The sequence below is a fragment of the Citrobacter sp. Cpo015 genome (genome assembly GCF_030333035.1).
In the GTDB taxonomy this organism is placed as follows: Bacteria; Pseudomonadota; Gammaproteobacteria; order Enterobacterales; family Enterobacteriaceae; genus Citrobacter; species Citrobacter portucalensis.
This window is the reverse complement of sequence record NZ_JAOWGS010000037.1, coordinates 266,011-727,383: the sequence shown is the minus strand read 5'-3', so window position 1 is coordinate 727,383 and position 461,373 is coordinate 266,011. Positions and strand designations below refer to the sequence as shown.

The following is a 461,373-nucleotide window of genomic DNA, read 5'->3' as shown; positions in this document are numbered from 1 at the left end:
ATCTTCAGCATGCGGGGACGCTTTCACCCACTCAGCAAATGCCGCGACCTGGTTGTCGCAGTCCGGCGCGCCGAACAGTTGTGGATTCATAATGATGGTGGTCATACAGTTAATGATGGCGTCCGCGCTGGTCTGCAGGCTCTCTTCATGTGTGGTTTTACCGCCAGAAAGCGCACCGCCCATAATTTCGCACATCGCCGCCAGCGCATACCCCTTGTGCTCGGCAAAGGTCAGCAACGACCCCAGCGGAGAAACCTGCATTACCGCAGGATCGGTAGTGGGAACACCCGCCACATCAATCAGGCATCCTGGAGCCACCGGCTCGCCCTTATGCCATGCCACACGGGTTTTGCCAAACGCGATGGCGCTGGTTGCATAGTCCAGCAACAGTGGGAAGGTATTTTTACGTGGAAACACGACGCAGAAAGGATTGGTGCCAAAACGGCTATCGCGCCCATGAAACGGTGCGACCATCGGGATCCCCACCACATTCACAAAATGCACCGAGACAAAACCTGCTGCCGCACATTGCTCCGCCCAGTAGCCAATACGGCCGATATGGTGCGAATTATGTAATGCCACGGCAGCGATTCCGTACTGACGCGCTTTTTCGATTCCAAGCGTGATTGCCTCGTGCGCTGCCACCTGACCAAACGCAAAGTCGCCGTCAAGCGTAATCACCGCCCCCGCATCTTTTACCACTTTGGCATGACGGTTGATCTGCAGATGTCCCTGCGAGAATGAACGAATATAGCTTGGGATCATACCGATGCCATGGGAGTCGTGACCGGCGAGGTTAGAGGCTATCAGATGGTCGGCCACCAGCCGCGCCTCCTGATCATTGCTTCCCATCTGATGAAAAACGGCCTGGATAAAGGCGTGCAGCGTTGGCACATGGAAGCGATGTCCACTGTTCATTGTTATCTCCTGTTGTGTCGCGGGTTTGTTGTGTTTCTTATTTTTCAACAAACTATGCTGCGCCACGGTGCGCTGGAGGTCAATAAACGTGCAGAAATTTCACATTGCCGAACAGAGAGAACCGACAGGCCAGGCAACAGGCCCGTCGGGATAACAAATGGTTTAGAAACTTTGCTCGACGCGGGCAAGTCCTTCAGCCAGTGAGGCGGACTCACCGGTTGCCACCAGGCAGCAGGCCATCTGGATTTTCAACGATGCCGGAACAGGCTCACTGCCAGCCAGACAACGCTCAATCCAGCGCGCGGTGGTTTCCGGGTCTTTTGCTACCGGTAGGGGTACCGGCTCGTCAGGCATCTCGCTCTGTCGGTCTTGTAGCACTCGCACACCGGATGAATCTATCAGGCTTATCTGCGGGCAGCGCTGCGGGTTGGCATACACTTCGCCCTCGGTACCATGCATCAACAGGCCGCGCCCACCGATATCGCCGAAGAACTTCGCCACGCGCGAAACATATTCCGGGTGGGACACGCTGGAAAGACGCAACGCGGCATCTTCAGCAAACGGCGTGGCTAATTTAGCCAGCGTATGTGCACTGTTACGCACACCCATGCGCCAGCGCATCGCCAGCTGTTTCTCCAGCGGAGGGCACAGCGCGCTCACCGGAATAAACACCGGCTCATGACCATCCAGCTTTGCCTGCGCCTGCCCGGCATGCAGCGTTGGCGTAATCCCCATCAGTTCAAAAATGGTTTCAGTCAGTACGCGGGTTGGATCCTCGCTGACGCCGTGCACCACCACCGGAAAACCGAGTTTATGCAGTAAAATCGCCAGCAGCGGAGTCAAATTCGCCTGCTTGCGCGCGCCATTGTAGCTGGGAATGACAATCGGCATGGGTTTGGTTACCGGCGGAGTCAGTCGAATGGTGTGGTTTTGCATCGCTTCGTAAAAGCCCAGCATCTCCGCTTCACCTTCGCCCTTGATACGTAGCGCAATCAGTACCCCGCCCATCTCAAGGTCAGGTACGTCGCCGTTCATCATATGGGTATACAGTCCGCGAGCAGTATCCTTATCCAGGTCACGCGCGTGATTTTTTCCTCGCCCAATCTCTTTAATGATTTTGCGGTAATCCATCGATAACTCCTTGCCTGTTGCTCGCATCGTTAACGCCGACGGCGGCGCGTGGGTTTCGCTTTTTCTTTTGGTTTTACTATAACGTCTGGCACAGCAGGTTGCTCTATCGGAAATATGGGTAACGCGTTCAGTAAACGCTTGCCATAGCTTTTGGTCAATAAACGCTTGTCATAAATAACCACTTCTCCCCAGCAGCCATGGCTACGGATGAGTCGCCCAACCTGCTGGATCAAATTGAATGACGCCGCAGGCAGGCTCTGCACCTCGAAGGGGTAGCGGTTCAGACTTTTCAACCACTCGCCCTCGGTGATCACCACCGGGCTGTCGATAGGCGGAAAAGCAATTTTGTGAATATGCACCTGAGTCAGCAGGTCGCCTTTCAAGTCCAGACCTTCAGCAAAAGATTGCAGCCCAACCAGCACACTGCGCTCGCCGTTGGTCACCCGTTTGCGGTGCAACTCCACCAGACGGTAGCGCGGCTGATCGCCCTGCACCAACAACAGCAGGCGCAGATCGGTAACGTGCTCAAGAAAACGCTGCATCGCCCGACCGCTGGCAAAAAGTACCAGCATGCCCTGATGCTTTTTACTCTCCAGCTGTTCGCGAAAATAGGCGGCCATTTCCGCGATATGCTGCTCTTCGTTATCAATTAACGGTTCGTAGCGCATCTGCGGAATGACTATTTTGCCCTGTTCAACGTGATTAAACGGTGAATCCAGCGCGACAAACCGGTCCCCTGCTTTTTCTTTCAGACCGCTCATCTCCTGCAAACGCGAGAAGCTGTTGAGAGAGCGCAGCGTTGCGGAAGTGACAATAATATGCGGGACGCTACGCCACAGCAGTCGTTCGAGCTGATCGCTCACACGGATCCCCACGCAGTGGAACCAGACGTGGATCTGCCCGTCACGCACCTCGCGCGTCGCCCATTTACTCACCGGCGCGCCTGACGATTGCGCGAGCGATGCCAGCCGCCACAGTTTGCTTTGCGCCTCAAACATGCCCAGCGCCCGGTTCATCTGCAAAATAACCCGATGCAGACGCACGATATCGTGAGTGCCGGTTTTTTCGCTGAGATCGTTGAGGAACAGTTCCGCCAGACCGCGCAGCATTTCCGTTAGCTTTGCCAGACGCTGACAAATCTCCATCACTTCCGCAGGCAATTCACCCATCGCAAAGCGGTGCTCCGCCTCCTGGGTAGCGGGCATATACAGATTAAGAATGTTATTGAGCGATGAAATCAGCTCATACAATTCCTCACAGTGACCGTTCAGACGCTCGGCATTCGCCAGCGGCGGCGTGGTCTTCGGGCGGAACTGCTCCAGGCAGGTAGCCACTAATTTGCAAAACAGATCCAACTGCAGTCGATACCAGGGGGCGCTGATTTCTGCGCTCATCTCCAGCGCATCGCGCGCGACATCCGGCAAATGGTGGCCTTCATCAAGTACCAGCAGTAGGTTTTTCGGCTCCGGCAAAACGGCTTCGCTTTCCATGGCCGCCATTACCAGCGCATGATTAGCCACGACCACTTCAGCTTCCTGAATCTCCCGGCGGGCGACAAAAAAAGGGCATTCACGATAGTAGTGACAGTTGCGATTCAGACAGCTGGCTTTATCGGTGCTCAGACGCTGCCAGAGTCCGTCGTCGATAGCGATATCGGTGTGGTCGCGCAGCCCGTCCCACTTGTAGCTGTCGAGATCGCCTTTTAGCCTGGCACAGCGCTTTTGTTCTTCCTGGTTGTTGGGCGTCAGGTCATCGTCGAGAAAAGCCAGCAGATCCTGCTGATTGGGTTCAGTGCTGGCCAGCGCCGCTAAGTTACGCGGGCAGACATAGCGTCCGCGACCAAACGCAGCCGTAAAACGCAGGTCGGGGATAATTTTGCGCAGCAGCGGTAAATCTTTGCTGTAGATCTGGTCCTGCAAAGCGACGTTGGCGGTACTGACCACCAGCGTTTTTTGTTCTTCACGCGCGATGGCAATACCGGGAATCAGATACGACAGGGTTTTCCCCACTCCGGTCGGTGCTTCAATCGCCAGATGCCGCCCTTCTTCCCCGGAGAGCGTTTTCGCGACGTCAGCAATCATCTGCCGCTGCGGCGCACGGGGGATAAAGTCGGGGATCTGTTCCTGAAGCGCCTTGTACCAGGCGGCGATTTGCGCTTTTAGCGCAGCCGTAAGTGCCATGAGAAAACCTGAAATACTGTATAAACAGCCACTATTGTGGCACTTTCTATCCCGTGTCGCAAAAAGAAAAGCCCGACCTTTCGGCCGGGCTCGCAATTACTGCGCTGCAGACGGTTTGCGCGGACGGCGCGGTGGACGAGGTTTATCACCTGCCGGTTTGCCTTCGCCGCTACGCGGTTTCGCTTTTGGCGCTCCGCCATCCTGACGACGCGGCTGCTGTCCGCGCCCTGCTCCGCCCTGCCCACGACCACCGCCGCCGCCACGCTGCTGACGACCGTTCTGGATCGGCTCAGCTTTAATGGACGGGTCTGGCTCATAGCCTGGCGTTGCAATACGCGGGATCTCTTTTTTCAGCAATTTCTCGATGTCACGCAACAGCTTGTGTTCATCGACGCACACCAGAGACAACGCTTCGCCGGTAGCGGCCGCACGACCGGTACGACCAATGCGGTGCACGTAGTCTTCCGGGACGTTTGGCAGCTCGTAGTTCACCACGTGCGGTAACTCTTCAATGTCCAGACCTCGCGCGGCAATGTCGGTCGCTACCAGCACGCGAATATCACCGGATTTAAAATCAGCCAGCGCACGCGTACGCGCACCCTGAGATTTATTACCGTGGATAGCCGCACTGCGGATGCCGTCTTTATTCAGTTGCTCTGCCAGATGGTTCGCGCCATGTTTGGTACGGGTAAACACCAGCACCTGCTGCCAGTTGCCCTGACCAATCATCTGAGATAGCAGTTCGCGTTTACGTTTTTTATCAACGAAATGAACGTGCTGAGTAACCTGCTCTGACGCGGTATTACGACGCGCCACTTCGATTTCCAGCGGGTTGTGCAACAGTTTTTCGGCCAGCGATTTAATGTCATCAGAGAACGTTGCCGAGAACAACAGGTTCTGACGTTTTGCCGGCAGTTTTGCCAGAACGCGACGAATATCGTGAATAAAGCCCATATCCAGCATGCGGTCAGCTTCATCCAGTACCAGGATCTCAACCTGATCCAGTTTCACCGCATTCTGGTGTTCCAGATCGAGCAAACGACCCGGAGTGGCGATCAGCACATCTACGCCGCCACGCAGCTTCATCATCTGCGGGTTAATGCTGACGCCGCCGAAGACCACCAGCGAGCGAATATTCAGATACTTACTGTAATCACGGACGTTTTCGCCAATCTGGGCCGCCAGTTCGCGGGTTGGCGTGAGGATCAGTGCACGAACCGGACGACGGCTTTTACCATGCGGCTGATTGGTGATCAGGTGCTGCAACAGCGGCAGGGTAAAACCTGCCGTTTTCCCCGTACCGGTCTGGGCACTAGCCATCAGATCGCGGCCTTCCAGCACGGCAGGAATAGCCTGCTGCTGAATAGGGGTAGGTTCACGGTAACCCTGCTCGGCAACGGCACGTAAAATTTCAGGGTTTAAACCAAGGGAATCAAAAGACATAACAACTCCGAACCGCCCTGACCGTTACCGGTGTCGTTTTCAGGGAGATACATACAATAGAGATGACAAAAACCACAATGTCATGAAGGGGCGGAGTGTAGCAGTTTTTGTGATGTGCCGCATAAATTATCCCTTCACTGGAAAATAACGCTCCGGACTGGACAAGGCTGCACATCAGTCATAATATTAATCAATCGATTGATTAAGATTAGAGTCGTGCCATGAATACACCCACCATGACAACCAAAGGTGAACAGGCGAAGAACCAGCTCATTGCCGCCGCATTGGCGCAATTCGGTGAGTATGGTCTGCACGCCACGACGCGCGATATCGCTGCACAGGCCGGGCAAAACATTGCGGCTATCACCTACTATTTTGGCTCAAAAGAGGATTTATATCTCGCCTGCGCCCAGTGGATTGCGGATTTTATCGGTGCACAGTTTCGCCCGCACGCTGAAGAGGCCGAGCGTTTATTCGCCCAGCCTGAGCCGGACCGTGGCGCGATGCGCGAACTGATCCTGCGCGCCTGCAAAAATATGATCATGCTGTTAACTCAGGACGACACCGTTAACCTGAGCAAATTTATCTCGCGCGAACAGCTTTCCCCCACCGCGGCTTATCAACTGGTGCACGACCAGGTTATCAATCCGTTGCATACACACCTGACGCGCCTGATTGCCGCCTATACGGGCGGCGATGCCAATGATACCCAAATGATTCTGCACACCCACGCCATACTCGGCGAGGTGCTGGCTTTTCGTCTGGGGAAAGAAACCATTCTGTTGCGTACAGGCTGGTCACAATTTGATGAGGATAAAACCGCGCTGATTGACCAAACGATCACCTGTCACATCGATCTTATTCTGCAAGGTTTAACGCAAAGGAGTCTGGAGTCATGAAAAAACCTGTCGTTCTCGGGCTGGTTATCGCGGCCCTCGTTGCCGTGATTGCCGGTGGAACGTGGTGGTATCAGAGTCGGCAAGATAACGGCCTGACGCTATACGGCAATGTCGATATCCGTAGCGTCAACCTGAGTTTTCGTGTCGGCGGCAGGCTGGCCTCGCTGGCGGTTGACGAAGGCGATGCGATTACCGCCGGTCAGGTGCTGGGTGAACTGGACCGCGCACCGTATGAAAACGCATTGATGCAGGCAAAAGCCAACGTTGCCGCCGCACAGGCACAATACGATCTGATGCTGGCAGGGTATCGCGAAGAAGAGATCGCGCAAACCGCGGCGGCAGTCAAACAGGCGCAGGCCGCCTATGATTACGCGCAGAACTTTTACAATCGGCAGGTCGGATTGTGGAAAAGCCGCACCATTTCAGCCAACGATCTGGAAAACGCCCGTTCATCTCGCGATCAGGCGTTAGCTTCGCTGAAATCCGCACAGGATAAACTCACGCAGTATCGCAGCGGTAATCGTGTGCAGGACATCGAGCAGGCAAAAGCCACGCTCGAACAAGCTCAGGCCGAGCTGGCACAGGCAGAGCTTAATTTGCATGACACCACGCTGACCTCGCCGTCTGACGGCACGCTTCTCACCCGTGCAGTTGAACCCGGCAGCATGCTGAACGAAGGGGGCACGGTACTGACGCTGTCGCTCACGCGTCCGGTATGGGTTCGTGCTTACGTTGACGAACGAAATCTGAGCCAGGCGCAGCCAGGACGTGAGATCCTGCTCTATACCGATGGCCGCCCGGACAAACCGTATCACGGCAAAATCGGCTTCGTTTCTCCTACCGCCGAATTTACCCCGAAAACGGTCGAGACTCCTGACCTGCGTACCGACCTGGTTTATCGCCTGCGAATTGTGGTGACCGACGCGGACGATGCGCTGCGTCAGGGAATGCCGGTAACGATAAAGTTTGGCGATGAGGCACGGCATGAATGACGCCGTCATTACGCTTAAAGGGCTGACGAAAAACTTTGCCGGAATGGAAAAACCGGCCGTCGCCCCGCTCGACTGTACCGTTCATGCAGGCTACGTGACCGGGCTTGTCGGGCCGGACGGCGCGGGCAAAACTACGTTGATGCGAATGCTGGCGGGATTATTAAAACCTGATGCCGGAAGTGCTGAAGTGATTGGTTTTGACCCCATCAAAGACGACAGCGCACTACATGCGGTGCTGGGCTATATGCCGCAGAAATTTGGTCTGTACGAAGATTTAACCGTCATGGAGAACCTCAATCTCTATGCCGACTTACGCAGCGTCACCGGTGAAGCGCGAGAAAAAACCTTTGCCCGACTCCTGGAATTCACCTCGCTGGGACCATTTACCGGACGACTGGCTGGCAAGCTTTCTGGCGGCATGAAGCAGAAGCTCGGGCTTGCCTGTACGCTGGTTGGCGAACCTAAAGTGTTGCTGCTGGATGAGCCAGGCGTAGGTGTCGACCCCATTTCCCGTCGCGAACTGTGGCAAATGGTCCACGAGCTGGCCGGGGACGGCATGCTGATCCTCTGGAGTACGTCGTATCTGGATGAAGCAGAGCAATGCCGTGATGTGCTGCTGATGAACGAAGGTGAACTGTTATACCAGGGCGATCCCACCCAGCTTACGCAAACCATGGCAGGTCGCAGCTTCCTGATGAGCAGTCCACAGGAAAACAACCGCCGACTGCTGCAACGCGCGTTAAAACTGCCGCTGGTCAGCGACGGAATGATTCAGGGCAAATCCGTCCGTTTAATCCTGAAAAAAGAGGCTACTGCTCAGCAGATCCAAAACGCTGACGGCATGCCGGAGATAACCATCAACGAAACCGCACCCCGCTTCGAAGATGCCTTTATCGATTTACTCGGCGGAGCCGGAACATCGGAATCCCCGCTGGGCGCTATCCTGCATACCGTGGAAGGCACGCCTGGCGAAACGGTGATCGAAGCCAAAGCGCTGACCAAGAAATTTGGCGATTTTGCCGCTACCGACCACGTAGACTTTGCCGTGCAGCGCGGCGAGATATTTGGTCTGTTAGGACCCAACGGCGCTGGCAAATCCACCACCTTTAAAATGATGTGCGGCCTGCTGGTCCCCACTTCCGGCAAAGCGCTGGTGCTGGATATGGACCTGAAAGTTAGCTCCGGTAAAGCGCGTCAGCATCTGGGCTATATGGCGCAGAAATTCTCCCTGTACGGTAACCTGACGGTTGAACAGAATCTGCGCTTTTTCTCCGGCGTCTACGGCCTGCGCGGTCGGGCGCAGAAAGAGAAAATCGATCGTATGAGCGAAGCATTTGGCCTGAAGAGTATCGCTTCCCATGCCACCGATGAACTGCCGCTGGGATTTAAGCAGCGTCTGGCGCTGGCCTGCTCGCTGATGCATGAACCCGACATTCTGTTCCTTGATGAACCCACTTCCGGGGTCGATCCCCTCACCCGTCGTGAGTTCTGGTTGCATATCAACAGTATGGTGGAAAAAGGCGTCACGGTGATGGTGACCACCCACTTTATGGATGAGGCAGAATACTGCGATCGCATCGGGCTGGTGTATCGCGGCAAACTGATAGCCAGCGGTACGCCAGACGACCTGAAGGCTCAGGCTGCCGACAGCGACACGCCGGACCCAACCATGGAACAGGCGTTCATCACGCTAATCAATGACTGGGATAAGGAGCATACGCATGAGTAACTCCGCTCTCTCCTGGCGTCGCGTCCGCGCGCTGTGCGTGAAAGAGACGCGCCAGATCGTCCGCGATCCCAGCAGCTGGCTGATTGCTGTGGTGATCCCGCTGCTGCTGCTGTTTATCTTCGGCTACGGGATCAACCTCGACTCCAGCAAGCTGCGGGTAGGGATTTTGCTCGAACAGCAGAGTGAAGAGGCGCTGGATTTTACCCATACCATGACCGGTTCGCCGTATATTGACGCCACCATCAGCGATAATCGTCAGGAACTGATTGAGAAAATGCAGGCCGGGCGCATTCGCGGTCTGGTGGTGATCCCAGTGGATTTTGCCCAGCAGATGGCGCGACCTAACGATGTCGCCCCGATCCAGGTGATCACCGACGGCAGCGAACCGAATACCGCCAACTTTGTGCAGGGTTATGTCGAAGGCATCTGGCAAATCTGGCAGCAACAGCGGGCAGAAGATCGCGGGGAATCGTTCAAACCTTTGATCGACGTGCAAACCCGCTACTGGTTTAACCCGGCGGCCATCAGCCAGCACTTTATTATTCCCGGAGCGGTAACCATCATCATGACGGTGATTGGCGCCATCCTCACCTCATTAGTGGTGGCGCGCGAATGGGAGCGCGGCACCATGGAAGCGCTGCTGTCGACAGAAGTCACCCGCGTCGAACTCCTACTGTGCAAACTGATCCCGTATTACTTTCTGGGCATGCTGGCGATGCTGCTGTGTATGCTGGTGTCGGTGTTTATTCTTGGCGTGCCCTACCGCGGCTCGTTGCTGATCCTGTTTTTCATTACCAGCCTGTTTCTGCTCAGTACGCTCGGCATGGGGTTGCTTATTTCCACCATCACTCGCAACCAGTTTAACGCCGCACAGGTTGCGCTGAATGCCGCCTTCCTGCCCTCGATTATGCTGTCGGGTTTTATCTTCCAGATAGACAGCATGCCCGCGATCATCCGGGCGGTAACCTACATTATTCCGGCACGTTATTTCGTCAGTACCCTGCAAAGCCTGTTTCTGGCGGGAAATATCCCGGTGGTGCTGATTATCAACGTGCTGTTTTTAATCGCTTCGGCGGTGATGTTTATCGGCCTGACGTGGCTTAAAACCAAACGTCGGCTGGATTAAATTCGTGTATGGATAATTGTAGCCGTAGGCCGGATAAGGCGTTCACGTCGCCATCCGGCATCATGCCTGATGCGCTTAGCTCATCAGGCCTACAAACTGGACTGAGAGGACAGGCATGTTTCATCGCTTATGGACATTAATTCGCAAAGAGCTGCAATCGCTATTACGCGAACCGCAGACGCGAGCCATTCTGATTTTACCGGTGCTGATTCAGGTTATCCTGTTCCCGTTCGCGGCAACGCTGGAAGTGACCAACGCCACTATCGCTATCTATAACGAAGACAACGGTAAACATTCGGTTGAGCTTACCCAGCGCTTCGCCCGCGCCAGCGCCTTTACGCATGTTCTTCTGTTGAAAAGTCCGCAGGAGATCCAGCCCACCATCGACACGCAAAAAGCCCTGCTGTTGGTGCGTTTCCCGGCCAATTTTTCGCGTAATCTGGATACCTTCCAGCAGGCTCCCATGCAGATTATCCTCGACGGACGTAACTCCAACAGCGCGCAAATTGCCGCGAATTACCTGCAACAAATCGTTAAGGAGTATCAGCAGGAGCTGATGGACGGCAAGCCGAAACCGAACAACAGCGAGCTGGTGGTGCGTAACTGGTATAACCCGAATCTGGATTACAAATGGTTTGTGGTTCCGTCGCTGATCGCCATGATCACCACCATCGGCGTAATGATCGTCACCTCGCTCTCGGTTGCCCGCGAGCGCGAGCAAGGCACACTGGATCAACTGCTGGTTTCCCCGCTTACCACCTGGCAGATTTTCATCGGCAAAGCGGTGCCTGCGTTAATTGTGGCAACTTTTCAGGCCACCATTGTGCTGGCGATTGGTATCTGGGCTTATCACATTCCGTTTGCCGGTTCATTGGGGCTGTTTTATTTCACGATGGTAATTTACGGGCTGTCGCTGGTCGGCTTTGGTCTGCTGATTTCGTCACTGTGCGCCACCCAGCAGCAGGCGTTTATCGGGGTGTTTGTGTTTATGATGCCGGCGATTTTACTCTCGGGCTATGTCTCACCTGTCGAAAACATGCCGGTCTGGTTGCAGAATCTGACGTGGATAAACCCGATCCGCCATTTTACGGACATCACGAAACAGATTTACCTGAAAGATGCGAGTCTGCAGATTGTCTGGGGAAGCTTGTGGCCGCTATTAGTGATAGCGGCCACGACCGGATCAGCGGCGTATGCGATGTTTAGACGCAAGGTGATGTAGCTTTTTGTCTTTCGCCAGCAGCGAGACCACGGCGGGTCCGGCAAGGATGACCAGCCCCGCCAGTGCCAGCAAGACGTTGTTTTGCAGCACGCGTGACAGCAGCCACAGCACGATCATGGCGGCACCGAAATACCACGTCGTGGTCAACTCTTCCAGCACATCAGCCACGTCGCGCCAGCGCTGTTCGTGGTGACGTTGCAATGCAAGCATCAATAAAACGGTAACGCCGTACACGACGCACAATCCCAGGCCGACATGCACCAGTCTGCCGCTCATCCAGCCCATTACCAGCAACGCCACTACCAGTAAATGCAACACTATCTGCCAGCAACTTAGACCCGTTGCGACACGAACACGTTGTTGCCACCTCATGGCTATTCTCCTGAAGGATTTTCGACTAATTGTTCAGAGTACCGGACTTTACGGAAAATTCCGTAACACCGCATCTTTTTGTGACGACGACTACACTATTTTATTTAGGAAGTGACGCCACCGGGAGGTCCATGAGCGGATCGAGAGTTCAATTTTCATTCAATGTGCTCACCATTAATACTCACAAAGGGTTCACTGCCTTCAACCGGCGTTTTATTTTGCCTGAGCTACGGGAAGCCGTAAGAACCGTCGGCGCAGACATTGTGTGTCTGCAGGAAGTCATGGGAGCGCACGAAGCGCATTCGCTGCACATTGAGAACTGGCCGGATACCAGCCACTACGAATTTCTGGCGGACACGATGTGGAGCGACTTCGCCTACGGGCGTAACGCCGTGTACCCGCAAGGACATCACGGTAATGCGGTGTTGTCGCGGTATCCCATTGAGCATTATGAAAACCGTGATGTGTCAGTCGGCGCGAGTGAAAAGCGCGGAGTCCTTTACTGCCGCATTGTACCGCCAATGCTCTCCCACCCCATTCATGTGATGTGTGTGCATCTCGGCCTACGTGAAGCTCACCGCCAGGCCCAGCTCGCTATGCTGGCAGACTGGGTCAACGCCCTGCCCGACGCGGAACCCGTGGTCATCGCAGGAGATTTTAACGACTGGCGGCAAACGGCCAATCGCCCGTTGAAAGCCAAAGCTGGCCTTGACGAGATTTTTACCCGCGCCCACGGTCGCCCGGCGCGAACGTTTCCGGTGCAGTTTCCCCTGCTGCGCCTGGACAGGATCTATGTGAAAAACGCGAATGCCAGTACCCCAACGACGCTTGCGCTGCGTCACTGGCGACATTTGTCCGATCATGCCCCTCTGAGTGCGGAGATTCATTTATGAAATATGGCTGGCGTGAAGGCAATCAAATTCAACTGCTGGAAAACGGCGATCAATTCTACCCCGCCGTATTTGACGCCATTGAGCAGGCACAGCAAAAAATTATCCTTGAGACTTTTATCTGGTTTGAAGATGCGGTAGGGAAACAGCTGCATGCCGCGTTGCTCGAAGCCGCCCGACGAGGAATCAAAGCAGAGGTGCTGCTGGATGGCTACGGCTCGCCGGATCTGAGCGACAGTTTTGTTGAAGAGCTGACCGTAGCCGGTGTTGTTTTCCGCTACTACGATCCGCGTCCGCGTCTTTTTGGAATGCGCACCAATCTCTTTCGCCGTATGCATCGAAAAATAGTGGTCATTGATGACCGTGTTGCCTTTGTCGGCGGCATCAATTACTCCGCTGAACATATGTCGGATTACGGCCCGGAGGCCAAGCAGGATTACGCCGTGCGCGTTGAAGGTCCAGTCGTTGCTGACATTCTGAACTTTGTACTGGAAAACCTGCCCGGGCAAAGCGCCGTACGACGCTGGTGGCGACGTCATCACCGGGCAATTGACAATCATCGACCCGGCGAAGCGCAGGCGCTGTTTGTCTGGCGCGATAACGAAGAGCATCGCGATGATATTGAACGCCACTATCTTAAAATGCTGACCCAGGCCCGACGGGAAGTGATCATTGCCAATGCCTATTTCTTTCCCGGTTATCGCCTGCTGCATGCCCTGCGTAAAGCAGCACGACGCGGCGTTCGGGTAAAACTCATTGTGCAGGGTGAACCGGATATGCCGATTGTGAAAGTGGGTGCCCGCCTGCTGTACAACTATCTGGTTAAAGGTGGTGTCCATGTCTACGAATACCGCCGTAAACCTCTGCATGGCAAAGTGGCGCTGATGGACGATCACTGGGCGACGGTGGGCTCCAGCAATCTTGATCCGCTGAGCCTGTCACTGAATCTGGAAGCGAATCTGATTATTCATGACCGCACGTTTAACCAGACCCTGCGCGACAACCTGAACCCTATTATTGCGCAGGACTGCAAACGGGTTGATGAATCCATGCTGCCAAAACGCACCTGGTGGAACCTGACTAAAAGCGTGTTGGCCTTCCACTTTTTACGCCACTTCCCGGCGCTGGTCGGCTGGCTTCCGGCGCATACCCCGCATCTGGCCGAGGTAGAGCCGCCCGCGCAGCCCGCTCTGGAAACTCAGGACCGTATACAAACTGAGGATGCAGGAGGGAAAACCTGATGGCAAAAAATCACCGACGCTGGCGGTTAGCGAAAAAGATCCTCACATGGTTATTTTTTATTGCGGTGATCGTGTTGCTGGTCGTTTATGCCAGCAAAGTCAACTGGCAGGAAGTGTGGACGGTAATTCGCGATTACAACCGGATCGCCCTGCTCAGCGCCGTGGGGTTGGTGATCGTCAGTTATTTACTTTACGGTTGTTATGATCTGCTCGGGCGCTACTACTGCGGTCACAAACTGGCAAAACGCCAGGTCATGCTGGTGTCGTTTATCTGTTACGCGTTTAACCTGACGTTAAGCACCTGGGTGGGCGGTATTGGGATGCGATATCGGCTCTACTCGCGTCTCGGGTTGCCGGGGGGCACAATAACGCGGATTTTTTCGCTGAGCATTACCACTAACTGGCTGGGCTATATTCTGCTGGGCGGTTTTATATTTACCTTCGGCGTCGTCGAACTGCCCGCTCACTGGTATATCGATGAAGGCACATTGCGCATTTTAGGCATAGCGCTGCTGCTGATTATTGTTGTTTATCTGTGGTTTTGCACCTTCGCTAAACATCGTCACATCACCATCAAGGGCCAAAAGCTGGTGCTCCCCTCCTGGAAATTTGCCCTCGCGCAGATGGCGATATCCGGGACTAACTGGATGGTTATGGGGGCGATTATCTGGTTGTTGCTGGGTCAGAATATTAACTATTTCTTCGTGCTTGGCGTGCTGCTGGTAAGCAGTATTGCCGGGGTTATTGTGCATATTCCGGCGGGAATCGGCGTGCTGGAGGCGGTGTTTATGGCGCTGCTGGCGGGAGAGAATACGTCTCAGGGCACGATCATTGCTGCCCTGCTCGCGTATCGCGTGCTGTACTATTTTATTCCGCTATTGCTGGCGCTAATGTGTTATTTGCTGTTGGAGAGTCGGGCGAAAAAGCTACGGGCAAAGAACGAGAAGGCGATGGCGAAATGAGGATGTATAATGAGGATGTATATAGTGCCGGATGCGGCGTAACACCTTATCCGGCCTACTTTTTATACCATCCGGCAACAGACAATTAACGACGATTGCCGAAAATACGCAGCAGCATCAGGAACAGGTTGATGAAGTCCAGATACAGCGTTAAGGCCCCAAGAATCGCGTATTTACGCAGATTGGAGCTGTCTCGCAGGTCGATCTGCTCACCGATATTTTTCAGCTTCTGCGTGTCATAGGCGGTCAGACCGACAAACACTATCACCCCGATATAGGTCACCGCCCACATCAGCGCTTCGCTCTTCAGCCAGAAGTTAACCAGCGAAGCCAGCACAATACCGATCAGCGCCATAAACAGCATATTGCCGAAGCCGCTCAGATCGCGCTTGGTGGTGTAGCCATACAAACTCATGATCCCGAACATCCCACCAGTGACCACGAAGGTGCTGGCGATAGACGAGTAGGTATAGACAATAAAGATGCTTGATAGCGTCAACCCGGTTAATGCCGAATAGAGCATAAACAGCGTGGTCGCCATACCCGCGCTCAGCCTTTGCACCATGCCGGACAGAACAAACACCAGCGCCAGTTGAGCGATGATCAGGCCAAAGAAGGTGATTTTGCTGGAGAAGACAAACATCATCACCGCGGGCGTATTTGCCGCATACCAGGCGATAAACGCCGTCAGCAATAGTCCGCAGGTCATCCAGCCGTACACCTGCGCCATATACGTTTGCAGGCCGGAACGGGCCTGTACAATAGAATCGGATCGTGGGAATCGGTCCATGACAATCTCCTGAATCAGTATGAGCCTACAACAATTGTACTCTACCAGCGTTTTGCTGCTAGCTTATCACTGTCGCGGGCGTCAACCCAGCGCTCACCTTCCGGCGTGGCCTCGCGCTTCCAGAACGGCGCGCGGGTTTTCAGGTAATCCATAATGAACTGCCCGGCATCAAACGCGCTGCTGCGATGCGCGCTGGTCACGCCAACAAAAACGATTTCGTCACCCGGCCACAGTTCGCCAATGCGATGGATCACCGTCACCCGACCCAGCGGCCAGCGCGAACGCGCTTCGTCGACAATCTCCGCCAGCGCTTTTTCGGTCATTCCCGGATAGTGTTCCAGCGTTAACGCCTTAACGCTGTCACCGAGATTGTGATTGCGCACTTTACCGGTGAAAGTGACTACCGCGCCGTCTTCATCGCGCTCTGCCAGCCAGGGATACTCATCCCCGACGCTGAACGGCGCATGGCCAACAACAATTCGCGTTTCAGCCATTTTAGCCTCCGGTTACCGGCGGGAAGAAAGCGACTTCATCACCCGCGTTAAGAGGATGGTCAAAACTGACCAGCGTCTGATTCACCGCCGCCAGCAGCTTGCCGTCTTCCAGCGCCAGCGCCCAGCGATCGCTTTGCGCCGCCAGATGCTTGCGCAGCGCTTCTACCGTTGCAAACTCGGCGGCAACTTCTAACGCATCGGTGTTCACCAGTTCCCGTACCTGAGCAAAGAAAAGAACCTTAATCATGCGCATCCACCTTAAAATCACCCGATTTGCCGCCGCTTTTTGCCAGCAAACGCACCGGACCAATCACCATATCCTTTTGCACCGCTTTGCACATATCGTAGATGGTCAACGCCGCCACGGAGGCTGCCGTTAACGCTTCCATTTCAACGCCGGTTTTACCGGTCAGGCGACACAGCGTTTCAATACGTACGCGATTGTGCTCCGGCTCGGCGTGCAAACTGACTTCGACCTTGCTCAACATCAGTGGGTGACACAGTGGGATAAGATCCCAGGTCCGTTTGGCAGCCTGAATACCGGCAATACGCGCCGTGGCGAAAACATCACCCTTATGGTGACTGCCGTCGATGATCATCGCCAGCGTTTCGCTACGCATGGTTACAAATGCTTCTGCACGCGCCTCGCGTACGGTTTCCGCTTTGGCGGAGACATCCACCATATGCGCTTCGCCAGCGGCGTTAATATGAGTCAGTTGCGACATACTTATTTCTTCAAATGTGGGTGGAAATTACACGGACGCGTACGGGCATCAAGCTGCGGCGCAATGATATTTTCCCAGGCAGTACGACACGCTTTGGTCGAACCCGGCATGGCAAAAATCAGCGTTTTATTGGCCACCCCGGCAATCGCGCGGGATTGCAGCGTCGCGGTGCCAATCTCTTCAAACGACAGCATACGGAATACTTCGCCAAACCCTTCGACTTCTCTGTCGAACAGCGGTTGCAGCGCTTCCGGCGCCTGGTCCCCTTCGGTTAAGCCAGTGCCACCGGTAATGAGCACCACCTGTACATCGTCACTGGCAATCCAGGCAGAAACCTGGGCGCGGATGGCGTAGCGGTTCTCTTTGACAATCGCCTTATCGACAATCTGATGACCCACTTCTTGCGCCGAGTCACGCAGATAATGGCCGGAGGTGTCATCTTCTTCGCCGCGACGGTTGGAAACAGTAAGAATAGCAATGCGTGTCGGGATAAATTCAGCGCTTACCTGACTCATGAAAAACTCCTTTTAGCGATCAGCCGCCAATGTAAGATAAGTTTTGCGTAATACCGGTATTGTTCTGATGCAGGAAATGGGTCTGCTTTTTCTCCAGCAGCGCGGCTGAAATACGTTCTTCCAGCGCCGGTTGCTGAGCATCGTCTTCCAGCAAATCACGCAGGCTTACGCCGCCTTCACCAAATAAACACAGATGAAGCTTGCCGACAGAGGAAACGCGCAGACGATTACAGGTGGCGCAGAAGTCTTTCTCATAAGGCATGATCAGACCAATTTCGCCAACATAATCAGGATGACAGAAAACCTGAGCCGGGCCGTCGCTACGCTGTCGGATCTGGTGGATCCAGCCGCGACGCAGCAGCTCATCGCGCAGTACCTGTCCGGAAATATGGTGTTTACGGAAGAGAGAGCTGCCCTCGCCCGTTTCCATCAGTTCAATAAAACGCAGTTGGATTGGTCGAGGTTGGATCCACGCCAGGAAGGTGTCCAGTTGATGATGGTTTACGTCGCGCATCAGCACGGTGTTGACTTTCACTTTTTCAAAACCGGCATCAAAGGCAGCATCAATGCCTGCCATCACCTGCTGAAACTTGTCCTGTCCGGTAATGGCGTGAAACTGACGGGCGTCGAGGCTGTCGACGCTGACGTTGAGCGCGGTCAGTCCGGCATCGCGCCAGGCGGCGGCATCGCGCGCCAGACGATAACCATTGGTGGTTACCGCAATCTGGCGAATGGCGTCGTTTTCGCGCACGGCGGCGATAATGTCAGTGAAGTCGCGACGCAGTGAAGGTTCGCCCCCCGTCAGACGCACTTTTTCCGTTCCCAGACTGGCGAACGCACGCGTGACACGGCGAATTTCATCAACGGTTAAAAAGCCGTTATTGGTGACCCCGCCGGGCTTATAGCCATCCGGCAGGCAGTAGGTGCAACGAAAGTTACACACATCGGTAATCGACAAACGTAAGTAGTAAAACTTACGTGCGAAAGCATCGGTAAGTTGAGAGCCCATGTACACCTTTCCAAATACGGGAGACGTAGTCATTTCTTCCTGCGCCCTGGTGACAAACTTTTTCAAGTCTTGTCACGGCCAAAGCACCGTATCATTTGACCCAGGTGCAGAGGCTAGAGTGTTTATACTCATCATACTTCGAGTTGCAGATGCGTTGGCTTACGGCAACTCAAATTTTTAAGAGTACTTTGTGGTTATGCCGATACTAGCGTGTAAATGGCGCTTTTGCCATGTACACTTTCGCTGTATAAATATGTATATAGCGACATAATCGTGCAATTTCGCTACAGAATAAGCAAAAATCACAGTTTTGCATTGATATACATCATCTTGCCATCAGGTGAGTGTCGTCAGAAAGGAGTAGATCGCAGAAAAAAATTACGGCAGATGCCGACTGGATAATTGCTGAAAACACGCTATTTACGTTACTGTAGCGCCGATCAATTGATATCAGGAAAATATATGCGCACTCGCACGCTGGCAGATTTGGACCGCGTTGTCGCTCTCGGCGGAGGGCATGGATTAGGACGCGTTCTCTCCTCTCTTTCCCCATTAGGTTCCCGCCTGACGGGTATCGTCACCACCACCGATAACGGCGGGTCGACAGGTCGTATTCGTCGCTCTGAAGGAGGGATTGCCTGGGGAGACATGCGTAACTGTCTGAACCAGTTAATTACCCAACCCAGCGTTGCATCCGCTATGTTTGAGTATCGTTTTGGCGGTAATGGCGAACTTTCCGGGCATAACCTCGGAAATCTGATGTTAAAGGCGCTCGATCACCTCAGCGTGCGGCCTCTGGAAGCTATCAATTTAATTCGTAGCCTGCTGAAAGTTGACGCACATTTAATTCCGATGTCGGAGCTGCCGGTGGATCTGATGGCCATTGATGACCAGGGGCACGAAGTTTATGGCGAAGTGAATATCGATCAGCTCACCGTCCCACCTCAGGAACTGATGCTTTCGCCAAAAGTCCCGACTACACGGGAGGCCGTTGAGGCTATCGCTGAAGCGGATTTAATTTTGATAGGCCCCGGCAGTTTTTACACCAGCCTGATGCCGATTCTGTTACTCGATGAAATGTCACAGGCATTACGTCGCACACCGGCTCCAATGGTCTACATAGGCAATCTTGGACGCGAATTAAGCCTGCCAGCAGCGAGCCTGACGCTTAGCGATAAGCTGGCCATTATTGAACAGTACGTCGGGAAGAAAGTGATTGATGCGGTGGTTGTGGGGCCGAAAGTGGATGCTTCCGCCGTTACCGACCGCGTTGTGATCCAGGAAGTGTTGGAAGCCAGCGATATTCCCTACCGCCATGACCGCCAGCTATTGCATAGTGCGCTGGAGAAAGCGGTGCAGGCGCTGGGCTGAACGGATTTGCCTGATGCGCTTCGCTTATCAGGCCTACAAAACGAATTGCTCCGGCATCAAACAATGCCTGATGCGCTGCGCTTATCAGGCCTACAAAACGATTTGCTCCGGCATCAAACAATGCCTGATGCGCTACGCATATCAGGCCTACAAATCGATTTGCTCCGGCATCAAACAATGCCTGATGCGCTTCGCTTATCAGGCCTACAAAACGATTTGCTCCGGCATCAAACAATGCCTGATGCGCTGCGCTTATCAGGCCTACAAAACGATTTGCTCCGGTATCCGGCCTACGTACGCTATCTACCCAGTAGGTCGGATAAGGGTTTACCCCGCATCCGACACCGCCTTACGATGCCGCAATAAACAACTCGCGCAACTGATGCAACTGGTCACGGATTGTCGCGGCCTCTTCAAATTCGAGATTCTGCGCGTGTTGCATCATCTGCCCTTCCAGCTCGTGAATCTTCTGCTGCAGCGCTTTTGGCGTCATATCCAGTTCGACAACCTCAGACTTCGCGCCTGCGCGTGACTTCCCTTTGCCTTTCGCTTTGGTCTTCGCAATATTCTGCCCCAGCGCCAGAATATCGACCACTTTCTTGTTCAGCCCCTGCGGCGTAATACCGTGTTCTTCGTTATAGAGCTGCTGCTTCTCACGGCGACGTTCGGTTTCACCAATCGCTTTAGCCATAGAGGCGGTAATTTTATCGCCGTAGAGAATCGCCTTACCGTTGATGTTACGCGCCGCACGACCAATGGTCTGAATAAGTGACCGCTCAGAACGCAGGAACCCTTCTTTGTCTGCGTCCAGAATCGCCACCAGGGAGACCTCAGGCATGTCCAGACCTTCACGTAGCAGGTTGATACCCACCAGCACGTCAAACTCGCCCAGACGCAGGTCACGAATGATTTCCATACGTTCCACGGTATCGATGTCAGAGTGCAGATAACGCACCCGTTCACCGTGCTCTTCAAGATACTCGGTGAGATCCTCCGCCATCCGTTTGGTGAGCGTGGTGACCAGCACACGTTCGTTAATCGCCGCACGGGTGCGGATCTCAGATAGCAGATCGTCAACCTGCGTCGCCACCGGGCGCACCTCAATGACCGGATCCAGCAGGCCGGTCGGTCTTACTACCTGATCGACCACATCATCACCGGATTTCTCCAGCTCATAGTTGCCCGGCGTCGCCGAAACGTAGATGGTTTGCGGGGCCAGCGCTTCAAACTCTTCAAATTTAAGCGGACGGTTATCCAGCGCAGACGGCAGACGGAATCCGTATTCGACCAGGGTTTCTTTACGCGCCCGGTCACCGCGATACATGCCGCCAATTTGCGGGATAGTCACGTGAGATTCATCCACCACCAGCAGGCCATCGGCAGGCAGGTAATCAAACAGCGTCGGCGGCGGCTCGCCCGGACCACGCCCGGACAGATAGCGGGAATAGTTTTCAATCCCCGAGCAGTAACCCAGCTCGTTCATCATTTCCAGATCGAACTGGGTACGCTGACTTAAGCGCTGTTCTTCCAGCAGTTTGTTATTTGCCAACAGGACTTTTCGCCGCTCTGCCAGCTCAACTTTAATTTCTTCCATCGCCTGTACAATACGTTCGCGCGGCGTCACGTAGTGCGTTTTAGGGTAGATGGTAAAGCGCGAAATAGTGGATTCGACCTGCCCGGTAAGCGGGTCAAACAGCGACAAACGTTCGACCTCTTCATCAAACAGTTCCACGCGCAACGCGATGTCGTCAGATTCCGCCGGGAATATGTCGATCACTTCACCGCGCACGCGGAAGGTCCCGCGCTGGAATGCCTGATCGTTGCGGGTATACTGCAGCTCCGCCAGACGACGCAGGATCGCGCGCTGGTCGATAATCATCCCCACCGTCAGGTGCAGCATCATTTTCAGGTATAGATCCGGGTCACCCAGACCATAAATCGCGGAAACCGACGCCACGACGACGACATCCCGTCGCTCAAGCAACGCTTTGGTTGCTGACAGACGCATCTGCTCAATGTGTTCGTTAACCGAAGCATCCTTCTCAATGAAGGTGTCAGAACTTGGTACGTAGGCTTCCGGCTGATAATAGTCGTAGTAGGAGACGAAATACTCCACCGCGTTATCCGGGAAGAACTCTTTCATCTCACCGTACAACTGCGCGGCAAGCGTCTTATTGGGGGCCAGCACCATGGTAGGGCGCTGTAGGTCCGCAATCACGTTCGCGATGGTGAATGTTTTCCCCGACCCCGTCACCCCCAGCAGCGTCTGATGCGCCAGACCATCCTCCAGACCTTCTTCCAGGCGACGTATCGCCTCGGGCTGATCGCCAGAGGGTTTAAAAGCGGAATTTAGTTTGAACGGTTTACTCATGAGCAGCTACCTGAAGCAATGGGCGGGCAGGTGTGTAATTTTACTCGCAGCAGTATATTTTGCCAGTAAAATATACTGGATGAAAAAACAGTAACGCGCCAGAATATTTCTGTTACGCCAGCAAAATGGCCGTGACTACAGGCTAAAATTTGTCCGCAGGCAAGATAAAACACCAGCAAAAATGTGTTATCCCCAAACCAATGACTTTTTTAACATTTGTCAAGCTACCCGATGAAAGTTTTGTGGCAACACATGACACTTCTGCGACAGCCATTGCATTTATCTAACACACTGTAATTTAATGACTATTATCTCAAGCCGTCTTTCGCATCAATTTAGTCGCAGGCCGCGTATTCTCTCGCTTACCTTGTGTTTTCTAACTCTAATACACAAGGTTATCCACAGGAATAGTGGATAACTGCCTCCAGCCCGTACGGACTGTAGCCTGGCAAAAACGTCCTGATGATCTTTTCTGGTGGGATAAAAAAAAATTATCGCTATTTTTTGATATTTATCAGCTAACGAAGCGACCTGGGATGGCCGAGATCTTGCTCGCATTTTCATCATTTTCCTGCCTGCACCATCACAACGCCACCAGGCACTGACAATGTGCACACTGCGGCGCTCATCCACAACAAGCCGGATACCGCAACCCGCTCAATACGCTATTCTGCTGTATTTTCCCCTAATTCCGCTTCTGGCAAGAGATTTGCAGTTTTCTCCCGACCATCAGCCCGCGAGGCGGATATCATCATGAGGGAGAAATCTATGTTGAGTCTTCGTGCAGTGAATCACTATTACGGTAATCAACACTCGCTTTGGGATGTCGATCTCGACCTGTTGCCCGGCAAATGTACCGCCGTGCTGGGTCTTCCAGGGATGGGAAAAACCACGCTGGCCAATTGCATCATCGGCAATTTACCGATTGAGAGCGGAACCATGTTCTGGCATCAGGCTGGCGCACCACCTTGCGATCTGCTTCAGATTCCGGCGGCAAAGCGCATTGCGCTGGGTATTAACTGTGTATCACAGGAACGGCGAATTTTTTCGCAGCTGACGGTAGAGGAAAATCTGCACATTGCGCGCCAGGCGGTCGAGGAAAGCGAAGCGATGAACAGCAGCGATATTTACCGCCTGTTTCCGCAGCTGTTTGTACTGCGTCAGGCCAAAGGGGTGGCATTGTCAGAGGAAAATCAGCACCAGCTTGCACTCGCCAGTGCGCTGGTCACTCGCCCGCGCCTGCTGATCCTCGATGAGCCGACGCGAGGAAGTGGCCAGGCGTATATCCACAAACTGGGGAATCTGATTGTGAGGCTAAGCCAGGAGCTTGGCATCGCCATTATGCTCGCGGAGCAGAGCCTGCCGTTCATTCGTCGGGTCGCCGACTGCTATTGCTTGTTACATCGTGGACGCAACGTGGCTCAAGGACAAATAACACAATTCAGCGACCCGCTAATCAACGACTGGTGGATGCCAGAGACAAAACGCTAAGATCGATATAACGACCAGTCGATGCTCGTTCCGGCTCTTCTGCCAGCCAGGGAATTTCCCCCAATAGCGGAGCCGCAAGCGCACGCTTTAGCGTCGCCATATATTCAGCATGACGCTTGCCGGGTGGCAGCACATCATTGGCAACCCATCCGGCGAGCGTCAGCCCCGCCTGTTGCACCGCCTGGGCGGTCAAAATGGCATGATTGATACAACCGAGCTTAACGCCAACCACCAGAATCACCGGCAGTTGTTCCGCTTTTACCCAGTCAGAAAAACTCAGCGTTGGTGAAAGTGGCGTAAACCATCCGCCTGCGCCTTCCACCAATACCCAGTCAGCTTGTTCTTCAAGCAAGCGTAAACCCGCAGACATCACTGAAGCCTGAATGGGGCGTCCTTCGTCAGCACTGATGATATGCGGTGAGGTAGGTTCGGCGAAGGTATACGGATTGATGGCCGCATAATCCACTGCCACAACGCTGTTGCGCTGTAGAGCCAGCGCATCGCTGTTTCGTAGACCTTCAGCCGTCATTTCACTGCCTGACGCCACCGGCTTATAGCCGACCGTTCGCAACCCCAGCTGTCCCGCCGCCTGAAGCAACGCACAGCTGGCGATAGTTTTACCTACTTCGGTGTCCGTCCCGGTGACAAAATACGTGTTAGTCACGTTGAATTACTCCCAAAAAAAGATGATAGGTCAGCGGATATTTACCCTGCTGACAGGGCCAGGCGAGCTGTAACTGGCGCAACTGCGAGCGGGTCAGCACACGCTGCTCACGTCCATCATGCAAATGCGTCGCGCCAATGCCCTTTAGCGAGCGCATGGCACTCAGCGCATCGTCAAACCACAGCGTGACGGCATGAGACTGGTATTCAACGTCCCAGCCGCACAGAGCGTTTTCCAGTTGCTCCACGGGTAAAAAACGGTTGGCGTGCTCCCGATCATCAACCGCTCTCCACGCCTGACGAAGTTCCGGCATCGACCCTTGCGCCAGCGTACTAAACGCCACCGTCCCGCCAGGACGCACCACCCGGTATAGCTCGCGTAACGCGCCGCGCAGGTCGTTGCACCACTGCACGGCCAGATTGCTCCAGGCCAGATCGAAAGTGGCAGCGGCCTGCGGAATGGCTTCGATATCCGCCAGCAGATAGTGATGGGCGACATCGTGACGCTGCGCTTGCGTAAGCATTTGCGCCGACAGATCCAGCGCACAGACCTCGCTCCCCTGCTCCCGCCAGTAGCGACTCATACGCCCAGGCCCACAGCCCGCGTCCAAAACCCGTGAGAACGCCCGGCCATCGAGTTGTGCCAGTAACGCATCGGCGCTCTGACGCTGAAGCTCCGCATGTTGCTCATAGTGTGTGGCCGCGCGACCAAACGCAGCGGCAATCGCCTGCTTATTGACCTGCGCCATGCAGCACCTCCAGTAAGTTGTCGATATCCTGGACTTCATGCGCCTGGGTCAACGTAATCCGCAGCCTGGCCGTCCCAACCGGCACCGTCGGTGGACGAATCGCCGTCACCCAGCACCCCTGTTGCCGTAGAGTCTGTGCCAGTTGCAAGGCTTTATGATTGTCGCCAACGATCAGCGGTTGAATAGCGCTGTCTGAATGTGCCAGCGTCAAATCCGTAGTATTCACCCCTGCGCGAAAACGCTGGATCAGCATCGCCAGCTTTTCTCTGCGCTCATCGCCTTCGCGGCTGCGGATCACCGCCAGCGCGGCGCGCAAGGCCTGAGCCTGGGCTGGCGGCATGCTGGTGCTGTAGATCAGATGACGGGCAAACTGCAGCAGATAATCGGCCACGCTATCAGAACACAGGATCGCCGCACCGCTGACGCCGAACCCTTTGCCAAATGTCACCACCAACAGCTCAGGTTTCACCTGCTGTCGGGAGCACGAACCACGCCCTTCCTCACCGCTTACGCCAATCCCATGCGCATCATCCACCAGCAGCCACGCGCCCTGCCGTTTCGCCACCGCGTGGATTTCTGCCAGCGGCGCGCTGTCGCCATCCATGCTGAACACGCCTTCGGTGACCACCAGCTGCTGCCCCGGACAGGGGGCTGTCAGCAGACGATCCAGATGTTGGGAGTCGTTATGAGTAAAGCGACGTAACACGGCAGGGCTAAGACTGGCAGCCTCCAGCAGCGAGGCATGGCTGAGCCTGTCGGCAACAATCTTGTCATCTTTTCCCATCAGTGCGGCAATGACCGCCTGATTGGCGGCAAAACCAGAGATGAACAACAGCGCCCGGGAATAGCCGAGCCACTGCGCCAGGTCTTCTTCCAGAGCCTGATGAGCAACGGAATAACCGCTGACATGGCCCGAGCCGCCGCTGCCGACGCCAAAACGCTCAGCGCCCTGCTGCCACGCGCAGATAATCTGCGGATGGTGGCTTAAGCCGAGGTAGTCGTTGCTGGAGAAATTCAGATACTGGCGACCGTCGGCCTGCAGCCAGCGCCCGGCTCCCTGCGTCACTGCATAGCGCTGACGCAGGGCATCAGCACGACGACGCGCTGTTAGCGCATCGTCAATTTTTTGCTGCCAGGTCATACGGTTGCCGCGTTGTAGTAATCGTCGGTATCCGGGGTACGCAGCGCCTGTTCCAGACGTTGTTGCTGTTCGTTATCGCCCGCCAGTACCGCCGTTTGCTGCGGGTTAAGACCCAGCTTGCGAAATAACAGCAAATCTTTATCTTCGTTCGGGTTCGGAGTGGTCAGCAGTTTGCAGCCGTAGAAAATCGAGTTGGCCCCGGCCATAAAGCACATCGCCTGGGTTTGTTCGTTCATCTGCTCGCGCCCGGCAGAAAGACGCACGTATGAGGTCGGCATCATGATACGCGCCACGGCGATAGTACGAATAAAATCAAAAGCATCTACGTCGTCGTTATCGGCAAGCGGCGTGCCCTTCACTTTCACCAGCATGTTGATCGGCACACTTTCCGGCGGCGTCGGCAGATTCGCTAATTGCAGCAGCAGACCCGCGCGGTCGGTCACCGTTTCGCCCAGCCCAACAATCCCGCCGGAGCAAACTTTAATGCCCGCCTCGCGCACTTTATCCAGCGTATCCAGGCGCTCCTGGTACGAGCGGGTGGTGATGATATTGCCGTAAAATTCCGGCGAGGTGTCGAGGTTGTGGTTGTAGTAGTCCAGACCCGCATTGGCCAGGCGCTGGGCCTGAGATTCGTCCAGCGTGCCCAGCGTCATACAGGCTTCCAGCCCCAGTTCTTTCACGCCCTGAACCATTTGTTCCAGGTACGGCATATCGCGCTCATGCGGGTTCTTCCACGCCGCGCCCATGCAAAACCGCGTTGAACCGGCCTGCTTCGCCTTACGTGCCGAGTCCAGTACCTGTTCAACCTCCATCAACCGTTCTGTTTCCAGACCGGTTTTATAGCGGGAGCTTTGCGGGCAGTATTTGCAATCTTCCGGGCAAGCACCGGTCTTAATCGACAGCAGCGTACTAACTTGTACCTGCTGCGGATCGAAATGCTGACGATGAACCTGCTGCGCTTCAAACAGCAGATCCAACAGTGGTTTTTCAAATAATTCGGTGACTTGCGACATTGTCCAGCGAGAAGAATGAGCCATATTGGTATACGTTTCGTTGTTAGTTTGGTGTAGACTCGTAAACCTAAATCTTTTTAATTTGGTTTACAAGTCGATTATGACAACGGACGATCTTGCGTTTGACCAACGCCATATCTGGCACCCATACACCTCCATGACCTCCCCGTTGCCGGTTTATCCGGTGGCGCGTGCCGAAGGTTGCGAACTGATCTTAGCCAGCGGTGAGAAGCTGATTGACGGCATGTCATCCTGGTGGGCGGCAATCCACGGTTACAATCACCCGCAGCTGAACGCCGCGATGAAAACGCAGATTGATGCCATGTCGCATGTGATGTTTGGCGGCATTACCCATGCCCCGGCCATTGCGCTGTGCCGCCAGTTGGTGGCGATGACGCCAGAGGCGCTGGAGTGCGTTTTTCTCGCGGATTCAGGGTCGGTCGCAGTAGAAGTTGCAATGAAAATGGCGCTGCAATACTGGCAGTCTAAAGGCGAATCCCGCCAGCGTTTCCTGACATTTCGTAATGGTTATCATGGTGATACCTTCGGCGCGATGTCGGTCTGCGATCCTGACAACTCAATGCACAGTCTGTGGAAGGGATACCTGCCAGAGAACCTGTTTGCCCCAGCCCCACAAAGCCGCATGGGCGGCGAGTGGGACGAACTGGATATGGTGCCTTTTGCCCGTCTGATGGCCGCGCATCGCCACGAAATTGCGGCAGTGATCCTAGAGCCAATCGTACAGGGCGCTGGCGGTATGCGCATGTATCATCCCGAATGGTTAAAACGCATCCGTAAGATGTGCGACCGTGAAGGGATCCTGCTGATTGCCGATGAAATCGCCACCGGATTTGGTCGTACAGGCAAGCTTTTTGCCTGCGAGCATGCCGACATCACTCCGGACATTTTATGCCTGGGCAAAGCGTTAACCGGCGGAACGATGACCCTTTCTGCAACCCTCACCACCCGCCAGGTTGCGGAAACCATCAGCAACGGTGAAGCCGGATGCTTCATGCACGGCCCGACCTTTATGGGCAATCCGTTGGCCTGCGCCGTCGCCTCCGCCAGCCTGTCGTTACTCGAAACCGGCGAGTGGCGCGCGCAGGTAGCGGCCATTGAAGCGCAGTTGCGGGCAGAACTCGCCCCGGCGGCGGACTCCAGTTGGGTCGCGGACGTACGCGTGCTCGGCGCCATCGGCGTCATCGAAACCACGCATCCGGTGAATATGGCAGCGTTACAGAAGTTCTTTGTCGAACAGGGCGTGTGGATAAGACCGTTTGGCAAGCTCATCTACCTGATGCCGCCGTACATCATCCAGCCCGATCAGTTGCGTCGCCTGACGCAGGCCGTGAACGAGGCTGTGCGCAATGCAACATTTTTTAGCGATTAATCAGCGGTAAGCTCTACGGTTTCTGGCTACACTTTTTGGCTAACGAGAGGAGTCAGCATGAAACTAATCAGTAACGATCTGCGCGATGGCGATAAGCTTGGGCATCGCCACGTCTTTAACGGCATGGGGTATGACGGGGATAATATTTCCCCGCACCTGGCGTGGGATGACGTACCCGCAGGAACCAAAAGCTTTGTCGTGACCTGCTTTGATCCTGATGCACCAACCGGCTCCGGCTGGTGGCATTGGGTGGTGGTAAATCTGCCGGCTGATACCCGCGTACTCCCGCAAGGATTCGGCTCCGGGCTGGTTGCACAACCGGATGGGGTGATTCAGACCCGTACAGATTTTGGTAAAGCTGGTTATGGTGGCGCTGCGCCGCCGAAGGGGGAAACCCACCGCTATATCTTTACGGTTCACGCCCTGGATGTGGAGCGTATTGATGTCGATGAAGGTGCCAGCGGCGCGATGGTTGGATTTAACGTCCATTTCCACTCGCTCGCCAGCACCTCGATTACGGCGATGTTTAGCTAAGCTGTGTTGTGCCGGATGTCGGTTTCGCCTCATCCGGCCTACAAAGCAGACCGTAGGCCTGATAAGACGCGTCAGCGTCGACATCAGGCAATTTTCTACAGAAATTCAGGCAGCAATTGCAGCAGCGTTCCTTGCGCTAACAGCTCGGTCGCGCACTCAATATCCGGGGCAAAAAAGCGATCCTGCGTGTAGTGGGCAACCTGCTCGCGCAGCGCCTGTCGCGCCTGCTCCAGCAACGGACTGGAGGTTAACCCTTCACGAAGGTCAATCCCCTGACACGCCGCCAGCCACTCCACGGCAATCACGCCGCGCGTATTTGCTGCCATCTCCCACAGTCTGCGCCCCGCCGCCGGAGCCATAGAAACATGATCTTCCTGGTTGGCGGAGGTCGGCAAGCTGTCCACGCTGTGCGGATGCGCCAGCGCTTTGTTCTCGCTCGCCAGCGCGGCGGCGGTTACCTGAGCAATCATAAAGCCGGAGTTAACCCCGCCATTTTTCACCAGGAACGGCGGCAACTGCGACATATGTTTGTCCATCATCAGCGCAATGCGCCGCTCTGATAACGAACCAATTTCCGCAATCGCCAGCGCCAGATTATCTGCCGCCATCGCCACCGGTTCAGCATGGAAATTCCCACCGGAGATCACATCGCCCTCTTCGGCAAACACCAGCGGGTTGTCGGAAACCGCGTTGGCCTCAACCAGCAGGACATCCATCACCTGGCGCATTTGTGTCAGACACGCCCCCATCACCTGTGGCTGACAGCGCAGAGAATACGGATCCTGCACTTTTTCACAGTTATGATGCGACTGCGAAAGCGCGCTAGAGTCGGTCAACACATGACGGTATAGCGTTGCGGCATCAATCTGCCCACGCTGCCCTCGCGCGGCATGAATACGGGCGTCAAACGGACGACGGGAGCCCAGCACGGCTTCTGTGGTCAGCGCCCCGCACACCGTCGCAGACGCAAACAGTTCCTGAGCTTCAATTAACCCGCGCAGTGCAAAGGCGGTGGAAGCCTGAGTGCCGTTGAGCAGCGCCAGTCCCTCTTTCGCCTCTAGCGTGATCGGCTCCAGTCCGGCCTTTTTCAGCGCGTCGGTAGCCGGGAGCCATTCCCCCTGCCAGCGCGCTTTACCTTCGCCCAGTAGCGTCAACGACATATGTGCCAGCGGCGCCAGGTCGCCCGATGCGCCCACCGACCCTTTCGCCGGGATCAGTGGATATACCTCGGCATTCACCAGCGCAATCAGCGCTTCAATCACGCTCAAACGAATGCCGGAAAAACCGCGCGCCAGGCTGTTGATTTTCAGCACCATAATCAGGCGAACCATTGCGTCATCCAGCGCCTCGCCAACGCCTGCCGCATGGGAAAGCACCAGCGAACGCTGTAAATTCTGCAAATCTTCCGTGGCGATACGGGTCTGAGCCAACAGGCCAAAGCCGGTATTAATGCCATACGCCGTACGGCCTTCAGCGACAATATTATTGACGCAGGCGACGCTGGCGTTGATTGCATCAATCGCCCCGGCATCCAGGCTCAGTTTGACCGGCTGCTGCCAGATTTCACGTAGCTGGGTAAAACTCAGATGGCCCGGCGTGAGTGTCATGGTGTTCATATCAGCGTTTCTCCTGCGTCGCAGCAATCATTGGCAAATTCAGCCCTTCTTCAACGGCGCACTCCACCGCAATGTCATACCCGGCGTCGGCGTGGCGCATCACCCCGGTAGCCGGATCGTTATGTAAGACCCGGGCGATGCGCGCCGCGGCTTCATCGGTACCATCGCAAACAATGACCATCCCGGCATGCTGAGAGAAGCCCATGCCGACCCCGCCGCCGTGATGCAGCGACACCCAGGTCGCACCGCTGGCGGTGTTAAGCAGCGCGTTCAGCAGCGGCCAGTCGGATACGGCGTCTGAACCGTCGCGCATAGCTTCGGTTTCGCGGTTCGGGCTGGCAACAGAACCGGAGTCCAGATGGTCACGGCCAATAACAATCGGCGCGGATACTTCACCGCTGCGCACCATTTCATTAAACGCCAGCCCCAGTTTCTGACGCCACTCCAGGCCGACCCAGCAGATACGCGCTGGTAAACCCTGGAAGTTAATCCGCTCACGCGCCATATCCAGCCAGTGATGAAGGTGCTTATCATCAGCCACGATCTCTTTCACTTTGGCATCTGTCTTATAAATATCCTGCGGATCGCCGGAAAGCGCCACCCAACGGAATGGCCCTATGCCGCGACAGAACAGGGGGCGAATATATGCAGGTACGAAGCCGGGGAAATCAAAGGCGTTTTCCACGCCCATCTCTTTGGCCATCTGGCGAATGTTGTTGCCGTAATCAAACGTCGGCACACCCATTTTGCTAAACGCCAGCATCGCCTCAACGTGCGTTGCCATTGAACGTTTCGCCGCCTGCACCGTGCCCTGGGGATCGGACACCGCTTTTGCCTGATACTCTTCCCAACTCCAGCCGCACGGCAGATAACCATGCAGCGGATCGTGGGCGCTGGTCTGGTCGGTGACCATATCCGGGCGCACACCGCGCTTCACCAGTTCCGGCACAACGTCGGCGGCATTAGCACACAGCGCAATGGAGACGGCTTTACCCTCGCGGGTGTATTTGTCGATACGCGCCAGCGCATCGTCAAGCGATGTCGCCTGCTCGTCGACGTAACGGGTACGCAGACGGAAATCAATTCGGCTTTGCTGGCATTCAATGTTCAGCGAACACGCACCCGCAAGTGTAGCGGCTAGCGGTTGTGCTCCGCCCATGCCGCCCAGCCCGGCGGTCAGCACCCAGCGTCCGCTGAGGTTACCCTGATAATGCTGACGCCCGGCCTCAACGAAGGTTTCATAAGTCCCCTGCACGATGCCCTGGCTGCCGATGTAGATCCAGCTCCCGGCAGTCATCTGGCCGTACATCGCCAGCCCTTTGGCGTCCAGTTCGTTGAAGTGTTCCCAGGTAGCCCAATGCGGCACCAGGTTGGAGTTGGCAATCAGCACGCGCGGTGCGTTGTCGTGAGTTTTGAATACGCCTACCGGTTTACCAGACTGGACCAGCAGAGTTTCATCGGTCTCCAGTTTGGTCAGCGCGTTGACGATGGCGTCATAACATTCCCAGTCCCGCGCGGCGCGGCCAATCCCACCGTATACCACCAGCTCATGCGGATTTTCCGCCACATCGGGATCCAGATTATTCATTAACATGCGCAGCGGCGCTTCGGTCAGCCAGCTTTTGGCCGTTAAGGTGGTGCCGCGTGGGGCACGAATATCCTGCTGACGATATTTGCTATGGGACATGACAGAAAACTCCTCGCGAACGTCGGATAGATAAGTAACATATACTTGTCTATACAAGCTGTCGCAAGGGTCATTTTAACAATTAAGATACATTTTTATTATATTGCGTCAGCAATCACGGTTTTCATGTCCTGTATCAGGACATAAACCGTCCTTGCAGGCGATAGCGAGAACCCGGGAACAGCAAACGGGCATGAGAGACAATGGATGACGCAGACCAGGTTTTACGGCGGATCAGCAGGCAGGGATCGTGTTCTTTGATATTCAGCAGCGCGCACTCTTCAGCGCTGGCACGTACCGCTTCAACAATATGTTCACCTTCCGTCAGCGGGGCGATCAGTGACAGGTATGCGTGTGGCGTGGTCTGGCTGTAATCCTGCGCCAGATACTCCGGCACAATTTCGGCATTCACGCAGCGATCTTCAATCTGTACCGGCAGATCGTTCTCGTAGTGCACCATGACAGAGTGAAAAATGGATGTGCCTTCTTTGACGTTTAACACCAAAGCCTGCTGCGCGTTGGCCTGGGTTTTTTCCAGCGTCAGCACTTCGCACCGGTGCTGATGCTGACGGGCGTTGATTTCATCCGCGATGCTGCGGATTTCAAACAGCGCGGACTGGCCTTTTGGCTCGGCGACAAACGTCCCGACGCCCTGCAAACGCACCAGTAAACCTTCATCCGTTAACTCACGTAGCGCCCGGTTGATAGTCATGCGGCTGAAACCATATTGCGCCACCAGCTCTGCCTCAGAAGGAATGCGATCGTGAGGCTGCCAGATACCGCTGGCAATTTTTTCGCTGATCTCCTGTTTTACCTTTTCGTAAAAAGGAGCCGGAGCAGAACGGGATGGGAGCATGCGTGAGCCTTCCTTAAGCTGAAAATGTGAATGGGTAGAGTTTACAGGCATTACCCGAACCTGATAAGCGCAACGCCATCAGGTATATCAGTGCCACCAGTGGGCGATTTGCCAGCCTAATCGCGCCGCAACCCGCGCCGCCCTGCCATCATCGTCAAAGCGCGGATTAAATTCAACCATATCCACCGCCAGGAGTTTACCGCTACGACACAGAGGCTCAATCAGTCTCAGCAGCGTCGCCAACGTTACGCCAAGCGCGGCGGGGGCCGACACGCCGGGCATTTCCCACACCGGCAGCACGTCGAGGTCGATTGTCAGATAGATGACATCCAGATTGGCAATGAACTGCGCTAACTGCGCCTGCGCCGTATCGCAATGCAGATCCTCCACCACGGTAACACCGAGCCGCTGGGCCTCATCCCAAAGCGCCTGGGTGTTTGCCGCCCGACTGACGCCGATACAGGCATAGTGAAATTCACGCTGCTGTTCATCGCAAAGCTGCGCCAGCTGGCGAAATGGCGTACCGGATGTAGCTTGTTCAGCTTTGCGCAAATCGAGATGCGCATCGAAGTTGACTATCCCCACTTTCGCCTGCGGGAACGCATCCAGTACGCCAGCGCCGTGTGCAAAGGCGGTTTCGTGTCCCCCGCCCAAAACAAAGGTACGCATGTTCTCCTGCTGACAGCGCTGTACCGCATTGCGTAACGCCTGCTGCGCGCCCTCAAGATCGGGAGCCTGCGCCACAATATTTCCCAGATCCACCAGCCGATTGTGCCCATCATGACTGGCTAAATTCGCCAGCGCCTTGCGCAGCACATCGGGTGCTCCGGCGGCCCCCGTGCGCCCTTGATTACGTTTAACGCCTTCGTCGCAGGCAAACCCGAGCAACGCTATCTGCTCGCGGTACATTTCTGGGCTAAACGTCAGACTTTGCGTGATAGTCTGAAACAGGCGCAGCGCATTCGGCGATTCGGCGCGGTCATCACGTCCCTGCCACAGCGCAGGTGAGGCTGGTTGCCAGTTGGTCATGCTATTTGTCCTTTGAATACGCGTTGGTAGAGCGGATTGCGCCCGGGTTCATACAGGATCTCGACCGGGAGGGTTGCATCCCACACCACAAAATCGGCCACAAACCCGGCCTTCAATTGACCGTGGGTGGCATGACGCCCCAGTGCCCGGGCCGCATGACGGGTTACGCCCGCCCATGCTTCTTCCGGCGTTAGGCCAAACTGAACGCAGGCCATATTCATCGCCCAGTGCAGGCTGATAAACGGACTGGTACCGGGGTTAAAATCTGTCGCTACCGCCATCGGTACCTGATATTGACGCAGCAACGCTACCGGTGGGCGCTGCTGCTCTTTGAGGAAATAGAATGCGCCGGGCAGCAGCACGCCGACCGTACCGCTTTGGCTCATCGCCGCCACGCCCGCTTCATCGAGGTATTCAATATGATCGGCGGATAGCCCTTGGTAGCGGCTTACCAACTGTGCGCCGCCAAGCAATGACAGTTGTTCGACATGGCCTTTAATCGGGATGCCCAGCGCCTGTGCAGCCTGAAACACCCGCTCGCTCTGCGCCAACGAAAAACCAACGCTTTCACAGAACAGATCGACGGTCTCAAACAGCCCTTGTTCCCACAATTGCGGCAAAATGGTCTCACACACCAGCGTAATATAGCCGTCAGGATCATCCCGGTATTCCGCTGGGGTTGCATGCGCGGCCAACAGCGTCGGGCTGATTTCAATGATATTCTCTGCCGCCAGCGCTGCCACCACGCGTAATATTTTCTCTTCTGTCGGCAAATCCAGGCCGTAGCCGGATTTTATTTCCAGCAGCGTAACACCTTCTTTGATCAGCTGTTCCATCCGCTGATGAGCTACGTGTAAGAGTTGTTCATCCGTGGCGCTGCGGGTCGCCGATACGGTGGCATTGATCCCCCCACCCTGAGCGCTTATCTGCTGGTAGGAGACACCATTTAGCCGCTGCTCCCACTCACCTGCGCGGTTTCCGCCAAAGACCAGATGCGTATGGCAATCAATCAGGCCTGGCGTAATCAGCCTGCCCTGCATATCAAAAGTATTGTCATGCGTGAGATATAACGATGACTCCGGGACGATATCGCGAATCTTGCCCTGGCGGACGATCAGCGCGTGACCATCCAACAGCCCATATGGGGTGCCACGTTCAGGGTCCATAGTCGCCAGACGAACATTGCGCCAGATAACATCATCAGGGAAGAATTGCTGCATTCGACTCACCACTTGTCATAGGTTGTATAGACATTTATTTTTGATTATAGGGATGTTGTCAACCTGAAGAACCATAATTGTTATCTATTTGTGATATAAAGACTCTCCGCGCCAGACATTGCTGCGATAAAAAACAACTTTTTACCTTTTCGCCTTCCCGTTTCGCTCAACTTAGTATAAAAAAGCAGGCTTTAATGGATAACTTTCAAAGCCCGGAGCAACCTGTGAACATATCATCAGTTTCCCGTCTGGCGCTGGCAATGGCTTTTGGCGTGACGCTGACCGCCTGTAGCTCTACGCCGCCCGATCAAATTCCTTCCGATCAAACCGCGCCAGGAACCTCTTCGCGCCCAATTTTGTCGGCCAATGAAGCGAAAAACTTCGTTACTGCGCACTATTTTTCCGCGCTGACGCCAAACACCGCGCCGTGGAGCCCTTCTTCTATTTCTCTGCCTGCACAGCCTGACTTCGTCGTTGGCCCGGCAGGGACTCAGGGCGTCACCCATACCAGCATTCAGGCCGCTGTTGATGCAGCAATCATCAAACGTACTAACAAACGTCAGTACATCGCGATTATGCCAGGCGAGTACCAGGGCACGGTATATATTCCAGCAGCAACAGGTAGCCTGACGCTGTACGGCATGGGCGAAAAACCGCTTGATGTGAAAATTGGCCAGGCCATTGACGGTGAAATGAGCACCGCTGACTGGCGTCGTACGGTGAACCCAGCCGGTAAATACATGCCGGGTAAACCTGCGTGGTATATGTTTGATAATTGCCAGAACAAACGCGGCACGAATATTGGCGTGATGTGTTCTGCTGTCGTCTGGTCGCAAAACAACGGGTTGCAATTGCAGAACCTGACCATCGAAAACAACCTGGGTGACAGCGTTGATGCGGGTAACCACCCGGCCGTTGCACTGCGTACCGATGGCGATAAAGTGCAGATCAACAAGGTCAATATCCTGGGCCGCCAGAATACCTTCTTCGTGACCAATAGCGGCGTACAAAACCGTCTGGAAAACGATCGTCAGCCGCGTACGCTGGTTACCAACAGCTACATTGAAGGCGATGTGGATATCGTTTCCGGTCGCGGTGCCGTAGTGTTCGATAACACCGATTTCCGCGTAGTGAACTCCCGTACCCAGCAGGAAGCCTATGTGTTCGCACCGGCTACCCTGTCAAACATCTACTACGGTTTCCTGGCGATTAATAGTCGCTTCACGGCAAGTGGCGATGGCGTGGCGCAGTTAGGCCGCTCGCTGGATGTCGATTCCAACACTAACGGTCAGGTCGTGATTCGTGACAGCGTGATTAACGAAGGCTTTAACATGGCAAAACCATGGGCTGACAGCGTTATCGCAAAACGCCCGTTTGCCGGTAATACCGGTGCGGAAGATGACAAAGGTGAAATCCAGCGTAACCTGAACGACACCAACTTCAACCGTATGTGGGAATACAACAACCGCGGTATCGGTAGCAAAGTGGTTGCTGAACCTAAGCAGTAAACGTCATTCTCTGATGTAAACCCGGCAGATTCATGCTCTGCCGGGCAATGTGCCGGATACTCATCCGGCATTAGACGCAATATTAGTACGCGTTAACAACCACCCACATCGGGCCTTGTCCTACCGCGTAACGACCTTTCTCCGTCAACAGTCCTTGTTCACCAGCAATCTCGTATACCGCGATATGGTGCGATTTTTGTCCGGCTGCAATCAGGTATTTACCTCTGTTATCGATATTAAAACCGCGTGGCTGAGTTTCGGTAGGTTGGAAACCTTCTTTGTTCAACACGCTGCCATCTTCAGAGACGCTAAAGACCGTAATCAGGCTGGCGGTGCGATCACAGGCATACAGATGACGACCATCCGGTGTGATGTGAATATCTGCTGCCCAACGGGTATCCGCGAAATCAGCAGGCATCATATCCAGCGTCTGCACACACTCAATCTTGCCGTACGGATCTTTCAGCTCCCAGACATCAACAGAGCTATTCAGCTCGTTCACGCAGTAGGCATATTGCTTATTCGGATGGAACGCCATATGACGCGGGCCCGCGCCTTCAACGGTAGTCACTTCAGCCGGTTCCTGCGCAACCAGATGGCCATCATCGCTAACGTCAAACAGGCAGATACGATCCTGTTTCAACGCCGGAACCCACAGGGTACGGTTATCCGGAGAGATGTTGGCTGAGTGGCAACCATCCAGACCTTCTACCACGTCAACCAGTTCCACCGGCAGGCCATCTTCCAGACGCGTGACACTCACGCTACCCGCGTTATAAGAGCCAACGAACACGAAACGTCCCTGATGATCGGTAGAAATATGCGTCGGGCTACCCGGCAGCGCAGACTCGGCCGCGAAGGTCAGCGCTCCGTCATCAGGCGCAATACGATAAGCCAACACGCGAAACTCCGGGCGCACACCAACATAGAGGTAACGCTTATCCGGGCTGACGACCATCGGCTGTACCTGACCCGGTACATCAACCACCTGCGTCAGCGTCAGAGAACCATCGTGATTCAGGCTCCAGACGTGGATTTGCTGACTTTCAGGGCTGGCGGTATAAACGGTTTGCTTCATGAATACTCCTTTGCTTTTTGGCAGGTGGCTGCAATTGCCTGACACACGCCTAAGGTAGACGCTTTTAACGGTGAATGCTTAATTAAGGCTCAGAATTTTGTCCGGCTCCCGTCTCGGTGTACCATTCCAGCAGACAAAATTCTCAACCTTAATCTGGAAAAAACTATGACCGCACGCGTGATTGCCCTGGATTTAGACGGTACCCTGTTGACCCCGAAAAAAACCTTGCTGCCATCCTCTCTCGAAGCGCTCTCGCGCGCCAGAGAAGCAGGCTACCAACTTATCATTGTCACAGGTCGCCATCACGTTGCTATTCATCCTTTTTATCAGGCACTGGCGCTGGATACACCTGCAATTTGCTGTAACGGTACCTACTTGTATGATTATCAGGCAAAAAAGGTACTGGAATCCGATCCCCTCCCGGTTGACCAGGCATTACAGCTGATCGAAATGCTGGATGAACATCAGATCCACGGGCTGATGTATGTGGATGAGGCCATGCTGTATGAGCGCCCAACCGGGCATGTGGTGCGTACCGCTAACTGGGCACAAACTCTGCCGCCGGAACAGCGTCCGACCTTCACTCAGGTTCCTTCGCTGGCGCAGGCCGCGCATGACGTTAACGCCGTCTGGAAATTTGCCCTGACCGACGAAGATATTCCGAAACTGCAGCAGTTTGGCCAGTACGTTGAGCAACAGCTGGGACTGGAGTGTGAATGGTCCTGGCATGATCAGGTCGACATTGCTCGTAAAGGCAACAGCAAAGGACGACGCCTTACCCAGTGGATTGAAGCACAGGGCGGGTCAATGGAAAACGTGATTGCCTTTGGCGATAACTTTAACGACATCAGCATGCTGGAAGCCGCAGGTACCGGCGTGGCGATGGGCAACGCGGATGACGCGGTCAAAGCCCGCGCCAACATCGTGATTGGTGACAACACCACAGACAGCATCGCGAAATTTATCTACTCCCACCTGCTGTAATCAGGCGGTAATCGATACGCTCTTAATTTGCGCGTACAGCCACAGGCCAGGTTTGATACCCAGTTCATCCCTGGCCCATGGGCTAATCCTCGCCCACAGCGTCTTACCGCCCACCTCAAGCTGAACTTCCACCTGACCGTTATCGTCATAGCATTGCGCGACTTTTGCCCGGAGAACGTTACGAATACTGGTCTGCTGGGGTGGTTGGAGCACCAGTGAAACATCAGATGCCTGAATACGAATACGCAGCGCGGTTTGCAGCGGTTGCTCCAGCTTATTGACCCACAGATGCTGATCGCCGAGCGCCAGCGCGGTCATCGCATAGTGTGGATGATGTTCCAGCACGCTGACTTTCAGAATACTGCTTTGCTGTTCCTTAGGCAGCCAGGGGTGCATCACGCTGCTACCCCAGACATCTTCCAACGAACCGAACGCTTTGACCTGCCCATTCTCCAGCACCATCACTTTATCCGCCAGGTGCAAAATATCATCAAGCGAGTGGCTGACGTACAGCATCGGAATATTAATTTCACGTGCAAGGCGTTGCAGGTAAGGCAGCAGTTCGCGTTTACGCGGTATATCCAGCGAGGCTAACGGCTCATCAAGCAGCAATAACTCAGGCGCGGTCAGCAGCGCCCGACCGATGGCGACACGCTGCTTTTCACCGCCAGAAAGACCGCCGGGCAAACGGTCAAGCAGCGGTTCAATGCCCAACAGCGACACCAGCTTATCAAACTGTCCGGCCATGCTTTTCGCCATTCCGTAACGCAGGTTGCCGCGCACTTTATAGTGCGGGAACAGGCGCGCATCCTGGAAAACATAGCCCACCCGGCGTTTTTCCGGCGTTAAACAGATACCGTTCTCGACGTCGTTTAAGACCCGACCGTTGAGCACGATACGTCCGGACTGCGGCTGCGTCAGGCCGCTGATGGCGTTAATCAGTGAGGTTTTGCCCGCGCCGGAAACGCCAAAAATAGCGGTGATGCCGCTGGCTGGCAGCGTTTCGTTGAGCGTCAGGCAATGCGTCCCCAGCGTCTGGGAGAAATTGAGTTCCAGCATAATTATCGCCCCGTCCGCTCACGGCTAATACGCGCCAGCCATTCAGAAATCAGCAGCGAAATCAGCGCCAACACAATAGAAATGATACACAACCTCGCCGCCGCGCTTTCGCCGCCGGGAGTCTGGATCAGGGTATACATCGCCGAAGGAATGGTGCGGGTTTCGCCAGGAATATTGGAAACAAAAGTAATGGTTGCGCCAAATTCCCCGAGGGAACGCGCGAACGCCAGCACCGTACCGACAATAATGCCGGGCAGCATCAGCGGTAGCGTAATGGTCATGAATACACGCCAGCGTCCGGCTCCCAGCGTGCGGGCCGCCTGCTCCAGCTTGACGTCGACACCTTCCAGCGCCAGACGAATTGCCCGTACCATCAGAGGAAAAGACATCACCGCCGCAGCCAGCACAGCTCCGCGCCAGCTAAAGGCAAAGGTAATGCCAAACCAGTAGTACAACCATTCGCCAATGAATCCGCGCCGCCCCATGGCGACCAACAGCAGATAGCCCACCACGACCGGCGGCAGAACCAGCGGCAAATGCAGAACGCTGTCGAGCAGCGCTTTGCCCGGGAACTTGCATCGCACAAGCAGCCAGGCAAAGAAGATCCCAAACGGCAAACTAAACAACACAGCCAGGGAAGAAACTTTCAGGCTCAGGATGACGGCCTGCCATTCAGGATCGGTCAGTATCATTACTTGGTCGTAAATCCATAACGTTTAAAGATTTCAGCAGCCTGCGGTCCTTTCAGGTAATCATAGAACGCGCTAACCGTTGCGTTTTTGTGCCCATCAACAATCGCGATAGGGTATTCCACTTTTTTGTGCGAATCTTCCGGGAAAGTCGCAACAACTTTTACGCCCTTACTGGCGACAGCATCGGAACCATAGACGATCCCCAGCGGCGCTTCGTTACGCTCTACCAGCGCCAGCGCACCGCGCACGTCTTCAGCAGGAGCCAGTTTCGGGGCCAGGGTATCCCATGCACCCAATTTTTGCAGCGCTTCTTTGGCATAAATGCCCGCCGGAACATGTTCTGGATCGCCAACAGCCAGGCGTCCACCATTCAACAGACTGGTCCAGTTGGTTTTACTGTCAATGGTGAAGTCTTTCTGTGCGCTGGCTTTCGGCGCAACCACCACCAGACTGTTACCCAACAGCGTTTCACGCGATGCGGTATCAATCGACTTCTTGTCTACCGCGTAGTCCATCCATTTCTGATCGGCAGAAATAAACAGATCGGCCGGTGCGCCTGCTTCAATCTGACGCGCCAGTGTGGAAGAAGAAGCAAAAGAGGAGACAACATCAACGTTCTTCTCTTTTTTATATTGCGTTGCAATGTCCTGCATCGCGTTGGTCAGCGAAGCCGCTGCAAAAACGGTAATCTTTCCTTCATCCGCCAGCGCATGCCCGGCAACGGTAAGAGAAAGTGTTGCCCCTGCAAACAAGCGTAACCATGTACGTGCCATCTGTAACTCCTTTGCGTTTCGTTATGTAGGCGCAAATATAACGAGTAAACCAGGATTTTCCCAGTGGTTATTGATACCAATTAGAGGTTACACAAAGAAAATATCGGCAGGGAAAGCAAGATCTTGAGAAAACGAGTTGGCAGGCAAAAAATATAAACGCCCGACTGAGCGGGCGTTTGGGGAATCAATGATTCTGTCTGGACTGGTCTTTCTGACCGATAGAGGAGAAGATGTTGAACACTTCACCCAGTCCGTAAATCAGCCCCAGGATGACAGCCATCACCACAGGAACCATAATTACGGCGAATACCAGACTTTTCAATAACTCTAACATGGTCAACTCCAGATATAGTCCTTAGTTGTATTCTAACCACATAACACAGAAAAGCACTCCCCTTTTGTGCGGTTGGCTTTGCGCGCGCGCGGTTTTCCGTCACAATACCCCTTTTGCCAGGAGCTTGTGATGCAGGCCGAAATCCTTCTTACGCTGAAACTTCAGCAAAAACTGTTTGCCGATCCCCGTCGCATTTCTCTGCTTAAGCACATTGCGCTTTCCGGCTCCATCAGTCAGGGCGCGAAGGATGCAGGTATCAGCTATAAAAGCGCCTGGGATGCGATTAACGAAATGAATCAGCTCAGCGAGCAGACGCTGGTTGAGCGCGCCACTGGCGGCAAAGGCGGCGGCGGCGCGGTATTAACGCGCTACGGCCAACGCTTAATCCAGCTGTATGATTTACTGGCGCAAATCCAACAGAAAGCCTTCGATGTTTTGAGCGATGACGACGCACTGCCGCTCAATAGCCTGCTGGCGGCGATCTCTCGCTTTTCGCTGCAAACCAGCGCCCGTAACCAGTGGTTTGGCACCATTACCGCCCGCGACCACGATCAGGTTCAACAGCATGTCGACGTGCTGCTGGCGGATGGCGAAACGCGCCTGAAAGTGGCAATCACTGCACAAAGCGGCGAGCGTCTCGGGCTTGAGGAAGGCAAAGAAGTACTGATTTTGTTGAAAGCGCCGTGGGTAGGAATCACTCAGGACGACGCCATCGCTCAGGCCGCCGATAACCAGTTGCAGGGCACGATTAGCCATATCGAACGCGGAGCGGAGCAGTGTGAAGTATTGATGACCTTGCCAGACGGCCAGACGCTGTGCGCAACTTTGCCGATAGAGCAGACCCACACATTAACGGAAGGCGCTAACGTCACAGCATATTTTAATGCGGACAGGGTGATTATCGCCACACTGTGCTGAGTTAATTGACATCAGCCTGAAGAACACGTATCCCTGTTATTCATCGCTGCAAATAATGGGATACAAAATGTCATCGTTGCAAATTTCGCAAGGCATGTTTCGTCTTAGCGACACAAAAACGCTCCAGTTAGATGCGTTGACGTTAAACGCGGGTGATAGCTGGGCGTTTGTTGGCTCTAACGGCAGCGGGAAATCTGCGCTGGCCCGCGCGCTGGCGGGCGAGTTACCGCTTCTGAAAGGCGAACGTCACTGTCAGTTTACACGTATTACCCGACTCTCCTTTGAGCAGCTCCAAAAGCTGGTCAGCGACGAGTGGCAGCGAAACAACACCGATCTTCTTAGTCCCGGTGAAGACGACACCGGGCGCACTACCGCAGAAATCATTCAGGACGAAGTTCGCGACCCCGCCCGCTGCGCTGCGCTGGCGCAGCAGTTTGGCATTTCATCCCTACTTAACAGGCGTTTCAAATACCTTTCCACCGGTGAAACGCGCAAAACCCTGCTCTGCCAGGCATTAATGTCCACACCGGATTTGCTGATCCTTGATGAACCCTTTGACGGGCTGGACGTGGCGTCCCGTCGCCAGTTAGCAGAGTTGCTCGCTGAGTTGCACCAGGCCGGTTTAACGCTGGTACTGGTGCTTAATCGCTTTGATGAAATTCCTGAGTTCGTGCAGTTTGCCGGCGTACTTGCCGACTGCACGCTGACGGAAACCGGTGCAAAACCCGACCTTCTGCAACAGGCATTAATCGCTCAGCTTGCCCATAGCGAACGGCTGGAAGGCATCCAGTTACCCGAACCGGATGAGCCTTCGGTGCGCCACACGCTGTCAGATAACGAGCCGCGCATTGTGCTTAACGACGGCACCGTCTCGTATAACGATCGCCCTATCCTGCATCATCTGAGCTGGCGGGTAAATCCGGGGGAACACTGGCAAATCATCGGCCCCAACGGTGCGGGGAAATCAACCCTGCTCAGTTTAATCACCGGCGATCATCCCCAGGGATATAGCAACGACCTGACCCTGTTTGGCCGCCGCCGGGGCAGCGGTGAAACTATCTGGGATATCAAAAGACACATTGGCTATGTCAGCAGCAGCCTGCATCTGGATTACCGGGTAAGTACGACAGTTCGCAACGTTATTCTCTCCGGTTATTTCGATTCAATCGGCATTTATCAGGCCGTCTCCGACAGACAGCACAAGCTGGTACAACAGTGGCTGGATATTCTGGGCATCGATAAACGTACCGCGGATGCGCCATTTCATAGTCTTTCCTGGGGGCAGCAGCGGCTGGCATTGATTGTTCGTGCACTGGTGAAACATCCTACGTTGCTGATCCTCGATGAACCGTTGCAAGGATTAGATCCGCTCAACCGTCAACTGATCCGTCGGTTTGTGGATGTCCTGATCGGTGAAGGTGAAACTCAGCTTTTGTTTGTCTCTCATCACGCCGAAGATGCCCCGGCCTGCATTACCCATCGGCTAGAGTTTGTACCCGAGGGTGATATCTACGCCTATCGACAAACCTCTCTGCGTTAATTTTCATGCCAGGGCGTTTATCACGCCCTTTTTTCTGCTTTTTTTTCAGACAAGTGCTGAAATAACAACCTAACATAATGATTTATAATAAAATAACTGGCAGCATCGAGTGAAAACACCGGAGTGTAAACGATTCCACTAATTTATTCCGTGTCACACTTTTCGCATCTTTGTTATGCTATGGTTATTGCATACCATAGGCTTAACGGAGCGAATTATGAGAGTATTGGTTACAGGTGGTAGCGGTTACATTGGAAGCCACACTTGCGTGCAGTTACTGAAAAATGGTCACGAAGTGGTGATCCTGGACAATCTCTGCAACAGCAAGCGCAGCGTACTGCCCGTCATTGAGCGTTTAGGCGGCAAGCATCCGACCTTCGTGGAAGGAGACATCCGTAACGAAGCGCTGATAACCGAAATTCTGCACGATCATGCCATTGATACGGTCATCCATTTTGCCGGTTTAAAAGCCGTTGGAGAATCCGTTGCCAAGCCGCTGGAGTACTATGACAACAACGTCAACGGCACTCTGCGTCTGGTGAATGCAATGCGCGCTGCCAACGTGAAAAACTTCATTTTCAGCTCCTCCGCGACCGTCTATGGCGATCAGCCGCAAATTCCTTACGTTGAAAGCTTCCCCACCGGCACGCCGCAAAGTCCGTACGGCAAAAGCAAGCTGATGGTGGAACAGATCCTGACCGATCTGCAAAAAGCGCAGCCCGACTGGAGCATTGCCCTGCTGCGCTATTTTAACCCGGTTGGCGCTCATCCATCGGGAGATATGGGGGAAGATCCGCAAGGTATTCCAAACAACCTGATGCCTTACATCGCGCAGGTTGCCGTTGGCCGTCGCGAATCTCTTGCCATATTTGGCAATGACTACCCTACTGAAGATGGCACCGGCGTACGCGACTACATCCACGTGATGGATCTCGCCGACGGCCATGTTGCTGCCATGGAAAAACTGGCGGGCAAACAGGGCGTACATATTTACAACCTCGGTGCAGGCATCGGTAGCAGCGTGCTGGACGTGGTCAACGCCTTCAGCAAAGCTTGCGGTAAACCGGTGAATTACCATTTCGCCCCGCGCCGTGATGGCGATCTTCCGGCCTACTGGGCTGACGCCAGCAAAGCCGATCGCGAGCTCAACTGGCGCGTGACCCGCACACTGGATGAAATGGCACAAGATACCTGGCACTGGCAGTCACGCCACCCGCAGGGATATTCGGATTAAGGACCAATCATGACGCAATTCAATCCTGTCGATCATCCACATCGCCGTTTTAACCCGCTCACCGGGCAGTGGATCCTCGTATCACCACATCGCGCCAAACGCCCGTGGCAAGGGGCGCAGGAAACTCCGTCTAAGCAGGTACTGCCTGCACATGACCCGGACTGCTTCCTGTGCGCTGGCAATACGCGCGTTACCGGCGACAAAAACCCGGATTACACCGGGACCTATGTCTTTACCAATGACTTTGCGGCGCTGATGTCCGATACCCCGGACGCGCCGGACAGTCACGATCCGTTAATGCGATGCCAGAGCGCGCGCGGTACCAGCCGTGTAATTTGCTTCTCGCCCGATCACAGCAAAACGCTGCCGGAACTCAGCGTCCCTGCACTAACAGAAATTGTGAAAACGTGGCAGGAACAGACTGAAGACTTAGGCAAAACCTATCCCTGGGTGCAGGTATTTGAGAATAAAGGCGCAGCGATGGGATGCTCGAACCCGCATCCACACGGACAAATTTGGGCCAACAGCTTTTTGCCTAACGAAGCCGAACGTGAAGATCGCCTGCAGAAAGCGTACTTCGCCGAACAAGGCGCACCGATGCTCGTTGATTACGTCCAGCGTGAGCTGGCGGACGGCAGCCGTACGGTCGTTGAAACCGAGCACTGGCTGGCAGTTGTCCCTTACTGGGCCGCGTGGCCGTTCGAAACGCTGCTGCTGCCGAAAGCGCACGTGTTGCGAATTACCGATTTGACCGACGAACAGCGTGCTGACCTGGCGCTGGCGTTGAAAAAACTGACCAGTCGTTATGACAACCTGTTCCAGTGCTCATTCCCCTATTCTATGGGCTGGCACGGCGCACCGTTTAACGGTGAAGAAAACCAACACTGGCAGTTGCACGCACACTTTTACCCGCCGCTGCTGCGTTCCGCGACTGTGCGTAAATTTATGGTCGGTTATGAAATGCTGGCAGAAACCCAGCGCGACCTGACGGCAGAACAAGCGGCTGAACGACTGCGTGCGGTCAGCGACATCCATTTTCGCGAATCCGGAGTTTAAATAATGAGTCTGAAAGAAAAAACACAATCTCTGTTTGCTGAAACATTTGGCTACCCTGCCACCCATACTATTCAGGCACCGGGTCGTGTGAACCTGATCGGTGAACATACCGATTATAACGACGGCTTCGTTCTGCCCTGCGCTATCGACTATCAAACCGTTATCAGCTGTGCGGCACGCGACGATCGAAAAGTCCGTGTTATCGCCGCTGATTACGACAATCAGGTTGATGAGTTCTCGCTTGATGCGCCAATTATCGCTCATGACAGCCAGCAGTGGTCAAACTACGTGCGTGGCGTAGTGAAACATCTGCAAAAGCGCAATAACGCCTTTGGCGGCGCGGATCTGGTGATCAGCGGTAACGTCCCGCAGGGTGCGGGCTTAAGCTCTTCTGCCTCACTGGAAGTCGCTGTGGGTACGGTATTCCAGCAGCTCTATCATCTGCCGCTCGACGGCGCGCAGATTGCCCTGAATGGCCAGGAAGCTGAAAACCAGTTTGTCGGCTGTAACTGCGGCATTATGGATCAACTGATCTCGGCACTTGGTAAGAAAGATCATGCGCTACTGATCGACTGCCGAACGCTGGGCACCAAAGCCGTTTCCATGCCTGAGGGCGTAGCGGTGGTGATCATCAACAGTAACTTTAAACGCACATTGGTCGGTAGCGAATACAATACCCGTCGCGAACAGTGTGAAACCGGTGCGCGTTTCTTCCAGCAGCCAGCGCTGCGTGATGTCAGCCTTGAAGCCTTCAACGCTGTCGCCCACGAACTGGATCCGATTGTCGCCAAACGCGTTCGCCACGTGATCACGGAAAATGCGCGTACCGTTGAAGCCGCACAGGCGCTGGAAAAAGGCGACCTGCTGCGCATGGGCCAGCTGATGGCGGAATCTCACGCCTCAATGCGCGATGACTTTGAAATTACCGTGCCGCAAATTGATACGTTGGTAGAGATTGTCAAAGCGACCATCGGCGATAAAGGCGGTGTCCGTATGACCGGCGGCGGCTTCGGCGGCTGCATCGTGGCGCTGATCCCACAAGATTTGGTACCTGCCGTTCAGCAGGCTGTCGCCGAGCAGTACGAAGCAAAAACCGGTATCAAAGAAACATTCTACGTCTGCAAACCTTCTCAAGGAGCCGGACAATGTTAAACGAAATCCCTGTGCAGGCTCCGGACGGTCAGCCGTTTCGCCTGCTCACCTTGCGCAATGACGCAGGGATGGTGGTCACGCTCATGGACTGGGGCGCAACCCTGCTCTCTGCACGTATTCCGCTTAGCGATGGTAGCGTGCGCGAAGCATTGCTCGGGTGCGCCAGTCCGGAACAATACCCGGAGCAGGCTGCGTTTCTCGGCGCTTCAATTGGTCGCTACGCTAACCGTATCGCCAACAGCCGCTATACCTTTGCCGGCGAAACCGTTGAGTTGATACCAAGTCAGGGCGACAACCAGCTGCACGGCGGGCCAGACGGTTTCGACAAACGTCGCTGGCAGATAGTCAATCAGAATGACCGTCAGGTGCTGTTCACCTTAACATCTGACGATGGCGACCAGGGTTTCCCTGGCCATCTATGCGCCACCGCGCAGTATCGCCTGACTGACGATAATCGTATTTCGATAACCTACCGCGCCACGGTCGATAAGCCCTGTCCGGTGAATCTGACGAATCACGTTTATTTTAACCTCGACGGTAACAAAACGGATGTGCGCCAGCATAAGCTGCAAATTATGGCGGACGAGTACTTGCCGGTTGATGAAATGGGCATCCCGCATGACGGGCTGAAATCCGTCGCTGGTAGCACTTTCGATTTCCGCTCGGCTAAAATCATTAGCAGTGAATTTCTTGCCGATGACGATCAGCGCAAGGTGAAAGGTTACGATCACGCCTTCCTGCTTCAGGCACAGGGCAATGCGCGTACGCCGGTCGCCCGACTGTGGTCCCAGGATGAAAAACTGCAGATGGTGGTATACACCTCCGCCCCGGCATTGCAGTTTTACTCCGGCAACTTCCTCGGCGGTACGCCATCTCGTGGGCCTGATGCCTACAAAGACTGGCAAGGTCTGGCGCTGGAAAGTGAGTTTCTCCCGGACAGCCCAAACCATCCAGAGTGGCAGCAGCCGGACTGCTTCTTACGCCCGGGTGAAGAGTATGCCAGCGTGACGGAATATCAGTTTCTTCCAGTCTGATCCTTTCCCCTCACAGGCCCGATGACGTAACGTAGCGGGCCTGTTATTTGTTTATCACAGTAGAACCGCTCAAATCCCCACCGCTCAAAGACAAAATCGCAACCTTGAATTCACAAGAACCTTACACTGTGGCGCTATTTTCGCTATGGTTATGCGTAAGCATTGCCGCTGACGCTTTACGGCAATATAATGAGAATTATTATCATTCAATATGATTTATAGGAGTGAGTGTATGGCTGTAACTAAGCTGGTTCTGGTACGTCACGGTGAAAGTCAGTGGAACAACGAAAACCGTTTTACCGGTTGGTATGACGTTGATCTGTCAGAGAAAGGCGTGGGCGAAGCAAAAGCGGCAGGTAAACTGCTGAAAGAAGAAGGCTACAGCTTCGATTTTGCTTATACCTCTGTGCTGAAACGTGCCATCCACACCCTGTGGAACGTACTGGACGAACTGGATCAGGCCTGGCTGCCGGTTGAAAAATCCTGGAAACTGAACGAACGTCATTACGGCGCGCTGCAAGGTCTGAACAAAGCTGAAACCGCTGAAAAATACGGTGACGAGCAGGTTAAACAATGGCGTCGCGGCTTTGCGGTAACTCCACCGGAACTGACCAAAGATGACGAGCGTTATCCGGGTCACGATCCGCGTTATGCGAAGTTGACCGACAAAGAGTTACCGGTTACCGAAAGCCTGGCGCTGACCATCGATCGCGTTATCCCCTACTGGAACGAAACCATTCTGCCGCGCATGAAAAGCGGTGAGCGCGTAATTATCGCCGCTCACGGTAACTCTCTGCGTGCGCTGGTTAAATACCTGGATAACATGGGCGAAGATGAGATCCTTGAACTGAACATCCCGACCGGCGTACCGCTGGTATATGAGTTCGACGAAAACTTCAAACCAATCAAACACTACTATCTGGGTAACGCTGACGAGATCGCAGCAAAAGCGGCAGCCGTTGCGAACCAGGGTAAAGCGAAGTAATTTTCATCCCGGGTCAAACGAAAAAAGCGTGGAATGCTCCACGCTTTTTTATTGCCGGATGACGGCGTTGCCTTATCCGGCCTACCGAGCGTAGCCCGGATGAATTTTTTAACCGCGGCGCGCTTTTACAGCATCCGCCAGCTGGCGCAATACTGCATCGGTATCTTCCCAGCCAATGCAGGCGTCGGTGATGCTCTTACCGTAGGTCAGCGGCTCACCGCTATCCGGGTTCTGATTACCTTCTACCAGATGGCTTTCGATCATCACACCAATAATTCCTTTTTCGCCCCCAGCAACTTGTCCGCAAACATCTTTCGCGACATCCATCTGCTTTTTGAACTGCTTGCTGGAGTTGGCATGGCTAAAGTCGATCATCACCTGCGCTGAAAGCCCTGCTTTGATCAGACCTTCTTTCACATCGGCAACGTGCTGAGCGCTGTAGTTCGGCTCTTTGCCGCCGCGCAAAATAATATGGCAATCGCCATTACCACTGGTATTTACGATCGCCGAATGACCCCATTTGGTCACAGACAGGAAGCAGTGCGGCGCTCCTGCGGCGTTAATCGCATCAATCGCTACTTTTATCGTGCCATCAGTACCGTTTTTAAAGCCAACCGGGCAGGACAGACCAGACGCCAATTCGCGATGCACCTGAGATTCTGTGGTACGTGCCCCAATCGCGCCCCAGCTCATCAGGTCGGCGAGGTATTGCGGCGTAATCATATCGAGGAATTCACCTGCAGCAGGCAATCCGCTGTCATTGATATCCAGCAGCAGTTTACGCGCAATGCGCAGCCCATCGTTGATCTGGAAGCTGTTGTCCATGTGCGGATCGTTGATAAGCCCTTTCCAGCCAACGGTAGTTCGCGGTTTTTCAAAATAGACGCGCATAACGATTTCAAGCTCGTCTTTTAACTCTTCACGCAGCGCCAGCAGGCGAGCGGCATACTCTTTAGCAGCTGCCGGATCATGAATAGAGCAAGGCCCAATCACTACCAGCAGGCGATCGTCACTCCCTTTCAGGATTTTATGAATCGCCTTACGGGCATGAGCCACCGTGTTTGCGGCATTTTCAGTAGCGGGGAATTTTTCCAACAATGCGACTGGCGGTAATAACTCGTTGATCTCTTTAATGCGTAAATCGTCGTTCTGATAATTCATGATTATTCCAGCGTTGCCATACTTATATAAATGAATGCAATCCCTCCAATCTATATCTTCAGTCATAAAGTGTAAACGGGGTTTTACACTTTGGACGGATTAATCCTGGAATTGGCCAAAAAAACGCAATAAAGTAGCGAAAAACGAGATCCAACCTACAATTTATAACTGTAACAGCTTTAATTTTCATAAATTTCAAGATTCTATGCTGGGTTTAATTTCTCTGGCAAAACTATTAACCACATATTGATGATGTAACTGGCACATGCACTGTTGGAAGACGTTATCCGACATATCGACCATAACAGGAGCATATTATGCATATGACAAAGCTGGCTTCACTCTTTCTTACCGCTACACTCAGCCTCGCCAGCGGCGCGGCGCTGGCTGCTGAAACCAATACACAGTCCAATAACGGCCAGGCAAATTCCTCGGCGGATGCCGGTCAGGTCGCCCCAGACGCACGCGAAAACGTGGCACCAAATAATGTCGACAACAGTAACGTGAATTCGGGTGGCACAATGCTGCATCCGAACGGTTCATCAATGAACCATGAAGGGATGACCAAAGATGAGATGCACAAAAACACCATGTGTAAGGACGGTCGCTGCCCTGATGTGAATAAGAAGGTTGAGACCGGAAACGGCATTAACAATGATGCTGAGACAAAAACTGATGGCACTACGCAGTAACGCTGAAAATAAAGCTAATAATGGGAGAGCAATAGCTCTCCTTTTTAATTTTATCATCCCAAAAACGGTATGATGGCATACAGTAAAGATGAGAATAACAAAGGGATGGCATAATGGCGCACTCGCATACTCATACTTCTTCTGAGCAACCCAAGGACAATAATGCCCGCCGCTTGATGATTGCATTCTGCATTACAGCCGGATTTATGTTGGTTGAGGTGGTGGGTGGAATACTTTCAGGTTCACTGGCCTTGTTGGCCGATGCCGGGCATATGCTCACTGATGCCGCAGCGCTCCTTTTTGCGCTACTGGCCGTCCGGTTTTCCCATCGCCCGCCCACAATACGACACACCTTCGGCTGGCTGAGGCTCACGACACTGGCCGCGTTTGTTAATGCCATCGCATTGGTCGTGATCACCATTTTAATCGTCTGGGAAGCCATTGAGCGCTTCCATACGCCCCGCCCCGTGGCTGGCGGCATGATGATGGTTATAGCTGTCGCGGGTTTACTGGCTAACGTGCTGGCTTTTTGGGTTCTACACCGCGGCAGTGAGGAGAAAAACCTGAACGTCCGCGCCGCGGCACTACATGTGATGGGCGATTTACTCGGCTCGGTCGGGGCGATCATCGCTGCGCTGATTATTATCTGGACGGGCTGGACGCCTGCGGACCCGATTCTCTCGATTCTGGTTTCCGTGCTGGTACTGCGTAGCGCCTGGCGACTGTTAAAGGATAGCGTTAATGAATTACTGGAAGGCGCCCCGCTGACGCTGGATATCGCCGCACTGCAGCGCCATCTCAGCCGGGATATCCCCGAAGTCCGCAATGTGCACCATGTCCATGTCTGGATGGTGGGTGAAAAACCGGTAATGACGCTGCATGTGCAGGTGGTCCCGCCGCACGATCACGACGCGCTGCTGGAGCGTATTCAGCATTTCCTTATCCATCACTACCAGATTGAACACGCCACGATCCAGATGGAGTATCAGCCGTGTAATGGGCCGGACTGCCACCTGTATCAGGGGGTATCCGGCCATTCACACCATCACCATTAATGGGACAGCGCGTGGGAACCCCGCTCGCGCGCGCTGTTAATCCACATCCTGCTACCGTTCAGGGCGATAACCGTCAGGATCATATACTCCAGCGACATGGCATATACGCCTTGCAGGGCGAAAATCACTACGCTTATTACGTTAATGATCACCCACAGCAGCCAGTTTTCAACGTACTTACGCGTCATCAGGATCATCGCCGCAATCGACAACACCATCATGCAGGAGTCCCAGAACGGGAATGCATCGGGTTGCAACTCAGGCACAACAACCTGCAATCCTAAAGCCTGCATAATGTTCACCGCAATGCGGGTCAGGAATGCAAAGACCGGATCGATATAGACCGACATCAGGCCGATCGCCACCACGCAAGCCGCCAGCCAGCCGATCGCTTTTGGTAACGGCAACCAGCGAATTTTCAGTTCCGCTTCATGCTGGTTGGTTTGCCTGGACCAGGCATACCAGCCGTAGATGTTGGCGGCAAAGAAGAAAACTTGCAGCAACAGGCTTGCATAGAGCTGGATCTGAAAGAAGATAATCGCAAACAGCGTGACGTTTATCAGGCCGAAGAAGTAATTGCTGATTTTCTCAAGGCTTGCCAGGCCAATACACAGCAACCCAGCGATCGTCCCCACAGCTTCGATCCACGACAGATCGTAACCGCCAGCGCCAATCGGAATATGTACCAGAATGTTCTGCGTGCTAAAAAAGTCCATCTTTTCCCCCAGAGCCAAAAAATTAATTAAGCTCGAAGTGTAGCCGCAAATTCCAACATGCGGTTTAACGGCAACAACGCCCCTTCTCGCAGCGCAGCATCAACATGTATCTCATGAGCCGCTCCGCCTTGTTCCAGGCCCTCAGCAATCGCCTTGAGGCCGTTCATCGCCATCCACGGACAATGCGCACAGCTGCGGCAGGTTGCCCCCTCACCAGCCGTCGGCGCTTCAAGCAATTCTTTATCCGGAACGGCCTGCTGCATTTTGTAAAATATGCCCCGGTCAGTCGCCACAATCAGCTGTTGATGCGGTAACGATTTAGCTGCGTTGATTAACTGGCTGGTTGAGCCAACCGCATCGGCCATATCAACGATAGACTGAGGGGACTCCGGGTGCACCAACACCGCTGCATCAGGGTAAAGCCCCTTCATGCGTGTTAAAGCCTGAGTTTTAAATTCGTCGTGGACGATACAGGCCCCCTGCCAACAAAGAACGTCTGCACCGGTCTGTTTTTGGACGTAGTTGCCCAGATGTCTGTCCGGAGCCCAGATGATTTTTTCACCCAAACTATCAAGATGCTCAATAAGTTCTACCGCGATACTGGATGTGACGACCCAGTCCGCACGTGCTTTAACGGCGGCTGAGGTATTGGCGTAAACCACTACGGTACGATCGGGGTGCGCATCGCAAAACGCGCTGAACGCATCAATCGGACAGCCCAGATCTAATGAGCATTCCGCCTGTAGGGTCGGCATCAGGATGGTCTTTTCCGGGCTGAGGATTTTGGCGGTTTCCCCCATAAACCTCACGCCTGCAACCAACAGCGTAGAGGCAGAATGTTTTGAGCCGAAACGCGCCATCTCCAGAGAATCAGAAATACAACCACCGGTCTCTTCGGCCAACTGCTGAATTTCAGGATCAGTGTAATAGTGCGCGACCATAACGGCATCACGCTCTTTCAGCAGGCGCTTGATTTTTTCACGATAAAATTGCTTTTCATCCACACTCAGCGGGGCTGGCTTCGGCGGAAACGGATAAATTGCTGCTTCTGGATCAAACATCACGCTCATCTTGCTTTCTCGTTTTACTGGCTTAACGAAATAACCGATTAAAAGCGTGACGCACGCCGTATTCGGTTAGTTTTGTTTTATATGCTAAACAAGATAGCGGATTGGCGTAAGAAAGTCACAATAATTGCGTGTGAGGAATGCCGGAAGGCGACTGACGTCTTATCCGGCCTACGTGAATAGTGTCGTCTGTAGGACTGATAAGCGAAGCGCATCAGGCAAGCAGATTCGAATCTTATAAATCGCAGATAGCAAAAAGGCGCCTTTAGGGCGCCTTTTTACACTGGTGGGGCGTGCAGGATTCGAACCTGCGACCAATTGATTAAAAGTCAACTGCTCTACCAACTGAGCTAACGCCCCCTTATGGGGTTTACTTCTTTATACTTTCAGGATGGTGGGTCGTGCAGGATTCGAACCTGCGACCAATTGATTAAAAGTCAACTGCTCTACCAACTGAGCTAACGACCCGCTCGGGTATAACCTGAAAATTTTTACTCGGTGCCACCAATAAGTTGGTGGGGCGTGCAGGATTCGAACCTGCGACCAATTGATTAAAAGTCAACTGCTCTACCAACTGAGCTAACGCCCCGAGTGGTGGGTGATGACGGGATCGAACCGCCGACCCCCTCCTTGTAAGGGAGGTGCTCTCCCAGCTGAGCTAATCACCCGATACTGCGCTGGATACTACTTACTAACTAAGTTAGTGGTGGGTCGTGCAGGATTCGAACCTGCGACCAATTGATTAAAAGTCAACTGCTCTACCAACTGAGCTAACGACCCATTTTTTTTGCCGCTTTTGGGCTGTTTGATATCCCTTGGCAACGGCGGCATATATTACTGATTTCAGATTTTAGCGCAACAAAAATTTCGATGTAAATAACTCAACTGCTTAGGAATCACACGACGCGACCAGAATTAACACGATTTCTGGTCGCATGGTGTTCATTACATCGCGCCAAGGCGTTTTTGCGCTTGTTTCGCGCCATCAGTGCCAGGGTATTTAGTGATAACCTGCTGATAAACGGCTTTCGCTTTCTCTTTATCACCTTTGTCCTGCATGATGACGCCGACTTTATACATCGCGTCTGCAGCCTTTGGTGATTTCGGGAAGTTTTTGACTACTGAAGCAAAATAGAACGCTGCATCATCTTTTTTCCCCTTGTTGTAATTCAACTGACCCAGCCAGTAATTCGCATTTGGCAGGTAAGTTGAGTCTGGGTACTTTTTAATGAAGTTCTGAAATGCTTCAATCGCGTCATCCTGGCGGGATTTATCCTGCACCAGAGCAATGGCCGCATTGTAATCGGTATTCGCATCGCCAGTTTGTACCGGAGCACCTGACGCTGCCGCTGCACCCGCATCAGGTGCAGGGGTTGCTGCTGCCCCACTCTGATCGCCGCCCGCAGATTGCGCCGCAGGTGCACTACCGCTACCAAGATTATTCATCTGCAGCAATATCTGCTTCTGGCGTTCAACAACCTGATTCAGTTGATACTGATTTTCCTGAATTTGACCGCGCAGGGAATCAATATCGGACTGATTATCGGAGAGTTGTTGCTGGAGTTGGGTTAAAAGCTGACTGTGAGCGTTAGAAATACGCTCGAGTTGAGTGACACGGTCTTCGACCGAGCCAGAGCCGACACTACTGATTGGCGCCTGTGCAAAAGCGGCCCAGGGGGCCGCTATGCCAACCAGTAACGACAGACTCAACAGATGATGTCTGAAGTTACTGCTCATGCAATTCTCTTAGTAAACCAGTACGGCGCGACGGTTTTTGGCGTAAGCCGCTTCGTCATGACCCAGTACTGCAGGTTTTTCTTTACCGTAAGAAACGATGGAGATCTGGTCAGCAGAAACGCCTTTACCCTGCAGGTACATCTTAACGGCGTTCGCACGACGCTCACCCAGGGAGATGTTGTACTCAGGAGTACCACGTTCGTCCGCATGACCTTCTACGGTGACTTTGTAAGACGGGTTGCTACGCAGGAAGTTAGCGTGAGCATCCAGCATTGCAGCGAAGTCAGAACGGATATCGTACTTGTCCAGATCGAAGTAAACGATGTTGTTCTGCTGCAGCTGTTGCATCTGAAGACGCGCTTGCTCTTCAGAAGACATGTTGCCGCTGCCGTTTGCATCCATACCAGTGCCGGCACCCAGCATGCCTTCGCTGCCGTCATTGCTGGCGTTCTTGTTAGAAGAACACGCTGCAATAGCCATAACAGGCAGAGCAATCATCAGCCCTTTCAGCACTTTGTTCAGTTGCATTTCAATGATTCCTTTATTAATCAATTATTTATTATCACAGATACGGCGACCAGGCAGGGAATTTAACCTGTCCATCAGTTGCCGGAAGACGCGCTTTGAAACGCCCATCTGTAGAAACCAAATTCAGCACGGATCCCATCCCCTGAGAAGAGCTGTAGATTACCATAGTGCCGTTAGGTGCCAGACTTGGCGTTTCGTCCAGGAACGTTGACGACAGAACTTGTACGCCACCCGCTACCAGATCTTGTTTGGCAATGTGCTGCTGACCGTTGGCCGAGCTTACCATTACCATAAATTTACCGTCGCTGCTCACATCCGCATCCTGGTTTTGCGAACCTTCCCAGGTAATGCGCTGCGGAGCACCGCCGTTGACGTTAACTTTATATACCTGCGGACGACCGGCCTGGTCAGACGTAAAGGCCAGGTTTTGGCTGTCCGGGAACCAGGTAGGTTCCGTGTTGTTGCTACGACCATCCGTCACCTGACGGATCTGACCGGAACCAATGTCCATGACATACAGGTTCAGGCTACCGGTTTTAGACAGGGCAAACGCCAGTTTGCTGCCATCCGGAGAAAACGCAGGCGCACCGTTGTGACGTGGGAACGAGGCTACCTGACGAACCGCGCCGTTAGACAGTGTCTGAATAACCAGTGCAGAACGACCGCTTTCGAAGGTAACGTACGCCAGTTTTGAACCGTCCGGGGACCACGCCGGAGACATCAGCGGCTGCGGAGAACGGTGTACCACGAACTGGTTGTAACCATCGTAGTCGGACACACGTAATTCGTACGGGAACTGACCACCGTTGGTCTGAACAACATAAGCGATACGGGTACGGAATGCACCTTTAATGCCGGTCAGTTTTTCAAACACTTCGTCACTTGCAGTATGGCCCGCGTAACGCAGCCACTGCTTGTTCACTTTATAGGTGTTCTGTGCCAGTACGGTACCCGGTGCGCCACCGGTGTCAACCAGCTGATAGGCAACGCTGTAAGAACCATCCGGGTTCGGCGTAACCTGGCCGACGACTACGGCATCAATGCCCAGCGCAGACCACGCAGCAGGTTGAACTTCCTGCGCGGTACCGGGCTGCTGAGGCAGACGAGAACGGTCTAACGGGTTAAATTTACCGCTGTTACGCAGGTCAGCACCTACGATACCACCGATATCTTCAGGTGCAGCACCCGGTCCTGCCCACTGGAAGGGGACAACACCAATCGGGCGCGCCGAGTCCACCCCCTGGGTGATCTCGATACGTACTTCTGCGTGCAGCACCGCTGCCCACAGCATCAGAAAACCAAATGCTACTCGTAATGCCTGCTTCATCATATCTCCCTTATCTGGACGGAAAGCCCACGATAATTTAGCAGAATGTTAACAAACTCAAATACACAAAACTACCAGAACTCTGTCTCAACCTTAGACCGTTTCCCCTGATTTCTCAGGGGTCGTTATTACAGTTTGAAGTCCAGTTTGGCATCTTTTACTTTTTCATAAACTGCCTGGCTAGGCGGTTTAGGAATTCTGGCGGTTTTCGCAGCCGTCAGCGCAGCCTGACACAATGCCGGATCCCCGCCCTCTTCGGTCACATCCAGTAACAGACCATCGGGTGCTAACTTGATATGTAATACGCAAGATTTACCTGCATACAAATCTGCACCATACAGACGGCTCTGGATCGCATTGCGAATTTGAGATGCGTAAGCACTGATATCAGCGCCAGATGCACCGCCATTGGCACCACTTGTACCACTATCTTTCGCCGGTTGGCCGTTTCCTTTCGCTCCACCGCCCGATTTCGGTGCATTCTTACCGGAGCTCAGGTCACCCAACAAGTCGTCAACGCCAGAGGCTGCAGCGGCTTTTTCGGCCGCAGCCTTTTTAGCAGCAGCTGCTTTATCTGCCGCAGCTTTCTTATCGGCAGCGGCTTTCTCAGCTGCAGCTTTTTTGTCTGCTGCTGCTTTTTCTGCAGCGGCTTTCTTATCAGCCGCCGCTTTTTCAGCAGCGGCAGCTTTCGCGGCAGCGGCTTTTTCTGTTTTCTCAGCAGCAGCTTTCTCGGCTGCTGCTTGCTTAGCGGCCTCAGCCTGTGCTTTCTTCGCAGCGTCCGCAGCTGCCTTAGCAGCTTGTGCTTCTGCAGCTTTCTTCGCATCAGCGGCGGCTTTAGCGGCTTCAGCCTCAGCTTTTTTCTGTGCGTCCGCAGCGGCTTTCTTCGCGGCATCTGCCGCTTGCTTAGCCTGAGCATCAGCTTTAGCCTTCGCGTCTGCAGCAGCCTTCGCCGCAGCCTCTTCAGCCTGTTTCTGTTGCTCTTGCGCTTTCGCTGCGGCGGCTTCAGCTTGCTTCTGCTGTTCCGCCTGTTCGCGCACTTTTTCCTGCGCGGCTAAACGTTCTTTTTCCAGCTGCTTCAGTCGCTCTTGCTCAGCTGCCTGCTTCTCGCGAAGTTCTTCAGCTTGCTGCTGCGCCTGCTTTTCACGCTGCTCTTCAGCACGTTTCGCACTTGCCTGCTGTTGCTGCTGCCTGTCGTACTGTTGCACAACGGCGCCAGGATCGACCATAACGGCGTCGATGGACGAACCGCCACCGCCGCCGGCTGAAGCATCAATGTGCTCATCGAACGAACTCCAGATCAGCGCTGCAAATAAAATGACATGCAGCACCGCTGAAATAATTATCGCCCTTTTGAGCTTGTCGTTTTGTTCGGTTGCCTTTGACACTCTCGGTTCCCAAAAAACTGTTCGCCTGTTACGTGCTCTCTTTCAAGCCAGCAAAACGCAGTCATCAGATTGGCTGCGTCATCAAGCCAACCGATTTTACGCCTGCACTGTGTAACAAGTTCAGCGCTTTAATTATTTCATCATAAGGCACGTCTTTCGCACCACCGATTAAAAAGACCGTTTTCGGATTGGTCTGCAGGCGGCTTTTCGCTTCTGCAATAACCTGCTCCGGTGGTAGTTGATCCATACGATCTTTCTCAACCACCACGCTGTATTGCCCAATACCGGAAACTTCAATAATGACCGGGGGTTCGTCGTTACTGCTGACGGCTTGCGACTCGGTCGCATCCGGCAGGTCGACTTCCACACTCTGCGTAATGATCGGTGCGGTTGCCATAAAGATCAGCAACAGCACCAGCAGTACGTCGAGCAGCGGTACAATATTGATTTCGGACTTGAGTTCGCGACGACCTCGTCCACGCGTTCTGGCCATGGCTTACCCCTTGTTGCTCTCGCTAACGGTAAACGCCTGGCGGTGCAGAATCGCGGTGAACTCTTCCATAAAGTTGTCGTAATTCAGTTCCAGTTTGTTCACGCGCTGGTTCAGACGGTTGTAGGCCATAACCGCCGGGATTGCCGCAAACAGACCGATAGCCGTTGCAATCAACGCTTCTGCGATACCCGGTGCGACCATTTGCAGCGTCGCCTGTTTTACCGCGCCAAGCGCGATAAATGCGTGCATGATCCCCCAAACGGTACCGAACAGACCGATATACGGGCTGATGGAGCCAACGGTGCCGAGGAATGGAATATGCGTTTCCAGCGTTTCCAGTTCACGGTTCATCGAGATACGCATCGCACGGGAAGCCCCCTCTACGACCGCTTCCGGCGCGTGGCTATTTGCCCGATGCAAACGCGCAAATTCTTTGAATCCGCTATAGAAAATTTGTTCCGAGCCCGCCAAATTATCACGACGCCCCTGGCTTTCCTGGTACAGGCGCGACAATTCAATGCCGGACCAGAACTTGTCTTCAAATGCTTCGGCTTCACGTGAAGCAGCATTAAGAATACGGGTCCGTTGGATGATGATGGCCCAGGATGCGATTGAGAAACCAATCAAAATCAACATGATAAGTTTAACCAGAAGGCTTGCCTTCAGGAACAAATCAAGGATATTCATGTCAGTCACTGCTTAAACTCCGCGACAATAGACTTGGGAAGCGCACGAGGCTTCATTTTGAGTGGATCAACGCAAACAATCAGAACTTCGGCTTCATTCAGCACGGTGTTCTCTGCGTTGACAATGCGTTGCGTGAAAACCAATGAGGTGCCACGCATTGACGTAATTTCGGTTTGAACTTCGAGCATATCGTCGAGCCGGGCAGGCGCAAAATACTCGAGGGTCATCTTGCGCACCACAAAGGCGACACGTTCGGCCAACAGGACCTGCTGACTGAAGTGATGATGACGAAGCATTTCTGTGCGTGCTCTTTCATAAAAAGCGACGTAACTGGCGTGGTAAACCACCCCACCGGCATCGGTATCTTCATAATAGACACGAACCGGCCATCGAAACATATACTTATTCATTCCTACTGCCTCTTTGTTGGCTTCGCCCACTCGCACCAGTTACTTACCTTCGTAAGCGTCTGGTGATTCGCGTTCTTGCCGCCGCGATGCTTCAAGAATGTCGTTGTATATCGCGCTGTCTTCACTGTACATCCCGGTAATGCAATTAGGTTGTGTCCTGTGGTTGTTCGCGGATGGCGCTGACGAAAATTTTTGCACAGAACAAGGCGCGAGTGGCGAAGTTTGGTAATTCCAAACAAGACGCAAGTAACGCAGTACTGTGCAAAAAGATTCTCAGCCCTTCGGGACGCGTTCCATCAGGATGTTCTCTGTGTTGTCGCACTTGGACATAGTTCTACTATGTCCAGCGCACTCCGCCTTGATAACGTCCTGATGGTACAGCGTCGCCACCGCACACAACCACAGGGCACAACCTCAGGTTAGTGCTTTCAAACTTCGCTACTATACGCGCGGGAATGGTGCTTTGGAATGGGGGAAAGTAAACGGAGAGTAAAAAATTATGGGCTTATGCAAGCCCATAAATATTTAAGGATGTTTCTTATTCAAAAGAAGAAGAAAATCAGACCAACAACGAGGACAATATCCGCGATCAGCGGGCAGAAGATGCCCTGCCAATGTACGGCGCGAGGACGGAAGCCAACGCCGTGAATAATGCCTGCGCAGACCGCCCACATCAGCAGGAAACCATGCCAGATTTCAAGCTCGCTGGTTTTGGCCGCGAAACGAGACGGATCCCAGAATATGCAGCCAGCCAACACGATTGCCAGCACAAATGAAAGCGCCCGCAAGGGGCGCTTGTCCATCGCGTTGTATACCATCGCGATAATGTTGGTCATTAGCTATCTTCTTGCCCGGCTTTGCCTGATTCAACGTGCTCAAGCGCCAGCGCTGTGATTATCCCAAATGCACAGGCAAGAAGCGTTCCCAAAATCCATGCGAAATACCACATTTTAAGCTCCTTACTTAGTACAGAGAGTGGGTGTTGCTTTCAATATCTTCTTTAGTGATGCGACCGAACATCTTCCAGTAACACCAGCTGGTGTACAGCAGAATGATCGGTACAAACACCGCCGCGACCCAGGTCATCAGATTCAATGTACGCTGGCTGGAGGTGGCATCCCACATGGTCAAACTTGCGTTCATCATGGTGCTGGATGGCATCACAAACGGGAACATTGCGATACCGGCAGTCAGGATGATGCAGGCTAACGTCAGTGAGGAGAAGACGAACGCCCATGCCCCTTTCTCCATACGAGAAGTCAGGATGGTTAACAGCGGCAGAACCACGCCCAGTGCAGGAACCAGCCACAGGATAGGTGCATTGTTAAAGTTCACCATCCATGCGCCAGCCACACGAGCCACTTCTTTGGTCAGCGGGTTAGAGGCAGCATGATGATCCAGTGCTGAGGTCACAACATAACCGTCAATACCGTAAATCACCCACACACCGGCCAGCGCGAAGCAGACCAGAGTCACCAGCGCCGCAACCTGTGAAGTTGCACGAGCACGCAGATGCAGTTCACCTACCGTACGCATCTGCAGATAGGTCGCACCCTGGGTGATGATCATCCCAACGCTCACGACACCTGCCAGCAGACCAAACGGATTCAGCAACTGGAAGAAGTTACCGGTGTAGTACAAACGCATGTAGTCATCTACGTGGAACGGAACCCCTTGCAGCAGGTTACCGAACGCCACGCCAATCACCAGCGGTGGCACGAAGCTACCAATGAAGATGCCCCAGTCCCACATGTTGCGCCAGCGCATATCTTCAATCTTAGAGCGGTAGTCAAAACCGACCGGACGGAAGAACAAGGACGCCAGAACCAGAATCATCGCCACATAGAAACCGGAGAACGCAGCGGCATAGACCATCGGCCAGGCAGCGAACAGTGCGCCACCCGCGGTGATGAGCCAAACCTGGTTACCGTCCCAGTGCGGGGCAATGGAGTTAATCATAATTCGACGCTCGGTATCATTACGACCGAGGAAACGGGTGAGCATGCCCACCCCCATGTCGAAGCCATCAGTGACCGCAAAACCAATCAGCAGAATGCCTACCAGCAGCCACCAGATAAAACGCAATACTTCATAATCGATCATTTGACGACTCCTGTCTTAGCGTGCCGGCTGAGAAGTCACAGTGGACTGCTCGTAGTGATAACGACCGGTTTTCAGGCTACTCGGCCCAAGGCGTGCGAACTTGAACATCAGATACAGTTCAGCCACCAGGAACAGGGTATACAGGCCGCAAATCAACAGCATCGAGAAGATGAGGTCGCCAGCAGTCAGCGAAGAGTTCGCTACGGCTGTTGGTAACACTTCACCAATCGCCCACGGTTGACGACCGTACTCTGCAACAAACCAACCGGATTCAATAGCAATCCACGGCAGAGGAATCGCATACAGCGCGGTGCGCAGCAGCCATTTTTTCTCACCGATACGGTTACGAAGCACAGTCCAGAAGGACACCGCGATAATTGCCAGCATCAGAATGCCGCATGCCACCATGATACGGAAAGCGAAGTACAGCGGCGCAACGCGAGGAATAGAATCTTTCGTTGCCTGCTGAATTTGCGCTTCGGTCGCGTCGGTAACTTTGTCCGTATAGCGTTTCAACAGCAGACCATAACCCAGGTCTTTCTTCATGCTGTTGAACTGGTCGCGAACGGCCTGGTCGGTAGTACCAGCACGCAGTTCTTCCAGCAGCTGATACGCTTTCATCCCGTTACGGATACGCTCTTCGTGTTGCACCATCAGGTCTTTCAGACCAATGACCGGTGTATCAACAGAGCGGGTGGCAATGATGCCCAGCGCATAAGGAATCTGAATCGCAAAATGGTTTTCCTGCGCATCCTGGTCCGGAATACCGAACAGCGTGAAGGAAGCCGGTGCAGGCTGAGTTTCCCATTCTGCTTCAATCGCAGCGAGTTTGGTTTTCTGCACGTCGCCCATTTCGTAACCAGATTCATCACCCAGAACGATAACAGACAGAATAGCAGCCATACCAAAGCTGGCAGCGATAGCAAAAGAACGTTTAGCAAACGCGAAGTCACGACCGCGCAGCATATAGTAGGAGCTGATACCCAGAACGAACATCGCGCCACATACATAACCAGATGCCACAGTGTGAACAAATTTCACCTGTGCTACCGGGTTGAGCACCAGTTCAGAGAAGCTCAGCATCTCCATGCGCATGGTTTCGAAGTTGAAATCCGCTGCGATTGGGTTCTGCATCCAGCCGTTCGCAACCAGAATCCACAACGCGGACAGGTTAGAACCCAGAGCCACCAGCCAGGTGACACACATATGCTGGACTTTACCCAAACGGTCCCAGCCGAAGAAGAACAGACCTACAAAGGTGGATTCGAGGAAGAAGGCCATCAAACCTTCGATCGCCAGCGGCGCACCGAAAATATCCCCTACATAGTGGGAGTAGTAAGACCAGTTAGTCCCGAACTGGAACTCCATGGTCAGACCGGTAGCCACACCCAGAGCGAAGTTGATACCAAACAACTTGCCCCAGAACTTGGTCATATCTTTATAAATCTGTTTGCCGGAAAGGACGTAGACCGTTTCCATGATGGCCAACAAGAACGCCATACCGAGCGTCAGTGGCACAAACAGGAAGTGGTACATCGCGGTCAAGGCAAACTGTAAGCGCGACAGTTCGACTATATCTAACATCATGACTCCTTGCTCATCGCATGAAGACTCCGAGAGTGAACCCCGTTAGAAAGGGTCACACGCATGCCCCAATACAAATTTATCTGCTTCCTTCCGCCGCTACCCTTTCCTCTCATTTGAAGAAAGGACAATGATGAAAGGTTACAAACATGTTAATAAAACACTCAAATTGATCCCGCAATTATATTACGCCGTAAAATCCTTACAATAAACAGGTTTTTATCGAGACAAATTTGCATTTTTCGATAGTGATCAATTTATAGCTAATTTACCACTTTCAGACCAATTTGATCTGAAGCAATTTACCCTCTTTTGATGCTGTTTTCCAAGTTTTAAACATTGATTTAAATCAATTTTCAAATTTAATGTTAATAGTGTTTAGCACTCACGCTACTAGTAAACGCGATGTTAACAACATGTTTTTCAATGAGTAATTGCCGTTACTACAAATGATAGGATATTTATTTAAATGTACACGATCTTTTAACCAGCCCGGATGACTTAATTGATAGAAGATAAAGAATCACTAATGCTGGGTAGCTCACAGTTTTTTGTTTAGCAAGTCATGGATTTGTTATTTCATACAAATTGTTCATTTAAATTTTACTTATAATTAACACCGAGATGTAACTATCTCAACTTGAAGCGAAAACGTTCCACAATGACCGATGCATTGCGTTTGTCGTTCTGCGAGAGAACGCTGACGTTTCGCTTAAATCATCACTGAAAGTTATCATTAACACCCCCTCTTCTCTTATGTGGCAAAGATTAAATATGCCACAAACATTTCATTATCATTTTTATCCTAAATTTAACAAAAATGAATTGTGACATATAAGATTAAAAAATAAAAAACCGTTATGTCGTTCACAAGTTAATTAGTAATTGGGATTTTTGAAATTATTTAAAACACGTCATAAACGGCGCGCATAACAAAATAAGATTTCGATCACAAACATGGCAAGTCATTTATTACCCAATTCTCTAATAAATTAAACCAAGCTAAGAAAAGATAATCTATCACATTGATTATGAAGGGATTTTATAGATGGCAAATATAACAATCATTTTTCTCAGGATATTTTGAAAATAGATCAATTGCTTCCTTTTTCGCTTCCACAGAAACTCCAACCCTATTAAGAGGTTGTCACAATCCATGTTCTAAATATTAGAAAATAATTTCACTTATTGACCATCAGCCCTACAGAGGATTACCCATGAAGAAATCTACACTTGTTATTGGCGTCATCGGTGCTGACTGCCATGCAGTAGGTAATAAAGTTCTGGATCGCGTTTTTACTGCTCATGATTTTCACGTAATCAACCTCGGGGTGATGGTGAGCCAGGATGAATATATTGATGCTGCGATTGAAACAGGCGCCGATGCCATCGTGGTGTCCTCTATCTACGGTCATGGCGACATTGACTGCCTCGGATTACGTGAGCGCTGCATCGAACGCGGCCTTGGCGACATTCTGCTGTACGTCGGCGGCAACCTGGTCGTCGGTAAACATGACTTCGCCGACGTGGAAGTGAAGTTTAAAGAGATGGGCTTTAACCGGGTTTTCGCCCCCAGCCACGATCTGGAAGATGTTTGCGCGCTTATCACTATTGATATTCACCAACACAATGGCCTCGAACAGCGTTGCCTGGAAGAGGCCATCTGATGCAAACAGTTTCTGTCGATATCGGCTCGACATGGACCAAGGCAGCCCTCTTCGCACATGAAGGCGAGGAATTAACCCTGATAAACCATGTCCTGACCCCAACCACCACACATCATCTGGCAGACGGTTTTTTTGCCAGCCTGAATCAGGTGCTGAATGTTGCCGATGCTCGCCCGTTACTGAAAAGTGGTGAAGTGCAGTTGAAATACTCCTCCTCAGCGAAAGGTGGGCTCGCCGTTGCAGCAATGGGGCTGGTGCCTTCCATTACGCTGGAGTCGGCAAAAGTTACCGCCCATTCGGCAGGAGCGAAAATCGCGCAATATTATTCGTACAAGCTGAACCGTCATGACATCCAGGAGCTGGAATCATCACCGCCAGACATTCTGTTGTTTACCGGCGGGACAGACGGTGGCGAAGAAAGTTACGGCCTGGCGAATGCGCACGCGCTGGCAGGCTCAAAGCTTGATTGCGCCATTATCTACGCCGGAAACCGGGACATTCAGGACGAAATACAAACGATTCTGGGACATAAGGATCTGACCACGGTAGACAACATTCTGCCGGACCTCGATCACCCGAATCCGTTTGCCGCGCGCCAGGCGATTTGCGATGTGTTCTTGTCACGCATCGTCAAAGGCAAAGGTCTGGACGTTATCGTCGGCGAAACAGGCGAAGAGCCTATGCCGACGCCATGGACGGTATATGAGTTAGTCAAAGCCATTAGCGATTACGACAGCGCATGGAAGGAATTCATGCTGATTGATATGGGCGGAGCCACCACAGATGTCTATTCGGCCAGCGCGAATACCCTCTCCCCCGATACCGTCCTGCATGGTGTTCCTGAACCGTTCGTCAAACGTACCGTTGAAGGCGACCTTGGAATGCGCGTTTCCGCCGTTGTGGTGGGAGAAAGCACGCAGGATATGGTGAAAGTCATCTTCGCCCAGCAGCCACAGCGCGAGGAAGCGTTTTACCGCTATCTACGCCACCTGGTTGGGCAACCGGATTACCTGCCACTCAGCGAGGAAGAGAAATATTTCGACACCCTGCTGGCAGGTTTATGCGTGGGCTATGCCGCTGAGCGCCACGCGGGCACTAAAAAGCAGGTTTGCACCTGCGTGGGTAATGTGGATTTACAGATGGGTCGCGATCTCACCACCGTACGCAAAGTCGTCGGTTCAGGGGGATGGCTCTCTCGCGCCAGCCAGTTCGATATCCATAACTGGCTCAAATACAGGGAGCTGGACGACCAGGGTAAAAGAATTCTGTTACCGAATCAGTTTGAGTATTACCGCGATTCAAATGGCCTGCTCCCTCTACTGGCAAACGTCGCCAGGCTGTACCCGCAAGCCGCTGCTCGCACCAGCATTCAGTGTTTAACCCTATAAAACTTAAGGCAGCTACGAATGGAACTTCGAAATAAAAAATTGACCCACGACGAATTCATGACCGAAAGGCATCAGGTGTTACAAACCTGGGAAACCGGCAAAGACGTTGAGAACTTCGAAGATGGCGTGAAGTACCAGCAATCAATTCCAGAGAAAAAGCGTTTCTCCCTCGCCCTGCTGAAGGCCGATCAGGAAGGTAAAACTCTGAGCCAGCCGCGCGCAGGTGTGGCATTAATGGATGAGCATATTGCGCTGCTCAAAACATTGCAGGAAGAGTGCGACCTCCTGCCAAGTACTATCGATGCCTATACCCGTCTCAACCGCTATGAAGAAGCCGCTGTCGGGATCCAAAAATCCATCGAAGCAGGTACTTCCAAGCTGAATGGTTTACCGGTCGTCAATCACGGGGTTGCTGCCTGCCGTCGTATGACTGAATCGCTGGATAAACCGATCCAGGTTCGCCACGGTACACCGGATGCGCGTCTGCTGGCAGAAATCGCCATGGCCAGTGGCTTTACCAGCTACGAAGGCGGCGGTATCTCCTACAACATCCCTTACGCCAAACGCGTCACCCTGGAAAAATCTATCCGTGATTGGCAGTACTGCGACCGTCTGATGGGTCTGTACGAAGAGAACGGCATTCGCATCAACCGTGAGCCGTTTGGTCCGCTGACCGGCACGCTGATCCCGCCGTTCATGTCCCACTCAGTCGCGATTATCGAAGGTCTGCTGGCGCTGGAGCAGGGCGTGAAGTCTATTACCGTCGGTTACGGCCAGGTCGGTAGCCTGACACAGGATATCGCTGCTATTCAGGCACTGCGTGAACTGTCCCACGAATACTTCCATAACCATGGCTTCGACGATTACGAGCTGAGCACCGTTTTCCACCAGTGGATGGGCGGATTCCCGGAAGATGAAGCAAAAGCCTTCTCCGTTATCGCCTGGGGCGCAGCGGTTGCCGGTATGTCTGGTGCCACAAAAGTTATTACCAAAAGTCCGCACGAAGCATTCGGTATCCCAACCGCGGCAGCTAACGCCCAGGGTCTGAAAGCGTCACGCCAGATGCTCAACATGGTCAGCGATCAGAAATTCCCGCAGTGCGCTGCCGTGGAGCAGGAAGTTGACCTGATTAAGAGCGAAGTCCGCGCGGTATTGAAGAAAGTCTTCGAACTGGGCAATGGTGACATTGCGCGCGGTACGGTGCTGGCCTTTGAAGCTGGCGTGCTGGATGTGCCTTTCGCTCCTGCCGCCTGTAACGCCGGTAAGATCCTGCCTGTTCGCGATAACACAGGCGCAATCCGTATTCTTGAAGCCGGTGCCGTGCCGCTGCCGAAAGATATTCTCGCCCTGCACCACGACTACGTTGCAGAGCGCGCACATTTCGAAGGTCGCAAGCCTTCTTTCCAGATGGTCATTGATGACATCAACGCCGTATCCCACAGTAAATTAATAGGAAGACCATAATGAAAATTAAACAGGCCCTTTTCACAGCTGGCTACTCCTCATTTTATTTTGACGATCAGCAGGCCATCAAAAACGGCGCCGGTCATGACGGGTTTATCTATACCGGCGATCCGGTAACGCCTGGATTTACGTCTGTTCGTCAGGCGGGTGAATGTGTTTCCGTACAGCTGATTCTGGAAAACGGCGCGGTGGCTGTGGGCGATTGCGCAGCGGTGCAATATTCAGGTGCAGGCGGTCGTGACCCGCTGTTCCTGGCTGAAAACTTCATTCCGTTCCTCAACGACCACATCAAGCCGTTGCTGGAAGGTCGTGACGTTGATTCGTTCCTGACCAACGCCCGTTTCTTTGACGAACTGCGTATTGACGGCCATCTGCTGCATACCGCCGTACGTTATGGTCTGTCTCAGGCGCTGCTCGACGCGGCGGCACTGGCTACCGGTCGTCTGAAAGCCGAAGTGGTTTGTGATGAATGGCAGCTGCCATGCGTCCCGGAAGCCATTCCGTTATTTGGTCAGAGCGGCGACGACCGTTATATCGCCGTCGACAAGATGATCCTCAAAGGTGTGGATGTCCTACCGCATGCGCTGATCAATAACGTAGAAGAGAAGCTGGGCTTTAAAGGTGAAAAACTGCGTGAGTACGTCCGCTGGTTATCTAACCGCATCCTGAGCCTGCGCACCAACGATAGCTATCACCCAACGCTGCACATTGATGTCTACGGCACCATCGGTCTGATCTTCGATATGGATCCAGTGCGTTGCGCCGAATACATCGCCAGCCTGGAAGCCGAAGCGCAAGGCCTGCCGCTGTACATTGAAGGCCCGGTTGATGCCGGTAACAAGCCGGATCAGATCCGCATGTTAACCGAGATCACTCAGGAGCTGACTCGTCTGGGTTCTGGCGTGAAAATCGTTGCGGATGAATGGTGTAACACCTATCAGGACATCGTGGACTTCACCGACGCGGGCAGCTGCCACATGGTGCAGATTAAAACCCCGGACCTGGGCGGTATTCACAACATCGTTGATGCAGTGCTGTATTGCAACAAACACGGAATGGAAGCCTATCAGGGCGGTACCTGTAACGAAACGGAAATCAGTGCTCGTACCTGCGTACACGTCGCGCTGGCCGCGCGTCCAATGCGCATGCTGATCAAACCGGGTATGGGTTTCGATGAAGGTCTCAACATCGTCTTTAACGAAATGAACCGCACCATCGCGCTGTTGCAAACTAAGGATTAAGAGATGGCACGCACATTTAAGATCTTATCGCCTACGGCTATCCTGGGTTATGGCTTCCCGGAAGAAAGTTTTCGTAAAGCCATGGAAGAGTCACCGGATCTTATTGCTGTTGACGCAGGTTCCTCCGATCCTGGCCCCCACTACCTGGGGGCAGGTAAACCCTTTACTGACAGGGCCGGTGTGAAACGCGATCTGCGCTATATGATTGTGGCAGGCGTTAAGAACAACATCCCTGTCGTGATCGGCACAGCCGGTGGTTCTGGTGCAGCTCCGCATCTGGAGTGGTGTCGCCAGATAATCCATGAAATCGCGCAGGAAGAAAAACTGTCTTTCTCAATGGCGCTGATTCCGTCTGATGTCGATAAAGAAATCGTTCATCAGGCGCTGGATAACGGCAAAATCACCGCGCTCGATTTTGTGCCTGAACTGACTCACGAGGCCATTGAAGAGAGCACCTACATTGTCGCGCAGATGGGCGTCGAGCCTTTCCAGCGTGCGCTGAAAGCCGGTGCGCAGGTGGTCCTGGGCGGACGTGCCTACGATCCGGCCTGCTTCGCCGCGCTGCCGATTATGCAGGGCTTTGATGAAGGTCTGGCGCTTCATTGCGGTAAGATCCTTGAGTGTGCAGCCATTGCCGCCACCCCTGGTTCCGGCTCAGATTGTGCGATGGGAATCATTGACGATAACGGCTTTACGCTGAAGGCGTTCAATCCCAAGCGTAAGTTCACCGAGACTTCCGCCGCAGCGCACACCCTGTACGAGAAGTCAGATCCGTACTTCCTGCCAGGGCCAGGCGGTGTGCTGAACCTGAAGGCATGCACTTTCACCCAGGTTAACGAGGGCGAAGTGTATGTCAGCGGTTCACGCCATGAAGAAACACCGTATGCGTTGAAACTGGAAGGTGCGCGTCAGGTTGGCTTCCGCTGCCTGACCATCGCCGGAACACGCGACCCAATCATGATTGCCGGGATTGACACCATTCTTGAAGAGGTACAGGCAAGCGTTGCACGTAACCTCTCACTGAATGACGACAGTATCCGCATGACGTTCCACCTGTACGGTAAGAACGGTGTGATGGGCAACCATGAGCCGATGAAAACTGCGGGCCATGAACTGGGAATTTTACTGGATGTCGTTGCGCCAACGCAGGATATCGCCAACAGCGTTTGCTCGCTGGTGCGCTCTACCCTGCTGCACTACGGCTATGAAAATCGCATTGCGACTGCGGGCAACCTCGCCTTCCCGTTCTCGCCATCTGATATTCAGAGTGGACCGGTGTATGAGTTCTCGATCTATCACCTGATTGAAGCGAGCGATGCACTGCGTTTTGATTTCCACATTGAACAGGTGACGCCAGAAGGAGTTCAGGCATGAAACACTCAATTTGTTCACTGGCGCAAGTAATTCGTTCCAAAAACGCCGGACCGTACGAACTGGTTTTAGATATTTTATTTAAAACAAGGGAAGACTATCAGCGGGTAAAAGCCTGCGAGCAATTAACGCCACAGCTTATTGCCGGTTTATATAATGTTGAGCCTGAATTTATTCACAATATCGTCTGGTTCGATCCAGCGAATGCCGTAAAAATCGTCATGCCACGAGATATTATTTCCGGCAATGTCGGTGACAATGATGTTTATGGTGCGCAGCAACACGCTCCATTATTAAGTATTGAGTTCGACTTGTAACAAAAAAACACAATAACAACCATTGGAGCACAGAATTCAGCTGTATCACAGTGCTTCGAATTATTCATGCGGTTGGTCACAACAGGCGTGCGTCTGAGCTGCTGTCCAGGTTCAGGCGCACGCCACCCTACACAATTCCAATTACCAGCCTTTATCCGATGGAGTACACATGAAGAAAATTAGTTTAACGAAGATGATCATATTAGGCCTGATACTCGGCATGATTGCCGGGGTGGCCATAAATAATATGGCCGCGGCTGAAACAGCAAAATCTTATGCAGCAGATATTTCCATTTTCACCACCATATTCTTACGTATGGTGAAAATGATTATCGCTCCATTGGTTATTTCAACTCTGGTTGTAGGTATTGCCAAAATGGGCGATGCCAAAACGCTGGGACGTATATTTTCGAAAACCTTCTTCCTGTTTATTTGCGCCTCTCTGGTGTCAATTGCACTGGGTCTGGTTATCGTTAATATCTTCCAGCCAGGCGCAGGTATCAACTTTGTGCCACATGACGTCGGAGCCGTTGCCGCCGTTAAGTCAGAGCCATTCACGCTGAAAGTATTCATCTCACACGCGGTACCGACCAGTATTGTCGATGCGATGGCGCGTAACGAAATTCTGCAGATCGTCGTGTTCTCAATCTTCCTCGGTTGCAGCCTCGCTGCGATTGGTGAAAAAGCCGATCCTATCGTGAAAGTGCTGGATTCACTGGTGCACGTCATGCTGAAGCTGACGGGTTACGTCATGCTGTTTGCACCACTGACCGTGTTTGCCGCTATTTCAGGTCTGATTGCCGAACGTGGTCTGGGTGTGATGGTTAGCGCCGGGATCTTCATGGGTGAGTTCTACCTGACGCTGGGTATGCTGTGGGCGATCCTCATTGGCCTGTCTACGATGATCGTCGGGCCTTGCATCGCGCGTTTAACGAAATCAATACTCGAACCCGCTCTGCTGGCCTTTACCACTTCAAGCTCTGAAGCCGCCTTCCCGGGTACGCTGGACAAGCTGGAAAAATTCGGTGTTTCGTCAAAAATCGCCAGCTTCGTTCTGCCTATCGGTTATTCCTTTAACCTGGTCGGTTCCATGGCTTATTGCTCATTTGCCACCGTCTTTATTGCCCAGGCGTGCAACATCGAACTGAGCATGGGCGAGCAAATCACCATGCTGTTGATCCTGATGCTCACCTCAAAAGGAATGGCAGGCGTACCGCGCGCATCAATGGTGGTTATCGCTGCAACCCTGAACCAGTTCAACATTCCAGAAGCAGGACTGATTCTGCTGATGGGTGTCGATCCGTTCCTCGATATGGGTCGTTCCGCCACGAACGTTATGAGTAACGCCATGGGAGCAGCCATTGTCAGCCGTTGGGAAGGTGAACACTTCGGCCAGGGTTGCCGTGGCTCTGCACCAGTGAAGTCCCCGGAGCAGGAACGTCCGGTTACCGAAACGGAAATCGCTTTGTCCTGACAATAGAACAACAACTAATCGTAGGCCGGATGGCGTCGTGAACGCCCTATCCGGCCTACAGGATAGTTTTCCCAACAACACCAACAGGAATGCATAATGAATAAAACAATTCTCGGCGTGAGTCTCTTTTCTTTCAGCGTCTTGTTTAGCGCAACCACATTCGCGCAAACCACGCCCGACTACGCCAAGCTGATAGAACAGGCTCATCAGAAGTACAAAAGTAACAACGATGGAAAAGTCGCCGACTACATCCCTGCTCTGGCGACCTATAGCCCGAAAAATTTTGCCATCACCATTGCGACGGTGGACGGCAAGATCTACCAGGTTGGCGATGTTAACAAACCTTTCCCAATGGAATCCCTGAGTAAAGTGTTCACCATGGCGCTTGCCATGGAGCAGCACGGTCCTCAGGTAGTGCTGGATAAACTTGGCGCCAATGCCACCGGTATGCCATTCAACTCAGGTTTAGCCGTTGAACTGACCAAAGGCGCGCCTGAAAACCCTCTGGTAAACGCCGGGGCCATGAGCACCGTTAGCCTGATCGAAGCCAAAGACAAAACAGATCGTTGGAACAAAATCCTCGACAACCTGAACGTCTGGGCCGATGCCACTCTCACCGTGAACGAACCGGTTTTCAAATCTGAAATGGAAACCAACCAGCACAATCAGGCGCTGGCCAAGCTGATGGAATCCTATAACAGCTTCTATGGCAACACTGACGAAGCCGTTGAAATTTATACCCGCCAGTGCTCGGTGGATATCACCGTTGAGCAACTGGCCAAAATGGGTGCCGTACTCGCGAACAAAGGCAAATCTCCGTTCAACGGTAAACAGTTGCTGAATGAGAAATATGTTCCGCAGGTGCTGGCAGAAATGGCAATTGCCGGGCTTTACGACGGTAGCGGTAAATGGCTGTACACCGTTGGCATCCCGGCGAAAAGCGGCGTCGGCGGCGGCATGGTTGCCGTTGTCCCAGGCGAATATGCGATTGCGGTCTATTCTCCACCGCTTGATGAAGCCGGAAACAGCGTTCGCGCCCAGAAAACTATCGAATATGTCGCCGAAGCGACAAAAGCCAATGTCTTTTTAGCCAAATAACTTTACGCCGAATGGCGCTTCGCTTATCCGGCCTACGATTAACGCATTGATGTAGGTCGGATAAGCGAAGCGCCATCCGGTAAACAACACGAAGAGGTGAGAAGTAAACATGTCTAAACCATTTGTCTGGCAGGAACTCTTTGTTCAGAGTAAGGATAGTACCGAGTATGAATTACTTAGTAACCAGCACGTTACGGTAACGGAGTTAGACGGAGAGGAAGTGATCAAGGTTGCACCGGAAGCGTTAACCTTGTTAGCACAGCAGGCGTTTTATGAGGCTTCATTTTTCCTGCGCGCCGGACATTTAAAACAGATTGCCAGCATTTTGCACGACCCACAGGCCAGCAGTAACGATAAGTACGTCGCATTGCAGCTGCTGCGCAATGCAGAGGTTTCAGCTAAAGGCGTACTGCCCAACTGCCAGGATACCGGGACGGCAACCATTGTGGCCAGCAAAGGACAACATGTCTGGACCGGCGGCGATGACGCAGAAGCATTAAGCAAAGGCGTGTATTCCACCTTTACCGAAAACAACCTGCGTTACTCGCAAAATGCCCCGCTGGATATGTATACCGAGGTCAATACCCAGACCAACCTGCCCGCACAAATCGATATTAGCGCCACCCCAGGTAACGAATACCGTTTCCTGTTCGTCAATAAAGGTGGTGGCTCAGCTAACAAAGCGGCGCTGTACCAGGAAACCAAATCCATTCTGCAGCCGGAAAAACTCACTGCGTTCCTGATCGAAAAAATGAAATCACTGGGTACAGCCGCTTGTCCGCCGTATCACATCGCTTTTGTGGTTGGGGGCTTATCCGCCGACCAGGCGCTGAAAGTCGCCAAACTGGCTTCAACCAAATATTACGATAATCTACCCACCAGCGGGAACGAGCTGGGCCAGGCGTTCCGTGATACGGCGCTGGAAGCCGAGTTGCTCAATGCCAGCCGCGAGTTTGGCATCGGGGCGCAGTTTGGCGGCAAATACTTTGCCCACGATATCCGCGTAATTCGCTTACCGCGCCACGGCGGCTCCTGCCCAATCGCGATGGCCCTCTCCTGCTCTGCCGACCGTAACATTAAGGCCAAAATTAATAAACACGGTATCTGGCTGGAGAAACTCGAGCATAATCCGGGCAAATTCATTCCTGATTCTCACCGGATAGAAAACGGCGCTCAGACCGTACAACTGGATCTGAACCGTCCGCTGCGTGACATCCTGCATGACCTTTCCGCTCTGCCCATTGGTACACGCCTGTCGTTAAGCGGCCCGATTGTTGTCGCTCGCGATATCGCCCACGCGAACATCAAAGCGCGACTGGATAACGGCGAACCGATGCCGGAATACATGAAAAAGCATATCGTTTACTACGCGGGTCCCGCCAAAACCCCGGAAAATCAGGCTTGTGGCTCAATGGGGCCCACCACCGGCGGGCGCATGGATGGGTATGTCGATGCTTTCCAGGCACAAGGTGGCAGCCTCATTATGCTCACCAAGGGTAACCGTAGCCAGCAGGTCACTGATGCCTGTCACAAACACGGTGGATTTAGCCTCGGCAGCATTGGCGGTGCAGCAGCCCTGCTGGCGCAGCAGTACGTGAAAAGCCTGCAGTGCCTTGAATATCCCGAACTGGGAATGGAAGCCGTATGGATGATGGAAGTTAAAAATATGCCGGCCTTCGTATTAGTGGATGACAAAGGCAATAACTTCTTTAGCCAGTTCGAGCAGCAGCATCGCTGCGCAACTTGTCCGGCAGGGCATTAAGGAGTTTCCATGGAAGCGCGCGCCAATAACGACAGACACCGTCAGCGTCAGCAGAAGCTGAAAGAGCAGGTTGATACCCGCGTAGCGGCGGCAACGGAGAAGAAAGGGATCCTGATTGTCTTCACCGGCAACGGAAAAGGAAAATCCACCGCAGCCTTTGGCACAGCAACGCGCGCAGTGGGTCACGGAAAAACCGTTGGCATCGCGCAGTTTATTAAGGGCCAGTGGGATAATGGCGAGTACAACACGCTGCAACCTCTCGGCGTCGAGTTCCATATTATGGGTACCGGATTTACCTGGGAAACCCAAAATCGGCAAGCAGATATCGAGGCGGCAACGGTTGTCTGGCAGGAAAGTAAGCGCATGCTGGCTGATGCGCATTACGATCTAGTGGTGCTGGATGAACTCACCTACATGCTTGCTTACCACTATCTGGATACCCAGGAGGTTATCAGCGCCATCGAAAATCGTCCTGCCGGTCAGAGCGTTATCGTCACAGGACGCGGATGCCATACGCTGTTACTGGAACTGGCCGATACGGTCAGTGAAATTCGCCCGGTCAAACACGCGTTTGACCGCGGTATTCAGGCACAGGTTGGGATCGACTGGTAGCCGTTCTTTTGCCGGATAACGATGCTAACGCGTCTTATCCGGCCTACCCATCGTTGTAGGCCTGATAAGGCGCAAGCCACCTTCAGGCAGCCGATACCACGGACTTACTGAGCAACCAGTTACGGAAAATCTGTAAATGCTCGGATTCCGATTTCTCTTCACGCCACGTCATAATAAATCGATTCCCGGTACGCATTGGAACATCGCAAGGAATGACCATATCACCGCTGTCCAGATCGTGCTGAATGGCAAAACGTGGGAGCAGCGCAACGCCCAGATTAGAACGGACCGCCGCGATCAGCATCGATAACAAATCAAATCTCGGACCTTTATTCACTAGCGGACTGCTGACATCTGACAGCGCAAACCACTCCTGCCACCCTTTGATGCGCGTGCTTTGGTGTAAGAGCGGAAATTCGTTTAGTAATTCGTTCACCGCCAGTTTTCGTTCCGGTTCGGCCAGCAAACAGCGACTGCAAACCGGCAGAATTTCCTCTTCAAACAGGTACTCAACCCCTGACCATGGCGAATAAAAGTCTTCGCGCATGATTGCCGCGTCATACTCTCGATTGAGAAAATCACCAATATTCGCCAGGGAATGAATGTTCACGATAATATCAGGATTAAGTTTGTTAAACTCACGCAGGTTTGGGATCAGCCAGTGCGTGCTGAACGTCGGATTCACCGCCAGCTCAATAACCTGTACCGTCGGCTGCCAGGTCATTATCGTCGTCGTATCTCGTTCAAGTTTATTTAACGTTTCTTTAACGATACTTAAATAGTGTTTGCCGGCCGCATTTAAGAAAATGCGTTTTTTGGCATGATTAAATAGCGCGGTATTGAGAAAATCCTCCAGTGCATTTACCTGGCGGAAAACAGCACTTTGTGTCAAAGCCAGCTCTTCAGCTGCCCGGGTATAACTTTCGTGACGCGCAACAACTTCAAAAGTTACCAGCAACTCCGTCTTGGGTATTTTTCCTCTCATAACCTCTTCCATATGCAGCGTACAAAAATAGTTTAATTTATAAAAAATAATTCAAGCTACCCAGATAAGCACCGAGAGTTATATTTTATTTCATCCATTAATGTCATTGATCCAATCCATGATTTACTCACACTGATGGCGGATAAATATTAACCAATAATACTCAAGAGCAGCAATAAACACAATTTAAATAAGGTTAAACCTAAGCAAATGGTGCCAATAAGTTCTTAATAATTTTTCAAGTTATCTTGTTTATTGCAGAAAAAACTTTGCGAGATTAATCAATATTATCAGTGCGATAATTTTGGATAATTTCACGTTATAACTTACGGGCAAACGACTGCTTTTTATCATTCCTTGATGTGGTTTCTGCCTTTTTTTGATCGATGTGATAAAGGACACAATGTGAAAACTTTCGGAAAGGTCTGGCTCGTTGGGGCAGGTCCCGGTGATATTTCATTACTTACCCTCAAAGCAATGATGTGCATTAAACAGGCTGATGTCATTATTTACGATCGGCTGGTCAATCCTAAAATTTTGGAATGGGCATTACCTGATTGTCTGCTTATCAATGTCGGCAAAAACCCGGGTTTCCATTGTGTACCGCAGGATGAAATCAATGCACTGCTTGTCCAGTATGCCCAAACGCACAATAATATTGTGCGTCTGAAAGGCGGCGATCCGTATGTTTTTGGACGCGGGGCTGAAGAAGTTGAAGATCTCGTCGAGACGGGCATCCCGTTTGAAGTGGTGCCGGGTATCAGCTCAACCATTGGTGGCCTGACCTATGCCGGGATTCCGGTAACACACCGCGATTTCGCCTCGGGATTTCACGTGGTAACCGGTCATTCGCGGGAGGGCAACCAACAGCAGGACTGGCGTCAGTTGGCGAACCTGAATGGTACGCTGGTTATCGTCATGGGTATCGCCAATCTGGCGTTTATCTGTGAGGAATTATTGATGGGTGGAAAATCAGCAGATACGCCTGCAGCGCTAATTATGTCCGCCACCCGGGATAACCAACGCCGACTGACCTGTACGCTCGGTTCACTACTGAGCAAGGCGCAGGAAGCTAACATCCTCCCCCCTGCGCTGATAGTGATTGGTGATGTGGTAACCCTGAGCGATCGGCTCTCTTTTATCCCTGAAGCCATCACGCTGCCAGAAAACCTTTACTGTGACAGTCTGGCATGACGAAAAGACTGGGGCGACGTTTGATGCGCCGCCCGGAAAACACGGCAAAAGTAACTGGTTTGTGCGTATTGGAGTTTCCGGGCAATGCTGTCTATTGAATGAACGGGATCGTGCAATAACTCCCCCGCTTTTTGCATTTTTTTCTGATTCACCCAGGTTTTAAAGTTAACGCCCTGCCGTTTCTTAAAAAAACGGCTGAAATAGTTTGCGCTTAAGCAAACGTGAGCTGCTACGGATTCCAGTGATAATTCACTATATAAATTCTCATCAATATAACGCAACGCTGCCAGAAGCTTTTTCTCGTGTCGGGAAGGCTCTGTAAAATAATGACGCATGTAACTGGTCGGCGGGATAACAAACTCATCAGGTTGATGCTGTTCTGTCTCAAAATTATCAACAATAAAATTTAATAAATTAGCTGATGCCACCAGCGTATTATTATCGACTACCGCCACCTGACTCCATTCAGCTTTTATTTTTGGTTCATCCATCCATGAGCATTCATTATCAATAACGATAGTTTTATATTCCTGATATTTTGCCCGCACCTGCCCACAGAGCATAAAACCGTACAGATGCCCCTCGCGAATTAATGGCATAGAAAACAGACTTAGCCCTGCGTGGCAGCTGAGTATTCTGGGTTTAAGGTGTTTTAAACCTTCAAAAGCACAATATTTGTCACACTTTTGGCAACTCGTACAATAGCGTTCATCCGCCCGCATTAATGTGCAGAACGAATTAAAGTTATGGCAATCCGAGAGAGTTTTTCCGTTTACATCAACCACAACCGTGGCTAATCCAGTCGCACTGGAGAATACTTTTGCTATCGAGAAAAAACGTTGTAGATAATCATCCTGGATTTTCAACGACACGGTATCCTCCGGCATTAATGAAATTAAAGCCGGTAATATGCAGAATTTAATCAAGAGAAAGAATGATGCTCACCGCAAAAAATAATCTCATTTATGCAGATGATTATGATCAATTGGCAAGAGAGTTAAAGCAACCACGATAATACTCCGCTGCATGCTACTGACTTCGCTTTCTCAAAGATTAACGAATCTTCACACTCTCTTGTGAGACTCTTTTCGCAAAACAAAACATCTTTCTCCATTATTTTCAATAGATTACTCATTTTTACTGTGAATCAATGATGTGCTTATTTGTGATAATCATCATGTGAATGTGAAAGGCCCTCCTGAATAATATGTTCAATTAGCAAACAATCTGAATGGAGTTGATCCATGGCCGTCACCACAGGCGTTATCGCCGACGATTTCACCGGCGCAACGGACATTGCAAGCTTTATGGCGCAGCAGGGGTGGCGCGTTGCGCTACTGCCCGGAATGCCTGATACCACTCAATGCTGGAATGAAGAGGTCGAAGCTATCGTCATCTCGCTGAAAAGCCGCTCATTACCCGCAGAACAGGCCATCGCACAATCTCTGTCCTGTGCCCGCTGGCTGAAACAAAAGGCAGGTGTCCGCCAGATCTATTTTAAATATTGTTCGACGTTCGACTCCACGCCAACAGGCAACATTGGACCGGTCAGCGATGCGTTGATGAACGAGCTGCATACACCCGTGATCGTCCACTGCCCCGCCCTGCCGCAAAACGGGCGCACGGTGGTGCATGGCCATCTTTTTGTAAACGGCGTACTACTTAACGAATCCGGGATGGAAAAGCATCCGCTTAATCCTATGACCGATGCCAGCCTGCCGCGCCTGCTGAGCGCGCAAACGCCAGGTAAGGTTGGTTGCATTAACCTCACGATACTGCGTCAAGGTGTGGAAGCGGTCACTAACGCTCTGGCCCAACTTCAGGCTGAAGGTACGCGTCACGTTATCGTCGATACGCTGGATGAAGCAGATCTCAACACGCTGGCGCAGGCACTCCATGCCAGCCCTCTGTTAGCCGGGGGCTCCGGGCTCGGTGGCGCACTGGCCGCCTGCACCGGAACTCAGCAAACCATGCCGCTGGACGCTTTTCCACTACCTGCTAAAACGGTGGTGTTCTCCGGTAGCTGTTCTGCAATGAGTAATCGTCAGGTCAATCGCTATAAGGCCGCAGCAGCCTCTCGTGTACTCGACGTGGCCCGCTGCCTGTCTGATACAGAACGCTACACTGATGAACTGTGTGCCTGGGCGATGACGCATATCAACGACCCATTCGCGCCGATGATATACGCCACCCAGCCGCCAGACATACTCCAACGCATTCAACAAGAGTACGGCGAACAGACTGCCAGCCAGGCGATCGAACACGCTTTTTCCCGACTGAGCACAAAGCTACAAGTTGCAGGTGTAAACACCTTTATCGTCGCAGGCGGAGAAACATCCGGCACCGTGGTAGAGGCACTGCAGGTGAAGCTTCTGTCCGTTGGCAAAGCCATTGCGCCTGGCGTGCCGTGGGTATTTTCCTCCGGTCTGGCGCTGGCGCTGAAGTCAGGCAACTTTGGTAACGAAGATTTCTTTTTTACAGCCCAGGAGTACGCATTATGAATCCGGTGAGTGAACACCAACTACGCGAACTACTCGTCCGCTATGGCCGTTCCTTGTTTATGCGTGGTTACAGCAGCGGCGGCTCCGGCAACCTCAGCGTCAAATTGCCGGATGGCGGCTATCTGGTGACCCCGACCAACTCCTGCCTGGGTGAGCTTGATCCTGCCACGCTAAGTAGGCTGGATGCCAACGGCGTGCATCTTAGCGGCGACAAACCGTCAAAAGAGGTACCCATGCATCTGGCGTGGTATCGTCATCGGCCATCCTGCGGCGCGGTTGTGCACCTGCATTCTCCATGGCTGACCGCGCTCTCCTGTCTGCCTTGCTCTACGCCAGAAAACTGTCTACCGCCACTAACGCCATACTATGTGATGCGCGTCGGACAGCTACCGCTGCTGCCTTATTTCAAGCCCGGCCATGAAGGCATTGCCAGCGCATTGAGTGAAATCGCGGCAGATCATACGGCTGCGTTGCTGGCCAATCACGGGCCGGTAGTAAGCGGTCGCTCGCTGCGTGAGGCGGTGTTTAACGCCGAGGAACTGGAAGACAGCGCCCGCATCTGGCTGACATTAAAACCGCTCGGCTATGTTCCGCTCTCAGAAGAGGCGGTGGCCGAACTTGAACATTCCCGGCAAGCGTGAGGTGACATGATGATCCCCGAGCAACGACGTGATTTTATCTACCGCTATGTGCACGAAAAGAATGCCGCCTCATTTAATGAACTGGCAGATCTGATGAGCGTGTCGCATATGACCGTGCGTCGCGACATTCAGTTGCTGGAAGAAGAAGGCAAAGTTATTGCCATTAACGGCGGCGTAAAGCTCAATAACCTGCTGAAATCCGAACTGCCGTGGCGGGAAAAAGCCGAGTTGAATCATGACGTGAAGCGTAAGATAGGCCAGCTCGCCGCAATGCTCATTGAGCCCGGACAAACGCTGTATCTGGATGCCGGAACGTCGTTGTTTGAAGTGGCGAAAGCGGTGGCCGCCAGCCACTGTTTCAATCTGACGGTCGTCACCAACGATTTTTCCATCAGCCACTATCTGATGGATATGCCACACATTACGCTCTACCACACCGGCGGTCTGGTGGATCAGCGTAACCGCTCATGTCTTGGCAAAAGCGCCGCCAGTTTTCTGCGCACCATTAATATTGATGTGGCGTTTCTCAGCTCATCGTCGTGGGATACCGAGCGCGGCATGTCGACGCCGAGTGAAGGGAAAGCCTCGGTCAAAGAAGCGGTGCTCACCGTCTCCCGGCGTCGGGTGCTGGTCTGCGACAGCAGTAAGTTTGGCAAATACGGCATGTTCCACATCTGTGGGCTGGAGCAGTTAACCGACATTATTTCTGATAACCGGTTACCGGAAAATGCGCAGCAGACTATCGCCAGCCAGGGCGTTAAGCTGCATCTGGTTGATGGCCGGGAGGGTGCACGCCATGCTGAAGTTAGCGGCTAACCTCGACTGGTTATTTACTGATTTACCGATAGAGGGTCGATTTCAGGCGGCAAAAGCAGCCGGTTTTCGCGGCGTAGAAGGGCTGTTTCTCTGGCAGCACCCGCTGGAGCATTTGCGGGCCGCTCAGCGGGAAACATCTCTGCCGGTGGTGCTGATGAACGCCCCGGCTGGCAACTGGGCACAGGGTGAACGGGGACTCGCTGCATTGCCCGGTCGAGACCAGGAATTTCATCACAGCCTGAACGTGGCGCGAGATTACGCCACGGCGCTGGGCTGTCGCCGGGTTCACGTTATGTCCGGCTTGCGCTGCAATGACCTGACGCTGCACGCCCAGCGCGACCTCCTGACGAATCGACTGCGCATCGCCTGCGATGTTATGGCAGACGCGGAAATCGATGTACTGATTGAACCATTAAATTCGCAGGATATGCCCGATTATTTTATCGACAGTTTCCCGCTGGCTGAATCTATCATTCACGAGGTTGGTAAGAAGAATATCGGCTTACAGTTTGATATTTACCACTGTCAGAAAACTCATGGCAACGTGGCGAAAAATATCGAACGCTATTTTACCCTTATTAAACATTTTCAAATCGCTTCTGTTCCTTATCGCCATGAACCGGGAACCGGGGAGTTAAATGAAGCATGGCTATTTAATTTTATAAGAAAAATGAATTACCAGGACTGGATTGGCTGTGAATATCAACCATCAACATCAGGGCCGGAATCATTACGCTGGATAACGCCTTACCTATAATTTTAATATCTCTGTACCGGAGGAAAAAATGTCGGATACTGTTATTATTTCGCTGGCACCCGTTGCCGCGGATTGCCCCAGAGTTATACCCGAAGAACTGGCGCAGGAAATACTCGCCAGCGTAGAACATGGCGCGTCCATCGTCCATTTACACGTTCGCGATAAACAGGGACGCCTGACGCCAGATACTACCGACTTTCAGGCAACAATTGACCGCGTTATGCGCCATTCAAACCTGATTATTCAGGCTTCTACCGGCGGCGTCTCTTCGATGTCCATCGCCGAGCGCTGCGCGCCACTGGTCTGCCCCGGCGTGGAGATGGCCTCGCTGAACGTCGGTTCCGTTAACCTCGGTGATGCGGTGTATTTTAATCCCGGTCCGGACGTGGAATATTGTTCACGGCAAATAACTGAACGCAATATTATTCCAGAGTTTGAAGTTTTTGAAATCGGCATGATTAATAACATCCTGAACCTTGAAGATAAAATAAAATTTCAAAAACCAATGCTCTTTAATATTGTTCTCGGTCACCGCGGCAGCACGCCTGCAACCGTTGATGCATTAATTGCTCTGCGTAGCATGATCCCACGCGACGCCTTATGGGGAATTACTCATTTTGGCAGAAGGAATTTCGATATTATCGCTGCCGCGGTCGCTATGGGTGCCAGTGAAGTGCGAATCGGCTTTGAAGATAGTTATTATTTAAGCACCGAAGAAAAAGCGCAGCATAATTATCTGCAGGTCGCCAAACTCGCTACGCTCATTCAGAGTATGGATAAAAAAGTCGCCACACCGGAAATTGCGCGGCGCATGTTATCTATTCCTCCCCGGCAGCAATAACAACAGCAAGGACATTTCAACATGACTATGACCACTGTTATTCACAAAACCGGACTCGGCGTCAGCGTTGCGGGCGTGGCGCTGGCGATTATCGGCGCGCTCATCCAGTCCACGGCGCTGTGGCAGCCGGGGCTGGTGATGTTCACCGTCGGATTCGCCGCCGGTGCAGGCTACTGGCCTGGTTTACGCAGCTATCAGTTTACGTTGTGGATCATCGCCGGTTTTGTTGCCGCCATGACCTGGTCTACGGATCTGATCGTCTGGGGCGGTTTCAATATCACCCATAAATGGATCGTGTTCCTTGTGATTCAGGCCACCATGTTCAGCATGGGCACCAAGCTAACGATCCAGGATTTTATTGATGTCGCCAAAATGCCGTGGGCAGTTTTTATCGGTACCTTCTGCCATTTCGTGATCATGCCCCTGCTCGGCCTGAGCATTACCCTGATCTTTGATTTTCCGCCTGAAGTGGCGGTGGGCATTTTGTTGATTGGCGCTTGCCCCAGCGGTCTCTCGTCAACGGTGATGGTTTACATCGCCAACGCCAACCTCGCGCTGGCGGTATCAATCGCCGCAGTCTCAACGCTGGCGGCAACGGTAATGACACCGTTGTGGGTTAATCTGCTGGCGGGTTCGATGATTGATATCCAGCTCACCGCGATGGTGATGGACGTGGTGAAAATCGTATTAATTCCCATCGGCGCAGCAATTCTGCATGACTATCTGAAAACCTATGCAGGCGTGCGCGGACGCCGTGTTGTCCAGATGCTGGCCGGGATCGGCGCAATTTGGCTGCTGTATATGATTGCCGGCGGCTGGGACGCGCTGTTTGGTCATGCCAGCGCCGAAGCGCAGATGTACGCGGTGGTCCTCAACTTCGTAGCAGGCGGCCTCGTTTGGGCATTGTTCTACAACTGGCTGTATGGCCGCGTGGCGGGCGTGAAGAAGGTCATGCCAACCATCTCAATGATGGGGATCATTTTCTTTACCACCACCGCCGCCGCAGCCGGGCGCGACAACCTGGTGCAGGTCGGTTTCCTGCTCTGCTTCGCCATGTTGATGCATAACCTCGGCGGCTTCCTGATTGGTTATCTGATGAGCCGCTGGATCTTCCGCATGGACGTGCAGTCTGCCCGTACCGTGGCCTTTGAAGTCGGCCTGCAAAACGGCGGTATGGCGTCAGGGCTTGCCGCCGCGATGGGCAAACTGGCAACGGTAGGACTCGCCTCAGCGGTGATGACACCGCTGGGTAACGTTAGCGGCTCGCTGCTCGCCAACTACTGGCGCAAAAAAGACGCCAGACAGGCGCAGGCAGCAGCAGCCAAAGATCCCGTTCAACCCGCTTGCGAAAATCTGTCGAAAGGATAATCACGATGACAACTCTCACTCTGGGACAGGCCCTGCGCGCCGTAACCTGTGCGCTCGAACTCGCCGAAACACGTTATGCAAATCGCCCGTTAAGTGTGGCCGTATGCGATGCCAATGGAGAACTGCTCAGCTTTGCGCGGATGGATAACGCCAAACTGTTAACCATCGAGTTAACCCAGCGTAAAGCGCGCACCAGCAGCCGCCTGGGCTGCACCACGCAGGCATTTTTACAGCGTCTGCAAAAAGAGCAGCTGGATATTAGCTATTTTGCCGATCCGCGTTTTACGGCGCTGCCGGGCGGGATCCCGATTCTGCACCAGGGGAAATACCTTGGAGCCGTCGCGGTAGGTGGTTTATCCGCGCAGGAAGATCATGATGCGGCGCTGTCCGTCGCAGAAATATTACTTAAGGAGATTGCCCAATGAAAAAGGTCGCCATGCTGCATACCAGTGCAGCCACCCTTGCGATGATGCAACAGCTGATCGCCGACATCATGCCGGAGGTCGAAGTGATGCACCTGGTTGAAGAATCTATGATTAAACAGGTGATGAAAGCCGGAGGCGTATCGCCAAATATTGCCGCCCGCATCGCCGACTATGTGCATATTGCTGAAAAGGCGGACTGCGATATCTTTATTACCGCCTGCTCTTCAATTGGTACTGCGGTGGAGCAATGCCAGTTTATGACTCCACTCCAGCTCGCGCGCATTGACTGCGCGATGGTGGAAGAGGCGATTGAAAAAGGCGAGCGGATCGCCGTGTTGGCAACTGTGGCAACCACGCTGAAGCCAACGCTGGATTACGTCCAGCGTAAAGTTCAGCAAAGCGGTAAATCACGAACCATTACGCCTGTATTAATGGAGGATGCATTCCACGCGCTTCTGGCGGGAGATATGGATACCCATGACCGTATCGTCAGTGAAGGGTTACAGAGCGCCTTTACCCAGGCGGATGTCGTGATGCTGGCGCAGGCTTCGATGGCGCGCGTTTTACAACAGCTCCCTTCCCCGCCGGTGCCGGTAATGACCTCACCGGAAAGCGGAATTCGCTGGTTGAAAACGCTGGCTGAACGCTAAATTCCCGGCAAAAAAAAGGCCATCATCAGATGGCCAACCATGTCGAAACGGGACCAGCCCTTGACTATGCAGAGAGTCAGGGCTGTTTTTTTATTTCTTACTTAATAACGGTTTTCAGCGCTTCGCCGATATCGGCCAGGCTACGAACAGTTTTCACGCCTGCGGCTTCCAGCGCAGCGAATTTCTCATCCGCTGTACCTTTACCACCCGCGATAATCGCACCAGCGTGACCCATACGCTTACCTTTCGGCGCAGTCACGCCCGCGATGTAACCTACAACCGGCTTGGTTACATGATCTTTGATGTAAGCAGCCGCTTCTTCTTCCGCGCTACCGCCGATCTCACCGATCATGACGATTGCTTCAGTCTGCGGATCTTCCTGGAACAGCTTCAGGATGTCGATGAAGTTAGAGCCAGGGATCGGGTCGCCACCGATACCCACACAGGTAGACTGGCCGAAACCATAGTCGGTGGTCTGCTTAACCGCTTCATAGGTCAGGGTACCTGAACGGGAAACGATACCCACTTTACCCGGCTTGTGAATGTGGCCCGGCATGATACCGATTTTACATTCACCCGGAGTGATAACGCCTGGGCAGTTCGGGCCGATCATGCGTACGCCAGCTTCATCCAGCTTCACTTTCACGGTCAGCATATCCAGCGTTGGGATACCTTCGGTGATGGTGATGATAAGCTTGATGCCTGCATCGATTGCTTCCAGAATTGAATCTTTGCAGAACGGTGCCGGAACATAGATAACAGTGGCGGTTGCGCCGGTCGCTTCTACCGCTTCACGTACGGTGTTGAACACTGGCAGACCCAGATGCGTGGTGCCGCCTTTGCCCGGCGTAACGCCACCGACCATTTGCGTACCGTAAGCGATCGCTTGTTCGGAGTGGAATGTCCCCTGGCTACCGGTGAAGCCCTGGCAGATAACCTTGGTATCTTTATTAATTAAAACTGACATTATTTCCCCTCCACTGCGGCAACAACCTGCTGAGCTGCATCCGTCAGACTTTTCGCTGCAATAATATTCAGGCCGCTATCAGCCAGTTTTTTCGCGCCGAGTTCAGCGTTGTTACCTTCCAGACGTACCACAACCGGAACGTTTACACCTACTTCTGCTACCGCGCCGATGATACCGTCAGCGATCAGGTCGCAACGTACGATACCGCCGAAGATGTTAACCAGTACGGCTTTAACATTGTCATCAGAGAGGATAATTTTGAACGCTTCGGTTACACGCTCTTTGGTCGCACCGCCGCCAACGTCGAGGAAGTTAGCCGGTTCGCCGCCGTGCAGCTTAACGATGTCCATGGTGCCCATTGCCAGGCCCGCACCGTTAACCATACAACCGATGTTACCGTCCAGTGCGACGTAGTTCAGTTCCCACTGTGCAGCCTGCGCTTCACGCGGATCTTCCTGAGACTGGTCGCGCATTTCGCGCAGATCAGCCTGGCGGAACAGTGCGTTGCCGTCAGCGCCCAGTTTGCCGTCGAGGCAGATCAGATCACCCTGTTTGGTCACAACCAGCGGGTTGATTTCGATCAGCGCCAGATCGCGCTCCAGGAAGATAGTCGCCAGACCCATGAAGATCTTGGTGAACTGCTGAACCTGTTTACCTTCCAGACCCAGTTTGAACGCCAGCTCACGACCCTGGTAAGGCATCGGGCCTGCCAGCGGATCGAGCGCCACTTTGTGGATCAGGTGCGGGGTTTCTTCCGCTACTTTTTCGATTTCCACGCCGCCTTCGGTAGAGGCCATGAAGACCACGCGACGGGAGCTACGGTCAACAACTGCGCCGAGGTAAAGTTCTTTACCAATGTCGGTCGCGGCTTCAACCAGAATCTGATTTACCGGTTGGCCATGAGCATCTGTCTGGTAAGTGACCAGACGTTTACCCAGCCAGTGTTCAGCAAAAGCGCGAATGTCTTCTTTGCTGTTTACCACCTTCACACCGCCCGCTTTACCACGGCCACCAGCGTGAACCTGACATTTCACTACCCACGGGCCAGCGCCGATTTTAGATGCAGCTTCTTCGGCTTCACGCGGAGTAGTACAGGCATAACCCACCGGTGCCGGTAAGCCATAGCGGGCAAAAAGTTGTTTTGCCTGATATTCATGTAAGTTCATGTGTTCTGTCCATCCTTCAGGTAATCGTTATCTTTTACCCGTAGGTCTGATAAGCGTCCAGACCTACGGGGCAGGTGATACTCTTATTAACTACACGTCCAGCAGCAGACGCGTTGGATCTTCCAGCAACTCTTTAATGGTTACCAGGAAGCCTACTGACTCACGACCATCGATCAGACGGTGGTCATAAGACAGCGCCAGATACATCATCGGCAGGATTTCAACCTTGCCGTCTACCGCCATCGGACGATCTTTGATGGCATGCATACCCAGGATGGCGCTCTGCGGTGGGTTGATGATCGGCGTGGACATCAGGGAACCGAACACACCACCGTTAGTGATGGTGAAGTTACCACCCGTCAGATCTTCGACCGTCAACTTGCCGTCGCGACCTTTAACTGCCAGTTCTTTAATATTCTTCTCAATGTCAGCCATACCCAGCAGATCCACATCACGCAGGACCGGCGTGACCAGGCCACGCGGCGTGGAGACCGCCATGCTGACATCAAAGTAGTTGTGGTAAACCACGTCATCGCCGTCGATGGACGCGTTCACTTCCGGATAGCGTTTCAGCGCTTCAACAACCGCTTTCACGTAGAAAGACATAAAGCCCAGACGGATACCGTGGCGTTTCTCGAACGCATCACCGTATTGCTTACGCAGGTCCATGATTGGCTTCATGTTGACTTCGTTGAACGTGGTCAGCATGGCGGTAGAATTTTTCGCTTCCAGCAGACGCTCGGCTACGCGTTTGCGCAGACGGGTCATCGGAACACGTTTTTCGCCACGCGCGCCCAGTTGAGCCTGCGGTGCAGGTGCTGCAGCCGGCGCTTTTGCTTCGGCTTTCGCAGCCGGAGCTTTCGCCAGATGTTTTTCAACATCTTCACGGGTGATACGACCGCCGACACCGGTGCCGTTGATAGCGCTGGCTTCGAGGTTATGCTCACCCAGCAGGCGACGGATCGCCGGGCTCAGGGCATCGTTGTTCTGCTCAGCAAGAGACGCCTGCTGGCGCTGTGCCGGAGTAGAATCTGTCTCTTCAGACTTAGCACTGGTTTCTTTACCGGTGCTGTTGCCTTCACGCAGGCGACCGAGGATCTGGCGAGAAGTGACGGTTGTCCCTTCATCTTCCAGAACCGCATCAAGAATACCGTCCGCTGATGCCGGTACTTCCAGTACCACTTTGTCAGTTTCGATTTCTACCAGTACTTCATCACGACGTACTGCATCGCCCGGTTTTTTGTGCCAGGTTGCAACCGTTGCATCCGCTACGGATTCAGGCAGGTCGGGAACAAGAATATCTACGCTACTCATTATTTATCCTTTATTTAATCGACGTTCAGCGCGTCATTTACCAGATCTTGTTGCTGCTTCTGGTGAACGGACATATACCCTACTGCCGGAGAGGCAGAGGCCGGGCGACCTGCATAACGCAGAGCTGACCCAAATGGAATTACTTCACGGAAATGATGCTGGCTGCAGTACCATGCGCCCTGGTTGAGCGGCTCTTCCTGGCACCAGACAAAATCATGTACGTGAGCAAATGGTTTCAGCGCTTCCTGCACCGCTTTATGCGGGAACGGATAGAGCTGTTCGATGCGCACAATGGCGACATCTTTTTGGTCGTTCTTGCGGCGTTGCTCCAGCAGGTCGTAATAAACCTTACCAGAACACATCACGACACGCTTCACGCCTTTAGGATCAAGTTCATCTACTTCGCCAATGGCTGGCAGGAAAGTACCATTTGCCAGTTCGTCCAGCGTAGACACCGCCAGCGGATGACGCAGCAGCGACTTCGGTGACATCACCACCAGCGGACGACGCATACCGCGCAGCGCCTGACGACGCAGCATGTGGTAAACCTGCGCCGGGGTAGACGGGACGCAAACCTGCATGTTTTGTTCAGCGCAAAGTTGCAGATAACGTTCCAGACGCGCGGAGGAGTGCTCCGGACCCTGACCTTCATAGCCGTGCGGCAGCAGCATAACCAGACCACACATACGGCCCCATTTCTGCTCGCCGGAAGAGATGAACTGGTCGATAACGACCTGTGCACCGTTAGCGAAGTCACCGAACTGTGCTTCCCAGATGGTTAGCGTGCGCGGTTCTGCTGTGGCATAACCGTACTCGAACGCCAGCACGGCTTCTTCAGACAGCACGGAGTCCCATACGCGGAAGGTGCCTTGTCCGTTATGCACATGCTGCAGCGGCGTGTAGGTTGAACCGTTCGCCTGGTTATGAATCACCGCGTGACGGTGGAAGAAGGTTCCGCGACCGGAGTCTTCACCCGACAGACGGACCGGAATGCCTTCGTCAACCAGCGTGGCGTAAGCCAGATTCTCTGCACCACCCCAGTCAAACAGCTTCTCGCCTGCGGCCATGGCCTGGCGGTCGCCGTAAATCTTGGCAACACGCGACTGCATTTCAACCGCTTCAGGTACCGTGCTGATGCGTTTTGCCAGCTCCTGCAGACGCTTCATCTCAACTTTGTTCGGGTAGTTTTCATCCCATTCGTGGTTGAGGTACGGCGACCAGGTGAAGGAGTGCATGTTCATTGGACGCCACTCTTTCACTACGCATTCGCCAGCATCCAGCGCGTCACGGTACAGATTGACCATCTCGGTCGCATCTTCCAGCGTGGCGACCTTGTCCGCTTCCAGCTTATCAGCGTAGATTTTGCGCGGGGTCGGATGCTTTTTGATTTTCTGATACATCAGCGGCTGGGTTGCGCTCGGCTCGTCGGCTTCGTTGTGGCCGTGACGGCGGTAGCACACCAGATCGATAAAGACATCGCGTTTAAAGGTATTACGGAAATCCAGCGCCAGGCGGGTCACGAAAGCGACCGCTTCCGGGTCATCCGCGTTCACGTGGAAAATCGGCGCCTGAACCATCTTACCGATGTCGGTACAGTACGGTGTAGAACGCGCATCCAGCGGGTTAGACGTAGTGAAGCCCACCTGGTTGTTGATAACGATGCGAACGGTACCGCCCACTTCGTAACCACGCGCTTTCGACATGTTCAGGGTTTCCTGAACCACGCCCTGCCCGGTAACTGCCGCATCACCGTGAATGGTGATTGGCAGGACTTTATTGCTGCTCGGCTCGTCCAGACGATCCAGACGCGCACGTACGGAACCGATAACCACCGGGCTAACGATTTCCAGGTGCGACGGGTTAAACGCCAGCGCCAGGTGCACCAGACCGCCTTCGGTTTCGATATCTGATGAGAAGCCCATGTGGTACTTCACGTCACCGGTGCCGAGGTGTTCTTTATGTTTGCCCGCAAATTCGTCGAACAGTTCCTGCGGGCGTTTGCCCAGTACGTTAACCAGAACGTTCAGACGACCACGGTGCGCCATGCCCAGTACCACTTCACGGGTACCGCTGTTACCGGCGTGGCGGATCATCTCTTTGAGCATTGGGATTAACGCATCGCCGCCTTCCAGCGAGAAGCGTTTCGCGCCCGGGAACTTAGCGCCCAGGTAGCGTTCCAGACCTTCTGCTGCGGTCAGTTCACTGAGGAAACGTTTTTTCTCTTCGCTACTGAATGCGGCACGGCCAGACTCGATACGCTGCTGAAGCCAACGTTTTTCTTCGGTGCTGGTGATGTGCATATACTCGGCGCCAATTGGGCCGCAGTAGGTTTGTTTCAGCGCAACAACCAGGTCGCTCAGCTTCATCGTGTCTTTGCCGCCGGCAAAAGAACCTACGTTAAAGCTTTCCTGGAAATCCGCATCGGTCAGATCGTGGAAAGACGGGTCCAGATCGGCCACATTTTCTTGCTGCCACAGTCCCAGCGGATCAAGATTCGCATGCTGATGACCGCGGAAACGATAGGCGTTAATGAGCTGCAGGACTTTAACCTGCTTCACATTGGCATCAGGGTCGGAAATAGAAGAAGAGTAACGTGGGGTAATCAACGCCTGTCGACGGAAATAATCACGTGTTTTTGAGTGAAGTTGATCCGGTTTGACTCCGGTACCAGGTAACTGCTGGAACGTCGAACGCCAGTTAGCATCTACCGAGTCAGGGTCGGTTAAGAAGTCTTCATAGAGCTGTTCTATCCAGCTCTGGTTAGAACCAGAGAGGTAAGAAGAGTCCAACCAGGCTTTCAAAGCGCTGTTCTGCATCGTGATCCCTTAAGCATTTGTATGCTTACTTCGCCGTGGATACTACCACGCACACCGATGTGCGTGCCGGGGTTCACTTGTTGCGGACTGTCGTGTCATCTGCGTCCGCTAAGGAACCTTTAAAAACTGTCTAATAATGTGGCAGTTTTTAGAGGTTTCCTGCACTTAAATTGCCTGATGGCGCTTCGCTAATCAGGCCTACAAGGTACGTAACCCGTAGGCCGGATAAGACGCTACGTCGCCATCCGACAACCACTACAACTACTTACGCACTACGTTTGAGCAGCATCGACTTAATATGGCCGATGGCGCGCGTCGGGTTCAGTCCTTTCGGACATACGCTGACGCAGTTCATGATGCTATGGCAGCGGAATACGCTGAAAGCGTCACTTAAACCTTCCAGGCGGCTGTCGGTCTCGGTATCGCGGCTATCAATTAAGAAGCGATACGCTGCCAGCAGGCCTGCCGGGCCAATAAATTTGTCCGGGTTCCACCAGAATGATGGGCAGGACGTTGAGCAGCATGCACACAAAATACATTCATACAGCCCATCGAGCTTCTCACGCTGCTCTGGCATTTGTAAATGCTCACGAGCTGGCGGATTTTTCCCATTATTCAACAAGTAAGGCTTAATCTTCTCATACTGTGCGTAGAATTGCCCCATGTCTACCACCAAATCGCGCACAACCGGTAAACCCGGCAGCGGGCGAATGACAATTTTTTTGCCCGGCTGATTCAGCGCAGAAATAGGAGTGATACAGGCCAGTCCATTTTTGCCGTTCATGTTCAGACCGTCGGAGCCACAAACCCCTTCACGGCAGGAGCGACGAAACGACAGCGACGGATCTTTTTCTTTCAGCTGCATCAATGCATCCAGCAGCATCATGTCGCGCCCTTCTTCCGCCTCCAGGGTGTAATCCTGCATGCGCGGAGCGTCGTCAACATCCGGGTTATAGCGATAAACTGAAAACTCGAGTTTCATTGTCCTGTCTCCGCATTAATAAGTACGAATCTTCGGCGGGAATGCCGGGCGCAGCTTCGGTTCCATATTGACTTGACGTCGCGTCATGGATTCCGACTCTGGCAGGTACAGGGAATGGCACAGCCAGTTTTCATCATCACGTTCCGGGAAGTCGAAGCGGCTATGCGCGCCACGGCTTTCGGTACGGAAGTTTGCAGATACTGCAGTGGCGTACGCGGTCTCCATCAGGTTATCCAACTCCAGACACTCAACGCGCTGGGTGTTGAACTCGCTGGAGGTATCGTCCAGACGGGCATTTTTCAGGCGTTCGCGGATCGCTTTCAGCTCTTCCAGACCTTTCGCCATCGCATCGCCTTCGCGGAATACCGAGAAGTTATGCTGCATACATTCTTGCAGCGCTTTGCGAATCGCCACCGGGTCTTCACCGTTACGGTTACCGTTCCAGCGGTTCAGACGCGCCAGAGAAGCGTCGATTTCATCTTCGGTCGCATCCAGCAGGTCACCCTGCTCAGCGATGGATTCCTGCAGATGCAGACCAACCGCACGACCAAATACTACCAGGTCCAGCAGCGAGTTGCCGCCCAGACGGTTGGCGCCGTGAACCGATACGCAGGCGATTTCGCCGACGGCAAACAGCCCAGGGATCACCACATCTTCGCCCTGCTCATTCACGGTCAACGCCTGGCCAGTTACTTTGGTCGGAATACCGCCCATCATATAGTGGCAGGTTGGGATAACCGGAATCGGCTCTTTGACCGGGTCAACGTGAGCAAAGGTACGAGACAGTTCGAGAATGCCCGGCAGACGGGATTCCAGCACTTCTTTACCCAGGTGGTCGAGTTTCAGTTTGGCGTGCGGCCCCCACGGGCCGTCACAGCCGCGACCTTCGCGAATTTCGATCATGATGGAACGCGCCACCACGTCACGACCCGCCAGGTCTTTCGCATTCGGGGCATAACGCTCCATGAAGCGCTCGCCGTGTTTGTTCAGCAGGTAGCCACCTTCACCACGGCAGCCTTCTGTTACCAGAACGCCTGCACCGGCGATACCGGTTGGGTGGAACTGCCACATCTCCATATCCTGCACCGGCACGCCAGCGCGGATAGCCATACCAACACCGTCACCGGTATTGATGTGGGCATTAGTGGTGGACTGATAAATACGGCCAGCACCACCGGTCGCCAGCACGGTCGCGCGGGCTTTGAAGTAAACCACTTCACCGGTTTCGATACACAACGCGGTACAACCGACAACTGCGCCATCGGCGTTTTTCACCAGGTCCAGCGCATACCACTCGGAGAAGATGGTGGTATGGTTTTTCAGGTTCTGCTGATACAGCGTGTGCAACAGTGCATGACCGGTACGGTCGGCCGCTGCCGCAGTACGTGCCGCCTGCTCGCCGCCGAAGTTCTTCGACTGGCCACCAAACGGACGTTGATAAATTGTGCCATTGTCGAGGCGAGAGAACGGCAGTCCCATGTGGTCCAGCTCCAGAATGGCTTCCGGACCGGTTTTACACATATATTCAATAGCGTCCTGGTCACCAATGTAGTCCGACCCTTTAACGGTGTCGTACATGTGCCATTCCCAGTTATCTTCATGGGTATTACCGAGCGCAACGGTGATGCCACCCTGCGCGGATACGGTATGGGAACGGGTTGGGAACACTTTGGAGAGCAGCGCACAGGTCTGACCGCTCTGGGAAATTTGCAGCGCCGCGCGCATACCTGCGCCGCCGGCACCAATCACAACAGCATCAAATTCTCTGACTGGCAGTTTCATTACACACCCCACACCACAACAAATCCATAAATGACGTAAACCACCAGCGCAACGACGATAGCCAGTTGCAGAATCAGGCGCACAGCCAGAGGTTTAACGTAGTCGGTCAACACCTGCCACATGCCAATCCAGGCATGAATCAAGATGGAGAAGAGTGCCAGCAGGGTGAAGACTTTGGTGAATGCCGATGAGAAGAAACCGGTCCAGACTTCATACGTCAGCTCGCCGCTGGTGGCGAAGAAACCGACCATATAGATGATGTATAACGTCAGAACGATAGCGGTAGCACGGACCAGAATGAAGTCATGTACGCCGTTGCGTCCTAATGCGGAGGCGTTGCTTACCATACGAGGACTCCTGCGAGAAGTGAAAGCACGACAATGATAACGAAACAAATTTTGGCGGAGCGTGTCCCTGCTTCGAGGGTTTCTTCGATATAGCCAAAATCCATCAACAGATGGCGAATGCCCATTACGGCGTGATATGCCAGCGCAATCATGATCCCCCACAGAATTAACTCCACAAAGAAGTTATTCATAATGGATGACGCGGTGAGGAAACCTTCAGGGGAGGAAAGGCTGGTACCCAATAACCACAACAGAATCCCGACCGCCACAAAGGTGATCACTCCGGATACGCGATGGAGAATGGACGCTATCGCCGTGATTGGGAACCGGATCGTTTGCAGATCCAGATTGACAGGTCTTTGTTTTTTCACATTTCTTATCATGAATAACGCCCACATGCTGTTCTTATTATTCCCTTTAGACTTCGGGTACAGAAGATGAAGACACCTGTAGCCTGAAAGACGACGGGATTTCCTTCCTCCGGTCTGCGTGCGGGTCAGACAGCGTCCTTACTATAACTACGCGTCATATAAAACACTGCTTCCAGATGCTAAAACGACACGTTACAACGCTGGTTGGCTCGGGATTGCAGGGTATTCCGGAGACCTGGCGGCAGTATAGGACGTTCACAAAATCATTACAATTAACCTACATATAGTTTGTCGGGTTTTATCCCGAACAGTGACATAGGTCACGATAACAACATTATTTTAATTTTTAATCATCTGATTTGACAATCATTAAACAAAGTTGTTACAAACGACACCAGAAAAAGCATATAATGCGTAAAAGTTATGGGGTCACTCTTTCACCGGAGATTTAGTTATGTAACAGTGTGGAAGTATTGACCAATACCTTCAGGACAGTTATTAGTGATAGACAGGTTAAATAATTCGGATTGCTAAGTTCTTGATTTGCAGTTTATTCGCCATGAAAAGACCGTTTTACCTGCAAGCGCCCATAGCTCTGTACCCAGGTCATCCCCTCTTTCGCAGAGCGGCGAGCCAAATAACAAACTGGTAACGGTTTATTGATGCACGAAGGCAAATTTAAGTTCCGGCAGTCTTAAGCAATAAGGCGCTAAGGAGACCGTAAATGGCTGATACTAAAGCAAAACTCACTCTAAATGGTGACGCTGCTATTGAACTGGATGTGCTGAAAGGTACGCTCGGTCAAGATGTTATTGATATTCGTAGCCTTGGCTCAAAAGGGATGTTTACTTTTGACCCAGGTTTCACCTCTACCGCATCCTGCGAATCCAAAATTACTTTCATCGACGGTGACGAAGGTGTTTTGCTGCATCGCGGCTTCCCGATTGACCAACTGGCGACCGAGTCCAACTATCTGGAAGTGTGTTATATCCTGCTGTACGGCGAAAAACCGACGCAGGAAGAGTACGACGAGTTCAAAACCACAGTCACTCGCCATACCATGATCCACGAGCAGATCACCCGTCTGTTCCACGGTTTCCGCCGCGACTCTCACCCGATGGCCGTTATGTGCGGTGTTACCGGAGCGCTGGCAGCGTTCTATCATGACTCGCTGGATGTAAACAACGCACGTCACCGTGAAATCGCCGCCTTCCGCCTGCTGTCCAAAATGCCAACCATGGCAGCGATGTGCTACAAATATTCCATCGGGCAGCCGTTCGTATACCCACGTAACGATCTCTCCTACGCCGGTAACTTCCTGAACATGATGTTCTCTACGCCGTGCGAAAAATACGAAGTGAATCCGATTCTGGAACGCGCAATGGACCGTATCTTAATCCTGCACGCTGACCACGAACAGAACGCCTCAACCTCCACCGTACGTACCGCGGGCTCTTCTGGCGCTAACCCGTTTGCCTGCATCGCGGCCGGTATTGCTTCCCTGTGGGGACCGGCACACGGCGGCGCAAACGAAGCTGCGCTGAAAATGCTGGAAGAAATCAGCTCTGTTAAACACATTCCGGAATTTGTTCGCCGCGCGAAAGACAAGAATGATTCCTTCCGCCTGATGGGCTTTGGTCACCGTGTTTATAAAAACTATGACCCGCGCGCTACTGTCATGCGTGAAACCTGCCATGAAGTACTGAAAGAACTGGGCACCAAAGATGATCTGCTGGAAGTGGCGATGGAACTTGAGCACATTGCGCTCAACGACCCGTACTTCATTGAGAAGAAACTCTACCCGAACGTAGACTTCTACTCCGGCATCATCCTGAAAGCGATGGGTATTCCGTCCTCCATGTTCACCGTGATCTTCGCCATGGCACGTACCGTTGGCTGGATTGCACACTGGAACGAAATGCACACCGACGGCATGAAAATCGCGCGTCCGCGTCAGTTGTACACCGGCTACGACAAGCGCGATTTTAAGTCTGATATTAAGCGTTAATTGTTCAGGCCACCGGATAATTCCGGTGGCTTTTTTCAGTTCCCGTCTTGTTCATTGCATTCACCTCTTCAATATTACTTTCTCTCGTTTACTCGCCCTTTAATATATTTAATTGAGCGCAATTCCTACCCTGTTTAATATAGCATTAATTGCCAAAGCATTATTTGATCTTTAAATTCATTAACTATTTAATCCGGCCTCATAAAACACAGCACTGGATTAAATGGCATGGGCGACCTTATTTATCTGAAGATAACAGGTGAGCGACAAGGCGATATCTCTTCTGGTTGTGGTACAGACGCATCGATAGGAAATCGCTGGCAGGAAAACCATCCTGATGAGATTTTTGCTTTTTCGCTCTCTAACGGATTAGTTAATACGGGTTCTGGTATTAATACCCGGGCGCTAAGATTTGAAAAATTAATTGATAAAAGCACACCGCTATTTATTAACGCCATCAATAACAATGAACGTCTGTTTATTGAAATTGATTTATGGCGAATAAACAGATTCGGCAGATGGGAACGCTACTATTATATTCAATTAAGAAATGCTTCGGTAAAAAGCATACAAACCTATGTGGCCCTAAACGAGCTGGATACCGAAGAAATTGCGGTATCGTATGACTATATTCTTTGCAAGCACCTGATTGCCAATACGGAGTTTGACTACCTGGCGTTGCCTGCTGAGTACAATCGTTTGTTTATACCGCCCCGCAATCAGCCGGCTAGTTCGATAATACCCGTTGCGAACCGACCTCCCCCCCCAGCACCACTCATTCCTGCAGTCACACCGGTCTATGCCAAATCCTGTCTGAAAGAGAAAGGCTGTACAGACGCAGGGAGCCGTGAAGAATCGGCTGAAAACTTCGGTCAGATGGCGGTTTTCGCACAATCTTCCGTTGATGATTGTTGCGGATATGCACAACCCGCAGAAGCCTCGACCACGCTGCCGATATTAGGTGGGCTGACGCAGGTGTGGGGCGAGTGGTCACTCGGTGGCATGCTCAGCGCCGCACGCGGCGTTCCTTATATCGGAGCGTTAGCTTCCGCGCTGTATATTCCGTCTGCGGGGACGGGCAGCGCACGCGTTCCCGGACGTGATGAGTTCTGGTATGAGGAAGAACTGCGGAAAAAGGCGCTGGTAGGTGGCACAGCCACAACCCGGGTTCGTTTTTTCTGGGGAACCGACATTCACGGTAAGTCGCAAGTCTACGGCGTGCATACCGGCGAAGGTACTCCGTATGAAAACGTGCGCGTCGCGAATATGCTATGGAATGATGGACACCATCGTTATGAATTTACGCCTGCCCACGACGTAGACGGGCCGTTAATCACATGGACGCCAGAAAATCCTGCGACGGGTGATGTACCTGAACATACTGGAAGCGATATTCCACCGCTTGATCAGCCAACAATTCTGGTGACACCCATCCCGGATGGCAAAAATGAGTACACCACGCCACCGTTCCTTGTGCCGGATGTCGCCGATTTTAACGATTATATTCTGGTCTTTCCGGCCGATTCAGGCATTCAGCCGATATATGTATACCTGAAAACAGCCCGGGACGAACCCGGCACAGCAACCGGCCACGGTGAAATTTTATCCGGAAATAATCGTTGGCTTGAAGCCGCCAGTTCAGGGCTGGGCGCACCGATACCTGCACAGGTCGCAGATAAGCTGCGAGGAAGAACATTTCGCAACTTTGACCATTTCAGAAGAGAGTTCTGGCTTGCGGTGTCAGAGTGCCCTGAGCTAATGTCACAGTTTAAAGAACGAAATCAAATAGAAATTCGTCTCGGAAATGCTCCATTTAGCATCCCTACTGAACATGTTGGAAGGAGAAAAAGATTCGAAATTCACCATCTTGATTTTATCATTAATGGTGGCGAAGTCTTTGATATGGATAACATGAGAATTAATACTGTGAAAAATCATATTAAAAATCACTCTAATAAGTAAAGAGGTTACACATGCAACTAAAACAACGCCTTGAAGACTACACCGAATCCGAATTCTTAGACTTCCTAAATGAATTCTCTGCAAACCCGCGCTACCAGGGAGAAATGGATCGTGAATCTTACATCGACTCATTAGTCGATCATTTCGATAAAATCGTGGACCATCCGGAAAGTAATGGATTGATTTTTTATCCCCCGGATGACAGGGAAGACAGCCCACAAGGCGTCATTGATGAAATCAAAAGATGGCGTAAGTCCCAGGGACGCTCATCATTTAAACAATCAACCTAAAAATTTCAAATCAAGTCGTTAAACATCAATACCGATTATAGAACAGCGTAGTTTTATACATCCAGGAAAATTAAAATGACAATAACAGTTACGGTTCAAGCTCAACTCATCGTCGGTGAAACTCAGGTAATAGAAAGTTTAGCCCCTGAAGGTTCATACGCTGCTGTATTTGAAGATAATGGTCAAACCGGATATTTCTATGCACTTGATGAATCTGAAGACGGAAATCCTATCAAAGATGCACTACATATTTACAATGCAGAAGACGTGTCAGATGGACATATCCCATCAGATGTGAAGATCGGTTGGTCAGAAGACAGTAAGAAATGTGTGTTGCTGATAAATGGTTACCCACACGGTGTCTTTGATTTTGAATCAAAAAATGGATACTGCCGGAGCGGTTTTCCACCTACAATCAGTCAGGAGTGGTCTATCTTCGGGCATGCCTGGAATGATGCTGTCGACGATTTTTTCAGATAACAGGCATCAATACCCGATCGCCGGTTAGTCCGTTTTTATTGATACCTGATATTTTTTTCAGCGGACTTTTTCTCTATGCTGTATCAAGACATTGAATGCGGTATAAAACAAGGGAGCATGGGATGCCTGTTTTGCAGTGGAGCCTGTTGTTTGTGCTATCGCTCCTTCTTTCCCTGCTCTTTCTGTTTATCCATCTTCCAGGCCCCTTATTGCTCGGTTCGATGATCGTCGGCATCATTTTCAGTATGCGCGGCATCTCGCTGCATCCTCCTCGCTGCACATTTCTTGGCGCACAGGCGATTCTCGGCTGCATGATTGCCCAAAATCTGACCGGTTCAATCTTCACAACCCTTGCAGCCCACTGGCCGATGGTGATTGTTATACTGCTGGCAACCCTTATCAGCAGCGCGATAATCGGCTGGCTGCTGGTTCGCTATAGTAATCTACCGGGGAATACTGGTGCGTGGGGCTCGTCACCAGGCGGTGCAGCAGCAATGGTCGCAATGGCCCAGGATTATGGCGCCGACATCAGGCTGGTGGCGTTTATGCAGTATCTGCGCGTACTGTTGGTGGTCGGCGCGGCAGCGCTGGTCACCCGGCTGGTGATGGGCGACCAGGCCCAAACAATCAGTGAACAAATCATCTGGTTTCCGCCGCTAAGCGGCAATCTTTTCAGCACTCTGATGCTGGCCGCCGTTGCCGGCACGGCTGGGCGCCTACTGCGTATTCCCTCTGGCGTTATGCTATTGCCAATGCTGGTGGGTGCCATGCTGAATGCAAGCGGAGTGATGGTGATTGAACTGCCGGAATGGCTACTGGCTATAGCCTACATGTCAATTGGCTGGCAAATCGGTCTTGGCTTTGACAAGCAGATCTTTTTGATGGCATTACGACCACTGCCACAGATCCTGTTGTCCATTTTTTCACTGATGGCGATCTGCGCAGCCATGGCCTGGGGACTGGCGCATTACATGCAGATCGATTTTCTCACTGCCTATCTGGCAACCAGTCCTGGAGGAGTGGATTCTGTTGCGGTGATCGCCGCAGGAAGCCACGCTGATATGGCGCTCATCATGGCGATGCAAACCCTGCGACTGTTCAGCATTTTGTTAACTGGCCCCGCAGTCGCGCGGTTTATTTCGGTGCATGCACCGAGAAAAATGCAGTCATCTTAATGTATCGCTTTAATCCGGGTGCGCAATTTCCGTCACGTTTGTGCCCGTCTTATCCGCTACAAACATAAACTCCGTTATGCCCCCTGGATAATTCTGTGTGATATGCAGGTCGTTATTACCTTTCCAGACATATTCCACCATCTCCGTATCTCCGAGATTTTCTATCTTCAGGTCCTTGCCCGGAATTAATGTAGATGCCAGATTGTTGCTGTCAGACCTCGTTTTTCTGTGTGCCTGATACGCTTGAGTAAGAGAGAGGTTGGCATAAAAACAACGGGTTATAGCACCGTGTTCATAAATATATTCCATATCTCTCGGTCCGGATTCACATTTGGGGGTTATCTGCACAGTGGCCGTCGCCAAAAAAGGAAAGGTGCTGGCTGCAACGACAAGTAAAGCGGTACAACTTAATCGGTTAAAATCCATATGTCGCTCCTGCTCATTTCCTTGAGAGTTTTCGGTGATACAGAGCACTGGAACAGCGCCATGTTATGTTATTTCTGACAACCCGGGCACCAGTAAAAGGGGCGCGAAGAGAGCATCGTTTTCTCGATTATTCCACCACAACGCTCACAGGTTTCGCCGTCCCGATGAAAGACCTTGAAGCGAAACAACGCACCGTGATGTTTATTCTCATCGACCAGGCCGCGGGTAGTATAAGACAACCGCGGAATATCAAGCAGCGCATGTGCCAGTTGATCCAGTTGCTCATCACTAAGCTGCGACGCTTTATGCTGCCCGGTCAACCCAACCTGCCAAAGGATCTCTACCCGCAGGTAGTTACCTAATCCCGCCAGAAATGCCTGGTCCAGTAGCAGACCAGAAAACTGGCGATTGCGAAAACGCGGAGATAACAGACGCGCTTTAACCTCATCGGGCGTTAAACGTAAATCCAGTACATCCGGCCCTACCCGTTGCAGGAACGGATGGGTGGAGAGCTGTTCTGGCGTCAGCATTTCGATATCAGACGCGCTATAGAGCAGGATAGTTTTGTCGTGTGTCTGCAGCCTGACACGCAGTACCCGCGAAGTTTGCGGGATTTTGCCTGTATCCACCACTCGCCACACGCCATAGAGCTGATTGTGACTGTACAGCGTCAGGCCATTAGAAAAATGGGTCAGTAATGCTTTCCCCCGCGTTTCAAGCTGGGTAACACGTTGCCCAATCAGTTGAGATTGATACGGTTTTAACTGCTCAAAGGCAAACCAGACATCCGTCAGGGGTTTGCCTTTGACTGCCGCCTCCAGGTTATCCGCCGCGCGGCGGATCTCCGGGCCTTCAGGCATAATACTGTCCTTTGTTAATGTGTTGCACCGCCCGTCACTGCGATATCGCTTTCCACCTGCAAGGCGGTGGCAATCGCAATCTCCAGCGCACGGCGCACCGTTTCTGTCGCCATACTTGGCGCCCCGGGATGCTGTGCAGCCTGTTGCGGCAAATAAGGGATATGAATAAAGCCGCCCTTCACCGCCGGTACGTCGCGTAGTTTATGCAGCAGGCCATACATCACGTGGTTACACACGAAAGTACCCGCAGTCTGGGAAACCGAGGCCGGAATTCCCGCGTTGCGCATGGAGACAACCATCGCTTTAATCGGCAACGTACTAAACCATGCCGCCGGGCCATCGACCACAATCGGCACATCGACCGGCTGTTGCCCCTGATTATCCGCAATACGCGCATCGTCAACGTTAATCGCCACGCGTTCCACGGTGATATCCGTGCGACCACCCGCCTGCCCCACCGCCAGCACCAGTGATGGCGACAACGCGTCAATCGCGGCGTTGAGTACAGCGAGAGACTCGCCAAAGACACACGGTAGTTGGCGGGCTATTACGCGGCATCCACCGATAATAGCATTGTCGAGGCTCGAGACCACTTCCCAGGAAGGGTTAACTGACTCGCCGCCAAAGGGTTCAAATCCCGTGATGAGTACTGTTTTCATCCTTCCTCCTTACAGGAACATCAGGAAATACATCAGGAACACGTTGACCAGTAGCAGCAGTACGCCGGTTGGCACCTGCGCTTTAATCACCGCATTTTTGTCCGGTAGTTCCAGCAACGCTGCAGGAACAATATTAAAGTTCGCCGCCATCGGCGTCATCAGCGTCCCACAATAGCCGGAGAACATACCTATCGCCGCCATTACCGCTGGGTTGCCGCCGTGTTGCAGTACGAGGATCGGAATGCCAATCCCAGCGGTCACGATCGGGAAAGCAGCAAACGCATTACCCATAACCATGGTCAACAATGCCATGCCGATGGTGTACACCGCCACCGCGATAAAGCGACTATCCACCGCCAGATATTCCTGCGTCAGGTATGAAATGCCGCTACCGACACCCGCCGCTGTAAACAGCAGCCCAAGCGTAGCCAGAATCTGCGGCAAAATGAACGCCCAGCCAATGGAGTCCAGCAGACGGCGTGCCTCCTGAATCGGTTGATGCACCCGCTCATGGGTCATTTTTATCGCCATCGCCAGACCAATCAACGAACCCGCTGTCATTGAAAAGAGCGTCACCAGAGTGGCGTGATTACCCGGCCCGAACAGCGCATCCTGTAAGCCCGGAATATGGTTGAACATCAGTACGCCAATGACCGTTACCACCGGGATCGCCAACGCTGGGAAAAACAGGCGGTTGCCCAGGCGGCTGGCGCTTTCTTCACGCTGTTGCTGCGTGCGTTGATGGTAGCTTCCCAGCTTCACACCGCCAAAACCCGCGATCAGGGCCAGCACGACCACCGCAACGCCGACGGCAATATGCACTGCGCGTTTATCGCCAAACAGCGAGTATGTCCAGTCACCAAGCAGAAACAGTACGCCATATATGCCCCAAAACAGGCCTGTGGTGAAACGGCGCGGGTTTGCTTTGTCCTGCCAGGACATCAGCGCCACAATCAGTAATACCGCACCTGCCAGCCAGTAGAGATAGCTTTGTTGAAAATTCATTTCGCTTCCCCTTTCGCTGCGGCATTTGCTTTCGCCACCTCACGTTGCAAATAGCTATCCAGACGCCACAAACGCGTGCCGTGGATCAGGAAAGCACAAATTGCCGTTGGGATCCCCCACAAGGCGATATGCAGAGGTTCGGTCTGGATCCCTCCAGACTCCAGCATAAAGTTGTGCATGAATATGATCGCGCCGAAGGCAACAAAGATATCTTCACCGAAAAACAGCCCGACGTTATCGGTCGCCGCTGACATTGCGCGCAGGCGATAGCGAACCGCGCCGGGTATCTCTCCGTGATTTTTCTCGGCGGCCCCTTCCGCCATTGGCGCCAGCAGCGGGCGCACCATCTGCGGATGCCCCCCCAGACTGGTCAACCCTAACGCAGCGGTCGCTTCGCGAATGAACAGATAGACAATAAGCAGACGGCCACTGGTGGCACTGCGGATTTTCGCAATCCACGCCTGAGCACGCTCTTTGAGTCCGTGACGTTCCAGCAGGCCAATAACCGCCAGCGGGATCAGCAGGATAAACGGCAGGTTGCGGGTGTTAAGAAAACCTTCACCCAGCTTCTCGAGGATGGTGGCGATCGGCATATGCGCCGCCAGTCCCGTGACGATCCCGGCAATAATAACCACCAATACCGGATTAAAACGTAAAAGAAATCCGACCACGATGACGGCGATCCCCGTCAATGGCCAGAGAGAAATTACCTCTCCCATAATTCATTCCCGTATATGTTGTTGTGTAATATATTGTTGTTTTGTATGGTAAATCTTATGCACCAATTTCAATATTGCATGCATTAAAGGCGCTACGCAAGCGACGGGCAAAAGCGAGTGCGTGCTCGCCATCCCCATGAATGCATACCGTCTGGGCGGTCACGCTTGCCCATGTTCCACTTTGGCTTTTTACTCTGCCGGATTGCACCATTTCTAACGTTTGCGCCAGCGCCTGCTCTTCATCCTCAATCAGTGCGCCCGGCTGGTTACGTGGCACCAGACTGCCATCGGCCTGATAACCCCGATCGGCAAAAACCTCTTGACGCGTTATCAAGCCATAGTGTTCTCCAGCGCGAATCAGTTCGCTTCCCGCCAGCCCGACCAGAACCAGCGACGGATCGCAGGCATGAACCGCTTTCGCAATCGCATCAGCCAATTGAGGATCTTTCGCCGCCTGGTTATAGAGCATGCCATGCGGTTTGACATGGCGCATCACGCCGCCTTCTGCCCGCGTGATGGCAGCCAGCGCGCCAATTTGATACAGCGTCTGCGCATACACCGTTTGTGCAGGCAGTGCCATGGCGCTACGACCAAAATTTTCCCGATCCGGAAAGCTGGGGTGCGCGCCTACCGCCACACCATTTTTTAACGCATCACGCACGCTTAAGAGCATAGTTTGCGCATCGCCGGCGTGAAACCCACAGGCGATGTTGGCCGATGACACCAATTGCAGCAACGCTGCATCGTTCGCACATCCCTCACCGAGGTCTGCATTGAGATCAATTTTCATTGTTAAGTCGCCATGCTAACTGTTCCAGATAACGCTGCTGGTCGTACCGCGCCTTCAGCGCTTCCTCCAGCGAACACTGCACAAAATGAATCGGCTGACCGAGCGGGATCTGCGCCAGATGATACATATCTGCTTCGATAATACAGGCGATGCGCGGATAGCCACCCGTCGTCTGAGCATCGTTCATCAGCACGATTGGCTGGCCATTATGCGGAACCTGCACCACGCCGGGGAGCAAACCATGCGACAGCAGCTCGCGATCGGTCGTGCGCGTCAGCGGCTGCCCCTGAAGACGATACCCCATACGGTTACTTTGCGGGCTAAGCTGCCACGGCGAGCGCCAGAAAGAGGCCTGAGATACCTCATCAAACTCCTGATATTCAGGGCCGGGCAGTGCGCGAATGAGATTACCCCACATCAGTTGTTTTACACCTTGTGGTCCGCTGAATTGCCGGGTCGATACGCCAATCGCCAGTCGATCGCCATCACGCAGCAGACGCCCTTCAAACCCACCAATGCCCACTTTCAGATCGGTACTACGCGAACCCATCACTTCGGGAACATCAATACCGCCTGCTACTGCCAGATAACTGCGCATGCCATGAAGCGGGCGTTTTAGCGTCAGGCGCTGCCCGGCTTTTACCGGTAACCGCCATCCGCTCCATACGGGAGTTCGATCCAGATGCGCTTCGCATCCGGCACCGGTAAGGGCAAACCAGCCATCGGCTTCAAACTCCACCACCAGTTGCCCCAGCGTGATTTCCAGCGCTGCGGCATTCGCATCATTACCCACCAGCAGGTTAGCCACGTTCAACGCCGGTTTATCCAGCGCGCCACAGTGACTAATTCCGGATTGACGAAAACTATGGCGTCCCCCGTCCTGTACGGAGGTGTACATGCCAGCGCGGATGATGTTTAACATATCCCCTCCTTCTGCGGGACAAAACGCACAGTATCGCCAGCCCGTAACAGAATCGGCTCCTCCCGTTTTGGATCAAATAACGAAACGGAGGTACGTCCAATCAATTGCCATCCACCAGGTGTTGCAAGCGGGTAGATCCCCGTTTGAGATCCACCGATACCGACAGAACCTGCCGGAACAAGCAAACGCGGTTCCGCACGTCTGGGGGTATGCAGCTGTTCAGGTAAGCTCCCGAGATAGGGAAATCCCGGCTGAAAACCGATAAACCACACCACATAGTCAACTGACGCATGAAGTTCGACGACCTGCTTGTCGCTTAATCCACTGTGTCGGGCGACCTCTGCCAGATCGGGGCCAAACTCACCACCATAGGTCACAGGTATTTCAATAAAGCGTGAATCCGGCTCCAGTGCTTCGCTCTCTTCCCACCAGCGCTGCAGGCGTTCAATCGCATCCAGCGCCAGTGTTTGCGGGTCGCGCAGGGTAACCGTGATATTGTTCATTCCCGGAATAGCTTCAAGCACATTCGGGGCGTCAACTAAACGCTGAGCCAGACGCCAGATGCGTTTCTGAGTCGCCAGCGTGATGGGGGGCTCCAGTTCAAGAACCACCGCCGTTTCACCTAACAGATAACAACGCGCTCGCAGCACTTTCATCCCTCTTTATTACGCTGGATTAGGAATATCGATAAAGGTTACGTCCAGATCGGTATTTTCATTCAGCCATTCGCTTAATGCGCGAATGCCGCCGCGTTCGGTCGCATGGTGACCGGCAGCATAAAAATGCAGCCCCTGCTCGCGGGCTGAGTGAATGGTTTGCTCAGAGACTTCACCGGTAATAAAGGCGTCTACACCAAATCGGGCTGCGCTATCAATAAAACTTTGACCGCCCCCGGTACACCAGGCAACGCGCTGAACTTTCTCCGGCCCGGTATCACCGCACCATAACGGTTTACGGCCTAAACGCGCTTCAATCCACGATGCCAGCTCCAGTCCCGGAACCGGCATGGAGAGTTCTCCCCATGGCACCAGCGGTTCAATTTCCCCCATCACGGTGATTCCCAACAGCGCGGCCAACTGCGCGTTATTCCCCAATTCCGGGTGCGCATCCAGCGGCAAGTGCCAGCCATACAGGTTGATATCATTTTCTAACAGCGTTTTCAGACGATTGCGCTTCATGCCGCGAATAACCGGAGATTCGCCTTTCCAGAAATAGCCGTGGTGAACAATAACCGCATCCGCTTGCTGGCGTACCGCCTCGTCCAGCAATGCCTGGCTTGCAGTCACACCGGTCACGATTTTATGCACCGTCTCTTTGCCCTCAACCTGCAAACCATTCGGCGCATAATCGCTAATGGCGGCGCTGTTTAGTTTGTCGTTGATCAGTTGTTCCAGTTCGGTGTTTTTCATCATCGTCCTCGTAGTCATCATTTCTGCCTGCCCAATCAGCAACACAGCTTAGGTTAAAATAGCGTCCCCGCCTGCGTTCGTCGATAGCCATTTCACTGACACATAAAGAAACAATCACACCCGCTTTGAACGTGATTTGCTTACCACTACGCGATCTAATTCATGTATATTTATGCAATCAGACAGCATATTGCAAAAATAATCAGATCTGTATCAAAGTTACAACTTTAAGGAAACACACTCGCGCAGCACGTTCAGCCAGTCGCGAGGCATTTACTTCGAGAAAATAATGAATAAACAAGCATCTCAACCACGGGCGATATACTACGTTGTCGCGCTACAAATCTGGGAATACTTCAGTTTTTACGGCATGCGTGCGCTGCTGATCCTGTATCTCACTAACCAGCTTAAGTACGACGATAATCACGCATATGAACTGTTCAGCGCCTACTGCTCGCTGGTCTATGTCACCCCTATTCTCGGGGGATACCTGGCCGATAAAGTGCTCGGCAATCGAATGGCGGTGATGATCGGCGCATTTTTAATGGCGGTGGGACATCTGGTATTAGGTGCCAGTGAAATGGCCCCGGCGTTCCTCTATTTGTCGCTGGCGATAATTGTCTGCGGTTACGGTCTGTTTAAATCAAATATCAGTTGCCTGCTGGGCGAGTTATATCAACCTGAAGACCCGCGTCGCGACGGTGGATTCTCTCTGCTCTACGCCGCCGGTAACATCGGTTCGATCATCGCACCAATTGCCTGCGGATACGTGCAGGAAGAGTACAGCTGGGCGATGGGCTTTGCGCTGGCTGCCATCGGCATGCTGGCTGGGCTGGTGATTTTCTTATGTGGTAATCGCCATTTCGCCCACACCACCGGCGTCAACAAGGCCGTTCTGTGTGCTAAAACCTTTATTCTGCCAAACTGGGCCTGGCTGTTAGTTCTGCTAGTTACCACACCGCTGCTGATTACCGTGCTGTTCTGGAAAGAGTGGTCCGTTTATGCACTGATTGTTGCCACTGTTATTGGTCTGGCAGTTCTGGCGAAGATTTATCGCCAGGCACAGACGCAGAAACAGCGCAAAGAGCTGGGGCTTATCGTCACGCTGACCTTCTTCAGCCTGTTGTTTTGGGCCTTTGCTCAACAGGGCGGCAGTTCGATCAGCCTGTATATCGACCGCTTCGTTAACCGCGATATTCTGGGGTATTCCGTCCCTACCGCGATGTTCCAGTCGGTTAACGCTTTTGCCGTTATGCTGTGCGGTATCGTACTGGCGTGGGTAGTCAAAGAAAGCGTGAGTGGCAATCGTACCGTACGTATCTGGGGTAAATTTGCCCTTGGCCTCGGCTTAATGAGCGCTGGGTTCTGTATTCTAACCTTGAGCGCTCGCTGGTCCGCTGCTTACGGCCACTCCTCCATGCCGCTGATGGTACTTGGGTTGGCGGTCATGGGCTTTGCCGAACTGTTTATCGATCCGGTGGCAATGTCACAAATTACGCGTATTGAGATCCCTGGTGTTACCGGCGTATTAACCGGCATTTATATGCTGCTTTCCGGTGCCATCGCCAACTACCTAGCTGGTGTTATCGCCGATCAGACCTCACAAGGCTCGTTTGATGCTGCGGGCGCTATCAACTACTCCATCAATGCCTATATTGATGTCTTTAGTGAAATTACCTGGGGCGCGCTGGCCTGTGTGGTGCTGGTGCTGCTGATTTGGCTGTACCAGTCGCTTAAGTTCAGAAACCGTTCACTGGCGGTAGAATCCTGAGTGTAGGGGCCCGATGATGTAATCTGATTCGGGCTTTTTTCAGGAATTACGCATGACTGGCAGTCAACTCCTCTTCAGAAAGACCTGTAACCAGAAGCACCATGTAGCGATCTATTCCCTGCTCCAACATAGTTTGCGCTATACGTAATGCGGCTTCTCGTTTGCCTCGCTGCAACCCTTCCTGTAATCCATCTAAGCGTAACCGCTCGGCAATCGTCATCAGCTTCTCCTTATGTTGGGGGATCCGTTGCGCCATCTCTTGTATAAATTCATTAAAGCGAGATTCATCGCCGGATTGCAGGATGTAATTAAACATCGCCTGTAGTTGCGTGTCATTAGCGCACCCTGTAAGTAACAGCGTGGCCAGTTGATCTACCAGCCCCATCAAATCCCGCTGACGGATATGTTTTTGCATTAGTTCCAGCAGTGCCATTCGCCTGTGAGCCATGATTTCGTCATCGGGCACCACTGTGATATCCACCAATGGAAATGCGCTGGCATAAAGTTGCCGTGCCGTTACAGGATCGGTAAACGCATCAAGCCAGCACAGTGAGTACGGATACGGACTTCGACAGCCATGATAAAACAGCATGGGTATCACAATCGGCAGTTCTTTGTGCCCGGCATCCAAATGACGCTGCATCGCCGCTATTGCGTAACGCAGCAGACGAAAAGCCATATGCGGATCGGCTGAACTCTGGTGTTCTATAACCACGTATACATAACCTTCACCATCGTGCGTATGCACAGACCAGAGCACGTCGGAGTAGCGGGTACGTAAATCCGCTTCAATAAAGCTTTCTGACTCCAGCTTCAGCGTATTTAAATCGCAAAGCGTTTGCAGATCTGCGGGTAGATGAATTTCGAGGAAGTCCCGAGCTGTTTCTGGATGATGTAAAAACGTTTTAAATACCGCATCGTGCGGTGTAGATGTCGTTGGTGTTGTCATCAAATTCCGTCACCTGAATGAAGATGACGGCACTTTACTGCTGGCGGAAAACATCTTCATCAAGGCATTAGCAGCCTTGCGTACACGCTTCAGCGCTAAATGCCCCCCCACTGCAACATATTCATTCTGCTGGAAGGTATTACGCAGAAATCCGCTGCGTGCTTATCCCTTACGTGCCGCCTCATATGCCGCCAGCGTCGCCAGCCTTGCCTGTTTATGATCCACAATCGGGCGAGGATAACTCAGTGTTACCTGCGCTTTTTCAGCCCACGACCACGGTTCATGAATGGCTTTACCCGGCACGTCGCGCAGTTCCGGCACCCACTGGCGGATAAACTCACCGTCACGGTCGAATTTTTCGCCCTGCGTCGTGGGGTTAAAGATACGGAAATACGGCGCAGCGTCGGTTCCGGTTGAGGCAGCCCACTGCCAGCCGCCGTTATTGGCCGCCAGGTCGCCATCGATCAGTTGCGACATGAAATATTGTTCGCCTTTACGCCAGTCGATCAGCAGGTCTTTCACTAAAAAACTGGCGGTAATCATGCGTAAACGATTATGCATCCAGCCCGTGGCGTTGAGCTGACGCATGGCCGCATCCACAATGGGGTAGCCCGTATGCCCTGTTTTCCAGGCCTGCAAATGCGCCGGATTATTCTGCCATTGCACGCGATCGGTCCAGCGAATAAAAGGTTGATACCGACACAGCGCCGGATGGTAAGTCATCAGATGACGATAAAATTCGCGCCAGATAAGCTCATTCAACCAAACGCTGCCTGTCCCATCCTCAAGCGCCTGCGGCTGCTCCACGAGCAGTCGATTCAGGCACTGGCGCGGTGATAGTCCACCTGTCGCCAGGCTCGCGGATAATCGACTGGTTCCATCAATCGCCGGAAAGTCACGCTGCTGCTCATATTCTCCGGCAGCCTGCTGGCAAAAATGGCGTAATTGCGCGATGGCCAATTTTTCTTCTGCCGGAAATTGCTGCGAATCAAAATCCTGCTGCGGGTAGCTCAGCGTGATGGATGTTAATGGAGAGTCAAGAGCACCGCTTTCTCTCACCTTCGGCGCACTGACACATTCTGGGATCCCGTCTTTTATCCGCTTCAGCCAGGCATTTTTAAACGGCGTAAAGACTTTATACATCTCGTGATTACCGGTCATGACCGCCCCCGGAGGCAGGATCACGCTGTCGTCAAACCCTTCGCACACCACCTGAGGTATTGACTTTTCAACGGCAGCATCACGCTGGCGTTCGTTTATTTCATATTGATAGTTATAAAATATTCGACTGACGCCATGCTGTACGCAGACGTTTTTGACGGTTTCCACACTGGTCGCAAAATCACCGACTTCATGAAACAGAAGCGGGATGCCCTTTTCTGCCAGCGCCGTTTGCAACGCGTTCAACTGCGCGTTAACCAATGCCGCCTGACGTGGGGCCATATCATGCGCCTTCCACTGTTCAGGCGTGGAGATATAGAGCGCGAGTACATGTGCAGAACGATCCCGACAAGCCGCCGCCAGCGCGAGATTGTCATGCAGGCGTAAATCACGCCGAAACCAGACCAGATGCGTGGTCATAACACTCCCTGATAAAAATTAATCATTGCCCTGTAAACGCCAAATCGCAGGCCAGAGTTCAAAATAACGTTGCCCGGACAACCAGGTGTTCGGGTGCTCAGCCATATAGTGTTTGAGGAGCATTAAGGGTGCAAGTAGCGGCTGCGCCTCGCGTCGATAGTTATCGATTATCGAGGTCAATTCCTGACGTTGATGCAGATCGAGCTGATTACGGAAATAGCCCTGTACGTGCATCAATACATTGGTATGGTTACGCCGGGTAGCAGGATTTAATAACAGATGGGTCAATCGTAGGCGATACTCGGTAAAAAAAGCATCGAGATCTTGCCATTCATGGATTGCGGCAACGAAGGGGCCAAGCTCCCGATACTCTGGCTGGGAATGCGCCAGTAGTACCAGTTTGTAGCGGGTATGATAGTCAATTAATGCGCCCCGCGTTAATTTTCGCTGACGCAGGCGGTGCAATTCATGCAAAGCGTAAACACGTATTAATGTATTTTCGTCGAACTGAGGTGCCTCACTCGCTTCTGTGGTCAGACAGGTGCGGATACCAACAGGAATTCTCGTGCTCATCGCCACTCCTTATCCGTTACTCAGATAAGTGTAGACGTCGGCGTATAAAAAAACCGCCACATTGCTGTTGGCGGTTTTCTTGAACAATAACGACAACTTAATAGAAGTCGCAGGTGGCTTTTTCAGCCTGCTCCATCCACACCGGTTTATCACTAGTTTTGGACCAGACGCGGTGCAGATAGCTGTAAAAACGGGCGCGGTCTTTCCAGAACAACATGACCGGCAGCGCCAGCACGCCCGCCACAACGGCAAAGGTACGGCGCAAGAAAACAATGTGTGCTGGATATTCTTTATAAAAGTCCATAATCCTCTCCCATATATCTGTTCGGTGAATCGCACCGGAAAAATAAACTTTGTTAACTGATGAAAATAATACCGCCTTGTGTGTAATTTTGCTACTCATCCGACCACTTATTTTTATCTATTGATGCTCCGTTTAGCTAAAAACCGTAATTAAGTTACATAAAAGTTAAATTAATACTAATCATTAGTTAAATAATGGTCTTTGCCATTTTTATACTTTTTTTACACCCCTCCCACTGATTTTTGCGAAATCTTTGCAAGCAAAAATCTACGCTCTGGTTATCACATTTATGCCACTGGAGGTGCACCGTGAGTGCAGGCGTGATAACCGGCATTGTGCTGGTCTTTTTATTATTAGGTTATCTGGTGTATGCCCTGATTAATGCGGAGGCGTTCTGATGGCGGCCCAAGGATTTTTACTCATTGCCAGTTTCTTGCTGGTACTGTTTATCATCGCCAGACCGCTGGGTTTTGGCTTGGCTCGGCTGATCAATAATACGTCCCTGCCGGGCCTGGCTGGCGTGGAACATCTGCTCTGGCGCGGTCTGGGCATCTCGCAGCAGGAGATGAACTGGCGGCAGTATCTGTTGGCGATCCTCGCGCTCAATGTGCTGGGGTTGCTGGTCCTGTTTTCAATGCTGATGGCGCAAAACCTGCTGCCGCTAAATCCGCAACAGCTACCTGGGCTTTCGTGGGATTTGGCGCTCAACACGGCGGTAAGTTTTGTCACCAACACCAACTGGCAATCCTATGCTGGCGAAACCACCTTAAGCTACTTCAGCCAGATGGTCGGGCTGACCGTGCAGAACTTCCTGTCAGCGGCAACCGGGATTGCGGTGATTTTTGCCCTGGCCCGTGCCTTTACTCGCCAGAGTATGAACACGCTGGGCAACGCCTGGGTCGATCTGGTTCGCATTACGCTGTGGATCCTGCTCCCCATTGCATTGCTCATTGCGTTGTTCTTCATTCAGCAAGGTGTGCTGCAAAACGTGTTGCCCTATCAGCCCATTACTACCCTTGAAGGGGTGAAACAGCTGCTGCCGATGGGGCCCGTCGCCTCACAGGAAGCGATTAAGATGCTTGGCACTAACGGGGGCGGTTTCTTTAACGCTAACTCATCACATCCGTTTGAAAACCCTACCGCGTTGACCAATCTGGTACAGATGCTGGCCATTTTCTTAATTCCTACCGCGCTGTGTTTTGCCTTTGGTGATGTGGTTGGCGATCGTCGCCAGGGGCGGACCCAGCTGTGGGCCATGTCGTTGATATTTGTAGTCTGCGTAGCCGTGGTGATGTGGGCCGAAGTTCAAGGCAACCCGCACCTGATGGCATTCGGTGCAGACAGTAATATCAACATGGAAGGCAAAGAAAGCCGCTTTGGCGTGCTGGCTACGAGTCTTTTTTCCGTCGTGACGACAGCGGCATCTTGCGGCGCTGTCGATGCGATGCATGACTCCTTCACCGCGCTGGGCGGGATGGTGCCGATGTGGCTAATGCAGATTGGCGAAGTGGTCTTCGGTGGTGTCGGTTCGGGCCTGTACGGCATGCTGCTGTTCGTGTTGTTGGCGGTGTTTATCGCGGGCCTGATGATTGGTCGCACGCCGGAATATCTGGGTAAGAAAATAGACGTGCGCGAAATGAAAATGACCGCACTGGCGATTCTGGTCACCCCTGCGCTGGTGCTGCTCGGTACGGCGATAGCGATGATGAGCGACGCCGGACGCAGCGCCATGCTCAATCCTGGTCCACATGGCTTTAGTGAGGTGTTGTACGCCGTATCGTCTGCCGCGAACAACAACGGCAGCGCCTTCGCCGGATTAAGCGCCAACAGCCCGTTCTGGAACTGTCTGCTGGCCCTGTGCATGTTCTTCGGCCGTTTCGGCGTGATCATTCCCGTGATGGCAATTGCCGGATCGCTGGTCAGTAAAAAGATCCAGCCAGCAAGTCCAGGCACGCTGCCTACTCACGGTGCACTGTTTGTCGGGTTGTTAATCGGTACGGTGTTACTGGTTGGCGCCCTCACCTTTGTTCCTGCCCTGGCGCTTGGCCCGGTCGCAGAATACCTGTCATTACACTGAGTGATGCGGAGCACATGACTATGAGTCGCAAGCAACTGGCGCTGTTCGAACCCTCTCTGGTCGCACAGGCGCTGATGGACGCCGTGAAAAAATTAAGCCCACATACCCAGTGGCGCAATCCGGTGATGTTTATCGTCTGGCTGGGCAGTCTGCTGACAACCCTGTTAACGTTGGCAATGGCCACAGGCCATATGCAAGGCAATCCGTGGTTTACCGGCGCGATAAGTCTGTGGCTGTGGGTCACCGTTCTGTTCGCCAACTTTGCCGAAGCGCTGGCGGAAGGACGCAGTAAGGCTCAGGCTAACAGTCTGAAAGGAGTGAAGAAAACCGCTTTTGCTCGCAAACTCCGCGAACCGAAATACGGTGCCGCCATGGATCACGTTCCGGCGGAGGATTTGCGCAAAGGAGATATCGTGTTAGTAGAAGCGGGCGATATTATCCCGTGTGACGGCGAAGTCATCGAAGGTGGCGCATCGGTGGATGAAAGCGCCATTACCGGTGAATCCGCGCCGGTCATTCGTGAATCCGGTGGTGATTTCGCCTCCGTCACCGGCGGGACCCGCATCCTCTCCGACTGGCTGGTGATTGAATGTAGCGTAAACCCTGGTGAAACGTTCCTCGACCGAATGATCGCCATGGTTGAAGGCGCGCAGCGGCGTAAAACGCCGAATGAAATCGCCCTGACGATCCTGTTGATAGCCCTGACCATCGTTTTTCTGCTGGCGACCGCCACGCTGTGGCCATTTTCCGCCTGGGGTGGTAGCGCGGTTAGCGTCACGGTACTGGTTGCCCTGCTGGTGTGTCTGATCCCCACCACCATCGGCGGGCTACTCTCCGCAATTGGCGTCGCCGGGATGAGCCGCATGCTGGGCGCGAACGTCATCGCCACCAGCGGACGTGCAGTAGAAGCTGCGGGTGACGTGGACGTACTGCTGCTGGACAAAACCGGCACCATTACGCTGGGTAACCGCCAGGCTTCAGATTTCCTGCCCGCCCAGGGCGTGGACGAAAAAACGCTGGCCGACGCCGCGCAGCTTTCATCGCTGGCCGATGAAACCCCAGAAGGCCGCAGCATCGTGATTCTGGCTAAACAGCGCTTTAATCTGCGTATTCGCGACGTGCAATCGCTGCACGCCACCTTTGTACCGTTTACCGCCCAAAGCCGAATGAGCGGGATCAACATCGACAACCGTATGATCCGCAAAGGGTCGGTCGATGCTATTCGTCGTCACGTTGAAGCCAACGGCGGCCACTTCCCTGCCGACGTGGAGCAGAAGGTCGAAAACGTCGCACGCCTTGGCGCTACGCCGCTGGTGGTTGCCGAAGGCTCCCGCGTGCTGGGCGTGATTGCCCTGAAAGATATCGTAAAAGGCGGAATCAAGGAACGTTTTGCCCAACTGCGTAAAATGGGCATCAAAACGGTGATGATCACCGGCGATAACCGTTTAACCGCCGCCGCGATTGCGGCAGAAGCCGGGGTAGATGACTTCTTAGCTGAAGCCACGCCGGAAGCCAAGCTGGCGCTGATTCGTCAGTATCAGGCGGAAGGTCGTCTGGTAGCGATGACCGGCGACGGAACCAATGACGCCCCGGCGCTGGCGCAAGCCGACGTGGCAGTCGCCATGAACTCCGGGACCCAGGCGGCGAAGGAAGCAGGCAACATGGTGGATCTCGACTCTAACCCCACCAAGCTGATTGAGGTGGTGCACATTGGTAAACAGATGCTGATGACGCGTGGTTCGCTGACCACCTTCAGTATTGCCAACGACGTGGCGAAGTATTTCGCCATTATCCCGGCCGCGTTCGCCGCCACCTACCCGCAGCTCAATGCACTTAACGTGATGGGGCTGCATTCGCCGGATTCGGCGATCCTCAGCGCGGTTATCTTTAATGCGCTGGTTATCGTCTTTCTGATCCCGCTGGCGCTTAAAGGCGTGAGCTACAAACCGTTATCCGCATCCGCAATGCTGCGCCGTAATTTGTGGATCTATGGTCTGGGTGGTCTGGTTGTGCCGTTTATCGGTATCAAAGCAATTGATTTACTGCTGACCCTGCTGGGTCTGGTGTGAGGTTTCAGATGAGTGGATTACGTCCTGCATTATCAACATTGATTTTCCTGATGCTTATCACCGGCGGGGCTTACCCGTTGTTGACCACCGCGTTGGGGCAGTGGTGGTTTCCCCACCAGGCTAACGGCTCGCTTCTGCGTGAAGGTCAGGTCGTTCGCGGCTCTGCGCTCATTGGGCAACATTTTACCGCGGCCGGTTATTTTCAGGGACGCCCGTCTGCTACAGCAGAAATGCCCTATAATCCAATGGCTTCAGGCGGCAGCAATCTGGCAGCCAGCAACCCGGAACTGGATAAACAGCTGCAAAGCCGGATAGCCGCGCTGCGTGCCGCCAACCCGCAGGCAAATCCTGCCGTTCCGGTAGAGCTGGTAACGGCTTCTGCCAGCGGGCTGGACAACAACCTGACACCCGCCGCGGTGGCTTGGCAAATCCCCCGGGTGGCGCAGGCTCGCAACCTCAGCGTTGAAGAAGTCACGCGCCTGGTTGCACAATACACGCAAAAGCCGTTGGTCAGTTTTATCGGCCAGCCGGTGGTGAACCTGGTGGAACTTAATTTAGCGCTGGATAAGCACTGAGAAAAAGGACATGCATAACGAACCCTTACGCCCCGACCCCGATCGCCTGCTGGAGCAGACCGCTGCCCCGCACCGCGGAAAACTGAAAATTTTCTTCGGCGCGTGTGCAGGCGTCGGTAAAACCTGGGCCATGCTGGCAGAGGCCCAACGGCTGCGGGCGCAGGGGTTAGATGTGCTGATTGGCGTGGTGGAAACCCACGGACGCAAAGAGACCGCCGCGCTACTGGACGGTCTCAGCATCCTGCCGCTAAAGAGACAGGCGCGCCATGGTCGTCATATCAGCGAGTTCGATCTCGACGCGGCGCTGGCCCGCCGTCCGGCGCTCATTTTGATGGATGAACTGGCGCACAGTAATGCGCCTGGCTCACGCCACCCTAAGCGTTGGCAAGATATTGAAGAACTGCTCGAAGCCGGCATTGACGTTTTTACTACCGTCAACGTGCAGCATCTGGAAAGCCTCAATGATGTGGTCAGCGGCGTCACCGGCATTCAGGTTCGCGAAACCGTCCCCGATCCTTTTTTCGATGCCGCCGACGATGTGGTGCTGGTCGATCTTCCCCCCGACGATTTGCGCCAACGCCTGAACGAAGGCAAGGTCTATATCGCCGGTCAGGCGGAAAGAGCCATCGAGCATTTCTTTCGCAAAGGGAACTTGATCGCGCTACGTGAGCTGGCCCTGCGCCGCACGGCCGATCGGGTTGACGATCAGATGCGTGCCTGGCGAGGGCGTCCGGGGGAAGAAAAAGTCTGGCATACCCGTGACGCCATTTTACTGTGCATTGGACACAATACCGGCAGCGAAAAACTGGTGCGTGCTGCCGCGCGTCTGGCAGCGCGCCTCGGCAGCGTCTGGCATGCAGTGTATGTCGAAACGCCAGCGCTGCACCGACTGCCCGAAAAACAGCGCCGGGCAATCCTAAGCGCTCTGCGGTTAGCCCAGGAGCTGGGTGCAGAAACCGCCACCCTTTCCGATCCCGCTGAAGACAAGGCGGTAATCCGCTACGCCCGTGAGCATAATCTGGGAAAAATTGTCCTCGGACGTCCGACTACACGACGCTGGTGGCGCAGTGATTCCTTTGCTGACAAACTGGCCCATCGCGCACCGGATCTCGATCTGATGATTGTTGCGCTCGATGAGCCACCTTCGCGCCCTGTGCTACAAACTGCAGATAACCGCACCTTTAAGGATAAATGGCGGGTACAAATTCAGGGTTGTGTGGTTGCCGTCGCGCTGTGCGCCATCATTACGTTGATTGCCATGCAGTGGTTGATGGCCTTTGACGCCGCCAACCTGGTGATGATCTATTTATTGGGCGTGGTGGTTATCGCCCTCTTTTACGGACGCTGGCCGTCGGTGCTGGCAACTTTTATTAACGTCGCCAGCTTCGATCTCTTCTTTATTGCTCCGCGTGGCACGCTGGCCGTTTCCGATGTCCAGTACCTGCTCACCTTCGCCGTGATGCTAACGGTAGGGCTGGTTATTGGTAATCTGACCGCCGGAGTGCGTTATCAGGCGCGGGTGGCCCGTTATCGTGAACAACGTACGCGCCATTTGTATGAGATGTCGAAAGCGCTGGCCGTTGGGCGTAGTCAGCAAGATATCGCAGCCACCAGCGAACAGTTTATTGCCTCAACGTTCCAGGCCCGCAGCCAGGTTTTACTACCCGGTGAGAACGGTAAGCTGGCCCCTCTCACCCATCAACAGGGCATGACGCCGTGGGATGATGCCATTGCCCAATGGAGCTTTGATAAAGGGCAACCGGCTGGCGCAGGTACTGACACGTTGCCAGGTGTGCCGTATCAAATTTTACCGTTAAAAAGTGCCGACAAAACGCATGGGCTGCTGGTGGTGGAACCGGGAAATTTACGCCAGCTGATGATCCCCGAACAGCAACGCCTGCTGGAAACTTTCACTTTACTGGTCGCCAGTGCGCTGGAGCGTCTGACGCTGACTGCCAGCGAAGAGCAAGCCCGGTTTGCCAGCGAGCGTGAAAGCATTCGCAACGCGCTGCTCGCCGCCCTTTCCCACGATTTACGTACGCCGCTAACGGTGCTGTTTGGTCAGGCAGAGATCTTAACGTTGGATCTGGCAAGCGAAGGATCGCCGCACGCGCGCCAGGCCAGTGAGATTCGCCAGCACGTCCTTAATACGACCCGACTGGTTAATAACCTGCTGGATATGGCACGAATTCAATCTGGCGGCTTTAATCTTAAGAAGGAGTGGTTAACACTGGAAGAGGTGGTCGGCAGCGCCCTGCAGATGCTGGAGCCAGGACTCTCTGCTCCTATTAATTTGTCGCTACCAGCACCGTTGACGCTGATCCACGTCGATGGCCCACTCTTTGAACGGGTGCTGATTAACCTGCTGGAAAACGCCGTTAAATACGCAGGTCCAGCGGCGCAAATCGGTATTGATGCCTGCGTCGATGGCGAGCACCTGCAACTGGACGTCTGGGATAATGGTCCCGGCATTCCATCGGGTATGGAGCAGCGAGTTTTTGACAAGTTTTCCCGGGGAAACAAAGAGTCATCGGTACCGGGCGTTGGGCTGGGGCTGGCAATCTGTCAGGCCATTGTGGACGTGCACGGCGGTACGATTTCCGTCCACAATCGCGCACAGGGAGGAGCATGTTTCCGTGTTACACTGCCCCAGGAAATCCCCCCTGAACTTGAAGATTTTCATGAGGATATGTGACGAACGTACTGATTGTTGAAGATGAACAGGCTATCCGTCGCTTTCTGCGCACCGCGCTGGAAGCCGATGGTCTGCGTGTATATGAAGCGGAAACGCTGCAACGTGGTCTGCTGGAAGCCGCCACGCGAAAACCCGATCTCATCATTCTCGATCTCGGTCTGCCGGACGGTGACGGCATTGATTTTATTCGTGACCTGCGACAATGGAGCGCGATACCGGTAATTGTGCTCTCAGCCCGCAGCGAAGAAAGCGATAAAATCGCCGCTCTGGATGCCGGTGCCGATGACTATCTCAGTAAACCCTTTGGTATTGGCGAGCTACAGGCGCGATTACGCGTGGCATTGCGCCGCCACGCCAGCGGCGTGTCTCCCGAGCCGGTGGTGCATTTTTCCAACGTAAAAGTAGATATCGCCGCCCGGCTCGTACATCGTGGTGATGAAGAGATTCATCTGACGCCGATTGAGTTTCGCCTGTTAGCGGTACTGCTGAATAATGCCGGAAAGGTACTAACGCAACGCCAGTTGCTAAATCAGGTTTGGGGACCAAACGCCGTCGAACACAGTCACTATCTGCGAATTTACATGGGACACCTGCGCCAGAAGCTGGAACAGGACCCGGCGCGTCCGCGTCATCTTCTGACCGAAACCGGGATTGGTTATCGGTTTATGCCGTGAATCTAAGCCGAATAAAAAAAGCCGGATCAGCGCAAAGCTATCAGGCTTTTTAATTCATGCCGGATAGCGACGCTAGCGTCTTATCCGGCCTACGGTTTACGCGTTTTTCAGCACTTCGCTGACGATCTCAACCGCTTCTTTTTCGATCTGCTTGCGGTGTTCTTCACCGAGGAAGCTCTCGCAATAGATTTTATAAGCGTCTTCGGTGCCGGACGGACGAGCGGCAAACCAGCCGTTGTCAGTCATCACTTTCAGACCGCCGATAGAAGCACCGTTGCCCGGTGCCGCCGTCAGACGTGCGGTGATCGGGTCGCCCGCCAGCGTGCTGGCACTCACCATTTCCGGAGACAGCTTAGACAGCGCCGCTTTCTGCGCGGAGGTCGCACTTGCCTGCAGGCGGTTGTAGCTCGGCGCACCAAAGCGGGCAGCCAGTTCGTTGTAGTGCTCCTGCGGATTTTTACCGGTCACTGCAGTAATTTCTGCCGCCAACAGGCACATGATGATGCCGTCTTTGTCGGTCGACCACGGTGTACCGTCGAAACGCAGGAAAGATGCCCCCGCGCTCTCTTCACCACCAAAGCCAAAGCTGCCGTCGAACAGACCGTCAACAAACCATTTAAAGCCAACCGGCACTTCGACCAGTTTACGCCCTAAATCATTCACCACGCGGTCAATCATCGCCGAGGACACCAGCGTCTTACCAACGGCAACGTCTTTGCCCCACTGCGGACGATGCTGGAACAGGTAGTTGATCGCCACCGCCAGATAGTGGTTCGGATTCATCAGCCCTGCCGGGGTGACGATACCGTGACGGTCGTAGTCTGGGTCGTTGGCAAAGGCCAGATCGAACTTGTCGCGCAGCGCCAGCAGGCCCGCCATCGCGCACTCGGAGGAGCAGTCCATGCGGATAGCGCCATCTTTGTCGAGATGCATAAAGCGGAAAGTCTGATCAACGTGATCGTTAACGATAGTCAGGTTCAGGTTGTAGTGCTTAGCAATACGCTTCCAGTATTCGATACCGGAACCGCCCAGCGGATCGACACCCAGCGTCAGACCCGCTTTTTGGATCGCCGCCATGTCGACGATGTCAGCCAGTCCTTCAACAAACGGCTGAACCAGATCCTGCTCTGTTACATGACCAGATGCCAGCGCAGCGTCCAGCGACATGCGCTTCACGCCTTGCAGACCGTCAGCCAGCAGCGCGTTGGCTCTGTCTTCCACCACTTTGGTGACGTTGGTATCTGCCGGACCACCGTTTGGCGGGTTGTATTTAATGCCGCCATCTTCCGGCGGGTTGTGGGACGGCGTGATCACAATGCCGTCAGCCAGCGGGCCGCCTTTTTTGTTGTGGACCAGGATAGCATTCGACACAGCAGGGGTTGGCGTAAAGCCGTTATTTTCCTGCACGATGACGTCAACGCCGTTCGCCGCCAGCACTTCCAGTACAGAGATAAAAGCCGGTTCAGACAGCGCGTGGGTATCCTTGCCCACATAGCACGGGCCAGTAATCCCGTTTTTCGCACGTTCTTCAGCAATCGCCTGAGCGATAGCCAGAATATGCGGCTCGTTAAAACTATGACGACCTGCACTGCCACGATGTCCGGACGTACCGAACTTAACGGCGTGCTCAGCGTTCCCTGCTGTTGGTTTCAGTACATAGTACTGTGCCGTCAGTTGGGCGACGTTAATCAAATCACTCTGTTGCGCAGGTTGACCTGCACGGTTGTGGATTGCCATTGCCTGGTCCTTCTAATGCAAGGATTAAATTGTTCCGCAAACCTTTTCAATCAATTCCGCAGGGAATTGCATTGACTGCATGATGTGTTCAACCATGCTGCATTTACGGCCGGTATTGGTGTTGGTGATCACCCAGTACGGCGTGCCTGGCACGTGTTTCGGTTTGGTTTGATTACCATTTTTCAGCAGCGTCTGTTCATCCGCTGCAAAATAAACGCGCGTACGGCCATGCAACGATTCCGATGCTTCGGCGAACGCGTTTTGATCCAGTGAATAGAGTGTAGACAGCACCAGCATAAAGCGATTTACTGCTTTCTTCTGTTCCGCGTATTCGTCGGACAGCAGCAGTTCACGCATCGCGCGCACTTTATCTTTTACGGGGTTAACCGGCTTAGCTTCCACGACAGGTTGCACAGCGCGGACTTCTTTGACTACCGGAGTGACAGGCTGTGATGCGGCGGAAAATTTCAACATACGCCGTAAAATGTCGGATGCGCTCTCGCCAATATGCTTGGTGTGGCTGGCAATATAGCTATAGAGTTCATCATCAACTTCAATCGTTTTCATCTTAATCCAGTGCAGTGTTTAGCTGAATACAAGTTGTCGGGGTAAACACACGTAGTGTAAAGGCAAATCCCAACAGCGGATAGCGTCAAGCCTGGTGGCCAGCAAAACTCAGAGTAACCGTAGTTGTTGCAGCCATGTGGCAGAATGGTCAACATGATACCCTAACCCGTGAGTGTGAAAAAAAGAACTTTGCCATGAAATTGAATATCCGAGCGCAATCTGCGCAAAACCTGCACAATAATTCTCCCATCGTCCTGGTTCACGGCCTGTTTGGCAGTCTGGATAACCTGGGGATCCTGGCGCGCGATCTGGTGGTCGATCACGATATCATCCAGGTTGATATGCGAAATCATGGCCTCTCCCCTCGCTCCCCTGAGATGAATTATCCGGCCATGGCGCAAGATTTGCTGGATACGCTGGACGCTCAGCAAATAGAAAAGGCGACCTTTATTGGTCACTCGATGGGGGGGAAAGCCGTCATGGCGTTAACCGCACTGGCTCCTGATCGTATCGATCGACTGGTGGCCATTGATATTGCTCCGGTCGACTATCATGTTCGCCGTCACGATGCGATCTTTACCGCTATTAATGCCGTAACCGATGCCCAGGCCACTTCGCGTCAGCAGGCGGCCAGCGTCATGCGTCAACATCTGCATGAGGAAGGCGTAATCCAGTTTCTGCTGAAATCTTTCGTCGACGGCGAATGGCGTTTTAACGTTCCCGTGCTGTGGGATCAGTATCCTCATATCGTCGGTTGGGAAACCATTCCTGCGTGGGAGCACCCGGCGCTGTTTATCCCTGGCGGCAACTCACCGTATGTTACCGAAGCGTATCGCGAACAACTGCTGGCGCAATTCCCACAGGCTCGGGCGCATGTTATTGCAGGAGCCGGTCATTGGGTGCATGCGGAAAAACCGGAGGCGGTGCTGCGCGCCATCCGTCGTTATCTGAACGAACAGGCTAACTGATTAAAAACTCAGCGTCTGCGCGCGATTACGCGCGTGGGCGTTGGCGTGTCACCCCTGCTGATGTATTATGGCGCGCTATCCATCCGGGCAAACGCCTGGCTGATTGTTTCCCCGAAGTCACCAAGATCATGGCCAAAGAACAAACGGACCGTACGACATTAGATCTGTTCGCGCAGGAGCGTCGCCCGGGACGACCCAAAACTAATCCGCTCTCGCGTGATGAACAGTTACGTATTAATAAACGTAATCAGCTTAAGCGTGACAAAGTTCGCGGGCTTAAGCGTGTCGAACTGAAACTGAACGCTGATGCCGTTGACGTTCTGAACGAGCTGGCTGAGGCGCGCAACATGAGTCGCAGTGAACTCATCGAAGAGATGCTGATGACCCAACTCAGCACATTGCGCGGTCAGGCATAGTCTGAATTTCTGCTCTAAATCATAAATCGTGTAGCACAGAGTGCAGTCCTGCGTGTTTGCTGTTTCCGCATGCCTGACTGTTCTGCTATGATTGCCCTTATCCGTGGGCAATGCGCCACCACCATTTCAATAAGTTTCAAGAGGTTATTTTACTCATGGCAATCACTGGCATCTTTTTCGGCAGCGACACCGGTAATACCGAAAACATCGCAAAAATGATTCAAAAACAGCTTGGTAAAGACGTTGCCGATGTTCATGACATTGCAAAAAGCAGCAAAGAAGACCTCGAAGGTTATGACATTCTGCTGCTCGGCATCCCAACCTGGTACTACGGTGAAGCTCAGTGTGACTGGGACGACTTCTTCCCTACCCTCGAAGACATTGATTTTAATGGCAAACTGGTTGCATTGTTCGGCTGCGGCGACCAGGAAGATTACGCAGAATATTTCTGCGATGCGTTAGGGACCATTCGCGACATCATCGAACCGCGCGGCGCAACCATCGTTGGTCACTGGCCGACGGCGGGTTATCACTTTGAAGCGTCTAAAGGCCTGGCTGACGACGACCACTTTGTCGGTCTGGCTATCGATGAAGATCGCCAGCCAGAACTGACAGCAGAACGCGTAGAAAAATGGGTTAAGCAGATCTCTGAAGAGCTGCACCTCGACGAAATCATTAATGCCTGATTTCGTGCGGCGTAGATTTCCATCTGCGCCGCATCAATAGATAAAACCAATCAAAATAATTGCTACAAATTTGTAACTTTTTCGTCTGACCCTGTACAATGGCTGGATGCCAATCGGGTGTTGCACAGTGTGTTTGTCGGCGATACCACGTTTTGATTAACAATATATGCCAGAGACTTGCAGTTTTCATTTAGCCATGGCAGTTCTATAATGATACGCATTATCTCAAGTGCAATTTCTGTCACTTCTGTTAATGAAGTGAATCGTTTAGCTACAGGACAGATTCCGCATGACTGACAACAATACCGCATTAAAGAAGGCTGGCCTGAAAGTAACGCTTCCTCGTTTAAAAATTCTGGAAGTTCTTCAGGAACCGGATAACCATCACGTCAGTGCGGAAGATTTATACAAACGCCTGATCGATATGGGTGAAGAAATTGGTCTGGCGACCGTGTATCGTGTGCTGAACCAGTTTGATGATGCCGGTATCGTGACCCGCCATAATTTTGAAGGTGGTAAATCCGTCTTCGAGCTGACTCAACAGCATCATCACGATCACCTCATCTGTCTCGACTGCGGCAAAGTAGTCGAGTTCAGCGATGATTCCATCGAAGCGCGCCAGCGTGAGATCGCGGCTAAACATGGTATTCGTTTAACCAACCATAGTCTCTATCTCTACGGCCACTGCGCTGAAGGCGATTGCCGCGAAGATGAGCATGCCCACGACGGCAAATAATGTAATGCTTTTTGAAAAGCCAACCTTCCGGTTGGCTTTTTTTATGGGCATTACCTGCCCTTTTCCCCTTCCCTCCGCTCCTGTGTTGCTTTAATGTAAAAATCAATTGCCCCTTCCGGAGAGTCGAAATGGAACTTCGCCAGCTACGCTATTTTGTGCGCATTGTAGAAACCGGCAGCATGGGTAGCGCGGCACTCGATCTCAATATCGGGGTTTCGGCACTCAGCCAGCAAATGTCGCGTCTGGAAAGCGAACTCGCTATTCGCCTGCTGCAGCGCACCTCGCGCGGTGTGACACCCACCAGCGCCGGGCTGGCTTTTTACTCCCAGGCGCAGCTGGCGCTTCGTCACGCAGACGACGCGATCCTCGCCGCACGCGAGTCCCGGCTTTCCGGGCACGTCAGCGTCGGCATGGCTCCCAGTACCGCTTCCGTTCTCGGAATGCCGTTTATCAACGCCATGCGGGAAAGCTACAGTGATGTCTGTCTGCATGTGGTGGAAAGCCTCTCTGGCAATCTGGAGCGGATGATTAATACCCGCCAGATTGATCTGGCTGTCGTGTTTCAGAAAGAAAAGATCCTGCGCTGGAGCGCCATACCGATTCTCGAAGAGCGGCTGTTTTTGATTGGGACTCATGCCTTACTGGCTGATATTGCCGATGACAATATTGCTCCAGCCCAGTTGGCAAGTATCCCATTGATAATGCCAAGCCCGGGCCACGGTCTGCGCGGCAGGCTGGAAGCGATTTGTCAGGAACACGCGCTGAACATTGAGATCGCCACGGAAATTGATGGTCTGGCGCTACTCATGCGCGCCGTGCGCAGTGGCATTGGTGCCACTCTCCAGCCCGGCGCGGCAATTTCCCATCTCGATAAAGAGACGCTAAGAGTGATCGGCGTCCACAATCCAATACTTAGCCGCCCCAACTTTCTGGTGAGTCTCTCAGACGATGAACTCACCCCGGCAGGCCTCGCGGCCCGCGTGGTGCTGACGAAAGTGATGCATCAACTGGTGGAAGCAGGAAGCTGGCCTGGCGCCATCCTTTACAATAACTAAAGTACCGTTTAGCACTACGTCATAGCGCCCGCACAAGCCGTGCGTATACATTTCAATTACAAATTTAACAAATTGTTAAATGGTAATGGAGTATACGATGGTTGATGTTCTGGTGATTGGTGGTGGCAATGCCGCGTTATGCGCTGCCTTGTCTGCCCGCGAGCAAGGAGCTTCGGTACTCCTGCTCGAAGCGGCTCCCCGTGAATGGCGCGGAGGAAACTCCCAACACACACGTAATTTACGTTGTATGCATGACGCGCCGCAGGATGTGCTGGTGGAAAGCTATCCTGAAGAAGAATTCTGGCAGGATCTGTGGCGCGTCACGGAAGGGAATACCAACGAAGCGCTGGCGCGTCTGGTGATCCGTACCTCTTCACAATGCCGTGACTGGATGCGTCAGCACGGCGTTAACTTTCAACCTCCTCTCTCCGGCGCTTTGCACGTGGCGCGAACCAACGCCTTTTTTATGGGCGGTGGAAAGGCCCTGGTGAATGCCTATTATCGCAGCGCAGAAAAGCTGGGCGTTCAAATTCGCTATAACACCCCCGTTCAGGCGCTTGAACTGCACAACGGCGAGTTCGTGGCGGCGCTGTCAGGCAACGAGCGTATCACAGCGAAATCCTGCGTGCTTGCCGCTGGCGGATTCGAATCTAACCGGGAGTGGCTGCGAGAAGCCTGGGGAGAGAACGAGCGCGGCGAGTGGCCAGCGGATAACTTCCTGATTCGCGGCACGCGTTTTAATCAGGGCGTACTGCTCAAATTTATGATGGATGCTGGCGCAGACATTATCGGCGATCCCTCCCAGTCACACTGTGTGGCAATTGATGCCAGAGCGCCATTATATGACGGCGGGATTTGCACCCGCGTGGACTGCGTTTCGCTCGGTATTGTGGTGAACCGGGACGCTGAGCGTTTTTATGATGAAGGTGAAGATTTCTGGCCCAAACGCTACGCCATCTGGGGACGTCTGGTCGCTCAACAGCCAGGACAGATTGGCTACTCCATCATCGACAGTAAAGCTATCGGACACTTCATGCCTCCGGTCTTTCCTGGCACGCAGGCCAATACGCTGGCTGAACTGGCCTTTCAGTTAGGACTGGATGCCGAACGCTTTACCCACACCGTGACAGAGTACAACAACGCCTGCCAGCCAGGTCAGTTCGACCATACCGTTCTGGATAACTGCGCCACTAAAGATTTGCTACCCGAGAAAACGCATTGGGCGCGACCGCTGGATCAACCGCCTTACTACGGCTACGCCCTGCGGCCAGGAATCACCTTCACTTATCTTGGGTTAAAAGTGAACGAACGCGCCGCTGTGCATTTTGCAGGGCTTCCAAGCCGTAACCTGTTCGTCGCCGGAGAGATGATGGCGGGTAACGTGCTGGGCAAGGGTTACACCGCAGGCGTGGGGATGTCGATCGGCACGACCTTTGGCCGCATTGCCGGAAAAGAAGCCGCGCTGGCTGCACGTAAGGAGACACGTCATGAAGCAGCTTGAGAAACTGATCATCGAAGCGCAAATTATCACCGAACCGGAAGCTGAAGTTGAACGCGTGATGCAGGTGTGTAACGCCTGCCGCTATTGCGAAGGCTTTTGCGCCGTGTTCCCGGCCATGACTCAGCGTCTGGAATTCAGTAAAGCGGATATCAATTATCTGGCAAACTTGTGCCATAACTGCGGCGCTTGCCTGCACGCGTGTCAGTATGCCCCGCCTCATGAATTTGCCATCAACGTGCCGAAAGCGATGGCGGAAGTCCGGCTCGAAACCTATCAGCATTACGCGCAACCCGCCGCCTTTGGCACGCTATATCGTCGCGCAGGCGTAACCGTGACGCTGGCGCTGGTTTTCGGTCTGATCCTGTTTTTACTCCTCGCTATAGGTTTGAAAGGTTCATTATTCCATCCTCCACTGGCCGGGGATTTCTATCAAATTTTCCCGCATAACCTGCTGGCCTGGATGTTTGGTTCGGTGTTTATTCTGGCGATCGGTTTGCTGATGGCGGGCGTGATCCGCTTCTGGCGCGAGATCTCTCCGGGTATGCCGCGTTCCGCCGAGATCGCTGAAGCCTCACACGATGCGCTGACGCTGAAATATCTCGATGGTGGCCACGGCAAAGGTTGTAACGAAGCGGATGATGCCTTCACCCTGATGCGCCGCCGTTTCCACCACTTTACCTTCTACGGTTTTATGCTCTGCTTTGCCGCCACCGTGGTGGCAACGGGCTATCACTACTTTGCAGGCATAGAAGCACCCTACCCGTTCTTCAGCGTTCCGGTCATGCTGGGCACGTTGGGTGGCATTGGCCTGGTTGTCGGTCCGGCTGGCTTGCTATGGCTTAATCTCAGGCGCTCACCGCTACACGGCGACGCCCGGCAAAAACCGATGGATCGCGGTTTTATTTTGCTGCTGCTGCTGACCAGTCTGACCGGTCTGGCGCTGCTGGCGGGAAGAGATACCTCATTGATGGCTATTTTACTGGCCATTCATCTCGGCGTGGTCATGGCGCTTTTTCTGACCATTCCTTACGGAAAATTTGCCCACGGATTTTACCGCTGCGCAGCCTTACTCAAGTGGGCGATTGAGAAACGGCGCGGCAAACAGGCGGGAGTCTCAGGCGACTAACCCGCAAACTCTTACCTCTATAAATACTATGATAAGACAGTGGAGCAAACCCAATGACACAACAACCATCGCGCACCGGAACTTTCGGCGCAATACTGCGGGTAACCAGCGGTAATTTTCTCGAACAGTTCGACTTTTTTCTGTTCGGGTTTTACGCCACCTATATCGCAAAGACTTTCTTCCCCGCGGAGAGTGAGTTTGCCGGGCTCATGTTGACCTTTGCGGTTTTCGGTTCGGGATTTTTAATGCGGCCCGTTGGCGCAATCGTGCTGGGTGCTTACATCGACAGAATTGGTCGCCGCAAAGGACTGATGGTGACGCTGGCGATCATGGGCTGCGGGACCCTGTTGATTGCTCTGGTTCCCGGTTATCAAAGTATTGGCCTGCTGGCTCCTGTGCTGGTATTAGTCGGTCGATTATTGCAGGGCTTCTCTGCGGGCGTAGAGTTGGGCGGCGTTTCGGTTTATCTTTCTGAAATCGCCACGCCTGGCAATAAAGGTTTCTACACCAGCTGGCAGTCTGCCAGCCAACAGGTTGCCATTGTGGTGGCAGCGCTGATTGGCTACGGCCTGAATGCCACGCTGGGGCACGATGAAATCTCTGAATGGGGCTGGCGCATTCCGTTCTTTATTGGTTGTATGATTATTCCGTTGATCTTCGTCCTGCGCCGCTCGCTTCAGGAAACGGACGCATTTTTACAACGTACACACCGTCCCGACACCAGGGAAATTTTCACCACTATCATCAAAAACTGGCGTCTGATCTCAGCGGGTACACTGCTGGTGGCGATGACCACAACGACGTTTTACTTTATTACCGTCTATACCCCGACCTATGGCAGGGCTGTACTCCACCTGAGCGCGCGCGATAGCCTGGTCGTCACCATGCTGGTCGGTATTTCTAACTTTATCTGGCTGCCGATTGGCGGAGCGATTTCTGACCGAATTGGTCGCCGCCCGGTGTTGATGGGGATTACCGTACTCGCACTGCTCACCACCTGGCCGGTCATGCACTGGCTCACCGCCGCGCCAGATTTTATGCGCATGACGTTGGTTCTGCTTTGGTTCTCGTTCTTTTTTGGTATGTACAATGGGGCAATGGTCGCGGCACTCACCGAGGTGATGCCTGTCTATGTCCGTACGGTGGGTTTTTCACTGGCCTTCAGTCTGGCTACGGCGATTTTTGGCGGTCTGACACCCGTCATATCCACGGCGCTGGTCCAGCTAACCGGAGATAAAAGCTCGCCGGGATGGTGGCTGATGTGCGCGGCACTTTGCGGACTCGCCGCCACGGCAATGTTGTTTGTCCGCCTGAGTCGTCATTATCAACCGGCCGAACAGAAACTCTGACATGCAAACGGGCGGAGAATTCTCCGCCCGTTGTATTTTCATTTTTCGATTTACTGCGCAGTATTCTTACTGCGTATTTCCTGCCAGACCTTGTCACAATCAGCATTGACGGACTGACCGTTACCCGTGCGCGTGGCCTGGATACACTGCTGATAATCCAGCACGCGTACGCTTTCTTCATTGGCAAACTGTTGGTGCTGTTTTTCTTTCTTCAGCACATTCAACACGCTTTGGCAGGCTTCAATTTTCTCCGGCGATCCCTGCGCGGTATTAATACACGCGCTGTAGGCTTCTTTCAGACGGCTGTCCTCTTTCGGCGCAGGAGATTGCGCACACGCCACCAGCCCTGATGCCATAACGGCGATGAGTATCAGTTTTTTCATAGCACTTTCCTCAACGATGCGGCAGGCACCCGGCCTGCCGCTGTTGGCATTAGAAGATGGTGAACGGAGCAATAACGATGAACTTCACGTCGCGCTCATCCTGGAACATGTTGCCGTAGCCACCGCCCCAGCTCGGAATGTCTGAATGGTTGTCGTACTGAGTGAAGTGCAGCTTAAACATGGTGCCCTTCGCACGACCTTCCTGCAGGGTGTAGACCGCATCCAGGCTGTAAGAAGATTCTTCGATAGTCCGGTTTTTGTCGTAGTACGCATCCGGGTTGAGCTGCCAGGTTGATGGCTTAGCATCCCATGCGTAAACGTAGGATGCACCTACCGCCCAGCCCGGCAGATTCCAGTTCTTCAGGTCATACATTGCGCCGAAGAAGACTGCCTTTTCACCGTTGGCGTTGAAGTCAGAACGGTTATCCCACCAGACATCCAGACGACCGTTTGAAGAGGCGTAGGTTGGGGTCATACGCTGCAGGAAGTAACCCTGCTGGCCGTCCGCTTTAACCCAGGTCCCTTCCAGACGAAGGTCAACGACTTCTGCCACTTTGTAGCCAAAGGTCAACGCCTGCAACCAGGCAGTGCCATCATAAATATCGTTCACGGTACGATCATCAACCTTGTCGCGTGCACCGTAGAACTGGTAGCTGGTGGTAAATGGGTTACCGCCTAAATCGAATTTGTAGCTGGCTTTTGCGAAGTACTGATCGACATAACCTTCAGACTGACCAAATGCCGCTTCCAGCAACAGGTTATTTTTGAAGTCATATTTCGCGCCAATTGAGTGCAGGTAATCAACACTGGTCTTTTTATCAGCCTGATAGAATTTATCGACTTCGGTGTGCCACGGTGCTTTATATTCGTTAGCCCACATATAGGAGAAGCTCAGTGCGCCAGCATCACCGTAATCGAAGTTGGCACCGGCTTCAGCTCCCTGATAGGTACCTGGCATAAAGCTCCAATGCGGTGCCAGCAGAGTCTGCCCGGTTGGTTGAATGTAACCGGCGCGCGCCCAGGTTGGGCCGTATTTAAATTTAGCTGCTGCTTTATAAAGGCTAATCCCGCTCTTATCGCCGGAGTAATCCTCGTCATAGCCTTTATTTTTGGAAGAGAATGCGATTTCGTTTGGATGGCCGCTTTCGCTACTTTCGTTCATTTCAATAGCGGTAAATGCCGCGATATCAATACCAAACATATCGGCCGCGTAACCGGACTGGAAGTCGAGGTTAGCGTTCCAGGTGGAGTGAGAAAGGTTGGTTTTATATTTGTCATGATCGGTCACATCTTTACGGTCACGCTCACGCTGCCAGTAATAGATGCCGCCGGTTAAGGTTGAGTCATCAATAAATCCTTCGGCGTGTACCTGCGAAGCGACAACAAAACCCGACATTGCTGTAATACCGGCGATAGCCAGCGCCAGCGTACTACGTTTGCCACTAAACGTACGCATATGTTAATCCTCTTTGACGTATAAAATGCTGCCGACAAAAGCGGACAGCGAAAAAACAAAAAATAAAAAAGTAGCGCTAAGAAAACCTCAGTGACTACAATGAATAGACTATTTTTCGCGACGCGAATTATCAATCTCTTTCTGTAACGAGTATGTAATAGTATGAGCAACCGCACATATTTGATTGCTTTCTGTTACATTTTCATCGGAAGATAAAAAAGCGTTGAAGAAATGAAAAAATCGCTTGTTTTCCATGGAGATGAAATCGGTTTCAGCCCATTTCATATTGAGGTAAGTTATTTAAACGTAAAAACATTCGCCCAGTCCATTATTACGGACATGTAATTAATTCGCTCCGCAAACGGAGCCTGGAACACGGTTTTTTTGCGAAAAAAAACGCCGCATGAAGCGGCGTTTAGAGAGGATGTGTTGCGGCTTATTCGCCCGCTTTAGCCCACGTGTCACGTAGACCAACGGTACGGTTAAACACCAGCTTGTCAGCCGTTGCATAACGACTGTCCAGGCAGAAGTAACCTTCACGCTCAAACTGGAACGCTTTACCTGCAACCGCTGCCTTCAGCGACGGCTCACCGTAACCCTGCTTAATGACCAGCGATTCCGGGTTAATAACGGACAGGAAGTCTTCCGCCGCGCCTGGATTTGGCACGCTAAACAGACGATCGTACAAGCGAATTTCAATCGGCAGCGCATGGGATGCGCTCACCCAGTGAATAACGCCTTTGACTTTACGACCATCGGCCGGGTCTTTGCTCAGGGTGTCGGCATCGTAGGTGCAGAAAATGGTGGTGATATTCCCTTCCGCATCTTTCTCAACACGTTCGGCCTTGATCACATAAGCATTACGCAGACGTACTTCTTTGCCCATCACCAGACGCTTGTACTGCTTGTTCGCTTCTTCACGGAAGTCTGCGCGATCGATCCAAATTTCACCGCTAAATGGCACTTCGCGGCTGCCCATTTCCGGTTTGTTCGGATGGTTAGGCATGGTGACCAATTCGCTTTCGCCCTGCGGATAGTTTTCGATAACCAGTTTAACCGGATCGATAACCGCCATCGCGCGCGGGGCATTTTCGTTCAGATCTTCGCGGATACAGGATTCCAGAGAAGCGATCTCAATGGTGTTGTCTTGCTTGGTCACGCCAATGCGTTTGCAGAACTCACGGATCGCGGCAGCGGTGTAACCGCGACGACGCAGGCCAGAAATCGTCGGCATACGCGGATCGTCCCAGCCTTCAACGTGCTTGTCGGTCACCAGCAGATTCAGCTTACGCTTGGACATCACGGTATATTCCAGATTCAGGCGCGAGAATTCGTACTGACGCGGATGAACCGGAATGGTGATGTTGTCCAGCACCCAGTCGTACAGACGACGGTTATCCTGGAACTCCAGCGTACACAGGGAATGCGTAATGCCTTCCAGCGCATCGCTGATGCAGTGGGTAAAGTCGTACATCGGGTAGATACACCACTTGTTGCCGGTCTGGTGGTGTTCGGCGAACTTAATGCGGTACAACACCGGATCGCGCATCACGATAAACGGCGACGCCATGTCGATTTTCGCACGCAGGCACGCTTTGCCTTCTTCAAAACCACCGGCACGCATTTTTTCGAACAGCGCCAGGTTCTCTTCGACGCTACGATCGCGGTACGGGCTATTTTTGCCAGGCTGAGTCAGCGTGCCGCGGTATTCGCGGATTTCGTCCGCTGACAGTTCGTCAACGTACGCCAGGCCTTTATTAATAAGCTCTACCGCATAGGCGTGAAGCTGATCGAAGTAATCCGAAGAGTAGCGAATATCGCCAGTCCAGTGGAAACCTAACCATTCAACGTCGTTTTTAATCGACTCAACGTACTCGATATCTTCTTTAACCGGGTTCGTATCATCAAAACGCAGGTTGCACTGGCCCTGGTAATCTTGCGCAATGCCAAAGTTCAGACAAATGGATTTCGCGTGGCCAATGTGCAGATAGCCATTTGGCTCCGGCGGAAAACGGGTATGGATAGTGGTGTGCTTACCACTGGCCAGATCTTCATCGATGATCTGACGAATAAAGTTACTCGGGCGGGCTTCAGCCTCACTCATCGTGGATTCCTCAAAACGTAAACAACGTATAACGGAGTATGATCTTATAAGCGACGTCAGGAGACAACTATTAGTTGCACAAAAAAGGTGTTTCAACAGGATATATGAGGGCATTTGCTGCAAAAAAAAGCGGCGGAGGAATATCCCCCGCCGCTTAAGGCACTTAACTCACTTTACTCAGGAGCAGTTATTTACCTTTAATCTCATACAGTGGTGTTTGACCGGCAACCACATGACCTTCGGCTTTAATAACCAGAGCGCCGAAATCATCGCTGTTGCTGCACACAACCGGGCTTATCATCGAACGTGCGTTGGCGTTCAGGAACTCCAGATCCATTTCCAGAATCGGTTGGCCTGCAGTAACTTCCGCACCTTCTTCAACCAGACGCTTAAAGCCTTTGCCTTCCAGCGCTACGGTATCGATGCCCATATGGACCACGATTTCCGCGCCTTTAACAGTTTCCAGGCAGAAAGCATGGTTAGTGTTGAAGATTTTCACGATGGTGCCCGCAGCCGGAGCAACCACGATTTTATCCGTTGGTTTCACTGCCACGCCGTCGCCTACTGCTTTGCTGGCGAAGGCTTCATCAGGAACCTGTTCCAGCGCAACTACGTCACCAGTAATCGGAGAAACCAGCGCTTCAACGGTGACTGCATTCGCTACAGCCTGCGGTTTTGCTACTGGGGCCGCTGCTGCTGGCGCACTTTCACCAGATGCTGCTGCCACCGGACCACGCGCGACAACTTTCTTCATTTCGTCGCCTATGGATTCGGCTTTCGCACCCACGATGACCTGGATAGTTTGCTTGTTCAGCTTAACTACTCCAGATGCACCTAAACGCTTACACATCGCATCGTTTACGCGGCCGGAGTCGGCAACGGTCAGACGCAGACGAGTGATACAGGCATCAATCGCTTTCAGGTTATCAGTACCGCCAACCGCTGCAATGTAGTTGGTTGCCAGTTGAGCCAAACCTTCTTCAGTGTTGCTGTTGGCTTCTTCAGTAACGATATCGTCTTCTTTATCTTCGCGGCCCGGCGTTTTCAGGTTAAACATACGAATAACCGCGCTGAACAGCACAAAGTAGATAACGAAGAACACCAGCCCCATCACCACCAGCATCCAGACGTTCTGGCTTGCTGCCGGCAGGTTGTACATCAACACGTAGTCGATAGCACCTGCGGAGAAGGAGAAGCCTGCGTGGATCCCCAGCAGTGTTGCAACGAACAGGCTGATACCCGTTAACAGTGCGTGCAGGAGGTACAGCAGTGGAGCCAGGAACATGAACAGGAATTCCAGCGGCTCGGTAACACCGGTCAGGAACGCGGTGATCGCAACGGACAGCAGCATACCGCCAACCATCGGACGACGTGCTTTCGGAGCCGCGAAGTACATCGCCAGCGCCGCACCCGGCAGACCAAACATCATGATTGGGAAGAAGCCAGACATGAACATACCCGCAGTGCCGTCACCCGCGTAGAAGCGGTTGATGTCACCGTGGAATACGGTACCTGCAGCGTTAGTAAATTCGCCAATCTGGAACCAGGCGATGGTGTTCAGCACCTGATGCAGACCGGTTGGGATCAGCAGACGGTTGATGAAACCAAAGATACCGGAACCCAGCGCACCAGCGCCCACGATCCACTCACCACCCGCATGGATGGCATTCTGTACCGGCGGCCATACGTAACCGAAGATAGCAGCCAGCACCAGACAGAAGAAGCCAGTGGCGATCGGCACAAAGCGTTTGCCGCCAAAGAAGCTCAGGAAGTCAGGCAGTTTGATACCAGACCAGCGGTTATACACGGCACCGCCGACCAGACCGGTGATGATACCAGCCAGCACACCCATATTGATTGCAGGGTTAATGGTAACCATTGCTTTGGTCAATATGAAATAACCGACCGCACCTGCCAGCGCTGCTGCACCTGCGCTGTCTTTTGACCAGCTGGAAGCAACACCGATCGCAAAAATTAACGCGAGGTTATCAAAGATGGCCCCACCCGCTTGCGCGATGAAGGGTACGTTAAGTAAATCTGGTTGGCCGAATCGCAGCAGCAGTGCCGCGACTGGCAGCACAGCGATGGGGAGCTGTAACGCCCTACCCAGCCGCTGGAAAAAACCTAAAATATTCATTTTATTCCCCCTACGAGACCCCGATTAGGCTTCTTTGAAGCCATATTTTTATTGTGCGACCATTCCTGACAGCAAGATTCTGGAACAACGATATTAACCATTCATCTACATTCAGAGTGTGTGAAAAATTAATTCGTATCGCAAATTAAACGCGTGTTTTTTGTGATTCCAGTCACCAAATATCGTTATTAACCCTCCCTTTTACTGGCTAACTACGAAAACTTATTTTATCATTCAAAAAATCGAAACGGATTGATCCTTACCGATGCAAAACCAGGTTACGCTTATTACTGCACAGAGACTCAATCCGCCAACTGCTTACTTTTACTTTTGAGGTGAAGAATGAGACTGATCCCCCTGAATACCGCTGAACAAGTCGGCAAATGGGCTGCTCGCCATATCGTTAACCGTATTAACGCGTTCAAACCAACGGCAGATCGTCCGTTCGTTCTGGGCCTGCCGACTGGCGGTACTCCGCTGACAGCTTATAAAGCATTGGTTGAAATGCACAAAGCGGGCCAGGTGAGCTTCAAGCATGTTGTTACGTTCAACATGGACGAATATGTTGGCCTGCCGAAAGAGCATCCGGAAAGCTACCACAGCTTTATGCACCGCAATTTCTTTGATCACGTTGATATTCCAGCAGAAAACATCAACCTCCTCAATGGTAACGCGCCGGATATTGATGCAGAATGCCGTCAGTATGAAGAAAAAATCCGTTCTTACGGTAAAATCCACCTGTTTATGGGCGGTGTAGGCAACGATGGTCACATCGCGTTCAACGAGCCAGCTTCCTCTTTGGCTTCCCGTACCCGCATCAAAACGCTGACTCACGACACACGTGTTGCTAACTCACGCTTCTTTGACGGCGACGTAAGCCAGGTGCCTAAATATGCGCTGACCGTTGGCGTGGGCACCCTGCTGGATGCTGAAGAAGTGATGATCCTGGTTCTGGGCCACCAGAAAGCACAGGCGCTGCAAGCCGCCGTTGAAGGCAACGTTAACCACATGTGGACCATCAGCTGCCTGCAGTTGCATCCAAAAGCCGTTGTGGTCTGCGATGAGCCTTCCACCATGGAACTGAAAGTGAAGACGCTGAAATACTTCAACGAGTTAGAAGCGGAAAATATTAAAGGTCTGTAATTGATGTCTCCGCCCTGTCGATAAGTTGCAGGGCGGCATTTTTTTGAAATCGGGGGTCGGAATGTATGCTTTAACCCAGGGCCGGATCTTTACCGGTCACGAAATTCTTGATGACCATGCGATTGTTGTCGCCAATGGCCTGATCGACAGCGTTTGCCCACTGGCTGAATTACCGTCAGGGATTGAACAGCGCTCACTGAATGGGGCCATTGTTTCCCCCGGTTTTATTGATGTACAGCTGAACGGCTGCGGTGGCGTGCAGTTTAACGATACGGCAGAAGCCGTAACCGTTGAAACGCTGGAAATCATGCAAAAAGCCAATGAAAAATCTGGCTGCACCAACTATTTGCCAACGCTTATCACCACCAGCGATGACCTGATGAAACAAGGTGTTCGCGTGATGCGTGAATACCTGGCGAAACACCCGAATCAGGCATTAGGACTTCATCTTGAAGGCCCGTGGCTGAACCTGGTGAAAAAAGGTACCCATAATCCGGGATTTGTCCGTCAGCCGGACGCTGCACTGGTTGATTTCCTGTGCGATAATGCGGATGTGATCACCAAAGTCACACTGGCACCAGAAATGGTCCCGGTAGAGGTCATCACCAAACTGGTGAATGCGGGTATCGTGGTTTCTGCGGGTCATTCCAATGCAACGGTAAAAGAAGCAAAAATCGGATTCCGTGCAGGTATTACCTTTGCAACGCACCTGTTCAACGCGATGCCGTACATTACCGGCCGCGAACCCGGTCTGGCGGGCGCTATTTTGGATGAAGCCGATATCTACTGCGGTATCATCGCCGATGGCCTGCACGTTGACTACGTTAACATTCGTAATGCTAAGCGCCTGAAAGGCGACAAGCTGTGCCTGGTTACTGACGCGACCGCGCCAGCAGGTGCAAACATTGAACAGTTCATTTTCGCTGGTAAAACAATATACTACCGCAATGGACTGTGTGTTGATGAGAACGGCACGTTGAGCGGTTCATCATTAACCATGATTGAAGGCGTACGCAATCTGGTCGAGCATGCAAATATCGCCCTCGACGAAGTCTTACGCATGGCAACGCTCTACCCTGCTCGCGCCATCGGCGTCGACAAACAACTCGGCAGCATCGCGCCAGGCAAAGTAGCCAACCTGACTGCGTTCACGCACGACTTTAAAATTATCAAGACCATCGTTAATGGCAACGAGGTCGTTACTGAGTAAGAGAAAGAATGACACCAGGCGGACAAGCTCAAATAGGTAATGTTGATCTCGTAAAACAGCTTAACAGCGCGGCGGTTTATCGCCTGATTGACCAGCATGGGCCAATCTCGCGAATTCAAATTGCCGAGCAAAGCCAGCTTGCCCCCGCCAGCGTAACCAAAATTACGCGTCAGTTGATCGAACGCGGGCTGATCAAAGAAGTCGATCAGCAGGCCTCCACCGGGGGCCGCCGCGCTATCTCTATCGTCACAGAAACCCGCAATTTCCACGCCATTGGCGTACGACTGGGTCGCCACGACACAACGCTCACGCTCTATGATATGAGCAGTAAAGTTGTCGCCGAAGAGCATTACCCCCTCCCGGAGCGCACCCAGGAAACGCTGGAATATGCGCTGCTCAACACCATTGCCATCTTTATTGAGAGCTGCCAGCGGAAAATCCGTGAGCTGATCGCAATTTCTGTCATCCTGCCAGGCCTTGTCGATCCTGAAAGCGGCGTCATCCGCTATATGCCACACATTCAGGTCGAAAACTGGGGACTGGTCGAAGCGCTCGAAAAACGCTTCAAAGTCACCTGCTTTGTTGGTCATGATATTCGCAGCCTTGCGCTGGCTGAGCACTATTTCGGGGCAAGCCAGGATTGCGAAGACTCCATTTTGGTGCGAGTGCACCGCGGAACCGGCGCGGGTATCATCTCCAACGGTCGAATTTTCATCGGTCGCAATGGCAACGTCGGCGAGATTGGTCATATTCAGGTAGAGCCGCTGGGTGAGCGCTGTCACTGCGGTAATTTCGGCTGCCTGGAAACCATTGCCGCCAATGCTTCTATTGAACATCGCGTGCAAAACTTACTGAAGCAGGGTTATCCAAGTCGACTCACGCTGGATGATTGCAGCATCAAAGCCATCTGTAAGGCCGCGAATAAAGGCGATAATCTGGCATCAGAAGTCATTGAGCACGTTGGTCGCCATCTGGGTAAAACTATCGCCATTGCCATCAACCTGTTTAACCCGCAAAAAATCGTCATTGCGGGCGAAATTACCGAGGCAGATAAGGTGCTGCTGCCTGCGATAGAAAGCTGTATCAACACGCAGGCGTTAAAGGCGTTTCGCCATAATTTACCGGTGGTTCGGTCCACGCTGGATCACCGCTCCGCCATTGGCGCCTTTGCGCTGGTGAAGCGCGCAATGCTCAACGGTACACTGCTGCAACGTTTGCTGGAAAACTAATACACGTCATCCTTCGAGCTGCCTCTGCGTTAGCTGCATCTGCTCACCCCGGTCACTTACTTCAGTAAGCTCCAGGGGTTCGCAGACTTGCCGCCTTGATGCAACTCGAATGATGTAGTGTATTTTGTGTATAGTAATGCCTTCTTTTTTTAATGTCGGATTGTCCATGGCCATTAAGAATGTAATTTGTGATATCGACGGCGTGCTGATGCACGACAATGTTGCTGTACCGGGTGCGGCAGAATTTCTGACTGGGATCCTGGAAAAAGGCCTGCCGTTAGTCCTGCTGACTAACTACCCTTCGCAGACCGGGCAAGATCTGGCAAACCGCTTCGCCACCGCGGGTGTGAATGTCCCTGATAGCGTCTTTTATACTTCCGCGATGGCTACCGCTGATTTTCTTCGTCGCCAGGAAGGAAAAAAGGCCTATGTGGTGGGTGAAGGCGCGTTAATACACGAACTGTATAAAGCTGGATTTACCATTACCGACGTGAACCCCGATTTTGTGATTGTTGGCGAGACACGTTCCTATAACTGGGACATGATGCATAAAGCGGCGTATTTTGTCGCCAACGGCGCGCGTTTTATCGCCACTAACCCGGATACCCACGGTCGCGGCTTTTATCCCGCCTGTGGAGCACTCTGTGCCGGTATTGAGAAGATCTCAGGTCGTAAACCGTTTTATGTCGGCAAACCCAGCCCGTGGATTATTCGCGCGGCTCTCAACAAAATGCAGGCGCACTCGGAAGAAACCGTTATCGTTGGTGACAACCTGCGTACCGATATTCTGGCAGGTTTTCAGGCGGGTCTGGAAACTATCCTGGTACTGTCTGGCGTATCCAAGCTTGATGATATTGACAACATGCCGTTCAGACCAAGCTGGATTTACCCGTCCGTTGCTGAAATAGACGTCATTTAATCTCTTTAGCCGGATAACAACATCTGCAAGTTATCCGGCCTGAAAAATACATCCATTCAATAAAATCACCACTTCACTGTTGATTCATCAATAATAGCGTTCATTACATAATCTTTTTTCATCAATCAGCAATGACCATTGCGTTTTTTATTTTCTGCCCCGTAATTCGCTTGCGCCCTCTCCAGCTTTGCGGCATTTTCTTTATCAAGCAAACATAAAAAGCATCACGCAACTGGTTAACGGAGAAGGTTATGTGTTCTATTTTTGGCGTATTCGATATTAAAACTGACGCAGTTGAACTGCGTAAAAAAGCCCTGGAACTGTCTCGTCTGATGCGCCACCGCGGCCCGGACTGGTCAGGTATTTACGCCTGTGATAACGCCATTCTGGCGCACGAACGTCTGTCCATCGTCGACGTCAATGCCGGTGCTCAGCCGCTGTACAACGTGAAGAAGACACATATCCTGGCGGTTAACGGTGAAATTTATAACCACCAGACACTGCGTGCTGAATACGGCGATCGCTACCAGTTCCAGACCGGTTCCGACTGCGAAGTTATCCTCGCGCTGTATCAGGAAAAAGGACCCGCGTTCCTCGATGACCTGCAAGGCATGTTCGCTTTTGCCCTGTACGACAGCGAGCAGGACGCCTACCTGATCGGTCGAGATCATATCGGGATCATCCCGCTGTATATGGGTTACGACGAGCACGGTAACTTCTACGTTGCGTCTGAGATGAAAGCGCTGGTTCCTGTCTGCCGCACAATCAAAGAATTCCCGGCCGGTAGCTATTTGTGGAGTAAAGACGGTGAAATTCGTCAGTACTACCAGCGCGACTGGTTTGAATACGATGCCGTCAAAGACAACGTTACCGATAAAAACGAGCTGCGCCAGGCGCTGGAAGATGCGGTGAAAAGTCACCTGATGTCAGATGTTCCTTATGGAGTTCTGTTGTCCGGTGGTCTGGATTCATCTGTCATTTCCGCGATAACTAAAAAATACGCGGCACGCCGTGTTGAAGATCAGGAACGTAGCGAAGCCTGGTGGCCACAGCTGCACTCCTTCGCCGTCGGCCTGGAAGGCGCTCCGGATCTGAAAGCTGCGCAAGAGGTGGCGAACCATCTGGGGACCGTGCACCATGAGATCCACTTCACCGTGCAGGAAGGTCTGGATGCGATCCGCGACGTGATTTACCACATCGAAACTTACGATGTCACGACGATTCGCGCCTCGACGCCAATGTACTTAATGTCGCGTAAAATTAAAGCGATGGGTATTAAAATGGTGTTGTCGGGTGAAGGTTCGGACGAGGTGTTTGGCGGCTATCTCTATTTCCACAAAGCGCCAGATGCAAAAGAACTGCACGAAGAAACCGTGCGCAAGCTGCAAGCGCTGCATATGTTCGACTGCGCCCGTGCCAACAAAGCCATGTCGGCCTGGGGTGTAGAAGCTCGCGTGCCCTTCCTGGATAAGAAATTCCTTGATGTGGCGATGCGCATCAACCCGCAGGACAAAATGTGCGGCAACGGCAAAATGGAAAAACACGTTCTGCGCGAATGTTTTGAGTCCTACCTGCCGGCAAGCGTCGCATGGCGTCAGAAAGAGCAGTTCTCTGACGGTGTCGGTTACAGCTGGATTGACACTCTGAAAGAGGTGGCTGCAGAACAAGTTTCTGACCAACGACTGGAAACTGCCAGCTTCCGTTTCCCGTACAACACGCCATCGTCTAAAGAAGCGTATTTGTACCGTGAGATTTTCGAAGAGTTGTTCCCGGTAGCAAGCGCTGCCGAATGTGTGCCGGGCGGGCCGTCGGTTGCCTGTTCTTCTGCTAAGGCGATCGAATGGGATGAGGCGTTTAAAACCATGAACGATCCATCTGGCCGTGCCGTTGGCGTACACCAGTCCGCTTATAAATAAGTTAATCCTTAGATAAGAGCCCTGCGGGGCTCTTTTTTTATGTTTGTTTTCTGTGCAAAAAAACAATTAATAACTAATAATTGCCGAATATTGCGTCATGCTGTTCGCAACCTAACCAAACAGTCACATTCCAGCTATTTTCAATGAAAAAGGGGTTGACGCTTCAAGGCTCAATACGCATAATGCGCCCCGCAACGCCGATAAGGTTACGCGAAAAAAAGATGGCTACGTAGCTCAGCTGGTTAGAGCACATCACTCATAATGATGGGGTCACAGGTTCGAATCCCGTCGTAGCCACCATCTTTTTTGCGGGAGTGGCGAAATTGGTAGACGCACCAGATTTAGGTTCTGGCGCCGCAAGGTGTGCGAGTTCAAGTCTCGCCTCCCGCACCATTCACCCGTAAGCGTTGCACGGATGGGGTATCGCCAAGCGGTAAGGCACCGGTTTTTGATACCGGCATTCCCTGGTTCGAATCCAGGTACCCCAGCCATTTTTTCTTCGATATAGCGGTTCACCGTAACGGTCATTGGGGTATCGCCAAGCGGTAAGGCACCGGTTTTTGATACCGGCATTCCCTGGTTCGAATCCAGGTACCCCAGCCATCGAAGAAAATGTTAGTATTTGGCTACGTAGCTCAGCTGGTTAGAGCACATCACTCATAATGATGGGGTCACAGGTTCGAATCCCGTCGTAGCCACCATATTAAGGACGTATCGACTCGTTCGGTAAATCCAAAAAATTGTTGGGGTATCGCCAAGCGGTAAGGCTCTGGTTTCTGATACCAGCATTCCGAGGTTCGAATCCTCGTACCCCAGCCAATTTCAAAAAGTCGTCCACTCTGTGGGTGCACCCGTTGGGGTATCGCCAAGCGGTAAGGCTCTGGTTTCTGATACCAGCATTCCGAGGTTCGAATCCTCGTACCCCAGCCATATTAAAAAAGCTCGCTTCGGCGAGCTTTTTGCTTTTCTAACGTTGGGTGACGGCAAGCCTTACCCAGCCTACATGACTTGTAGGCCTGATAAACGTAGCGCCATCAGGCACCACTCGAGCTACAACCCTAACGCATACTTCAGTGCCTGACGTTTCAGTACGCCAGCGCGCTCTGCGGCCATGAGCCCGAGATTACGCATGATGCGCAGCGGCTGCAGGTTATTGCTGAATCCGGCATAGAACAGATCCATACCGCTTTGCATGATGAAATTGTCAGTCATACGGCGATTCTGATAGCGCTTGAGCACCGGCTGACTGGCCCAGGATTCACCGTAGCTGCGCGCGTTCACCAGCACATCAATCAACGCATCGACATCACGAAAGCCCAGATTAACGCCCTGCCCCGCCAGCGGATGAATGGTATGCGCGGCATCACCTACCAGCGCCAGCCCCGGTTGCACATATTGCAGCGCATGACGACGCGTAAGCGGGAACGCCCCCGCAGCCACTGGCATCACCTTACCGAGTCGCGATGGAAAATGTTTAGCAATCTCCGTCTGCAATTGCGGCATATTCAGCGCTTGCAATTGGCGGATGCGAGCCGGTGAGTCGTACCACACCAACGAGGCCCAGTTATCAAACAGCGGTAAAAACGCGCGCGGGCCGTCAGGCGTAAATTGCTGCCAGGTGCTGTCTCCCGGTGAATTTTCGCATTGCACGGTTATCAACATACAGGACTGCGCGTACTGCCAGGCATGGATACCAATCCCGGCCATTTTTCGCACCTGAGAGTTGGCACCATCGGCGCCGATGACCAGCTTCGCGCTAATGGTTTCGCCGCCTGCCAGCTCAAGCTCATGTCGATCGTTATGTTGATGCAAAGAAATCAGGGACGTCGGTACGCGCTGCGTGACTTTGGGGTGAGCTTCCAGCGCCTGCCAGAGCGCCTGTTGCAGGACCGTGTTTTCCACCATATAGCCCAACAGAGGCAGCTTAAGCTCGGCGGCATCAAACATCACATGGGCATTTTCCCACTCCCACGTTTCCAGTCGACGATAAGGATGGCTGCGCATCCCCTGCACCGTATCCCAGACGCCCAGCCCTTTTAGCAACGACACCGACGCGGAACTAATGGCAGAAATTCTGACATCAGGCTGTCCGTCAGCCACAAACGGCGCGGGAACGGCATGCTCAATGACCGTTACCGTAAATCCATGCTGCGCCAGTCCAAGCGCCAGCGCGCCGCCGACCATCCCCCCGCCGACAATGGCAATTTCCGTTGGTTGATTTGTCATGGTCAATTATCCAGTTACATGTATTGTGTAAGTTTACAGGATTTTTTACCCCTTGAGGCTGACATCCGTCATACTGGTCACAACCGCGCCAAAGCAGTACACTATGCGCCCTGCATTTCAGCCACAATTTCGCAAGAGCAAGTCGATGACCAAAAAACTCCATATTAAAACCTGGGGCTGTCAGATGAACGAATACGATTCATCGAAGATGGCCGATCTGCTGGATGCCACTCATGGGTATCAACTGACTGACGTGGCGGAAGAAGCGGATGTGCTGCTGCTGAATACCTGCTCAATCCGTGAGAAGGCTCAGGAAAAAGTGTTCCATCAACTGGGCCGCTGGAAACTGTTAAAAGAGAAAAACCCCAAGCTCATCATTGGGGTCGGTGGCTGTGTTGCGTCTCAGGAAGGCGATCATATTCGCCAGCGCGCGCATTACGTCGATATTATTTTTGGGCCGCAAACTCTGCACCGCCTGCCGGAAATGATCAACAAAGTGCGTGGAAGCACGACCCGTAGCCCGGTGGTTGATATCAGTTTCCCGGAGATCGAAAAGTTCGACCGCCTGCCAGAACCGCGTGCTGAAGGTCCAAGCGCGTTTGTGTCCATCATGGAAGGTTGTAATAAATATTGTACTTACTGCGTGGTGCCCTACACCCGCGGTGAGGAAGTCAGCCGTCCGGCGGATGATATTCTGTTTGAAATCGCCCAGCTTGCAGCCCAAGGCGTGCGTGAAGTGAACCTGCTGGGGCAAAACGTGAACGCCTGGCGTGGTGAGAACCACGACGGCACGATCGGGTCTTTTGCCGATCTGTTACGTCTGGTGGCCGCGATCGACGGTATTGATCGTATCCGCTTCACCACCAGCCATCCGATTGAATTCACCGATGATATCGTTGAAGTTTATCGCGATACACCAGAGCTGGTGAGCTTCCTGCATCTGCCGGTACAGAGCGGTTCAGACCGCGTACTGAATCTGATGGGGCGCACCCATACCGCGCTGGAATACAAAGCGATCATCCGCAAACTGCGCGCTGCGCGTCCGGATATCCAGATTAGCTCCGACTTCATCGTTGGCTTCCCGGGTGAAACCACGCAGGATTTCGAGCAGACCATGAAGCTGATTGCTGACGTCAATTTTGACATGAGCTACAGCTTTATTTTCTCTGCGCGTCCTGGCACCCCTGCCGCCGATATGGTTGACGACGTACCGGAAGAAGAGAAGAAACAGCGTCTGTACATTCTACAGGAGCGTATCAACCAGCAAGCTATGGCCTGGAGCCGCCGTATGGTCGGCACGACCCAGCGCATTCTGGTTGAAGGCACATCGCGTAAGAGCATCATGGAACTGTCAGGCCGTACCGAAAATAACCGTGTGGTGAACTTTGAAGGCAACCCGGATATGGTCGGTAAGTTCGTAGACGTAGAAATTACCGATGTCTGGACTAACTCCCTGCGCGGTAAAGTGGTGCGTACCGAGGACGAAATGGGTCTGCGTATCGCAGAATCCCCTGAATCGGTCATTGCGCGTACCCGCAAAGAAAACGATCTGGGCGTCGGTATTTATCAGCCTTAATCCTGCTGAAAAACGTAAAAAAGGCCCGATACCGCTACACTTATCGGGCCTACAATCCTGGGCTCGCTGTCCCGGCGGGTCTTGTAATCTGCCCTATCATCCCCATATTTGCTGCAATGCTTGCGCCTTTCCCCCATGGCGTGAATAATTTCCTTAGATGCCGGTAAATGTTCAGCGTCCGGCGAGACATGCATAAGAGGAACAGTTTGAACATAGACACTCGCGAAATCACCCTTGAACCCGCAGACAACGCCCGCCTGTTGAGCCTTTGCGGCCCATTTGATGACAACATCAAACAGCTGGAACGTCGCCTCGGCATCGAAATTAACCGCCGTGATAACCACTTTAAACTGACCGGTCGTCCAATTTGCGTCACCGCTGCGGCAGATATTTTACGTAGCCTGTACGTCGATACCGCCCCAATGCGCGGTCAGACGCAGGACATCGAGCCTGAACAAATTCATCTGGCGATCAAAGAAGCGCGTGTGCTTGAGCAAAGCGCAGACAGCGTGCCTGAATTTGGCAAAGCGGTGAACATCAAAACCAAGCGTGGAGTAATTAAGCCGCGCACGCCGAACCAGGCACAGTACATTGCGAATATCCTCGACCACGACATCACATTTGGTGTGGGCCCTGCGGGTACGGGTAAAACGTATCTCGCGGTTGCCGCTGCGGTTGATGCGCTTGAGCGTCAGGAGATCCGTCGCATTCTGCTGACCCGTCCGGCAGTGGAAGCGGGCGAAAAACTGGGATTCCTGCCAGGAGATCTCAGCCAGAAAGTCGATCCGTATTTACGACCGCTGTATGACGCGCTTTTCGAAATGCTCGGCTTTGAAAAGGTTGAAAAGCTGATTGAGCGTAACGTCATTGAAGTTGCGCCCCTGGCCTATATGCGCGGTCGTACGTTGAACGATGCGTTCATCATTCTTGATGAAAGCCAGAACACCACCATCGAACAGATGAAAATGTTCCTGACCCGTATCGGCTTTAACTCCAAAGCGGTCATCACTGGCGATATCACCCAGATTGACCTGCCGCGTAGCACCAAATCCGGTCTGCGTCATGCCATTGAAGTGCTGGCTGAAGTCGACGAAATTAGTTTTAATTTCTTCCATAGCGAAGACGTGGTGCGCCACCCGGTGGTCGCCCGTATCGTCACGGCGTATGAAGCCTGGGAAGAAGCAGAACAGAAACGCAAAGCCGAGCAGGCTGCAGAACGCAAGCGCGAAGCTCAGGAGCAGGAACAAAAATGAGTCAGGTTATCCTCGATTTACAGCTGGCATGTGAAGACGAATCCGGTTTGCCAACAGAAAGTCAGTTTCAGGGCTGGCTGGATGCGGTGATCCCCCAATTTCAGGAAGAGTCTGAAGTGACGATTCGTCTGGTCGATGACGCGGAAAGCCACGACCTGAACCTGACCTATCGCGGGAAAGATAAATCCACCAACGTGCTCTCTTTCCCGTTTGAGGCTCCGCCGGGCATTGAGATGTCGCTGCTGGGCGATTTGATCATCTGCCGTCAGGTGGTTGAGAAAGAAGCGCAGGAGCAAGGCAAACCGCTTGAGGCCCACTGGGCGCACATGGTGGTGCACGGTAGCCTGCATTTACTCGGCTACGACCATATTGAAGACGATGAAGCGGAAGAAATGGAATCCCTCGAAACAGAGATTATGCTTGCTCTGGGCTATGAGGATCCGTACATTGCCGAGAAGATTGCAGAATAGTAGCTTGCCGGATGGCGGCGCTTGCGCCTAATCCGGCCTACATTCATGCCTTTCGTAGGCCTGATAAGCGTAGCGCCATCAGGCAAAACATGCCGTCAACAGCTGAGTAAACGCATGACGCGCTTTGTATTAACTAACATGAGAACCCATACGACGCCATGAGCGACGACAATTCACACAGTAGTGACACCTTAAACAGCAAAAAGGGATTTTTTTCCCTGTTACTGAGCCAACTTTTCCACGGTGAACCGAAAAACCGCGACGAACTGTTGGAGCTGATCCGTGATTCCGGGCAAAACGACCTTATCGATGAAGATACGCGCGATATGCTCGAAGGGGTAATGGATATTGCGGACCAACGCGTTCGCGACATCATGATCCCTCGCTCCCAGATGATTACCCTGAAACGCAACCAAACTCTGGACGAATGCCTCGATGTCATTATCGAGTCTGCCCACTCGCGTTTCCCGGTAATTAGCGAAGACAAGGATCACATTGAAGGGATTCTGATGGCCAAAGATCTGCTGCCATTTATGCGTAGCGATGCCGAAGCCTTCAGCATGGAGAAAGTGTTACGCCAGGCGGTTGTCGTCCCTGAAAGCAAGCGGGTTGACCGCATGCTGAAAGAGTTCCGCTCCCAGCGTTATCATATGGCTATCGTCATCGACGAGTTTGGCGGTGTCTCAGGTCTGGTGACCATTGAGGACATCCTTGAACTGATTGTCGGTGAAATTGAAGATGAGTACGACGAAGAAGATGATATTGATTTCCGTCAGCTCAGTCGCCACACCTGGACTATTCGTGCACTGGCGCCGATTGAAGACTTCAACGAAGCTTTCGGCACGCATTTCAGCGATGAAGAAGTGGATACCATTGGCGGGTTGGTCATGCAGGCCTTCGGTCATCTGCCCGCGCGTGGAGAGACCATCGACATTGATGGTTACCAGTTCAAAGTGGCAATGGCCGACAGCCGTCGTATTATTCAGGTTCATGTCAGAATTCCGGACGACTCACCCCAGCCCAAACTGGACGAATAAACCCGAAACTGGATCTAAGACTACATGGCATTTGCCCCTTTAATTGAACGCCAGCGCATTCGCCTGCTGCTGGCGTTATTATTCGGTGCCTGCGGGACACTGGCTTTCTCACCGTATGACATCTGGCCCGCTGCGATTGTTTCGCTGATGGGCCTGCAGGCTCTCACCTTCAACCGCCGTCCGCTCCAGTCTGCCGCTATCGGCTATTTCTGGGGACTGGGACTGTTTGGATCAGGCATCAACTGGGTTTACGTCAGTATCGCGCAGTTTGGCGGTATGCCGGGCCCCGTTAACGTCTTCCTCGTGGTTCTGCTTGCTGCTTACCTTTCCCTCTACACTGGCCTGTTTGCCGGCGTTTTGGCGCGTCTGTGGCCGAAAACTACCTGGATACGCGTAGCGATTGCCGCGCCGGTAGTCTGGCAAATCACTGAATTTCTACGCGGCTGGGTACTGACCGGTTTCCCGTGGCTGCAGTTCGGCTACAGCCAGATCGACGGTCCGTTAAAAGGGCTGGCGCCGGTAATGGGCGTTGAGGCGATAAACTTCCTGCTGATGATGGTTAGCGGCCTGCTGGCACTTGCACTGGTAACGCGTAACTGGAAGCCGCTGGCTACCGCCGTGGTGCTTTTCGCTCTGCCCTTCCCGCTACGTTATATTCAGTGGTACACGCTGGAGCCGGAAAAAACCACCCAGGTCTCGATGGTGCAGGGTGACATCCCGCAGTCGCTCAAATGGGATGAAGGCCAGTTACTCAACACCCTGAAGATTTATCTCGACGCCACCCAGCCTGAGATGGGCAAATCACAGCTCATCATCTGGCCAGAATCCGCTATTCCGGACCTGGAAATTAACCAGCAGCGTTTTCTGAGTATGATGGATGACCTGCTGAAATCGAAAAATAGCACGCTGATTACCGGTATTGTAGACGCACGTCTGAACAAGCAGAATCGTTACGACACCTACAACACCATCATCACACTGGGTAAAGACAGCCCATACAGCTACGACTCCAGCAACCGCTATAACAAAAACCATCTGGTACCGTTTGGCGAGTTTGTCCCGCTGGAATCTATCCTACGCCCGCTAGCGCCATTCTTTGACCTGCCAATGTCTTCGTTCAGCCGCGGTCCTTATGTACAGCCACAGTTGCATGCACACGGCTTTAAGCTGACCGCTGCCATCTGCTACGAAATCATTCTTGGCGAACAGGTACGGGATAACTTCCGCCCGGATACGGACTACCTGCTGACTATCTCCAACGATGCATGGTTTGGTAAATCTATTGGCCCGTGGCAGCACTTCCAGATGGCGCGTATGCGTTCCCTGGAGCTGGCGCGACCTCTGCTGCGTAGCACCAACAACGGTATTACGGCGGTGATTGGTCCGCAGGGCGAAGTTCAGGCGATGATCCCGCAGTTTACCCGTCAGGTGCTGACCACCAGCGTGACGCCAACGACGGGCTTAACCCCTTATGCCCGTACCGGAAACTGGCCGCTCTGGCTGCTAACCGCGCTGTTTGGCTTTGGCGCAGTGGTAATGAGTCTGCGCCAACGTCGTAAGTAAAACAGTGCCCCATCAAATGCAGGCCGGATAAGGCGGTACGCCGCCATCCGGCAGTTGTGCAGCATCGTGCCTGATGGCGCTACGCTTATCAGGCCTACTTCCCCCCTCCAAAAGACCATTCTGGCACGTCTATTGCTTTGTTCTACAAGGCAAACGCTGTTTTGGCTGAATGTGCAACCTGGTCGCACCAAAGTTGAGCGCCGGTAGCACCTGAAAAGTGCAACAAGATATTTTTGCCCCCAAATGGTGCGGCGCACTTCGCAAAAATAAACAATAACACAGCAAATTCTTTACATTCATCCAAACTAAATGTTAACAAACACATACAAGACTGCACGTTTTAGTAGCAAACAATAACAACATCACAATGGGTATCAATGCGTCCCTGGCGCAGACGATAAAGGAGTTGGATATGCAATTACGTAAGCTCGCCACTGCCATGCTGGTCATGGGAATGTCCGCCGGTCTGGCGCACGCAGAAGACGCAGCACCAGCGGCAGGCAGCACGCTGGATAAGATCGCCAAAAATGGCGTGATCGTTGTCGGCCACCGTGAATCATCAGTACCGTTTTCTTACTACGATAATCAGCAAAAAGTGGTCGGTTATTCACAGGATTACTCCAACGCGATCGTTGACGCCGTGAAGAAAAAGCTGAACAAGCCTGATCTGCAGGTGAAACTGATCCCGATTACTTCACAAAACCGTATCCCGCTGCTGCAAAACGGCACCTTCGATTTTGAATGTGGATCCACCACCAACAACGTCGAGCGCCAAAAACAAGCCGCTTTCTCTGACACCATTTTCGTTGTCGGCACCCGTCTGCTGGCGAAAAAAGGCGGCGACGTCAAAGATTTCGCCGATCTGAAAGGTAAAGCCGTAGTCGTGACTTCGGGTACCACCTCCGAAGTTCTGCTGCACAAGCTGAATGAAGAACAAAAAATGGATATGCGCATCATCAGCGCGAAAGACCACGGTGACTCTTTCCGTACTCTGGAAAGCGGTCGCGCCGTTGCCTTTATGATGGATGACGCCCTGCTGGCTGGCGAGCGCGCGAAAGCGAAGAAACCAGACAACTGGGAGATCGTCGGCAAGCCACAGTCTCAGGAAGCCTACGGCTGTATGTTGCGCAAAGATGATCCTGAGTTCAAAAAGCTGATGGACGACACTATCGCCAAGGCGCAAACCTCAGGCGAAGCTGAGAAATGGTTTGATAAGTGGTTTAAAAATCCAATTCCACCGAAGAACCTGAACATGAATTTCGAACTGTCAGACGAGATGAAAGCTCTGTTCAAAGAACCAAATGATAAAGCGCTTAACTAACTAAAATAAATGGGAGGCTTCCCCTCCCTCTCGATTGTTACTCGGCACGGACAGACTATAAGCCTGATGGTCGTTCCCCATCAGGCCTGAAAACCGCAAAACGCCGAATAACAATCTTCGAGGGTAGCGCTGCTACCCTTTTTTTTCTGGAGTAGATTTATGTCTATAGACTGGAACTGGGGTATTTTTTTACAACAAGCCCCGTTCGGCAACACCACCTATCTCGGCTGGCTCTGGAGTGGTTTCCAGGTCACTGTCGCGTTATCCATCACCGCCTGGATTATCGCTTTCCTCATAGGCTCTTTATTCGGCATCTTACGTACCGTTCCAAATCGTTTCCTTTCTGGGATCGGCACGCTGTACGTTGAGCTGTTTCGTAACGTTCCGCTCATCGTCCAGTTTTTTACCTGGTATCTGGTTATTCCGGAACTGCTGCCGGAAAACATTGGGATGTGGTTCAAGGCTGAGTTGGATCCCAACATCCAGTTCTTCCTCTCATCAATGCTTTGTCTGGGGCTGTTTACCGCCGCGCGCGTCTGCGAACAGGTTCGCGCCGCTATTCAGTCTCTGCCTCGTGGGCAGAAAAACGCCGCACTGGCGATGGGACTGACGTTACCGCAGGCCTACCGCTATGTTCTGTTGCCAAACGCATACCGCGTGATTGTTCCGCCAATGACCTCAGAGATGATGAACCTGGTGAAGAACTCCGCGATCGCCTCCACCATCGGCCTGGTCGATATGGCGGCACAGGCAGGCAAACTGCTGGATTACTCCGCCCACGCATGGGAATCGTTTACCGCTATCACTCTGGCTTACGTCCTGATTAACGCCGTCATCATGCTGGTGATGAATCTTGTTGAACGTAAAATCCGCCTGCCTGGCAATTTGGGAGGCAAATAATGTACGAATTTGACTGGAGTTCTATCATCCCTTCCCTGCCGTATCTGCTGGATGGGTTAATCATCACGCTGAAAATCACCGTTACGGCGGTAGTCATTGGTATTGTCTGGGGAACTATCCTGGCCGTCATGCGTCTGTCCAGCTTCGCGCCGATAGCCTGGTTTGCGAAAGGCTACGTCAACGTATTTCGTTCTATTCCGCTGGTCATGGTGCTGCTGTGGTTCTACCTGATTGTGCCCGGCTTCCTGCAAAACGTACTGGGTCTGTCGCCAAAAACCGATATTCGCCTGATCTCAGCAATGGTCGCGTTTTCGATGTTTGAAGCCGCGTACTATTCCGAGATTATCCGTGCCGGTATCCAGAGTATTTCTCGTGGGCAATCCAGCGCCGCGCTGGCTCTGGGGATGACCCACTGGCAGTCGATGAAGCTCATTATTCTGCCGCAGGCATTCCGCGCGATGGTACCGCTGCTGCTAACCCAGGGCATCGTACTCTTCCAGGATACCTCGCTGGTCTACGTATTAAGTCTGGCAGACTTCTTCCGTACCGCCTCTACCATTGGCGAGCGTGACGGCACACAGGTTGAAATGATCCTGTTTGCTGGCGCCGTTTATTTTGTATTCAGTCTGAGCGCATCGTTGTTGGTCAGCTATTTGAAGAAAAGGACAGTTTAATGATTACCCTGAAAAATGTTTCTAAATGGTATGGTCACTTTCAGGTGCTGACCGACTGCTCCACGGAAGTGAAAAAAGGGGAAGTGGTGGTGGTCTGCGGCCCGTCAGGTTCAGGTAAATCAACGCTTATCAAAACGGTGAACGGGCTGGAGCCGGTACAACAAGGCGTCATCACCGTTGATGGTACCGTGGTGAATGATAAAAAAACCGATCTGGCCAAACTGCGCTCTCGCGTTGGTATGGTGTTCCAGCACTTTGAACTGTTCCCTCACCTGTCGATCATTGAGAACCTGACTCTGGCGCAGGTAAAAGTGCTCAAGCGCGATAAAAAACCGGCCCGTGACAAAGCGCAAAAGTTACTGGAACGCGTTGGTCTGTCAGCACATGCGGAGAAGTTTCCAGCTCAGCTCTCAGGGGGCCAGCAACAGCGTGTCGCTATCGCCCGGGCGCTGTGCATGGATCCTATCGCCATGCTGTTTGACGAACCGACGTCGGCGCTTGATCCTGAAATGATCAACGAAGTACTGGATGTTATGGTTGAACTGGCCAATGAAGGGATGACCATGATGGTGGTAACCCACGAAATGGGCTTTGCGCGTAAAGTGGCGAACCGGGTGATCTTCATGGATGAAGGGAAAATTGTTGAAGACTCGCCGAAAGAAGAGTTCTTCGCTAATCCGAAATCGGACCGCGCCAAAGACTTCCTCGCGAAAATACTGCACTAATCTTGCTGGCGCGCACCTCCATGTGCGCGCCACCTCACGCTTTATCCCTTCGCCTCTCGAAACACATACAGCCCAGCGTTAACCTTGTCACAAAGTCCCACTTACAAGGAGCAACAATGGCACTTCCTATCCTGTTTGATTGCGATCCGGGTCATGACGACGCTATCGCAATTGTGCTCGCCCTCGCCTCACCAGAACTGGATGTGAAAGCGATTACCTCATCAGCCGGTAACCAGACACCTGACAAAACGCTGCGTAACGTGTTGCGCATGTTAACGTTGCTCAACCGTACGGATATACCAGTAGCTGGTGGCGCAGTGAAACCACTAATGCGCGATCTGATTATCGCCGATAACGTTCACGGCGAGAGTGGACTTGATGGCCCGGCGCTGCCGGAACCCGCTTTTGCGCCACAAGACTGTACCGCCGTGGAACTGATGGCGAAAACCCTGCGTGAAAGCCCGGAACTGATGACCATTGTCTCCACCGGGCCGCAAACTAACGTAGCATTGCTTCTGAATAGCCATCCTGAGCTGCACGCCAAAATCGCCCGTATCGTAATTATGGGTGGTGCGATGGGCCTCGGAAACTGGACGCCCGCCGCCGAGTTCAATATTTTCGTGGATCCTGAAGCCGCTGAAATCGTATTCCAGTCTGGCATTCCAGTGGTGATGGCTGGTCTGGACGTCACGCATAAAGCGCAAATACATCGCGAAGATACCGAGCGGTTCCGCGCTATCGGCAATCCTATTTCGACGATCGTGGCTGAACTACTCGACTTCTTCTTTGAGTATCATAAAGATGAAAAATGGGGATTCATCGGCGCGCCACTGCATGATCCATGCACCATTGCCTGGCTGCTGAAACCTGAACTGTTTACCACCGTTGAACGCTGGGTCGGCGTGGAAACTCAGGGTAAATATACCCAGGGAATGACCGTGGTGGATTACTACTTCCTGAGCGGCAATAAGCCAAACGCCACCGTAATGGTAGACGTGGATCGCGAAGGGTTTGTCGATTTGCTGGCAGAACGGCTGAAGTTTTACGCCTAATACACGCCGGATGGCGCTAACGCTTATCCGGCCTACAAAATCGTGCAATTTGTAGGCCGGATAAGACGCTTTGCGTCGCCATCCGGCAATAAGCGATCACGGCTCAAACGGTCGCCGCTGAAACTGATCGTGTCCGCATTTCGGACACAGCGGTAGCACATCCGGGGTGTAAACCGCTAAATGGAAGTGGCACTTCTCGCAGACCAGATTACCTAATCCGACCACCTCACCGCTGTGATAAACCCCGTGATGACTGAGGTCCTGGAACACCTCGCGCCATTCGAGCTGCGTTTTATCTGTAATATCGGCCAGTTCCTGCCAGATACTCTCCTTGATAACCCGCATAAAGACGCTGTCTGTCTCCTCATCAAGACTTTCTTCATAGCTCAGAGCAAACTCTTCCAGGTCACGTCTGACGGCCCGGGTGAGCTCTTCTACCTCGGTTCGCGTTAACTCCCCTGTCTGCATAACTCGTTGACGCGCCTGCTCCACCAACGCATCAATATCGCGTTCGCCATTACGCAGACGTTCGCTCAGTGAAGCCACCAGTTCACGGTAATATTGAGCAACCTTGTTCATCACTTCGCCTCCTGGGTCGTTAACTGTCTATAATAATAGACGTTATTTACGCGACGCTTTGCAAGACTGTCCACAGAGTGTGTAAATTCGTGCAAGAATTATCCTTGCGGGAATTCAACGCTGAATGCGCGAAAGGCTGTTTTGGCGCGGGCGTTTGGGCTATGCTATGCGGATCTGAAACACCACATCTAAAGCTACGTTTGTAGCTGTATTGAAAACAGGACCACTGGCTGCCATGCAAGAGCAATACCGCCCGGAAGAGATAGAATCCAAAGTACAGCTTCACTGGGATGAGAAGCGCACATTTGAAGTTACCGAAGACGAGAGCAAAGAGAAGTATTACTGCCTGTCTATGCTTCCCTATCCTTCTGGTCGACTACACATGGGCCACGTACGTAACTACACCATCGGTGACGTGATCGCCCGCTACCAGCGCATGCTGGGCAAAAACGTACTGCAGCCAATTGGCTGGGATGCGTTCGGTCTGCCTGCAGAAGGCGCTGCGGTTAAAAACAATACCGCACCAGCACCGTGGACGTACGACAACATCGCATACATGAAAAACCAGCTCAAAATGCTGGGTTTCGGTTACGACTGGAGCCGTGAGCTGGCGACCTGCACCCCGGAATACTACCGTTGGGAACAGAAATTCTTCACCGAGCTGTACAAAAAAGGCCTGGTGTACAAGAAAACGTCTGCGGTCAACTGGTGCCCGAACGACCAGACCGTACTGGCGAACGAACAGGTTATCGACGGCTGCTGCTGGCGTTGCGATACCAAAGTCGAGCGTAAAGAGATCCCACAGTGGTTCATCAAAATCACCGCTTACGCTGACGAACTGCTGCGTGACCTGGATAACCTGGATCACTGGCCTGACACCGTGAAAACGATGCAGCGCAACTGGATTGGCCGTTCTGAAGGCGTGGAAATCACCTTCGATGTGAACGGTTACGACTACACGCTGACCGTTTACACCACCCGCCCGGACACCTTTATGGGTGCGACCTATCTGGCCGTTGCCGCAGGTCACCCGCTGGCGCAGAAAGCTGCTGCAAATAACCCAGAACTGGCCGCCTTCATTGACGAATGCCGCAATACCAAGGTTGCTGAAGCCGAAATGGCAACCATGGAGAAGAAAGGCGTCGACACGGGCTTTAAAGCCGTTCACCCGCTGACTGGCGAAGAAATCCCCGTTTGGGCAGCAAACTTCGTCCTGATGGAATACGGTACGGGCGCAGTCATGGCCGTTCCGGGCCACGATCAGCGCGATTACGAGTTTGCGACAAAATATGGCCTGACCATCAAACCAGTAATTCTGACCGCTGAAGGCGCAGAGCCGGATCTGTCCGAACAAGCTCTGACCGAAAAAGGCGTGCTGTTTAACTCCGGCGAGTTTGACGGCCTCGACTTCGAAGCTGCCTTCAACGCCATTGCTGACAAGCTGGTAGCCAAAGGCGTGGGTGAGCGTAAAGTGAACTACCGTCTGCGTGACTGGGGTGTTTCCCGTCAGCGTTACTGGGGTGCGCCAATTCCGATGGTGACGTTGGAAGACGGTACCGTACTGCCGACGCCAGAAGATCAGTTGCCGGTTATTCTGCCGGAAGACGTGGTTATGGACGGCATCACCAGCCCAATCAAAGCCGATCCGGAGTGGGCAAAAACCACCGTTAACGGCATGCCTGCGCTGCGCGAAACCGACACCTTCGATACCTTTATGGAATCCTCCTGGTACTACGCGCGCTACACCTGCCCGCAGTACAACGAAGGGATGCTGGATCCAGAAGCTGCAAACTACTGGCTGCCAGTTGATATCTACATTGGTGGTATTGAACACGCCATCATGCACCTGCTCTACTTCCGCTTCTTCCACAAGCTGATGCGCGATGCGGGCATGGTCAACTCTGACGAACCGGCCAAACAGCTGCTGTGCCAGGGTATGGTGTTGGCTGATGCGTTCTATTACGTTGGTGCAAACGGCGAGCGTAACTGGGTTTCTCCGGTTGATGCCATCGTTGAGCGCGACGAAAAAGGTCGTATCGTCAAAGCTCAGGACGCAGAAGGCCATGAACTGGTCTATACCGGCATGAGCAAAATGTCCAAGTCGAAAAATAACGGTATCGACCCGCAGGTTATGGTTGAACGTTACGGCGCTGACACGGTACGTCTGTTCATGATGTTCGCTTCTCCGGCTGATATGACGCTGGAATGGCAGGAATCCGGCGTTGAAGGGGCGAACCGCTTCCTGAAACGTGTATGGAAGCTGGTTTACGAACATACTTCCAAAGGCGATGTTGCTGCCCTGAACGTTGATGCGTTGAGCGAAGACCAAAAAGCGCTGCGTCGCGACGTACATAAAACCATTGCTAAAGTTACCGATGATATTGGTCGTCGTCAGACCTTTAACACCGCAATTGCGGCGATTATGGAGCTGATGAACAAGCTGGCGAAAGCACCGCAGGAAGACGAACAAGACAGAGCCCTGATGCAGGAAGCCTTACTGGCCGTCGTTCGCATGCTGAACCCGTTCACCCCACACGTTTGCTTCACGATGTGGGAAGCACTGAAAGGCGAAGGCGATATCGACAACGCACCGTGGCCGGTGGCGGACGAAGCGGCAATGGTTGAAGACTCAACGCTGGTTGTGGTTCAGGTAAACGGCAAAGTACGTGGCAAAATCACCGTTCCGGTAAACGCCACTGAAGAGCAGGTTCGTGAGCGTGCTGGCCAGGAGCATCTGGTAGCAAAATATCTTGATGGCGTTACCGTACGTAAAGTGATTTATGTACCGGGTAAACTCCTCAATCTGGTCGTTGGCTAAGCGCGGGAGGAAGCGTGCGACTTCTGACAACATTGTTGTTATCTCTGGCGGTGCTTGTCACCGCCGGATGTGGATGGCATCTGCGTAATACTACGCAGGTCCCACCCTCAATGAAAACCATGATTCTGGACTCTGGGGATCCAAACGGCCCATTAAGCCGCGCGGTTCGTAATCAGCTGCGTCTGAACGGCGTTACGCTGCTAGAGGACGGCTCAATGCGTAAAGATGTGACGTCCTTGCGTCTTGGCGCGGTCAGCATATCGCAGGATACGGCGTCGGTATTCCAGAACGGTCAAACGGCAGAATACCAGATGGTGATGTCCGTGAGTGCATCCGTGCTGATCCCAGGTCATGATATTTATCCAATCAGCGCCAAAGTTTATCGTTCGTTCTTTGACAACCCACAGGCTGCGCTGGCGAAGGATAACGAGCAGGACATGATCATCAAAGAGATGTATGACAAAGCGGCTGAACAGTTAATTCGTAAGCTGCCAAGCGTACATCTGGCCGATACTCTGTCATCCAATGCTGATGATGATGCTAAGCCAGCGGCGACAAAAGCCGCAGAGCCTGCGTCATCTCCGGCGCGTGTTTCCACCACGCTGGGTAACTGATGCTCAAGTTGTACCCTGAACAACTCCGCGCACAGCTCAATGAGGGGCTGCGCGCGGCGTATTTGCTCTTAGGTAACGATCCTCTCTTGTTGCAGGAAAGCCAGGACGCTATCCGTCAGGCTGCCGCCACACAAGGGTTCGAAGAACACCACGCTTTCACCCTGGACAATAGCACCGACTGGGGAGAGATTTTTTCACTCTGCCAGGCAATGAGCCTGTTTGCCAGCCGTCAAACCCTACTTTTGCAGTTGCCTGAAAATGGCCCCAATGCCGCCATTAACGAACAGCTCGCTTCACTCGTCACACTGCTACATGACGACCTGCTGCTGATCGTTCGCGGCAACAAACTGACTAAAGCGCAGGAAAACGCCGCATGGTATACCGGACTTGCCAATAATGCGGTGCAGGTAAGCTGCCAGACGCCGGAGCAAGCACAGCTTCCTCGTTGGGTCGCCGCCAGGGCGAAGCTTAACAATCTACAACTGGATGACGCAGCGAATCAGCTGTTGTGTTATTGCTATGAAGGTAATCTGTTAGCACTGGCGCAAGCGCTGGAACGGCTAGCATTGCTTTGGCCTGATGGCAAACTAACGCTGCCTCGCGTGGAGAAAGCCGTTAACGATGCCGCGCACTTTACCCCGTTCCATTGGGTGGATGCGCTGCTGATGGGCAAAAGCAAACGAGCGCTGCACATTCTGCAACAGTTACGCCTGGAAGGCAGTGAGCCGGTTATTTTGCTGCGCACGATACAGCGTGAATTACTGCTGTTGGTCAACTTAAAACGGCAGTCAGCCCATACGCCTTTACGCACGTTGTTTGATAAACACCGGGTGTGGCAAAATCGCCGGGGTATGATGGGAGACGCGCTAAACCGGCTGAATCCTGCGCAGTTGCGTCAGGCGGTAACGCTGTTAACGCGTACGGAAATTACGCTTAAACAAGACTATGGTCAGTCAGTGTGGGCGGAACTTGAGGGGCTTTCCCTGTTACTCTGCCATAAATCGCTGGCCGATGTTTTTATTGATGGTTGATATGAAATCATTGCAGGCTCTGTTCGGTGGCACCTTTGATCCGGTGCATTATGGTCATCTTAAACCGGTTGAAATTCTGGCGAATCTGATTGGCCTTTCCCGGGTCATTATCATGCCCAATAACGTGCCGCCGCATCGTGCGCAACCCGAAGCGTCCGGCGAACAACGTCAACGCATGGTTGAACTGGCCATTGCCGATAAGCCGTTGTTCTCCCTTGATGAACGCGAACTGAAACGCGATACCGCCTCCTACACCGCGCAAACGCTCAAAGAGTGGCGCGAGGAGCAAGGACCGGACGTGCCATTAGCGTTTATTATTGGCCAGGACTCACTGCTTACCTTTCCGTCCTGGCATGACTACGACACGATTCTGGGTAACACCCACCTCATTGTCTGCCGACGTCCGGGCTATCCGCTCGAAATGGCGCAGGAAAAGCACCAGCAGTGGCTGGAGGATCATCTGACCCATTCGCCAGATGACCTGCACAACTTGCCTTGCGGGAAAATTTATCTGGCTGAAACGCCGTGGTTTAACATCTCCGCCACGCTCATCCGTGAGCGTCTGGAAAAAGGCGAGCCGTGCGACGACCTCATGCCAGCTGCAGTGCTTGGCTATATCAATCAGCAGGGGTTGTACCGCTAAGCACCTTGCGTAGAGCCGCCAACAGGCGGTTATTCTCTTCCTGGCTGCGAACGGCTACCCGATAATAGCGCGCATCCAGCCCCGGATAATTAGCACAACTGCGAATCAAGACATGTTGTTCCAGCATTGCGCGTTGCAGATCAAAATCCGCCCGATCGCAGCGCAATAAGCGATAATTTGCCCTGCCAGGATACACCGTCAGGCCGGGCAGTTCTTTCAACTGCCGATCAAACCTCGCGCCCTCTTGCTCCAGCCACTTCCATGTTGCCTGCTGATATGCGCTGTCGTGTAAAATAATCTCACCTGCCAGTGCAGCAAATGCGTTAATTGACCACGGCATTTGTCGACGGCGCATCTGTGCAACAGCCTGTTCATTACTGTTGACCAGATACCCTAACCGCAGCCCCGGTATCGCATAGAACTTGGTGAGAGAGCGCAGCACCCAAATATGCGGGTTATCCAGAAGCAGCGGAATAAACCCCTGCTCCCCGGCAATAAAATCGATAAACGCTTCATCAAGGATCAGATTGATCCCAAGCAACTCACAACGCGCGGCTATTTCGCGCAGCAGGCGGTTATCGGGCAGCAAGCCAGTGGGATTGTTGGGCGTACAGAGAAACAGGCAGTCCAGCTCTGAGGATAACGCATCGAGGATTGCATCGGTAAGCTGCCAGCCATCGTCTTCGCGTAGCGCAAACTCATGGATCGTGCAGTCTCCCCATTGCAGCGCCCGACGATATTCAGCAAAGCCGGGCGTCACGATCATCGCATGGCGTGGTTTAAGACCTTGCACCAAAGTGAAAATCGACTCAGTCTCGCCGTTTCCGGCAAGTATCCATGAGGCAGGAATCTGATGATGTTCCGCCAGTGCCGCATGCAGTTTAGCGTAATCAACATCCGGGTAACGCTCCGCGCAGTCCAGGTTGTCGACGATCGCGCGTTTTAAACTTGTCGGCATACCCAGCGGATTAATATTCGCGCTAAAATCCAACAATTGTTCAGGCGAGATGCCCAACAGTTCGGCGGCTTCTCGGGTATTGCCACCATGCGCGCTCTTCAATAAAGACATCGTGCCGCTCCACGCAAAAAAAGGTATTTTAGTGAAAAATCTCTGCGCAATCAGGGCAAACATCATGTTTTGTGCGAATAACCTCAAGAGGAAAAAATGAGACTCTGGTTAGTACGTCATGGAGAAACTGAAGCCAATGTCGCTGGTTTATACAGCGGCCATGCCCCCACACCGCTAACGGAACGGGGTATCGCTCAGGCGCAAACACTGGGTACGCTGTTACGCAATGTACCTGTCGACAACGTTCTGTGCAGCGAGTTGGAACGTGCCCGCCATACAACGCAGTTGATCTTAGGCGATCGCGAGGTTCCTGTGCGCAACATGCCTGAGCTCAATGAGATGTTTTTTGGTGACTGGGAAATGCGCCATCATCGCGATCTGGCGCGAGAAGACGCCGAAAACTACGCCGTGTGGTGTAACGACTGGCAGAATGCGACGCCAACCAATGGTGAAGGTTTTCAGGCGTTTTCCCAGCGCGTGGAACGCTTTATTGCTCAGCTCGCTGATTACAAAACGTGCCAAAACCTACTGGTTGTGAGCCATCAGGGTGTTCTGAGCGTTTTGATCGCCCGTCTGCTGTCCATGCCGGCTGCAGCAATGTGGCATTTTCGCGTCGAACAAGGTTGCTGGAGCGCAATTGATTTTTGCGACGATTTTGCGGTTCTGAAAGTGCTCAACAGCCGGGCTGTATGGCACGACGGGGAGTGAAAGCCCTGTTTTTTCTGCCGAAGGGCTTCTCTCCCATTGACACCCCATGACAGGCTGTTATTCTCCGCAACCTGACTTTTCCCGCCCTTCAGAGCTTTGCAGAAATTGTTTTACAAAAATGGCGATGCATTCTGCGGCGTGGAGTGGGATGATAGCGCACTTCAAAAGCGCTTTCGGAGACATTTGTCCCGATATCGCCTCTGGTTCAGGTATACTAACAGACGTTTTTAACTCTTTTCACCCAGGGGGAACACTTGCAGGGTAAAGCACTTCAGGATTTTGTAATCGACAAAATTGATGACCTGAAAGGTCAAGACATCATCGCCTTAGACGTTCAGGGCAAATCCAGCATCACTGATTGCATGATTATCTGCACCGGCACGTCCAGCCGTCATGTAATGTCTATCGCAGACCACGTTGTTCAGGAGTCCCGCACTGCTGGTCTGCTGCCGCTCGGCGTAGAAGGCGAGAACGTTGCAGACTGGATCGTCGTTGACCTCGGTGATGTGATTGTCCACGTGATGCAGGAAGAAAGCCGTCGCCTGTATGAACTGGAAAAACTCTGGAGTTAATGCGTGAAGCTGCAACTTGTCGCTGTGGGTACGAAGATGCCTGACTGGGTGCAAACCGGGTTTACGGAGTATCTCCGTCGGTTTCCGAAAGATATGCCCTTTGAGCTGATCGAAATCCCGGCAGGAAAACGCGGCAAGAACGCGGATATTAAACGCATTCTCGACAAAGAGGGTGAGCAGATGCTGGCTGCCGCAGGCAAAAACCGCATCGTCACCCTTGATATCCCTGGTAAACCCTGGGACACGCCGCAGCTGGCGACTGAACTGGAACGCTGGAAACTGGACGGTCGTGACGTCAGTCTGTTGATTGGCGGGCCGGAAGGTCTCTCTCCTGCCTGTAAAGCGGCAGCGGAACAAAGCTGGTCACTCTCTGCGTTAACCCTTCCTCACCCTCTTGTTCGGGTTCTGGTCGCGGAGAGTCTGTACAGGGCGTGGAGCATCACCACCAACCATCCTTATCACCGTGAGTGATCATTGATTCTTGAGTAGATTAAGCAGCGGATGAAACTACAGAATTCTTTTCGCGACTATTCGGCTGAGTCCGCGCTGTTTGTGCGCCGGGCGCTGGTCGCTTTTTTGGGGATTTTGCTGCTCACCGGCGTGCTGATCGCCAACCTTTATAATCTGCAAATCGTTCGCTTTACTGATTATCAGACTCGCTCGAACGAAAACCGCATCAAACTGGTGCCTATCGCCCCCAGTCGCGGCATCATTTATGACCGTAACGGAATTCCACTCGCCCTTAACCGCACCATTTATCAGATAGAAATGATGCCGGAAAAGGTCGACAACGTTCAGGATACCCTCGACGCGCTGCGTAACGTCGTAGACCTGACGGACGACGACATTGCCGCCTTTAAAAAAGAGCGCGCCCGTTCACACCGCTTCACCTCCATTCCGGTAAAAACTAACCTCAGTGAAGTGCAGGTGGCACGGTTCGCCGTTAATCAATATCGCTTTCCCGGCGTCGAAGTTAAAGGCTATAAACGCCGCTATTACCCCTACGGCTCTGCGCTGACCCACGTCATTGGCTACGTATCGAAGATCAACGATAAAGACGTGGACCGCCTGGACAAAGACGGCAAGCTGGCCAACTACGCGGCGACGCACGACATCGGTAAATTGGGTATTGAACGCTACTATGAAGACGTACTTCACGGCCAGACTGGTTATGAAGAAGTTGAAGTGAACAACCGTGGCCGCGTCATTCGCCAACTGAAAGAAGTGGCGCCGCAGGCCGGGCACGATATCTATCTCACCCTTGACCTGAAACTCCAGCAGTACATCGAAACGCTGCTGGCGGGCAGTCGTGCCGCGGTGGTAGTCACCGACCCGCGTACCGGTGGCGTTCTCGCACTGGTGTCCATGCCGAGCTACGACCCGAACCTGTTTGTCGATGGTATCTCGAGTAAAGATTACTCCGGGTTGCTCAATGACCCGAATACCCCATTGGTTAACCGCGCGACTCAGGGTGTCTACCCCCCTGCTTCGACGGTTAAACCTTACGTCGCGGTTTCTGCATTAAGTGCAGGCGTCATCACCCGCAATACTGGTCTGTTCGATCCGGGTTGGTGGCAATTACCGGGCTCTGAAAAACGTTACCGCGACTGGAAAAAATGGGGGCACGGCCATCTGAACATCACCCGTTCTCTGGAAGAGTCAGCGGATACGTTTTTCTATCAAATCGCCTATGATATGGGGATAGACCGCCTTTCAGAATGGATGAGCAAGTTTGGCTACGGTCAATATACGGGTATCGATCTTGCCGAAGAGCGCGCCGGAAACATGCCAACCCGCGAGTGGAAGCAAAAACGGTTTAAAAAGCCATGGTACCAGGGTGATACCATTCCGGTCGGCATCGGTCAGGGTTACTGGACGGCAACCCCTATCCAGATGAGTAAAGCGCTGATGATCCTTATCAACGACGGTTTGGTAAAAGTCCCGCATCTGCTGATGAGCACAGCAGAAAACGGCAAGCAAGTGCCGTGGATTCAGCCACACGAACCACCCGTTGGTGACATTCATTCCGGTTATTGGGAAATCGCAAAAGACGGCATGTACGGTGTAGCCAACCGTCCTAACGGTACTGCACACAAATATTTCGCTGGCGCACCTTACAAAATTGCGGCGAAATCCGGTACTGCACAGGTCTTTGGCCTGAAAGCCAATGAAACCTATAACGCACATAAGATCGCCGAGCGCTTACGTGACCACAAGCTGATGACGGCCTTCGCACCCTATGATAAGCCCCAGGTTGCTGTCGCCATAATCCTTGAAAACGGTGGCGCGGGCCCGGCTGTGGGTACCATTATGCGCCAGATCCTTGACCACATTATGTTGGGCGACAATAACACCAATCTGCCTGCAGAAAACCCCGCGGTTGCAGCAGCGGAGGACCAATAATCGTGACGGATAATCCGAACAAAAAAACATTCTGGGACAAAATCCACATCGATCCCACGATGTTGCTTATTTTGCTGGCGCTGCTGGTTTACAGCTCGCTGGTCATCTGGAGCGCCAGCGGCCAGGATATTGGCATGATGGAGCGCAAGGTCGGTCAGATCGCGATGGGCCTGGTCATCATGGTGGTGATGGCGCAAATCCCGCCCCGAGTTTATGAAGGCTGGGCTCCCTATCTCTACATCTTTTGCATCATTTTGTTGGTGGCAGTAGATGCCTTCGGCGCTATCTCCAAAGGCGCGCAGCGCTGGCTGGATTTGGGGATTGTGCGTTTTCAGCCTTCCGAAATCGCCAAGATTGCCGTGCCGCTGATGGTCGCGCGCTTCATCAACCGTGATGTTTGCCCGCCATCGCTAAAAAATACCGCCATTGCGTTGGTGCTGATATTTATGCCCACCCTGCTGGTGGCCGCCCAGCCAGACCTCGGGACTTCAATTCTGGTCGCCCTTTCCGGCCTGTTTGTTCTGTTCCTTTCTGGTTTGAGCTGGCGTTTAATCGGTGTTGCGGTGGTCCTGGTTGCGGCGTTTATCCCAATACTGTGGTTCTTCCTGATGCATGATTATCAACGTCAGCGCGTCATGATGTTACTCGATCCGGAAACCGATCCGCTGGGTGCGGGTTATCACATCATTCAGTCTAAAATTGCTATTGGCTCCGGCGGTCTACGTGGTAAGGGCTGGCTACACGGTACGCAGTCACAGCTTGAGTTTTTACCCGAACGTCATACAGATTTTATCTTCGCGGTATTAGCGGAAGAACTGGGTCTGGTAGGGATCTTAATTCTGCTGGCGCTGTACATTTTGCTGATTATGCGCGGGTTATGGATCGCTGCCCACGCGCAAACCACCTTTGGTCGCGTCATGGCGGGTGGTTTAATGTTGATATTATTCGTTTATGTCTTCGTAAATATTGGTATGGTGAGCGGTATTCTGCCCGTGGTTGGCGTTCCTCTCCCACTGGTCAGTTACGGAGGCTCGGCACTCATTGTGCTGATGGCTGGGTTCGGGATTGTTATGTCGATCCATACCCATAGAAAAATGTTGTCGAAAAGCGTGTAAGGGGTACGCAATGCGTAAGCAGTGGCTTGGTATCTGCATCGCAGCAGGAATGCTCGCGGCGTGTTCGAGTGATGATGGTCAGCAACAGGGTGCTGTCGCGCCGCAGCCTGCGGTGTGTAATGGTCCGATTGTTGAAATCAGCGGGGCCGATCCGCGCTTTGAACCCCTGAACCCAACGGCGAATCAGGACTATCAGCGTGATGGTAAGAGCTACAAAATCGTCCAGGACCCTTCCCGCTTTAGCCAGGCAGGGCTTGCCGCTATCTATGATGCGGAACCCGGAAGCAACTTAACCGCGTCTGGTGAAGCGTTCGACCCGATGCAGTTAACCGCAGCGCATCCGACGCTGCCAGTCCCAAGCTATGCCAGAATAACTAACCTGGCAAATGGCAGGATGATTGTCGTGCGCATTAACGATCGCGGCCCTTATGGCAACGATCGCGTGATTTCACTTTCACGTGCAGCAGCCGACCGTCTGAATACCTCCAACAATACCAAAGTGCGTATCGACCCGATCATCGTCGCCCAGGATGGTTCATTGTCCGGGCCGGGAATGGCTTGTACCACGGTAGCGAAACAAACCTATGCCCTGCCCGCGCGTCCTGATTTAAGCGGCGGTGGCAGTATGGGCAGCATGCCTGCGCCATCGGATGTGGGTCAGCCGCAAGGCGATATTCGTCCGATCAGCAATTCCACGTTGAAAAGCGATGATACAACCGGTGCGCCAGTGAACAGCAGTGGATTCCTCGGTGCGCCGACCACGCTCGCAGCAGGCGTGCTGGAAGGTAGCGAGCCGACTCCGGCTCCGCAACCGACCACCACCGCACCGGTAACGCCAACCGCACCAGCAGCAACACCAGCCGCCGTCGCTGCACCTGCGCCAGCGGCAGTAGCCAACGGACGCTACGTGGTTCAGGTTGGCGCAGTCCGCGAGCAGTCGCGTGCGCAGCAGTATCAAAAACGTTTAAGCCAGCAATTTGGCGTCCCAGGTCGGGTGGTACAAAACGGCGCAGTCTGGCGTATCCAGATGGGGCCGTTCGCCAGCAAAGCTGAAGCCTCCACATTGCAGCAGCGTCTTCGAGCCGAGGCGCAATTACAGTCCTTCATCACCGGCGTGTAATAACGTAAATCAGGTATCTGAACTGTCAGTTTCTGTAAATGACATTAACAAAGTCACGCGGAAAGTCAGATGCCTGCCCGTTTTGCATTTGCTATAGTAGGGCACTTTTTTTAATTTCATCACGGACGTCGTAGTTCAGACCATGAAGACCACTTTTTCCGCTCGTTTCGTGCAGCGTATGGCGCTCACCGCGGCTCTCTGCGCAGCTTCTCTCTCTGCTGCCCATGCCGATGACCTGAATATTAAAACCATGATCCCGGGTGTTCCGCAGATCGATGCGGAGTCATATATCCTGATTGATTACAATTCAGGCAAAGTTCTGGCAGAACAGAACGCTGACACTCGCCGCGACCCCGCCAGTCTGACCAAAATGATGACCAGCTACGTCATCGGCCAGGCGATGAAAGCCGGGAAATTCAAAGAAACCGATCTGGTCACCGTCGGTAATGACGCATGGGCTACAGGTAACCCGGTCTTTAAAGGTTCATCGTTGATGTTCCTGAAGCCAGGAATGCAGGTTCCTGTTTCTCAGCTTATCCGTGGTATCAACCTGCAATCCGGGAATGACGCGTGCGTGGCAATGGCGGACTTCGCAGCCGGTAGCCAGGATGCTTTCGTCGGACTGATGAACAGCTATGTGAACGCGCTGGGCCTGAAAAACACCCACTTCCAGACCGTTCATGGTCTCGATGCTGACGGTCAATACAGCTCGGCTCGCGACATGGCGATGATTGGTCAGGCGCTGATTCGCGACGTGCCTAACGAATACTCTATCTATAAAGAAAAAGAGTTCACGTTTAACGGCATCCGTCAGTTAAACCGTAACGGCCTGCTGTGGGATAACAGCCTGAATGTCGACGGTATCAAAACCGGTCATACCGACAAGGCTGGCTATAACCTCGTTGCATCCGCAACCGAAGGCCAGATGCGTCTGATCTCCGCCGTCATGGGTGGCCGCACCTATAAAGGTCGTGAAACCGAAAGTAAAAAACTGCTGACCTGGGGCTTCCGTTTCTTTGAAACCGTGAACCCACTGAAAGTCGGTAAAGAGTTTGCTTCAGAGCCCGCCTGGTTTGGTAATACCGATCGTGCATCGTTAGGCGTAGATAAAGATGTCTACCTGACTATTCCGCGCGGCCGCATGAAAGATCTGAAAGCAAGCTATGTGCTGAACACCACAGAACTGCACGCACCGCTGCAGAAAAACCAGGTTGTCGGCACCATCAACTTCCAGCTGGATGGCAAAACCATTGAGCAGCGCCCGCTGGTAGTCCTGCAGGAAATCCCTGAAGGCAACTTCTTTGGGAAAATCATTGATTACATTAAATTAATGTTCCATCACTGGTTTGGCTAAAAATCGAACACTTGAAAGTGTGATTTACGTCCCCATATACTAGGTATCCAGATAACTCCCACGCGCTGTGGGAGTTATTATTTATTGATGTAACGCCGGAGCTGACATGAAAACCAAACTTAACGAACTGCTTGAATTCCCTACTCCATTTACTTACAAAGTAATGGGGCAGGCGTTGCCTGAGCTGGTTGATCAGGTGGTTGAAGTGGTACAGCGCCATGCGCCAGGTGATTACTCTCCGACGGTAAAACCGAGCAGCAAAGGCAACTACCACTCGGTCTCAATCACTATTACTGCTACACACATTGAGCAGGTTGAAACGCTGTACGAAGAATTAGGCAATATCGATATCGTTCGCATGGTGCTGTAAAAACCTGTTGGTTACCCGCTGCATCCCCGCTCGGGTAACCCCTCCCTCCTGTGATATACTTTTCCCCTCTTTTATATTCTCTACTCTATGTGAGTATCTACGGAGATGCCGTTTTGTATCAGGATAAAATTCTTGTCCGCCAGCTCGGTCTTCAACCTTACGAGCCAGTTTCTCTGGCCATGCACGAATTCACCGATACCCGCGATGAAAACAGTTATGACGAAATCTGGCTGGTAGAGCATTATCCTGTTTTTACCCAGGGTCAGGCAGGTAAAGCAGAGCACGTACTGATGCCGGGAGATATTCCGGTGATCCAGAGCGATCGTGGCGGTCAGGTGACTTATCACGGGCCGGGCCAGCAGGTCATGTATGTGCTGTTGAACCTGAAGCGTCGTAAACTTGGCGTTCGCGAACTGGTTACGCTGCTGGAGCAAACCGTGGTGAATACCCTTGCGGAAATCGGTATTGACGCTCACCCGCGAGCCGATGCGCCTGGCGTATACGTTGGAGAGAAGAAAATCTGCTCTTTGGGGTTACGTATTCGTAAAGGTTGTTCATTTCACGGCTTAGCGCTCAACGTGGATATGGACTTGTCGCCTTTCCTGCGTATCAATCCTTGTGGTTACGCCGGAATGGAAATGGCGAAGGTATCGCAGTGGGATAGCACAGCCACGACCGAGAGCGTTCGCCCCCGGCTGCTGGCCAACATTCTGGCGCTGTTGGGTAACCCACCGCACGAGTACATTGCGGACTGAAAATACGCGCATACTTTGCCACGGCATATGTTGTGGCAAATGGCACAAAACAACAACTATTTTACATTTTGCCAGCCTGTCAGGCTGCTTTCTGGCCCGTTTCAATGATATACTGCGTATCACTAATTCAAAAATAGTTGATAAATGCAACATTCCCTTGAATTGAAACGCTTTCCTTCGTAATTCGCAACTGGAACACGCAAGCTATGAGTAAACCCATTGTGATGGAACGCGGTGTTAAATACCGCGATGCCGATAAGATGGCTCTTATCCCGGTAAAAAATGTGGCAACAGAGCGTGAAGCCCTGCTGCGTAAACCGGAATGGATGAAAATAAAACTGCCAGCGGACTCCACTCGCATCCAGGGCATCAAAGCGGCAATGCGCAAAAATGGCCTGCACTCTGTCTGCGAAGAAGCTTCCTGCCCTAACCTGGCTGAATGTTTCAATCACGGAACTGCAACCTTTATGATCCTCGGCGCAATCTGTACCCGCCGTTGCCCATTCTGTGACGTTGCCCATGGCCGTCCGGTTGCTCCTGATGCTAACGAGCCGTTAAAACTTGCTCAGACGATTGCTGACATGGCGCTGCGCTATGTCGTCATTACCTCCGTTGACCGCGACGATCTGCGTGACGGCGGCGCTCAGCACTTTGCTGACTGCATCACCGCTATTCGTGAGAAAAGCCCGTCGATTAAAATCGAAACGCTGGTGCCTGACTTCCGTGGTCGTATGGATCGTGCGCTGGATATCCTCACGGCCACCCCGCCGGATGTGTTTAACCACAACCTCGAAAACGTACCACGTATTTATCGCAATGTTCGTCCAGGTGCTGACTACAACTGGTCACTGAAGCTTCTGGAACGTTTCAAGGAAGCGCACCCGGAGATTCCGACCAAATCAGGTCTGATGGTCGGTCTGGGCGAAACCAATGCGGAAATCATTGAGGTCATGCGTGACCTGCGCAGCCATGGTGTCACCATGCTGACACTGGGACAGTATTTACAGCCAAGCCGCCATCACCTGCCGGTTCAACGCTATGTGAGCCCGGATGAGTTCGATGAGATGAAAGCCGAAGCTATGGCAATGGGCTTTACCCATGCAGCCTGCGGTCCATTCGTTCGCTCTTCATACCATGCTGACATGCAGGCCAAAGGGCTGGAAGTGAAGTAATCGTGTAATACTCACTTACATATCAGCAATAAAAAAACCGGCTAATTGCCGGTTTTTTTTCATGCAGAGTATGCAGTATGAGCATCATGCTCCTGACATTACTCTTTATGAGAAAGCTTCTCAGCCTGAACGCTACCATCAGCATCTTTCTTAGCATCGGCATTATCGTCGTTCATTGCTTTCTTGAAGCCTTTGATTGCCGTTCCCAGGTCTCCACCCAGTGTACGTAACTTCTTGGTACCAAACAGCAGAACAACCAGTGCGGCAACCACCAGCAGTTTGGTAATACTAATCTCACCCATAGATACCTTCTTGACTTAAACCAGGCTGCATAAAGCGCCATATTAACCTGAGAATATTAACGGCCTTTCGACGCGCGCACACAATAGCAATCTGTAACAAGGTGAATCAAGCCTTGTTTAAAAAAACGTCATAATAATTGCGGTGGCGCAAAGCGTCGGTTACTTAACACCGGGAGTTGTGCCCTAACCTGCCTCACCCGCTCGGCGGAAACCTCGGCCATAATTAGCGCGGGCGTTTCTGCCGCAGCAGCAATGGTCACACCAAAGGGGTCGATGACCCTGCTTTGGCCGATATTCTTGTTACCGCACTCTCCCGCCGCAATCAGGTAACACGTCGCATCTAACGCTCTTGCCGCCAAAAGCGTAGCCCAGTGATGCTCTTTAAGCGCTCCCCGAACCCAGGCTGCGGGTAAGACAAGAATTTCCGCTCCCTGCAATGCGTGCGCCAGCGCCAACTCAGGAAAGCGCAGATCATAACAGGTCATTAACCCTACTTTTAACCCGTCTACGTCCAGCAGCGGCGCTATGGCGTCCCCTGCATCCACATTTCGTGACTCCTGAATCGAAAAGGCATCATAGAGATGTAATTTAGCGTAATGGGCCACGACCTGACCTGCCCGTAGCGCCACCAGCATGTTAAACGCCCGGCCTGGCACAGAAGGAACATGAATCGTCAGAATTGTCGTCATCTCGTTTTGCGCGCTTTCTCGCAGCAAGCGCGTCAAAAATCCGCCCTCCAGCAGTTGAGCTGATTTCACTGACAGGTCTGGGTCCAGATCGTCACGGGCCAGAAGCGCCTCCGGTAATACCAACAGCGACGCCCCCTCTCCTGCAGCCTGTGACATCAAAAAGACGCAGGTTTCTGCATTTTTTTCCCATGAAGGTCCCACGGCAAATTGCCCTGCTGCAACGAACATATTCCCTCCAGAAAACGTTGTTAGGCTCGCCAACCACGATTATTCAGCGTTACACTCATCCTATATACAATCAAATAGCAGGATTATGCAGTGTTACAACTCCTTTTAGCGGTTTTTATCGGTGGTGGTACAGGTAGTGTAGCAAGATGGATGTTGAGCATGAGGTTTAACCCGCTACATCAGGCCATCCCATTCGGTACGCTGGCTGCAAACTTACTTGGCGCATTTATCATTGGTATGGGTCTGGCGTGGTTTAATCGCATGACTAACATTGATCCAATGTGGAAGGTGCTGATTACCACTGGCTTTTGCGGGGGACTAACAACGTTTTCCACTTTCTCAGCTGAGGTGGTGTTTTTGCTACAGGAAGGACGCTTTGGTTGGGCTATGGTGAATGTACTGGTTAATCTGTTGGGATCATTTGCGATGACCGCCCTGGCATTCTGGCTGGTTTCGGCCTCTCCCGCGCACTGAAGCGAAAAAAAACCCGCAATTAAGCGGGTTTTGAATGCTTGCTGTCGTATGCTTACAGAGCGATTACGTTTGCAGCAGAAGGGCCTTTGGCACCGTTAGTGATTTCGAACTCTACACGCTGACCTTCAGCCAGAGTTTTAAAACCATTGGTCTGGATTGCAGAGAAGTGTACGAACACGTCTTTGCTGCCATCTTCCGGAGTAATGAAACCGAATCCTTTGGACTCATTAAACCACTTAACGTTACCTTTAATCTTAGACATCAAAATTACCTTTACATGAAAAATAGACACAAATGCTGTGTCGGGTATCAGTACAACAATTGTGGTGGACTTTGTCCAGTCGAACTTTATCAAAAAGTGATAAATGTCGCGTTATTTTTCAGTTAAAGTTAATATCGCATTGTTTTTAAAAGACTTTTTAATAATCCACCTGACAATACAGGTAGTCCATCAAAACTGGAAACGCATCCATGCAAAGTAGACGTTACCGTTGTTGTACGTTCCCGGAATGTAGGTCATCTGGAACGTTGCCGGACCATACCCTATCGATGCCAGCGGTAACAGCACGGGAACCGGAATGTAGTTCCAGTTATCGCGCGCGGTAAAACCGGCGGTAAAGCCAAGTCCAGTATGGAAATTTTCATCTGCCAGCGGTCGCCAGGTTTTTTCCCAGCCATAACCACCAATAGGTTCCCATTTATTGTAGGAATCCTTAAAGGCCATTATATAAAGCCCGTGCCAGTTACCTTTATCATCCCAACGGGATTGACCAAAGCCCGCCCCCCATGGGCGTTCATTGTAGCGATCCGTTTTTTCTTTATCATAAGCAAAACGAGCATGCCAGGTAATAGCCGGCACGTACAGATCATAATGTTCTGGCTGCTGCCAGGTTTCACTGACGTTGTCTTTAAAAGTAGCGAACCAGCCTTTATCTTCAGCAGCGCCCTGGGGAATGAAAGCTAACTGAATAAAAAGAAATGAAAAAATGAGAAAATATCGTTTAGCGACAATCACAACTTAATTACCATCCTGGGATTTATTATTAATTGTAGCAAACCCAACCTTAATGTTAGCTTAACAAAAATGCGCAGCTAAAAAATCAGAATAATCCTCAGCCTATAATTTTTAAGATAATTATCCATGAGTTTATTGAGCCATCTAATAGGAACTATTTTCTCTTTATTGCCAATAAATTGTTCTTTCCTGCGAAAAAAGTTAAATATCATCACAATAAATTAACAATTAATATTCATCATTGCCACAAAACACACACATCAGCGCTGCGCTTCACAGTTTCTTATTGTGAGATTCTTTTTTTAACCACGATGCTGAAAAAACGGCTTAACCATCGCTTGAATCCGTATTTTTATTGATTTTAATCAGCAAGAGTTATCGGTTTATTAGGCACATTCTGTCACCACTTTTTACTTTTTTTAGTTTTTTTACTTTCTGGGCAGCAATGCGACAGGGGAAACGATGTTGACATTTATTGAACTCCTTATTGGGGTTGTGGTTATTGTGGGTGTAGCGCGCTACATCATTAAAGGTTATTCCGCGACAGGCGTACTGTTTGTTGGTGGTCTGGTTTTGCTGATTATCAGTGCGCTGATGGGGCATAAAGTTTTGCCGTCCAGCGCGGCATCAACGGGCTATACGGCAACAGACATTGTTGAATATATTAAAATTTTGCTGATGAGCCGTGGTGGCGATCTCGGCATGATGATCATGATGCTGTGTGGTTTTGCCGCTTATATGACCCACATTGGCGCGAACGATATGGTCGTTAAGCTGGCCTCCAAGCCTCTGCAATACATCAACTCACCTTATCTGCTAATGATTGCCGCCTATTTTGTCGCCTGCCTGATGTCACTGGCGGTTTCGTCAGCAACCGGTCTGGGCGTATTGCTGATGGCAACACTGTTCCCGGTCATGGTTAACGTTGGGATCAGCCGTGGTGCCGCAGCGGCCATTTGTGCCTCCCCTGCTGCAATTATTCTTTCACCAACATCCGGTGATGTGGTGCTGGCGGCAAAAGCTGCGGAAATGCCGCTGATCGATTTCGCCTTTAAAACCACGCTGCCAATTTCCATTGCCGCCATCATTGCTATGGCGATTGCCCACTTTTTCTGGCAGCGTTTTCTGGATAAAAAAGAGAACATTTCTCATGAAATGTTAGATGTGGCTGAAATCACCACGACTGCTCCGTCATTTTACGCCATTCTGCCGTTTACCCCGATTGTTGGCGTCCTGATTTTTGATGGTAAATGGGGTCCACAGCTGCATATCATTACGATTCTGGTTCTGTGCATGCTCATCGCGGCTATTCTGGAGTTCGTACGTGGGTTCAATACCCAAAAGGTTTTCTCTGGTCTGGAAGTCGCTTACCGTGGCATGGCGGATGCCTTTGCTAACGTGGTGATGTTATTAGTCGCTGCGGGTGTTTTTGCCCAGGGCCTGAGCACAATCGGGTTTATTCAGAGTCTGATTTCTATCGCCACCTCGTTTGGTTCGGCGAGCATTATTCTGATGATGGTGCTGGTGATCCTGACTATGCTGGCGGCAATGACTACGGGTTCCGGTAACGCCCCGTTCTATGCCTTCGTTGAGATGATCCCTAAGCTGGCGCATTCCTCCGGCATTAACCCAGCTTACCTTGTTATCCCGATGCTGCAAGCGTCAAACCTTGGACGCACAATCTCCCCGGTCTCCGGCGTGGTGGTTGCTGTTGCTGGTATGGCGAAGATTTCTCCGTTCGAAGTGGTGAAACGTACCTCGGTTCCGGTTCTGGTTGGGTTGTTGGTTGTGATTATCGCAACTGAAGTGATGGTACCAGGTTCTTCTTCAGCCGTCGTTGGCGGCTGATACTCAGAGAAATATAGGCCGGATAAGGCATTCACGCCGCATCCGGCATTTCGACTGCAACGTTGCCGGATGTCGATGCTAAAGCATCTTATCCGGCCTACGTCAGAAATCAGCATTTAGCCGCCGTGATAGATACGCTGCGGCCTACCCACCTTACCGTGAATAATCTCCGCAATAATCAAATGTCGGCTGGCACAGTACTCCAGGTAACGTCTGGAAGTCGTTCGGCTGATAGTGAGCGCCTGGGCGATCGTTTCTGCTGTATGGTGTACCGTCGGATCGGCAAATAATTTCAGCACTGCATTCAGCGTTAAGGCATCAATCCCGGTCGGTAAATCCCCTTTCGGCTCGCCCCGCGCGTAGGCATTAAACATCTCATCTATCTGCTTTTGACTGGCGCTATCATTACCCGCCAACATGCGTCGACGCTGTTGATAACGCGTCAGGGTCTGTCCCAGTCGCTCGTAGGCAATGGGTTTGACCAGGTAATCAAACGCGCCGCTGCGCACAGCTTCGGAGACTGTTTCCATGTCGCTGGCCGCCGTGGTAAACACCACACCGCCCGGATAACGCGCCTGGGTTAGCTCATGCAATAAGGTAATTCCCTTGCCGTCCGGCAAGTAGTTATCGAGCAGAATCAAACCGGGCTTAAAACGCTCAATCATCATCCTCGCCTGCGCAAGATTACCCGCCAGCCAAATCTGGCTGAAGCCGGGTATATGGCGGATATATTCAGCATGCATTTCCGCCAGTAGCGTTTCATCCTCAACGATCAATAGCGTTAATGGTTCCGTCATTGTTTTTTTTCACTTTCGGAAGAAATAAAGAAAATAAGGTGCCGCAGGGGGAGTTATCTTCGAGCGTAATCACCCCGTCACAGCGCCTCACATAACTAGCAATAAGATACAAACCGATGCCATGTTCACCTGGTTCATCGGTACGGGTGCTCACACCCTGTTCAAATATTTTTTCACGCAATGCTTCCGGCACACCGCATCCCTGATCGGCAACTTCGATGATCACGTCATCCCCTTCATCGCTCAAATAGAGTTCGACGACCTTGTTGCCTTGCTGGGTGCGCAAGCTCGCTTCAAATGCATTATCAAGCAGATTGCCAACAATTGCTGCAAACTCTGTGCTATCCAGCCCCTCGGGGAGTTGATGCAGTTGGCTGCCCGGAACAATAGTCATGGTGAGACCCAGTTCCCGCGCGCGCTGCACCTTGCCAAACAACAGACCGGCTACCTGACGATCGGCAAACGCGCCGCGCAGGCTGTCAATCAGTTGCTGTTGTGCCTGGGATTCTCCCTGCACCATGGCCAGAACCTTGTCATACTCTTTCATTTGCAGCAGACCATTGATAGTCGACATCCAGTTCAGATGCTCATGACGCAGCGTCCTCAGGCTCTCTACATACTGTTTGATTTGCGTTAACTGCGCATTAAGAGTAGCAATTTCATCTTTACTACGAAAACTGATGATTGCCCCAAGCAGTTCGTCACCGGAGCGAATCGCCTCACGGTTGGCGATAACGCTCAGTCCATTAAAGTTGACCATCGCGTCCTGTCGTTTTTCCGCAATCTGTTGGGTGAAAAAGTCCGCTGGCTGAACCACCTCACTCACCGGTTTTCCAAGCCACTTTCTCCCAGGTGAAGACAGCCCCAGCATTTTCCTCGCACTGCGGTTTATTGCGGTGATATATCCATCAGGATCCACGGCAATCAATCCTTCATACACCGAGCTGAACAACGCTTCCTGCTGACGTACCACACGCGCAATTTGTTTCGGTTCCATCCCCAACATCTGCCGACGAATATGGGCAGCGAAAAACCAGGAGAGCAGCATAAGTACCAGCAACAGGAGGATAAACACGCCGGCCATCGGAAGTAAGAAGTCCGATCGCCAGCTATCGATTTTGCTGATCAGATAACCAATTGAGACTACGCCAATGATTTTGCCATCGTCATCAAAGATGGGCGTTTTAGCGCGCATTGCCATCCCGATGGACCCTTTACCGGTAATAAAGTAGCTCTCGCCTTTTTCCAGCGCACCGGGTTTGGTGAACTGCATCGGATAGCCAATCTTTTCCGGGTTCGGATGATATAGACGAATGGAGTTGGTATCCCCGATAACCACATAGTCGAAGTCAGTTCCGCTCTGCAGTTTGTCGGCAATCGTCGCCAACCGCTTGTAATCACGATGCTTAACCGCCGTGATGATACTGTCGTTAGAGGCGATGATTTTGGCCTGATTCATTGCCATATCGCGGACATGCGTTGCCAGATAATCTTCAAAGCTGGCGGTGAAGTATTGTGCCAGGGCGGCAATGATAAAAACAGAAACGACCAGAATGAGCAGAAAGATACGTAAAGGAAACGCCAGACTGCGGAAAAAAGGAAACCGTGTTTTATTTTTCTGTTCTGCCATCACATTTTTCCTCACCGACGTTAACTAAAACTAATTTCTCATTGTAGTTGTAATTAAAATGTTCTATTTACACGTTATGGTATAAAACAAGATCGTTGCAGATTCCCCACCTTTAATCAATTAAACAAATTAAAACCACACCTTATTTTAGGGTTAAATTAATTAAAAAACTTAAAACCATAAAACACATTAAAACCTTCTAACTTATTGTGAAATAAATCAAAAATTACCTCCAAAATACCCCTTACGATGTATGCAGCAGGGAAAAAAAGAAATACTCCGTAATAAAAAACCATTCCCTTCAATTGCAAACAAAACGTTATCAGGTTGCTAAACAGAGCAACAAAAACAGAAACCCAGTAACAAATATAGCATCGGGGCTCTATTCACTATGTTCGGTAATAATATATTCACGCAAGTTAAACGCTCAGAAAATAAAAAGATGGCGGCTATCGCGCAATTTCTGAAAGAGAATGATTTGAGCGTAGATACGACCGTCGAAGTATTTATCACCGTCACCCGTGACGACCGTCTGATTGCCTGCGGTGGTATCGCTGGGAATATTATTAAGTGTGTCGCAATCTGTGAATCTGTCCGCGGCGAGGGTTTAGCGCTGACGCTGGCGACCGAGTTAATCAACCTTGCCTATGAACGTCATTGTACGCACCTCTTCATCTATACCAAAACCGAGTACGAATCGCTGTTTAAACAGTGCGGTTTTTCTACGCTCACCAGCGTTCCCGGCATTATGGTATTGATGGAAAACAGCACCACACGTCTGAAACGCTACGCCGAGTCACTGGCAAAACAGCATCATGATGGGAAAAAAATTGGCTGTATCGTCATGAACGCCAACCCCTTCACCAACGGACACCGTTTTCTGATCCAACAGGCGGCCGCGCAATGTGACTGGCTGCATCTGTTTTTGGTGAAAGAAGATACCTCACGTTTTCCGTATGAAGACCGCCTGGATCTGGTGCTTAAAGGAACAAAAGACATTCCACGTTTAACCGTGCATCGCGGTTCGGAGTACATCATTTCCCGCGCCACATTCCCGTGTTACTTCATCAAAGAGCAGAGCGTTATTAACCACTGCTACACCGAAATAGACCTGAAAATCTTCCGCCAGTATCTGGCTCCGGCTCTCGGCGTCACGCACCGCTTCGTCGGTACTGAGCCGTATTGCACCGTCACCTCCCAGTATAACAACGACATGCGTTACTGGCTGGAGACCCCAACGCTTCCCGCCCCGCCGATTGAACTGGTGGAAATTGAGCGGCTGTGCTTCCAGGAGATGCCGATTTCCGCCTCCTGGGTGCGCAAGCTGCTGGTTAAAAAAGATCTCACGGCTATCGCATCCCTGGTCCCTGACGCCACGCTGCAGTATCTGCAAAGCATGGTTGAGCGAGCCTCATCGGGTGCGGCAGTCCGCCAAAATACCCCCGCATTAGCAACAGGTGAAAAATGAAAATAAACCAGGCAGCCGTCGCAGGCACACTCGAGTCTGGTGATGTGATGATTCGCATCGCCCCACTCGATTCGCAGGATATTGACTTGCAGGTTAACAGTAGCGTCGAAAAGCAGTTCGGTGATGCCATCCGGGCCACCATTCTGGACGTTCTGTCCCGCTACAACGTACGCGGCGTGCAATTGAATGTTGATGATAAAGGCGCACTGGACTGCATTTTACGTGCGCGACTGGAAGCACTACTGGCCCGCGCTGGCGGTATTCCGGCACTGCCATGGGAGGATTGCCAGTGATTTCCGAATCTTTGCAACAACGTAAAACTCGTACTCGCCGCAGCATGTTGTTCGTACCGGGCGCCAATGCCGCCATGGTCAGCAACTCGTTCATCTACCCGGCAGATGCACTGATGTTCGACCTGGAAGACTCCGTCGCGTTGCGTGAAAAAGATACCGCTCGCCGCATGGTGTACCACGCGCTGCAGCATCCGCTGTATCACGACGTTGAAACCATCGTGCGTGTAAACGCCCTCGACTCCGAATGGGGTATCAACGACCTTGAAGCCGTGGTACGTGGCGGTGCTGACATCGTACGTTTACCGAAGACCGATACCGCGCAGGATGTCATCGACATCGAAAGCGAAATTCTGCGTATCGAAAACGCCTGTGGCCGTGAGCCAGGCAGCACCGGTCTGTTAGCCGCCATCGAATCGCCGTTAGGCATTACCCGCGCGGTAGAAATTGCCCATGCTTCCGAACGTCTGATCGGTATTGCCCTGGGTGCGGAAGACTATGTACGTAACCTGCGCACTGAGCGCTCACCGGAAGGTACTGAACTGCTGTTTGCCCGCTGCTCTATTTTACAGGCTGCACGTTCTGCCGGTATTCAGGCGTTCGACACCGTGTATTCCGATGCCAACAACGAAGCGGGTTTCCTGCACGAAGCCGCACACATCAAGCAACTGGGTTTTGACGGCAAATCGCTCATCAACCCGCGCCAGATCGAACTCCTGCACAACCTGTACGCCCCAACGCGCAAAGAGCTGGCTCACGCCCGTTTGGTTGTGGAAGCCGCTGAAGCCGCTGCTCGCGAAGGTCGTGGCGTAGTTTCCCTGAACGGCAAAATGGTCGACAGCCCGGTTATCGAGCGCGCCCTTCTGGTTATCTCCCGTGCAGAACTTTCCGGCATTCGCGAAGAATAAGGCAAAAAAATGACGCAGAAAATCGAACAGTCTCAACGCCAGGATCGCGTGGCGACCTGGAGCCGTCATGCAGAAAGTGAGCTTTCCGCTTATCAGAGCACCGCAAAAGTAGAATTGCAGGCGCAAAAACCGCGCGACAAAAAGCTGTGCACTAACCTGGAAGACGCCATTCGTCGTTCTGGTTTACAGGATGGTATGACCATCTCTTTCCATCACGCTTTTCGCGGTGGCGATCTGACGATTAACCTGGTGATGGACGCCATCGCCAATATGGGCTTTAAAAATCTGACGCTGGCCTCCAGCTCTCTGAGCGACTGCCATGCTCCACTGGTTGAGCACATCCGTCAGGGCGTGGTTAGCCGCATTTATACCTCCGGTCTGCGTGGCCCGCTGGCGGAAGAAATCTCACGTGGCCTGCTAGCCGAACCGGTACAAATTCACTCCCACGGTGGCCGTGTGCATCTGGTGCAAAGTGGCGAGCTCAGCATTGATGTGGCGTTCCTCGGCGTGCCGTCCTGCGACCAGTTTGGCAACGCCAACGGTTATACCGGCAAAGCGTGCTGCGGCTCACTGGGCTATGCCCGTGTAGACGCCGAAAACGCGAAACAGGTTGTCCTGCTGACTGAACAGCTGCTGACCTATCCGCATAACCCGGCCAGCATTACGCAGGATCAGGTAGATCTGATCGTGCAGATCGATCAGGTCGGCGATGCGGACAAAATTGGTGCCGATGCGACCCGCATGACCACCAACCCGCGTGAACTGTTAATCGCCCGTAGCGCGGCTGAGGTCATTGCTAATTCCGGCTACTTCAACGAAGGCTTCTCACTGCAGACAGGAACCGGCGGCGCTTCTCTGGCCGTTACGCGTTTCCTGGAAGACAAAATGCGCAGCCGCGATATCCGTGCCGACTTCGCGCTGGGCGGCATTACCGCTACCATCGTTGACCTGCACGAAAAAGGCCTGATTCGCAAACTGCTGGACGTTCAGAGTTTTGACCGTAACGCCGCAGAATCGCTGGCCCGCAATCCAAACCACATTGAGATCAGTGCCAACCAGTATGCCAACTGGGGCTCAAAAGGCGCATCCGTCGATCGTCTGGACGTCGTGGTGCTCAGCGCGCTGGAAGTTGATACCAGCTTCAACGTCAACGTACTGACCGGTTCTGACGGCGTACTGCGCGGCGCATCCGGTGGTCACTGCGATACCGCGGTTGCCGCTGCGCTGTCTATCATCGTCGCGCCGCTGGTTCGCGGACGCATCCCGACCCTGGTTGATAACGTGCTGACCTGCGTAACCCCAGGCTCCAGCGTTGACATTCTGGTCACTGACCACGGTATCGCCGTCAACCCTGCACGTCCGGAACTGGCAGAACGTCTGAAAGAAGCCGGTATGAAAGTGGTGTCCATTGAATGGCTGCGCGAACGTGCACAGCAGCTCACCGGTCAGCCATGCGCTATCGAATTCACTGACCGCGTGATTGCCGTTGTGCGTTACCGCGATGGTTCAGTGATTGACGTTGTGCATCAGGTGAAGGAATAAACCATGCACCTGCTCCCTGAATACGCCACCCAACACGCGGTTTCCATTCCCGAGCTGCTAGCCAGCCGCGATGAGAGACAGGCAAGGCAACAGGAGTGGCTGACACGCCACTCTGCGCCGCTGGTCTCGTTTACCGTCGTCGCACCGGGACCGATTAAAGACAGCGAATTAACCCGTCGTATCTTTAATCACGGCGTAACCGCCTTGCTCGCGTTGGCGAAACAATCCACCTGGATTGTCAGGGAGCAAACAGCGCTGGTTTCTGCCAGCGGTCCAGAAGGTCTTTTGTCTATTGAGGCTCCGGCCCACGACCTCAAGCTCGCCACAATTGAACTTGAGCATTCACACCCGCTGGGACGGCTATGGGATATCGATGTCCTGACCCCTGAAGGGGAAATTCTGTCCCGGCGTCATTTCGCACTCCCTGCCCGCCGCTGTCTGCTGTGCGAGCAAAGTGCTGCCGACTGTGCGCGGGGTAAAACCCACGCACTTTCCGACTTACTCACTCAGATGGAGGCACTGCTGCATGATGCCGATTCCCGCAACATCAACCAATAACGCAGTCCTTCCTCTGGATCTGCCTGATGCTTACGCAACGCTTGCGTGGCGCGCCATGTTGACTGAAGTCAACCTGTCGCCCAAACCCGGTCTGGTAGATCGTATTAACAACGGCGCGCATAAAGATATGGCGTTGGAAGATTTTCATCGCAGCGCTGAAGCGATTCAGTCATGGCTACCACGTTTTATTGAATATGGGGCGTTTAGCGCACAGCTGTCGCCTGAGGATGTATTGAAAGGACTGCGCCCGCTGGGCATGGCCTGCGAAGCCGATATGTTCCGCGCCACCGCCGGGGTGAACACCCATAAAGGGAGTATCTTTTCACTGGGACTGCTGTGCGCCGCCATTGGCCGCCTGCACCAGCTCCAACTCACTGTTACCGCTGAAACCATTTGCTCTACGGCAGCAACATTTTGCCGTGGCCTGACCGAGCGCGAACTGCGCCAGAACAATCAACAACTCACGGCTGGCCAACGTCTTTATCAGCAATTGGGATTAACCGGCGCACGGGGCGAAGCCGAAGCGGGATATCCGCTAGTCATCCAGCATGCCCTGCCACACTACCGCGCACTGCTGACTCAGGGCCGCGACCCTGAACTGGCGTTACTCGACACATTATTGCTGCTGATGTCTATCAACGGCGACACCAACGTGGCTTCACGTGGCGGCGCAGAAGGTCTGCGTTGGCTACAGCAGCAGGCCACCGCCCTGATGCAGCAAGGGGGGATTCGTACCCCTGCCGATCTCGAATATCTACACCAGTTCGACCAACAGTGCATTGAACGCAACCTCAGTCCCGGAGGCTGCGCCGATCTGCTGATCGTCACCTGGTTCTTAGCTCAGATTTCACAAGTTCATCATTATCACAATTAAAGATCCTTTCCGGAGAATCACACACATGTCTTTAGCAAAAGATAAAATATGGAAGTTATTGGCCCCCCTGGTCGTCATGGGTGTCATGTTTCTTATCCCCGTCCCTGATGGAATGCCTCCACAGGCCTGGCACTACTTTGCCGTGTTTGTGGCGATGATCGTCGGTATGATCCTGGAGCCAATTCCGGCAACAGCGATCAGCTTTATCGCCGTAACGATCTGCGTTATCGGCAGCAACTATCTGCTGTTTGATGCTTCAGAACTGGCCGACCCGGCGTTTAAAGCGGGTAAGCAAGCGCTGAAATGGGGTCTGGCTGGCTTCTCCAGCACCACCGTATGGTTGGTGTTTGGTGCGTTTATCTTCGCACTGGGTTATGAAGTCACCGGTCTGGGTCGTCGTATCGCGCTGTTCCTGGTGAAATTCATGGGTAAACGTACCCTGACGCTGGGCTATGCGATTGTTATCATCGACATTCTGCTGGCACCGTTTACTCCATCTAACACTGCGCGTACCGGTGGCACCGTATTCCCGGTTATCAAAAACCTGCCGCCGTTGTTTAAATCATTCCCGAACGATCCTTCCGCGCGCCGTATCGGTGGATATTTGATGTGGATGATGGTCATCAGTACCAGCCTGAGCTCCTCGATGTTCGTGACCGGCGCTGCACCTAACGTGCTGGGTCTGGAATTCGTCAACAAAATTGCCGGTATTCAAATCAGCTGGTTGCAGTGGTTCCTCAGCTTCCTGCCGGTCGGTATTATTTTGCTGATCGTTGCTCCGTGGCTGTCATACGTTCTGTACAAACCAGAAGTTACTCACAGTGCTGAAGTTGCCGCTTGGGCCGGTGATGAACTGAAAGGCATGGGTAAACTGACCCGTAAAGAGATAACGCTGATCGGTCTGGTACTGCTCAGCCTGGGCCTGTGGGTCTTCGGTGGTAAACTGATTGATGCAACCGCAGTGGGCCTGCTGGCTGTCTCCCTAATGCTGGCGCTGCACGTTGTACCGTGGAAAGATATTACCCGTTATAACAGCGCATGGAACACTCTGGTTAACCTCGCCACGCTGGTCGTTATGGCGAATGGTTTAACCCGTTCAGGCTTCATCGACTGGTTCGCCAACACTATGAGCACGCACCTGGAAGGCTTCTCGCCTAACGCGACCGTGATCGTTCTGGTGCTGGTGTTCTACTTTGCTCACTACCTGTTTGCCAGCCTTTCCGCTCACACCGCCACCATGCTGCCGGTTATTCTGGCCGTCGGTAAAGGTATCCCGGGCGTGCCGATGGAACACCTGTGTATCCTGCTGGTACTGTCCATCGGTATCATGGGCTGTCTGACTCCATATGCAACAGGCCCAGGCGTTATCATCTACGGCTGTGGTTATGTGAAGTCCAAAGACTACTGGCGTCTGGGTGCTATCTTCGGCGTTATCTACATCGCTATGCTTCTGCTGGTCGGCTGGCCGATTCTGGCAATGTGGAGCTAATCATTCCCGTTCACGCCTGATGAAAATGATGCCAGTCAGCTAAACCTGACTGGCATTTTTTATGATTAAATAGATGATATTCAGAATTTATATAAGTGTCCGAAATCATCATGACATCAACATGGCGTTATTCTTCGTTGCTGGCAGCACTCCTGCTACCAGTTTCTGCAGCTCAGGCCGATGAACTTCAGGCAAAACAGTACGCTGATTTTGACAGCTACGTGCTGGCTCTCTCCTGGCAAACCGGATTTTGTCAGAGCCAACACGAGCGTAATCGTCAGGAGCCTGACGAATGTCGTTTGCAAAAAGAGAGCGCAGACAAAGCTGATTTCCTGACCGTTCACGGTTTATGGCCCAGCCTGCCTAAATCCATTGCCGCCCGTGGAGTAGACAATCGCCGTTGGATGCGTTTTGGCTGCGCGACTCGCCCTATTCCCAACCTGCCTGAAGCCCGCGCCAGCCGTAAATGCGCGGCCCCCGAAACCGGGCTGTCGCTGGAAAGCGCGGCAAAACTCAGCGCCGTAATGCCCGGCGCTGGAGGAAGATCCTGTCTGGAACGTTACGAGTATGCCAAACATGGCGCGTGTTTCGGTTTTGATCCCGACGCGTACTTCGGCACGATGGTGCGGCTGAATAATGAGGTTAAGGACAGCGAGGTGGGCAAATTCCTGGCGGAAAACTACGGCAAAACCGTCAGCCGTAACGCATTTGACGCCGCCGTTGCCAAAAGCTGGGGCAAAGAAAACGTCAAAGCTGTGAAGCTAAGCTGCCACGGCAATCCAGCGTATCTCACTGAGATCCAGTTATCCCTGAAAGCCGACAACATCAACCAGACGTTATCTGCCCAGTCATTCTTACCGCAACCGCATCCGGGTAGCTGCGGTAAACAGTTTATTATCGACAAAGTGGGATACTGAAACTTGCGACCGACGCTGCGAGCTGGCGTCGGTCCGTAAACTTAGCGTTTTGCACGGGCGTCCGGGCGAACTAAATCAAAACGATGTGTTTCACTGATCGAATAATACGCCGTTGGCCCACCTGCACGCAGTACCGGTTTCGCTTTCGCCGTCTGATAGATGCCGTCTTCCAGGAGCGTTTCATCTATGTGAATGCCTACCACTTCCCCCAACACCAGCCAGGTATCAACCGGTGAGCCATCAGCGGTAGTCAGTTGCAGGCTTTGCGATAAGCGACACTCAAAATTGACCGGGCTTTGCGCCACGCGCGGCACGTTGACTATCCGGCTATCTGCCTTGCTAAGCCCGGCGGCAAAAAACTCGTCCTCACCGTGCGGCAAGCTGGCTGACGTTTCGTTCATCGCAGTGGCCAGCTCAAGAGTCGTCAGGTTCCAGACAAATTCACCGGTTTCGATAATATTCTGCACGCTGTCTTTCCAGCCGCTGCTGGCGAAACCGATAATCGGCGGATGATAGTTAAAACAGTTAAAGAAACTGTATGGTGCCAGATTGTGCCGACCGTTGCCGTCACGCGACGCAATCCAGCCAATCGGGCGCGGTCCAATGATGGCATTTAGCGGATCATGCGGTAAGCCGTGTCCCTGTGACGGTTGATAGAAATACATAGCGTTCCCTGTTGAAGTTAACGTCAGCGCAGCACAAATTATGCTTCGCTCATCCCCCTGGAAAAAGAAGATCAGCGTAGAACAATCTGCCAACGATTACGACTGAATAAAGTTGAGCAGGTCACCGTTGATCTGTTGCTTATGGGTGGTGCAAATGCCATGCGAGCCGCCGACATATACCTTCAACTGCGAGTCCGGCAGTATTTCCGCCGCGACTTTTCCGCAGGTTTCAAACGGGACAATCTGATCGTCATCACCGTGGATCACCAGCGTCGGGATGGTCATCTTTTTGAGGTCTTCACGCAGATCTGTTTCCGAAAACGCATGAATGCAGTCGTACAACGCTTTGATGGACCCTTGTAAGCCCTGTTCAACAAAACTTTCCCGTACAGCTTTCGACTCTTTCGCGCCAGGACGATTGTAACCATAGAATGCAGCGGTCAGCTCATAGAAAAAGGCGGCGCGATCGTTCACAACCCCCTCACGGATGCCATCGAATACCTCTTTCGGCACGCCATTTGGGTTAAAGTCAGTCTTGATCATGATGGGCGTCACCGCGCCAATTAACACCGCTTTTGCCACCCGCTGCGTCCCATGCCGGCCAATATAACGAGCCACTTCCCCACCGCCGGTAGAGTGCCCAACATGTACGGCATCTTTAAGATTGAGATGCGCGGTAAGTTCAGCCAGGTCGTCAGCATACTGATCCATATGATGTCCATCCCAGGGTTGGGCCGAACGCCCATGTCCGCGCCTGTCATGGGCGATCACACGAAATCCTTTCGATCCAAGGAACAGCATCTGATCTTCAAACGCGTCTGCCGTCAGCGGCCAACCGTGACTAAACACAATAGGTTGTCCACTTCCCCAGTCTTTAAAATGCAAATAGCTGCCGTCTTTCAAGGTAAGTTTGTCGTACTGGCTCATGAGATCTCCTGTCGCGGAACACTGAGTTGTTTGACGCGCCCGCAGCGAGCGCTTAAAAAGCATAATGCAAATTGGAGAACGATCACGTTTTTCGGCTAAAATCACACCATATGCGACAAAATTGATGATTTACCTGAATGTGAACTAAATCACTTCAAACATGGGGTAAGTCTCAGTATCATCATAAAAGCTAAACCCTTGCCGCCTGACGGTGAGGGTTTTCTTTTGGGATTATTTACCTGCGCACCCGCAGTTTCGACGACATGGAGTAATAAATGTCCAGACCAACTATCATCATTAACGACCTCGATGCGGAACGCATTGACCGCCTGTTGGAGCAACCTGCGTTTGCTGGTTTACCGATTGCCGACGCCCTTAACGCCGAGCTGGATCGTGCCCAAATGTGTTCTCCAGAAACCATGCCGCACGACGTCGTGACCATGAACAGCCGCGTGAAATTCCGCAATCTGAGTGATGGCGAAGTCCGTGTGCGTACCCTGGTGTATCCGGCTACTATGACTGACAGCAACACACAGCTTTCGGTAATGGCACCTGTCGGCGCTGCACTTCTGGGGCTGCGCGTTGGTGATACCATTCACTGGGAATTGCCAGGCGGGACCTCAACACACCTCGAAGTTATCGAGCTTGAGTACCAGCCTGAAGCTGCAGGCGACTACCTGCGCTAACTCTGTCTTATCAAAGCCACTCGCTTTATCTTACAGGGGATGCATCCGCATCCTCTTTCCGGTTAGATCTCCCTGCTCCTCGCTTTCTTTCCTGTTCGCAAAACATAAATCTGTGTCGTGACTGACAGAATCATTTTTAATACTATGCTGTTATGTGTTCATGTAATGACAAGGAGAATGTTTATGTACAACACAATCATAATGCCTGTTGATGTATTCGAAATGGAACTGAGCGACAAGGCTATTCGCCATGCAGAATTTCTGGCCCAGGATAAAGGGGTTATTCATCTGCTGCATGTGCTGCCAGGCTCAGCGAGCTTAAGCCTGCACCGCTTTGCGGCCGATGTCCGTCGTTTTGAAGAGCATTTGCAACACGAAGCGGAAACCCGTCTGCAAACGATGGTCGGTCACTTCAGCATCGATCCTTCCCGTATTAAACAACACGTCCGCTTTGGCAGCGTCCGTGACGTGGTCAACGAGTTGGGTGAAGAGTTGAATGCGGATGTCGTTGTCATTGGGTCGCGTAACCCATCAATCAGCACCCATCTGCTCGGCTCAAACGCTTCCAGCGTTGTTCGACACGCGACTTTGCCAGTGCTGGTTGTTCGTTAACAGCCACTGATTTGCTAAAGAAAACCCCTGCCAGGTTAACGCCTGACAGGGGTTTTTTTATTACCTCACGATTAATACAAATGGCCGATATTCTCGATGGAGCTGATCGTATCGCCAAAAAACGTCAGACGGCTCAGGAATATGCCAACAAACAGCAGGACGAAAAGCGCTTTTGCGCGATGCTCGCCCTGACGGCTAAGCACAAAGGCCACCGCCAGACACACCAGACTCGCCAGATAAAGTGGCGACGTCAGCCAGGCATGCGCCGTCATCTGCATGATGGTGCCACCGCTTAGCCAGATAATGGGTGCGGCGATCATGACTGCCATACACACGACAATCCCCTGGCGCAATGCAGCAACGGCAGGTACGAGGTTAAGAAGTGGAATCGCAGCACACCCCATCACCCACACCGTGATGAAGAACAACAGCATTGTCAGACCGTTGGCGATCGCCACCATTGCCGGGGCGGCATAGGTCATCCCCTGTACCGCCACCAGAGCGATACCGAGAACAGAGGCCAGAACAGCTGGTGCTTTGTGCCCTTTTGCCAAAAACGTCACCCCGACAGCTGCACCGTATAAAGTGGCGCCCAGAATCTCTCGGCTCAGCCAGGCGTGCTGCAGGTTGATCAAGGCATCGTAGGCGCGATCCGGATGCGCAAGGTGTAATATCGCCGCCACGGACGCCGCCGCCAGAACCAGTCCACTTACCAGCCAGTACAGACGCTTGCTCTCCAGTTTTCCTTGCAGCACACGCAGCGTCAGAATGAGCGTGATCCCAACCGACATTTGGCTTAATACGGTAAAAATGACCAGAGGAAGTTCATACTTTTCCATTACTTGGCCTCCGGCTGCTTTGGTTGACGCGCAAGGATAAAACGCGTGCCAGGATTAAGCTGCGGCATACGCGGGAATCCCGGCGGATACTGCACCGCATTATCAGGTATAGGATCGGCATCCAGATCGATAAGCGTCAGCGCACCTACCGGACAGGCATTCACGCACGCCGGCTGCATGCCAACATCAAGACGCTCGTAGCACATGCTGCATTTTTCTGCTTTTTTCGTCTCTTCATTAAAGCGCGGCGCACCGTATGGACAGTTGCGAATACAGTTTTTGCATCCGATACAACGTTCCGGGTTATGCACTACAACGCCATCCTCACGTTTGGTGTACGCCTCTACCGGACAAGCCGCCAGGCAGGCCGGATTTTCGCAGTGGTTACAGGCCAGCGAGTAGAACGCTCGCTCTTCATGCGGATAAATTTCTTTATCCAGCGGGTAGACGTAGCGCCAGAAACGTTCTGGCTCCAGCTGGTTAAAACTCTTACACGCCATCGCACAGCCACGGCAGCCGATACACTTATCGCTATTAACTAAAAACGCGCGCCTCATGCCGCTGCTCCTTTATCGATCAAAATGATGTCCGCAAACTGACTATGGATGGCCGCACCTGGCGCACCAGTTTTCATCAAGCCCATATCGGCTGGAGTATCCGCCACTACGTTTTGAACGTTGTATTTCCGTTTCGGGAACCAAGCCTCGTACATCACCAGGAAATCCTCCGGAACGTTAGCGGTTACCTTCGCACGTAACTCCACCTCACCTGCGGTGTTAAACACTTTCACCAGGTCATTTTCAGCGATGCCTCTTTTCCCGGCGGAAACCGGGTGCATATAAACAAACGGTTCAGGATAGAAGACCTGCATCCAGTCAAGGTTGATGAATTGGGAATGGATACCGAACTGGACATGCGGCGTAAACAGGTGGAATGGCAACGTGCTTTTTGCCTCCGGTTTGTATTCCGGCAGCGCCGTATGACCATTTTTCTCACACAGCTCAGATTTGAACTCAAACTTTCCAGAGGGCGTTTTAAACTTACGGTCATACCAGGCCGCAGAACTTGGCAGAATGGCTTTTTTCGGCCCTTCCAGTAAATCATCCCAGGAGGAGATACCAAACATTTTGGCCATTCCGTCATTGAACTCCTGGTCCAGCCAGCGCTTATGATCGAACTCCTGCGGGAATGTGCAAGAACCCGGCTCCAGCTTGTTGATTGTGCGGGAAAGTAAAACGGCGATTTCCAGATCGCATTTTGCCTCATACATTGGCTTAATTGCAGGCTGGTTGATTGAGAGCCAGTAGTGCCAATATGAGGCGTCTACGTTCCACTCTTCAAAGGCTGTGGTGACAGGCAAAACGATATCGGCATGCTGGACGGTCTCGTTAAAGAATTGGTCGGCGCACACCACCATTTCCAGTTTTTCGAATGCTTTTTCCATCTTGCTGCGATCAAAATCCTGAGCAAACGGGTTCTTACAGGCAACCCAAAGCATTCGGACAGGCGGCTCATTGGCTTCCAGAATTCCCTTTGCGGTCTGGTTGATATTCAACGAGCGATCGGAATACTGTGCGACTTCCCCCGCAGAACCAAACTCGCTGGTTGTGCCCGCCGCCCCCGGCATCCCGATAGAGCCTACCGGTGGCTTCTGCAACATGGCATTGTAGTTAAAGCCCCAGGTATGCAAATGACCGTAGCGAGCGCCACCGCCCTCAATGCCAATATTGCCGGTCATTGCCACAAAGGCATCGATCGCCCGTACGTTAGCGCCGCCGTTGACATGGCGCTGCATGCCGTAGCCAATCCACACGGTAGCAGGGTTAACCGCGGTAAATTCTTCCGCCAACTGGCGAATAACATCCGCCGACAGCCCGCAAATCTCAGATGCCCACTCTATGGTAACGTTATTACGCAAATACTCTTCAAATTCAGCATAACCATGGGAATAGTTGTTAACGAAATCCTGATCAACCAATCCTTTGTCCACCAGGTGGCGTGCCATGCCCAGCGCCAGAGCGCCATCTGATCCTGGGCGAACGCGTAAATAGAGATCGGCTTTCGCAGCGGTTTGGGTTAACAGTGGATCGATAACGACCACTTTTGCGCCTTTTTCCCGCGCCTGATAGATGTACTTCATGGTGTGCATAGAGCACCAGGCCGGGTTAGCGCCCCAGATAATAATGTATTTGGCTTTCACCATATCTTCCGGGTCGTTACACCACATGTCGCCCATGTCGTAGTTTTGCGCGTCGATACCGGCTGGCCAGCAAGGTGTTCCGGCAAAACGGGTGGTGTAACCCAGTGAAGACATCATCCCTTCAACGGCATAGTTCAATACACCAAATTTGCCTGAGTACTTGGTCAGCGCCAGACCCAACATTGAACCATCTTTCTTTTTAATCTCCAGCATCTTGGTCGCAATGCGCTGCATTGCTTCATCCCAGGAGATACGACGCCAGTTACCGCTGCCGCGAACATCCTGAACCATCGGATATTTAATGCGGTCCGGGCTGTATACCCTACGTGGATAGCTCAATCCCTTCACACACGGAGTTCCATGCGTAAACGTTGATTCAGGCGCGCCTTCCACAAAGGTGATGACGTCATCCTTCACCCAGGTTTTCAGGCTACAAGTGTCATAGCAGTTACGTGGACAGGCGTTACGATAGATTTTGTAGGTTTTGGGATTAAACGGAATTGGCGGTTGCGCCAATGCACAGCGTGAAGTCAGCAATCCCCCTGGCAGGGCAGCCACCGTTCCAAGGGCAATCAACCCTTTCAAAAATGAACGTCTGTTCAGAACTCCCGGTTCATTACTCATATTGATACTCTCGTGTTTAATTCATCAAGCCAAAAAGACAACCTTTCCGCGACGTTTTTCAACGTAACGGTTTGTGCATTTATATGTATTTTTTCTATATACGCGGGCATCCACATCGCTATATACTCAATTACATATCGAGTCATAACGATCTGGTATTCTGCTGATATCCTGGCATTTGCCGATAATAAAACTGCTAATTCCAATACGCAGGAAATATGATCATCTGGGATATTATTTACATGGTTTATAGATAGACCTATATTTGCCATGAATTCCCGAATGCTTAAGGTTGATTTACCCATTACGAGGGCATCTTCTTCAAGGTATACCGAAGCGAACGGCGGGGCTTTTAGCGTCTGCGGCCCAACAAATAGTGCATTGAAGTCGTACTCCGCCTCCAGCCACTCCTGCTCTGTTAGCGTTGAGGCATTTGTATCTAAAGCTGAATAAGCCGCTTTCAGCGTGTAACTATCGTGAGAGATAAAAAAATCACGTAACAATAACCCTGTCGATTCAAAGATCGTCAGGGTTTCATATATTTCACCCATGAATTAACCAACCATTTATTCACACAACAAATAAAAAAATAATGCAGGTTAATATAATAAAGATAACGCCCTCTCTTTCTTTGATGAAAATAATGATCAGGCTAATTAAGTGAATGTTTTAAACGGTTTATTGTTTCAAGAATTGACAATTTAAGTGTATGGAAATAAAAAACCGCCAGCGGATGACTGGCGGTTTTGGCATTGCAGGTGAGTCTTACTTTTTTTATGCTACTGTCGTGCGAATCAGATAATCAAACGAACTTAACGAGGCCTTCGCACCTTCACCGGTCGCGATGATAATCTGCTTATACGGTACGGTGGTGCAGTCACCGGCAGCGAAAACGCCTTTCACGCTGGTTTCGCACTTGGCATCGATGATGATTTCACCCATACGGTTACGTTCAACGGCGCCTTCGAGCCAGTTGGTGTTCGGCAGCAGACCAATCTGAACAAAGATACCTGCCAGTTCCACATTGTGAACATCGCCGCTCACACGGTCACGATACTCCAGACCAGTAACTTTGCTGCCATCGCCTTTCACTTCTGTCGTTTGCGCATTCAGAATGATGTCGACGTTTTTCAGACTGCGAAGCTTATTTTGCAGCACCTGGTCGGCCTTCATTTCAGGGGCAAACTCCAGCAACGTCACATGTTCAACAATACCTGCCAGGTCGATAGCCGCTTCAACGCCGGAGTTACCGCCGCCAATCACCGCAACACGCTTGCCTTTAAACAGCGGGCCATCACAGTGCGGGCAGTAGGTTACGCCTTTGGTGCGATACTGATCTTCACCCGGAACGTTCATGTTGCGCCATTTCGCGCCGGTGGCGATGATAATGCTACGTGCTTTCAGCACCGCGCCGGAGGCCGTTTCAATCTGATGCAAACCGCCTTCCTGCGCTGCTGGAATGAGTTTGCTCGCGCTCTGGCTGTCAATCACATCGACATCATAATCATCAACGTGTGCTTTCAGCGCGCCTGCCAGTTTCTGACCTTCAGTTTTCGGTACTGAGATATAGTTTTCAATATCAACAGTATCAAGAACCTGGCCGCCAAAACGTTCGCCCATCAGACCGGTGCGAATGCCTTTACGTGCGGAGTACACCGCTGCCGCCGCACCTGCAGGACCAGAACCGACAATCAGCACGTCATAAGCATCGCGCTTATTCAGCTCTTCAGCCGCACGTTTTTCTGCGCCGGTATCCACTTTCGCTACGATCTCAGTCAACGTCATACGCCCCTGACCGAACTCTTTGCCGTTCATAAATACCGCCGGAACGCCCATCACGTTACGATCGGTGATTTCGTTCTGGAAAGTACCGCCGTCAATCGCCGTATGTTTGATACGTGGGTTCAGCACCGCCATCAGGTTCAGCGCCTGCACCACGTCCGGGCAGTTATGGCAGGAAAGTGAATAATAGGTTTCAAATTCAAAATCACCGTCGAGATCGCGGATCTGCTCCAGCAACGTCTGCGCCTCTTTTGACGGATGACCACCGGTCCACAACAGCGCCAGCACCAGAGAGGTAAACTCATGACCCAGCGGAGAACCGGCAAAACGCGGTCCCTGGTGAGAACCGGGATTGGTAATCAGGAACGATGGCTTACGCACCGCCAGAGTATTGTCTTCTTTGAAGGTGACTTTTTCTGACAGTTCAGCAATTTCAGTCAGCAGTTCCTTGATTTCTGCCGATTTAGCGCTGTCATCCAGCGTCGCAATCAGCTCAACAGGTTTGGTCAGTTTCTCAAGGTAAGCCCTGAGCTGGGTTTTCATATTTGTGTCGAGCATTCTTCTTCCCTCTCTGAAAACATCATCATGCAAGCCGATTTTGCGGGACTGCATTAATGCAACTTGCGTCATGGTGCTGGAATGAAACAGGCGCAAATTTGCGCCTGTGGAATGCCGGATGCACTACGTTTATCCGGCCTACAAACTATGCGACTTAGATTTTACCAACCAGGTCCAGAGATGGCGCTAAGGTTGCTTCACCTTCTTTCCATTTTGCCGGGCAAACTTCACCTGGGTGGGAAGCGACGTACTGTGCTGCTTTGATTTTACGCAGCAGGTCAGACGCATCACGGCCGATACCTTCAGCAGTAACTTCGATTGCCTGGATGATACCCTGCGGGTCAACAACGAAGGTTGCGCGGTCAGCCAGACCTTCATCTTCACGCATGTTGTCGAAGTTACGGGTCAGGGCGCCAGTCGGGTCGCCGATCATCGCGTATTTGATTTTTGCGATGGTTTCAGAGCTGCTGTGCCATGCTTTGTGGGTGAAGTGGGTGTCGGTAGAAACGGAATACACATCTACGCCCAGTTTCTGCAGTTCTTCGTAATGGTCTGCAACGTCACCCAGCTCGGTCGGGCATACGAAAGTAAAGTCAGCCGGGTAGAAGAAGAAGACGCTCCAGCGACCTTCGGTATCTTTCTCGGTTACTTCGATGAACTCACCGTTTTTGAACGCCTGGTTTTTGAAAGGTTTAATTTTGGTATTAATCAAAGACATCTGTACTTCCTCCGTGTTTTCGTTGAGAGATAAGTTAACGAAAATCTCTTCGCAGGGCTAATGCGTTTCCTTTATCAAATCAATAAGCGTTAACTAACAACCCACTCAAACTCATGTTGTGAACCTAAAGATAAAAGTAAAAAAGGCCCCCTTTGCAGGGAGCCTCATTACCCGAGCTACCCGCAGGTAACGTCAGTGCCAGCAGGGCTGGCTATGTGTTGCGCTCTACATTACCTTAACAAAGGTCGTAACAGCGATGGGGATTACATCACCCAACTAAAGAAAGGGCAATCGACAGACCGTCGATCTTACCTATGGCTGTGATAGGTTTTGCAATTAAGCCCACTTTCCTGCTGATTTTATAAGGAAAATCAATGTTTAAACGCACCTTACTCTTAACTCTTCTCCCCGCTATCGTGCACGCAGAGGAGCTCCCTGCCCCTGTTAAAGCCATTGAGAAACAGGGAATTACGATCCTGAAGCCCTTCGACGCACCGGGTGGAATGAAAGGCTATCTGGGAAAATACCAGGACATGGGGGTCACTATCTATGTCACGCCTGACGGTAAACATGCCATCTCCGGCTACATGTATAATGAAAAAGGCGAAAACCTCAGTAATGCGCTCATAGAAAAAGAGATCTATGCCCCTGCCGGACGTGAGATGTGGCAGCGAATGGAAAAAGCGTCGTGGATTCTGGACGGGAAAAAAGAAGCCCCGGTCATCGTTTACGTGTTTGCCGATCCCTTCTGTCCTTATTGCAAACAGTTCTGGCAGCAGGCGCGCCCATGGGTAGATTCCGGTAAAGTTCAGCTGCGTACGCTGCTGGTTGGCGTGATCAAGCCCGAAAGCCCGGCAACCGCTGCTGCAATCCTGGCATCCAAAGATCCGGCCAAAACCTGGCATGACTATGAAGCATCCGGCGGGAAAATGAAGCTGGAAATCCCCACGTCTGTCCATCCAGAACAGATGAAAGTACTGAATATCAACCAAAAACTCATGGATGATTTAGGTGCTAATGTGACGCCCGCGATCTACTACATGAGCAAAGACGATACGTTACAACAGGAAGTGGGATTACCCGATAAAGATAAATTAAATATTATTATGGGAAATAAATAAAGGTAACAGAATGAGTGATTGTTATGGTTCTCATTTCAATCACTCTTTAAAATGTATTTTTATCGTAACCATCAAGCAATCTGTGTTATTTTAGTTTAAGTTAATTATTCATTAAGCCATAAACTTAAACTCTAAGAATGATTAGAATTTAAATTATTCAACAATTGAATTATCCTATACATTACCATCACAGGAAGGTATGCATGGCTAACCTCTATGACCTCAAAAAATTCGATCTTAACCTGTTGGTAATTTTTGAATGTATTTATCAACATTTGAGCATCAGTAAAGCTGCGGCAACACTGTATATCACCCCTTCAGCCGTCAGCCAGTCATTACAGCGACTGCGTACACAGTTTAACGACCCCCTGTTTATTCGCTCAGGCAAAGGCATTACGCCCACGGTCACAGGGGTAAATCTTCATCTTCACCTTGAAAAAAATCTCAATAATCTGGAACAAACCATCAATATCATGCACGGTTCCAGCCTGAAAAATAAATTCGTCATCTACAGCCCACAAATTACAACCAACCTGAATGTGACATCTTTAATTAATAGCCTCAGAGAAAATTCAGATATTGAAATTGAGCATCATGATATTTTAATGTCAGCAGAAACGGCCGAAAACATCCTTGCCTATCGTAAAGCCGATCTGGTGATTACAACAACGCCGGTCCACAACCGTTCTATCGTATGTACTCAATTCAAGATCATTGACTGTGTTTTAGTGTGCAGTGGCAACCATCCCAGAATAAATGAGACGAGCACACTCGAACAAATCCAACAAGAGCAATTTACATATTTTTCCTCTGAAGATCAGGGTATTAAAGATTATCGTTCCCGTGCAAGCGAATCGATGGCATTCCATAAAGTAGGTTTTAGTAGCGACTCCTTACTCTCGATTGCTAACGTTATCGCCAGTACGGATATTATTGGTGTAATCCCCAGACAAATTTATGAAATTTATCAGCCAGCATTGAAATTCAAAGAAATTAAAACCGATTTTGAATTACCAAAAGTAAAATTATTCATAATGTATAACCGGGCATCATTGAATAACAAAGCCTTCGCAGAATACATAAGCAAACTATCCTTGGATAGTTAAGGATAACATGATTAAAAGCACATTATAATTCATATAAAATATACAATAACAAAATAGCATGCAAATAATGAATATATTTAAATATTGCATGTCGCAAGAAAAAGCCTATCTTATTACGGACATTTATTATGGCTGCAAATAATAAAAATTCGATATGGATTTGATATGTCTGTTTATAAAATACCGTTGGATAAAAATGTTCTGCAAGCAGCACAGGAACGCATTACCTGGACGCTTGAGACTCTACCGCGTGTCTGCGTTTCTTTCTCTGGAGGTAAAGATTCGGGGTTGATGTTACATCTGACCGCCGCCATTGCCCGCCAGTTACAGAAAAAAATAAACGTCTTATTTATCGACTGGGAGGCTCAGTTTTCCTGCACTATCGACTATGTCCAGGCGCTACGCGAGAATTATTCCGATGTCATCGAAGAATTTTATTGGGTTGCATTGCCGCTGACGACACAAAATTCACTGTCACAATTTCAGCCTGAATGGCAATGCTGGGAGCCGGGTACTCAATGGGTTCGCCAACCGCCTGCAGATGCCATTACCGATCCCGAGTTTTTCTCTTTCTACCAACCCGGTATGACTTTCGAGCAATTTGTTCGTGAGTTCGCTGAATGGTTTTCGCAGAAACGACCGGCCGCCATGATGGTCGGGATACGCGCCGATGAGTCATATAATCGTTTCGTCGCCATTGCGAACTCGAAAAAACAGCGTTTTGCCGATGACAAACCCTGGACCACCAGCGCCCCTGGCGGGCATACCTGGTATATTTATCCGATTTATGACTGGAAAACTGCTGACATCTGGACGTGGTTTGCGAAGTCAACGCTCCCGTGTAATCCCCTGTACAACCTGATGTATCAGGCGGGGGTTCCCACGCGATACATGCGTATCTGCGAACCCTTTGGACCAGAACAACGCCAGGGGCTGTGGCTTTACCATGTTATTGAGCCTGAACGCTGGGTAATGATGTGCTCCCGCGTCAGCGGGGTAAAAAGTGGCGGGATATATGCTGGTCAGGACAACCATTTTTACGGTCACCGCAAAATATTAAAACCCGAACATTTAAGCTGGCAGGAATACGCCATGCTGTTATTGAAGAGTATGCCGGAAACGACCGCCGAACATTACCGCAATAAAATCGCCGTCTATTTACAGTGGTATAAGAAAAAAGGCATGGAGAATATCCCACAAACCCAGGAAAGAGATATTGGTTCAGTGGATATTCCGTCATGGCGGCGTATCTGTAAGGTCCTGCTGAATAACGACTATTGGTGCCGGGCTCTCTCATTTAGTCCAACGAAACCCAAAAACTATCAACGCTACAATGAGCGCATGAAAACAAAACGCCAGGAATGGGGACTCTTATGCAACAGCGATTAACTCAGGAACTCCTCGGCTTTCTTTCTGGTTTATCAGAACCAGAGAGAATTGAAGCCATAAATGAATTCAGAAAGGCAATACACAGCGTCAGTCCCTTTCGCGAGGAGCCCGTAGATTGCGTTCTTTGGGTTAAAAATGATCATATTTCACCCAATGACTACAACCCCAATAACGTTGCGCCACCGGAGAAAAAGCTGCTGCTGAAGTCCCTCGAAGCTGACGGGTTTACGCAGCCCATTGTAGTGGTTCACTCAACGGCTGAAGAGTACGAAATTGTCGACGGTTTCCACCGCCACGAGTTAGGTAAAGCCAAAGCCTCTCTGAGGCCCAGGCTGAAAGGATATCTGCCGGTTGCCTGTTTAGAACGCGAACGCCATGAGCGTATGGCGGCAACCATTCGCCACAACCGCGCCCGCGGGCGTCATCAAATCCACGCCATGTCCGAGATTGTCCGCGAGCTATCGCAACTGGGCTGGAGTGAAGAAAGAATTGGCAAGGATCTTGGTATGGACAGCGACGAGGTGTTACGCCTGAAGCAAATCAACGGCCTGCAAGCGTTGTTTGCTGACCGTCGATTCTCCAAAGCCTGGACTGTGAAATAGCTACAACGAAACCAGACGCTCGGCTGCCGCTAACAGCGTCGATTCTTGCTTGGCAAAACAGAGGCGAATCAGTTTATGCGGGAAAGGATCGGCGCAGAACACCGACAGCGGAATTGCCGCAACGCCCACTTCAGTGGTCAGCCACTGGCAAAACTCCACGTCGTTAAGCGAGGAAACGGCGCTGTAATCGACCAGTAAAAAGTATGTGCCTTCACACGGCAGAATTTCCAGTCGGCTGTCACGCAGCGCGTTCACTAACACGTCGCGTTTTTTCTGATAAAACGCGGGCAGTTCGCGATAGTGTGCCGGATCTTCTCGTAGCATATCCGCCAGTGCGAGCTGAGCCGGCGTGTTGACGGAAAACGTCAGATACTGGTGCACTTTTCGTAGCTCAGCGCTAATGGCGGCTGGCGCAACGCAGTATCCGACCTTCCAGCCGGTCATATGGTAGGTCTTACCAAACGATGAAACAGCAACAGCGCGTTCCCGCAGCTCTGAATGTGCCAGCACGCTGGCATGCCCCTGTTTGGCGAAACAGATATGCTCATAAACTTCGTCGCTGATGACAAAGATCTCGCGTTCTTTAATCGCCTGCCACAGCGCGTCAAAATCGGCGTGATGCCACACGGTGGCAGAAGGATTATGTGGCGTGTTCAGGATAACCAATCGGGTACGGTCGCTGAGTAAGGCACCAAACGCCTGCCAGTCGACGCGAAAAGCCGGTGGTTGCAGGGCGATACGTTTAACCACACCGCCGGATAATTCAACCGCAGGCGCATAGCTGTCGTAGCTCGGGTCGAAACAAATCACCTCATCACCAGGGCGCACCAGCGCAGTGATCGCGGCATACAATGCTTCCGTTGCCCCCGCCGTGATAGTCACCTCACTATTCGCGTCAGGTTTATAGCCGTACAGGTCTGCCGTTTTATCCGCGATGGCTTCGCGCAGCGGCTGCACGCCGGTCATCGGCGCATACTGGTTTGCGCCATGCGTGACGTGATACGCCAAACGCTCTTGCAAAAAGAGTGGACCGTCAAAATCAGGAAATCCTTGCGAGAGGTTAATGGCCTGATGCTGCTGCGCCAGCGCACTCATTTGCGTGAAGATAGTGGTGCCCAGATTAGGTAGTTTGCTTTGCGGAATCAGCGGGTTATTACTCATTATTGTTATCCCAGCGTGTGATGTTGTGGTTGAAGCCACTATAGCACGATGCTAGTATTTGGCAATCAAGACGTTCAGACGTCTATATAAAAATAACCTGCCTGGACAGGACAGCCAAAAGGACAACACAACATGAGTAATACCGAAATTCGCGTCGTCACCGGCCCAGCCAACTATTTTTCCCATCCTGGCAGCCTGTCGAGACTGAACGATTTTTTCACTGCCGACCAACTTTCACGCGCCGTGTGGGTTTATGGTGAACGCGCCATCGAAGCGGCCCGCCCTTACCTGCCAGAGGCTTTTCATCTTGCCGAGGCTAAACGCCTGCTGTTTACGGGACATTGCAGCGAAACCGATGTTGCCCAACTGGCAAAAGAGTCGGGAGAGGATCGCAGTGTGGTGATTGGCGTGGGTGGCGGTACATTGCTCGACACCGCTAAAGCGTTGGCCTGTCGTCTGGATCTGCCGTTTGTCGGTATTCCTACTATCGCGGCGACCTGCGCTGCCTGGACGCCGCTCTCCGTCTGGTATAACGATGCGGGCCAGGCACTACATTTCGAAATTTTCCCTGACGCGAACTTCCTCGTGCTGGTCGAGCCCGGGATCGTTCTCAATGCGCCAGAAGAATACTTACTGGCGGGGATCGGCGACACGCTGGCAAAGTGGTATGAAGCCGTCGTGCTCGCACCTCAGCCGGAAACACTGCCATTGACAGTACGTCTGGGTATTCAAGCCGCGCAGACCATCCGCGACGTCCTGCTGGAAAGCAGCGAGCAGGCGCTGGCAGACAAACAACAAGGCACGCTAAGCCGCACGTTTTGCGATGTGGTGGATGCGATTATTGCCGGAGGCGGCATGGTTGGTGGTCTGGGTGAGCGCTACACACGCGTGGCGGCGGCGCATTCTGTTCACAATGGCCTGACCGTCCTCCCACAAACCGAGAAGTTTTTACACGGCACCAAAGTGGCGTACGGCATCCTGGTGCAGAGCGCGCTGCTGGGACAAGATGACGTGCTGGCGCAGTTAATTACCGCTTATCAGCGATTCAACCTGCCAACCCGATTAGCTCAACTGGAAGTGAACATCAATAACCGCGCCGAAATCGACAAAGTGATTGCGCACACTCTGCGCCCGGTGGAGTCCATTCACGCCCTGCCGGTAACGTTAACGCCGGAGACACTGCGCGCAGCATTCGAAAAGGTGGAGTCGTTTACGGTGTGATTATGGTGCGGGTTGCCTGATGGCGGCTTCGCCTTATCAGGCCTACGACGACAAATTACGCCAATACGATGTTGTAGGCCGGATAAGCGTCAGCACCATCCGGCAAAAAATCAACAGCACTTCGCGCCACCTTTCCCGCCATATCGCGCATCCTGGCGCTCGCGGAAAAATTCTTCGTAGGTCATTGGCGTCTGGTCCGGATGCGTGACGCGCATATGTTCAACATAATTGTCGTAATCCGGCACACCTATCATTAATCGGGCGGTTTGACCTAAATACTTCCCGGCTTTGGCGAGTGTTTCAAACATAGTGTTTCCCTGTCGTACAAACGCCCTCCCCGTTCAGGAGAGGGCTCGTTGGTTAAGAGAATATTAGTGCGCGCCTTTCGCCTGCGCCACGATCTCTTCAACATTCTCAGGCATTGGCTCGTACGGTGTCTCTTTCGAAGTTGGTTTGTCCTCTTTCAATGCTGCCAGCGCAGTTTTGATGGAGAACAGACCCAGCACCACAACGACGACCATGAAGAAGATGGTGAGACCCGCATCCAGGCGGTTGTTAAACACCAGTTGCGTCAGCTGCGACTGGGTGTACTGCGCCGGAATGTTACCGCTGTCGATCATCGCCTGGAACTTGTTGGCGATAGCCAGGAAGCCGATTTTCGCATCCGGGCTAAACGCTTTCTGCCAGCCAGCGGTCAGGGTACAAATCAGCAGCCAGGCGGTTGGGACCAGTGCCACCCACGCGTAGCGCTGGCGTTTCATCTTGAACAGCACCACAGCACAGAGCATCAACGCCATACCGGCCAGCATCTGGTTAGCGATACCAAACAGCGGCCACAGGGTATTAATACCACCCAGAGGATCCACCACGCCCTGGTGTAAGAAGTAACCCCAGGCCAGCACGCACAGCGCTGTAGCCAGCAGGTTTGCAGGCAGCGAATCGGTACGTTTCAGGCTCGGTGATACCACGCCCAGCAAGTCCTGCAGCATAAAGCGCGCGGCGCGTGTACCGGCATCTACCGCCGTCAGAATAAACAATGCTTCAAACAGAATGGCGAAGTGATACCAGAACGCCACATCCATCATGCCGCCCAGTGCGCCATGCAGAATGTACGCCATCCCGACGGCAAGCGTCGGCGCACCACCTGCGCGGGAGATGATGGATTGCTCACCCACTTCATTGGCGATTTGATGCAGGGTGTCTGGCGTAATGGCAAAGCCCCAACTGCTGACTACCTGTGCCGCAGAAGCCACTACGTCAACCGTGCCCGCAGGAGCCAGCACCGCCATCGGGCTGTTCATTGCAAAGTACACGCCCGGATCGATGATGCACGCGGAAACCAGCGCCATAATGGCGACAAAGGATTCCATCAGCATTCCGCCGTAGCCGATAAAGCAGGCCTGCCCTTCATTTGCCAGCATCTTCGGCGTGGTGCCGGAGGAAATCAGCGCATGGAAGCCAGATACCGCACCACAGGCAATAGTAATAAACAGGAACGGGAACAAGTTACCGGTCCAGACCGGGCCAGTACCGTCAACAAACTTGGTCAGCGCTGGCATGGTCAGCGTTGGACGCATGATCAAAATCCCTACCGCCAGGCCAACGATGGTGCCGATTTTCAGGAAGGTAGAGAGGTAATCACGCGGGGCCAGCAGCAGCCACACCGGCAGGACGGCGGCAACAAAACCGTAGCCCACCAGCATCCACGTCAGCTGTACGCCGGTAAAGTCAAAGTACGGTGCCCAGGTCGGGCTTTCAGCCACCCAGCCGCCGGAAATAATGGCAAACACCAGGAACACCAGACCGATGACCGACACTTCACCAATGCGGCCCGGGCGCAGATAGCGCAGATAAATCCCCATGAAGATCGCCAGCGGGATGGTGAACGCTACGGTGTAGGTTCCCCACGGACTGTGGGTCAGCGCTTTCACGACGATCATCGCCAGTACTGCGAGAATAATCACCATGATCATAAAACAGGCCACCAGCGCAATAACGCCCGCCGTTGGGCCCATCTCTTCTTTCACCAGTTCGCCAAGGGAACGACCATCGCGACGGGTAGAAACAAACAGCACCATGAAGTCCTGCACCGCACCCGCCAGTACCACCCCGGCGAGCAGCCAGATCATCCCCGGCAGATAGCCCATTTGCGCCGCCAGCACCGGTCCAACTAACGGACCCGCTCCGGCAATTGCCGCAAAATGGTGACCAAACAGCACTTTTTTATCGGTGGGAACATAATCCAGACCGTCGTTATGGCGCACGGCTGGCGTCATACGCGTCGGGTCAAGCGCCAGTACATTTTTCGCGATGTACAGGCCGTAGAAACGGTAAGCGATAAGGTAGACACAGACCGACGCCACGACTATCCACAACGCGTTGATCTGTTCACCACGATTTAATGCGATATAGCCGAGGGCAAATGCTCCCATAACGGAGAGCACTGTCCAGACGAGGTACTTCCCTGATTTGTTCATAGTTGTTATCCGTTGTCCGATCCAGAGAGATGTTACATTTTGTTTCTATAACATCTTTTCTGAATTTAACAACCTGACAACCATGCAAACCCGAAGTATCACTGATTTTTTACATTGTATTGTTAACTTGATCACTATCAACGCAGAGACAACTGAAAAAATTGCGCAGTATGTGCCAACACCTCTATGTTATATCCAATTCTCCTCTCAGCATGATGCTGAGCGTGCCACTTAATATTTTTATTATTAATAAGGATATTAATTAACAATATTAACCTGAATTTCTCAGCTTAACAGTTATTGCTCTTAGAGATTCAGACCATCCTGATTTTGTATGCAGTAAGTGCTTTATTTCACCTTAATCACCAATTTCAAAACAAAGAATATACCTGCAGCACCAGTTTTAATGACAAAATACCCCACATAAAAAAAATTAATTCAGCAGAATTTTTCAGCGCCAGGTTGTTCAGGATGGCCGTATAAGGATATAAATTATGAATAAATGCTATCGCATCGTCTGGAATATCGCGAGAAATATGTTTGTGGTGACGTCAGAACTCTCGCAGGGCGATCAACGGGTTCGCGCAACCGTCGCATGCCTGGTGTTATCGGCAGTTGGATTAATGGCAAATTGCGTTCATGCCAGCGACTACGGCCCGCTTAGCGGTGAAACCATCAACTTAAATGATGGCGATACCGTGACATCTGTCGATGGAACCACGGGTATCGAAAGTCTGTCCTCAGGGGGGCAAGGCGTACAGATTAATGGTAAAACCACCATTAACGTTACCGGTGATAGTGGTTCTATTGGGGTAAAACTTGATAACAGCGCCAATAATAATTTAGGTACCGGTACACAGATTAACGTTACAGACACAGGAACGGCGAAAGCAGCATCAACCACAGGTCTTTATATTAACAACACCAGTCCAGGCACAAATATAGACGCCGAGAATATATCAATTAACACCATCAGTAAAAAAGATGCTTACGGAATTAACGTTCATACAGAAAACACCACGCTGAACTTCGGCAACAAGAGTAAAATTATCACCGAATCCCAAAATGGTAATGCGACGGGTGTCTATTTCTATGACGACAATAATACGTTAACCATGAACGCTGGATTAATCCAGGTTAACACCGATGCAACCGGTAAGGCTGTAGGTATCGACACATACTGGGCAAATGGTACCACGCTCAATTTTGGGGATGACAGCCGCATAGAATTAACCAGCGGCACAGCCGGCGGCAGCGCGCTCTATCTTGGAAAAAACACCCAGGTTAACGCGAACGGGCTGAACATTGATTTCACCGTATCAGAGACAGGAACAGGCACCACGATTTATGGTATCCAGGAGGGGCAATACAGCCAAATTAATCTGGGCAAGAACAGCGCAATTACGCTCTCAACGCCTGGAGGTACGGCATATGGACTTGTTTCTGGTTCACAAAGTTATTTTACGGCAGATAACCTTGATATCACCCTTTCCACAACCTCTAACGAGCTCGCAAACGGTACAGGCGCGGACATCAGCGGCAACGTGGATTTTGGCAATGATTCCACCATCACCGTGCACGGTTTCTCCGAAGGATACGGGATGATTGTTGAGGATTATTCGGCAACCAGTAAAGATGATGCCATCGGAACAGTAAAGGCCAACCACCTCACCATTGACGTCACCGGCCAGAAGACGGAAGGGCTTCGAATAGAAGGCGGCGTGGTTGATTTAGGGTCAGACAGCGCCATTAGCGCAAACGGGACTGCATCAACAATTTACCTGACCGGCCGAGGATACAGTGAATTCAATGCCAGAAATCTGACCGTCACGACCGCGCAGTCCACCGCTCTTACACTAATGAGCAGCATGCATGCCGCCGTCTCCAACATTGGTGAAGGCAGCAGCATTGATGGAAGAAATTCCACAGGCCACACGACCAACGGTATTGTGGCCAACACCCCTTACAGCGCACCGACAACCATAAATTTCAACGGTTCCGCAGAGCAGCGAAACACTATCTACGCGGTTAACGGCTATGGCGCATCAGCCCAATACAGTGGCGCGACGATCAATATATCCAATACGGATATCATCATGAGCGGTAAAAATCCTTACGGTCTTTGGGCCATCGGCGATGGGGATTTTACCCATGCAGGCATCATCAATGGTGAGAATCTGACCATTGATATGACCGGCGCTAACGGCAGTGGTTACGGCGTGGTGGTGCAAGAAGGCGGTATCGTGAATCTGACGGGCGATACCACCATCATCGCCGACGGCGGCGTTGCCATCTGGAACCCGAAAGTTTCCTCGGGCGGGAATGTTCTACCTGGCGGGACGGTAAGTGGCTCAGGAAAAATGACCATAACCGGCGACATCGTTAACAGCGGCTGGGGATATATCAACCTCAATATGGACGCGGGTTCTTATTTCGCCGGAGCAACCTCGGTTAATGAAAGCTTCAACGCTCAGGGGATTGATTCAATCCTCAATCTTAACCTTGCCGAGCAGAGCCAGTGGCGGGTTACCGATGATTCCACGCTCACGACGCTGACCAACGCAGGAACCCTTGAGCTGGCGGCAGACCACACAGCCGGAACTTACAGCACTGTGCATGCTGATGAGGTCACGCTGAAAGAAAGCAGTATTCTCAGCGTCGATTTAAGCGCCGCGGCGCTGGCCAGTCAGTCCGCTAACCCGCTAATTACCGGCGGACAGGTTAATCCTGGCGGCGATCTACACATCAGCAATTCGGGTAATGCGCTGGATCTCAACGCGCTGACCTCAGACAATCAACTGGCAGACATCGACACGGTTACGCTAATTGATGCCAACTCCGCAATCGTGAGCGATTTCGCTTCGATCTCAACCGATCCGGATACCCTGCCCGACTATATCGCGATTTCTGGTCAGGTTAATGCCCTTGATAATACCCAATATGAATTGGGCGTGGGGCTCAGTTGGTACGCCGGAGACTCCGCCGCGGTCTCTACGCCTGCACACGGTACGTTCACCCTGAACGCGGGCCAGACATTTACCGTCAATGGGTTGCTGGCAGATACCTCACCCAACGCCACCACGGGATGGGACGGTAAAAGTCTGACCAAAAAAGGAGACGGCACGCTCACCCTTACCGCAAAGAATACCTGGAGCGGAATCACAGACATTCAGCAGGGAACGCTGTGGTTGACTAGTTCTGGCGCTATTGGCTCTGAAGGGAGCAAGCAGAGCATCGATGTTGAAGCTGGAGCCACTCTCGGCGGTAACGGGGTAATCAACGGTGCTGTGAACAACGTCGGCCTGCTAAGCTTTGGTGATCGTACAACGCCAGATAGCCAGTTTATCGTTAATGGTAACGTAACCAATCAAGGTGTAATCCGCAGCAGTAGTACGACTCCCGGGAATGCGTTAATCATCAACGGCGACTACACGGGCAACGGCGGTCAGCTCTCACTTAACGCCAGTTTAGGCGATGATAATTCACCAACCGACCAGCTCATTGTCTCGGGTAATGTTAACGGCAGCACCACGCTCTACATCAATAATGTGGATGGCGTGGGTGCATATACCGATCAAGGTATCGAGATTGTCGACGTCGGAGGGATATCATCGGATGACGCATTTTCTCTTGGCAATCAGATTCAAATCGGGCTGTATGAGTATCGTCTGTATGAAGATAACGAAAGCTGGTATTTGCGTTCCAAAGCAGAAACGCCTGATGACCCGGATGATGACGTCACTCCGATCGATCCTGACGATGGCGGCAGCGACGTGACGCCAGTTGATCCTGATGACGGCGGCAGCGACGTGACACCTGTCGACCCTGACGACGGCGGCAGCGACGTGACGCCAGTTGATCCTGACGATGGCGGCAGCGACGTGACACCGGTTGATCCTGATGACGGCGGCAGCGACGTCACACCGGTTGATCCTGACGACAGCGGCAGCGACGTAACCCCATCGAATCCACAATATCGCGCCGACATCGGCGCCTATTTGGGCAACCAATGGCTGGCGCGTAACCTGCAGATGCAAACGCTGTTCGATCGTGAAGGGAGCCAGTACCGCTCGGCCGAAGGAAGCGTCTGGGCGCGAATTAAAGGCGGAAAAACGGACACATCAGCTGTCAACGGCAATATCGACATGGACAGCGATTACACCCAGTTTCAGCTTGGCAGCGATATTGCTATCTGGCGCGATGAACAACAAAGCATCACGTTTGGCCTGATGGCCAGTTACCTTGACGGCAGTACCGACAGCACCGGAAATCGTGGCGCGGATGGCAGTCAGTTTACAGCCACAGGCGATATCGACGGTTACAATCTTGGCGCGTATGCCACCTGGTTCTCTGATGCCCGGCAACATCGCGGCTGGTATGTTGATACGTGGTATCAGTATGGCTTCTACAATAACAGCGTCGAGAATGGCAATGCCGGTTCAACGCATTACGACTCCCTGGCTCACGCGATTTCGCTGGAAAGCGGTTATCGCTACGACATGAATATGAGCAGCGCTAACACAGTAAGCCTGACGCCACAGGCGCAGGTTATCTGGCAACGCTACGAGGCAGATAGCGTTGAGACAAATGGTACACGCATAGACGGGCAAAATGGCGATAGCTGGACCACACGTCTTGGTCTGCGAATTGATAGCCAGCTTTCATTCGTCGATGCAACCGTCCGGCCATTCGCAGAGATTAACTGGCTACACTCCACCGACGATCTGGCCGTATCATTTGATAACGCAACGGTAAAACAGGATCTTCCTGCCGATCGCAGCGAGCTAAAAGTGGGAATTCAGGCGAATCTCAATAGCCAGTGGAACGTCAGCGTCCAGGCGGCGGGTCAGAAAGGTAATAACGACTACCGCGATCTCAACGGGAGTTTTAATCTGCGCTATAGCTGGTAACTGGTGTCACGAAGCGCGTCTAAACGACGCGCTTATCTTCACCCCATCACCGCAGTGCCTAAACGGCAGGTGCAGCAGCGTCGTCCCTGCTCATCAAAGATGACGATTTCCCAGCTTTGATTTTGACGCCCAAGGTGCAGCGGCTGGCAAACGCCGCGCACTTTCCCTTGCGATACCGCCCGATGATGCGTGGCGTTGAGTTCCGTCCCCACCACGCACTGCCCGTCGCGGGTCATCAGATAACCCGCCATTGAACCCAGCGTTTCCGCCAGGGCCGCGGATGCGCCGCCGTGCAGCAGGCCAAATGGCTGATGCGTACGGCTATCCACTGGCATTTCGGCTTCCAGCACATCATCACACAGCCGGGTATAGACTATGCCTAAATGCGCCACCATCGTGTTCTGACTGGTGGCATTGAGTTCATCCAGCGTTAAATGACGCTTCCAGATCATCGTCATGCCCCCAGCGTGGAACCGCCGTCCACCACGATATCCTGTAACGTAATGTGGCTGGCCAGATCGGAAGCGAGGAATAAAATAGTGTTGGTGATCTCTTGCGGCCGGGCGATTTTCCCCAGCGGAATCCCGAGTTTAAACTGCTCGCCAAATCCACGAATGCGCTGTTGCTCCGCGTCATCGCTAACCCACAGCGTGCGCTGCATATCGGTGTCGGTCGAGCCTGGCGACACCACATTACAGCGCACACCGCTGCCCGCCAGTTCAAGTCCGACGGTCAGCGCCAGACTTTTCAACGCGGCTTTTGACGCGCCGTAAGCACTCATGCCGATACGCGGCGTGTGCGCCGCATCCGACGCGACGGTCACGATCGCCCCGCCCTGCTGGCGACGAAACTGCGCCATCGTCTGCTGAAACAGATTGAACGCCCCACCAACGTTAACCGCAAACGTCTGCTGCCACTCCTCTGCGCTCAGCGCATCGGTGGCCCCCATACGCAAAATACCTGCGGCATTGACCAACACATCTAAACGCTCGCGCGCTTTGAGGACGCGCTGGCACACTTCAGCTACCTGTCCGGCATTCGCCACATCCAGCACTTCGGTCGCAAACGGGTAGTTATCCTGAGGAAATTCGCGATCGAATCCTGTCACCTCAGCGCCAGCATTCGCAAATGCCAACGCCGTGGTGTAGCCAATCCCTTTACCCGCGCCGGTTACCCAGACGGTTTTCCCGGCAAAATCAAATCCAGCCATTACTTCACCTCACGGGAGAGCAGTGCCCACCATGCGTCAATGGTCGGTTTTTTCGCCAGCATCACGAAATCAATGTCACCATGAACCTTACGCCAGCGCGCCGCCAGCGCCATCATGCGCACGGAATCCAGCCCGTAGTCGATCAGGTTTTCATCATCCATCGGCTCTTCAGACTCATCCAGCAACGGCAGAATAACGCTGCGCAACGCATCTTTACTGGTCGGGACCGGTGTCGGCAATAATTCCTGGGTCATTACCACACGCCCGGAACGTCCCGCCACGTATTTCAGCGACATCAGGTGTTCGTCACGGCTAAAGTCCGCCAGCGCATCGGCAACCATAAACGGCTTGATATCACGCATGAAGGCGTCCGTTGCGGTGGTCATACAGCCGATATGCGCATACACCCCGGTAATGATCAGTTGATTACGCCCGGTTTCCTTGAGCATCTGTTCCAGCGGGGAACGATGAAATGCGCTATAACGCCATTTCACCAGAATGGTATCCGCTTCATCCGGCGCCAGCGCCTCAACGATCTTTTGTTGTTCCGGGGAACGCGTCAGGCCCGGTCCCCACATATCATTGAGCAGAGCGCGGTCTTCATCACTCTGTTCTTTCGGCTGAGCGGTGTAATACACCGGAATGTTATGCTCTTTGCAGTACTGGCGCAGCGCGGCGATGTTCGCGACGACCTGCTCCATCATCGGGCAGTTATCGCCCCAAAAGCCGATAAAATAATCCTGCATGTCGTGGATCAGCAGCGCGGCGCGTTCAGGGTCAAATGCCCAGTCGACTTTGTTCACCGGAACATCGAGCGCCGTTGGTAGCGCATAAGCCTGCAGTTTAGGAATTGCCATTTCTATTTCTCCTTCAGGCCAGTGAACGTGATGCCAGCCACTGACGTAATTGTTTTTTATCTACCTTCCCCACTGGAGTCAGCGGTAATGACTCAACGCACTCAACACGATCGGGTAATTTGAATTCCGCTATGCCCTGTTCGCGTAGAAAACGGCGCACCTGCACCGCGCGCAGCGGCTCTTTCACCACCAGCCAGGCACAGCTTTTCTCACCCATCAGTTCGTCTTCCATACTGACCAGCGCGGCATGGATCACCATTGGATGGCGCAGCAGCAGGTTTTCAATCTCTTCAGCGGCGATCTTCTCCCCGCCGCGATTGATCTGATCCTTTTCACGCCCCTGAACGGTGATGTAACCATCCGGATCGATAGCGATCAGATCGCCGGAACAGTAAAAGCCGTTGGCGTCAAAGGCGCTGGCATTATGCTCAGGACTTTTGAAATAACCGCGGAAGGTGTACGGACCACGCGTCATCAGGCGTCCGGTCTCTCCCTGGGCTAAAGGGTTGCCGTCAGCGTCTGCTACCCAAACTTCATCATCGGGACACATCGGGCGACCCTGGGTATTGATGATGCGCTCAGGACTGTCGTCCAGACGGGTATAGTTCACCAGCCCTTCCGCCATGCCGAAGACCTGCTGCAACTGACAGCCAATCTCGGCTGGAATACGTGTCGCAAGCGCGGCGGAAAGTCTCGCGCCACCGACCTGAAGCAGTTTCAGCGAAGCCAGTTGCGCATTACTGCCCCACTCCGCAATCGCCTGCAACCACAGGCTCACTGCAGGTGGCACCAGCGCCGTGACGTTAACCTGATGCTGTTCAATCAGCGGGAAACACAGAGTGGCACTCGGGTCAGCCGCCAGCACCACGGTGCCGCCAGCCAGGAATACGCCCAGCGCGCCTGGCGAACTCATGGCGTAGTTATGCGCCGCCGGGATTGCGCATAAATAACGCGTTTCCCCGGTGAAGCGGCAAATCTCATTGCTGCGACGCACGCTGTAGTAGTAATCGTTATGAGTGCGAGGAATCAGCTTTGGCGTCCCGGTCGTCCCGCCAGAAAGCTGGAAGTACGCCACCTCATCAGCAGGCGATGGCGTGGCGGAAAAATCTGTCGCAGGCTGGTTTATCGCCGTTTGCAGATTGTGTTCACCTTCATCGTTGCGCAGTAACACCACGCGCACTGAATTGTGTTCAGCCACAAAAGCGTTAAGAAAATCGTCGCCGCTAAACAGCGTATGCTGGCGATCGGCAATCAGCAGTGCCGGCTCAATCTGTTTGGCGTAGGCGTTGAGTTCGTTACGCTGATGGCTGAACAGCGCCAGCACTGGAGCTACGCCCAGCTTGAGCAGCGCAAAGAAGGTGATATACAGCTCAGCCACATTGCCCAGTTGTACCAGCGCGGTTTCGCCGGGTTTGATCCCCTGGCAACGCAAACTGCAGGCAAGATTGTCAGCGACCTGATTCAGCTGGCGATAGCTCAGATGGCATTCACCATCAATAATCGCCGTATGGTCGCTGTCGGCGTGACGGGTCAGAATGTCGGTCAGCGGCAAATCCTGCCAGTAACCTTTTTCACGATACCTGCGGGCAAACTCTTCCGGCCAGCGGGTGAAAGGAATACTCATTATTGCTCCTTAAAGCCAGTCCACAAGGCTCTTAATGCAGTCCAAAAACATTCAACATCGTGGAGAGCTTGGCCCCCGTTTCACGCCATTCCGCAACCGGGGAAGAGGCTGGAACAATTCCTGCCCCGGCAAAGAAACGTACCTGATTGCGCAGCAGCTTCGCGCAGCGGATCGTCACCACCCACTCACCGTTACCTTCGGCATCACACCAGCCGACAATACCGCCGAACAATTCGCGATCGAACGGCTCCAGCTCGGCGATAAGCTTGCGCGCAACCTGATGTGGGAAGCCGCTTAGCGCAGGCGTCGGATGCAGCAGGCACGCCAGCGTCAGGGCGTTTTCCTGCGGGTTGGCTTTACCTTCAAAAGGCGTGCCGAGGTGCCAGAGCGTCGGCGTGGTAACCAACTGCGGAGAAGAAGGCAGTTGCAGTTCACGGCTGCGATCGCGCAATACCGTTTTCATCGCCTGCGTCACCAGTTCGTGCTCATGGCGGTCCTTCTCAGACGCCAGCAGGCGGATCCCTGCTTCGCGATCCAGCACATCATCAGGCTGACGACGTGCAGAGCCAGCCAGCGGCAGAGAACTGAAACGATCGCCTTCTTTGCGCAGTAGCAGTTCCGGACTGGCACCAATCAATACGCCGCCGTCTTCAATCGGCACATGGAAGTTGTAGCTCGCTGGATTTTGCGCCACCAGACGCTCCAGCAGCGCACCGCTGTCAATGTTGGCATCGGCGGTGATATCGATCAGGCGTGACAACACCACTTTGTCGACTTCCGGAGTGGACGTCAGCGCAGCCGCCCGGGCGACCATATCTTCAAAAAAGTCCTGTTCCGGGATCGATTTACGTTCAACGACGTTCAGCGACTGATGCGCGGTAAAGTAACGTGATGATTGCTGCTTCGCCGTACGAGAGAAGCTCTGCCATGATTGGGGAATAAACAGCGATGATGGCTGGCGGGTATCAAAGGGAATCGCCCCGACCATGACAGGGTTCGCGATGCCCTGCGATTTGGCATCAGCAAACAGTGCGTTCATTTTCTGTTGGAAAGAGCTGTCTGGCGAATCGCCATCAATTGCCGGTTCCGCATAGCGGGCGAAGCATCCTGACGTCGTAAAACTACGGTACGGCGACATAAAGAAAAAACTGTCGGGAGCGAGCGTCGGCATAGTCTGCGTTTTTTCCTCGGCCAGTGACGTATCCATATCATCCTCCAAAAATGATAAAGGCTCTAATAATGATTATCATTTATATTTTCGGTCGCTAACCTAAAAGTAAAGCGGCGGTATGTCAACTCTTGTGGTAGCACAATGTGCGACTTTGGCTTGCATCCTTGCTCGCTAACAATGAAAATGAGAAGCATTACTCATACTGATAACAGGAAGCCAATTCGTGAGTCTCCCCTCTTTTTGCCGCACCGTGCTCTTACTGGCAGGTTTATCTCTTTCAGGAATTTCTTCAGGTCACGCCGCCGACTGGCCGCGTCAGGTTACTGACAGCCGCGGCACGCATACGCTTGAGCATAAGCCGCAGCGAATTGTGTCCACCAGCGTGACCCTCACCGGCTCGCTGCTGGCGATTGATGCCCCGGTCATTGCCAGCGGTGCCACTACGCCGAACAATCGCATCGGCGATGCGCAGGGCTTTTTACGTCAGTGGAGCGAAGTAGCAAAAGAACGCAAACTGAGCCGCCTGTATATCGGCGAACCGAGCGCCGAAGCCGTCGCAGCTCAAATGCCGGATCTGATTCTGGTAAGCGCTACTGGGGGAGATTCTGCCCTCGCGCTATACGATCAGCTGTCCACCATTGCGCCAACGCTCATCATTAATTACGACGATAAAAGCTGGCAGTCGCTGCTGACCCAGTTAGGTGAAATTACCGGTCAGGAGCAACAGGCAGCTGCGCGAATTGCCGAGTTTGATAAGCAACTTCAGGCGGTTAAGCAACATATTACCCTGCCACCACAGCCGGTCAGCGCGCTGGTATATACCGCCGCGGCGCACAGCGCCAACCTGTGGACGCCTGAGTCAGCGCAAGGCAAGCTGATGGAGCAGTTAGGGTTCACGCTGGCAACGCTGCCTGCCAACTTGCACACCAGCCAGAGTCAGGGCAAACGCCACGATATCATCCAGCTTGGCGGTGAGAACCTGGCGGCAGGCCTGAACGGCGAAGCGCTGTTCCTGTTTGCTGGCGACAGCAAAGATGCCGACGCTATTTACGCCAATCCGCTTCTGGCGCATCTGCCAGCCGTGCAGAATAAACGCGTTTACGCCCTGGGTACGGAAACCTTCCGTCTCGACTACTACAGCGCTACGCTGCTGCTGCAACGTCTGTCGGCTCTGTTTTAATATTCAGCGCCGGATGCGGCTCACGCCTTATCCGGCCTACAAACCATAGAGCACAATGCGATCAGGCATTCACAGGGACCTGCCGGAATCGGCGCACTTCTCCCAACAACAGCAGCAGTAACAGACCGACAATCACCAGCCCAAATCCACTCACGCTTGCCGAAGCAACCGGCGTCATCATCGCGCCCAGACCACCTAACAACGCCGCGCCAATCGCATCGCCGGTGACGTTTTGCGCCGTCCACAAACCGTTAATTCGTCCGAGCATCGCTTCCGGCGTCTGCGTCTGTAACAGGGTGTACTGCAACAAAGAGCTGACCGCACTCAACCAGCCAAACAGCGCCAGACAAACCACACCAAGCTGCCAGACGGGCATCAAGCCAAACAGGCCGATAGCCAGAAATGAAGCCACGGTCGATGCCAGCATAATCAGTCCCGGGCGAACGCTGTGCGCCAGTTGTCCGCTGGTCAATGCGCCCACGGCTGCCCCCAGCGGAATAGCCGCATACAGCAGGCCAATTTGCGCACTCGACATGTGCCAGTTAATCGCCAATGCCGGATACAGCACACGCACGGCGCTCGCCATGGTTAACAGACCACCGAGCAGCGCAATGCCGCCAATCAGCGGGCTGGCAAGCAGAAAGCGAAATGCTGCCAGCAGCGATTTCAGCGGATGCTCGCGCGGCTGCGGCGGAGGCGGCAACGCAGGAAGGCTCAGCAACGGTAGTAAGGTAATGAAGGTTCCCGCCGCCGCCAGTCCGTAGTTCCAGGCCACGCCGCCAGTCGCGAGCAGCACCCCGCCAAGCATCGGTGAAATTACCGATCCCAGACGCACCGTCAGCATGGTAATCGCCCCGGCCTGCATCAAATTCTCGCGCCCAACCAGCGCTGGCGTCGCAGCCAGCAATGCGGTCACGCCCAGAGAGGCAAAGAAACCATCCCATAAGCCAAGCAGATAAATCGCCAGCAACGACGGTTCGGGCAGCAGCGCATTCAGACACAGGCCAATAAAGCCAATACCACAGGTTCCACGCGCCAGCAGGATCACTTTTTTACGCTCATAGCGGTCGGCCAGCACTCCGCCCACCATCAGGCCAATAAACATTGCGCTACCGGTCAACGTCACCGACAAACCCACCTGCCAGGTCGACTGGGTCATCATCTGGATCTGTACCGGAACCGCCACGCCGAGTAGCCCCAGAGAGACAATGGAAATAAAACGGGCGAGGAAGACAGCGCGAAATGCTGGGTGGGTCTTTAACAGGCTGAGATTGAGCAGCCAGGATTGTCGATTCATTACAGAGCCTTACCAGGTACTTTTTCAATATCCATTCGATGGCTGCACATGCTAACATATCCAAATAAGATCGATAACGATAATTACTATCATTATCAGGGAAGTTGATATGTCATGCTCTGTTTCCGCGACACGCGCCTTCGCCGTGCCCGGACTATTGTTATTACTTGTTCTCACCACGGTATTAAGTCTGGTTATTGGCGCCAAGTCGCTACCTGCCTCCGTGGTGCTGGATGCGCTCACCGGCAGTTGTCAAAGTGCTGATTGCACCATCGTGCTGGACGCGCGCCTGCCGCGCACGCTGGCGGGGCTGCTCGCCGGTGGTGCGCTGGGCCTGGCTGGCGCACTAATGCAAACGCTCACGCGTAACCCTCTCGCCGATCCCGGCATTCTGGGTGTCAACTCCGGCGCCAGCTTCGCTATTGTGCTGGGGGCCGCGCTGTTCGGCTTTTCCTCTGCGCAAGAACAGCTGCTGATGGCCTTTTGCGGTGCGCTGGCTGCATCGCTGATCGTAGCTTTTACCGGTAGTCAGGGCGGCGGGCAGTTAAGCCCGGTACGTCTGACCCTGGCGGGCGTCGCGCTGGGCGCGGTGCTGGAAGGATTATCCACCGGCATCGCCCTGCTCAACCCGGACGTTTACGATCAGCTGCGTTTCTGGCAAGCCGGCTCACTGGATATCCGCAGCCTGCAAACGCTGAAAGTTGTGCTGGTACCGGTACTGATTGCCGCGGCTGTCGCACTGTTTCTCAGTCGCGCTCTGAATAGCCTGAGTCTCGGCAGCGACACCGCTACCGCGCTTGGCAGTAAAGTCGCTCGCACGCAATTTATTGGCCTGCTGGTTATTACCGTACTGTGCGGCAGTGCGACCGCGATTGTTGGTCCTATCGCCTTTATCGGCCTGATGATGCCGCACATGGCGCGCTGGCTGGTGGGGGCGGATCACCGCTGGTCACTGCCCGTAACCCTACTGGCAACGCCTACTCTGTTACTGATTGCCGATATAATCGGTCGCCTGATTGTCCCCGGCGAGCTGCGCGTGTCGGTAGTCAGTGCTTTTATCGGTGCACCGGTGCTTATCTTTCTGGTACGCCGTAAATCGCGTGGGGGTGGCGCATGATGCACCTCTCCCGCCGCCTGATAATCAGCAGCCTGCTGCTGGTTGCAGGTTGTCTCGTCATTGGTTTGTGGAGCCTGCGTAGCGGCGTTGTTACGCTGGAAACCCAGCAAATTATTGCCGCCCTGCTCGGCGATGCGCCGCGCAGTATTACGCTGGTGGTGACCGAATGGCGTTTGCCACGCGTGCTCATGGCGCTATTAATTGGCGCGGCTCTCGGCGTGAGCGGCGCAATATTTCAGTCGCTGATGCGCAACCCGCTGGGCAGCCCGGATGTGATGGGTTTCAATACCGGAGCCTGGAGCGGTGTGCTGGTGGCAATGGTGCTGTTCGGACAGCATCTCACCGCTATCGCGCTGGCGGCCATGCTGGGTGGGATTCTGACTTCTCTGGTGGTCTGGGCGCTCGCCTGGCGCAATGGGATCGACACCTTCCGGCTGATTATTATCGGTATCGGCATTCGCGCCATGCTGGTGGCGTTCAACACCTGGCTACTGCTGAAAGCATCATTAGAAACCGCGCTGACGGCCGGGCTGTGGAACGCCGGATCGCTCAATGGCCTGACCTGGGCCAAAACCTGGCCTTCTGCCCCGCTGATTATCATCATGCTGGTGTGCGCCGCGCTGCTGGTACGCCGGATGCGCTTACTGGAAATGGGTGATGACAGCGCCTGTGCGCTTGGCGTCAGCGTTGAGCGCTCACGTCTGATGATGATGCTGGTTGCGGTGGTACTGACCGCTGCCGCCACCGCGCTGGCCGGTCCTATCTCGTTTATTGCTCTTGTCGCGCCGCATATCGCGCGACGTATAAGCGGTACATCGCGCTGGGGATTAACCCTGTCGGCGCTGTGCGGCGCGTTGCTGTTGCTGATGGCGGATTTATGCGCCCAACAGCTGTTTATGCCTTATCAGCTTCCGGTGGGCGTTGTCACCGTAAGCCTCGGCGGTATTTATCTTATCGTCTTGTTAATTCAGGAGTCCCGCAAAAAATGATCGAATCAGTAGCCCGTTTGCGTGGCGACCAGTTAACGTTGGGTTATGGCAAGTTTACCGTGGCGGAAAACCTCAATGTGTCGATTCCCGACGGCCATTTCACCGCGATTATCGGGCCAAACGGCTGCGGGAAATCAACACTACTGCGCACGCTGAGTCGTCTGATGACGCCCGTGCACGGCAAGGTCTGGCTCGACGGCGAGCATATTCAGCACTATGCCAGCAAAGAAGTCGCCCGCAGAATAGGTTTGCTGGCGCAAAACGCCACCACGCCGGGGGATATTACGGTACAGGAGCTGGTTGCCCGCGGACGCTACCCACACCAGCCGCTGTTTACCCGCTGGCGGCAAGAGGATGAAATTGCGGTCTCAAACGCCATGCAGGCGACGAGTATCACCCACCTGGCATCACAAAGTGTGGATACCCTTTCCGGCGGACAACGTCAGCGTGCATGGATTGCGATGGTGCTGGCGCAGGAAACGTCGATTATGCTGCTCGATGAACCCACCACCTGGCTGGATATCAGTCATCAGATCGATCTGCTGGAACTGCTGAGTGAGCTAAACCGGGAAAAAGGTTACACGCTGGCCGCCGTTTTGCACGACCTGAATCAGGCCTGTCGCTATGCAACACACCTGATCGCGCTGCGTGACGGAAAAATTATTGCCGAGGGTGCACCGAAGGAGATCGTCACCGCGCAGCTTATTGAAAAAATCTATGGACTGCGCTGTATGATTATCGACGATCCGGTTGCCGGAACGCCGTTAGTGGTGCCGCTTGGACGCAACAAATAACACGCGTTACAGTATGGCGGCCAGCTTGCCGCCATACGACAATTCATCACACCAGTTGCTGATCAATAAACGTCATTTTTTGCTTACGCGACATCATGGCATGGTTCAACAGAACACCACCACACGCCACCATTCCCCCCAGTAATGCGGCCAGAATAACGATCATTGATTTAGCCGGACCGTCTTTTTTCACCGGCAGCGAAGGTGAAAGTTGATATTTAAACGGCGTAAATGTTACGTCACCCACATTCATCGCTAACAGTTGCTCAACGTGGTACTGGCGATTACGTAATTCACCGTTAATTTCAGCAACATCCGTTACTGATTTTTCTATTTCTAATTTACGTTCGATGCCGTCAGCACCCAGTGAAATAGAGAAATCGGGGTCATCCTTCACCGCCTGGCCATTACTGTAGACCGGCTTTTTAATCCCGGCGGCATTGGCGATCTCCAGCGAGTAGTTCAGTCGCTGGATATTTGCTTCCAACTGGTTTTTGAGCCTGACGCGATCCATCTCCAGTCTTTCTTTTTCATAACTGGTTTTGATGGACAATTTATTGCGAATATCTTCCAGCGTTTCTTTCACCACAAGGGCAGAAATATACTGGATATATCCCTTCAGCACTGACTGGGCTTCTTCGGCCTGAGGTGCGGTAAAACTCAGTGTCCATGAGGTATACAGCGAAGTTTCGTTCTTCTTACCCAGGTTAGTATCAACCGCTTTCATTTTCTCACTGAGCCTGACAATTGCCTGATGCAACTCCATTTCGTCGATATCAGCGCCCTTCAATTGCGCCATCACGTAAGGCGAAGAGCGCAGGTACTCTTCTAACAATGAAGGCGACTGGAATTTTTTGATAAACAGGTTAAACACATCATCACGGCTAACGCTAATATCCATATCCAGCACGCGCAATTTGGTCAACGTATTCTCTAATCCCTGCCATTGAACCGCTTCCGCCGGCGTCACGACGGCCTGACTGGTCCATTTTTGTGGCAGCAGAAAAGAGACCAGAATACCCACACAAGCAAAGGCGAAAACGGTCGCTATAATTTTCGTTCTTGCACGCCATAAGATTTCGATTAGATTCACTAAATCGATTTCATTTGCGTTTGCCGTTGGCTGAGGATACCCAGTAAATTCCGAAACGTTATCTTGCTTTATATTTAATGATGACATGTTGTGTGACCTGAAAACTTTCCTAAAAGAAAAACATTCCTGTGGGAGAAGTCTACCAGCTAGTCAGATTTATCCGAAACATTCTTTGTGCTTGTCGCCCTACCAAAAATTATATTCGGAATTTATTCACCCCTTTCATCTCCTTGCACTGCATAAAAAAGAACAATTCCATAACATATTATTTACATTATGGAATTGTTCGATCACCGCGATAGCAATATTCGTCTTGTTACACAGATTTATTAATCTGTGCATTTATTACAGGCCCTATTGCCTCAAATGAGGCAGGGGAAATAATATCAACATGCGCGCAATCCTGGCGGTAAACATCCAGACTGGATATCCACGGCGACCAGCTGCGTTCAGGACTGACACCCGGTACTAACGTGCGCTCAGCAACGAACAGCGTAGCGTGACCTGCAAACGGCACGCTGTGTGCCGTGGTGAGCAGGCGAACCGCATCGGCATAGTTGCCTTCGATTGCGTTAAATAAAGCCTCTGACGCATTCCCCTGCTGCGCCGCCAGAAACGCTTCGCGTTCACGCTCGATCTCTGCCAGTACCGCTGGATCCAACCCATTAGCCTCTTTTTCTTGCCAGTTTTGCGTTTCTGGCGGCCAGGTATCCAACAGCCCGAGGAATGCAACCGTCTCTCCTCTGGCATGTAAGCGCGCGGCGATCCCCTGTGCCAGCGTGCCGCCCAGCGAATAACCTAATAAATAGTAAGGTCCGTGAGGCTGTTGACAGAGCAATGTTGCCAGGTGATGTTCGCATACCGCATCAAGATTTTCCGCCGTCTGCATAGGGCCATCCGGGCGCGGCGACTGAATACCTATAATCGACCACTGCGGGCTGAGATATCGCGATAGCACGCTAAACTGCCAGGCAAAACCCGACGCCGGATGGAAACAGAACAGCGTTGGGCCGTGACTTTCACGCAGCGGCAACAGTGCCTCAAATCCCATATGTTGCGACTGCTCATCATCAGTGCTCTCCAGTAGAGCACTCAGTTGTTCAACGGTAGAGGCCACCATAATCTGCCCCGGCGTCACCTGACGCTCAAAAACCCGGCTCAACTGTGCCGCCAGCTTCATCGCCAGCAACGAATGTCCGCCAAGCGCAAAGAAGTCTGCCGCCACGTCATTAACCTCGCAACCCAGCAAAGCCGCAAAAGACTGCGCGATGGTGGTTTCAGTCCCTGCTCGCGGTGCGCGCCCGGAAGTACGCGACGTCAACTGCGGCATCGGCAGCGCTTTACGATCCAGTTTACCGTTCGCGCTAAGCGGTAGCTCCGCCAGCTGCAACAAAACCGTCGGCACCATATGCGCAGGCAGTTTTTCACGCAGCTTTTCCCGCAACGCGGACGTATCCAGCGGTAAACCCGATTGTGACACCAGATACCCCACCAGTTGACGCGCATCGCCGCCTGTCGCCGCCGCCTGGTTGAATACGCAGGCGTGGGCAACGGCATGCTCGACATCAGGCAACTGCTGCATCACCCGGTCAATCTCGCCGAGCTCAATGCGTTGTCCGCGAATTTTAAGCTGGTCATCGCTGCGCCCGAGGTATTCCACCGCGCCATTTTCCAGCCAGCGAGCCACATCCCCGGTACGGTACATGCGTTCGCCAACGTTAAACGGATCGGCGATAAAGCGGCTTGCTGTCAGATCCGGACGGCCCAGATAACCTTGCGCCAGTTGGATCCCCGTCAGATATAAATCACCAGCCACGCCGAAAGGCACCGGGCGCATCATGGCATCCAGGATACGTAAACCGGTATTCCATACCGGATAGCCAATCGGCACGCTGTTGCCGGTTACAGCAGCAAGGTCTTCCCCCCAGGCCGGATACCAGCTCACATCAACCGCTGCTTCCGTTGGTCCGTACAAATTGTGCAGTGGCGCATGAGTTAACTGTTCCCACTCACGGCATAAATCTGCAGGCAAGGCTTCGCCGCTGCAAAATACCCGTTTCAGCGAGGCACAACTCTCCCGCGCGGTTTCCGGCGTCAGTGAAGCGACAAAAGCGGCCAACATAGAGGGAACAAAGTGCGTGGTCGTCACCCCATATTGGGCAAAGAACTGCTGCATCGCCAGCGGATCGCGGTGCGCCTCAGGCTCTGCCATTACCAGCTTTGCCCCGGCAATAAACGGCCAGAAAAACTCCCATACCGAGACGTCAAAACTGCACGGTGTTTTCTGCGCCACCACATCATCCGCGGTCAGCGGATAGTGATTTTGCATCCACAGCAGACGGTTAACGATGGCGGTTTGCCCAACCATCACCCCTTTTGGTCTACCGGTAGAACCGGAAGTAAAAATGATATAGGCAGTATGATTGGGCTGAGATAGCGCCAGCGGAGCAGCATCTTCTGCTGGCAGGGGCGAGTCATAGCACAGACTTTCCAGCCCAGGAATATCGCTAAAGCGCGCCAGTTGCTCATTGGTCGCGATCAACAATTTTGGCTTCGCGTCTTCGAGCATCATCCGCAGGCGATCGTCCGGGTATCCGGTATCCAACGGCAGCCAGGCTGCACCGGCTTCAACGATACCGTGCAGCGCCAGCGTCAGGAACACGGAACGCGGTAATGCCACGGCGACGCTGTCGCCAGGCTTGACGCCGCGTGCACGCAAAAGGCTCGCCAGCGCCACGACCTGCTGGCGCATTTCGCGATAGCTAAACTGATAGCGGGCATCGGCCAACGCCGGGGCATCCGGCGTTTTATCGGCCTGCTGTACCACCAGCGCGCTCAGCGTAGTGGACGGGATCTCCACGGTGGTGTGATTAATCTTCGCCAGCCGCTCATGTTCTGTTGGCAACAGCATCCCGGCGTCGCCGCAGCATAGCGCCGGATTGTCGGCAAACTGCTCGATAAGCCCGATTAAACGCGAGGCATGCTGCGTCAGCGTTTCTGCATCGTAGCGCTGTTTATTGGCCAGAATTTCAATACTCAGCCCACCGTTTTCATCCGGGAATAACGCCAGTTCAAGATCGTTCACCGGCCCTGTCGCCAACGTGTGGGTTTGCGCCTGAACGCCGGGAATATTCAGCTGATAGTCGAATATTTTCACGTTCAGCACCGGGCCAAACAGCGGCTCGGCACCTGCTGCACGCCCGCTGTCGCGAACGATTTGTTCGGCATCATAACGTTGATGCCGACGCATTTTCTTCAACTGTCCGGCCAGTCGTTGTGCAAGCGCAGGCAAGCTTTCTGCCGCATCCAGCCTCACACCAAATGGCAGTACGTTTAAAACCGGTCCAGTGGAGGTCAACGCCGCCGACCCCATGCGCCGCATAAAGATAAACCCGGCGGCATAATCCATTCGGCTGCATAAACGTCCCAGCCACAATGCCACCAGCGCGAGGGCCAGATCCGCACGCTGAACGTCAGGCATACGTGCCGCAAGCCGACGAAACGCCCCTTCAGGCGCGGTTAACTTCATACGAATAATATCCGCGCTGGCCGATCGTCCCGGCAACGGATTGTTCGACAGCGAAGCAGGAGGCGGGAGTTGCTTTCGCTGCTCGCTCCAGAAAGCGCCGTCTCGTTGCCAGGCATCGCTTTGACGGTACTGTTGATACTCTTCCACCACCTCGGCGAACGGCGTAAAAGGCGAGTCTGGCGTAGGCTCGCCGTGTAGCCATGCGCGATAAATTGCGGCTATCTGGCGGGTAATGGCCGGAAAACTGAAGCCATCGACCAGCAAATGATGGTAGCGCTGATACCAATACCAACGCTTTTCTCCCACCTGTATAAGCAGGTGAAAAACCAGCGGCTTATTGCCATCAGCACGTATGTCCTGCTGCAGGTCTGCCTGCATCAACGCACGCGCCGCCTCATGTGGATTGGATTTTGCGCGCAAGTCGATAATTTCAGGTTGCGCAAAGGCGAGCGCAGAATCCACCCATTGCCAGACCTCACCGTTATCTTCGCTAAACCGCATCCGCAGGGTATCGGCCTGCTCCAGGCCCGCCACAACGGCTTTCGCCAGCAACGACGCGTCCAGTTCGCCAGTTAACTCTACGTAGTGCGCCACGCTCCACGCCGAGGGCAATGCGGAGAGTTTTTCCGCCATCCAGATCCCCGGCTGAGCCGCCACTAAAGGTAAACGCTGAGTCATGGAGCCTCCTGCACATCGACGTAGTTCGCGGTCGTAAGCGTGGTCCAGTTTGCTTCCAGCCATTGCTGGCAGGCTTCCTGGGATTGGGGTTCGCAAGCAATTTGCCAGCCAGCAGGAAGCGAGCACTGCTGCGGCCAAAGGCTAAACTGACGCTGGGGATTTTGCAGAATGTAAAACTGGCCCTGCGGATTATCGAAGGGGTTACTGAATTCCATACTCAACTCCTGTCGTGGAACATCGTCCGGTTAAATCGTGTCGGTAAGCGGTTGCCAGAGCGTCATTAGCCCTTGCATCAGACCGCCGCGCCAGCAAAGCGCATCGTGTCCGCCATCAACCTGACGCCAGAAAATAGACTGTGGTGCAGAAGGTAACTGGGCATATAACGCCTGATTAGCGCGATAAATAATGGGCTCGCGGATCCCCGCTTCCAGGACAATACGCAGCCCCTGAGCACTCACCTTCCCGCTTTTCAGTTGCTCGACGATCGCCCCGTCCTGATGACCACCGCGATGCGGCCACCAGTAAGAACCGGACTGGCTAAGCACACAGCCAAAGCGCGCGGGCCAGTTCAGCCCGGCATACAGCGCAGACAACCCGCCAAAACTTTGCCCAGCCACCACGGTGCGCTGCGGATCGTCACTAAACGCGGTCGTTGTCTTCACCAGTGGTAATAGCTCCTCCTGCACCGCCAACCAAAAATCCGCATTACACGGTAGCTCATGGCTGCGGTGAGCCGTATCAATGGCATCAATCAGGAGATAAACGGCAGAAGGAAGGTGTCCGCGATGCGTGAGTGAAGTCAACGCAGGCCAGACCGGCATACTCTGTGCCCAAAACTGTCCGTCCAGCAGGATAGCCAACGGACGCGTTTCGGGTTGAGCATCACCGGTGGTAAACACCCATACGCGACGCGTATTGCCGAGCCTGGCGCTATGCCATTGCAGGCACACTGCGGGGGATTTGGGGGGTTCAGGTTGATCCCATCCGGGCTGTACGGGTGCCTCCGGCATTTCCAGCGCAGACACCGCGTGGCCACGACCGCCCCGCCAGCTCTGCGGATTAAGGGGATCAGCAATGGCCTGTGGCAGCAATTGCCGCCAGCCTTCACGCAGCACGTTTCGGTCAGGCGCTTCGCCTGCCACAAGCGAGGAAAAGATATCGTTGCGCTCTGTTGGGATAAAACAGTAACTGCCACGCCAGTTGGCGCTGAGGGAAACACTCCAGCACCAAACATTTGTTCCATCAATGCGTCGCATCGACTGAGGGGTAGCATTTTGATGGTGGTCGGTGACGCCGGTGATATAAACCCAAACGTGATGAATGGCTGACTCTTTCTCCGTTCCCTGCGGATCACGCCACCAGAAGGTTACCCGATAATTTCCGTTGTCTTCACGCTCCCACTCCGGGCCTTTTTTTGACTGCCACCACGCCTCGCTTCCCATCTTTAACGTCGTCACAACCATAACCCCATGTTTATTGTGAAATTTTATGATCTAGCGTGAAATATATTGATAATATTATTGATAACTATTTGCATTTGCAATAGCGTATTGTCGCGCTGTGGGAAGCGCGTACAGTTTTTCACCACTTATAAACCGACCTGGCGCTGCGTACTTTTTCTGGAATGGATCGTTTACGCAGATGCGGGCGACATCAGGCCAAATGCCGCACCACGGCACATTGGTACTCGTGGCTAAAAGAACAGCAGGACATACAATGAACAACAAGATTCATTCACTGGCCTTATTGGTCAATTTAGGGATTTACGGGGTAGCCCTGCCAGCAATGGCAGAAGATCAAACCGATAGCGTCGCTGTCTCTCATGAAGACACCATCGTCGTTACCGCCGCCCAGCAGAACCTGCAGGCACCGGGCGTATCAACCATTACCGCTGATGAAATTCGTAAGAATCCTCCCGCTCGCGATGTGTCGGAAATCATCCGTACCATGCCTGGCGTTAACCTGACCGGTAACTCAACCAGCGGACAGCGCGGCAACAACCGTCAGATCGATATTCGCGGCATGGGGCCAGAAAACACCCTGATTTTGATCGACGGTAAACCGGTTACCAGCCGTAACTCCGTACGCCAGGGCTGGCGCGGCGAGCGTGATACCCGCGGCGATACCGCCTGGGTTGCTCCGGAAATGATTGAACGTATTGAAGTGCTGCGCGGTCCTGCCGCAGCACGCTATGGCAATGGCGCAGCTGGCGGTGTGGTGAACATCATCACCAAGAAAGGCGGCGATGAGTGGCATGGTTCCTGGAATACCTATTTCAACGCGCCGGAACACAAAGAGGAAGGTTCAACCAAGCGTACCAACTTTAGTCTGAATGGACCGCTGGGCGGAGATTTCAGCTTCCGCCTGAACGGTAACCTCGACAAAACCCAGGCCGATGCCTGGGACATTAACGACGGTCACCAGTCAGCACGTACAGGGTCATATGCCGATACGATGCCTGCGGGTCGTGAAGGGGTAAAAAACAAAGATATCAACGGCCTGCTGCGTTGGGATTTTGCCCCAATGCAATCGCTGGAGTTTGAAGCTGGCTACAGCCGTCAGGGCAACCTGTATGCGGGTGACACTCAAAACACCAACAACGATAACAAAACTAACGGGCTGGTAAAAAAATACTACGGTAAAGAAACCAACCGTATGTACCGCCAGAACTATGCGCTGACGTGGAAGGGCGGCTGGGACAACGGCATTACCACCAGCAACTGGGCGCAATACGAACACACCCGTAACTCCCGTTTGGGTGAAGGTCTGGCAGGTGGCCTTGAAGGGTTATTTAACAGTAATCAATTTACCGACACTGACCTGGCGGATGTCACCCTGCACAGCGAAATTAGCATTCCATTCGACCTGTTAGTTAACCAGAACCTGACGCTCGGTACCGAATGGAACCAGCAGCGAATGAAAGACATGAGTTCCAATACCCAGACCTTTATGGGCGGGAACATACCTGGTGCCAGCAGCACCGATCGTAGCCCATATTCACAGGCTGAAATTTTCTCCCTGTTTGCTGAAAATAACATGGAGCTGACCGACAGCACCATGTTGACGCCGGGTCTGCGCTTCGACCACCACAGCGTCGTTGGCGACAACTGGAGCCCGTCCCTGAACCTGTCCCAAGGTCTGGGCGACGACTTTACGCTGAAAATGGGTATCGCACGGGCCTATAAAGCACCTAGCCTGTACCAGACTAACCCGAACTATATTCTGTACAGCAAAGGCCAGGGCTGCTATGCCACCGGATCTGCGACGGGCATTGGTTGCTACATGATGGGCAACGATGACCTGAAGGCCGAAACCAGTATCAACAAAGAGATTGGTCTGGAGTTCAAACGTGACGGTTGGCTGGCCGGCGTAACCTGGTTCCGCAACGATTACCGTAACAAGATCGAAGCGGGGACTGTACCGCTAAGCAGAACGTCAATTACCCAGAAAAACCCGACTACGGGTAAAGAAACAACAACCTACACCGATATCTATCAGTGGGAAAACGTACCTAAAGCTGTGGTGGAAGGCCTGGAAGGGACGTTGAACGTACCGGTTAGCGAAACCGTTACCTGGACCAACAACATCACTTACATGCTGCAAAGTAAGAATAAAGAGACCGGCGAACGCTTGTCGATTATTCCTGAATACACGCTGAACTCAACGCTGAGCTGGCAGGCGCGTGAAGATTTGTCGCTGCAATCCACCTTTACCTGGTACGGCAAACAACAGCCGAAGAAATATGATTACCAGGGTAAACCAGTAACCGGCAGTTCAGCCCAGGAAGTGAGTCCGTACAGCATCGTCGGCCTGAGCGCAACCTGGGATGTGACGAAAAACGTCAGCCTGACCGGCGGCGTGGATAACGTCTTCGACAAACGTCTGTGGCGTGAAGGTAATGCCCAAACCACCAGCGATATCAAAACTGGCGACTATATGGCGGGCGCTGGCGCGTACACCTATAACGAACCGGGTCGTACGTGGTATATGAGCGTTAACACCCACTTCTGATAGCGTTGTTCCCTCTCCTCGCGACGGGGAGAGGGAAACGATACACAACCATGCGTACAACACACACATCGCTTCCCTTCGCCGACCACGCGCTGCATTTTGTCGAGTTTGATCCCGCCAGCTGCCATGACCACGATCTGCTCTGGCTCCCCCACCACGCCCAGCTTCTGTCCAGCGGACGCAAGCGTAAAGCTGAACACTTAGCAGGGCGGATCGCCGCAGTACATGCATTACGTGAATACGGTATCAAAACTGTACCTGGCATCGGCGGGCAGCGACAACCGCTGTGGCCACAAAAGTTGTTTGGCAGCATCAGCCACAGTGCATCAACTGCGCTGGCGGTAGTATCGACGCATCCCGTTGGGCTGGATATAGAAGCTATTTTTACGCAACAAACCGCAGTTGAGCTGGCTGACGGTATTATCGATAACCACGAACGACCGATTTTGCATCATTCTGAATTGCCCTTTCCACTCGCCTTAACTCTGGCATTCAGCGCCAAGGAGAGCCTGTATAAGGCGTTTTCCACTCAGGCATCCGGGTTACCAGGTTTCACCAGCGCAAAAATTACCGCACTCACGAATCAGCAATTAACATTGCAAATCATGCCATCATTTTCGCCTAACCTCGCCAATCAGGCAATTAACGTACATTGGTTTCAACGCGATAAAAACATCATTACCCTGTGTGCACCCACGCTTTCAGGATCGTGATCCTTTTCTCCTTTTAAGAAATTAGCTGCGCAAATCGTAGACAGTTCGATTATCTCGACTTATCGTTAACTTGAATAATAAATCATATTTGAATAAATATTCAAAGTGGAGAAAGAGATGAACAAGACCCTGATTAAATCCGTATTACTGGCCTCGATCCTTACCGCATCGGGTTCGCTGTATGCTGCCGACAACGGACTGATTGCGATTATCACCCCTTCACACGACAACCCGTTCTTTAAAGCCGAAGCCGACGGCGCGGTCGCCAAAGCGAAAGAGCTGGGATATACCACGCTGGTCGCCTCTCATGATGATGATGTCAATAAACAAAACCAACTGATTGAGACCGCCATAGCCCGAAAAGCGAAAGCCATCATTCTCGATAACGCGGGCGCCGATGCCACCGTTGGTCCACTGGAAAAAGCCAAAGCGGCGGGCGTGCCTGCATTCCTCATCGATCGTGAAATTAATAAGACCGGCATCGCAGTCGCGCAAATCGTGTCGAACAACTACCAGGGCGCGCAGCTCGGCGCAGAGAAATTCGCCAAACTACTGGATGGAAAAGGCAAGTACGTTGAGCTGTTGGGACGCCAGTCCGACACCAACGCACATGTGCGCTCACAGGGGTATCACGATGTGCTCGACGACTATCCGGATATGAAAATGGTCGCCCAGCAAACGGCGAACTGGAGCCAAACTGAAGCGTTTACCCGTATGGAAGCTATTTTACAAACCAACCCTGATATCGTCGGCGTCATTTCCGGCAACGACACCATGGCGCTGGGCGCAGAAGCTGCCCTGAAGGCTGCTGGGAAAAACAATGTCATCGTGGTGGGTTTTGACGGCAGCGACTACACCCGAGATTCCATCATCAACAAGAGCAACATTAAAGCGACCGTCCTTCAGCCCGGCTGGCAGCAGGCACAAATGGCGGTTGAGCAGGCTGATTACTACCTGAAAAACGGCAAAGCGCAGAAAGAAGAAAAACAGCTCATGGATTGCGTGCTGATTGATGAAACCAATGCCAGCAAGCTGAGTAAATTCAACCTGAGCCACTAAGCGGAGGCACTATGTCGTTAACACAATGGGGTGCTGCACTGGTTGGGTGCGCCACCCTGTTGCTGACGGCCTGCACGGTAGTTGACCTCGACGAAAACGGCAACCCCATCATCCCGGCCGACCCACAGGCCAAAGCCAGTTTCGACAATCAAACACCCGAGCAGATCGCGCAACAAACCTGGCAATCCCGCGTCCTGGATGCGGCAAAGCAACACGCTCTGGATGCGTCAGCGCTGAGCGCACGCCTGAAGACGCCCTCACCTACCGCCGAGAGCGTATTTGTGCGCCTGACCAGTCAGATTGAGAACGTCGATACCACCAATGCGCGCGAGAAAAGCATTGTGATGAGGGTCAATGACGCCCCTGTCACCATCCAAATAGGCCCGGTGATGCGCGGCAATGCCATTCGCGATGCGAGTGGTTTTAAGTTTGAAGACTTCACTAACCAGGTTCAGTTTGCCCAGCTTTCCCGGGCGTATAACCGCGAAGCGGTAAAACACTTGCCCGCAGTGGACGAAAGCTGGCAAGGGAAGCGTGCCACGGTACTGTTCGCCGTAACGCTGAATGCAGGAAAAGCGGAAAACGCGGCAGCGTTAGCGCTGGAACAGGAGGCACACTGATGAATAATTCCTCAGCAGAGGACATCATCCTGCGCACACATGCCATCTCAATGCTATTTCCCGGCACGATTGCGCTGGACAGCGTGGATTATCAGGTGTGGCGCGGTAAGGTCAACGTGATTATTGGCGAAAACGGTGCGGGGAAATCCACGCTGATGAAGATCCTCGCCGGTGTTCAGCAGCCCAGCAGCGGCGAGATGACGCTCAATGGCAACCCTGTTCGCTTCGCCAATACCCGGGACGCCGCGGCGCACGGGATTGGTATGGTGCATCAGGAACTTAACCTGTTTGAGAATCTCACCGTCGCGGAAAATATTTTCCTTGGCCGGGAGATCCAAAAAGGCATGACCCCCATTGATGAGGCCGAACAGGAGAAGCGTACTGCGGAGCTGCTAACCCGACTCGATCAGCCCATTTCACCCCGCGATCTGGTCGGCAATCTCAAAGTTGGACAGCAACAGCTGGTTGAAATCGCCAAAGCGTTGGCGGAGGACGCTGACATTCTAATCCTCGACGAACCCACCTCGGCGCTGAGTAAAACCGAAGTCGAGATCCTGTTTCGCGTGATTCGCGAACTGACTCGCCAGGGCGTTTCGATAATCTACATCTCTCATCGACTCGAAGAATTGATGGCGATTGGCGATGTGATCACCATTTTACGCGATGGCAAATTCCAGGCCGAAGCCAGAGTTAGCGATATCGATGTGCCGTGGATTGTGCGTGAAATGCTGGGCAGCGACCCGGTGAGTAATTTTCTTGAGCCAGGTCGCACGTTCGGCGCGCCGGTTCTCGAAGCGGAACATATTACCTGCGTCAATGCCGCTGGCAATGCGGTGGTCAACGACGTCACCTTTAACGTCCACGCGGGCGAAATTGTCGGTATCTATGGACTGATGGGGGCCGGAAGAACCGAATTGTTCGAGTGCTTGCTGGGTACTGAGCGCAACTACCTCGGTAAACTGTGGCTCGACAGCAAGCCAGTTCCACAGCGCTTAACCACCGCCGACCGCATTCGTATGGGAATGAGTCTGGTACCGGAAGATCGCAAGCGCACAGGCATTTTTCCCATTTCTTCGGTTGCCAGCAATCTGACTATTGCCAGCCTGTGGCGTCGCCTGCAGCGCGGTTTTGCCATCGCCCGCAAAGATGAGGAGGCCGTCGTCGCCAGCACAATTGGTAATCTGTCGATCAAAGTGTCCTCACCGGATGTTGAAATCCAGGCTCTGAGCGGGGGTAACCAGCAGAAAGTGGTGATTGGCCGCTCCCTACTTACCAATCCCAAAATTCTGTTCCTTGATGAGCCCACACGCGGCATTGACGTTGGCGCGAAGGCCGATGTGTTTCGTATGATGGTACAGCTCTCACAACAGGGTATTGCCGTTGTCTTCTCCACCTCGGATTTAAAAGAAATTATGGCGGTATCTGACCGCATTCTGGTGATGTCTGGCGGCAAGCTCACGGCCGATATTATTCGCGATCGTGCCGAAGAATCGGCGCTGGTCACCGCAAGTGCTCAGGGGTTCTGACATGAAAACACTACAATCTGCCGTCGTCGCACCGCGAGCCGGTGTCACCTTCTCGCGGGAAAATATCCTGCTGCTGATCCTGAAATTACGTACCTTTATTGCGCTGTTTCTGATCGTCGGATTTTTTGCCTTCACCGTCCCCGGTTTCCTCTCTGGCGGCAGCATGGTCATTATGATCAAGCACATCGCCATTAACGCGTTTCTGGCGCTGGGAATCACCTTCGTCATTATTACTGCCGGCATTGATCTCTCGATTGGCGCTACGCTTGGGCTGTGCGGCATGATTGCCGGATGGCTGATCACCAAAGGCATTGTATTACCCATGTTTGGCATCGCTATCTTCCCCAGCGTCTGGGTGATTGTACCTGTCGTACTGCTGATTGGCGGATTGATTGGCGCAGCAAATGGCTGGATTATTACGCGCTATAACGTCGCACCTTTTATTTGTACGCTGGGCACCATGTACGTATTGCGCGGCGCGGCGATGCTGACCTCTGACGGACAAACATTCCCCGGGCTTTCCGGCAATCCACAGTTGGGTAACACCGGTTTTGATGAAATTGGCGCGGGAACTCTGTTTGGTATTCCGTGGGCCATCTGGATGATGATTGTGCTAGCGCTGGTTATTGCCTACGTTGCCCGCCGTCTGCCCTTTGGCCGCCACGTGTACGCTATCGGCGATAACGAACGCGCTGCTGAACTGTCCGGGGTAAAAGTGAGGCAGGTAAAAATCTGGGTGTACACCCTGTCCGGACTATGCGCTGCAATTGCCGGAATAGTTGTTTCAGCACAACTTTCCGCCAGTCATCCGGCCAATGGTACAGCATTTGAGATGAACGCCATTGCCGCCGTTGTACTTGGTGGTACGTCGCTGGCCGGTGGTCGAGGCACCATCTTAGGCACGTTGATTGGCGCTTTCGTTATCGGTTTTCTGGCCGATGGTCTGGTGATGATGGGCGTCAGCGAATTCTGGCAAATGGTGATTAAGGGCATCGTGATTATTGTCGCGGTCATTATCGACCAGATGCAAAACCGGATGCAGCAAAAAGCCGCAGTGGTTGCGCAAAAGGCGGCGCTGGAAAGTCAGTAGCCCTGAAATTACGCCTGATGGCGCTGCGCTTATCAGGCGTAGGTCGTGTATGACATATGGGCCTGATAATGCACCGCCATCCGGCAGTGGGGAAATTTTATTTCATGACGGCTTCAGCCTGCCCTGCCGAAACCTTATCATCCAGTTTAAACATCATCAGCAACCCCAAACTAATGGCATGGAAAATGGCAGGAATCCCGGCAATTAAGAACATAATCGCCGTCATCGTTTCCGATGACACCGCCTCACCCGCTTTGTAACCGCTAAGGGAGAGCACTAGCCCAACCATCCCACCCGCCAGTGCCAGACCAACCTTCATCGAAAAGAGCGTACCGGCAGCGACAGCCCCAGACATTCTGACGCCGGATTTGTCTTCACAATAGTCGGCACAATCAGAAGGCAGCGCCCAGGCAGTAATCGAGCCAAGTTCAGCCATCAATACCGACAGCACCAGTAGAACACATGCCAGTGAGATTTGTTCAGGGTTAACGAAATAGAGACATAATGCCGCCACGCCACCGCCCAGTTGCGCCACCTTCAGCGTACCTAATTTCGAGAGCTTGTTGCGCTTAATCAGTTGAATAGCAATCATCGGCGCAATGATCCCCGCAATCGCTGTGGCCGAAAGCAGACCAGAAACAAAGCCATCCCCACGATTCAGGAAATACTTCACAAAATAAATAGTCACACTGCCTTTAATTACAAAAGCAATGGAGCTGGTAATTTTGAACAGATAGAAAACAACCACCGGTTTCGCTTTCAGCATAATTCCCAGTTGTTTGGTAAACGGGACTTTATCGGTCTCCACGCTAACCTGATATCGCTCCTTTGTTCCCCAGAAACAGAGCAGCATAAACGCCGTGGCCAGCACGGCAATAAAGCTCATCGCCATCATGTAGGCGCGTGCTTCATCGGTTTTTCCATACCAGGCGACGAAAATCGGCACTACCATTGAGCAGATAAGAAAGGCCATCTTAGCCAGTGGGAAACGCCAGGAGTTGGCGCTTAAACGATCCATGGGATCGGCGGTGAGTGTCGTCAACAACGCCACATACGGCACTACCGTGGAGGCATACATCAGGATCAGAAATAGATAGGTAATCACTGCATAGACTAGCTTTCCAGTGGGTGAAAAGTCCGGCGCCAGAAAGACTAAAAAACAGGAAATACCGTAAGGGATCGCCAACCAGAGCAAAAAAGGACGATACGAGCCGTGCTTTGTCCGCGTGCGATCGGAGATATTACCGATAAATGGATCATAGAAGGCATCAACCAGACGGGCAACAATAAACAATATCCCCATCGCCGCTGCCGAAATCCCTAAAACATCGGTATAAAAATAGGGCAAAAACATCATCGTCATCCCAAGAAAAATGTTCGCTGACGAATCACCTAACCCATAACAGATCTTCTCTTTGATACTCAATTTATGCTGTTGCTTCATGAGAAACCCTCTTTATGAATATATATTCATTATCGAATTACTATTCACGCAAAGGTTAAGCCCACGAATTTAGCGCTGGCAAGTGGTTAGTCGTGACATTGTTACCAGTATCACAATTAACCTCATTCTTTTGCTCCTAAGCGCGCCGTCATCTAGTGGCGAAATGTCATCTTATTAATAAACAAGACGTTTATGCTGGCTGGCCGTTTCTCTCGTCATTCAGATAACGCTTACTCCTTTCAGTCTCACAGTAAAAACCTCACAGTAATCAGCAGAAATGGCGGCGTTTTTGTGATCGCATGCTCATTTTTCGCCTTGACAGTGGAATGTTAACGGTAACCTCCCTTACTCTCATCGTGAATATAAAATCATAATGGAATATATATTCCAAAGGAGAAGTGCTATGAGCGAACAAAGTATTGCCCTGTGGGGGCGGTTTGAGTATCAGGTCACGGACGTTGACGATCCTCGCCATTTTACCGACACCGAGCTATCAGCCACCTTTACCTGCGGCGAAGAATCCCGCACGGTTTGGGGCTTTTACAACGGTAACGGTCAGTTCATACTGCGCTTTATGCCGGATATCCCCGGCGTCTGGCACTATCGCATCAGCTCAAATATTCCTTCGCAGTCCCCTGTCGAAGGAACGTTTACCTGCGTCCCTGAAACACAGTTAACCGGCCCGGTACAGCGTGATGGCGACGGGCACTTCCGCTATGCCAATGGCAACGCGTTTTATCCTTTTGGCACCACGGCCTACGTCTGGAATTACCAACCGGACGATATACAGCAACAAACGCTGGCATCGCTGGCGGCGAGTCCGTTCAATAAAATCCGCATGTGCGTATTTCCTAAACACTATCGCTACAATCTGCAGGAACCGATGCGCTTCCCCTTTCCGGGTACCCTCGACCAGGGATTTGATTTTACCCGCTTCGATACCACCTTTTTTGCCCAGTTGGAGAGTCAAATACAAAAGCTGGATGAACTGAATATTGAGGTGGATTTGATCCTCTTTCATCCGTACGACCGCTGGGGATTTTCCGCCATGTCGCAGGAGACCGATCGCCGCTATCTCCGCTACGTGGTGGCACGCCTCGCATCGTTTAAAAATATTTGGTGGTCGCTGGCCAATGAGTTCGACCTGCTGAAAGAAAAACCGATGTCTTTCTGGGATGCCGCCATAGCGCAAATCAAACGCGAGGATCCCTCTTCGCACATGATCTCCATTCATAACTGGCACAACCCGCCGATCCACTACCGCTCAAATGCGCACTGGTACGATCATCACAATCCCGCGCTCACCCACGCCAGCATCCAGCACCACGATATGCACTTTGTCCCGGAATGGCGGCAGACATTTGCCAAACCCATTGTCATTGACGAATGCTGCTATGAAGGCAATGTCGATCTCGGCTGGGGCAATATCACCGGAGAAAAAATGACTGCATTGTTCTGGCATGGCGTAATACTCGGCGGCTATGTCACTCACGGCGAAACATACCTGAATGAAGATGAGATTATTTGGTGGTCACATGGCGGCACGCTCAAAGGAACAAGCATCCCGCGCATCGCTTTTTTGCGCAACATCCTTGAGGAAGGACAAGCCAAACGCCTGACACCGCTCCCGTGGGGTAGCCACTGGGATACGTCGATGGGGATAAGCTGCGAGGGCAACTGGGGACTGTTCTATTTTGGCGATCATTGCCCTGCCTACAAGATGATGACTATGTTGCCGGAGAATACGACGTGGAAGGTCGATATCATTGATACCTGGGCCATGACGATCACGCCGGTTGCGGGGGTTATTCAACACGGTGACAAGCTGGATCTACCGGCTAAGCCATGGATTGCTCTACGCTTAATAAAACTCTGATAACTACAGCCAGCCCCAGGGGCTGGCGATAACTTGACTCACCGCGGCGTCACCCTTTGACCAGATTGCGCGCTGTCGGGTAGTCGGTGATCAGTACGTCGATATAATTCCCCTGCAGCGCGCCACGGATCGCATTCTGTTTTTCTACCCCGCCCGCCAGCGCTATCACATGGTTGCAGTCGCGGATCTGCGCCAGCTCCATGCCGATAACCGGGTCTTCCTCATGGCTGAGTACCGGATTGCCCGCCGCGTCGTAATAATGCAGACAGATATCCCCGACCGCGCCGCGTTCGGCCAGCAGTCGCAGCATCTCTTCGTTGTAATAGTTTCCTGAATTTTTCAGCAATTGAGAAGGTTCCAGCTCCCCGATGCCGACAATCGCCACATCCACTTCAGCAAATTTTTCGACGACCGCCGCCACGTCCGGGCTGTTAACCAGCCGAGAACGTTCTTCCACCGAATGCTCAATACTTTGCGAAGGCAACAGCCAGGCCGGGCAGCCGAGGTGTGCCGCCAGCTGTTGCGTCAGAATCGTGGCCTGCACGTTGCCGTTTGGCCCCACGCCACCCAGTAATTGGATCACGCCTGCCGCCCGGATATTTTGCGGGTGCATTTCATCAACCATGCAGCGAATGGTACTACTCCAGGAGGAAATACCGACCAGGTCTTCGGCACGCAGACGAGTTTCAACGTAATGTGCCGCCGCACTGCCAATGGCATGCTTAATTTGCGTACTACTGGGGCTGTCGCCAACATCCACGACAATCGCCTGGCGCAGACCAAACCGCTCTTCAATGGCTTTTTCCAGCTCGACAAAGATATTAGTCGGCTGTACGACGGTGATTTTCACCAGCCCTTCTTTCTGACAACGCGTCAAGGCACGGGAGACAAAGGACTGCGACAAATGCAGCAGCGTGGCGATTTCAGACTGTTTTTTATTTTCGGCGTAGTAAAGTGTGGCAATCTTAACCAGCAACCGCTGTTCATCCTGCTTTGACATAACATTCCCCCTGGTAAACTGCCTGTTATTTTTATTCATACCTGAATAGATAACAAGTCGTCTGCGCCTTTCCGGTTATCGCGTTAGTGTGATCCTTTTCTCTTTTCGCCAAAATTTGCTGCTATAAGGCGTAGACAAACCCTCAGACAAGGCATATCTTTAATCATGAATAATAAATCAGTAGTGAATATTTATTCTAACCGATAACGACCAACTGTTTTAGCTGCATATTACGCAGTGGATAGCGAGACAGTTGCACTACTGCACCCACATGGAATATTTATTCACTAAGGATTAAACATTCAAGAGGTGTCTTATGAATCCGTTTTCGCTCTCAATACCAGAGCTAGTCAAGAAAGCACGTGCGGTACGTCGTCGCATTATCGTGTTGAATGCAGAAAGCCCGGCGGGGGGACATACCGGCGCTGACCTGTCGCAGGTCGAACTGCTGACAGCACTCTATTTTCGCATCCTGAATTGCTCACCAGAGCTTATAGCAAGCGATGAGCGCGACATCTACATCCAGTCGAAAGGTCATGCAGTGGGCGGTTACTACTGCGTGCTGGCTGAGGCTGGTTTTATTCCCGTGGACTGGCTGGCGACCTATCAGCACGCCGATTCACACCTGCCGGGCCATCCGGTGAAACACAAAACGCCAGGGATCGAACTGAATACCGGAGCGCTCGGTCACGGTCTGCCGGTCGCCGTGGGCATTGCGCTGGCAGCTAAACGTAACAACAGCAAGCGCCGGGTGTTTGTCGTTACCGGTGATGGTGAACTGGCAGAAGGAAGCAACTGGGAAGCCGCACTGGTCGCCGCCCACTACAAGCTGGATAACCTGATTATCATCAACGACAAAAATAACCTCCAACTTGCCGGCGCAACCAAAGAGATCATGAACACCGATCCACTGGATGAGAAATGGCGCGCCTTCGGTATGCAGGTCACAGAGTGCCGCGGTAATGATATGAGTGATGTGGTGCGCACGCTGGAAGGGTTAACCCCGGAAGGTAAACCGCACGTCGTCATTGCCCACACCACCAAAGGGGCCGGGATCTCCTTTATTCAAGGCCGCCCGGAATGGCACCACCGCGTGCCAAAAGGGGAAGAAGTTGAACTGGCGCTGGAGGAACTGAAAGATGCGTAATAGTGAACACCTCGCCACCGTGATGGTGAATACCTTAATTGCCGCGGTCGAGCGCGGAATGGACGTTGTACCCGTCGTTGCTGACTCAACGTCTACGGCGAAAATCGCCCCGTTTATGAAGGAATTTCCCGGTCGTCTGGTCAACGTGGGTATCGCCGAACAGACGCTGGTTGGCGCCGCCGCCGGCCTGGCGCTGGGGGGCAAAATCGCTGTCACATGTAATGCCGCTCCGTTCCTTATTTCGCGGGCCAATGAGCAAATCAAAGTCGACATTTGCTACAACAACACCAACGTGAAGCTGATCGGCCTGAACGCGGGCGCCAGCTACGGCCCCCTCGCCAGCACACATCACAGTATTGATGACATTTCCGTTCTGCGCGGTTTTGGCAATATTGAAATTTACGCCCCGTCCTGCCCAGTGGAATGCCGGCAGATTATCGACTATGCCTTAAGCCACGTCGGCCCGGTTTATGTTCGCCTCGACGGAAAAGCCTTACCGGAACTACACGACGAAAATTACCAGTTCACTCCGGGTAATATCGATATTCTGCGGAAAGGAAAAGATGTCGCTCTGGTCGCGATGGGCTCAACCGTCCATGAAATTGTCGAGGCTGCCACAGTGCTGGAACAGGCGGGTATTGATGCAAGCGTAATCAGTGTACCGTCAATTCGTCCCTGCAATACCCAACAACTGTTGGCGGCATTAGCCCACTGCAAGGCCGTGGTCAGTGTGGAAGAACATAACATTAATGGCGGCGTGGGAAGCCTGGTGGCCGAGGTACTGGCAGAAGCTGGCTGTGCCATTCCGCTGCGCCGACTCGGCATTGGCGATGGTCAATATGCCATCGCGGCCGATCGCGCGGCAACGCGTGCCCGCCACGAAATTGACGCCGCTGGCGTCGTGAAAAACGCCGCCGCGCTGTTGCAGCACCACACGATAAAACAATAACAACAGAACACTTACTGGAGAAAGCGATGTCACGAATTCCTCAACAGTTGACCATGGCGGTGATTATTGGCAATCGGGGATTTTTCCCAAGCTATCTGGTTGCTGAAGCCCGCGAACAAGCCAGCGTGCTCTTTGCGCGACTGGGCATTAAAACCATTATGCTCGACGATACGCAAACGGAACTCGGTGGGGTAGAAACCCGCCAGGATGCGAAAGTGTGCGCCGAACTTTTCCGCGCTCACCGCGACGACATTCACGGCGTGGTCGTGCTGTTGCCGAACTTTGGCGATGAAAAAGCAATAGCGGAAACGCTGCGCCTGTCTGGCCTGAATGTCCCGGTACTGGTTCAGGCGCAGGAAGATAACCTTGATAAAATGGGGCTTGCCACCCGCCGTGACAGCTTCTGTGGAAAAATCTCCCTGTGCAATAACCTGCGTCAGTACGGCATTCCATTTACGCTCACCACCCAGCATGTCTGCGATCTGGCCGGTGAGGTTTTTGCTCAGGATCTGAAACGTTTCGAACAGATTTGCCGTGTTGTCAGCAGTATGCGTGGCGTACGCGTCGGCGCTATCGGTGCTCGCCCGGCTGGATTCAATACCGTTCGCTACAGCGAAAAATTACTCGAAAGACTGGGTATCGCCGTTGAAACGCTGGATCTGTCTGAAGTCTTTACCCGCATCAAATGTCTGCGCGATGACGATATCCGTGTGGATGAAAAACGTCGTCTGCTGCTGGATAACGCCGATGCCAGCGCCATTCCCGCCGACAAACTCGTCACAATGGCAAAACTGTTTGTCGTCATCAGCGAATGGGTCATCGCTAACGATATAGATACCACTGCGATCCAGTGCTGGACTTCGCTGCAGGAAAATTTAGGCATCAACGTATGCTCAATCATGAGCGTGATGTCCGGGCAGTTAATGCCCAGCGCATGCGAAGTGGATGTGATGGGCGCGCTGTCAATGTACGCCCTCGCCAGCAGTAATTTAAGCCCGGCTTCCATTGCCGACTGGAATAACAATTTCGGCGACGATCGTGATAAATGTGTGCTTTTTCACTGCGGAAACTTTGCATCAGCCAGTCTGGAGAGCCCCAAAATGGGTACAGCGGACATCATCGGTACCACCGTTGGGAAAGAGAACACCTGCGGTGCAGTACATGGACGCATGAAAAGCGGCACACTGACCTATTTCCGCCTGAGCACCGACGATTTAACCGGTGAAATCAAAGCGTACGTCGGAGAAGGCCAATCGGTAGACGATCCGCTGGATACGGTTGGCTGTCGTGCAGTAATCCAGGTGCCGCATCTGGAGAATTTACTGGCGTGGATCTGTCGTAACGGTTTTGAACATCACGTGGCAATGAACCATTCCGCCAGCGCCGAGGTGCTGCATGAAGCCTTCACCCGCTATCTCGGGGTGGATACGTTGTTCCATCGCTAATACTCAGGGAAACAGAGAGGCTGGAGAAAACGATGTCAGCAACGAAAGACATTATTATTGCGCTTGATGAAGGCACCACCAATGCCAAAGCCGTTGCGCTGGACGGTCGGGGAAATGTGGTCGCGAAGTTCTCCCGCGCGCTGGCGATCCACACGCCTCGCGAAGGCTGGGTTGAACAGTCCGGCGACGCGCTGCTGGAGGCCTCTCTGGCTGTAATGGCGCAAGCAGTTGCCGCCGTAGGTACGCAGCGGGTGGCGGCGCTGGCGATCAGTAATCAGCGAGAAACGGCAATCGGCTGGTATCGCGCAAGCGGGCGTCCGCTCGGCCCCGCCATTACCTGGCAATGCTCGCGCACGGCTGACTTTTGCCGGGCGTTGCGCGAGCAAGGTCATGAGGCGAAAATAAAATCCATCACCGGATTGCCCGTCGCCCCGCTCTTTTCCGCCTCTAAAATGCGCTGGCTTCTGGAGTCCGTCCCCAACGGCATGGCGCTCGCGCAGCAAGGCGAAATTTGCCTCGGCACTATCGATAGCTGGTTACTGTGGAATCTTACTGGCGGTGCGGCGTTTCGTTGTGACGCCTCCAACGCTTCGCGCACGCAGTTGCTCAATCTACATAGCGGCCAATGGGATAGCGAGATGCTGGCGCTGTTTGGTATCCCGCAACAGGCGCTGCCAGAAGTTTGCCCTTCCAGTCATCATTTTGGCGTGACGAAAGGCCTGGCGACCATCCCCGATGGGATCCCCATTCTGGCGATGATTGGCGATTCTCATGCCGCGCTCTTTGCCCACGGGTTAGGTGCTGAAGGTTGTGTTAAAGCGACCTATGGCACCGGCTCATCGGTGATGGCTCCGGTATCTTCAACGCAGTCTGCGGTGAATGCGCTGGCAACAACTATTGCCTGGCATGATGGCGATACCCGGGTCTATGGTCTGGAAGGCAATATTCCCCATACCGGCGATGCTGTGGCCTGGATGGCCGACAGTACCGGCTTAAGCGAACTGCCGGAGGAGCAACTGTTACATGAACTCAATACTCTGCCCGCCACGGTCGACTCGACGCTGGGCGTCTATTTTGTTCCGGCACTTACCGGGCTGGGCGCACCCTGGTGGGATGAAAGCGCCCGGGGGTTAATTCATGGCCTCAGCCGCGGCGTGAAACGCGCGCATCTGGTGCGCGCCGCGCTGGAGTCTATTACCTATCAAATTGCCGATGTGGTGCAAGCGATGCACCAGCACAGCGGTTTCAGCCTCAGCGCGCTGATGGTTGATGGCGGGCCGACAAAAAATGATTGGCTGATGCAGTACCAGTCCGATCTGCTGGGTTGCCCGGTTATGCGCAGCGACATTCCCGAGCTTTCAGCCATTGGCGCCGGGCTGCTGGCACGCAAGGCGCTGCTCGGTACAGAAACCGCTCAGCTACGCCATTTTTTGCCCGACCACATATCATTTCAGCCAAACGCAGAGCGTCACGGTCGATTGCAAAAACGCTGGCACGAGTGGCAAAGCGCCGTTGAGCGTACGCGCTGGCAAACACCTTAGCGAATCAGCAATCATGATAAATCCGCCCGCAGCCACGACTGAGTGCGGGCGCTAATCGCGAACAAACTCACCAATCGCCAGATAGGTGGCTTTAGCTTCCTGCTGGACTTTGTCCTCCAGCATCAGATAAGCATGCGTCATCCCAGGAAAGTGAACATGCTGAACGGGTATCCTCTCAGCTTGCAGTCTGGCGACAAAAGCAAAATCTTCATCCCGCAACGGATCCAGCCCACCACTGACTACCAGAGTGGGTGGAAAATCCTGGCTCAACGGCAGGTAAAGCGGAGACGTCTGTTTACGATCTTCTTCATTGCGGAAATATTGCTGAAAATACCAGCGTATTTTGCTTTCATCCAGTAGCTTTCCGGTACCGTTCTCCTGCACCGACGGCCAGTTCAGCGTGTAGTCCAGGCTCGGATAAATCAGCACCAGGCGATGAATAAATCCTGGCTGCTCGCGGGAAAAGTAGGCCGCCAGCGTCGCGCTAAATGCGCCGCCACCGCTGTCGCCGATAAGCGTGAGTTGGCGAGTGTAAGGAATATGCTGACTGTCGAGCAGCGACCAGACGTTTTCTATTACGGCTTTAGCATCGGAAAGACCAGCCGGATACGGGTTTTCTGGCGCAAGTCGATAATCAACCGACACAACGATATTTCCTGTCGCCATCGCCAGATGACGGGCAACCGGGTCATACACTTCCACCGAACCGCTCAGATGCCCACCGCCATGGATAAACACCACCACCTTCGGCTCTCCGGTCAGTGCCGGTCGATAAATCCGTACCGGGATGCGACGCTCTCCGGTATCCACTTCCGTATTGATAATCGCCGCCATCGGTTCTGAGGTGGACACATTTGCTTTTGTCAGTGCTGCTAACCCTGCTCTTGAGCTGAGCGTGTCGTAGCAAAGGTTGGGATTGCGAGGTTGTGCTGCGAGTAAATCAGCCAGAAGCGCGGGCGGTGTTTGCGTCAGCGAGCCATGTTCCTGTTGCCAGCGCTGTTGATAACCTTGCTGTTGCGTCTGCACAGTCTCAACGTTGGCAGTCTCACAGGAAAAGCACTCTGCCATCGACTGGCGTTGCCGTCCGTTTTCATCAAAGTTCTCTGCGGCCAACCAGCGCTGTAACACGGTGTCACACTGGGGCCATTCGCTATCAATCATTGATAACCAGTCGCTGTCGCGATTACGCCCCTTGCGCACAATCTTCTGGCGAAAGCGACCTTCGAAGATAAACCCAAGGCGTTCCGCTGCCCGTCGAGAAGCGGTGTTCAGAGAATCGCATTTCCACTCCACGCGACGATAGCCCAACGCAAATGCCTGGCGTAACAGCAGCCAGATGCTTTCGGTGCCGAGAACCGTATTTTTCATACGCGGTGACCAGGTCACATGACCAATTTCGACCGAACCGTGCTCTCGTTCAATCGCCATAAAGCACACCAGTCCGACAGCTCGTCCTGAACGCTGTTCAATGACGGCATAGGGAACCAGAGAGGCATCAGTAACTTTCCCCTGCACCCAGCAAACTGCGGCCTCGACGCTTGTGGGGCGAGAGCTTGCAAGCCAGGTCCAGTCGCGATCGTCCGGCGCCTGCGCGTAGGCATCAAACAGATCGGCGGCATGGCTGTCGGCATCCAGGGGAACCAGTCGACAATATTGCCCTATCAGCGTTTCCCGTGGCAGTACGGCAGCGCCATTCCAGTCCGGCACGACATCGCCGACGGTCTGCCCATAAAGATTTATTTCCGGCACGATTCAACCCCAGTAGCGAAGTAAAAAATAGTTATAACACTGGCCATTACACCTTCAAAGCGTCGCAAGGGTGATTTTGACGACGAACAGAAAATCAGCAGTCCTTCTATACTGATTAAAAATCAACGCGGAAGAGAGCCTTATGCCACTACCTGATTTTCATGTTTCCGACCCTTTTACGTTAGGCATTGAACTGGAAATGCAGGTGGTCAATCCGCCAGGTTACGACCTGAGTCAGGATTCTTCCCGGCTGATTGATGCCGTAAAACCGCAGCTCACCGCCGGAGAAGTGAAGCACGATATCACCGAAAGTATGCTGGAGATGGCGACCGGAGTTTGCCGAAATATCGACCAGGCTGATGCTGAATTGTCCGCTATGCAGCAGATAATTATGCGAGTTGCTGCAGAGCATCACCTCGCCATTTGTGGCGGTGGCACACATCCATTTCAAAAATGGCAACGTCAGGAAGTCTGCGATGACGAACGCTATCGGCGCAACCTGGAAAATTTTGGCTATCTTATCCAGCAAGCGACGGTGTTTGGCCAGCATGTGCATATCGGCTGCGCAAACGGCGATGATGCCATTTACCTGCTACACGGCCTGTCGCGATTTGTTCCCCATTTTATTGCGCTCTCGGCCGCCTCACCTTATATGCAGACGTCTGACACGCGGTTTGCCTGCGCGCGCCTGAATATTTTCTCCGGATTTCCCGATAATGGCCCGATGCCATGGGTGAATAACTGGCAGGAATTCGAGGGGCTATTCCGTCGACTGGCTTACACCAGCATGATTGATAGTATTAAAGATTTACACTGGGATATCCGCCCCAGCCCGCACTTTGGCACGGTAGAGGTTCGGGTCATGGATACGCCGCTGACCCTTGATCATGCGGTCAATATGGCAGGACTTATTCAGGCTACCGCCCACTGGTTACTCACCAAACGTCCATTCAAGCACCAGGAGCGTGATTACCTGTTGTATAAATTCAATCGTTTTCAGGCCTGTCGCTTTGGTATGGCGGGAATCGTCACCGACATCAATACCGGCGACGGCTGCCGCCTGTCAGAAGACACATTGCGACTCCTGGAGAATATCGCTACTTCTGCAGATAAAGTAGGCGCAACCAGCGCGATTGAAGCTATACATCTGCAGGTTAAAAATGGTCATGATGAAGCACAAAACATGCGGGACTTTGTCGCCGAAGGCGGGTCACTGAGTGGCCTGGTGAAAAAACATTGTGAGATTTGGGCGGGGTTGTAAGCGTGGGTATTTGCGTTACCCGCTGAGATCCCGGACAATAGCTTTTTAACTCAAGTTTAACAATGTCATGAAACACCCGCTTGAATCACTGATGACTGTCGCAGGGATCCTGCTACTGGCTTTTTTGTCTTGCCTGCTGCTACCCGCCCCCTCACTTGGCCTGGTGCTGGCGCAAAAACTCGTCGCCATTTTTCATCTGATGGATCTCAATCAGTTTTATACTTTGCTGTTTTGCCTGTGGTTTTTACTGCTGGGCGTGATTGAATATTTGGTGCTGCGCTTCATCTGGCGGCGCTGGTTCTCGCTGGCGGATTAGGCCCGCGAGAACCCTCTGCTGTTAATGCGTTCGGCTATGATTTTCTTTGCGATAAGCTCCCGGCGGCTGGCTGAACGTACGGGTGAAAATACGCGTAAAGGTCTGCTGCGAATCGAATCCGTATTTCAAACAGATGTCGTACACTTTCTGGTCGGTATCGCGTAGATCGCGCGCCGCCAACAGCAGCTTGCGCTCGCGGATGTAACGCCCAAGACTTTCGCCTTTGTACTGCATAAAAAGACGCTGCAGGTGCCATTTGGAATATCCCGCATGGCGTGCAATATCATCAATGCGCAATGGTTGATTCAAATTATCATCAATCCATTCAACAATCGTATCAATTACCTGAGCAGAAATCGTCATCATGCTCTCCCCTGTATTCATTGAGTCACCTGTTGCCACCAGGCCGTAAACGGTTGGTCCGGTTCGGACAGTATTACCGGTTCACCCTGCATTGGCGTCAGCAGTCGGTAATCCTGATGACGGCTGGCAAGCGCCAGTCGTTTGTAAGGATCATCCCAGGTATGTTTTGCCAGAACGAAACGGCCGGCATGCCCTGGCAACACGGCTTTCGCATGCAGATCTGCCGCGGCCTGAGCCGTCTCTTCCGGCATCATGTGAATAAACTTCCAGTCCTGGTCATACTGACCGTTCTCCATAATCGCCAAATCGACAGAGCCAAACTGCTCGCCGATGGCTTTAAAATGCGGTCCATAGCCGGAATCGCCGCTGTAATAAACGTTCTGCTCCGGCGTTTCGAACATGAAGCTCGCCCATAGCGTTTGGTTGCGTTTGATACCGCGCCCCGAGAAATGACGGGCGGGCAGCACATGAACGATCAGCGAATCCGTCACTCTGACGGACTGATTCCAGTCCCGTTCTTCGATTATCTCGCTGCGCATCCCCCAGTAACGCAGATGCGACCCGACGCCAAGCGGCGTAATCACCCGCTTAATTTTCGGCATTAGCGCCTTGATAGTGGCGAGATCCAGATGGTCATAGTGATCGTGCGAGATGATGAGCAGGTCTATCTCCGGCATCGTCTGTGCGGTCCACGGATAATCACCGGCAAAGGCCTTGTTCAGGAACGAGAACGGTGCGGCATAATTGCTGAAAACCGGATCAATCAGGATACGTTGACCCGCCAGCTGTAAATACCACGAAGAATGGCCCAGCCAGACCAGGGTATCCTGCTGCGGCGAAAGCCCGGCGAGATCGGTCGCGACCATAGGTAACGGTTGTGCTGGTCGTGCATTTTCACGCTTAGCGACCAGAAACTCCCACCAGGCCGCCAGCATGCCTTTGTTGCCGGTATAGCCCGGTGTCGGCACCTGGTTATGAAACTGTCCATCACGATAGTGCGGTGACTGTTCAACCTGACTCAGTTGTGCCCCTTGCGGCGCCTGACCAAACCCGGCATTGAGTACAAACGGTAAACTTGCAGCTGCAGCAATAAGCATAATAACAACCACACAAACTGTGAGACGCTTCATATCCTGACCTTAAACGCGCCCCCTTTCCGCTGGTTTGCGCGACTGACTCTTGATTATGAGTGAGTAAGCACTCATTATAGAAATCGAAAGTTCTCCGTCAAGATGATTTTCAATCTTTGACATTCGCCGTTGCGGCGCAGCAAACGCCGTGATTCAATCATGTTTTTTACAGACTTAAGGGTAAAGTGTAGTGGCTCGTCCGAAGAGTGAAGACAAAAAACTGGCATTACTGGAAGCTGCAACCACAGCATTTGCACAATCAGGTGTTGCGGCTTCGACCGCCGTGATAGCCCGTAATGCAGGGGTTGCGGAGGGAACGTTGTTTCGCTATTTCGCGACCAAAGATGATTTGATCAACGAGCTTTACCTCTTTTTGAAGCAAGACCTTTGTCAGTCGATGATGGCAAACCTGGATCGTTCAGTGACCGATGCCAAAACCATGACTCACTACATCTGGAACAGCTACATTAGCTGGGGCCTGAACCACACCTGCGGGCATCGCACGATTCGTCAGTTGGCCGTCAGCGAGAAAATAAGCAAGGAAACCGAACAACAGGCTGACGATATGTTCCCGGAACTGCGCGATCTTTGTCATCGTTCCGTACGACCCGAGTTTATGTCTGACGAATATCGCGCCTTTGGCGACGGGCTATTCCTTTCTCTGGCAGAAACCACCATGGAGTTCGCCGCCCGCGACGCTGCCCGCGCAAATGAATATATTTCGATGGGGTTTGAAGCCATGTGGCGCGCCCTGACCCGCGAGGAACAATAATGGACGGCCAGACCCTTCCTGCCTGTGCGAAACGCCTTGCGCTCGAACTACCTTTTACCGAACACTGCTGGCCTTTCGGCCCGGAATACGATGTCTTCAAGGTTGGCGGTAAAATTTTTATGCTGGTCACGGAGCTTCGCGGACGGCCGCTTATTAACCTGAAATCCGATCCGCAAAAATCACTGTTAAACCAGCAGATCTACCCCAGCATTGAACCCGGCTATCACATGAATAAAAAGCACTGGATCTCAGTCTATCCTGGTGACGATATTACCGAGTCATTACTGGCAGAGCTGGTGAATGATTCCTGGCACCGCGTCGTCGATGGCTTGCCGAAGCGGGATCAAAAACGCCTGCGTCCAGGTTGATTTATCGCTAACCCCGATAAGTGTTTTTGCATTTTCCTGTCTTATCTTTTTCCTGCTAACCCTGTACCCTGCTGAAACAAAACGCACCCGCAGGGTATGGAAAATCACCAGGAGTAGTTATGGATATTGTTTCTGTCGCCTTAAAACGTTACTCCACTAAGGCATTCGATCCGAATAAAAAACTGACCGCTGAGCAGGCCGAAAAATTAAAAACGCTGCTGCAGTTTAGCCCGTCCAGCACCAACTCTCAGCCATGGCACTTTATCGTCGCCAGCACTGACGAAGGTAAGGCGCGTGTGGCTAAATCCGCAGCCGGCGGCTTTGTATTCAACGAACGTAAAATGCTGGATGCTTCCCACGTTGTGGTGTTCTGCGCCAAAACGGCGATGGATGATGCATGGCTGGAACGCGTGGTGGATCAAGAAGAAAGCGATGGTCGTTTCGCCACGCCTGAAGCGAAAGCCGCAAACCACAAAGGCCGCACCTTCTTTGCCGACATGCATCGCAAAGAACTGAAAGATGACAACCACTGGATGGCAAAACAGGTGTACCTGAACGTCGGTAACTTCCTGCTGGGCGTTGCGGCGATGGGCCTGGATGCTGTGCCGATCGAAGGCTTTGATTCAGCTGTCATGGATGCAGAATTTGGCCTGAAAGAAAAAGGTTTCACCAGCGTAGTGGTGGTTCCTGTGGGTCATCACAGCGTAGAAGATTTCAACGCCGCGCTGCCGAAATCTCGTCTGCCGCTGGAAACGACGCTGACGGAAGTCTAATCCTCCGCATTTGCATAAGCTCCGCGCAGCGGTCATCATAGACCGCTGTTTATTAAGGAGACGTTATGCAGGAATTGATATCTCAGGTAGAAGAACTCGGCATTGAAATAAATCACACCACCTCATTGGTGATGATTTTTGGCATTATTTTTATCACCGCCATTATTGTTCACGTTATTTTGCACTGGGTGGTATTACGCGCATTTGAAAAGCGCGCCAGCGCCAGCTCCCGCCTGTGGCTACAAATCATCACGCAGAACAAGTTATTTCACCGGCTGGCATTCACCCTGCAGGGTATCATTGTCAATATACAGGCCGCACTCTGGCTACAGAAAGGCAGCGAAGCAGCAGAAATATTAGTGACCTGCGCACAGTTGTGGATCATGATGTACGCCCTGCTGTCCCTGTTTTCCCTGCTGGACGTTATTCTCAATCTGTCGCAAAAACTCCCTGCCGCATCGCAATTACCGCTAAAAGGCATATTCCAGGGCATCAAACTCATCAGCGCAATTCTCGTCGGAATATTGATGATTTCCCTGCTGATTGGTCAGTCACCGGCAATACTGATAAGCGGTCTGGGCGCCATGGCCGCCGTGTTAATGCTGGTGTTTAAAGATCCAATCCTCGGACTGGTTGCCGGAATACAACTTTCAGCCAACGATATGTTGAAGTTGGGTGACTGGCTGGAAATGCCGAAATATGGTGCAGATGGCGCGGTTATCGATATTGGCTTAACCACCGTGAAAGTGCGCAACTGGGATAACACCATCACCACTATCCCAACCTGGTCACTGGTCTCAGACTCTTTTAAAAACTGGAGTGGAATGTCGGCTTCCGGTGGGCGGAGAATAAAACGCAGCATCAGCATCGATGCCACCAGCATCCATTTTCTTGATGAGGATGAGCGCCAGCGTCTGCATAAAGCCCACCTGCTGAAACCGTATTTAACCGCACGTCACCAGGAAATTGACGAGTGGAATCAGCAGTTAGATGCGCCTGAATCGGTGTTGAATCACCGCCGGATGACCAATATTGGCACCTTCCGCGCTTATCTGAACGAGTATTTGCGTCATCATCCGCGTATTCGCAAAGATATGACGTTAATGGTGCGCCAGCTTGCGCCGGACGATCATGGTTTACCGATCGAAATTTATGCCTTTACCAATACGGTGGTCTGGCTGGAATATGAAAGTATTCAGGCTGATATCTTCGACCATATATTTGCCGTAGTCGAAGAGTTTGGCTTGCGCATTCATCAGTCGCCTACCGGAAACGATATTCGTGCGCTGTCTGGCGCGTTTCAGCGATAAAGCTCAGGTACTGGCGCGTGAAATATAGCGCCAGTCCATCATCACCCTTTCCGTCTGCGCGTCAGGATTTTCTATTTTATTCAGCAATAATCCTACCGCTTTGCGGCCTATATCCCGTGAGGGCTGCTCAATGGTCGAAAGCTGTGGAGAAACCATTTCTGCCAGTTCCGTACCGTCGAAACCAACAACGGCGATATCCTGCGGGATCTGTAATCCGGCATCGAAAATAGCGCGCATCGCACCAGCGGCTAGCGTGTCCGATACGGCAAACACCGCGTCGGGTTTCACCTCTGCGGCAAGTAGTGTTTTCATCGCCGCAATTCCTGCACTGGAACTTAATTCACTGGCATATTCCACAGCCTGATATTCAAGCGACAGCGCATGCAGCGCCGCTTTATAGCCGCGTTCGCGCAAACGAGCATATTTATAACTCAGGTCATGATTGATTAAGGCAATTCGTCGGTAGCCCTTATCCACCAGGTGAGATATTACCGACTGTGCGGCGTCAACATCGTTAATCCCCACGCAGGAAACCGCGCCTTTGTCAGCATATTCCGCGCACTGAACCCAGGGCGCATCGCCAATCAGCGTAGTCAGTTCCGGTAATTTGGAGAATGCATCCATGGTGATAATGCCATCGACGATTTTCCCCGACAGGAGCTTCAACGCCGATTTTGAGCGGGCTGTATCTGAGCCGGAATTACACAGTAAAATGCGATAGCCATTCTTCTCCGCCTCCTCTTCAATGCCTTTAACAACTTCTGCACAAAAAGGATTGGCGATGTTGGAAACCATCACCAGAATCATCGAACTACGTGCCGTACGCAGCTGACGCGCCAGCAGGTTGGGCTGATAATTGCTTTCTTTAATAGCCTGTAGCACGCGCTCACGATTTTTGGCTTTGACGGTATCACTGTGATTCAGCACACGCGATACCGTCGCCACCGACACACCGGCAAGCTGGGCGATTTTTTGAATAGACATAACGACGACACATCCTGCGGTTTACGCTTTGCGTTGAGGCTACCATAAAATCGCCGACTGGCGAACCGGATGCGTGTTTAGCGCTGTACTGATATCCAACGCTGCTGCTGATGGCTTTTTATAATTGCATCAATAATATACATCACATCCGCACCGTCAGAAAAAGACGCAAATCGACGCTCCGCCGTCGCGGGCATTTTGCCTGCCAACACCGCCTGATAAAACTGCTGCATCATATTCTTGAACGCATCCGGCCAGCCCTCAATATGCCCGCCCGGAAAGTGCGCACTGGCAGCAACATCCGCATTCATCAATCCTGGGTCGTCCGTCAGGATCTGGTTCGCCTGCTGACGGTGCCCGACCCAAAGCTGTTGCGGCGTTTCCTGATCCCAGTGCAGTGAACAGTGGCTACCGTTAATTTCAAAGCTCAGGTGATTCTTGCGCCCGGCACTCACCTGCGAAACGCTAAAGCAGCCTTTGCTGCCATCATCAAAACGTACCAGCACCGACCCACGATCTTCCGTCGTAACCGCTTTATCCTCAAATTGCACATCAGCCGTTTGCTGGCCAAACGTAGCGTTACTGGCAATGCTGGCTTTACGTACCGGCCAGACGATAGCCAAATCGGCCATCACCTCGACAATACGTTTTCCAGTCACGAATTGCACCGTATCGCACCAGTGCGAACCGATATCCGCTACCGCCCGTGAATCGCCGCCCTGTGCGGCATCGACCCGCCAGTTGTAGTCAGTCTCCAGCAGCATCCAGTCCTGCAGATAGCTCCCCTGTACGGCAAACAGACTACCCACACTGCCGCTTCTGACCATACTGGCCGCCTGCTGCACCATTGCAAACTGGCGATAGACAAAGCTCACGCCGTGCACCACTCCAGCCTGCTGCGCCAGCGTTTCCAGTTCACGAGCCTCATCCGGCGTCATACACAGCGGCTTTTCTGAAAACACGTGCATACCCGCGCGTAAAATCTGCCGATTGATATCGGCATGCAGATGATTCGGTGTACAGTTATGCACTACCTGTAGTCCGGGATGCGCCAGCAGCGCTTCAACGCTACCGTACGCATGAGGAATATGAAGAGCATCTGCGCGTTCCTGGGCAACCGCCAGCGAGCTATCACAGAGCGCCACCACGTTCACACCGCCGAGTCGACGCAACGCCTCAATATGTGCAGGCCCAATAAATCCGCTGCCAATAATGCCAACCTGTATCATTTGCGTACCTCATCGCCAGCGGCGAAATCATCAAATGCACGTGCAGAAACCGGAATAACATGGCGGCGTATAAAATCACTCCCCTCACGCGCCCCGGTTTGCGCGTCTTTCAGGCAACACTCCCATTCCAGCACCGCCCAGCCAGGGAAATCATATTGTGTGAGCTTGCTGAAGATCGTTTTGAAATCGACCTGCCCGTCCCCCAAAGAACGGAAGCGCCCGGCGCGATCGAGCCACGGCTGATAACCGCCATAGACACCGCTGCGGCTACTGGCATGGTACTCAGCGTCCTTGACGTGGAACGCTTTAATACGCGAGTGATAGACATCGATAAACCCAAGATAATCCATCTGTTGCAATAACAGATGGCTTGGGTCATAGAGAATGTTGCAGCGAGGATGATTATCAACCAGCGCAAGAAAACGCTCGAACGTCACGCCATCGTGCAGATCTTCGCCGGGATGGATCTCAAAGCAAACATCCACCCCATGGAGATCAAAGCGATCGAGTATCGGTCTCCAGCGGCGCGCCAGCTCCAGAAAAGCCTCTTCAAAGCGCTGACGATTATGCGGTGGCCACGGATAAAAGAAAGGCCAGGCGAGCGAACCTGAAAACGTGGCATGTGCCGTCAGCCCCAGTCTTTGCGAAGCCGCAGCGGCCTGGTGTAAGGTTTCGATGGCCCACGCCTGTCTGGCCTGCGGATTAGCGCGTACAGACGGCGGAGCAAATCCGTCAAAAGCGTCATCGTAAGCCGGATGGACGGCAACCAGTTGACCTTCAAGATGGGTAGATAATTCGCTAATCACTAACCCATATCCGGCCAGCATCCCGCGAATATCATCACAATAGGCCTGACTTACAGCAGCTTGTTCGACATCAAACAGCGACTTGTGATTACACGGGATTTGTAATGCCTTATAGCCCAACTCCGCCGCCCATTTTGCCACGCCTTCCAGGGTGTTAAATGGCGGGCGATCCCCGATAAATTGCGCCAGAAAAATGCCAGGCCCCTTGATGGTTTTCATAACCCCTCCTGAAAATTACGCCTGCTCTTTGTCGTCATACTTGAAAGAGAAAAGGAAAATCACGGCAATCACTGCGGCAGCGACTGCCGGGATCCACCAGAATGTGGTCCACGCCTGAGGCACGGTTTGCCCCGCCACCAGCCGGTTGTAAAGTGCGCCTGAAATTTGCGAGCCCAGCAGCATACCGATCCCATAGGTAAACATGACGATCATGCTTTGCGCCTGACCTTTTACTTTTTCCCCGGCGATACGATCGGTGTAAATAAAGCCGACCACGAAGAAGAAGTCGTAGCACACGCCGTGCAGCAGAATACCGAGATACAGCAGGAATCGGCCCTCTTCGCTGATGCCGAGGGCAAAGAAGGCATAACGCACGAACCAGGCGCACATCCCGATTAACAGCATGTATTTCACGCCCAAACGTCTGAACAGGAACGGGATCACCAGCATGAAGAATATTTCAGACATCTGACCAAACGACATCGCCGTACTGACGTCGCCGACGCCCGCATCAGCAAGAAACGACGCGGTATACGCGTAATAGGTTCCCAACGGTACAGAGATAAGCGTCGCGCAGAGCGAGAAGACAAAAAAGTGACGGACCTTGAGTAAAGCAAAAGCATCCGCACAAAACAGATCGCGAACTTTTACCGGCAGTCCTTTCGCCGGTGCTGGCGTGTTGGGCAGCGTCAGGCTGTAGAGCGCCAGAATCACAGAGATAATCGCCGCCAGCGTAAAGATGCCGGTGGTGTCCGAAATTCCGGTTACACCGATAATGATCCCCGCGACAATCCAGCCAATGGTGCCAAACACCCGCACCATCGGGAAGGTTTTGTCCTTATCCGACAGGCTATGAAAAGCAATATTGTTGGTAAGCGCCAGCGTTGGCATGTAGCACAACGTGTAGCCAAACAGCAGACCAATCAACAGTGCACCGTTTTGCGCCACCAATGCCTGCGGAACAAACCACAGGATTGCCGCGCCAGCAAGGTGCATCACCGCCATCACCTTTTGCGAGGCAAAAAAGCGGTCTACCAGCATCCCTAAGACGAATGGCGACAGAATAGAGGCAATGGGCCCGGCTGAAAACGCATCGCCAATCAACAGCGACATGTTGTGCTGGCTCATCACCAGCCCCAGCGTGACGGACCAACTTCCCCAGATAAAGAACTGTAAGAACATCATTAGCGACAGCCGGGGCACCAGCAGCCGGTACTGTATGCTCTGTTTTCCACTACTTTCGGTTGTTGACACCATTTTTTGCCCCACCCTTAAAAAGTAATCGATTACAAATTAGATTCAATAGAAAAGTAATCGATTACAAAATAAAGATCCTGTCAGCAGCAGCAAAATTGCGAGAACGGTCACGATAAACGTTGAGTGAGGATCCGATCCCATCCTGACGATGGGATCGGTAATAACAAGATCGGTAGAAACTTAGCGGGACTTACGACGCAGCAGTTTGAAGGCAACAAACAGGAACAGGATCCACACCGGTAGCAGGATAGCTGACAGGCGCATCTCATCCATCGTACACATCAGCACCAGAATCATGCCAAGGAAAGCAATACACAGGTAGTTCCCTGCCGGATACAGCAGCGCTTTAAACTGCGTGTCACGTCCCTTACGACGCATCGCCGCCCGGAATCGCAGATGTGCCAGGCAGATCATAATCCAGTTCAGCAGCAGCGTCGCCACCACCAGCGCCATCAGCAGGCTAAAGGCCTTTTGCGGCAGCACATAGTTGATGAGTACCACCAGCGACGTAATAGCACCGGAAAGGATCAGTGAGTTCACCGGTACGCCGCGACGGCTGACGCGGGTTAAGAACTTCGGCGCGTTACCCTGAACCGAAAGACCAAACAGCATGCGGCTGTTAGAGTAGACGCCACTGTTATACACCGACAGCGAAGCCACCAGGATGACAAAGTTCAGCGCAGAAGCCACTACGTTGCTGTCGAGATTATGGAAAATCATTACGAACGGGCTGCTGTTGGATTTCACTTCCACCCACGGGTACAGCGCCAACAGCACCACCAGAGAACCGATGTAAAACAGCAGAATACGGTACACCACCTGGTTTACCGCCTTTGGAATGCTTTTCTGTGGATCCTGCGCTTCCGCGGCAGTAATCCCGATAAGCTCCAGCCCGCCAAAGGAGAACATAATCACTGCCAGCGACAGAATTAATCCGTTCCAGCCGGTAGCAAAAAAGCCGTTGTAACGCCACAGGTTATCGATGCTTGCATGTTCCCCGCCGTTACCGGAAAACAGCATCCACACGCCAAAACCAATCATGCCGATAATGGCCAGTACTTTAATCAGCGCAAACCAGAATTCCGTTTCGCCATACAGACGTACGTTGACCAGATTGACGGCGTTGATGATCACGAAGAATGCCGCGGCCCAAATCCAGGTTGGAACATCGGGCAACCAGTACTGCATGTAGATCCCTGCCGCTGTCAGTTCTGCCATGCCGACCAGCACAAACATCACCCAGTAGTTCCAGCCGGACAGAAAACCCGCGAACGGTCCCCAGTATTTATAGGCAAAATGGGCAAACGATCCGGAAACGGGTTCTTCGACCACCATTTCGCCCAGTTGACGCATAATCAAAAAAGCGATGATCCCGGCAACGCCGTAACCCAGTAACACCGCAGGTCCCGCCATCCGAATAGCCGGGCCAATGCCCAAAAACAGGCCGGTACCAATTGCGCCGCCCAGCGCAATTAACTGAATATGGCGGTTTTGCAACCCTCGTTGAAGCGTCGGCTCGTTCGTCGACGCGGCATCAGACACGCTGGTGTCAGATGCAGTTGACGCGTTTTTCACGCCCTTCCCCTGTGTGGTTTTTATTGAAGGGGCTTCTTTTAACATTTCAACCTGGTTGTCGCAAGGCGCAATCGATTGGATACGCCGGGCTTCCTTGCCCAACGCACCGAGGCTCGGGAGAAAAACAATAGAAAGAAGGCGAGTTGTTATTGTTTATTCAGGTCAATACGTACCACGTTATCTGGCGCAGATGTAGAGTGGTCTTTATTAAATTTCTGTTTCACGGTGACAAACAGGGTTTGCCCATCCGCCGAGAGCAGCAAGCTGTTAGGGTTTGGTGGTAAATCCCAGCTTTTCTTCACGCTGTAATCGGTCGCATTCAGGCTGAGCAATTTCCCTGAATCACGCTGGGTAATATAGATTTCGTTGCGTTTTGCGTTAAATTTCACCGCCAGCGAATCACCCACATCCAATTTTTTCAGCAGCTTACCGGTATGGATATCCAGCACCAGGGTAGTCTTCGCTTTCGAGTTGTCGGTGACAAACAGGCGACCCGTTTGTGCGTCCTCCGCCATATTCAGCAACAGCGCAGGTTGTTCTCCCAGCGGTTGCCAGCGTTTTTCTACGCGCTGATTACGCGGGTTGATAACAAGAATTTCACCGCCGCCGTTAGCTGCATAAATTCGCTGCGTCACTTCTGAATAATGCAGTCCGGTCATCCATTTACCCGTATTTTTAATGCGGGTTTTTAGCTTCAGGGTTTCAGCGTCAACCACCCAAATCACCGCTGGATCCGCCACGGCACCAATATAGAGCAAACCGTTATGCAGCAGCACCTGGCGCGCACCATACGGGAAACCTTCTGGGTTACGTTCCGGGAACAGTACGCGATTTTTCACTTTGCCGTCAGCGGTATTCAGCGCGCTCAGGCCACCATCCAGTGAGTTGGTGACATACACTGTTTTACCGTCCGGCGAGATAGCCATACCAAAGTTTTTCATATCGGTATGACTCAAGCCGAGCGTTTTAAGCGTTTTTTGATCCAGCTTGTAAACCACGCCGCCCTGCACATCTTTAAATCCTTCGGCGCTGGCAACGTACAACGCATCCCCTGCCGGGCTAAGCGCCATTTCATATAACCCATCCGCCAGCGCGCGTTGTTGCACATCACTGACGGCAGGTTGCGCTGTTTTTTCCGTAACGCTGGCGTTGCTGGCTGGCGTGGTATGCGCCGCACAACCGCTTAACGCCGCAGCAATCAGCAATGCCAGCGCGGATGTTGTTTTTTTCATTGTCGGGATCCTTACCAGAAGTAATACAGGGAGTTAATAACAAAAGAGAATGAGAACTATACGCATTATCTTTACTGAATCAAGAATAATTACCCGAGAGTAAAAAACATGAAACAGAGGTTTGAAGATGCAGACAGGTGCGCGCGACTTCCGGTTTTTCATAATTACAGTGAATTATTCTGGACGAAAAGGCATCGCAGGCCACAGAATGCGCTTTACTGTTTTTCTAACATTTTCAAACGGGTGAACCTGTTGTACTTCAGCCACTCGTTTTTTAGCCAGGCCAGGCAATGACTGTCATGAATAAGATCATCAAACGACTGGAAATCGTCAAAAGCGCTATTGAACTGGAAGATGAGGAGATTATTTTCCAGCAGGTGGCGCATCTTAAAAATGAGCCTTTGTCAGTCGTACCTGGCACCATTGTGCAGGCGATCGAAGAACGACGCTTTGGTGATGCCCTGCGGGAAATCTCAGCCTGGCTGCAATCTCAACGGGCAGTCTCTACGTGGCAGGACCCCGCCATTGCCGCCAGTAAGCTGGAACTCAAAGCACTCGAAACACAGTTGCGTGACCTGATCGATAAGCGTAACACGCGCATTCAAATCCTCGATGATTTCAACGATCTGTATCACCTTCGTCTTGGACCGCTGATGAGCCGCATTCTCGAACTGCGTAAACAGCTCGCCGCCAGTGCCCAGCGCAAACAGGAAGCGGAGCGAAAACGCCGGGAAAAAGACTATCAATCCTGTCAGCACTATATTTCCCAGGCTGTTGATCAACTAGCCAGGCTCAAGCAGCACTGGATGAACCAGAATTCAGATTCGCGCGAATCGGTGGAAACACGCCAACGTATTCAGCAGCAAACTGAACTGATTACCGCCCTGCTGGCGGAGATTCGTGAGCTGGAAAACGACTTTTCTCGCCAGGATGACAGCGCAACCCGTCAGGCACAGGAAGAGGCCAGCCATGAATATGATGAATATCAGGAGCAGCAGCAGGATGCACAGCATCGTTTTAGCCGTGACCAGCGGCTTTCCTCTGATGAACGTAATGAGTTAAAACGCCTGTGGCGTCAGGCAAGCCGTCTTTGCCACCCGGACGTGGTAGCCGATGATCTGAAAGAGAAAGCGCATCAGATGATGGTGCAGCTTAACCAGGCGCGCCAAAATGCCGATCTTGCCACCGTCCGGGCGCTACTGACTCAATTGCAAAGCGGCCTCGAACCGATGATGGCCAGTGACCGATTGAACGATTTGCAGCATTTACGCAGCAAAATACAGCAGCTCAGAGAACAAATTAACGCGCTGCTCAAAGAGATTACCGAACTGGAAGCCGAAAACGCCTGGCGGCTTGCCACCTCCGTGACAGATAAAGAAGCCTACTTCTCCGATCAACAACGGGCGCTTACGGAAATCCGCAATACACTGGAACAGCAGGTACATCAGGTTGAACAGGAACTGTTGGCGGGCTAAGCCCTATCAGCAATAGCAATCAGAAAAAATAACCTCTTCAAGTGAGTTTTTAAAATTAAGCACAAAAAGCTAAAAATAGGATAATTCCCTAAAAACATCACAACGCTAAGAATTATCAACCTGGATACTCGAGTTTCAGGTCGATAACTGCAAATTTAGCGATATTTCTCTCTTCCCCTCGACGCCCCTTCTCTTTGTCCTGGTCTTGATTAAGAATTCTCCTACACACCAGTAAGCCCATTAAGAAAAACGGGTATCCATCTGAAATATAATGTTTTCCATATAAATTCCCTCCAAAACAGATAGGAATACCCTGTCTTTATAGAAACCACTCAATCATTATTCATGCGATTCATAAGCGAAATCTATCAATCATTTACGCAGAGCTGAAATAAACGATTTATCTTAAATTTTAACAAAGTGTAATATCTACTTTAAGAATAGTTAATGATTCTAATAAATACAGAGAATATCTGTTTAATCTGGAATTAATAAGGATACGTTCACAGCACAGAACGTAATACGAGATTTAATTAACATTTCACGCGTCGCAAGAAACTCTTTTTTAACCTACAAAAAGAGGCGGCTGCTTGCACCAAAATTTCAAGGAGATCGTTATGTCAAAGGCTATTTTTTTGGGTGACTCAATTTACCCTTGGCTAGGCATGCGAGAAATCCTACGTGGCTCATCATTATATATTGATATCGCGTATTACTCCTCCCAGACGCTCTCTGCTGTCAAAATGCTTCCCTATGAAACGGATTGCATCATCATTAATCCTGACAAATCAGATTTTTTAAAATATGCCAGGATTATCCGCAACATGGCTTTACGACCTGTCACCAAAATTATTGTTTTGGCAGATGAAGCTACTTTTACTCTTTTTCAAACCGTTTGTGGGAAGAACATGCTGTTTCTTGATCAAGATGCCAGTCTTGATCGGCTACACCATGCCGTTACACGTATCACAAAAAACAATAACCAACAAAATATCAAAGCATTACACAACAAGATCACAGCAAACGAATTCAACGTAATGATGATGCTTGCCCGAGGATGGTCACTGACACAAATCGCCGGGGCATCACAAAAAAGTGAAAAAACCATCGGGGCGTACAAAAGCAATATTGCCAGAAAACTCGGCAAAAATAACACCCGGCTCAAGTACACCATTTCCCACTATAGCCAGCCGTAACTGACTTATTTAAGGACAATTATCACGGTTATTATTTAAAAAGTTTTCTTTCGATTCGCTTTTTAATTCCGCATCGCACGGAAGGAAACCCTATTCCCAAAAAACTATTACCGGGTAGCACATCCGCGTGCCAACCATAGCCAACAACTCAATGTATTAACACATGCATAACAGGAATGTAGACGAGGGTTATATATGAACAAAGTTTACAGCATTATTTGGAACGCGGCGCTCGGTATCTGGGTGGTCGTTTCTGAATTAACCAAAGGAAAGAAAAAAAGCAGCTCGCGCAAAACTGTTGCGGTATTAGCAGCGGGTGCATTAAGCGCTGCTTCAATGCAGGTTTCCGCTGATCCGATTATCGACACCGGTGATCACAATATTTTCACCGACTACCAGGCAGGTATTTCCGTTGGGGATTATACGGGAATCCACGACTACGGGTTCTTATATAAAGATATCACTGCTGGTCAGGCGCTCAATATCAGCGGAGCGATCCCAACAATCAGTCCGGGTCAAAGTGGCGTTGTTGAATCAACGACCATCAGAGAGCTGCTGCAAACAAAAAAAATCATTCTTAAGGCCACCAGCCCTGACCAGAGCGTAAAAACGATTACTAATGCTGAAGAGCTGGCGGAATACCTGACGTACAACCGGTCGTCGACGCCTTCACAGAGCACAGAATTCTCTATTAACGACCCGGCATTTCCTGGTGAGCCAGCATCAATTAAAGTCTTTGATACCCAAGAGTTAAGTAGTTTTCTTACCGAATCACAGATCGGCGATTCGGTATTAAACACCTACGATCCAACGTTGTCTAAAATCTATAAACAATTTGGCATCGCGCTGGCGACAAATGGCTCCATAGCCAATCTGGATATTGGCAACGACACGCTCAATGTCCGTGACAAAGCCAATACTATCGAGTTGCTGGCTAAAGACTCCTCCTTGCTGGAGGCTCAGGACGCAGGTAGCCAGGTTAACTGGCAATCCGATAACTATATAAAATTTAACGCCGCCCCAGTTGTCCCTGAAAAAACGTTCGCCGGTTCAGCGCAAACCTCCGTGTTTGGCGATGATGTAACACTCATGTCCTACGGCTATGATGCAGACGGTAAAGTAGTCGAAACGGGTACGCGCACATTTAACATTACCAGCACGCAGGAGCTGGCCGATTTTAACGACTGGCTGTTGGGTAAAAGCAGCGACGCAGCAGAAAACCCTGAAGGGCAAAAGGTCAGCCAACTGCAGTTGTGGCTGGATGTTGAAAACGGTGATATCACAACCGTCACCGCCGCGCAGACAAAATATGCGGAGCTGATTGATGGCTTGATCAACTCCAGCAAGTCTTCAGACGTGCTTACCTGGGATTACGACGTCTGGACCGACGGCTTGTCGCATAGCAATAACGCGACCGCTGGCCGCGGTGAGCTGCATGCTATTTACGCCAACGGTGCAGGCACCTCCGGCACCCTAAACAAAGATGCGATTATTGCCGTTGACGGCAGTATTAACGGTGTCATGAAATCCCTTAATGGCGGGGTTATCACTAACCTTGGCGAGCTGAACGCATTACGCACGTCTACCGGGCAGAGTCTGGCGATTGGCATGCTGGCAAAAGACGCAACGGCAACCAACAACGGGATCATCAACTCCGGGCTGTTTATCGACAAAGACGGCAATCAAAACGTCAACAGCTATGGCGCATTTGGCATGCAGGGGCAAGGCGCCAGCCAGATAGCAAACAACGGCACCATTAACCAGGCGATCACCACCGATAACTTTGGTACCGCGTCGGCAGCAGATCCCTGGAGTAAGGATGAGCCAGATTCTTCGCTGACGCTGGCTATTGGCATGCAACTGTCTGACGAATCGCAAGGCGTCAACAACGGCGATATCAACGTCGTGGACGGGCGCAAAAACGGTGCATCCTTTGCCAAAGGCACCGCTTATGGCGTAGAAGTTGCCGGGAATGCCACTTTCACTAACGCTCAGGATGCCTCAATTTATCTTGGTCGCGACGCAAGCGATCCGTCTAAAGATGTCACGATGGCTGGCGGCTCTAGTCTGAGCGCCGGGATCATGACCAAGAGTGCCAAAGAGGTGATTAACAACGGTCTGATCACGCTGGGAACCGGCATACGCAACGCCGCGGGGATTCTGGTCGGGAATGCCACGGGCAACGTCCTCAATACCGGCAATATCGTGATCAATGGAGGTTCTGGCGGGGGCAGCAGTAAGAACTACGGCATCTCCGTACGCGACAGCGGCGCGGAAAATAATCAGGAAATCCGCAACGACGGCAAGATTAACGTAAATGGCACCAACAACGTGGGGATCCATGTTAGCGCCAATAACAAAAATGCCGAAGTCACCACCAGCGCTTCAGGCTCTATCGTGGTGGACGGTGAAGGCGGTGTCGGTAACCGTAACTACGCTATCTGGGCAGAAGGCGGCGCTAACGGCCAGGCTGTGGTCAACGTCTACTCCAACATTACGCTGGATAAAGCCGGTAACATCGGTGTGCATGTACGTGATAACGCCATCGCTAACGTTGACAGTCTGAGTAGCCCGACATTTAACAGCACCGATCAGATTGGTTATTACCTGTTTGGTAAAGGCGCTACCGCCAACATTGGTCAGGCGGTGATGAATGACAATGGTCAGGATCGCACCACCATTTTCCGTATCGCCAATGGCGCATTGCTGGCCGGGAATACCACGCCGCCGAATGGTCAGGCTGGCTCCAACCTTGATCTTACCCTCAGCGGTAAGAATTCCGTGGGCGTTCTCGCCACCGGCGCTGGCAGTAGCGTAGATACCGGTGAAGCTACGTTTACCGTTAAGGGTAGCGACTCAGCGGCGCTGGTTATCGAAGGCGGCGCGAAAGGAACTATCAGCGATAAAACGACCATCAATTTAACCGGCGAAAGAACCGTTGCCGGGGTTGTGGATGGTCAGGCTCACCAGTTGAATGGTGACACGCAGGGTAATCCGACTAGCACCACCCTCACCTCCAACGCGAAGATTACCTCTGAAGCTAGCGGCAATGAGGTTATCGCCTATGTGGCGAGGAATCAGGGCAACCTGATCCTGGATACCAACTCGATTATTGATCTGGCCAGCGTCGACAGCATCGGCGTTGATGTTCAAAAAGACGGGAGCTTAACCAATAACTCCTCCAGCGCCCTGCATGTCAGCAACGGCATCGGTGTTAGGGCTTCAGGTACCAGCGCGCAGATTAATAAGCTGGGCAAAGTTCAGGTTGATGATGGTACTGCTGGGGTTCTGCTCACTCAAGGAGCCAGCCTGCTGATTAACGGTATTTCTGGCGACAGTATTACTACCGATGGCACCGCTGACGGTATTCGTCTGGCCGAAGGCGCTGGCGCTCTGTCCGCGCAAAATGTGGAGATCAGTGCAAAGGGTGACGGTGCTGGCATTCAAAACGATGCTAACAATAACAATATCCTGTTACGAAACGTCACCATAAACTCCAACGATGGCGCAGGCATCCGCACCAGCGTGGCGTTGACCATGACCGATAAAGACAGCGCTGGAAATATCCTCAACGTCAACGGGAAAGGTACCGGCTTTGCCTTTGAAAAACGCGATGGCAGCTCGGTATCGGGCGATCTGACCATCGGCAAAGGCTACACCATTGAGGTGCTGAACAGCGAAGGCAGCGGTATCCGCGCTAATACCAACGGTAATGTCACCACCAATGCCGACATTAACGTGCATAACGACGCAGGCGGTTCGGCGATCATCGCGAAGAACGTCAGCGCCTTGACCAACAGCGGCAAGATTATCTCTGCCAGCACCACCTCACCGGTTATTGACGCCAGCGGCGACAGCAGTAAAACATTACCAACACGGGAACCCTGCAGGCCATCAACGACACGGCCGTGGCCATTCAGTCCGGCAAAGGCAATGACACCATTGATATCAGCGGCGGTGTAACCAGCGGCGTAATCAATACCGGCGAAGGTGCGGACATCTTTAACTGGCGTAGTGGCTCCTATGCGGGTGAAGTGAATTTCGCCGGTACTGGCGGTAACAATAAAGCCAACATCGGCAATGTGACGCTGGATAAAACACGCCACATCACTACTGAAGCAGGTAGCGGCAACGCCCTCACCTTCACCGATACAAAAGGTGCGAAGATTGGTACGCTGGCGAGCGACAACCTGACCACTGGCACCAACATCGGCACCGGCTGGGATTCGCTGACCATCAGCGGCTCAAACGCAGATGTCCGGGTCGTAGAAAACCTGACGCTGGCAAGCAAAACCATTGCCGTAAACAATGGCGCAACCCTGAGCACCGGCGACCACGTCGAGCCGACCAGTACTGCCGCAAGCATTGGCGATTACAATGTTACGACCCAGGGCACAGGCAGCCGGGTTATCTTCGATACCCAGGGTGATGCTTCAGCGGCGCAAATTTATCGCGGTATCATCAGCGGTGACGGGAAGTTCGAACGTGCGGCGGGCGGTACCACGATCTTCACCGCTAACAATACCTACACCGGCTCTACCACTATCGCTCAAACCGGTACGCTGCAGTTGGGTGACGGCGGAAATACAGGCGAAGTCAGCGCCGTGTCAGACATTATCGACAACGGCATATTGGCGATTAATCGCGCCAACACCGTGCTGCTCAACGGCGTGATCTCCGGTATTGGCGCGCTGCAGCAAATCGGCGGCGGCATTACCCGTCTGAACGGCAATAACACCTATACCGGCGACACCACCGTTACCAACGGCACGCTGCTGGTGAATGGCGATCAAAGCGCGGCGCGCGGTGCCACCACCGTTAGCGGCACGTCCACACTTGGCGGTAATGGCACTATCGGCGGCAACGTGCTGATGAACGATGCCACGACCCTCAGCGCAGGCGACGGTGGTGCGGGTACGTTATCCATTAACGGTAATCTGCAGCTTGGCAGCAAAACGACTTCCGCTTTCGAACTGGGTCAGGCCTATACGCCAGGCGGCGCGCTAAACGATCTGATTAACGTCGCGGGCGATCTGCAACTGGACGGGACTCTGGATGTCACCACTTCACAGGGCGGTAACTTCGGACCGGGCGTGTACCGTATCTATAACTACGGCGGCACGCTGGATAACCAGACGCTGGAATTAGGCGCAATACCGGACAGTCAGGATAAGAGCAATATTTTTGTCCAGACCTCCATCGACAAACAGGTCAACCTGGTGAACGCCAACGGCGTTACCCTGCAGTTCTGGGACGGCGCAACCGTCAATCAGAGCCACGGCGCGTCGGGTATTGAAGGCGACAGCAAAATTGACGGTGGCGATGGCAAATGGATGGCAATCGGCAGCCAGGGTGATAACAACTGGACCACCGCAACCGGTGAAGGTAACGCCCCTTGGGCACAGAAGTCCTTCGCCGTCTTCACCACCAAAGGCGGTACAGTTACCGTGGACAACGCCGCGGGAGAAGTTAACTTCTCCGGGGCACAGTTTGATGCCGATGGCTATGTCGTTAAAGGCGATGCGCTTAACGCGTATGCCACCACTGAAAACGCGACCCACGCAGGCCAGACGCCGGGAACAGGCGAACTGCTGCTGCGCGTTGGCGCCGGTGGCGCGGGGCAAAACTATACCGCGACCATTGAGTCTGTTATCCGCGAAGCCAGTACTGCTGACAAGCTGACGCTGGTGAAAACCGACCTTGGCCGTCTGATCCTCAGCGGCGATAACGAGTATCGCGGCGGCACGCGCATTGATGGCGGCACGTTGCAGATCTCCTCCGACAGCAATCTCGGCCAGAGCGGAACTGACCTGGCAATCAATAACGGTTCAACGCTGCAACTGGGCGCGGACCTGACCAGCAATCGCACCATCGAGCTGGGAGCGAATGAGAACGCAGCGGTGTTCGATCTCAATTCGCACCACTTCACGCCAACCGGTGAGATTACTGGCGACGGTAAACTGAAAGTCACCAGCAGCTCTAGCGATGCGGGCAGCACCTTGTCGCTCGACCGCGCAAACAGCTACAAAGGCGACACAGAAATTGCCGGTACCGGAAACGCCAACAATGTGACGGTCAACGTCAGCAAAACCGGAGCCTTTGGCAGTAACGAAAGCAGCACCGTGAACGTCAATAAGGGCGCGACGCTCAATGTCAGCGGGACAGATACCAGCCTGAAATCCCTGACTATGAACATCGCCGACAGCCTGTTAACGCTGGCAGATAACGTCACCGCAGCGAGCGCAATGCTGAACCTGACGGGCACGGCGAAAGCGGTGTTAACCAACAACGCCACCGCGGGCAACGCGACGGTTAACGTGTCAAAAGACAGTACTCTGGCGCTGGAAGAAGACGCCAGCGGCGGTAATGCCACCGTGAACAACAGCGGACTGATGACCTTTGCTGACCAGGCGATGGCAGAAAATACCGTCGTTAAAAACCTGGCGGGCGGTAAGGTCGATATCAGCGCAGTCGACAGCGCAACATCGATCGGCTCCTTGTCAGGCGCGGGTAATGTCGAACTGGGCAATAAAGAGCTGTCGCTGGGTAATCTGCATCTTGATGACACCATCAGCGGCATTATCAGCGGCAACGACGGCAGCCTGGTGAAAATCGGTGACGGCACGTTAACGCTGACCGGCGATAATACATACACTGGCACCACAGACGTCAATGAAGGCGTGCTGCTGGTCAACGGTAATCAGTCTGCGGCTACCGGCCAGGTGACGGTAAAATCCGGGGCAACGCTCGGCGGAAACGGAATTATTGGCGGCGCGGTTGATGTGCTGGACGACGCGCATATTACCGCAGGTGCGGCCATCAACAGCGTGGGTAAACTGACTACCGGTTCGCTGACGCTCAGTGATAACGCACAGCTGGATTATCAGTTTGGTCAGGCTTACACCCCGGGCGGTGCTTTCAACGACTTGATTGATGTAAATGGCGATCTGACGCTCGACGGTAAGCTCAACATTGAAACCTCACCGGGCGGCAGCTTTGATGTCGGCGTCTATCGCGTCATCAACTACACCGGCACATTGACCAACAATGTGATGGATATTGCTAACGCGCCGGAAGCGGCTGACAGCCTGTACGTGCAGACATCGGTGAAAAATCAGGTCAACCTGGTCAACCACGCAGGACTAACGCTGCGCTTCTGGGACGGCACCGGCGGTGAGAATGGCGAGCTGAAAAACAACGGCGTCATCAACGGCGGCGACGGTATCTGGCAATCCAGCCAGGGTAACGACAACTGGACTACCGATGAATCAACGCCGGAAGGCGCGCTGAACGCACCGTTTACCGATGCCGCGTTTGCCGTCTTCCAGGGTGAAGCAGGCAACGTGACCGTCGATAACAGCAAAGGCGACGTCATCATCAGCGGCGCGCAGTTCGCCACCGATGGTTATCGCGTGGGTGGCGAAGCCATTACCACCGATACGGCCAACACCCTGATTCGCGTTGGCGATGGCACAGTAGACGGCGCCAACTACACCGCGACTATCGACAGCGTTATCCGCGGTACCGGCGGCCTGAATAAAGGCGATCTCGGTACCCTCATCCTCACGGGCGACAACACCTACAGCGGCGGAACGACCATCACCTCCGGGACGCTGCAGGTAGCGGGCGATACCAACCTGGGTGCGGCAGATACGGGAATTACCTTTAATGGTGGTACGCTGAAGTATGGCGAAGCGTTTGATACTGCCCGTCAGGTGACGCTGGAATCCGGCGGCGGGACATTCGACACCAACGGACATGACGTTTCTCTGCTGACTGAAGTCGAAGGTAACGGTCAACTGACCAAAACCGGTAAAGGCTCCCTCACCCTGACGCTGGATAACACCTACACCGGTGGCACCACCATCGAACAAGGCGTTTTACAGCTGGGTAACGGCGGTGATATCGGCAGCATTCAGGGGGATGTCGTTGATAACGGCGTACTCAACGTCAATCGTGGCGATACCCTGGCGCTGACCGGCAATATCAGTGGTAAAGGCCAGTTGCATCAGACCGGTAGCGGCATTACCGAGCTGCAAGGCGAAAACAGCTACAGCGGCGCGACGTTGATCGCCAACGGCGTGTTGCAAGCGGGTAATGCCAACACCCTGAGTAGCGCATCGCACCACTATGTGGTCGCAGACACCACGTTGAACACTCAGGGTTACAACCAAACGGTAGCGGGCCTGAGCAACGGTGGCGATGTCTCGCTCATCGGTCAGCAGACTGGCACAACCTTAACCGTCAAAGGGGATTACACCGGCGAAAAAGGGACTATCAACATGGCGGCTATCCAGAATGGTAGCGGCTCAGGCATTGCCGACCGTCTGATTATCGATGGCGGTAAAGCCAGCGGTAGCACGCTGCTGGATGTCGATGGTTCTGGTCTCGGCGCGCCGACCATTGGGGATGGTATCGAAGTGGTGACAGCGCTCAATGGCGCAACCACCACCGCACAAACGTCGCGGGATGCCTTCCATCTTGCCGCCGATCGTATGGCTGCAGGTGCGTTTGAGTACCAACTGCATGCGGGTAATGCTCAGGGCCAGGGTGAAAACTGGTATCTGAGAAGTGAATACCGTCCAGAAACCATGCTGTATTCTGGCCTCGCCAGCGTCGTACGTCAGGGTGATCTTAGCCTGTTGGGTAACATGCACCAACGTATGGGTGACGAGGTTAAACCGGGCATTGATGAAGACAATCGCGCGTGGGCAAGAATGATTGGCTACTCCGGTAAAACCAAACTGGATGACGCGGCCGGTACACAAACCAGCTCCCATACCATGGGCATTCAGGTCGGCGTTGATATGTATGCTAACGAAAGCTGGAAAGCCGGGATGTATACCAGCATCCTTGATATCGACAGCAACGTGAAAGGCACGAAGACAGGCAGCGATGGCAAAGGCGGTAACATCGACGACAACGCATTTTACGTCGGCGGCTATGCTACCTGGTTCTCGGGTGACGGTATGTATGTTGATAACGTCCTGCAGTACAGTAACCATAAATCCCGCCTGGAGGCGACCGGTAACAACGGCTCGTATACGGTCAGAGGCAACACGCTGACGGCGTCGACAGAGGTAGGTAAATCGTTCCGTTTAGGTGCCAGCGCATGGAGTCTGGAACCTCAGGCTCAGTTGATCTACCAGTACAGCGACTTTGATAACAGCACGCTGGATGGTGTGACCCCAACGAAAGTGAAAATGGATACTGCGGATTCCTTTACCGCGCGTCTGGGCGTGCGTCTGGTCGCTGACTATGACACCAACCATGGCAAATTCCAGCCGTATGGCAGGGTAAACGTCTGGCAGGGTCTGGGTTCAAAAGACAAAACGCACTTTACCAATGCGGTAGCCACCACCACGCTGGAATCTTCACAGCAGTACTCCAGCACTGAAGTTGCAGCCGGCCTGTCATGGTCCATCGACAGAAACCTGCAGGTCTACGGTGAGCTGGGTACGCAATTCAGCAACGGCGGCAGTAAATCGCAGGTAGAAGCGCCGGTCAATGCCTCTATCGGCTTTAAGAAATCGTTCTAAGCTGACATAAACTCACCAGCCCCCTGTTCTGCAGGGGGCTTTTTTTTTGCCGTTCAAAGCCGCCTGATGCGCTACGCTTATCAGGCCTACAGACTTAACAGCAACGCGGAACAACCAAGGGGTTGGGAAACGTGAAAAGGAGGGATTAACGATTATATTGTGCTAAGAGTGAAGGGATCTCTTCTGCCAGCACCGGGGGAGAAATGAAAAAGCCTTGAATTTTGTCACAACCAATCTGCATCAACCGCTCCAGCTGGGACTGGGTTTCCACCCCTTCGGCAAGAACTTCAATGCCAAAATTATGCGCCAGTGAAATAATACCCTCAACAATCTTCGTTGATCGGGTGTCGGGCTCAATACCGGTGACAAATTCCTTATCAATTTTTAAAGTGTCAAAAGGATATTTCAACAGGTAATTAAGATTAGCATGGCCGGTTCCAAAATCATCAAGTGCAAGCTTGACCCCTATCGCCTTTAATTCCGTCATATTTTTAGCCGCAATCTGACTGTCGCACAGCGGTGACGTTTCCGTGACCTCTATTTGGCATCGATGGACCGGCAATCCGGAAGTGGCAAGATTTTGTCTGACGCGTTGGGGTAACAGAGGATCGCAGAATTCAAGCGCGGAAATATTGACGGATAATACAATGGGGTCAGGCCAGGAAGTTGCAACATCCCACGGAGAGTGAGTAACCATATCTTCAATGGAAATAATATTGCCGCTATCTTCCAGTAAGGTAATAAAAACATCGGGAGAGATCATTCCCATCTGAGGACTATTCCAACGCATTAATGCTTCAAATCCGCTTATACGCTGGGCATGCAAATTGAAAATAGGTTGATAAACCATATAAAGTTGACTGGTATTCAAAGCCTTTTCAAGCGCAGTTAGCACCTCATTGGAATTAAACATTCCCCTCTCCCTCTACAAATCATAAAATTAAAAACCAGTCAAAATCACTCCCAAATTGTATCTACTATTAGGTGTATTACATCAGAAAAGAATGGTCAGGTTAGGGTAAAAAAGACATAGGATGGGTAAATCTGACAATTAACTTATTTAAATCAGAGGTATTGGTCAGGCCAAGCTTGGCGACGACTCTCATCTTATGTGCCTGAATCGTTTTATAGTTCAGGCTAACTAACTCAGAAATTTCTTTGGCTGTATAACCACTTACCAGTAAGTTCAGGATCTGCTGTTCTCTTTCGGTTAATCTCTTCTGCGAACGATACAGTCGGGGGTTCCATTTCCCGACTGATAATTTCGCCAATTGACCAAAATCGCGCAGTGAAGATTTTTCAGTCAAAACTATTGTTTTTTCGACATATAATAACTCTACGCATAATTTCGCCACCAAACTATCAGCAACAATCACCACGACGTTATTATAAAATTTGAATCGGTTTTTATTCAAAAACTGAACAATGTCTGAACACGCTTGTTCATTATCAATGATATTAAAAACCATGGTTTGATGCTGGCATAATGATGACTGATGCAACATATCCTCAAACTGGAATTTTTGTATCGGTACATGTTTGCTGGTCAGGTAGGCAAACATACCATTGCCCACAAAATTATCACTGCCACACATCAACATCCTGTTCACCGTTCCTTATAAGCTTCTAATCTTGTTACTCATTAAAAATTTAATAATGATTTTCTCGACTTCAGTCTCTTCACGACGATTTTTAAAGTCGAACTCACATGAGATCTGATGACAGGAATACAACTGGTTATCCTCATCAAATTCATTGATTGGGACGACATCGATCACTTTTAAGTCCAGTTGTAAACTGCCAAAGGTATCGAAATCCAGAGATGCATTTTTAATCACCGCATCTTTATAAAGAAAACGGGCGTTTACATCTTTAACGATTAACGCACAACCACCCTGCGAGATATTTTTAATCTTGAGAGAGTAGTTTTCTCCATTTTTGTAACGACCAAAACAGAAAAAGTCATAGCCCTTCAGGAATGAAAAACGCTGATTTTGTCTCTGCTGGGCAAAGAAAATCATATCCGGGATGAAGTAGGATAATCCTGCTTCCGCACCTGCTGACGAGGTTTGTTCGAACCTGGCAGTAAATTTTACAATCCCGCTTTCGCTGTGCAGGATAAAGTATTGGACCTTTTCAGGAACAATGTCTCCGTGTCCGGAGATGACAAACCGTTCGAAATCAACTTTCTCTAACTGCGTGATAACGCTACTGTCTCCACACAGGATTTCCAGTTTCGTTTTCTTATGAAGCTCTTCACGAAGGATAGCGATGATTTCAAACTTGTCTTCCTTTGCTAAGCCAAAGCTCATTCTAAAACCCTTATTTCCATATTTAAGATATGTCCCGCCTTTGGTTACTCACAAAACGCGAGATCAGCATCCACCCCTGGTGCTTAATTACCATAGTGGATTCCATGTCAAACAGTTGGTTAAAAATTAAGTTTTTAACTATCTTTAGTCAGTTATTGATACGTAAAAACATTTAATCAGAATTAATTCTAGCTCAAGCCAGGCCTAAAACCACGCGAACTTGCGTACTGGCTATAACAAAAGCGAATAACAAAATTTTTAAAATGAGGTTTTGAGATAACAAATAGCAAGAATTGTACAGAAAAAAATAAAGCTATCATGATGGAGGGGCTAAGCAACATGCGGGTTGGCGTGCTATCGCGGGGGATAAGAGAAGATGTTTACTGCACTCTATCATTAACTAAAATATAGCCCTGACTCGTTATGCTTCTAAATTGAATAATTGCAATTTATATATGCTAAATAAATTTACCTTAAGTCAGAAAAAAAGCCAGCATCCTGCTGGCCCGGTAAGTACCGAATCGAACTATAGTGGCTTGCTATCTTACAGAGGGCACAACGTTAAAAATTCAATACCGCTGCTTAATTATTGATCGGGATGAATCTGCGATAATCATCACTGCTCCCGCCAACATTAACGTATCTTTTAACACCAACCGCCCGGCGCCTGACAAGTACGGAAATCCGTGGTGTAAATCACCCAGCGGCATTACCCATGCTTCTGGAGTGGTTATTAAAAATGATAAGGTAACAATTGGTGTGGCAAATGCCAGAACGCCGCCAATTAATCCCAACCAACGGCTAACAGGATTAGCCAGCACCAGCAAAGCGATAAGAACTTCGACTACGCCCAGGCCATTTGAGAACGTATACGTGTTATTCGCTGTCTGCCATTCACGAGCCTGAGGTTTGAATTCACCTTCGTGGGTTAAATGTTGTTTGTATTCTTCTGGATGCTCATAAAAAAATGACATTACCGGACTATTGGCGACAAACGGCGTAATGCTGTCGGCTTCGTAAGGTACAAATTTTAATAAACCAATCCAGATAAAAACAATCGCGATACTCAGGCGAATCAAGGTTAATCCAACTCTATCGCCTTTGCCCAATATACGAAGATACTTTTCCATCCCGGCTCTCCTTACTTGTACAAAATTGCCGTTGCGTGAGTGCTGCTATCAATGCGCATTGAGGTAATTTTCCAGGAAGTCGCATTCTTTTCCTGCGCCAGTTTCGCAATGGCATCTTCCACCACGGAAGGAGAGCCAGACACGGCTGATACGCTAACGTGGGCAACCTCGGTTTGCGCTAACGCGGAAAATGTCACCGGAGCAGTCAGTAACGCAGTCATTAGTAACGTAGACTTAAACATGTTCATTTCTATTTCCATTAACGAGTTATTTCAGTGGAAATATAATAAAACATGTCACTTTATTTTATTTCATCCGTAACGCCAGAATAACTGTCAATTAGTATCAGGAATATAAAAAACAAATAAAAAAAAGCCCCACACGGGTGGGGCAAATATGCAGACTACGCTATTATCATTTTATGAGAGAAAAGAGATCGTTTAATGATTCGCTCATACTTGGATGGGTAAATATCTGGTCACGCAATGTGGTATAAGGTAACCCCGCATCCATAACTGTCTTGATGATATTAATCATTTCATGAGAATCCACGCACAGCAGCGACACGCCTAATATTTGTTTCGTTTCGCTATCCACCACCGCTTTAAGAACACCACGCGTATCATTCATCACACGTGCACGCGGGATAGCCGCTACCGGCAACGTCACGACTTGCACCGCCGCACCGCTGGCGCGAGCCTGTTCTTCAGTCATTCCGACGCGGGAAAGCGGCGGCGTCATAAAGACGGAATACGGTACGTTTTGACGATCGCCCGTGTTACGTAACCCCTCGCCCAGCAGGTTGTCACGCACAATACGGAAGTCATCCAGTGAGATATAGGTAAATTGTAATCCACCAGTGACATCGCCCATTGCCCAAATGTTATCTGCCGATGTACGCAAATATTTATTCACAACAATGGCACCACGATCGTTTACATCCACACCCGCTTTCTGCAATTGCAGGTTTTCTGTCGCCGGTTTGCGACCTGATGCTACCAACAGCGCATCCACCGTCTGGGCACCCACCGGCATGTGCAGCTGTACTGCACCATCATGAGAGGAGACCGACTGCACGTTGGCATTGAGGATCAGCTCGACGCCTTTGTCGCGTAAAATGTTGGCGATAGCGTCAGCAATATCCCGGTCCTCACGAGGCAAAAACTGCGGAGCTGCTTCATAAATAGTGACTTTGCTACCAAAGTTGGCAAACATCGATGCGAATTCAACGCCGATATACCCACCGCCCAAAATGCCCAGACGCTCTGGACGTTGCGTCAAATTCAACAGCCCGGTGCTGTCAAATACGCCAGGTGTCGTGGTTAATCCCTCAACGTTTGGAATCGTTGACTGGGCGCCAGTATTAATAAAGATTTTCTCGCCGCTCAGCTCAATCTCGCCTGTTGACTGCACGACTCGCACAGTATGGTTATCAACGAATTCAGCACGACCTTCAATCACATCCACGTTTTCCAGATCGGCAAGATTATGGAAATTTATATCGCGCAGAAAACTGACAACAGAGGCCTTGCGTTGCATTGCTTCGGCAAAGTCATGCTGAAGCTCAGCATCATGTACCAGGGTTTTGGTTGGGATACAGCCGATGTTGATGCATGTCCCGCCATACATGGTGTTTGACTGTTCAATAATCGCTACCCGCCAACCCGTTTTGGCCAGTGTTGCCGCCAGCGTTTTACCCGCTTTGCCAAATCCAATAATAATCGCCTGATACTGATTCATGCTGTCTCTCCGCCAAGTCACTGTTCGTTTGATGAACTGAAATATAGCTCTAACTCTGCCGAAACAATGTATCCACAACTCGCAGATAACTGTCAGATCGTCTAAATTAGCCTTAAAGATGACTAACATTTCGAGAATGAATTATTACACTAACACTTTGAAGGTATTAATATAATAATGAAATAAAGAGATAATATCGTTTCAATAAACGACAACAAAAAATGTTCAGGAGTCTCCATGGATGCCCTTAGCCGATTACTGATGCTTAACGACCCACAAGGCTCAATTGACCAAAACTGCCTACTGAGCAGGGACTGGCAACTGCCTCACGCAGCAGGTGAATTGTCCATTATCCGCTGGCATACGGTCACACAAGGGGCAGCCCAACTGGACATGCCCGATGGGACATCTTTTACTCTGCGGCCCGGTACTATCGTGATCCTGCCGCAAAACTCCGCACATCGGCTCTGCCAGTCTGGCGATGAACAAACACACATTGTTTGTGGCAGCCTTCGATTGCACGCTTCCTCACGCTATTTTTTAACTGCGTTACCGGAAGTATTGGTTCTGGCACCTGATGAAAATAGCCCTGTCAGCCATTGGCTCAAGGCCATGATTGCGTTGATGCAACAGGAATCCATGAGTACTCTGCCAGGTTCCAGTGTAGTCTGCAGTCAACAATGCGCCACACTGTTCGCCTTAGCCGTTCGCGAATGGTTAACCAAGGCGACCCCCGTTCAAAACGTGTTGAATCTACTGCTTCATCCCAAACTAGGGGCTGTCGTCTTCATGATGCTGGAGTCACCGGCGTTTGCCTGGACCGTCGAAGAACTGGCGAAACGTGCGCATATGTCGCGGGCCAGCTTCGCGCAGCTATTTCGTGAAGTCTCAAACTCCACGCCGCTCGCAGTATTAACCACTTTACGCCTGCAATTCGCTGCCCAGATGCTGTCACGTGGGTCGCAGCCATTGGTTGTGGTGGCCGAGTCGGTAGGCTACGCCAGCGAATCGTCATTCCATAAAGTCTTTTTACGGGAATTTGGCTGCACGCCGGGCGAGTACCGCAAACGCGTGAAGGCACTGGAGGTATAACGCAGCGCCTGCTTCGGTAACAAATCCGAATGCAGGCGCGCGCTTTAGAGCATTATTTTTGACCGCGGTGTCTGTGCAGCCACATCAGCTTATACGCAGCCGGAATAATGAATAGCGACAGCAATGGCGCGGTGATCATACCGCCAATCATCGGCGCGGCGATGCGGCTCATGACTTCTGAGCCTGCTCCCGTCCCCCACAAGATAGGTAACAGACCCGCGATAATCACCGCCACGGTCATCGCTTTTGGCCGCACGCGCAGCACAGCACCGTGATATAACGCTTCATCCAGCTTGTCCGCCGTAAAGGTTTGCGGATTTTCCAGCGCGGGTTCGGCTTCAATAGCGTGGCGCAAGTACATCAGCATCACCACGCCAAACTCCGCAGCAACACCTGCCAGGGCGATAAATCCGGTTCCGGTTGCGACCGACATATGGAAACCCATCCAGTAAAGGAACCAGATGCCGCCCACCAGCGCAAAAGGCACACTGGTGATAATCAGCAGCGCTTCGCCAAAGCGACGGAAGGCCAGATAAAGCAAGACGAAGATAATCATCAGCGTCATTGGCACCATCAACTTGAGCTTATGGCTGGCGCGCTCAAGCAGCTCGAATTGCCCTGAAAACGCCACGCTGGTCCCAGGCTTTAACTGGACCTTTTCAGCAATAGCCTTTTTCAGATCGTTTACCACTGAGACCATGTCACGATCTCGGGCGTCGATGTAAATCCAACTGGTTGGTCGCGCATCTTCGGTTTTCAGCATCGAAGGCCCCGAAACCACCGTCACATCGGCGACATCCGCCAGCGTAATTTGCTGTTTCATGGGCGTCAGAATCGGCAGATTACGCAATGCTTCCGGGCTATCACGATAGCTCTGCGCATAGCGCAGGTTGATAGGATAGCGTGCAATCCCTTCCACCGTTTCGCCCACCATTGCCCCTCCTACCGCTGAAGTGACAAACAGCTGCACAGCACCTACGGTCATGCCGTACCGGGCCGCTTTTTCACGATTAATATCTACGTTGAGATAGCGTCCGCCCACCAGACGCTCGGCCAGCGCCGAAGAGACACCCGGCACGGTTCTGGCCACCTCTTCAATTTGCTCCGCCGTGGCGTCGATATCTGCCAGAACATTACCCGACACCTTAATGCCAATTGGGCTTTTGATCCCCGTAGAGAGCATGTCGATACGGTTACGAATCGGCGGAACCCACAGATTCGCCAGCCCCGGCAAGCGTACGGTTTTGTCCAGCTCGGCGATGATTTTGTCCATCGTCATCCCCGGACGCCACTGGTCCTGCGGCTTCAGTTGGATCGTCGTTTCAACCATTTCCAGCGGTGCGGAGTCTGTTGCGGTTTCTGCCTTACCGGTTTTACCAAACACGCGCGCCACTTCCGGAACGGTCATGATCAGCTTGTCGGTTTTTTGCAGCATGTCCGCTGCCTGCGCCGCTGAGATCCCCGGCAATGTCGAAGGCATATACAGCAGATCGCCTTCGTTAATCTGCGGCAGGAATTCACCACCGACTTTATTCAGCGGGTAGACAACCGTCAGTATTGAAAGCACCGCCACCAGAATGGTGATCTTGGGCCAGTGCAACACCTTCAGCAACAACGGATGGTAAATACGGATCAGAAAACGGTTAAGCGGGTTGCTACTTTCGGCCGGTATTTTTCCACGGATCCAGAACCCCATCAGGATAGGAATAACCACAATCGCCAGAAATGCCGCGCCTGCCATCGCATACGTTTTGGTGAACGCCAGCGGGCCGAACAGTCGCCCCTCTTGCCCCTCAAGCGTGAAAATGGGGATAAACGACAACGTGATGATCAACAGGCTGATGAACAATGCCGGGCCGACTTCTACCGAGGCGTCAGTAATAACCTTCCAGCGCGTTGCGTTATCGAGCTTTTCATTCGGATGCTGATGCCCCCACTCTTCGAGCCGCTTATGGGCGTTTTCAATCATCACGATTGCGGCATCAACCATCGCCCCGACGGCAATGGCAATTCCCCCTAGCGACATGATGTTGGCGTTCAAACCCTGGAAATGCATCACGATAAACGCGATACACAGCCCCAGCGGCAAGGAAATAATCGCCACCAGCGCCGAACGTAGATGCCACAGGAACAGTGCGCACACCAGCGCCACGACGATAAACTCTTCCAGCAGCTTGTAGCTGAGGTTATCAATGGCGCGATCGATGAGCTGACTGCGATCGTATGTTGTAACTACCTCTACGCCTTCCGGCAGGCTGCTTTTCAGCGTGTCGAGTTTGGCTTTAACGGCAGAGATCACCTCACGCGCATTTTTACCGGAACGCAGGATAACCACCCCGCCCGCGACTTCGCCTTCGCCATTCAGTTCGGCGATCCCGCGGCGCATTTCCGGCCCAATCTGTACGCGCGCCACATCGCGCAGGTAAACAGGTACACCGTCGGCCCCTGTTTTCAGGACGATGTTATTGAAATCATCGAGCGTTTGCAGATATCCACTGGCGCGGACCATATATTCCGCTTCAGCCATCTCAACAGATGAGCCGCCCGCTTCCTGATTCGACGTATCCAGCGCCGATTTCACGTCCGCCAGGCTGATGCCATATTGCGTCAGCTTCATCGGATCGATAACGACCTGATACTGTTTAACCACGCCGCCTACCGAAGCGACCTCCGCCACGTTAGGAATCGTTTTTAACTCATACTTTAAAAACCAGTCCTGAAGAGAGCGTAATTCCGCCAGATCATGTTTCCCACTGCGATCCACCAGCGCGTACTCAAATATCCAGCCGACGCCCGTGGCGTCCGGTCCCATTTCCGCGCTAACGCCAGCCGGTAATTTTCCCTGAACCTGGTTGAGATACTCCAGTACGCGCGAGCGCGCCCAGTAAGGATCGGTACCATCTTCGAAAATGACGTACACGTAGGAATCACCAAACTGCGAGAAACCGCGCACGGTTTTCGCACCCGGTACCGACAGCATGGTGGTGGTCAGCGGGTAGGTCACCTGATTTTCAACAATTTGCGGCGCCTGCCCCGGATAGCTGGTTTTGACGATCACCTGAACATCAGAGAGATCGGGCAGCGCATCAACCGGCGTATTGATGATGGTCCAGGTTCCCCAGACGCTAAGAAACAGCGCCCCCATCATCACCAGAAAACGGTTTGCCACCGAACGACGGATAATCCATTCAATCATTTATCATGTCCTCAGTGTGAATGGGTCGCCTGGGCTGGCATGGCGGCTGCGTCTTGCGCCTTACTGTTCTGGGCGCGCATACGGTCCAGTGCGCCAGAGATATTCGCTTCGGAATCAATCAGGAACAGGCCACTGGACACCACTTTTTCGCCTTCGCTCAGGCCGGAGCGGATAGCCGTCAGCCCCTGGGATTCATGGAATACCGCAACCTGTTTCGGCACAAATCGGCCTTCGTTATCAACGGTGATGACCCGCTGCTCGGTACCCGTATCAATCAGTGCTTTAGACGGGATCAGCAGCATTGGCTCGCTTTGTGTTTTCAGTTGCAGGTAAGCATTCATCCCGGGCTTGAGCGCCTCGTCGGGGTTATCGACCTGTAAACGGAGCTGGAGCGTACGCGTGGTAGCATCAACGCTTGGTAAGATACTCCACTTGCTGATGGTGAAAGGCTTATCCGGCCAGGCGGGCACGGTGATGGTAAATTGCGAGGCATCTTTAATCAGCCAGGCGATAGATTCCGGGACCGACGCGCTAACCCATACCGGGTCCATACCCTGAATTTTCGCGACCACATTGTCTTTGGAAATGTTCATACCGGTACGCAAATCGAATGCGGTGATCACCCCATCGATAGGCGCTTTCAGGGTAAAGCGAGTCTGAATTTTACGCGTCGATTTTAAGCGCTGGATATCTGCTTCAGGCATTCCAGCCAGACGTAATCTCTCCAGAATCCCTTCCACCTGCGTCGCGCTACCGCCCGTTTCCCGCAGCAATAAATATTCGCTCTGCGCCTCAACCCAATCAGGAATAGTCAGGTCGATCAGCGGCGAACCCTTCTTAATTTTGTCCCCCACGGTCAGCGGGTAAACCTTCTCGATAAAGCCCGCAGAGCGTGCCTGGACAATAACAAACTGGTATTCGTTATAACTAACGTTGGCCGGGAAAGTTTGCGCGTAGTGCAGTGGTCCACGACGCACTGGCTCTGTTTTCAGCCCCAGGTTCTGGGTCTGTGTAGGATCGATGCGCACGCCAGGCGATGACGCGTTCGCGGTCTCTTCATCGGCATATTTCGGGATCAGATCCATATCCATAAACGGCGATTTACCCGGTTTATCAAAGCGCGTGTTCGGATACATGGGGTCATACCAGAACAACACTTTTCTGGCTTCTTTTTGCTGAACTGGCCCGGCTACAGACGATATTTTTGCCGATGAATAATAAGTATAAACACCGACAGAAATAATCCCGCCGGCAATCATGCTACCGAGAATAAGCGCGGTATTTTTAATATTTAAAGACGCCATAGTGATTTCCATTGCGCGATAGTCTCGCCCGCGTTCGCAAAAACCCGGGCAAGAATAAAAGAGACCAGCGAGAACGTTATTTACTGATGTGAATATCGCGTAACACAGAGAGATTTCCCTGCTGAACAAACGTAAACGCGACCTTATCGCCTGGCTTAATATCATCAGCCTTCGTATCAGCAACCAGCGTAAAGCGCATCGTCATGGCCGGCCAGTTCACCGCTGGAATAGGGTCATGTTTGATCGTGATTTTTTTACTCTCCATATCAACAGCTTCAATCACCCCGGTAGCGCTAATGCGTTGTTCCTGTTGAGCCGCTGGCTGCATATTCATCATCTCGCCATGCTGATTTTCATTGGCCTGGGCGTTAAACATAACCACAGAGAAAAGGCTAAACAGTACGGCTTTGGCGGTAGTATTCATACATCATGCTCCTGAAAAGTTAATATTAAGGATTACTCCACCCAACCGCCGCCTAAGGCAGCAAACAGTTTAATTTCATTAACCTGTTGGGCGTAATTAAGATCGAGCAGCGATTGCCGCGTAGCGAATAAAGAACGTTCTGCGTCTAATACTTCGATATAGCTAACTGCGCCATTCTGATAAAGCGCTCTGGCGCGCTGTAGTGTGATTTGCAATGAATCCAGATAACGCTGCTGCCCACTAATTTGATCGGCAATGCTTTGGCGTAACACCAGTGCATCCGCCACTTCTTTAAACGCGTTCTGAATTTTTTGTTCGTAATTCACTACTGACTGTTGCTGGCGAATTTCTGCCAGGTCGAGATTGGACTGATTACGTCCGGCGTTGAAGATTGGAATATCTATTTTGGGGACAAAATTCCACATGCCGCTGGAGGCATTAAATAAATTGGAAAGATCGCTACTGCTACTGGACACGGAACTTGTCAACGTTATCGACGGAAAAAATGCCGCCCGCGCAGCACCGATATTGGCATTTGCCGCCAATAATCCGTGCTCAGCTTCCATAATATCCGGGCGCTGCAACAGTATTTGCGACGACAACGATGGCGGCAGCGTTACCGGTTTAATATCCCCACGACTGCGCGCCTGGTCATCGGGTAATTTCCCGTATGTACCCAGCAACAGTTGCAGCGCGTTATTGGCCTGTGCCAACTCACCTTTACGCTTGGCAATTTCGCTATGCGTACTTTCAATCACACCGCGCGCTTGTTCCAACGCCAGTACGTTGGTGCTACCGGTTATCAGTTGCTTCTCTACAAAAGCATAAGAGCGCTGATAGTTTTGCAGCGTTTCTTCGGCAACTTGCAACTGCGCGTAAGCCAGACGCTGGTTGAAATAGCTTTGCGACACGTTGGAAATTAATAAGATATGCACCGCCCGACGCGCCTCTTCGCTGGCGAAGAAGTTCTGCCGTTCGGCTTCACTCATATTTTTAAGCCGCCCAAAGAAATCCAGGTCGAAACTGAGATTGAGTCCAGCTTCGAATTCACGATCGGTGCTGCTATCACCTTTTAATTTACCGCTGTAGGTACCGCTGGAGCCTGCCGTGATTTGCGGATAACGGTCAGCGTCCGTGACGCCATACTGCGCTCGCGCTTCCTGAACCTTCAGCGTCGCCATGCGTAAATCGCGGTTATTGATCAGCGCCTCACCAATCAACGCCTTCACCTGGTCGTCAACAAAAAAGGTTCGCCACCCCGTGTCCTGGTATTCACCAGGAGCCGACACCAGGGAATTCTGGCTTAAAGAAAATTGCTGTGGCACCGGCAAGGCCGGGCGCTGATAGTCCGGCGCCAATGAACAACCAGCGAGCACGAATATAGCGCTGAGAGTAAGAAGCTTAAATTTGCTCATAGTTCTTCTCGTCCTGACCGGACTGATGTCCCTAAAATAAGTAGGAATTTATAGTCTTGTACTTTAACGAAGTGACTCTGTTTAACCGGTGACAGGAAAATGACAAAACTGTCATTTTCCCAATAACAGATTGCTATCCGATCCCGCTTCCCTAGAATTGAAAGTCCGCACAACCAGTGCGAGAAGGAGAATGCGATGAAGGTTTTGATAGTCGAAGATGAGAAAAAAACCGGTGAATACCTGACGAAAGGCCTGACGGAAGCGGGTTTTGTTGTGGATTTGGCGGATAACGGCCTGAACGGGTATCACCTGGCGATGACCGGCGATTACGACCTGCTCATACTCGACATCATGCTGCCGGATGTAAACGGTTGGGATATCGTGCGGATGCTGCGTTCCGCCAACAAAGGAATGCCCATTCTTCTCCTCACCGCACTGGGTACCATTGAACATCGGGTTAAAGGTCTGGAATTGGGTGCTGATGATTACCTGGTTAAACCGTTTGCCTTCGCCGAACTGCTGGCACGGGTCAGAACGCTGCTGCGCCGGGGCGCTGCGGTGATTGTTGAAAGCCAGTTTCAGGTCGCGGATTTAATGGTCGATCTGGTCAGCAGGAAAGTCACCCGCAGCGGTACGCGCATCACCCTGACCAGCAAAGAGTTTACGCTGCTTGAGTTTTTCCTGCGCCATCAGGGGGAAGTTTTACCCCGCTCACTGATCGCCTCCCAGGTCTGGGATATGAATTTTGACAGCGATACTAATGCCATCGACGTCGCCGTTAAGCGTCTGCGCGCCAAAATTGATAACGATTTTGAGCCGAAACTGATTCAGACCGTGCGCGGTGTGGGATATATGCTTGAGGTTCCTGATGACCAGTAAACGATGGCGGCGCCCTTTTTCGCTGGCGACACGACTGACCTTTTTTATCAGCCTGGCGACAATTGCTTCATTTTTCGCCTTTGCATGGATAATGATCCACTCCGTGAAAGTCCACTTCGCCGAGCAGGACATCAACGATTTACAAGAGATTAGCGCCACGCTGGAGAGGATTATTAACCAACCCAACGAGCCAGAATCACGCCGCCTGGAAACGCTAAAAAATGTGGTGGCGGGTTATTCGAACGTCATTATTTCTCTGGAAGATAGCAACCAGAAGGCCATTTTCCATTCGCCCAATGCGCCGGATCTCCGGCAGTTTATCGCCAGTGCAAGGCCGGATAAAAATGCTCATGCCAGCGATGTTTTTATTATCTCAGGCCCCACACTGCAAACCTCCAAACATATCCACGGACAGAAAACATCGTCTAACTGGCGAATGATTCGTCTGCCGGTAGGACAACTTGCCGATGGAAAACCAGCGTATACGCTGTATCTGGCATTATCGATCGACTTTCATCTGCACTATATTAACGATCTGAAAAACAAGCTGATTATGACAGCATCGCTGATTAGCATGATGATTGTTTTTATCGTGTTGTTCGCTGTATACAAAGGTCATGAACCAATTCGTAACGTCAGTCGTCGCATCCAAAATATCACCTCGAAAGATCTCGATGTACGCCTCGATCCGCAAGCTGTTCCTATTGAACTGGAACAGCTGGTGAGTTCGTTTAATCACATGATCGAACGCATCGAGGACGTATTTAAACGGCAGTCGAACTTCTCAGCGGATATTGCCCATGAGATCCGCACGCCAATAACTAACCTTGTCACTCAAACGGAGATTGCGCTCAGCCAGACCCGCAGCCAAAAAGAGCTGGAAGATGTGCTGTATTCCAATCTCGAAGAGTTTGGCCGTATGTCGAAGATGGTGAGTGATATGCTGTTTCTGGCGCAGGCGGATAACAATCAGCTGATCCCAGAAAAAAAAGCGCTCAATCTGGCTGATGAGGTCGGTAAAGTGTTCGACTTTTTCGAAGCCTGGGCTGAAGAGCGTGAGGTTGGTTTACGGTTTGAAGGACGCGCATGCTGGGTTTCAGGCGACCCATTAATGTTACGCCGGGCAATGAGTAATCTGCTGTCAAATGCCATGCGCTATACGCCAAAAGGCGAGTCGGTAACCGTGCGGGTGAAAGAGGCGGATGGCCAGGTGCAGATAGTCGTTGAGAATCCCGGAAACCCCATTCCCCCGCAACATCTTCCGCGACTCTTTGACCGCTTTTATCGAGTGGACCCTTCACGACAGCGTAAGGGCGAAGGCAGCGGCATTGGTCTGGCGATTGTGAAATCAATTGTGACTGCCCATCAAGGAAAAGTCTCGGTGACTTCCGACCCTCATGCCACTCGCTTTATTCTGACGCTGCCCAAGCACGCGATGTAATTTATGGTGATGGCGCTTATACCCGTCATCACCTGTTGTCTGACACAACCGTCATAATCCTGTCACGCCACTGACAGCCCCTATTAATTATACTTTCTTCCGTAAACCCAAACAGGAGAAATATGATGAATAAGATGTCCTCTTTTTTAGCTATCGCGTTTTTTATTTCAGCTGGCGTTAATGCGGCAGAAACACCCAAAATGCATCAGCAGGCCGCAATGGCTCATGAAATGATGAATAACAGCGACGCTCCTGCACATCAAAAAATGGCACAAGCACACGCCGCGCAAGCAAATAATTCATCGTCAACATCAACCAATGCGCAATCATTTTCACAAATGAATGAACACGAAAAAGCGATGGTTGTTCACCAATCGGTAAACAACGGCCATTCATTTGCTCATGAGGTACAGGCCGAGCAGCACCGCGCGCAGATCTCCACTCAGGGGTAAAGACGAACTATATTGACAACGACATCCATAAATACGCGAAGTTTGAATATTGTGGACTACTCTCCCCACGCGGGCCTGTTTATATACAAGCCCGCGTCCCACTTCATCGTTAATGTCAATATTAATAATTCATTAAATCCTTCTTCTAAAAGTAAATACATCTTAGCTCTCTACCCGGATTGTATAAAATAAGTAAATAAACAGCTTATTATGTTGCGTATTACAGCATTCACCACCCCACCCTAATTATAAATTAGGATTCCCCCTGGTATGCTTCATTAATATTTAATGGGAGACTGCCGTCGTCGTAAACATGACAGTCAAAAAGTTCGCATTCCTATAAATAAATTTAATGATGATAGTGAGTAAAAAATGAATAAACGTCTGCTAACCCTCCTGGTCCTTGGCCTGACAACTGCCACAACAGCATGTGCAATTACCCCGGCAATGCAGAAAAAGTATGAACGTTCAGGTTGTACGCAGATGAGTGAACTCAATGGCTGCGATGTGAATAAATCCTATCAGTGGAACCGCGATCATGGCTTTATTGAGAACAGCAACGGCCAGCAGAATCGTCATCATCATGGTGAAAAACAGCAAAATACCACTAACACGGATAACCACGATAATGCCGGTATTGATGGCAAATTCAGCGGAAATTACGTGGCCAAATTTGCCAATGGTCAACGCAGCGTTGATATTCACGTCGAAGATTCCGGCGTTTACGTCAATGGTAATGAAGTGCGTGACGTAAATACCTATAAGGATACGATGACCTTCCGTGTCGGCTATGCCACCTATACGATTAAAACAAATGGTCACGGTAGCTGGAATGACAGCGATGCAGGAAACACAGGCAAAATTGTGCGTGAATAACGGATAACGCTAAAGAGCGCTGCGATCACAGCGCTCTCAAAAGCGATGCATTACAGTATGCCGTTTTAATACGGGAGTCAGGCATGGCTTTAACCCTCACAGTGCTGCTTGAAAACCGACGCGCTGCTGGCGCAGAAATATCAATACTGGCCAAGCCTGGATTAAGTCTGTTAGTTCAGGATGAAACAACCACAATATTGTTTGATACCGGGCCGGATGGCAGCTTCATGCATAACGCTGCACAAATGGGCGTGGACCTGACCCAATTAACCGCCGTAGTGCTGTCGCACGGTCATTATGATCACTGCGGCGGCGTGCCGTGGCTTGCGGATAACAGCCGTATCATTTGCCATCCTCAACTGGCCTGCGAGCGTTACGCATCGATAACGGTTGCGGGAATACCACGAAAAATTAAAAAACTCTCGCGTGATAACAACTACTCTCGATTCATAATGGAATACACCCGCGAGCCGCTGGCTATCAGCGATCGTTTTTTGTGGTCCGGGGAAATCAGTGTCCCCACGCCACAGTCCTATGGCGTGATTAGCGAGAAAACACTCCAGCCAGATTACATCAGTGACGAAGGCGTATTGATCTATAAATCTGCACGCGGGTTAGTCATCATTACCGGTTGCGGGCATCGGGGAATAGAAAACATCGTACGCCATTGCCAGAAAATCACCGGGGTTAACAAAATTTATGCCCTGGTCGGTGGCTTTCATTTACGCGCCGCCTCCCCCGCTAAGCTATGGCGGACCCGACAATTTATTCAGCAACAGCAACCCGAAAAACTGCTCGGCTGTCATTGCACCGGTTCGTGGGGGCGATTGTGGCTACCGGGAACTGACGCCCCGGCAACGGGAGATGTGATAGTGCTGGCTGAGTAACAACAGTAAAACGTTGCCCAAACAGCAATAAAAAACGGGAGCCTTACGGCCCCCGTTTATCAGTCATCATTACATGGTGACAATTGCTGGCTCATCAAAGACGGTGAGTTTTGGCGCTTCACCGGTGTATTTTTCTGCGTATACCAGGCTGGTATTCCCGGCACAACCATTCGCCAGTCTTGAAGTCGGGATATCCGCCGTCAGCACGTTCGCGCCGCCATTTTTACAGATACCGTTTTCAATATCCGGCCATGCGCCTTCATGAATACAGATGATACCCGGTTTGATGCCGTCGCTGACGTGCGCCCCAACCAGAACCTGTCCACGAGCATTCCATACGCGGACCAGATCGCCCTCGGCAATCCCTCTGGCTTTTGCGTCATCCGGATGAATCGTCACCGGTTCACGATTGGCAATCGCGTACTCTTTACGTAGCGACGCGTAGTTCAGCTGGCTATGCAGACGATGTGCCGGGTGCGCCGTCAGTAGCTGCAGCTGATCTTTATCCGCAGTTCCTTTCCATTCATCCGGTTCAATCCAGGACGCATGCGGCGGACAGTCTTTATACTGATAGCCTTCAATCGTTTTCGAGTAGATTTCAATCTTGCCGCTCGGCGTTCCGAGTGCGTTCATCACCGGATCGCTGCGGAAATCCGCGTAGCGCACATATTTGTTATTCTTTTCATTCTCACGCATTTCGATCAGCTTATTCTGCTGCCAGAACGCGTTGAACTGAGGCATGGCAACACGCTGGGCGCGGGCGGCTTTTTGCGCGACGTCATAGAACTGCTTCAGCCACGCCATTTCGTCTTTGCCTTCGGTGTAGACAGCTTTCCCCCCCGGCTTAAGCATCTCAGCCAGATCGGCAAATACGTCAAAATCACTACGCGCTTCAAACTGCGGCTCAATGACCTGCTTCATCGGTACCAGATGCTGGTTACTGTAATCACCGGTCATGGTCAGATCGTTACGCTCAAACGAAGTGGTGATTGGCAGAACGATATCTGCGTGTTTGGCCGCAGCGGTCCAGTAGCATTCAGAGATGACAACCAGTTCAGGCTTCTGCCAGGCTTTGATTAAGCGGTTGGTATCCTGATGATGGGTAAAGTTAGCGCCGCCCGCCCACCAGATCATTTTGATATCCGGGAAGGTTTGCTCTTTACCGTTATGTTGATATTTGCCGCCTGGGTTTTCCAGCGCTTCGACAATTCGCGCTACCGGCAGGCTGGTCACCGCATCGGAAACCGCCCAGTCATTACCTGCCGATGACCCACCCTCAATTTTGGCGGAGATCGCCGGTAAAACCCCACCGATACGCGTTGGATTACCGCCGTTGGAATAGTGATAAGAGAACCCGAAGCCGCCGCCTTCGGTACCAATTTGCCCCAGCATCGCCGCCAGAGTCACCAGCATCCAGTGTTTTTGCTCACCGTATTGCTGGCGCTGAATCCCCCAACCTGCCATGAGCATGGTTTTGTTGCTGGAGAAAATTTCCGCCAGCTTTTCCAGTTGCTCAGCAGGCACGCCACACACGCCAGATGCCCATTCGGCGGTTTTCTCTACTTTATCGCTCTTGCCGAGCAGGTACTCTTCAAACTGCGGATATCCGGTAGTGTATTTTTCCAGGAAGGCTTTGTCGTGAAGGTTTTTCTTCACCAGCGTATGGGCGATCCCTAACATCATTGCCACGTCGGTCCCCATATGTGGCGCAATCCAGGTCGCATTATCACCAAAGAACTCGATGGTTTCAGAACGCATCGGATCGATGGCGATGACGCTTTTCCCTGATTTCTTCAGCAGATTAAAGTATTCGATCCCTTGTTCATCCGTGCTGCTCCAGGCAATCTTAAGGGTGTTGAGCGGGTTCATCCCCCACAGCACCACGACCTGACTGTGCTCAAGCACCATCGGCCAGGTGGTTTGCTGCTCATAAACCTCAACCGATCCCACAACGTATGGCATGATCACCTGCGCGGCACCGGTTGAATAATCTCCGGTATGCCCAGCGTAGCCACCGGCCATGCTCATATAGCGTTGCAGTAAGGTTTGCGCCTTATGCAGAACGCCGCTGGATCGCCAGCCATAAGAACCGGCAAATATCGAAGCGGGACCATAGCTGCTGCGGATCCGGCTGTGCTGTTCATGAATGAGCTTCAGCGCCTGTTCCCAGCTGACCCGCACAAAGGGATCGTTACCGCGTTTGCCATCCGCTTTACCCGGGTTTTCCAGATAGCTTTTGCGCACCATCGGATACTTCACGCGGATATTGGTATGAACCTGATCTGGCGCGGTTTGCTGTAATGAGTTCGGCACCGTTTTCGGCAACGCACCTTTTGAGGAAACCACTTTTCCATCTTTTACTTCCACGTATACCGCACCCCAACGTGCTGCCGTCAGGATTGCTCCGCCATTCTGGCCTTCGGCCCAGGCTGGCATTGGGATCACCGAAGAAATCGCCATTGTCCCGGTTGCCGCGCCAGCCGTCTTAATAAAGTCACGTCTTGTGAGTTTCATGATTTCTCCTGATTGATCGCTTATTTATTCATGTCTTTAGCGTTGTACTGGAAGTAACGGCTCAGGATATCCAGTTCGGTTTCACTGATATTGGTGCGGGCCCCCATCCCTTTGGCTACTGAAGGCCAGGCGTTAAGCGTGAAGTGATTCGCCGGAATTGGCGCATGACAGCCCGCGCAGTAAACATTGTCGAGTTTGCGCGCGTAATCCCACATAGGTTCACGGCTGGCGAGTGCGGAACCGCTCCATTCGCCCTGCAGCACGACATCTCGCCACGCATTGCCGTAGTCATCTTTTTTCCAGTCGGAGAGGATCTTCAGCGACTGTTGACCTTTTTCACTCAGGCTGGCAAGAATCAAACGCTGCCCTGCTGCGTAGTAAATAACCTGTTCACTTCCTTGCATCTGGCTACCGCGAATCTCGACCAGTCGCGCATTGTCCGTTGTTTTCAGGACCTGCATTTTGGTTGCCGGGTAAACAGTTCCCAGATCGCCAAGCGCGGTGTTGCTTACAGCATAAAGTTCAGTTGCTGAAGCTGGGGTGGAGGCTGACTGCGCTTCAAGTCCTTTAAGCGCACTGTCATCCATTTTTATTTCAGGTGGGAAATGGGCGACGCCTTTATGGCAATCAATACAGGTTTGCTTTTCCGCGATGCCCATTTTGTGCATCTTCTGAGCATCCGCGCTTTGTGCGGCAAGATCCATGGCGTCCATACTGTGGCAGCTACGGCAGGTCGCAGAATCATTAGCCTTGAGCTGTGCCCAAACGGTTTGCGCCATCTCCAGACGGTGTTCTTCAAATTTTTCCGGGGTATCGATTTTTTTGGTTATGAACTGATGATAAACATCTTTTGAGGCCCGCAGCTTAGCCACCAGAAAATCCAAACCGCCCTCCGGGATATGACAGTCCGCGCACTCTGCGCGAATACCTTTCTGATTCTGGAAGTGAACCGAGCCTGTATATTCTTCGTAGGGCGCCTGCATCGTATGGCAAGACAAACAGAATTCTGTACTCGAGGTTTTATGTAATGTCCATTGCCCTGCCAAAACAATAACTGCACCAAGAACAATGCACAGCAGCATCGTCCATAGGATAGTTTTATTTATTTTTCTCATCTTTTAATTCCATCAGACGAATACCCTTTTAGAGGTAGACAATAAATATCCTAAAGCAGCTATTTATTGATATTCATCAAGCGCGGAGAGAAATGAGAATCAGCAAATGGGTAAGTTTGAAGAGGCTCGCATAATTAGTGAGAACGAAATGTAATTATTGTTTTTTCTTTAAAAACAGATTTTTAAACCACTTGCCAAGTTTATACATCTGTAAAGTAAGATGATGTCAGAATAAAAAATTACGGAGTTCATAACGCTGTTGAAATTACCCCCTTAACGGCCATCGTTATATAATTAAATATACAATGAAAAATATAAAAAAGCACCCTTTTCTATTTCGAGATGGCAAGCATTAACGAGGGGACATCTCTTTTGGTTTTGCTGAGAAATACATTCAAGATAGGCTTACAGTACATACTGCTTCATGACGCGCACTGATGCACACATCCTTGATCTGGTCACTTATTATACAGAAACAACTTTCGCTACACTCAGGGTAGAGGTAAAACAAACAGGAGGTAGTGAATATGTATCGCTCAATTCTGGTGCCCATTGATATCTCTGAAGCCGATCTCACTCGTCATGTTGTGCCGCAGGTCCAGGCGCATGCCAAAACCGCGAAGGTCCACTTTTTAGCCGTTATTCCTACCGTTCCGTTCTATGCCTCGCTGGGACTGGCCTACTCTACCGAATTTCCGGACAGAAGTGGTCTGCAGGCTAAGGCCAGCGAAAAACTCGAAGAAATTATTAAGCAGTTCAATATTCCTGCCGGCAGGACTCAGACCCACGTCGTTTACGGCCCGCCGAAGGATCAGATCCTCAAGCTGGCGGAGGCGGTTGACGCCGAGCTTATCGTCATCGCCTCACACAAACCGGGGTTTAGCACTTATTTACTGGGTTCAACGGCGGCAGCCGTAGTCCGCCACGCGAAATGCCCGGTGCTGGTTGTGCGGTGATAGGGTTAAAACGGGAGCGAATATGCTCCCGTTTTTCTGTGGCTCAGGCTATCACTCAGTTCTGATGATCCAGCCTGACAAATGCCAGTAGCAGCTGGCTCAGCGCAGCGTAGAAACCAAAGTCATCATATCGGCGGCATTTAGCAGTGAACTCCGGTAACCAGCGTAACAGCCCCGCCAGCGTTTCTCTGCGCAACGCATCAATACGCTGACGGCTAACCCCTGGCTCACCAAGAGAAAAATGCAGATGGCTCAGCAGTTCGATAAAAATCGCCAGATGATCGGCTGATTCGCTAAACGTATCGCTTACCTGCATGCCCGCATCAGATAACAGTTGTTTAATGACCCCGTAGTTTGGCCCTTCTTCAAGATGAGCCGACGCATAGGGTAACGCGGCGTGTTTATCCGACATCAGGAACAGGCTGCAAAAATCAGCCGCCAGTTCCAGGGTAGCGTCTTCACGTACCTTGAGCGCGGCAATTTTCGCTTCCAGCAAAAGAACATCGGCCTCAAGCGACGGTTCACCTTTGAGCACGGTGAACCACTCCGTCATTTCGCTGGACTGCAATTGCGCTAATCCCTCACCGTCACGCTCCCGGGAAAACATTTGCGCCAACCATGCATAAACACAGGCCATCTGTTCTGTCGTCAGGGAGGTGTGTTTCATCATGACGTCACCTTCTCCGCCGGGACATATTCGCACTGCGCCACCATTTTTATCGGGCCGCTGAACGCCGTCACGTTATCCACCTTACCGGTATATTTCTCAATTTCCACCAGCGTAGTATGCGCACTGGTCGCCTGCGCCAGCTGAGACGTGCCGATATCTAGGGTTAACACGTTCGGATTACCGTATTTACACAGCGCTCCGCTTTCTCCACCGTTATCAGGATCGTACCAGGCACCTTCATGGATGCGCGCCACGCCCGGCGAGTAGAGATCGGAGACAACCGCGCCGGCCAGCACTTGTCCACGCGCATTAAATACACGAACTATATCGCCGTTGCGGATCCCCCTGGCGCTGGCATCCTGCGGGTTAATAAACACCGGCTCTTTGCCACCTACCGCGTAATGCTTACGCAGCGCTTCGGACTCGCAGAGCTGTGAATGCAGACGGAAATCCGGGTGGACGGATTGCAGATGCAGCGGCCAACGTTGCGATCCAGGCCCACCGTGTGAACGTTCGATTTTCTCAAACCACATTGGATGCCCCTGACAATCGTCATATTGCATATCGGCAATAGTTTTCGAATAGATCTCGATCAAACCGCTCGGCGTCCCCAGAGGCTCAAGGTCGGGATCTTCGCGGAAGGCCTGATGACGGACAAACATCTGCGGATGTTCGAATTCAACGTACTCTTGCTGATTCCAGAAAACGTCGAAAGCCGGAAGATGAACACCGCGTCCCTTCCCTTGCTGGCTTCCTTCCTGCCAGATGCGCTTCAACCAGCCCATCTCATCCAACCCTTCTGTGAACGCTTCTTCACGGTTAAAGCGGCGGCAAAGATCGCGGAAAATATCGAAATCATTACGCGCTTCAAACTGCGGCTGCACCAGCTGCTTCATAGCGATAATGCCGCGGTTGGAGTGGTTGCCATATTGGTCGAGATCGTTACGTTCAAACTGGGTCGTCGCCGGCAATACGATATCGGCGAATCGACAGGTCGAAGTCCACTGATTGTCGATGGCGATAACGGTTTCCAGCTTACGCCAGCCCTCAATAATACGGTTGATCTGCTGGTGACGATGGAAAGGGTTGGTCCCGGCAAAAACGCACATCTTCAACGGTGGCAGCTTGACGGTTTTACCGTTCCAGTTGATGCTCTTGCCCGGCTCCAGAATCGCATCGATAAAACGCGCGATCGGGATGGTACTGCTGTAGCCCTTATAATCGGTGCTGTCATGTACCGGTGGAACGGTGGTGGAACCAGAAAATCCGCTCAGGATAACGCCTTTACGCCCTGGGGTGCCCGCGCCGTTGTAGTGCCAGCCAAAGCCAAATCCCCCCCCGGGTAAGCCAATTTGCCCGAGCATTGAGGCCAGCACCACGATCATCCACGCCCACTGTTCCCCGTGCTGCATACGCTGCACGCACCAGCCAGCAATAATTTGCGTTCTGCCGCCCGCCATCTGCCGCGCAAGTTCACGGATTGTCTCAGCATCAATCCCGCAGATTTTTTCCGCCCACTGGGCATCTTTAGGCTGTCCGTCACTTTCTCCCAGCAGATAAGGCAGAAATTGCTCAAACCCAACGCAGTAGTTCTCGAGGAAATGCTTATCGTAGAGCTTCTCGGTATACAGCGTGTGTGCCAGCGCCAGCTGTAGCGGCACATCAGCCTGCGGATTCACGGCGATGTGCTTAACCTTGTCGCGGCCCAGGTAGTCGTGAGTCGAGGTAATGACCGGGTCAACGCTGATGACCGAAATCTCGCCCCGCGCCACTTTATCCTTCAGTTGCTCGTAGTATTCGTAGACATCATGATCTGGACACCACCAGTTCGCCTGCTGGTTTTTGATGAGGTCAGAACCCCACAGCACAATGGTTTTGCTGTTTTCGAGTACCAGTGGCCAGGAAGTCTGCTGCTCATATACCTCCATTGACCCGACTACGCGCGGCAGGATCACCTGAGCGGCACCGGTGGAATAGTCGCCCCCCGTACTCACGCTGTTGCCATGCAGCGCAATGGCACGTGCCAGCATCCCGGAAGCATTGTGGAACATCCCGGTCGATTGCCAGCCGCTGGCCGTTAGCAGCGCGCTCGGACCATAAGTATTCTGAATGCGTTCCAGCTCCTGATAGAAGAAATCCAGCGCTTCATCCCACGAAACGCGCACAAAGCGGTTATCTCCACGTTGCGAGGTATCGCTCTGATGGCGTTTACGCAACCAGTCCACGCGGACCATCGGGTAGCGAATACGCGCTCCACCATGTACGTGATCCGGGAGTCCGGCGATCATTTTTGACGGGTATTTATCGCGCTCGAACGGCCTGGCTTCAATGAAACGACCGTCAACCACGGTGGCACGAATGGCCCCCCAGTGAGAACCGGTCAGAATCCCCTCTTTGACGCCTGCCCCCTGCACCTCTGCGGCATTAGCGTTACGCGGCGTGAGCAGCGAAGGCCCTAACATACCAGCTACGGTCAAGCCGCCCAGTTGCAGCAAAAAACGTCGGCGCGATGCCTGAAAGAGATCGTTATTTTTCATTGCTTTCTCCCTTATCGCCATGCGGCTTATCCGTAGTGTCAGAGGCATTCATTTGCAGATATTTCAGCAAGGTACGTTCTTCACGTTTATCCAGACTGGTAAATCCAATCATGCCGTTCAACGTGCCAATCCAACCGTTAGCATCAAAGTGTTCTTTCTCTGGTGCACCGTGGCATTGGTTACAGGTTCCGTTATAGAGCGAGTCGGCATAAGCCCAGATAGGTTTGATATCGTTGACCATATCGCCCTTCTGCATCCAGGCAGTGGCCTGCAATTTACTCCATGGCGTATTCGTTTCCGCAACGGTGGTTTGCTCCAGCGTCTTCACGTGCTGCTGGATGTCGCCACGAATGGAAGCCACAAAAATGCGCTTGCCAGGCAGTTGCGCCAACACGCGCTGACGCCCATTACTCTCGGTCCAGCCCACAATTTCAATTTGCAGCCAGTCACCGTCACGCTTTAACACTTTCACTTCAGAAGCGGGCAGCAGTGAGCCTGCAGGTTCTTTATCACCTTTGGCGGCATAAATAGGTTTGATGTCCAGAGAGTAGAGCGTCTCGCCATCGTCGTTCGCCCTGGCGCGTAACTCATCAAACTGCTTGCGGAAACCGCTGCTCATATCGGGAAGCTGGTGCGCAATACCTTTATGGCAGTCGATACAGGATTGGTTGTCCTTGGCCGCAATCTTCATCTGGCGCGCAGCTTCAGGATGTTGTTTCGCGTGGTCCATCGCATCATAGTCATGACAAGAACGACAGGTCGCGGAGTTGTTTTCCTTCATTCGCGCCCATTCGCGCTCCGCCAGCTCAGCGCGTTTGGCTTCGAATTTCTCTGGAGTATCAATAGAGTGGGCAACAAAGGTTTGGTAAATATCGTTGCTGGCCTCCAGCTTACGTTTCACCATGCCTGGAATATCGGATGGAATGTGGCAGTCATGGCATTCTGCGCGCACCCCGGAGGCATTCTGAAAATGCGCAGACTGTTTATATTCTTCGTAAACCGGCTGCATACTGTGGCAGCTCACGCAAAACTCGGTAGAACTCGTTAATTTAATACCAACGTGCGGCAAGACGATCAGCGCAATACCGACCACAATCCCGATAACGACCAGCGCCAACACTGACCAACGTGCGCTCGGTCTGAGCAGCGCCCTCCATAGTTTCCGCATAATAGCCCCTGTAATCTTATGGTTTAGTTACAGAGGATCTTATTTCTCAAATGTGAACAGCAACACTGGTCAGGATGAATGGCTTACGGCACAATGTGAACAGATATGAACAGAAAGAGAACACCATCAGGATGCCGCATCACATTGTCATTGTTGAAGATGAACCCGTTACCCAGGCGAGGTTACAGGCATATTTTGAACTGGAAGGTTATCATGTCTCTGTCACCGCCAGCGGAGCTGGTCTGCGTGAAATCATGTCACAATATCCTGTCGATCTCATTCTGTTGGATATCAACCTCCCGGACGAAAATGGCTTAATGCTGACCCGCGCCCTGCGCGAACGCTCAACGGTGGGGATCATTCTGGTGACAGGCCGTAGCGATCAAATTGACCGGATCGTTGGCCTGGAAATGGGCGCTGATGATTATGTCACCAAGCCGCTGGAGCTACGTGAACTGGTGGTTCGGGTTAAAAATTTGCTCTGGCGTATCGATCTTGCCCGCCAGGCACAGCCGGAGACCAAAGATAACTGCTATCAGTTTGCCGGATACTGCCTGAATGTCTCCCGGCATACCCTGGAGCTGGGCGATGAGACGATCAAACTCACCCGCGCCGAGTATGAAATGCTGGTCGCCTTTGTCACCAATCCGGGAGAAATTCTCAGCCGCGAACGTTTACTGCGTATGCTTTCGGCACGACGGGTAGACAATCCAGACTTACGCACCGTAGATGTACTGATCCGCCGTTTGCGCCACAAGCTACGGGCTGATTTACTGGTGACACAGCACGGCGAAGGTTATTTTTTAGCGGCCGACGTGTACTGATACAGATAAACCGGACGGAACCCGCCAGGAGACAGCGAGCGTTGAACATGCTGGCTGTCGGCATTTTTCGGGGTGAGCACCAGGATCGGCGGACTGATATTTTCCGGTACCGGTTGCCCTTGTAGCACCCTGATCGCCTGTTGAATCGCCAGTTCACCTTGCCAGACCATCTGATCGCTGGCAGCCATAATGATTCTTTCGCGTTTAAGTCCGCGATACACCTGATGCGACAGGTAAAAAGAGACCACGGTTAGCGGCGTCCCCGGATTCCGTTTCTCTCCCATCGCCGCTTCCGCAGCAATTGCCGTACCGGCAACCACATCGACATCCGGGTGACGCTCAAGCATCTCCTGCAACAGGTTGCGCTGAACTTCAATATCATTATCCCCCAACGCCACATCCACGATGTTCACCTGACTACCGGCAATCGCCTGACGGAATCCTGCCACCATTTCGCGGCTGCCTCCGGCGTCATCAGGTCCTGGCAATAGCAGAACCTTTAACGGTTTGCCGCCGCTCCACTTGACCAGATAGCGGCCCGGCTGATACCCCATCTGGAACCACGGAACACCGACCCGTGCTTTCACCGTCGGATCGTCTATCGCATTCACTACCTCAATGACCGGCAACGCGCCTACCTGCGCGGAAAGATCCGGGAAAGTCGTCGTGCTGCTACCCAGCAATATGGCATCTGCTCCCCATTGCTGGCACTGGGCGATTTGTGTTTTTTGCGTGGAGAACTGACGATACCCTCCCGCCTCTAACACCTTCAGACTTACTCCGTATTTTCTAGCCGCCTCAAGCATGCCGTAATTCACGGAAAGCCAATATGAGTCTTTCAGGCTGGGATACAGCGCGCACAGTTTCCAGACTTTGTTTGCAGTAACGTCCGATTGCAGTTCCGGGACTGCCTGCTGCGTATCCTGCCAGCGCAGCAATGCGGCCCCAGCCGCATGACTCAAACCGGGAAAAAGCGTGATTAACAGGAAAACCAATACGCGCATGATAGCCTCAACATTGATAAGGCTTTATCCTAGTTGCTTTCCTCTTTTGGACTCAACCTTTTTAATCTGTGGCGACCAGACAGTGAATTTATCTCTGACCAAACGACTGTGGATAGGCTTTGCGCTGATGGCGGCACTGACTCTCATCAGTACGCTGACAGGCTGGTATAACCTGCGTTTTGTCAGCCAGGTTGAGCAGGCCAATACCCAGGCGCTAATTCCAACCATGGATATGGCACGCCAGCTCAGCGAAGCCAGCGCCTGGGAACTGTTTTCCGCACAAAATCTGACCACCGCAGACAATGAAAATATGTGGCTGGCTCAGGGGAGAATGTTAACCGCCCAGAGTCTGAAAATAACCACATTACTCAAAACCCTTCGTGAGCAGGGCTTTGATACTTCTGCCATTGAACAGCAGGAGAAAGAAATCGCCCGATCGTTAAGCCACCAGGGGGAGATGGTTGGCGAACGCCTGAAATTACGCGCTCAACAGCAACAACTCAGCCAGCAAATTATTGAGGCCACCGCTGACGTTGCCGAAATGGCACGCGGTCAGGCCAGTAATGCCGCCACGTCGGCGGGAGCGACACAGGCCAGCATTTACGATTTGATTGAGAGCCATCAGGGGCAGGCCGCTGAACACGCGCTGGACAGGCTCATCGATATCGATCTGGAATATTATAACCAGATGAATGAACTGCGCCTGAGTGCGCTACGCGTGCAGCAAATGGTGATGAATCTGGGGAATAACCAGGCGCAGAATAACCTGGCTGCGCTGGAAAACCAGTTGAATGCCGCCGTCAGAGTACTTCAGCGCCGACAAATACGTATTGAAGATCCCGTGGTGCGCACTCAGGTGGCCAACACCGTCAATACGATTAGCCGTTATGTTGAGCTGCTGTCCCTGTATCGCCAGGATAATGACATCACGACCCAATTACAGATCTTATCGCAGAATAATATCGAGCAATTTACCCGTTTCAGTAGCGAAGTCAGCCAGTTGGTGGAAACCATCGGCCAGCGTAATCAAAGTGGACTGGCGCATCTCAAACAGACCAGCCAGCGCGGGCAACACTTGCTGCTGCTGTTAGGTGGCGTGTCATTATGTTTGCTGATTCTTATACTTTGGCGTGTGGTTTATCGCTCAGTCACTCGACCACTGGCACAGCAAACCCAGGCGTTACAGCGTCTGCTTGAGGGGGATATTGACTCCCCATTCCCGGAAACCGCAGGCGTTCGTGAACTGGATACCATCGGGCGGTTGATGGATGCCTTTCGCGGCAGTGTTCACGCCCTCAATAGCCATCGCGAACATCTGGCTGCACAGGTTAAAGCTCGCACCGCCGAGCTGCGTTCTATGGTATCTGAACACCGACAGGCCCGTGCAGAAGCTGAAAAAGCTAACCAGGCAAAATCGGCGTTTCTTGCCGCCATGAGCCATGAAATACGCACCCCGCTGTATGGTATCCTCGGCACTGCGCAGTTGCTCTCAGACAATCCCGCCCTGGCACAGCATCGGGAAAATCTACGCGCAATCACCGACTCGGGCGAGTCTTTGCTGACCATCCTCAACGATATCCTGGACTATTCCGCCATCGAAGCCGGTGGAAAAAATGTGGCGATAGGCGATGAGCCTTTTGAACCCAAACCCTTGCTGGAAAGTACGCTTCAACTCATGAACAGCCGTGTTGCTGGTCGCCCTGTCGTGCTGGTTGCGGATTTTGCCGATGACGTTCCCGCTTCCCTGCGTGGCGATCCGCGCCGCATCCGGCAAATCATTACTAATTTATTAAACAACGCACTACGCTTTACCGATCGGGGACACATCATCCTGCGTAGCCGATGTGAGGGCAAAAACTGGTACATCGAGGTTGAAGATACGGGATGTGGAATTGACCCTGCCCGCCAGCACGATATTTTTCAGCCGTTTGTTCAGGTAAGCAGTAAACGAGGTGGAACCGGACTCGGACTAACCATCAGCGCCAGTCTCGCCCAGGCAATGCAGGGAGAGCTGAGCGTCACCAGCACGCCCGGCGTCGGGAGTTGTTTCCAGCTGCGTCTGCCATTGCGGGCAACCACGATGCCCATCATGAAACCCGCACAACGCTCCATATCGTTACAGGGCTTACGCTTATTGCTTATCGAGGATAATCCTCTTACACAACGTATCAGTACTGAAATGCTCATCCTCAATGGCGCACAGGTTACTGCTGCCAGCAGCGCCGCTGAGGCGCTAAAAATATTGCAGGAAGATACTCGCTACGATGCTGCTCTGGTTGATTTCGATCTTCCTGATATCGACGGGATCACGCTGGCACAGCAGTTAGCCCACGACTATCCGGCACTTAGCCTGATCGGCTTTAGCGCGCACGTCATCGACGAAACGCTAAGCCAAAGAACCAGCACCCTGTTCCTCGGCATTATTCAAAAACCAGTCCCCCGGGATGAACTCAGTCGACTTATTACGCATTATCTGCACGGTAGTGCGACTCTCCCGCTTGCATCAGAAAATGACAACAAACGGTTAGATTTTCATCAGTTGTCTGGAGATATCCAGGTTATGGGATGGCAAAAGGTGCGCGAATGGTTAGCGCTCTTTAAGCAACACACTCTTCCTGTATTAGATGAGATTGACGCTGCCCGCGCAGCACATGACGACGAGCAGATAAAACGTCTGATGCATCAGCTAAAAAGCAGCTGCGCCAGCATGGGAATGCGCTCAGCCAGCACGATGTGTGCAGCACTTGAACAGCAGCCGTTGGGTGATTTTTCACTCAGAGAGGAGATCCAACAAAGTCTTTATGAGGTAGAACGTTGGCTGGAAAAAGAAAAACCGTCCCGCGCGTAACGGTACGTTGAAGCTGAGCATAGAGACTGACTTTGAATGGTACGCCCTGTAGGATTCGAACCTACGACCTACGGCTTAGAAGGCCGTTGCTCTATCCAACTGAGCTAAGGGCGCATTGCGAAGTGATTACTTCATGCAGATGAAACGCGTGAATTATACGGTCAGCGCCTGCTGAGTCAATGCCTTTTGTTTCAGTTGCTGGCGAAGTGAACGAATGTTGATTTTTTCTGCTTGTTCAAGGGTATCCAGGAAATCGCCTGGTAACAACTCAGCCCACGAAACGCCAGATTTAGGGATACATGTATTTAGAATATTTATGATTTTGCTTAACATTCCCTTACCCCTCCAGCGGTTCAGGAACTCTTTAATGTTAAGTATCGCCATCAAGGAAGAAAACAGTCACTTCGAACATGGACTTAAAATTATCATCTCCCATTTGGCAAATCAGTGGCATCAGGAGATTTGCTTTTTGCCTGTCGAGGATATCGATCGCGCTGACATCGCGTTTATTTCCCTGGATGAAGATTGGCTCAGCGCCGATTGCTATCAGATTCCGGTCCATACCCGCCGCCAACACCGGGTAGTCATCTGCAACAGAAACGATAAAGATAAGCTGATGTTCCGGCCCTGCCTGTACATGTTGCCACTGATCTATCGGGAAGATGACGTTGAGGAAATGACTAAAAAATTAGTCCTCATCCTGCAAAAACGCGCGCTGCGCAACAACGTGCCCGCAACTATCTGCCATTACTGCACCACTCGCAACTTTTCTATCGAAGAACGTCAGTTCTTAATGTTTCTCGCCAGCGGCTATACCTTAGCCGAAACAGCTCACTTGCTCTCGGTAAGCGAAATTCAGGCCAAAGCCACCCGTCGCAGCATTATGAAAAAGCTGCATGTGAAAAACGATCAGCAATTCTTAAGATACATCCGGGCGCATCTGAACTTTCTACAAAATTAGGTGGCATCTCTCTGCCTGATTTTTTATTGAGAAAAATCTCATCACCAATTAAGTATCGGCACCTACTGTACCTATCTCCATGCTGCCAGAATAATCCTGGCTTACTATTTCCGGGGTAACAGAAAGACACACCCGGTAATATTTTATCTAATCCCATAGAGAGGTTGAACTGGATAAAACGACTTTTTGGGCATTGAGTAAGACATCAGAAAACTTCCGGCAGATTATTCTGATGGGATACGCAATTGCCAGTCTGATGATTGCTGAAGCATTGAAACCCAACAGCACAAGGAAACTCGCCTTTACGCTGGAGAAAATTTGGGTCAGGGATGTTTATAGTCGGCAATTTATCCAGACCTGCCGCAACAGAAATGGAATGGAAAAGGATGCACAGCGCAAAACGCCGGGATCGACATCGCCGTATACGAAACACTAACTGTACCTGGCAATATCCTCACTACACATCACAGGTATTTGACCAACTTGAGTATCTGACGCAAAAACTCGAATACACATTACCGAGTGACACTATATCTCAGGCGATTATTACGACAGATTACTATCTGGCCTATGCGCTGGGTCGACATTTATTTTCAGGAGCACGTACCGCAATCTTCCAGACCATTGAATCGGCCAAAGCCAGCCTGCGAGAGTCGGTAATTAGTCAGTTAGTGGTTGATATGGAAGGTTTAACAATCTCTTATTTTGATGTTCTGGAGTATCTGCGTCAGCTAATTAAACCGCGGAATAACATCCAAATCTTCATATTGCTTTCCCGCCACGATGAAGACCTAATCCCTTTTATTTCTCTGTCCGGTCCATTTTATATCTTGTCACATAGCCTGCGCCTCCCGGAGATGCGCCGCGCTTTATTGTCGCCAGTCCTTAACTATATTCACTCCAGGCACATAAACCAGCTCGATTGGGCGATGGTGGAATTACTTTTACAAGGTAACTCCTTAAAAGAGATTGCTTTGTTACAAGCTCGCCCCTACCACCGTATCATCTATCGCCTGAACCAGCTGATTGCGCGTCTGGGCTTAGCAAACCGGCAGCGTTTTTTGCACCTGATACATCGCCTCAGCGTTACCTCTGCTCATTTAATTTAACACCCTAACCCTATGTGCCATAAGATTTTTTAGGAAATTACTTATTTTTATATGAGATAAAAGATCTAAATTTCACAACTATTTAATATTTACAACTATTCCTGGTATTATGCTATCTTCCACCACCCCAGTAAACCATACTGATTCTGTGCATACCAGCACAAATAGCGTCATTCCCACCTTAACAAATCCTAAACAATTAGTTTATTGTATTGTTTTTACCATTTAAAAATTTTTTTCAGTCTGCCATAATTCAAACAGCAGTAAAATAATGCCAATAGTCATTAACACATCTGGATCTTTTAGAACATCCTAACTGACATTAACAACCTGAATGTTGTAAGCCTTTTCCGAAAGAACAGAGCAGGTATAATCCCCATAGTTTTCTGATTAATTGTTAGTTTTCCCAGTGTGAAATGGATTTTCCACAAATTCATTGTTCTGTAGAAGAGCAACCGAATAAACAAGGATGAAATAATATTTATTCGACTCTCCCTCAGAACAACCCTTGGCTATTTGACAATATTATAACGCCTGATGTTTTATAAAATTATCAAGATACGCATACAGTTTGAGGCATACAACAATGAAACCAGCATCCGTTATCATTATGGACGAACACCCTATTGTCAGAATGTCGATAGAAGTACTACTTGAAAAAAACAGTAATATCCAGGTTGTGTTGAAGACCGATGACAGCCGTACGGCAATAGAGCACCTGCGCACTTACCCTGTCGATCTTGTCATTCTGGATATTGAACTACCTGGTTCAGATGGATTTACATTACTCAAGAGAATAAAGTCTCTGCAGGAGAATACTCGGGTGCTGTTTCTCTCCTCCAAATCGGAGTCTTTTTATGCCGGGCGTGCTATCCGGGCCGGTGCAAATGGTTTCGTCAGTAAACGAAAGGATTTAAATGATATCTACAATGCGGTAAAAATGATTTTATCGGGATATTCTTTTTTCCCTTCAGACACCCTTAACTTCATTAACAATATAAATATGAAAAAAGGTGTATTGAATGACATGCCGCTCTCTAATCGCGAAGTTACGGTTTTGCGTTATCTGGCAAATGGGCTCTCTAATAAGGAAATTGCTGAGCAGCTGTTACTCAGCAATAAAACGATTAGTGCTCACAAAGCTAACATCTACGCCAAACTCGGCTTGCACACTATCGTTGAGCTGATCGATTACGCAAAAATGCATGAATTAATGTAATAGCACTCCCGGCGAGACTTCGTTCGGGAGCGTTTTATCCGCGCATTGATTAGTTATAGTTAATCATAAATGTGGCATCGGCCCTGGCGAGGCCTGGCTGAACCCCGTCTGCTAACGCGATATAGTTGGCGAAAAAGGTCAGCGTGGCATTGCCGTTTTCATCAATCCCTACGGTTTGGCTGGCCTGCTCGAGCGGTAATCGCGTACGGTCACTGTCATGCAGTTCGATCGCCACCTTTTGCGCCATCACCGCGTCATCAAGCGCCAGCAACGTCGTACCCGGGGCCGGAGTACCAGAAAACGTTATTGACGCGGATCCCGGCGGGCAGCCTTCCAGCTTCAGCGTAAACGCGACTGGTTGGGTAGTATCCCCGCTGGTCTGTAACTGCTTTGTTGGCCAGGTGCCCAATTCAACCGACTTATTGCTGTCGCTGGCAATCACCGCACAGGTAAAGTCCACCACGTTTCCGCGCAGTTCAATATTGATTTCGCCCAGCGATGAGGCCGCATGGCACAACGAGCTGAATGTCAGTATGGGCAGCATCACCAGAAGCGCCCATGAAGTTGGCGTTTGCTTGTTAGTCATAATCTACTCGCAGATAGCCACGGGCAGTAAAAGGCCCTTCGGTAGGTTTATTCCCCGTCACGCTGACCGGCCATGTCCGAATACTCACGTTTGCCGCGGCGTTATCATCCAGTTGAAATGGGATCGTGCTGGACAGATTATTGGGCGTCAGCGGTCTACCGGTTTTATCGGCGACAATGAACCCTAAGTCAGGATTGTCTGATACCATCATTTGCCCAGAGGCTTTCTCGGCCTCTACCCGCATGGTTAAGTATGCCTGTGCAGCGACGTTGGTGCATTTTATCGCCACCGTTTTGGTCTGCGGATTAATGCCTTCGGGACGGTTTCCTGCCCCCGCCTTGCTGAACAACGATGCGCCAATATCGCCAAAATCAAACTCGACAATCTGCCCTGCGTTCACCTCACAGTTTTGTGGCACCTCCACCTTACCGCTGTAGCTGATGGTATAAACCGGCGTGCTTAGCGCATCTCCAGTACTGGTCGTGACATAGACTCTGAACATGGTCTGGCGCGGGATCGGCACCATGTTAATAAACGAGCGGATCACTTTGAGTTTAAACACCAGGTTTGAATCCTGTACGCCAAAAGGCTTCTGCTTCGAAACGTTCGAGTCAACGCCCATACGGATATAATTTCGCGGAGGATAAAACAACCCGGCATAGCTGTCGGTGATGCTCATGGCCCCCAGCAGGTAGTCATTGAGCTTCAGATACTGAAAACCACCCTCGGTACTTTGAACCGGAAGTTCAGTGACATAGCTTCGATAGGTGTAATTCACCGTTGTCCCAGCCGGACAGGTGGCATTAACGCCAACCCAGCCCGATTTTTCCGGTAACGTCACCACCTGCCCCGGCTGATTATTGCTGCTGTTAAAGACGTTCGACAGATCGTAAAAAACATCCGTTGGTGTGCCATTCGAGTTTTGACAGACCGTCGCCCAGGACGAATGAGCCATCAGCAGTAAAGCGCTTCCCAGTAACAAACCTGTTTGTCGTTTCATCGTATTATTCCTGTCGTGCCGTTGGAGATTCGCACGTCACGTTCGTGAGCGTCACCGCCTGTTTCAGACTCTCCTCAGGCAAGGCATAGTGCGCCACGCAGCGAGCGTTAGCGCTTTCCCCCCATTGGATCAGCAATTCGCCTTTTAGCGGTAAGCCGCTCAGGTAGATTTGTCCGTCTTCGCCCACCATACTGGTCACGCCGCTGGTGTTTTCACGCACAACGGATCCAAATGGCACAGGTTTACCTGCATATTTCGCGGTTATCAGCGCCCGCACGCCGATACGTGTATCAAACGCTGCTCGCACCAATGCCCCTTGCGTTGGCACGACGCTGCTAACGTTATTTTCCACATCGGTATTGTTGTTCATTGAATTGGTATCTAACGCGACGCGGTTATAGCGATAAACGGTGGCATACGGCATCACCGCGTATCCGCGCCAGTCGGTTTGCACGCCGGTCTGGTTTTCTATCCGCACACCCTGCGCGCCAGGTGCTTTAACCAGCACATTGGTGTCCCCCAGCGGCTGACTGAGCGTAATACCGTCCGCATGCCCCACCACGCCGCCGGAGAGCTGCCAGTTATAGTCATGCTGATCGCGATCGTAGTTGTATCCCACGCCCAGCGTGCCATAAGCCGCCTGCCAGTTGGCGCTGGCGTTTCCGCTGTAACCGTTGGTGCTGCTGTGCCCCTGATTCACGCTATAGCTCAGGTTGCGTCCATCCAGTAACGTACCGCCGATCCCGCTCTGCCAGCTGTTTTGTCCGTTGCTGTTGCGGTTGGCATTAAAAGTGGCGTAGGTGCGATCGAGCGCGTTATCACGCGAGTAGCGCCGTCCGCTTAGCAGGCTGAACGGCACTGACATATTGAATGCCAGAATACGGTCGGTGTCGGAGATGCCTACCGATTCATTCCACGACCAGGAGAGTGAATAGCTAATTCCCTGCCAGCCGCTGGCATAGCCCACCTGATACCAGGTATTGGTGTCTGAGGTATTCCAGTACGTTTGCTGACTCCCCGAAACATACAGCGAGCCGTAGTCTCCCAGGTTCTGCGAAATGTTAATCTGGAAGCGGCCCTTTTTGCTGTAACTCAGGTTGTGGTAACTCTTCACATCGGGCACGTCGTGGCGATTGCCTTCGCTGTCGTATTCATACCCTTCCATGCTGCGATACGCGACGTCATCAAGGGTATAGAAGCCGCGCGTTGAGTAGCGATATCCCAACAGTTGGAAGTTTGTACCAAAGTTGTTCAGCGATTTTGCATACAGAAAACGCAAAGACTGCCCCTGATGCGTACTGTCATCCGCCAGTTGACTGCGCGCATGGGTTAAATCCACAGAAACCGCCCCCCAGTCCCCCAGGTTTCGGCCAGTGCCTAAAACTACCGCGGTGTAACGTGAGGCCAGCTGCGTACCGCCATAAGCGGTGTAGCCTTCTGGTAACCCGGCAATTAATGTTCCCTGGAAAAAGAACGGTGAAGATTGCTGGCTATTGCCGCTGCGAAAATCCCCGGCAACCACGTCGTATTTGAAACGCCCTTCTCGTTGTAACAAGGGAACCGTGGAGTACGGCACCGTATAGCGCTGCTGGCTGCCGTCCTTTTCGTCCACCGTCACCTCAAGGTCACCGCTGGATGACGTCGGGTTGAGATCGGTTATCGAAAAAGCGCCCGGTGAAACATAGCTTTGATAAATCACATAGCCATTCTGACGAATGGTCAGTTTCGCTGCGGTACGCGCAATACCGCGAACGGTAGGCGCATAGCCCTGTAAGCTGTCGGGATACATACTGTCTGAGGAATAGAGCCGCGCACCGCGAAACCCGACGCTGTCAAATACGTCGTTGCCGGTGTTGCTGTCGCCCATTACCAGTTCACCCTTCAGCGGGATAATCGCGCGCTGAAGCCATGTACCGATATTTTTCCAGCTTTGTGAGTGGTATCCGTCACCTTTGGAATAGCTCCATGCGCCGTTATTTCTCAAGCGCCAGGGGCCATAGTTCAGGCCACTGAGCATACTTAAGAAATAGCTGTCAGTGTCACTGCCGCGGCTGCCGGTAAAGCTGTAGTTGACCAGCGCAGCCGGGATCCCTTCATCCCACTCCTCCGGCGGAATATAGCCACGCGCGCTGTTTAACATTGACGCCTGCGGCAGGCTGACGTTCAAGCGCAGGGTAGAAAAATCAAATGCAATCTCACTGCCTGGAATCGCCTCAGGTAGATTGATGCAGGTATCGTTCGGATCCTTACTGAGTGCCGGAAATGCGGTGATATTGACGCCAAGGCGCTTCACCCAGTCGAGTCCAAAACACGGCATCAGCCCACCAGACTTCTCCCCGGCTTTTCCCGCACTGCTCGTAAAACGAATATCCTGAGTGGCAACAAACTCATCGTTGCGCCAGATATCCACGCGATAAACGCCTTCAGGCTGATGATTGCCTTTTTCAAAACGTGATAAATCCGCCACGGTTGCCGTATCCGCAGATAAAAAGGCCGGATTAAAATAGCTTTCCCCATGGCTTAAAGAGGGAAAGAGCGCCGCCAGCGTGGACAACGCCACCCCCGCCAGCGGTGGCGTAACCCCCGGTAACAGGCCAGGAAAATACGTTGTCTTATTCATCGTTATCTCAACGCACGCTAACCGTTTGGGCCGGGGTCACGGCGCCATAATCATTGACCGTCTGGAACGTGACGTTGCCCTGAAGGCCCGTTGGTAGCAGGACCTGCGCATCACTTTTCGGCGCGACCATCACGTTATCAACCTTCGTTTTCCCCACGTTGAGATTGACCAAGGTGACGTAATACGCTGACGGATTATTGATTTTCAGGTGGTTGCCGATACGGGAGAATTTCAGCATCCCGGGCGCATCTTCCGGAATTTGCGGCAGATTATTCGGACGGACAAAAAGCTTGATGCGGGACAGAATCGCCAGTTGCAGAACGTTTTTACCCTCAAGGCTGTTTTTATTGACTGACGGAATGGCTTTCACATTCATCCAGAACAGCGATTCACGGTCTTTGGGCAGCGGAACACCTGCATAGATGATACGCAGCGTGTTTTCGCTTTTGGGTTCGCTGACGAACAGCGGAGGCGTAACCACAAACGATTTTTCTTTAACGCCTGCGCTATTCTCGATCCATGAATTGACCAGGTATCGTTCTTTGGTATCACTATTGCTAATAGACAGGGACGTTTGTTTGGCATCAGCTGGATAAATAACGCGGGTAGCGCCTAATGCAATACCGCCGGCAGCCTGAACACTGGCAGCAGAAAATAAGGCCAGTAAAAGGATAAAACCTGATTTTAGATAATTAAACATAGCTACAAATACCTTTGGTGTGATTATCGTTGGGAAATTAATCAGGGATAAACCAACGTAAACCACACGTCTGAACGAAGCGTTCCCGGCGTTATATTTTCCGAGACAGCCCGATAACGAGCAGTGAAATGAAACGTCATCTCTTGCGTTATAATCGGCGCATAATGAAGCGGCAGCGCATTCGGAATAATTTGCTGTTGGCGCTCATCAAATAACGCCAGACCGATCCCCGAAGCCGCAGACGCATCACCACTAGCAAGAAAAACCTGCGGATCTTCTGCTGGTGTCACACCTGCAAACGCAATCCCAACGTGGTCATAAACATCGGAGCTGCATGACGTTAAGCGCAGTGAAAACGGCACGCTGGTAGAGGCAAAGCTTCCCGTCCCGGAGAAAGCATTAGTGCGATACTGCCCCATTTGCACCCGCAAATTTTGGCTGTCGGTAGCGACCGTACAGGCACCATTGACGAGCTGCCCCCGTAAGTGAAGGCGGCCACTTTCCAGTATTACCGTATGTGCAAACACAGGCAGTACGCACAGCATTCCCGCCAGCGCCACGCCTTTCCCTATCATCTGCCGCATCCTTCATCATCCCCGGAAATTGCCTCATCCAGTGAGGCGAACGTCATCCTTGCGCAAATCAGAACGGCTTATTCGTACTTCATGATGAACGTCGCGTCGGCATTTGCCTGACCCGGCGTAGCGCTGGTGGCTGTGGCTTTGTAACGCGCAGAGAAACGTAGGGTGTTGGTCCCTTCTACCAGCGCCTGAGCGGTAGAGAAGGTAGCTCCATCCGGCTTCAGCGCGGTGGACGTATTGTCCAGGATCTCAATCCCGACACCGCTGGCAGTGGTACCGTTATCTGCAGAAGTGACAGCCAGCAGGTTGTTGTTGGTAATATCGGATTGACCAGAGAAAGCCACGGCTGCGGTTGCGGCAACTTTCGGGTCACAGTCGTTCAGCACGATTGAGAACGGAATTTGCGCCGTTGTATCGCCAACTGCGGTAAAACTGGCGGTACGATACTGGCCTAAGGTGACAACCTGATCGGATGACTGAGTACTGACTGCACAGGCTGCATTGACCAGTTCACCTTCAAAATGCACAGTACCGCCGCTAACGCTTACCGGATCGGCTGCAACCGCTGCACCTGCAACTAACATCAGGCTGGCAATAACAGAAGAGGTCATTAATTTACGTTTCATGGATTTCCCTTGAATTACACACATCCGGCTCCGGCGTCCTGCGGGATCCGTTTGAATCATTATCGACATTAAATGTCAGGCTAATTATCTCTGCATCCTGTAAAGATATATATCGCAAGAGAATTAGCTAACCTTTTACCCCAACTCTCCTGAGTATTTGATTCACTAATTAATCTTCGCGAATATGACTATTCGTCACAGGGTTAAATTAAACATTTCAATTAATGAAAAATACCTGCAAATCCTTTTATTGACCCTGGCCAATTCTTATTGGGACCTAAGAAAAATCTGGGTTAATATTACTTAAATCCTTCCATAAAGGTACGTAACAGACTGGTTTATGGCGCATTACCCCTGAAAACACCAGGGTGATGAATTGTTTCATTCACGTTAATTTTAATTCGCATGCTCATTAATTACCTGGGAGACTTCAGCCTCTGTGCTGATCCCATGCTCTGACCATGGCACCCGTTATCGCACGTAAAAACGCAAACGAAAACTGACAGCACGCCCCGCTTCTGACAAAATAGTGACATCCCCTTCGGTTTAACGTAACAGACGGAATTCTCTCTCTGATGGCAGCAAAGATTATTGACGGTAAAACGATTGCGCAGCAGGTGCGCTCTGAGGTTGCTCAAAAAGTTCAGGCGCGTTTAGCGGCTGGATTACGCGCCCCAGGCCTGGCTGTTGTGCTGGTAGGTAGCAACCCGGCTTCGCAGATTTATGTTGCGAGTAAACGCAAAGCCTGTGACGAAGTGGGGTTTGTCTCCCGCTCCTATGACCTGCCTGAAACCACCAGCGAGGCGGAGCTTCTTGAGCTGATCGATACGCTCAATGCAGATACCACCATCGACGGTATCCTGGTACAACTGCCTTTGCCGGCGGGTATCGACAACGTGAAAGTGCTGGAACGTATTGCGCCAGATAAAGACGTTGACGGTTTCCACCCGTATAACGTCGGTCGCCTGTGCCAGCGCGCACCGCGTCTGCGCCCATGTACTCCGCGCGGTATCGTTACCCTGCTTGAGCGTTACAACATCGATACCTACGGTCTGAATGCCGTGGTCATTGGTGCCTCGAATATTGTCGGTCGCCCAATGAGTATGGAGCTACTGCTGGCTGGGTGCACCACCACCGTCACCCACCGATTCACCAAAGATCTGCGCCGCCACGTAGAAAATGCTGACCTGCTGATTGTTGCCGTCGGTAAACCGGGCTTTATTCCTGGTGAGTGGATCAAAGAAGGTGCGATTGTGATTGATGTCGGCATCAACCGTCTGGAGAATGGTAAGGTTGTTGGCGATGTGGTCTTTGACGATGCGGCCGCACGAGCGTCATATATCACGCCGGTCCCCGGCGGCGTAGGACCAATGACGGTCGCCACACTTATCGAAAACACGCTGCAGGCGTGTGTTGAATATCATGATGTAAAGGACGTTTAAGATGGCCACATTTTCACTGGGTAAACACCCACACGTTGAACTCTGCGATTTGCTGAAGCTGGAAGGCTGGAGCGAAAGTGGCGCCCAGGCAAAAATTGCTATTGGCGAAGGGTTAGTGAAGGTCGATGGCGTTGTTGAAACGCGTAAACGCTGCAAAATCGTTGCCGGACAGACCGTCAGCTTTGAAGGCCACAGCATTAACGTCGTGGCGTGACCCTAAGTGCCGGATGAGGTTAACACCGTATCCGGCCACTTCCCCCTCTCGTTTTCAGATAATGACTTCATCCCCACTTCACAGTGAACTGATAGCATGTTGTTTTTCCATACGAAGCGATCATCATGCCCACTATCGTTACCCACGCGGCCGTTCCGCTCTGTTTAGGGTTAGGTCTCGGACTTAAAGTCATCCCCCCACGATTACTGTTTGCTGGCGTCGTTCTGGCCATGCTGCCAGATGCCGACGTGTTGTCATTTAAGTTCGGCGTCGCCTACGGCAATGTGTTTGGCCACCGGGGATTTACCCACTCACTGCTGTTCGCCTTCGTGGTACCGCTGCTCTGCGTCTTGATTGGCCGACGATGGTTTAAGGCGGGATTGATTCGCTGCTGGCTATTCCTGACGGTTTCACTGCTGTCGCACAGTCTGCTGGATTCTGTCACCACCGGCGGTAAAGGCGTCGGCTGGCTGTGGCCGTGGTCGGATGAGCGCTTCTTCGCGCCATGGCAGGTGATTAAAGTCGCCCCGTTTGCGTTATCACGCTACGCCACGCCGTACGGGCACCAGGTGATCATGTCGGAGTTAATGTGGGTATGGCTGCCGGGAATCGTAATGATGGGTGTGCTGTGGTGGTATCGGAAACATTAATCTGCCGGATGCGACGCGATGCGTCTTATCCGGCCTATACGGCCCGGTAAGCGTAAGCGCCACCGGGCATTACAGAGTTACTTACGACGCCAGGTGGTACCCTGCGGGCCGTCTTCCAGCACGATGCCCATCTCGCTGAGACGGTCACGCGCGGCGTCAGCTGCCGCCCAGTCTTTCGCCTTACGTGCATCCAGACGCTGTTGGATTAGCGCTTCAATTTCAGCAACTTCACCGTCATCCGCCTGCGCACCGCTTTGCAGGAACGCTTCTGGATCCTGTTCCAGCAGGCCCAGTACGCTGGAAAGCTTACGCAGATGCGCAGCCATGCCGTTAGCCGCCGCCATATCTTCACCCTTCAGACGGTTAACCTCACGTGCCATATCAAACAGCACGGAGTAGGCTTCCGGGGTGTTGAAGTCATCGTCCATCGCTTCAATAAAGCGCGCTTCAAAGGCTTCGCCACCGGCTGGCGCAACGGATTTGTCGGTGCCACGCAGCGCGGTATACAGACGCTCCAGCGCAGAACGCGCCTGTTTCAGGTTCTCTTCGCTGTAGTTCAACTGGCTACGGTAATGACCCGACATCAGGAAGTAACGGATGGTTTCGGCGTCGTAGTATTTCAGCACGTCGCGAACGGTAAAGAAGTTGCCCAGCGATTTGGACATTTTCTCGCGGTCAACCATCACCATCCCGGAATGCATCCAGTAATTAACGTACTCACCGTCATGAGCACAGGTGGACTGAGCGATTTCGTTTTCATGGTGCGGGAACATCAGGTCCGAACCGCCGCCGTGAATATCGAAATGGTTGCCCAGCTGCTTGCAGTTCATCGCAGAACATTCGATGTGCCAGCCCGGACGGCCCGCGCCCCACGGAGATGGCCAGCTCGGCTCGCCTTCTTTGGACATTTTCCACAGCACGAAGTCCATCGGGTTGCGTTTCACATCAACCACGTCAACGCGTGCGCCTGCCTGCAGCTGATCCAGATCCTGGCGCGACAGCTGGCCGTAGTTCGGGTCAGTCGGCACGTCGAACATCACGTCGCCGTTATCAGCAACGTAAGCGTGACCTTTGGCAATCAGTTGTTCAGTGATTTCGATAATTTCAGCGATATGGTGCGTAGCACGCGGCTCCAGATCCGGGCGCAGAATATTCAGCGCATCGAAATCGCTGTGCATTTCCGCGATCATTCTGTCGACCAACGCCACAAAGCTTTCGCCGTTTTCATTCGCGCGCTTGATGATTTTGTCATCGATATCGGTAATGTTGCGCACATACTTCAGCTTATAGCCGAGGAAGCGCAGATAACGCGCAACGACGTCGAAAGAAACGAAGGTACGTCCGTGGCCAATATGACAGAGATCGTAAACGGTAATACCACACACGTACATGCCGACTTCCCCGGCATGAATAGGTTTGAATTCCTCTTTTTGGCGCGTCAGTGTATTAAAGATTTTTAACATCGAAGATTCCGTGTAGACGTGTGTGGATAGTAAAGTCTGTATAATACCCATAATTTAGACCGGAAGCAGCACACTTTGCGAGGTGATCGCAGCTTGCGGTTATGCTATAACACACCCCTAACTCTGACCCTTGACGGGGTCGAAGCACCAATCTATCGGAACAGGATGCAAAAATGGTTACTTTCCACACTAATCACGGCGATATCGTAATCAAAACGTTTGATGATAAAGCGCCTGAAACAGTTAAAAACTTCCTGGACTACTGCCGCGAAGGTTTTTACAACAACACCATTTTCCACCGTGTTATTAACGGTTTCATGATCCAGGGCGGCGGTTTCGAGCCAGGCATGAAGCAAAAAGCCACGAAAGAAGCGATCAAAAACGAAGCGAACAACGGTCTGAAAAATACCCGTGGTACGCTGGCGATGGCGCGTACTCAGGCTCCGCACTCCGCAACCGCACAGTTCTTCATCAATGTTGCAGACAACGACTTCCTGAACTTCTCCGGCGAAAGCATGCAGGGTTGGGGTTACTGCGTGTTCGCTGAAGTTGTTGAAGGCATGGACGTGGTTGATAAAATCAAAGGCGTTTCCACTGGTCGCAGCGGTATGCATCAGGATGTGCCAAAAGAAGACGTTATCATCGAAAACGTGACCGTCAGCGAGTAATCGTGGCGACACTGTTTATTGCAGATCTTCACCTCTGCACAGAAGAACCGGCGATCACCGCCGGTTTTCTGCGTTTTTTAGCCGGTGATGCGCGAAAGGCCGATGCGCTATACATTCTTGGCGACCTGTTTGAAGCCTGGATTGGCGACGACGATCCTAATCCGCTGCATCGTGAAATGGCCGCGGCGATAAAATCACTGACTGATTCCGGCGTTCCCTGCTTTTTTATTCACGGCAACCGTGATTTTCTGCTCGGTAAACGTTTTGCCCGTGCGAGCGGCATGATCTTGCTTCCCGAAGAAAAAGTGCTCAACCTGTATGGCCGCAAGGTGCTGATCATGCATGGCGACACCTTATGCACCGACGACGCAGGCTATCAGGCATTTCGCGCCAAAGTGCATCAACCCTGGTTACAGAAGCTGTTCCTCGCTCTGCCGCTGTTCGTTCGCCAGCGAATCGCTGCGAAAATGCGTGCCAACAGCAAAGCAGCCAACAACACCAAATCGCTGGAAATCATGGATGTGAATCAGCAGGCCGTGATTAGCGAGATGGAAAAACATCAGGTTCAGTGGTTAATTCACGGCCATACCCACCGCCCTGCCGTCCACGAACTTACGGCCAATGAGCAACCCGCTTTCCGCGTGGTTTTAGGCGCATGGCACACCGAAGGTTCGATGATCAAAGTCACCCCTGACGACGTTGAACTGATCGCCTTTCCGTTTTAATTCTGCAGATACCCAGTTCCTCTTTACACAAAACTATTCGAGTTGCATCAAAGCGGCAAATCTGTGAGTCCCCTGGAGCTTACAAAAGTAAGTGACTGGGGTGAGCAGATGCAGCCAACAAAGAGGCAGCTTGAAGAGTGAAGTACAAAGCGCGCAATCGTTTTCCTTGGCGGTGAATTATGCTATTCTCTGTGGCCTCAAAAGTCGAGTGTAGTGCACCACAGGAGTTTTCAGACGCATGTCTTCCCGCAATAATCCGGCGCGTGTCGCCATCGTGATGGGGTCCAAAAGCGACTGGGCTACCATGCAGTTCGCCGCCGAAATCTTCGAAATCCTGGACGTTCCGCATCATGTTGAAGTCGTCTCCGCCCACCGCACCCCAGACAAACTGTTTAGCTTCGCCGAAAGCGCTGAAGAGAACGGTTATCAGGTGATTATTGCCGGGGCCGGTGGCGCAGCGCATTTGCCTGGCATGATTGCGGCGAAAACGCTGGTGCCAGTTTTGGGCGTTCCGGTGCAAAGCGCAGCGCTGAGCGGCGTAGATAGCCTCTACTCTATCGTTCAAATGCCGCGCGGTATTCCGGTCGGCACGCTGGCGATCGGCAAAGCGGGGGCGGCAAATGCGGCCCTGCTGGCAGCACAAATTCTGGCAACACACGACAAAGCATTACACCAGCGTCTGAACGACTGGCGCAAAGCGCAAACCGATGAGGTGCTGGAGAACCCGGACCCGCGAGGTGTCGCATGAAGCAGGTCTGCGTACTTGGCAACGGACAGCTAGGGCGCATGCTGCGCCAGGCCGGTGAGCCACTGGGCATAGCGGTCTGGCCCGTCGGGCTGGACGCTGAACCGGCTGCGGTCCCTTTTCAGCAAAGCGTGATCACCGCTGAGATTGAGCGCTGGCCGGAAACGGCACTCACCCGCGAACTGGCACGCCACCCGGCGTTTGTTAACCGCGACGTCTTCCCGATTATTGCCGACCGTCTGACGCAAAAGCAGCTTTTTGACAAGCTCGGTCTGGCGACTGCGCCGTGGCAGCTGCTGGCAGATAAAAGCGAATGGTCTGCGGTATTCGACAAACTTGGCGAGCTGGCGATCGTGAAACGTCGCGTCGGCGGCTACGACGGACGTGGACAGTGGCGCTTGCGCGCAAATGAAACTGAGCAACTGCCGGACGACTGCTACGGCGAGTGCATCGTCGAGCGGGGAATCAACTTCTCCGGTGAAGTCTCACTGGTTGGCGCTCGTGCGCACGACGGCAGCACCGTTTTCTATCCGCTGACCCATAACCTCCATCAGGATGGCATTCTGCGCACCAGCGTGGTATTCCCGCAGGCTAACGCCAGACAGCAGGAACAGGCTGAAGCAATGCTCTCTGCCATCATGCAGGAGCTGGGCTATGTCGGCGTGATGGCGATGGAGTGTTTCATCACCCCGGAAGGTCTGCTGATTAACGAACTGGCTCCGCGCGTGCACAACAGTGGCCACTGGACGCAAAACGGCGCCAGCATCAGCCAGTTTGAGCTGCATCTACGTGCCATTACCGACCTGCCGTTACCGACGCCGGTGGTGAACCACCCTTCGGTGATGGTAAACCTGATTGGTAGCGACCTGAACTACGATTGGCTCAAGCTGCCGCTGGTGCATCTGCACTGGTATGACAAAGAGGTGCGTGAAGGGCGTAAGGTGGGTCATCTGAACCTGAGCGACAGCGATACCGCGCGCCTTAGCGCAACGCTGGAAGCGCTTATCCCCCTGCTGCCGCCGGAATATGCCAGCGGTATTATCTGGGCGCAGTCAAAGCTGAAATAAGAAAAAAGGGGGCGTACATATAAACGCCCCCTTTTTTTACAGACGGATACACGTTCCGGCTTTGCCCGCCAGCGTATCTTCAATGCGTGACAGCGCGCCAATCCATGCCGGTTTTCCACGTCGCTTCACATATCCACTTACGGCAGTAACCTTTGGGCCCATCGAACCATCAGCTTTAGCAAACGGCGCCAGCTCATCAGGAGAGGCCTGACGGATCGCGCGTTGCTCCGGCGTCCCCCAGTTTTCATAGACCGCATCGGCATCGGTCAGAATGACCAGACCATCGGCATCGATCTGTTCAGCCAGCAACGCCGCCGCCAGGTCCTTATCAATGACCGCTTCAGACCCTAATCCTTCGCCAGTGACGGGCACGCCGCCGCCCCCGCTACAAATCACCACATGCCCTTCTTTGAGTAAGAGCTTAATAGCATCGCTTTCTACGATCTGGCGAGGTTCTGGCGAAGCGACAACACGCCGTAGGTATTTGCCGTCACGCTTCATATGCCAGCCGTAATTCGCTTCCAGTTGCGTTTGTTCTTCGGGCGAATACACCGGGCCGATAAATTTTTCCGGCGACATAAACGCGGGATCATCCTCGGATACCACAATCCGCGTTAACACCGTGGTCACCGGCGGCATTTCCGGTTCTGCGGTCAGGCTCTGCGCCAACATATAACCGATCATGCCCTGCGTCTCGGCCACCAGCACATCTAATGGATAAGGCTCGACCTCCTTCCAGGCAAGGTTCTGTAACGACAGCAGGCCAACCTGCGGTCCGTTACCATGTACGATAGCCAGGCGATACGAACGCGCCAGACGCGCCAGGGCGGGTACGGCGCTGGCAATATTACGATATTGATTTTCTGCCGTTAGCGCCTCACCGCGCTGCAATAATGCGTTGCCACCAAGAGCAACAACCAGCGTTTTCATTCCCTATCCTTCTATGATTTGTTGTCCAAGCCAGAACCCCAACAAGGTGTCTGCGCCGGAGGTATGCCCAAGCGCCAGCAGCGAATTTATCGCCGCATCCAACCTTTCCTGGCGATGCAGAGCATGGGTAAAGTGGAGTAAAGGTGAAGCGAAGTACCCTAGTGCCGCATAGCGCAAATAGCTCACGCTAACCACGGTCGTCGCTTGTTCAAGGTTGCCGGAATAATCAAAGAAACGGTGACCGGAATCCTTATTCAACGCACCAAAATACCAAGCGGCCAACAGCATGCCAGTCAACGTGTCATCATGACTGGGCGTTAAACCAGGCCCCTTGCCCAACCACTGCCGCCAGTCTGTCGACAAACCGGCAAGCGCCGATAAGAAACAGTGGCGGAACTGACGCAGTTCGGGGCACAAAGGCAGGCTTGCCGCCAGCATTAACGGTCCAAATAATCCCGTTTCCTCGCCGCGCTCCATCCAGGCCGGTGCAAGGCGCGCGGCATGAGGGCGATAGGTTATTTGCAATGAACAGCAGCGCTGAGGTTGACGTAAAAGATACGGTCCCAACACAATCCCCTCGGGGACAGCCTGAGGGGTTTCGCTACCACTTAACGACGTACGCAGCGCATCAAAGTCATGTGCACGGATCACCCATCCCCCTGGGCTAAAGCCGCTTCCCTGGCGGTGCAGCGTTAACAATGCGCCCCCTTCGGCTACAAGGTTAATCGAGCGTCGCCAGACACCAGACAATTGCCATGACTGGCGAAAATCCGCAGATTGCTGGCTGCCCATCAGAGGGTGGATGATCATCATGCGCGCCTCTGTTAGCTAATGCCCATGCTTTCAGCCAGCGCTTCCAGTGCCAGCTCAAAGCAAGCGAGCGGTGCACGGACTGTACCGGCACCAATCTGGCCAATACCGGCCTCTTTATGGGCAATACCAGTATTAATCAGCGGCGTAATCCCTGTTTCGACCACGCGACGGATATCAAGTCCCAGACAGGCCCCCTGGAAATCCCAGCCGGGGATTTGTAGCTGCATATTGCGCTCCAGATAGATTTCCGCCATCTCTTCGGAGACGGATTTTGCGGCTTCCATTCCTCCGGCACCGACAAAACGCGTTACGCCAGGCGCGGCAATCATCGCCGCACCGCCGATACCAAAGGTTTCAGTGATGGCGCTATCACCCATATCCGGGTTAGCCTGTTCCTGTGAAAAACCGGTAAAGAACAATCCCTGCGGGGTGTTAACAGGCGCGGTAAACCAGCGATCGCCAAGTCCGCTTACGCGAATACCGAACATGTCGCCATTACGGGTCATTGCCGTCACAATACTGCCAGAACGCACCTGGGCTCCGGCGTCCATTGCCGCTTTGCAGTAAGCCATCGCCAGGTTAAGGAAGAACTGGTCGGTTACACTAAGGAAATCCATCACCTCAGCAATCTGCTGCTTATCATGTTCCAGACGGGCAATTTGCGGGGCCAGCGTACGCATCAACAGGGCTGAAGAAGCAATATTGCGCTGATGGAACTCATCGCCCATCGTAATGCCCTGTGCCATCATGGCGGTCAGGTCAATACCCTGCTCCAGAGTGCCCAGCGCTGCGCTTAAGACCGGCATCAGAACATCACGCATCCAACGTAAACGCTGCTGGACATCCTCACCGTACGCGCCGAAGCGCATCACTTTGCCGATGCCTTCATTGAGATTGCAGTAAGCCCTGTTCCCTTCGGTGATATTTTCCACCACCAGCATCGGCATGCTGGCAGAGGTGATTCCGCCCATTGGGCCCACGGCATTAACATGATGGCAAGGTACAAAATTGACTTTTCCCTGCTCCAGTAAAGCCAGCGCGCCTATTTCATCATTGGCCCATCCTTCAAACAGGCATGCACCAATGCAGGCGCCTTTCATCGGGCCAGTCATTTCCTGCCAACGCATTGGCGGTCCTGCATGAAGCAGTGTTTTCCCTTCATTGAGTTCACTGATTAACGAGGAAGCTGGTTGCACATCCAGCCAGTGCGGACGCGCACGACGAATTTGTTCGATTACTGCAGCGTTGGCTTGCGCCACTGATGTAAACATTGGAACCCCTTATTGCAAACGTTCTAATAAACGAGCCAGTTTTTTATTACCGCCAGCGACAGGCGCCCACTGGTAATGCACCACAGGCTTTTCTGCCGCCTGTAAATCCAGTGCAAAACTGCGTAACCCGGCATTAATAACCGCCACTTTTTCCAGTAGCGCAGGTGCGGATTGATGAGATAACGGTTGAGCTGGTCGAACCAGTTCAGCGGCAAGTAGTGTTGCCTCAGGCAGTGAATTCACCACGGCGATACCGGCATCTTCCAGCGTGGCAATTTGCAGTGAACGGCACTGCGGATCGCGCTCGGTGCCGGTGACCGTCGCAATGGCAAACAGCGGTTGCTCGCTAGCTCGCGCAGCACACGCTTTCTGCCAGGCCTGGGCCAGTGATGCAGCCGGGTCGGCTGTCGCACCGTAGCCAATCACAACATCCACCAGCAGCACCCTCACTTGCGGCTGCGAACCCAGATCTGTAATAAGCTGATTACGTAATGCGGGATCGATCATCGGATGCGGACGCCCGACAGTGTAAAAATCATCACCCAGATCGATAATCTGATGCCCGGCGGCATCCAGCATCATCCCGTGGTGGTGTTCCGCATCCGCCGGGACATTCAGGTGACCGGCCAGCAACCCCGCCGCTTCAGCAGCCAGCGTACCTCCGGTATACAGCCCCCTGATTACGCCATCTCCTGTAGTGAAAAACGCACTGCGTCGCGCCGTGACTCGCGCCAATAAACAAGCGAGACGGGCTGCATCATCCAGTGTTGCTGCAAACCAGACGTTCTCGTCTCTGGCAACCGCAGAGGTATAACCTAAAAACAGCGCTACAACAGGTTTTCCCGTAGCTTTCATCGCAGTAACAATACGCTGACGAACAGCTTCTGCCGGTGGTTTTGACACAAAAGCCAGCACCTGACTTTTGTCGTCTGCCCCAAGCATCTCCAGTGCGGTAAGTGCACTAATCCCGCCCACCTCGGCGCTCAGATCGCGCCCCCCCAAGCCAATAGCATGAGTAATACCTTCATCGGCCAACGCAATTTGCGAACAGAGTTCCTGGATTCCTGTACCGGAGGCGCCAATTACACCGATATTGCCTTCCGGCATCACGTTGGCAAAAGCCAGCGGCGTACCGGCGATCATGGCAGTTCCACAATCCGGCCCCATCACCAGAAGACCTTTATCTTGTGCGCGACGCTTCAGTTTAATTTCATCTTCCAGCGTGACGTTGTCGGAGAACATCATGACGTTCAGGTTGCGATCCAGTGCCTGGTTCGCCAGTTCCGCCGCATATTCGCCAGCAACAGAAATTAACGTCATATTCGCATCAGGCAGTTTCTGACACGCGCTTTCCCAGCGTCTGACCTGCAGGAGTGTTTGACTTCCTCCGGTTGCCTGGGCGAGTTGCTGCAACGACTCATCCAGCTGTTGCAGAATAGCTTGGGTAATACTTTGATCGGCAGTTTCAGTACGAATAGCCACGCAAATATCATTCGGCGTCGCCTGATTAAAATCGTCATGCCAGAACCCGGTCGTTTCCAACAACGATTTATTCGCTGGCGTTCCCATCATGACCGATACATCATCTACATTTTCGGACTCACTCAGCTTGCGTGAAATAATCATTAAACTGACAGAGTCCTGAAAACACCCTTTTTTAATAAAGGCGTGAATCATAACAACCCCTTAATAATTGCACCCATGGCAATTGCACGAGTAGTGTTAATGTGGAACTCAAGGTATATATCCGGCATCACAAATAGAGTGACTGATATCACATACAATTTATTAGCAAAAGAATTTTAATAACCACCAAAGGATTACATGTTATTTTCTAACGGCATTATTTATTTAAAAAGAAATGGCAAATCAGCGCTGATTATCAAATAAATTCTAACTATATTTTTTTGTGTGTCTGGATCACATAATCTGTTTATATTCCCGGTATGTTAACGGCAGTCATGCTTCACACCGTCGTTAAAAAGGAAGACAGATGAAAATCAGTCGGGAAACACTCCACCAGCTTATCGAGAATAAGCTTTGCAAGGCCGGACTAAAACGTGAGCACGCCGCAACGGTTGCTGAGGTATTGGTTTATGCCGATGCCAGAGGCATTCACTCTCATGGCGCCGTACGCGTTGAATACTATGCCGAGCGCATTTCAAAAGGCGGTACCAACCGCGAACCCACATTTCGTTTTGAAGATACCGGTCCCTGCACAGCGATTTTGCATGCCGATAACGCCGCCGGGCAAGTCGCTGCAAAGATGGGTATGGAGCATGCAATTGAAATTGCTAAAAAAAATGGTGTCGCCGTTGTTGGAATTAGCCGAATGGGACACAGCGGAGCCATTTCTTACTTCGTGCAACAAGCCGCCCATGCTGGACTTATCGGCCTCTCCGTTTGCCAGTCCGACCCGATGGTTGTACCTTTCGGCGGCGCGGATATTTACTACGGAACCAACCCATTAGCCTTCGCGGCACCTGGAGAAGGTGACGATGTCATGACATTTGATATGGCCACAACGGTGCAAGCCTGGGGTAAAGTTCTCGATGCCCGCTCGCGTAACGAACCGATTCCCGATACCTGGGCTGTCGATAAAAATGGTGCGCCGACGTCCGACCCTTTTGCTGTCAATGCATTGCTACCTGCAGCTGGGCCAAAAGGCTATGGTCTGATGATGATGATCGATGTGCTATCCGGCATTCTGCTGGGATTACCATTTGGTCGTCAGGTCAGCTCCATGTATGAAGATTTGCATGCGGGGCGTAATTTAGGCCAACTGCATTTGGTTATTAATCCCGAGTTTTTCTCCTCCAGCCAATTATTTCGTCAGCATCTCAGCCAAACCATGCAAGAGTTAAATGCCGTTACGCCTGCACCTGGTTTTAAACAAGTTTATTACCCTGGACAAGATCAAGATATTAATCAACGCAATGCTGCGGCCCATGGTATCGACATCGTTGACGATATCTATCAATACCTGATTTCCGATGCCCTTTATTTGAAGTCATACGAAACCAAAAATCCCTTTGCGCAATAATTATTGAAACAGGAATTTCATATGATCAACCATTTTCGTCACGCAATAGAAGAAACCCTCCCCTGGCTCTCTTCCTTTGGCGCAGATCCTACAGGTGGGATGACACGCTTGCTGTACTCGCCAGAATGGCTTGAAACACAACAGCAATTCAAAAAACGGATGGACGCCAGCGGTCTGGAAACGCGTTTTGATGAAGTGGGCAATTTATACGGTCGCCTGCGCGGGAGCGAATCCCCGGAACAGGTAATTTTAAGTGGCTCGCACATTGATACCGTCGTCAACGGCGGCAATCTTGACGGCCAGTTTGGCGCACTGGCTGCGTGGCTAGCGATTGACTGGCTTAAGACCACCTACGGCGCGCCGCTGAAAACGGTCGAAGTAGTTTCTATGGCAGAAGAAGAAGGCAGTCGATTCCCGTATGTCTTCTGGGGCAGTAAGAACATCTTTGGGCTGGCAAATCCCGATGACGTTAGCAACATCCAGGATGCCAAAGGCACACGTTTTGTTGATGCGATGAACACCTGCGGCTTTACCCTTCCTGCCGAGCCGCTTCACGCTCGCACTGACATCAAAGCCTTTGTTGAATTGCACATCGAGCAAGGGTGCGTGCTTGAAAGCAATGGTCAGTCCATCGGCGTTGTCAGCGCGATTGTCGGGCAGCGCCGCTATACGGTAACGCTGAACGGCGAATCCAACCATGCGGGGACAACGCCGCTGAGCTACCGTCGCGACACCGTTTACGCCTTCAGCCGTATCTGTAGCCAGTCGATTGAGAAAGCCAAAAAACATGGCGATCCTCTGGTACTAACCTTTGGCAAAGTTGAGCCGCAGCCAAACACCGTCAACGTGGTGCCAGGAAAAACGACTTTCACGATCGATTGCCGTCATACCGACGCCGAAGTGCTGCGTGATTTTACTCAGCAACTGGAAAATGACATGCGCGCCATCTGCGATGAAATGGATATCGGCATTGATATCGATTTGTGGATGGACGAAACGCCGGTCCCGATGGACACAAAACTGGTCGCCACCCTCACCGAACTGTGTGAAAAGGAACAGCTGAACTACCGGGTGATGCACAGTGGTGCGGGCCACGATGCGCAAATTTTCGCTCCCCGTGTGCCGACCTGCATGATTTTCATGCCCAGCATTAACGGTATCAGCCACAACCCCGCTGAACGAACAAATATTAACGACCTTGCCGAAGGGGTCAAAACTCTGGCATTAATGCTTCATCAACTTGCCTGGCAGAAATAAGGAGTCAACAATGGGATATCTGAATAACGTCACGGGTTACCGCGATGATTTACTGGCTAACCGCGCAATTGTAAAACACGGCAACTTCGCCCTCTTAACCCCCGATGGACTGGTTAAAAATATCATTCCAGGTTTTGAAAACAGTGACGTTACCATCCTGTCAACGCCAAAACTGGGCGCATCGTTTGTTGATTATCTGGTGACGTTGCACCAGAACAGTGGCAACCAGAGTGGTTTCGGTGGTGAAGGCATTGAAACGTTCGTTTATGTTATTTCCGGAAAAATTGAGGCAAAAGCAGAGGGTAAAACGTTCGCTTTAACTCAGGGTGGATACCTTTATTGCCCACCTGGCAAGCTGCTCACCTTTAGCAATGCCCAAACAGAAGACAGCCAGCTGTTTTTATACAAACGTCGTTATACACCAGTAGCAGGTCATTCGCCGTGGCTGGTTTCCGGTAACGCCAACCAGTTAGAACGTATTCATTATGAAGGCATGGATGACGTGATCCTGCTGGATTTCCTGCCTAAAGAATTGGGCTTCGATATGAATATGCACATTCTGTCGTTCGAGCCGGGCGCCAGCCACGGTTATATCGAAACGCACGTACAGGAACATGGTGCCTATATTCTCTCAGGCCAGGGGGTTTATAACCTCGACAATCAGTGGATACCTGTGAAAAAAGGCGACTACATCTTTATGGGCGCTTATTCCCTGCAGGCCGGATACGGCGTGGGTCGTGGTGAAGCATTCAGCTATATCTATTCTAAAGATTGCAACCGGGATGTTGAGATCTAACGGCGTACAGCCCGCCTGATAATTTTTTATTTAGCTATGTTGGGTTTTGCCACGGTTAATACCGTGGCTTTTTTTATGCTTAACGCTGATTCACAACCTGGCCCAGTTTCATTGCACAGGCGATATTACGCGCACAGTGATAGAGATTGGTTTCGCCGCTAGCCAGCACTTCGGCTAACGGAGCGAGGCGCGGCAAAATACTGAATACCGCATCAATACCGTGATCGTGAACCACCTCCACGCCTTCCCCCAGCACCCCAGCGATACCAATAACGGGAACGTTATGCTGCATGGCCACCGACGCTACACCAATGGGCGCTTTACCGCCGACCGTTTGTGAATCAATACGCCCTTCGCCGGTGATAACCAACGCCGCATCTTTGATGGATTGCTCCAGCTGTACTGCCTGCAGCACAATCTCGATACCTGGCTTCATGCTGGCCTGCAGGAAGATAACCGCTGCAATCCCCATTCCTCCAGCTGCCCCACCGCCCGCAACCTGAGCAACATTCTCACCGGTCAGTGTTTGCAGCACACGGGCATAGTTGAGTAACCCTTCTTCCAGTATATCAACCATCTCAGGTGTTGCCCCTTTCTGCGGGCCGAATACCCTTGCGGCGCCGCGCGGGCCAACCAACGGGTTATCCACATCACAGGCAACGTCAATGCGACATGCTTTCAGTCGCGGATCGCACTGTTGCAGGTCGATGCTCGCCAGACGAGACAAGCTACCGCCTCCTGCATTTAATGACACGCCCTGTGCATCAAGAAAACGCACGCCAAGCGCCTGAGCCATCCCCATACCACCATCAACCGTGGCACTCCCGCCAATACCAAGAATAATATGACGAATACCTGCATCCAGCGCATGCCGAATCAGCTCACCGGTACCGTAACTTGAAGCCAGGAGAGGATTACGCGCCTGCGGTTCGACCAACATCAGCCCACTCGCCGCCGCCATTTCAATAATTGCGGTCTTTCCGTCACCAGTCAGGCCATAAAACCCCATGACCTTTTCCCCCATCGGCCCGCAGACTTCCACAGAGATAACTTTTCCCCCTGTTGCCGCCACCATTGCATCCACGGTTCCTTCTCCACCGTCAGCAACCGGCAAACAAATATATTCTGCATCAGGGAATATGGCTGAAAATCCGGCTTTAATTGCCTGGCAGCATTGGTCGGCACTTAAGCTCTCTTTAAATGAATCTGGCGCAATTACAATTTTCATCATCAATCCTTTTCATCGTGTTATTTAATGCGTTCCCATGGAATGAGATTTTCCATAAGCACTGCCAGTAAAATCCCCACCAGCAAGCCATTGCTCAGTAATGGCCGAATAGTCAGCGGAAGATCTTGTAAATAAACCGGAGGCAGCCCCATCAAAAAAATGCCGACAAACAGCGGGAGCGCCAGTCGATAAATATTTCGTGCGGTAAATGTGATTTGCTGGCTAAATACCAGACCGGAATAAAGCAACGGAAGATAAGAAACCAGCATCACGGCGCTGCTGATCGCCAGCGGAATGGCGCAAAATAAGCGGGTTAGCGGCGTCACTATCGCCACGAATAAACATAATACGCTGCCGCAAATAAATGATTTTCGCGAGCTGTCGCCAGTTTGTGTTAACAGGCCGATAGAAGAGACGAAAGGTGAAAATGGAATCACCGCAAAGGGTACTGTCACCAGCGTCATAAAGCCGGAAATGATAAAACTGCGACGATAACGCGAGCTGCTGGAGCCTTGTTGCGCATAAAAAACATCTGTGCCGCGCACCGCACCATAGGTATTACTGATATTCACCAAGCCGGTGATAACCGCCGTCAGAATAATGCCCGGTAACAGTCTGCCATGGCTGCCTAACGGGAACCACTGCCAGCTTAATTCGCCGGACGGCAGGGATGTCGATGGAAAACACAATCGCCAAAGCCCCCACCCTACTACTGCGCCCACCAACAGGGCATAGCGTGAGATCCGCTGCGGTAAAAAGATGATCATCGCAAGGATGAAGCACATCACGGCAACTGCCAGGCTAAAGGGAGCCAGTTGAATTTTGACGCTGGTATCAGCAATGCCAAAGGGTAAACCCAGCATGCCTTTAAAAAAGATGGTGGTCAGCTGCGCGCCGAGCAACAGCATAAAAAAGACCATAACCGTCGGGGTAAAAAGCCGGGCTAATCGATGCCCTAAGCCACTAAAGCCGATAATCATCGTCAGAACAGCGGAAATCACAATTCCAACGGCCAGACTGGTGGCGATATCATTGAGCGGGGTTCCTCGTGACGCCTCAGCCAGGGTAATCGTCAGAATGGTTCCCCACCATAAACCGGTTGGCCCTTCCATAATGGCACGGCGATGGCCACAAATTACCTGGGCAAGACAGGCCAGCGACGTCGTTAAAAAAGCGTACTGCGTAAGCATTAGCAGATTGTTCTCGGAGAGATGAAAAGCAGAAACCAGCGTTGGCGGGACCACGACCGTATTACAAAAAATAAAGAAAAACCACTGAAAGCCGGATAACAAACTTTCGCGGTTAATAACAGGAAGCATATTCATACCTTAAAATAGAGAATGCCCGCCAGCATGACGGGCATTAATTCACATCACATTATTGTTGATGTTTAAGGATAAATTGACCTTTTGGCGATACAGGGAAACCCTGCTCGATGTCATAAATAACATCACCACGCAGAATGGTTTTCGTAATGCGCGCGCCAATTGTACGGCCAACATACGGGCTGACTTTATGGCGATATTCCAGATCTTCATTTTTCAGAACGTATTTGCTGTCCGGCTGAATAAAGACGAAGTCAGCATCTTTACCCGGGGCGATACGTCCTTTCTGCTTCAGACCAAAAATATCTGCAGCATTGGTTGCCATCAATTTTGCAAACAGCGGCAGTGACATACCGCGTTTTTGCACGGCTTCATCAAACATAACGTCCATGCAGCTTTGCAGTCCGGCAATACCGCCCCACGCCTGCATGATATTTCCGCCCTTCATTTCTGGAGGACATGGAGAGTGGTCGGATACCAGGCAGTCAATCTCACCGTTAAACAATTTTTCCCACATACCTTGCTGGTTCTGCAGATCGCGGATCGGCGGAGAGCATTTTGCCAGGGTGCCAATCTCTTCAAACTGATCGGTATCCAGCACGAAATAATGTGGACAAGATTCGCAGGTCACATCCTGACCTTCCTGACGAGCGCGGGTCACTTCTTCCACACCTTCCGGGCTACTAATGTGGCAAACGTGCAAGCGACAACCGGCGACTTTTGCCAGATACAACACGCGACGAATAGCTTCCACCTCGGTAAATACCGGACGTGAGGCCACATAATCATGCGCCGTCACGCGGCCTTCGCGTTTAGCTTCCTCGCCAAGCTCATCGCAGATGAGCGCATTTTCGCAATGCACCAGTACCGTCTGTCCCATTTCAGCCAGCTTCTGCGCGCCTTTGTAGAACTGCCAGTCGTTAACATCACGGAAATCATTATCGATACCGCGGTCACCGCAGGTGGCAACAAAGCATTTGAAGCCGACAACACCGACCTCATCCAGCTCGTGTAAGCGATCGAGGTTATAAGAGACCAGACCGCCAAGCTGCGCAGCATCGATGGTCAACTTGCCTTTTGCCGCATCAAATTTCAGTTCAATGGTTTCACGATCCACCGTCGCTGGCATTTGGTTGAGAGGCATTTCGATCATCGTGGTGATACCGCCTTTTGCCGCGGCACGCGTTCCGGTCTCATAGCCTTCCCAGTGCGTACGGCCCGGCTCAGAGATATGGGTATGCGCATCAACCATGCCCGGTGAAACCACCAGACCCGTCGCATCCATGACCTGCTTTGCCTCCCCCAGGTTCTCGCCAATGGCGGCGATTTTTCCTGCCTGTACGGCAATATCAACAATACGAGCTTCATTTTCTAAAATAACAGTACCGTTCTTAATAATTAAATCAAAAGACATAACAAACTCCTTGTATGGATACAGATAGTTTTTATAAATAACGCACTTTTAATAAAATGCGCTTACTGATTACATCACATCTGGCCTGTAACTTTTTGTACGCCGGCTGGCTGCGCACCCGTTCTTTTTTTCAGTAAGGCATATGCCACGAAAGCGACAATAACCCCAACAAACCACGACACTCGCGATAAAGGCTCAAGGAATGGAATAAACTTGCCACCCAGTGAAAGAATTACGGCAACTAACGTTACGGAAAATGCTGTCAGGTTAAACCCGTTATCATAATATTGGTAATCACCGCTCGCGGTATATAATTCATCAAGATTGATTTGGCCACGCATAACCACAAAGTAGTGAGCTAACATAACTCCAATAACAGGGCCAAGCATCCCACCAATGATATCGAGAAACAGATAAATACTGTTCTGATTCTCCATTAACTTCCACGGACAAATTAGCAAACTAATAATACTGGCGATCAATACACCGTTTTTATACGTTAATTTAGTCGGTGCAATAGCGGCAATCTGATAACCTGCCGGGATAATATTACCCGTAGCGTTTGTTGAGATAGTTGTCATCAGAATAACCAGTACCGCGAAGAATGAGGCGAACAGACTGTCCCAACGCTGTACGATATCCAGCACATTCCAGGTATCCATTCCGTAATGAATACTAGCACCGGCGATAATGCACACGCTGGCAACAGCAAATAATACATATGCGACTATAAGTCCTAGTGTTTGACCCAACGCCTGTTCACGGAATGAATGGGCGTTTTGCGTGAAGTCGGATGCACTTACCGCCGGAGCAGCCCATACAGCAACGACTGCGTTGATGACGACAAGGAACAAGAATCCGCTGTTCCCCGCTTTTTGCACCCCACTGGGAATGTAGTCGAGAATCGGTCCAATCCCTACCAACGATATCGCCCAAATGGCCATCCCGCCAAATACAATATAAATACAGGGATTGAGGATTGCGGTGAATTTATTTAATACTTTACCACCACCAAAACCAATACCGACGTTGATAAGCCAAAAAATAAGAAATGTGATTAACCCCGGCAGAGATAACCCTAGTAATGTAAAGTCACCACCCAACGTTAAAAAACCTGGCCATATTTTGCCAATCAGAATTAGAAATGCCAGCGATCCGGCATAGCATTGCAGTCCGAACCACATAATTGCGGCAATCCCCCCTCTCAACAGTCCCGGGAAGAGCGCTCCGCGTACACCATACGATCCACGGAGAATCATTGCAAAAGGTACGCCGTATTTGCTTCCGGCGGCACCGTTCATTACCATGACTAACGCAATAAACAATGCACTAATAATAATAGCCAGCATAATACTGAATGTGGAAAGCCCAAGAATAAAGAACCCTCCAACCATAACGTAATTAGGTACGTTATGCACAGAACCCATCCATAAAGTAAAATAGTTGAATGTTTTCCAGTTTCTTTGTGCTGCCGTTTTTGGTAATAAGTCGTCACTATAACCACGTTGTTGGTATAGATCTCTTTGATGTTCCATAAATCCCTCTTGTCACGTATCGGATAACGTTGTAATGGGTTTAGCTATGCGGAACAAAAACAATAAAGAAAATAATACAACTAATTTTTATTATATTTTAAGCTGAAGCAATAATAGGTGTTGCTTTCTTTTTATATAGCGCAACGCCAGCAAAAATAAGCGTTCCGGTAACAACCAGACAAGCGGAGATGACAAAGCTTATCTCTTTTGAGCCCGTTAAATCAGAAATAAATCCGGTTAATGTTGGTGCGATAACCGCTGAACTCATACCAAAAAAGTTAAACAGGCTGAATGCTCTGCCCAGCGTTTTCGACGATGCCTGCTCAGAGACAAAGGAGATCAGAATCGGATCCACTGCCATTTTGCCGAGTAAACCGTACAGAGTCAGGCTGACCATCAGCATCGTGGTATTTGGTGATAACACTGTAAATACCAGCATGGCTGCGGCCATAATTTCCAGTCCAAGAATAACTTTGACTTTGCTGTTGCGAAACTTATCGGACAGATGGCTAAAGAACAATGCGCCAGGGACACCCACTACAGCAACCAGCGCCGAGGCCACTCCAATTGCACCACCGTCAAACCCTCTTTCAGTTTGCAGATAAGACGGAAGCCAGGTCACGATCAGGTAATAACCATAGCAAGTGCAGAAATAGAGGAAGTACACGCTGCACAACAGACCCGAAAACAGCGGCGGATTCTTCTCTTCAGTCGTCGTTACCGTCTGCGCTTTCTGATCTGACGCAGTGGTTTCGCTTTTTGCCTTGCCACGGATAACCAATGTAAACACGCACAGCATCACAACCAGCACAGCGGCAACAAGGAACAGAACGTTTTGCCAGGCCATACTCATGCTTTTTACCAGCACGCTGGAACCAATTAAACCTATCCCCATCCCAATCGCTGAGCCGCTATTAATAATAGCGTTTGCCAGTGCACGACGAGCCTGCGGGACATTTGCCGAAGAAAGTGAATACGCTGAACTAAAGAAAGAGGCACAGCCCGCTCCAGCCATCAGCGAACCAGCATAGATCATCGCCAGTCCTGTGGCTTTCGCGATACAAAGCGTGCCAATAATAAAGAGCGTAAACCCACACATCAGCATAATTTTCTGGCCGAGCTTATCGACCAAAATTCCGCAGGGAATCTGCATGCTGCAATAGGCGAAGAAATAAAAGCTGGCAATGGCGCCAATTTCAGCATTGCTGACATTACCCAGGGATGCCTGAATCTCAGGATAAATTGGAGTCAATACGGTGCGATAAATCCATATCGCAACCCAACCCAGACTCATTACGACGACGATCTTCTTCCAGTATTCAATACCGGATTTATTCTTTTCACTCATGACATGCACCTTTCCAAAGTGTGCCTTATTAAAATGTATCGCTGCAAAGATCACAGCGATACTAACGATCATGACAATTTGTGGTTTGCCATTAATTCCAGAGCCTGAACCATTGCCGAGTGATCCAACTGGCTACCACCATTCGCTGCACAGGTGTTAAATAATTCCTGACAGGTTGCCGTATTAGGTAAATTCAGTGAAAGCGCCTTTGCACTTTGCAATGCCAGATTGAGATCTTTTTGATGCAGTGCGATTTTGAAGCCGGGGTCAAAGGTGCGTTTAATCATGCGCTCACCATGAACTTCCAGAATACGAGAAGAGGCAAACCCACCCATTAGGGCCTGGCGCACGCGAACCGGATCTGCCCCCGCTTTTGAGGCAAATACCAGCGCTTCAGAAACAGCTTCAATATTTAAGGCAACGATAATTTGGTTAGCCACTTTGCAGGTTTGGCCATCACCATTACCACCTACCAGAGTGATATTCTTACCCAGAATATCAAACAGCGGTTTGACCCGTTCAAATACCTCTGGCTCACCGCCAACCATAATAGATAAGGTACCTTCGCGAGCGCCAATTTCCCCACCAGAGACTGGCGCATCCAGATAGTCACCGCCCAGTTCATTAACCTGCTTAGCAAAACGTTTGGTTTCGATAGGAGAAATAGAACTCATATCGACAATTGTTTTTCCCTGCAATGAGGTTTTAGCGCAGCCGTGCTCGCCAAAAAGCACTTCTTCGACCTGCGGCGTGTCCGGAACCATTATGAAGATAATATCTGCAAAATCAGTTACCTGACGTGCATTTTCAACATTTACCGCGCCTAATGACAGCAGTTCTTCCGCTACTGGACCAATGGTCGTCACATGTAGCTGATGTCCGGCGCGAGCCAGATTAATCGCCATTGGCGATCCCATAATACCCAGGCCAATAAATCCCAGTTTCATTTTTAACCTCTTATATATCTGCCGGTTTTCCCGAATTCAGGCAACACAACCCCCTTCCAACAAAGTGGAAAAAAATAGCGATGCCTGAAATTCCTTACAAATTATCGATATTGATTAATCCACGTTAATCCCGCTTCGGTGGTGGTCAGCGGTTTATATTCACAACCAACCCAGCCGTCATAACCTGATTTATCGATAAACTTAAAAATAAAGTCATAATTAATTTCCCCGGTCCCTGGTTCTCCGCGACGAGGGTTATCTGCAATTTGCAAATGACCTATTTTATTTGCCCATGTGGTCATAGTTTGGGTTAACTCTCCCTCCATGCGCTGCATGTGATAAATATCATACTGAATCTTGATATTATTGCAGCCGACGCTGTCAATTAACGCCAGAGCCTGATGAGTTCCGGTAAGATGGAAACCCGGTATATCAAAATGGTTGATCGGCTCAATCAGCAATAAAATATCTTCTTTTGCTAACATATTTGCCGCATAGCGCAGGTTTTCCACCAGCGTCTGCTGGATCTGTTCGGCAGAAAACCCCGTAGGTGTTTTACCCACCAGGCAATTAATTTTCTTATTGCCAAGTCCTTTCGCATAACGAACCGCCGCTGCCACACCGTCACGAAATTCGTCTTCGCGACCTGGAATACAGGCGATACCACGTTCACCCGCAGTCCAGTCTCCGGCAGGAAGATTATGCAGCGTATGTTCCAGTTGGTTGCTTTGCAGCTTTTCTTTTAATACATCAATGTCGTAATCGTAGGGAAACATGAACTCTACGCCACGAAAGCCCGATTGTGCCGCTTTATCAAAGCGCTCAAGGAAACTGTATTCCAGAAACAGCATGGAAAGATTGGCTGAGAAACGTAACATTTGTCACTCCCTCTATTCGTATTTCATAAAACAAGTTTCGGTTGGCGCATCGGTAGCACCGTCTGCAATCTCTTCAAACTCGGTAACATTATCCAGTTCGCTACCCATAGAGATATTCGTCACACGTTCAAGGATCACTTCGACAACAACCGGAACGCGATACTGCGCCATCAGAGCTTTGGCTTGTTCAAACGCCGGAGCAAGCTCTTCAGGTTTAAATACGCGAATGGCTTTACAGCCTAACCCCTCAGCCACTTTGACGTGATCGACACCGTAGCCGTTTACTTCGCTGGAGTTGATGTTTTCGAACGCCAGTTGCACGCAGTAATCCATATCAAACGCGCGCTGCGACTGGCGAATCAACCCCAGGTAGGCGTTGTTGACCAGCACATGGATGTAAGGAATGTTGAATTGCGCACCCACTGCCAGCTCTTCGATCAAAAACTGGAAGTCAAAATCGCCGGAAATCCCAACGACATTGCGCGAAGGATCAGCAACACAAACCCCTAATGCCGCGGGCAGCGTCCAGCCAAGAGGGCCTGCCTGACCGCAGTTGATCCAGTGACGGTCTTTAAATACATGCAGCATTTGCGCAGCGGCAATTTGCGATAACCCGATGGTGGTGACGTAGCAAACATCACGACCAAAGGCTTTATTCATTTCTTCATACACACGCTGCGGTTTAACCGGAACATTGTCGAAGTGGGTTTTACGCAGTAGCGTCCGCTTACGCTGCTGGCATTCATCAACCCAGGTATTCCGGCAAGGCAAACGTCCGGCTTTCTGCATCTCCTGAGCAACGTCAATCAGCAAAGTCAGCGCGGCTTTGGCGTCGGAAACGATACCTAAATCCGGGCAAAGAACGCGGCCAATTTGCGTCGGCTCAATATCGATATGAATGATTTTGCGCCCTTCAGTATATTTTGCGACGGAGCCGGTGTGCCGGTTAGCAAAGCGGTTACCAATACCGAACACCATATCGGAAGCCAGCAACGTGGCGTTTCCGTAACGATGCGCCGTTTGTAATCCCACCATTCCGGCCATTAACTCATGATCGTCCGGGATACATCCCCAGCCCATCAGCGTAGGAATTACCGGTACGTTGGTTAGTTCAGCAAAGCGTTGCAGCAGTTCGCAAGCATCCGCATTAATCACACCACCCCCAGCCACGATGACCGGACGCTCAGACTGAATCAGCATTTCCAGCGCTTTCTCAATCTGTTTGCGGCTGGCAGCAGGTTTGTACACCGGTAGAGGCTCATACATTTCTGGATCGAATTCGATTTCTTCAACCTGAATATCAAAAGGTAAATCGATCAACACCGGGCCAGGACGACCAGAGCGCATAACATGGAATGCCTGCTGTAAAACCCGAGGAAGCAGCGCCGCTTCACGCACCGTTACCGCCATTTTGCTAACTGGTTTGGCAATAGACTCAATATCAACAGCCTGAAAATCTTCCTTATGCAAGCGGGCGCGAGGGGCCTGGCCAGTGATGCATAAAATAGGAATAGAATCGGCAGAAGCGGAATACAGTGCGGTGATCATGTCCGTGCCTGCCGGGCCGGAAGTGCCAAGGCAGACACCAATGTTACCTGCCGTTGCACGCGTGTAGCCTTCCGCCATATGGGAAGCACCTTCAACGTGGCGAGCCAGAATGTGACGGATGCCTCCGTGCTTACGCATTGCGGAATAGAACGGGTTAATTGCGGCTCCAGGGACCCCAAATGCGGTGGTGATACCTTCTTTTTCCAGCACATACATTGCCGCGTCAACAGCTCTCATTTTTGCCATTTTCTTTCTACCTCTATTTATTGGAAAAACTTTCCAACTTTAAAAAAATCCAAAAAAGTCCCGCTCCTCTGAGCGGGTTACGACTTACGCTACGGGGGCTTTTAAGCCAAGCGCCGTACTGATATCTCGTGCGGTATCCCGTACCAGTTCCCCCTGACTGATAAAACGATCTTCCGTCAGTCTGGATGCTGGCCCCGAAATAGAGATGGCAGCGACGACACTGCCTGCATCGTCATAGATAGCCGAAGCGATGCAATTCAATCCAATAACATGCTCTTCGTGATCGACGATATAGCCATTCTCGCGCGCCAGTTCCAGATTGCGCAGCAGAGTCGGAAAGTCTACCAACGTGGTCGGCGTAAATTGCTGCAAACCCGTTTTCACGACGATGTCCATTAGCTCTTCTTCCATCAACGGATAAAGCAGTGCTTTTCCCGCACCAGAAGCATGTAGCGGCATACGACTACCCAAAGGTGCGCACATTCTGACCATCGATTTGCACTCCTTCTGACCAATCAACACCGCTTCGGTACCATTGCGAATCGCGACATTAACCGTTTCGCCCGACAGCAGCATTAATCGGTGCATAAACGGTCCGGCTACCGACAGAACATCGCGATTATGAATATACGCGGAGCCTACGTTGAATACGCCTAACCCGATGTGCCACCAGCCTAATTGGCTGTCCTGATAAACAAAATCAGCAGCCTGTAAAACCTTTAACAGGCGAAAAGTCGTGGAGAGCGGCAAATCCAGACTGCCGGAAATATCGCTCACCGACGAACTGCCTCCACTTCTTTCGAGATACTGCAAAATTGCAATGCCTCTCTCAAGCGCCTGAGCGCCCTTTTGCGCGACCGGCTCCGCCTGTCCTGGCCTGCCACGCCGTCTTACTTCCGTCACCACTGCATTTACTCCGGCCCAAAATATGAGCATAAACAATGAACAATATGTTCATATTAAGCAAGAAGGCCGATAGCGTCACGCAAAACAGAGTTCATGAGCAGGGATACTTTCAACATCACAATTATCGCTACCACCACGATCCACGGTCAGAAAATCGGTCACGGTTTGCCAGGCGAACAGCGGGTGATGCCAGACGTTTCGGTGGTAATTCACACCCTGTTGGCCATTGGTGATAAAAGCTTTTAAGGTGGAAAGATCGGGTTTGTCCTCGCCGAGCGCGACAATCACCACAAACGCTTCGCCATTCATAGGCATAAATGCCTGGGTGCCTAGCGGGTGGCGCTCCAGTTCATGCACAACAATCGGCATAGCCGCTGGTTGCGCGCGATTAATACTGATGAGCGTACGATCCTGCTCCAGGACCTCGACATTGGCCAGGTCGTGATAACGCTCAACGAGCCCATCATTGATATGAAAAAAATCACGTTTATGAGTTTCTATGACATCGCCATAAGCGCTGAACGTGTGCTGATTTAACGGCAATACCTCAAGTTTCATCATCATTTCCTCGTAACTGAATTCCGCTGAACCGCAGTCAGAACACGTGGCGGTTTCAATACCATGCAATCTAAAACCTTCGTGATTTAACATCAATACAAAAATTGGAAAATTTTTCCAAAACTAGATTTAGACCACAATTTAAACAAGGCCATTATGCAAAAATACTTATAAATCAGAGAACAAGAAATTAGGCTTGTAGAAGATCATTGAGGGAGTAGCTGACGATGTTTGACCCGGAAACACTGCGTACCTTTATCGGCGTCGCCGAAACGGGAAGTTTCTCCAGGGCGGCGGACCGCTTGTGTAAAACCACAGCCACCATCAGCTACCGTATTAAACTTCTGGAAGAAAATACCGGCGTCGCGCTGTTCTTTCGCACCACCCGAAGCGTGACGTTAACCGCCGCCGGTTCTCATCTCCTTTCTCAGGCAAAAGACTGGCTCGCCTGGCTGGACAGCATGCCCAGCGAGTTGCAACAAGTGAACGACGGAGTAGAGCGCCAGGTGAATATTGTGGTCAACAATCTGCTGTACAGCCCTGAAGCCGTCGCTCGCCTGTTATCCTGGCTTAACGCACGCTACCCCTTTACTCAGTTTCACTTTTCCCGGCAGATTTATATGGGCGTGTGGGATTCTCTGCTGTACGAAGGATTTTCACTGGCTATCGGCGTCACCGGCACTGAACCAATGGCAAACACCTTTACCCTCGATCCTTTGGGTTCTGTTCAGTGGCGATTTGTCATGTCGGCAGATCATCCGCTGGCAAACATCAGCGGTCCATTAACGGAAGCGCAACTGCGCCGTTTCCCGGCTATCAACATTGAAGACAGTGCGCGGACCCTGACCAAACGGGTCGCATGGCGTCTTCCAGGTCAAAAAGAGATAATCGTCCCCGACATGGAAACCAAGCTTGCAGCGCATCTTGCGGGGGTGGGTATCGGCTTCGTTCCGCAGCCGCTCTGCCAGCCGCTGCTGGATAGCGGGCAACTGGTTAGTAGCATCATCCCGACCATGCGTCCCCCCTCTCCCTTAAGCCTCGCATGGCATAAGTTTGGCGCAGGTAAAGCAGTTGACGATATTGTGACGCTGTTTACCCAGCGAAAACCGGAAATTGCCGGATTTTTGGCAATTTTCAACAATGCACGCGATTGAAAATCAAGTCATCCTCTCATTTGGCGCGTAAAATAGTACGCAGGATGATTTGAGGTTTCGTTTTTTACTATGCAAGACACACAAACAATACAAGACTACCGCGCAATTTTGCTTGCCGGTACGCCTTTAATCGATGTACGCGCCCCCGTGGAATTTCAGCAGGGCGCAATGCCGGGCGCAATCAACCTTCCCTTAATGAACGATGACGAACGTGCCGCCGTCGGGACCTGTTATAAACGTCAGGGGCCCGAAGCCGCCCTCGCGCTCGGCCATCAACTGGTCTCGGGTGAGACCCGCCAACAGAGAATGCGGGCCTGGCAGGACGCCTGCCGTCAAAATCCTACGGGCTATTTATGCTGCGCGCGCGGCGGTCAGCGTTCACATATTGTGCAGCAGTGGCTGCATGAGTCCGGCATTGACTATCCGCTGATTAAAGGCGGTTACAAAGCCCTGCGCCAGGCAGTGATACAGCTGACTGAAGAATTAGTGCAAAAGCCGATTGTCTTAATTGGCGGCTGTACCGGGAACGGTAAAACGCAACTGGTGCAACAGCAGCCAAACGGTGTGGATCTCGAAGGTCTGGCGCACCATCGCGGCTCCTCGTTTGGGCGCACCGTTGAACCTCAATTGAGTCAGGCGAGTTTTGAAAACCTGCTGGCGGTTGAAATGCTCAAAACCGATAGCCGTCAAGATTTACGTCTGTGGGTACTGGAAGATGAAGGCCGCATGATTGGGGCTAATCATCTGCCCGAATGCCTGCGCGAGCGCATGACCCAGGCATCAATTGCGGTGGTGGACGATCCTTTTGAGCGTCGTCTGGAGCGACTACGCGAAGAGTATTTCGTGAAGATGCACCACGATTTTACCCACGCTTATGGCGAGAGCCAGGGCTGGCAGGAGTACAGCGAGTATCTGCACCACGGCCTGTTTGCTATCCGCCGTCGTCTGGGTTTACAACGTTTTGCCGAGCTGACCACCCTGCTCGACGAGGCTCTGCGCGAACAGCAGGCAACGGGCAGCACCGACGCCCATATGGGCTGGCTGGTGCCGTTGCTCAATGAGTATTACGACCCGATGTATCGTTATCAGCTGGAAAAGAAAGCCGCGAAAATCGTTTTTCGCGGCACATGGCAGGACGTTGCCGAGTGGCTTAACGCACAGTGATCAGTGTCTGTCGCGCTTATCTGCGCGTTTTGCCAGCCAGTCACCCAGCACCTGAACGACCTGCACCAAAATAATCAGCGCCACCACAGTGACGATCATGACCTGGGTTTCGTAGCGGTAATAACCAAAGCGAATCGCCAGGTCGCCGACTCCACCGCCGCCAACGATCCCGGCCATCGCGGAGTAACCGATCAGACTCACCAGCGTTATCGTCAACCCACGCAGCAGACCCGCGCTCGCTTCAGGTAACAGAACGGTGCAGATGATGCGCATCGGGCTGGCACCAAACGCTTCCGCCGCTTCAATAATGCCTTTATCGACTTCACGTAACGCGCTATCAACCAGACGGGCATAGAAAGCGATTGCCGCCACCGAGAGCGGGACCGACGCCGCAATAGGGCCAATGGTATTCCCGAGCAAAAACTGGGTTAGCGGCAGCAGCAGAACCAGCAGGATCACAAACGGTACCGAACGAATAATATTCACCAGCACGGAGCTGAGCAGATACACAAAACGGTTTTGCCAGAATAAATGCCGGTCGGTGACGAAAATCAGAAAACCGAGCGGCAGACCACCAATAATTGCCAGCACCGTAGAGATGCTCAGCATCTGGAAGGTTTCATTAAACGCCAGCGTTAAATCCGGCAATAAATCATCCACGAATCACCTCCACCTGTGCAGTACGTTGACGAATATGTTCCACGGCGACTTCCACCGCTGAAGGGTTATGCGGCGCGGTCAGTTGCACGACCAGAATCCCCAGCGCACGTTCGCCAATATATTCAATTTTGCCGTGCAGAATGTTCACCGCCACGCCAAATTTAACCGCGACTTCTGACAACACCGGCTGTTCCGCCGAATCGCCGATGAACAGAATTTTTAGCAACTGACCAGGCAGATGCTGGCGCAGACGCTCGGGCAGCGTCAAATTGAGGGTATGCGACACCAGCTGCTGCGTGAACGCGTGCTGCGGGTGAGCAAAAACGTCAAACACCTCACCAGACTCCACCACCTTGCCGCCGGACATTACCGCCACGCGATCGCAAATCGATTTGATCACGTTCATCTCGTGAGTGATCAGCACGATCGTGATCCCCAACTGTTGGTTGATCTGCTTAAGCAACGCCAGAATCGTGGCTGAGGTTTCGAGATCTAAGGCGGAAGTAGGTTCATCACACAGCAACACATCCGGATGATTGGCAATCGCGCGGGCAATACCCACACGCTGCTTTTGCCCACCGCTGAGCTGAACCGGAAAGCGGTTCGCCTTGTCTGACAGCCCCACCAGCGCCAGGATTTCGCTCACGCGCGGACCAATTTTACTGCGCTCCCATCCGGCAGCCTTCAGACTAAAGGCGACGTTTTGCGCCACGGTACGGGTATGCATCAGGTTAAAATGTTGAAAAATCATACCGATACGCTGACGGGCTTTACGTAGATGCCCCCCTTCCAGCGCGGAAATTTCTACGCCGTTCACCTTCACGCTTCCCTGGCTCGGACGCGTTAAGGCGTTCAGGGTGCGCAGCAGCGTACTTTTCCCCGCGCCGCTGGTCCCGACAATGCCAAATATCTCACCTGCGCCAATGCGCATGCTAACGTCATCAACCGCTCGGGTTGATGGTCCACGGCCTGCGCTAAAATCCACGCAAACTTTCTCAATCTCAATCATAGCCACCTCAGAAATGCGAAAAGGGCAGTCGTCGCTGCCCCTGTTAACCCTTGTGCGCAGCGATTATTGGGCTGTCGACATCCATTCCGGTTTCTGGAAGGCGCTGTAGATATTTTGCGGATCGTCGATCACCGCGCGATACGCCGGAGATTTCACCGCCTCAACAATATCTTTTGCGAACGGTTTATCCGCATCTTCACTGCGTACCGCGATGATATTTTTCAGATTTTCGTCCAGGTGTTCCTGCTTGATGGCGCTGGCGAGATCCATTTTTGCCGCCACGGCAAAGTTACCGTTGACCAGCGCACCGGTCACGCCGTCCAGCGTACGCGGCAGCTGTGCCGCTTCCAGCGGTTTAAACACCAGCCCTTTGGGATTGCTGGCGATATCGCGCTCGGAGGCTTTAGTTGGATCAATATTGTCTTTGATGGTGATAAGGCCAATAGACTGCAGGAAACGCAGACCGCGAGCCAGGTTGGTGGGATCGTTGGAAAGCGTGATCACATCCCCTTTTTTCAACTCATCCAGGCTTTTGATTTTATGTGAGTAAAACCCCATCCCGGCCGTCGGGACCACAATCAGCTTGCTCAGCTTCAGGCCTTTATCGGCGGTGAATTTGTCAAAATAGAGCGAATGCTGGAACAGGTTAGCATCAATGCTACCGTTGGAGAGCGCCATGTTTGGCTGCACGTAATCGCTGAATTCGCGCACCACTACCTTATAGCCTTTCTCTTTCAGCGTGGGGGCAATGGCCTGTTTCACCATATCACCGTATGGCCCAGGCGCGACGCCAAACACGATTGTGTGCGGGTCACTGTTCGCATGAGCAAACTGTAATCCACAGGCCAGTAACAGCGCCCCGGTCGCGACGCGTAAACTCTGACGCAATCCCATATTCTCTCCATTTTAACGTTGTGGTGTCATGTCTCACGCCGTTCTTGCGGCGTTGTTCTTGTTGGCCCGTTAACAGGCTGATTGTTAACATGACACAGATCACAACCTGCTGTCCTTGAAATTATTTCATGATGTTGCAGAGTATGTTTTTAAATGAAAGAAGGTATGAAAAAGCCGGATGTCGGCACAAGAGCCTTATCCGGCCTACAACAGCTTTCTTAGGCCCGATAAGCGCAAGCGTATCGGGCGGCAGGCGTTCGATTAGAAGTCGTAACGCAGACGAACCAGGTTCATGTCACCCAGATTGTCGGTGCTGGAGGTAAAGACGTGTTCGTAGTCAACACGGAAACCGTAATCCAGCTGGAAGCTGATCCCCACGCCGTTGTCGGTACGCAGATAGTTACGGCCATTCACGTACTCAATACGGTCGCCCATAAAGTACGGCTGAACGGATTTCAGCGCATATTGACCCACCGGGAAGGTGTAACCGGCGAAGTATTCCAGACCCCAGGCGTCACCGGCAAAGTAGTCGTTAACAGAGACTTTTTTGGTGGTCATGAAGTTTTGATACCAACCGCCGCCCATCGAGAAGGTCCAGTTGTCCGGTTTCCAGCTCAGCGCGGTACCGACGATGTTTTGATCGTAGGTTTTGCTGGTGTTGCCACGCATTTCCGCGCGAGTGTAGTTCCACGCCGTACCCCAGGTCAGGTCATCGGTAATGTGATAATCCACACCCAGTGAGCCGCCGCCTTTACGCTTGTAGCGCAGACCGTTGTTCGGGTTGTAATCATCACTGAACAGATAAGAGGCGTAGAGATCCACATCACCAACGGTATTCTTATACTTCAGTGATTTACGCGTACGATAGGAACCATCATAGTCGCCATTAATACCGTTACCTGGCGCCTGACCGATCATGTCATAGTCCCAGATATCCGTTTTCGCACCGACTACATCATAGTAAATGCTGTTTTGTTGACCGAAGGTCAGCGTACCCCAGGTTGCACTCTTCAGACCGGTGTACAGCATACGACGCGTGGTATCGTTGGCACCGTCAGCGTAGTGGTTATCCCAGTTGAACATCGCCGGGAAGTTAACGCCCAGCTCGTAGTAGCTCACCCAACTGATATCATCAAACAGATAGTAGTCAGCGGCGAAGCGGAAACGTGTACCGCCATCGAAGCCATTACGTTTGTAGCCATTCTTACCATCGTCACCGGCCATATTCTGGAACTGCGGACGAATACTGCCGCCGACGGTGAAGTTAAGACGGCTCAGCGGGTTGCCCGCCTGCGGATCTTGTTTCAGGACCGTGATTTCCGCCTGTGAAGCGAAAGTCGTTAATGCCACTGCTGCGCCGATCGATACCGCCAGCGCTGTTTTTTTTATAGTCATTATTTATACCTTGATAGATAGCCTGCCAATTATTCAGCACACAAATATTAACGTTTATTAATACTCTCGTGTTGTTGGGTTTTTATTGTTCTGTGCTGTTAAATATCAAGGAGTTATCAATTTGTGCTACATAGAAAAAAAGACGCACCGATTTTAAAACCGGTGCGTAATCATCACGAATATGAATTAACTACTGAACTGACGGAACAGCGCTTTACCTTTTAGCAGACGTGAACCGAGCCATCCGCCGCATAAAGAGAGCAGCAATGCTCCACTAAATGGTAATACTATCCACAGTCGCCAGTCTGGCTCCCACGGGAAATCAAACACTTTGGTTTGCAGTACCGCCAACGCTGTTTCCGCACCGATGGCCGCCACCAGTCCGGCAACCATCCCGAGCATGGCGAACTCGCACCACAGCGTGGTACGCAGCAGCTTCTTACCTGCTCCCAGCGTGCGCCAGACCACCAACTCCTGATGACGCTGACGCATCCCGACCTGGACCTGCGCCAATAGCAGCAGCATGCCACAGGCGGTGACCAGTACCACCATCACCTCCAGTGCGCGGCTCACCTGATCCAGCACCTGGCTCACCTGTTTGAGGATGGCGCCAATATCCAGCAGGCTGATGGTCGGGAATTCGCGGTTAAGCTGCGTTAGCATGCCGTTGCCGTTCTCCCAGCGAAAGCTGGTTAACCAGCTTTGCGGCTGAGCATCCAGCGCGCCGGAGGGGAAGATAAAGAAGAAGTTGGGCCGCAGGCTTTCCCAATCCACTTTGCGCAGACTGCTGACCGTGGCGCTGAAATCCTGGGTATCGCCCATAAAAGTCACCCGATCGCCGAGTTTGACATTCAGCCGTTTCGCTAACCCCTCTTCCATCGATACTTCGCCCGCTTTTGGCGGCCAGCTTCCGGCGGTTATCGGGTTATGATCCGGTCGGGTATCCTGCCAGGTCAGATTAAGCTCGCGGTTCAGCGCCTCATCCTGATTGCCTTCGGTCGGCTTCTCATTGATAGCCGTCAGACGCGCCCGCACAATCGGATAGAACGATTCCGGGATCACCTGATGTTCGGACAGGAAAGCCTTCAGCGGAACCACCTGCTCGGTGGCAATGTTGATCAGGAAATAGTTCGGACTTTCCGGCGGCATTTGCTGCTGCCAGCGGTCGAGCAGATCGCCGCGCAGCACCAGTAACAACGCCAGCAGCATAAAGGAAAGCGAAAATGCCGATAGCTGGCTGAGCGTTGACCACGGCTGGCGTAACAGTCGACTGACCGCCAAACGCAGCGGCAGTGAGGAGAGCGTCAGACCACGCAGCACGTTGAGCAGCATCCAGCCGAGCACCCCGCACAACAGCGCCAGTACCACCGCACCAGCCAGTACCGCCCAAAGCAGCGAACTTCCGCCCATCAGTACAGCAAGCAGTGCAATCACGACTATCACGACCACCGGCAAATAAAACTTCAGGGGCCAGACGTTTGCCACCACGTCACGGCGCAGCACCCGCAGCGGCTGCGTTGCCAGCAGCAGGCGGTAAGGGCGTAACCCCACCAATAGCGAAATAACCGTCATGGTGCCTAGTGCCCATAACCACGGCCAGGGGCTGGCAGGCGGTAGTTCTCCAGGCAGAACCGGCTTGAGCAGCAGCACCAGCACGCGCTCGAATAACAGTCCGAATAGTCCGCCGGTCACGCCAGATAGCGCCAGCACCATCAGCCATTGACCAACAATCAGCCTGCGCAGTTGCGCTCTGCCCGCGCCGAGGGTTTTCAGAATAGCCACCAGATCGTAACGGCTGCGGCAATAATGGCTCATCGCCACGGCAACCGCGGCGACCGCCAGCAACAGCGTTAACAGCGCCGACAGCAGCAAGAACTGTTGCGAACGCTCAAGTGATTTCCCCAGCGCCCCTTCATCCTGCTCCAGCCCATACCAGCGCTGTTCAGGCTTTAACTGTGGCAGCAGCCACTTTTCATAGGCTTCCAGTTGCGATGGCGTCCCGCCAAATTTATAGCGCCAGGTCACGCGGCTTCCCGGCTGTACCGCCGCTGTTTTTTCGACATCCGCCATGTTCATCATCAGACGCGGTGCTATCTGGAACGGATTAAAACCAGAGTCCGGCTCCTGCACCACCTCCCCGGCAATGCGCAGCGTGGCATCGCCAACGTCGATGGAATCACCGACTTTTAAGTTAAGTAGCGCCATCAGACGTGGGGCCAGCAGCACCGAGCCCGGCTGCGGTTTCAGTCCCGGCGGGTTGGTTTGCAGTGTGCCGTACATCGGATACACATCATCTACCGCTTTGACGTTCGCCAACTGCGGCGTATCCCGGGCAAAAGTCATGGTGGCAAAGGTGAGCTGTTCGCCCACCTTCAGGCCACGCTGTCGCGCCTCGTCAATCCACGCTTTCGGCACGGTACGCGAACTTTGTAGCGACCGATCGCCCGCCATAAACTCACGGCTTTGCTGGCTCAGCCCTTTTTCCATACGATCGCTGATATTGCCCAGCGCCAGCACACAGGCTACCGCCAGGCTCAGCGCCAGCCAGACAATCAGTAGTGAAGGCGAGCGCCATTCGCGCCAGAACCAGCGTGCAATCATGCCTCCTCCTGCAACTGTCCATTCACCAGACGTAAGCGCCTGTCGCAACGCGCCGCCAACTGCGGGTCATGCGTCACCAGAATCAGGGTGGTGCCGTGTTCCCGGTTCAGAGAAAACAACAGGTCGGCTATTTTGTCTCCGGTCTGGCGATCGAGGTTGCCCGTTGGTTCATCGGCAAACAGCACGTCAGGGCGACCGTTAAACGCTCGCGCCAGCGCCACGCGCTGCTGCTCCCCGCCGGAAAGCTGGGCCGGAAGATGATCAAGACGTTTTCCCAGTCCCAGTTGTTCCAACAGCGTTTTTGCCCCGTCACGACTTTTTCCGCTATTTTCGCCGCGCAACAGCGCGGGCAGTTCGACGTTCTCCAGCGCGTTGAGGGTCGGAATTAACATGAATGACTGGAAGACAAAACCCACGTGCCGCGCCCGCAGCTGCGCCCGGGCTTCTTCGTCCATGGTGTGCAACGCCTGCCCCACCAGGCTGACTTCACCGCTGGTGCCATCGTCCAGCCCGGCGAGGATCGCCAGCAGCGTGGATTTCCCCGATCCCGACTCGCCAATCAGCGCAATGGTCTCGGCGCGTTTGACAACCAGTTCAACTCCGGTAAGGATGGATAGCTCATGATCACCCTGACCGACGGATTTCTTAAGATGATGAACTTCAACAATGTTTTCCGCTGGCATTGGCCTTTCCTGTTCCTGGTCCTGTTAACTTTCCGCGCCGCCGCAGCGGACACGTTATTAATTCTGGGTGACAGCCTGAGCGCCGGATACCGAATGTCCGCCAGCGCCGCGTGGCCTGCGCTACTTAATGATAAATGGCAAACCAAAACGCCGGTGGTGAATGCCAGCATTAGCGGCGACACCTCGCAGCAGGGCCTGGCCCGTCTGCCTGCATTACTGAAGCAGCACCAGCCGCGTTGGGTACTGGTCGAACTTGGCGGCAACGACGGCCTGCGCGGCTTCGCACCTGCGCAAACCGAACAAACCCTGCGCACGATTCTGCAGGACGTAAAAGCGGCAAATGCCGAACCACTACTGATGCAAATTCGTCTGCCGGCAAACTACGGTCGCCGTTATAATGAAACCTTTAGCGCGATTTATCCAAAGCTCGCCAAAGAGTTTGATATCCCTCTACTGCCTTTTTTTATGGAAGAGGTTTATCTGAAACCCCAGTGGATGCAGGATGATGGTATTCATCCTAACCGTGACGCCCAGCCGTTTATCGCCGACTGGATGGCGCAACATCTCACACCTCTAGTAAATCACGACTCGTAAAACAACGGAGATCCTGACAGGTAAAGTTATGCAAAAATCGGTCTTAATAACAGGATGTTCCAGCGGAATCGGCCTGGAAAGCGCGCTTGAGCTAAAGCGCCAGGGTTTTCAAATTCTGGCAGGCTGTCGCAAACCTGACGATGTCGCGCGTATGAACAGCATGGGATTCACTGGCGTGTTGCTGGATCTGGATTCACCCGAAAGCGTGGATCGTGCCGCCGATGAAGTGATCGCCCTGACCGATAATCGTTTATATGGGATCTTTAACAACGCCGGATACGGTGTCTATGGTCCCCTGCCCACCATCAGCCGTGAACAGATGGAACAGCAGTTTTCCGCCAACTTCTTTGGCGCACATCAGCTTACCATGCGCCTGTTACCTGCCATGTTACCCCACGGCGAAGGGCGCATCGTGATGACCTCCTCGGTAATGGGATTGATCTCAACGCCGGGACGCGGCGCCTATGCCGCCAGCAAATATGCACTGGAAGCCTGGTCCGACGCACTGCGTATGGAACTGCGCCACAGCGGGATTAAGATCAGCCTGATTGAACCTGGCCCCATCCGTACCCGCTTTACCGAAAACGTCAACCAGACCCAGAGCGATGCCCCCGTTGAAAATCCCGGCATTGCCACGCGTTTTACGCTGGGACCAGAAGCGGTTGTCGCCAAAGTGCGTCATGCGTTTGAGAGCGATAAACCAAAGCTACGTTATCCGGTTACGCTGGTGACCTGGGCAGTGATGCTGCTTAAACGCCTGTTGCCAGGCCGCATAATGGACAAAATTTTACAGGGTTGAGTTGAAGCTCGCGCGTCAGCCCCCATGTAACAAGAAATCGACAAAAGAGAGTAACTCCATGTCCACACAGAATATTGTTAACATTAACGAATCGAACCTACAGCAGACCCTCGAACAGTCGATGACCACGCCGGTCCTGTTCTATTTTTGGTCTGAGCGCAGCCAGCATTGTCTGCAATTAACGCCGGTACTGGAGAACCTTGCCGCCCAGTATAACGGTCAGTTTATTCTCGCTAAGCTGGACTGCGACGCCGAGCAGATGATCGCCTCCCAGTTTGGTCTGCGCGCGATCCCTACGGTTTATCTGTTCCAGAACGGCCAGCCGGTAGATGGATTCCAGGGCCCGCAACCGGAAGAGGTTATTCGCGCGCTGCTGGAGAAAGTGCTGCCGAGCGAAGAAGAGCTGAAAGCACGCCAGGCTATCGAATTCATCGAAGCCGGTAATCACGCGGATGCGCTGCCGCTGCTGAAAGAAGCCTGGCAGATCTCCAACCAGAGCAGCGAAATCGGTCTGCTGCTGGCGGAAACGCAAATCGCCCTGAACCGTTCTGATGAAGCCGAAGCGGTACTGAAAACCATTCCGTTGCAGGATCAGGACACCCGCTATCAAGGGCTTATCGCACAGATCGAACTGCTGAAGCAGGCCGCTGATACGCCGGAAATCCAACAGTTGCAACAGCAGGTCGCCAGCAATCCACAGGATGCGGCGCTGGCAACGCAGTTGGCTATTCAATTGCACCAGGTCGGGCGCAACGAGGAATCGCTGGAATTACTGTTCAGCCACCTGAAGAAAGATCTTACGGCTGCCGATGGTCAGGCACGTAAGACCTTCCAGGAGATCCTTGCCGCACTGGGCACGGGCGATGCGCTGGCCTTGAAGTATCGCCGCCAGCTGTACGCGCTGTTGTACTAATTGGTTCATCATGCCCGATGGCGCTACGCTTATCGGGCCTACAAACACAACCAACACCTCATTCCCGTCAGCCGGATATGGCGGTAGCCGCCATACGGCATCACATCACGGTTTCTTTAATGGCGTCACCACCAGTTGGTGGCGCGAATTATAGAACTTCCGATAGGTTAAATAGCAGGCAATAATGGTCGACAGGCTGGCGGTTGATAGCAGCATAAACGTCACCATAATCTGATACTTAATCGCTTTTACCGGGTCAATACCTGCAAAGATCAATCCCGACATCATCCCCGGTAAACTCACCAGCCCCACTGTCTTCGCTGAATCGATAGTCGGAATCAGCGAGGCGCGAATGCTGTCGCGAATCAGCGGCGCAGAAGCCACCTTCGGCGTTGCGCCGAGGCTGAGTTTTTCCTGAATTTGCTGCTGCTCGCTGTTAAACCGCTGCCCCAAATTGTTGTAACACAGCCCCACCGCCACCATCGCATTACCTGCAATCATGCCGGAGATCGGGATGACCTGCATCGGCGTGAACTCGATAGAGCCTGACAGAACCAGCACCGAAAGCGTTAGCCCCGCCCCCGCCGTAATGGCAATAAACGACGAGAGAAAAGCTTTATCAATATATTTACTGCGCTTTTGCGCGTTATAGGCCGCGTTAAAGCAGATAAACAGCACCATCAATAAGGTCAGAATGCTATGGTTGACGCCAAAAATATATTTCAGCACGTAGCCCACGATAATAAGCTGAACCACTGCCCGGCAAACGCTCCAGAGAATATCTTTTTCCAGCGCCAGCTTTTCTTTGTTGCTGATCAGTATCGCGACCACCACCAGCATCATCGCTAACGCCAGGGATTCATTGGTAATATTATGCTCGTTCATTGCTGACTTCCTGCATTTCTCCGGCGTGCGGTTGAAGAGTGATGACATTATCCGCGTGATTAATCTCATCTTTATCGTGCGTCACCCACAGCACGGCAATATTCTTGTCGCGAACATAGTGGTGAATTAATTCGTTCACGTTACGTTTGTTGGATTCATCCAGCGCGCTGGTGATTTCATCAAGCAGCAGAATTTTCGGCAGAAACTGCAAATTACGAATTAACGAGACGCGCTGCTTTTCGCCACCAGATAGCTCATTGATATTTTTTTTCAGGATCGTCTCGGGCAACTGAAAACGAGCCAGATCTTCCAGAAACACATCCGGTTCCGGGCGTTTATCGCGGATTTGCCAGGGAAAAATGAGGTTGTCGTAGACGGTATCACCGAACAAAGCGGGCGTTTGCGCGCAATAAGAGACCTGCTGGCGATAAGCTTCAGGCTTAAGCGTTGATATCTCCTTACCCTCAAAAAGGATTTCACCGGAACTCGGGCTAATTAACGACGCGACTATCTTGAGTAACGTACTTTTACCGCAGCCGGACTGGCCGGTAATCAGCTTAAATTCTCCGGCGCGGAGATCAAAACAGATGTTATTAAGAATCTGCGTCGCCCCTGCCTGCCATGCGACATTTTTTAACTGAAGCAGAATGCTGCTTTCTTCCATTACCAATCCCTTTTTACATCTTTCGTGCAGATAGTCTATCCCTGTAATTTATTATAGGGGAGCCCACCTTGATAAATCGGGTATAATTTGACTAATGAGGCAGTAAAGGACAGCACAACAGGAGGTTTCATCAATGCTCATTTTTATTCCTATTCTTATTTTTGTCGCGCTGGTGATCGTCGGCGCAGGCGTCAAAATCGTCCCGCAGGGATATCAGTGGACGGTAGAGCGTTTTGGTCGTTACACCAAAACCCTGCAACCGGGTTTAAGCCTTGTTGTACCGTTCATGGACCGCATTGGTCGTAAGATCAATATGATGGAACAGGTGCTTGATATCCCCTCTCAGGAAGTCATCTCCAAAGATAACGCCAACGTCTCGATTGATGCTGTGTGCTTCATTCAGGTGATCGACGCGCCGAAAGCCGCGTATGAAGTCAGCAACCTGGAACTGGCGATCATCAACCTGACCATGACCAACATTCGTACTGTTCTCGGCTCGATGGAGCTCGATGAAATGCTCTCCCAGCGCGACAACATCAACACGCGCCTGCTGCATATCGTTGATGAGGCAACCAATCCCTGGGGCATCAAAATCACCCGTATTGAGATCCGCGACGTGCGTCCTCCGGCAGAACTTATCGACGCCATGAACGCGCAAATGAAAGCCGAACGTACCAAGCGCGCCTACATTCTTGAAGCCGAAGGGATCCGTCAGGCAGAAATCGTTAAGGCCGAAGGTGAGAAGCAGTCGAAAATCCTCATCGCGGAAGGTGAACGTCAGTCCGCATTTTTACAGGCTGAAGCGCGTGAACGTTCCGCAGAAGCAGAAGCCCGCGCAACACAGATGGTGTCTGAAGCCATTGCCGCCGGGGATATTCAGGCCGTGAACTACTTCGTGGCGCAGAAATACACCGAAGCGCTGCAGCATATCGGCTCGTCGAATAACAGCAAAGTGGTGATGATGCCGCTGGATGCCAGCAGCCTGATGGGCTCCATTGCCGGGATCGCCGAACTGGTTAAGGACAGCGCCAGCGAGCGGAAAAAATCATGATAGCGATGATTCTGGTGCACCCGCATATCTTCTGGCTCAGCCTCGGTGGTCTGTTACTGGCCGCCGAGATGCTGGGCGGCAACGGCTATCTGCTGTGGAGCGGCGTGGCAGCGGTGATTACCGGTCTGGTCATCTGGCTCGTTCCACTAGACTGGGCGTGGCAGGGGGCAATGTTCGCTGCCCTCACCTTGCTGGCAGCCTGGCTGTGGTGGAAGTGGCTGGCAAGGCGCGTTCAGGAGCAGCAGCCAGCCGATAGCCATCTTAACCAACGTGGACAACAGTTAGTTGGCCGTCGATTTACTCTGGAAACTGACCTGGTCAATGGTCGCGGACATATGCGCGTCGGCGACAGTTCCTGGCCCGTTAGCGCCCGTGACGATTTGAGCGCCGGAACGCAGGTTGAAGTCATTGCCGTTGAGGGAATCACCCTGATTATAAAAGCGGTATCACACTAAAAAGACAGGAAATAAGACTATGGTCAGGAAGACACCCCTTGCCTTTGCCCTTTGCACATTGCTGACCGCCGCCCCGCAGGCATTAGCTTCGTTCGATATGGAAGACTGCAAATGGAGCGACGACAGCTGCCTGCTGAAGGGAACGCCGACCTTTAACCCTGAAAACGACAGCCGCGACAACCTGCTGCGGCTGCTGAGCCAGGAAAAATCATTTGCTCTGCCCGTGCAGTCGATGCCCGCAGACATCACTCGCTCCCGCGATTTCTATTTTGCCTATCACCCGCAATGGGATGAGGCTGCGCCGCAAACAGCGGCAGCTCAGGCATCCGCCGCGGACAGCCCTCTCTCCCGACAGATGGCCGAGCTGAACATTAGCGCCGACGAAATAAACATCAATGACGCTGAGCTAGAGAACCGTCATGTTTCGAATAACGCCGAGAGCGTTAGCGCCTTTTTTGCCGCGCTGTTGGCCGATTCCACATTAACAGCGGAACAGCGTCAGGCTTTAGCCCAGGCGCGTACGGGACTGCTTTCTGGGGCAACCCGCGAGCAAATTGAGTCTTCTCTTGCCACCTTCCCGGCAGATTCTCAAGCTCTGCCCTATAAAAGCTATCTGGCAGCAGCCGCCAGTTTCTATGCCGGTGATTATGCCAGTGCCGAACGGGATTTCACTCAACTTGCTACAAGCGATCGTCCGTGGTTAGCAGAGACCGCGCAATACATGCTGATGCGCACGGCGTTGAACAAGAGCAGTCAGAACAGCGTGGGCGAGTACGGCGATTTTGATATTGCGAAAATTAATCGCGAGGATGCCACTCAGGCTCAAGAGTTGGCGCAGGCCTATCTGCAGAGTTTTCCCCAAGGACTCTACGCTGACTCTTCACGAGGCATGTTGCGTCGCATCAACTGGTATTTACAGTCATGGCCGCAGCTGGCCGGGTTGTATGAACAGACGCTGAAGCAGTCGGCTGACGCACGGCAACTGCGCGAAAATGTCATCGAATACGATAATGTCTATGGCATGGCGTTCTACGACCAGTCCGTCGTTGAGGCCTTCCCCGACGCGCCGCGAGTCAGCTATATCGAACTGCTACGCGCGCTGCGCCTGGATAACAACAGCAAACCCACGCTGACGCAGGCACAGCTCGACGCCAGCAAACCGGTGTTTGAACAGAGCCAAAAACTGCCGCTATGGCGCGACCTGCAACTGAATCTGTGGCTGGCAACGGGCAACTACGCGGCAATTATTCAGACAGTTACGCCAGCGCAGAAACTTGCCGCTCACGATACCCTCGCCTTCAGCGAACAGGTGCTGTACGGCGAAGCGTTGATGGGCCAGAAGAAATGGGCCGAGGCGCGCGATTTTTGGCAGCAGTTGTTAAAACTCAGCCAGGATAACGAACAGCAGCAATATGTGCAGGCTAAGCTTGCCGCCACGCTGGTATATAGCGGCGATGTGGCGGCAGTTTTCGCACCGAATAGCGCGGTGACCAACCTGCGCTTTCGCTCGCAGGTGCTGAAAACGCAGGCCACGCCAGAACTGCTGCGCCAGCAGGCCGTTCATGGCCCGAATAACGAAGAGCGTACCATTGCGCTGCATACGCTGCTGGTGCGGGATCTTACAGAGAATCGTTTTGGCGACTGGCTTACTGACAGAAAACTGGCCAGCGCGATTACATCACCGGTCATTGGCGAAGCGTTTGATGACGTTAACCTGAGCATATTCGACTGGAATGGCGACACGGCGCAGGCGGGTTATACGTGCCGCAGCCTCAATGAAACGGTAACGGTATTGAGCAAAAAAGCGGATGATGCTCACGCGCTGAACTGCCTTGGCGAATTCTTCCGCACCACGCAAACACATGTCGACCTGTGGAAAAACAGCGCTGGCAACGACGTGCTTGAATCAGCTATTTCGCGTAAGAAACCGTTCGGCCAGTTCGACAGGCAGAGCTACTATCAGCAGGTAATCACCTCACCCACCGCGGAAGTCGAAGATAAGAGCTTCGCGCTGTATCGCGCCATCATGTGCTATGCGCCATCAGGCGCTAACGAATGTGGCGGAGAAGACGTGGACAAATTGCAGCGTAAGGGCTGGTTCACCCAACTGAAAACGCAGTATCCGGGAAGCCCGTGGGCGCAAAAACTCAAATATTACTGGTAACCGCACTGCTTCTCGGCCAGGCACAGGCGGCGGATATCGTCGCCGCCCGTGAACATTCAGCCTTCTGGCTGTGGTCTGGGGTGAAGGCCAGTGACGAGCTGAAAGATGCACAAACGGTTTATCTGCACCAGGGCGAGGTACTGGTTCGTTCCGGTAACGTGGTGTTCCAGCGCCTCGGACTGCCGGTCAGTCGTCTGTCTTTTCCCTCAATCTGGCTGACCGTACGCTTTACAACCCTCGACGTACCGGAAGAGATCCCGGCGCGTATCATACGGTTGATGCAGCGCTGGCAGACCGCCGGGAATCACGTCGTCGGCCTGCAGGTTGATTTTGACGCAGCGACCCATCAACTGACCGACTACGCCCGCTTTCTGCAGCAACTGCGCCAACAGCTCCCGGCCGAGTTTGCGCTAGGGGTAACCGGACTACTGGATTGGGCAAAAACGGGCGACGTCGCCACGCTGAACGCGTTGGCGGTCGATGAACTGGTGGTGCAAAGCTATCAGGGGCGTCACACGGTGACGAATTATCAGGCGTATCTACCCGCGCTGAGCCGCCTGCGCATTCCATTTAAGCTGGGACTGGTGCAAAACGGTAACCGAGATCCACTGGCTGAAGCGCAGCTTGAGAAATCCCCGTGGTACCGCGGCACGGTGGTGTTTATGCTTAATCCCTCTCGCCGTTAAGCCTTCGCTTTGTGATGACTGCAACCGGAGAGATTATCCATGATCGGACATTCAGCACTGTCATCGCCAGGGCAACTGTCCGCCAGCGCCAGTAAATGCAAGCGCATGGCCTGCAGCTCACTGATATGCCGCTCAATATCCGCCACCTTTTCCAGGGTGCGCTTTTTCACATCCGCGCTGTGACGCGCCGGATCGTTAAACAGGTTTACCAGCTCGCCGCACTCTTCCAGATTAAATCCAACCTGCCGCGCCTGACGCAGCAACGTCAGTTCATTCAGATGCTGTTGGTTGTAAGTGCGATAGCCATTGTCACTACGCAGCGGCGGCGTCACCAGTCCTTTCTCTTCATAAAAGCGAATCGCTTTACTGGTTAAACCGGTTTTTTTAGCAACATCGGATATATTCACATCTCCCCCCTTGACCTTCCCCTTGATGGAAGGTTTAACCTTTATAACAGTTAGTCAAAACGATTGCTAAGGTCAATGAATCTCAGACCAATCATAGAGGAAATTTGTTATGTCTCAAACCATCGATCTAACCCTGGACGGCTTGTCCTGTGGTCACTGCGTAAAACGCGTTAAAGAAAGTCTGGAGCAACGCCCGGACGTTGAGCAAGCGGATGTCACTGTGACTGAAGCGCACATCACCGGGAGCGCCAGTGCTGAAGCGCTGATTGAAACCATCAAACAAGCCGGTTACGGCGCGGAGTTAAGCCACCCAAAGGCTAAACCGCTGACGGAGTCATCAATCCCGTCGGAAGCACTGGCAGCGGTCCCTTCCGAGCTTCCGGCAGCTACGGCTGATGATGACAGCCAACAGTTGCTGTTAAACGGCATGAGCTGCGCCAGCTGTGTTATCCGCGTACAAGATGCTCTGCAAAGCGTACCGGGTGTCACGCAGGCACGGGTAAACCTGGCGGAACGTACTGCGCTGGTAATGGGCAGTGCGTCCGCCGACCAGTTAGTGAAAGCGGTGGAAAAAGCGGGCTACGGCGCAGAAGCCATTGAAGATGATGTTAAGCGCCGCGAGCGTCAGCAAGAAACCGCCGTAGCAACCATGAAACGTTTTCGCTGGCAGGCGGCCGTCGCGCTGCTGCTGGGTATCCCTGTCATGGTATGGGGAATGATTGGCGAAAACATGATGGTCACTGCCGACAACCGTAGCCTGTGGCTGACGATTGGTCTGGCAACGCTTGCCGTGATGGTTTTCGCGGGCGGTCATTTTTACCGCAACGCGTGGAAAAGCCTGATGAACGGCACCGCGACCATGGATACGCTGGTGGCGCTGGGTACGGGGGTGGCATGGCTTTATTCCATGAGCGTCAACCTCTGGCCGCAATGGTTCCCGATGGAAGCGCGACACCTCTATTATGAAGCCAGTGCGATGATTATCGGTCTGATTAACCTCGGGCACATGCTGGAAGCGCGGGCTCGCCAGCGTTCGTCCAAAGCACTGGAAAAATTACTCGATCTGACGCCGCCGACCGCGCGTGTTGTTACCGACGAAGGTGAAAAGAACGTGCCGCTGGCAGACGTTCAGGCGGGAATGTTGCTGCGCCTGACCACCGGTGACCGCGTTCCGGTAGATGGCGAAATCACTCAGGGCGAAGCCTGGCTGGATGAAGCCATGCTGACCGGAGAGCCTATTCCGCAACAAAAAGGCGAAGGCGATAGCGTCCACGCCGGTACGGTCGTACAGGATGGCAGCGTGCTGTTCCGCGCCAGTGCCGTTGGCAGCCATACCACGCTGTCACGCATTATTCGTATGGTGCGCCAGGCGCAAAGCAGTAAACCGGAGATTGGTAAACTAGCCGACCGTATCTCCTCAGTGTTCGTTCCGGTCGTCGTCGTCATTGCGCTGGTGAGTGCGGCAATCTGGTATTTCTTCGGGCCGGCACCACAAATTGTTTATACGCTGGTGATTGCCACTACCGTACTGATTATTGCCTGCCCTTGTGCGCTGGGCCTGGCTACACCAATGTCGATTATTTCCGGTGTGGGTCGTGCTGCTGAGTTTGGGGTTCTGGTACGTGATGCCGATGCGCTGCAGCGCGCCAGTACGCTTGATACCGTCGTATTTGATAAAACCGGGACATTGACTGAAGGTAAACCGCAGGTTGTCGCCATCAAAACGTTTGGCAACACCGATGAAGCACTGGCAATTCGTCTAGCTGCGGCCCTTGAACAGGTTTCCAGTCACCCGCTGGCCAGGGCGATTCTGGACAAAGCCGGTGATGTTACGCTGCCACAGGTCAACGGTTTCCGTACGCTGCGCGGTTTAGGCGTAAGCGGTGAAACGGAAGGTCATACGCTGCTGCTGGGCAACCAGGCACTGCTCAATGAGCAACAGGTAGATACCACTGAAATGGAAGCTGAAATCACCGCTCAGGCATCCCAGGGGTCAACCCCGGTCCTGTTGGCGATTGATGGTAAAGCGGCGGCGCTGTTAGCGGTGCGTGATCCACTGCGTAGCGACAGCGTGGCAGCACTTCAGCGTCTGCACCGCAACGGGTATCGTCTGGTGATGCTTACCGGTGACAACCCGACCACGGCTAACGCTATTGCCAAAGAAGCCGGTATTGATGAGGTGATTGCCGGTGTTCTGCCGGACGGTAAAGCCGAGGCGATTAAACGTCTGCAAAGCCAGGGGCGTCAGGTTGCCATGGTGGGTGACGGTATCAACGATGCACCTGCGCTGGCTCAGGCCGATGTAGGGATTGCCATGGGTGGCGGCAGCGATGTGGCGATTGAAACCGCCGCGATTACGCTGATGCGCCATAGCCTGATGGGCGTCGCGGATGCGCTGTCTATCTCCCGGGCAACGTTGCGTAATATGAAGCAGAACCTGGTCGGCGCGTTTATTTATAACAGCATCGGTATTCCCGTTGCCGCGGGGATCCTGTGGCCGTTCACCGGAACACTGCTGAATCCAGTCGTTGCCGGGGCGGCGATGGCGCTCTCCTCCATTACTGTGGTGAGCAACGCTAACCGACTGCTGCGCTTCAAACCGAAAGAGTAACCCTCTACCGCATGGCGCTCACGCTTATCCGGCCTACAAAGTGCAGGTAACATTGTAGGCTGGATAAGACGATTTCGCGTCGCCATCCGGCGATTCTCGCATTGCACCTTCCTGGACCACGCGCTAGCATGAAAGTCTACTTAGGGAGGTCGTATGGATCTGTTATACCGGGTAAAAACATTTTTCACCGCGCTACGCGGCAACCACTATACCTGGCCTGCCATCGACATTTCATTGCCCGGCAACCGCCATTTTCATCTGATTGGCAGTATTCACATGGGCAGTCGCGATATGGCACCTCTGCCTGCCAAATTACTCAAAAAACTCAACCATGCCGATGCGCTGATTGTCGAAGCGGATGTTTCCGGTGACGACGCGCCGTTTGCTAACCTTCCTACATTTGCCACACTCGAAGAACGTATCAGCCCGGAGCAGTTAGAAAACCTGCGTAAAGTCACCAACGAACTGGGTATTTCCCCATCGCTGTTATCTACTCAGCCGTTGTGGCAAATCGCCATGGTATTACAGGCGACACAGGCACAGCAGTTGGGTCTACGGGCAGAATACGGGATTGATTACCAATTGCTGAAAGCGGCAAAACAAGCGCATAAACCCGTTATCGAGTTGGAAGGCGCATCCAGTCAAATCGAGCTGTTATGTCAGTTGCCTGATAACGGACTGGCTCTGTTGGACGATACTCTGACGCACTGGCATACCAATGCCAGATTGTTGCAACAGATGATGGGCTGGTGGCTTAAAACACCGCCACGCAATAGCGAGCTGGCGCTTCCCAATACCTTTAGCCAGTCGTTGTATGACGTATTGATGCATCAACGCAACACAGCCTGGCGCGATCGGCTCAGGGCGATGCCTGCTGGTCATTACGTCGTGGCCGTTGGCGCGCTACATCTGTACGGAGAGGGAAATTTGCCGGAGATGTTACGGTAAAAAAAATGGCCAATATTTCTATTGGCCCGTCAAAGAGGAATTTCATCATTATTATGATCCCAATGCTTAAAGCATCGGTGTAGTTCGATTGTCGCTCAAAGTCATCATCCTGCCAATACTATTGCGCAAGATGGTACTATTTTTTAGACAGACATCAGGCGTATGCTTGAGTCGTATTTTGTCTGGTCCAGGAAAATTGCTATGACACCCGCCGTTAAATTACTCGAAAAAAACAAAATTTCTTTCCAGATCCACACCTACGATCACGATCCGTCCGAGACGAACTTTGGTGATGAAGTGGTGCGCAAGTTAGGTCTGAATGCGGACCAGGTCTACAAAACGCTGCTGGTTGCCGTGAATGGCGATATGAAGCATCTGGCAGTTGCGGTCACGCCTGTAGCCGGTCAACTGGATCTCAAAAAGGTCGCTAAGGCTCTGGGGGCTAAAAAGGTTGATATGGCCGATCCAATGGTTGCGCAACGAACCACCGGTTATCTGGTGGGGGGGATCAGCCCATTAGGACAGAAAAAGAGATTGCCAACGCTCATTGATGCCCCTGCCCAGACGTTTGACACCATTTATGTTTCCGGCGGCAAACGCGGGCTGGATATCGAACTGGCAGCGGGCGATCTGGCGAAAATTCTGGATGCGAAATTCGCCGACATCGCACGCCGCGATTAAGCGGTTATAGAATGATTGCCTGATGGAGCGCAGCTTTAAGGCCTACAAATCGCACTGACCTGTAGGCCGGATAAGGTGCCCGCACCGCCATCCGGCACTCCGCCCTGTTACTGCCAGGTAACTTCACCCCTCGGCTCATACACACTGGCATCCAGCGGTGAGTTCTTCTGCACGAACTCTTTCAGCACTTCTGCATCAATAAACCCGGTATTCACATAGCCTGGTTTGTTATCAATTCGCGGATAGCCATCGCCGCCGGTTGCGTTGAAGCTTAGCGTTGCCATACGATAGTTTTTGGCTGGGTCAACGGGTTCGCCTTTGATTTTCAAATCGTTAAGCTTGCCGTCTTTCGCCACAAAGCTGACGTTGGCAAACTGTGGATAGGCCCCGGAGTCCGGCTTCATTTGCGCCACGGCGGTCAGATAGTCAATCACCTCTTTCCCGCTCATGTCGGCATACACCACGATGTTTCCGAACGGCTGTACTTTCAGCACGCTCTTATAAGTGATATCGCCGCCTTCGATGGAATCACGGATGCCACCGCCGCTCATCACGCCAAAATCAGCGCTTGTTCGCGCCATTTGCGCAGCCAGCAGCAAATGTCCCATGTTGGTCTGCACGAAACGGACTTTGCTTCGGTCGCCTTCGAGGCGCGCATTGACGCTACCGATTTTCACGTCGAGCTGCGCTTTACCTTTATTCTGGAACGGCGTCAGCAGCGAAAGCATTTGCTGATTTTCAGCTATTTCCGGGGTGTAGAGTACGCGCTCACTTTTACCTTTGTCCCAGGTCACTTTTTTCTTCAGGTTGACGGGAATGAGCTGGTAGTTGACCATTTTCATTTCGCCGTTACGGAACTCAAAGTCCGCCCGGCCCACATATTTCCCCCACTCGTGCGCCTGCACAATCCAGATCCCATTTTGCTTGTCTGGCGCACACGGCGTACCCGGTACGTAATCAACCTGCTTCTTGTTCTCTGAAGCCATACACACCGGATCCTGCGAGTGACCACCGACAATCATCGCCAGCGATCCCGCCGGCAGGCTACGCGCCATTTCGACATCGCCAGGGGCATTCGAGCCGTGGTTGCCGTTGTCATAATGTCCCATATGGGTGGTCGCGATAATGATGTCTGGCTTTTCACCCATATTCAGTTCCTGGATAACCAGTTTGGCTTCATCAGCTGGTTTACGGAACTCAATATCGGTAAAGAACTCGGGGTTGCCTATTTTTGCCGTATCGTCGGTGGTTAAACCGAGTACGGCAATTTTTAAATCCTGCCGCTTAAAGATGGCCCACGGCTTAAACAAACGCTCGCCGGTGCTTTTCTGATAGATATTGGCCGAGAGAAACGGGAATTTGGACCATTTTTCCTGCTGGCGCAGTACGGTCATGGGATTATCAAACTCGTGGTTTCCGACCGCCATCGCGTCATAGCCAATCAGGTTCATCCCACGAAAATCAGGTTCCGCATCCTGCAGATCGGACTCCGGTACGCCGGTATTAATGTCGCCACCGGAAAGCAGCAGTACGCTGCCCCCTTCCTCTGCCACCTCTTTACGAATACCGTCCACCAGCGTTTTTTGCGCCGCCAGTCCGTATTCTCCGTATTCGCTGCGCCAGAAGTGACCGTGATGATCGTTGGTATGCAGAATGGTAATTTTGTAGGTTTTATCTTTTTCGTACGCTTGTGCAGGCTGACCTGCCAGCGTAAATGCGGCTAATAACGCCAGCGCCACGCCCCGTTTTAAAAACTTCATATTTCTCTCCCTGAGCCAAAATCAACGACTGAAATTACAATGATATGAAATAATAGTCGAAAATGTTTTCAGAAATGAGACTTCCTTCAAACACCTTCCGCAGGTATGTTAGTCAGGTAATAATAACAAAATAGATTACCCTCATAATCGCAACCCAAACAGAAGTGACTTTCTATGGCAATAAGTGAACCAACCCAGCCTGTGGCTGGCGCGTCAGCGTCGGTTGCTAAAGCACGCACCTCATTTGGCATTTTAGGAGCGATCAGCCTCTCCCATCTGCTAAACGATATGATTCAGTCGCTGATCCTGGCGATTTATCCGCTTTTGCAGTCAGAGTTCTCGCTAACGTTTATGCAGATCGGGATGATCACCCTAACCTTCCAGCTTGCTTCCTCGCTGCTGCAACCGGTGGTGGGTTACTGGACGGACAAATACCCGATGCCGTGGTCGCTGCCCATTGGGATGTGCTTCACGCTGAGTGGGCTTGTTTTGCTGGCCATGGCCGGTAGTTTCCATATGGTGCTGCTCGCCGCGGCGCTGGTTGGCACCGGCTCTTCGGTATTTCATCCGGAATCGTCCCGCGTGGCACGCATGGCCTCCGGCGGTCGTCACGGCCTGGCGCAGTCAATTTTCCAGGTTGGCGGCAACTTCGGCAGCTCTCTGGGACCCTTGCTGGCAGCTGTCATCATCGCGCCATATGGTAAGGGTAATGTGGCCTGGTTTGTTCTGGCTGCGTTATTAGCGATTGTCGTCCTGGCACAAATCAGCCGTTGGTATGCCGCGCAGCATCGGATGAGTAAAGGAAAACCGAAAGTTGCCATCGTAAATCCGTTACCGCGCAATAAAGTGGTGCTGGCGGTAAGCATCCTGCTGGTGCTGATTTTCTCCAAATACTTCTATATGGCAAGCATCAGCAGCTATTACACCTTTTATCTGATGCAAAAATTCGGATTATCGGTACAAAACGCCCAGTTTCACCTGTTTGCCTTCCTGTTTGCCGTCGCGGCCGGGACGGTGATTGGCGGACCATTAGGCGATAAAATTGGCAGAAAATATGTTATTTGGGGGTCTATCCTCGGCGTTGCGCCATTTACCCTCGTTTTACCCTACGCAACGCTGGAATGGACCGGGATTTTAACCGTGATCATTGGTTTTATCCTCGCATCGGCGTTTTCTGCTATTTTGGTCTACGCGCAGGAGCTGCTTCCTGGGCGTATCGGCATGGTTTCTGGGCTATTTTTCGGTTTTGCCTTCGGCATGGGCGGCTTGGGAGCCGCGGTGCTAGGGCTGATAGCCGACCATACCAGCATCGATTTGGTCTACAAAATATGTGCTTTCCTGCCACTTCTGGGAATACTGACCATATTCTTACCTGATAACCGACACAAAGCCTGATTTTCTGACGGCCAAAAGTAAATTTTGGCCGTCATTACTTGCAGTAGCCATCAGCCTTTACCTCTCACATATCACCGTACTTTTCCGATCCGTGCTTTTTTACGCTTAAAATCCCGTTTTCTTCAAAATTCAATAATTATTCATAAACATAAACATTAAAATTGTCATAAACTATTACTCGTAGTTTGGGTTTTCAGGATCATCACAGCAACCAAAGGAGACGGAATGCATCACGCCACCCCGCTTATCACCACCATTGTCGGCGGCCTTGTGCTCGCTTTTATATTAGGCATGATTGCCAATAAACTGCGTATTTCTCCTCTGGTGGGATATCTGTTAGCGGGCGTTCTGGCCGGTCCATTTACACCTGGTTTTGTTGCTGATACTAAGCTCGCGCCTGAGCTGGCTGAGCTTGGCGTTATTCTGCTGATGTTCGGCGTGGGGCTGCACTTTTCGTTGAAGGATTTGATGGCGGTAAAGTCTATCGCCATTCCCGGCGCGATTGCCCAGATAGCAGTGGCAACGCTGCTGGGTATGGCGCTTTCAGCCGTATTAGGCTGGTCGCTGATGGTGGGGATCGTGTTTGGTCTGTGTCTTTCAACCGCCAGTACCGTGGTGCTACTGCGCGCGCTTGAAGAACGACAGCTCATTGACAGCCAGCGCGGGCAAATTGCCATTGGCTGGTTGATTGTCGAAGATCTGATGATGGTGCTGACGCTGGTTCTCCTGCCAGCCGTCGCCGGGATGCTGGAAAAAGAAGACGTCGGCTTCGCCTCGCTGGCCGTCGATATGGGCATTACCATCGGTAAGGTGGTGGCGTTTATCGCGATTATGATGCTGGTGGGTCGTCGCCTGGTACCGTGGATTATGGCCCGCAGCGCCGCAACCGGTTCACGCGAACTGTTTACCCTCTCAGTCCTCGCCCTCGCCTTAGGTATCGCCTTTGGCGCAGTAGAGCTGTTCGATGTCTCCTTTGCGCTGGGCGCGTTCTTCGCCGGTATGGTGCTGAATGAATCTGAACTAAGCCACCGTGCGGCGCATGATACTCTGCCGCTGCGCGATGCGTTCGCCGTGCTGTTCTTCGTTTCCGTCGGGATGCTGTTCGATCCGTTAGTTCTGATCCAGCAGCCGTTGGCGGTACTGGGCACGCTGGCGATTATCATCTTTGGTAAATCCCTTGCCGCCTATTTCCTGGTGCGCCTGTTTGGTCACTCCCAACGCACGGCGCTCACCATTGCCACCAGCCTGGCGCAGATTGGTGAATTTGCCTTTATCCTGGCGGGTCTGGGAATGGCGTTAAACCTGCTGCCGCAGGCCGGACAGAATCTGGTGCTGGCCGGGGCAATCCTGTCCATCATGCTCAACCCGGTGCTGTTTGCGGTGTTAGAAAAATACCTCGCCAAAACAGAAACGCTGGAGGAGCAGACGCTGGAAGAGGCCATCGAAGAAGAGAAGCAAATTCCGGTGGATATCTGCAATCATGCCTTGCTGGTTGGCTTTGGTCGCGTCGGCAGCCTGCTGGGTGAGAAATTGATGGCTGCAGGGATCCCGCTGGTGGTGATCGAAACCTCGCGTACCCGGGTGGATGAACTGCGCGAGCGTGGGATCCGCGCGGTACTGGGAAATGCCGCCAACGAAGAGATTATGAATCTGGCGCATCTGGATTGCGCGCGCTGGCTGCTGTTGACCATCCCCAATGGTTATGAAGCGGGTGAAATTGTCGCTTCCGCGCGTGAGAAATGCCCGTCGATTGAGATTATCGCCCGCGCGCATTATGACGATGAGGTGGAATATATTACCGAACGCGGCGCCAACCAGGTCGTCATGGGTGAGCGTGAAATCGCCCGCACCATGCTGGAGCTGATTGAAACGCCGCCTGCAGGTGAAGTTGCTACGGCCAGTTAATGTCCGTGCCGGATAGCGTTATCGCTTATCCGGCCTATACAAGATTTAACGGTCCCAGTACGACTCTTCGAGACTGTCTTCACGTTCCGGTAAACCGCGCGTCAGGCGCGGTGAATGCTGGTTCAGCACCTGATAACTCACGCGATTAGCATACTTACACACCTGGGCTAACGACGAATAGGTCAGCCAGGTGAACTTGTGCTTGCTGGAGTTAGGCACGTTGCTGCGGTGATAGCTGTTGGCGGTAATATCATGCAGCAATGCCGCCAGCGCGCCGTCACCTGCGCCGTTGGTGTTCATTATCTTTTCAGGTCCGCCCATATACGGTGCGATGTGCGAATACACGCGCAGCGGATTGGTACAGTCTTTATGGCGCATGGCGCGGCTGAATTCGTACTGATTAAATTCGGCAATAGCACCAGGGAGCAGAGGATGCTGGGTTTTACGTTTCACTTCTTCTTCCGTAAAGCCCGCCATATACAGACCCGCCGGACCCGCAGTGCACAGCACCAGATCCACCCAATCCAGCGCCTTGTCAGACGCCAGCAGCGGGTCGTTTTCGCCGGTCAGCGCTTCAGCCTCTTCTTCATTCATCGCCAGAATGGAGACATGCTCTTTCAGGAATGCCTGCCACCACTGTGGGTTATCGGCAATGACGAATTTGGTGCCCAGGGTCAGAACCACCGGCACATTGTGTTTTTTGGCATATTCAATCGCCTTCATGGTTGCTTCCGGCATCGGCTCACCTGGTTCGCAGCGCACCAGATAGGACGTCAGCACCAGCGCGGACGCTCCGGCAATCACCGATTCAGGGATGCTATCCGCTCGTAGCTTATTCATATGCCCAGGGCTGATTGCGAAGGTACGCTCACCTGACTCGCCAATCAGCGTAAAGCAGCGGCCAATCGGTCCGTTAACGCCTTGCAGGTAGTTCAGGTCGGTACGGCTGGAGGTATTGCATAAATAGCGGTACGCATAGCTGCCAATCTCGATATTGCTGCACATCACGCCCAGCAGCACCGAGCGGTCATCCGCCAGTACAGAGTAGTTGTGCATCGTGTTACCGATAGTACCGCCCGCAAACTGATGGGTGATCAAGTTTTCACGCACCAGTTCCTGGTAGAGCGCTTCTGCGACATCATCGGCAATCACCAGAGAATGCCCGGCGCTTAATCCATAACGTTTTACAAAGTCATCATCCACTTTGGCTTCAATATCCACCAGCGTTTGGTCGATGCCCACCACCCAGGCTGCGCTGGTTTCATTTTCTGGCTGAATTTGTTGCAGCAACGGATCGCGCGCGCTGACGGGAAAATAGTGTTTGGATTTGCGTTTACCGGGAAATTTCATGGTCGATTTTACGGGTGGTTAACTGAGCGATGCATGGTAGCACATTCCCTGCCACGCATGCGATGCGGCGCTAAGTTTCAATATCAGACGGTGAGATCGCAGTTTATACGGGATTAATTTCTACAATAACTCACCTTCACAAGGAGCGTTTTATGAAGCCGGAAAACAAGATCCCCGTACTCGACAGAATTTCGGATGAAATGAAAAGCGTGGTGAATTTTCATCGCGACGATCTGCCGCCGTGGCCCGCTGCAGATGACTTCGTGGCCCAGCGCCAACACTACATTCATGAACGGCAGTTGTGGAATGCCGATGCCCCAGAGATGAATACCCGCGAATGCGTTATTTCTACCGCATGCGGCCCCGTGGCCACACGTATTTACTCACCGCAGCCTCATAGCCTGGCAACGTTGTATTATCTGCACGGCGGCGGTTTTATTCTCGGTAATCTGGATACCCACGACCGTATTATGCGCTTGCTGGCACGCTATACGCAGTGCACGGTAATTGGTATCGACTATTCGCTTGCGCCAGAAGCCCGTTTCCCGCAAGCCATCGAAGAGATTGCCGCCGTCTGCCAGTATTTTCATCAGCACGCTGGCGACTATTCTCTTAATGTGAATCATATCGGTTTTGCGGGCGATTCCGCCGGAGCCATGCTGGCGCTTGCCAGTGCTCTGTGGCTGCGGGATAAACGCATTGTCTGCGGCAAGGTGGCTGGGGTGCTTTTGTGGTATGGGCTTTACGGCCTGCAAGATTCACTGAGTCGACGGCTGATGGGCGGAGCGTGGGATGGGTTAACCCGCGAGGACTTGCAGATGTACGAAAACGCGTACCTGCGTAGCGCTGACGATCGCGAGTCACCGTATTATTGCCTGTTTAATAACGATCTGACGCGTGACGTGCCACCGTGTTTTATCGCTGGCGCTGAGTTTGATCCGCTGATTGACGATAGCCGCTTACTATTCCAGACGTTGCAGGCGCATCAGCAGCCCTGCCAGTACAAAATGTACCCCGGTACGCTGCACGCCTTCCTGCACTATTCGCGAATGATGAAAACCGCCGACGATGCGTTACGGGAAGGCGCTCGTTACTTCAGAGCCCAGCTTTAACGGTAAGCGTCGGTCAGTTTAACCATCATTTCGATATGTTCCGGTGCGGCATTAAGCGCCGGAATATACTCATATTGCTTACCGCCAGCTTCGAGGAAAATCTCCCGGTTTTGTACCGCTATCTCTTCCAGCGTTTCGAGGCAATCTGCCGAGAAGCCCGGACACATAACCTGGATATGTTGTGTCCCTTTCTCCGCCAGCATTTTTAACGTTTCGTCGGTATACGGCGTCAGCCACGGTTCGCGACCAAAGCGAGACTGGAAGGTCATCATTACTTTTTCTGGCGGCAGACCAAGCGCTGAAACCAGCTCTCGGGTGGTATCGCGACAGCGCTGCGGGTAGTCATCGCCTTCATCGGCGTAACGCTGCGGAATGCCGTGATAGGAGAGCAGCAGCAAATCAGGTTCACCGTGTTGAGCAAATGAATCCCGGGCACTCTTCGCCAGCGCATCGATGTAGCTGCTGTCATCGGCGTAATCACGAATAAATGAAACGCCAGGAATACCGCGTTTACGCGCTAAGATACGGGCCAGTTCGTCCCAGACTGCCGCCACCGTCGAACAGGAATATTGCGGGTACAGCGGTAACACCACCATGTGTTCAACCCCGCTTGCCAACAGTTCATCGACCGCGCTTTCAAGCGACGGCGAACCGTAGCTCATTCCCAGCGCAACAGGGGTATTTGGTAGGCGTTCTGCCAGGGCCCGCTGTTGTGCCTTGCTATAAACCATCAGCGGGGAACCATCTTCCATCCAGATTGACTGGTACAGCTTGGCTACGCGTGGCGCACGCAACGGTAAAATCACCCCGCGCAGCAACGGCCACCACAGTGCAGGTGACGTATCAACTACGCGTGGATCGCTTAAAAACTGGCGCAGGTAGCGCTTAACGGCTTCGGGGGTTGGGGCATCGGGAGTGCCGAGGTTTGCCAGCAGGATACCGGTTTTCGTCTGACGCATTACCGCCTCTTATCGATTCAAATTGTTGATAATTGTAGCGGAAAAGCGATAAAGAAGAACTAATTGCTGTGAGAGGTAAGACGAGAATTTGCCTGATGGCGCTACGCTTATCAGGCCTACGCGATAATGGCAGGCCTGATAAGAGGTTTATTACGCGAAAAAATTAGCCGAGGATTTTTTCCAGCGCTGCGCGCACGTCAGCAACGGCCTGGGTGCCGTCAACTTTCGCGTATTTGGTGTTACCCGCCTGCGCTTCTTTAGAGTAGTAGCCGATCAGCGGAGCGGTCATCTGATGGTATTCCACCAGGCGCTTACGTACAGTTTCTTCCTGATCGTCTTTACGGGTGGTCAGCTCTTCGCCGGTCACGTCGTCTTTACCTTCAACCTTAGGCGGGTTGAATTTGATGTGGTAAACGCGGCCAGAAGCAGCGTGTACGCGACGACCCACGATACGGTCAACGATCAGTTCGTCAGGAACATCGAACTCCAGAACGTAGTCCACGTTGATGCCCGCTTCTTTCATGGCGTCTGCCTGCGGAATAGTACGCGGGAAGCCATCCAGCAGGAAACCATTACGGCAGTCTTCCTGAGCAATACGCTCTTTTACCAGCGCGATCACCAGCTCATCAGTCACCAGCTTACCGGCGTCCATGATGTCTTTCGCTTGTTTGCCCAGCTCGGAGCCAGATTTCACGGCGGCACGCAGCATATCACCGGTGGAGATTTGCGGAATACCATACTTCTCCATGATGAACTGAGCCTGAGTTCCTTTACCCGCGCCCGGAGCGCCAAGCAGAATGATACGCATTACGAAAATCCCCTTAAAGGTTGTCGATATTTTTTAAAAAGCGCTAAACGATACCACCATCACGCAATTGGCTCAAGAAAGACGCCCGACGCTGAAACGGTTAACGGTGGGAAAATTAAAAATAAGGCGAGAAAATGCCGGATGGCGGTGGAAACACCGTATCCGGCATACTATTACGAGATGCTGTAGGCCGGATAAGCGTTAGCGCCATCCGGCATTACATTACGGGTATCAGGACACCAGCAACTGGTTCATACGACGGATGAACTGGTTCGGGTCTTCCAGCGTGCCGCGCTCAGCAAACAGCGCCTGATCCAGCAGCAGTTCAACCCATTCTTTGAACTGCGCTTCATCCTGGGTATCCGCCGTGCGTTTTACCAGCACGTGGTCCGGGTTGAGTTCAAAGATATATTTCACTTCCGGTACGGCCTGGCCCGCAGCGGCAAACAGTTTCGCCATCTGGGTGCTCATTTCATCCGCATCGGTGGTGACGATGGCTGGCGTGTCGGTCAGACGGTGAGTCAGACGCACTTCTTTCACGCGGTCGCCCAGCAGGGTTTTCACGCGCTCAACGAACGGCGTCAGCGCTTTTTCCGCTTCTTTTGCCGATTCATCAACTTCATCCGCCAGCTTGTCGATGGACTCGTCAGCTTTGGCAACAGACTGGAATGCCTTACCGTCGAACTCGGTCAAGTAGTTCATCATCCACTCATCGATGCGGTCAGAAAGCAGCAGCACTTCGATGCCTTTCTTACGCAGCAGTTCCAGGTGCGGGCTGCTCTTCGCTGCCGCATAGCTGTCTGCGGTGATGTAGTAGATTTTCTCCTGCCCTTCTTTCATCCGCGACACGTAGTCTTCCAGCGACACGGTCTGTGCGGAGGAGTCAGTGTGCGTAGACGCGAAGCGCATCAGCTTAGCGATCGTTTCCTGGTTGGCGTGATCTTCCGCCGGGCCTTCTTTCAGTACCAGGCCGAACTGTTTCCAGAAGGTCTGGTATTTCTCCGCGTCGTCTTTCGCCAGTTTTTCCAGCATCTGCAGTACGCGTTTGGTCAGCGCGCTGCGCAGGTTACGGGTGACGGTGCTGTCCTGCAGGATCTCACGGGAAACGTTCAGCGGCAGATCGTTGGAATCTATCAGACCGCGCACAAAGCGCAGGTAGTTCGGCATGAACTGCTCGGCGTCGTCCATAATAAACACACGCTGGACGTACAGTTTCAGACCATGCTTGTGATCGCGGTTCCACATATCCCACGGAGCCTGGGACGGGATGTACAGCAGGCTGGTGTACTCCTGCTTACCTTCCACACGGTTGTGGCTCCAGGTCAGCGGGTCAGTGAAGTCGTGGGCGATGTGCTTGTAGAACTCGTTGTATTCGTCGTCTTTGATTTCCGACTTGTTACGGGTCCACAGCGCCTGCGCTTTGTTGATCTTTTCCCAGGAAACCACGGTCTCGCCGTCTTTTTCTTCGGATTTTTCGATCTCTACCGGCAGCGCGATATGGTCGGAATATTTGCTGATGATGGAACGTACGCGCCAGTCATCAAGGAACTCATCTTCGCCTTCACGCAGATGCAGGGTGATTTCGGTGCCGCGATCGTCTTTGGTGATGTCGGCAACGGTGTACTCACCTTCGCCCGCAGATTCCCAGAACACGCCGTTTTCCGGCTTATCGCCCGCAGCGCGGGTACGCACGGTGACTTTGTCCGCCACGATGAACGCAGAGTAGAAACCCACCCCGAACTGGCCGATCAACTGGCTGTCTTTCGCCTGATCGGATCCCATGGATTCGAGGAAAGATTTAGTACCGGATTTCGCAATGGTCCCCAGATGATCGATAACGTCATCACGGTTCATCCCCACGCCGTTATCGGCAATGGTCAACGTACGTTTATCTTTATCGAAGGAAACACGTACACGCAGCTCACCGTCGCCTTCATACAGGTCCGGGTTAGACAGGGCGCGGAAACGCAGCTTGTCTGCCGCATCCGAGGCGTTAGAGATAAGCTCACGCAGGAAGATTTCTTTATTGGAATACAGAGAATGGATCATCAGGTGCAGAAGCTGTTTTACTTCTGACTGAAAACCACGAGTTTCTTGTCCTTTCATGTAGATCTACCTCAACAATGCCATTTTCAATGGTAAAAACACGTTGAGGGTGAAATGGGGACAAGCGGGAAGGATTTCAAGCGGAAGCCGCCGTCGCGGCCTCCGTTTGTTCAGAATTTAATCTTGTGTCGTCCTGCCAGAGAGTGCGACAGCGTGGTGCCATCGACCATTTCCAGCTCGCCGCCTACCGGAACGCCATGGGCGATACGGCTGGCTTCAACGCCATATTGCATGCAAAGCTCAGCAATATAGTTGGCGGTCGCCTCTCCTTCGACCGTAGGATTGGTCGCCAGGATCAGTTCGTTGATTTGCTCAGACTCCAGTCGCTGTTCGAGACGATCCAGCCCGATATCATCAGGGCCAATACCGTCCAGCGGCGACAGGTGTCCCATCAGCACGAAGTAACGTCCGGAAAACTGCCCGGTTTGCTCAATGGCGTAGATGTCCGCCGGACTCTCCACCACACAAATCTGACCGTTTTCCTGGCGACGCGGGTTCGAGCAAATGTTGCAGACGTCTTGCTCTGTGAAGGTGCGGCAATCGGCACAGTGGCCGATTTCCGACATTGCCTTCGTTAACGCCTGTGCCAGACGCATCCCGCCGCTGCGATCGCGCTGAAGCAGCGTGAACGCCATGCGCTGCGCCGACTTCGGGCCAACGCCCGGCAGACAGCGCAGTGCTTCCATAAGCTGAGTTAACAGCGGGCTGGTTTGCATCAGAACGGCATCTTAAAGCCAGGCGGCAGCTGCATTCCGGAGGAAACAGAGGCCATCTTCTCTTTCTGCGTCTCTTCAATGCGACGCGCCGCGTCGTTGAATGCCGCAGCAACCAGGTCTTCCAGCATCTCTTTGTCGTCTTCCAGCAGGCTTGGATCGATCTCCACGCGACGGCAGTTGTGCGCGCCGTTAATGGTCACTTTTACCAGACCCGCGCCAGATTCGCCGGTCACTTCCAGCTTGGCGACTTCTTCCTGCATCTGCTGCATTTTTTCTTGCATCTGCTGGGCCTGTTTCATCAGGTTACCCAGACCGCCTTTACCAAACATAGGCTTCTCTCTCAATCACGTTAAGGGATGACGACCGTCAAACCATTAGGCTCACGATCAAATGGGGCGAATACTCTCTTCGTCCAGCTCCGCATCGAAAAAACGACGCAGCGTCTGGATGTTATTATCCGCAATAATCGACTCACGCGCCTGCGCGAGTTTCTCTTCATAAATGGCCTGACGCCACTCCAGCGGCGTACGCACCGCTGGATTATCATCTTCAACGATGGTCAATTCAACCGTTGACCCCGTTAAGGAACTCAGTGCTTCAGCCAGTTTTTGCTGCGCGCCGCTGGAATTTAGGTGCCGCTGCGTGGAACGCAGGTGCAGGCAAACTACGTTGCCATTCTCTTCTTTCCAGGCATTAAGCGCCACCTGCTCCACCAGTTTAGGCAGCGAGAGCTGACTCACCTGGGCGGCCCACGGGTCACGTTCAATGGCTTCAGCCGCAAGCTTTGCCGCCAGTTCCGGCGTTTTTTCATGCTCAAGCGCTTTTTTCAGCGCTTTCGGCGTGGCAACGACTTCTTTAACTTCTGCAACAGGATTGGTCGCTTTCCAGCGATACGCTTCTTTCTTCGCCGGTGCTTTTTCCAGCGCAGAGACCGCCGGACGCGCCTGAACACGTTCCGACACCGAAGCCAGTCTTTCCAGCGCAGCATTATTCACCGGCCGCGCGCGGGAAACGGCTGCCGGTTCACTCTTTTTTGCTTTGGTTGCTCCCTGAGCGCGTTGCAACTGGCTACGCGCCGCCAACACCTGACTGGTGGCATCGGAGAGCGGCACATTCTGTTGCTGTTGTGCAGGCGCAGGCTGCTGCTGCACCTGCGTCGGGGTCATCACCGCCGTGGGTGCGACCGGGGCAAACGACTGTCGTGGAACTTCAGGTTCCGGGAGCGGCATGCGCGGATGAAAAGCCAGCGCACGCAGCAGCGTCATTTCGACGCCCATTCGCCTGTCCGGTGCATACGGCAGTTCTTTGCGGCCGATTAACAAAGTCTGGTAGTAAAGCTGCACATCGGTTGGCGGAACAATTCGCGCCAGTTCACGCATACGTTGTTCAATGGCGGCCATATCGCTGCCGAGCGCGGCAGGCGAAAGCTGAACCATGGCAATACGATGCAGCAAAGCCGACATCTCAACCAGCAGCGCTTCCCATTCGATACCGCGCGCGGCGGCGTCGTTTACCAGCGCCATAACGCGTTCGCCGTCCGCAGCCACAACCGCTTCAACGAGCGAGAGCGCCTGGTCGTCGTCCAGCGTGCCGAGCATGGTGCTGACCGCCTCGGTCGAGACCTGACCATCGCCGCTGGCGATCGCCTGATCGGTCAGGCTCAGAGCATCACGCAGGCTACCGTCCGCGGCGCGAGCCAGCAGTTGCAGTGCACGTGGTTCATGGGCGATATGCTCTTCTTTGAGGATATGCTCAAGCTGATGGCGAATCTGTTCGACATCCAACGCTTTAAGGTGGAATTGCAGACAGCGCGACAGGATAGTCACCGGCAGCTTCTGCGGATCGGTAGTCGCCAGCAGGAACTTAACGTGCGCGGGCGGCTCTTCGAGTGTTTTCAGCAAGGCGTTAAAACTGTGGCGCGACAGCATGTGCACTTCGTCGATCAAGTAGACCTTAAAGCGACCGCGCGCAGGCGCATACTGGACGTTATCCAGCAGGTCACGGGTGTCTTCGACTTTGGTGCGTGAGGCGGCGTCGATTTCAATCAGATCGACAAAACGCCCCTGCTCGATTTCCCGGCAGTTATCGCACACGCCACACGGCGTGGCGGTGATGCCGGTTTCACAGTTTAATCCCTTCGCCAGCAAGCGGGCGATAGAGGTTTTCCCGACGCCACGGGTGCCGGAAAACAAATAAGCATGATGAATACGCCCTAGCGACAAGCCGTTCGCCAGTGCCGTCAGCACATGTTCCTGGCCGACGACGTCAGCAAAGGTTTGTGGGCGCCATTTTCGGGCTAAGACCTGATAACTCATTGGCAGGCTCTGAAAGGCTGGAGGGTGGATTCACAGGGGGATAATGCTAACACAACCTCGCAGCGACGGCGAGGTTGACACGTTATATTCGGGCGTTATCGTTGCAGTCAGTTTGGTTTCGGGCAGCGCACAGAAACCGGAGCGTACACGCAGTACGTGAGGATTTCGAGCACTGACCGGGGCCAAAATGGCAAAAAAGATAGCCCTAAATTAGTGGCCCGGGAATGGAACCAGGCTATAACAGGTAAGCCCCTGTTTTTCCAGACGCTGTTCGCCGCCCAGATCAAACAGGTTAATGATAAAAGCAGCATCGGTAACTTCACCACCCAGACGGCGGATCAGCTTCACGGTCGCTTCAATCGTGCCGCCAGTTGCCAGCAGGTCGTCCACAACCAGCACTTTATCGCCAGGTTTGATGGCATCAACGTGGATTTCCAGCTGATCGGTGCCGTATTCCAGCTCATAGGTCTCAGCAATAACTTCACGCGGAAGCTTACGGGGTTTGCGTACCGGAACAAAGCCGACGCCCAGCCCCAACGCTACCGGCGCGCCAAACAGGAAGCCACGCGCTTCGGTGCCAACCACTTTAGTGATACCCGCATTTTTGTAGCGTTCAACCAGCAATTCAATGCTGAGGGCGTAGGCTTTCGGGTCTTCCAGTAAACTGGTGACATCACGAAAGAGAATGCCCGGTTTTGGGTAGTCGTGGATGCTTTTGATGCTATTTTTGAGAAACTCAAGCTGCTGTGCTGTCGCGGTCATAAGTTTGTGCCTGATTAATACAGTATTACTTCACGGCGCACTAAACACTTCATCCTCGACGTATCTTGAATGATTTTGTGTCTATATAAGAGCCAAGGTTACACTTGCTTAACCTTTGACCACCTGCGCCTGTGCTCGAAAACGGTCGAATTTACTGGCTGTGAGAGACAATTGCAACAGCGATTATTGCGCTTTACTGCTTTTGTTGTTTTTCATCAATCACCGGGATCCGCCACATAAAAATCAGTAAACAGGCGAGAATAACCAGCAGCAGGCCGCGCACCCACATCATATTGACCAGCCACAGTGAAATGCCAAACGTCACCAGGATCAACAAAATAGCGCGCGGTTTTGCTCCCGGCGGCATCGCACGGTGTTTTTGCCAGTGGCGCAAATACCCGCCGAACCACGAACGGTAAAGCAACCAGTCGTGAAAACGCGGCGATGAGCGGGCAAAACACCAGGCGGCCAGCAGTATAAACGGCGTCGTCGGCAACAGAGGCAATACAACGCCCAGCGTACCTAGCACTACCGCTATCCAGCCAATGATGATTAGAATAATGCGTTGCATAATATGAGTACTTAACACAGAGAATCGCTACTTTAGCATAACGGTTCTCATTTTCATCGGAGTGTTGTTGTGAAAACCGCCATGCTGTTACAGACGCTCGAAAACCAGCTTAACCGCTTGCGACAACATTGCGCCCCGCTGGCGCACCACACAACGCTTAGCGCCCGCTTTGACAGGCATCTGTTTCACACGCGCAGCACGTTGCTGCAGGCCTGCCTGGAAGAAGCTGACGATAATCTTACTGCCCTGCGCCGCGCCGTTGAGCAGCAGCAACTCCCACAAATCACCTGGCTTGCGGAACACCTTGCCTCACAGTTAGAGGCGATTTCACGTGAAACCGCCAGTTGGTCCCTTCGAGAGTGGGACAGCGCTTCTCCAGGTCTGGCGCGCTGGCAGCGCAAGCGGGTCCAACATCAGGAATTTGAACGCCGTCTGGTTGAAATGACGCGTGAACGCAAAGAGCGTCTGGCTCAGGCTACCGGCTTTGAAGAACAGCAAAAACTGCATCGTGAAGTAGAAGCATTCGAGGCGCGGCTGGCGCGCTGTCGCCATGCTCTGGCAAGAATAGAAAACGTGCTGGCGCGTTTAACCCGTTAATCCCCGGAGAATTTATGTCATTAGAGAACGCCCCGGACGAGGTCAAACTGGCCGTCGATTTGATTGTTTTACTTGAGGAAAATCAGCTACCAGCACGAACGGTGCTACGCGCGCTGGAGATCGTCATGCGTGATTATGAAAACAAACTTAAAACTGCGGAAGGCACCTCGCAAACTGATTAATTGCCCTCTGGTCTGCCATTGGCTTCGGTGTCAGAGTCGTCGCAACATCACGACGATAACGGACAGATCATGGAACGACTCCCCACCACACCCCACGACGCGGTCTTTCGGCAAATGCTGACGCAAAAGGAGGTTGCCCGAGATTTTTTGCAGATCCATTTGCCTGAAGCATTTCTCAATATATGCGATATGGATACATTAACGCTGGAATCAGGCAGCTTTATTGAGGACGATTTACATACCAGCTATTCAGATATCCTCTATTCCCTGCAAACAACACATGGACCCAGCTACGTTTACGCACTGATTGAACATCAGAGTAAGCCCGATAAATTCATGGCCTTTCGCCTGATGCGCTACGCAATTGCCGCCATGCAACACCATCTTAACGCCGGGCATAAGACATTACCTCTGGTCGTTCCTATCCTGTTTTACCATGGTATGGAAAGTCCGTGGCCTTATACCCTTAACTGGCATCACCTGTTTAGCGAACCAAAGCTTGCGAAAGCACTTTACGGCAATGAATTTACACTGGTAGACCTGACCGTAATGCCAGATAATCAGATCTTGCAGCATCAACGGGTAGCGATGCTGGAACTCCTGCAAAAACATATTCGTCGACGGGATCTGAGTGAGCTATTGGATCAACTGGTCACACTCTTAACACAAGAGCATCTGACAGAATATCAAATCGACGTTTTGATTAATTACATGCTTAAAGCAGGAAATACTGCGGAACCCGGCGTACTTGTCCGCCATCTGGCGCAGAGTGCGCCACAGTACAAGGAACAGCTGATGACGATTGCCGAATGGTTGGAAGAAAAAGGCAGAGTGGAAGGCATACAACAAGGGCTGGAAAAAGGGTTAGAAGAAGGTCGGCAGGTTGAAGCGCGTAATATCGCACAAAAAATGCTCGCCCGCGGCCTGGAACTGGAGCTGATTACGCACCTTACAGGCCTGACGCAGGAAGAACTGGTCGCGCTGGCGCACTAAATGCAATCAGGGCGGCAAGTATGCCGCCCTGATTGCAACTTAACCTACCGAAGGCGTCGGATCATCACCTTTAATGATGTCACGCTTAACCTCGGTCACGGTATCACCTTTCGCGTTATGCAGATGCACTTCGAGCTGGTTAAAGGCGATATCAATGTCGTTTTCACGGCACAAACGATCGACCGCACGGTTCAGTTCATCAACCGTGTGGCTACGATCGCGCAGTTCACGCACGTATAAACGCAGTTCATGATCCAGCGTGCTGGCACCGAAGGCGGTAAAGAACACCGCAGGCTCTGGATCGTGCATCACTTTCGGGTGTTCCATCGCCGCCTGCAACAGCACTTTCTTCACTTTATCCAGATCCGAACCGTAGGCCACGCCGATGCGGATCACCAGACGCGTGGTGGTATCGGAAAGCGACCAGTTGATCAAACGCTCCGTCACAAATGCTTTGTTCGGGATGATCACCTCTTTGCGATCGAAGTCGGTAATGGTGGTGGCACGGATACGGATCTTGCTGACCGTTCCTGAGAACGTACCGATAGTCACGGTATCGCCGATGCGGACCGGGCGTTCAAACAGAATAATCAGACCCGAAACAAAGTTACCGAAGATTTCCTGCAAGCCAAAACCAAGACCAACCGACAGGGCTGCTGCCAGCCACTGTAGCTTATCCCATGAAACACCGAGCGATCCGAAGACCGTCATCGCGCCGATGGCGATGATCGCGTAGTTAAGGATCGTGGTGATCGCATACGAAGCGCCCTGACGCATCTTCAGTCGCGACAGCACCAGCACTTCCAGCAGGCCGGGTAAGTTACGGATCAGCGCCCACGCGACCATTGAGGCAATAATCGCAAACAGCAGGCTGCCCATGGTGACGTCTTTCACCACCGCAGCTCCCGCTTCGGTGCCGTTGTAATGCCAGAGCGTAATGCTATCGAGATAACTGAACACGGTAATTAGATCGGACCAAATTGCCCAGAACAGAATACCAAACAGCGCAACCATCACCAGCATTGTTATACGCAGCGTTTGCTGGTTAACCTGCTCAAGCGCAATGGTCGGTTCTTCCTGCGGCTCGGCTCCTTCCGCCCCTTCTTTCACCAGGTTCTGACGACGCGCTAAGGCACGGCGCCAGGCGATACGCCGTGCCGCCACGCTCAATCCACGCAGTACCGTCTGATACAGCAGGTTCCAAAGGATAACCAGATAGACCGTTTCAATCCAACGACCGGCCAGGCGCAACGTGGTGTAGAAATACCCTGTCGCCGTCAGCACCATTAATGCAATCGGGATAATTGAGAGGACAGTAATGGTAACCAGACGCAAGCCATGCGACTCTTTGTCACGCCAGCTTTCACGACACATTGGCCATACCAGGAAGGCGATCAGCAGCAGGTTGAGGAAAATAACTACCTGACCCAGCACATCATCCATCAAATTAAGCGGCGACAGCTCAGCAATGACCGACCAGAAGTTGAGCGGTAACAGCGCCAGGCTAATACGCACGATCTGGCGGCGCCAGTGGCTGGTCTGTTTCGCTGGCATACCAAAATGACGAATTGCCACGCCATCTTTTTCCAGCACCTTCCAGCACAGACCAAACACCAGCCAGAAGACTGTCATCTTCTTACTGAACGCCCACAGCAGGTCGCTGATATTCAACTGCATGGTAAGCAGAATCAGGCCCAAGGCGAGGATAATCAGGCACGCCGGTAACGCTCGGATCAGATCGATCAGAATCGCTTTTGGCGTATTGAGCTGACTGTCATTACGCAGGTTCCCTACTGCGGCGGCTAATTTCGCCTGATACTCTTTCAACCATTTCAAACGCCAGCGGATTAACCCGGCAATAAGCAGCAGTGGCAGCCCCGCCAGGAACGCAATAAAGACGGCGGGCCAGGCTTTTTCCCAGTTCACTGTGATTTTCATCGACTTAAACTGGTCTTTTAGCGTTTGCGGGAAGGCTTTGATCCAGTCCCAGTCCATCGGACGGTTACTATTAACCCAGAAGATTTGCTGCGTGAGGATCCCTTTCAGGTTCTTCGACACGCTCATTAGCTGCTGTTGATTGATTTGCAGGTTAATCGCCATCATCAACTGGTTGCCCAGTTGCTTGTTCAGCTGATCCAACAGTTCACGGCGCATATCCACAACCTGCAGCAGGGCATCATGGACTTCACCATTCACTTCGTTGCTGTGCCCTTCTTCCAGTTTGGCGACAAACGCATCGTTCTGGAATAGCGCATCACGCTGCTGGTTTATCTCAAACTGTTCCAGACGCAAATCAGCGATCCGGTTAGTCATATCGGCAAGTTCATCCGCCGACGGCAGTGTTTGTTGTTGCTGATACAGAATACGCGACAGCAGCAGACTGCCTTTCAGGACAGCAATCTGCTCTTTAATGTTGCGTTCGGATTGCAACGCGCGGTCAAGCCAGTTTTTGACTTTGATATTCTGCTGCATCAGGTTGTTGCCGTTTTCGGTCGCGGCAATCAGACGCTGACTTAGCTGATGGTTAACGTCCAGTTCCTGCTTCACTAACGGATTTGACTGAATACGCTCGGCTTCATCCGGCGTTACCGCTTCCTGAGCCGTCTTTTCGGTTAACGTCAGTCGTTTGCTGTTCACCGCTTCTTGCAGAAGCTGGAGCTGATGTTCAAGCCGGTTACTGTTAGCTGTTACGTAATCACGTTGTTTTTGCAAGGTATCCTGCAAAACAGTATTACCTTCGAGGCTCTTACGCTGTTGGTCGATCTGCGCACTCAGCAGCGCCTGCTGTGCCTGCAGCAACACCTGCTGGCTGGGGCGTAACGCAGCCTCTCCCACATTGTTGCCATCGAGTCGATTACGAATTTGCTGCATTTGCTGCGACGCGGTGTACATCGCATTCTGCACACGCTCTGGCTGCGTCTGGAGCGACACCAGTTGGCTGTTGTAAGCGGCAAGATCGTTTTGTGCACTTTGCAGGTCATCCAAAACCTGTGCCACGCGCGACTCAAGCTGTCGCAAGGAGAGTGTACTCAGCGTTTTTCGCGTTTCATCGTCGTTATCGACATCGCTGAGCGAATTTAACGCATCCGTCGCCTGACGCATTTTCTCCGGTGCCTGGGCAACTTTCTGGCGAAGCTGTACGGTCTCATCTTTCACGCGATCGATTTTATCCAACGTGGCGATGGTATCGATGAGATCCTGTTGGACCAGCTTATCCTGCGCAGAGAGATCTTTTTGTTTACTCAGCGCGTCCAGTTGGCTCTGAATATCCGCTTTCGTCGGCAGTTCACCACTCTGTTGCGCCCGCGCAAAAGCAGACGACTGGCAAGATAGCAAGAGAATGAAGAAAAGAATGGTAATAGCAATAAGATGCTGTGAACGTTTATAGAGCTGCAACATAGTCATGAGAGTGAACGTTTCTGAACCGGAAAAGTGACCGAAAATAGTCAAGCGGCAAGAATATCACGGCTGTGACCGGCAGAATAGCAGCAGGCAAAACGACCAGGAGAATTCCTGGTACAGGCCCAAAACGTTTAGTGGATTTCCGCCACGCCAAGCCGCAGAGTTGGGCACATAAGGCACATCTCCAGCAGCACAGCGACGTATTCCCGAGCTTCTTTTTTCAGATCAAACGATTCGGGGGCAAATAACCAGTTTTCTATGATTCCGGTAATATAGCTACGCAACAGGACCGCCACGCGACGGGTGTTCAGGTTTTCCGGCAGCATATTGGCATCCATACAGTGCCGCAATGTTTGTTCGATACGATCGTAATTTTCAATACAAAGATGGCGTTGAGCTAACTGAACAGAGGCCATTTCCCCGACAAATTCGCATTTGTGGAATATAATTTCCAGCAACAAACGTCGGCGTTCTTCTGTCACGGTAGCTTCAAGAACGTAAATTAAAATTTCTCTTAATACTGATAGTGGATCGTCGGGGAATTTTGCCTGATACTCAGTCTCTAACTCATCAATGTTAGGTTTTGCTAGCTCCCAGATTTCACTGAATAAATCCGACTTGTTTTTGAAATGCCAATAGATTGCGCCACGCGTGACACCAGCGGCTTTTGCGATCTCCGCAAGCGAGGTGGATGATACCCCTTGTTGCGAAAACAAATGCAGAGCAACATCGAGAATATGCTGTCGTGTTTCCTGTGCTTGTTGTTTGGTTTTTCGTGCCATATGTCAGTGAATTTACAGGCGTTAGATTTACATACATTTGTGAATGTATGTACCATAGCACGACGATAATATAAACGCAGCAATGGGTTTATGGGCTTTAAGCCATTGATCAATTTGAAATCGGACACTCGAGGTTTACATATGAACAAAAACAGAGGGTTAACGCCTCTGGCAGTCGTTCTGATGCTCTCAGGCAGCTTAGCGCTAACAGGATGTGACGACAAACAGGCCCAACAAGGGGGCCAGCAGATGCCAGAGGTTGGAGTTGTTACGCTCAAAACTGAACCTCTACAGATAACAACTGAGCTTCCGGGTCGCACCAGTGCGTTTCGCATTGCAGAAGTTCGTCCTCAGGTTAGCGGTATTATCCTGAAGCGTAATTTCACGGAAGGTGGCGATATCGAAGCGGGTGTATCTCTCTATCAGATTGATCCTGCGACTTACCAGGCCGCTTATGAAAGCGCAAAAGGCGATCTGGCCAAAGCACAAGCCGCAGCAAATATCGCTCAACTGACGGTTAAACGTTATCAGAAACTGTTGGGTACCAAGTACATCAGTCAACAGGATTACGATAGCGCGCAGGCAGACGCACAGCAGGCAAACGCCGCCGTTGTCGCCGCGAAAGCCGCGGTAGAAACTGCACGCATCAATCTGGCCTATACCAAAGTGACGTCGCCGATCAGCGGCCGTATTGGTAAATCATCCGTTACGGAAGGTGCTCTGGTGCAAAACGGTCAAGCGACCGCACTGGCGACCGTTCAACAGTTGGACCCGATCTACGTGGACGTGACGCAGTCAAGCAACGACTTCCTGCGCCTGAAACAAGAGCTGGCCAACGGCACGCTGAAGCAACAGAACGGCAAAGCGAAAGTCGAACTGGTGACCAACGACGGCATTAAATACCCGCAGTCCGGTACGCTGGAATTTTCTGATGTGACGGTTGATCAAACTACCGGGTCGATTACGTTACGCGCCATCTTCCCTAACCCGGATCACACCTTACTGCCGGGTATGTTCGTTCGCGCACGTCTGGAAGAAGGGATTAACCCAACGGCATTACTGGTTCCACAGCAAGGCGTTACCCGTACACCGCGTGGCGATGCCAGTGCATTGGTTATCGGTGCAGACAACAAAGTTGAAACTCGTCAAATTGTCGCCGCACAAGCGATTGGCGACAAATGGTTAGTCACTGATGGACTTAAGCCGGGCGACCGCGTGATTGTCACTGGGCTGCAGAAAGTACGTCCTGGCGCGCAGGTAAAAGCGCAGGAAATCACCGCTGATAACAACCAGCAAGGCCAAAGCGGTAGCCAGCCTGAACAGTCCAAGTCTTAACTTAAACAGGAGCCGTTAAGACATGCCTAATTTCTTTATCGATCGCCCAATATTTGCGTGGGTGATCGCCATTATCATCATGTTGGCAGGGGGGCTCGCGATCCTCAAATTGCCGGTAGCGCAATATCCAACTATTGCACCGCCAGCAGTGACGATCTCCGCGACCTACCCTGGCGCTGATGCCAAAACAGTACAGGATACTGTTACGCAGGTTATCGAACAGAACATGAACGGTATCGATAACCTGATGTACATGTCCTCTAACAGTGACTCCACGGGTACCGTGCAGATCACCCTAACCTTCCAGTCTGGTACTGACGCGGATATCGCACAGGTACAGGTGCAGAACAAACTGCAGCTGGCCATGCCGTTGCTGCCTCAGGAAGTACAGCAACAAGGGGTTAGCGTTGAGAAGTCATCCAGCAGCTTCCTGATGGTTGTCGGTGTTATCAACACCAACGGCACCATGACGCAGGAGGATATTTCCGACTACGTTGGCGCCAACATGAAGGATGCCATCAGCCGTACTTCAGGTGTGGGTGATGTTCAGCTGTTCGGTTCTCAGTACGCGATGCGTATCTGGATGGATCCGAACAAACTGAACAACTTCCAGCTGACGCCGGTTGATGTAATCAGCGCCATCAAAGCGCAAAACGCCCAGGTTGCAGCCGGTCAGTTAGGTGGTACACCACCGGTGAAAGGCCAGCAGCTTAACGCGTCAATCATCGCGCAAACCCGTCTGACCTCCGCTGATGAGTTCAGCAAAATTCTGCTGAAAGTGAATCAGGATGGTTCCCAGGTTCGTCTGCGTGACGTGGCGAAAGTGGAACTGGGCGGTGAGAACTACGACATCATTGCGAAGTTCAACGGTAAACCGGCATCCGGTCTGGGTATCAAGCTGGCGACAGGTGCTAACGCCCTGGATACAGCAAACGCTATCCGCGATGAACTGAAGAAGATGGAACCGTTCTTCCCGTCAGGTCTGAAGATCGTTTACCCGTATGACACCACACCGTTCGTGAAAATATCTATTCACGAAGTAGTGAAAACGCTGGCGGAAGCAATCATCCTCGTGTTCCTGGTAATGTATCTGTTCCTGCAGAACTTCCGCGCGACGCTGATTCCGACTATCGCCGTGCCGGTGGTGCTCTTGGGTACGTTTGCCGTCCTTGCGATTTTCGGCTTCTCGATAAACACCCTGACGATGTTCGGGATGGTACTCGCCATCGGCCTGTTGGTGGATGACGCCATCGTTGTGGTCGAGAACGTTGAACGTGTAATGGCTGAGGAAGGACTACCGCCGAAGGAAGCAACGCGTAAATCAATGGGCCAGATTCAGGGCGCACTGGTGGGTATCGCGATGGTACTGTCAGCGGTATTTATCCCAATGGCGTTCTTCGGAGGTTCTACCGGTGCAATTTACCGTCAGTTCTCCATCACCATTGTTTCCGCGATGGCGTTGTCTGTGCTGGTGGCGTTGATTCTGACCCCTGCCCTGTGTGCGACCATGCTCAAACCGATTGCTAAAGGCGATCACGGAGAAGGCAAAAAAGGCTTCTTCGGCTGGTTTAACCGCATGTTCGATAAGAGTACACACCATTACACCGATAGCGTAGGCGGTATTCTGCGCAGCACCGGTCGTTATCTGGCGCTGTATCTGATCATCGTTGTGGGCATGGCCTATCTGTTCGTTCGTCTGCCAAGTTCGTTCCTGCCAGATGAAGATCAGGGGGTATTCCTGTCTATGGCTCAGCTGCCAGCGGGTGCAACGCAAGAGCGTACCCAGAAGGTGCTGGACGAAATGACGGATTACTATCTGACCAAAGAAAAAGCGAACGTTGAATCGGTGTTTGCCGTTAACGGCTTCGGTTTTGCAGGTCGTGGTCAGAACACCGGTATCGCATTCGTCTCTTTGAAAGACTGGAGTGAACGTCCAGGTAAAGAGAACAAAGTTGAAGCGATTACTCAACGTGCAATGGGCGCATTCTCGCAGATCAAAGACGCGATGGTCTTTGCCTTTAACCTGCCAGCGATTGTGGAGTTAGGGACCGCAACCGGTTTTGACTTCCAGTTGATTGACCAGGCAGGTCTGGGCCATGAGAAGCTGACTCAGGCGCGTAACCAACTGTTTGGTGAAGTCGCGAAGCATCCTGATCTGTTGGTCGGTGTTCGTCCTAACGGTCTGGAAGATACGCCGCAGTTCAAGATCGATATCGATCAGGAAAAAGCGCAGGCTCTGGGCGTTTCCATTAGTGATATTAATACAACGCTGGGTGCAGCATGGGGCGGAAGCTACGTGAATGACTTCATCGACCGTGGTCGTGTGAAGAAAGTTTACGTCATGTCTGAAGCGAAATACCGTATGTTGCCGGAAGATATTGGAAACTGGTATGTCCGCGGCAGCGATGGACAGATGGTACCGTTCTCCGCCTTCTCTACCTCACGTTGGGAATACGGTTCACCGCGTCTGGAACGCTATAACGGTTTGCCTTCCATGGAAATCTTAGGTCAGGCCGCTCCGGGTAAAAGTACCGGTGAAGCCATGGCCATGATGGAGCAACTGGCCAGCAAACTGCCATCCGGTATCGGTTATGACTGGACCGGTATGTCCTACCAGGAACGACTGTCCGGCAACCAGGCCCCTGCCCTGTATGCCATTTCACTGATTGTCGTGTTCTTGTGTCTGGCAGCGCTGTACGAGAGCTGGTCAATTCCGTTCTCCGTAATGCTGGTTGTACCGCTGGGTGTTATCGGTGCATTGCTGGCAGCAACGTTCCGCGGCCTGACCAACGACGTTTACTTCCAGGTAGGCCTGCTCACAACCATTGGGTTGTCGGCGAAGAACGCGATACTTATCGTCGAATTCGCCAAAGACTTGATGGATAAAGAGGGTAAAGGTCTGATAGAGGCGACGCTGGACGCAGTACGCATGCGTTTACGTCCAATCCTGATGACGTCACTGGCCTTTATTCTGGGCGTAATGCCGCTGGTCATCAGCTCCGGCGCAGGTTCCGGTGCACAGAACGCCGTTGGTACTGGCGTAATGGGCGGGATGGTGACGGCAACCGTGTTGGCTATCTTCTTTGTTCCGGTGTTCTTTGTGGTGGTACGCCGCCGCTTTAGCCGCAAAAATGAAGATATTGAGCATAGCCACTCAGTAGAGCATCATTGATACATCTCTAAAGATAAGGCCGCGCAAGCGGCCTTTTTTCTGGAAAAATCATAAAAATCACTTATTGCCATTCCGTTTATTTTCTATCGGATAAATAAGCGATATAATCCTTGCAGCCTTAAAGGCTATTCTTAAAAAAACAGCGAGAGTTCTTATTTACTTTAATAAATATTAAGATTAATCCTATCCACTGGTTCACATTGTCGGTTGTTGCCTTTCGTTGCTAAACCTAAACAAGATAACCCGATGATTGCCCGAAGAATAAAGAAATTGTCCCATTTCGAATAGCGGCATTTATCTGTTAAAATGTAAAAATGACGTAGCATCATAATTTTACATAATTGTAATTTTTCGTGATATGACGATGAAATCTTTTTTAGAGTAGATTATAGTTAAATCATCAGGAGTCGCGGGCAAGTTCCAGGTAGTTGTTGTATCCATCCCGAAAGGTGTTCGGTTAGTTTAAGCCACTAAGAAGGGGATGCGTTATGGATGAATACTCACCCAAAAGACATGATATCGCGCAGCTTAAATTTCTCTGCGAAACTCTGTATCATGACTGTCTTGCAAACCTTGAACAAAGTAACCATGGCTGGGTTAATGACCCTACCTCTGCAACCAGCTTGCAGCTCAATGAACTGATAGAGCATATTGCAACCTTCGCACTTAATTATAAAATTAAGTACAATGAGGACAATAAGCTGATCGCGCAGATAGATGAATACCTGGATGACACTTTTATGTTGTTCAGCAGTTATGGTATTAATACGCAGGATCTGCAGAAATGGCGGAAGTCAGGTAATCGACTGTTTCGCTGTTTTGTCAATGCCACCAGGGCTAATCCTGTTAGTTTGTCTTGTTAAAAATTATTACAATCATAGGTAAGAGTTATGTCCGATAAACCATTAACTAAAACAGATTATTTGATGCGCCTGCGACGTTGCCAGACAATTGATACGCTAGAGCGCGTTATTGAAAAAAATAAATATGAATTGTCCGACAACGAACTGGCTGTATTTTACTCAGCAGCAGATCATCGCCTTGCTGAATTGACCATGAATAAGCTTTACGACAAGATTCCAACTTCTGTTTGGAAATTCATTCGCTAATTGCACTCAAGGTTAAGTCAGGTATAGCGGTACCGTTGTCTGGCTGACCATTTTCGTATTTACAATGGTTATTTAATTCAAATCGCGTGACTATGATCACAGCAAAGGAGCGGGAACGTTCCCCTTGTTTGCATTACGTTTTACTGTGCTGAAATAACCTTCAGTACACAGGGAATTCGTAATGCGTAATGAAAAGCAAAAAATGATCGCCGGCGAATACTATCGCCCGGCAGATGAAATGCTGCGCAGTGACCGACTACGCGCTCGTCAGTTGATCCATCGCTACAATCTCACCGCTCCCGATGAAAAAAATGAGCGTCAGGCAATCCTGCACGATCTGTTAGGTCAGAGTGAGGGAGCCTATATTGAACCCTCTTTCCGTTGTGATTACGGTTATAACATCTATCTTGGTAAAGACTTTTACGCTAATTTCGACTGCGTTATGCTCGACGTTTGTCCAATTCATATTGGCGACAACTGCATGCTGGCACCAGGCGTTCATATCTATACCGCGACCCATCCGCTGGATGCTACCGAGCGCAACAGTGGCCTGGAGTTCGGAAAGCCCGTGACTATCGGCAATAATGTCTGGATAGGTGGCCGTGCAGTGATCAATCCCGGCGTCACGCTGGGCGATAACGTGGTTGTGGCATCAGGCGCAGTGGTCACTAAAAGCGTTCCGGCAAACACCGTGGTTGGGGGCAATCCCGCAAGGATCATCAAAACGCTGTGATCTTAAATGTAACTGTTATGCTAAATTGCGGTTAATCTGTTACTTTCTTCAAAGGGTATCCCCTTTTAAAATAGGGCGATCCCTCCTGAATTTTGCAGATATCACGAAGGCAAGAGATGACAGAAATACAGCGCCTGCTTACTGAAACAATCGACGATTTAAATATTCGAGAGAAGCGCGACAACAAACCGCGCTTTAGCATCAGCTTTATTCGCAAACACCCAGGGCTGTTTATCGGCATGTATGTTGCGTGGTTTGCCACGTTGGCGGTGATGCTACAGTCAGAAACGTTAGTCGATTCAGTATGGCTGCTGGTGGTGCTGTTCGTTGTACTCAACGGCTTTTTCTTTTTCGACGTTGCGCCACGATACCGCTTTGAAGATATCGACGTTCTGGATTTTAGAGTTTGCTATAACGGAGAATGGTACAACACGCGCTTTGTCCCCTCCTCTCTCATCGATACTATCCTGCACTCACCGTCCGTGGATAGCGAACATAAAGCACAGCTGCAAAAGATGATATCGCGCAAAGGCGAACTCTCGTTTTACGATGTCTTTACGCTTACCCGCGCCCAGACCAGCCAGTAACGGCATCTCAGCACAGATAAAAAAAGTGCGTTCCTGCGAAGGTAACGCACTTTAATCCCTGAAATGCTGGCAAAGAAACTAACGTCTTTTTTTACGCCCCTGTACTGCTTTAAAGCGCGGATTCGTTTTGCAGATAACGTACAAACGCCCTTTGCGTTTTACTATCTGGCAGTCAGGATGGCGCTGTTTTGCGCTGCGAAGTGAATTGAGTACCTGCATTTTAACCCCGCTTAACGCCAATAAAATGACCAAAACGTTTTTGGAAACGTGCTGCACTACCTTCATTATCAAAGGTTTTTTGTTTCCCGGTATAGTACGGATGTGATTTAGAAGAGATATCGAGGGTCACGTACGGGTACATTTTCCCCTCAAACTCAATTTCACGCTCAGTCTTGATGGTCGAACCGACCTTAAAGAATTCATTGGCACTGGTATCGTGAAACACTACGGTACGGTAAAAAGGATGAATATCCGGTTTCATGGCAACCTCAATTTGTTACGCTATAACATAACCATCAAAATACACCACTCTTGTACAAACCACAACCTGATTTACGCTACAGGGAGTCAAACGGGAGGATAAGTGGCCGTAAATATATGATGCCAATCGAATAGCTTTTTGGGGTTTCGGATATACTTTCCCTACGCTGTGTAAATAAGGATATCACTGTGACAACACGACATTTGATAAGCCTGGTGACTGGGGTACTGTTCCTTTCCATCCTCGCGCCTGTAGGTTTAAGCCTGTGGCTGGCACATCGTCAGGTCGAAACGAAATTTATCGATGAACTCGATATGTTCTCAACTCGAGTCGCATTACGTACGGAACGCGTAGGCGAGCAGGCGAAAAAAGCATTACGCAATATTGAAGCTTTTCAGGGAGTGCCTTGCAGTGACGAGCATTTGCTGGAAATGCGTCGTTTGTCCTATAGCTATCGCTATATTCAGGAAGTGCTGTACCTCAAAGATAACGTTCCACAATGTTCATCCCTGGAAAAAAGAAGTAAGGCCGCCGCGTTTCCATCAGCGATGAAAGTCACGCCTGATGGATATCGCGCATGGCTTACTACGCAAAACGATTTAGGTATCAAGCGTTTTATGGCGGCATTAGGGAGTGAAAATTATGTTGTGATGGTCGATCCGGGCTCTTTCATTGACGTCATCCCGTTTGGCTCATGGCCGATTGAAGTCACTATCATTGGAACCGTGCGCAACATAGTCGTTGCCAGTAGCGCCAACCTGCCATCGGACGTTTTACAGCATGTAAAACAAGAGAGCTCGATTACCCATTTTCAGAAGGATGGCAATATTTTTAACGCTCGCCCCTTCCCGGAACTGGGTATCACGATCGTAACCTGGGCATCTACCCTGCCGTTACAAAAAACCTGGCACCGACAGGCGCTGATCTGGCTTCCGGCAGGCATTCTTATCGGATTGCTCACCGCCGCCTTTGTTTTGCGCATTTTGCGCCGCTTACAGTCGCCCCATCACCAATTACAGGACGCTATCCAGCATCGGGATATCAAGGTCTACTACCAACCGATTATCTCGCTCAAAACGGGAAAAGTCGTCGGGGCTGAAGCACTGGCTCGCTGGCAACAGGCTGACGGAAGCTATCTGTCGCCAGAAATTTTCGTCGCGCTGGCGCAAGAGACCGGGCTGACAGAGCCTCTCACACGATTGATTATTGAAAGCGTATTTGAAGATTTAGGTAAATGGCTGCGTCAGCATCCGGAGCAGCATATATCCATCAATCTTGAGTCAGCCGATCTCGCCTCCGAAACGCTTCCTGCTCTGTTAAGCCAGAAAGTGAACCACTGGCAACTTAAGCCTACGCAAATCGCGCTGGAACTAACCGAACGCGAGTTTGCCGACCCGAAAAACAGCGCGCCGTTTATTGCTAAATACCGTCAGGCAGGCCACTCGATCTATATCGATGATTTTGGCACCGGCTATTCCAGCCTGAGCTATTTACAGGATCTGGATGTCGACATCCTGAAGATAGACAAATCGTTCGTTGATGCACTGGAGTACAACAACGTGACGCCGCATATCATCGAGATAGCAAAAACGTTGAAGCTGGAGATGGTGGCGGAAGGTATCGAAACCGAGAATCAGGAAGCCTGGCTACGCCAGCATGGCGTGCAGTACGGTCAGGGCTGGCTTTACAGCAAAGCGCTGCCGAAGGCGGAATTTATTCTGTGGGCAGAAAAACGGCTTTAACATTGCTGTTGATGTTGAGATGGCTGGCGGCACGCCGCACAGCCAGTCACATCACTCTTCCATAATGGGCGCAAATCCACCGTAGATCATTCGCTTGCCATCAAATGGCATAGATTCACCGAACTCCTTCATACGGGGATCGGACATCATCTTCTGATTCGCCGCATCGCGGACCTCTTTGGAAGGGTATTCAATCCAGCTGAATACCACTTCTTCATGCTCCTGTGCTTTCACAGCCATGCGAAAATCGGTCAGTTTGCCGTCGGGGACATCATCTGCCCAGCACTCCACTACGCGCAATGCACCGAACTCCTTGAAAAGCGGAGCTGCTTTTGCCGCCATCGCAATGTACGCCTCCTTGTTTTCAGCGGGTACGGCAACCACAAAGCCATCAACATACTTCATGAGAAAAACCTCCGAAGTGTACTGCGCGGCAAGCCGATTCCGGCCGCGTCAGTCGAGGTTAAGTTTAGTCGCCAGTAGGCGATCGCGCCCCAGGTGCATTCCTGATACGCGTACGTGACTGCGGCTGATGCCGAAACCACGGCAGGCAAAGCTGAATCAACGGTCCGATAGCCAAGGCATACAGCACCGTACCAACCCCCACGGTTCCCCCCAGCAGCCAACCGATAAGCAGCACCGACACTTCGATTGCGGTTCGAATTCGTCGTACTGGCCAGCCGGTACGCGCGTGGATACCGGTCATCAGACCATCACGCGGACCGGCGCCAAAACCTGCGCCAATGTACAGGCTGGTTGCTAACGCATTCAATATTACCGCTGACACCAGCAGCCCACTGCGCGCCAGCAGGGATTCAAATCCAGGAATCACCAGCAGCGCGGCATCTGCCGCCAGCCCGATCATAATCACGTTGCTCAGCGTGCCAAAGCCTGGACGCTGGCGTAACGGTATCCACGCCAGCAACACCAACACGCCAACGGCAATAATCACCACGCCGATATTCATCGACAATAAATTGGCTACACCCAGGTGAAACACGTTCCACGGATCGGCCCCTAAATCAGCACGGACAAACATGGCCGTCGATACACCGTACAGCGCCAGCCCGATATATAACTGAAGTAAAAGACGCAGCATGCATTTCCCTCCCACTCTCGGATAACTTTCATCTTCACCGCAATTGGCACTATGATTAATGTCCAGTTTTCAAAAAGTGGACTGCTATGTCATCTCGCCGTTATGGAAGTCAGTCTTTGCAACGCCTGCTCGGACACTGGCTGGAAAGCCCCTCGCGAACGCCCATCTGGCGACAGCTGGCAGAAGCGTTACGTCTGCTTATTCTCGATGGTCGACTGGCGCTGGATAGCCGCTTACCGGGTGAACGCGAGCTCGCCGTCGTCCTGCAAGTAAGTCGAACTACCGTCGCCAGCGCTATGGCGCAACTGCGTGAAGAAGGATATCTGGAAAGCCGTCATGGTAGCGGTTCACGGGTGATCCTGCCGGAACATATTCGCCATGTGCCAACCCGGACCAGTACCGGCACAGCACTTGATTTGTCCACGGCGGCTCTAAGTGCCGGTCCCGAAATTCATCAGGCTTACCAGCAGGCGCTGTTTGCTATGCCACAGCATTTGCTGAGCTCCGGGTATCTGCCGCAGGGGTTGTCGGTATTACGTGAATCCATCGCCCGGCATTATTGCGATCGCGGGCTCCCGACGCAGCCCGATGAAATCATGGTCGTGAATGGTGCAGTCAGCGGCCTGGCGCTGATCCTGCGTTTGCTCACCGGCCCCGGCGATCGCGTAGTGGTAGATCACCCCACTTATCCGCTGGCGATTGCCGCGATTCAAGGCGCATCCTGTCGCCCCGTCGGCGTGTCGCTACCCGAGCACGGTTGGGATACCGCGGGTCTGGTCGCCACCATCGCGCAAACCGCACCGAGAATGGCCTACCTGATGCCGGACTTTCACAATCCGACCGGGCGTTGCATGGACGCTGCAACTCGCCAGGTCGTGGCGGATCTTGCCGAACGAACCCGCACTACCCTGGTGGTCGATGAGACGATGGTGAACCTGTGGTATGACGCCCCGCCGCCGCCGCCGCTTGCCGCATTCAATCGCGACGCGCCGATCATTCTGTTGGGTTCGGCCGGGAAAAGCTTTTGGGGGGGATTACGTCTGGGCTGGATCCGGGCGTCGGCGCGAACCATTGCGGCGCTGGTACAAACCCGCGACACCTTCGATTTAGGCTCCCCGGTGCTTGAACAACTTGCCACCAGCTGGCTGCTGGATAACGCCGCCGACTTTCTTCCTGACAGAAGACGGCTACTCACATCGCAGCGCGATCTGTGCTCGAGCCTGATGAACGCACATTTCCCGGAGTGGCAGTTTACCCAGCCACAGGGAGGACTCTCTTTTTGGGTTGAACTGCCCGATACGCTGGCAACGCTATTCGCTACGCGCGCCGAAAGCGTAGGCATTCAATTAGGAACCGGTACTCGGTTTGGGCTTGATGGCGCATTCGATCGTTTTTTGCGTATGCCTTTCACGTTGCCGGATGACACAGCGCGTGCCGCCTTCAGGGTGTTACAACCCATTTGGGATAACCTGCGTTTGCAGGCCAGCAGCGGGAAAGTACGCAAAATAATCTAAGCGACGAGTCAAAGGACTCGCCCTTATAAGCCGGGATGGATGATAGAGTCCCGGTGATATTACCGCTGAGGGGGAACCGGAAAACCCTTCAGTGAAATCACGAAATTTTCACCGTCTTTCTTAATTTTTGCCCCAGCATCACACCAGTCGGAGGCAATACGGAAGAACTCGTCGCTGCCGACATTCCAGCTCAGGCGGACATGTTTCACATAACCGGAGCGTAGTAAATCACAAGCTTCGCCGTAATTACTGGCGGTTGAGAGCGGTTGTTGTTTCATTTTTTCTTCTTCAGTAGTCTGCGCAATGCTTTGATTTCTTTAGGAGTCAGTGCTTCAACTACGGACTCTTCCGTATGCTGGCTATCGATATCCTCAGCGGAGACTCCCGCCTCTTCAACGGCGGTAAACGCAATCAGCAGCAGTTTTTCCGTCGCAACACTTAAATTTTCGTTATGCACTTCAGCGTAATGGCGAAGCTTTTCTTTTAGCGCCTCATCAATTTTGACATTCAATACAGCGGTCGACATCGTAGAAAATCCTTGTGGTCAGCCAAAACACACCGGATGTAAGACCCTGTCGTTACAGCGCGATGGCGGCGGCAAAAGCAACAAATAACATCCCCGAAACACATTGACAGCATTTGATGACAATAAAATGACAATACGATGACAAAGAAAAGAAGATAAGAAGAAGGGAAATTGCCGGACGGCAGAATTGGGTGGGGGCCCTGCCAGCTACATCCCGGCACACACGTCATCTGCCTTGGCTGCTTCCTTCCGGACCTGACCTGGTAAACAGAGTAGTGTTGCGGGAGAACCAACAGAGCCCCCATTGAGAGCGTTGTTAACCAACGCGCAGGCGCATTATCACTGCTGCACCCTGTAATTGCAACCCATCCAGCATCGGATGCTGTTTTCTTGTGCAATGCGGCTTCACTCCCTCGCCATTCGGCATTATGCTGGAGGATTAGCGCAGGAATAAATAATGGATATACAAGACACTTTCCCCCAACGCGTCTGGCAAATCGTCGCGTCAATCCCCGAAGGTTTCGTCACCACGTATGGCGATGTTGCCAGGCTTGCCGGTTCGCCGCGCGCTGCGCGCCAGGTCGGCGGCGTGCTTAAGCGTCTCCCCGAAGGCAGCACTTTGCCCTGGCATCGGGTGGTTAATCGTCATGGTGCCATTTCGCTGACCGGCCCCGACTTACAACGGCAGCGTCAGGCGTTGCTGGCAGAGGGAATAGTGGTTTCAGGAAGCGGGCAGATAGATTTACAGCGCTATCGCTGGGTGTACTAACCCTCTCCAGGCGGAGAGGGTTACGACTGCCTTAGTACTGCGTGGGAGCAGGAACGGCAGAAGAAGGATTCACCTGGGTTGGTGACGTTGACGGCACCGTGGTGGCTGCCCCACCGCTTGCCTGAACCGGTACTGCTGTTTGCTGTACAGGGACCAGCGTCAGGTCAGCTTTCGTACCACCCTGATTAATGACCGTCTGAACGGTATCAGTAATAAAGACCAGTTTGTCATTAACCGTAATTGCCGCACTCAGCAGAATACGGGCGTTAGGCTGAATATCTGCCGGGTTAAATGGTAATACAAAGCTGAATGGCGCCTGCTTACCTTCAGTACGGACCGCTTTTTGCGACAGCACTTTTGACGGTGCATCGGCCAGCGACGCATCTGACAGCGTGACGGTCAGCACCGCATCGGGTGGCAAGGCCACTTTCTGGCGGATCCATACCGTACCAGAAACATTTGGCTGTTGAATTTTAGACTGTGTGTCAGCAATTGACGTATTAGGGTTTGGCGCAGGTGTCTGAATATCTGCACTTTTATCAGCACAGGCCGCCAGAGCGACCGCAACCGCTAAACCACTTACCATGTGCACGAGTTTCATTAAATTCTCCTTATCATCTATGCACCAGCGAGAACTATCCTCGCCAGAAGAGTGGTTAACAAAAACATAACGTGACTAAGTGTGGCACAAGACAGCTGTTTTTGCCTGTAATAGGCCTTTAATTCAGACAATTGCACCCATCGGACCACTTTCAAAATTGCGTTATACTCTGCCTACCTCGCTGCGAGATCGATATAATCTGGAGAGCACGTATGAGTCTGGCGCTGAAAAATTTGCTGACATTGTTAAATCTGGAAAAAATTGAAGAAGGACTCTTTCGGGGCCAAAGTGAAGACTTAGGGTTACGTCAGGTTTTTGGGGGACAGGTTGTCGGTCAGGCGCTGTATGCCGCCAAAGAAACCGTACCGGAAGAGCGTCTGGTGCACTCCTTCCACAGCTACTTTTTACGCCCCGGCGATAGCCAAAAGCCCATCATCTATGATGTTGAAGTCTTGCGTGATGGTAACAGCTTCAGCGCGCGCCGCGTTGCCGCAATTCAGAATGGTAAACCCATTTTTTACATGACCGCCTCTTTCCAGGCACCGGAAGACGGATTTGAACATCAGAAAACCATGCCGGATGCGCCGGGTCCCGATGAGCTGAAATCAGAAACAGAAATTGCCCGCTCAGTGGCGCATTTACTGCCGCCGCTGTTGAAAGAAAAATTTATCAACGATCGTCCGTTGGAAGTGCGCCCGGTTGAATTTCATAACCCCTTAAAAGGTCACGTCGCACCTCCGGCGCGCCAGGTATGGATCCGTGCAAACGGCGAGCTGCAGGACGATCTGCGCGTCCATCAATATCTGCTGGGTTATGCCTCAGACCTGAACTTCCTGCCTGTAGCGCTGCAGCCGTACGGGATTGGTTTTCTGGAAAAAGGGATTCAGATCGCCACCATTGACCATTCAATGTGGTTCCACCGTCCGTTCAATATTAATGAGTGGCTGTTGTATAACGTCGAGAGTACTTCGGCCTCCGGTGCCAGAGGTTTTGTACGCGGGGAGTTTTATACGCAGGACGGCGTGCTGGTCGCCTCTACCGTGCAGGAAGGGGTAATGCGTAATCGCAATTGAGAATTACCGGATGGTGGCGCAAAAGCGTTACCATCCGGCAGATTGAAACATCAAGCGTTGTAAGCGTTCTCGCCGTGACTGTTCACATCCAGACCTTCGCGTTCCTGCTCTTCCGGTACGCGCAGACCCACCGTCATATCCGCCAGCTTATAGCCAATGAAGGCCACCACGCCGGACCAGACGATGGTGATCGCCACGCTTTCCAGTTGCACCAGCAGCTGATGCCCCATGGTAACGCCCTCAGCAAATCCCACGCCGCCCAGAGAGCTGGCAGCGAAAACCCCGGTCAGGATACAGCCAACAATACCGCACACGCCGTGCACGCCAAACACGTCACACGGATCGTCCACGCGCAGAAAACGCTTCAGCATGGTTACACCCCACAGGCCAGCCAACCCCGCAACCACACCGATAATCAGCGCCCCGCCGACACCGATGTAGCCACATGCAGGTGTTACGCCCACCAGACCCGCAATAGCACCGGAACAGGCGCCCAGCAGAGACGGTTTGCCACGCAGCGCCCATTCACCGAAGATCCATCCGAGGATGGCGGCAGCGGTGGCGACCACGGTATTGACGAAGGCCAGTGCAGCAATTTCATTCGCCGTTCCCGCTGAACCGGCGTTAAAGCCAAACCAACCAATGTAGAGAATAGCGGTACCGGTGAAGACCATCGGCAGGTTATGCGGTTTAAAGGCTTCTTTGCCAAAACCGACGCGTTTGCCAATCAGATACGCGCCAACCAGACCGGCAATCGCTGCGTTGATGTGCACGACCGTCCCGCCCGCAAAATCCAGTGCGCCGTGAGAAGCCAGCAATCCGCCGCCCCAGACCATATGTGCAATGGGGATGTACGACAGCGTTAACCACACCACCACAAAAATCAGCACCGCAGAGAAACGAATACGCTCAGCCAGCGCCCCGACAATCAGCCCAACGGTGATGCAGGCAAAAGATCCCTGAAAAGCAACGTGAATGTACTGGTAGAAGCTCCCCGTGACCGCCGTCAGCGCGATGTTCTTCAGCAATACCCAGTTGAAGTTGCCGAAGAAATTATTCCCTTCGCCAAAGGCCAGTGAGTAGCCATAAACCACCCATAGAATACAAACCAGAGCGAATGTCACCGTCACCTGAGTCAGCATCGACAGTACGTTCTTACCGCGAATCAAACCGCCGTAGAACAACGCAATACCAGGGATAGTCATAAACAGCACCAGCGCGGTACAGATCATCATAAAAGCGTTATCTGCTTTATCCGCAACCGCCGGTGCCGCCATCGCCAGTCCCGGCAGTAGTGCCAGTGAAGCAATACCCGTTTTCATCGTTGCTATCTTCATTTTTTGGTTTCCTATCACTGTGTGCCAGAAGTTACAGTGCGGCTTCGTCGGCTTCGCCGGTACGAATACGAATCACACGTTGCAGCTCGGCGACGAAGATTTTGCCGTCGCCAATTTTTCCGGTGTATGCCGCCTTACTGATGACATCAATCACGCCATCCAGTTGGTCGTCGGCAATCGCCACATCAATCTTCACCTTTGGCAGAAAATTGACGCTATATTCAGCCCCACGGTACAGCTCAGCATGACCTTTCTGTCGGCCAAATCCCTTCACTTCGGTGACGGTCAGCCCCTGAATACCAATAGACGACAGTGCTTCACGGACGTCTTCCAGTTTGAACGGTTTGATTACCACGGTAACCAGCTTCATAGATCCCCTCCAGTCAGAATTCAGTAGTGGCTGCAGATACACGAGAGGAATATTGCAAGGGGTGTGCCAGGAATGAAAAACGCGGAATGATTCAGGTTCGCCGGGTACTATCGGGAGAGAAAAAGAAAAAACGCACTATAACGGTGCATAGTGCGTTACATTTTTGCACCAGATTGTTGATTGCCGGATGGCGGCGTAAACGCCTTACCCGGCCTACGATACCGCGTGGCCGGATAAGCACTGCGCCGTCAGGCGATAACAGAATCCTCTTGCGTGCTGGCGGCTAACTCTTCCCCCGCCAGTTGCAGCTGATACATCTGCCAGTAACGGCCTTGCGCCGCCAGTAATTGCTGGTGCGTACCACGCTCAACCGCCTGACCGCGATGCAGCACCAGAATGGTATCCGCATCGACAATCGTCGATAACCGATGCGCAATCACCACCAGCGTAGTGTGTTCACGGACCGCCGCCAGCGCGTGCTGAATGGCCTGTTCAGTACCGGAATCAATACTGGCCGTGGCTTCATCGAGAATCAGCACCTGCGGCGTTTCAACCAATACCCGCGCCAGCGCCAGCAGCTGTTTCTGCCCAACGGAGAGATTATTGCCCTGCTCGCCCAGCCGGGTATGAATCCCCTCGCTCAAACCCCGAGCCAGTTCTGCCAGTTGCACAGTCTCCAGCGCCTGCCAGACCCGCTCTTCTGAGATATCGCGACCCAGCGTGACGTTTGCCAGGAAGGTATCCGCCATCACCACCGGATCCTGCTGCACCATCGCGATGCCCTGACGTAACGCACCGTGGCTCAGAGAAGACAACGGACGTCCGTCAAGGCGGATTTCCCCCTGCGTCAGCGGGTAATATCCCATCAGCAGGCTGGCCAGCGTGCTTTTGCCGCTGCCTGTGTGTCCGACCAAAGCCACAAAGCTGCGCGAAGGCACGGACAGACTGATGTTTTGCAGCACCAGATTGTCGTCGCGATAGGCAAATGAAACGTTATCCACCTCAATGTCTCCGCTTTTGAGCGGGCGATCGTCTTCACCATAGCGCTGACGAGGCCCGTCCATCAGTTCGAACACTCGCTCACCAGCGACAACCGCCTGCTGCAGCATTGATTGCTGGGTGGTCAGCTCGATCAGCGGTTCGTTCAAACGGCCGAGGTAGCTGATGAACGCGTACAGCACGCCAACCTCGATGGAGGTGCCAGAGGTAAAACTGAACAGCATCAGCAAACCGCAGAGGATCAGCGCCGAGAACAGGCTCAGCAGCGGACGCAGCAAAAAACCATCCAGTCGCAGGGTTTGCATACGCGCCATATAGTGCGAGCGGCTGGCCTCGCCCATTCTCTCGCCAAACCTTGCCTGCTGGCGGAACTGCTGGATAACGCTCATGCCGTTGATGACTTCGTTAAAGCCATCGTTAATATCCGCCAGATAAGCGCGCACCCGACGCACAATCGGGGTGCTGTAGCGTTGGTAAATCACCATCACCACCAGCACGGCCGGGAAAATGGCCATTGCCACCAGCGCCATGCGCCATTCCAGGCTGAACATTGCCACTAACATCGCGCCGATTAAGGCCGCGCTGCGCAGGACCGTTGCGACCACCGTCACGTACAGGTCGCGAATAACTTCAGTATCATTGGTCACGCGGGAGATAAGCTGCCCGACGGGCTGAGTATCAAAAGCGCTGAGCGGCTGGCGCAGCGCAGCGTCCATTACGTCGGTGCGTAACTGTTGTACTACGCCAACCGCCGCCTGGTTAAACAGCAATGACTGCGCGTAATGCAGACCTGCCGCCAGCAGTTGCAGACCGACATAGGCCGCAACCAGCCCGGCAACCATCGCCAATGGCAGATTGTTCTTCGCCACCATGTTATCGATAAAATAGCTAATCAGCAGCGGACCGCTGACTTCCGCCGCAGCCGCCACCCACAGCATAACTACCGCAATCGCCAGCTGTTTTCGCCATGGGGAACCATACGCCAGCAGTCTTTTCAGAGTTGGCCATAATTGCCCGAAACTACGCATTAGCCGCCTCCTCGTTTATCTCTGGTGCATCAGACAGCGCCGCTTCAAGTTGCTGATAGCGGTACATGTCGCGATACCAACCGGGCTGTTGCACTAAAGATTCATGCTCACCGCGCTGAGCAATATGCCCATGCTGCATCACGATAATCTCGCTGGCTTCCGTCAGAGCCGATAAACGGTGTGCGCTGATAATCACGGTTCTGCCTTCGCCCCACTGGCGCAGGTTATGTAGGATCTGATGTTCGGTACGACCATCCACCGCCGACAGCGCATCATCCAGAATCAGAATTTCAGCGTTCAGCAGTAACGCTCGAGCGATAGAAATACGCTGTTTTTGCCCGCCAGACAGCATCACCCCGCGTTCGCCCACTTCGGTGTCGTAGCCCTGAGGAAGACGTAAAATATCCTCATGAACGCTGGCAAGGCGCGCCACATGCTCGATCTCTTCCTGCGTGGCCTGCGGGCGTCCTAAGGCGATGTTATTACCGACGGTATCGGAAAACAGGAATGGCGTCTGGCTGACAACCGCCAGTCGGCTGCGCCAGCTATCCAGCTGTAAGCGCGTTAATGGGATATCATGAAAGCGCACATCGCCCTGGGTGATATCAAAATGACGCTGGATCAGCGACAGTACCGTACTTTTTCCCGCGCCGGTCGGACCACAGATGCCCAGCATCTGTCCAGGTTTGAGCTGGAAATTCACATTTTCCAGCGCCGGGTGGGTGGTTTGCGGGTAACAAAATTCGCGAATCGCCACCGCCAGCTCGCCGCGTCCTTCCGGCACCGGTTCAGTACCGTCATCCACTACCGGCGCTTCTGCCAGCATGGCGCGAATTCGGCTATACGCGGCGCTGCCGCGTTCGACGATATTAAACATCCAGGCCAGCGCCAGCATCGGCCAAATCATCAGACCGAGATACATCATAAAGCTGGTGAGCTGCCCGAGCGTCAGCGAGCCGTGAACCACCATCCAGCTTCCCCCGGCAATCGCCAGCAGGTTAGCCATACCAATGGCGATATAAATCGTAGGATCAAAGCGGGCGTCAATGCGCGCCACACGCAGGTTTTTCTTACCGGTATCTTCAGCATCAGCGGCAAATAATGCCGACTGCCGATCCTCCAGCCCAAAGGCCTTGATCATACGAATACTGGTCAGGCTTTCCTGAGTACGATCGTTGAGACTGGAAAACGCCGCCTGCGCCAGCTTAAAACGGTTATGGAGTCGATCGCCGTAACGTTTGATCATCAACGCCATCACCGGCATCGGCAGCAGCGCAATGAGCGTCAGTTGCCAGCTTATCTGCGTTGACATTACGATCAGCACCGCACACCCCATTACCAGCGAATCCACCAGCGTCAGCACCCCTTCTCCAGCGGCAAATACGACGCGATCGACATCGTTGGTTGCCCGCGCCATCAGATCGCCCGTACGGTGCCGCAGATAAAATTCTGGATGCTGGCGACTCAACTGACGGTAATAATCTTCCCGCAGCTCAACCGCCAGTTGGTAGGATGCGCCAAACAGCAGCACGCGCCAGACATAACGCAGCAAATAAACCACCACGGCAATCAGGGCAATTGTCCCCACCCACATCAGCACCCGCTCGGTGGTGAAGCGTTGAGTCGTCACGCCATCCACAATGATCCCGACCACTTTCGGCGGAATAAGCTGAAGGATAGCGATGATGATAAGCAAGGCCACTGCCCCGAGGTAGCGACGCCACTCCCGGCGGAAGTACCAGCTTAATTGAGCAAATAATCGCACGCGTTATGTCCTGACAAGGTTTCCGGCAATAAGCGCCGGGAGAATTATTCAATAGGTAGAGCAGTTGTGTATTTAATCTGTTCCATGGCAAAGCTGGAGGTGACGTCAGACAGGCCCGGTACGCTGTTCACCAGGCGCTTATAGAATTCATCATAGCTTTTCATATCAGCAACCTGCACTCGCATCAGGTAGTCATACTCCCCTGCCATACGCCAAAACCCCAGAACCTCGGGCATTCCGGTCACTTCAGTGACAAAGCGGCAATACCATTCGCTGCTGTGATGCTGAGTTTTGATCAGCACAAACGCCGTTAAGCCCAGCCCCAGTTTTTCTGGATCCAACAGGGCGACTCTGCCCAGCAGGATACCGTCATCCTCGAGTCGTTTGAGACGTTTCCAGCAGGGGGTGGTAGTCAGATTAACGGCATCTGCTAATGCCTGCAAAGAAAGGGTGCAGTCCTGTTGCAGTAAGCCGAGTAGCTTGCGGTCAATTTTGTCTAACATATCCACTCCACAGAGAAGAATTTTCTCCTTACATTCTATTTTAAAGGCTAAATGGCAACAATTTTTTCCGTGCTTTTCGCTATTCTGGGCACAAAATGACAAATGGATATCTATTAATGATGAATAGCTCCTGGGTTAAAAACGCCATCAATGAAATCAACGCGGATTATCAGCGTTCTGCGGATACGCATCTCATTCGCCTGTCGCTACCGGCGTTCCCGGGCATTCAGCTCTATTTAAAAGATGAGAGCACGCATCCGACCGGGAGTCTGAAGCATCGTCTGGCGCGCTCACTGTTTCTGTACGGATTGTGCAATGGCTGGATCAAAGAAGGCACCACCATCATTGAATCATCGTCCGGTTCAACGGCGGTCTCTGAGGCTTATTTCGCTCGACTGTTAGGGTTGCCATTTATTGCCGTCATGCCTTCCTGTACGGCAAAACGTAAAGTTGAACAGATTGAATTTTACGGCGGTCGCTGTCATTTCGTGGAAAGCGCCTGCGAAATCTATGCGGCCTCTGAGCAACTGGCGCGTGAGCTGAACGGTCATTACATGGACCAGTTCACTTACGCTGAGCGCGCCACCGACTGGCGCGGCAATAATAATATCGCCGACAGCATCTTTCGTCAGATGCAGTGCGAGCCCAACCCCGTTCCCCGCCATATTGTGATGAGCGCCGGAACCGGTGGCACCTCAGCAACCATTGGCCGCTATATTCGCTGTCAGGGCTACGATACTCAACTGATGGTGGTAGACCCGGAAAACTCGGTCTTTCTGCCCTTCTGGCAGGATCGCGATGCCACGTTACGCAGTCCGGTAGGAAGTAAAATTGAAGGCATTGGCCGCCCGCGTGTCGAACCGTCTTTCATTCCTGACGTGGTCGATGAAATGCTGCGCGTGCCGGATGCCGCAAGCGTGGCCACCGCACACTGGCTGGAAACGCAGTTGGGCCGCAAGGTCGGCGCCTCTACCGGCACAAACATGTGGGGAACGCTACAACTTGCCGCCCGTATGCGCGATGCAGGCGTTACCGGTTCGCTGGTGACACTGTTGTGTGACAGCGGCGAACGCTATCTGGAAACCTACTACAACCCACAGTGGGTCGACGCGCACATCGGTGATTTAACGCCGTGGAAAGCGGAGCTTGCCCAACTACTGAACACCCATTAATGGGATAAAAAAAAGCCAGACGCGAAGTCTGGCTTGCTGGAAGGGATCTCTCATTCGGGGGAATAAGGTAGATGTGGATTGTCCAGCCAATGCGTCAAAAAGTGTGACACTGCCTGATTACGGCAATGCCCAATCACCGATAAATGAGGCAGTTCAGCAATCAGTTGCGGCATCGCGTTACCCATAATCAGGCCGCGCCCAACGCTGCCTAACATTTCGCGATCGTTCATGGCATCGCCAAACGCCATACACTCGGCCATTGAATAACCTAAATGGTCGCTCAATACCGCCAACGCGGATCCTTTATTACAGCCCAGCGGCAGCACCTCAAGGCAATCAAACGCGGAAAAACAGAGATTCGCCTGTTCACCCAGCGCTTCATTCAGTTGAATTCGCAATTGGATCAGAGAGTCATGATCGCCGCAGAAACAGACTTTCGTAACCTGATGCGCCGGAATACGTTTCACATCGACGATCTGATAGCGAAATCCGCTATACACATGCGCCTGCAGCAGTGAGGGTATCTCTTGTCCGGTGAACCAGCCATTGTCATTAAAGACATGCATGCTGGCGGTAGTGTCCCACTTCTGATGCAACACAATATCCGCGACATTCGGATCCAGATCCTGACGGTGTAACACATCGCCCTCAACAGAGTGAATGCGCGTGCCATTACCCGTGATCAAAAAGGCGTCCAGCGAGATCGAGCCTAAAATATGGCGCATCTCAAGCACATGGCGACCGGTGGCAAATGTCAGAGTAATATCGCGTTCACGCAGGCGCGACAGCGTTGAAAGCGTTTCGTCACCTAAATGGTGATTCGGCATCAAAAGGGTGCCATCCATATCAAATGCAGCCAGACGAGCCATTTCTTTCTCCACACTGTGACGCGGTTAACTTGTGATCCAGTATCACCTGAGATATACGGAAGTAATAGTGAATAGATAAAATGAATTGTTCCGGGTTTCTCTACGCATAACCGTTAACGAACATCCTGAAGGAAAAAGTATCAATGCGTCTGCTTAATCGCCTGAACCAGTACCAACGCCTGTGGCTACCCTCGAACGGCGAACCGCAGTCGGTGACCGTCGGGGAACTGGCCGAACGCTGTTTTTGTAGCGAACGCCATGTGCGTACCCTGCTAAAGCAAGCGCAGGATGCAGGCTGGCTGGAGTGGCATGCCCAGTCGGGGCGCGGGAAACGCGGGCAGCTGCGGTTTTTAGTGACGCCAGATTCACTGCGCAACACCATGATGGAACAGGCGCTGCAAAAGGGAGAGCAGCTTAGCGTACTGGAACTGGCTCAGCTGGCGCCGGGCGAATTAAGAACACTGCTACAACCGTTTATGGGCGGTCAGTGGCAAAACGACACGCCAACCCTACGTATTCCCTATTACCGCCAGCTCGACCCCTTGCACCCCGGATTTCTCCCCGGTCGCGCAGAGCAACACCTCGCTGGACAAGTTTTCTCTGGCCTGACCCGGTTTGACAGCACTACGCAACGTCCCTGTGGAGACTTAGCCCACCACTGGAATATCTCCGCTGACGGCCTGCGCTGGGATTTCTATATTCGTTCCACCCTGTACTGGCATAACGGCGATGCGGTCAGCAGCACACAGCTACATCAGCAGTTGCTGAAGCTGTTAGAACTCCCCGCGCTGAATAAGCTGTTTATCAGCGTAAAGCGCATTGAGGTGACGCATCCCCAGTGTCTGACCTTTATTCTGCATCGTCCCGACTACTGGCTGGCGCACCGTCTGGCAAGCTACAGCAGTCACCTGGCGCATCCTGAGCACCCGTTTGTGGGTACCGGCCCGTTCCGGTTGACGCTGTTTACTCCTGAGCTGGTGCGTATCGAGAGTCACGATCACTACCATCTGAGTCATCCGCTACTAAAAGCCATTGAATACTGGATAACCCCGCAGCTCTTCTCCCAGGATTTGGGCACCAGCTGTCGCCATCCGGTGCAAATTGCGATTGGTAAACCCGAAGAATTGCCTATGCTAAGCCAGGTAAGCAGCGGGATCAGTCTTGGTTTTTGCTATCTCACGCTCAGAAAAAGCGCGCGCCTGAATACGCAGCAAGCCCGTAGACTGATCAATATCATCCACCGTTCTTCCCTGCTACAAACGCTTGAAGTGGATGAAAATCTGATCACGCCAAGCAATGCACTGCTCCCAGGATGGACTATCCCGCAATGGGATGAACTCGACGAGGTGGCATTACCGGAAAAGCTGACGCTGGCTTATCACCTGCCGGTAGAACTTCACGCTATGGCTGAACAGCTTCGCCAGGCGTTGGCGCTGCTCGGCTGTGAATTAACGCTTATTTTTCATAATGCTAAAAACTGGGATGGCGATCATCCCTTAGCCCAGGCCGACCTGATGATGGGCGACAGGCTGATTGGTGAGGCACCTGAATATACTCTCGAACAGTGGTTGCGCTGCGATCAGCTCTGGTCACATGTATTGAATGCGCCAGCATACACACATTTGCAAACGACCCTGGATGCCCTTCAAATCCAGGCCGATGAGGACGATCGCCACGCGGCTTTACAACAAGTTTTCGCCACGCTAATGCATGACGCTACCCTGACGCCACTGTTCAATTATCACTATCGCATCAGTGCGCCACCGGGCGTGAACGGCGTACGCCTGAATCCTCGTGGCTGGTTCGAGTTTACCGAAGCCTGGCTGCCACCTCCTTCCGCGTGAAGAAGCTGGTCGACGGCACGCCCAGGCGCTACCATAAGGGCTTCGTTATTTTGTCAGGAAAAGCCATGAAACGTGCCGTTGTTGTATTCAGTGGAGGTCAGGACTCCACGACTTGTCTGGCGCAAGCGCTGCATCAGTATGATGAAGTGCACTGCGTGACCTTTGATTATGGTCAGCGCCATCGCGCTGAGATTGATGTCGCACGTGACCTGGCCTTAAAACTTGGCGCGCGCGCGCACAAAGTGCTTGATGTCACATTGCTCAGTGAACTGGCTGTCAGCAGCCTGACCCGCGATAACATTCCGGTACCCGATTACGAACCGGATGCGAACGGCATTCCCAATACCTTTGTGCCTGGACGCAATATTCTGTTCTTAACGCTGGCAGCAATTTACGCGTACCAGGTGCAGGCAGAGGCGGTCATTACCGGCGTTTGTGAGACCGACTTCTCCGGCTATCCGGACTGTCGCGATGAGTTCGTTAAAGCCCTGAACCATGCTGTAAGCCTGGGGATGGCGAAAGATATTCGCTTTGAAACCCCACTAATGTGGATCGATAAAGCCGAAACCTGGGCACTGGCCGATTATTGGGGCAAGCTGGACCTGGTACGCGAAGAAACGCTGACCTGCTATAACGGCATCAAAGGTGACGGTTGCGGTCACTGTGCGGCGTGTAATCTGCGTGCCAACGGCCTGAACCATTATCTGGCGGATAAACCAGCAGTGATGGCGGCAATGAAGCAGAAAACCGGGTTAAAGTGATTGTATTGCCGGATGGCGCTTTGCTTATCCGGCCCACATGCAGTTGCAGCAACTCTTGTAGGCCGGATAAGACGCTTGAGCGTCGCCTTCCGGCAGTCGCAGCCACTACTGCACCATCTGCTCCAGTTTTTCGCGCAACTCCCCTTCCAGCGGCAACGCTTTTTGCGTTTTCAAATCAATACAGACGAACGTAATCAGCGCGTCTGCCACCACCTGCCCTTCCGGCTCCAGGGTAATGGTCTGGTTTAACACGCCACTTTTGCCATTTAACTGTTGAACCTGACTGGTGATAGTCAGCAGGTCGCTCAGCACCGCAGGTCGTCGGTAGTTGATATTAATATTCACGACCACAAAAGCGATGTTGTGTGCTGTCATCCACTGAAAGCTGTCGCTGTTTTCCAGACCATCCCAGCGGGCTTCTTCCAGAAACTCCAGATAGCGGGCATTGTTAACGTGCTGATAGACATCAAGATGAAAACCACGAACTTTGATTTGTGTTTGCATAGCGCAGGAGCCTTACGTTGTTTTTATAGGAACAGATTTTTGGGTAAAGAGGTCATAACTGGTATGACCTCTACAGTCTGGCAAACTTTCAGCGCTCTGCAAGTTATTAAAGTGTTAAAACTGCCAGGTTACGCTCAACCAGTGAACTGCCCATGCCCGGCACCTGCTTTAAATCATCCACCGTTTTAAACGGCCCGTACTCCTCACGATAGCTCACAATCGCCTGCGCTTTCTTTAGACCCACGCCATTCATAACTCGCGCTAAATCCTCCGCAGAAGCGCTGTTGATGCTTACCCTGGTGCCCTCATCGTCGCTTGCTTTAGCGGGCAGTGTGGCTTTGCTTTGTGCCGCCCCTGGGTTTTCCGCTTTGGTTTGAGTCGCCTGGCTTTTGACGACAGGCTCAGCCGCCAATGCAGTTTGGGCCATACCAGTGCAGGTCAATGAAAGAGTGATAAGCAGAGCTTTGATTCCATGTTTCATACTGTTTTCTCCTTGTTTGTTAACAGTGGAATCACGATAGCGAGGTGCAGAACGGCAGACAAACGGCAAATATCAGAAATGGAAAAGGCCGCGAAAGCGGCCTTTGGTAGATACAACTTTTTGCAATTTTTTGCGAACTGCCTCGGTTATTGCTGCTGTTCCAGCGCATCACCGATTTTAATTTTTGCGGCTTTACGCAGGTTGCTCATCAGCGCTTCAAAGACAATCTGCGCGTTGTTCTGAGTGATCCCCTGAACCATCGCTTTCTTCTGCGCTTCAGGCATAGAACCAGCTTTCACCTCGTCCAACGCCAACAGAACAACGTTACCCTGCATGTCGTTCGCGACGCCGTAGCTCGGTTTGTCTTTCTCCGGCAGGCTCAGACCAAAGGCAGCCTGGCTCAGCGGATCCTGACCCGTACGGCTCAGCGTTTTCGCCTCGCCAAAGCTCAGACCCGCCGCTTTCACCGCTTCATCGCCTTTACCGGCTTTCAGATCCGCCAGCAGTTTATCGGCATCAAGCTTCGCCTGCTGCTCTGCTTTATTGTGCTTAACGAGCGCAGTTACCTGCTCTTTCACTTCAGCCAGTGGCTTCACGGCTTCAGCTTTGTGCTCTGCAATACGCAGCACGAACGCACGATCGCCGTCCACGGTGATGATATCGGAGTTACTGCCAAGCGTACCGTTCTCACCAACCAGCCCACCATTGAAAATGATGTCAGCGACTGGTTTGAAATTCAGTTCTTCCGGCAGGCTGTCACGGCTAAACCAGCCCGTTTCAACCGCTTTCATACCCGCAGCCTGCTCTGCACCCGCCAGAGATTCGTTATCATTGCTGGCCGCGTCGCTGACTTTCTGCTGCAGCGCATAGTACGCATCCAGCGCTTTTTCCTGCTTCACTTTTGCCGCAATCTCGTCACGGGCTTCGCTCAGCGGTTTAACTTGCGCAGGCTGTACGTCGTCAAGACGCGCAACGAGGAAACCAACGGAAGACTTAATTACGCCAGACAGTTGGCCTTTTTCTTTCAGACCAGCATTTTTCAGCTCATCCGGGGTGGTGGAATCTTCCAGCCATCCCATATCGCCGCCTTTACGGGCAGAGATGATATCGGCAGATTTTTCTTTCGCCAGCGCAGCAAAATCACCGCCTTTGTTCAGCTCGTCCAGTACCGCTTTGGCTTCATCTTCCGTTTTGGTCTGAATGATGCTGTAGCGGTTACGCTGCGGCTGAGTGAACTGATCCTGATGCTGGTCATAGTAAGACTGAATATCAGCATCGCTGGCCGTCTCCTGCATTGCAGCAGCGTCCAGCTTGATGTAGCTCACGCGGAACTGTTCCGGCGTCATAAAGTTGTTTTTATTCTGCTCGTAGTAGCTGGCAACTTCCTGCTCGGTAACAGACTGCTTCGCGGCCAGTGCGTTAACGTCAATCGTCGCCTCGCGCACGATACGCTGCTGTGCGACCAACGCCGCCAGTTCGTCCGTTTCACCTTTCAGCATGAAGTCCGTACCGGCAACACCGTTAATCAGCTGCTGTGTCGTAAGCTGATTACGTAATGCCTGAGCATACTGGTCTGCAGTCATTCCCATTTGATTGACAATCGCGTTATAGCGGTTGTTATCAAACTTGCCGTCCACCTGGAACGCAGGCGTGGCGAAAATGGCCTGTTTAACCTGATCGTCGCTGATGTTGAGCTTAAGCTCGCGGGAATACTGATCCAGCAGTGCTTCGTCAACAAGACGATTCAGCACCTGCTGACGCAGCGTTTTCATATAACCTTCGTTCGCGGCCAGCTCGGAGTATTGATCGCCCAGCTGTTGCTGCATGCGGTTACGTTCGCTGTTGAACGCATTCTCGAACTGCCCGCGGCTGATCTCCTGGCCATTCACTTTGGCGGCGAAGTTATTGCCTCCGCCAATCAGGTAACCACTCACGCCGGTCAAAATGAACGACACGATAATGATACCGAAAATAATCTTGAGCACGAGACTGTTAGCAGCCGTGCGTAAGCTGTCCATCATGGTGTAACCACACTCCGCTGTAGATGACTATACGCGTTATCCTCTCTGCTGCCCCCGCGTTGATGACAACAACGGCAACAAGGATTTTGAGTATATATGCTTCACGCAGCATAGCGTTTCCTGAACGCTGCGCACAAAGGTCTATTGTGACAAGAAACAGGGGCAATTGTCAGCCCACAACGCGTAGAAAGTACCGGAATTACAAATAAAAAAGGCACATCAGTCGATGCGCCCTTGTACTTCGTCACATCCCCAAAGGGGAAATCACTTAGTTTACCGCGTCTTTCAGTGCTTTACCTGCACGGAAGCCCGGTACTTTAGCCGCGGCGATGGTGATCTCTTTACCTGTTTGCGGGTTGCGACCAGTACGGGCAGCACGCTCTTTAACGGCAAAAGTACCAAAACCTACCAGCGCTACGTCATCACCTTCTTTCAGAGATTCGGTAACAGAAGCAATAATTGCATCTAACGCACGTCCAGCCGCAGCTTTAGAGATATCAGCCCCTGCAGCAATTTTGTCGATCAGTTGAGATTTATTCACTCTTCTCTTCCTCTTTATAATTTATATCGCACCTGAATCCTTCAAAGTGCGACCGCGCAGCAGTTATATCAGGCCTGCCATGCCCTTACAACACCCGTTAATGATGGCAAGCCTAATCCGTTATCTAAATTAGCTATACAAAAAAAGGCTGGCAAGCCCGAAATGGCCTGCCAGCCCTGTTTTTATTAATGCTCTTTGCGCGAGGTCACTATTTTGCCGTCAAAACCTGCATTCCAGAGGGGTCATTTTGCAATGCAAGAGTCAGAACTTCCTCAATACGTTTCACCGGGTGAATATTAAGATCGGCAATTACGTTGTCCGGAATCTCTTCCAGGTCACGTTTGTTCTCATCGGGAATTAAGACCGTCTTAATGCCGCCACGGTGTGCCGCCAGCAGTTTTTCTTTCAAACCACCGATAGGCAGAACCTGACCACGCAGGGTGATCTCACCCGTCATCGCCACGTCGGCGCGAACTGGGTTACCGGTAAGACAAGAAACCAGCGCAGTACACATAGCAATACCCGCACTTGGACCGTCTTTCGGCGTAGCCCCTTCAGGTACGTGAACGTGGATGTCGCGTTTTTCGTAAAAGTCCGGGTTAATACCCAGTTTTTCCGCACGCGCGCGCACCACGGTCAGCGCAGCCTGAATCGACTCCTGCATGACTTCACCCAGAGAACCGGTGTAGGTCAACTTACCTTTACCCGGTACGCAGGCGGTTTCGATAGTCAGCAGATCGCCGCCAACTTCCGTCCACGCCAGCCCCGTCACCTGACCAACGCGGTTTTCGTTGTCCGCGCGGCCATAGTCAAAGCGCTGTACACCCAGATAATCGTGCAGGTTGTCGCCATTGATCTCAATATGTTTCAGCGATTTATCCAGCAGCAGCTGTTTCACCGCTTTACGGCACAGTTTAGAGATTTCACGTTCCAGACTACGTACGCCTGCTTCACGGGTGTAGTAACGAATAATGCCCACAATGGCGCTATCGTCGACCGTCAGCTCACCTTTTTTCAGCGCATTACGCTCAATCTGTTTCGGCAACAGGTGACGTTTGGCAATGTTCAGCTTTTCGTCTTCGGTATAACCGGACAGACGGATCACTTCCATACGATCCAGCAACGGTGCCGGAATATTCATGGAGTTAGAGGTCGCAACAAACATTACGTCGCTGAGATCGTAGTCCACTTCCAGGTAGTGATCGCTGAACGCCACGTTCTGCTCTGGATCCAGCACCTCAAGCAGTGCGGAAGCCGGATCGCCACGCATGTCGGAAGACATTTTGTCGATCTCATCAAGCAGGAACAGCGGGTTTTTAACGCCCACTTTGGCCATTTTCTGGATCAGTTTACCCGGCATAGAACCGATATAGGTCCGGCGGTGACCACGAATTTCGGCTTCATCACGCACGCCGCCCAGCGCCATACGGATGTATTTACGCCCAGTTGCCTTCGCGATGGACTGCCCCAGTGAGGTTTTACCTACCCCCGGCGGTCCAACCAGACACAGGATCGGCCCCTTGATTTTATTTACACGGCTTTGAACCGCGAGGTACTCAAGGATACGGTCTTTGACGCGCTCCAGACCATAATGGTCGGTATCGAGGATTTCCTGCGCCTGACGTAGGTCTTTTTTGACCTTGCTACGCGCATTCCACGGCACCTGTACCATCCAGTCGATGTAGCCACGCACCACGGTCGCTTCCGCCGACATAGGAGACATCATTTTCAGCTTCTGCAGTTCTGCTTCCGCTTTCTCTTTTGCCTCTTTCGGCATTTTCGCCGCGTCGATTTTACGCTTCAACGCTTCGTTTTCGTCCGGTGCATCGTCCATCTCACCGAGTTCTTTCTGAATAGCTTTCATCTGCTCGTTCAGATAGTACTCACGCTGAGATTTTTCCATCTGCTTTTTCACACGGTTGCGAATGCGTTTCTCAACCTGCAGCAGATCGATTTCAGATTCCATCATCGCCATCAGATATTCCAGACGTTCGTTAACGTCGGACATCTCCAGCACGGACTGCTTGTCAGCCAGCTTCAGCGGCATGTGTGCAGCGATGGTATCCGCCAGACGTGCAGGATCGTCAATGCTGTTCAGCGACGTCAGCACTTCTGGTGGGATTTTCTTGTTCAGCTTGATATAGCCTTCGAACTGGCTGATAGCGGTACGCACCAGCACTTCCTGTTCGCGCTCATCAATAGCAGGCGAGTCAAGGTACTCTGCTTTCGCAGAGAAATGCTCGCCGTTGTCAGACAGCGCAGAAATACGCGCACGCTGTAACCCCTCGACCAGCACTTTTACGGTGCCGTCAGGCAGTTTCAGCATCTGCAAAATAGAGGCCACGGTCCCGACGGTGAAAAGATCGTTTACACCCGGCTCATCCGTTGACGCTTCTTTCTGTGCGACCAGCATGATTTTTTTATCATGGTCCATAGCCGCTTCCAGACAACGGATAGATTTTTCCCGCCCTACAAATAAGGGTATGACCATGTGCGGATAAACCACCACATCGCGCAACGGCAATACGGGGATTTCAATGCGTTCAGAACGCTCAGGATTCATAGAGCTCTCTCTTAGTTTAGTTTCCGCCAGGTAATCAGGTGGTACGACTGTGCTTCACACCACCTTTAACATGTATGTCAGTATATGGGGATGTTTCCCACACATTCAACGCCATGTTTACGGAAAAATAAAAGGGGAGATAAAATCCCCCCTTTTTAATTAAATGTCTGTATGAATTGATGAATTATTCGCCAGATGCCTGCTGCGCTTCCGGCTTACCGTAAATCAGCAATGGCTTGCTCTGACCGCCAATCACCGACTCATCGATCACCACTTTTTCGACGTCTTCCATAGAAGGCAGATCGTACATGGTGTCGAGCAGCGCGGCTTCGACGATAGAACGCAGACCACGAGCACCGGTTTTACGCGCCATCGCTTTCTTGGCGATCGCATCCAGCGCTTCCTCACGGAATTCCAGATCGACACCTTCAAGATTGAACAGCGCCTGGTACTGCTTGGTCAGGGCGTTTTTCGGCTCTTTGAGGATCTGGATCAATGCTTCTTCGCTCAGCTCGCTCAGCGTTGCCACCACCGGCAGACGACCGATGAACTCAGGGATCAGACCAAATTTGATCAGATCTTCCGGTTCAACCTGCGACAGCAGTTCACCTTCGCTGGCTTTATCAGACTGTGCTTTTACCGTTGCGCCAAAACCAATGCCGGAGCCGGTTTCAACACGGTTAGCAATCACTTTATCCAGACCGGCAAAGGCACCACCGCAGATAAACAGGATCTTGGAGGTATCAACCTGCAGGAATTCCTGCTGAGGATGTTTACGACCACCCTGTGGCGGAACGGCAGCAACCGTCCCTTCGATCAGTTTCAACAGCGCCTGCTGTACGCCTTCGCCGGAAACGTCACGGGTAATAGATGGGTTATCAGACTTACGAGAAATCTTGTCGATCTCATCGATATAGACGATCCCACGCTGTGCTTTCTGCACGTCGTAATCGCACTTCTGCAACAGTTTCTGAATAATATTTTCAACATCTTCACCCACATAACCGGCTTCGGTCAGCGTGGTGGCATCAGCCATGGTGAACGGAACGTCCAGCAGGCGCGCCAGCGTTTCAGCCAGCAGCGTTTTACCGGAACCCGTCGGGCCAATCAGCAGGATGTTACTTTTGCCCAACTCGACGCCATTGCTGGTGTCGCCATTGCGCAGACGTTTGTAATGGTTGTATACCGCGACCGCCAGCACTTTCTTCGCCTGCTCCTGACCGATAACGTAATCGTCCAGGTGGTTGCGAATTTCATGTGGCGTCGGCAGCGCACTGCGTTCACGGTGCGGTGCTACTTCCTTAATCTCTTCGCGAATGATGTCGTTGCATAAATCAACACATTCGTCGCAGATATACACGGATGGACCGGCAATCAGCTTACGCACTTCATGCTGGCTTTTGCCGCAAAAAGAGCAGTACAACAATTTGCCCGAGCCATCTTTGCGTTTATCTGTCATGGGTCAAAACCTCTTCTTTGTTCTTTGTGCCGCACACGACGACGCAAATGCCATTCTCAGGCGCAAGACGCTAGTCAGCGTTGTGCCGCTCCAGGTAATTATAGCGGCACACCTGCGCACTGGGCATTAATTACGATGGGTCAAAATCGAGTCGACCAGACCGTACTCTACCGCTTCAGAAGCGGAGAGGAAGCGATCGCGCTCGGTATCACGTTCAATCTGCTCAAGAGATTGACCCGTATGATGCGCCATAAGTTCGTTCATGCGCCCTTTTACCTTCAGGATTTCACGGGCATGAATTTCAATATCCGTTGCCTGGCCCTGGTAACCGCCCAGAGGCTGGTGGATCATGACGCGAGAGTTAGGCAGGCAAAAACGTTTGCCTTTCGCCCCGGCGGTCAGCAGGAACGCACCCATTGAGGCCGCCTGGCCCATACAAATGGTGCTGACGTCCGGCTTAATAAACTGCATGGTGTCATAGATAGACATCCCGGCAGTGATCACTCCACCAGGGGAGTTGATGTACAGGTAGATATCTTTTTCTGGGTTTTCTGCTTCCAGGAACAGCATCTGCGCCACGATCAGGTTAGCCATATGGTCTTCGACCTGGCCGGTCAGAAAAATGACGCGTTCCTTAAGTAGACGAGAATAGATATCAAAAGAGCGCTCACCACGTGAGGTCTGTTCAATGACCATCGGCACCAGCGCCATATGGGGTGCAAAGTTATCTCGTTCGCCGCTGTATGACATTTCCGTCTCCTGGATAAAATTTGAAAAAACCTGCTGTGCTGATTGTAACCTTATGGACGGATTATCAGCTAGTCCCTCAGTAATGGGTACGACATCGCCATAATTCAAGCATAACAATCTTTTGTTGTAACGCTAACACTGAAACGCTGTTTTCGCACTCTTCCCATGCAAAATGCGTGACAAAAAAAAACCCGCCACCAAAAGGTGACGGGCTTGCGTACGAAATTCGAGCTAAAAAAGCGACGAATTACGCCTGCTGGTTCATCAGTTCGTTGAAGGAAGTGGCTTTTTCAGTCACTTTCGCTTTCGCCAGAACGGCTTCAACAGCCTGCTCTTCCAGAGCGACGTTACGCATGTTGTCCATCAGCTCTTTGTTTTTGCTGTAGAACTCAACAACTTCTTTCGGATCTTCGTAAGCAGAAGCCATCTCTTCGATCAGGCCTTTAACGCGATCTTCGTCAGCTTTCAGTTCGTTGGTACGAATCACTTCGCCCAGCAGCAGACCAACAACTACGCGACGCTTAGCCTGTTCTTCGAACAGTTCACGCGGCAGTTCCAGAGCTTGTTTCTCGTTGCCGCCGAAACGCTGTGCAGCCTGACGACGCAGAACGTCGATTTCGCTGTCGATCAGAGCAGCCGGAACGTCGATGTCGTTAGCTTTTACCAGACCTTCGATCGCCTGAGACTTAACGCGGTTACGCACAGCGCCTTTCAGCTCGCGTTCCATGTTTTTACGGACTTCAGCGCGCAGACCTGCTACGGAACCATCTTCAACGCCGAAACGTTTGATGAATTCTTCAGTCAGTTCCGGCAGTTCGCGTTCTTCAACTTTCTTCAGGTTGATAACGAACTTCGCAGCTTTACCTTTCAGGTTTTCAGCGTGGTATTCTTCCGGGAAGGTCACGTCGATAGTGAACTCTTCGCCAGCTTTGTGGCCTTTAACGCCTTCTTCAAAGCCCGGGATCATACGACCCTGGCCCATCGCCAGTACGAAGTCAGACGCTTTGCCGCCTTCGAACTCTTCGCCGTCTACAGAACCGGTGAAGTCGATGGTTACACGGTCTTCTGCATCAGCAGCGCCGTCTTTGTCTTTCCAGGTAGCCTGCTGCTTGCGCAGGGTGTCCAGCATTACGTCAACGTCAGCGTCGGTAACTTCAACAACCGGTTTTTCAACTTCGATTGCTTCCAGGCCAGTCAGCTCAACTTCCGGGTAAACTTCAAACTCTACCGCGTAAGTAAAATCTTCACCCAGTTTGTATTCGCCCGGAACGTAGTTCGGTGCGCCAGCCGGATTGATTTTTTCTTTGATGATCGCGTCAACGAAGTTGCGGCTCATCAGGTCACCCAGAACGTCCTGGCGAACAGACGCGCCATAACGCTGAGCAACAACATTCATCGGTACTTTTCCTTTGCGGAAACCGTCAATACGCACTTTCTTCGCTACGTTGACCAGCTCGCTTTTCACAGCGGTCTCGATGCTGTCAGCAGCGATAGTAATCGTTACACGGCGGCCAAGGCCTTGAGTGGTTTCAACTGAAACTTGCATCTTGTTACCTCAAAAAATCACAGTGCTCGGTCAACTCTTCTCCGCAAGCACAGGTTGTTGGCTTCGCGGAACTGGGATGTTCTCATAAGCAATCACATTCCCTGTCGTCAGAATCATCCCGAAGACATTCCGAAAAATAAGACGCGCATTATAGCGGCATCACTTTTATGAGTCGAGAACGGTTATCGCGCGTTGCTGCGGCTTTTTTCACAATTCCCGGCTAATTTTTGTCTGAATACTGTACGACTGCCCCAGAATTCAGACAAAACAAAACGGCCCGCAGGCCGTTTTCACATAATCTGTAGCAACATACTGGAAAAGCGTCGGTTGTTGCAAATCCGTTTTTACGCGATGCTTCCCGCCCCACGACACGGAGGCGATGCAAAAATCGTATCCTGCAACGCTTCCCACTCCTTAATAGTGTAGGTATGCAGGGCAAGCGCATGAACGGTTGTGGAAAGCTCCGCCGTTAACGTGCTGTAAATCATCCGATGACGATTAAGAAAACGTTCACCTGTAAAGCGATCGCTAACCAGTACAACCTTAAAGTGGCTTTCAGAACCAGCCGGGACATTGTGACGATAGCTTTCATCCACAACTTCGAGGAACACGGGTTCGAACGCTGCCCTTAATTTTTCTTCTATTTGCTCACGAATCATCATGAAATTTTTCCTCCGACAACGCTGAGATGTCACCCATCCCTTTAAATACTAGCCGCTTTTACCGTTTTCATTACACCTTAGCAACAAAAAATTAGCGCTTGTCTGATTTTCTCATTCAAACGGATGAAGTTCACTGATTCCTCACTCCAATTTATTGCAAAAAGTCCGTTTATAGTCTCCACAAAGTCATAAAACGGACAACACAATGAATTTACATGCGTTACCCACTTCCCCTCATCGTTGGCGATGTTATGATGGCGGGAATTTTCTCTAACCATACAATTTAGATTCGCTGAGAGCCCTGGCATGTTTAAAAAAATCCTCGTCCCGTTTGTCGCGCTGTTTATGTTAGCTGGATGCGCAACACCGCCGACCACTATTGAAGTCTCCCCGAAAATTACCCTGCCGCAGCAGGACCCAAGCCTGATGGGTGTGACCGTTAGCATCAACGGAGCCGACCAGCGCCAGGATCAAGCGCTGGCAAAAGTCACCCGCGACAACCAGTTGGTGACCCTGACCGCGTCCCGCGACCTGCGTTTCCTGCTGCAAGAAGTACTGGAAAAACAGATGACCGCACGTGGTTATATGATTGGACCGAACGGTGCAGTCAACCTGCAAATCATTGTTAGCCAGCTGTATGCTGACGTGTCTCAGGGTAGCGTGCGCTATAACATCGCCACCAAAGCAGACATCGCCATCATTGCGACCGCCGCCAACGGCAACAAGATGACCAAAAACTACCGCGCAAGCTATTCTGTTGAAGGTGCACTGCAAGCCTCTAACAAAAATATCGCTGATGCCGTTAACAGCGTGCTGACCGACACCATCGCTGATATGTCTCAGGACACCAGCGTTCACGATTTCATCAAGCAGAACGCTCGTTAATTTCTGCCCATATGGCCCGGCGTTCGTCGGGCCTATAGAAGCCCATGTCCAGTCAATACTTACGTATTTTTCAGCAACCACGTTCAGCTATCCTGCTCATTCTGGGGTTCGCCTCCGGTTTACCGCTCGCACTCACCTCCGGTACGCTTCAGGCGTGGATGACAGTCGAGAATATCGATCTTAAAACCATCGGTTTCTTTTCCCTGGTCGGTCAGGCCTACGTATTTAAATTTCTCTGGTCCCCGTTGATGGACCGCTATACGCCATCGTTTTTAGGTCGACGTCGCGGCTGGCTGCTGGCGACCCAGGTGCTGTTGTTAATTTCTATCGCCGCGATGGGCTTTCTGGAGCCTGGCACACAGTTACGCTGGATGGCCGCACTCGCAGTAGTGATCGCTTTTTGCTCGGCATCGCAGGATATCGTCTTTGATGCCTGGAAAACCGACGTATTGCCCGCAGAAGACCGCGGCACCGGCGCGGCTATCAGCGTGCTGGGCTATCGATTAGGGATGCTGGTTTCAGGCGGATTGGCCTTGTGGATGGCCGATCGCTGGCTGGGCTGGCAAGGGATGTACTGGCTGATGGCTGCGCTGTTGATTCCCTGTATCATCGCCACTCTGTTAGCACCTGAACCAACTGACACCATTCCGGTGCCTAAAACGCTGGAACAGGCAGTTGCGGCTCCGCTGCGAGACTTCTTTGGTCGTAACAACGCATGGCTGATCCTGCTGCTTATTGTGCTGTATAAGCTCGGGGATGCTTTCGCCATGAGCCTGACCACCACCTTTTTAATCCGCGGCGTTGGGTTTGATGCGGGTGAAGTTGGCGTGGTGAATAAGACGCTGGGGCTACTGGCGACCATTGTTGGCGCGCTGTACGGTGGGATCCTGATGCAGCGCCTCTCTCTGTTCCGCGCATTGCTTATTTTCGGCATCTTGCAAGGGGCGTCGAATGCGGGCTACTGGCTACTGTCCATCACTGACAAACACATGTTCAGCATGGCGGCGGCCGTCTTCTTTGAAAACCTGTGCGGCGGAATGGGCACGGCGGCATTTGTCGCTTTATTAATGACGCTGTGCAATAAGTCCTTCTCAGCGACCCAGTTCGCCCTGCTCTCCGCGCTTTCAGCCGTTGGTCGCGTTTACGTTGGCCCGGTAGCGGGTTGGTTTGTCGAAGCACACGGCTGGCCGACGTTTTATCTGTTCTCCGTATTTGCCGCGATCCCCGGCCTGATACTGCTGCTGGTATGTCGCCAGACCCTGGAACATAGCTGGCAAAATGAAAGCTTCATTCCGCGCACGGAATTTCGTGGAGCATACAGTCTGGCATTAATGACGCTAGTTGCGGGCTGCTGCCTGCTGCTGGTTTGGCTGCTGCTGTTAACCATGAACGCGCTGGATTACACCAACTTCTCCTTCCTGCCGGAACTGCTTGAAGTCTCAGTGGTAGTCGCGGTCTGCGGGGTCGTTTTTGGTGGATTGCTTGATTATCTGGCATTGCGCAAAACCCGTCTGGCATGATGTTGCATATTTATGCTCTAAATAATTCGAGTTACGGGACAAAAGGCGTGAGCGTTTTGAACAGCGCTTGCGCTGGCCCCGTAGGGGAGAGGCCGAGAGGCCGAATCACGCGGCGACGCAGCAAATCCCCAGGAGCTTACATAAGTAAGTGACTGGGGTGAGCGAGGAAAGCCAACACACCCGTAGCTTGAAGTATGACGAGCATATTTGGTCGTTGTAATCACCCTACGTAATTATAACGGCGAAATAAGCAACAACTGCTAAAAATAATATTTGTTATTTTGTGCGCCAAAGAATTTGGAAATTATTGACGCCTTTTATATATACTATTTTCCTTACTCGATTCAGCCAAGAAAGATTTATTTTTTGTTCCTCAATTGTCCGTTTATTGATAATCAATTGTTAAGCAATTGTTTTATTTTCGTATTGGTTATACCAATTGCCCTCAGTACGCCCCCCACCTGCCCGCTTTCGTTATAACGTGATGTTGCAACAGGTTCTTAAAGCCAAAGCGACATATATTGCAACATATGTGACATGCACGGCAGAACCCAGTAACACAGATCTAGAGATGTTTACAGTAATGTAACCTTCCCGTAAAATGCCCTCACACTTTAAACGCCACCCGGTCCCGTGGAATTGAGGTCGTTAAATGAGACTCAGGAAATACAATAAAAGTTTGGGATGGTTGTCATTAATTGCAGGCACTGCATTACTCAGTGGCTGTAATTCTGCGCTGCTTGACCCTAAAGGACAGATTGGACTGGAACAACGGTCATTGATACTGACGGCATTTGGCCTGATGTTGATTGTCGTTATTCCCGCCATCTTGATGGCTGTTGGTTTTGCCTGGAAGTATCGTGCAAGCAATAAAGATGCGAAGTACAGCCCGAACTGGTCACACTCCAATAAAGTGGAAGCTGTGGTCTGGACGGTGCCGATCTTAATCATCATTTTCCTTGCCGTTCTGACCTGGAAAACCACTCACGCTCTTGAGCCAAGCAAACCGCTGGCGCATGACGAGAAGCCCATTACCATCGAAGTGGTTTCCATGGACTGGAAATGGTTCTTCATCTATCCGGAACAGGGTATCGCTACCGTGAATGAAATCGCCTTCCCGGCGAATACTCCGGTTGAATTCAAAGTGACTTCCAACTCCGTGATGAACTCCTTCTTTATCCCGCGTCTGGGTAGCCAGATTTATGCCATGGCCGGTATGCAGACTCGACTGCATCTGATCGCCAACGAAGTCGGTACTTATGATGGTATCTCCGCAAGTTATAGCGGACCAGGCTTCTCCGGTATGAAGTTCAAGGCTATCGCAACAAAGGACCGCGCCGAATTCGACCAATGGGTTGCTAAAGCTAAACAGTCCACGAACACCATGAGCGACATGGCAGCGTTCGAGAAAGTGGCTGCGCCAAGCGAATACAACCAGGTGGAATACTTCTCCAACGTGAAACCGGATTTGTTTAAAGACGTTATTAACAAATTTATGGCTCACGGTAAGAGCATGGACATGACCCAACCCGAAGGTGAGCACAGCGCACACGAAGGAATGGAAGGCATGGACATGAGCCACGCGGAATCCGCTCACTAAGGGGCCGAGGAAGAATACGATGTTCGGAAAATTGACGCTGGATGCAGTTCCGTTCCATGAACCTATTGTCATGGTTACGATTGCTGCCATTATCATCGGTGGTGCGGCCTTACTGGGCCTTATCACTTACTTCGGTAAGTGGACCTACCTGTGGAAAGAGTGGCTAACCTCGGTTGACCACAAACGCCTTGGCATCATGTATGTCATCGTCGCAATCGTCATGTTGATTCGTGGCTTTGCCGACGCCATCATGATGCGTAGTCAGCAAGCGCTGGCTTCTGCAGGTGAAGCAGGCTTCCTGCCTCCTCACCACTACGACCAGATCTTCACGGCTCACGGCGTGATTATGATCTTCTTCGTGGCAATGCCATTTGTTATCGGTCTGATGAACCTGGTGGTTCCGCTGCAGATCGGCGCACGTGACGTTGCATTCCCGTTCCTGAACAACCTGAGCTTCTGGTTCACCGTTGTCGGCGTAATCCTGGTTAACCTTTCTCTGGGCGTGGGTGAATTCGCGCAGACCGGTTGGCTGGCGTATCCGCCACTTTCGGGAATAGAGTACAGTCCAAGCGTCGGGGTCGACTATTGGATATGGGCAGTCCAGTTGTCCGGTATTGGTACAACTCTGACCGGTATCAACTTCTTTGTGACCATCATTAAGATGCGTGCACCAGGAATGACCATGTTCAAGATGCCGGTGTTTAGCTGGGCATCTCTGTGTGCAAACATCCTGATTATCGCTTCTTTCCCAATCCTGACGGTTACCGTCGCGTTGCTGACCCTGGATCGCTATCTGGGCACCCATTTCTTTACCAACGATATGGGCGGCAACATGATGATGTACATCAACCTGATTTGGGCCTGGGGCCATCCGGAAGTGTACATTCTGGTTCTGCCAGTCTTCGGTGTGTTCTCCGAAATCGCGGCAACCTTCTCACGTAAACGTCTGTTTGGTTACACCTCGCTGGTGTGGGCAACCGTGTGTATCACCGTTCTGTCGTTCGTTGTTTGGCTGCACCACTTCTTCACCATGGGTGCAGGCGCTAACGTAAACGCCTTCTTCGGTATCACCACCATGATTATCGCCATCCCGACCGGGGTGAAGATCTTCAACTGGCTGTTCACCATGTATCAGGGCCGTATCGTATTCCACTCAGCAATGCTGTGGACGATTGGCTTTATCGTCACCTTCTCAGTCGGCGGCATGACCGGTGTACTGCTGGCGGTGCCGGGTGCGGACTTCGTTCTGCACAACAGTCTGTTCCTGATTGCGCACTTCCATAACGTTATCATCGGCGGTGTCGTATTTGGATGCTTCGCTGGTATGACCTACTGGTGGCCAAAAGCGTTTGGCTTCACGCTGAACGAAACCTGGGGTAAACGCGCATTCTGGTTCTGGATCATCGGCTTCTTCGTAGCATTTATGCCGCTGTACGTGCTGGGCTTCATGGGTATGACCCGTCGCCTCAGCCAGCAGATTGATCCACAGTTCCATCCGATGCTGGTCGTTGCCGCCTGCGGCGCCGCGCTGATTGCACTGGGTATCCTGTGCCAGCTGATTCAGATCTTCGTTTCTATTCGCGACCGCGAGCAGAACCGTGACCTGACCGGTGACCCATGGGGTGGTCGTACGCTGGAGTGGGCAACCTCTTCCCCGCCTCCGTTCTATAACTTTGCCGTTGTGCCGCACGTTCACGAGCGTGATGCCTTCTGGGAAATGAAAGAAAAAGGTGAAGCGTACAAGCAGCCTGCGCACTATGAAGAAATTCATATGCCGAAGAACAGCGGTGCCGGTATCGTCATTACCGCCTTCGCAACACTGTTTGGTTTCGCCATGATCTGGCATATCTGGTGGCTGGCGATTGCAAGCTTCGCAGGCATGATCATCAGCTGGATTGTGAAAAGCTTTGATGAAGACGTGGATTACTACGTGCCGGTCCCGGAAGTCGAAAAACTGGAAAACCAGCATTTCGATGAGATTACTAAGGCAGGGCTGAAAAATGGCAACTGATACTTTAACGCACGCGACTGCCCACGCGCACGAATACGGGCACCACGATGCAGGCCAGACCAAGATCTTCGGATTCTGGGTCTACCTGATGAGCGACTGCATTCTGTTCTCTATTCTGTTTGCAACCTATGCCGTTCTGGTGAACGGCACCGCAGGTGGCCCGACAGGTAAGGACATTTTTGAACTGCCGTTCGTTCTGGTTGAAACATTCCTGCTGTTATTCAGCTCCATTACTTACGGCATGGCAGCGATTGCCATGTACAAGAACAACAAGAGCCAGGTTATCTCCTGGCTGGCGTTGACCTTCTTGTTCGGTGCCGGATTCATCGGGATGGAACTCTATGAATTCCATCACCTGATTGTTAACGGTATGGGCCCGGATCGCAGCGGCTTCCTGTCTGCGTTCTTCGCGCTGGTCGGTACTCACGGTCTGCACGTCACCTCCGGTCTTATCTGGATGGCGGTGCTGATGGTGCAAGTTGCTCGTCGCGGCCTGACCAGTACTAACCGTACCCGCATCATGTGCCTGAGCCTGTTCTGGCACTTCCTGGATGTGGTGTGGATCTGTGTGTTCACTGTTGTTTATCTGATGGGGGCGATGTAATGAGTCATTCTAACGAGAGCGGCGGCGCATCCCATGGCAGCGTAAAAACCTACATGACAGGTTTTATCCTGTCGATCATCCTGACGGTCATTCCGTTTTGGATGGTGATGACAGGTTCTGCCTCACCGGCCGTCATTCTGGGAACTATTCTGGCAATGGCAGTGGTACAGATTCTGGTGCACCTGGTGTGCTTCCTGCACATGAATAGCAAATCTGATGAAGGTTGGAACATGACGGCCTTTGTCTTTACTGTGCTAATCATCGCCATCCTGGTTGTGGGCTCCATCTGGATTATGTGGAACCTTAACTACAACATGATGATGCACTAAGAGCGGCGATTATGATGTTTAAGCAATACCTGCAAGTAACGAAACCAGGCATCATCTTTGGCAACCTGATCTCGGTGATTGGGGGATTCCTGCTGGCCTCGAAAGGCAGCATTGATTATCCCCTGTTTATCTACACGCTGGTTGGGGTGTCACTGGTTGTGGCGTCGGGTTGTGTATTTAACAACTACATCGACAGGGATATCGACAGGAAGATGGAGAGGACCAAAAACCGCGTGCTGGTTAAAGGTCTGATTTCCCCTGCGGTCTCGCTGGTATACGCCACCCTGCTGGGTATTGCTGGCTTTATGCTGCTGTGGTTTGGCGCGAACCCTCTGGCCTGCTGGCTGGGGGTAATGGGCTTCGTGGTCTATGTGGGCGTTTATAGCCTGTACATGAAGCGCCATTCCGTTTATGGCACGCTGATTGGCTCACTCTCCGGCGCTGCGCCGCCGGTGATTGGCTACTGTGCCGTAACCGGTGAGTTCGATAGCGGTGCGCTGATTCTGCTGGCTATTTTCAGCCTGTGGCAGATGCCGCACTCTTACGCGATTGCGATTTTCCGCTTCAAGGATTATCAGGCTGCCAACATCCCGGTACTGCCGGTGGTGAAAGGTATTTCGGTCGCGAAGAACCATATCACGCTGTACATCGTGGCGTTTGCTATCGCCACGCTGATGCTAACCCTGGGCGGCTATGCAGGTTATAAATACCTGATTGTTGCAGCGGCGGTGAGCGTCTGGTGGTTGGGCATGGCGCTGCGTGGTTATAAAGTGGAAGATGACAGAGTCTGGGCGCGCAAGCTGTTCGGTTTCTCCATCATTGCCATTACCGCGCTCAGCGTAATGATGTCCGTCGACTTTATGGTGCCAAACTCGCAGAACCTGCTGACTTACGTCTGGTAAGTTAATCGTCATACCTTCTATGCCGGATGGCGGCTGACGTCTTATCCGGCCTACAAAAAAGCACATAGCTTGTAGGCCGGATAAGTTACGTTCAGATCGCTATCCGGCATTTTCGTCTCCAGCCGACGCCCCTCACAACCCCAACATTTGTTAATAAAGCGCATATTTACCCAGCCTGCTTAGCGCTTTACACTAGGCGCGAAATTAATACAGAGGTGGGAATGAACGATTACAAAATGACGCCCGGTGAGTTGCGCGCCACCTGGGGTTTAGGGACCGTATTCTCGTTGCGCATGCTTGGCATGTTTATGGTCCTGCCGGTTCTGACCACTTACGGTATGGCGCTACAGGGTGCCAGCGAAGCGCTGATAGGCCTTGCCATCGGCATATATGGTCTGGCGCAAGCCGTTTTCCAAATCCCCTTTGGCCTGCTCTCTGACCGCATTGGTCGTAAGCCACTTATCGTCGGCGGGCTGGCGGTATTCGTTCTCGGCAGCATAATTGCTGCTCTCTCCGATTCAATCTGGGGCATTATTCTTGGTCGGGCTTTACAAGGCTCTGGCGCGATTGCTGCTGCCGTAATGGCGCTGCTTTCCGACTTAACCCGTGAGCAAAACCGTACCAAAGCGATGGCGTTTATCGGCGTCAGCTTTGGTATCACCTTCGCCATTGCGATGGTGCTGGGACCAATCGTTACCCATGCGCTGGGGCTACACGCGCTGTTCTGGATGATTGCAGCCCTTGCTACCACGGGTATCGTGCTGACCATTTGGGTCGTTCCCAATAGCACTACCCACGTGCTGAACCGCGAGTCGGGCATGGTAAAAGGCAGCTTCAGCAAAGTGCTGGCAGAGCCCAAACTGCTGAAGCTCAACTTTGGCATCATGTGTCTGCACATATTGCTGATGTCCACCTTCGTCGCTTTACCAGGCCAACTGGCGAAAGCAGGCTTCCCTGCAGCAGAGCACTGGAAAATTTATCTGGTGACGATGCTGCTGTCCTTTGTTTCCGTGGTGCCGTTCATCATTTACGCCGAAGTGAAGCGCAAGATGAAACGCGTGTTCCTCGCCTGCGTGTTACTGATTCTTATTGCAGAGATTGTATTGTGGAGCGCTAACGTGCGTTTCTGGGGGTTGATTGCGGGCGTGCAGATATTCTTCCTCGCGTTCAACCTGATGGAAGCCCTCCTCCCCTCGCTTATCAGTAAAGAGTCTCCGGCTGGCTATAAAGGCACGGCGATGGGCGTTTACTCCACCAGCCAGTTTCTTGGCGTGGCGATTGGCGGTTCGCTCGGCGGTTGGGTGGTTGAAATGTTTGATGGTCAGGCCGTATTCCTGGCCGGTGCGCTTCTGGCGGCAGTGTGGTTATTGGTGGCGAGTACAATGAAAGAGCCGCCGTACGTCAGCAGCCTGCGGGTGGAAATCCCGCCTGAAATTGCTGCGGATGACACCCTGAAGCAGCGCCTGCTGGCAAAAGAAGGAATAAGCGAAGTGTTAATTGTGGCGAAAGAACATTCGGCCTACGTGAAAATCGACAGCAAAGTGACGAATCGATTTGAGGTTGAGCAGGCCATCAGCCAGGCGTGAAGATGAGATTTGTCAGATGGCGGCTTACGCCATCTGACATAACGACTTAATCGCGGAAGTTCTTAAACTGGAACGGTTGACCGAGGTCGCCGCCGCGAACCAGTGCCATGACGGATTGCAGGTCGTCACGCGCCTTGCCGGTTACACGGATTTCTTCGCCCTGAATCTGCGCCTGCACCTTCAGTTTGCTGTCTTTGATCAGCTTAACGATTTTCTTTTGCACTGCGCTTTCAATGCCTTGTTTCAGCTTAGCTTCAACAAACCAGGTTTTACCGCTGTGCACGAAGGTTTCTGGTACGTCCAGCGACGTGCCTTCAATACCGCGTTTGAGCAGCTTGGCACGCAGAATATCCAGCAACTGATTGACCTGAAAATCAGACTCGCTCAGCACCTTAATCGTCTTATTTGACTCATTCAGCTCAAAAGTCGCTTCAACGCCACGAAAATCAAAGCGTGACTCCACTTCGCGGCTGGCGTTATCTACCGCGTTACGGGCTTCCTGAAGATCAACTTCAGAGACAATATCGAAAGATGGCATCTTTTCCTCTCCCTTCATTTTTGATGCGAAGCATAATACCTGCAAAGTTACCCAACAGACAGCGCTATACTAGGCTGTATCCTTTAATTGTACGTGGTACTGATACCTGCGAACAATAATGGGGTACGGCCGATATGGATTAACACCTGGTGCTGTTGCAGGTGAGGAGGAAGAATGAAAATTACCGTACTGGGATGTGGAGCGCTAGGACAGCTTTGGCTTACCGCGCTATGCAAACATGGACATGAGGTGCAAGGGTGGCTACGCGTACCGCAACCCTATTGCAGCGTAAACCTGATCGACACGGATGGGTCAGTTTTTAATGAATCCCTGACGGCAAACGACCCCGACTTTTTGGCAAAAAGCGACCTGCTACTGGTCACCCTGAAAGCCTGGCAGGTTTCTGATGCGGTAAAAGGCCTGGCCGCAATTCTGCCTGAAACCACTCCCATTCTGCTGATTCACAACGGCATGGGGACAATTGAAGAGCTGCATAACATTAAGCAACCTCTGCTGATAGGTACCACCACCCACGCAGCACGCCGTGACGGCAACGTCATCATTCATGTCGCTCAGGGAACAACGCGCATTGGTCCTGCGCGTGAACAAGACGGTGATTTCAGTTATCTGGCTGAAGTCCTGCAAGAGGTGCTACCGGACGTCGCCTGGCACGACACTATTCGCGCCGAACTGTGGCGAAAGCTGGCCGTCAACTGCGTCATTAACCCGCTGACCGCATTATGGGATTGCCCAAACGGCGAGTTACGCCATCATCCTGAAAAAATAGCACTCATCTGCGAGGAAGTGGCCGCGGTCATTGAACGCGAAGGCCACCATACATCTGTGGATGATTTACGCTATTATGTCGAGCAGGTGATTGACAGTACGGCGGAAAATATCTCATCAATGCTGCAAGACATTCGTGCCCTGCGTCATACAGAGATCGACTACATTACCGGATATTTGTTAAAACGCGCCCGCGCGCACGGCATCGCCGTCCCGGAAAACGCCCAACTGTTTGAAATGGTAAAGAGAAAGGAAAGTGAGTATGAGCGCTCAAGCACTGGTATGTCTCGCCCCTGGTAGTGAAGAGACCGAAGCGGTCACCACTATCGATCTGCTGGTGCGCGGCGGAATTAAGGTCACAACTGCCAGCGTCGCCAGCGATGGCGACCTGACGATCGTCTGCTCACGCGGAGTGAAGCTGTTGGCGGATGCGCCATTAGTCGAAGTTGCTGACGGCGATTTCGACATTATCGTGCTGCCGGGCGGTATTAAAGGCGCCGAGTGTTTTCGCGACAGCCCGCTGCTTATCGAAACCGTGAAACAGTTTCATCGTTCCGGGCGCATTGTCGCGGCAATTTGCGCCGCGGCCGCCACCGTACTCGTCCCACACGATATTTTCCCCATCGGTAACATGACCGGTTTTCCGGCGCTGAAAGACCAAATTCCCGCTGACCAGTGGCAGGACAAGCGCGTCGTATGGGATCCGCGCGTCAATCTGTTAACCAGTCAGGGACCGGGAACCTCAATCGATTTCGGTTTAAAAATCATTGATCTGCTGGTGAGTCGCGAAAAAGCTCACGAGGTGGCGTCACAACTGGTGATGGCCGCGGGAATCTATAACTACTACGAGTAAATCTTCGAGCCACTCCCTTATAAGGAATCATAATGAAAGGATATCTGATTGGAGTGGCTTTACTGCTCCTTTCCGGTTATGCCACAGCGACGCAACTCGAAATAAAGAGTATTGAATATCGCTATCCCGGAAGCACTGAAATGCAGTATCGCGTGCCATGGTTTTCCTCGACGGATAACCCCAACGTTGCAAAACGCATTAACGATTATATTTTCGCAAGCTTTATCAATCAGCTACCGGGTAATACTCCACAGGCCACAGTAAATCAGTTTGCGAAATCAGCCATGAATCCCACCGCAAACCTTGACTACACGGTTGAGTATCGCGACGCAAAAATCCTGACGCTCAACATGTTTATCGAAGGTTGCGGGGCGTATTGCGAGTCGTACAATGTGCCGATTAGCTTCGATTTAGCCAGCGGTGCGGCAATTACCCTTAACGATCTCTTTTCCCGGGCTACAATCGCCGAATTAAACACCCGCATCAGAAAAGATATCCGCGGCCAAATCGATACCTTTGTTACGGCGCATAATTCGCAAACACCAGAACAAATAAAAGAAGATAAAGGTGAAGATTTTAACTATGCCGAATTCTACGCATCGTGCGCAACCTACACCGACGGTTTGTACTACATCGACAAATTCTCCCTGCAAAAAGACCACCTGGCTTTCCTGAACGGACGCTGTAGCAACCACGCCAGCCGTGCGCTCGACGAGTTGGGTGATTTCACAACGAAAATCCCAACCGCGGAACTGCAAAATCAGCTCACACCGTACGGCCAATATCTGACTACCGCAAAGAGTACAACACCAGTTTCGCCAGCGCCCGGCATTGACGGCAAAGTCATGTACGGCACGCTGGGAAAAAGCATGCGTATTGTGTTGAAGGTGGACTGCAAATACGGTGATTTTTTTGAAGGGGCTTACTTTTACCAAAAATTTGGCGCACCGATTGAATTGACCGGCAAATGCGACACAGCCGACAATCAACATTATGAACTGAAGACATCTGCGGCTGAACAAACGCAAGAGAAGATAACGCTAGAGTTAAAAGACGGTGTCTATCAGGGGGTCTGGGAGTCGAACGGGAAGACGCTTCCCGTTCGTTTTGAATAATATCGTTATATTGCCGGATGGCGGCGTAACCGCCTTATCCGGCCTACAACACGATGTTTACTCAATTACGGGCGATACACCTTCACATTTTCAAAGCCCTGCTCGCGCAGATAAAGCGCCTGCAGGCGACTCATCACCCCGCGTTCACACCACAGCAGCCAGGTTTTACTCTGGTCCAGATCGCCGAATTTAGTGCTCAGCTTGTAGAATGGCAGAGAAACGACGTCCACACCTTCAACCTTCAGCGGTTTATCATCCTGTTCATCCACAGAACGGATATCAAGGATTACGTCATTCGGGCCGAAACCGCTCACGGTTTCCACTTCTACCACGGTCTGTTGCGTCTGCTGGGCGATATCGCGAATATCGATATTGTTCGCTTCTTCAACCACTTTATCGAGGATAGAGAAATCGAAGTTTTCTTCTTCGGCCTCAATCTTCGCTTTGATCGCTTTCACCGTCGGGCTTTTTGAAATCACACCGCAGTATTCCGGCATGGTACGGGCAAAGTCCTCGGTACCAATTTCACGCGCCAGATTGATGATGTGCTCTTTATCATGGGAGATAAGCGGGCGCAGGATCAGGGTGTCAGAAACGTTATCGATCAGACGCAGGTTGGTCAGCGTCTGGCTGGACACCTGGCCCAGTGCTTCACCGGTTACCAGCGCCTGTACGCCGTAGCGCTCAGCGACTTTCGACGCCGCGCGAACCATCATACGTTTGAGAACCACGCCCATCTGGCCGTCATCAACTTTCTCCAGGATCTCACCGACCACCGGTTCAAAGTTGATAGCAACAAAACGCACGCGATGCGAACTACCGAAGCGATTCCACAGGTAATGCGCCACCTGGCGAACGCCGATTTCATGCGCTGCGCCGCCAAGGTTAAAGAAGCAATAGTGAACACGGCAGCCGCGACGCATCAGCATATAGCTGGATACACCAGAGTCGAAACCGCCGGAAATCAGCGACAGTACGTCTTCCTGCGTCCCAATCGGGAAACCACCAATACCTTCATAGCGGCCTTTAACCAGCAGCAGACGGTCGTTTTCGATTTCAAGATTAACGGTCACATCCGGCTTCGTCAGCTTCACGCGTGCAGATTCAATATGTTGGTTCAGTCCACCGCCAACATAACGTTCCACCTCAATGGAGCTAAACTCATGCTTCCCGCGACGCTTCACGCGAACACAGAAGGTTTTACCTTCCAGTTGATCGCGATACTGAACCAGTGCTTTCTCGAAAATATCGTGCATATCGGTAAACGGCACGTCTTCTACTTCGAGAATGTGGTGGATACCCGGAATACGGGTCAGCGCGTCGCGAATATCCAGGCGCTGGCTTTCATCTTTAGCGCGAACCTCAACGTGATCCCAGTGACGAACAACGGCAAGGTCTTCATCATAGTGCTTTAAAACGTTACGAATGTTCCCTGTCAGAATTTTTATAAAGCGCAAACGCACAGATTGGCTTTTGATGGTGATTTCTGGGAACAATTTAATGATAAACTTCATGGCGGCAATGGTTCTTAGGCAAGTCTGAATGACTTGTAATGGAAAAAAATACAGCAGCCCATACCCGCGACTGCATCCAGGCGCGCAAGTATACCACCATCACGCGGCTACTGTGCACATTGCGCGTTATTTGCTTATCAGTGCGAGTCCGTTACCATAGTCTTGTGCTGCCAATACAGAGAGTCAGACATTCATTATGCCGAAGAAAAATGAAGCGCCCGCCAGTTTTGAAACCGCGCTGAGCGAGCTGGAACAAATTGTTACCCGTCTGGAAGGCGGCGACCTGCCGTTAGAAGAAGCGTTGAACGAATTCGAACGTGGCGTACAGTTGGCGCGTCAGGGACAGGTCAAATTGCAACAGGCTGAACAGCGCGTACAAATCCTGCTGTCAGATACTGAAGACGCCGTCCTTACGCCTTTTACACCGGATAATGAGTAAATGGATTTTACGCAGCAGCTACAGGCTTGCGTTGAGCAAGCCAACCAGGCACTGAGCCGTTTTATCGCGCCACTGCCCTTTCAGAACACTCCCGTGGTAGAAACCATGCAATATGGCGCATTATTAGGCGGTAAACGCCTGCGCCCGTTCCTGGTGTATGCGACCGGTCAGATGTTTGGGGTCAGCCTGAGTACGCTTGATGCTCCCGCTGCCGCCGTCGAATGCATTCATGCCTATTCGCTGATGCACGATGATTTGCCCGCGATGGATGACGATGACCTGCGACGCGGTCTGCCGACTTGCCACGTAAAATTTGGCGAGGCAAATGCGATCCTGGCCGGAGATGCGCTACAAACGCTGGCATTCTCCATTATCAGCGACGCCCCAATGCCGGAAGTCACTGACCGTGACCGCATCGCGATGATCTCTGAACTGGCTCAGGCCAGCGGCATCGCCGGTATGTGCGGCGGTCAGGCGCTGGATCTGGAAGCTGAAGGTCATCAGGTTGAGCTGGATGCGCTGGAGCGGATTCATCGCCATAAAACCGGAGCATTGATTCGCGCCGCCGTGCGTTTGGGGGCGTTAAGTGCTGGCGATAAAGGGCGAGAATGCCTGCCAATACTCGACAAATACGCAGAAAGCATCGGTCTGGCTTTCCAGGTTCAGGATGACATCCTGGATGTGGTAGGCGATACTGCAACATTGGGTAAACGTCAGGGTGCTGACCAGCAACTTGGCAAAAGTACCTATCCTGCACTTCTGGGTCTTGAGCAAGCCCAGAATAAAGCCCGGGATTTAATCGAGGACGCCCACCAGTCGCTAAGTCTGCTGGCTGCACAGTCACTCGATACCTCGGCACTGGAAGCGCTAGCGGACTACATAATCCAGCGTGATAAATAAACCAACATATCCCATGAGCTTGCGATGAGTTTTGATATAGCCAAATACCCGACCCTGGCGCTGGTCGACTCCACCCAGGAGTTACGTCTGCTGCCAAAAGAGAGCCTGCCAAAGCTTTGCGACGAACTGCGCCGCTATTTGCTCGACAGCGTAAGCCGTTCCAGCGGGCACTTCGCCTCTGGTCTGGGCACGGTGGAACTCACCGTCGCGCTGCACTATGTCTACAACACCCCGTTTGACCAGTTAATCTGGGATGTGGGACATCAGGCTTATCCGCACAAAATTCTGACTGGTCGCCGCGATAAAATCGGCACCATTCGTCAGAAAGGCGGCCTGCATCCGTTCCCATGGCGCGGTGAAAGCGAGTATGACGTACTGAGCGTTGGGCACTCTTCTACCTCCATCAGCGCAGGTATCGGTATTGCCGTTGCCGCCGAGAAAGAAGGTAAAGAGCGCCGTACCGTGTGTGTGATTGGTGATGGTGCCATCACCGCTGGGATGGCGTTTGAAGCGATGAACCACGCGGGCGATATTAGGCCCGACATGCTGGTTATCCTCAACGACAACGAAATGTCGATTTCAGAGAACGTTGGCGCGCTGAACAATCATCTGGCACAGCTGCTCTCTGGCAAACTCTACTCCTCGCTGCGCGAAGGCGGGAAGAAAGTCTTCTCCGGCGTGCCGCCGATTAAAGAACTGCTCAAACGTACTGAAGAACATATTAAAGGTATGGTTGTGCCGGGGACTCTGTTTGAAGAACTGGGCTTTAACTATATCGGTCCGGTGGACGGTCACGACGTGCTGGGGCTTATTACTACGCTCAAAAACATGCGCGATCTGAAAGGCCCGCAGTTCCTGCACATCATGACCAAAAAGGGTCGTGGCTATGAGCCTGCGGAAAAAGATCCGATTACGTTCCACGCGGTACCAAAATTCGATCCGTCCAGCGGATGCCTGCCGAAAAGCAGCGGCGGTCTGCCGAGCTATTCAAAAATTTTCGGTGACTGGCTGTGCGAGACCGCAGCGAAAGACAATAAGCTGATGGCAATCACCCCGGCAATGCGCGAAGGTTCCGGAATGGTGGAGTTTTCACGTAAGTTCCCGGACCGCTATTTCGATGTGGCGATTGCCGAGCAGCACGCTGTGACGTTTGCTGCCGGTCTGGCGATTGGCGGCTACAAGCCGGTGGTAGCCATTTACTCGACCTTCCTGCAACGCGCCTACGATCAGGTGCTGCACGATGTAGCCATCCAGAAACTGCCGGTCCTGTTCGCCGTTGACCGGGCAGGGATTGTTGGCGCAGATGGACAAACCCACCAGGGGGCGTTCGATCTCTCCTTCCTGCGCTGCATCCCGGAAATGGTCATCATGACCCCGAGTGATGAAAACGAATGCCGCCAGATGCTGTTCACCGGCTATCACTACAACGATGGTCCAACGGTCGTGCGCTACCCACGCGGTAACGCGGTAGGCGTTGAGCTGACCCCGCTGGAACAACTGCCAATTGGTAAAGGCATCGTGAAACGTCACGGGGAAAAAGTGGCGATTCTCAACTTCGGCACCCTGATGCCGGAAGCCGCTCAGGTCGCAGAGTCGCTGAACGCCACGCTGGTCGATATGCGCTTTGTAAAACCACTGGATGAGACGTTGATCCTTGAAATAGCTGCCCAACACGAGGTGCTGGTTACCATTGAAGAGAACGCCATTATGGGTGGTGCTGGCAGCGGCGTAAACGAAGTGCTGATGGCCCATCGTAAGCCCGTCCCGGTGCTGAACATTGGCCTACCAGACTTCTTCATCCCGCAGGGAACTCAGGATGAAGCTCGTGCCGATCTGGGTTTGAATGCCGCCGGAATTGAGACCAAAATCAAGGCCTGGCTGGCATAATCCCCTCCCCGCTCCTGCTATGCTTAATTCATCACGAGCTAAGCAGGAGTGGATTGATGAAATACAACATCTTAGGAAAAACCGACCTACGGGTCTCCCGCCTTTGCCTGGGTTGCATGACATTTGGCGAACCCAATCGCGGCAATCACGCCTGGACGCTACCTGAAGAAAGCAGCCGCCCAATAATCAAACACGCCCTTGAGGGCGGCATTAACTTTTTCGATACCGCCAACAGCTACTCCGCTGGCAGCAGCGAAGAGATTGTCGGCCGCGCGCTGCGTGATTTCGCCCGCCGCGAAGATGTCGTGGTCGCTACCAAGGTTTTTCACCAGGTGGATGATTTAGCGGAAGGTTTATCCCGCGCACAAATCCTGCGCTCAATCGACGACAGCCTCAGACGCCTGGGTATGGACTATGTGGACATCCTGCAAATTCACCGCTGGGATTACAACACGCCAATCGAAGAAACGCTGGAGGCTCTAAACGACGTCGTGAAAGCCGGTAAAGCTCGCTATATTGGCGCCTCATCCATGCACGCTTCGCAGTTTGCCCAGGCTCTGGCCTTACAGAAGCAACACGGCTGGGCGCAGTTCGTCAGCATGCAGGATCACTACAACCTGATCTACCGCGAAGAAGAACGCGAAATGCTGCCGCTCTGCTATCAGGAAGGTGTCGCGGTGATCCCGTGGAGTCCGCTGGCGCGTGGTCGCCTGACGCGTCCTTGGGGAGAAACAACCGCACGTCTGGTTTCCGATGAAGTCGGTAAAAATTTGTACAACGAGAGCGATGAAAACGACGCGCAAATCGCCGCACGACTGACCGGTGTCAGTGAAGAGCTAGGTGTAACACGGGCACAGGTTGCGCTGGCCTGGCTGCTGAGCAAACCCGGCGTGGCAGCGCCAATTATTGGCTCTTCGCGTGAGGAACAGCTGGATGAGTTGCTCAACGCGGTGGATTTAACGTTGAAGCCGGAGCAGATTGCCGAGCTGGAAACGCCGTACAAACAGCATCCGGTGGTGGGATTTAAATAAGCGAGGTTGTAGATTGTAGGCCGGATAAGTATAGCGCATCCGGCACTGATCGCCCGATGTCGCGGCGCTTATCGGGCCTACAATAGCCGCTGAAAAGGGTTAAATGATACCTACCGGCCAGTGATGACCGATAAAATACAAAATTCCGGCAGAGAGTATCCCGGCCACAATATCGTCGATCATGATCCCCGTCCCGCCATGCACGTTGCGATCAAACCAACGAATCGGCCACGGCTTCCACATATCCAGAATACGGAAAATCACAAATCCGGCGGCAACCCACTGCCAGTCGTTGGTCGGCAGCGCCATCAGGGTAATCCACATCCCGACAAACTCGTCCCAGACAATACTACCGTGATCGTGCACGCCCATATCTTTCGCCGTTTGATGGCACAGATAAACGCCGATACAGATAGATAACATCACCACCAACGAATACAGCTGCCACGGCAGAAAAGTCATTAAATACCAAAAAGGGATCGCCGCCAGCGATCCCATCGTGCCTGGAACAATTGGGCTCAGCCCGCTGCCAAAACCGGTGGCTAACAGGTGCCACGGATTGCGCATACTCAGGCGGCTTTTGGCGACATCTTTTTTAAGGCGCGGCAAAATGGTCATATCCTTTCCAGTCAAACGTGACGGGTTTTCCATCGCGCGTAAAGTGAATGCCTTCCACGTCCGCGCTCATCTGCCCAATGCAGGTAAACGCTGCGCCGAGATTTCCCAGCGCCACTTCCAGCGCACCACGATTAATTTCCGGTACGGTAAAGCATAACTCATAATCTTCACCTCCCGAGAGCGCCCAGCGCAGGGCCTGTTCCGGCTCAACGTGCTGTGACAATGCCGTGGAGTATGGCAGCACATCAACGTTAACCCGTGCGCCACAGCCGCTGGCATTAACGATGTGTCCCAAATCGGAAATCAGGCCATCGGAGAGATCGATAGCCGCACTGGCCAGATCGCGCAGGGCTTGTCCCTGCAAAATACGCGGCGTGGGACGCAGATGACGTTGCAGCAGATAGTCCGCGTCTGTTGCATCTGCAACCTGCAATCGGTTCTGCAAAATCGCCAGCCCGGCCGCACTGTCGCCCGGTGTGCCGGTAACATAAATCCAGTCACCCGGTTTCGCGCCGGAACGTTTTAAGGCCCGCCCAACGGGGACGTAGCCATGGATACCCAGCGTCATCGACAGCGGCCCACGCGTGGTGTCACCACCAATCAGCTGCATATCATAGTAATTGAGGAGTTCAAACAGGCCATCGCTGAAGGCTTCCAGCCAGGCTTCATCGACGTCAGGTAACGTGAGCGCCAGCGTCAGCCACGCAGGATCCGCCCCCATCGCCGCCAGATCGCTCAAATTCACCGCCAGCGCTTTCCAGGCGAGATCGGTCGGATCAATGTCGGGGAGAAAGTGGTTGCCTGCCACCAGCGTATCGGTACTGATCGCCAGCGTTTGTTTCTCAGGGATGTTCAGAAGTGCGCAGTCGTCACCAATACCGGTTTCGACATCAAGACGAGAAGTTCTTACGCGGTCAAAATAACGGGCAATCAGGGAAAACTCGCCACATGCCATACGTTATGCCTCAGCAGAAAAAAAAGAAAAAGCCGGGGACAGCGGAAACAGGTTCCACCATCCAGCCGGCCTCGGGATTACTTTTTGTTGGGGCGAATCACAGGTGCTGCTTTATCCAGTACGCCGTTCACGAATTTGTGGCTATCTTCAGCGCCGAAGGTTTTTGCCAGTTCAATCGCTTCGTTGATGGCCACTTTGTACGGCACATCACTACGTTTAGACAATTCAAACAGCGCAATACGCAGTACGGCTTTTTCTACCTGACCCAGCTCTTCCAACAGACGAGACAGGTAAGGCTTCATTAATCCATCCAGGTACGCGCTGTTAGTCGCCACCCCGGACAGCAGTTCACGGAAATACAGAACGTCGACATCTTTAACGTCCTGTTCCGCCAGGAACTGGTATTCAACATCAGCGATGTCGTTCTGGGACAACTGCCAGGAGTAGAGCGCCTGGACGGCACACTCACGGGCGCGGCGACGAGCAGCAGGTTTCACGGATTTCCCCTTACAAAAATCAGGCCTTGATGGCTTTCAATACATTAATCATTTCAAGCGCAGTCAGTGCAGCTTCTGCGCCTTTGTTACCGGCTTTAGTGCCAGCACGTTCGATGGCTTGTTCAATACTTTCGGTGGTCAGAACACCGAAGGCTACCGGAATGCCACTGTCCTGAGCGACATGCGCCAGGCCATTGCTTGCACCGCCAGCCACATATTCGAAGTGCGCGGTACCGCCACGGATCACCGTACCGAGCGCAATCACCGCGTCGTATTTACCGGTTTTTGCCAGTGCGTCAGCGGCCAGTGGCAGCTCATATGCACCTGGAACCCAAACAACGGTAATGTTTTCATCTTTAACCTGGCCAATACGTTTCAGGGCGTCGATAGCACCTTCCAGCAGGCTGTCATTGATAAAGTTGTTGAAACGCGCAATGGTGATGGCGACGCGAGCGTCCGGGGTAGCAACGTTAGCTTCAATAATGTTCATATTCTTCCTTCGGGTTCGATTTATGGCCCCGTAAGGGGGGCGGATTTTATCATAATATTCTGTGCGCTGCTTCCTCTAAATCAGAAAGCCTCACGCAGTCGTTAAATGCAGGCAAACGTCCGGGCCCACCTGGCGTATCTCATTGAATTTGAAATGGGGTGCGTCAGCCAGTTTCTCAAGGCCTGGAAGCACACATAATCCTCTCGCATCGCTGCCTAACAGTTTAGGCGCAACATACACGATTAGCTCATCGACCAAACCGGCCTGTAATAATGCCCCGGCGAGCGTTGGGCCAGCTTCAACCCAAATGCTGTTAATTTGCTGTTTGCCCAGTTGCATCATTAGCACCACCAGATCCAGATGTCCGTTATGTTCCGGCACCTTCAGGCTGCGCACCGTCTCCGGCCAGCTACGAGGGTCGTCTTCAGTCCGGACAATCCAGGTTTCTCCAGGCTGTTGCACAATTCGGTGCGCCGGTGTGACCTGATTCTGGCTATCAAGAACAATGCGGATTGGCTGACGCAGCTCTTCCTGCGGGTAACTCGCCTGAGTTGACTCCCCAAGCTCCGACCAACGCACGGTAAGCTGAGGGTCGTCTGCCAGCACCGTCGCACTGCTGGTTAAAATGGCATGACTTTGCGCGCGCAAGCGTTGCACATCGCGGCGCGCCTGTGGCGAGGTAATCCACTGGCTTTCACCGCTGGCCATCGCTGTACGGCCATCAAGCGACGCGCCAAGCTTAAGCTGAAGATATGGGAATCCCGTACGCATGCGCTTGAGGAAGCCTTTATTCAATTGCTCAACTTCGCTCATCATCAGCCCGTGGCTGACGTCGATACCCGCCTGCTGCAAACGGTAGAGCCCACGTCCTGCGACCTGCGGATTGGGATCCTGCATCGCCGCAACCACACGCGACACCCCCGCCGCAATCAGCGCATCGCAACACGGCGGCGTGCGACCATGATGACTGCAGGGTTCGAGCGTCACGTAGGCAGTTGCCCCCTGCGCTTTTTCTCCAGCCATCCGCAGAGCATGAACTTCGGCATGCGGTTCGCCCGCGCGGTGATGATATCCTTCACCGACGATCTCCCCATCTTTCACAATCACGCAGCCCACGTTGGGGTTGGGGTGAGTGGTAAAACGTCCGCGCGCAGCAAGCTTTAGCGCGCGCGCCATGTACAATTCATCCTGCATGGCTTAGTCCTGTAGGCGAGCAATCTCTTCGCCAAATTCTTTGATATCTTCGAAACTCCGGTAGACAGAGGCAAAGCGGATATAGGCGACTTTATCGAGCTTTTTCAGCTGCTCCATCACCAGGTTGCCAATCATCTTGCTCGGCACCTCACGCTCACCCGTCGCACGCAGCTGTGATTTGATATGGTTTAACGCCATTTCGACGTCATCTGCGCTGACAGGCCGTTTCTCAAGCGCTCTGAGCATGCCGCTGCGCAGCTTTTCTTCATTAAAGGGTTCACGCACATCGTTGCTTTTCACAACGCGCGGCATGACAAGTTCAGCCACTTCAAAAGTGGTGAAACGTTCGTTACAGACCAGACACTGCCGACGGCGGCGTACCGAGGAGCCCTCGCCTACAAGACGAGAGTCAATTACCTTAGTGTCTACGGCGAAACAGAATGGGCAATGCATACGGCGTCCTGTACCTCAGTGGTTAACAGAATCTATTTTACCCTGAACTGCCGTGACAACAAAGGCGCTGCGCTTTTGAGACAAAGGATCGATGCCTTCGTGCTCAGTGCACACTACCATTATGCTATCGCGACAATGAAGGAAGTAATCACAATGACAAGACGTTACCTAAGAATTCTCCTGGTGGGAAGTCTCTTTAGTCTTAGTGCCTGCGCACAGCAAAGCGAAGTACGCCAGATGCATCAAAGCGTTAGCACGTTGAATAAAGAGATGACGCAGCTTAATCAGGAAACGGTAAAAATTACGCAACAAAATATGTTGAATGCAAAATCAACCAGCGGCGCCTATCTGCTGCCGGGCTCCAAAACCCCGGCACGACTGGACAGCCAGATTGGCACCTTACGCATGTCGCTGGTGAACATTGCGCCGAACGCCGATGGTACGCGCCTGACGCTACGAATTCAGGGTGAATCCAACACGCCTTTACCCGCCTTTAGCGCCACCGTCGAATACGGGCAAATTCAGGGCACCACGGACAACTATCAGGAAGTGAACGTTCATAACCAATTGGTCAACGCTCCGGCGAGTATTCTTGCTCCCAGCGACGTAGACATTCCGTTACAGATAAATGGCCTCACTCCAGATCAGTTAGGATTTGTGCGCATCCACGACGTCCAGCCTGTTAGCCAATAAACTTTTTTGCGGAACGTTTTGTGCGTTCCGCAACATCACTCTGCTTCTTTTTGTTACTCCCCTGACATAACCGATATTTCTGGTAAAACTTGGCAACATTCATGGGAGCCAGTACAATTCGCCGCCTAAAGTACGCAAACGTGAACGCAATCGATTACGTAAATGATAGAACTGTGAAACAAGACATATTTTTGTGAACAATGATTTTTATAATAGGCTCCGAAGAATTACGAAATATTTAGAAACGCAAATTGCGCATTTTTCACTCCCGAAAGGGATTTCAAACAGTGGCATACATATGAAAAAAACATTACTTGCAGCCGGTGCAGTGCTGGCGCTCTCCTCGTCTTTTACTGCCAACGCAGCAGAAAATGACAAACCGCAATATCTGTCCGACTGGTGGCACCAGAGTGTCAACGTGGTGGGTAGCTATCACACCCGTTTCTCCCCGAAACTGAACAACGACGTGTATCTGGAATACGAAGCGTTTGCCAAAAAAGACTGGTTTGACTTCTATGGCTACATCGATATTCCGAAAACCTTCGACTGGGGTAACGGCAACGATAAAGGTATTTGGTCTGACGGTTCCCCGCTGTTTATGGAAATCGAACCGCGTTTCTCCATCGACAAACTGACCGGTGCTGACCTGAGCTTTGGTCCGTTCAAAGAATGGTATTTCGCCAACAACTACATCTACGATATGGGTGATAACAAAGCCAGCCGCCAGAGCACCTGGTATATGGGTCTGGGTACCGATATCGATACCGGTCTGCCGATGGGTCTGTCCCTGAACGTGTATGCTAAATACCAGTGGCAGAACTATGGCGCATCCAACGAAAACGAGTGGGATGGCTACCGTTTCAAAGTTAAATACTTTGTGCCGATCACCCAGGTTTGGGGCGGCCAGTTGACCTACATCGGCTTCACCAACTTCGACTGGGGCTCAGATTTGGGTGATGATCCGAACCGCACCAGCAACTCTATCGCGTCCAGCCACGTCCTGGCGCTGAACTACGATCACTGGCACTACTCCGTCGTAGCGCGTTACTTCCATAACGGCGGCCAGTGGAAAGGTGGAGATACCCTGAACTGGGGCGAAGGCGACTTCAGCGCGAAATCTACCGGTTGGGGTGGTTACCTGGTCGTAGGTTACAACTTCTAATCCAGACAATGTCTCGCAGACAAGCCAGCTTAACCGCTGGCTTTTTTATGGCTGGTCTTCACAGCGTACTTTACGCAAAAAGTCACTTAGCGAGCGATCTGCCGATTCGCGAAAATGCCTGTCGAGTGGCGTAATCTTCAGACATCGATCAACGCGAAAGCAACGATAATCGTCACGCTTCTCGCACCAGCCAACCAGCAGCCAGTGCTCGCCCCAGAAAAATAATCCCAGCGGCTGAACGTCGCGCCAGGAGAGATTCCCGGACTCATCACGATAATGCAGCGCCAGCACCTGCTGGGCTGAAACCGCGCGATGTATGAGATCGAAGGCACTACGTGAATGCGGCTGATTACCAAAATCTGGCGCGAAAATCCGCGTTTGCTCGGCTCTGCGCCGACTCTCTGGCGGCAATATCGCCAACACTTTTTCCTGCGCGGATTCCAACGCCTGTGAGAGTGAATCCCCACCCCATGTTTTCAGCAATCGAATCGCTACCATCAATGCTTCTGATTCGTGATGCGTTAACATCAACGGCGGTAGATCAAACCCGGCCATTAAGCGGTATCCGCTGCCCACTTCGCCTTCAATAGGCACACCGGATAAAGAGAGATCGCGGATATCGCGATAAATCGTCCGTTCAGAAACCTCAAGACGCTCTGCCAGCAGCGCCGCCGTTGTCACTCGCCTGCCACGCAGGATTTGCACAATCTGAAACAAGCGGTCGGCGCGTCTGCTCATTTTAATCCTCAGTGCTGAAAATATTACGCGGGTTGATGTAAACCAACACGATTGCCTTCGCTGTCAGTAAATAGCGCAATCGTACCAATGTCCTGCCCCAGTTCGAGTGGGCCAAACACACACTGACCGCCAGCAGTGGCGACGCGTTCAAGCGTTGCAGCCAAATCGTCCGTATGCAGATAAATAATAGCGCCCTGCGTTGAAGGCGTAATACCGTCAAATTTAGCCAGCGCCCCGCCGGGAGCGGGATCCTGATGCGGAAATACGGCGAGCTCAGCGCAGTCCATGTTCTCCCGGCGCAAAGAAACCTGCATTACTGGCTCATAAAAAGCGATGGCGCGGTCCATTTGTGCCACGGGGATTTCAAACCAATTAATTACATTGCTCATACTTCCTCCTGTCTGTGTGGGTAATCTCAGGAGGACTATATGACAGGGCTACTGACAGCATACTGTCAGTAGTGTGGCGACAGGAAAAGATAATTACCTGTCGCTAATTCACAGGCAAAAAAAATCCCGACCTTGCGATCGGGATTCCAGTATCTTCACTCCTGGATGGGTTAAGGCAGAATCGACGGTTGATCCGCCCCTTCTTTCTCGACCTTCTGCTGCAGCATGTGCTCACGCTTCATACCCAGCTTCAGCGCCAGCGCCGATGCCACGTAGATAGAAGACGCAGTACCGATAGAAACACCGATCAGCATCGTCAGCGAGAATCCTTCCAGTACCGGACCACCGAACAGGAACAGCATCAGAATAACCATCAACGTTGTACCGGACGTAATCAACGTACGGTGCAGCGTTTGAGTCAGTGACACGTTAAATATTTCGTAAGGCGTACCGCGACGAATTTTGCGGAAGTTTTCACGAATACGGTCAGATACAACGATACTGTCATTCAGCGAGTAACCGATTACCGACATCAGTGATGCGACGATAGTCAGGTCAATCTCGATATGGAACAACGACAGGATCCCAAGTGTGATAATCACGTCGTGCGCCAGCGCGATAACTACCCCTGCCGCCAGTCGCCACTCAAAGCGGAAACCGACGTACACCAGGATGGAGATCAACGCCGCCATCAGCGCCATCGCACCGGTTTGCGCCAGGTCTGCACCCACGCTCGGACCCACGAATTCAATTCGCTTCACCGCGGCGTTTTGGTTGGTGGATTCGTTAATCACACTCAACACTTTGCTGCCCAGCACCTGACCGCCGTCAGCACCTTCAGTTGGCGGCATACGTACCATAATGTCGTGGCTGCTGCCGAAGTTCTGCAGAAGCGGATCAACGAAGCCCGCTTTCTCCAGCGCATCGCGCATCACGTCCATATCGGCCGGTTTTTCCAGCGTGATTTCAATAACCGTACCACCGGTGAAATCGAGACCCCAGTTAAACCCGCGTACGCCCATCACCACGATGGCCGCAATCAGCAGGAAACCTGAAATGCCGAAAGCCCAGTAGTCCCAGCGCATAAAGTCCCAGACTTTACGGCCGTGGTTCAATTGTTCAACAGTATATTCCTGTGCCACTTCGCACTCCTCAGATTGACAGCTTTTTGACGCGCTTGCCGCCATACAACAGGTTTACGATGGCACGTGTACCGACAATCGCGGTAAACATCGACGTCGCCACACCAATACCGGTAGTAATCGCGAACCCTTTAATTGCCCCGGTGCCAACTGCGTACAGGATGATGACCTTGATCAGCGTCGTAATGTTCGCATCAAAGATGGAGCTAAATGCGCCCGCATAACCTTCATTGATGGCCTGCTGCACCGAACGCCCGTTACTCAACTCTTCTTTGATACGTTCGTTGATCAGTACGTTCGCATCGACCGCGACGGCAAGGGTTAAGACGATCCCCGCAATCCCCGGCATACTCAGCGTAGCCCCCGGCAGCAACGACATAATACCGACGATCAGCACCAGGTTAGCAATCAGCGCACTGGTCGCAATCAGACCGAACTTCTTATAGAAGAAGATCATGAACAGGATAGACACCACCAGACCGGCCAGACATGCTTCCAGACCCTGTTTAATGTTCTGCATACCCAGGGTTGGGCCGATGGTACGTTCTTCAACAATCTGAATCGGCGCAATCAACGCACCGGCACGTAACAGCAGGGAAAGCTGGCGTGCTTCGTTCGGGTTGTTGATACCGGTGATACGGAAGCTGTTACCCAGGCGAGACTGGATATTGGCGATGTTAATCACCTCTTCCTGTTTCACCAGTACTGCACGACCGTTGGCATCTTTCTTACCGCTGTCTTTGTACTCCACGAACAGGGTCGCCATCGGCTTACCGATGTTGTCCTTGGTGAAGTTGGACATGATGTTACCACCTGCGCTATCCAGCGAGATGTTAACCTGCGGCTGATTGTATTCGTCCTGGCTGGAAGTGGAGTCGGTGATATGGTCACCGGTCAGGATCACACGCTTGTACAGCACAACTGGCTGACCTTCGCGAGATTGTTTCACTTCCGAGTCACCCGGTACACGCCCGGATGCCGCAGCAGACTGGTCAACGTTGGTATTTACCAGACGGAATTCCAGCGTCGCGGTTGCGCCCAGAATTTCTTTCGCACGCGCGGTATCCTGAATACCCGGCAGTTCGACCACAATGCGGTCAGCACCCTGACGTTGTACCACGGGCTCAGCAACACCCAGTTGGTTAACACGATTACGCAGAATGTTGATGTTCTGCTGTACTGCGTATTCACGGGCTTCGCTCAGGCGCGCATCGGTCATTACCGCACGCAGAGCATTGCTGCCCTGGCTGGAAATAACCAGATCCTGGTGACGTTTGCTCAGGTAAGAGATAGCTTCATCACGGGCGCTGCTATCACGGAAAGTGATGCTCAGACCGTAGTTATCTTCTTTGCGAACGGTAGTATAAGGAATGCCCTTTTCACGCAGATCGCTGCGCAGGCTATCGATATTTTGTTCCTGCAACTTACTCAGCGCGGTGTCCATATCCACTTCCATCAGGAAGTGAACGCCGCCACGCAGGTCAAGACCGAGTTTCATCGGTTCTGCGTGAATGGCAGCCAGCCAGCGCGGGGTTGCCGGAGCAAGGTTAAGCGCCACGACGTACTGATCGCCCAGTACGCCCATTAATACTTCACGTGCGCGCAGTTGGGTATCAGTGGAGTCGAAGCGCGCGAGAATAGCACCCTCTTCCAGAGCCACAGACTTAGGTGTGATTTTATCTTCTTGTAACGTTTTCTGGACCTGGATCAGCGTTTGCTCACTGGCGGCGGCACCGCGCACGCCAGTGATTTGAACAGCCGGATCCTCACCATACAGGTTGGGAAGCGCATAGAGCAGACCGACGACAATAACGACGATCAGCATGACATACTTCCACAAAGGATAACGGTTTAACACGGCAGTTCCCTTTGGGAAAACAATAAATTACAGCGCCTTCATGGTGCCTTTCGGCAGAACGGCAGCTACGAAATCACGTTTGATAACCACTTCAGTGGTGTCGTTCAGCGCGATAGCGATGTAGCCAGATTCTGCTACTTTAGTCACGCGACCCACCAGACCACCGTTAGTCAGTACTTCATCGCCTTTCGCAATGGAGTTCATCAGGTTCTTGTGTTCTTTGGTACGCTTTTGCTGTGGGCGCAGGATCATGAAATAGAAAATCAGACCAAACACCACCAGCATCAGAATCAGAGACATCGGGCTGCCCTGCGCCGGAGCACCTGTTGCCGCTACCGCATCAGAAATAAAAAAGCTCATTCAAATTCCCTCATTATTAAAATTAATCAACGTTCACAGGTGGAACTGGTCTACCCTGACGTTGGTAAAAATCGGTCACGAAGCTCTCTAATTTACCCTCTTCAATAGCCTTGCGTAAACCCGCCATCAAACGCTGGTAGTAGCGAAGGTTATGAATCGTGTTGAGTCGCGCGCCCAATATTTCGTTGCAACGGTCGAGATGATGCAAGTAAGCGCGCGAATAATTGCGACAGGTGTAACAATCACACTCAGCATCGAGCGGACTGGTGTCGCTTTTATGTTTCGCGTTACGAATTTTTACCACGCCGTCAGTCACAAACAAATGACCATTACGGGCATTTCGCGTTGGCATCACGCAGTCAAACATATCGATACCGCGACGCACGCCTTCAACCAGATCTTCTGGTTTGCCGACGCCCATCAGGTAACGCGGTTTATCTGCCGGAATCTGCGGGCAAACATGTTCCAGAATGCGGTGCATATCTTCCTTCGGCTCACCGACAGCCAAACCGCCGACAGCGTAGCCATCAAAGCCGATATCTACCAGACCTTTGACGGAGATATCACGTAAATCTTCGTAAACACTGCCCTGAATGATGCCAAAAAGCGCATTTTTGTTGCCGAGGCTATCAAAACGGTCACGGCTGCGCTTCGCCCAACGCAAAGACATCTCCATTGAGCGTTTAGCATAGTCCCAGTCGGCCGGATACGGTGTACATTCGTCGAAGATCATCACGATATCGGAACCGAGATCGTATTGAATCTCCATCGACTTCTCGGGATCGAGGAAAATCGGATCGCCGTTGATCGGGTTACGGAAATGCACGCCCTGCTCGGTTATCTTACGGATATCGCCCAGGCTGAACACCTGGAAGCCGCCGGAGTCGGTGAGGATCGGCCCTTTCCACTGCATGAAATCGTGCAGATCGCCGTGCAGTTTCATGATTTCCTGACCCGGGCGCAGCCACAGGTGGAAAGTATTGCCGAGGATAATCTGTGCGCCGGTCGCTTCAACTTCTTCCGGCGTCATGCCTTTTACTGTGCCGTAAGTACCGACCGGCATAAAAGCAGGCGTTTCTACTACGCCACGATCAAAAACCAGGCGGCCGCGGCGCGCGCGACCGTCTGTGGTATCCAGTTCAAATTTCATTTTTTCTCCTGCATCAGAGAGACAGTCTGATGATTAAACTTTCCCCACGGAATCACTCCACGGAGTAAAAATATATTAACCCACTGGCGAAGGCGCAATCGGCGCAGCCAGTTTGGGGGCGACCAGCGCACAGCCACCGGAGCGTACACGCAGTACGTGAGGATGGCGAGCACTGCCCGACATCAAAATGGCAAGTGAGATAGCCTTCTCACGGTCGCTCAGAAATAGCCTGCGGATTGTACGTGATAAACATGGCATCCCCGTAACTAAAAAAGCGATATTCCGCTTTTACCGCTTCATGATAGGCGTGCATGGTGTTTTTATAACCAGCAAATGCGGAAACCAGCATAATCAGCGTCGATTCCGGCAGGTGGAAGTTGGTGACCAGAGCATCAATCACCTGATATTTATAGCCTGGATAAATAAAGATTTGTGTATCGCCGAAGAACGGCTCGATGAGATCGTTTTTGGCCGCCTGCGCCGCACTTTCCAGTGAGCGAACGGACGTTGTTCCCACGGCTATCACGCGATTACCGCGCGCTTTCGCCGCCAGCACCGCGTCCACCACATCCTGCGGCACTTCCGCATATTCAGAATGCATAATGTGGTCTTCGATGGTGTCTACGCGTACCGGCTGGAAAGTACCCGCGCCAACGTGCAGGGTGACGAACGCCATTTCAATGCCTTTATCGCGCAGTTTAGCCAGCAGCGGATCGTCAAAATGCAGCCCCGCGGTCGGCGCAGCGACGGCACCCGGTTTTTCGCTGTACACGGTCTGGTACAGCTCGCGGTCGGCGTCTTCATCCGGACGGTCGATATACGGCGGCAACGGCATATGGCCGATGGCGTTGAGGATATCCAGCACGCTGCGTTCGTCGTTAAACTCAACTTCAAACAGCGCGTCATGGCGGGCGACCATCGTCGCCTTAATACTTTCGTCGTCGCCCAGCAGCAGCTCGGCACCCGGTTTCGGCGCTTTCGAGGCACGAATATGCGCCAGAATACGTTTGTCATCCAGCATACGCTCGACCAGCACTTCAATCTTACCGCCGCTGGCTTTACGACCAAACAGACGCGCAGGAATGACGCGGGTGTTGTTAAAGACCAGCAAGTCTCCAGGGTTGAGCTTATCGAGCAAATCGGTGAAAGTACCGTGCGTCAGCGCGCCCGTCGGCCCGTCCAAAGACAGCAAGCGGCAGCTACTGCGCTCAGCTTGCGGATAGTGGGCAATCAGGGATTCGGGTAGTTCAAAGGTGAAATCGGTAACGCGCATGACACTGACTCAGACTAAAATAAGAGGCGGGTAGTCTAGTGCCGGGGCGTTCTCCCTGCAACCTTTACCCCTCTGGATAAACGTTTAACTATGAATTTTCTTGCACATTTGCATCTCGCTCACCTTGCCGATAGCTCGCTTTCCGGCAATCTGCTGGCCGATTTTGTCCGGGGTAATCCGGAAACACACTACTCGCCTGATGTGGTAGCAGGCATCTTCATGCATCGTCGTATCGACGTGATGACCGATAACTTACCGCAGGTGCGTGAAGCCAAAGAGTGGTTTCGTAGCGAAACGCGCCGCGTCGCGCCGATTACGCTGGACGTTATGTGGGATCATTTTCTGTCGCGCCATTGGTCGGAAATCTCCCCTGACTTCCCGCTGACAGACTTTGTGCGCTATGCCCGTACCCAGGTAACCACTATTTTGCCGGAATCGCCGCCGCGCTTTATCAATCTGAACAACTATATATGGTCAGAGAAATGGCTTGAGCGCTACCGGGACATGGATTTTATCCAGAACGTCCTGAACGGCATGGCCAGCCGCCGTCCACGGCTCGATGCCCTACGCGACTCATGGTATGACCTCGATACGCATTACGATGCGTTAGAAGAACGATTCTGGCAGTTTTATCCGCAAATGATGGAACAGGCGCGGTGTAAAACCCTTTGATCGCAGCCCGCATTCCCCGCCGGATAAGCAGTAGCCGCCGTCCGGCAAAAGATTGATAGACAAAACCTGTCTCATTGATTGCCAGCGCCTCTTTGTCTTATTCCCGAACACTCTCTATACTGGCCCGCGTTGCGTTCCAAAAACCCCTTAACTTTGCAGGAGAATTATATGGTACTGGTAACTCGTCAGGCTCCGGATTTCACAGCAGCTGCGGTACTGGGTAGCGGTGAGATCGTTGAAAACTTCAACTTCAAACAGCATACCAACGGTAAAACCACCGTTCTGTTCTTCTGGCCGATGGACTTCACCTTCGTTTGCCCGTCTGAACTGATCGCATTCGACAAACGTTACGAAGAATTCCAGAAGCGCGGCGTTGAAGTTGTTGGCGTTTCCTTCGACTCTGAATTTGTCCACAACGCATGGCGTAACACCCCTGTCGACAAAGGCGGCATCGGTGCAGTGAAATACGCAATGGTTGCTGACATCAAACGCGAAATCCAGAAAGCCTACGGCATCGAGCACCCGGAAGCGGGCGTTGCGCTGCGCGGTTCTTTCCTGATCGACGCTAACGGCGTTGTTCGCCACCAGGTGGTTAACGATCTGCCGCTGGGTCGTAACATCGACGAAATGCTGCGCATGGTTGACGCGCTGCAGTTCCACGAAGAGCACGGCGACGTTTGCCCGGCACAGTGGGAAAAAGGTAAAGAAGGTATGAACGCGTCTCCGGACGGCGTGGCAAAATACCTGACCGAGAACGTTTCCAGCCTGTAATTGGCATGAATCGACAAAAGGCCCGCAAATGCGGGCCTTTTTTATTGTTAGCAGATCCGATAAGCGATTAAAACGCGAAGCAGGAGCAGCCAAGCGCGCCCCAGAAAGCCCGGTCATCTGACACCGGAATCCCCGATTTCCGCGCAATATCATGCTGGTGACCGTGTACGCCGCAGCTGCCGCAGCACTGGTGCATCTGCACCATTGCGCCAATTTTCGCCGCAGCAGGTGGTGCTGAGCGATAATGCCCTGGCACCTTCACCACTGGCGACCAGTCCGGCACAATCGGAATAGCAGGTGGTGCCAGCGGGGTGAAATGCCCTGCGGCGTAAACCACTTTGCCATCAACAACGGTCATCACCGACTCAATACCTTTGATCTCTTCTTCCGGCACGCTGAAGTAATCTTTAGACAGCACCACCAGGTCGGCCAGTTGATCTTTCTCGATGCGCCCTTTCTTATCCTGCTCACTGGAAAACCAGGCGCTCCCGGCCGTCCACAGTTCCAGGGCAACATCACGCGGCAGACGGTTGTTATCATCGTACATTGCCATCCCGCCAACGGTACGGCCCGAAACCAGCCAGTAGAGCGCGGTCCACGGGTTGTAGCTGGCCACGCGGGTGGCGTCAGTCCCCAGCCCAACCGGAACGTCAGCCGCCAGCATTTTCGCCACCGGCGGCGTATGTTTAACCGCGTCTTTGCCGTAGCGATCGACAAAATACTCTCCCTGGAACGCCATACGGTGTTGGACCGCAATCCCGCCGCCCAGTGCTTTTACACGCTCAATGTTCCGTTCAGTAATTGTTTCGGCGTGATCGAAGAACCAGTGCAGGCCATTGAACGGGATATCACGATTAACTTTCTCAAATACGTCCAACATTCGGCTGATAGATTCATCGTAGGTGGCGTGCAGGCGGAACGGCCAGCGATGCTCCACCAGGTGACGAACCACGCGCTCTAGCTCATCTTCCATCCCCTCCGGCAGATCCGGACGTGGCTGAAGGAAGTCTTCAAAATCCGCTGCAGAAAAGACCAGCATTTCCCCCGCCCCGTTGGCACGATAGAAGTCGGTTCCCTGCCCTGGCTTGAGCATATCGGTCCAGCGTTCAAAGTCTTCCAGTTCCTGCTTCGGACGCTGGGTAAACAGATTGTAGGCAATACGTACCGTCATCTGTTTGTTAGCGTGTAACTGCTCAATGATCTCGTAATCTTCCGGGTAGTTCTGGAAGCCGCCGCCCGCATCGATGGCGCTTGTCAGTCCCAGACGGTTCAGTTCACGCATAAACTGACGGGTCGAGTTAACCTGCATTTCCAGCGGCAGTTTTGGTCCTTTTGCCAGCGTAGAATAAAGGATCATGGCGTTCGGTTTAGCGATCAGCATTCCGGTCGGGTTGCCGTTGCTATCACGCACAATCTCACCGCCCGCCGGATCCGGCGTCGCTTTGGTATAGCCAACCGCTTTCAGCGCGGCGCGGTTGAGCAAAGCCCGGTCGTAGAGATGCAGAACAAAAACCGGAGTATCCGGAGCGGCTTCATTCAGTTCTTCGAGGGTTGGCATGCGACGTTCGGCAAACTGGAATTCACTCCAGCCGCCCACCACGCGTACCCATTGTGGCGACGGCGTTCTGTCAGCCTGGTCTTTGAGCATGCGTAGCGCGTCCGCCAGTGACGGCACGCCCTCCCAACGCAATTCCAGGTTGTAATTCAGTCCACCACGAATAAGGTGCAGGTGCGAATCGTTCAGGCCCGGGATCACCGTATGTCCTTGCAGATCGACAACCTGCGTCCCTTCGGCGGCAAAGCTCATTACCCGTTCGTGGCTACCGGTCGCCAGGATCTTTCCGTTGGCGATCGCCACCGCCTCGACCTGCGGACTTTGCCTGTCGAGAGTATGAATTTTTCCGTGAGTCAGAATCAGTGTGGCAGTTTGAGACATAACAATCTCCTGAGGTACCGGTCAGGCTTTTTTCAGCCATCCGGCAAACAGACGGGTTACGATGGGCATCCAGAACCAGACCACCAGCGCAACCACAAAGGCATCATTGATGAGATGCAGGAGTAACGAGCCCTTCATTGCAGGCAGCACAATGCCGGTCAACCACGGCACCAGATTGGTGCTGGGAAATATCACTAGCAGGGTTATCAGAAACTGTTTCCAGCGTTTGGGCTGGAGTACATGGGGCGCGGGCGGCGTAAACCAGAACGCTGCTTCGGTGCGAATTTCGGTTTTGTCACCTTCAGCCAGCAGTGGAGCAATCTCTTCGACCAACACGCGGCGCGTATCGGACTGGGTCCAGCTATACAGATGCTCAAGCGTGTCGAAGCGGATAATGATGTTCCACAGGTTGTTGCCATCTGCCGGGCGAATCACGTTCGCCCCGAGATGACCGGGAAATTCAGCCGCTACAGGCATGATTTTCCCCAGCCACTGCTCATACCGCTGCGCCTGCTCAGGTAGCAGAGTGTGAGTAATTACCAACGTCACATGTTTGTTCTGCGCCATGAAGGGTTCCTTGTTGACAGGAAACAGGCCGCTTAGGCCAGGAAAGCAATACACAAAATCATTCATGGTGCATCGAGGCGGCAAGGTTGTGGATCCCCGGGAGCTTACATAAGTAAGTGACCGGGGTACGCAAGCGAAGCCAACAAAGATGCAACATGAAGGATGACATGTATTTAAGCTTTACGTTCCGGCGCGCCATGCACCATGGTATAGGCATAATCCACGCCCATACCGTAGGCGCCGCTGTGCTCGCGTACCAGATCCATTACGGCGTCGTAGGTTTCTTTGCGGGACCAGTCGCGCTGGTACTCGAGAAGAACCTGTTGCCAGGTTACGGGTACGGCACCTGCCTGTACCATGCGGTCGATAGAACGCTCATGAGCATCTACGGACGTGCCGCCGGAGGTATCCGTTACCACATAAACTTCATAGCCTGCCTCCAGTGCCATCAGCGCCGGAAAAGTCAGACATACTTCGGTCCACAGCGCGGAGATAATCAGTTTTTTACGCCCGGTCGCTTCCACCGCTTTCACAAACGCCGCATCTTCCCAGGAGTTCATTGAGGTGCGTTCAATGGGTTTGACATCAGGATGAACCGCTAACAATTCCGGCCAGATATATCCGCTAAAACTTTTGGTTTCTACAGAAGTATAAATCACCGGAACATTGAATATTTTCCCGGCTTTCGCTAATGCCACGGTATTATTTTTTAAAGTCTGGCGATCAATATTCGCCACACCGAATGACATTTGCGGCTGATGATCAATAAAAATAAGCGTAGAGTTTTGAGGGTCAATCAGTTCCCGAATAGACATAGCACACCTTCTTAATCAATAAGTTAAAAGGCAACGGTCTGTATCTGCCGTCAGCAGCAGGATCCTGAATCAGAAAGCTTGTTGAGTATAGCGGGAAATTTCTAACGAGTTATTAAAGAAAACTTACCATCCTGTGAAACTATTAATTTTGTGTTGCGATATATCCTAAACAACATCAAAAAAATGCGCATGACTCATCTAATTTATTCACTGGCATTGTTTTTCTTCATTCGGTACAACAGAAGGGTTTAATTTTCAGGATATTTTCTGCTTATGCGCATTAATCTGGATGTTTTGCTTATTCTCGACGCACTCGACAAACAGGGTTCATTTGCCGCAGCGGCCGAGTCGCTGTTTAAAACCCCTGCCGCACTCAGCTATATGATTCAGAAGCTGGAAAGCGATTTGAATATCGAGCTGCTTGACCGTTCCGGGCACCGGGCAAAATTTACCGATACCGGACAGATGATGCTGGAAAAAGGGCGTTTGCTGCTGAATGCGGCAAAAGATCTCGAAAAGCAGGCGGTACAGCTGAGTTCAGGCTGGGAAAAAGAGCTGGCAATTGCGCTGGACGACTCCTTCCCTTTCACCGCGCTGTTGCCCATTATCGATGAATTTCATGCGCTGAATAAACAAACTCGCCTCAGTTTTACCCACCATACGCTGGCGGGCTCCTGGGAGGAGCTGACCCATAATGGAGCCGATATTATTCTGGGGGCAATTAATGAACCGCCAACGTCTGCAGCCTGGTCCTATAAAATGCTCGGCACGTTGGACAATGTGTTTGTCGTTGCGCCTGAGCATCCGCTGGCCGCAGCAGCAGACGGCCTGACCAACGAACAGTTATGCCTGCATCGGGCGATTGTTATCAGCGACAGCGCCCGCTTCTGCCATCCGTTACAAACCAATCTGATGGAGGAACAGGCGCAAATCCGCGTCGATGACTTCCACAGTAAGGTGATGCTACTACGAGCCGGTATGGGCTGCGGATTTCTCCCCCGCCATATTGCCAGCCCGTGGCTTACCACGGGCGAGCTGGTGGAAAAAACGGTTATCTCATTTCGCCAAAAAGACGTGGCTTACATGGCATGGCGCAATAACCGCGATGGGCTGGCACAGCGCTGGTGGCGGGAAACGCTGCTGGCAAGCCCGGAGATTGCGCGCTTATATCAATGACCTATCCATACCGAGGCGGAAATCGCCGGCAACGTCAGGATATCGTCGGCAAGCATGCCGTTGCCCTCTTTGTGCTGCCATTGACTCACGCTCAGTAATGGCGAGGCTGGCAGGACCACTTCACAAGCGTGGCCACGGTTAATCGCCACCAGTACGCGCTGTCGGTTTAGCACGCGAACAAACACCACCACGTTATCCTCGGCGTAAATCACCTGGCAACCACCGTGGCGCAGCGCCTGATTCTGGTAGCGTAATTTTGCCAACCGCTGATACAACGCCAGCAGAGTAGCGTCCTGTTTTTCAGGCTGCCACGGGAACGGTTTGCGACAAAACGGATCGTTGTTCCCGTCCAGCCCCACTTCGTCACCGTAGTAAATACAGGGCACGCCAGGCCAGGTAAACAGCCATACCACCGCTAGCGGTAACCGTGCGACGTCTTTACCGAGCAGAGATTTAAAGCGGGCGGTATCGTGGCTGTCGAGCTGATTAAACATCCGCAGCTGTTGCTGATGCGACAACCCCGCGCGGTAGTTATCCATCCATGCCATACAGGTCTGGGCATCAATGGATTGCGGGTCGTATGAGATATCGGTATTGGCGAGAAATCCCCAGAGGGGGAAAGTAAAGCCGCGATAGTTCATGGCGGCATCTTCTGCATCAGCCTGCAACCACTGGCGCGCATCGCCAAAATGCTCACCCACCACATACGCCTCTGGCTGGGTTTCTTTTGCCGCCTGCGTAATTCCGGCCACATGTTGTAGGTTGTTACGTGCGCCTCCGGCCTCTCCCAGCATGTGCACCACATCAAGACGCCAGCCGTCCATACTCCACGGCGCTTTCAGCCAGTGGCGGACGATACTGTCTTCACCACGATAAATTTCATTCACCAGGCTTTCCGAGGAAAAGTCCAGCTTAGGTAAGCTGGAATATCCCAGCCAGTCGAGCGCAACGCCGTCGGCTGAGAAATGATACCAGTCGCGCCAGGGGGATTCTGGATTATGGCACGCCCCGTCTGTCCCCCGATTATGTCGGTCAAACCAGGCGTGCGAATCGCCGCTATGGTTAAAGACGCCGTCGAGAATCAGACGCATGCCCTGCCGTTGGGTGTTGTGCCGCAGACGCAGTAGCGCCCTGTCGCCGCCAAATTGCGGATCAACATGACGGTAATCTTCGGTATCGTATTTATGCACGCTCGGGGCGGTAAATACAGGATTCAGGTACAGCGCCGTGACCCCTAACGTTTTCAGGTACGGTAGCTTTTCGCTGATGCCGTCCAAATCGCCGCCATAAAACGTGGAGCCACCGGCCTGAGCCGTAAGCGGTTCGTCCCATTCGCGCCGCACGATGTCGTGTCCGGCGGCGTGGTGGTAATAGACGTTATCCTGGCCCGCTTCACGCGACTGGCTGCGGGCAAAACGGTCCGGGAAAATTTGATAGAAAATCTGATCGGCAACCCACTGCG

General features: G+C 52.4%; 413 protein-coding genes, 13 tRNA genes, 1 other RNA gene, 6 pseudogenes, 1 riboswitch and 1 other annotated feature (2 of these 435 cut by a window edge). Of the genes and pseudogenes, 215 read left to right on the top strand and 218 right to left on the bottom strand.

The features are described from left to right. From OGY67_RS19170 to rhlE, 4 genes are all read right to left on the bottom strand, one after another. Positions 1–918, bottom strand: the 5' portion of a protein-coding gene (locus OGY67_RS19170) for a malate/lactate/ureidoglycolate dehydrogenase (RefSeq protein ID WP_258735705.1). 168 nt of this gene lie to the left of the window's left edge; only the first 918 of its 1,086 coding nucleotides appear in the window; it begins with the start codon at positions 916–918; its stop codon lies beyond the left edge, outside the window. Between the two features lie 162 nt (positions 919–1,080). After that, a complete protein-coding gene (gene ybiB, locus OGY67_RS19165) occupies positions 1,081–2,049 on the bottom strand; it encodes a DNA-binding protein YbiB (RefSeq protein ID WP_048214626.1) in 969 nt (322 codons plus the stop codon). 29 nt (positions 2,050–2,078) lie between these two features. Further along, on the bottom strand, positions 2,079–4,229 hold the full coding sequence (dinG, locus tag OGY67_RS19160; protein ID WP_032942770.1) for an ATP-dependent DNA helicase DinG: 2,151 nt from the start codon (positions 4,227–4,229) through the stop codon (positions 2,079–2,081). A 96-nt stretch (positions 4,230–4,325) separates the two neighbouring features. Beyond that, positions 4,326–5,672: an ATP-dependent RNA helicase RhlE gene (gene rhlE, locus OGY67_RS19155; protein ID WP_003831551.1), complete on the bottom strand. Its 1,347-nt coding sequence runs from the start codon at positions 5,670–5,672 to the stop codon at positions 4,326–4,328. A gap of 221 nt (positions 5,673–5,893) precedes the next feature. Between rhlE and cecR the strand changes: the two genes are divergently transcribed. The 5 genes from cecR (at position 5,894) to OGY67_RS19130 (ending at position 11,640) form a co-directional block, all read left to right on the top strand. Beyond that, positions 5,894–6,571 carry a transcriptional regulator CecR gene (cecR, locus tag OGY67_RS19150; RefSeq protein WP_003831550.1) on the top strand — a complete coding sequence of 226 codons (678 nt, stop codon included), beginning with the start codon at positions 5,894–5,896 and terminating at the stop codon, positions 6,569–6,571. Further along, positions 6,568–7,563 (top strand): secretion protein HlyD, encoded by a 996-nt coding sequence (hlyD, locus tag OGY67_RS19145; RefSeq protein ID WP_008784196.1) that lies wholly within the window; start codon positions 6,568–6,570, stop codon positions 7,561–7,563. Before cecR ends, hlyD begins: the two co-directional genes overlap by 4 nt. After that, positions 7,556–9,292: an ATP-binding cassette domain-containing protein gene (locus tag OGY67_RS19140; protein WP_060682507.1), complete on the top strand. Its 1,737-nt coding sequence runs from the start codon at positions 7,556–7,558 to the stop codon at positions 9,290–9,292. The genes hlyD and OGY67_RS19140 overlap by 8 nt, the downstream gene beginning before the upstream one ends. Beyond that, positions 9,285–10,418, top strand: a complete 1,134-nt coding sequence (locus OGY67_RS19135; RefSeq protein ID WP_003831545.1) for an ABC transporter permease — start codon at positions 9,285–9,287, stop codon at positions 10,416–10,418. Before OGY67_RS19140 ends, OGY67_RS19135 begins: the two co-directional genes overlap by 8 nt. Positions 10,419–10,533: 115 nt before the next feature. Continuing rightward, positions 10,534–11,640, top strand: a complete 1,107-nt coding sequence (locus OGY67_RS19130; protein ID WP_008784194.1) for an ABC transporter permease — start codon at positions 10,534–10,536, stop codon at positions 11,638–11,640. Here the strand turns inward: OGY67_RS19130 and OGY67_RS19125 are convergent. Then, positions 11,602–12,012: a YbhQ family protein gene (locus tag OGY67_RS19125; RefSeq protein ID WP_003831542.1), complete on the bottom strand. Its 411-nt coding sequence runs from the start codon at positions 12,010–12,012 to the stop codon at positions 11,602–11,604. The two genes, OGY67_RS19130 and OGY67_RS19125, sit on opposite strands and share 39 nt — an antisense overlap. 131 nt (positions 12,013–12,143) lie before the next feature. Here OGY67_RS19125 and OGY67_RS19120 point away from each other — a divergent pair, with 131 nt between their 5' ends. From OGY67_RS19120 to OGY67_RS19110, 3 genes are read left to right on the top strand one after another with little or no spacing between them, the layout of a single operon-like run. Next, on the top strand, positions 12,144–12,905 hold the full coding sequence (locus OGY67_RS19120) for an endonuclease/exonuclease/phosphatase family protein (protein ID WP_008784193.1): 762 nt from the start codon (positions 12,144–12,146) through the stop codon (positions 12,903–12,905). Next, complete coding sequence (gene clsB, locus OGY67_RS19115) at positions 12,902–14,143, top strand: cardiolipin synthase ClsB (RefSeq protein WP_032942766.1); 1,242 nt, start codon at positions 12,902–12,904, stop codon at positions 14,141–14,143. Before OGY67_RS19120 ends, clsB begins: the two co-directional genes overlap by 4 nt. Continuing rightward, positions 14,143–15,105 (top strand): lysylphosphatidylglycerol synthase domain-containing protein, encoded by a 963-nt coding sequence (locus tag OGY67_RS19110; protein WP_079934641.1) that lies wholly within the window; start codon positions 14,143–14,145, stop codon positions 15,103–15,105. Before clsB ends, OGY67_RS19110 begins: the two co-directional genes overlap by 1 nt. An 85-nt stretch (positions 15,106–15,190) precedes the next feature. Here OGY67_RS19110 and OGY67_RS19105 read toward each other — a convergent pair whose 3' ends face one another. The 6 genes from OGY67_RS19105 to moaA all read right to left on the bottom strand — a co-directional run bounded on the left by OGY67_RS19105 (position 15,191) and on the right by moaA (position 18,638). After that, positions 15,191–15,895: a Bax inhibitor-1/YccA family protein gene (locus tag OGY67_RS19105; RefSeq protein WP_003831536.1), complete on the bottom strand. Its 705-nt coding sequence runs from the start codon at positions 15,893–15,895 to the stop codon at positions 15,191–15,193. Positions 15,896–15,936: 41 nt separating this feature from the next. Further along, on the bottom strand, positions 15,937–16,389 hold the full coding sequence (gene moaE, locus OGY67_RS19100) for a molybdopterin synthase catalytic subunit MoaE (RefSeq protein WP_008784190.1): 453 nt from the start codon (positions 16,387–16,389) through the stop codon (positions 15,937–15,939). Between the two features lies 1 nt (position 16,390). Further along, a complete protein-coding gene (moaD, locus tag OGY67_RS19095) occupies positions 16,391–16,636 on the bottom strand; it encodes a molybdopterin synthase sulfur carrier subunit (RefSeq protein ID WP_003831530.1) in 246 nt (81 codons plus the stop codon). After that, positions 16,629–17,114, bottom strand: coding sequence for a cyclic pyranopterin monophosphate synthase MoaC (moaC, locus tag OGY67_RS19090; protein ID WP_286574376.1), 486 nt, complete (start codon positions 17,112–17,114; stop codon positions 16,629–16,631). The genes moaD and moaC overlap by 8 nt, the downstream gene beginning before the upstream one ends. Positions 17,115–17,116: 2 nt before the next feature. After that, positions 17,117–17,629 (bottom strand): molybdenum cofactor biosynthesis protein B, encoded by a 513-nt coding sequence (gene moaB, locus OGY67_RS19085; RefSeq protein ID WP_286574375.1) that lies wholly within the window; start codon positions 17,627–17,629, stop codon positions 17,117–17,119. Between the two features lie 19 nt (positions 17,630–17,648). Then, a complete protein-coding gene (moaA, locus tag OGY67_RS19080) occupies positions 17,649–18,638 on the bottom strand; it encodes a GTP 3',8-cyclase MoaA (protein ID WP_032934386.1) in 990 nt (329 codons plus the stop codon). Beyond that, a riboswitch (molybdenum cofactor riboswitch) is annotated at positions 18,626–18,771 on the bottom strand. (Overlaps the previous gene by 13 nt.) Before the next feature lie 329 nt (positions 18,772–19,100). On the opposite strand from moaA, the gene yvcK reads away from it, so the two are divergent. Continuing rightward, positions 19,101–20,009, top strand: a complete 909-nt coding sequence (gene yvcK / locus OGY67_RS19075; protein ID WP_003831525.1) for a uridine diphosphate-N-acetylglucosamine-binding protein YvcK — start codon at positions 19,101–19,103, stop codon at positions 20,007–20,009. 349 nt (positions 20,010–20,358) lie between these two features. Here the strand turns inward: yvcK and uvrB are convergent, their stop codons facing one another. Beyond that, positions 20,359–22,380: an excinuclease ABC subunit UvrB gene (uvrB, locus tag OGY67_RS19070; protein WP_008784186.1), complete on the bottom strand. Its 2,022-nt coding sequence runs from the start codon at positions 22,378–22,380 to the stop codon at positions 20,359–20,361. Positions 22,381–23,148: 768 nt separating this feature from the next. Here uvrB and OGY67_RS19065 point away from each other — a divergent pair. After that, entirely contained in the window at positions 23,149–23,871 is a 723-nt protein-coding gene (locus OGY67_RS19065) for an ABC transporter ATP-binding protein (protein ID WP_008784184.1), read from the top strand. Here OGY67_RS19065 and bioD read toward each other — a convergent pair. From bioD to bioB, 4 genes are read right to left on the bottom strand one after another with little or no spacing between them, the layout of a single operon-like run. Further along, on the bottom strand, positions 23,837–24,535 hold the full coding sequence (gene bioD, locus OGY67_RS19060; protein WP_057066503.1) for a dethiobiotin synthase: 699 nt from the start codon (positions 24,533–24,535) through the stop codon (positions 23,837–23,839). The two genes, OGY67_RS19065 and bioD, sit on opposite strands and share 35 nt — an antisense overlap. After that, positions 24,528–25,283 carry a malonyl-ACP O-methyltransferase BioC gene (gene bioC / locus OGY67_RS19055; RefSeq protein ID WP_213752081.1) on the bottom strand — a complete coding sequence of 252 codons (756 nt, stop codon included), beginning with the start codon at positions 25,281–25,283 and terminating at the stop codon, positions 24,528–24,530. The genes bioD and bioC overlap by 8 nt, the downstream gene beginning before the upstream one ends. Next, positions 25,267–26,424 carry an 8-amino-7-oxononanoate synthase gene (gene bioF, locus OGY67_RS19050; RefSeq protein ID WP_208744517.1) on the bottom strand — a complete coding sequence of 386 codons (1,158 nt, stop codon included), beginning with the start codon at positions 26,422–26,424 and terminating at the stop codon, positions 25,267–25,269. The genes bioC and bioF overlap by 17 nt, the downstream gene beginning before the upstream one ends. After that, positions 26,421–27,461: a biotin synthase BioB gene (gene bioB, locus OGY67_RS19045; protein WP_008784180.1), complete on the bottom strand. Its 1,041-nt coding sequence runs from the start codon at positions 27,459–27,461 to the stop codon at positions 26,421–26,423. Before bioB ends, bioF begins: the two co-directional genes overlap by 4 nt. Before the next feature lie 76 nt (positions 27,462–27,537). Here bioB and bioA point away from each other — a divergent pair, with 76 nt between their 5' ends. Next, complete coding sequence (gene bioA / locus OGY67_RS19040) at positions 27,538–28,827, top strand: adenosylmethionine--8-amino-7-oxononanoate transaminase (RefSeq protein ID WP_286574374.1); 1,290 nt, start codon at positions 27,538–27,540, stop codon at positions 28,825–28,827. A 57-nt stretch (positions 28,828–28,884) separates the two neighbouring features. Then, positions 28,885–29,361: a kinase inhibitor gene (locus tag OGY67_RS19035; RefSeq protein ID WP_286574373.1), complete on the top strand. Its 477-nt coding sequence runs from the start codon at positions 28,885–28,887 to the stop codon at positions 29,359–29,361. Positions 29,362–29,456: 95 nt separating this feature from the next. Here OGY67_RS19035 and hutH read toward each other — a convergent pair whose 3' ends face one another. The 5 genes from hutH to hutI all read right to left on the bottom strand — a co-directional run bounded on the left by hutH (position 29,457) and on the right by hutI (position 35,769). Next, entirely contained in the window at positions 29,457–30,977 is a 1,521-nt protein-coding gene (gene hutH, locus OGY67_RS19030) for a histidine ammonia-lyase (RefSeq protein ID WP_032942757.1), read from the bottom strand. A gap of 1 nt (position 30,978) precedes the next feature. Continuing rightward, complete coding sequence (gene hutU / locus OGY67_RS19025; RefSeq protein ID WP_048214639.1) at positions 30,979–32,664, bottom strand: urocanate hydratase; 1,686 nt, start codon at positions 32,662–32,664, stop codon at positions 30,979–30,981. 136 nt (positions 32,665–32,800) lie between these two features. Next, positions 32,801–33,520: a histidine utilization repressor gene (locus tag OGY67_RS19020; protein WP_003831502.1), complete on the bottom strand. Its 720-nt coding sequence runs from the start codon at positions 33,518–33,520 to the stop codon at positions 32,801–32,803. Between the two features lie 87 nt (positions 33,521–33,607). Next, the gene (gene hutG / locus OGY67_RS19015; protein WP_286574372.1) at positions 33,608–34,549 is read right to left on the bottom strand and encodes a formimidoylglutamase; all 942 of its coding nucleotides are present in this window, start codon (positions 34,547–34,549) and stop codon (positions 33,608–33,610) included. Continuing rightward, positions 34,546–35,769 carry an imidazolonepropionase gene (hutI, locus tag OGY67_RS19010; protein ID WP_286574371.1) on the bottom strand — a complete coding sequence of 408 codons (1,224 nt, stop codon included), beginning with the start codon at positions 35,767–35,769 and terminating at the stop codon, positions 34,546–34,548. Before hutI ends, hutG begins: the two co-directional genes overlap by 4 nt. A gap of 224 nt (positions 35,770–35,993) precedes the next feature. Here hutI and OGY67_RS19005 point away from each other — a divergent pair, with 224 nt between their 5' ends. Continuing rightward, a complete protein-coding gene (locus OGY67_RS19005) occupies positions 35,994–37,277 on the top strand; it encodes a putative acyl-CoA thioester hydrolase (RefSeq protein WP_048216339.1) in 1,284 nt (427 codons plus the stop codon). 82 nt (positions 37,278–37,359) lie between these two features. Here the strand turns inward: OGY67_RS19005 and pgl are convergent, their stop codons facing one another. After that, positions 37,360–38,355 (bottom strand): 6-phosphogluconolactonase, encoded by a 996-nt coding sequence (pgl, locus tag OGY67_RS19000; RefSeq protein WP_048235821.1) that lies wholly within the window; start codon positions 38,353–38,355, stop codon positions 37,360–37,362. Between the two features lie 165 nt (positions 38,356–38,520). Here pgl and OGY67_RS18995 point away from each other — a divergent pair, with 165 nt between their 5' ends. Next, positions 38,521–39,339: a pyridoxal phosphatase gene (locus OGY67_RS18995; RefSeq protein WP_003831476.1), complete on the top strand. Its 819-nt coding sequence runs from the start codon at positions 38,521–38,523 to the stop codon at positions 39,337–39,339. Here OGY67_RS18995 and modC read toward each other — a convergent pair whose 3' ends face one another. From modC to OGY67_RS18975, 4 genes are all read right to left on the bottom strand, one after another. Continuing rightward, the gene (gene modC, locus OGY67_RS18990) at positions 39,340–40,398 is read right to left on the bottom strand and encodes a molybdenum ABC transporter ATP-binding protein ModC (RefSeq protein WP_286574370.1); all 1,059 of its coding nucleotides are present in this window, start codon (positions 40,396–40,398) and stop codon (positions 39,340–39,342) included. It lies immediately after the preceding gene. 2 nt (positions 40,399–40,400) lie between these two features. Beyond that, positions 40,401–41,090, bottom strand: a complete 690-nt coding sequence (modB, locus tag OGY67_RS18985; protein ID WP_286574369.1) for a molybdate ABC transporter permease subunit — start codon at positions 41,088–41,090, stop codon at positions 40,401–40,403. Continuing rightward, the gene (gene modA / locus OGY67_RS18980) at positions 41,090–41,863 is read right to left on the bottom strand and encodes a molybdate ABC transporter substrate-binding protein (RefSeq protein WP_003831470.1); all 774 of its coding nucleotides are present in this window, start codon (positions 41,861–41,863) and stop codon (positions 41,090–41,092) included. Before modA ends, modB begins: the two co-directional genes overlap by 1 nt. Positions 41,864–42,047: 184 nt before the next feature. After that, on the bottom strand, positions 42,048–42,197 hold the full coding sequence (locus OGY67_RS18975) for an AcrZ family multidrug efflux pump-associated protein (protein WP_020996536.1): 150 nt from the start codon (positions 42,195–42,197) through the stop codon (positions 42,048–42,050). Between the two features lie 129 nt (positions 42,198–42,326). Between OGY67_RS18975 and modE the strand changes: the two genes are divergently transcribed. The 7 genes from modE (at position 42,327) to gpmA (ending at position 50,116) form a co-directional block, all read left to right on the top strand. After that, positions 42,327–43,115: a molybdenum-dependent transcriptional regulator gene (gene modE, locus OGY67_RS18970; RefSeq protein WP_003831465.1), complete on the top strand. Its 789-nt coding sequence runs from the start codon at positions 42,327–42,329 to the stop codon at positions 43,113–43,115. A 67-nt stretch (positions 43,116–43,182) separates the two neighbouring features. Then, on the top strand, positions 43,183–44,655 hold the full coding sequence (gene modF, locus OGY67_RS18965; RefSeq protein WP_111465903.1) for a molybdate ABC transporter ATP-binding protein ModF: 1,473 nt from the start codon (positions 43,183–43,185) through the stop codon (positions 44,653–44,655). Between the two features lie 217 nt (positions 44,656–44,872). After that, complete coding sequence (gene galE, locus OGY67_RS18960; RefSeq protein ID WP_003831462.1) at positions 44,873–45,889, top strand: UDP-glucose 4-epimerase GalE; 1,017 nt, start codon at positions 44,873–44,875, stop codon at positions 45,887–45,889. Between the two features lie 9 nt (positions 45,890–45,898). Further along, the gene (galT, locus tag OGY67_RS18955) at positions 45,899–46,945 is read left to right on the top strand and encodes a galactose-1-phosphate uridylyltransferase (RefSeq protein ID WP_032942745.1); all 1,047 of its coding nucleotides are present in this window, start codon (positions 45,899–45,901) and stop codon (positions 46,943–46,945) included. A gap of 3 nt (positions 46,946–46,948) precedes the next feature. Then, positions 46,949–48,097 (top strand): galactokinase, encoded by a 1,149-nt coding sequence (gene galK / locus OGY67_RS18950; protein WP_032942744.1) that lies wholly within the window; start codon positions 46,949–46,951, stop codon positions 48,095–48,097. Then, a complete protein-coding gene (gene galM / locus OGY67_RS18945) occupies positions 48,091–49,131 on the top strand; it encodes a galactose-1-epimerase (RefSeq protein ID WP_286574368.1) in 1,041 nt (346 codons plus the stop codon). The genes galK and galM overlap by 7 nt, the downstream gene beginning before the upstream one ends. A 232-nt stretch (positions 49,132–49,363) precedes the next feature. After that, the gene (gene gpmA / locus OGY67_RS18940; protein WP_003022999.1) at positions 49,364–50,116 is read left to right on the top strand and encodes a 2,3-diphosphoglycerate-dependent phosphoglycerate mutase; all 753 of its coding nucleotides are present in this window, start codon (positions 49,364–49,366) and stop codon (positions 50,114–50,116) included. Between the two features lie 108 nt (positions 50,117–50,224). On the opposite strand, the gene aroG is transcribed toward gpmA, so the two are convergent. Continuing rightward, the gene (gene aroG / locus OGY67_RS18935) at positions 50,225–51,277 is read right to left on the bottom strand and encodes a 3-deoxy-7-phosphoheptulonate synthase AroG (protein WP_286574367.1); all 1,053 of its coding nucleotides are present in this window, start codon (positions 51,275–51,277) and stop codon (positions 50,225–50,227) included. Between the two features lie 317 nt (positions 51,278–51,594). Between aroG and OGY67_RS18930 the strand changes: the two genes are divergently transcribed. Both OGY67_RS18930 and zitB read left to right on the top strand, forming a co-directional pair. Further along, the gene (locus OGY67_RS18930; protein WP_003022994.1) at positions 51,595–51,969 is read left to right on the top strand and encodes a YbgS-like family protein; all 375 of its coding nucleotides are present in this window, start codon (positions 51,595–51,597) and stop codon (positions 51,967–51,969) included. Between the two features lie 113 nt (positions 51,970–52,082). Then, positions 52,083–53,024 (top strand): CDF family zinc transporter ZitB, encoded by a 942-nt coding sequence (zitB, locus tag OGY67_RS18925; protein WP_008784162.1) that lies wholly within the window; start codon positions 52,083–52,085, stop codon positions 53,022–53,024. Here the strand turns inward: zitB and pnuC are convergent. From pnuC to cydA, 18 genes are all read right to left on the bottom strand, one after another. Then, a complete protein-coding gene (gene pnuC, locus OGY67_RS18920; RefSeq protein WP_008784161.1) occupies positions 53,021–53,740 on the bottom strand; it encodes a nicotinamide riboside transporter PnuC in 720 nt (239 codons plus the stop codon). The genes zitB and pnuC overlap by 4 nt on opposite strands. A 26-nt stretch (positions 53,741–53,766) precedes the next feature. Further along, positions 53,767–54,810, bottom strand: a complete 1,044-nt coding sequence (gene nadA / locus OGY67_RS18915) for a quinolinate synthase NadA (protein WP_003837113.1) — start codon at positions 54,808–54,810, stop codon at positions 53,767–53,769. 281 nt (positions 54,811–55,091) lie between these two features. Beyond that, positions 55,092–55,167: transfer RNA gene (locus tag OGY67_RS18910), tRNA-Lys, on the bottom strand. Between the two features lie 32 nt (positions 55,168–55,199). Further along, positions 55,200–55,275 (bottom strand) — tRNA-Lys (locus tag OGY67_RS18905). Between the two features lie 45 nt (positions 55,276–55,320). Continuing rightward, a tRNA-Lys gene (locus OGY67_RS18900) sits at positions 55,321–55,396 on the bottom strand. A 3-nt stretch (positions 55,397–55,399) separates the two neighbouring features. Further along, positions 55,400–55,475, bottom strand: a tRNA-Val gene (locus tag OGY67_RS18895). 36 nt (positions 55,476–55,511) lie between these two features. Continuing rightward, positions 55,512–55,587 (bottom strand) — tRNA-Lys (locus OGY67_RS18890). A 165-nt stretch (positions 55,588–55,752) separates the two neighbouring features. Next, a complete protein-coding gene (gene cpoB, locus OGY67_RS18885) occupies positions 55,753–56,544 on the bottom strand; it encodes a cell division protein CpoB (protein WP_003831441.1) in 792 nt (263 codons plus the stop codon). A 9-nt stretch (positions 56,545–56,553) separates the two neighbouring features. After that, positions 56,554–57,072 carry a peptidoglycan-associated lipoprotein Pal gene (gene pal / locus OGY67_RS18880; protein ID WP_003022983.1) on the bottom strand — a complete coding sequence of 173 codons (519 nt, stop codon included), beginning with the start codon at positions 57,070–57,072 and terminating at the stop codon, positions 56,554–56,556. Between the two features lie 34 nt (positions 57,073–57,106). Continuing rightward, positions 57,107–58,399, bottom strand: coding sequence for a Tol-Pal system beta propeller repeat protein TolB (tolB, locus tag OGY67_RS18875; protein WP_003022981.1), 1,293 nt, complete (start codon positions 58,397–58,399; stop codon positions 57,107–57,109). A gap of 128 nt (positions 58,400–58,527) precedes the next feature. Beyond that, positions 58,528–59,784: a cell envelope integrity protein TolA gene (gene tolA / locus OGY67_RS18870; protein WP_286574366.1), complete on the bottom strand. Its 1,257-nt coding sequence runs from the start codon at positions 59,782–59,784 to the stop codon at positions 58,528–58,530. A gap of 64 nt (positions 59,785–59,848) precedes the next feature. Continuing rightward, positions 59,849–60,277: a colicin uptake protein TolR gene (gene tolR, locus OGY67_RS18865; protein ID WP_003022978.1), complete on the bottom strand. Its 429-nt coding sequence runs from the start codon at positions 60,275–60,277 to the stop codon at positions 59,849–59,851. A 3-nt stretch (positions 60,278–60,280) separates the two neighbouring features. Beyond that, entirely contained in the window at positions 60,281–60,973 is a 693-nt protein-coding gene (gene tolQ / locus OGY67_RS18860) for a Tol-Pal system protein TolQ (RefSeq protein ID WP_003022976.1), read from the bottom strand. Beyond that, entirely contained in the window at positions 60,970–61,374 is a 405-nt protein-coding gene (ybgC, locus tag OGY67_RS18855; RefSeq protein ID WP_003831439.1) for a tol-pal system-associated acyl-CoA thioesterase, read from the bottom strand. The genes tolQ and ybgC overlap by 4 nt, the downstream gene beginning before the upstream one ends. Positions 61,375–61,916: 542 nt before the next feature. After that, positions 61,917–62,210, bottom strand: coding sequence for a cyd operon protein YbgE (ybgE, locus tag OGY67_RS18850; protein WP_003831434.1), 294 nt, complete (start codon positions 62,208–62,210; stop codon positions 61,917–61,919). Next, complete coding sequence (gene cydX / locus OGY67_RS18845) at positions 62,210–62,323, bottom strand: cytochrome bd-I oxidase subunit CydX (protein ID WP_003022970.1); 114 nt, start codon at positions 62,321–62,323, stop codon at positions 62,210–62,212. Before cydX ends, ybgE begins: the two co-directional genes overlap by 1 nt. 14 nt (positions 62,324–62,337) lie before the next feature. Beyond that, positions 62,338–63,477 (bottom strand): cytochrome d ubiquinol oxidase subunit II, encoded by a 1,140-nt coding sequence (gene cydB / locus OGY67_RS18840; protein ID WP_003831431.1) that lies wholly within the window; start codon positions 63,475–63,477, stop codon positions 62,338–62,340. Between the two features lie 15 nt (positions 63,478–63,492). Continuing rightward, on the bottom strand, positions 63,493–65,061 hold the full coding sequence (gene cydA / locus OGY67_RS18835; RefSeq protein ID WP_008784156.1) for a cytochrome ubiquinol oxidase subunit I: 1,569 nt from the start codon (positions 65,059–65,061) through the stop codon (positions 63,493–63,495). A 1,217-nt stretch (positions 65,062–66,278) separates the two neighbouring features. On the opposite strand from cydA, the gene glmS reads away from it, so the two are divergent. The 10 genes and pseudogenes from glmS (at position 66,279) to cobO (ending at position 77,455) form a co-directional block, all read left to right on the top strand. After that, positions 66,279–66,728, top strand: a complete 450-nt coding sequence (gene glmS, locus OGY67_RS18830) for a methylaspartate mutase subunit S (protein ID WP_286574365.1) — start codon at positions 66,279–66,281, stop codon at positions 66,726–66,728. Further along, positions 66,728–68,116, top strand: a complete 1,389-nt coding sequence (glmL, locus tag OGY67_RS18825; RefSeq protein WP_123268323.1) for a methylaspartate mutase accessory protein GlmL — start codon at positions 66,728–66,730, stop codon at positions 68,114–68,116. The genes glmS and glmL overlap by 1 nt, the downstream gene beginning before the upstream one ends. A gap of 18 nt (positions 68,117–68,134) precedes the next feature. Continuing rightward, positions 68,135–69,580: a methylaspartate mutase subunit E gene (locus tag OGY67_RS18820; protein WP_003831428.1), complete on the top strand. Its 1,446-nt coding sequence runs from the start codon at positions 68,135–68,137 to the stop codon at positions 69,578–69,580. After that, positions 69,580–70,821 carry a methylaspartate ammonia-lyase gene (locus OGY67_RS18815; RefSeq protein WP_032942736.1) on the top strand — a complete coding sequence of 414 codons (1,242 nt, stop codon included), beginning with the start codon at positions 69,580–69,582 and terminating at the stop codon, positions 70,819–70,821. The genes OGY67_RS18820 and OGY67_RS18815 overlap by 1 nt, the downstream gene beginning before the upstream one ends. A gap of 3 nt (positions 70,822–70,824) precedes the next feature. After that, the gene (locus OGY67_RS18810) at positions 70,825–72,195 is read left to right on the top strand and encodes an acyclic terpene utilization AtuA family protein (RefSeq protein ID WP_003022951.1); all 1,371 of its coding nucleotides are present in this window, start codon (positions 70,825–70,827) and stop codon (positions 72,193–72,195) included. Continuing rightward, on the top strand, positions 72,192–72,509 hold the full coding sequence (locus OGY67_RS18805; protein WP_003831425.1) for a DUF4387 domain-containing protein: 318 nt from the start codon (positions 72,192–72,194) through the stop codon (positions 72,507–72,509). The genes OGY67_RS18810 and OGY67_RS18805 overlap by 4 nt, the downstream gene beginning before the upstream one ends. A 169-nt stretch (positions 72,510–72,678) precedes the next feature. Then, positions 72,679–73,960 (top strand): annotated as a pseudogene (locus OGY67_RS18800) (dicarboxylate/amino acid:cation symporter); the annotation flags it as partial. Positions 73,961–74,079: 119 nt separating this feature from the next. Beyond that, a complete protein-coding gene (gene glsA, locus OGY67_RS18795; RefSeq protein WP_032942734.1) occupies positions 74,080–75,081 on the top strand; it encodes a glutaminase A in 1,002 nt (333 codons plus the stop codon). 109 nt (positions 75,082–75,190) lie between these two features. Further along, complete coding sequence (locus OGY67_RS18790; RefSeq protein WP_048235838.1) at positions 75,191–76,843, top strand: class I fumarate hydratase; 1,653 nt, start codon at positions 75,191–75,193, stop codon at positions 76,841–76,843. A gap of 9 nt (positions 76,844–76,852) precedes the next feature. Continuing rightward, entirely contained in the window at positions 76,853–77,455 is a 603-nt protein-coding gene (gene cobO, locus OGY67_RS18785; protein ID WP_063940686.1) for a cob(I)yrinic acid a,c-diamide adenosyltransferase, read from the top strand. Positions 77,456–77,537: 82 nt separating this feature from the next. Here the strand turns inward: cobO and OGY67_RS18780 are convergent, their stop codons facing one another. Beyond that, entirely contained in the window at positions 77,538–78,440 is a 903-nt protein-coding gene (locus tag OGY67_RS18780; protein WP_003022936.1) for a LysR substrate-binding domain-containing protein, read from the bottom strand. 405 nt (positions 78,441–78,845) lie between these two features. Between OGY67_RS18780 and cobA the strand changes: the two genes are divergently transcribed. After that, a complete protein-coding gene (gene cobA, locus OGY67_RS18775) occupies positions 78,846–79,634 on the top strand; it encodes a uroporphyrinogen-III C-methyltransferase (RefSeq protein WP_234692227.1) in 789 nt (262 codons plus the stop codon). Here cobA and OGY67_RS18770 read toward each other — a convergent pair. Beyond that, positions 79,613–80,506: a PocR ligand-binding domain-containing protein gene (locus OGY67_RS18770; RefSeq protein WP_286574364.1), complete on the bottom strand. Its 894-nt coding sequence runs from the start codon at positions 80,504–80,506 to the stop codon at positions 79,613–79,615. The genes cobA and OGY67_RS18770 overlap by 22 nt on opposite strands. A 372-nt stretch (positions 80,507–80,878) precedes the next feature. Here OGY67_RS18770 and otnK point away from each other — a divergent pair, with 372 nt between their 5' ends. Genes otnK through OGY67_RS18730 form a run of 8 tightly spaced genes read left to right on the top strand, consistent with a single transcriptional unit; the run spans position 80,879 to position 87,633 of the window. Then, the gene (gene otnK, locus OGY67_RS18765) at positions 80,879–82,135 is read left to right on the top strand and encodes a 3-oxo-tetronate kinase (RefSeq protein WP_286574363.1); all 1,257 of its coding nucleotides are present in this window, start codon (positions 80,879–80,881) and stop codon (positions 82,133–82,135) included. Beyond that, positions 82,132–82,776: a 3-oxo-tetronate 4-phosphate decarboxylase gene (gene otnC / locus OGY67_RS18760; protein WP_191226253.1), complete on the top strand. Its 645-nt coding sequence runs from the start codon at positions 82,132–82,134 to the stop codon at positions 82,774–82,776. The genes otnK and otnC overlap by 4 nt, the downstream gene beginning before the upstream one ends. Positions 82,777–82,782: 6 nt before the next feature. Continuing rightward, complete coding sequence (locus OGY67_RS18755; RefSeq protein ID WP_252431140.1) at positions 82,783–83,592, top strand: DeoR/GlpR family DNA-binding transcription regulator; 810 nt, start codon at positions 82,783–82,785, stop codon at positions 83,590–83,592. Further along, entirely contained in the window at positions 83,573–84,349 is a 777-nt protein-coding gene (locus OGY67_RS18750; protein ID WP_198801902.1) for a hydroxypyruvate isomerase family protein, read from the top strand. Before OGY67_RS18755 ends, OGY67_RS18750 begins: the two co-directional genes overlap by 20 nt. 28 nt (positions 84,350–84,377) lie before the next feature. After that, entirely contained in the window at positions 84,378–85,190 is an 813-nt protein-coding gene (locus tag OGY67_RS18745) for a beta-keto acid cleavage family enzyme (protein ID WP_252431142.1), read from the top strand. A gap of 21 nt (positions 85,191–85,211) precedes the next feature. Beyond that, positions 85,212–86,558 (top strand): bile acid:sodium symporter family protein, encoded by a 1,347-nt coding sequence (locus OGY67_RS18740; RefSeq protein WP_048235850.1) that lies wholly within the window; start codon positions 85,212–85,214, stop codon positions 86,556–86,558. Positions 86,559–86,563: 5 nt separating this feature from the next. Further along, positions 86,564–86,983, top strand: coding sequence for a GlcG/HbpS family heme-binding protein (locus OGY67_RS18735; RefSeq protein ID WP_252431144.1), 420 nt, complete (start codon positions 86,564–86,566; stop codon positions 86,981–86,983). After that, positions 86,980–87,633: an aspartate/glutamate racemase family protein gene (locus tag OGY67_RS18730; protein WP_008784140.1), complete on the top strand. Its 654-nt coding sequence runs from the start codon at positions 86,980–86,982 to the stop codon at positions 87,631–87,633. Before OGY67_RS18735 ends, OGY67_RS18730 begins: the two co-directional genes overlap by 4 nt. A gap of 97 nt (positions 87,634–87,730) precedes the next feature. Here OGY67_RS18730 and sucD read toward each other — a convergent pair whose 3' ends face one another. From sucD to sdhC, 8 genes are all read right to left on the bottom strand, one after another. Continuing rightward, complete coding sequence (sucD, locus tag OGY67_RS18725; RefSeq protein WP_003022929.1) at positions 87,731–88,600, bottom strand: succinate--CoA ligase subunit alpha; 870 nt, start codon at positions 88,598–88,600, stop codon at positions 87,731–87,733. Next, on the bottom strand, positions 88,600–89,766 hold the full coding sequence (gene sucC, locus OGY67_RS18720) for an ADP-forming succinate--CoA ligase subunit beta (RefSeq protein WP_003022927.1): 1,167 nt from the start codon (positions 89,764–89,766) through the stop codon (positions 88,600–88,602). The genes sucD and sucC overlap by 1 nt, the downstream gene beginning before the upstream one ends. 90 nt (positions 89,767–89,856) lie before the next feature. Further along, positions 89,857–91,080 carry a 2-oxoglutarate dehydrogenase complex dihydrolipoyllysine-residue succinyltransferase gene (gene odhB / locus OGY67_RS18715; RefSeq protein WP_286574362.1) on the bottom strand — a complete coding sequence of 408 codons (1,224 nt, stop codon included), beginning with the start codon at positions 91,078–91,080 and terminating at the stop codon, positions 89,857–89,859. A gap of 14 nt (positions 91,081–91,094) precedes the next feature. Beyond that, positions 91,095–93,896: a 2-oxoglutarate dehydrogenase E1 component gene (sucA, locus tag OGY67_RS18710; RefSeq protein ID WP_003831411.1), complete on the bottom strand. Its 2,802-nt coding sequence runs from the start codon at positions 93,894–93,896 to the stop codon at positions 91,095–91,097. A gap of 265 nt (positions 93,897–94,161) precedes the next feature. Continuing rightward, positions 94,162–94,878, bottom strand: a complete 717-nt coding sequence (sdhB, locus tag OGY67_RS18705; RefSeq protein WP_003022921.1) for a succinate dehydrogenase iron-sulfur subunit SdhB — start codon at positions 94,876–94,878, stop codon at positions 94,162–94,164. A 15-nt stretch (positions 94,879–94,893) separates the two neighbouring features. After that, a complete protein-coding gene (gene sdhA, locus OGY67_RS18700) occupies positions 94,894–96,660 on the bottom strand; it encodes a succinate dehydrogenase flavoprotein subunit (RefSeq protein ID WP_003831409.1) in 1,767 nt (588 codons plus the stop codon). Next, positions 96,660–97,007: a succinate dehydrogenase membrane anchor subunit gene (gene sdhD / locus OGY67_RS18695; RefSeq protein ID WP_003831408.1), complete on the bottom strand. Its 348-nt coding sequence runs from the start codon at positions 97,005–97,007 to the stop codon at positions 96,660–96,662. Before sdhD ends, sdhA begins: the two co-directional genes overlap by 1 nt. Beyond that, the gene (sdhC, locus tag OGY67_RS18690) at positions 97,001–97,405 is read right to left on the bottom strand and encodes a succinate dehydrogenase cytochrome b556 subunit (protein WP_286574361.1); all 405 of its coding nucleotides are present in this window, start codon (positions 97,403–97,405) and stop codon (positions 97,001–97,003) included. The genes sdhD and sdhC overlap by 7 nt, the downstream gene beginning before the upstream one ends. 383 nt (positions 97,406–97,788) lie before the next feature. On the opposite strand from sdhC, the pseudogene OGY67_RS18685 reads away from it, so the two are divergent. The 6 genes and pseudogenes from OGY67_RS18685 to OGY67_RS18660 all read left to right on the top strand — a co-directional run bounded on the left by OGY67_RS18685 (position 97,789) and on the right by OGY67_RS18660 (position 103,293). Beyond that, positions 97,789–97,899: pseudogene (locus OGY67_RS18685) on the top strand (hypothetical protein). 203 nt (positions 97,900–98,102) lie between these two features. Continuing rightward, positions 98,103–99,386 (top strand): citrate synthase, encoded by a 1,284-nt coding sequence (locus tag OGY67_RS18680; protein ID WP_003831404.1) that lies wholly within the window; start codon positions 98,103–98,105, stop codon positions 99,384–99,386. 228 nt (positions 99,387–99,614) lie between these two features. After that, on the top strand, positions 99,615–101,348 hold the full coding sequence (tssD, locus tag OGY67_RS18675; RefSeq protein ID WP_286574360.1) for a type VI secretion system tube protein TssD: 1,734 nt from the start codon (positions 99,615–99,617) through the stop codon (positions 101,346–101,348). A gap of 11 nt (positions 101,349–101,359) precedes the next feature. Continuing rightward, positions 101,360–101,638 carry a bacteriocin immunity protein gene (locus OGY67_RS18670; RefSeq protein WP_071445727.1) on the top strand — a complete coding sequence of 93 codons (279 nt, stop codon included), beginning with the start codon at positions 101,360–101,362 and terminating at the stop codon, positions 101,636–101,638. A gap of 75 nt (positions 101,639–101,713) precedes the next feature. Next, positions 101,714–102,118 (top strand): DUF2251 domain-containing protein, encoded by a 405-nt coding sequence (locus OGY67_RS18665; protein ID WP_071445729.1) that lies wholly within the window; start codon positions 101,714–101,716, stop codon positions 102,116–102,118. Between the two features lie 122 nt (positions 102,119–102,240). Then, the gene (locus tag OGY67_RS18660; protein WP_286574359.1) at positions 102,241–103,293 is read left to right on the top strand and encodes an AbrB family transcriptional regulator; all 1,053 of its coding nucleotides are present in this window, start codon (positions 102,241–102,243) and stop codon (positions 103,291–103,293) included. Positions 103,294–103,302: 9 nt separating this feature from the next. On the opposite strand, the gene OGY67_RS18655 is transcribed toward OGY67_RS18660, so the two are convergent. The 9 genes from OGY67_RS18655 to ybgI all read right to left on the bottom strand — a co-directional run bounded on the left by OGY67_RS18655 (position 103,303) and on the right by ybgI (position 110,083). Continuing rightward, entirely contained in the window at positions 103,303–103,719 is a 417-nt protein-coding gene (locus tag OGY67_RS18655; protein ID WP_286574358.1) for a hypothetical protein, read from the bottom strand. Between the two features lie 68 nt (positions 103,720–103,787). After that, complete coding sequence (gene nei / locus OGY67_RS18650; RefSeq protein ID WP_286574357.1) at positions 103,788–104,579, bottom strand: endonuclease VIII; 792 nt, start codon at positions 104,577–104,579, stop codon at positions 103,788–103,790. A 14-nt stretch (positions 104,580–104,593) separates the two neighbouring features. Next, the gene (pcp, locus tag OGY67_RS18645; RefSeq protein WP_100272761.1) at positions 104,594–105,238 is read right to left on the bottom strand and encodes a pyroglutamyl-peptidase I; all 645 of its coding nucleotides are present in this window, start codon (positions 105,236–105,238) and stop codon (positions 104,594–104,596) included. A gap of 9 nt (positions 105,239–105,247) precedes the next feature. Then, positions 105,248–106,243, bottom strand: a complete 996-nt coding sequence (locus OGY67_RS18640) for a DUF979 domain-containing protein (protein ID WP_008784131.1) — start codon at positions 106,241–106,243, stop codon at positions 105,248–105,250. Further along, positions 106,240–106,962, bottom strand: a complete 723-nt coding sequence (locus OGY67_RS18635; protein WP_003831395.1) for a DUF969 domain-containing protein — start codon at positions 106,960–106,962, stop codon at positions 106,240–106,242. The genes OGY67_RS18640 and OGY67_RS18635 overlap by 4 nt, the downstream gene beginning before the upstream one ends. A gap of 55 nt (positions 106,963–107,017) precedes the next feature. Further along, positions 107,018–107,752 (bottom strand): 5-oxoprolinase subunit PxpA, encoded by a 735-nt coding sequence (gene pxpA, locus OGY67_RS18630; RefSeq protein WP_153686958.1) that lies wholly within the window; start codon positions 107,750–107,752, stop codon positions 107,018–107,020. Continuing rightward, complete coding sequence (pxpC, locus tag OGY67_RS18625; protein WP_048214672.1) at positions 107,742–108,674, bottom strand: 5-oxoprolinase subunit PxpC; 933 nt, start codon at positions 108,672–108,674, stop codon at positions 107,742–107,744. Before pxpC ends, pxpA begins: the two co-directional genes overlap by 11 nt. Beyond that, positions 108,668–109,324 carry a 5-oxoprolinase subunit PxpB gene (gene pxpB / locus OGY67_RS18620; RefSeq protein ID WP_286574470.1) on the bottom strand — a complete coding sequence of 219 codons (657 nt, stop codon included), beginning with the start codon at positions 109,322–109,324 and terminating at the stop codon, positions 108,668–108,670. Before pxpB ends, pxpC begins: the two co-directional genes overlap by 7 nt. 15 nt (positions 109,325–109,339) lie before the next feature. After that, positions 109,340–110,083 carry a radiation resistance protein YbgI gene (ybgI, locus tag OGY67_RS18615; protein WP_003831390.1) on the bottom strand — a complete coding sequence of 248 codons (744 nt, stop codon included), beginning with the start codon at positions 110,081–110,083 and terminating at the stop codon, positions 109,340–109,342. A 289-nt stretch (positions 110,084–110,372) separates the two neighbouring features. On the opposite strand from ybgI, the gene dtpD reads away from it, so the two are divergent. After that, positions 110,373–111,854, top strand: a complete 1,482-nt coding sequence (gene dtpD, locus OGY67_RS18610) for a dipeptide permease DtpD (RefSeq protein ID WP_008784127.1) — start codon at positions 110,373–110,375, stop codon at positions 111,852–111,854. A gap of 46 nt (positions 111,855–111,900) precedes the next feature. Here dtpD and OGY67_RS18605 read toward each other — a convergent pair whose 3' ends face one another. The 4 genes from OGY67_RS18605 to OGY67_RS18590 form a co-directional block, all read right to left on the bottom strand. Beyond that, a complete protein-coding gene (locus tag OGY67_RS18605) occupies positions 111,901–112,803 on the bottom strand; it encodes an Rpn family recombination-promoting nuclease/putative transposase (protein WP_286574356.1) in 903 nt (300 codons plus the stop codon). A gap of 162 nt (positions 112,804–112,965) precedes the next feature. Beyond that, positions 112,966–114,384 (bottom strand): deoxyribodipyrimidine photo-lyase, encoded by a 1,419-nt coding sequence (gene phrB, locus OGY67_RS18600; protein ID WP_286574355.1) that lies wholly within the window; start codon positions 114,382–114,384, stop codon positions 112,966–112,968. A gap of 18 nt (positions 114,385–114,402) precedes the next feature. Then, positions 114,403–114,957: a DUF1722 domain-containing protein gene (locus OGY67_RS18595; protein WP_122973777.1), complete on the bottom strand. Its 555-nt coding sequence runs from the start codon at positions 114,955–114,957 to the stop codon at positions 114,403–114,405. Positions 114,958–115,054: 97 nt separating this feature from the next. Beyond that, positions 115,055–115,261, bottom strand: a complete 207-nt coding sequence (locus OGY67_RS18590) for a YbfA family protein (RefSeq protein ID WP_003022870.1) — start codon at positions 115,259–115,261, stop codon at positions 115,055–115,057. Positions 115,262–115,569: 308 nt separating this feature from the next. Here OGY67_RS18590 and kdpF point away from each other — a divergent pair, with 308 nt between their 5' ends. From kdpF to kdpE, 6 genes are read left to right on the top strand one after another with little or no spacing between them, the layout of a single operon-like run. Continuing rightward, complete coding sequence (kdpF, locus tag OGY67_RS18585) at positions 115,570–115,659, top strand: K(+)-transporting ATPase subunit F (RefSeq protein ID WP_001670793.1); 90 nt, start codon at positions 115,570–115,572, stop codon at positions 115,657–115,659. Continuing rightward, the gene (gene kdpA / locus OGY67_RS18580) at positions 115,659–117,338 is read left to right on the top strand and encodes a potassium-transporting ATPase subunit KdpA (protein ID WP_286574354.1); all 1,680 of its coding nucleotides are present in this window, start codon (positions 115,659–115,661) and stop codon (positions 117,336–117,338) included. Before kdpF ends, kdpA begins: the two co-directional genes overlap by 1 nt. Positions 117,339–117,358: 20 nt before the next feature. Next, positions 117,359–119,407: a potassium-transporting ATPase subunit KdpB gene (gene kdpB, locus OGY67_RS18575; RefSeq protein ID WP_020996545.1), complete on the top strand. Its 2,049-nt coding sequence runs from the start codon at positions 117,359–117,361 to the stop codon at positions 119,405–119,407. Positions 119,408–119,415: 8 nt separating this feature from the next. Then, on the top strand, positions 119,416–119,982 hold the full coding sequence (gene kdpC, locus OGY67_RS18570; protein WP_048226085.1) for a potassium-transporting ATPase subunit KdpC: 567 nt from the start codon (positions 119,416–119,418) through the stop codon (positions 119,980–119,982). A 10-nt stretch (positions 119,983–119,992) separates the two neighbouring features. Then, complete coding sequence (kdpD, locus tag OGY67_RS18565) at positions 119,993–122,677, top strand: two-component system sensor histidine kinase KdpD (protein ID WP_191215053.1); 2,685 nt, start codon at positions 119,993–119,995, stop codon at positions 122,675–122,677. Next, positions 122,674–123,351 (top strand): two-component system response regulator KdpE, encoded by a 678-nt coding sequence (gene kdpE, locus OGY67_RS18560; protein ID WP_234692215.1) that lies wholly within the window; start codon positions 122,674–122,676, stop codon positions 123,349–123,351. The genes kdpD and kdpE overlap by 4 nt, the downstream gene beginning before the upstream one ends. A 96-nt stretch (positions 123,352–123,447) precedes the next feature. On the opposite strand, the gene pgm is transcribed toward kdpE, so the two are convergent. Beyond that, positions 123,448–125,088: a phosphoglucomutase (alpha-D-glucose-1,6-bisphosphate-dependent) gene (gene pgm / locus OGY67_RS18555; RefSeq protein ID WP_008784117.1), complete on the bottom strand. Its 1,641-nt coding sequence runs from the start codon at positions 125,086–125,088 to the stop codon at positions 123,448–123,450. 24 nt (positions 125,089–125,112) lie between these two features. Further along, positions 125,113–125,655 carry a replication initiation negative regulator SeqA gene (seqA, locus tag OGY67_RS18550; protein WP_191226262.1) on the bottom strand — a complete coding sequence of 181 codons (543 nt, stop codon included), beginning with the start codon at positions 125,653–125,655 and terminating at the stop codon, positions 125,113–125,115. A gap of 194 nt (positions 125,656–125,849) precedes the next feature. Between seqA and ybfF the strand changes: the two genes are divergently transcribed. The 9 genes from ybfF (at position 125,850) to OGY67_RS18505 (ending at position 133,492) form a co-directional block, all read left to right on the top strand. Beyond that, positions 125,850–126,623, top strand: coding sequence for an esterase (gene ybfF, locus OGY67_RS18545; RefSeq protein WP_048236466.1), 774 nt, complete (start codon positions 125,850–125,852; stop codon positions 126,621–126,623). A 128-nt stretch (positions 126,624–126,751) separates the two neighbouring features. After that, positions 126,752–127,039 carry a LexA regulated protein gene (gene ybfE, locus OGY67_RS18540; RefSeq protein ID WP_125362508.1) on the top strand — a complete coding sequence of 96 codons (288 nt, stop codon included), beginning with the start codon at positions 126,752–126,754 and terminating at the stop codon, positions 127,037–127,039. A gap of 155 nt (positions 127,040–127,194) precedes the next feature. After that, on the top strand, positions 127,195–127,725 hold the full coding sequence (fldA, locus tag OGY67_RS18535) for a flavodoxin FldA (RefSeq protein ID WP_003022839.1): 531 nt from the start codon (positions 127,195–127,197) through the stop codon (positions 127,723–127,725). 210 nt (positions 127,726–127,935) lie between these two features. Continuing rightward, the gene (locus OGY67_RS18530; protein ID WP_100247215.1) at positions 127,936–128,022 is read left to right on the top strand and encodes a ryhB-regulated fur leader peptide; all 87 of its coding nucleotides are present in this window, start codon (positions 127,936–127,938) and stop codon (positions 128,020–128,022) included. Further along, positions 128,015–128,461 (top strand): ferric iron uptake transcriptional regulator, encoded by a 447-nt coding sequence (fur, locus tag OGY67_RS18525; protein ID WP_003022836.1) that lies wholly within the window; start codon positions 128,015–128,017, stop codon positions 128,459–128,461. The genes OGY67_RS18530 and fur overlap by 8 nt, the downstream gene beginning before the upstream one ends. 128 nt (positions 128,462–128,589) lie before the next feature. Then, entirely contained in the window at positions 128,590–129,516 is a 927-nt protein-coding gene (gene tcuR, locus OGY67_RS18520) for a tricarballylate utilization LysR family transcriptional regulator TcuR (RefSeq protein WP_286574353.1), read from the top strand. A 97-nt stretch (positions 129,517–129,613) separates the two neighbouring features. Then, complete coding sequence (gene tcuA / locus OGY67_RS18515; RefSeq protein ID WP_204557370.1) at positions 129,614–131,017, top strand: FAD-dependent tricarballylate dehydrogenase TcuA; 1,404 nt, start codon at positions 129,614–129,616, stop codon at positions 131,015–131,017. Beyond that, complete coding sequence (gene tcuB / locus OGY67_RS18510; protein WP_204557369.1) at positions 131,004–132,143, top strand: tricarballylate utilization 4Fe-4S protein TcuB; 1,140 nt, start codon at positions 131,004–131,006, stop codon at positions 132,141–132,143. The genes tcuA and tcuB overlap by 14 nt, the downstream gene beginning before the upstream one ends. Before the next feature lie 53 nt (positions 132,144–132,196). Beyond that, positions 132,197–133,492: an MFS transporter gene (locus OGY67_RS18505; RefSeq protein ID WP_008784107.1), complete on the top strand. Its 1,296-nt coding sequence runs from the start codon at positions 132,197–132,199 to the stop codon at positions 133,490–133,492. Positions 133,493–133,542: 50 nt separating this feature from the next. Here OGY67_RS18505 and OGY67_RS18500 read toward each other — a convergent pair whose 3' ends face one another. From OGY67_RS18500 to nagE, 4 genes are all read right to left on the bottom strand, one after another. Continuing rightward, the gene (locus OGY67_RS18500; protein WP_008784106.1) at positions 133,543–133,875 is read right to left on the bottom strand and encodes a ChiQ/YbfN family lipoprotein; all 333 of its coding nucleotides are present in this window, start codon (positions 133,873–133,875) and stop codon (positions 133,543–133,545) included. A gap of 49 nt (positions 133,876–133,924) precedes the next feature. After that, on the bottom strand, positions 133,925–135,331 hold the full coding sequence (gene chiP, locus OGY67_RS18495) for a chitoporin ChiP (protein WP_286574352.1): 1,407 nt from the start codon (positions 135,329–135,331) through the stop codon (positions 133,925–133,927). 436 nt (positions 135,332–135,767) lie between these two features. After that, positions 135,768–137,435, bottom strand: a complete 1,668-nt coding sequence (gene glnS / locus OGY67_RS18490; protein ID WP_048226099.1) for a glutamine--tRNA ligase — start codon at positions 137,433–137,435, stop codon at positions 135,768–135,770. A 187-nt stretch (positions 137,436–137,622) separates the two neighbouring features. Then, on the bottom strand, positions 137,623–139,572 hold the full coding sequence (nagE, locus tag OGY67_RS18485) for a PTS N-acetyl glucosamine transporter subunit IIABC (RefSeq protein ID WP_003831342.1): 1,950 nt from the start codon (positions 139,570–139,572) through the stop codon (positions 137,623–137,625). A gap of 342 nt (positions 139,573–139,914) precedes the next feature. Here nagE and nagB point away from each other — a divergent pair, with 342 nt between their 5' ends. The 12 genes from nagB to OGY67_RS18425 all read left to right on the top strand — a co-directional run bounded on the left by nagB (position 139,915) and on the right by OGY67_RS18425 (position 146,919). Beyond that, entirely contained in the window at positions 139,915–140,715 is an 801-nt protein-coding gene (gene nagB / locus OGY67_RS18480) for a glucosamine-6-phosphate deaminase (protein ID WP_003022803.1), read from the top strand. Positions 140,716–140,776: 61 nt separating this feature from the next. Beyond that, positions 140,777–141,925 (top strand): N-acetylglucosamine-6-phosphate deacetylase, encoded by a 1,149-nt coding sequence (gene nagA / locus OGY67_RS18475; protein ID WP_003831339.1) that lies wholly within the window; start codon positions 140,777–140,779, stop codon positions 141,923–141,925. 8 nt (positions 141,926–141,933) lie between these two features. Next, a complete protein-coding gene (gene nagC, locus OGY67_RS18470) occupies positions 141,934–143,154 on the top strand; it encodes a DNA-binding transcriptional regulator NagC (protein ID WP_218659452.1) in 1,221 nt (406 codons plus the stop codon). A 166-nt stretch (positions 143,155–143,320) separates the two neighbouring features. Next, complete coding sequence (gene nagD, locus OGY67_RS18465; RefSeq protein WP_003022792.1) at positions 143,321–144,073, top strand: ribonucleotide monophosphatase NagD; 753 nt, start codon at positions 143,321–143,323, stop codon at positions 144,071–144,073. Between the two features lie 251 nt (positions 144,074–144,324). Beyond that, entirely contained in the window at positions 144,325–145,989 is a 1,665-nt protein-coding gene (gene asnB / locus OGY67_RS18460) for an asparagine synthase B (RefSeq protein WP_286574351.1), read from the top strand. 223 nt (positions 145,990–146,212) lie between these two features. Next, positions 146,213–146,289: transfer RNA gene (locus tag OGY67_RS18455), tRNA-Met, on the top strand. 8 nt (positions 146,290–146,297) lie between these two features. After that, positions 146,298–146,382: transfer RNA gene (locus OGY67_RS18450), tRNA-Leu, on the top strand. A gap of 23 nt (positions 146,383–146,405) precedes the next feature. Next, positions 146,406–146,480, top strand: a tRNA-Gln gene (locus OGY67_RS18445). A 37-nt stretch (positions 146,481–146,517) separates the two neighbouring features. Beyond that, positions 146,518–146,592 (top strand) — tRNA-Gln (locus tag OGY67_RS18440). Positions 146,593–146,613: 21 nt separating this feature from the next. Continuing rightward, a tRNA-Met gene (locus OGY67_RS18435) sits at positions 146,614–146,690 on the top strand. A 43-nt stretch (positions 146,691–146,733) separates the two neighbouring features. Next, positions 146,734–146,808 (top strand) — tRNA-Gln (locus tag OGY67_RS18430). A gap of 36 nt (positions 146,809–146,844) precedes the next feature. Further along, positions 146,845–146,919 (top strand) — tRNA-Gln (locus OGY67_RS18425). 120 nt (positions 146,920–147,039) lie between these two features. Here the strand turns inward: OGY67_RS18425 and ubiF are convergent. Continuing rightward, on the bottom strand, positions 147,040–148,215 hold the full coding sequence (gene ubiF, locus OGY67_RS18420; RefSeq protein WP_234692212.1) for a 3-demethoxyubiquinol 3-hydroxylase: 1,176 nt from the start codon (positions 148,213–148,215) through the stop codon (positions 147,040–147,042). A 145-nt stretch (positions 148,216–148,360) separates the two neighbouring features. Between ubiF and miaB the strand changes: the two genes are divergently transcribed. The 10 genes from miaB to rihA all read left to right on the top strand — a co-directional run bounded on the left by miaB (position 148,361) and on the right by rihA (position 158,786). Then, entirely contained in the window at positions 148,361–149,791 is a 1,431-nt protein-coding gene (gene miaB / locus OGY67_RS18415; RefSeq protein ID WP_286574350.1) for a tRNA (N6-isopentenyl adenosine(37)-C2)-methylthiotransferase MiaB, read from the top strand. A 206-nt stretch (positions 149,792–149,997) separates the two neighbouring features. Beyond that, positions 149,998–151,044 carry a PhoH family protein gene (locus tag OGY67_RS18410; protein WP_003022776.1) on the top strand — a complete coding sequence of 349 codons (1,047 nt, stop codon included), beginning with the start codon at positions 149,998–150,000 and terminating at the stop codon, positions 151,042–151,044. Then, positions 151,041–151,514 (top strand): rRNA maturation RNase YbeY, encoded by a 474-nt coding sequence (gene ybeY, locus OGY67_RS18405; protein WP_234692211.1) that lies wholly within the window; start codon positions 151,041–151,043, stop codon positions 151,512–151,514. Before OGY67_RS18410 ends, ybeY begins: the two co-directional genes overlap by 4 nt. A 158-nt stretch (positions 151,515–151,672) precedes the next feature. Further along, positions 151,673–152,551, top strand: a complete 879-nt coding sequence (corC, locus tag OGY67_RS18400; RefSeq protein WP_003022770.1) for a CNNM family magnesium/cobalt transport protein CorC — start codon at positions 151,673–151,675, stop codon at positions 152,549–152,551. A 24-nt stretch (positions 152,552–152,575) separates the two neighbouring features. After that, the gene (gene lnt / locus OGY67_RS18395; RefSeq protein ID WP_057067709.1) at positions 152,576–154,114 is read left to right on the top strand and encodes an apolipoprotein N-acyltransferase; all 1,539 of its coding nucleotides are present in this window, start codon (positions 152,576–152,578) and stop codon (positions 154,112–154,114) included. Positions 154,115–154,526: 412 nt separating this feature from the next. Next, a complete protein-coding gene (gltI, locus tag OGY67_RS18390) occupies positions 154,527–155,435 on the top strand; it encodes a glutamate/aspartate ABC transporter substrate-binding protein GltI (protein ID WP_003831318.1) in 909 nt (302 codons plus the stop codon). A 159-nt stretch (positions 155,436–155,594) separates the two neighbouring features. Further along, positions 155,595–156,335, top strand: a complete 741-nt coding sequence (gene gltJ / locus OGY67_RS18385; RefSeq protein ID WP_003831316.1) for a glutamate/aspartate ABC transporter permease GltJ — start codon at positions 155,595–155,597, stop codon at positions 156,333–156,335. After that, entirely contained in the window at positions 156,335–157,009 is a 675-nt protein-coding gene (gltK, locus tag OGY67_RS18380) for a glutamate/aspartate ABC transporter permease GltK (protein ID WP_003831315.1), read from the top strand. The genes gltJ and gltK overlap by 1 nt, the downstream gene beginning before the upstream one ends. Next, positions 157,009–157,734, top strand: a complete 726-nt coding sequence (gene gltL / locus OGY67_RS18375) for a glutamate/aspartate ABC transporter ATP-binding protein GltL (RefSeq protein WP_003022754.1) — start codon at positions 157,009–157,011, stop codon at positions 157,732–157,734. The genes gltK and gltL overlap by 1 nt, the downstream gene beginning before the upstream one ends. A gap of 116 nt (positions 157,735–157,850) precedes the next feature. Continuing rightward, a complete protein-coding gene (gene rihA / locus OGY67_RS18370; protein WP_191226268.1) occupies positions 157,851–158,786 on the top strand; it encodes a pyrimidine-specific ribonucleoside hydrolase RihA in 936 nt (311 codons plus the stop codon). 96 nt (positions 158,787–158,882) lie between these two features. On the opposite strand, the gene OGY67_RS18365 is transcribed toward rihA, so the two are convergent. Continuing rightward, entirely contained in the window at positions 158,883–159,365 is a 483-nt protein-coding gene (locus OGY67_RS18365) for a zinc ribbon-containing protein (protein ID WP_003022748.1), read from the bottom strand. A 235-nt stretch (positions 159,366–159,600) separates the two neighbouring features. Here OGY67_RS18365 and leuS point away from each other — a divergent pair, with 235 nt between their 5' ends. The 4 genes from leuS to nadD are packed head-to-tail and all read left to right on the top strand — an operon-like array spanning position 159,601 to position 164,471. Continuing rightward, positions 159,601–162,183: a leucine--tRNA ligase gene (gene leuS / locus OGY67_RS18360; RefSeq protein ID WP_286574349.1), complete on the top strand. Its 2,583-nt coding sequence runs from the start codon at positions 159,601–159,603 to the stop codon at positions 162,181–162,183. A gap of 14 nt (positions 162,184–162,197) precedes the next feature. Further along, positions 162,198–162,797, top strand: coding sequence for an LPS assembly lipoprotein LptE (gene lptE / locus OGY67_RS18355; RefSeq protein ID WP_191221715.1), 600 nt, complete (start codon positions 162,198–162,200; stop codon positions 162,795–162,797). Then, a complete protein-coding gene (gene holA, locus OGY67_RS18350; RefSeq protein WP_032942687.1) occupies positions 162,797–163,828 on the top strand; it encodes a DNA polymerase III subunit delta in 1,032 nt (343 codons plus the stop codon). The genes lptE and holA overlap by 1 nt, the downstream gene beginning before the upstream one ends. Before the next feature lies 1 nt (position 163,829). Continuing rightward, positions 163,830–164,471, top strand: coding sequence for a nicotinate-nucleotide adenylyltransferase (gene nadD / locus OGY67_RS18345; protein WP_234692210.1), 642 nt, complete (start codon positions 163,830–163,832; stop codon positions 164,469–164,471). On the opposite strand, the gene cobD is transcribed toward nadD, so the two are convergent. Then, a complete protein-coding gene (cobD, locus tag OGY67_RS18340; protein ID WP_234692209.1) occupies positions 164,446–165,540 on the bottom strand; it encodes a threonine-phosphate decarboxylase CobD in 1,095 nt (364 codons plus the stop codon). The two genes, nadD and cobD, sit on opposite strands and share 26 nt — an antisense overlap. Before the next feature lie 96 nt (positions 165,541–165,636). Here cobD and OGY67_RS18335 point away from each other — a divergent pair, with 96 nt between their 5' ends. From OGY67_RS18335 to lipA, 10 genes are all read left to right on the top strand, one after another. Next, a complete protein-coding gene (locus tag OGY67_RS18335; RefSeq protein ID WP_008784086.1) occupies positions 165,637–166,248 on the top strand; it encodes an adenosylcobalamin/alpha-ribazole phosphatase in 612 nt (203 codons plus the stop codon). 254 nt (positions 166,249–166,502) lie between these two features. Beyond that, positions 166,503–166,820, top strand: a complete 318-nt coding sequence (gene rsfS / locus OGY67_RS18330) for a ribosome silencing factor (protein ID WP_003022728.1) — start codon at positions 166,503–166,505, stop codon at positions 166,818–166,820. 3 nt (positions 166,821–166,823) lie between these two features. Beyond that, positions 166,824–167,291, top strand: a complete 468-nt coding sequence (rlmH, locus tag OGY67_RS18325; protein ID WP_003022725.1) for a 23S rRNA (pseudouridine(1915)-N(3))-methyltransferase RlmH — start codon at positions 166,824–166,826, stop codon at positions 167,289–167,291. A 30-nt stretch (positions 167,292–167,321) separates the two neighbouring features. After that, the gene (gene mrdA, locus OGY67_RS18320; RefSeq protein WP_003831292.1) at positions 167,322–169,223 is read left to right on the top strand and encodes a peptidoglycan DD-transpeptidase MrdA; all 1,902 of its coding nucleotides are present in this window, start codon (positions 167,322–167,324) and stop codon (positions 169,221–169,223) included. Between the two features lie 2 nt (positions 169,224–169,225). Next, the gene (gene mrdB / locus OGY67_RS18315) at positions 169,226–170,338 is read left to right on the top strand and encodes a peptidoglycan glycosyltransferase MrdB (RefSeq protein ID WP_003022718.1); all 1,113 of its coding nucleotides are present in this window, start codon (positions 169,226–169,228) and stop codon (positions 170,336–170,338) included. A gap of 10 nt (positions 170,339–170,348) precedes the next feature. Then, a complete protein-coding gene (gene rlpA / locus OGY67_RS18310; protein WP_286574348.1) occupies positions 170,349–171,458 on the top strand; it encodes an endolytic peptidoglycan transglycosylase RlpA in 1,110 nt (369 codons plus the stop codon). A 142-nt stretch (positions 171,459–171,600) separates the two neighbouring features. Further along, the gene (gene dacA / locus OGY67_RS18305) at positions 171,601–172,812 is read left to right on the top strand and encodes a D-alanyl-D-alanine carboxypeptidase DacA (RefSeq protein WP_003022711.1); all 1,212 of its coding nucleotides are present in this window, start codon (positions 171,601–171,603) and stop codon (positions 172,810–172,812) included. Positions 172,813–172,918: 106 nt separating this feature from the next. Beyond that, the gene (gene ybeD / locus OGY67_RS18300; protein WP_003022706.1) at positions 172,919–173,182 is read left to right on the top strand and encodes a DUF493 family protein YbeD; all 264 of its coding nucleotides are present in this window, start codon (positions 172,919–172,921) and stop codon (positions 173,180–173,182) included. Between the two features lie 113 nt (positions 173,183–173,295). Then, positions 173,296–173,937 (top strand): lipoyl(octanoyl) transferase LipB, encoded by a 642-nt coding sequence (gene lipB / locus OGY67_RS18295; RefSeq protein ID WP_032942682.1) that lies wholly within the window; start codon positions 173,296–173,298, stop codon positions 173,935–173,937. 206 nt (positions 173,938–174,143) lie between these two features. After that, a complete protein-coding gene (lipA, locus tag OGY67_RS18290) occupies positions 174,144–175,109 on the top strand; it encodes a lipoyl synthase (RefSeq protein WP_003022702.1) in 966 nt (321 codons plus the stop codon). A gap of 98 nt (positions 175,110–175,207) precedes the next feature. Here the strand turns inward: lipA and tatE are convergent, their stop codons facing one another. Together tatE and OGY67_RS18280 are read right to left on the bottom strand one after the other, a co-directional pair. After that, entirely contained in the window at positions 175,208–175,411 is a 204-nt protein-coding gene (gene tatE / locus OGY67_RS18285; RefSeq protein WP_003022699.1) for a twin-arginine translocase subunit TatE, read from the bottom strand. Positions 175,412–175,539: 128 nt separating this feature from the next. After that, positions 175,540–176,328, bottom strand: a complete 789-nt coding sequence (locus OGY67_RS18280) for a deaminated glutathione amidase (protein ID WP_198801712.1) — start codon at positions 176,326–176,328, stop codon at positions 175,540–175,542. A gap of 90 nt (positions 176,329–176,418) precedes the next feature. Here OGY67_RS18280 and crcB point away from each other — a divergent pair, with 90 nt between their 5' ends. Further along, positions 176,419–176,802, top strand: coding sequence for a fluoride efflux transporter CrcB (crcB, locus tag OGY67_RS18275; protein ID WP_003831281.1), 384 nt, complete (start codon positions 176,419–176,421; stop codon positions 176,800–176,802). A gap of 52 nt (positions 176,803–176,854) precedes the next feature. Here crcB and cspE read toward each other — a convergent pair whose 3' ends face one another. Both cspE and pagP read right to left on the bottom strand, forming a co-directional pair. After that, positions 176,855–177,064: a transcription antiterminator/RNA stability regulator CspE gene (gene cspE / locus OGY67_RS18270; protein ID WP_000034825.1), complete on the bottom strand. Its 210-nt coding sequence runs from the start codon at positions 177,062–177,064 to the stop codon at positions 176,855–176,857. A gap of 189 nt (positions 177,065–177,253) precedes the next feature. Beyond that, positions 177,254–177,817, bottom strand: a complete 564-nt coding sequence (gene pagP, locus OGY67_RS18265; RefSeq protein WP_003831280.1) for a lipid IV(A) palmitoyltransferase PagP — start codon at positions 177,815–177,817, stop codon at positions 177,254–177,256. Between the two features lie 462 nt (positions 177,818–178,279). On the opposite strand from pagP, the gene dcuC reads away from it, so the two are divergent. Continuing rightward, entirely contained in the window at positions 178,280–179,665 is a 1,386-nt protein-coding gene (gene dcuC, locus OGY67_RS18260; RefSeq protein ID WP_003022136.1) for an anaerobic C4-dicarboxylate transporter DcuC, read from the top strand. A gap of 116 nt (positions 179,666–179,781) precedes the next feature. Here dcuC and dpiA read toward each other — a convergent pair whose 3' ends face one another. Further along, positions 179,782–180,462, bottom strand: a complete 681-nt coding sequence (dpiA, locus tag OGY67_RS18255; protein ID WP_003831279.1) for a two-component response regulator DpiA — start codon at positions 180,460–180,462, stop codon at positions 179,782–179,784. Next, positions 180,431–182,092 carry a sensor histidine kinase DpiB gene (dpiB, locus tag OGY67_RS18250; protein ID WP_008784080.1) on the bottom strand — a complete coding sequence of 554 codons (1,662 nt, stop codon included), beginning with the start codon at positions 182,090–182,092 and terminating at the stop codon, positions 180,431–180,433. The genes dpiA and dpiB overlap by 32 nt, the downstream gene beginning before the upstream one ends. Before the next feature lie 391 nt (positions 182,093–182,483). Here dpiB and citC point away from each other — a divergent pair, with 391 nt between their 5' ends. From citC to rna, 8 genes are all read left to right on the top strand, one after another. Beyond that, positions 182,484–183,560 carry a [citrate (pro-3S)-lyase] ligase gene (citC, locus tag OGY67_RS18245; protein WP_286574347.1) on the top strand — a complete coding sequence of 359 codons (1,077 nt, stop codon included), beginning with the start codon at positions 182,484–182,486 and terminating at the stop codon, positions 183,558–183,560. Beyond that, entirely contained in the window at positions 183,557–183,853 is a 297-nt protein-coding gene (gene citD / locus OGY67_RS18240; protein ID WP_003831276.1) for a citrate lyase acyl carrier protein, read from the top strand. The genes citC and citD overlap by 4 nt, the downstream gene beginning before the upstream one ends. Then, complete coding sequence (locus OGY67_RS18235; protein ID WP_003831275.1) at positions 183,850–184,758, top strand: aldolase/citrate lyase family protein; 909 nt, start codon at positions 183,850–183,852, stop codon at positions 184,756–184,758. Before citD ends, OGY67_RS18235 begins: the two co-directional genes overlap by 4 nt. 9 nt (positions 184,759–184,767) lie before the next feature. After that, positions 184,768–186,300, top strand: a complete 1,533-nt coding sequence (gene citF / locus OGY67_RS18230) for a citrate lyase subunit alpha (protein ID WP_060682585.1) — start codon at positions 184,768–184,770, stop codon at positions 186,298–186,300. Between the two features lie 3 nt (positions 186,301–186,303). Next, on the top strand, positions 186,304–186,858 hold the full coding sequence (gene citX / locus OGY67_RS18225) for a citrate lyase holo-[acyl-carrier protein] synthase (protein ID WP_003831273.1): 555 nt from the start codon (positions 186,304–186,306) through the stop codon (positions 186,856–186,858). Continuing rightward, positions 186,827–187,732: a triphosphoribosyl-dephospho-CoA synthase CitG gene (citG, locus tag OGY67_RS18220; RefSeq protein ID WP_003831272.1), complete on the top strand. Its 906-nt coding sequence runs from the start codon at positions 186,827–186,829 to the stop codon at positions 187,730–187,732. Before citX ends, citG begins: the two co-directional genes overlap by 32 nt. 25 nt (positions 187,733–187,757) lie before the next feature. Beyond that, a complete protein-coding gene (gene citT / locus OGY67_RS18215) occupies positions 187,758–189,221 on the top strand; it encodes a citrate/succinate antiporter CitT (RefSeq protein WP_003831271.1) in 1,464 nt (487 codons plus the stop codon). A gap of 110 nt (positions 189,222–189,331) precedes the next feature. Beyond that, the gene (gene rna / locus OGY67_RS18210; RefSeq protein WP_048236469.1) at positions 189,332–190,138 is read left to right on the top strand and encodes a ribonuclease I; all 807 of its coding nucleotides are present in this window, start codon (positions 189,332–189,334) and stop codon (positions 190,136–190,138) included. 41 nt (positions 190,139–190,179) lie between these two features. Here the strand turns inward: rna and OGY67_RS18205 are convergent, their stop codons facing one another. Both OGY67_RS18205 and OGY67_RS18200 read right to left on the bottom strand, forming a co-directional pair. After that, positions 190,180–190,803, bottom strand: coding sequence for a flavin reductase family protein (locus OGY67_RS18205; RefSeq protein ID WP_003022109.1), 624 nt, complete (start codon positions 190,801–190,803; stop codon positions 190,180–190,182). Positions 190,804–190,899: 96 nt separating this feature from the next. Further along, on the bottom strand, positions 190,900–191,730 hold the full coding sequence (locus OGY67_RS18200; protein WP_003831266.1) for an alpha/beta fold hydrolase: 831 nt from the start codon (positions 191,728–191,730) through the stop codon (positions 190,900–190,902). A 275-nt stretch (positions 191,731–192,005) separates the two neighbouring features. Between OGY67_RS18200 and rnk the strand changes: the two genes are divergently transcribed. Together rnk and uspG are read left to right on the top strand one after the other, a co-directional pair. Then, on the top strand, positions 192,006–192,416 hold the full coding sequence (gene rnk / locus OGY67_RS18195; RefSeq protein WP_003831264.1) for a nucleoside diphosphate kinase regulator: 411 nt from the start codon (positions 192,006–192,008) through the stop codon (positions 192,414–192,416). A 183-nt stretch (positions 192,417–192,599) separates the two neighbouring features. Further along, positions 192,600–193,028: a universal stress protein UspG gene (gene uspG / locus OGY67_RS18190; protein ID WP_003022101.1), complete on the top strand. Its 429-nt coding sequence runs from the start codon at positions 192,600–192,602 to the stop codon at positions 193,026–193,028. Between the two features lie 71 nt (positions 193,029–193,099). Here the strand turns inward: uspG and OGY67_RS18185 are convergent, their stop codons facing one another. The 6 genes from OGY67_RS18185 to ahpC form a co-directional block, all read right to left on the bottom strand. Continuing rightward, positions 193,100–193,867 carry a dimethyl sulfoxide reductase anchor subunit family protein gene (locus OGY67_RS18185; RefSeq protein WP_286574346.1) on the bottom strand — a complete coding sequence of 256 codons (768 nt, stop codon included), beginning with the start codon at positions 193,865–193,867 and terminating at the stop codon, positions 193,100–193,102. Continuing rightward, positions 193,867–194,424 (bottom strand): 4Fe-4S dicluster domain-containing protein, encoded by a 558-nt coding sequence (locus OGY67_RS18180; RefSeq protein WP_008784074.1) that lies wholly within the window; start codon positions 194,422–194,424, stop codon positions 193,867–193,869. The genes OGY67_RS18185 and OGY67_RS18180 overlap by 1 nt, the downstream gene beginning before the upstream one ends. Continuing rightward, positions 194,421–196,691, bottom strand: a complete 2,271-nt coding sequence (locus OGY67_RS18175; RefSeq protein WP_284880464.1) for a molybdopterin-dependent oxidoreductase — start codon at positions 196,689–196,691, stop codon at positions 194,421–194,423. The genes OGY67_RS18180 and OGY67_RS18175 overlap by 4 nt, the downstream gene beginning before the upstream one ends. Further along, entirely contained in the window at positions 196,688–197,242 is a 555-nt protein-coding gene (locus OGY67_RS18170) for a TorD/DmsD family molecular chaperone (protein ID WP_008784072.1), read from the bottom strand. The genes OGY67_RS18175 and OGY67_RS18170 overlap by 4 nt, the downstream gene beginning before the upstream one ends. Positions 197,243–197,465: 223 nt before the next feature. Beyond that, the gene (gene ahpF / locus OGY67_RS18165; RefSeq protein ID WP_020996553.1) at positions 197,466–199,031 is read right to left on the bottom strand and encodes an alkyl hydroperoxide reductase subunit F; all 1,566 of its coding nucleotides are present in this window, start codon (positions 199,029–199,031) and stop codon (positions 197,466–197,468) included. Between the two features lie 154 nt (positions 199,032–199,185). After that, complete coding sequence (gene ahpC, locus OGY67_RS18160; RefSeq protein WP_002894394.1) at positions 199,186–199,749, bottom strand: alkyl hydroperoxide reductase subunit C; 564 nt, start codon at positions 199,747–199,749, stop codon at positions 199,186–199,188. 374 nt (positions 199,750–200,123) lie between these two features. Here ahpC and dsbG point away from each other — a divergent pair, with 374 nt between their 5' ends. The 4 genes from dsbG (at position 200,124) to OGY67_RS18140 (ending at position 203,967) form a co-directional block, all read left to right on the top strand. After that, complete coding sequence (dsbG, locus tag OGY67_RS18155) at positions 200,124–200,870, top strand: thiol:disulfide interchange protein DsbG (protein WP_032942669.1); 747 nt, start codon at positions 200,124–200,126, stop codon at positions 200,868–200,870. Between the two features lie 203 nt (positions 200,871–201,073). Further along, positions 201,074–201,976, top strand: a complete 903-nt coding sequence (citR, locus tag OGY67_RS18150; RefSeq protein ID WP_048235900.1) for a DNA-binding transcriptional repressor CitR — start codon at positions 201,074–201,076, stop codon at positions 201,974–201,976. A 165-nt stretch (positions 201,977–202,141) separates the two neighbouring features. Beyond that, positions 202,142–203,365: a phosphoadenosine phosphosulfate reductase gene (locus OGY67_RS18145; RefSeq protein ID WP_286574345.1), complete on the top strand. Its 1,224-nt coding sequence runs from the start codon at positions 202,142–202,144 to the stop codon at positions 203,363–203,365. Next, positions 203,350–203,967 carry an IbrB-like domain-containing protein gene (locus OGY67_RS18140; protein ID WP_032942666.1) on the top strand — a complete coding sequence of 206 codons (618 nt, stop codon included), beginning with the start codon at positions 203,350–203,352 and terminating at the stop codon, positions 203,965–203,967. The genes OGY67_RS18145 and OGY67_RS18140 overlap by 16 nt, the downstream gene beginning before the upstream one ends. Here OGY67_RS18140 and OGY67_RS18135 read toward each other — a convergent pair whose 3' ends face one another. Continuing rightward, positions 203,968–205,128 (bottom strand): pyridoxal phosphate-dependent aminotransferase, encoded by a 1,161-nt coding sequence (locus OGY67_RS18135; protein ID WP_208744567.1) that lies wholly within the window; start codon positions 205,126–205,128, stop codon positions 203,968–203,970. It lies immediately after the preceding gene. A gap of 132 nt (positions 205,129–205,260) precedes the next feature. Here OGY67_RS18135 and OGY67_RS18130 point away from each other — a divergent pair, with 132 nt between their 5' ends. Further along, entirely contained in the window at positions 205,261–206,349 is a 1,089-nt protein-coding gene (locus tag OGY67_RS18130) for an oxidoreductase (RefSeq protein ID WP_286574344.1), read from the top strand. A 110-nt stretch (positions 206,350–206,459) separates the two neighbouring features. Here OGY67_RS18130 and OGY67_RS18125 read toward each other — a convergent pair whose 3' ends face one another. Together OGY67_RS18125 and cstA are read right to left on the bottom strand one after the other, a co-directional pair. After that, complete coding sequence (locus tag OGY67_RS18125; RefSeq protein ID WP_003022064.1) at positions 206,460–206,657, bottom strand: YbdD/YjiX family protein; 198 nt, start codon at positions 206,655–206,657, stop codon at positions 206,460–206,462. 63 nt (positions 206,658–206,720) lie between these two features. After that, positions 206,721–208,826, bottom strand: coding sequence for a pyruvate/proton symporter CstA (gene cstA / locus OGY67_RS18120; protein WP_008784063.1), 2,106 nt, complete (start codon positions 208,824–208,826; stop codon positions 206,721–206,723). Positions 208,827–209,320: 494 nt separating this feature from the next. Between cstA and OGY67_RS18115 the strand changes: the two genes are divergently transcribed. Continuing rightward, entirely contained in the window at positions 209,321–213,736 is a 4,416-nt protein-coding gene (locus tag OGY67_RS18115; protein ID WP_286574343.1) for an autotransporter outer membrane beta-barrel domain-containing protein, read from the top strand. A 38-nt stretch (positions 213,737–213,774) separates the two neighbouring features. Here the strand turns inward: OGY67_RS18115 and entH are convergent, their stop codons facing one another. The 5 genes from entH to entC are packed head-to-tail and all read right to left on the bottom strand — an operon-like array spanning position 213,775 to position 218,634. Next, positions 213,775–214,188 carry a proofreading thioesterase EntH gene (gene entH, locus OGY67_RS18110; protein WP_286574469.1) on the bottom strand — a complete coding sequence of 138 codons (414 nt, stop codon included), beginning with the start codon at positions 214,186–214,188 and terminating at the stop codon, positions 213,775–213,777. 2 nt (positions 214,189–214,190) lie between these two features. Continuing rightward, the gene (entA, locus tag OGY67_RS18105) at positions 214,191–214,946 is read right to left on the bottom strand and encodes a 2,3-dihydro-2,3-dihydroxybenzoate dehydrogenase EntA (protein ID WP_137377145.1); all 756 of its coding nucleotides are present in this window, start codon (positions 214,944–214,946) and stop codon (positions 214,191–214,193) included. Beyond that, on the bottom strand, positions 214,946–215,803 hold the full coding sequence (locus OGY67_RS18100) for an isochorismatase (RefSeq protein WP_003831197.1): 858 nt from the start codon (positions 215,801–215,803) through the stop codon (positions 214,946–214,948). Before OGY67_RS18100 ends, entA begins: the two co-directional genes overlap by 1 nt. 13 nt (positions 215,804–215,816) lie before the next feature. Continuing rightward, positions 215,817–217,427 (bottom strand): (2,3-dihydroxybenzoyl)adenylate synthase EntE, encoded by a 1,611-nt coding sequence (entE, locus tag OGY67_RS18095; protein WP_286574342.1) that lies wholly within the window; start codon positions 217,425–217,427, stop codon positions 215,817–215,819. Between the two features lie 31 nt (positions 217,428–217,458). Next, positions 217,459–218,634 (bottom strand): isochorismate synthase EntC, encoded by a 1,176-nt coding sequence (entC, locus tag OGY67_RS18090; RefSeq protein ID WP_286574341.1) that lies wholly within the window; start codon positions 218,632–218,634, stop codon positions 217,459–217,461. 187 nt (positions 218,635–218,821) lie between these two features. Between entC and fepB the strand changes: the two genes are divergently transcribed. Further along, positions 218,822–219,778 (top strand): Fe2+-enterobactin ABC transporter substrate-binding protein, encoded by a 957-nt coding sequence (gene fepB / locus OGY67_RS18085; RefSeq protein WP_079934792.1) that lies wholly within the window; start codon positions 218,822–218,824, stop codon positions 219,776–219,778. A 61-nt stretch (positions 219,779–219,839) separates the two neighbouring features. On the opposite strand, the gene entS is transcribed toward fepB, so the two are convergent. After that, positions 219,840–221,075, bottom strand: a complete 1,236-nt coding sequence (gene entS / locus OGY67_RS18080; RefSeq protein WP_111465939.1) for an enterobactin transporter EntS — start codon at positions 221,073–221,075, stop codon at positions 219,840–219,842. A gap of 109 nt (positions 221,076–221,184) precedes the next feature. Here entS and fepD point away from each other — a divergent pair, with 109 nt between their 5' ends. The 3 genes from fepD to fepC are packed head-to-tail and all read left to right on the top strand — an operon-like array spanning position 221,185 to position 223,975. After that, a complete protein-coding gene (fepD, locus tag OGY67_RS18075; RefSeq protein WP_032942654.1) occupies positions 221,185–222,192 on the top strand; it encodes a Fe(3+)-siderophore ABC transporter permease in 1,008 nt (335 codons plus the stop codon). Further along, entirely contained in the window at positions 222,189–223,181 is a 993-nt protein-coding gene (fepG, locus tag OGY67_RS18070; protein WP_008784056.1) for an iron-enterobactin ABC transporter permease, read from the top strand. The genes fepD and fepG overlap by 4 nt, the downstream gene beginning before the upstream one ends. After that, the gene (fepC, locus tag OGY67_RS18065; protein ID WP_286574340.1) at positions 223,178–223,975 is read left to right on the top strand and encodes an iron-enterobactin ABC transporter ATP-binding protein; all 798 of its coding nucleotides are present in this window, start codon (positions 223,178–223,180) and stop codon (positions 223,973–223,975) included. Before fepG ends, fepC begins: the two co-directional genes overlap by 4 nt. A 46-nt stretch (positions 223,976–224,021) precedes the next feature. On the opposite strand, the gene wzz(fepE) is transcribed toward fepC, so the two are convergent. The 4 genes from wzz(fepE) to fes form a co-directional block, all read right to left on the bottom strand. Next, the gene (gene wzz(fepE) / locus OGY67_RS18060) at positions 224,022–225,155 is read right to left on the bottom strand and encodes an LPS O-antigen length regulator Wzz(fepE) (protein ID WP_286574339.1); all 1,134 of its coding nucleotides are present in this window, start codon (positions 225,153–225,155) and stop codon (positions 224,022–224,024) included. 229 nt (positions 225,156–225,384) lie between these two features. After that, the gene (gene entF, locus OGY67_RS18055) at positions 225,385–229,275 is read right to left on the bottom strand and encodes an enterobactin non-ribosomal peptide synthetase EntF (RefSeq protein WP_234692188.1); all 3,891 of its coding nucleotides are present in this window, start codon (positions 229,273–229,275) and stop codon (positions 225,385–225,387) included. Continuing rightward, positions 229,272–229,490 (bottom strand): MbtH family protein, encoded by a 219-nt coding sequence (locus OGY67_RS18050; RefSeq protein ID WP_032941816.1) that lies wholly within the window; start codon positions 229,488–229,490, stop codon positions 229,272–229,274. Before OGY67_RS18050 ends, entF begins: the two co-directional genes overlap by 4 nt. Positions 229,491–229,520: 30 nt before the next feature. After that, entirely contained in the window at positions 229,521–230,738 is a 1,218-nt protein-coding gene (fes, locus tag OGY67_RS18045) for an enterochelin esterase (protein ID WP_286574338.1), read from the bottom strand. A 253-nt stretch (positions 230,739–230,991) separates the two neighbouring features. On the opposite strand from fes, the gene OGY67_RS18040 reads away from it, so the two are divergent. From OGY67_RS18040 to OGY67_RS18015, 6 genes are all read left to right on the top strand, one after another. Next, a complete protein-coding gene (locus tag OGY67_RS18040; protein WP_286574337.1) occupies positions 230,992–233,286 on the top strand; it encodes a TonB-dependent siderophore receptor in 2,295 nt (764 codons plus the stop codon). Between the two features lie 50 nt (positions 233,287–233,336). Next, positions 233,337–233,999, top strand: a complete 663-nt coding sequence (gene entD / locus OGY67_RS18035) for an enterobactin synthase subunit EntD (protein WP_032942649.1) — start codon at positions 233,337–233,339, stop codon at positions 233,997–233,999. Between the two features lie 117 nt (positions 234,000–234,116). Then, positions 234,117–235,058 (top strand): D-ribose ABC transporter substrate-binding protein, encoded by a 942-nt coding sequence (locus tag OGY67_RS18030; RefSeq protein WP_032942648.1) that lies wholly within the window; start codon positions 234,117–234,119, stop codon positions 235,056–235,058. A gap of 11 nt (positions 235,059–235,069) precedes the next feature. Further along, positions 235,070–235,678, top strand: a complete 609-nt coding sequence (locus OGY67_RS18025; protein WP_032942646.1) for a DUF2291 family protein — start codon at positions 235,070–235,072, stop codon at positions 235,676–235,678. Further along, complete coding sequence (locus OGY67_RS18020) at positions 235,678–237,204, top strand: sugar ABC transporter ATP-binding protein (protein ID WP_234692191.1); 1,527 nt, start codon at positions 235,678–235,680, stop codon at positions 237,202–237,204. The genes OGY67_RS18025 and OGY67_RS18020 overlap by 1 nt, the downstream gene beginning before the upstream one ends. Before the next feature lies 1 nt (position 237,205). Continuing rightward, the gene (locus OGY67_RS18015) at positions 237,206–238,294 is read left to right on the top strand and encodes an ABC transporter permease (protein WP_234692192.1); all 1,089 of its coding nucleotides are present in this window, start codon (positions 237,206–237,208) and stop codon (positions 238,292–238,294) included. Positions 238,295–238,391: 97 nt separating this feature from the next. Here OGY67_RS18015 and OGY67_RS18010 read toward each other — a convergent pair whose 3' ends face one another. Next, positions 238,392–239,738 carry a glycoside-pentoside-hexuronide (GPH):cation symporter gene (locus tag OGY67_RS18010; protein ID WP_063940731.1) on the bottom strand — a complete coding sequence of 449 codons (1,347 nt, stop codon included), beginning with the start codon at positions 239,736–239,738 and terminating at the stop codon, positions 238,392–238,394. Positions 239,739–240,141: 403 nt separating this feature from the next. Between OGY67_RS18010 and OGY67_RS18005 the strand changes: the two genes are divergently transcribed. Further along, on the top strand, positions 240,142–241,614 hold the full coding sequence (locus OGY67_RS18005) for an apiosidase-like domain-containing protein (protein WP_174770587.1): 1,473 nt from the start codon (positions 240,142–240,144) through the stop codon (positions 241,612–241,614). 49 nt (positions 241,615–241,663) lie between these two features. On the opposite strand, the gene OGY67_RS18000 is transcribed toward OGY67_RS18005, so the two are convergent. Beyond that, the gene (locus OGY67_RS18000) at positions 241,664–242,614 is read right to left on the bottom strand and encodes a sugar-binding transcriptional regulator (RefSeq protein ID WP_079934804.1); all 951 of its coding nucleotides are present in this window, start codon (positions 242,612–242,614) and stop codon (positions 241,664–241,666) included. Between the two features lie 316 nt (positions 242,615–242,930). On the opposite strand from OGY67_RS18000, the gene OGY67_RS17995 reads away from it, so the two are divergent. Genes OGY67_RS17995 through OGY67_RS17980 form a run of 4 tightly spaced genes read left to right on the top strand, consistent with a single transcriptional unit; the run spans position 242,931 to position 247,696 of the window. Continuing rightward, a complete protein-coding gene (locus OGY67_RS17995) occupies positions 242,931–243,761 on the top strand; it encodes a transketolase (protein WP_032942640.1) in 831 nt (276 codons plus the stop codon). After that, positions 243,754–244,710 carry a transketolase family protein gene (locus OGY67_RS17990; protein ID WP_191238773.1) on the top strand — a complete coding sequence of 319 codons (957 nt, stop codon included), beginning with the start codon at positions 243,754–243,756 and terminating at the stop codon, positions 244,708–244,710. The genes OGY67_RS17995 and OGY67_RS17990 overlap by 8 nt, the downstream gene beginning before the upstream one ends. A 26-nt stretch (positions 244,711–244,736) precedes the next feature. Continuing rightward, the gene (locus OGY67_RS17985; protein ID WP_032942637.1) at positions 244,737–246,155 is read left to right on the top strand and encodes an L-fucose/L-arabinose isomerase family protein; all 1,419 of its coding nucleotides are present in this window, start codon (positions 244,737–244,739) and stop codon (positions 246,153–246,155) included. 32 nt (positions 246,156–246,187) lie between these two features. Further along, a complete protein-coding gene (locus tag OGY67_RS17980) occupies positions 246,188–247,696 on the top strand; it encodes an FGGY family carbohydrate kinase (protein ID WP_048214730.1) in 1,509 nt (502 codons plus the stop codon). A gap of 51 nt (positions 247,697–247,747) precedes the next feature. Here the strand turns inward: OGY67_RS17980 and OGY67_RS17975 are convergent. Together OGY67_RS17975 and OGY67_RS17970 are read right to left on the bottom strand one after the other, a co-directional pair. Next, positions 247,748–248,461: pseudogene (locus tag OGY67_RS17975) on the bottom strand (alpha/beta hydrolase); the annotation flags it as partial. 294 nt (positions 248,462–248,755) lie between these two features. Then, positions 248,756–249,445, bottom strand: a pseudogene (locus tag OGY67_RS17970) (GNAT family N-acetyltransferase); the annotation flags it as partial. A 142-nt stretch (positions 249,446–249,587) separates the two neighbouring features. Between OGY67_RS17970 and OGY67_RS17965 the strand changes: the two are divergent. Both OGY67_RS17965 and OGY67_RS17960 read left to right on the top strand, forming a co-directional pair. Next, on the top strand, positions 249,588–250,706 hold the full coding sequence (locus OGY67_RS17965; RefSeq protein WP_286574336.1) for a YbdK family carboxylate-amine ligase: 1,119 nt from the start codon (positions 249,588–249,590) through the stop codon (positions 250,704–250,706). Between the two features lie 67 nt (positions 250,707–250,773). Further along, complete coding sequence (locus OGY67_RS17960; RefSeq protein WP_008784044.1) at positions 250,774–251,022, top strand: DUF1158 domain-containing protein; 249 nt, start codon at positions 250,774–250,776, stop codon at positions 251,020–251,022. 21 nt (positions 251,023–251,043) lie between these two features. Here the strand turns inward: OGY67_RS17960 and OGY67_RS17955 are convergent, their stop codons facing one another. Together OGY67_RS17955 and OGY67_RS17950 are read right to left on the bottom strand one after the other, a co-directional pair. Next, on the bottom strand, positions 251,044–251,385 hold the full coding sequence (locus OGY67_RS17955) for a RamA family antibiotic efflux transcriptional regulator (protein WP_003021996.1): 342 nt from the start codon (positions 251,383–251,385) through the stop codon (positions 251,044–251,046). A gap of 17 nt (positions 251,386–251,402) precedes the next feature. Beyond that, entirely contained in the window at positions 251,403–252,515 is a 1,113-nt protein-coding gene (locus OGY67_RS17950; RefSeq protein WP_286574335.1) for an MBL fold metallo-hydrolase, read from the bottom strand. Between the two features lie 190 nt (positions 252,516–252,705). Here OGY67_RS17950 and OGY67_RS17945 point away from each other — a divergent pair, with 190 nt between their 5' ends. The 4 genes from OGY67_RS17945 to OGY67_RS17930 all read left to right on the top strand — a co-directional run bounded on the left by OGY67_RS17945 (position 252,706) and on the right by OGY67_RS17930 (position 255,738). Next, on the top strand, positions 252,706–253,287 hold the full coding sequence (locus OGY67_RS17945; protein ID WP_071445801.1) for a TetR/AcrR family transcriptional regulator: 582 nt from the start codon (positions 252,706–252,708) through the stop codon (positions 253,285–253,287). Further along, positions 253,287–253,655: an MmcQ/YjbR family DNA-binding protein gene (locus OGY67_RS17940; protein ID WP_286574334.1), complete on the top strand. Its 369-nt coding sequence runs from the start codon at positions 253,287–253,289 to the stop codon at positions 253,653–253,655. Before OGY67_RS17945 ends, OGY67_RS17940 begins: the two co-directional genes overlap by 1 nt. A gap of 119 nt (positions 253,656–253,774) precedes the next feature. Then, positions 253,775–254,428 carry an oxygen-insensitive NAD(P)H nitroreductase gene (nfsB, locus tag OGY67_RS17935; protein WP_003831162.1) on the top strand — a complete coding sequence of 218 codons (654 nt, stop codon included), beginning with the start codon at positions 253,775–253,777 and terminating at the stop codon, positions 254,426–254,428. A 65-nt stretch (positions 254,429–254,493) separates the two neighbouring features. Then, entirely contained in the window at positions 254,494–255,738 is a 1,245-nt protein-coding gene (locus tag OGY67_RS17930) for a mechanosensitive ion channel family protein (RefSeq protein WP_057066482.1), read from the top strand. 3 nt (positions 255,739–255,741) lie between these two features. On the opposite strand, the gene OGY67_RS17925 is transcribed toward OGY67_RS17930, so the two are convergent. From OGY67_RS17925 to OGY67_RS17900, 6 genes are all read right to left on the bottom strand, one after another. After that, complete coding sequence (locus OGY67_RS17925) at positions 255,742–256,722, bottom strand: LacI family DNA-binding transcriptional regulator (protein WP_003831159.1); 981 nt, start codon at positions 256,720–256,722, stop codon at positions 255,742–255,744. A gap of 77 nt (positions 256,723–256,799) precedes the next feature. Then, a complete protein-coding gene (locus tag OGY67_RS17920) occupies positions 256,800–257,951 on the bottom strand; it encodes a Gfo/Idh/MocA family protein (protein WP_111465954.1) in 1,152 nt (383 codons plus the stop codon). After that, entirely contained in the window at positions 257,948–258,976 is a 1,029-nt protein-coding gene (locus OGY67_RS17915; protein ID WP_286574333.1) for a sugar phosphate isomerase/epimerase family protein, read from the bottom strand. Before OGY67_RS17915 ends, OGY67_RS17920 begins: the two co-directional genes overlap by 4 nt. A 15-nt stretch (positions 258,977–258,991) precedes the next feature. After that, on the bottom strand, positions 258,992–260,233 hold the full coding sequence (locus tag OGY67_RS17910; RefSeq protein ID WP_286574332.1) for an MFS transporter: 1,242 nt from the start codon (positions 260,231–260,233) through the stop codon (positions 258,992–258,994). A gap of 180 nt (positions 260,234–260,413) precedes the next feature. Then, complete coding sequence (gene pheP, locus OGY67_RS17905) at positions 260,414–261,808, bottom strand: phenylalanine transporter (protein ID WP_286574331.1); 1,395 nt, start codon at positions 261,806–261,808, stop codon at positions 260,414–260,416. Between the two features lie 146 nt (positions 261,809–261,954). Further along, a complete protein-coding gene (locus OGY67_RS17900) occupies positions 261,955–263,040 on the bottom strand; it encodes a YncE family protein (protein ID WP_286574330.1) in 1,086 nt (361 codons plus the stop codon). Between the two features lie 299 nt (positions 263,041–263,339). Here OGY67_RS17900 and OGY67_RS17895 point away from each other — a divergent pair, with 299 nt between their 5' ends. The 3 genes and pseudogenes from OGY67_RS17895 (at position 263,340) to OGY67_RS17885 (ending at position 275,250) form a co-directional block, all read left to right on the top strand. Next, positions 263,340–264,515 carry a coiled-coil domain-containing protein gene (locus OGY67_RS17895; protein WP_008784034.1) on the top strand — a complete coding sequence of 392 codons (1,176 nt, stop codon included), beginning with the start codon at positions 263,340–263,342 and terminating at the stop codon, positions 264,513–264,515. A gap of 617 nt (positions 264,516–265,132) precedes the next feature. Continuing rightward, positions 265,133–265,711, top strand: a complete 579-nt coding sequence (locus OGY67_RS17890) for a helix-turn-helix transcriptional regulator (protein WP_008784033.1) — start codon at positions 265,133–265,135, stop codon at positions 265,709–265,711. A gap of 195 nt (positions 265,712–265,906) precedes the next feature. Continuing rightward, positions 265,907–275,250 (top strand): annotated as a pseudogene (locus OGY67_RS17885) (autotransporter outer membrane beta-barrel domain-containing protein). 145 nt (positions 275,251–275,395) lie between these two features. Here OGY67_RS17885 and OGY67_RS17880 read toward each other — a convergent pair. From OGY67_RS17880 to rclA, 6 genes are all read right to left on the bottom strand, one after another. Beyond that, positions 275,396–276,163 carry a putative bifunctional diguanylate cyclase/phosphodiesterase gene (locus tag OGY67_RS17880; RefSeq protein WP_003831149.1) on the bottom strand — a complete coding sequence of 256 codons (768 nt, stop codon included), beginning with the start codon at positions 276,161–276,163 and terminating at the stop codon, positions 275,396–275,398. 100 nt (positions 276,164–276,263) lie between these two features. Next, positions 276,264–276,845: a helix-turn-helix transcriptional regulator gene (locus tag OGY67_RS17875; protein ID WP_286574329.1), complete on the bottom strand. Its 582-nt coding sequence runs from the start codon at positions 276,843–276,845 to the stop codon at positions 276,264–276,266. Between the two features lie 21 nt (positions 276,846–276,866). Continuing rightward, on the bottom strand, positions 276,867–277,562 hold the full coding sequence (locus tag OGY67_RS17870) for a flagellar brake protein (RefSeq protein WP_048226180.1): 696 nt from the start codon (positions 277,560–277,562) through the stop codon (positions 276,867–276,869). 569 nt (positions 277,563–278,131) lie between these two features. Beyond that, positions 278,132–278,692, bottom strand: coding sequence for a reactive chlorine resistance membrane protein RclC (rclC, locus tag OGY67_RS17865; protein WP_008784029.1), 561 nt, complete (start codon positions 278,690–278,692; stop codon positions 278,132–278,134). 11 nt (positions 278,693–278,703) lie between these two features. After that, positions 278,704–278,934, bottom strand: coding sequence for a reactive chlorine resistance periplasmic protein RclB (gene rclB / locus OGY67_RS17860; protein ID WP_032941888.1), 231 nt, complete (start codon positions 278,932–278,934; stop codon positions 278,704–278,706). Between the two features lie 172 nt (positions 278,935–279,106). Further along, positions 279,107–280,432 carry a reactive chlorine resistance oxidoreductase RclA gene (gene rclA, locus OGY67_RS17855; RefSeq protein WP_286574328.1) on the bottom strand — a complete coding sequence of 442 codons (1,326 nt, stop codon included), beginning with the start codon at positions 280,430–280,432 and terminating at the stop codon, positions 279,107–279,109. Positions 280,433–280,669: 237 nt separating this feature from the next. Between rclA and rclR the strand changes: the two genes are divergently transcribed. After that, complete coding sequence (gene rclR, locus OGY67_RS17850; RefSeq protein WP_048214745.1) at positions 280,670–281,524, top strand: reactive chlorine-specific transcriptional regulator RclR; 855 nt, start codon at positions 280,670–280,672, stop codon at positions 281,522–281,524. Positions 281,525–281,576: 52 nt separating this feature from the next. Here the strand turns inward: rclR and OGY67_RS17845 are convergent, their stop codons facing one another. The 4 genes from OGY67_RS17845 to OGY67_RS17830 form a co-directional block, all read right to left on the bottom strand. Further along, positions 281,577–284,720, bottom strand: a complete 3,144-nt coding sequence (locus OGY67_RS17845; RefSeq protein WP_103015055.1) for a CusA/CzcA family heavy metal efflux RND transporter — start codon at positions 284,718–284,720, stop codon at positions 281,577–281,579. Positions 284,721–284,731: 11 nt separating this feature from the next. Beyond that, positions 284,732–286,024, bottom strand: a complete 1,293-nt coding sequence (locus tag OGY67_RS17840) for an efflux RND transporter periplasmic adaptor subunit (protein WP_100272805.1) — start codon at positions 286,022–286,024, stop codon at positions 284,732–284,734. Between the two features lie 76 nt (positions 286,025–286,100). Beyond that, a complete protein-coding gene (gene cusF / locus OGY67_RS17835; protein ID WP_048226186.1) occupies positions 286,101–286,448 on the bottom strand; it encodes a cation efflux system protein CusF in 348 nt (115 codons plus the stop codon). A 32-nt stretch (positions 286,449–286,480) separates the two neighbouring features. Then, on the bottom strand, positions 286,481–287,863 hold the full coding sequence (locus OGY67_RS17830) for an efflux transporter outer membrane subunit (RefSeq protein WP_100272806.1): 1,383 nt from the start codon (positions 287,861–287,863) through the stop codon (positions 286,481–286,483). A 195-nt stretch (positions 287,864–288,058) separates the two neighbouring features. Here OGY67_RS17830 and cusR point away from each other — a divergent pair, with 195 nt between their 5' ends. The 5 genes from cusR (at position 288,059) to OGY67_RS17805 (ending at position 292,398) form a co-directional block, all read left to right on the top strand. Continuing rightward, the gene (gene cusR, locus OGY67_RS17825; RefSeq protein ID WP_003831137.1) at positions 288,059–288,742 is read left to right on the top strand and encodes a copper response regulator transcription factor CusR; all 684 of its coding nucleotides are present in this window, start codon (positions 288,059–288,061) and stop codon (positions 288,740–288,742) included. Then, the gene (locus OGY67_RS17820; RefSeq protein WP_063941362.1) at positions 288,732–290,183 is read left to right on the top strand and encodes a Cu(+)/Ag(+) sensor histidine kinase; all 1,452 of its coding nucleotides are present in this window, start codon (positions 288,732–288,734) and stop codon (positions 290,181–290,183) included. Before cusR ends, OGY67_RS17820 begins: the two co-directional genes overlap by 11 nt. A gap of 125 nt (positions 290,184–290,308) precedes the next feature. Then, a complete protein-coding gene (locus OGY67_RS17815; RefSeq protein ID WP_100272807.1) occupies positions 290,309–290,635 on the top strand; it encodes a PcoE/SilE family metal-binding protein in 327 nt (108 codons plus the stop codon). A gap of 372 nt (positions 290,636–291,007) precedes the next feature. Next, positions 291,008–291,511: a hypothetical protein gene (locus OGY67_RS17810; protein ID WP_286574327.1), complete on the top strand. Its 504-nt coding sequence runs from the start codon at positions 291,008–291,010 to the stop codon at positions 291,509–291,511. A gap of 83 nt (positions 291,512–291,594) precedes the next feature. Next, positions 291,595–292,398, top strand: a complete 804-nt coding sequence (locus OGY67_RS17805) for an MBL fold metallo-hydrolase (RefSeq protein WP_235124864.1) — start codon at positions 291,595–291,597, stop codon at positions 292,396–292,398. A 69-nt stretch (positions 292,399–292,467) separates the two neighbouring features. On the opposite strand, the gene OGY67_RS17800 is transcribed toward OGY67_RS17805, so the two are convergent. After that, positions 292,468–294,912 (bottom strand): trimethylamine-N-oxide reductase 2, encoded by a 2,445-nt coding sequence (locus OGY67_RS17800; RefSeq protein WP_032942601.1) that lies wholly within the window; start codon positions 294,910–294,912, stop codon positions 292,468–292,470. Between the two features lie 20 nt (positions 294,913–294,932). Then, positions 294,933–296,027 carry a NapC/NirT family cytochrome c gene (locus tag OGY67_RS17795; RefSeq protein WP_048235934.1) on the bottom strand — a complete coding sequence of 365 codons (1,095 nt, stop codon included), beginning with the start codon at positions 296,025–296,027 and terminating at the stop codon, positions 294,933–294,935. 527 nt (positions 296,028–296,554) lie between these two features. On the opposite strand from OGY67_RS17795, the gene uspF reads away from it, so the two are divergent. Next, the gene (uspF, locus tag OGY67_RS17790; RefSeq protein WP_003831130.1) at positions 296,555–296,983 is read left to right on the top strand and encodes a universal stress protein UspF; all 429 of its coding nucleotides are present in this window, start codon (positions 296,555–296,557) and stop codon (positions 296,981–296,983) included. Between the two features lie 55 nt (positions 296,984–297,038). Here uspF and torD read toward each other — a convergent pair whose 3' ends face one another. The 3 genes from torD to torC are packed head-to-tail and all read right to left on the bottom strand — an operon-like array spanning position 297,039 to position 301,358. Next, positions 297,039–297,653 (bottom strand): molecular chaperone TorD, encoded by a 615-nt coding sequence (gene torD, locus OGY67_RS17785; RefSeq protein ID WP_111465964.1) that lies wholly within the window; start codon positions 297,651–297,653, stop codon positions 297,039–297,041. After that, a complete protein-coding gene (torA, locus tag OGY67_RS17780) occupies positions 297,650–300,190 on the bottom strand; it encodes a trimethylamine-N-oxide reductase TorA (protein WP_286574326.1) in 2,541 nt (846 codons plus the stop codon). The genes torD and torA overlap by 4 nt, the downstream gene beginning before the upstream one ends. Continuing rightward, complete coding sequence (torC, locus tag OGY67_RS17775; protein WP_003831126.1) at positions 300,180–301,358, bottom strand: pentaheme c-type cytochrome TorC; 1,179 nt, start codon at positions 301,356–301,358, stop codon at positions 300,180–300,182. The genes torA and torC overlap by 11 nt, the downstream gene beginning before the upstream one ends. Before the next feature lie 131 nt (positions 301,359–301,489). Here torC and torR point away from each other — a divergent pair, with 131 nt between their 5' ends. After that, a complete protein-coding gene (gene torR / locus OGY67_RS17770) occupies positions 301,490–302,182 on the top strand; it encodes a two-component system response regulator TorR (RefSeq protein ID WP_286574468.1) in 693 nt (230 codons plus the stop codon). Here the strand turns inward: torR and torT are convergent. Next, positions 302,155–303,186 (bottom strand): TMAO reductase system periplasmic protein TorT, encoded by a 1,032-nt coding sequence (gene torT / locus OGY67_RS17765; RefSeq protein ID WP_032942593.1) that lies wholly within the window; start codon positions 303,184–303,186, stop codon positions 302,155–302,157. The two genes, torR and torT, sit on opposite strands and share 28 nt — an antisense overlap. Before the next feature lie 82 nt (positions 303,187–303,268). On the opposite strand from torT, the gene torS reads away from it, so the two are divergent. Then, entirely contained in the window at positions 303,269–306,034 is a 2,766-nt protein-coding gene (gene torS, locus OGY67_RS17760; RefSeq protein ID WP_234692877.1) for a TMAO reductase system sensor histidine kinase/response regulator TorS, read from the top strand. Between the two features lie 37 nt (positions 306,035–306,071). Here torS and OGY67_RS17755 read toward each other — a convergent pair. Beyond that, a tRNA-Arg gene (locus OGY67_RS17755) sits at positions 306,072–306,148 on the bottom strand. Between the two features lie 39 nt (positions 306,149–306,187). Continuing rightward, entirely contained in the window at positions 306,188–306,367 is a 180-nt protein-coding gene (locus OGY67_RS17750) for a hypothetical protein (RefSeq protein ID WP_003831122.1), read from the bottom strand. Between the two features lie 34 nt (positions 306,368–306,401). Between OGY67_RS17750 and fimW the strand changes: the two genes are divergently transcribed. The 3 genes from fimW (at position 306,402) to fimZ (ending at position 309,323) form a co-directional block, all read left to right on the top strand. After that, positions 306,402–306,995 (top strand): fimbria biosynthesis transcriptional regulator FimW, encoded by a 594-nt coding sequence (gene fimW, locus OGY67_RS17745; RefSeq protein ID WP_008784010.1) that lies wholly within the window; start codon positions 306,402–306,404, stop codon positions 306,993–306,995. 386 nt (positions 306,996–307,381) lie between these two features. Next, positions 307,382–308,104 (top strand): fimbria biosynthesis regulator FimY, encoded by a 723-nt coding sequence (gene fimY / locus OGY67_RS17740; protein WP_286574325.1) that lies wholly within the window; start codon positions 307,382–307,384, stop codon positions 308,102–308,104. A gap of 586 nt (positions 308,105–308,690) precedes the next feature. Further along, positions 308,691–309,323, top strand: coding sequence for a fimbria biosynthesis transcriptional regulator FimZ (gene fimZ, locus OGY67_RS17735; protein ID WP_003831119.1), 633 nt, complete (start codon positions 308,691–308,693; stop codon positions 309,321–309,323). Between the two features lie 49 nt (positions 309,324–309,372). On the opposite strand, the gene sfmF is transcribed toward fimZ, so the two are convergent. The 6 genes from sfmF to fimA all read right to left on the bottom strand — a co-directional run bounded on the left by sfmF (position 309,373) and on the right by fimA (position 315,436). Continuing rightward, entirely contained in the window at positions 309,373–309,867 is a 495-nt protein-coding gene (sfmF, locus tag OGY67_RS17730; RefSeq protein ID WP_187392937.1) for a fimbria assembly protein, read from the bottom strand. Between the two features lie 34 nt (positions 309,868–309,901). Next, positions 309,902–310,909, bottom strand: coding sequence for a type 1 fimbria D-mannose specific adhesin FimH (fimH, locus tag OGY67_RS17725; RefSeq protein WP_048214757.1), 1,008 nt, complete (start codon positions 310,907–310,909; stop codon positions 309,902–309,904). A gap of 4 nt (positions 310,910–310,913) precedes the next feature. Continuing rightward, complete coding sequence (locus OGY67_RS17720; protein WP_286574324.1) at positions 310,914–313,529, bottom strand: fimbrial biogenesis usher protein; 2,616 nt, start codon at positions 313,527–313,529, stop codon at positions 310,914–310,916. A 7-nt stretch (positions 313,530–313,536) separates the two neighbouring features. Then, entirely contained in the window at positions 313,537–314,229 is a 693-nt protein-coding gene (gene fimC / locus OGY67_RS17715; protein ID WP_267452461.1) for a type 1 fimbria chaperone FimC, read from the bottom strand. Positions 314,230–314,270: 41 nt separating this feature from the next. After that, on the bottom strand, positions 314,271–314,804 hold the full coding sequence (gene fimI, locus OGY67_RS17710; RefSeq protein ID WP_048214759.1) for a type 1 fimbrial protein subunit FimI: 534 nt from the start codon (positions 314,802–314,804) through the stop codon (positions 314,271–314,273). A 77-nt stretch (positions 314,805–314,881) separates the two neighbouring features. Next, positions 314,882–315,436, bottom strand: a complete 555-nt coding sequence (gene fimA, locus OGY67_RS17705; protein ID WP_032934356.1) for a type 1 fimbrial major subunit FimA — start codon at positions 315,434–315,436, stop codon at positions 314,882–314,884. Between the two features lie 575 nt (positions 315,437–316,011). On the opposite strand from fimA, the gene folD reads away from it, so the two are divergent. The 3 genes from folD (at position 316,012) to OGY67_RS17690 (ending at position 317,742) form a co-directional block, all read left to right on the top strand. After that, entirely contained in the window at positions 316,012–316,878 is an 867-nt protein-coding gene (gene folD, locus OGY67_RS17700) for a bifunctional methylenetetrahydrofolate dehydrogenase/methenyltetrahydrofolate cyclohydrolase FolD (RefSeq protein ID WP_003831112.1), read from the top strand. A gap of 1 nt (position 316,879) precedes the next feature. After that, a complete protein-coding gene (gene ybcJ / locus OGY67_RS17695) occupies positions 316,880–317,092 on the top strand; it encodes a ribosome-associated protein YbcJ (RefSeq protein ID WP_003831111.1) in 213 nt (70 codons plus the stop codon). A gap of 125 nt (positions 317,093–317,217) precedes the next feature. Then, positions 317,218–317,742 (top strand): metal-dependent hydrolase, encoded by a 525-nt coding sequence (locus OGY67_RS17690; RefSeq protein WP_003831110.1) that lies wholly within the window; start codon positions 317,218–317,220, stop codon positions 317,740–317,742. Between the two features lie 77 nt (positions 317,743–317,819). Here OGY67_RS17690 and cysS read toward each other — a convergent pair whose 3' ends face one another. After that, positions 317,820–319,205, bottom strand: coding sequence for a cysteine--tRNA ligase (cysS, locus tag OGY67_RS17685; protein WP_286574323.1), 1,386 nt, complete (start codon positions 319,203–319,205; stop codon positions 317,820–317,822). Positions 319,206–319,378: 173 nt separating this feature from the next. Here cysS and ppiB point away from each other — a divergent pair, with 173 nt between their 5' ends. The 4 genes from ppiB to purK all read left to right on the top strand — a co-directional run bounded on the left by ppiB (position 319,379) and on the right by purK (position 322,410). Next, entirely contained in the window at positions 319,379–319,873 is a 495-nt protein-coding gene (gene ppiB, locus OGY67_RS17680; protein ID WP_003021875.1) for a peptidylprolyl isomerase B, read from the top strand. Positions 319,874–319,875: 2 nt separating this feature from the next. Beyond that, positions 319,876–320,598 carry a UDP-2,3-diacylglucosamine diphosphatase gene (gene lpxH, locus OGY67_RS17675; RefSeq protein WP_153753619.1) on the top strand — a complete coding sequence of 241 codons (723 nt, stop codon included), beginning with the start codon at positions 319,876–319,878 and terminating at the stop codon, positions 320,596–320,598. A gap of 238 nt (positions 320,599–320,836) precedes the next feature. Beyond that, positions 320,837–321,346, top strand: coding sequence for a 5-(carboxyamino)imidazole ribonucleotide mutase (purE, locus tag OGY67_RS17670; protein ID WP_003831107.1), 510 nt, complete (start codon positions 320,837–320,839; stop codon positions 321,344–321,346). Beyond that, entirely contained in the window at positions 321,343–322,410 is a 1,068-nt protein-coding gene (purK, locus tag OGY67_RS17665) for a 5-(carboxyamino)imidazole ribonucleotide synthase (RefSeq protein ID WP_003831106.1), read from the top strand. The genes purE and purK overlap by 4 nt, the downstream gene beginning before the upstream one ends. Positions 322,411–322,446: 36 nt before the next feature. Here the strand turns inward: purK and OGY67_RS17660 are convergent, their stop codons facing one another. The 4 genes from OGY67_RS17660 to OGY67_RS17645 are packed head-to-tail and all read right to left on the bottom strand — an operon-like array spanning position 322,447 to position 327,101. Next, positions 322,447–323,340 (bottom strand): carbamate kinase, encoded by an 894-nt coding sequence (locus tag OGY67_RS17660; protein WP_137377118.1) that lies wholly within the window; start codon positions 323,338–323,340, stop codon positions 322,447–322,449. 3 nt (positions 323,341–323,343) lie between these two features. Then, positions 323,344–324,153: an oxamate carbamoyltransferase subunit AllH family protein gene (locus OGY67_RS17655; RefSeq protein WP_286574322.1), complete on the bottom strand. Its 810-nt coding sequence runs from the start codon at positions 324,151–324,153 to the stop codon at positions 323,344–323,346. A gap of 11 nt (positions 324,154–324,164) precedes the next feature. Beyond that, on the bottom strand, positions 324,165–325,424 hold the full coding sequence (locus tag OGY67_RS17650) for a YlbE family protein (RefSeq protein ID WP_071692488.1): 1,260 nt from the start codon (positions 325,422–325,424) through the stop codon (positions 324,165–324,167). 9 nt (positions 325,425–325,433) lie between these two features. Then, the gene (locus OGY67_RS17645) at positions 325,434–327,101 is read right to left on the bottom strand and encodes an acyl-CoA synthetase FdrA (RefSeq protein ID WP_286574320.1); all 1,668 of its coding nucleotides are present in this window, start codon (positions 327,099–327,101) and stop codon (positions 325,434–325,436) included. A 316-nt stretch (positions 327,102–327,417) separates the two neighbouring features. Between OGY67_RS17645 and allD the strand changes: the two genes are divergently transcribed. From allD to allE, 3 genes are read left to right on the top strand one after another with little or no spacing between them, the layout of a single operon-like run. Next, positions 327,418–328,467: an ureidoglycolate dehydrogenase gene (allD, locus tag OGY67_RS17640; protein WP_137377115.1), complete on the top strand. Its 1,050-nt coding sequence runs from the start codon at positions 327,418–327,420 to the stop codon at positions 328,465–328,467. A 21-nt stretch (positions 328,468–328,488) separates the two neighbouring features. Next, entirely contained in the window at positions 328,489–329,724 is a 1,236-nt protein-coding gene (gene allC / locus OGY67_RS17635) for an allantoate deiminase (RefSeq protein ID WP_286574318.1), read from the top strand. 10 nt (positions 329,725–329,734) lie between these two features. Continuing rightward, the gene (gene allE, locus OGY67_RS17630; RefSeq protein WP_286574317.1) at positions 329,735–330,520 is read left to right on the top strand and encodes a (S)-ureidoglycine aminohydrolase; all 786 of its coding nucleotides are present in this window, start codon (positions 329,735–329,737) and stop codon (positions 330,518–330,520) included. Positions 330,521–330,599: 79 nt separating this feature from the next. On the opposite strand, the gene glxK is transcribed toward allE, so the two are convergent. From glxK to allA, 10 genes are all read right to left on the bottom strand, one after another. Then, positions 330,600–331,748 carry a glycerate 3-kinase gene (gene glxK / locus OGY67_RS17625; protein WP_286574467.1) on the bottom strand — a complete coding sequence of 383 codons (1,149 nt, stop codon included), beginning with the start codon at positions 331,746–331,748 and terminating at the stop codon, positions 330,600–330,602. Between the two features lie 20 nt (positions 331,749–331,768). Continuing rightward, positions 331,769–333,067, bottom strand: a complete 1,299-nt coding sequence (locus tag OGY67_RS17620; RefSeq protein WP_286574315.1) for a uracil/xanthine transporter — start codon at positions 333,065–333,067, stop codon at positions 331,769–331,771. 58 nt (positions 333,068–333,125) lie between these two features. Continuing rightward, positions 333,126–334,487 (bottom strand): allantoinase AllB, encoded by a 1,362-nt coding sequence (gene allB, locus OGY67_RS17615; protein WP_286574313.1) that lies wholly within the window; start codon positions 334,485–334,487, stop codon positions 333,126–333,128. 74 nt (positions 334,488–334,561) lie between these two features. After that, on the bottom strand, positions 334,562–336,022 hold the full coding sequence (locus OGY67_RS17610) for an allantoin transporter (RefSeq protein ID WP_137377110.1): 1,461 nt from the start codon (positions 336,020–336,022) through the stop codon (positions 334,562–334,564). Between the two features lie 97 nt (positions 336,023–336,119). After that, positions 336,120–337,370, bottom strand: a complete 1,251-nt coding sequence (locus tag OGY67_RS17605; protein ID WP_153753632.1) for an MFS transporter — start codon at positions 337,368–337,370, stop codon at positions 336,120–336,122. A gap of 68 nt (positions 337,371–337,438) precedes the next feature. Further along, positions 337,439–338,317 carry a 2-hydroxy-3-oxopropionate reductase gene (gene glxR, locus OGY67_RS17600; protein WP_137377108.1) on the bottom strand — a complete coding sequence of 293 codons (879 nt, stop codon included), beginning with the start codon at positions 338,315–338,317 and terminating at the stop codon, positions 337,439–337,441. Positions 338,318–338,418: 101 nt separating this feature from the next. Continuing rightward, a complete protein-coding gene (gene hyi / locus OGY67_RS17595; RefSeq protein WP_267454101.1) occupies positions 338,419–339,195 on the bottom strand; it encodes a hydroxypyruvate isomerase in 777 nt (258 codons plus the stop codon). Positions 339,196–339,207: 12 nt separating this feature from the next. After that, positions 339,208–340,989: a glyoxylate carboligase gene (gene gcl, locus OGY67_RS17590; protein WP_128317156.1), complete on the bottom strand. Its 1,782-nt coding sequence runs from the start codon at positions 340,987–340,989 to the stop codon at positions 339,208–339,210. Positions 340,990–341,073: 84 nt separating this feature from the next. Next, positions 341,074–341,892 carry an HTH-type transcriptional repressor AllR gene (allR, locus tag OGY67_RS17585; protein WP_032934542.1) on the bottom strand — a complete coding sequence of 273 codons (819 nt, stop codon included), beginning with the start codon at positions 341,890–341,892 and terminating at the stop codon, positions 341,074–341,076. Between the two features lie 78 nt (positions 341,893–341,970). Further along, complete coding sequence (gene allA, locus OGY67_RS17580) at positions 341,971–342,453, bottom strand: ureidoglycolate lyase (protein ID WP_153753636.1); 483 nt, start codon at positions 342,451–342,453, stop codon at positions 341,971–341,973. A gap of 227 nt (positions 342,454–342,680) precedes the next feature. On the opposite strand from allA, the gene allS reads away from it, so the two are divergent. Together allS and mnmH are read left to right on the top strand one after the other, a co-directional pair. After that, positions 342,681–343,607 (top strand): HTH-type transcriptional activator AllS, encoded by a 927-nt coding sequence (allS, locus tag OGY67_RS17575; RefSeq protein ID WP_003831088.1) that lies wholly within the window; start codon positions 342,681–342,683, stop codon positions 343,605–343,607. Positions 343,608–343,676: 69 nt separating this feature from the next. Next, positions 343,677–344,771, top strand: coding sequence for a tRNA 2-selenouridine(34) synthase MnmH (gene mnmH, locus OGY67_RS17570; protein WP_286574309.1), 1,095 nt, complete (start codon positions 343,677–343,679; stop codon positions 344,769–344,771). Here mnmH and OGY67_RS17565 read toward each other — a convergent pair whose 3' ends face one another. From OGY67_RS17565 to ybbA, 6 genes are all read right to left on the bottom strand, one after another. Continuing rightward, positions 344,772–345,431, bottom strand: coding sequence for a methionine ABC transporter permease (locus tag OGY67_RS17565; protein ID WP_003831085.1), 660 nt, complete (start codon positions 345,429–345,431; stop codon positions 344,772–344,774). It lies immediately after the preceding gene. Next, complete coding sequence (gene sfbB / locus OGY67_RS17560; RefSeq protein WP_125362866.1) at positions 345,424–346,440, bottom strand: virulence-associated ABC transporter ATP-binding protein SfbB; 1,017 nt, start codon at positions 346,438–346,440, stop codon at positions 345,424–345,426. The genes OGY67_RS17565 and sfbB overlap by 8 nt, the downstream gene beginning before the upstream one ends. Positions 346,441–346,503: 63 nt before the next feature. Beyond that, on the bottom strand, positions 346,504–347,334 hold the full coding sequence (locus OGY67_RS17555; protein ID WP_003831083.1) for a MetQ/NlpA family ABC transporter substrate-binding protein: 831 nt from the start codon (positions 347,332–347,334) through the stop codon (positions 346,504–346,506). A gap of 261 nt (positions 347,335–347,595) precedes the next feature. Beyond that, positions 347,596–348,729, bottom strand: coding sequence for a porin (locus OGY67_RS17550; RefSeq protein WP_008783995.1), 1,134 nt, complete (start codon positions 348,727–348,729; stop codon positions 347,596–347,598). A gap of 186 nt (positions 348,730–348,915) precedes the next feature. Then, the gene (ybbP, locus tag OGY67_RS17545) at positions 348,916–351,330 is read right to left on the bottom strand and encodes a putative ABC transporter permease subunit YbbP (protein WP_286574307.1); all 2,415 of its coding nucleotides are present in this window, start codon (positions 351,328–351,330) and stop codon (positions 348,916–348,918) included. Next, positions 351,327–352,013: a putative ABC transporter ATP-binding protein YbbA gene (gene ybbA, locus OGY67_RS17540; protein ID WP_008783992.1), complete on the bottom strand. Its 687-nt coding sequence runs from the start codon at positions 352,011–352,013 to the stop codon at positions 351,327–351,329. Before ybbA ends, ybbP begins: the two co-directional genes overlap by 4 nt. Between ybbA and tesA the strand changes: the two genes are divergently transcribed. Genes tesA through OGY67_RS17525 form a run of 3 tightly spaced genes read left to right on the top strand, consistent with a single transcriptional unit; the run spans position 351,984 to position 354,319 of the window. Beyond that, positions 351,984–352,607, top strand: coding sequence for a multifunctional acyl-CoA thioesterase I/protease I/lysophospholipase L1 (gene tesA, locus OGY67_RS17535; protein WP_032932667.1), 624 nt, complete (start codon positions 351,984–351,986; stop codon positions 352,605–352,607). The genes ybbA and tesA overlap by 30 nt on opposite strands. Positions 352,608–352,635: 28 nt before the next feature. Then, positions 352,636–353,406 carry an SDR family oxidoreductase gene (locus tag OGY67_RS17530; RefSeq protein ID WP_204557233.1) on the top strand — a complete coding sequence of 257 codons (771 nt, stop codon included), beginning with the start codon at positions 352,636–352,638 and terminating at the stop codon, positions 353,404–353,406. Between the two features lies 1 nt (position 353,407). Continuing rightward, positions 353,408–354,319, top strand: coding sequence for a co-chaperone YbbN (locus OGY67_RS17525; protein ID WP_286574303.1), 912 nt, complete (start codon positions 353,408–353,410; stop codon positions 354,317–354,319). Between the two features lie 105 nt (positions 354,320–354,424). On the opposite strand, the gene fetB is transcribed toward OGY67_RS17525, so the two are convergent. Then, the gene (gene fetB, locus OGY67_RS17520; protein WP_048214769.1) at positions 354,425–355,204 is read right to left on the bottom strand and encodes an iron efflux ABC transporter permease subunit FetB; all 780 of its coding nucleotides are present in this window, start codon (positions 355,202–355,204) and stop codon (positions 354,425–354,427) included. Beyond that, a complete protein-coding gene (gene fetA, locus OGY67_RS17515; protein ID WP_048214770.1) occupies positions 355,191–355,868 on the bottom strand; it encodes an iron efflux ABC transporter ATP-binding subunit FetA in 678 nt (225 codons plus the stop codon). The genes fetB and fetA overlap by 14 nt, the downstream gene beginning before the upstream one ends. A gap of 133 nt (positions 355,869–356,001) precedes the next feature. On the opposite strand from fetA, the gene OGY67_RS17510 reads away from it, so the two are divergent. From OGY67_RS17510 to OGY67_RS17495, 4 genes are read left to right on the top strand one after another with little or no spacing between them, the layout of a single operon-like run. Continuing rightward, the gene (locus OGY67_RS17510) at positions 356,002–356,919 is read left to right on the top strand and encodes an SPFH domain-containing protein (protein WP_003831073.1); all 918 of its coding nucleotides are present in this window, start codon (positions 356,002–356,004) and stop codon (positions 356,917–356,919) included. Then, the gene (locus tag OGY67_RS17505) at positions 356,916–357,374 is read left to right on the top strand and encodes an NfeD family protein (RefSeq protein WP_048214771.1); all 459 of its coding nucleotides are present in this window, start codon (positions 356,916–356,918) and stop codon (positions 357,372–357,374) included. Before OGY67_RS17510 ends, OGY67_RS17505 begins: the two co-directional genes overlap by 4 nt. 19 nt (positions 357,375–357,393) lie before the next feature. Beyond that, the gene (locus OGY67_RS17500) at positions 357,394–359,538 is read left to right on the top strand and encodes a PA5441 family protein (RefSeq protein WP_286574301.1); all 2,145 of its coding nucleotides are present in this window, start codon (positions 357,394–357,396) and stop codon (positions 359,536–359,538) included. Then, positions 359,508–360,224 carry a DUF3142 domain-containing protein gene (locus OGY67_RS17495; RefSeq protein ID WP_213786138.1) on the top strand — a complete coding sequence of 239 codons (717 nt, stop codon included), beginning with the start codon at positions 359,508–359,510 and terminating at the stop codon, positions 360,222–360,224. The genes OGY67_RS17500 and OGY67_RS17495 overlap by 31 nt, the downstream gene beginning before the upstream one ends. Here the strand turns inward: OGY67_RS17495 and cueR are convergent. Next, positions 360,221–360,631: a Cu(I)-responsive transcriptional regulator gene (gene cueR / locus OGY67_RS17490; RefSeq protein WP_258735517.1), complete on the bottom strand. Its 411-nt coding sequence runs from the start codon at positions 360,629–360,631 to the stop codon at positions 360,221–360,223. The genes OGY67_RS17495 and cueR overlap by 4 nt on opposite strands. 109 nt (positions 360,632–360,740) lie before the next feature. Between cueR and copA the strand changes: the two genes are divergently transcribed. The 3 genes from copA to ybaK all read left to right on the top strand — a co-directional run bounded on the left by copA (position 360,741) and on the right by ybaK (position 364,871). Next, positions 360,741–363,242, top strand: a complete 2,502-nt coding sequence (gene copA, locus OGY67_RS17485) for a copper-exporting P-type ATPase CopA (RefSeq protein WP_286574298.1) — start codon at positions 360,741–360,743, stop codon at positions 363,240–363,242. A gap of 153 nt (positions 363,243–363,395) precedes the next feature. Next, positions 363,396–364,190, top strand: coding sequence for a TraB/GumN family protein (locus tag OGY67_RS17480; protein ID WP_153686897.1), 795 nt, complete (start codon positions 363,396–363,398; stop codon positions 364,188–364,190). A gap of 201 nt (positions 364,191–364,391) precedes the next feature. Then, positions 364,392–364,871: a Cys-tRNA(Pro)/Cys-tRNA(Cys) deacylase YbaK gene (gene ybaK, locus OGY67_RS17475; protein WP_003831056.1), complete on the top strand. Its 480-nt coding sequence runs from the start codon at positions 364,392–364,394 to the stop codon at positions 364,869–364,871. A gap of 107 nt (positions 364,872–364,978) precedes the next feature. On the opposite strand, the gene ushA is transcribed toward ybaK, so the two are convergent. Next, on the bottom strand, positions 364,979–366,631 hold the full coding sequence (ushA, locus tag OGY67_RS17470) for a bifunctional UDP-sugar hydrolase/5'-nucleotidase UshA (protein ID WP_286574296.1): 1,653 nt from the start codon (positions 366,629–366,631) through the stop codon (positions 364,979–364,981). Positions 366,632–366,805: 174 nt separating this feature from the next. Between ushA and fsr the strand changes: the two genes are divergently transcribed. Together fsr and ybaL are read left to right on the top strand one after the other, a co-directional pair. Continuing rightward, a complete protein-coding gene (gene fsr, locus OGY67_RS17465; RefSeq protein ID WP_003021788.1) occupies positions 366,806–368,026 on the top strand; it encodes a fosmidomycin MFS transporter in 1,221 nt (406 codons plus the stop codon). Positions 368,027–368,251: 225 nt separating this feature from the next. Continuing rightward, the gene (ybaL, locus tag OGY67_RS17460) at positions 368,252–369,931 is read left to right on the top strand and encodes a YbaL family putative K(+) efflux transporter (protein ID WP_003021783.1); all 1,680 of its coding nucleotides are present in this window, start codon (positions 368,252–368,254) and stop codon (positions 369,929–369,931) included. 45 nt (positions 369,932–369,976) lie between these two features. Here the strand turns inward: ybaL and gsk are convergent, their stop codons facing one another. Next, the gene (gene gsk, locus OGY67_RS17455; protein WP_003021781.1) at positions 369,977–371,281 is read right to left on the bottom strand and encodes an inosine/guanosine kinase; all 1,305 of its coding nucleotides are present in this window, start codon (positions 371,279–371,281) and stop codon (positions 369,977–369,979) included. A 152-nt stretch (positions 371,282–371,433) separates the two neighbouring features. On the opposite strand from gsk, the gene aes reads away from it, so the two are divergent. Continuing rightward, entirely contained in the window at positions 371,434–372,393 is a 960-nt protein-coding gene (gene aes / locus OGY67_RS17450; RefSeq protein ID WP_003831053.1) for an acetyl esterase, read from the top strand. On the opposite strand, the gene hemH is transcribed toward aes, so the two are convergent. The 8 genes from hemH to OGY67_RS17410 all read right to left on the bottom strand — a co-directional run bounded on the left by hemH (position 372,390) and on the right by OGY67_RS17410 (position 380,630). Then, positions 372,390–373,352 carry a ferrochelatase gene (hemH, locus tag OGY67_RS17445; protein WP_003831052.1) on the bottom strand — a complete coding sequence of 321 codons (963 nt, stop codon included), beginning with the start codon at positions 373,350–373,352 and terminating at the stop codon, positions 372,390–372,392. The genes aes and hemH overlap by 4 nt on opposite strands. A 163-nt stretch (positions 373,353–373,515) precedes the next feature. Continuing rightward, positions 373,516–374,160 carry an adenylate kinase gene (gene adk, locus OGY67_RS17440; RefSeq protein WP_003021773.1) on the bottom strand — a complete coding sequence of 215 codons (645 nt, stop codon included), beginning with the start codon at positions 374,158–374,160 and terminating at the stop codon, positions 373,516–373,518. A gap of 231 nt (positions 374,161–374,391) precedes the next feature. Further along, positions 374,392–376,266: a molecular chaperone HtpG gene (htpG, locus tag OGY67_RS17435; protein ID WP_032942554.1), complete on the bottom strand. Its 1,875-nt coding sequence runs from the start codon at positions 376,264–376,266 to the stop codon at positions 374,392–374,394. Positions 376,267–376,376: 110 nt separating this feature from the next. Beyond that, the gene (gene recR, locus OGY67_RS17430; RefSeq protein WP_003831050.1) at positions 376,377–376,982 is read right to left on the bottom strand and encodes a recombination mediator RecR; all 606 of its coding nucleotides are present in this window, start codon (positions 376,980–376,982) and stop codon (positions 376,377–376,379) included. Next, the gene (locus tag OGY67_RS17425) at positions 376,982–377,311 is read right to left on the bottom strand and encodes a YbaB/EbfC family nucleoid-associated protein (protein ID WP_003021764.1); all 330 of its coding nucleotides are present in this window, start codon (positions 377,309–377,311) and stop codon (positions 376,982–376,984) included. The genes recR and OGY67_RS17425 overlap by 1 nt, the downstream gene beginning before the upstream one ends. Before the next feature lie 57 nt (positions 377,312–377,368). After that, on the bottom strand, positions 377,369–379,297 hold the full coding sequence (gene dnaX, locus OGY67_RS17420; RefSeq protein ID WP_286574295.1) for a DNA polymerase III subunit gamma/tau: 1,929 nt from the start codon (positions 379,295–379,297) through the stop codon (positions 377,369–377,371). After that, positions 377,972–378,036, bottom strand: a sequence feature (DnaX frameshifting element). (Overlaps the previous gene by 65 nt.) Before the next feature lie 210 nt (positions 379,298–379,507). Then, positions 379,508–380,059: an adenine phosphoribosyltransferase gene (gene apt, locus OGY67_RS17415; RefSeq protein ID WP_003021759.1), complete on the bottom strand. Its 552-nt coding sequence runs from the start codon at positions 380,057–380,059 to the stop codon at positions 379,508–379,510. A gap of 193 nt (positions 380,060–380,252) precedes the next feature. After that, a complete protein-coding gene (locus OGY67_RS17410; RefSeq protein WP_008783969.1) occupies positions 380,253–380,630 on the bottom strand; it encodes a DUF454 family protein in 378 nt (125 codons plus the stop codon). A 69-nt stretch (positions 380,631–380,699) separates the two neighbouring features. Here OGY67_RS17410 and priC point away from each other — a divergent pair, with 69 nt between their 5' ends. The 3 genes from priC (at position 380,700) to OGY67_RS17395 (ending at position 382,402) form a co-directional block, all read left to right on the top strand. Continuing rightward, on the top strand, positions 380,700–381,227 hold the full coding sequence (gene priC / locus OGY67_RS17405) for a primosomal replication protein N'' (RefSeq protein ID WP_048214780.1): 528 nt from the start codon (positions 380,700–380,702) through the stop codon (positions 381,225–381,227). A gap of 14 nt (positions 381,228–381,241) precedes the next feature. Further along, positions 381,242–381,409: a pleiotropic regulatory protein RsmS gene (gene rsmS, locus OGY67_RS17400; protein WP_065772037.1), complete on the top strand. Its 168-nt coding sequence runs from the start codon at positions 381,242–381,244 to the stop codon at positions 381,407–381,409. A 69-nt stretch (positions 381,410–381,478) separates the two neighbouring features. Then, a complete protein-coding gene (locus OGY67_RS17395; protein WP_286574294.1) occupies positions 381,479–382,402 on the top strand; it encodes an Rpn family recombination-promoting nuclease/putative transposase in 924 nt (307 codons plus the stop codon). A 39-nt stretch (positions 382,403–382,441) separates the two neighbouring features. Here the strand turns inward: OGY67_RS17395 and mscK are convergent, their stop codons facing one another. Next, positions 382,442–385,807 (bottom strand): mechanosensitive channel MscK, encoded by a 3,366-nt coding sequence (mscK, locus tag OGY67_RS17390; protein ID WP_048235963.1) that lies wholly within the window; start codon positions 385,805–385,807, stop codon positions 382,442–382,444. Between the two features lie 128 nt (positions 385,808–385,935). After that, complete coding sequence (gene acrR, locus OGY67_RS17385) at positions 385,936–386,586, bottom strand: multidrug efflux transporter transcriptional repressor AcrR (protein ID WP_003831045.1); 651 nt, start codon at positions 386,584–386,586, stop codon at positions 385,936–385,938. Positions 386,587–386,727: 141 nt separating this feature from the next. On the opposite strand from acrR, the gene acrA reads away from it, so the two are divergent. The 6 genes from acrA (at position 386,728) to OGY67_RS17355 (ending at position 393,522) form a co-directional block, all read left to right on the top strand. Continuing rightward, positions 386,728–387,921 carry a multidrug efflux RND transporter periplasmic adaptor subunit AcrA gene (acrA, locus tag OGY67_RS17380; protein ID WP_286574292.1) on the top strand — a complete coding sequence of 398 codons (1,194 nt, stop codon included), beginning with the start codon at positions 386,728–386,730 and terminating at the stop codon, positions 387,919–387,921. Between the two features lie 22 nt (positions 387,922–387,943). Next, positions 387,944–391,093 (top strand): efflux RND transporter permease AcrB, encoded by a 3,150-nt coding sequence (gene acrB, locus OGY67_RS17375; protein WP_008783964.1) that lies wholly within the window; start codon positions 387,944–387,946, stop codon positions 391,091–391,093. 488 nt (positions 391,094–391,581) lie between these two features. After that, complete coding sequence (tomB, locus tag OGY67_RS17370; RefSeq protein ID WP_003021733.1) at positions 391,582–391,956, top strand: Hha toxicity modulator TomB; 375 nt, start codon at positions 391,582–391,584, stop codon at positions 391,954–391,956. 27 nt (positions 391,957–391,983) lie between these two features. Then, positions 391,984–392,202 carry a hemolysin expression-modulating protein Hha gene (gene hha / locus OGY67_RS17365; protein WP_002892050.1) on the top strand — a complete coding sequence of 73 codons (219 nt, stop codon included), beginning with the start codon at positions 391,984–391,986 and terminating at the stop codon, positions 392,200–392,202. A 181-nt stretch (positions 392,203–392,383) separates the two neighbouring features. Continuing rightward, positions 392,384–392,935, top strand: coding sequence for a maltose O-acetyltransferase (maa, locus tag OGY67_RS17360; RefSeq protein ID WP_008783963.1), 552 nt, complete (start codon positions 392,384–392,386; stop codon positions 392,933–392,935). Positions 392,936–393,051: 116 nt separating this feature from the next. Beyond that, on the top strand, positions 393,052–393,522 hold the full coding sequence (locus OGY67_RS17355; RefSeq protein WP_020996574.1) for a YlaC family protein: 471 nt from the start codon (positions 393,052–393,054) through the stop codon (positions 393,520–393,522). Between the two features lie 78 nt (positions 393,523–393,600). Here the strand turns inward: OGY67_RS17355 and ykgO are convergent, their stop codons facing one another. Beyond that, entirely contained in the window at positions 393,601–393,741 is a 141-nt protein-coding gene (gene ykgO / locus OGY67_RS17350) for a type B 50S ribosomal protein L36 (protein ID WP_005125190.1), read from the bottom strand. A 1-nt stretch (position 393,742) separates the two neighbouring features. Next, positions 393,743–394,003, bottom strand: a complete 261-nt coding sequence (locus OGY67_RS17345) for a type B 50S ribosomal protein L31 (RefSeq protein WP_008783961.1) — start codon at positions 394,001–394,003, stop codon at positions 393,743–393,745. A 188-nt stretch (positions 394,004–394,191) separates the two neighbouring features. Here OGY67_RS17345 and pdeB point away from each other — a divergent pair, with 188 nt between their 5' ends. Then, entirely contained in the window at positions 394,192–395,745 is a 1,554-nt protein-coding gene (gene pdeB / locus OGY67_RS17340; RefSeq protein WP_048214784.1) for a cyclic di-3',5'-guanosine monophosphate phosphodiesterase PdeB, read from the top strand. A gap of 51 nt (positions 395,746–395,796) precedes the next feature. Here the strand turns inward: pdeB and OGY67_RS17335 are convergent, their stop codons facing one another. After that, positions 395,797–396,150 carry a DUF1428 domain-containing protein gene (locus tag OGY67_RS17335; protein WP_008783959.1) on the bottom strand — a complete coding sequence of 118 codons (354 nt, stop codon included), beginning with the start codon at positions 396,148–396,150 and terminating at the stop codon, positions 395,797–395,799. Between the two features lie 64 nt (positions 396,151–396,214). Next, a complete protein-coding gene (gene yczE / locus OGY67_RS17330) occupies positions 396,215–396,844 on the bottom strand; it encodes a membrane protein YczE (protein ID WP_286574291.1) in 630 nt (209 codons plus the stop codon). A gap of 86 nt (positions 396,845–396,930) precedes the next feature. On the opposite strand from yczE, the gene yczR reads away from it, so the two are divergent. Further along, positions 396,931–398,358, top strand: coding sequence for a MocR-like transcription factor YczR (yczR, locus tag OGY67_RS17325; protein ID WP_286574290.1), 1,428 nt, complete (start codon positions 396,931–396,933; stop codon positions 398,356–398,358). Positions 398,359–398,417: 59 nt separating this feature from the next. Here yczR and OGY67_RS17320 read toward each other — a convergent pair whose 3' ends face one another. The 3 genes from OGY67_RS17320 to ffs all read right to left on the bottom strand — a co-directional run bounded on the left by OGY67_RS17320 (position 398,418) and on the right by ffs (position 399,179). After that, on the bottom strand, positions 398,418–398,636 hold the full coding sequence (locus OGY67_RS17320) for a hypothetical protein (RefSeq protein ID WP_008783956.1): 219 nt from the start codon (positions 398,634–398,636) through the stop codon (positions 398,418–398,420). After that, the gene (locus OGY67_RS17315) at positions 398,633–398,884 is read right to left on the bottom strand and encodes a hypothetical protein (RefSeq protein WP_003831029.1); all 252 of its coding nucleotides are present in this window, start codon (positions 398,882–398,884) and stop codon (positions 398,633–398,635) included. The genes OGY67_RS17320 and OGY67_RS17315 overlap by 4 nt, the downstream gene beginning before the upstream one ends. Positions 398,885–399,082: 198 nt before the next feature. After that, positions 399,083–399,179: signal recognition particle sRNA small type (gene ffs, locus OGY67_RS17310), an RNA gene on the bottom strand. Between the two features lie 84 nt (positions 399,180–399,263). On the opposite strand from ffs, the pseudogene OGY67_RS17305 reads away from it, so the two are divergent. Next, a pseudogene (locus OGY67_RS17305) lies at positions 399,264–399,653 on the top strand (MGMT family protein). 31 nt (positions 399,654–399,684) lie between these two features. On the opposite strand, the gene OGY67_RS17300 reads toward OGY67_RS17305, so the two are convergent. Beyond that, complete coding sequence (locus tag OGY67_RS17300; protein WP_032942542.1) at positions 399,685–400,254, bottom strand: YbaY family lipoprotein; 570 nt, start codon at positions 400,252–400,254, stop codon at positions 399,685–399,687. A gap of 212 nt (positions 400,255–400,466) precedes the next feature. Here OGY67_RS17300 and tesB point away from each other — a divergent pair, with 212 nt between their 5' ends. Continuing rightward, entirely contained in the window at positions 400,467–401,327 is an 861-nt protein-coding gene (tesB, locus tag OGY67_RS17295; protein WP_003831027.1) for an acyl-CoA thioesterase II, read from the top strand. Between the two features lie 50 nt (positions 401,328–401,377). On the opposite strand, the gene amtB is transcribed toward tesB, so the two are convergent. From amtB to decR, 5 genes are all read right to left on the bottom strand, one after another. Further along, on the bottom strand, positions 401,378–402,664 hold the full coding sequence (gene amtB, locus OGY67_RS17290) for an ammonium transporter AmtB (protein WP_008783954.1): 1,287 nt from the start codon (positions 402,662–402,664) through the stop codon (positions 401,378–401,380). Between the two features lie 31 nt (positions 402,665–402,695). Beyond that, the gene (glnK, locus tag OGY67_RS17285; RefSeq protein ID WP_003021657.1) at positions 402,696–403,034 is read right to left on the bottom strand and encodes a P-II family nitrogen regulator; all 339 of its coding nucleotides are present in this window, start codon (positions 403,032–403,034) and stop codon (positions 402,696–402,698) included. Positions 403,035–403,282: 248 nt separating this feature from the next. Further along, on the bottom strand, positions 403,283–405,061 hold the full coding sequence (locus tag OGY67_RS17280; RefSeq protein WP_008783952.1) for a SmdB family multidrug efflux ABC transporter permease/ATP-binding protein: 1,779 nt from the start codon (positions 405,059–405,061) through the stop codon (positions 403,283–403,285). Beyond that, the gene (locus OGY67_RS17275) at positions 405,054–406,826 is read right to left on the bottom strand and encodes a SmdA family multidrug ABC transporter permease/ATP-binding protein (protein ID WP_286574289.1); all 1,773 of its coding nucleotides are present in this window, start codon (positions 406,824–406,826) and stop codon (positions 405,054–405,056) included. Before OGY67_RS17275 ends, OGY67_RS17280 begins: the two co-directional genes overlap by 8 nt. A 44-nt stretch (positions 406,827–406,870) precedes the next feature. Continuing rightward, positions 406,871–407,329, bottom strand: coding sequence for a DNA-binding transcriptional regulator DecR (gene decR, locus OGY67_RS17270; RefSeq protein WP_003831023.1), 459 nt, complete (start codon positions 407,327–407,329; stop codon positions 406,871–406,873). A 116-nt stretch (positions 407,330–407,445) separates the two neighbouring features. Here decR and OGY67_RS17265 point away from each other — a divergent pair, with 116 nt between their 5' ends. Continuing rightward, a complete protein-coding gene (locus tag OGY67_RS17265) occupies positions 407,446–408,501 on the top strand; it encodes a PLP-dependent cysteine synthase family protein (RefSeq protein ID WP_220471131.1) in 1,056 nt (351 codons plus the stop codon). A 50-nt stretch (positions 408,502–408,551) separates the two neighbouring features. Here the strand turns inward: OGY67_RS17265 and cof are convergent, their stop codons facing one another. After that, positions 408,552–409,370 (bottom strand): HMP-PP phosphatase, encoded by an 819-nt coding sequence (gene cof / locus OGY67_RS17260; protein WP_008783948.1) that lies wholly within the window; start codon positions 409,368–409,370, stop codon positions 408,552–408,554. Between the two features lie 143 nt (positions 409,371–409,513). On the opposite strand from cof, the gene OGY67_RS17255 reads away from it, so the two are divergent. Continuing rightward, the gene (locus OGY67_RS17255) at positions 409,514–411,214 is read left to right on the top strand and encodes an SgrR family transcriptional regulator (protein WP_103284811.1); all 1,701 of its coding nucleotides are present in this window, start codon (positions 409,514–409,516) and stop codon (positions 411,212–411,214) included. A gap of 65 nt (positions 411,215–411,279) precedes the next feature. Beyond that, the gene (gene queC, locus OGY67_RS17250) at positions 411,280–411,975 is read left to right on the top strand and encodes a 7-cyano-7-deazaguanine synthase QueC (RefSeq protein ID WP_003021638.1); all 696 of its coding nucleotides are present in this window, start codon (positions 411,280–411,282) and stop codon (positions 411,973–411,975) included. Between the two features lie 105 nt (positions 411,976–412,080). Here queC and fadM read toward each other — a convergent pair whose 3' ends face one another. The 9 genes from fadM to bolA form a co-directional block, all read right to left on the bottom strand. Beyond that, complete coding sequence (fadM, locus tag OGY67_RS17245) at positions 412,081–412,479, bottom strand: long-chain acyl-CoA thioesterase FadM (protein ID WP_003021636.1); 399 nt, start codon at positions 412,477–412,479, stop codon at positions 412,081–412,083. Positions 412,480–412,585: 106 nt separating this feature from the next. Continuing rightward, entirely contained in the window at positions 412,586–412,960 is a 375-nt protein-coding gene (locus tag OGY67_RS17240) for a helix-hairpin-helix domain-containing protein (RefSeq protein ID WP_071445866.1), read from the bottom strand. A gap of 146 nt (positions 412,961–413,106) precedes the next feature. Then, entirely contained in the window at positions 413,107–414,981 is a 1,875-nt protein-coding gene (gene ppiD, locus OGY67_RS17235) for a peptidylprolyl isomerase (RefSeq protein ID WP_286574285.1), read from the bottom strand. Positions 414,982–415,249: 268 nt separating this feature from the next. Then, positions 415,250–415,540: a nucleoid-associated protein HU-beta gene (gene hupB / locus OGY67_RS17230; protein WP_219352570.1), complete on the bottom strand. Its 291-nt coding sequence runs from the start codon at positions 415,538–415,540 to the stop codon at positions 415,250–415,252. Positions 415,541–415,730: 190 nt separating this feature from the next. Continuing rightward, on the bottom strand, positions 415,731–418,085 hold the full coding sequence (lon, locus tag OGY67_RS17225; RefSeq protein WP_286574283.1) for an endopeptidase La: 2,355 nt from the start codon (positions 418,083–418,085) through the stop codon (positions 415,731–415,733). A 184-nt stretch (positions 418,086–418,269) separates the two neighbouring features. Next, a complete protein-coding gene (gene clpX, locus OGY67_RS17220) occupies positions 418,270–419,544 on the bottom strand; it encodes an ATP-dependent protease ATP-binding subunit ClpX (RefSeq protein WP_003831013.1) in 1,275 nt (424 codons plus the stop codon). A 126-nt stretch (positions 419,545–419,670) separates the two neighbouring features. Then, positions 419,671–420,294, bottom strand: coding sequence for an ATP-dependent Clp endopeptidase proteolytic subunit ClpP (clpP, locus tag OGY67_RS17215; RefSeq protein ID WP_003021624.1), 624 nt, complete (start codon positions 420,292–420,294; stop codon positions 419,671–419,673). A 247-nt stretch (positions 420,295–420,541) separates the two neighbouring features. Next, on the bottom strand, positions 420,542–421,840 hold the full coding sequence (gene tig, locus OGY67_RS17210) for a trigger factor (RefSeq protein WP_003021622.1): 1,299 nt from the start codon (positions 421,838–421,840) through the stop codon (positions 420,542–420,544). Between the two features lie 344 nt (positions 421,841–422,184). After that, on the bottom strand, positions 422,185–422,502 hold the full coding sequence (bolA, locus tag OGY67_RS17205) for a transcriptional regulator BolA (RefSeq protein ID WP_003021619.1): 318 nt from the start codon (positions 422,500–422,502) through the stop codon (positions 422,185–422,187). Positions 422,503–422,808: 306 nt separating this feature from the next. Here bolA and OGY67_RS17200 point away from each other — a divergent pair, with 306 nt between their 5' ends. The 8 genes from OGY67_RS17200 to OGY67_RS17165 all read left to right on the top strand — a co-directional run bounded on the left by OGY67_RS17200 (position 422,809) and on the right by OGY67_RS17165 (position 431,939). Further along, complete coding sequence (locus OGY67_RS17200) at positions 422,809–423,387, top strand: lipoprotein (RefSeq protein ID WP_016152050.1); 579 nt, start codon at positions 422,809–422,811, stop codon at positions 423,385–423,387. A 44-nt stretch (positions 423,388–423,431) separates the two neighbouring features. Continuing rightward, positions 423,432–424,907 (top strand): muropeptide MFS transporter AmpG, encoded by a 1,476-nt coding sequence (gene ampG / locus OGY67_RS17195; protein WP_286574282.1) that lies wholly within the window; start codon positions 423,432–423,434, stop codon positions 424,905–424,907. Positions 424,908–425,559: 652 nt separating this feature from the next. Then, complete coding sequence (gene cyoA / locus OGY67_RS17190; RefSeq protein WP_032942534.1) at positions 425,560–426,507, top strand: cytochrome o ubiquinol oxidase subunit II; 948 nt, start codon at positions 425,560–425,562, stop codon at positions 426,505–426,507. Between the two features lie 19 nt (positions 426,508–426,526). Further along, positions 426,527–428,518, top strand: coding sequence for a cytochrome o ubiquinol oxidase subunit I (cyoB, locus tag OGY67_RS17185; protein ID WP_003831008.1), 1,992 nt, complete (start codon positions 426,527–426,529; stop codon positions 428,516–428,518). Then, complete coding sequence (locus OGY67_RS17180) at positions 428,508–429,122, top strand: cytochrome o ubiquinol oxidase subunit III (RefSeq protein WP_286574281.1); 615 nt, start codon at positions 428,508–428,510, stop codon at positions 429,120–429,122. The genes cyoB and OGY67_RS17180 overlap by 11 nt, the downstream gene beginning before the upstream one ends. Then, positions 429,122–429,451: a cytochrome o ubiquinol oxidase subunit IV gene (locus tag OGY67_RS17175; RefSeq protein ID WP_003831006.1), complete on the top strand. Its 330-nt coding sequence runs from the start codon at positions 429,122–429,124 to the stop codon at positions 429,449–429,451. The genes OGY67_RS17180 and OGY67_RS17175 overlap by 1 nt, the downstream gene beginning before the upstream one ends. 11 nt (positions 429,452–429,462) lie before the next feature. Then, entirely contained in the window at positions 429,463–430,353 is an 891-nt protein-coding gene (cyoE, locus tag OGY67_RS17170; protein WP_003831005.1) for a heme o synthase, read from the top strand. Between the two features lie 221 nt (positions 430,354–430,574). Next, complete coding sequence (locus OGY67_RS17165; RefSeq protein ID WP_057067573.1) at positions 430,575–431,939, top strand: MFS transporter; 1,365 nt, start codon at positions 430,575–430,577, stop codon at positions 431,937–431,939. A 46-nt stretch (positions 431,940–431,985) separates the two neighbouring features. On the opposite strand, the gene OGY67_RS17160 is transcribed toward OGY67_RS17165, so the two are convergent. Beyond that, positions 431,986–432,477 carry a YajQ family cyclic di-GMP-binding protein gene (locus tag OGY67_RS17160; RefSeq protein WP_003831002.1) on the bottom strand — a complete coding sequence of 164 codons (492 nt, stop codon included), beginning with the start codon at positions 432,475–432,477 and terminating at the stop codon, positions 431,986–431,988. 174 nt (positions 432,478–432,651) lie between these two features. Between OGY67_RS17160 and panE the strand changes: the two genes are divergently transcribed. From panE to OGY67_RS17145, 3 genes are read left to right on the top strand one after another with little or no spacing between them, the layout of a single operon-like run. Continuing rightward, on the top strand, positions 432,652–433,563 hold the full coding sequence (gene panE, locus OGY67_RS17155; RefSeq protein WP_032942532.1) for a 2-dehydropantoate 2-reductase: 912 nt from the start codon (positions 432,652–432,654) through the stop codon (positions 433,561–433,563). Then, on the top strand, positions 433,526–434,116 hold the full coding sequence (gene yajL / locus OGY67_RS17150) for a protein deglycase YajL (protein WP_008783935.1): 591 nt from the start codon (positions 433,526–433,528) through the stop codon (positions 434,114–434,116). The genes panE and yajL overlap by 38 nt, the downstream gene beginning before the upstream one ends. A gap of 32 nt (positions 434,117–434,148) precedes the next feature. Continuing rightward, entirely contained in the window at positions 434,149–435,231 is a 1,083-nt protein-coding gene (locus OGY67_RS17145; protein WP_286574279.1) for a hypothetical protein, read from the top strand. A 65-nt stretch (positions 435,232–435,296) separates the two neighbouring features. On the opposite strand, the gene thiI is transcribed toward OGY67_RS17145, so the two are convergent. Then, a complete protein-coding gene (gene thiI, locus OGY67_RS17140; protein WP_008783933.1) occupies positions 435,297–436,745 on the bottom strand; it encodes a tRNA uracil 4-sulfurtransferase ThiI in 1,449 nt (482 codons plus the stop codon). A gap of 196 nt (positions 436,746–436,941) precedes the next feature. Here thiI and xseB point away from each other — a divergent pair, with 196 nt between their 5' ends. From xseB to yajO, 4 genes are read left to right on the top strand one after another with little or no spacing between them, the layout of a single operon-like run. After that, positions 436,942–437,184, top strand: coding sequence for an exodeoxyribonuclease VII small subunit (gene xseB, locus OGY67_RS17135; RefSeq protein ID WP_258883217.1), 243 nt, complete (start codon positions 436,942–436,944; stop codon positions 437,182–437,184). After that, a complete protein-coding gene (ispA, locus tag OGY67_RS17130; protein ID WP_286574274.1) occupies positions 437,185–438,084 on the top strand; it encodes a (2E,6E)-farnesyl diphosphate synthase in 900 nt (299 codons plus the stop codon). 24 nt (positions 438,085–438,108) lie between these two features. Continuing rightward, the gene (dxs, locus tag OGY67_RS17125; RefSeq protein ID WP_286574272.1) at positions 438,109–439,971 is read left to right on the top strand and encodes a 1-deoxy-D-xylulose-5-phosphate synthase; all 1,863 of its coding nucleotides are present in this window, start codon (positions 438,109–438,111) and stop codon (positions 439,969–439,971) included. Positions 439,972–440,027: 56 nt separating this feature from the next. After that, positions 440,028–441,002: a 1-deoxyxylulose-5-phosphate synthase YajO gene (gene yajO / locus OGY67_RS17120; protein WP_008783931.1), complete on the top strand. Its 975-nt coding sequence runs from the start codon at positions 440,028–440,030 to the stop codon at positions 441,000–441,002. A 99-nt stretch (positions 441,003–441,101) separates the two neighbouring features. On the opposite strand, the gene pgpA is transcribed toward yajO, so the two are convergent. The 6 genes from pgpA to nrdR form a co-directional block, all read right to left on the bottom strand. Next, positions 441,102–441,620, bottom strand: a complete 519-nt coding sequence (gene pgpA / locus OGY67_RS17115) for a phosphatidylglycerophosphatase A (protein ID WP_003021578.1) — start codon at positions 441,618–441,620, stop codon at positions 441,102–441,104. Beyond that, positions 441,598–442,575 (bottom strand): thiamine-phosphate kinase, encoded by a 978-nt coding sequence (gene thiL / locus OGY67_RS17110; protein WP_008783930.1) that lies wholly within the window; start codon positions 442,573–442,575, stop codon positions 441,598–441,600. The genes pgpA and thiL overlap by 23 nt, the downstream gene beginning before the upstream one ends. Before the next feature lie 77 nt (positions 442,576–442,652). Next, positions 442,653–443,072, bottom strand: coding sequence for a transcription antitermination factor NusB (gene nusB / locus OGY67_RS17105; RefSeq protein WP_000801129.1), 420 nt, complete (start codon positions 443,070–443,072; stop codon positions 442,653–442,655). A 19-nt stretch (positions 443,073–443,091) separates the two neighbouring features. Further along, positions 443,092–443,562, bottom strand: coding sequence for a 6,7-dimethyl-8-ribityllumazine synthase (gene ribH, locus OGY67_RS17100; protein ID WP_003021575.1), 471 nt, complete (start codon positions 443,560–443,562; stop codon positions 443,092–443,094). Between the two features lie 90 nt (positions 443,563–443,652). After that, positions 443,653–444,756, bottom strand: coding sequence for a bifunctional diaminohydroxyphosphoribosylaminopyrimidine deaminase/5-amino-6-(5-phosphoribosylamino)uracil reductase RibD (gene ribD / locus OGY67_RS17095; RefSeq protein WP_008783929.1), 1,104 nt, complete (start codon positions 444,754–444,756; stop codon positions 443,653–443,655). Between the two features lie 3 nt (positions 444,757–444,759). Beyond that, positions 444,760–445,209 (bottom strand): transcriptional regulator NrdR, encoded by a 450-nt coding sequence (gene nrdR, locus OGY67_RS17090; RefSeq protein WP_003021571.1) that lies wholly within the window; start codon positions 445,207–445,209, stop codon positions 444,760–444,762. Positions 445,210–445,362: 153 nt separating this feature from the next. Between nrdR and OGY67_RS17085 the strand changes: the two genes are divergently transcribed. Together OGY67_RS17085 and OGY67_RS17080 are read left to right on the top strand one after the other, a co-directional pair. Continuing rightward, on the top strand, positions 445,363–445,902 hold the full coding sequence (locus tag OGY67_RS17085) for a SadB/YajI family lipoprotein (protein WP_020996578.1): 540 nt from the start codon (positions 445,363–445,365) through the stop codon (positions 445,900–445,902). Between the two features lie 298 nt (positions 445,903–446,200). Further along, positions 446,201–447,064: a nucleoside-specific channel-forming protein Tsx gene (locus tag OGY67_RS17080; protein WP_003021561.1), complete on the top strand. Its 864-nt coding sequence runs from the start codon at positions 446,201–446,203 to the stop codon at positions 447,062–447,064. Positions 447,065–447,109: 45 nt separating this feature from the next. Here OGY67_RS17080 and OGY67_RS17075 read toward each other — a convergent pair whose 3' ends face one another. From OGY67_RS17075 to queA, 7 genes are all read right to left on the bottom strand, one after another. Next, the gene (locus tag OGY67_RS17075; RefSeq protein ID WP_032942528.1) at positions 447,110–447,802 is read right to left on the bottom strand and encodes a helix-turn-helix transcriptional regulator; all 693 of its coding nucleotides are present in this window, start codon (positions 447,800–447,802) and stop codon (positions 447,110–447,112) included. Positions 447,803–447,825: 23 nt separating this feature from the next. Next, entirely contained in the window at positions 447,826–448,191 is a 366-nt protein-coding gene (locus OGY67_RS17070) for a VOC family protein (RefSeq protein WP_008783926.1), read from the bottom strand. 170 nt (positions 448,192–448,361) lie between these two features. Next, positions 448,362–449,333 (bottom strand): protein translocase subunit SecF, encoded by a 972-nt coding sequence (gene secF, locus OGY67_RS17065; RefSeq protein ID WP_003021550.1) that lies wholly within the window; start codon positions 449,331–449,333, stop codon positions 448,362–448,364. A gap of 10 nt (positions 449,334–449,343) precedes the next feature. Continuing rightward, the gene (gene secD, locus OGY67_RS17060; RefSeq protein WP_003021547.1) at positions 449,344–451,191 is read right to left on the bottom strand and encodes a protein translocase subunit SecD; all 1,848 of its coding nucleotides are present in this window, start codon (positions 451,189–451,191) and stop codon (positions 449,344–449,346) included. Between the two features lie 27 nt (positions 451,192–451,218). Next, complete coding sequence (gene yajC, locus OGY67_RS17055; RefSeq protein WP_003021544.1) at positions 451,219–451,551, bottom strand: preprotein translocase subunit YajC; 333 nt, start codon at positions 451,549–451,551, stop codon at positions 451,219–451,221. Positions 451,552–451,573: 22 nt separating this feature from the next. Next, entirely contained in the window at positions 451,574–452,701 is a 1,128-nt protein-coding gene (tgt, locus tag OGY67_RS17050) for a tRNA guanosine(34) transglycosylase Tgt (protein WP_003021535.1), read from the bottom strand. A 208-nt stretch (positions 452,702–452,909) separates the two neighbouring features. Continuing rightward, positions 452,910–453,974, bottom strand: coding sequence for a tRNA preQ1(34) S-adenosylmethionine ribosyltransferase-isomerase QueA (queA, locus tag OGY67_RS17045; protein WP_032942525.1), 1,065 nt, complete (start codon positions 453,972–453,974; stop codon positions 452,910–452,912). 90 nt (positions 453,975–454,064) lie between these two features. Here queA and acpH point away from each other — a divergent pair, with 90 nt between their 5' ends. Further along, on the top strand, positions 454,065–454,646 hold the full coding sequence (acpH, locus tag OGY67_RS17040; protein ID WP_003830978.1) for an ACP phosphodiesterase: 582 nt from the start codon (positions 454,065–454,067) through the stop codon (positions 454,644–454,646). A gap of 168 nt (positions 454,647–454,814) precedes the next feature. After that, on the top strand, positions 454,815–455,417 hold the full coding sequence (locus tag OGY67_RS17035; protein ID WP_003021524.1) for a peroxiredoxin: 603 nt from the start codon (positions 454,815–454,817) through the stop codon (positions 455,415–455,417). Between the two features lie 67 nt (positions 455,418–455,484). Here the strand turns inward: OGY67_RS17035 and OGY67_RS17030 are convergent, their stop codons facing one another. The 3 genes from OGY67_RS17030 to OGY67_RS17020 all read right to left on the bottom strand — a co-directional run bounded on the left by OGY67_RS17030 (position 455,485) and on the right by OGY67_RS17020 (position 458,735). Beyond that, positions 455,485–457,353 (bottom strand): amidohydrolase, encoded by a 1,869-nt coding sequence (locus OGY67_RS17030; RefSeq protein ID WP_286574270.1) that lies wholly within the window; start codon positions 457,351–457,353, stop codon positions 455,485–455,487. Between the two features lie 21 nt (positions 457,354–457,374). Next, complete coding sequence (locus OGY67_RS17025; RefSeq protein ID WP_286574268.1) at positions 457,375–457,920, bottom strand: antibiotic biosynthesis monooxygenase; 546 nt, start codon at positions 457,918–457,920, stop codon at positions 457,375–457,377. A 173-nt stretch (positions 457,921–458,093) separates the two neighbouring features. After that, positions 458,094–458,735, bottom strand: a complete 642-nt coding sequence (locus tag OGY67_RS17020; protein ID WP_003021513.1) for a hydrolase — start codon at positions 458,733–458,735, stop codon at positions 458,094–458,096. 273 nt (positions 458,736–459,008) lie between these two features. Between OGY67_RS17020 and OGY67_RS17015 the strand changes: the two genes are divergently transcribed. Next, positions 459,009–459,911 carry a LysR family transcriptional regulator gene (locus tag OGY67_RS17015; RefSeq protein WP_071445893.1) on the top strand — a complete coding sequence of 301 codons (903 nt, stop codon included), beginning with the start codon at positions 459,009–459,011 and terminating at the stop codon, positions 459,909–459,911. Here OGY67_RS17015 and malZ read toward each other — a convergent pair. Then, a protein-coding gene (gene malZ / locus OGY67_RS17010; RefSeq protein ID WP_071445895.1) for a maltodextrin glucosidase crosses the window boundary here: on the bottom strand, positions 459,905–461,373 show its 3' portion. Its footprint extends 349 nt past the window's final position; the window shows 1,469 of its 1,818 coding nt (coding positions 350–1,818); its start codon lies beyond the right edge, outside the window; its stop codon occupies positions 459,905–459,907. The genes OGY67_RS17015 and malZ overlap by 7 nt on opposite strands.

Excerpts from the sequence above, each read along its gene's own strand:
- OGY67_RS17255 (WP_103284811.1), top strand. The coding sequence starts at position 409,514 with ATGCGTCTGCTTAATCGCCTGAACCAGTACCAACGCCTGTGGCTACCC.
- OGY67_RS18680 (WP_003831404.1), top strand. The coding sequence starts at position 98,103 with ATGGCTGATACTAAAGCAAAACTCACTCTAAATGGTGACGCTGCTATT.
- entA (WP_137377145.1), bottom strand. The coding sequence starts at position 214,946 with ATGGCTGGATTTGATTTTGCCGGGAAAACCGTCTGGGTAACCGGCGCG.
- corC (WP_003022770.1), top strand. The coding sequence starts at position 151,673 with ATGAGCGACGACAATTCACACAGTAGTGACACCTTAAACAGCAAAAAG.
- uvrB (WP_008784186.1), bottom strand. The coding sequence starts at position 22,380 with ATGAGTAAACCGTTCAAACTAAATTCCGCTTTTAAACCCTCTGGCGAT.
- OGY67_RS18605 (WP_286574356.1), bottom strand. The coding sequence starts at position 112,803 with ATGACAACACCAACGACATCTACACCGCACGATGCGGTATTTAAAACG.
- OGY67_RS18755 (WP_252431140.1), top strand. The coding sequence starts at position 82,783 with ATGATGATCCCCGAGCAACGACGTGATTTTATCTACCGCTATGTGCAC.
- OGY67_RS19110 (WP_079934641.1), top strand. The coding sequence starts at position 14,143 with ATGGCAAAAAATCACCGACGCTGGCGGTTAGCGAAAAAGATCCTCACA.
- yczE (WP_286574291.1), bottom strand. The coding sequence starts at position 396,844 with ATGCTGCGTCTTTTACTTCAGTTATATATCGGGCTGGCGCTGTACGGT.
- ybeY (WP_234692211.1), top strand. The coding sequence starts at position 151,041 with ATGAGTCAGGTTATCCTCGATTTACAGCTGGCATGTGAAGACGAATCC.
- OGY67_RS18995 (WP_003831476.1), top strand. The coding sequence starts at position 38,521 with ATGACCGCACGCGTGATTGCCCTGGATTTAGACGGTACCCTGTTGACC.
- OGY67_RS17980 (WP_048214730.1), top strand. The coding sequence starts at position 246,188 with ATGTCAGCAACGAAAGACATTATTATTGCGCTTGATGAAGGCACCACC.
- ribD (WP_008783929.1), bottom strand. The coding sequence starts at position 444,756 with ATGCAGGATGAATTGTACATGGCGCGCGCGCTAAAGCTTGCTGCGCGC.
- gpmA (WP_003022999.1), top strand. The coding sequence starts at position 49,364 with ATGGCTGTAACTAAGCTGGTTCTGGTACGTCACGGTGAAAGTCAGTGG.
- adk (WP_003021773.1), bottom strand. The coding sequence starts at position 374,160 with ATGCGTATCATTCTGCTTGGCGCTCCGGGCGCGGGTAAAGGAACTCAG.
- OGY67_RS19105 (WP_003831536.1), bottom strand. The coding sequence starts at position 15,895 with ATGGACCGATTCCCACGATCCGATTCTATTGTACAGGCCCGTTCCGGC.
- glxR (WP_137377108.1), bottom strand. The coding sequence starts at position 338,317 with ATGAAACTGGGATTTATTGGCCTGGGTATTATGGGATCGCCAATGGCG.
- fimW (WP_008784010.1), top strand. The coding sequence starts at position 306,402 with ATGTTAAGTATCGCCATCAAGGAAGAAAACAGTCACTTCGAACATGGA.
- pxpC (WP_048214672.1), bottom strand. The coding sequence starts at position 108,674 with ATGTTAAACATCATCCGCGCTGGCATGTACACCTCCGTACAGGACGGG.
- ybbP (WP_286574307.1), bottom strand. The coding sequence starts at position 351,330 with ATGATTGCACGCTGGTTCTGGCGCGAATGGCGCTCGCCTTCACTACTG.
- panE (WP_032942532.1), top strand. The coding sequence starts at position 432,652 with ATGAAAATTACCGTACTGGGATGTGGAGCGCTAGGACAGCTTTGGCTT.
- sfbB (WP_125362866.1), bottom strand. The coding sequence starts at position 346,440 with ATGATTGAGATTGAGAAAGTTTGCGTGGATTTTAGCGCAGGCCGTGGA.
- glsA (WP_032942734.1), top strand. The coding sequence starts at position 74,080 with ATGAATAAAACAATTCTCGGCGTGAGTCTCTTTTCTTTCAGCGTCTTG.
- pgl (WP_048235821.1), bottom strand. The coding sequence starts at position 38,355 with ATGAAGCAAACCGTTTATACCGCCAGCCCTGAAAGTCAGCAAATCCAC.
- dtpD (WP_008784127.1), top strand. The coding sequence starts at position 110,373 with ATGAATAAACAAGCATCTCAACCACGGGCGATATACTACGTTGTCGCG.
- ybiB (WP_048214626.1), bottom strand. The coding sequence starts at position 2,049 with ATGGATTACCGCAAAATCATTAAAGAGATTGGGCGAGGAAAAAATCAC.
- clpX (WP_003831013.1), bottom strand. The coding sequence starts at position 419,544 with ATGACAGATAAACGCAAAGATGGCTCGGGCAAATTGTTGTACTGCTCT.
- OGY67_RS17550 (WP_008783995.1), bottom strand. The coding sequence starts at position 348,729 with ATGACTATAAAAAAAACAGCGCTGGCGGTATCGATCGGCGCAGCAGTG.
- otnC (WP_191226253.1), top strand. The coding sequence starts at position 82,132 with ATGAATCCGGTGAGTGAACACCAACTACGCGAACTACTCGTCCGCTAT.
- OGY67_RS18100 (WP_003831197.1), bottom strand. The coding sequence starts at position 215,803 with ATGGCAATTCCTAAACTGCAGGCTTATGCGCTACCAACGGCGCTCGAT.
- ubiF (WP_234692212.1), bottom strand. The coding sequence starts at position 148,215 with ATGACAAATCAACCAACGGAAATTGCCATTGTCGGCGGGGGGATGGTC.
- OGY67_RS17505 (WP_048214771.1), top strand. The coding sequence starts at position 356,916 with ATGATAGCGATGATTCTGGTGCACCCGCATATCTTCTGGCTCAGCCTC.
- tgt (WP_003021535.1), bottom strand. The coding sequence starts at position 452,701 with ATGAAATTTGAACTGGATACCACAGACGGTCGCGCGCGCCGCGGCCGC.
- gltK (WP_003831315.1), top strand. The coding sequence starts at position 156,335 with ATGTACGAATTTGACTGGAGTTCTATCATCCCTTCCCTGCCGTATCTG.
- sdhD (WP_003831408.1), bottom strand. The coding sequence starts at position 97,007 with ATGGTAAGCAACGCCTCCGCATTAGGACGCAACGGCGTACATGACTTC.
- glmL (WP_123268323.1), top strand. The coding sequence starts at position 66,728 with ATGCAAACAGTTTCTGTCGATATCGGCTCGACATGGACCAAGGCAGCC.
- OGY67_RS17075 (WP_032942528.1), bottom strand. The coding sequence starts at position 447,802 with ATGAGCAGACGCGCCGACCGCTTGTTTCAGATTGTGCAAATCCTGCGT.
- OGY67_RS17025 (WP_286574268.1), bottom strand. The coding sequence starts at position 457,920 with ATGGCGCAGAACAAACATGTGACGTTGGTAATTACTCACACTCTGCTA.
- OGY67_RS17180 (WP_286574281.1), top strand. The coding sequence starts at position 428,508 with ATGGCAACTGATACTTTAACGCACGCGACTGCCCACGCGCACGAATAC.
- pgpA (WP_003021578.1), bottom strand. The coding sequence starts at position 441,620 with ATGACCATTTTGCCGCGCCTTAAAAAAGATGTCGCCAAAAGCCGCCTG.
- rna (WP_048236469.1), top strand. The coding sequence starts at position 189,332 with ATGACATCAACATGGCGTTATTCTTCGTTGCTGGCAGCACTCCTGCTA.
- hemH (WP_003831052.1), bottom strand. The coding sequence starts at position 373,352 with ATGCGTCAGACGAAAACCGGTATCCTGCTGGCAAACCTCGGCACTCCC.
- cobO (WP_063940686.1), top strand. The coding sequence starts at position 76,853 with ATGGAAGCGCGCGCCAATAACGACAGACACCGTCAGCGTCAGCAGAAG.
- OGY67_RS17300 (WP_032942542.1), bottom strand. The coding sequence starts at position 400,254 with ATGAAACTCGTGCACATGGTAAGTGGTTTAGCGGTTGCGGTCGCTCTG.
- OGY67_RS18820 (WP_003831428.1), top strand. The coding sequence starts at position 68,135 with ATGGAACTTCGAAATAAAAAATTGACCCACGACGAATTCATGACCGAA.
- OGY67_RS18730 (WP_008784140.1), top strand. The coding sequence starts at position 86,980 with ATGAAAAAGGTCGCCATGCTGCATACCAGTGCAGCCACCCTTGCGATG.
- modE (WP_003831465.1), top strand. The coding sequence starts at position 42,327 with ATGCAGGCCGAAATCCTTCTTACGCTGAAACTTCAGCAAAAACTGTTT.
- tolR (WP_003022978.1), bottom strand. The coding sequence starts at position 60,277 with ATGGCCAGAACGCGTGGACGAGGTCGTCGCGAACTCAAGTCCGAAATC.
- OGY67_RS18200 (WP_003831266.1), bottom strand. The coding sequence starts at position 191,730 with ATGAGCCAGTACGACAAACTTACCTTGAAAGACGGCAGCTATTTGCAT.
- OGY67_RS17645 (WP_286574320.1), bottom strand. The coding sequence starts at position 327,101 with ATGATTCACGCCTTTATTAAAAAAGGGTGTTTTCAGGACTCTGTCAGT.
- OGY67_RS17750 (WP_003831122.1), bottom strand. The coding sequence starts at position 306,367 with ATGTTAAGCAAAATCATAAATATTCTAAATACATGTATCCCTAAATCT.
- OGY67_RS18665 (WP_071445729.1), top strand. The coding sequence starts at position 101,714 with ATGACAATAACAGTTACGGTTCAAGCTCAACTCATCGTCGGTGAAACT.
- apt (WP_003021759.1), bottom strand. The coding sequence starts at position 380,059 with ATGACCGCGACAGCACAGCAGCTTGAGTTTCTCAAAAATAGCATCAAA.
- OGY67_RS17145 (WP_286574279.1), top strand. The coding sequence starts at position 434,149 with ATGAAAGGATATCTGATTGGAGTGGCTTTACTGCTCCTTTCCGGTTAT.
- pgm (WP_008784117.1), bottom strand. The coding sequence starts at position 125,088 with ATGGCAATCCACAACCGTGCAGGTCAACCTGCGCAACAGAGTGATTTG.
- OGY67_RS17425 (WP_003021764.1), bottom strand. The coding sequence starts at position 377,311 with ATGTTTGGTAAAGGCGGTCTGGGTAACCTGATGAAACAGGCCCAGCAG.
- ybgI (WP_003831390.1), bottom strand. The coding sequence starts at position 110,083 with ATGAAAAACACCGAACTGGAACAACTGATCAACGACAAACTAAACAGC.
- hha (WP_002892050.1), top strand. The coding sequence starts at position 391,984 with ATGTCCGATAAACCATTAACTAAAACAGATTATTTGATGCGCCTGCGA.
- OGY67_RS18805 (WP_003831425.1), top strand. The coding sequence starts at position 72,192 with ATGAAACACTCAATTTGTTCACTGGCGCAAGTAATTCGTTCCAAAAAC.
- OGY67_RS17985 (WP_032942637.1), top strand. The coding sequence starts at position 244,737 with ATGTCACGAATTCCTCAACAGTTGACCATGGCGGTGATTATTGGCAAT.
- holA (WP_032942687.1), top strand. The coding sequence starts at position 162,797 with ATGCTCAAGTTGTACCCTGAACAACTCCGCGCACAGCTCAATGAGGGG.
- OGY67_RS17995 (WP_032942640.1), top strand. The coding sequence starts at position 242,931 with ATGAATCCGTTTTCGCTCTCAATACCAGAGCTAGTCAAGAAAGCACGT.
- cydX (WP_003022970.1), bottom strand. The coding sequence starts at position 62,323 with ATGTGGTATTTCGCATGGATTTTGGGAACGCTTCTTGCCTGTGCATTT.
- OGY67_RS17395 (WP_286574294.1), top strand. The coding sequence starts at position 381,479 with ATGGAACGACTCCCCACCACACCCCACGACGCGGTCTTTCGGCAAATG.
- glxK (WP_286574467.1), bottom strand. The coding sequence starts at position 331,748 with ATGAAAATTGTAATTGCGCCAGATTCATTTAAAGAGAGCTTAAGTGCC.
- sucD (WP_003022929.1), bottom strand. The coding sequence starts at position 88,600 with ATGTCAGTTTTAATTAATAAAGATACCAAGGTTATCTGCCAGGGCTTC.
- acrB (WP_008783964.1), top strand. The coding sequence starts at position 387,944 with ATGCCTAATTTCTTTATCGATCGCCCAATATTTGCGTGGGTGATCGCC.
- OGY67_RS18365 (WP_003022748.1), bottom strand. The coding sequence starts at position 159,365 with ATGAACAAGGTTGCTCAATATTACCGTGAACTGGTGGCTTCACTGAGC.
- OGY67_RS18640 (WP_008784131.1), bottom strand. The coding sequence starts at position 106,243 with ATGAATTTTCAACAAAGCTATCTCTACTGGCTGGCAGGTGCGGTATTA.
- OGY67_RS18135 (WP_208744567.1), bottom strand. The coding sequence starts at position 205,128 with ATGAGTAATAACCCGCTGATTCCGCAAAGCAAACTACCTAATCTGGGC.
- OGY67_RS18010 (WP_063940731.1), bottom strand. The coding sequence starts at position 239,738 with ATGAAGCAACAGCATAAATTGAGTATCAAAGAGAAGATCTGTTATGGG.
- OGY67_RS17165 (WP_057067573.1), top strand. The coding sequence starts at position 430,575 with ATGAACGATTACAAAATGACGCCCGGTGAGTTGCGCGCCACCTGGGGT.
- OGY67_RS18115 (WP_286574343.1), top strand. The coding sequence starts at position 209,321 with ATGAATAAATGCTATCGCATCGTCTGGAATATCGCGAGAAATATGTTT.
- OGY67_RS19020 (WP_003831502.1), bottom strand. The coding sequence starts at position 33,520 with ATGCTCCCATCCCGTTCTGCTCCGGCTCCTTTTTACGAAAAGGTAAAA.
- rclA (WP_286574328.1), bottom strand. The coding sequence starts at position 280,432 with ATGAATCAGTATCAGGCGATTATTATTGGATTTGGCAAAGCGGGTAAA.
- fimY (WP_286574325.1), top strand. The coding sequence starts at position 307,382 with ATGCACAGCGCAAAACGCCGGGATCGACATCGCCGTATACGAAACACT.
- moaE (WP_008784190.1), bottom strand. The coding sequence starts at position 16,389 with ATGGCTGAAACGCGAATTGTTGTTGGCCATGCGCCGTTCAGCGTCGGG.
- rclC (WP_008784029.1), bottom strand. The coding sequence starts at position 278,692 with ATGGAAAAGTATCTTCGTATATTGGGCAAAGGCGATAGAGTTGGATTA.
- yajL (WP_008783935.1), top strand. The coding sequence starts at position 433,526 with ATGAGCGCTCAAGCACTGGTATGTCTCGCCCCTGGTAGTGAAGAGACC.
- OGY67_RS17955 (WP_003021996.1), bottom strand. The coding sequence starts at position 251,385 with ATGACGATTTCTGCTCAGGTAATTGATACGATTGTTGAATGGATTGAT.
- OGY67_RS17950 (WP_286574335.1), bottom strand. The coding sequence starts at position 252,515 with ATGAAGCGTCTCACAGTTTGTGTGGTTGTTATTATGCTTATTGCTGCA.
- OGY67_RS17315 (WP_003831029.1), bottom strand. The coding sequence starts at position 398,884 with ATGTCGACCGCTGTATTGAATGTCAAAATTGATGAGGCGCTAAAAGAA.
- OGY67_RS17510 (WP_003831073.1), top strand. The coding sequence starts at position 356,002 with ATGCTCATTTTTATTCCTATTCTTATTTTTGTCGCGCTGGTGATCGTC.
- thiI (WP_008783933.1), bottom strand. The coding sequence starts at position 436,745 with ATGAAGTTTATCATTAAATTGTTCCCAGAAATCACCATCAAAAGCCAA.
- gcl (WP_128317156.1), bottom strand. The coding sequence starts at position 340,989 with ATGGCAAAAATGAGAGCTGTTGACGCGGCAATGTATGTGCTGGAAAAA.
- moaB (WP_286574375.1), bottom strand. The coding sequence starts at position 17,629 with ATGAGTCAGGTAAGCGCTGAATTTATCCCGACACGCATTGCTATTCTT.
- OGY67_RS17335 (WP_008783959.1), bottom strand. The coding sequence starts at position 396,150 with ATGAAGTATGTTGATGGCTTTGTGGTTGCCGTACCCGCTGAAAACAAG.
- OGY67_RS17795 (WP_048235934.1), bottom strand. The coding sequence starts at position 296,027 with ATGAGAAAAATAAATAAAACTATCCTATGGACGATGCTGCTGTGCATT.
- ppiD (WP_286574285.1), bottom strand. The coding sequence starts at position 414,981 with ATGATGGACAGCTTACGCACGGCTGCTAACAGTCTCGTGCTCAAGATT.
- rihA (WP_191226268.1), top strand. The coding sequence starts at position 157,851 with ATGGCACTTCCTATCCTGTTTGATTGCGATCCGGGTCATGACGACGCT.
- OGY67_RS17015 (WP_071445893.1), top strand. The coding sequence starts at position 459,009 with ATGCGCATTAATCTGGATGTTTTGCTTATTCTCGACGCACTCGACAAA.
- citG (WP_003831272.1), top strand. The coding sequence starts at position 186,827 with ATGATGCCGATTCCCGCAACATCAACCAATAACGCAGTCCTTCCTCTG.
- OGY67_RS17160 (WP_003831002.1), bottom strand. The coding sequence starts at position 432,477 with ATGCCATCTTTCGATATTGTCTCTGAAGTTGATCTTCAGGAAGCCCGT.
- OGY67_RS17610 (WP_137377110.1), bottom strand. The coding sequence starts at position 336,022 with ATGGAACATCAAAGAGATCTATACCAACAACGTGGTTATAGTGACGAC.
- ybaL (WP_003021783.1), top strand. The coding sequence starts at position 368,252 with ATGCATCACGCCACCCCGCTTATCACCACCATTGTCGGCGGCCTTGTG.
- torT (WP_032942593.1), bottom strand. The coding sequence starts at position 303,186 with ATGCGCGTATTGGTTTTCCTGTTAATCACGCTTTTTCCCGGTTTGAGT.
- OGY67_RS17280 (WP_008783952.1), bottom strand. The coding sequence starts at position 405,061 with ATGCGTAGTTTCGGGCAATTATGGCCAACTCTGAAAAGACTGCTGGCG.
- OGY67_RS18735 (WP_252431144.1), top strand. The coding sequence starts at position 86,564 with ATGACAACTCTCACTCTGGGACAGGCCCTGCGCGCCGTAACCTGTGCG.
- leuS (WP_286574349.1), top strand. The coding sequence starts at position 159,601 with ATGCAAGAGCAATACCGCCCGGAAGAGATAGAATCCAAAGTACAGCTT.
- OGY67_RS17915 (WP_286574333.1), bottom strand. The coding sequence starts at position 258,976 with ATGAAAACCATCAAGGGGCCTGGCATTTTTCTGGCGCAATTTATCGGG.
- OGY67_RS18205 (WP_003022109.1), bottom strand. The coding sequence starts at position 190,803 with ATGTATTTCTATCAACCGTCACAGGGACACGGCTTACCGCATGATCCG.
- OGY67_RS17895 (WP_008784034.1), top strand. The coding sequence starts at position 263,340 with ATGAATAAGATCATCAAACGACTGGAAATCGTCAAAAGCGCTATTGAA.
- queA (WP_032942525.1), bottom strand. The coding sequence starts at position 453,974 with ATGCGCGTTACCGATTTCACCTTTGAACTACCCGAATCCCTGATTGCC.
- mnmH (WP_286574309.1), top strand. The coding sequence starts at position 343,677 with ATGCAAGACACACAAACAATACAAGACTACCGCGCAATTTTGCTTGCC.
- tesA (WP_032932667.1), top strand. The coding sequence starts at position 351,984 with ATGAACTTCAACAATGTTTTCCGCTGGCATTGGCCTTTCCTGTTCCTG.
- OGY67_RS17035 (WP_003021524.1), top strand. The coding sequence starts at position 454,815 with ATGGTACTGGTAACTCGTCAGGCTCCGGATTTCACAGCAGCTGCGGTA.
- ahpC (WP_002894394.1), bottom strand. The coding sequence starts at position 199,749 with ATGTCTTTGATTAATACCAAAATTAAACCTTTCAAAAACCAGGCGTTC.
- OGY67_RS18745 (WP_252431142.1), top strand. The coding sequence starts at position 84,378 with ATGTCGGATACTGTTATTATTTCGCTGGCACCCGTTGCCGCGGATTGC.
- rnk (WP_003831264.1), top strand. The coding sequence starts at position 192,006 with ATGTCCAGACCAACTATCATCATTAACGACCTCGATGCGGAACGCATT.
- sucA (WP_003831411.1), bottom strand. The coding sequence starts at position 93,896 with ATGCAGAACAGCGCTTTGAAAGCCTGGTTGGACTCTTCTTACCTCTCT.
- tcuA (WP_204557370.1), top strand. The coding sequence starts at position 129,614 with ATGGTTGATGTTCTGGTGATTGGTGGTGGCAATGCCGCGTTATGCGCT.
- fur (WP_003022836.1), top strand. The coding sequence starts at position 128,015 with ATGACTGACAACAATACCGCATTAAAGAAGGCTGGCCTGAAAGTAACG.
- OGY67_RS18125 (WP_003022064.1), bottom strand. The coding sequence starts at position 206,657 with ATGTTTGAAACACTCGCCAAAGCCGGGAAGTATTTAGGTCAAACCGCC.
- OGY67_RS18815 (WP_032942736.1), top strand. The coding sequence starts at position 69,580 with ATGAAAATTAAACAGGCCCTTTTCACAGCTGGCTACTCCTCATTTTAT.
- gltL (WP_003022754.1), top strand. The coding sequence starts at position 157,009 with ATGATTACCCTGAAAAATGTTTCTAAATGGTATGGTCACTTTCAGGTG.
- dcuC (WP_003022136.1), top strand. The coding sequence starts at position 178,280 with ATGTTGACATTTATTGAACTCCTTATTGGGGTTGTGGTTATTGTGGGT.
- tig (WP_003021622.1), bottom strand. The coding sequence starts at position 421,840 with ATGCAAGTTTCAGTTGAAACCACTCAAGGCCTTGGCCGCCGTGTAACG.
- nagE (WP_003831342.1), bottom strand. The coding sequence starts at position 139,572 with ATGAATATTTTAGGTTTTTTCCAGCGGCTGGGTAGGGCGTTACAGCTC.
- OGY67_RS17265 (WP_220471131.1), top strand. The coding sequence starts at position 407,446 with ATGATGAATAGCTCCTGGGTTAAAAACGCCATCAATGAAATCAACGCG.
- OGY67_RS17200 (WP_016152050.1), top strand. The coding sequence starts at position 422,809 with ATGTTTAAAAAAATCCTCGTCCCGTTTGTCGCGCTGTTTATGTTAGCT.
- bioF (WP_208744517.1), bottom strand. The coding sequence starts at position 26,424 with ATGACCTGGCAGCAAAAAATTGACGATGCGCTAACAGCGCGTCGTCGT.
- modF (WP_111465903.1), top strand. The coding sequence starts at position 43,183 with ATGTCATCGTTGCAAATTTCGCAAGGCATGTTTCGTCTTAGCGACACA.
- fimZ (WP_003831119.1), top strand. The coding sequence starts at position 308,691 with ATGAAACCAGCATCCGTTATCATTATGGACGAACACCCTATTGTCAGA.
- OGY67_RS17800 (WP_032942601.1), bottom strand. The coding sequence starts at position 294,912 with ATGAAACTCACAAGACGTGACTTTATTAAGACGGCTGGCGCGGCAACC.
- OGY67_RS17910 (WP_286574332.1), bottom strand. The coding sequence starts at position 260,233 with ATGGTGTCAACAACCGAAAGTAGTGGAAAACAGAGCATACAGTACCGG.
- OGY67_RS19130 (WP_008784194.1), top strand. The coding sequence starts at position 10,534 with ATGTTTCATCGCTTATGGACATTAATTCGCAAAGAGCTGCAATCGCTA.
- yajC (WP_003021544.1), bottom strand. The coding sequence starts at position 451,551 with ATGAGCTTTTTTATTTCTGATGCGGTAGCGGCAACAGGTGCTCCGGCG.
- sdhB (WP_003022921.1), bottom strand. The coding sequence starts at position 94,878 with ATGAAACTCGAGTTTTCAGTTTATCGCTATAACCCGGATGTTGACGAC.
- OGY67_RS18810 (WP_003022951.1), top strand. The coding sequence starts at position 70,825 with ATGGCACGCACATTTAAGATCTTATCGCCTACGGCTATCCTGGGTTAT.
- nagC (WP_218659452.1), top strand. The coding sequence starts at position 141,934 with ATGACACCAGGCGGACAAGCTCAAATAGGTAATGTTGATCTCGTAAAA.
- glnK (WP_003021657.1), bottom strand. The coding sequence starts at position 403,034 with ATGAAGCTGGTTACCGTGGTAATCAAACCGTTCAAACTGGAAGACGTC.
- hutI (WP_286574371.1), bottom strand. The coding sequence starts at position 35,769 with ATGCAGCAATTCTTCCCTGATGATGTTATCTGGCGCAATGTTCGTCTG.
- OGY67_RS17500 (WP_286574301.1), top strand. The coding sequence starts at position 357,394 with ATGGTCAGGAAGACACCCCTTGCCTTTGCCCTTTGCACATTGCTGACC.
- OGY67_RS17620 (WP_286574315.1), bottom strand. The coding sequence starts at position 333,067 with ATGCTTCCTGTTATTAACCGCGAAAGTTTGTTATCCGGCTTTCAGTGG.
- citD (WP_003831276.1), top strand. The coding sequence starts at position 183,557 with ATGAAAATAAACCAGGCAGCCGTCGCAGGCACACTCGAGTCTGGTGAT.
- uspF (WP_003831130.1), top strand. The coding sequence starts at position 296,555 with ATGTATCGCTCAATTCTGGTGCCCATTGATATCTCTGAAGCCGATCTC.
- nagB (WP_003022803.1), top strand. The coding sequence starts at position 139,915 with ATGAGACTGATCCCCCTGAATACCGCTGAACAAGTCGGCAAATGGGCT.
- hutH (WP_032942757.1), bottom strand. The coding sequence starts at position 30,977 with ATGAACACCATGACACTCACGCCGGGCCATCTGAGTTTTACCCAGCTA.
- OGY67_RS18145 (WP_286574345.1), top strand. The coding sequence starts at position 202,142 with ATGTCTGTTTATAAAATACCGTTGGATAAAAATGTTCTGCAAGCAGCA.
- lnt (WP_057067709.1), top strand. The coding sequence starts at position 152,576 with ATGGCATTTGCCCCTTTAATTGAACGCCAGCGCATTCGCCTGCTGCTG.
- bolA (WP_003021619.1), bottom strand. The coding sequence starts at position 422,502 with ATGATGATTCGTGAGCAAATAGAAGAAAAATTAAGGGCAGCGTTCGAA.
- maa (WP_008783963.1), top strand. The coding sequence starts at position 392,384 with ATGCGTAATGAAAAGCAAAAAATGATCGCCGGCGAATACTATCGCCCG.
- ushA (WP_286574296.1), bottom strand. The coding sequence starts at position 366,631 with ATGAAGTTTTTAAAACGGGGCGTGGCGCTGGCGTTATTAGCCGCATTT.
- cyoB (WP_003831008.1), top strand. The coding sequence starts at position 426,527 with ATGTTCGGAAAATTGACGCTGGATGCAGTTCCGTTCCATGAACCTATT.
- ribH (WP_003021575.1), bottom strand. The coding sequence starts at position 443,562 with ATGAACATTATTGAAGCTAACGTTGCTACCCCGGACGCTCGCGTCGCC.
- dsbG (WP_032942669.1), top strand. The coding sequence starts at position 200,124 with ATGTTTAAACGCACCTTACTCTTAACTCTTCTCCCCGCTATCGTGCAC.
- ybfF (WP_048236466.1), top strand. The coding sequence starts at position 125,850 with ATGAAATTGAATATCCGAGCGCAATCTGCGCAAAACCTGCACAATAAT.
- aroG (WP_286574367.1), bottom strand. The coding sequence starts at position 51,277 with ATGAATTATCAGAACGACGATTTACGCATTAAAGAGATCAACGAGTTA.
- rsmS (WP_065772037.1), top strand. The coding sequence starts at position 381,242 with ATGTCATTAGAGAACGCCCCGGACGAGGTCAAACTGGCCGTCGATTTG.
- OGY67_RS18930 (WP_003022994.1), top strand. The coding sequence starts at position 51,595 with ATGCATATGACAAAGCTGGCTTCACTCTTTCTTACCGCTACACTCAGC.
- torA (WP_286574326.1), bottom strand. The coding sequence starts at position 300,190 with ATGAAAAATAACGATCTCTTTCAGGCATCGCGCCGACGTTTTTTGCTG.
- OGY67_RS17870 (WP_048226180.1), bottom strand. The coding sequence starts at position 277,562 with ATGAGCTTTGGCTTAGCAAAGGAAGACAAGTTTGAAATCATCGCTATC.
- OGY67_RS18140 (WP_032942666.1), top strand. The coding sequence starts at position 203,350 with ATGCAACAGCGATTAACTCAGGAACTCCTCGGCTTTCTTTCTGGTTTA.
- torC (WP_003831126.1), bottom strand. The coding sequence starts at position 301,358 with ATGCGGAAACTATGGAGGGCGCTGCTCAGACCGAGCGCACGTTGGTCA.
- OGY67_RS18175 (WP_284880464.1), bottom strand. The coding sequence starts at position 196,691 with ATGAGTAATGAACCGGGAGTTCTGAACAGACGTTCATTTTTGAAAGGG.
- OGY67_RS18660 (WP_286574359.1), top strand. The coding sequence starts at position 102,241 with ATGCCTGTTTTGCAGTGGAGCCTGTTGTTTGTGCTATCGCTCCTTCTT.
- OGY67_RS18015 (WP_234692192.1), top strand. The coding sequence starts at position 237,206 with ATGAAAACACTACAATCTGCCGTCGTCGCACCGCGAGCCGGTGTCACC.
- OGY67_RS17805 (WP_235124864.1), top strand. The coding sequence starts at position 291,595 with ATGGCTTTAACCCTCACAGTGCTGCTTGAAAACCGACGCGCTGCTGGC.
- tolB (WP_003022981.1), bottom strand. The coding sequence starts at position 58,399 with ATGAAGCAGGCATTACGAGTAGCATTTGGTTTTCTGATGCTGTGGGCA.
- phrB (WP_286574355.1), bottom strand. The coding sequence starts at position 114,384 with ATGACCACGCATCTGGTCTGGTTTCGGCGTGATTTACGCCTGCATGAC.
- pnuC (WP_008784161.1), bottom strand. The coding sequence starts at position 53,740 with ATGGACTTTTTTAGCACGCAGAACATTCTGGTACATATTCCGATTGGC.
- chiP (WP_286574352.1), bottom strand. The coding sequence starts at position 135,331 with ATGCGTACGTTTAGTGGCAAACGTAGTACGCTGGCGCTGGCTATCGCC.
- OGY67_RS17410 (WP_008783969.1), bottom strand. The coding sequence starts at position 380,630 with ATGCAACGCATTATTCTAATCATCATTGGCTGGATAGCGGTAGTGCTA.
- mscK (WP_048235963.1), bottom strand. The coding sequence starts at position 385,807 with ATGACTATGTTGCAGCTCTATAAACGTTCACAGCATCTTATTGCTATT.
- amtB (WP_008783954.1), bottom strand. The coding sequence starts at position 402,664 with ATGAAGATAGCAACGATGAAAACGGGTATTGCTTCACTGGCACTACTG.
- fetB (WP_048214769.1), bottom strand. The coding sequence starts at position 355,204 with ATGAACGAGCATAATATTACCAATGAATCCCTGGCGTTAGCGATGATG.
- tssD (WP_286574360.1), top strand. The coding sequence starts at position 99,615 with ATGGGCGACCTTATTTATCTGAAGATAACAGGTGAGCGACAAGGCGAT.
- ybcJ (WP_003831111.1), top strand. The coding sequence starts at position 316,880 with ATGGCCACATTTTCACTGGGTAAACACCCACACGTTGAACTCTGCGAT.
- sucC (WP_003022927.1), bottom strand. The coding sequence starts at position 89,766 with ATGAACTTACATGAATATCAGGCAAAACAACTTTTTGCCCGCTATGGC.
- OGY67_RS17820 (WP_063941362.1), top strand. The coding sequence starts at position 288,732 with ATGACCAGTAAACGATGGCGGCGCCCTTTTTCGCTGGCGACACGACTG.
- miaB (WP_286574350.1), top strand. The coding sequence starts at position 148,361 with ATGACCAAAAAACTCCATATTAAAACCTGGGGCTGTCAGATGAACGAA.
- entH (WP_286574469.1), bottom strand. The coding sequence starts at position 214,188 with ATGATCTGGAAGCGTCATTTAACGCTGGATGAACTCAATGCCACCAGT.
- yczR (WP_286574290.1), top strand. The coding sequence starts at position 396,931 with ATGTCATCTCGCCGTTATGGAAGTCAGTCTTTGCAACGCCTGCTCGGA.
- pxpA (WP_153686958.1), bottom strand. The coding sequence starts at position 107,752 with ATGAAAATTGATCTCAATGCAGACCTCGGTGAGGGATGTGCGAACGAT.
- cusR (WP_003831137.1), top strand. The coding sequence starts at position 288,059 with ATGAAGGTTTTGATAGTCGAAGATGAGAAAAAAACCGGTGAATACCTG.
- decR (WP_003831023.1), bottom strand. The coding sequence starts at position 407,329 with ATGTTAGACAAAATTGACCGCAAGCTACTCGGCTTACTGCAACAGGAC.
- allS (WP_003831088.1), top strand. The coding sequence starts at position 342,681 with ATGTTTGACCCGGAAACACTGCGTACCTTTATCGGCGTCGCCGAAACG.
- kdpC (WP_048226085.1), top strand. The coding sequence starts at position 119,416 with ATGAGTGGATTACGTCCTGCATTATCAACATTGATTTTCCTGATGCTT.
- citT (WP_003831271.1), top strand. The coding sequence starts at position 187,758 with ATGTCTTTAGCAAAAGATAAAATATGGAAGTTATTGGCCCCCCTGGTC.
- torR (WP_286574468.1), top strand. The coding sequence starts at position 301,490 with ATGCCGCATCACATTGTCATTGTTGAAGATGAACCCGTTACCCAGGCG.
- nadD (WP_234692210.1), top strand. The coding sequence starts at position 163,830 with ATGAAATCATTGCAGGCTCTGTTCGGTGGCACCTTTGATCCGGTGCAT.
- citR (WP_048235900.1), top strand. The coding sequence starts at position 201,074 with ATGGCTAACCTCTATGACCTCAAAAAATTCGATCTTAACCTGTTGGTA.
- aes (WP_003831053.1), top strand. The coding sequence starts at position 371,434 with ATGAAGCCGGAAAACAAGATCCCCGTACTCGACAGAATTTCGGATGAA.
- OGY67_RS17720 (WP_286574324.1), bottom strand. The coding sequence starts at position 313,529 with ATGAATAAGACAACGTATTTTCCTGGCCTGTTACCGGGGGTTACGCCA.
- entF (WP_234692188.1), bottom strand. The coding sequence starts at position 229,275 with ATGACTCAGCGTTTACCTTTAGTGGCGGCTCAGCCGGGGATCTGGATG.
- OGY67_RS18040 (WP_286574337.1), top strand. The coding sequence starts at position 230,992 with ATGAACAACAAGATTCATTCACTGGCCTTATTGGTCAATTTAGGGATT.
- OGY67_RS17530 (WP_204557233.1), top strand. The coding sequence starts at position 352,636 with ATGCAAAAATCGGTCTTAATAACAGGATGTTCCAGCGGAATCGGCCTG.
- rlpA (WP_286574348.1), top strand. The coding sequence starts at position 170,349 with ATGCGTAAGCAGTGGCTTGGTATCTGCATCGCAGCAGGAATGCTCGCG.
- OGY67_RS17925 (WP_003831159.1), bottom strand. The coding sequence starts at position 256,722 with ATGTCTATTCAAAAAATCGCCCAGCTTGCCGGTGTGTCGGTGGCGACG.
- acrR (WP_003831045.1), bottom strand. The coding sequence starts at position 386,586 with ATGGCACGAAAAACCAAACAACAAGCACAGGAAACACGACAGCATATT.
- OGY67_RS18130 (WP_286574344.1), top strand. The coding sequence starts at position 205,261 with ATGAGTAATACCGAAATTCGCGTCGTCACCGGCCCAGCCAACTATTTT.
- sdhA (WP_003831409.1), bottom strand. The coding sequence starts at position 96,660 with ATGAAACTGCCAGTCAGAGAATTTGATGCTGTTGTGATTGGTGCCGGC.
- cyoA (WP_032942534.1), top strand. The coding sequence starts at position 425,560 with ATGAGACTCAGGAAATACAATAAAAGTTTGGGATGGTTGTCATTAATT.
- modC (WP_286574370.1), bottom strand. The coding sequence starts at position 40,398 with ATGCTGGAACTCAATTTCTCCCAGACGCTGGGGACGCATTGCCTGACG.
- nagD (WP_003022792.1), top strand. The coding sequence starts at position 143,321 with ATGGCCATTAAGAATGTAATTTGTGATATCGACGGCGTGCTGATGCAC.
- cspE (WP_000034825.1), bottom strand. The coding sequence starts at position 177,064 with ATGTCTAAGATTAAAGGTAACGTTAAGTGGTTTAATGAGTCCAAAGGA.
- galT (WP_032942745.1), top strand. The coding sequence starts at position 45,899 with ATGACGCAATTCAATCCTGTCGATCATCCACATCGCCGTTTTAACCCG.
- bioC (WP_213752081.1), bottom strand. The coding sequence starts at position 25,283 with ATGGCGCAGGTCAATAAGCAGGCGATTGCCGCTGCGTTTGGTCGCGCG.
- OGY67_RS17320 (WP_008783956.1), bottom strand. The coding sequence starts at position 398,636 with ATGAAACAACAACCGCTCTCAACCGCCAGTAATTACGGCGAAGCTTGT.
- cydB (WP_003831431.1), bottom strand. The coding sequence starts at position 63,477 with ATGATCGATTATGAAGTATTGCGTTTTATCTGGTGGCTGCTGGTAGGC.
- nadA (WP_003837113.1), bottom strand. The coding sequence starts at position 54,810 with ATGAGCGTGATGTTTGATCCAGAAGCAGCAATTTATCCGTTTCCGCCG.
- rhlE (WP_003831551.1), bottom strand. The coding sequence starts at position 5,672 with ATGTCTTTTGATTCCCTTGGTTTAAACCCTGAAATTTTACGTGCCGTT.
- allA (WP_153753636.1), bottom strand. The coding sequence starts at position 342,453 with ATGAAACTTGAGGTATTGCCGTTAAATCAGCACACGTTCAGCGCTTAT.
- OGY67_RS17840 (WP_100272805.1), bottom strand. The coding sequence starts at position 286,024 with ATGGCGTCTTTAAATATTAAAAATACCGCGCTTATTCTCGGTAGCATG.
- copA (WP_286574298.1), top strand. The coding sequence starts at position 360,741 with ATGTCTCAAACCATCGATCTAACCCTGGACGGCTTGTCCTGTGGTCAC.
- ybbA (WP_008783992.1), bottom strand. The coding sequence starts at position 352,013 with ATGCCAGCGGAAAACATTGTTGAAGTTCATCATCTTAAGAAATCCGTC.
- OGY67_RS17650 (WP_071692488.1), bottom strand. The coding sequence starts at position 325,424 with ATGTTTACATCAGTGGCGCAAGCCAACGCTGCAGTAATCGAACAAATT.
- rclR (WP_048214745.1), top strand. The coding sequence starts at position 280,670 with ATGGATGCCCTTAGCCGATTACTGATGCTTAACGACCCACAAGGCTCA.
- OGY67_RS17900 (WP_286574330.1), bottom strand. The coding sequence starts at position 263,040 with ATGAAAAAAACAACATCCGCGCTGGCATTGCTGATTGCTGCGGCGTTA.
- folD (WP_003831112.1), top strand. The coding sequence starts at position 316,012 with ATGGCAGCAAAGATTATTGACGGTAAAACGATTGCGCAGCAGGTGCGC.
- OGY67_RS17920 (WP_111465954.1), bottom strand. The coding sequence starts at position 257,951 with ATGATACAGGTTGGCATTATTGGCAGCGGATTTATTGGGCCTGCACAT.
- OGY67_RS17355 (WP_020996574.1), top strand. The coding sequence starts at position 393,052 with ATGACAGAAATACAGCGCCTGCTTACTGAAACAATCGACGATTTAAAT.
- ampG (WP_286574282.1), top strand. The coding sequence starts at position 423,432 with ATGTCCAGTCAATACTTACGTATTTTTCAGCAACCACGTTCAGCTATC.
- modB (WP_286574369.1), bottom strand. The coding sequence starts at position 41,090 with ATGATACTGACCGATCCTGAATGGCAGGCCGTCATCCTGAGCCTGAAA.
- OGY67_RS19135 (WP_003831545.1), top strand. The coding sequence starts at position 9,285 with ATGAGTAACTCCGCTCTCTCCTGGCGTCGCGTCCGCGCGCTGTGCGTG.
- kdpA (WP_286574354.1), top strand. The coding sequence starts at position 115,659 with ATGGCGGCCCAAGGATTTTTACTCATTGCCAGTTTCTTGCTGGTACTG.
- acpH (WP_003830978.1), top strand. The coding sequence starts at position 454,065 with ATGAATTTTCTTGCACATTTGCATCTCGCTCACCTTGCCGATAGCTCG.
- cusF (WP_048226186.1), bottom strand. The coding sequence starts at position 286,448 with ATGAATACTACCGCCAAAGCCGTACTGTTTAGCCTTTTCTCTGTGGTT.
- lon (WP_286574283.1), bottom strand. The coding sequence starts at position 418,085 with ATGAATCCTGAGCGTTCTGAACGCATTGAAATCCCCGTATTGCCGTTG.
- OGY67_RS17875 (WP_286574329.1), bottom strand. The coding sequence starts at position 276,845 with ATGTGTGGCAGTGATAATTTTGTGGGCAATGGTATGTTTGCCTACCTG.
- tcuR (WP_286574353.1), top strand. The coding sequence starts at position 128,590 with ATGGAACTTCGCCAGCTACGCTATTTTGTGCGCATTGTAGAAACCGGC.
- ahpF (WP_020996553.1), bottom strand. The coding sequence starts at position 199,031 with ATGCTCGACACAAATATGAAAACCCAGCTCAGGGCTTACCTTGAGAAA.
- OGY67_RS18005 (WP_174770587.1), top strand. The coding sequence starts at position 240,142 with ATGAGCGAACAAAGTATTGCCCTGTGGGGGCGGTTTGAGTATCAGGTC.
- ykgO (WP_005125190.1), bottom strand. The coding sequence starts at position 393,741 with ATGCAGGTACTCAATTCACTTCGCAGCGCAAAACAGCGCCATCCTGAC.
- fimH (WP_048214757.1), bottom strand. The coding sequence starts at position 310,909 with ATGAAACGACAAACAGGTTTGTTACTGGGAAGCGCTTTACTGCTGATG.
- OGY67_RS18635 (WP_003831395.1), bottom strand. The coding sequence starts at position 106,962 with ATGGGAGAGGTAATTTCTCTCTGGCCATTGACGGGGATCGCCGTCATC.
- acrA (WP_286574292.1), top strand. The coding sequence starts at position 386,728 with ATGAACAAAAACAGAGGGTTAACGCCTCTGGCAGTCGTTCTGATGCTC.
- odhB (WP_286574362.1), bottom strand. The coding sequence starts at position 91,080 with ATGAGTAGCGTAGATATTCTTGTTCCCGACCTGCCTGAATCCGTAGCG.
- thiL (WP_008783930.1), bottom strand. The coding sequence starts at position 442,575 with ATGGCATGTGGCGAGTTTTCCCTGATTGCCCGTTATTTTGACCGCGTA.
- OGY67_RS19140 (WP_060682507.1), top strand. The coding sequence starts at position 7,556 with ATGAATGACGCCGTCATTACGCTTAAAGGGCTGACGAAAAACTTTGCC.
- OGY67_RS17240 (WP_071445866.1), bottom strand. The coding sequence starts at position 412,960 with ATGAAACATGGAATCAAAGCTCTGCTTATCACTCTTTCATTGACCTGC.
- OGY67_RS18790 (WP_048235838.1), top strand. The coding sequence starts at position 75,191 with ATGTCTAAACCATTTGTCTGGCAGGAACTCTTTGTTCAGAGTAAGGAT.
- OGY67_RS18185 (WP_286574346.1), bottom strand. The coding sequence starts at position 193,867 with ATGGAAAAGTATGAACTTCCTCTGGTCATTTTTACCGTATTAAGCCAA.
- OGY67_RS18030 (WP_032942648.1), top strand. The coding sequence starts at position 234,117 with ATGAACAAGACCCTGATTAAATCCGTATTACTGGCCTCGATCCTTACC.
- allC (WP_286574318.1), top strand. The coding sequence starts at position 328,489 with ATGATCAACCATTTTCGTCACGCAATAGAAGAAACCCTCCCCTGGCTC.
- allB (WP_286574313.1), bottom strand. The coding sequence starts at position 334,487 with ATGTCTTTTGATTTAATTATTAAGAACGGTACTGTTATTTTAGAAAAT.
- glnS (WP_048226099.1), bottom strand. The coding sequence starts at position 137,435 with ATGAGTGAGGCTGAAGCCCGCCCGAGTAACTTTATTCGTCAGATCATC.
- OGY67_RS18025 (WP_032942646.1), top strand. The coding sequence starts at position 235,070 with ATGTCGTTAACACAATGGGGTGCTGCACTGGTTGGGTGCGCCACCCTG.
- purE (WP_003831107.1), top strand. The coding sequence starts at position 320,837 with ATGTCTTCCCGCAATAATCCGGCGCGTGTCGCCATCGTGATGGGGTCC.
- OGY67_RS18750 (WP_198801902.1), top strand. The coding sequence starts at position 83,573 with ATGCTGAAGTTAGCGGCTAACCTCGACTGGTTATTTACTGATTTACCG.
- OGY67_RS17960 (WP_008784044.1), top strand. The coding sequence starts at position 250,774 with ATGAAACACCCGCTTGAATCACTGATGACTGTCGCAGGGATCCTGCTA.
- galK (WP_032942744.1), top strand. The coding sequence starts at position 46,949 with ATGAGTCTGAAAGAAAAAACACAATCTCTGTTTGCTGAAACATTTGGC.
- OGY67_RS18180 (WP_008784074.1), bottom strand. The coding sequence starts at position 194,424 with ATGAGGCGCGCGTTTTTAGTTAATAGCGATAAGTGTATCGGCTGCCGT.
- tesB (WP_003831027.1), top strand. The coding sequence starts at position 400,467 with ATGAGTCTGGCGCTGAAAAATTTGCTGACATTGTTAAATCTGGAAAAA.
- nrdR (WP_003021571.1), bottom strand. The coding sequence starts at position 445,209 with ATGCATTGCCCATTCTGTTTCGCCGTAGACACTAAGGTAATTGACTCT.
- hutU (WP_048214639.1), bottom strand. The coding sequence starts at position 32,664 with ATGTCCCATAGCAAATATCGTCAGCAGGATATTCGTGCCCCACGCGGC.
- bioB (WP_008784180.1), bottom strand. The coding sequence starts at position 27,461 with ATGGCTCATTCTTCTCGCTGGACAATGTCGCAAGTCACCGAATTATTT.
- clpP (WP_003021624.1), bottom strand. The coding sequence starts at position 420,294 with ATGTCATACAGCGGCGAACGAGATAACTTTGCACCCCATATGGCGCTG.
- OGY67_RS17020 (WP_003021513.1), bottom strand. The coding sequence starts at position 458,735 with ATGTCTATTCGGGAACTGATTGACCCTCAAAACTCTACGCTTATTTTT.
- tomB (WP_003021733.1), top strand. The coding sequence starts at position 391,582 with ATGGATGAATACTCACCCAAAAGACATGATATCGCGCAGCTTAAATTT.
- glmS (WP_286574365.1), top strand. The coding sequence starts at position 66,279 with ATGAAGAAATCTACACTTGTTATTGGCGTCATCGGTGCTGACTGCCAT.
- hutG (WP_286574372.1), bottom strand. The coding sequence starts at position 34,549 with ATGACCAACTGGCAACCAGCCTCACCTGCGCTGTGGCAGGGACGTGAT.
- galM (WP_286574368.1), top strand. The coding sequence starts at position 48,091 with ATGTTAAACGAAATCCCTGTGCAGGCTCCGGACGGTCAGCCGTTTCGC.
- gltI (WP_003831318.1), top strand. The coding sequence starts at position 154,527 with ATGCAATTACGTAAGCTCGCCACTGCCATGCTGGTCATGGGAATGTCC.
- OGY67_RS17345 (WP_008783961.1), bottom strand. The coding sequence starts at position 394,003 with ATGAAACCGGATATTCATCCTTTTTACCGTACCGTAGTGTTTCACGAT.
- lipA (WP_003022702.1), top strand. The coding sequence starts at position 174,144 with ATGAGTAAACCCATTGTGATGGAACGCGGTGTTAAATACCGCGATGCC.
- cyoE (WP_003831005.1), top strand. The coding sequence starts at position 429,463 with ATGATGTTTAAGCAATACCTGCAAGTAACGAAACCAGGCATCATCTTT.
- fadM (WP_003021636.1), bottom strand. The coding sequence starts at position 412,479 with ATGCAAACACAAATCAAAGTTCGTGGTTTTCATCTTGATGTCTATCAG.
- ybgE (WP_003831434.1), bottom strand. The coding sequence starts at position 62,210 with ATGACCAACATTATCGCGATGGTATACAACGCGATGGACAAGCGCCCC.
- OGY67_RS17070 (WP_008783926.1), bottom strand. The coding sequence starts at position 448,191 with ATGAGCAATGTAATTAATTGGTTTGAAATCCCCGTGGCACAAATGGAC.
- xseB (WP_258883217.1), top strand. The coding sequence starts at position 436,942 with ATGCCGAAGAAAAATGAAGCGCCCGCCAGTTTTGAAACCGCGCTGAGC.
- nagA (WP_003831339.1), top strand. The coding sequence starts at position 140,777 with ATGTATGCTTTAACCCAGGGCCGGATCTTTACCGGTCACGAAATTCTT.
- OGY67_RS17690 (WP_003831110.1), top strand. The coding sequence starts at position 317,218 with ATGCCCACTATCGTTACCCACGCGGCCGTTCCGCTCTGTTTAGGGTTA.
- asnB (WP_286574351.1), top strand. The coding sequence starts at position 144,325 with ATGTGTTCTATTTTTGGCGTATTCGATATTAAAACTGACGCAGTTGAA.
- OGY67_RS18590 (WP_003022870.1), bottom strand. The coding sequence starts at position 115,261 with ATGGACTTTTATAAAGAATATCCAGCACACATTGTTTTCTTGCGCCGT.
- dinG (WP_032942770.1), bottom strand. The coding sequence starts at position 4,229 with ATGGCACTTACGGCTGCGCTAAAAGCGCAAATCGCCGCCTGGTACAAG.
- uspG (WP_003022101.1), top strand. The coding sequence starts at position 192,600 with ATGTACAACACAATCATAATGCCTGTTGATGTATTCGAAATGGAACTG.
- sfmF (WP_187392937.1), bottom strand. The coding sequence starts at position 309,867 with ATGCTGCCCATACTGACATTCAGCTCGTTGTGCCATGCGGCCTCATCG.
- nfsB (WP_003831162.1), top strand. The coding sequence starts at position 253,775 with ATGGATATTGTTTCTGTCGCCTTAAAACGTTACTCCACTAAGGCATTC.
- OGY67_RS17965 (WP_286574336.1), top strand. The coding sequence starts at position 249,588 with ATGCCACTACCTGATTTTCATGTTTCCGACCCTTTTACGTTAGGCATT.
- zitB (WP_008784162.1), top strand. The coding sequence starts at position 52,083 with ATGGCGCACTCGCATACTCATACTTCTTCTGAGCAACCCAAGGACAAT.
- cpoB (WP_003831441.1), bottom strand. The coding sequence starts at position 56,544 with ATGAGCAGTAACTTCAGACATCATCTGTTGAGTCTGTCGTTACTGGTT.
- OGY67_RS17175 (WP_003831006.1), top strand. The coding sequence starts at position 429,122 with ATGAGTCATTCTAACGAGAGCGGCGGCGCATCCCATGGCAGCGTAAAA.
- fimC (WP_267452461.1), bottom strand. The coding sequence starts at position 314,229 with ATGTTTAATTATCTAAAATCAGGTTTTATCCTTTTACTGGCCTTATTT.
- dacA (WP_003022711.1), top strand. The coding sequence starts at position 171,601 with ATGAAGACCACTTTTTCCGCTCGTTTCGTGCAGCGTATGGCGCTCACC.
- purK (WP_003831106.1), top strand. The coding sequence starts at position 321,343 with ATGAAGCAGGTCTGCGTACTTGGCAACGGACAGCTAGGGCGCATGCTG.
- OGY67_RS17810 (WP_286574327.1), top strand. The coding sequence starts at position 291,008 with ATGAATAAACGTCTGCTAACCCTCCTGGTCCTTGGCCTGACAACTGCC.
- OGY67_RS18655 (WP_286574358.1), bottom strand. The coding sequence starts at position 103,719 with ATGGATTTTAACCGATTAAGTTGTACCGCTTTACTTGTCGTTGCAGCC.
- gltJ (WP_003831316.1), top strand. The coding sequence starts at position 155,595 with ATGTCTATAGACTGGAACTGGGGTATTTTTTTACAACAAGCCCCGTTC.
- tcuB (WP_204557369.1), top strand. The coding sequence starts at position 131,004 with ATGAAGCAGCTTGAGAAACTGATCATCGAAGCGCAAATTATCACCGAA.
- OGY67_RS17880 (WP_003831149.1), bottom strand. The coding sequence starts at position 276,163 with ATGTTTAATTCCAATGAGGTGCTAACTGCGCTTGAAAAGGCTTTGAAT.
- cobD (WP_234692209.1), bottom strand. The coding sequence starts at position 165,540 with ATGTCTTTATTGAAGAGCGCGCATGGTGGCAATACCCGAGAAGCCGCC.
- OGY67_RS18780 (WP_003022936.1), bottom strand. The coding sequence starts at position 78,440 with ATGAGAGGAAAAATACCCAAGACGGAGTTGCTGGTAACTTTTGAAGTT.
- fetA (WP_048214770.1), bottom strand. The coding sequence starts at position 355,868 with ATGGAAGAAAGCAGCATTCTGCTTCAGTTAAAAAATGTCGCATGGCAG.
- gsk (WP_003021781.1), bottom strand. The coding sequence starts at position 371,281 with ATGAAATTTCCCGGTAAACGCAAATCCAAACACTATTTTCCCGTCAGC.
- OGY67_RS17605 (WP_153753632.1), bottom strand. The coding sequence starts at position 337,370 with ATGAGTGAAAAGAATAAATCCGGTATTGAATACTGGAAGAAGATCGTC.
- citX (WP_003831273.1), top strand. The coding sequence starts at position 186,304 with ATGCACCTGCTCCCTGAATACGCCACCCAACACGCGGTTTCCATTCCC.
- cecR (WP_003831550.1), top strand. The coding sequence starts at position 5,894 with ATGAATACACCCACCATGACAACCAAAGGTGAACAGGCGAAGAACCAG.
- fimA (WP_032934356.1), bottom strand. The coding sequence starts at position 315,436 with ATGAAACGTAAATTAATGACCTCTTCTGTTATTGCCAGCCTGATGTTA.
- OGY67_RS17030 (WP_286574270.1), bottom strand. The coding sequence starts at position 457,353 with ATGTCTCAAACTGCCACACTGATTCTGACTCACGGAAAAATTCATACT.
- ybeD (WP_003022706.1), top strand. The coding sequence starts at position 172,919 with ATGAAAACCAAACTTAACGAACTGCTTGAATTCCCTACTCCATTTACT.
- kdpD (WP_191215053.1), top strand. The coding sequence starts at position 119,993 with ATGCATAACGAACCCTTACGCCCCGACCCCGATCGCCTGCTGGAGCAG.
- htpG (WP_032942554.1), bottom strand. The coding sequence starts at position 376,266 with ATGAAAGGACAAGAAACTCGTGGTTTTCAGTCAGAAGTAAAACAGCTT.
- OGY67_RS18000 (WP_079934804.1), bottom strand. The coding sequence starts at position 242,614 with ATGTCAAAGCAGGATGAACAGCGGTTGCTGGTTAAGATTGCCACACTT.
- fepG (WP_008784056.1), top strand. The coding sequence starts at position 222,189 with ATGATGCACCTCTCCCGCCGCCTGATAATCAGCAGCCTGCTGCTGGTT.
- OGY67_RS18500 (WP_008784106.1), bottom strand. The coding sequence starts at position 133,875 with ATGAAAAAACTGATACTCATCGCCGTTATGGCATCAGGGCTGGTGGCG.
- dnaX (WP_286574295.1), bottom strand. The coding sequence starts at position 379,297 with ATGAGTTATCAGGTCTTAGCCCGAAAATGGCGCCCACAAACCTTTGCT.
- hyi (WP_267454101.1), bottom strand. The coding sequence starts at position 339,195 with ATGTTACGTTTCTCAGCCAATCTTTCCATGCTGTTTCTGGAATACAGT.
- citF (WP_060682585.1), top strand. The coding sequence starts at position 184,768 with ATGACGCAGAAAATCGAACAGTCTCAACGCCAGGATCGCGTGGCGACC.
- cstA (WP_008784063.1), bottom strand. The coding sequence starts at position 208,826 with ATGAACAAATCAGGGAAGTACCTCGTCTGGACAGTGCTCTCCGTTATG.
- ybfE (WP_125362508.1), top strand. The coding sequence starts at position 126,752 with ATGGCCAAAGAACAAACGGACCGTACGACATTAGATCTGTTCGCGCAG.
- OGY67_RS18975 (WP_020996536.1), bottom strand. The coding sequence starts at position 42,197 with ATGTTAGAGTTATTGAAAAGTCTGGTATTCGCCGTAATTATGGTTCCT.
- tatE (WP_003022699.1), bottom strand. The coding sequence starts at position 175,411 with ATGGGTGAGATTAGTATTACCAAACTGCTGGTGGTTGCCGCACTGGTT.
- ppiB (WP_003021875.1), top strand. The coding sequence starts at position 319,379 with ATGGTTACTTTCCACACTAATCACGGCGATATCGTAATCAAAACGTTT.
- ispA (WP_286574274.1), top strand. The coding sequence starts at position 437,185 with ATGGATTTTACGCAGCAGCTACAGGCTTGCGTTGAGCAAGCCAACCAG.
- OGY67_RS17990 (WP_191238773.1), top strand. The coding sequence starts at position 243,754 with ATGCGTAATAGTGAACACCTCGCCACCGTGATGGTGAATACCTTAATT.
- OGY67_RS18335 (WP_008784086.1), top strand. The coding sequence starts at position 165,637 with ATGAGACTCTGGTTAGTACGTCATGGAGAAACTGAAGCCAATGTCGCT.
- entD (WP_032942649.1), top strand. The coding sequence starts at position 233,337 with ATGCGTACAACACACACATCGCTTCCCTTCGCCGACCACGCGCTGCAT.
- entE (WP_286574342.1), bottom strand. The coding sequence starts at position 217,427 with ATGAGTATTCCTTTCACCCGCTGGCCGGAAGAGTTTGCCCGCAGGTAT.
- kdpB (WP_020996545.1), top strand. The coding sequence starts at position 117,359 with ATGAGTCGCAAGCAACTGGCGCTGTTCGAACCCTCTCTGGTCGCACAG.
- modA (WP_003831470.1), bottom strand. The coding sequence starts at position 41,863 with ATGGCACGTACATGGTTACGCTTGTTTGCAGGGGCAACACTTTCTCTT.
- OGY67_RS17480 (WP_153686897.1), top strand. The coding sequence starts at position 363,396 with ATGGATCTGTTATACCGGGTAAAAACATTTTTCACCGCGCTACGCGGC.
- fes (WP_286574338.1), bottom strand. The coding sequence starts at position 230,738 with ATGGTTGTGACGACGTTAAAGATGGGAAGCGAGGCGTGGTGGCAGTCA.
- pal (WP_003022983.1), bottom strand. The coding sequence starts at position 57,072 with ATGCAACTGAACAAAGTGCTGAAAGGGCTGATGATTGCTCTGCCTGTT.
- OGY67_RS17930 (WP_057066482.1), top strand. The coding sequence starts at position 254,494 with ATGCAGGAATTGATATCTCAGGTAGAAGAACTCGGCATTGAAATAAAT.
- OGY67_RS17890 (WP_008784033.1), top strand. The coding sequence starts at position 265,133 with ATGTCAAAGGCTATTTTTTTGGGTGACTCAATTTACCCTTGGCTAGGC.
- OGY67_RS17940 (WP_286574334.1), top strand. The coding sequence starts at position 253,287 with ATGGACGGCCAGACCCTTCCTGCCTGTGCGAAACGCCTTGCGCTCGAA.
- fldA (WP_003022839.1), top strand. The coding sequence starts at position 127,195 with ATGGCAATCACTGGCATCTTTTTCGGCAGCGACACCGGTAATACCGAA.
- dpiB (WP_008784080.1), bottom strand. The coding sequence starts at position 182,092 with ATGGCAGAACAGAAAAATAAAACACGGTTTCCTTTTTTCCGCAGTCTG.
- OGY67_RS17830 (WP_100272806.1), bottom strand. The coding sequence starts at position 287,863 with ATGAGCAAATTTAAGCTTCTTACTCTCAGCGCTATATTCGTGCTCGCT.
- fepD (WP_032942654.1), top strand. The coding sequence starts at position 221,185 with ATGTCATGCTCTGTTTCCGCGACACGCGCCTTCGCCGTGCCCGGACTA.
- mrdA (WP_003831292.1), top strand. The coding sequence starts at position 167,322 with ATGAAACTACAGAATTCTTTTCGCGACTATTCGGCTGAGTCCGCGCTG.
- OGY67_RS19065 (WP_008784184.1), top strand. The coding sequence starts at position 23,149 with ATGTTGAGTCTTCGTGCAGTGAATCACTATTACGGTAATCAACACTCG.
- recR (WP_003831050.1), bottom strand. The coding sequence starts at position 376,982 with ATGCAAACCAGCCCGCTGTTAACTCAGCTTATGGAAGCACTGCGCTGT.
- OGY67_RS18280 (WP_198801712.1), bottom strand. The coding sequence starts at position 176,328 with ATGTTCGTTGCAGCAGGGCAATTTGCCGTGGGACCTTCATGGGAAAAA.
- moaA (WP_032934386.1), bottom strand. The coding sequence starts at position 18,638 with ATGGGCTCTCAACTTACCGATGCTTTCGCACGTAAGTTTTACTACTTA.
- dpiA (WP_003831279.1), bottom strand. The coding sequence starts at position 180,462 with ATGACGGAACCATTAACGCTATTGATCGTTGAGGATGAAACGCTACTG.
- OGY67_RS17555 (WP_003831083.1), bottom strand. The coding sequence starts at position 347,334 with ATGGGATTGCGTCAGAGTTTACGCGTCGCGACCGGGGCGCTGTTACTG.
- bioA (WP_286574374.1), top strand. The coding sequence starts at position 27,538 with ATGACAACGGACGATCTTGCGTTTGACCAACGCCATATCTGGCACCCA.
- queC (WP_003021638.1), top strand. The coding sequence starts at position 411,280 with ATGAAACGTGCCGTTGTTGTATTCAGTGGAGGTCAGGACTCCACGACT.
- entS (WP_111465939.1), bottom strand. The coding sequence starts at position 221,075 with ATGAATCGACAATCCTGGCTGCTCAATCTCAGCCTGTTAAAGACCCAC.
- OGY67_RS18530 (WP_100247215.1), top strand. The coding sequence starts at position 127,936 with ATGATACGCATTATCTCAAGTGCAATTTCTGTCACTTCTGTTAATGAA.
- OGY67_RS19035 (WP_286574373.1), top strand. The coding sequence starts at position 28,885 with ATGAAACTAATCAGTAACGATCTGCGCGATGGCGATAAGCTTGGGCAT.
- citC (WP_286574347.1), top strand. The coding sequence starts at position 182,484 with ATGTTCGGTAATAATATATTCACGCAAGTTAAACGCTCAGAAAATAAA.
- nei (WP_286574357.1), bottom strand. The coding sequence starts at position 104,579 with ATGCCTGAAGGCCCGGAGATCCGCCGCGCGGCGGATAACCTGGAGGCG.
- OGY67_RS17655 (WP_286574322.1), bottom strand. The coding sequence starts at position 324,153 with ATGATGATCATCCACCCTCTGATGGGCAGCCAGCAATCTGCGGATTTT.
- OGY67_RS18170 (WP_008784072.1), bottom strand. The coding sequence starts at position 197,242 with ATGGGTGAAATATATGAAACCCTGACGATCTTTGAATCGACAGGGTTA.
- entC (WP_286574341.1), bottom strand. The coding sequence starts at position 218,634 with ATGGATACGTCACTGGCCGAGGAAAAAACGCAGACTATGCCGACGCTC.
- ybaK (WP_003831056.1), top strand. The coding sequence starts at position 364,392 with ATGACACCCGCCGTTAAATTACTCGAAAAAAACAAAATTTCTTTCCAG.
- sdhC (WP_286574361.1), bottom strand. The coding sequence starts at position 97,405 with ATGTGGGCGTTATTCATGATAAGAAATGTGAAAAAACAAAGACCTGTC.
- cof (WP_008783948.1), bottom strand. The coding sequence starts at position 409,370 with ATGGCTCGTCTGGCTGCATTTGATATGGATGGCACCCTTTTGATGCCG.
- otnK (WP_286574363.1), top strand. The coding sequence starts at position 80,879 with ATGGCCGTCACCACAGGCGTTATCGCCGACGATTTCACCGGCGCAACG.
- torD (WP_111465964.1), bottom strand. The coding sequence starts at position 297,653 with ATGATGAAACACACCTCCCTGACGACAGAACAGATGGCCTGTGTTTAT.
- ybgC (WP_003831439.1), bottom strand. The coding sequence starts at position 61,374 with ATGAATAAGTATATGTTTCGATGGCCGGTTCGTGTCTATTATGAAGAT.
- seqA (WP_191226262.1), bottom strand. The coding sequence starts at position 125,655 with ATGAAAACGATTGAAGTTGATGATGAACTCTATAGCTATATTGCCAGC.
- OGY67_RS18020 (WP_234692191.1), top strand. The coding sequence starts at position 235,678 with ATGAATAATTCCTCAGCAGAGGACATCATCCTGCGCACACATGCCATC.
- moaC (WP_286574376.1), bottom strand. The coding sequence starts at position 17,114 with ATGTCGCAACTGACTCATATTAACGCCGCTGGCGAAGCGCATATGGTG.
- OGY67_RS18595 (WP_122973777.1), bottom strand. The coding sequence starts at position 114,957 with ATGAGCACGAGAATTCCTGTTGGTATCCGCACCTGTCTGACCACAGAA.
- allD (WP_137377115.1), top strand. The coding sequence starts at position 327,418 with ATGAAAATCAGTCGGGAAACACTCCACCAGCTTATCGAGAATAAGCTT.
- fsr (WP_003021788.1), top strand. The coding sequence starts at position 366,806 with ATGGCAATAAGTGAACCAACCCAGCCTGTGGCTGGCGCGTCAGCGTCG.
- fepC (WP_286574340.1), top strand. The coding sequence starts at position 223,178 with ATGATCGAATCAGTAGCCCGTTTGCGTGGCGACCAGTTAACGTTGGGT.
- OGY67_RS17815 (WP_100272807.1), top strand. The coding sequence starts at position 290,309 with ATGAATAAGATGTCCTCTTTTTTAGCTATCGCGTTTTTTATTTCAGCT.
- OGY67_RS17845 (WP_103015055.1), bottom strand. The coding sequence starts at position 284,720 with ATGATTGAATGGATTATCCGTCGTTCGGTGGCAAACCGTTTTCTGGTG.
- dxs (WP_286574272.1), top strand. The coding sequence starts at position 438,109 with ATGAGTTTTGATATAGCCAAATACCCGACCCTGGCGCTGGTCGACTCC.
- moaD (WP_003831530.1), bottom strand. The coding sequence starts at position 16,636 with ATGATTAAGGTTCTTTTCTTTGCTCAGGTACGGGAACTGGTGAACACC.
- yajO (WP_008783931.1), top strand. The coding sequence starts at position 440,028 with ATGAAATACAACATCTTAGGAAAAACCGACCTACGGGTCTCCCGCCTT.
- OGY67_RS17660 (WP_137377118.1), bottom strand. The coding sequence starts at position 323,340 with ATGAAAACGCTGGTTGTTGCTCTTGGTGGCAACGCATTATTGCAGCGC.
- allE (WP_286574317.1), top strand. The coding sequence starts at position 329,735 with ATGGGATATCTGAATAACGTCACGGGTTACCGCGATGATTTACTGGCT.
- galE (WP_003831462.1), top strand. The coding sequence starts at position 44,873 with ATGAGAGTATTGGTTACAGGTGGTAGCGGTTACATTGGAAGCCACACT.
- hlyD (WP_008784196.1), top strand. The coding sequence starts at position 6,568 with ATGAAAAAACCTGTCGTTCTCGGGCTGGTTATCGCGGCCCTCGTTGCC.
- OGY67_RS18505 (WP_008784107.1), top strand. The coding sequence starts at position 132,197 with ATGACACAACAACCATCGCGCACCGGAACTTTCGGCGCAATACTGCGG.
- OGY67_RS18050 (WP_032941816.1), bottom strand. The coding sequence starts at position 229,490 with ATGGAATTCAGTAACCCCTTCGATAATCCGCAGGGCCAGTTTTACATT.
- clsB (WP_032942766.1), top strand. The coding sequence starts at position 12,902 with ATGAAATATGGCTGGCGTGAAGGCAATCAAATTCAACTGCTGGAAAAC.
- OGY67_RS17080 (WP_003021561.1), top strand. The coding sequence starts at position 446,201 with ATGAAAAAAACATTACTTGCAGCCGGTGCAGTGCTGGCGCTCTCCTCG.
- OGY67_RS18670 (WP_071445727.1), top strand. The coding sequence starts at position 101,360 with ATGCAACTAAAACAACGCCTTGAAGACTACACCGAATCCGAATTCTTA.
- rclB (WP_032941888.1), bottom strand. The coding sequence starts at position 278,934 with ATGTTTAAGTCTACGTTACTAATGACTGCGTTACTGACTGCTCCGGTG.
- OGY67_RS17085 (WP_020996578.1), top strand. The coding sequence starts at position 445,363 with ATGACAAGACGTTACCTAAGAATTCTCCTGGTGGGAAGTCTCTTTAGT.
- cydA (WP_008784156.1), bottom strand. The coding sequence starts at position 65,061 with ATGTTAGATATAGTCGAACTGTCGCGCTTACAGTTTGCCTTGACCGCG.
- pcp (WP_100272761.1), bottom strand. The coding sequence starts at position 105,238 with ATGAAAACAGTACTCATCACGGGATTTGAACCCTTTGGCGGCGAGTCA.
- fimI (WP_048214759.1), bottom strand. The coding sequence starts at position 314,804 with ATGATAGGGAAAGGCGTGGCGCTGGCGGGAATGCTGTGCGTACTGCCT.
- OGY67_RS19125 (WP_003831542.1), bottom strand. The coding sequence starts at position 12,012 with ATGAGGTGGCAACAACGTGTTCGTGTCGCAACGGGTCTAAGTTGCTGG.
- OGY67_RS18740 (WP_048235850.1), top strand. The coding sequence starts at position 85,212 with ATGACTATGACCACTGTTATTCACAAAACCGGACTCGGCGTCAGCGTT.
- cysS (WP_286574323.1), bottom strand. The coding sequence starts at position 319,205 with ATGTTAAAAATCTTTAATACACTGACGCGCCAAAAAGAGGAATTCAAA.
- yvcK (WP_003831525.1), top strand. The coding sequence starts at position 19,101 with ATGCGCACTCGCACGCTGGCAGATTTGGACCGCGTTGTCGCTCTCGGC.
- OGY67_RS19120 (WP_008784193.1), top strand. The coding sequence starts at position 12,144 with ATGAGCGGATCGAGAGTTCAATTTTCATTCAATGTGCTCACCATTAAT.